This is a genomic window from Cohnella ginsengisoli (genome assembly GCF_029525555.1).
Classification (GTDB): domain Bacteria; phylum Bacillota; class Bacilli; order Paenibacillales; family Paenibacillaceae; genus Cohnella; species Cohnella ginsengisoli.
Genome location: NZ_JAPDHZ010000002.1, coordinates 727,174 through 1,188,546, shown reverse-complemented (window position 1 = coordinate 1,188,546; position 461,373 = coordinate 727,174). Strand labels below are relative to the sequence as shown.

Here is a 461,373-nt window from a genome sequence, read left to right as displayed (position 1 = left end):
TCAAGTGGCTGAGCGGCAATCGCGGCGCGATGCGGCGGACATGGATCGCGGCGGACGTTTGGCATTTTTCGCTGCGGGAGTCGAAGCTGCCGCCGGGAAGGCCGTCCTGCCCCTACTGCGGAGACGCCGTCGAATCCTTCGTCCGGGCGTCGGAGCAGCCCGCATCAGCGATGGAAGCGACCGTCCTGTGCGGCCGGGGGACGATCCAGGTCGCGACGGGGAGCGCGTTGATCCCGCGGGAATGCGCTGTCCGTCTCGCGCGTCGCGGATGCCGAATTCTCGTCGCCAACGATTACTTGGTCCGGGCGCGAACGCCATGCGGCGCGACGATCGCGGCGTTCGGGGACGGCCGGGTGCTCGTGCGCGGCGAGGGCGGGGCAGAGGAAGCGATCCGGGTCTGCCGGACCTACGTGATCGGGAAGCCGGGGGAAACGGGATCGGAGGAGGAGCTCGATTGAGAACGATCGAAGATTGCAAGCTTTACGTGATTACGGGCGAACAGTACCACCCGGGCAGGCCGCTCGCCGAGGTGATAGAAGCCGCGATCGCCGGCGGGGCGGACATCGTCCAGCTTCGCGACAAGAACGGTTCGCCCGCGGAGCGGCTGGCCAAAGCGAAGTCGCTGCGCGCGTTGACCCGTCGCCACGGCGTATTGTTCATCGTCAACGACGACGCGGAGCTCGCGCTTGCCGCCGACGCCGACGGCGTTCATCTCGGCCAGGACGACATGCCGTTGGCTGAAGCGAGGCGCCTGCTCGGCAGCGGGATGCTGATCGGCATTTCCACGCACGAGCTGTCTCAGGCGCTGGAGGCGGAACGAGCCGGGGCGGATTACGTCGGCGTCGGACCGGTTTATCCGACGCCGACGAAGCCGGGCAGGCAAGGCGTGACGACCGCCTACGTTTCCGAGGCTGCCGAGCGGCTGCGGATTCCCTTTTCGCGATCGGCGGCATCTCGCCGGAGACGGCCGACGCCGTGCTGGCGGCAGGCGCGAGACGGCTGTGCGCGGTGTCGGCCGTGGTCGGGCATCCCGATCCGGCTGCCGTCTGCGTCATGCTGAAGCGGAGCATCGAGCGGTGGGAGTCGCGGGAAGCCCGCCGATCGAACGAAGGCGGCGGCAAGGCAATCTCTTTGATGCTGAACGGCAAACAAGCCTGGTGCGAGGCTTCTACGCTCGGCGCGCTCGCGCGGTCTCTCGGGCTCGCCGAACGAAGAGTGATGGCCGAGCTGAACGGCGAGGCGGTGCCGAGGGCGGACTGGGACGCCGTTCCGATCCGCGCGGACGATCGCGTAGAGTTCGTACAATTCGTGGGAGGTGGATGATCGATGAACGCAGCATCGTCGCGGCTTGAGATCGGCGGCATCGCGCTCAGGTCCAGGCTCTTTCTGGGCACGGGGCGATATCCGAGTCCTGCCGTCATGCGCGAGGCGCTGGAAGCTTCGGGCGCGCAGGTCGTCACCTTCGCGGTGCGCAGAGTCGACCTCGACGTCGCGGAGGACGACCCGCTGCTGCGGCAGACGGGAGGGAAAGACCTGGTCTACCTGCCGAATACGTCCGGCGCCTCGACGGCGGACGAGGCCGTCCGGATCGCCCGTTTGGCGAGGGAGGCCGGTCTTGGCAATTGGGTCAAAGTGGAGATCAGCGGCCATCCGCGCCTGCTGCTTCCCGATCCGGCCGAGACGCTGAAGGCGACGGAGCGTCTCGCGCGCGAAGGCTTCACTGTCCTGCCCTATACGTCCGACGACCCGATGCAGGCGCTCCGGCTGGAGGAGGCGGGAGCTGCGGCCGTCATGCCGGGCGGATCGCCGATCGGCACGGGGCTCGGCATCCTCAATCCATACCATCTAGGCTGGATCGTCGAAAATGCCGGCGTGCCCGTCATCGTAGACGCGGGGCTCGGCTCGGCCGCCGACGCGGCAACCGCCATGGAGCTTGGCGCCGACGGCATCCTGGTCAATACGCCTGTGGCCAAGGCGCGAGATCCCGTCGCGATGGCCGCGGCTATGCGGCTGGGCGTCGAGGCCGGATGGCTGTCCCGGCAAGCCGGCCGTATACCGAGGCGCGCGTACGCTTCGGCGAGCAGCGACGAGGCCGGCGCCTGGTTCGCGGAACCGACGGCCGCAAGGGGGATGCGGCCTTGAAGAGAACCTTGCTCGTGCTGGGCGGCGGCATCGTCGGCTTGTCCTGCGCCTATGAAGCGCTGAAGCAAGGATGGCGAGCGATCGTCGTCGACCGCGGCGAGATCGGCGGCCAAGCTTCGGGTGCGGCGGCGGGAATGCTTGCGCCCTTCTACGAGAACGGAGACGGTCCCGACGCCTTTTTCCGCTTGTGCATGGACAGCTTCGCCAGATACCCGGCATGGACGGCGGAGATCGAGGACGTAGCCGGCGCGCGCGCGGGCTTCGTCCGGTCGGGCAGCCTGCACGTCGCGTACCGCGAAGCGGACCGGCTGCCGCTGTTCGGACGGCTCGCTTGGCAGGCGCGCCACAGCGCCGGTCTGGAATGGCTGGATGAAGCGGCGTTGTCCCGCATCGAGCCTTCCTTGCCGCCGGGGTTGGCCGGCGCGCTCTATTGTCCCGAGGAAGCGCACGTGCAGGCGCCGCTGTTGGTCAAGGTGCTCGCAGGCGCTTGCGAGCGCCTCGGCGCGCGGTTGCTGCCGCTGGCGGGAGAGCTGACCGACATCGGGCAAGGCGCGGCGGGCGGACTGTCCGCACGCTTCGAGGCGCACGGCACGATCGGCGCGGACGCGCTTTGCTGCTGCCTTGGCGCCTGGAGCGGCCTGCTGGCGGATTGGTTGCGCTTGCGCATTCCCGTTCATCCGATACGAGGGCAAATTTGCGCTTACGACCCGGCTCCCGTCTCTCTGCGCCATATCGTGTTCGGTCCGCAGGCGTACTGGGTGGGCAAGCCGGACGGCTCGCTCGTCTGCGGCGCGTCCGAGGACGAAGCCGGGTTCGACCGGACGGTGACGGCGGGCGGCATCGGACGGCTCGTTCGCGCGGGCGGGCGGATGTTCCCCGTATTGGCAGGCGCCGCGCCGGCCCGGAGCTGGGCGGGACTGCGTCCCGCCACGCTGGACGGATGGCCGCTCATCGGCCCCGCGCCGGGCAGATCCGGCGTATTTGTAGCCGCCGGTCATTATCGCAACGGCATCCTGCTGAGCCCGGCGACGTCGGCCGCGTTCGGGCGTTGGCTGGCTGCCGGGGGCGGAGCCGGCGGCGACGAGGCGAGCGAAGCGTTCCGGCCCGACCGCTTCGGCGTCCGCGGCACAGGCGAGCGATGGGCGGCGACGCCGGTATGATCGGTGAGGCGTCGACCGGCCGGGCAGGCGCCGAATGCATGGGGCGAGGCGGCGGACCGGCTCGCGCGCTAACGATCGCAGGCTCGGACTCCGGCGGCGGCGCGGGCATCCAGGGCGATCTGAAGACCTTTCAGGAGCTCGGCGCTTACGGCATGAGCGTCGTGACGGCGGTCACGGCGCAGAACAGCTTGGGCGTACAGCTAGCGGAACCCATGTCGGCGCGACTGATCGCTGCCCAGCTCGACAGCGTGCTCGGCGATTTGGGCGCGGATGCGGCCAAGACGGGGATGATGCCGACGCCCGAAGCCGCGGCAGCCGTCGCAGGCGCGCTAAGCCGGCACGGCGTTCGCAGGCTTGTCGTCGACCCGGTTCGGCTGGCCAAGGACGGCTTTGCGTTGGCGTCTCCGGGCGCATTCGAAGCCGTCGCGCGCCGGCTGTTCCCGATCGCCGAACTGGCGACGCCCAACCTGCCCGAAGCGGCCGCCCTGCTCGGAGTTCGCGAGGCGGATCTCGCACAGCTCGGCGCGCGCGTCGAAGCGGCCAGGTCGCTGCTCGAATTGGGATCGCGCTTCGTGCTGTTAAAAGGCGGCCACGCCGAGGATGAAGCCTGTACCGATATATTGGTCGGCGCGTCGGACGATGGCGCCGAACCGCTGCTGCTCCGCGGGCCGCGCCTGCCCGGCGCGGTCGCTCGAGGCACGGGCTGCGCGTTCGCGGCCGCCGCCTGCGCGGCCATGGCGCTCGGCCAGGACGTGCCCGCCGCTTGCCGCAACGCCAAGTCGTTCGTCGCCGGGGCGCTCGCGGGGAGATTCCGGCTAGGCGCCGGGACGGCAAGCTTGAATCATAAGTGGGGGAAGCCAAATCAAAGGTCCGAATAAGAAGGAAGTCGGCCGGCAACGCGAATCGGCTTTACGAAAGGCGCGTCTTGGTTTATTGCCGCGTTTACCACCATCGAATAAAGCGGCCATCAAGGCCAAGATGGCGAGGTTTACGGATTCAGCCTGTATCACAGCCTGCGGACGGACAAGTTCTATGCGCTGGTGCTCGGCAAGGAAGGCGAGTTCGAGCAGTACGAGCTGAAGGACAACGGAAAAGGGAAGCTCGCAGGCAAGCTGGTGCGCGAGTTCAAGCTCGCAATGCAGTCCGAAGGCTTGTCGGCTGATGACGAATACGGACTGGGAACAGACCGCGAGCGGAGCGAAGACACCGCTCCTGCTAGATAATCAGGCGGACCCGCACACGATCCGTAACCGCTGCGATAAGTAATCACAACCCTTTTTCAAGGGCCGCCGAGTGTCGGTGATGACCGTCCGCTTGCTTGACGCGGCGCGTTCCCCTATAATAGTCAGTAATTCAAAGCAAAAATGGATAAATGCGACGATGGAGACAAGTAAGCAGCGCCTGCCTGACCAGGGAGGGGACGCCGAGACTGAGAGCGTGCCCGAGGAGAAGAGCTGCCGAATTTCACTCCGGAGCAGTCGCTTGAACGCCGACGACGCTGAGCAGCGTTGGCCAGTAGAGCGGACCGGCAGCGGCCCGTTACGCCGTTCGAGCGGGAATTCCGGCTTGACGCCGCTGCCTAATCGGCAGGCTGTCGTCAGCAAGTTTCCAATTAGGGTGGTACCACGGTCCTTTCGTCCCTTTTACGGGGAGGAAGGGCCTTTTTTTGTCGGTTCGCAAGGACGAGCCGGCCGATAGACCAAGCGATAAAGGAGAGAGGCATCATGAAGGAACGGTTGGAGGCGCTGCGCGTCGAAGCGTTGGCGCAGCTGCAGGAGGTGGCCGATGCCGGCCGCTTGAACGACCTGCGCGTGCATTATTTGGGCAAAAAAGGGCCAGCTCACGGAGATTCTCCGCGGCATGGGCGGACTCAGCGCCGAGGAGCGTCCGGTGATCGGGCAGGTCGCCAACGACGTGCGCGCGGCTATCGAGGAAGTGCTCGCCGACAAGCAAGCCGCCTTCGACCGCGCCGAGACGGAGCGGAGGCTGGCCGCGGAGACGATCGACGTCACCCTGCCGGGCAGGACCGTCGCGACCGGCAGCGTCCACCCGCTGACCAAGGTTACGCAGGAGATCGAAGATATTTTCCTCGGCATGGGCTACACGATCGCGGAAGGCCCCGAAGTCGAGACCGACTACTTCAACTTCGAGGCGCTGAACCTGCCGAAGGACCATCCGGCGCGGGACATGCAGGATTCCTTCTACATTACGGACGAGATCCTGCTGCGCACGCACACCTCTCCGGTCCAGATCCGCGCGATGAAAAACGCGGACGGCGCGACGCCGCTCAAGGTCATCTGCCCGGGCCGCGTCTACCGCCGGGACGACGACGACGCGACGCACTCGTTCATGTTCCACCAGATCGAAGGTTTGGTCGTCGGCCCCGACATCCGCATGAGCGACCTGAAGGGCACGCTGCTCCAATTCGTTCAGGCGATGTACGGCCCGCAAGTTCAAATTCGCCTTCGTCCGAGCTTCTTCCCGTTCACCGAGCCGAGCGCCGAGGTCGACGTCACCTGCACGCAGTGCGGCGGTCAAGGCTGCCGGATGTGCAAGCAATCGGGCTGGATCGAGATCCTCGGCTGCGGCATGGTGCACCCGAAGGTGCTCGAGCACGGCGGCTTCGACCCCGAGCAGGTGTCCGGCTTCGCCTTCGGCATGGGCGTCGAGCGCATCGCCCTGCTGAAGTACGACATCGACGATATTCGTCACTTCTACAACAACGATCTGCGGTTCCTCGGGCAATTCGCCCGCATGTGACGGCTGCGGCCGGTATCTTAGCGAAGGTGGAAAAGAAAGGAGCGGTATAACGCGTGAACGTATCCTATCAATGGTTAAGCGAATATATCGATCTCGGCGGCACCAGTCCGCAAGAGCTCGCCGATCTGCTCACGAGGGGCGGCATCGAAATCGACGGGGTCGTTTCCCGCAACGCGGGGGTCACCAAGACGGTCGTCGGGTATGTATTGGAAAAGGAAAAGCACCCGGACGCGGATAAGCTGAACGTGTGCAAAATCGATGCCGGCACGGGCGAGACGCTGCAGATCGTCTGCGGCGCGCCCAACGTAGCCGCCGGGCAAAAAGTGCCCGTCGCGCTCGTGGGCGCGAAGCTGCCGGGCGACCTGCAGATCAAGCGCGCCAAGCTGCGCGGGGTTGAATCGCAGGGCATGATCTGCTCCGCGCGGGAGCTCGGCATCAACGACAAGCTGCTCCCCAAGGAGCTGCAGGAGGGCATCCTCGTGCTGCCCGCCGACACGGCGGTGGGCACGGATATCGCCGACCTGCTCGGCTTGAACGATTCGGTGCTGGAGCTCGATCTGACGCCGAACCGTTCGGACTGCCTGAGCTTGCTGGGCGTCGCCTATGAGACCGCCGCGCTGACCGGCCGGCCGCTCGCGCTGCCGGAGCCGGAGAAGGCGCTGTATCCGGCGGCCGACAAGACCGCGGACGCGATCGCGGTCGCCATCGAATCGGCAGAGGCTTGCAGCCACTACGCGATGCGCGTCGTGAAAGGCGTCAAGATCGGACCGTCCCCGCTTTGGCTGCAGAACCGTTTGATCGCCGCCGGCATCCGGCCGATCAGCAACGTCGTCGACGTCACCAACTTCGTCATGCTGGAGTACGGCCAGCCGCTGCACGCGTTCGATGCGGCCAAGGTCAAGGGCGCCGTCCGCGTTCGTTTCGCCCGCGAAGGCGAGACGCTGGTCACGCTCGACGGCCAGGCGCGCAAGCTTGAGCCCCACATGCCGGTCATCGCCGACGACGAGCGCGCCATTGCGCTGGCCGGCGTCATGGGCGGTCTCGATTCCGAAGTGACGGCGGACACGGTCGATATCCTGCTGGAATCCGCCCGGTTCGCTGGCGCGCCGGTTCGCAAAACCTCGCGTCAGCTGGGCCTGCGGTCCGAGGCTTCGGCGCGCTTCGAGAAAGGCGTCGATCCGGAACGTGTGCGCGGCGCGCTGGACCGCGCGGCTTCGCTGATCGCGCAGACGGCGGGCGGACTAGTCACCGACGGCGTCGCCGAGGTGCGCCTCGCAACGCCTGAGCCCGCGGTTATCGAGCTGTCTCTCGAGCGGATCAACAAGATGCTCGGCACTTCGCTTTCTACGCTCGAGGTCAAGACGATCTGGTCGCGCCTCCAGTTCGCGGCCGAGCCGGCGGGCGAAGGCGCCTGGCGTCTGACCGTGCCGTCGCGCCGCGGCGATATTACGCGCGCGGTGGACCTGATCGAGGAAGTCGCGCGGCTGAACGGTTACGACCGTATCCCGACGACCCGCATCGAAGGGCCGACGACGACGGGGGCGCTCACGAAATCCCAGTCAATCCGCAGGGAGTTGCGTAAGCTGCTGTCCGAAGCCGGGCTTAGCGAGGCCGTGACCTATTCGGTCACCTCCGCAAGCCGGGCCGCGCTGTTCCCGGATCTGTCCGGTGCCGCGGAAGGCATGCGCCCGATCGGCCTGGCGATGCCGATGAGCGAGGAGCGCAGCGCCCTGCGCGCGACGCTGCTGCCGAATCTGCTCGAGGCCGCTTCTTACAACAAGTCTCGCCGCAACGCGAGCGCCGCGTTGTTCGAGATCGCGAGCGTGTATCATTCCGCCGAAGAAAAGTTGACGACCCTGCCTGCGGAGCACCCGCGGCTGGCCTTCCTGCTGACAGGCAATCGCCTGGGCGCAGGCTGGAACCAAGCGGCGGCGGCGTACGACTTCTACGATGCGAAGGGCATCGTCGAAAAGCTGCTGACGCGACTCGGCCTGACCGGCGCCGTTCGCTTCGAGCAGGCGCAGCCCGCGGACTTCCATCCGGGCCGCACGGCGGCGTTGAAGCTCGCGACCGCAACCGGCGAAGTCGCGATCGGCTACGTCGGCCAGCTTCATCCGGAGCTTCAGCGCGAGTTCGACCTGGGCGACGCCTATGCCGCAGAGATCGAATTGAAGCCGCTCTACGAAGCGGCTGACGCCCGCATCGTCTACGGCACTTTGCCGCGCTTCCCGTCCGCTGAGCGGGACCTGGCCGTCGTCGTCGACGGATCGGTGCCGGGAGCGTCCCTGGTAGAGGCCGCGCAGCAAGCCGCGGGCGAGTGGCTCGAGTCCGTCCGCGTGTTCGACGTCTACGCGGGCGAGCGTCTCGGCGCAGGCAAAAAGAGCGTGGCGCTCTCGCTCGTTTATCGACATCCGGACCGTACGCTGAACGATGAAGAGATCGCCGAAGCGCAGCAGTCCGTCGTTTCGCGACTGGAACAATCTTTCAGCGCGGAGCTTCGCAAATAAGCAGGAAACGGCGCAAAGCGCAGCGAATACATCAGAACGCGAAAAGCGGGCTGAGCGACGTTCGCTGCGATTTTGCTTAAGTTGGAACGTGGGAGGAATAACCGTGAATGCTGACGACAAGACACGCGTAACGGTTGACATATACGGCACGCAGTACACATTGACCGGACACACCAGCAGCGACTACATGAAGCGGGTGGCGATGCTCGTCAGCGATCAGATGCACAAGATCGCGAGCGGCTCCCCGCGGCTCGACCTCGCGAGGCTCGGCGTGCTCGCTTCGGTCAACATGGCGGACGAGCTCATGCGCATCCGCCGGGAAAACGAGCGGCTCCTCCACGAGGAAGTAGAACGCAAACGGCTGTCGGCGGAGATTGAGACGCTGCTGGCCGATTGGGATAAACACAAGGCGGAGAGCGCGGCGGCATTGGAAGCGGCGGAGCGGGATTTCGCCGAGCGGCAAGCCGAATTCAAGCGGCAAGCCGAACAATCCGTCGCCGAAGCGTCGGCCAAGGCAGACGAGGAGCGCGAGCGGCTGCGCAGCGTTCATCAGGCCGAGCTCGACCGGATCATGGCCGACCACGCGGCCGAAGCCGAGCTGTATGCCGAAGATGCCGAAGCGCTTCGGGCGGCGCATGCGGCGGAGCTCGAGCGAAGGACGTCGGGCCATGAGGCAGAGCTTGCGGGCTTGAAGTCCGAGCAGCGCGCCGAGCTCGAACGTCTTCAGGCTGCGCAGGCGTCGGAGCTTGAACGTATTCGATCGGCGCATGCGGAAGAAATGAATCAAGCGACCGCCGCGCTGCGCGTGGAGCTGGACGACGCGGCCGAGAGACACGCGACCGAGCTTGAAAGCGTCGTCTCCGCGCACGGCGCGGAGCTTGAGCGGATCTTGGCCGATCACGCGGCCGAAGCCGAGCTCTACGCCGAGGAAAATGAAGCGCTCAAACGGGCGCATGCCTCGGCGACGGACGAGCTCAAAGCCGCGCACGCGGCGGAGCTGGCGCGGATCCGGTCCGCGCAGGAAGCGGACCGCGAGCGGGTTCAGGCGATGTACGAGGCCGAGCTGCGCGACGAGCGCGCCGCCCGCGCCGAAGCGCTCGAATCCGCAAGCGCGGCCCACGCCGCGGAGCTCGAGGCGCTGAAGGACGGACATGAGCAGACGCTGGCCGAGCGGGCCGGGCGGCACGACGAAGAGCTTCGTACGATGCGGCAAGGCTATGAGGACGAGCTGGCGCTGCTGCTGGAGGGCAAGCAGGAAGAATTGCAGCGGTTGACGCTGACGCTCGAGACGGCGCTGCGGGAGCGGGAGGAGATCCGCGCCCGCATGCAGGACGCCTTGGACGCGTCGCTCGCCGAGGGCGAGGACCGCGTGAGCGCGCTCCGGGAGATCCATGCGGCCGAGCTGGCCGGGCTCGAAGCGCGTCAGGCAGAGGAGCGGGAGCGGGCCGAGGCGGCTCGCGCATCCGAGCTCGCGGCGCTGAAGGCCGCTCACTTGGCGGACCTGGAGCGGCTCGGCGCGGGACACCGGTCGGAGCTCGAGGAGCTCCGCTTGGAGCTGGAGCTCGAGCGCGAAGCCCGCGAGACGGAGGGCGCCGCGGCCGGCGCGAAGCTGGCCGAAGCGCTGGATAGCGCGGCGGCGGAGCGGGAATCCGCAATCGCCAAGTTGCGCGCCGCGCACGCGGAAGAGCTCGAGCGCGCGCTGGGTCAGAGCCGCGGAGAAGCGGAGCGCCTGCGCGCCGCCCATCAGGCGGAGCTGGACGCGCTGCAGCGCGAGAGCCTTGACGCGCTTGAAGCGGTCAAGGGCGAGAGCCGGGACGCGCTGGAGGCGGCGAAGGCCGAGCTCGGCGGCGAGCTCGAAGCCGCCAGGGCGACGGTAGAGCGCCTGCATGCGCAGCTGGCCGAGCAGATGTCCGCGGCCAGGCAGGCCGTGGCGGCGGCGGAAGCGAACTTCGACGAAGAGCGCCGCGCGATGACGGAACGTCTTGATGCCGCCAGGCAGGATGCCGATGCGGCCATGCAGGAGGCGGATGCCGCGAAGCAAGAGGCGGACGCCGCCATGCTGCGGATCGATGCAGAAGCGCGGAACTTCGCGGAGGAGCGCAGGCAGCTCGCCGCGCAGGCGGAACGGCAGCTTGCGGATGCCGCGGCGCTGCTGGAAGAGCGTCTGCGCGAGGCCGCCGAAGAGGCAGAGCGGCGTATCGCACAAACGAAGGCGGAGGCCGCGTCCGAACTTGAGGCTGCGCGCAAGGAAACCGCGGCGCCGCTCGAAGCCGAGCTGATTAAAGCTAGGCAAGCCGCGGACGATGCGGGGCTGGAGCTGGAGCTGCTGCGCGAGGAGCGCGACGAAGAGCTGGCGCGTTTGCGCGCGGCGCAGTCCGAAGAGCTGGCGAAGCTTCGAGATGCGCATGCCGAGGAGCTGGCGCGTCTTGGGGCCGAACGCGCGGATGCGCTGAAGGAAGCCGCGGCGGCGCTCGAAGCCCAGCTCGCCGAGGCGCGGCAGGCAGCGGACGACGCCCGTCTGGAGCTGGAGCTGCAGCGCGAGGAGAACGACGAAGAACTGGCGCGTCTGCGCGCGGCGCAGGCCGACGAGCTGGCGAAGCTCCGCGATGCGCATGCCGGGGAGCTGTCGCGGCTTGCGGCCGAACGCGAGGCTGCGCTCAAGGAAGCCGCGGCGCCGCTCGAAGCCGAGCTGGCCGAAGCGAAGCGCGCTGCGGACGACGCGCGTCTGGAGCTGGAGCTTCAGCGCGAAGAGAGCGGCGAGTCGCTGACGCGCCTGCGCGATGCGCAAGCCGAAGAGCTGGCCGGACTCCGCAACGCCCAATCGGAAGAGCTGTCCGGTCTCCGGGACGCGCAGGCAGAAGAACTGTCGCGACTGCGCGCCGCGCAGGACGAAGCGCTGCGACGGGCGACGGCCGAGGCTGAGGCAAGCGCGGCCTCCGGGCGCGAAGCGCTCCAGGAAGAGCTTCGCGTGACGCAGGAGCTGTACGAGGCCGAGCTGAAGCAGGCGCTCGGCGGTCGGGACGCTGCGCTGGCGGCCGCCGAGACGGCGCGCGCCGAGAACGAACAAGCGCAAGCGCGCTGGTCGGAGCGGGAGCGCGAATGGCAATCGCAGCTTGCGAAGCTCGAAGCCGAGACGGAAGCGCTGCGCGCCGCCGCGGAGCAGCGCCTTCAGGCGGCGGCCGCTCAGGAAGCGGCGCTGATCGAGGCGGAAAAGGCGGCTTCCGAGCGATTGCGCGACGAAGCCGATGCCCGCGAAGCCGCCGAGCGCGAAGCGAACCGGCTCAAGGAGCTGGCGGACGAGCTTGCCGAGCGCGAGCAGAGCGCGGCCGAAGCGATCCGGCAGCTCCAGCGGCGGGCCGAAGAGGCGGCGCGGGAGCGAGATGCCGCTACCGAGCGCCTAGAGTCGCTCGAGGGCAAGCTCCGCCAAGCGGCGGGCGAGCAGCAGCGCGAACGCGAATCGCTGCTTCGCGTAGAGGAAGAGCTCAGATCCGCCCGCGAGGAGGCGGCGGCGGCCGTCGCGCTGCAAGCCGAACGCGACGCCCTCGCGCGGCAGCTGCAGGCAGCCGGCGAAGCCGCCCCCAACCCGGTCGACGCGGAAGAAGCGGAGCGGGTGGCGCAGGAGCTGGATCGCGTCCGCAGCGAGCACGAGGCGCTGAAGATCGAGTACAACAAGCTGCAGATCGAGTACAACGAGTGGATCGACATGCTCGAAGAGCACACCTGAAGGCCGCAATAGGCCCGACGGTATGTGCGTTCAACAAAAAAATCGCCCTTCCGAACGGATCAGATCCGGTCGGAAGGGCGATTCCTTTATCTCGTTTATTCAACGATCAGCTTGGCCTTCATCGACAAATGCCCTTGCCCGCACACGACGCTGCATTTGATCGTGTAGGTGCCGGCGGCCAGCGTCGCAACCTTGGATTTTTTGCCGTTGCTCAGCTTGACGCCCCCCTTTTCGATCTCGACGCCGTGCGCGCCCTGCTCGTTCTCGAGCGTATACCGGATCGGCGTATCCTTCGGCACCTTGTACTCGGCTTGGTCGAACTGCCAATTGGTGGCCCGAATGATCAGGTCCTGCGACGCGGCGGCCGTCTCTTGCTCCGCAGCGCCGTGGTTCTTGCCTCCGCAAGCGGCGAGCGCGCCCGTGAGCGCGAGCGCGACCAACGCGGCGGCTATTTTTTTTGCGCATATGTATTCCCCCCGTCCCATGATCGCCGGGTATGAGCGTGTCATGCCCAGACTTTACTATTTTAGCATATCCTGCAGTGAGGATAAAAAAAGGAAAGAAGCCAGCTTCGCGACAAGCGGGGCGATAAACGCAAAAACCTCGCGGCTCCGATACCGGAGGCTGCGAGGCTTTGGGGCAGACATCTTTGCGGACTGCTGTCAATCGTGGCGCTTGCCGGCTTTGTACGGGTTGCCGATCGGGATGAACAAGTCGATGATCCCGATGACTAACGCCGCGAGCAGCGCGCCCAGAATCGAGGCGGAGACGCCGCTGACGACGAACTGCGCGAGCCAGATGACGAGCGCGCTGCATAGGAAGCCGACGATGCCGCGTCCGAACGGAGTTACGTTTTTGCCGAAAATCGCCTCGATAATCCAACCGAGCACGGCGATCACCAGCGCGAGCATGAGGGCGCTCCAGAAGCCGCCGACCGTGAAATGCGGAACCAGGTATCCGACGATCATCAGCACGATCGCGGAGACGATAAAGCGTACGACATGGCCTAGAAAATGCATGGCTTGATTACCTCCCGTTGTGGGCTGTCGTCCGGCGGTACCGCCGGCATTAAAGGTATTGTATCCAGTTTGATCGCCGGTTATAACGAGCCGTAATGCAAGCGCAGCCGCCATCGGATATAATGGGAGGCGAGAGGAGTTGGCGCAACGCCGTGAACGACAAGGCGCTATATACATTGGAATACCATAAAATCAGCGAGCGGCTGCGCGAGCTAGGGGAGACTTCGCTCGGCAAGGAGCAAGCGGCGCTCAACCGTCCTTCTTCCGATCTGAGGGAAGTGAACAGGCGGCTCGATACGACGGCCGAAGCCGTGCGCGCGATGGACGTCAAGGGCGCGCCGCCGTTCGGCGGCATTACCGACGTTCGCCCCGCGCTCGGGCGCGCGAAGCTCGGGGCCATGCTGCTTCCGTCGGAGCTGATCGACATCGCGCAGTTCATCATGGGCTCGAGGCGCATCCGCAAATACGTGGGCGCCGTATCCGAAGAAGCGGACATCCCGCTGCTCGAGGATCTGTGCGAGCCGCTCATCGACGCCAAGCAGCAGGAGGACGAGATTCGCCGCTGCATCGACGAGCAGGGCGACGTGCTGGATGCCGCGAGCGCCGAATTGGCCGCGATCCGCAGGGAGATCCGCACGAACGAAGGCCGCGCCAGGGAAAAGCTCGAGGGCATGATCCGTTCGTCTTCGGTACAGAAGATGCTGCAGGACGCGCTCATCACGATGCGCGGAGACCGGTACGTCATTCCGGTCAAGGCCGAGTACCGGTCTCATTTCGGCGGCATCGTGCACGATCAGTCGGGCAGCGGCGCGACGTTGTTCATCGAACCGGAGGCGGTCCTTCAGATCAACAACAAGCTCCGCGAGCTCAAGCTGCGCGAGACGCGCGAGATCGAACGCATCCTGCGGCAGCTGTCCGAGAGCGTCGGCGTGAAGGCGGAGCTGCTGATCGGCGACGCCGAGGCGCTCGGCTACATCGATTCGATCTTCGCGCGGGCGAAGCTGGCCGACCGGATGCAGGCGACCAAGCCGCAAATGAACGGCGAAGGCCGCTTGCGGCTCAAGCGTGCCCGGCATCCGCTGATCGATCCCAAAAAGGTCGTGCCGACCGATATCGAGCTGGACGATACGCACTCGGCGATCATCGTCACCGGTCCGAATACGGGCGGCAAGACCGTGTCGCTCAAGACGGTCGGCCTGCTCAGCTTGATGGCCATGTCCGGCTTGTTCGTGCCCGCCGACGAGGGCACGATCCTGTGCGTCTTCGACGGCATTTATGCCGATATCGGCGACGAACAGAGCATCGAGCAAAGCCTGAGCACATTTTCCAGCCATATGACGAATCTGATCGGCATGCTGGGCCAGGTGACGAGCCGCAGCCTCGTTCTGCTCGACGAGCTCGGCGCAGGCACCGATCCCGCGGAGGGCTCGGCGCTCGCGATCGCCATCCTCGAGCATCTGCACCGCTTGCGCTGCCGGCTGCTCGCCACGACCCACTACAGCGAGCTGAAGGCTTACGCGTACAATCGCGAGGGCATCATGAACGCCAGCATGGAGTTCGACGTGGCGACGCTGAGTCCCACCTACCGGCTCCTCGTCGGCGTACCGGGCCGAAGCAACGCCTTCGCGATCGCGGAGCGGCTCGGCTTGCCCCGGTCGATCATCGACCGCGCGCGCGGCGAGGTGTCGGACGACGAGCTCAAGGTCGATACGATGATCGCTTCGCTCGAGCGGGACCGCCGGACGGCCGAGTCCGACCGCCAGCTGGCGGAGCGGATCAAGCGCGAGGCCGAAGAGCTGCGCCTGAAGCTCGAGGAAGACCGCGCGAAGCTTCAGGATCAGCGCGTCAAGCTGCTCGAAGACGCGCGCGAGGAAGCCCGGCTTCAAGTGGCGAAGGCCCGGCGCGAAGCCGAGGAGATCATCGCCGGCCTGCGCAAGCTCGCGCTCGAAGAAGCGGCGAGCGTCAAGGAGCACAAGCTCATCGAAGCCCGCCGCAGACTGGATGACGCCGTTCCTGCGCCGGTCGAGAAGCCGCGTCCGGCCGCATCCAAGAGCGCGAAGCTCGGGCCTGGCGATGAGGTTAAGGTTTACAGCCTGGGCGGACAAAAGGGGCATATCGTCGAGCTGGCGGGCAGCGATGCGTTCGTACAGCTCGGCATCATGAAGATGAAGGTGCCGCTGGCCGATCTCGAGCCGGTCAAAGCGCCGAAGGACGCGGCGGCCAAAAGGACGCAGCCGGTCGCTGCCGGCGCGACCGTGAAGCGGGCGGCCTCGGACCAGATCCGGACGGAGCTCGACCTTAGAGGCGCCACGCTCGACGAGGCGATCATCGAGACGGACCGCTTCCTCGACGAATCGTTCCTTTCGAATCTCCACCAGGTGTACATCATCCATGGCAAGGGGACGGGCGCGCTGCGAACGGGCATCCAGGAGTTCCTGCGCAGGCACAAGCATGTGAAAAGCTACAGGCTCGGCAATTATGGCGAGGGCGGCGCCGGCGTTACGGTGGCGGAGCTGAACTAGCGTTAGGAGCGTTCCGCATGAATGAGCCCAGTTCGATCGACCGGCTGCTGTCCCATCCGGCGGTCGCGATCCCGGCGTATTTTTCCGTCGGCATCCTGATGTTGATCATATGCCTGTATTGCTTCGAGCGGGTGACCAAGTACGAATGCTGGCAGGAAATCCGCAAAGGCAACGTCGCGGTCGCCATGGCGACCGGCGGCAAAATATTCGGCATCTGCAACATTTTCCGGTTTTCCATTCAGTCCAAAGACAGCATTTACGAGAGCATGCTGTGGGCGGGCGGCGGATTTTTGCTCCTGCTCGCGGCTTACCTGCTGTTCGAGTTCGTCACTCCGGTATTCCGGATCGACGAGGAGATCGGCAAGGACAATCGCGCGGTGGGTCTGATCTCCCTGCTGCTGTCCGTATCGCTGTCCTATATTATCGGCGCGGCGGTGACGCTGGATTGACGGCGGCCGCCGCAGGAGGTTTCGTATGAAGTATTTATGGGGAACGCTGTTCGCGCTTGCGGCCCTTTTCTTTATTCTTGGCGTCGTTTATATGATGAGGGAGGGTTAAGCCTTGGCTGCCAACGTGATCATTTGCCCTTGGTGTCAATCCGAGATTATTCAGGAGCCGGGGGGAAGAACCGGACAAGTACTGTCCCGTCTGCGACAACGAGCTTAGCGGCTACCGTACGCTCCGCTTCGGCCTGGGAGACGAGGAGCCGGCAGAGGACGAGGAAGAAGCGGAGGACGACGCGCTTTACGGGCGTCAAGGTCTTGGCGACCTGCCGGAGGATCTGGAAGGGCTCGGACTGGACGGCGACGACGATTTGCGCGGCAAGGACGAAGCGCTGCTCCGATACGAGGACACGGTCGAGGCGATTCTGGACGAGCAGGAGTTCGTGCCGGAATGTCCGCAGTGCCGGGAATACATGGTCGAGACGGGGCGGCAGGTCGTGCAGGCTGCTTCGTTCGCGCCAAAGCGGCCGGAGCGGCTGCGCGGCGGTGCGATTATCGAGGCTCCTTTTTCAATGACGCTGTATATGTGCCCTTCGTGCTTCACGATGGAGTACGCGCTGTCCGAGGAGGACCGCAGCCGCATCGGAGACCGTTTGAGCCGGGATCCCGAAGCCGACCGAAAGTGAGACGACGCGCATGAAAAAACTGGTGTATCAAAGCGTAACGGAACTGATCGGCGATACGCCGGCCGTTCGGCTGAACCGATTGACCGGACCCGGCGACGCGGAGGTGCTCGTCAAGCTCGAGCGCTTCAATCCGAGCGGCAGCGTCAAAGACCGTGCGGCGAGCTCCTTGATCGAAGATGCCGAAGCGAGGGGGCTGATCGGTCCCGGCTCGCTCATCGTCGAGCCGACGAGCGGCAACACGGGCATCGGCTTGGCCATGAACGCGGCGGCCAAAGGCTACAGGCTCATCCTCGTCATGCCGGACAATATGTCCAAGGAACGAATCGACTTGCTGAAGGCTTACGGCGCCGAGGTCGTGCTGACGCCTGCGTCCCAGCGTATGCCGGGGGCGATTCGGGAAGCGCAGTCGATCGCGGCGGGCACGCCTGGCAGCTTTATGCCGAACCAATTCGACAACGCCGCCAATCCCGACGTTCACCGCAGAACGACGGCGCTGGAGATTCTGGAGCAGACGGACGGGCGCCTGGACGCGTTCGTGGCCACGGCGGGCACGGGCGGCACGATTACCGGGACGGGGGAGGTACTGAAGGCCAAGCTGCCGAACCTGCACGTGACCGTCGTCGAGCCGGCGGGATCCCCCGTCTTGTCTGGCGGCGTACCCGGTCCGCACAAGCTCGTCGGCACGAGTCCCGGGTTCGTCCCGTCCATCCTGAACACGAACGTCTACGACGAGATCGTACAGGTGACGGACGAGGACGCGATCGGGACGATGAAGCGGCTGGCGCGCGAGGAAGGAATATTGGCAGGACCCTCGTCCGGGGCGTCGGTATGGGCCGCGCTCCAGCTGGCCCGCAAGCTTGGCAAAGGCAAGCGGGTGCTTTGCATCGCGCCGGATACGGGCGAGCGGTATCTATCGATGGATTTGTTTTAGAGGGCTGTTCGCCCAAAAGTTAACATTTTCTTTGCCAGAGGCTCTGTGGAGAGCCTCTTTTTCTTTTGTTGTGCCGCGAACCCGCGATGTAACGCCCGACAGCGCCACATAATGCCGATTGGTGCCTCAAATTGCTATGTAACGCCGTCATGCCGATCGGCACTGCCGTTTGCTTGATTTGACGCAAGTTTTCGTGCGAGGTCGCCCCAATAAGGGGATAATCGCCGCAGGTTGGACGCATACTATGCCCGATTGTCCAATTACAGGAGGGATCGTCATGCTTCAACCGATCACCGGCAAGGAACTCGAGTACATCGCGGATTCGATGTCCAACGAGGACCTGCTCATCAAGCAATGCACGGCCGCGTCCGCTTCATGCTCGAACCAGCAAATCAAGCAGGTGCTCGACCATCAGGCGCAGGTGCACACGCAGCACTACCAGACGCTGATGTCGCTGCTCCAGCAGCATCAGCCGCTCGCTCCGGCGCAGCCCCAAGCCTAATCTCGCATCCGAAAGGGAGGCCACACTTTTATGGCGCCAGCAAACCAATTTTTGCCTGACGAAGACTTGGCATATACCGTGCTCGCGGATCTAAAACGCGTGACGCGCGAATACGCGACGGCGGCTACCGAATCGGTCTGTCCGACGGTTCGCCAGCAATTCACGCAGCTGTTGAACGTGACGCTGCAGATGCAGGGCGAATTGTTCAACGCGATGCAATCGGCTAACATGTACAACGCCTCTTCGCCTACGCTGAAGCAGGAGATCGACAAAAACCTGAAGACGTATCAGGACACCCAAACGAAGACGCAGCAATTCGTGCAGCAAATCAAGCAGAGCGCGATGCCCGCTTGGCAGCAGCCGCAGCAAACCGCGCAACAGCAAATGCAGCAGCACTGAGCTTCAGCAGCGCTGAGCACGAAGCGAGCCCAGGCATCCTCCTCCCCCCGGACGGCAGTATCCGGCGGGAGTTTTTTTTGTAGGCGGACGAATTTGAATTTTCTTTTCACGGGACCTGTATTTGATGTAATATGAGAGGTATTCAGGAGGGATCCCCATGAACGAATTTAAGTTGAAGATTCTGGATCTGCTCAAGGAAGACGCGAGATTGTCCGCTTCGACCATCGCTACGATGCTTGGGGCGGACGAAGCCGACGTGTCTGCCGCCATCGCGGAGATGGAGCGGGACCATGTGATCGTGAAGTACGCGACGGTCGTCAATTGGAGCAAGGTGGACGACGAGAAAGTAACGGCGCTGATCCAAGTCGAGTGCACGCCGGAGCGCGGCCGCGGCTTCGAGAGCATCGCCGAGCGCATTTATCTGTATCCCGAGGTGAAGTCGGTATACTTGATGTCAGGCGCGTACGACTTGCAGGTGGAGATCGAAGGCAAGACGCTCAAAGAAGTCGCGTCGTTCGTCTCCAACAAGCTCTCGACCATCGAATCCGTTATCGCGACCAAGACCTTTTTCATTCTCAAAAAATATAAACAGGACGGTATCATCTTCGAGGAATTCGAGGACGATCAACGCCTGCTCGTCTCGCCTTGACGCGATAAGGGAGCGAGTATTTCGAAAAGGACGGTTGTCCAATGATTACGAACCAACAGACGCGCGGCAAGGCTTCAACCGGGGGAATGGATCGTTATTTGTCCGCCGGCGCGCGCGCCATTCCGCCGTCCGGCATCCGCAGGTTTTTCGATCTGGTGAGCGCCAGCAAGGACAGCAGCATCATCTCGCTAGGCGTGGGCGAGCCGGACTTCGTGACGCCGTGGCACATTCGCGACGCAGCGGTCTATTCGCTTGAAAAAGGCAAGACGCAGTATACGTCCAATGCGGGCATGCTCGAGCTGCGCGAAGAGATCGCCGGCTATTTGAGCAAGCAGTTCCATATGCAATACGAGCCTGAAAACGAAATCATCGTCACGATCGGCGGTAGCGAAGCGATCGACCTTGCGATCCGCGCGCTCGTCGAGCCCGGAGACGAAGTGCTGATCCCGGAGCCCAGCTACGTCCCGTACAATCCGATCACGTCGCTCGGCGGCGGCGTTCCCGTCGGCATCGAGACTTTCGCCAAGGACGGCTTCCGGCTGACGGAGGAGAGCCTGCGCGCCGCGATCACGCCGCGTTCCAAGCTGCTGATCCTCTCTTACCCGAGCAATCCGACCGGCGCGATCATGAGCTACGAGGATATGCTGCCGATCGCGAGGCTCGTCGAGGAGCACGATCTGATCGTCGTCTCCGACGAGATCTATGCCGAGCTGACCTATGGCTCGAAGCACGTTAGCTTCGCTTCGTTGCCCGGCATGAAGGACCGCACGATACTGGTGAGCGGCTTTTCCAAAGCGTTCGCCATGACCGGCTGGCGGATGGGCTACGCCTGCGGACATCCCGAATTGATCGGCGCGATGCTGAAGATCCACCAGTATACCGTCATGTGCGCACCGATCATGGGCCAGGTCGCCGCGCTCGAAGCGCTCAAGAACGGCATGGACGAGATGTACCGCATGGTCGAGTCTTACAACCAGAGAAGAAGGCTCGTCGTTCAGGGCTTCCGCGAGATCGGCCTGGACTGCCACGAGCCGCAAGGCGCGTTTTACGTGTTCCCGTCGATCGAATCGACCGGCTTGTCGTCCGAGGAGTTTTCCATGCGGCTGGTGAGGGACGCAAAGGTAGCCGCCGTGCCCGGACACGTATTCGGCACCGGGGGCGAGGGCTTCATTCGCTGTTCCTATGCCTCCTCCGTCGCGCAGTTGACCGAGGCGCTGGAGCGCATCGCGCAATTCGTTCAGCAGCTTAAATAGCGGAAATGGAAAAAGGATGTTATTTTTTTCTAAAGTTCTGCTATAATTACCCTTGTTTTGCAGACTTGCCCGTAGCTGCGGAGAGGGGGATAACGATGGCGACAGTAAGCAATCATTCTTTGGACCCGGCTCAGCCCGCTCCATGGGTATCGGCCAGGAATGCCTACAGTGAAGTCGGCGCGCCTCCCTCTTATAACGACCGAAGCCTCATCGAAGAAATCGATCTGCTAAGGCGCCGCATGGCGGAGACTTTCTTGCGGGAGGACTCTTTCACCGCGGAGCCCGTCATGGAGATCAGCCGGATGCTTGACGTGAAGATCAACGAATATATGAGACTCAGCTATCTTGCCCGTTAAGTCCGGAGCTTCGCTCCGGACTTTTTTATTTTGCCTTGCGATTGATCCGCTCCATGCTTTTTCAAGTCAACCAGGGAATGTGCTATATTTAATCTAGATATTTTGCGCCTGGGAGGTGACGGGAGATGCTCCTGTTGGTAACCGGCGGCACGGGATCGGGCAAATCGGCCTATGCCAGGCTGTTGGCGGAATCGCTGGGACGGGAGGCGATCGGCTTCACTTGTCCCGCGTGGCCGGTCCTTGGCGTCTGTGAGAGCGACGACACGGGCGCCGCTTCCGTTGAGCCTGCCGCGAGCGCGTTCGCGGGCGCGAAGCATGCGCCGGGTCGTCGCGGGTTCGCGTGGACCCAGCTGCCGGCGGACGGCGCCTGCGCGCAGGCGCTGACCCGCGTCAATCTGGACTCGAATCCGTATCGGGCCGAACGAAGGGCGCTGGTGCTCGACAGCCTGTCGGGCTGGCTCCGGCACCGGGTGCTAGAAGCCCGTGCGGGCGAAGGGGACGAACGACAGGCGGCAGCCGAAGCGGGCAAGCTGCTCGGCGCGCTGCTGGAGTTCGAGGGCGTCGTCATCGTCGTGACCGAGGAAGCGGCCGCCGGATTGGTCGCGGATCCGCGCGAGCGAACCTATATCAAGCTGCTGGCCGAATCCAACCGGAGACTGGCCGCGGCATCGCATACGATCTATCGTCTGTCGTTCGGGATCGCCGAAGCGATCCGCGGCGAACGGATCTGACTCGGGAGGCATGGCCATGAAGCTATATACGAGAACCGGCGACAAAGGCACGACTTCGGTCATCGGCGGCAAGGTGAACAAGGACGACGAGCGCGTGGAAGCGTTCGGTACGATCGACGAGCTGGGCGCGTTCGTCGGCCAAGCCGCGGCGACCGCGAGGACGGGCACGGTAGCGAATGCCGTTACCGAGGCGACGGAAGGACTCCGCGCGTTCGAAGCCCGGCTGCTCGAGGAGCTGACCGTCATCCAGCATGAGCTGTTCGACTGCGGTTCGGACCTTTCTTATGCTGCGCCTCAACCGGAGCAGCTGAAGGTCAAGTCGGAGCTGGCGGAGCGGCTCGAAGCTTGGATCGACAGCCACGAGGCGGGCAATCCGCCGATCGCGAGGTTCATATTGTCGGGCGGGACGGCGACCGCGGCGGCGCTGCACGTCTGCCGCACCGTCTGTCGCAGGGCGGAACGCGCAGTCGTAACCTTAGCGGCCACGGGCAGGCCATGTCCGCCCGAAGTCGCGAAGTATCTCAACCGGCTGTCGGATTACTTTTTTGCGGCGGCGCGCGCCGCCAATGCCAAGGCGGGCGTGCAGGACGTCGAATACGAGAGGGGCGCGGCGGTTTTCCGCCGCATCGGCAAGGAGCTATAGCATCGATGGAATGGGAACGAACGGAAGGCTATTACAAACCCCTCGTCCACGTCGCCGACGAGCGTGACGAAGGCCGCATGCTGCGCGACGTGCTGCGCAGCCGGGTCGGCATCTCGCGGCGGCTGTGGACGAAGCTGAAGGCATCGGAGGAAGGCGTGACCGTCAACGGGAACGCGGTATTTTCCAGCTTTATTTTATCGGCGGGCGATATCGTGGCGCTGCGCATGGCGGAGGAGTCCTCGGACGACATATTGCCGCAGCCGATGGCGCTCGACATCGTGCACGAGGATGACGACCTGCTCGTGCTGAACAAGCCTGCGGGCGTCATCGTTCACCCGACGACCGGCCACTACGCGAACACGCTGGCGAACGGCGTCGTGCATTACTGGCGGGAGCGCGGCGAGCGCTGCCGGTTCCGTCCGGTCAACCGTCTGGACGAGGACACGTCCGGCCTGGTGATCGTCGCCAAGCACCCGTACGCGCAGCAGCAGCTGTCCGCCCAGATGACGGCCGGCACGGTGCTCAAGCAATACCGCGCATACGCCTATGGCCGCCCGCCCGCCGACGAAGGCGAAGTGAACGCGCCGATCGGCCGCGTGCCCGAAGACCCGCACAGGCGGGCCGTCCGGGAGGACGGTCAGCCTTCGCTTACGTATTATTCATTGTCCGAGGCGTACCCGTGCGGCGCGAGCGCGCTGGACATCCGGCTCGGCACGGGGCGGACGCACCAGATCCGCGTGCATATGGGCGCGGTCGGATGCCCGCTTGTCGGAGACGCTTACTACGCCGATCCGGCATGGATGCGCACGCCGCTCGCAGCCGCGCTCTCCGGCGCGATCGGCAGACAGGCGCTGCATGCGGCGCAGCTCGCGTTCCGTCATCCGGTGACCGGCGCGGAGACGAAGCTCGAAGCGCCGCTCCCCGCGGACCTGCGCGAGCTGGAGCGCGTCCTGCGAGAGCTCCCGCCGCGCCTGGACGTCCAATGAGCACGCATCTATCGAATCTGGAGGATACGCAGCGATGCCTAAAAAGTTGACCGTGTACCAATATCCGTCCTGCGACACTTGCCGCAAAGCGATCAAGACGCTGCAGGCCGAGGGACATGAACTGGAATTGATTCATATCAAGGAATCTCCGCCGTCCGTGCAGGAGCTTCGCAAGCTTGTCGCGGACAGCGGCCTGGCGATCGGCAAGTGGTTCAATACCGCCGGCGACGCATACCGGTCGCAGGGCCTGAAGGATCGCATGGCGCAGCTGTCCGACGACGAGAAGCTCGAGCTGCTCGCCGGCAACGGCATGCTCATCAAGCGTCCGGTCGTCTCCGACGGACGGAAGGCCACCGTCGGTTATCGCGAGGAGGAACTGAAGCGTGTCTATGCCGAATGACGGCCGGGAGCCGGATGGGACGCATGACGAAGAGAAGAAGCCGGCGGGCGGCCGGACGGAAGCGCTGACGGATCCGGGCATTTCGCCGGGCGCGGACTTGCCGCCGCCCAGGCCGATCGATCCGAACGCGCCGCCGGTCCCGCCGTCGCATGGCGGCGAGGCGCAGAGTTCGGCGCCGGAAGATGAGGGAGGCAAGCGCAAAGGAAACGGCGGTTCCTGGGCGTTCGGCGCCGTGCTCGCTTTTTTGCTGGGCAAGGGCAAGGCCGCGCTGCTGCTGTTCCTGAAGTTCGGCAAGCCGCTGATCTCGATGGCGATCACGGTCGGCGCGTATGCCATCCTTTATCCATGGTCGTTCGCGATCGGGTTCGTGGCGCTCATCTTCGTTCACGAGATGGGGCATGTGTGGGTTGCGAAGCGAAAAGGATTGCCGGTTTCGGCGCCGATGTTCATTCCGTTTCTGGGCGCTGGAGTCATGATGAAGCGCAATCCGAAGGACGCCGCGACTGAGGCAGATATTGCGCTTGGCGGGCCTTATTTAGGGGCTGCAGCCGCATTCGTTTGTTACGCCATCGGCGTCTATACGGACAGCGGCGTGTGGCATATGCTGGCTTATGTCGGCTTCTTTATCAATCTGTTAAATCTCGTGCCGATGCGTCCGCTTGACGGCGGCAAGATCGCGTCGGCTATGAACCGCTGGATCTGGCTGGCGGGCGTCGTGATCGGTCCGTTCGTCATCTGGTATACGCACAGCGTTATTTTCGTCCTGATCTGGGTTTGGTTCCTGTTCTCGACGTATCGGCAGTTCAAGGCGAAGAAGGGCGAAGGGCCGATTCACATCGCCGAAGGCGTCTATCAAGCCAAGGCGGATCCCGCCCTGCCGGATTGGTATTACCGCGGTTCCAGCCATTTGCGCGAACTGCCGTATACGGCCTACTGCAAGCTGGACGGCCAGCACGTGGTCGAGTTCGAATGGGAGGCGCTATCGTTCAGAGGAGAGCTGCCGATCGACCAGGCGATCCTCGTCCGGCGCGTCTATGCGCATCAGCTGGAAGGACCGGACAGCGAGCAGAACTTGACCTTGAAGGTGCGGGTCGAAGGCAACGTGTACGAGCCGGACAATTATTACGAAGTGAAGAGCCGAGATAGATGGCGGATCGGCAGCTTGTATGTCGGCCTTATTATGATATTGGTCTACATGATGTGGGTCATCCAAGAAGCAGGCTGGACGAACCCGGCACAATAGCGCTGCCGGGTTCGAGCGCGCATGGGAAGGAAGCTGTAAACGATGAATCGGCAAGCTTGGAGATCGGATCGGCTGGACCGTCTGGGTTCGGCTATATTTTCGGAGGTGGCGGGTTGGAAGGCGGCGGCCCGATCGGCGGGCTTGGACGTCATTCAGCTGGATATCGGCAGTCCCGACAGGCCGCCCGCCATGAGTATTCGCGAGCGGCTGGCCGAGGCCAGCCTGAGGCCCGAGCTTTACCGCTATCCCGGCACGGACGGCAGTGCCGCTTTTCGCCTGAAGGTCGCGGAATGGTTCAAGCACCGGTTCGGCGTCGCGCTCGACCCCGAGCGTGAGGTCCTCTCGCTTATGGGAACGCAGGACGGTCTGGCCCACTTGGCGCTGGCCGTCACGAATCCCGGGGATGCGGCGCTGCTGCCCGATCCGGGGTACCCCGTCTACCAGGCAGGCCTGGCCGTTGCCGGCGTGGAAACCGTGCCGCTGCCGCTGACGGAAGAGCGCGGCTACCTGCCCGACTTCGACGCCGTCCCGGACGGCGTCTGGGACAAGATCAAGTTCATGCTGCTCAGCTATCCGAGCAATCCGACGGCCGCGGTCGCGGACCTGTCGTTCTTCGAGGAAGCGGTCGCCGTGGCGAAGCGCCGAGGCGTTCTGCTCGTGCACGACAACGCCTACAGCGAGATGGCCTACGACGGCTTCAAGCCGCCGAGCGTGCTGGAGGTGCCCGGGGCGAAGGAGATCGCGATCGAGTTTCACTCGCTGTCCAAGTCGTTCCATCTGGCCGGCGCGCGCATCGGCTTCGCGGTCGGCAATCCCGAGGTGCTGGACAGCCTCCGCGCGCTGAAGAACAATATCGACTTCGGCGTGTTCCTCGCCGTGCAGGAAGCGGCGATCGAAGCGCTCGAGCTGGACCTGACATGGCCGGATCCCGTCGCGCCCGAGTACGAGTGGCGCCGGGACGCCTTCATCGCCGCGATGAACGAGGCGGGCTGGGCGATTCCCGCGCCGCGCGGATCGATGTTCGCCTGGGCGCCCGTGCCCGTCGGCTGGAGCTCCCGCGCGCTGGCGAAGCAGATGCTGGAGCACGCCGGCGTAGCGGTCATTCCAGGCAACGCGTTCGGCGCGCTCGGCGAAGGCTACGTGCGCTTCGCGCTCGTCGAGCCGGAGGAGCGGCTGCGCGAGGCGGCGGCGCGCATCGGGCGGTTTTTGCGGGAGCATGCTCCGTCCGAAGCTCGCTGATCCGAAGGCGTCCGCTGGATAAAAAAGGTGCCGGGACCAATCCGCGCGTTATGCTATAATAGGACGATAGTCCATACGCGCGAGGGTGAGAGATTGATGAACGGCAACGGTCAACGAGTGCTTCTGGTCGACGGCATGGCGATCTTATTCAGAGCCTACTTCGCGACCTCCTATACCGGCTACATCCGCAAGACGAAGGCCGGACTGCCGACCAACGCGGTCCATGGCTTTATTCAATATTTTTTCGACGCGATCAAGACTTTCCGTCCGACGCACGTCGTGTGCTGCTGGGACATGGGGAGCTCGACGTTCAGGACCGAGCAGTTCGGCGCCTACAAGGGCAACAGGCCGGAGCCGCCGCTGGAGCTGATCCCGCAGTTCGATCTGGTTAAGGAAGTCGTCGCGGAGATGGGCGTGGTAAACGTCGGCATGCGCGGCTTCGAGGCGGACGACTGCATCGGCACGCTCGCTTCGGCGCTTAGCGCGGATGCCGAGGTATACGTGCTCACCGGCGATCATGATCTGCTGCAGCTCGTATCGGATCGCGTGAAGGTCGTCATCATGAAAAAAGGCAAGCTGAATTACGCGGTATACGACTTGGAGACGCTGATGAGCGAAAGGCAGCTGACGCCGGAGCAGATCGTCGATCTGAAGGCGTTCATGGGGGATACGAGCGACAACTATCCCGGCGTGCCGGGCATCGGCGAGAAGACGGCGCACAAGCTGCTGCTCGAGTACCGGTCCGTCGAAGGCGTGCTGGAGAACCTCGACAAGCTGGCCAAGGGCGTACGCGCCAAGATCGAGGCAAATCTGGAGCTGCTGCATCTGTCGCGCGAACTGGCGAAGATTCGCCTGGACGCGCCGATCGTCTGCACGCTTGACGAATGCGTGTTGGAAATCAGGCAGGAAGCGGCGGCGCGTAAGTTCGCGGAGCTGGAGTTCGGCGGCCTATACAAGCTGCTGGGCGCAGCCGAATTGCTGGGCCGGGCCGAGGCTGCTGCGGCAATTGAAGATCCGTTCGCCGAGCCGGAGGTCCTCCAGGCCGAGCTGACGTTCGCCGATGCGGACGGAAAACTTGCATAGCGTGCGACAAAACCGCCGGGACGCGTGTCCCGGCGATTTTTTTATCGGGAGAATGAAGGCAGGCCGGCGTTCTTGCGATCTGTTGCGATCGCCGCGCTTAAGCCGTCGCCATACTCGATTTTAGACTACAGGGGTTCTCAGTGGTCGTCGTCCGTATCCCCGAGCGGATCCTCGCCGGGATAACCTCGGGGAAGGTCTTCGTGCAGCGCGATGTTCTCGAAGCCCGAATGCGTATCCTGATCGATGCGCCAAGGCTTGGAACGGCCCAGCTTCAGATTCGTGACGAGAGCGGCGCCGTAAGGTCCTTCCGGGAATTCCTCCAGAAATAAATCGTTGCGGGCAGACTCCACGGTGCTCAGATCTGTTGTGGTCCGGCGGTCTTCAGAGAGGAAGCGGGACATGGAAAAAGCCCTCCTTTAATAAGGATGGGCTTATTGTGCGTTCAAGATGGGCAGTTCATACATGAGGAATGGTCGCAAGGTCAGTCCGTAAAATGAACCTCGCCCAGGACCAGCGCCAAAAACTGGGACAGCTCGGTTGCAGCTTCTTCCTCTAAGCGGAAGACGGACGCGATGACGCCTTCTTCCTCGAGATCGTCGTAAGCGAGCGCGCCGCTTCGGCCGGACTGCATGTCGATGACGAGCTTTTTGCCATAAAAGCGGTTTGTCGTCACGATCGCCAAGTCGAAGCGGTTCAATCCGGGAGATATAAAGGTCACGAATCGCGTGGAAGTTTGCTCGGTACTGTCCGAAAGAAAATCGAAGTCTGTCAATTCCATACGGGGGACTCCCTTCCTTTTTATGCGTAAGGCGGATTTTGATGAAGAAATTGCGGGCTGACGATGCGATCTTCATAGCTCTTGTGGAATACGGAAGTAGCGGATGGGGACATGGGCGGGATCAGCCAGGACCAGCGGCCGGTGACGTCTCTGCCGGCTTTTTCTTCATTGCGCTCGAAAACGCTGAACTGCTGCGCGGCCGTATGGTGATCGACGATCGTCACGCCGGCAAGCCGGTAGGAGTGAAGCACCGCGGCGTTAAGCTCGACCAGCGCCCGATCCTTCCAGAGCGACGCATTTGAAGACGTGTCCAGACCAAGATTAGCCGCTACCCGGGGCAGCAAATTGTACCTGGCCTCGTCGCCAAGATTGCGCGAGCCGATCTCCGTGCCCATATACCAGCCGTTAAAAGGTGCCGCAGGGTATCGGATCCCCCCGATCTCGAGCAGCATGTCGGAAATGACGGGAACGGCGTACCATTTGGCGGAAAAGCCGGCGAACACATCCCGCTCCGGGTGGCTGAGAGGAACCTCCAGCGCGTGCGTACGCGGAATTTCGAACAAGCGCGGCGGCTTGCCGCCATGCTGGACGACGAGCGGCAGCAGATCGAACGGCGTACCTTCGCCGCGCCAGCCGAGCCGTTCGCAGATCCGGGTAAACCCGACCGAAGCGGGGTCGCCCACAACGCCTGCCGTACTCTCGTAGCCTGCGTACCGCAGCAGTTGGTGATTCCAAATCCGAAAAGTATCGCGGCCATCTCCGGCCTGCGGCAGAATCGTAATCGCAGGCCGGATTTCCCCGCCGTTTGTAGCGAACGCGAGATGCCGCAGCAGTGCGTCGAACACCGCTTGCTCGCTGGCTGCCCCGCGTTCGTCGAACACATGCATCCGGTTCCAGAACAATCTCCCGATGCAGCGGTTGGCATTGCGCCACGCCATTTTTGCGCCGTGCGTCAACTCTTCGGGGGTATGGCTGTATGTGCCCGTCGCCGCAATCTCGGCAAGTACTTCACGACGTCTGGCGGCGGCAGCGGCTTCCTCCATTCCGGTTTCCTCCGCAACGCGCGCCAGGAAAAGCTTGGCCTCGGATTGAGTCGAATGTTCGCCAATTTCGGCTGAAGTCGTACTTTGCATCGACATCGGCTCTCCTTCGCGGCCATGTTGGCAAGATGTTGAGTTTACCTTAACATATCGGTTCTGACCCGGCAAAAGTCGATCCTGTGAATATCGTTCAATGAGGCTCTTGTCAAAATGGCCCATTTTTGATACGCTGTAGAAGAACAGGTCGAACGGACGAGGAAGCACCTCTATCGCCAAGCGCGGGACGAGGTGCTTTCTTTTTTTGTCGCCTTTTTTCTCCCTTGGACGACTTGTTATCCCAGCGCCGGCAGACGCCGGATTATACAAGGAGGACAAAGGCTATGAAGATCGTGTTTTTTGAATCGTCTTGAGCAGAGCAGCGGCTTCCCTGCGGGGCGCGAAGGACAGGTATTCATCGGAGAGGAGCAAGGCAATTGGACCGCAGGCTGGCAAGAGACGGCCGAGAGCGGAGATACGGAGCGAACGGTCTGGTACGAAGGCACGAGCTGGGAGGAGCTGCTGTCGTCGTTCCGCCATGGCGTTGCCGGCAGGATGAAGGAAGGGTACCGTCCGATGCTGGACGGCATGCTCGAGGATACGCCGTTCTGGGAGCGCAAGCCGCAGCTGCAGACGCTGCTCCAGTGCTATGCGGACGGACAGTCGGCTTCGGACGAGATCGTCGAATCGCTGCGCGTATGGCGACGGACGAAGGCGGCCGAAGAGAAGCGGCCGGCGTATATGATCGCGACCAACCGCGAGCTTCACGGATTGGCGGTCTTCCTGCCGCATAGCCAAGCGGAGCTGCAGCAGGTGCCCGGCTTCGGCAAGCTCAAGGCGGAGCGGTACGGCGCGGAGCTGGTCGCGATGCTCGCCAAGACGGAGCGTAGCCATGCGTTCCCGCTGGAATGGGTATCCGCGGCGGTCAACTCCGAGCAGTATGCCGCCTGGATGTTCGCCCAGCGGGAGGACCGCTACGGCAAGAGCTTGTCGCTTATACAGGAGAAGCGCAAGCTGCTGGCTGGCATTCGCGAGGGGAGCTCGCTTGGGGAGCTCGCCGAACGGATGCAGTGCGCGCGCAGGGAGCTGATCGCCAGGATTGAGCAGCTCGACGAGGAAGGCTACGACGTGCTGCCGCTGATCGATCAGGAGCTGGCCGCCGTGCCGGAGCAGGAGAAGGAAGTCGCCCTGGGCGCCATGGACGAGCTCGGCGATCGTTTCCTTAAGCCGCTGCAGCAGCGGGTGTACGGAGGCGCGGCGGGGACTGAATATGCCGAGACCGAGCGACAGTACGAGAAGCTGCGCATGCTTCGCATAAGCTTCCGTAGAAGCAGGAAGATCGCGATTTAAGGGCGAATTCGGCCATAAACCCGCGTTCATGGCAGCGGGGCGCCCTTTTGCAGCCGAACCGGACGTGATATGATGCCAAGGATATTGAATCGGCACGCATGCGCGGGTTCGGCGAGGGGCGCTTACTGACATGGAACTGGACAAAAAAGATGAAGCTCGGCCGTCTCACTTGGCCTATTATGATCGAGATGTTCCTGGCGTTCGCCATCGGGACGTCGGATACGCTGATGGTGAGCCGCATCTCGGACGCTGCGGTGGCCGTCGTCGGCTTTTCCAACCAGTTTTTTAATGCGGTTATCGTCGTTTTTATGCTGGTCGCGAGCGGCGCGGGTATTTTGATCGCCAACCGGCTCGGCGCGGGCGAAGCGTACGAGGCGCGAAAGCTGGCGATCGTCTCCGTCGTGCTGACCGGCGCGATCGGGCTCGCCGTCAGCCTGCTGATGATATTCGGGGCGAGCCAATTCGCCGGATGGCTCGGCATGCCGCACGATATCCGGCCCCTCGCCAAGGATTATATGGCGATCGTGGGCGGCGGCATGGTCTTTACGGCAATCGGCAATGCGCTATCTACCGCCATCCGCAACACGGGCAATACGCGTTCTCCGATGTACATCGCGATCATGATGAACGTCGTTCACATCTTTCTGAACGCGCTGTTTATTTTCGGTCTACTCGGCTTTCCGAAGTGGGGGCTGTTCGGCGTGGCGCTGTCGACGCTGTTCGTGCGGGCGTCGTCGGTCGTGCTGCTGCTTTACGTGTTCCGCTCGGCATTCGGCGGCCGGGTCGGGTTTCGCGAATTCATGCGTCCGGATTGGAGCAAGTCGAAGGATATTTTGCGGATCGGCTGGCCGCTCAGCATCAATGGCGGCTCTTGGCAGATCTCGCAGCTCGCGATCACGGGGATCATCGGCGTGATGGGCGCGCAGGAGCTGGCGGCGCGAACGTATATGAATACGATGGAATCGTTCGCGTTCACGATCGGGTGGTCGTACGCGATGGCGGTGCAGATCCTGATCGCCTACCTGTTCGGGCAGGGGGAGGCTGAGAGAGGCGTACCGGAGCGCGTACCGGGCGATGGGGTACGGCATGGCGTTCGTCATGTTCAATACGGCGCTGATGCTCCTGTTCCGCAAGCAGATCATCACCTTTTTCACGGACGATCCGTGGATCGTGGACATGGCGATCGTGCTCCTCTGGCTGAATTTGATCCTTCAGCCGGGCAAGATGCTCAACATGGCGCTCGGCCAGTCGATCGTAGCGGTCGGAGACAGCCGCTATATGATGAAGATCTCGATACCCAGCCAGTGGCTGGTGTCCGTCGGTCTTACTTACGTCCTCGGCATCCAGCTGGGATGGGGACTGTACGGCGTCTACGCGGGCATGATCCTCGACGAGTATATCCGGGGCGCCGCGCTGTACCTTCGCTGGCGGCATCACCGCAAGCGCGGCCTTTTCGCCGACAGCGGCGACCGCGGCGCGGGGGCGCTGGCCGCAAGGGCGGGCGGCGTACAAGTTTAATCTTCCTTGCAACGACAAAGGCGCTCCCGCTCGCTGCTGCTGCAGCGGATCAGGAGCGCCTTGTCTGCGAAGACGGGCCGGCGTCGTTCATAGCCAATCCTTCTTGCGGAAGATATAGAACATGCCGAAGCCAAGACCGATCATGATGCACAGCAGCACGACGGAGCCGTACTGGTCGTGCATGCCGGGAATGTAATCGAAGTTCATGCCGTATACCCCGGTCAGGAAAGTGAGGGGCATGAAGATCGTCGTCAGCGCCGTGAACACGCGCATGATCTCATTGGCCCGGTTGGCGACGCTGGACTGATAGGCTTCGCGCAAGTTGCCCATGAGGTCCCGGTACGTTTCGAACGTTTCGTATATTTTGACGGCATTTTCGTGAATGTCGATAAAGTACTTTTGCAGCTGATGATCGATAAGCCTGAGATCCCGTTTGTTCAGCGTGGCGATGACGTCGCGCTGCGGTCCCAGCACCTTCTTGAGCCACAGAATCTCGCTTCGCAGACCGATGATCTCGGTCAGATGCGACTTTTTGGTGTGCATCAGAATATCCTCTTCGAGCTGCTCGATGCGGGCTTCGATCCGGTCGCCGACGGAGAAATAATTGTCGACGACGATATCGACGAGGTGGTACATCAAGCGGTCGGCGGAGTTGACTTCCTGCTCCCAGAGAATCGGCTTGATGCTGCGCAGCTCGTTGATCTTCTGGCGGGTGACGGTGATGAGATAATGCCGTCCCAGGAAGACGTTCAGGGCGCGGAGGAAAATCTCCTCGTCGTCGAACCGGATGCTGTTGATGACCAGGAAATAATGGCTCTCGTAAACCTCGAGCTTGGGGCGCTGCTCTTCCTCGGTCATACAGTCTTCGACGGCCAGATCGTGGATGCCGAACAGCGGCTGCAGAACGACCAGATCGTCGATGTCCGCGTCAATCCAGTAAAAGCCTGCATCCGGCGGAATAAGCGTTTCGGTAATATCTTCAACAGGCGTGAATACGCCTTGACGGACCAGGCGGATTTTCATGGTTATCGCTCCTTGTCATAATCGGCTTAAGCGCCGTCCGGCACGCCTGTAGGGGGCGCATGGGTACGGCGCTGTCGTATTATGCAGGGCGAACATCCGCGCGCGAAGGGGGGGTTACTCGGCGGAGCCGGGCAAGCGCGGGGCTTCGGTGGCGGACTCTCGTCCTGCGGCAATGCGTCTTGCGTTGCGACTTGGCCCAGGATGATCTCCTTCCATGACCGGCTCCCCCCCTTCCGTTTTTCGGATCGCTGCTTAGCCTCGAATTCGCCCTGTCCGGGCGCAATCCGTGTTAAGTATAATCCTCCGCTTCATCCCTTTCAAGGACAATTTCGCGCGGCTGTCCAGGCGCTTGACGGAAGCGGGCCGATCGGTTACATTAATTGTAGTTTAACCCATACAACCGAATAGTTTTGCCCATCTTATCAAGAGCAGGCGGAGGGACTAGCCCGATGAAGCCCGGCAACCGGCGTAGCGTACGCACGGTGCTAATTCTTGCGAAGACGTCCGTCATCGGACGTTTCTGGGAGATGAGAGAGGCGATCGCGCGACCGTTTGTTCACGACGACCCCTTTCCGACGAAAGCGGGTCTTTTGTTTTGCCAACACACCTGAACAGGAGTGATATGATGCCCATCAAGGTACCCGACAATCTGCCCGCCAAAGAGACGCTGGCCGGAGAAAACATATTCGTCATGGACGAAAGCGTCGCCTACCATCAGGATATTCGGCCGCTTCGGATCGCGATACTGAATTTGATGCCGACGAAAGAAACGACCGAAACGCAGCTGCTGCGCCTGATCGGGAATACGCCGCTGCAGGTGGAGGTCGTGCTCCTCCATCCGAAAACCCACACGTCCAAAAACACGTCCTCCGAGCACCTCGAGAGCTTCTACAAAACGTTCGACGAGATCGCCCATCAGCGCTACGACGGTCTGATCATCACGGGTGCGCCCGTAGAGACGCTGCCGTTCGAAGAGGTCAACTATTGGGAAGAGCTGAAGGACATCATGGATTGGAGCGCCAAGTACGTCACCTCGACCTTCCATATCTGTTGGGCGGCCCAAGCCGGTCTGTACCACCACTTCGGCGTGCCGAAGCTTGCGCTCGAGGAAAAGCTGTTCGGCGTTTTCCCGCATACGATCTCGAAGCGCAACGTGCCGCTGCTGCGCGGGTTCGACGAGATGTTCTACGTGCCGCAGTCCAGGCATACCGAGGTAAGGCGCGAGGATATCGACAAAGTACAGCAGCTCGAGGTTTGGGCGGAATCCGAGGAAGCGGGCGTATACATCGTGGCGTCGCGCGGAGGCAAGCAGATTTTCGTCACCGGACATTCCGAATACGACCCGAATTCGCTGAAGTGGGAATATGATCGCGACAAGGCGAAGGGACTTCGGATCGACGTGCCGAAAAATTATTTTCCGAAAGACGATCCGTCCAAAATGCCGCTGTCGACGTGGCGCGCGCACGCGAACCTGCTGTATTCCAACTGGCTGAACTATTATGTATACCAGGAGACGCCTTACGATCTTGGCGGGGGCATCTGAGCGGAGGAGCCGCAGGAGCATCGCCGATAAGCGCCCATGCGCAAAGAAGGAAAGATCGCGAACGTTCGTTAGTCCGCCGGCGCCAGGCGCCCAACCTATGACGATGGAGGAATCTCATTCATGAAAATCGAAAGCCGCCTTGCCCAGATCGGTTCGCAGGAGGATCCCGCGACCGGCGCCGTGAGCTTTCCGGTCTACCAGGCGACCGCATTCCGCCATCCCAAGCTCGGCCAGAGCACGGGCTTCGACTATGCCCGCACGAAAAGCCCGACGAGAGCCGTCCTCGAGGAAGCGGCCGCGCAGCTCGAGAGCGGGGACCGCGGATTCGCCTGCAGCTCCGGCATGGCCGCGCTCCAGACGATCTTTGCCCTTTTCAAGCAAGGCGACCATCTGATCGTCTCGCTCGATTTGTACGGCGGGACTTACCGCCTGCTGGAGAAGATCATGTCCCGCTTCGGCGTGACCGCGTCGTACGTGGACACGAACGACCTCGATGCGCTCGAATCGCTTCGCACGCCGGCGACCCGCGCCGTGTTGATCGAGACGCCGACCAATCCGCTCATGATGATCACGGACATCGCAGCGGTCGCGTCCTGGGCCAAAGCGCACGGACTGCTGACGATCGTCGACAATACGCTGCTCACGCCGTATCTCCAGCGTCCGATCGAGCTCGGCGCCGACATCGTCGTTCATAGCGCCACGAAGTACTTGGGCGGCCACAACGACGTGCTCGCGGGATTGATCGTCACGAAGGGACGGGCATTGTCCGACGAGATGGCATTCCTCCACAACTCCATCGGCGCGGTGCTCGGTCCGCAGGATTCCTGGCTGCTGATGCGGGGCATGAAGACGCTGGCCTTGCGGATGGAGCGTCACGAGTTCAACTCCGTCAAGCTGGCGCAGTGGCTGTCCGAACACCCGGCCGTCGAGCAGGTATACCATCCCGCGCTGCCGGGGCATCCGGGACACGACGTTCAGAAGCGGCAGGCTTCGGGCAGCACGGGCATCTTCTCCTTCCGAATGAAGGACGCCCGTACGGTCGAGCCGATTTTGCGCCATTTGCGCCTGATCGCGTTCGCGGAGAGCCTGGGCGGCGTCGAGTCGCTGCTGACTTACCCGGCCGTGCAGACGCATGCCGACATTCCCGAGGAGATCCGCCGCAAGGTCGGCGTGGACGACCGCCTGCTGCGATTCTCCGTCGGCATCGAGCATATCGACGACCTGATCGAAGATTTGGGACAAGCGATCGAGGCCGCCGGCGCGGAGATCGGGGGCGAACGCGCGTGACGCATCCGAACGACCGGCACGCGGGCGACCGCGAATTCGCGACCAAGCTGATCCACTTCGGCGCGGAGATCGACGAAGCGACGGGCGCCTCGAGCGTGCCGATCTACCAGGCGTCGACGTTCCATCACTTCGATCTGGAACAGCCGCCGAAGCACGACTACAGCCGCTCGGGCAATCCGACCCGAGAAGCGCTGGAATCTTACATCGCGCTGCTCGAAGGCGGAACGCGCGGATTCGCGTTCTCCTCCGGCATGTCCGCGATCTCGACCGCCTTTCTGCTCCTCTCGGCGGGCGACCACGTCATCGTCACGGAGGATGTATATGGCGGCACTTACCGGCTGTTGACGACCGTGCTGAACCGGCTGGCGATCGAATCGACCTTCGTCGACATGACGGACTTCGAGCAAGTCGTCGCGGCGCGCAGGCCGAACACGAAGGCGTTGTTCATGGAGACGCCGTCCAACCCGACGCTCAAGATCACCGACATCAGGCGGATCGCCGCTTGGGCCAAGGAGCAGGAGCTGCTCACGATGCTCGACAATACGTTCATGACGCCTTACCACCAGCGTCCGATCGAGCTTGGCGTCGATCTGGTAATACATAGCGCGACCAAGTTTTTGGGCGGCCACAGCGACGTGCTCGCGGGCTTGATCGTCACGGCCGACGAAGCGCTCGGCCGGCGGGTCAAGGCGCTGCAGAACGGCTTGGGGACGGTGCTCGGCACGCAGGAGAGCTGGCTGCTCATGCGCGGCATGAAGACGCTGCAGGTACGCATGGAAGCGAGCGAGCGCAGCGCGCGCAAGCTGGCGCAATGGCTGAGCGAGCATCCGGGCGTGGCGCGCGTCTATTACCCGGGACTGGACGGCCATCCGGGCAAAGAAATTCACGAACGGCAATCGCAAGGGTACGGCGCCGTCGTCTCCTTCGATGCGGGGAGCGGGGAGAAGGCGCGGAGGCTGCTCGGCAAGGTACGCATTCCGATCGTGGCGGTCAGCCTCGGAGCGGTCGAGAGCATCCTGTCCTATCCGGCCATGATGTCCCATGCCGCGATGCCTGCGGAAGTAAGAGCGGCGCGAGGCATTACCGACGGACTCGTGCGGTATTCGGTCGGACTGGAGGATATCGACGATTTGATCCGCGATCTGACGCAGGCGCTGGAGGCCTGATTAAAGCGCATTGCGACGGCCTGGTCCGTTCGTATTAGGTTTCCATAATTCGCCTTTCCGAGCCTTCCGATTCGTGCTAAAATAACAATATTCGACATTCGACAAGACAAGGCAGGCGAGGACGTGACCGCGACGATGCTGCTTGAGAGATTTAAGACGATTGCCAAGGCATTTCTCCCGAATGGCCGGTTGAATGCCTTCCCGCCGGATTTTACGATCCGACGGCCGATCCTATCTCTTCTAAAGCGGCGTCTCGGTCGCGGAGAAGCCTGCTTTTTTAGCCTTGTACCGCTGGGAGAGCAAATCCGATCCCGAGCATCGGCAGCATAGCCGAGAGGAAGAAAAAAGACTGTCCGCCGTCAGCCGGAAGCAGCTCACGATGCTCGCCCGCGAACAGTTCGGTTCGCGCGAGCTGATCGGCATGGACCAGTACGGTCCGCAGGATTACGTCGTGCTCGTCAGCGCGCCGCAGGATCCGGACGAGTCGTTCGTGCCCGTCGCGCTGTTCCGCAAGCTGGAGCTGCTGCGACACGCCTTCGAAGGCGGCACGGCAGCCGTCATGCCCGAAGCCGCGGAGCAATGGCAGTTGACGGGCACGTACGTGCCCGTATCGTGCGCTTCGTGGGCGTCCGACCCGAACGCGGCGGCGGTGCTCAAGGAGACGTTCGACTTCGCGCTGGCGCTCGCCACGGGAGCGGTCACGCCGCAGGTGATCGAAGCGCGCAGACAGCTTGACGAGATTCTGGCCGAGGGCCGGATCTCTGTGCTGGCGCAGCCGATCATGGACCTCAGGAGCGGCGACGTGTACGGCTGGGAGATCCTGACGCGCGGTCCTGCCGCGAGCGTGTTCCATATGCCGGACGAGCTATTCCGCTTTGCGGGTCAGAGCAAGCTGCTCAGCAAGCTTGAATTTATCGTGATTAGGCATGCCCTGGACGAGATCGCGAGCCGGCGCATTTGCGAGCCCGTCTTTCTGAACGTCACGCCGGTGACCTTGGCGCATCCGTTGTTCATGGCGCATCTGGAGCAATGCCTGGAGCGTCATCCGTCGCTGTCTCCCGGACAGATCGTGCTCGAGATCACCGAGCGCCACGAGATCCACGATCTTGCGGAGATGGCCCGGATCTTGGACCGGTTCCGCGAGAAGGGTTACCGCTTCGCGATCGACGATGCAGGATCCGGCTACTCGAGCCTGCAGTGGATCGGCGAGCTGATGCCGGAGCTGATCAAGATCGATCGTTCGGTCATCCAGTTCGTGGACCGGTACAAGGTCAAGGAGAGTCTGCTGCGCGCGATCGTGACCGCCGCCGAAGAGATGAACAGCGACGTCGTGGCCGAAGGCGTCGAGCGCGAGGAAGAGGCCGACGTGCTTTTCCGGCTGAACGTGAGCATGGGGCAAGGCTATTATTTCGCGCGCCCGAATCCGCTTTTGCACGAGCATGAGCGCGGGATTTTCCAAGAAATGAAGGAACGGATACAGGTTCGGCGCGGCTTGGTTGCTTCCTGATGAGGGGAAGCACCTTTTTTATTCGGCATTAATCGTGATTTATTTCACAAAGAAATGCATGACAAGGACGGCGAACAGCGTTAGAATATAGGCATAATGAAGGAGGCTTGAACGATGAGTGCGGTGGATGGAATACTATCACGCGCGCTGCAAGGCCAGCGCTTGGAATTGGAAGATGTCGTCAAGCTGTTCGAATCGGACGAGATCGAGAAAATGGGGGCGGCGGCGAACGAGCTGATGCTGCGCCGCCACCCGGACCCGATCACGACGTTCGTAGTCGGCCGCAACGTGAATTATACGAATATTTGCGACGTATATTGCCGTTTTTGCGCTTTCTATCGCGCGCCGGGCTCCAACGAGGGCTACGTGCTGCCGGACGAATTGATTTTGCAAAAGATTCAAGAGACGGTCGACGTCGGCGGCACCGAGATTTTGATGCAGGGCGGCACGAACCCGAACCTGAAGTTCGGCTATTACCTGGACTTGCTGCGCAAGATCAAGGCGCGCTTCCCCCGATATCACCATGCACTCGTTCTCCCCCGCGGAGATTCACAAGATGAAGGACGTCTCGGACGGCTTGTCGCTCGAAGAGGTCATCCGGCAGATCCACGAAGCTGGACTCGACTCGCTGCCCGGCGGCGGCGCGGAGATCCTGGACGATCGCACGCGCAAGAAGATCAGCCGGCTGAAGGGCTCCTGGCGCGATTGGATGGACGTCATGACGACCGCGCACAAGATCGGCATGAATACGACCGCGACGATGGTTATCGGCTTCGGCGAATCGATGGAGGAGCGGGCGCTGCATCTGCTGCGGGTGCGCGAAGCGCAGGACGAATGCCTGAACAACGGCTATCCGTCCAAGGGCTTCCTGGCGTTTATCCCGTGGACGTTCCAGCCGGACAATACGAACATGAAGCGCGAGAAGGCGACGCCGGAAGAGTATCTGAAGACGCTGGCGATCAGCCGCATCGCGCTCGACAATATCGACAACTTCCAGTCGTCCTGGGTCACGATGGGGCCGGAGATCGGCAAGCTGTCGCTCACTTACGGCTGCAACGATTTCGGCAGCACGATGATGGAAGAAAACGTCGTCTCGGCCGCAGGCACCACGCATAAAGTCAACATCGAACTCATCCTGAAGCTGATCCGCGAGGCAGGAAAAATCCCAGCGCAGCGGAATACGCGGTACGAGATTTTGAAGGTGTACAACGAGGACGAGAGTGTGACGCGGGACTTTATTATGCAGAACTGATACGTATGGCTATATCAACGCTTGTCTAACGACGACCCTGAACGGGCTTCGGTTGGATAAGCGTTTTTGCTTTACCCTCCCCAAACTTCCCAAATTGACAGCGGTTTCTACGTGGCGTAATGTAGCGTAAAGGTATACTTACTGCGTGAGAGAGGAACATCCATGTCATCCCTCAAAAATGTTCGTTTCCGAACGAAGCTTTTCGTGCTGTTCACCTTATTCAGCAGCATACCGGTGCTTTTGCTGGGCATCGTCGCTTACCAAAAGTCATCCGTCATGTTCCATCGTCAGACCGAGCAGGATCTAAGCGTCATTCTTTCGCAGCTTAACACCTCCATCGACAGGCAAATTGGGGATTTTGACCGATTTTCGATGCTTCCCTATTATTTGCCGGACATCTTCTCCTTCCTCAACAAAACGGACAGCCATTCCGAGCAGGTCGGCACCGCCCGGATCGAGGCTCAAAAAAACGATGGCGAGAATGATGAGCGCGTATCCATCGATCAACTCTTCGATTCAGGGTCTCATGATTTACGGAATGAACGGATCGACGAACGGGTATCGGATCAACGGTTCGTTCAGACTGAACCCGGCGGTCGACATGAGACAAGATTCTTGGTACGGCGACGTGATGAAAAAGAAAGGCGGCTTCGTCATCACGGGTGTCGAGAAGATCAATCAGTTCGAAGGGAAGCCTTTTTCGGCAGTCATCGGGTCGCGGCTCATTATGGACGATAACTACGCGCCTTTGGCGATTATCGCCATTTTTATTTCGCCCGATTTCATTCCGAAGCTCGTCCGGTCGCTGGACCTTCCAACCGTGCAGGTGACCGTCGTCGATCGTAACGGACAGCTTGTGTATGCGTCCGATGAAGAGCTGGCCAGTCGACAATTGGCCGCCTCATCGGATCGCGACAAGGGAATCTGGGAAATGAATCGCTCGCCCGTCAGCGGGGACGCCGCATACAGCGGCGTATACGAGAAGAGCGCCTATTCGGGCTGGACCGTATACCTGGGCGTCAACCGTAATGAAATGCTGAAGGGGAGCCGGTCGATCCGCAATTTTACCCTGGGCATCGTCGTTGCCTTGGTATTCGGCGCCGCAGGGCTATCGTGGCTGCTGGCCAGATCGTTGTCCCAACCAGTCTACCGCATGATCCGGTCGATGCGCGCGGTTGAGAAAGGGGACTTTACGATTCCGGCCGTGATGGAGCGGAAGGACGAGATCGGCAGGCTGGAGTCGAGCTACGGCAGAATGATTTTCAGAATCGGCGAGCTTCTGCATTCCGTCGAGGAGAAGGAACGGCAGAAGCGACATGCCGAGCTGTACGCCTTAAAAGCCAGAATTCAGCCTCATTTCCTTTACAATACGCTCAACTCGATCCGCATGCTGGCTATTCTCCAGCAATCGACCCAGATCGCGAAGCTGATCCAGGCGTTGAATAAATTGCTTCAAGCGAATATGAAGCTCGATAGCGAGCTTGTGACGCTCGAGGAAGAGATCCGGCTTCTGCGGGAATACGCATTTTTGATGGATCTTCGGTATACGAACGTCTTCGAGCTTCAATGGCGAATCGATCAGAAAGGAATAGACGCAGCCGTTCCGCCGATGCTGCTGCAGCCGATTTTGGAAAATGCGATCTTTCATGGCGCGAAAGGGCTGGATCGCAAACTGAACGTTGTCGTATCCGCGACGCTCGAAGCCGGAGGCAGAACGCTTGTCATTGACATCGCGGATGACGGAGCGGGGCCCGCCGATATGTACCGTCTCCTGGCGGATCACGAGGAGGGAGGCGACCGTTCCGCACGAATCGGCCTGCGCAACGTTCGGGACCGTATTCAGCTTCGGTTCGGTCCGGCCTACGGCCTGACCGTTCTGCGGCAGGAAGGCTGGACGATCATGCGGATGACGATGCCCTACAAAAAAGTAAAGAAGGAGGAGGAAGAGGACGATGTGGAATCTTCTGGTGGTGGACGATGAGCCCATCGTGCGAATGGGGCTGCGCTACATGGTGGATTGGGACAGTCTGGGTATCGTCTGGAAGGCCGAAGCTTCAAGCGGAGAGGAGGCATGGAGCCTTCTGGACCAGGACGACATCCATATCGTCATGACGGATATCCGAATGCCAGGGCTGGACGGACTCGAATTATCCAAGCGAATCAAGGAGCGTCGGCCTGAGATTCCGGTTATCATTTTGAGCAGCTACGACACCTTCTCGTACGTCAAGGAAGCGTTGAGGATCGGCGCGGCTGACTATCTTCACAAGCCTACAATGGATGAAAACGAGATCGGAGCGACGCTGCGGAAAGTTGTCGGCAGGCTCGAGGAAACGTTGGAAAGGAGCGCCGTTTTCGCTGCGGAAGACAGAGACGCCTATCTGTTGCAACTGCTGGATCGATTTACATTTCCTGCGGACGCAAGGCTGCCCGAGCAATCGCTCTTGGCTTCGGGGTATTGGCTGACCGTGTTTCGCAGACGCGACGACGCCGTATCGGACACCGATTCCGATCATCTGAGGTTTCAGTCCATCCGGCATCTCATTGAAGACTACGTCGGGAAAGATTGGGGCGGCGTCGTATTCCATCGCAGCTACCGCGAAGTGATCTGGATCGCGCCGGATACCGCCAAGAGCGGCCATGCGGATAAGACGAAGTATTTGGATGCCGTCCGCCGCAAGGTGCTGGAATATCTGAACGCAGCGCTCATCTACGCCTCCAGCGACACGCATGCGAATACGGAAGAACTGCCGGATGCGTATATGGAGGCGCTTCTCCGCCTGCCGGTGAACGAGCAAAGCGACAACCAGATCGTTCGGCGCGCGAAGGCCTTTATCGACGAGCACTTGCTGGAGGATATCGGCTTATCCAAAGTGGCGGAAGCCATCGTAGTCAGTCCGGGTCATTTGAGCCGTATATTCCAGCAGCAGGTAGGAGAAACCTTTATCGATTACATCACGCGAAACAAGCTCGATTATGCGCAAAAACTGCTGAGAAGCACCAACCGCAAAGTTTACGATATCGCCGCCGAGGTCGGGTATGCCAATCCGCATTATTTTAGCAAGCTGTTCAAAGAACGGAAAGGGATCACGCCTCTGGAATACCGCAACCAGTAAAAGCGACGGCGAGCTGGGAAACGACCGAAGACCGGACAGAACGAATCTGGCCGGTCTTCTTGCATTCGGCGTCTTGCGGCGGAAGAGAGGGTCCGATAAAAAAAGATACGAAAGCGCATGAATCGTCTATTGCCGCGGCGACGCATCGGAGATAGAGGCCTCGAAAATGGAAAATAATCAAATGAAATCGCAGATTCCCCTCATACTCAAATGAACAAGCCGAACTTACAATTACATTATTCGATGACAAGTCGAATCGGACGCTTTTAAAAGCATCAACATTCAACGGGGGGTAGCTGGAATGAAAGCACGGTCTTGGTCGTGGATCGCCATGATGGTCATCGTATTGACGGTGGCCGGCTGCGGAAGCAGCAAAGATGGGAATAAGGCAGCCGGACAGGACGCATCGGCGGCCAGCAAGGTGACCATCTCGATCTGGTCGCTGAATAACGGCTGGGATTGGATGAAGCCGGCTATCGAAGACTTTAAAAAAAGAAAACCAGAACGTCGAGGTCGAACTGACGCAGTACGAGACCGATCCGATCAAGGAAGCGCTGAAGGTGGCCGCGAGCGCCCGGACGCTCCCCGATATGTGGTTTACTTGGGGCGGCACGCTCGGCTCCTTTTATGCGGACAACGGCATGACGAAGGATCTGACGCAAATCGCGGCGGATCAAAATTGGTCGGCCAAATACAACAAAGCGGCACTCGATATGGTGACGTATAACGGCAAAATTTCCGGCGTTCCGATTCACTTGAACGTGATGGGCATGTGGTATCCGAAGAGCGTCTACGATAAGGCGGGATTGAAAGCGCCGACGACGTTTGCAGAATTCGAATCCCAGCTTCAAAAGCTGAAGGACAGCGGTGTCACGCCGCTCGCTTTCGGAAGCAAAGGCGGCTGGCATACGATGCGTCTGACCGAGCAGCTCCTGGAGCATTTCGCAGGACCGCAGCTGCACGACAAGCTGAACGCGCTCGACGCGAGCTGGAACGATCCGGCCGTCGTCAAGACATTTGAGAAACTGAAGGAATATACCGACAAAGGCTATTTTCCGAAAGGCTACTCGATGGTCGATCCGACGGAGGCCGAAGCGTTGATCTACCAGGAGCAAGCGGGCATGATCAACGAGGGCACATGGTTCGACGGTACGATTACCGCCGAAGGGTTCGACAATTCGAAGTTCGACGTTTTCTCATTCCCGACCGAGCAAACGCCGCAGCGGGCTTCCGTATTCGCCGAGATGTTCCAGATCAACGGGGAGTCCGATCCGGCCAAGCAGGACGCGGCGGTACGCCTGGGCGAGTTCATAGCCGATTATATTACGAAAAACGGTCACGGCACCCCGGCAACGTTAAATGCGCCGGTATCGGACGCGACGCCTCACGTGAGCGCCTTGCTCGACTCCGCCAAGGCGGGCGGCTTCCTGATCACCGACCAAGCGCTTCCGCAAGAGGTCGTGCAAAAGCTGTTCGAAGCGCAGGACAAGGTTGCCCTTAAGGAATGGACGCCGGCGCAGGCGGCCGAGGAGATGGAGAAGGCCGCGCAGACGTATAAGAGCAGAAAGAAATAACGATTGCAAAAAAAAGCAAGCAAGCACCGGGCGGCCATTCCTGAAGGGCCGTCCGGCAACGCGGAAAGGAGCTGCGCTCGTGGCCCAGCGTGCATGGAAACCGTGGCTCTTTCTGGCCCCGGCACTCATCATCTATCTGATTGTCATCTTCGTTCCATCGATTTATACCTTTTATTTGAGCTTCTTCAACTGGAATGGCGTCTCGCCGCAGAAGACGTTTGTCGGCTTGTCCAATTATATTCAATTGCTCACGAAGGACAATGTGTTCCAGCTCGCGCTTAAAAACAACTTGCTGTGGACGATCGCTTCTCTTGTTTTTATTATGGGATTCGGATTTGCCCTTGCCTTGCTCCTGAATCGTAAATTAAAAGGCCGTGTCGCTTTCCGGGGCATCTTTTATTTTCCCTTTCTGCTCTCCGGCATCGTCGTCGCGACAGGATGGTCATGGATGTACAATCCGACAAACGGCTTCGTCAACAAGCTGCTGGCGTCGATTGGACTGGAAAGTTGGACACATGCTTGGTTAGCCGAGCCGAAAACGGCATTACCCGCTGTCTTTATAGCCGCTTTGTGGCAGGGCGTAGGCCAGCCGATGGTGCTGTTCCTGGCGGGGCTGCAAACGATACCTGCAGACCCCTACGAGGCGGCGATTATCGATGGCGCGAAAAGTCATCAGCGCTTCCGGTATATTACGCTGCCGCTGCTCCGCGAAACGTTCGTGATCGTCTTCGCTACGACAATGATCGGCTCGATGAAAGTATACGACATTATCTATGGCATGACGGGAGGCGGACCGGCCGAAAGCACGCAGGTGCTCTCTTCCTGGATGTATTATCAAACCTTTAAATTCGCCAACATCGGGACAGGCTCGGCCATTTCCTTTTTCCTCGTCATGGTTACGATGGTCGTGATCATCCCTTATGTGTTCTATACGACCAAAAAATCGCATGTGTAATAGAAGAAAGCAGGTGAGCGGTATTGGATGGGCAACGTCTTCACCCCGCGGCCAATGCGGTTCGCTATCTGTTCCTGATCGTCATTGCCGCAGCGTTTTTGATACCCGTCGTTTTTGTCGCTTTTACCGCGCTTAAATCCCGGCCTGAATTGGCGACCTCGCGCTTTTATGCATTTCCGAAGGACATCCAGTGGGGAAACTTTCAAAAAGCATGGGAGCTAGGCCATTTGGGCATGTATACCCAAAATACGCTGTTCATTTGCCTGGTCAAGGTTCCCCTCGGCATTTTTGTCGAAGCGTTTGCGGCTTTCGCCCTGACTCGGATGGTTTTTAAGCGGAGCAATGCGATGTTTGCCTTTTTTCTCGTCGGGATGATGATCCCGATGCAGGCGACATTAGTGCCGCTGAACATCTTTTTGAACAAAACGCATTTGGTCAGCACCTACCCCGGCATCTTCCTCGTTTATATCGGCTTTGGCATTCCTTTCGGCATTTTGATTCTTCGCGGATTTTTCCGTACGATTCCGAAGGAGATCGACGAAGCGGCCTTGATAGACGGATGCGGCGAGCTTGGCACGTTTTTCCGGATTATACTGCCTCTTTCCATGCCGGCGATCGCGACGCTCGTCATTTTTGATTTTATGGCGACGTGGAATGAGTTTTTGCTTGCGCAAATCTTTATTACAAAAGACGCGATGAAGACGATTACGACCGGGTTGATGTCCTTCCGCGGCGAGCATGCCACCGATTATACGCTCATGAATGCCGGCGTATTGATCTCCATCTTGCCCTCCCTCCTCGTCTATCTGTTGTTCCAGAAGTATTTTGTATCCGGACTTGCCGGTTCCGTCAAAGGCTAAGCGCGGCCGGCAGACTAGTTTAATGGAGGAATCCAACAAATGAACGTAAGCGCTCAAACCAAAGTCGGGGTGCTGTGGGGCAATCCCGCGGCTCGACCCGTTATCCTCAAATATATACCGGAAATCGAAGCGCAGCCGCATCTCTCATTTCTGTACAAAAATCTAAAATTGTCGGATTATCCTGGCTATACGCAAGCCGTTGAGGAGGAAGCCTGGTTAATGGGCATCCTCTCGGAGCTAGCCTCCGTACCGGACGGCGTACCTGTATGGTCCAACGATGGGCATGCCGCTCCCCCCTCCAAGCTACGAGCTTGGAAGCGTAATAGCAGCATCGGCAAGCGCCACCAGTTCCGGACAAATCGGTCTATGGGACGTATGGGAGGTCGAGCTCCGAGGTCCCGGCCACGGAAACCCCTACGTCGATGTCGAGCTTGGCGCCCAATTTTGCATCGGCAGCCGCAAGATTCATATGCCTGGATTTTACGACGGGGACGGCGTCTACCGTATTCGATTCATGCCGGACACCAAGGGAGAATGGCGCTTCAGCACCTGCAGCAATGCCCGTTCTCTCGACGGAATCGAGGGGCGGTTCGTTTGCGTCGGGGCGACGGAAGGAAATCACGGACCGGTTCGGGTAAAGAATCGCTTTCATTTTGGCTACGAGGACGGTACGCCTTACGTGCCGGTCGGTACGACGAGTTATGCCTGGACGCACCAGGGTCAAGAGCTGGAAGAGCAGACGCTGCAATCGCTGGCTCGATCCCCGTTCAATAAAATTCGAATGTGCGTGTTCCCTAAATCTTATTTGTACAATGTAAACGAGCCGGCGCTTGAGGCGTTCCAGCGAACATCCGACGGAGCGTGGGATTTTGAACGATTTAATCCCGATTTTTTCCGCCATCTGGAGACGAGAGTCGCCGATCTCGGCAAGCTCGGAATCGAAGCCGATCTCATTTTGTTCCATCCTTACGATCGATGGGGATATGCGGAGATGGACCGGGCGACAGACGACCGGTACTTGCGTTATATCGTCGCGCGGCTTGCGGCTTACCGGAACGTCTGGTGGTCCCTGGCTAACGAGTACGATCTGATGTGGGCGAAAACGGAAGACGATTGGGAACGCTTTGCGCGCATGGTCAAAGAAAACGATCCGTTCGGTCACCTGATTTCCAATCACAATTGCATGGCCTTTTACGATTTCTCCAAGCCCTGGGTCACGCATTGCAGCCTCCAGCGGGTGGACGTCTATAAAACGGCCGAATCGACCAACGAATGGCGCGAAAGATGGGGGGAAGCCGGTCGTTATCGACGAATGCGCGTATGAAGGGGACATCGATCAGGGCTGGGGCAACATTACGGGAGAGGAAATGGCAAGGCGATTTTGGGAGGGCGCGATTCGGGGCGGCTATGTCGGACATGGCGAAACGTATTTGAATCCAGAACAAACTTTATGGTGGTCCAAAGGCGGCGAATTGCGCGGAACCAGCCCGGAACGCATTGGCTTCCTGAGAAAAATAATGGAAGAAGGCCCTGCCGAAGGGTTAAACCCGCTTCCTTCCGATTGGGATGTGCCGCGTGCAGGCGTGGACGGCCTATATTATTTGTATTATTTCGGATTTAATCAGCCGAAGTTTCGGGAGTTCAGGCACCGCCCGGGTATCCAATATTGGGTGGACATCATCGATACGTGGAATATGACCGTATGCAGACTGGATCGCGCTTACGAAGGAACGTTCAGAATTGAACTGCCGGGCCGCCCGTACATGGCGGTAAGGATGACGCGAAAGGAGGAATGATCTTCGCTTGCCCCTGAGACTGCCCTAAATCCCTTGCTCCAAATTCCGCATTTTACCGCCCGTCAGTTCATAAAATATACCACAAGCGACGAGCGATCGTATATCCCGAATCCGGTCACCATATAGCTTAAGAACAGGAAGCCGGGGGTGAGCCGATGGATAGGGAGCAGTGGGCGGTCAGGGTGTACGGGAACCTTGAGATTCGGGGCAAGCTGCAGCGCATGTTGAACGATGCGTTCGAGGGGCTGGCCGACAGCGCGGGACAAGGCCCTTGGCGCCTTGCCGAACGCGGCGACGCGATCGTGTGCAAGCTGGATATCTCGGCGGGACAAAGGGAGTTTTGCGACAAAGTCGGCATGGTGCTGGCGGAATTCGTGCTGTCGGTCAAGGAGCCGCAGACGCTCGAGCGATTCATGCAGCGCAGGCTGAATACGCGCGACACGAAGGAAATCAAGACGGGAATGCGGGAAGCGATCGTTCTGTTGAACGGCGAACTGCCGGATGGCGATACCGGCGGTTCGGAGGCCGTCGCCGGCGATGGCAGGAAGCGACGACTGGTCAAGATCGCTGCGAAGCTCGGCGATTATCTGTGGCGGAACGGCTCGGTTCATTTGGACGGCTACATGCGGTTTCGCATGCGCGAGCACGCGGAAGAACTTCGGGAAGCGGCGGAAACGGCGGTCGAAGAAATGCTGATGGACCGCCAGTATCAAGAGTTCATGCGCCTGCTCCAGTCGATGGTGAAAGGGCAGGAGACCGGTCTGCCGGCCATTCACGTGCTGCACGGCGGTGGCCAAGGACCGACGCTGCTCGACGAGAAAATGCGCCCGCTGCAGGACGAACCCGCCACCGAGCCGATCCTGCAAGCGGCGTCCGATCAGCAGGATCGCGAGAGCTTGCTGGTCACCAGACTGCTCGCTGCGAGCCCCAGACGGCTATACATCCATACCGACGAACCGGATGCGCAGGTCGTGCGGACGCTGATGGGCATTTTCGGCGAGCGAGCTGCGATCTGCGACCATCCGATGCCGCGCTGAAGCGGTCGCTCTAGGCGAGATGCGGCTTGACGCACGCGGCTGTATACAGGTATAATGCAACGTATCGGCTGTGAGAAAGACAGCGGCGCTGCAACGGACGGTCCAGAGAGAGGAACCTTGGCTGCAAGTTCCTTCCGGCAACGGCAAGCGTCGACCCCTTTCGAGCCGCAGTGCCGAACGCGAAGGGCATTCCCGCATGCTTCGTAAGTGAACGAACGCAAGCGGCTAAGCCTGCATCGCCATTAAGTATTGCCGGGTCATGACCGTTACTCATGCCTAGAGAATCGCCCGTACTCCGCCTTGAGCGGCAGGCGCGGCGGTTGAACGAGGGTGGAACCACGGACGCCATACACAGGCGCTCGTCCCTTACCGGGGACGGGCGCTTTTTTTGCGTTGCTTTGTCCCCAAATACCAATTCCACGCTGCCGAGGAGGCCATCGCAATGACTGTACAAATCAAACTGCCCGACGGAGCGGTCCGCGAATACGAGGACGGCTCCAATATCGCCGACGTCGCGGGCTCGATCAGCCCGGGACTGAAGAAAAACGCCGTTGCCGGCAAGCTGAACGGCAAGGTCGTCGACCTGAACGCCGAGCTGGCGCCGGACGCCAAAGTCGAGATCGTGACGCTCGACTCCGCCGACGGCGTCGAAGTGATGCGCCACAGTACCGCTCACCTCATGGCTCAGGCGATCAAGCGCATCTACGGCGATACGGCGGTGAAGCTCGGCATCGGTCCGGTGATCGAGGACGGCTTCTACTACGATATCGACATGGAGCAGTCGATCACGCCGGAGGACCTGGCGAAGATCGAAGCCGAGATGGAGAAAATCGTCAAGGAAGACTTGCCGATCGTCCGGCGCGTCGTCAGCCGCGAAGAAGCGCTCCGGATCTACACCGAGCTGGGCGACCCGCTCAAGCTCGATCTGATCAGCGGCCTGCCGGAAGAGGCGGAGATCACGATCTACGACCAAGGGGGAATTTTTCGATCTATGCCGCGGACCGCATTTGCCGTCGACCGGCCGCATCAAGTCCTTCAAGCTGCTGAGCGTGGCGGGCGCATACTGGCGCGGCGACAGCAAGAACAAGATGCTGCAGCGCATCTACGGCACCGCCTTCGCCAAAAAGGCGCAGCTCGACGAGCATCTCCATTTCCTCGAAGAAGCGAAGAAGCGCGACCACCGCAAGCTCGGCAAAGAGCTGGGCATGTTCACCTTCTCCCGCGAAGTGGGCCAAGGCCTGCCGCTGTGGCTGCCAAACGGCGCCAAGGTTCGCCAGATGCTCGAGCGTTATATCGTCGACCTGGAGGAGAAGCTTGGCTATCAGCACGTATACACGCCGGTGCTCGCGAACGTCGAGCTTTATAAAATCTCGGGTCACTGGGAGCACTATCAGGAGGACATGTTCCCGCCGATGCAGATGGACAACGAGGAGCTTGTCCTGCGCCCGATGAACTGCCCGCATCACATGATGGTCTACAAGAGCGAGATGCGCAGCTACCGCGATCTGCCGATCCGGATCGCCGAGCTCGGCACGATGCACCGCTACGAGATGTCCGGCGCGTTGACCGGCTTGCACCGCGTGCGCGCGATGACGCTCAACGATTCGCACATTTTCTGCCGTCTCGACCAGATAAAGGAGGAGTTCAAGCGCGTCGTGCAGCTGATCCAGCGCGTCTACGAGGACTTCGGGCTGAAGGAATACCGCTTCCGGCTGTCCTACCGGGATCCGGCGGACAAGGAAAAGTATTGGCCGGACGACCACATGTGGGAAACGACGCAGCGCATGCTCCGCGAGGTGGTCGACGAGCTCGGCCTGCCTTACTTCGAGGCAGAAGGCGAAGCGGCATTCTATGGACCGAAGCTGGACGTGCAGGTGAAGACGGCGCTCGGCAAGGAAGAGACGCTCTCCACCGCGCAGATCGACGTGCTCTTGCCTGAGCGCTTCGAGCTCGAGTACGTCGGCGACGACGGCAAAAAGCATCGCCCGGTCGTCATCCACCGCGGCATCATCAGCACGATGGAGCGCATGACCGCTTTCCTGCTGGAGAACTTCGCCGGCGCGCTGCCGGTCTGGCTGTGCCCGGTGCAAGCCAAGATCCTGCCCGTCAGCCAAGCGTTCGAGGGATACGCGCGCGAGCTCGAAGACAAGATTCGCGAATCCGGCGTTCGTGTCGTAGCGGACCTGCGCAACGAGAAGCTCGGCTACAAAATCCGCGAGGCGCAGCTTGAGAAGGTACCTTACATGCTCGTCGTAGGCGAGAACGAATCCGCCGCCGGCACCGTTTCGGTCCGCCGCCGCGGCGAAGGCGATATCGGCGCGGAGCCGATCGACGCGTTCATCGCGCGCATCAGAGGCGACATCGACAGCAAACGCACCGACTAAAATAGGCGTTAGGTCACGACGCATAAAGCTTGCGGGCTTTGGACATTCTCCCTCTAGGAGGAATGTTACCGATGCCCGCAAGCTTTTTTTTCAGATCGGCCATGGCGCTTCTTGTCGTCTCCGCCGCATGGACCGCGCCCGACATCCCGCGGGCCGGCGCGGAAACGAACGCGGAAGAGCAACGCGAGGGAACTTATCCCGCAACCGTCTCCGTCCTGGCGACCGGCTATACGGCGGGCGTGGAATCGACGGGCAAACGTCCGGGGCACCCGCAATACGGCGTGACTTTTTCGGGCGTCAAAGTGAGGCGCAGCAAGGTATCGACCATTGCGGCCGATACGCGCGTATTTCCTTTGGGCACGCTTCTGTACATTCCGGGATACGGCTACGGCTGCGTCGCGGACACCGGCTCACGGATCAAGGGGAGACGCATCGACCTCTATTTCCCGTCGACCCGGCAAGTGTTCAAGGAATGGGGAAAAAAACAGGTCGAGGTCAAGGTCATTCGCCGAGGAAACGGCAGGGTGACGGAGACGATGCTGGACGAGATGAACGAGGTCGCCGTGGCGGGCCAGGACTTGTCCGACAAAAAATTCGATTCTTAGTATATTTATGATATTACGATCGGAATCCATATGTTAAAATAAAGGAGATGAGGATCAAAAGGCCTAAGGAGTGACATTGAGGCATGACGAACTCCCGCGGAGAAATCGGAAGTCGCGAACAATCCGCTATTGAGGATGAACTTCTGAACGAGCTGTATCGGGAGATGCTGCGGGTGGCCCGTCACAGGCTTCATCACAAGAGCGACGCGACCGACGTGGTCCAGGAAGCGTGGGTTAGAATCTTGGAAAAGCGGGACACGCTCCGTGAGAGCAACAAGATCATCCCGTGGGCGAAGACGATCGCCGCCAATTTGGCGCTGAACGCCAACCGCGCCAGGCGCGTCAAGCCCGTCAGCGAGCTGAGCGAAGCTTATGCGGCCGCCGAATCCGGATCCGCGAGGCAAAGCGAGCCGGAGACGATGGCGGAGTTGACCGACATCCTCGGACGGCTGGAGCCGGCGACGCGAACGCTGTTGCTTTACAAGTTTTATTACGGGTTCAAGGACGACGAGATCGCGGCTGCCCTGCAGGTGCCGGTCGGGACCGTCAAAGCCCGTATCCACCGGGGAAAGGCAAGATTGAAGGCCGAAGCCGGGGGCGCAGGAGCCATGGATTTATAGCGATTCGCATATAAGCGAGAGGAACCGAGAGGTTCCTCTTTTATTTTGCCTTCCGGACAGATATAATGTTAGCAATTATTACATTATGTCGATCGATGTAGAAAATGTCGATAGAAGTCGGGGGCGATTCGCAATGGCCGAATGGCGGAGATGGTTCAGGAGAACGGACGGAGCCGATTCGAAGAGGGCCGCGTCGGGGATGGCGTCAGGTACGGCTTCCGCCGCGACGGCGGGACCGATCGGTACGGCGCACGGCGCGGACCAAGATAAGCTGCGGACGATGGTGGGCGAAGCGGTCGTCATCTCCGATCGGCTTCAGGCCGCTGTCGGCGAGGTGGATTCGAGCGTCGGGCAGCTGGAGGCGATCGCGGACCGGTCTGCCGTTCAAGAAGACCGGCTGCGGCAGCAGAGCAAGGTGGCGGCAGGACGGCTGGACGAAGCGTTTTCCGCGCTGCAAGAGGTAGCGGCGGCTTCGGAGGAGATCCGCTCGAACGCCCAAAGCATGAGCCGCCAGAGCCAGGAGGCCAGGGACGTCGTCATCGACGTGTGCAGATCGATGCTGCATACCGACGAAGTCATGAACGATCTCGCGGCGCATCACGGCACGATGGAGGAGCGCGTGAGCGGACTCATCGCCGAAGCCTCCAAAATTACGCAGATGAACGAATTGATCCAGGAAATCGTGTCGCAGACGTCCTTGCTGGCGCTGAACGCGGCCATCGAGGCTGCGCATGCGGGCGAATACGGCAGCGGGTTTACCGTCGTCGCCCAGGAGATCCGCAAGCTCGCCGAGCAGAGCAGCGTCGCGGTCAAGCGCTCGACGGGCATCGTTCGAGACATCGAGGCGGGCATCCGGCAGGTCGTCGCATCGGTGGCCGAGGAAAAGCAGTCGGTCTCGCGAGGGCTGAGCGAGATGAAGGTCAATCGCGACCGGATGGATGCGATCTACAATCATATCCTTAAAGTGGACGGACAGGTCGACAAGACGCTGACCGCTGCGGCCGAGCAGGCGGACCGGACTTCCGCGGCCAATGCGATGCTGAAGGATGTCGTCGACAACGTCAATCAGATGATGGCGAGCATCGACGATACGCTTGCCCAGAATTTCAAGCAGCGGGCGGAAACGGCCAAGCTCGGCAGGGTATCGACGGAGCTCAAGACGGCGGCGGAAGAGCTGATCGGGGCTGTCCAGCAGGCCGGAGGCAAGGTGTGGGCGGATACCGGACTCGCGGAAAAAGAACGTTGGATGCAATTTTTGACGACCATGGCGGCCGACCCGGCGCTGGGCGGGCTGGACGAGGACATTCACCGCAAGGTGCTGTCGGGGTGGCTGGCGCAGACGGCAGGCGCGGAAGCGATCTGGTCCAACCGGGCGGACGGCTCCTTTATCTTTTCCGAGCCGGTCGCGGGTCTGCTCAACGCGCGCAGCAGGGAGTGGTGGAAAAAGGCAATGGGGGGCGAGATTTTCGTATCGGAAGTTTACCTGTCCGCGATCACGAAAAAGCCCTGCGTGACGGTGTCGACGCCGCTGCAGGGAGCGGATGGCCGTCCGATCGGCGTAATCGGCATCGATATTGTCATCTCTTCCTAAAAAATAGCTGACATAAGGGTTCTCATGATGGCGAATTTCCGATACAATTGGCTTACGTGTGATGAATCTTCACAAGAATAGACAGGTGATATTTCATGACAAAGCCGATTGTGCAAGCTGTATCGAGGTCCGCCGCACCGGCTCGGCACGCGGAGGTGCATTCGTTGCTGGACGCTCTCATTCAAAAGCGGCTCGAGGAAGTGGCGGAGATCGAGCAGATGGTTCAGCGCTACGAGCGCCGGGTCCAGAAGGAAGAGCAGGCCTATCGAACGATGTCGGCGCTGCGCAAATTTCTGAGCGGCAAAAAGCCGGATCATCACGCCGCGGTCGAATACATCCACTACGTCAAAAAGCCGCTTGAAAAGGCCAGGAAGCTGCGCGAGGAGATCGCACGCTACGAGACGATGAAGCAGAACGGCGAATATATAGAAGAATAAGCATTCGAGCGGCATGCGCGACATCAAAGAAGCTTTTCCGACGACCTGCGGGTCGCGATCGGAAAAGCTTCTTTGTTTTGCTGTCAGGGTCTTGCTGTCAGGCGTGATGTATCCTGGGCATCGGCAGCGGCTCCTTGCCAAGCTCGGCCCAAATATATTTCATCAGAAGCTCCGTCTTTAACCGCTCCGCTGCCGGCTCGTCCCACAGATTGCGCAGCTCGCCCGGATCCTCCTGCAAATCGAAAATCTCGCCATAGGTTTGATTGTAATAAACGGTAATTTTGTACCGCTCGTTCACGTATGTCTTCTGGTGGATCGTCGTCGGTTCGTGGCGAAATTCGCAGATCGCGTGATCCCGCGCACCGGAACGGTTGCCGAGCCATGTCTCTTTTTTGATCGACGCCCGTCATCGAGTGCGGTATCGGAATGCCGCAGAAGGACAAGAAGGTCGGCGCGAGATCGACCAAGGATTGAATGGCATCCGAGCTGCGCCCCGCGGGCACGCGGCCTGGATAACGGACGATAAAGGGGAGTTTGATCAGATCTTCGTAATGGAATCCGCCTTTCGCCTGCAGGCCGTGCTGACCGAAAAAGTGGCCGTGATCCGTCGTAAAGACGACCAGGGTGTCTTCGGCCAAGCCAAGCTCGTCCAGCCGATCGAGAATTCGGCCGATATATTTGTCCATGAGGCTGATCATGCCGTAGTAAACGGCGACCAGCTTTTTTTTGTCGTACGCCGTCAGTTTGAACTTCGAGCCGTATTCGTAATAAAGATGCGAACGATAGCCATGGATGCCGTATCCGGTCTCGACAAGGTGCGAGAAGTCGGGATCTTCCGCTTGCGTGAGTCCGAAGTGCGGCGGATTGCGGTCGTGCTCGCCCGGAACGAGCGCAGGTATCGTCAGCTTGTCCGGGTCGTACATCGTATCCCAAGGTTCAGGCGCCAAATATTCGGGATGCGGATCGAAGAAGCTGGCCCAAAGGAAAAAAGGTTCGTCGGATTCTTTATAATCCGCCATCATCGCATTGGCGCGCTCCGCGATCCACGTATTGTAATGATATTTTTCCGGGATCGGCCATTTGTACGTCGCCTCAGGATCCATCGTTCCGGTCGGCGCCAGAAAATAATCCCTCCAATTGTCGCAGCCCCGCTCCTCCAGCCACAGCGCATAATGCTGCCCGACGTGAGCTTCGTTCGTATGGTTGCGAGCCAGCTCGACATGGTCGAAGCCGTAAAACCGTTTGTCGAATTTCCGCCAGTAGTCCAGGTCCTGAAGGCGCGGATAAGATTCGAGCGATTCGTATTCGGCGGTCGACTTCAGCGGTTGAAAATGCGCTTTGCCGATCAATGCGGTTCGGTAGCCCGCTTCCGCGAAGTCCTCGGCTACGGTGTGCCTATCCTCCAATAGCTTCGTGCCGAGCGTCCATGCGCCGTGCTGGCTTGGGTACATGCCGGTGAGGATCGATGCCCGGCTTGGCGTGCAAGTCGGATTCGGGCAATAAGCCCTGTCGAAGGTCGTGCCCTCGCGAACGAGGCGGTCCAGGTTGGGCGTCGATATTTCGGGATTGCGAGCGCCGATCGTATGCCAGTGCTGCTGATCGCTTGTAATTAGCAAAATGTTAGGTCTTCTCGACAAGGATGATCCCCTCCTAGTATGATATTAGTTAATTGGTAGCGTTTTATAAATAGCTGTACGTTAGATTTTGTTGTCATTTTGTTATCTCTTGGTCAGAAAAGGAATCGATGGAAGGAGCAGGCGGGGACGATGCAGGAGTACGAATACGAGTATGCTCAATTCATCTACTATACGCCCGGCAGAGTGGATAAACAAAGCCAGCTATGGCCGGTCCGGGCGGGACGCAGCATCGCCAAGCCTTCATACGAGGTCGGGCCGAAGCGGATCGAGTGTCACAGCCTTCATTTTGTATCCGAGGGCAAAGTTAGAATCGAGTGGGCGGGGAAATGGGCGGAGCTGCAAAAAGGCGATTTGTTCTGCTTGTTCCCCGGACGAACGTACCATTACCGCCGGCTGCCCTCCGAAGCGCCGCTTCGAATGAGCTGGTTGGCGCTCGACGGCGCAAGAGTCGGGCCGCTGCTCGAGCTGGCTGCCGTGACGCCGGATCGGCCCTATCGGGAACAGGCGGTCACGCCAACCGTCGAGGCGTCGGCCGAGCGCGTCATCGATGCGCTTGCCGCCGCCGAACGCCGAAAGCCCGCCGAAGCCATGGCGCTGCAGGGCTTGGTCTGCGAGCTGTTCGCGGGTCTGATCTTGGATACGACGCCGATGGCGCCCGAAGCGCATGCTGGATGGATTCGCGAATGCCTCGATTTTATCGAGCTTCACGCGACGGAGGGCATCTCCGTGCAGCAGGTGGCGGCATTCGCGGGCGTGCACCGCTCTTACTTTTCCAACGTGTTCGCCGAACAAGTCGGCATGCCGCCGATGAAGTACATTCAGAGGATACGGATGGAAAAGGCCAGACTTCTGCTGACCGAAACGGACGCGACGATTACGGAAGTTGCATTGTCGCTGGGCTACCCGAATTTGTACACGTTTACGAGAGCGTTCAAAGGCTATTATAAAGTCCCTCCGCTGTCCGTTCGATCGACGAGACGCGAACCGTCCGCGGAAAGATGACCGCAAAGGAGAACGCGATCCATGAAGCTGGCGGCTATTCGAAGGCGGATCTCGCCCAGATTGAACATACAAGGAAAGATTTTTATCGCGTTTGCCCTGGTTACGCTGCTATCCATCGTTTCCGTGACAGGCATCGTCTACGTGAACATGCGCGAGACGATCAAGCATAATGCGGTTACGTCGGTGCTCGACAGCATCCGTCAATCGGACGAATCGCTCAATATTATGCTGCAGGAGATCGATCGGCTGAACACGGTCGTCGTGTCCAACAAATACGCCGTCATCGACACGATCATGAGCCCGAGCGACGAGATCAGCTATGAATGGTTTCAGGAGCAGAAGCTGATCACAGGATATCTCTCCGGACTTATCGACTATAAGCCTTACATTTCGCGAATCGCCGTCGTGGGGCTGAACGGGAAGGTATTTTTCTCGGGCAGTCCTTGGATCGACCGCACTTTCCTAGAGACGCCGACGATGGACTTTATTCTTCGCAACGGCTCCCGTCACGCTTATTTCAAGCCGAAGGGGACAGCCGATGCCATCACGGTCGGGCGCGAGATCAGGTACAATCGCGAAGCGATCGGCGTCGTGATGGTGGATCTGAATTACGACTTTATCAAAAAAAACATATGCGGTGAAGCCGACTGCGGACAGTCTGATATACGTCCTGGACGAGCGGGACGAATTCGTCTATGCGACCGAGTCTGCGGCTTCTTCCGCGCCATCGAACGAAACCTTGGTTAGCGTCAAGCGGCGATTCGCGGGGGCGGGAGATGCTGTTGAAATGAAAATCGACGGCAGATCTTACATCGTCGTTCGCCGTCCGTCCTCCTACACGGGATGGACGACGCTGGCGCTGATCCCCATGGATTCTCTGCTCAGCGAGTCAACGAGAATCCGCAATCTGATGATTGAAGTATCGGTCATCGTATTTGCCGTCGTTCTGATCGGCTCGCTTCAGATGTCCTCCCGGACGACCATCCATATCAGGCGTCTGAAGTCGATGATGACCCGGGTCAAGGACGGCAACCTATCCTTTCCCAAAACAGAGATCAAAACCAAAGACGAAATCGGCGAGCTCTACCATGTCTTTATCAACATGGTGGAGGAGCTGAAGCGGCTGATGGCAGATATCCGAACCAGCGAGAAAAAGAAGCGCGAAGCGGAGTTGACCGCGCTGCAAGCGCAAATCAGGCCCCATTTTCTCTATAATTCGCTCAACACGATCAAATATTTGGCAAAGATCAACGGGGTGCCCAATATCGAAGAGGCGTCGGGCGCATTGATCGAGTTGATGCGGGGCGTGCTGGGCAACTCCAATGAATTTCTCTCGGTAAGGGAGGAATTGGACTACGTGGCCAGCTACGTCGCGCTCGAGAAATACAAGTTCATGGAGCCGATCAAGCTTCAAACGCAAATCGAGGACGACGAATTGCTGGCGTGTCCGGTACTCAAGCTGATGATCCAGCCGCTGGTGGAAAACGCGATCGTTCATGGCGTCGGTCCGACCGGAGGCGTCGTGCTCATTCGCGTCTATGCCGAACAGGGAGACCTCAAGATTGAAGTGACCGACAACGGCAAGGGCATGACGAAGGAACGCATGGAAATGCTCTTGGGAGAGCCGGACGCCTCGGAGCAGCCTTCGCGCTTCTCCGGCATGGGCGTGCGCAACGTACATGAGCGGATCTACCGGATGTACGGCGAGCCTTACGGCGTGAAGCTGTACAGCGAACCGGGGCTGTACACGACGGCGGAAGTTCGTTTCCCCTTGCTTAGACAAGCGGATCTATCATTGAAAGAGGAGCGTTGAGCCGTGTTCCAAGTGCTGCTTGTAGACGACGAGCCATTAGTGCGCCATCACCTGACGACGCTGCTGGATTGGAATAAAGAAGGATTCGAATTGTGCGGGGAAGCCCATAACGGCGCCATGGCGCTAGCGTCGATCGGAAGATCGGCGCCTCATGTCGCGATTATCGACGTGAACATGCCGGAGATGAACGGCGTGGAGCTCAATCGGAAAATCAAAGAAACTCATCCGTCCGTGCGGACGATCATGCTGAGCAGCTACGACGATTACGACTACGTGCGCGAATGCCTGAAGGACGGCGCCGTCGATTATTTGCTCAAGCACCGGCTGGACGAGACGTCGCTGCTGGCGATATTGAACAAAGCGGTCGAGAATCGGCCGACGGACGATCGGCAGCGCGGGAATAGCGCCGCCGGGGAAAGGGCCGACGATCAAGAAAGCTATGCGTACGTTCGCGATTCTCTCGCGGACCTGGCGAGGGGGGAAGCCGGGGGCGGCATCGAATCTGGCGTCCGCGGCAGATCGGCATGGACTGTTCCCCGGGGCGATCACCTATGCGGCGGCGGCCGTGCAGATCGTGTCCTTCAGGCTGTTGACGGAGTCTTACAGCGACGTGCAGACGAACCGGCTTGCGCAGCAGGCAGTCGATATTATTCAGCAGAGTCTCGGCGACGCGCATGAGCGGATCGCGGCTTATGCGGAGGACGGACGCCTGATCGTCCTGTTCGCGTTCAAGGAACGAAGCGAGCATGCCGTCGCCGTCGAAGTCGGGAGATCGATCGCGAAGCTTCAGCATGCGCTGGAGTTATTGCTGAATCTCAAGTGCATGGCCGCTCCCGGTTATGCATGCGGCAGCCTGGCGCAGTTCGCCGCCAGCTATGGCGCCGCGGTAGGCGCGCTCGACGCCTCGCCGACCGCTGAACGGCCAAGCTTGTTCAACGGGCGCGTCTCGCTGACGATCGAAGAGCAGAAGGAGCTTCTGCTCTCGATCGAACGGTTGGACAAGGAAGGCATGCACCAGCTGCTCGCCTCCGTGTTTTCTTCCGTGCGCGGACAGCCCGTTCATTCCCAGACCGTTCAGATGATCGTCAGCGAGCTTCTTCATACCGGAGACAAAGCCATCAAGAAGTGGATGCCGACTTTGTCGTCCGAAGCGATCGAGAGTGCGCTGCCGTCTCGCGCCGATCTCGGCAAAATCGCCGAGCTTAACGCGCTGGAGCTGTGGCTCCAAGCCTACTATGCCGGATTGCTCAAGCTGCTGAAGAGCCAACGCGCGAACGGGCCTTACTCCCGTCATGTCTCGCAGGCGATCGAGCTCATTCTCGAAAAGTATCAAGGCTATATTACATTGGAGCTGGCAGCCGGCGCGATCGGCCTCAATCCGTCTTATTTAAGCCGGATATTCAAAGAGGAGACGCATGCGACGTTTTCCGAATATTTGAACCGGGTGCGGATCGACGTCAGCTGCAAGCTGCTGGAGAGCGGCCGGTATTCGATCAAACAGATCAGCACGCAGGCGGGCTTTGCCAACTACAATTACTTTTTCAAGGTGTTCAAGGAAATGAAGGGCATAACCCCGCAAGCCTATTTGAACGGCGACCGAACCGTCAAATAAGTGGAGTGAAAAGTCATATTATTGCAATTGGCAGCGTTTGCAAGGCAGTTAAAATGAAAACACGCCGGTAGAACGCTTACAACGTCGGTTCGGTGAAAACACAACTAGCGGAGGTCATAGAGGTATGCGTAAAAACTGGAAAAGCTACGCGATCGGCACGATGGTCGCGTCCAGTCTGGCGCTCGCCGGGTGCAGCTCGAATTCCGGCGCAAGCGGAGGGGCGGAGCCGGCTGCTTCGTCCAGCAGTGCCGTAAAAGCAAGCGGATTCCCGATCGTGGATCAGCCGATCAAGCTGAAGATGTTCACCCGGACCGCTCCGGTCAACGGTCCGTTCAAGGATATGCCCGTGTTCCAGGATTACGAGAAGATGAGCAACGTTCAGGTGGAATTCGCCGAAGCGCCGACGGACGGCTTTCAAGAGAAGAAAAATCTGCTCTTCGCGTCCAACGAGCTTCCCGACGCCCTATACCGCTCGGGGCTCTCGCAGCTCGAGGCGACGCGATACGGAGCCGCCGGCCAGTTGATTCCTTTGGAAAACCTGATCGATCAGTACGCGCCGAACCTGAAGCAGCTGATGGAGCAATATCCGGAGATTCGCGCGGGGATCACGACGCCGGAAGGCCATATCTATGCCATTCCGGGCATCGTCACCCTGGACGCCGCCCGCACGGACAAGAAGTGGATCAATCAGGCATGGCTGAAAAAGCTGAACTTGAAAATACCGGAGACGACGGACGACTTGTACAACGTGCTCGTCGCCTTCAGGGACCAAGACCCGAACGGAAACGGCAAAAAAAGACGAACTGCCGATGACCGCCCGCGCTCCGGTAGCCGGCCAAGGGCTGCCTATACTCGCGATGATGAGCGGGTCGTTCGGTCTGGATTTGCAGTTCGGCTACAACATTAATCTTGACAACGATAAAGTTAACATTTGGATGGGCAATGACCGGAACAAGGAAATGCTTATGTATTTGAACAAGCTGTATAAGGAAAAGCTGCTCGATCCCGAGATGTTTTCGCAGAAGGAAGCGGATTATCTGGCCAAGCAAGGGACGGGCAACACCGGATTTTTCTTCGATCAGACGAATAACAACTTCTTGAAGATCCAGGATCAGTATACCGGCATCGCTCCGCTGAAAGGTCCGCACGGCGATCAGTTGCAAAGCCAAGGCGCGCCGGTCGCGCGAGACTTCGGGGCATTTGCCATCACCTCGGTCAATAAATATCCGGAAGTCACGATGCGCTGGATCGATTACTTCTATAGCGACGAGGGATCCACGCTTCTGCGATTCGGCAGAGAGGGCGAGAACTATGAAGTGAAGGACGGCATCCCTTATTACACCAAGGCATTCATCGACTCGGGCAACCAGTCGAAGCTCACGCCTTACGCCGGCGGCGGCGCGCCTCACCTCATCAGCGAAAAGGTCGCCTCCTTCATCAACCCGCCGCAAGTGCAGGAAGCGCAAAAGAAGCTTGATCCGTACATGCCGAAGGTTCGCTACGCGGCGCCGATGTTCGACGAAGCGACCGCGCAAAAAGGTCAACATCCTGCGCAACGATCTCGACAAGTACTACGAGGAGCAGAGCACGAAGTTCATCGCGGGCGCGCTCAGCTTCGACAAGTGGGACGAATTCCAGGCGACGCTGAAAAAGCTGAAGATCGACGAGCTCCAACAGATCTACCAGGATGCCTACGACAAGATGAAAAAGTAATCCTGGCTTTGGCTTCCTCGGAAAAGCGAACAGAAGATGAAAGGAGTCCTCTCTTCGGACAAACTGGCCCGCAAGGGAAGTCCGGAGAGGGGCATCCTCCGCTCAGATAGGAGTAGATACGCATGGAGAGCGTGCAAGCCAAAGCGGCCGCCGCAGCGCCCGTCAGCCGCAAGAGGCAGGGCAGCGGACTGCTGAGACGGATGGCCAAACGGTATGATTTGTATCTGATGCTCCTTTTGCCGATCGCCTGGTATTTGATATTCAACTACGGACCGTTGTACGGGCTGCAGATCGCCTTCAAAAATTTCAACCCGGGCAAGGGCATCGCGGGCAGCGAATGGATAGGCTTCGAGCATTTTCAAAGGTTTTTCGAATCGTATTACTTTAAGAGATTGCTGTGGAATACGTTGTCCATCAACCTGTTCTCCCTTCTGATCGCCTTCCCGGTACCGATTCTGCTGGCGCTGATCGTGAACGAGCTTCGAAGCAAGTCCTTCGGCAAATGGCTGCAGAACATTACCTTTATCCCGCACTTCATGTCGGTCGTCGTCATCGTCGGCATTCTCTCGGTCTTTCTGTCTCCGAGCACCGGCCCCGTCAACAAGCTGATCGAGTGGCTCGGCGGAGAGCCGGTCCGCTTCATGGAGTCCGCGGGCTGGTTCAAGACGATCTTCATCAGCTCGAATATCTGGCAGAATATGGGCTGGCAGTCGATCATCTATATCGCGGCGCTCAGCGGCGTGAATCCGCAGCTGTACGAGGCGGCGAAGATGGACGGGGCGTCCAGGCTGCGGCGAATCTGGCATGTCTCCTTGCCGGGGATCGTGCCGGTCATCGTCATTCTGCTTATATTGGATATCGGCCACTTCATGGATGTCGGCTTCGAGAAAATCCTGCTCATGCAGAACAACCTGAATCTCGAAACGAGCGACGTCATCTCGACGTTCGTCTACACGACGGGCATCCTCAAGGGCGAATACAGCTATACCGCCGCGATCGGGCTGTTCAACTCGCTGATCAATCTGACGCTCCTGCTGCTCGTGAACCGGTTCGCGCGCAAGACTGCGGAGACGAGTCTATGGTAAAGGAGGCAAACCGCGATGGCCAAACCAACGACGATTAAAAGCGCATCGGACGGCCGTGCATTCGACATGGTCGTGAATAGTTTCGCCGTGCTGATCATCCTCGTCGTCTTGTATCCGCTGATCTTCGTCGTCAGCGCTTCGTTCAGCGATCCGGCCAAGGTGCTCGGCGGGCAGGTATGGCTGCTGCCCAAGGGGTTCACGCTGGCCGCTTACGAGAACATCCTGCATAACGGGGAAATATGGACGGGCTATCGCAATACGATCTTTTACGCCGCGGCCGGCACGCTCATCAATATGATCATGACCGTTCTGGCGGCCTATCCGCTGTCGAGACCGGATCTTCCGGGGCGCAAGCTGCTCATGGTGATCATTACGCTTACGATGTTTTTCAACGGCGGCCTCATTCCTACCTATATGCTGGTCAAAAACCTGCATATGGTCGATACGGTTTGGGCGCTGCTCGTACCCGGCGCGATCGCCACGTACAATCTGATCGTCATGCGCACGTACTTTCAGGCCAGCATTCCCTGGGAGCTGCAAGAGGCCGCCCACATGGACGGCTGCTCGAACTGGCGGCTGCTGTGGAATATCATCCTGCCTCTGTCCAAGCCGATTTTGGCGGTTATGGTGCTGTTTTACGCGGTCGGTCACTGGAACTCGTTTTTTAACGCGCTCATCTATATTCGCCGGGAATCGCTATACCCGCTGCAGCTCGTGCTGCGCGAGATTCTGATGATCAGCCAAAGCGACGCGGTGGACGCCAGCGTGGGGATCGAGGACAAGATCCTGCTCGCCGAGAGCATCAAGTACGCGGTCATCGTCGTATCCAGCCTGCCGGTGCTGGTCATGTATCCTTTTGTTCAGAGGCACTTCGTCAAGGGCGTCATGATCGGCTCGATCAAAGGCTGAAGACGCAATGAACCATTAATCACGTTCTATGGAGGCCGACCTTGAAAAAGAATGCAACGATATCGATCGACTGCAGCAGACCGAGCAAGCATACGGTTAACCCTTATTTATTCGGACATTTCGTCGAGGACATACGCGATCATATGGACGCGATGCTCGCCTTCCCGCTGAAGGATATGGACTTCGAGAGCGAAGCGGAGGAAAAGCATGCAGTCTCCGGCCGCTGGCGCGCCTATACGAACGGAAAAAACACGCAATACGCCCTGGAGGCGCCTGCCCGGCGGCATTCGGGACGCGCCCAGCGCATCCGCCTGCTGAGCGACGACGAGGCTTATGCCGGCATCGCGCAGAAGGCGGCGCTGAAGGGACCGATCGCGTACGCGTTCAAGCTGGTCGCGCGCGCATCCGTCGAGCTGCGCTATCTGCTCGTCGAGGCGGTCGACCGGCATACGGAGGCGTCGCTCGGCAGCGTCCGCATCGACTTGGTCAGCCACGACTGGCGCGAATACGAGGCGCTGCTGCCGATCTCGCGCGCTTGCGCCGACGCGGAGCTTCGCGTGTATGTACCGGCCTCTCATCCGAGGTGGATCGACCACGTGTCTACCGGTATGCTGTGGATCGATCACGTATCCCTGCTCCCCGAGGACAGCGTCGGCATCGTGAAGCGGGAAGTCGCGGAGATGACGCGCGACCTGAACGCGGGCATGATGAGGCTCGCCGGCAACTACATCAGCGCCTATCACTGGGAACAAGGCGTAGGTCCCGCGCTCGAGCGGCCCGTCATGTACAACGAGGCGTGGGGCGGTTGGACGAACAAGTATTTCGGCACGGACGAATTCATCGGCTTCTGCAAGGCGCTTGGGGTAGAGCCGCTCATCTGCGTGAACGACGGATCGGGCACGCCGGAAGAAGCCGCGCAGTGGGTCGAATACTGCAACGGCGGGAACGACACCCCGATGGGCGCCCTGCGGGCCGCCAACGGATATCCCGAGCCCTACGGCGTCCGCTATTGGGAGATCGGCAACGAAGTATGGGGGCAGTGGCAGGTCGGGACCTGCACCGCCGAACGATTCGGCGAGCGCTGCGTCGCCTTCGCGCAGGCAATGAAGGCGGCGGATCCGTCGCTCTCGCTGCTCGCCTGCGGCCATACCGACCAGGACTGGAACCGATCCGTGCTCGACATCGCGGGCGAGCATATCGACTATTTGACGCTGCATTTATATCACGGCTACGGACGCTTCGGCATGAACCGGGAGACGCCGGCCGAGGAGCGGTACAAGGCGATGGCGGCCTTCTCCGAATGGACGCGGGCGGATATCGGGCGGACGGCGGCGCAGATCGCCGCGAACCCGAAGCACGGCCATATCAAGCTGGCGATCACCGAGTACAACACGATGTATTATCCGAATACGATCCGCAAGGGATTGCCCGAGGAGCATACGCTCGGCGCGGCGGTCGCCAACGCAGCCAACCTGAACGAGATGCTGCGCGCGAGCGATCTGGTGCAGATCGGCAGCTTCTCCGACCTCGTGAACGGCTGGCTCGGCGGCTGCATTCGCGTCGGCGACTATTATGCGGATCAATACTGCGGCAAAGAAGCGGGCTGGAGCGGTTTGCCCCTGACCGTATATGGGACGCCGACGTACGAAGTGATGAAGCTGTATGCGGGCAGCGACATCAGCCGCATGTTGCCGGTCGATACCGTCTGCGGCAGCTTCTCCGTCCAATCTCCCAAGCCAGCGCCATTCGCGCTGGACGCCCTGCCGGACCTGGACGTCGCGGCTTGCGCGAACGAGAACGGCACCGTCATCACCGTATTTATCGTGAATCGCAGCCTGGAGGAGGTCAGGGTAGAGGTTCGATTGGACGATTTCGCGGCATCGGACACGACCGCGCTTCACGAGATCACCGGCGATTCGGCGGACGCGATCAACTCCGTATTCGAGCCGGCGAAGATCGCTTGCGCGTCCCGTGTCGTATCCGCCGCCGAATGGCGGAGCGGATATCCGCTCCGCCCGTCGTCGGTGTATGCCCTTGAGATCGCTGTGCGGACCGGCAAGGGGGGCGCCGAATGACGACCAAATTTTACATCAAGGACTATCCGCGGCCGCAGTTCGTTCGCGACAACTGGCTGAACCTGAACGGTCAATGGAGCTTCCGCTTCGACGACGAGAACGCGGGAGAAAAATCGGGATGGCAGGAGACGTTCGAAGGCACGCATACGATCAACGTGCCGTTCACGTACGAAACGCAGGCGAGCGGGATCGGCGAGGAGGCGTTCCATCCGAACGTCTGGTACAGCCGGTCCGTTCCGATCCCGAAGGAGGCTGAGGGCAAGCGGGTGCTGCTGCACTTCCAGGCCGTCGACTATATCGCCAAAGTATGGGTGAACGGGACGATGGCGGGCGCCCATCAGGGCGGTTATGCGGCGTTTAGCTTCGATATCACGCCGTATCTGGTCTTCGGAGCCGACAATACGATCACGCTCAAAGCCGAGGACAGCGACAGCTGCACGCAGCCGCGGGGCAAGCAGCGCTGGACGAAGGACAACTTCGAATGCTTCTATGTCCAGACGACCGGCATTTGGCGGACGGTGTGGCTGGAGTACGCGGCGGAGCAGCGGCTCGATCGCGTCAAGATCACGCCGGACATCGACCGCAACCGGGTCCGCTTCGACTACGAGCTGACCGGGACGGAGGCGGCGAACGGGCTTCGGCTGGAAGCGATCGTGACGTTGAAGGACAGGCCGGTGAAGCGCGTCGGCCTCGATATCGATCGCCCTTGTCTCTCGGTCGAGGTCGATCTCGTGCACGAAGCGAACGGTCCGTGGAAAAGAAGCTGGTGGTCGCCGGATCGCCCGTATCTGTACGACGTCGAATTCGTGCTGTACGCAGGCGACGCAGTGATGGACCGCGTCGGCTCTTACTTCGGCATGCGCAAGATCTCGATCGAGAAAAACAAAGTGCTCCTGAACAACGTGCCGCTCTATCAGCGCTTGATCCTCGATCAAGGCTACTGGACGGAAAGCCACCTGACGCCGCCGAGCGAGGAGGCGCTTATCGACGACATCGACAAGGTGATGGAGATGGGCTACAACGGCGTGCGCAAGCATATGAAAATCGAGGACGCCCGCTTCCTTTATTGGTGCGACGTGAAGGGACTGCTCGTATGGTCCGAGATGGCGGCGACGTTCGAATACCACGACCGGGCCGTCGAGGCGTTTTCGAAGGAATGGTTGGAAATCGTCCGTCAGCAGTACAATCATCCGAGCATCGTCGCATGGGTGCCGTTCAACGAATCGTGGGGCATCTCCTCCATTCTCCGCGACCGCAGCCAGCAGAAGTTCACGGAGGGCATCTACCATCTGACCAAGGCGATCGATCCGAACCGTCCGGTCATCGCGAACGACGGCTGGGAGCATACCGTATCGGACATCCTGACGCTGCACGATTATGTCGAGACCGGAGACGAATTTCTGAAACGGTATAAGGACCTCGAGGCGATTACGAGCAACGACACGACCTGCAACAAGTGGAAGTACGCATTCGCAGAAGGATACGGTTACAGGGGGCAGCCGATCATGATCACCGAGTTCGGCGGGATCGCTTATCGGTCGGAAAAAGGCTGGGGTTACGGCCGTCAAGTCGACTCGGACGAGGCGTTCATCGAGCGATTCGAGGGTCTGACCCGCGCGATCCGCAGCGTTGAAGGCATCTGCGGCTACTGTTATACGCAGGTGACCGACGTGCAGCAAGAGATTAACGGATTGCTGACCGAAGACCGCAAGCCCAAGATCCCGCTGGAGCGGATCCGGGAGATAAATAGGTCCTAAGCGGTTTCATCTTACGTGCCATTGGCCGGTTGCCAAATGAAAAGCCGATTCCGGAAGCGCCCGGGATCGGCTTTTTCCGATTGGGTGGAGTCGGCGGGCCGCTACTCTGTCTTCAGCCGCTCGATGTCAAGAAAGTCATGCTCCTGGCTGTACGCGGGTACGCCGTGAATGCCGACGTCGAGGCCGACAAGTTCTTCGTCGCGGGAGACGCGCACGGGTCGCCACGCATTGATGAGCTTAAGGGCGCCCCAGGTGAGCGCGAAGCCCCAGACGGCGACGACGGCAAGACCGAGGGCTTGAACGCCGAGCAGCTTCCAGCCGCCGCCGTAAAACAGTCCGGCGTTCGGGGAGAGGCTCGGCACGGCGAACAGCCCGACGGCTAGCGTGCCGATGCTGCCGCATATCCCGTGAACGGCGAATGCGCCGACAGGGTCGTCGACGCGACGACGCTCGAGCCATTCGGTCGCCAGCACCATCGCGATGCCGCTGAACGCGCCGATAAGGATGGCCGCGCCGTCCGACACGAAGGCGCAGCCCGCGGTGATGCCGACAAGACCGGCGAGCGCGCCGTTAATGACGGTAGGCGGGTCCGCTTTTTGATACCGCAAGATCGTAAACAGAATGCAGGCGGCGCTGCCTGCGGCCGAGGCCAGCATCGTCGTCACGGCGATATGGCCGATATTCGGATTCGTCGCGCTGAGCGTGCTCCCCGAATTGAAGCCGAACCAGCCGAACCAAAGGATGAAGGCTCCTACGGAAGCAAGCGGGAGGTTGGACGGCGGGACGATGTTGACGCGGCCGTCATCGGCGAACCTGCCGATGCGCGGTCCGAGGAACAGGGCGGCAGCCAATGCGGCGAATCCGCCGAGCGCGTGAATGGCTGCCGAACCGGCGAAGTCGATCATGCCGAGCTTCGCGAGCCAGCCGCCGGCGGACCAGATCCAGTGTCCCGAGATGGGATAGATAAGTCCGGTCATGATGATCGTGTAGACGATATAGGCGCGGAAATGGATGCGCTCGGCAACGGCGCCGGATACGATGGAGATGACCGCGATGACGAAGGCGCTTTGGAACAGCCAGAAGGTGTCCGTCGAGATGTTCAGCTTTAGATGCGACCAGTCGCCGTTCATGGCAAAGCCCGAAGTCCCGATCAAGCCGCCGGCGTCCTTGCCGTACATCAGCGCGAAGCCGACGACGTAGAACAGCAAGGCGCCGAACGAGATGTCCACGAATACCTTCATAATGATGCTGACTGCGTTCTTTTGCCGGACGAATCCTGCTTCCAGCAGCGCGAAGCCGCCTTCCATCAATAAAATCATCGCGGCGGTCAATACAACCCAGATTGTATCGACACCGCTGGAGAGCGTCTCCAACGTCATTCTTCTTCCTCCGGAATGAATCGATTTTTTGTCGCAAACCTACAGTACGATTAAAAATACGACCAAATTATATATTTATAAGTCACATATGTCAACAAAACATGTCATGAATTATGACATATTGTTTAGGCTGGGAAACGACTCAGTCCCGAGACCGAGGCAAGTTCCATCCCGCGCCGCTATGGAAGCGTCCGAACTTTCCTTTATAATGAAGCCATCAGAACGTATTCGCACAGAAAAACGGAGGAACCCCTATGCAGCAGTCCGTGCTTCACCGCATTTTTTGGGGCTTTATATTGATCGGCGGCGGCATCGTCTTTCTATTGAACCAGAGCGGGGTCATCGAGCTCGACATCGGCTACCTGTTCTCGACCTTCTGGCCCGCGTTCGTCATATTGTTCGGCATCCAGGGATTGCTGATTCAACAGCGGAACGGCTTCGGCTGGAATGCGATGGTGGTGCTGGTCGGCCTCTTTTTCCTGGGACGGAACCTGGGCTGGGTGCATTGGGAACTCGGCGACTTGATCAGGTTCGCGATTCCCGCGGCGCTCATCGTGGCGGGGCTTAACATGGTGTTCAGAGGAAGCGGCTGCGGACGGACGAAGAAGAAGTGGGAGGAAAGCGGATGGAACGAAGTGACGCCTCCGCCCGCACCGAAGCCGTTCGACGGTCCGCTGCCTCCGCCGCCTCCGCCGCAGCCGTACGACAGCCCGAATGCATTTGCCGAAGAGCCCCCTCCGGGAGAGCCGCAGCCGGACGAGGGGCGTCGGGCGGAACCGAACGAAGGCCGTCCGAGGGATCGCGGGTGGGATCCTGCGGATCGTCTGAGCCAGCGCATGGGGCGGCGTCAGGAGCGGCTTGAAAATTTCAACGAACGCATGCAGGAACGGGTCGAGCGGATCCACGCCAAGCAGCGCGAGCGTCATGAGCGTCATCGTGCCAAGGCGTGGGAGCGTCGCGCCAGGCATGGACATTTCGATGATGACGGCTACGATTCGGGCGGCGACACCGAGCGGATGTGGAAGGAATATCATCGTCCGCCCGGTCATTCGGCGCGGGGGTCCCGGATCGACCACAGCCGGTTCATCGGCGACGTTCATATCGGTCAAGAGATGTTCGAGCTGCAGCCGATGAGCATCTCGCACTTTATCGGGGACACGACGATCGACCTGACGCGCGCCCATATTCCGGTCGGCGAGACCCGAATCTACGTGTCGGCGTTCATCGGGGACGTCAAGGCGTACGTGCCCGGCGATCACAGCGTCGGTATCCGCGTCGTCTCGAGCTGCCTGATCGGGGACGTGAAGGTGCTGGAGCAGAAGCGCGGCGGCGTGTTCAATCAGATGTCCGCGGAGACGCCCGGGTTCCAGGATACGGACAAACAAGTGGTGCTGATCGTCAGCTGCTTCATCGGCGACGTGCGCGTGACGAAGGTGGGATAACGACGGATGCCGAAGCTGCTTCGCAATATCAAGTGGGAGTGGGCTTTTTTACGCGGCGATCTCGGGTGCCGTCGTGCTCGCCATCATCTACGGCTTATGGCGGCCTCATATCAAGGCGCTGCCGGCCGGCGCGGCCATCTACAGGCTGATCCCGCTGCTGATCGCCGTTCGGATCGTCAGCGCTTACTTCCGGGGCAGGCGATATCAGAGCCGGATCGACGCGCTCCAAGAGGCGCTCAAGCAGTCGGCCGCCGGCAACTGGGAAGCGAGGCTCCCGGAGGAGCGGGCCGATGCCTTCGCCGGCGCGTACCGCGAATTCAACCGGCTGCAGCAGGGGCTGTCCGAGCGGCTGCGGCTGCTGCAGCAGCTCGGCGAGAAGGAAGTGATGGGCAAGGCGGCCACCGTGGAGGAAGCGGTGCTCGAAGAGCGCAGGCGGCTGGCCCGGGATCTTCACGATACGGTGAGCCAGCAGCTGTTCGCGATCCACATGAGCGCGTCGGCGCTGCCGGCGCTCTTGGACAAGAACCCCGAGCATGCCGGGCGCGTCATGCAGCAGCTCATCGAGATGTCCAAGGCCGCGCAGCGTCAGATGCGCGGCTTGATCGCGCAATTGCGGCCGCTGGAGCTGCAAGGGAGGACGCTGCCGGAGGCGCTCGACCGTTGGTTCCCGGATTATTGCCGGCAGAACGGCATGCAGGGGACGCTCGACGTGCGCGTGTCCGTCGCGCTGCCGCCCGCGATGGAGCATCAGCTATTCCTGATCATTCAGGAGGCGATGGCGAATGTCATGAAGCATTCGGGCGCGGACGAAGTCAGGCTCGTGCTGGGAGAGACGGACAGGCAGGTGCTGCTGTCGATCGACGACGATGGCGAAGGCTTCAGCGCGGATCAGGTTAAGGCGGGCTCGTACGGGCTGACGACGATGCGAGAGCGCGCGATTCAGCTCGGCGGCGACGTCGAGATCGCGACCAAGCCGGGCGCCGGTACGCGGATCAAGGTCGGACTGCCCAAGTTCGCCCAAGCGATCGAAGCAAACGGAAGGGGATAATCGACAAATGAGCGGATTAAACGCGATGCAAAGCCCGAGCGGGGTATTGATCGTAGACGATCACGAGATGGTAAGGGCCGGTATTCGGACGTATCTGATGCTGGACGACCGGTTCGAGGTGATCGGGGAAGCTTCGGGCGGGCAGGAAGCGATCGACCGGCTCGATGCGGGCGCCTTCGGCGGCCGCGTCCCGCAGCTCGTGCTGATGGATCTCATGATGCCCGGCATGGACGGCGTCGCGTCGACCCGCGCGATGCTGGCCAAGTATCCGCACGTGCGGATCATTATACTGACCAGCTTCCTGGAGGACGACAAGATCGTGGCGGCGATCGAAGCGGGCGCCGTGAGCTACGTGCTCAAGACGGTGTCGGCGGACGAACTGGTGTACGCGATGCAGGGCGCGCTGCGCGGAATGCCGGTCATGAGCGGCGACGTCTCGCAGGCGCTGACCCGCGGCCTTCGCAGGCGAACAGCGCAGGACGAGGAAGAGGGCTTGACGGAGCGCGAGCGCGAAGTGCTGCTCCTTATCGCCGAAGGCAAGTCCAACAAGGAGATCGGGGACGAGCTGCATATCAGCATCAAGACGGTAAAGACGCATGTCAGCAACTTGCTCATGAAGTGCGAGCTAGAGGATCGGACGCAGCTGGCCATATACGCGCATCGCAAAGGATGGGTCAAGGCCTAGCTAGTCTGTCCCAAGGTTTATCGAACCGGACAAACGGGCATTCTATGGCTAAAAAGGCGGAATTCTCATGCAACAGCTGTCATCGCGACTCACCTCGACGCAGGTCGCCTACATTCAGGCGCAGGAAGGCCTCGACGATCTTGGTTTCAATCTGGGCGGCAATTGGGATTACAAAAACGGATCTCTCGACCGGGCGCTCGACAAAGAACATAAAGTGTGGCTGCGGCTTCCCTTCGAAGTCGAGCGCGGCGAGCTGGACGTCGAAGCGGAGAAGACGGATGCGATCATCCGGTTCGGTCAACCTTACGTTTTGAGGCATGAATACGAGGAAGGGCTGGATCAGGACGCGCAGCCGCGCACGCTCGGCGGCTTTTTCGACCAATTCGCCGCGCCTTCCAACCCTGACGCTGCCATTGACGAGTCTTGGATCAGCGAAGCCAAGCGCGTGCTGGAGCAAGCCGAGAAGCGGTTCGTAAACTGACGGCGACCCGGATACCCTGCGATCCGTCCGCTTAAGCGGCGAGAAATTCAAACGGCTGCCCTCCGGCGACACGGAGGGCGTTTCTATATATAGCACTTTTTTTAATATTGATTCAGTTCGCTTTAAGATTGTTTTAAGGTAAATAGGCGAAGATGTTAACAAGAAGAACAAACGACCGCAGGCGAGAGTGCCGCGGCGACATGGGAGGAATCGGACATGGACGATCAGAACAAAAAGCCGGAAGACAATCTCTTCGGGTTCCGATATGGCAACGAACGCGAAGAGAACGAAGGCGCGGGAACGACGAAAGGGCCGGAATACCGTTACGCGGATCAGGCGGACGCACGCGAGGAAGGGCATAGCGAAGCGGCGACCGGCTCGGATACGCCGGAAGCCGGATACGCGTCCCGGAGCGAAGAAACCCGGTTCACCTACGGACCATTCGGCGCCGGCCCGGATCGGGAGCGCGGGACGGCGTACGGCGCAGCCTACGCTAGCGGCGAGAGCGAGCGTCCGGCGACGCCGGCGGTTCAGCCGGCCGAGAGGGAGTATCGGCCGTTCACCGTATCGGGCAACGGCAGAAACTGGGAGGCCTCCAAGCCGCCGCGCAGGTCTTCGATCCGTTCGGTATTCGCTTCGTTCATGGCGGGCGTGGTCGTCGTCGGCGGGTTGATGTTCGCGGCCGACCGCGGCGACTGGTTCAGCACCAAGGCGGCGGCGCCGGCATCGGCTGCGGTAGCGTCCGCGAGCGACAACGGCGGCGCGAAGACGGTCGCCAACGTCACCGACACGGTCCGACCGAACAACATTTCGAAGATTTTCGAGCAGGCGAGCCCGGCGGTCGTCAAGATCGAGACTTATGTCAAGGCTTCGAGTCAAGGCGGCTCGGGCAACAGCTGGATGGACGAAAATCCGCTGTTCCGTCAGTTTTTCGGCGATGATTTCGGCGGCGGCTCCGGCGGGAACAACGGCAACGGCGGCGGGTCGGACGGCAGCGGTTCGCTGCAGGAGGAAGGCATGGGTTCGGGCTTCATTTTCGACTCCACGGGCTATATCCTGACCAACCAGCACGTCATCGCGGACGCGGACGAGATCAAAGTCACCGTTACCGGCCATCAAGAACCTTATACGGCGAAGCTGCTAGGCTCCAGCTACGATCTGGACCTCGCAGTGCTGAAGATCGAAGGCACCGACTTCCCGACGCTTAAGCTTGGCGATTCTGGCGCGGCGAACATGGGCGACTGGGTCGTGGCGATCGGCAACCCGTACGGCTTCGACCACACGGTCACCGTTGGCGTGCTGAGCTCCAACGAGCGCGAGATCAGCATCCAGGATTCGGACGGCACGCGCAATTACGAGCATCTGCTGCAAACCGACGCATCGATCAACCCCGGCAACTCCGGCGGCCCGCTGATCAACCTGAACGGCGAAGTCATCGGCATCAACACCGCGGTCAGCTCGCAGGCGCAAGGCATCGGCTTCGCGATCCCGACGAGCACGATCACCGAAGTGCTGGATAGCCTGAAGTCGAACACCAAGATTCCGGCGAAGCCGTCTCCGTTCATCGGCGCGACGCTGCAGGACATCAGCAGCTCCGCGGCACGCCAGCTGGGACTGTCGAACACGGACGGCTCGCTCGTGAATAGCATTCTGTACAACTCGCCGGCTTACAAAGCCGATCTGCGTCAATACGACGTCATCCTCGGCATGGACGGCAAGACCTATAAGACGAAGGAAGAACTGATTGCCGCCATTCAGAAGAAAGCCGTGGGCGACAAGGCCATACTGAACGTCTACCGCGACGGCAAGAAGATCGATCTGACGCTGACGATCGGCAACAAGAGCGATTTCGAGGAGCAATCGACCCAGCAGCAACAGCAACAACAATAAGCTTTTCTGCTACAATAGCGTTAGCGGGGCAGTCGCCGAGACTGCCCCATTCTTATAGACGGAGGAACTCATGAGACCTCATATTCTCGTAATCGACGACGACGACAAGATCACCTCGCTCCTCAGGCGCAGCCTGGCATTCGAAGGCTATGAAGTTTCCACCGCATCGAACGGCCCCGCGGGCCTCGGCATCGTGGCGGACAAATCCGCGGACCTGGTCATTCTCGACGTCATGATGCCCGGGATCGACGGCTGGGAAGTGTGCCGCAGGCTGCGGACCGCGGGCATGAACGTGCCCGTGTTAATGTTAACGGCCAAAGACGACGTGCAGGACCGGGTGAAGGGATTGGATCTCGGGGCCGACGATTACCTCGTGAAGCCGTTTGCGCTCGAGGAGTTGATGGCCCGCGTGCGCGCACTCATGCGTCGTCGCCCCGAGCCTGCCGGAGAGAACAATCGGCTGCGCTTCGACGATCTGGTGCTCGACGTCGACGGGCGGGAAGCGATCCGCGGCGACAACCGGATCGAGCTGACGGCCAAGGAGTTCGATCTGCTCCACCTGTTCATGCAAAATCCGAAGCGCGTCCTGTCGCGCGACCAGATCATGGACAAGATCTGGGGCTACGACTACAGCGGGGAGTCCAACGTGCTCGAGGTGTACGTGGCGATGCTGCGCCAGAAGCTGGAGGAATTCGGGGACAAGCGCCTCATTCAGACCGTGCGGGGAGCGGGCTATGTCCTGAAGGGAGACAGCTAGGACATGTCGATCAGGCTTCGACTGACTTTGTGGTATTCGGGACTGCTGGCAATTGTTCTAATCGGATTCAGCGTCATTATGTATGTGGTCGTATCCCAAAATACGATGGGCGTTATTAAAACGAGACTGGCTAACGAAGCGGACAAAATCAGGGTGACAGTGTCCCCGGAGGACCTTGATCTTACGCCAAGGGCCTCTTCTCCGTTCGATGTCATCATCGCTGTGCAGATCGTAAATTATACACAGTCGTTCGACGGGGTCGTAAACACTAAGTCCAGCAACCTCATTGCTTCTAATATTACTTTTCCTTTTCCCTCCGCTAAGCAAGCGCTAGACGGCAAATACCGGGCGGTCACGCTCTCGGGCACTCCCTTTTTAATTTATGAGAAGCGGCTGGAGCTTGGCGGACAATTGCTTGGGCTTCTTCAAGTGGGAGCTTACACGGGAAAGGAAATCGACTATTTATCACAGATGAAGGTTATCATCGGCGCAGCCGGCCTCGCCAGTCTCGTCCTCGCTTTCGTCATCGGCCTTTTCCTTGCGCGCAAGGCGCTGCGCCCGATCGAGAAGGTAACGGAGGCGGCGGAGCGCGTGCAGAGCGGTTCGGACCTGAAGCTGCGGATCCCCGGCGAGAGCCAGGACGAGATCGGCCGGCTCACGCGGACGCTCAATCATATGCTTGAGCGGGTAGAGAAAGCATACAATGTACTGGAGGAATCGAACGCCGCGCAGCGCAGATTCGTGTCGGACGCGTCGCACGAGCTGCGGACGCCGCTGACGACGATTCGGGGCAACGTGGATTTGCTGGAAAAGGTGTGGGCCGAGACGGCATCGGGCGACGCGGCGGCAGAACGCGGCAGCGAGCTCGCGAAGCCCCGCTTGTCCTTGGCGGAGCGGGAGGAGCTCTCCCGCGAGGCGCTGCACGACATCTCGGACGAAGCGAGGCGCATGAGCCGTCTCGTCAACGATCTGCTGTCGCTGGCGCGCGCGGACGCCGGCTATGTCGTGGACAAGGAGCCGATCGACTTGCTGCCGCTCGTCGAAGAAGCCGCCCGCAGAGCGGGGTTTCTGCCGCGCAAGGCGGAGTGGATCGTCGGTCCCTTGGACGCGCTCGCTGGCGTGCGAGTCGTAGGTAACCGGGATTACCTGATGCAGCTGCTTTTCATTTTTATCGAAAACGGATTTAAGTACACGCCAGCCGGCGAAGTCCGACTCGAGGTGTACCGCCAAGACGACCGCATAGGCTTGTCGATCGCCGACACGGGCATCGGCATCGCCAAGTCCGATATGCCTCGTATCTTCGACCGCTTCTATCGGGCAGACGAATCCCGCGGGCAGACGGCCGGCACGGGACTCGGCCTCTCGATCGCCAAGTGGATCGCGGACATGCACCGCGCGACCCTGGAGGTTCAATCCCATCCTGAAGGCGGCAGCCGCTTTACCGTTTGGCTTCCCGTCGACTTTTCCGAACGCCAGGATTACGCTATAATAGAGGCATCGGTGCGCCCGGCTGTTCCCGATGCGGAACAAAGCTGACAGGTACGGGCGAGAAAGCGGGTTACGAAAATGGAGATCGTCAAAATTTCCCCTCGCGGATATTGCTACGGCGTGGTGGATGCCATGGTGCTTGCCCTTCAGACGGCGCGCAACCTGGATCTGCCGCGCCCCATTTATATTTTAGGGATGATCGTGCACAACAGCCACGTGACCGAATCGTTCAAGGACGAGGGCATCATCACGCTGGACGGCGCGAACCGTCTCGAGATTCTCGAAGGCGTCGAGTCCGGCACGGTGATCTTTACGGCGCACGGCGTCTCGCCGGAAGTCCGCAAAAGGGCCAAGGAAAAAGGGTTGACCATCGTGGACGCCACCTGCCCGGACGTCACGAAGACGCACGATCTGATCCGCGAAAAGGTCGGAGAGGGCTATGACATCATTTACATCGGCAAAAAAAGGTCATCCCGAGCCGGAAGGCGCGATCGGGATCGCGCCCGACCGCGTCCATCTGATCGAGAACGAAGCGGATATCGCGGAACTTCGACTTGCCGGCGACCGTATTATAATTACGAATCAGACGACGATGTCGCAGTGGGATATCCGGCATCTCATCTCGAAGCTGCTCGAGACGTTCCCCCGGGCCGAGGTCCACAACGAGATTTGCCTGGCGACGCAGGTTCGTCAAGAGGCCGTGGCCGAGCAAGCGAAGAACGCGCAGCTCTGCATCGTCGTGGGCGACCCGCGGAGCAACAATTCCAATCGGCTTGCCCAAGTATCGGAGGAGATCTCCGGCGTGAAGGCGTACCGCGTCTCGGACGTCACGGAGATCAAGCAGGAGTGGCTAGAAGGCATCGAACGCGTCGCGGTCACTTCCGGCGCTTCTACGCCAACGCCGCTGACCAAGGAAGTCATCCAATACTTGGAGCGATACGATCAGAACGACCCTTCGACCTGGGAGATCCGCCGCACCGTCAACATGAGCAAGCTGCTGCCGACGGTTAGAGAAAAAACAACCATTTGAGCCTTTCTTGGCTGGAGTGGCGCCGCAGGCCGCAAGAAAGGAGCGCCATGCAACAACGTCTTCGCAAGTTCGTCCGCTATTTGAAGCTGCAGTACGTCAAGCTGCTTCGCGCCAAGGGCGGGGCTTATTCGATTGCGATGGGATTCGCGATCGGGCTGTTCGTCGAGATGTTCAATCTGCCGACCTACGGGACCTCGTTCGTGCTCATCTTTCCGCTGATTTATTTGCTTCGGGGCAATTTGCCCTCGGCGCTGGTCGGATTCGTTTTCGGCAAGCTGATCTACATCCCGATGTCCGTCCTGAACAAGATGGTGGCGGACGCCGTGATGCCCGAACACTTCACGGTGCATTTTTCTTTCCTGCCGGAGAAAATCAATCATTTTCTACTGTTCAACCTGAAGATGATCGTGGGCGGGATGATCGACGGCTTGGCGCTCGGCGTTCTGTTTTTCTTCCCGATCTGGTACAGCGTCCAGGCGTTCAAACGCAAACGGAGAGAGAAACGCCGCGCGAGGAAGATCGTGATCGAAGCGAACAAGCCGGCGATGGAGTGACACAAAAAAGACAAGGATAGACGATGCCCCGGGGATTGACACCCGGGGTTTTATCGTCTATATTTACTTTAGTGCTTAAAAGCGTATAAGCGTCGAAGCGAACAAGCGCGAAAGCGATGTTCGAAAATAATACTCATTTAGAATCCGGGAGCGTGTCCTTATGATCGTCATTACAACTCCGCATATCTCCGAAGAACGCATCATGGAGATTGCCGACTATATTCAAAAGAGCGGCGTACAGCCACATATCTCGCGAGGAACGGATCGTACCGTCATCGGCATCATCGGCAAGGCGGAGCCTTCACTCGCCGAACACATCCGTTCGATGCATGGCGTCGAGAACGTCATTAAAATTTCCAAGTCCTACAAGCTGGCGAGCCGGGACTTCCACCCGGACGACACGATCATCGAAGTAAAAGGCGTGAAGATCGGCGGCGACAACCTGGTCGTCATGGGCGGCCCGTGCGCGGTGGAGACGCCGGAGCAGATCGACGAGATCGCCCGTCTAGTCAAGGCGGCCGGCGGTCAGGTGCTGCGGGGCGGCGCATTTAAGCCGCGTACCGGTCCTTACAGCTTTCAGGGGATCGGCGTGGATGGGTTGAAATGGATGAAGGAGGCCGGCGAGAAATACGGCTTGCTCACCATAACGGAAGTCATGGCGCCGGAGTTCGTCGACATTTGCGCCGAATACGCGGACATCATGCAGGTCGGCACGCGCAACATGCAGAACTTCGACCTGCTTCGCAAGCTGGGCACGATTCAGAATCCGGTCCTGCTGAAGCGCGGATTCAGCGCGACTTACGATGAATGGCTGAACGCGGCGGAGTACATTCTGGCGGGCGGCAATCCGAACGTCATGCTGTGCGAGCGCGGTATCCGCACCTTCGAGACGTACACGCGGAACACCTTCGACCTGGCCGCGATTCCGGTCATCCAGCAGCTCTCGCATCTGCCGGTCATCGCCGATCCGAGCCATGCAACCGGACGCCGCGAGCTTGTCGAGACGATGACCAAGGCATCCGTTGCGGCCGGGGCGAACGGTCTTATCATCGAGATGCATACCGATCCGGACAACTCGGCGACGGGAGACGGCGTTCAGTCGCTGTTCCCGGACCAATTCGCCAACCTGCTCAAGGAGCTCGAGCAGCTCTCGCCGTTGCTCGGCAAGCGCTTCGATACCGCCAAGGAGCCGGCTGAAGCGTTCGCGACGTGGAAGAAATAACAGATAGGCTTATACGAGCAGAACCGCCGCAATTGCCGGCGGTTTTTTTTAGTGCGCCTCACAGCCACACACGCTTTTAGTTAATTGGCCAATCGCAGAATAAAGAACCTCGCCCTCCGCGATATCGCGGAGGGCGAGGTTCTTTTTTTCATACAAATCGCGGTTGCCGAGCTTATGGACGCTTCATTTCCGCATGCGGGACCAACTTCCCGAAAACCGCGTACCTGGCATTGCTAAACTCGTAAGAGCATGTAATGAGTGCTACGATTCGATCGTCGGCCCGTACCGTCACATTGCTTCGAAAGGTTGACGCGTTCTTCAACGTTTCAATATAGGCCAGATAATCTTCATCGTCGTCGAAGTCCCGCCGGAGAAACTCGATCGACCCGTTGGCGATTATGCCGGCGAACAATTCGATTGTATAGTCGCCGTCCGGCGTATACAGCTCCATGACAGGATGAGCGTCGTAATAGGACTGCTTCTTATGCTTCGCAAGCGAAGCGAACATAGAGCCGTTCTTCATGTAATGTCCGTATATAATGGTGACGGCTCCCGAGAAATCGCCCGGCGTCCGGTAATCGACGAACGGACTGCCCATGCTGTTCGCTTTGCCCGTGAACAAGTGATTGAGGTAATAACTGTTATCCTTCCCCCTGCACGACCGGATAATCGATGACGCTGTCCTGTGCCTTAATCCAGGCTACGATCTCCGGGTTCACGCGGGCTAGCGCGGCAAAATCCGCATCCTGCCCCGACCAAGGGTCGGGAGCAGGATTCTCAACCGAGACGGGTTCCGGCTTCAAAGAAAGCGTAGAGGATTGAGTCGTCTCCTTGAGTCTTCTAACCTGTTCGTAGGCGTTGTCGCCGCGCGCATACTCCCGATTGGCCGATATAAGCACGTATGCGGAACCGACCATCCCCCCGATGCACAGCCATATGGAAAGGCGCCAAGCCCATCGCGCTCTGCTCGTTCGCGCCATCTTCCTATTGGCGCTTCCCGGTCTTGCTTCTTCTCCGTGCAACGCTATTCGCGAAGATCAGAACGACCAAGGCCGCACCGAAGAAGATCAAACCGATTTGACCTGCTTGCTGGTGGCTATTATCGCCTGTCTTCGGCGTTCCGCTGCCGGCACCTTGTTGACTTCCGTTGTCTGCGGTGCCAGACTTGCCGTCAGTGCCGCCGTTTCCGCTGTCAGTATCGGTCGAACCGCCCGACGGACTGTCGGTAGATCCGCCCGAGGAGCCATTGCCCCCATTATGGCTATTGTCGCCGTCGTCTCCATTGTCGCCGCCGTCGCCTCCATTGCCAGGCTGTTCGGGCTCCTGAGACTCCTTGTTGTTCACGAAATCTGCGACCTGCGTCGCATTCACTTGGATGGTGCCGGTCGACCCCGTGCTGGTCGTTACGTAACCGTCCGCTGCGTAATCTTCCTCATTGACCGTATAACTCGTTCCTGCAGGCAGTCCGGTAATCGTAACGCTTTGTCCGTGAGCCAGCGTTACCGTTCCGCCGCTCTGAATCGTTCCGTTGCCTCCGCTGCCGGAATACTTATAAGTGGCGTTTGTGCCGTCAAGAATGACCTTGAAGCTGAACTTCTTCCCGCGGTCCCCGCCATTGCCCGTTACCGTCTTGTTGATCGTCAGACTGCCTTGACTCGGGGCATACCACACGTTCTTGGTATTGACGAATGCGCTGGATTGCTCCTGGCCTCCGACAATCGCGCCCGTATCACCCGTCTTTGTCGTTACGTAACCGTCTGCGGCGTAGCTGGCTTCGGTTACGGCATACGTCGTGTTTCTGGCAAGACCTTCAATCGTAATGCTCTGTCCGTCAGACAGCAAGATCGTATCTCCGCTCTTGATCGTACCGTCACCCGCGCCGCCCGAACCGGTGTAGTTGTATACGCCCGGTGCGTTCAAGGTAACCGCAAATTCGAATTTTTTAGCCTTATCGCCGGCATTGCCCGTCACCGTCTTGCTAATCTTCAGACTGCCGAACCAATCGTCTCTCGCGTTAACGAAATCGGCTGATTGGAAATCGTTCGTTACGATCGTGCCGGTATCGCCCGTCTTGGTCGTTACATAGCCGATCGCAGCGTAATCATTCTCGACTACAGAATATGTTGTGCCTGCGGGCAGTCCCGCAATCGTGATGCTCTGTCCGCCAGCAAGCGAGATCTTGCCTCCGCTCGTGATCGTGCCGTTAGCGGCACCTCCTGAGCCGGTGTAATTGTATACGCCCGGCGAGCTCAAGGTGACGGTGAAGTCGAATACCTGAGCCGCATCTCCGTCATTGCCCGTTACCGTCTTGCTGATGATCAGGTTGCCGGGCTTATCCTTCGTGTTCACGAATACCGCGGTCTGCGTCTGATCGGCTGCAATGACGCCTTCAGCACCGACGCTTGTCGTCTTGTATCCATCATTGGCATAGTTCGTTTCTGTTACCTTATAGGTTGCGTCTGCCGGCAAGCCCGTAATGATGATCCCTTGTCCGTGGGAGAGGGAGACCGTGCCGCCGCTAGCGATCGTACCGCTCGCTGCGCCGCCTGTACCGGTGTAGCTGTATACGCTCGGCGCCCCGGTAAAGTTAACGGTGAAATCGAAATGCTTGGTTAAGTCGCCGTCGTTTCCGGCAACGGTTTTGGAGATGACGAGCTTGCCTGTCGTATTATTCTTATAATTCGCTACGGTTAGCTTATTGGTATCTGCTCCGGTTTTGCCGTCGATGGTAGTCACCACTGTCGGGCCCGAGGTATTCACATGGACCGTATGGTCGATGCCTTCCAACGTATAGCCGCCGGAAGGTGCGGCCGTCTCGCGGAGCACATAATCTCCATTCGGTATAGCCTTCATCTTCAACTTGCCGTCAGCGGCGCCGATCGCCTTGCGGATGACCGTGCTGCCATCCATCGCGAACAACGTGAACTCGGCGCCGGGAAGCGGCGCCGACGTCAATCCGTCGGTCTTCGTCACTTCCAGCCAGCCGCCGCGCATCATCGTTGCGGAGCTGTCCGCGCTGCTGATCGCATAATTGATCTGTTGTTCGGATGCGCCGGCGTTGCCGGCCGTCAGCGACGCGTTGTTCACGACGCCTCCGATCTCGCCGGTAATATCCGTCAAGTAACTCAAACGGTAAGCTTTGCTATGGTCCGGGATCTTGAACAGCAGCTCCCTGGCGGCGTTATTGTAGAAGAGATTCGTACCCAGAGCAAGCGCAACATCGCTACCGTCGGCCAGCGTCCCGTTCGGCTGCAGCGTCAGCTCTTTGGCGGCAATGTAGCTGACGCCATGGCCGTCGTCCAGCAACAATTTGCCCATGGCATCCGTGCGCAAATCAAGTCCGAGCGGCAGCTTATCAACGATGGATTCACCGATCGTCCCCAATTCGTTAGGGTTGTACACGACAGACCAATTCAGCGTGCCGTCCGTCGGGCCGGTGTAAGATTTCTTCAGAATTTCGCTCTTGATCGACACCTGCTGCGATCGGGATGCTCCCGGTGTCCAATGAGCTGTTTGAAGATTCAAGTCGTTGGTGATCGGCGTCGTCTTGTTGCCGTCGAAGTACCCGTCAAGCGTAGCGCCCGTCGGCTTGGCCTTGACCAGAATGACGTAAGGCTTGTCCAATTGAGCGAAGGTAAAGGCAGCTTGCCCCGCATTGTTGAAGTCGGCCGTCAGTCCGGATACGTTAGCTTCCGGCGTCGTGCTGGCTGCAGCCACGGATGACGAACTAGAACCGGTATTCCCTTCGAATATCAGATATTGCTCGCCTGGGACGATGTCGGCGAACACCCAGCCAGCCGGTAACGTATCCGTAACCGTGGCGGTCCCGATCACGTCGTTCGCCTCATTGCTCGCCACCTTGGCGGTGTTGAAATCCAGGCCGTCCGCGTTGACGCTAAGTCGGAAGATAACCGACTTGTCCACGTAATCGAATCCTTCCGCTGCGTTCGTCGTGCGTTGCGTATTGACCCCCGCGGCCGGGGCGGCCAGCGCCTCGCGCTTCAGCAACTCCTTCGCCAGCGTGCGGCTGTCGTAATTCACGGAGCCTGTCGCATCTCGCAGCTTGGTCGTATTGGTGAACAAAGAAGCGGTATTGTCTACATTCTTGCTTGTATTCCCTGCGTATACATCAGGGTTCACGATGAGCGTCCTGAATTGAATCGTATTCGGCGCAGCTGTCGAAAGACCGGTTACTTCGATCAGATCGGCAACCCGCTTGCCATTATCCAAAATCGGTATAACGTTCAACGTTCCTGACGTAGTCGTGCCGCTGCTTGCAACATATTGCAAGCCCGTACGCTTGGTGACTTTCGCTGCGGTGATGCCCGCCGGCCAACCCGTCGTACCGGATAAATTCGTGGCCGGGTCGTATACGAGCAAGTCGTACACGCGCATGTCGGCAATGGCCTGATTTTTCGCATCGGCCTTGATCGTCCACGTAATCTCGCGAGTGGTTTTATTCAGCGAACCCGATTTGGTCAGCGCATCGTAACCGATGCCGACGCCGACATTGCCCGTATTCAGCGTTACGCCGCCCGGCTTGTTGTCCCAATCGAGGGTCGCAGCGTTGTTGAACGTTGTTTTGCCTACTGTCGTGCCGGTGTCGCTCACCTTGCTCGTAATGACGAGCTGAACCATCGTGCTAGTCGTTCCGGAGAGCGTGTACTTTCCGTCCGACGGTTCGGAGCCGACAACGCTGCCCGGCGTCCAGACTGTGCCGTCCGTAGACGTCTGCCATTGCGCCGAGACGAAGTCCAGCCCGCTCGGCAGCACGTCCGTGATCGTCAGATTGTCCAACGAAGCTTGTTCCTTGTTCGCCGTAATCGTCCAGGTAATGAACTGATCCGCAGGATCATAAGTGGCTTCGCTGCCTGGATTATGATTGGCCGCCCCCGTTTTCTCGATCCACTTCGGCGTCGTAAAGCTTGCCGCTCCGGCCCCGCTTTTTTACGACAACGTTGTCTTTGAGCAACTGGGCGGTATTGCTTATCGATTGATTGACGTTATTGACGTAGTACTTGTTATCCGGAATCGTCGTGCTGAACTTGACCTCCTGCGGGCCCGAGGATGGGTCGGGGAATTTATACGTAATCACGCTACCCGTCTCGACAGGCGTGGCGGCAACGCCGCCTACCGTGAACGAGCTCGGAACGTATGTCCCCACATTGCTCAGATCATCGCTGAATTCATAATCCTTCAGATCGACCGCGGTTGCTCCCTTGGTTGCGGAGAGCGTTACGGTCCAATCGATCTTATTATGGGCGAGATCGGCAACCCCGGACTTCGCCACATTGTAAACGACTGGAGTCGGAGGGACGACAACGGTATAGGTCTTGCCAAGAATCGTTATCGTATGGTTGCCTTCATCGCCTGCGCTTCCGGAGTTGTCATATCGAAGTTGTGCGGAAAACTCGCCGCTAACGTTATAATAACCGCCGTTTTCGTCGAAAATTACGCTATCTCCATCAAACAGGATATCGGCATTCACCGATCCGCCAGCCGAGTTAAGCGTCGCGGTTCCGACACGCTTGTCACCGTTAATCGGATCTTTGTGAATCATTGTCAGAGTCGTTCCCGACAGAAGAGTAAAACCTTGACTTAACTCAAAGCTAGCAGTGTCGCCCTGCTCAACAACCGTTGGCGGAGCAGGGTCATCCCCTGCAACCGGCACTCGAAAGGACACTTCGACACTAAGCGTATCCCCGTTGCTGATGTTGATCGTGTCACCTGGATTAATAACCGTGCTTCCCTGTTTAACTACTGCCGTCAATTCTGTAAGCGCGCTTGTTTTATCTCCACCGGCTGCCCATACACTCAACCTGCCGATCGGCAACCCGGCGCTGACCAGAATGGCAAATACGAGCAGCCAGATCCCCGCCTTGTACTTCATGAATTCTTTTCCTCCTAAATTAGACGCTGCAATCTGCTCGTCAATAATATGGTTTACACCTGCTATAACTCTGTTTAAAAGCAAATTTACTTCGTTCGGATTGGCCCCGCGCGTTCTTTCTCTACGTAATGCCGGAAGCTACCCAGCACGAAACATCCGCGGATACAGCACGAGCGCGATTCTCGCGGCTAACAAAAAGAAGAGCCGTCTGCGTCAGCGCGGGTCTGCCGCGCTTCGGTGTTCCTGTCCATTCAAACCGTTCCTCCCCCATTGCAGTCGAATTTCCACACTAACGGGCATTGTACAGTACAAAACTATACAAAAACTGAACAAATCCGATTTTAGAAAACAAAAACCGGCAGCGTCCCGCTTATTGGGGCGTTGCCGGCGTTTTATGATCGAAAGTCTCTGGCGACGAAGGAAACGGTCGTGCCTTCCGGGCCGCTCTCTAGCGCAAGTCCCGTGCCGAACAACTGCCTCAGCCTGCGATCCGTGCTGATGAGCCCGATGCCTGATTCTTTGTCGAGCCCATTGTCTTGCAGTCGCTCCAGCGTGGACGCATATGCGGTCCGGGAAGCGTTCCTGTTTGATGTATAGATAGGACCTGACCAGATTGAGCTCCCGTTCAAGCGGGACAAGGAGATCCGAATTGCGGAAGTCAAAATATCCTCCGGATGATTGCGCGCGTTGAGCAGAAGAATCGGCAACTCAGCCAGAGGGAATCTGCTTCGAACGATTCGGGTTAGCTCGTAACCCGACATATTCGGCATCCTCACGTCGCTGATGAGCAGGTCCCATTTTCCCTTTTCTAACCATAGAAACACTTCCTTTGCGCTCCTTGCCGCCGCGAGCTCGTAACCTCGCTGTCATGGATCAAGCGTCGCAGAAGGGTCCGTTCGCCGGGCGGCATACCAAGCCGCGATATCGGCGGAGGGCGGATGCCCGTATTGGTCCTCGCTCATCTTAACCAGCAGCGTATATTGTTGCTCGACCATGCTGTTCTCCCCGAGCGCAGCGTGGAGCTTCATTATAAGGAAGTAAACGTCTTCGGAATAAGGAAAACGCGACTGCACCCGGTACAGCCAATCCAGCCCGTAGGCCGGCATACCGTGCTCCTCAAGCAGGGCCGCCAGTCTTAGCGCGTACCGGTACCAGAGCACGCGCAGCCTTCGGCGCTCCGCGTCCGCCCATTCGTAATCTTGCTCCTCGAAGTAATCGCCGGTAAACGCTTCAAGCCACGTTTCGTATTCCTGAAGCTGATCCGGAAGATTCTCGTCGGCCGGCGGCATGCGCCGCTCCCAATCGTCGACGTCGATCACGATGTCGTCGGTCGTCAGCTCGTAGCCGGCCTTGGTATTAAGGATTCGAATCCCGATGCCTGCGGCCTCGATGGACTTGCGCAGCTGATACACCGTCGTATACAGGAGGGCATAGCTGCGCTCGGGCGCAAGCTCGGGCCATAGCAGCTCGATCAGCGTGTCCTTGCGCGTCTGCTGTCCGCGTCTGTGAAGCAAGAAGGCGAACAGCTCCTGCGCTTTGTTCGTTCTCCAAGCCAGCTGCGTGGCGTTAGGTCCGTATTCGACGGACAACGAGCTAAAGCACCGGATGAACGCCTGGGTGCCCGACGCTTCGGCGTTCGCCGCGGCAGAGGGGGCCGGCGCGGCGCTCTCCAGCCGCTGAAGCGTATGCGCGAGACGCGGCAGCAGAACGGGCTTAAGCAGGTAGTCCAGCGCGTTCACCTCGAACGCCTTAAGGGCGTACTCCTGATAGGCGGTCACGAATACGATCCGGGCGCTGGGGAGCGCCTCCTGGAAGTGAAGAGCCGCTTCGAGTCCGTTCATGACGGGCATGTCGATGTCGAGGAACACGACTTGCGGGTCTAAGGCGCCGATCGCGTCCAGCGCGGCTTTGGCGTTGCCGAACTTGCCGCAGATCTCGATGCCGCCGAGCTTTGTGAGCTGTCTTTCCATATCGTTTAGTGCCAGGGGTTCGTCATCGACGATGATGCATTTCAATTCGATCACGCCTCGTTCGTGGTTCCGGCGCAGCTAAAGATCGCCATTTTTCTACATTATATCGGAGTTCAGGACAAAAGGAAGGCTTGAAACCATAAATTCTGCGGGTAGCCGGACCGGCGTACAATAGTAGCGAGGTGATCGACGAATGTTAAAGCTGGGCGTACTGGAGCAATCCCCCCGTGCTCAGCGGCGGGAACGCCGCGCAAGCGCTCCGGGATACGATCGAGCTGGCGAAGCTTGCCGAGCGGCTCGGCTATTCGAGGTTCTGGGTATCGGAGCACCACAACGCGACGGGGCTGGCGGGCTCTTCGCCCGAGGTGCTCCTCGCCGCGCTGGGGGCGCATACTTCGCATATTCGCATCGGTTCGGGCGGCGTGCTGCTGCCGCATTACAGTCCGTATAAGGTCGCCGAAAACTTCAGGGTGCTCGAAGGTTTGTATCCGGGAAGGATCGATCTCGGCATTGGCCGGGCGCCGGGCGGCATGCCGCTCGTATCGCGGGCGATGGGCAGGGAGGCGGGCAAGGACAAAGAAGCGGGCTTCGTCCATTCGTTGGGAGAGCTTGCGGCGTACCTCGGCATCGGCCCTCCGCTGGCAACGGGCCATCCGCTCGCCGGCTTGACGGCTTCGCCGGTCGTAAGCACGCGTCCCGAGGCATGGCTTCTCGGTTCGAGCGCCCATAGCGCCCAGGTCGCGTCCGCGATGGGCGCCGGGTTCGCATTCGCGCATTTTATCAATGGGCAGGGCGGGCAGGACGCCGCGCGCGAATACAGGCGGCGCTTCAGGCCGGGCCCGCTTGGGTCGTCGCCTCGCGTCGCGGTATGCGTATTCGTCGTCTGCATGGAGGACGACAGCCAAGCGGAGCGGGAAGCGGCCTCGCTTGACTTGCGGCTGCTGTTGAACGATAAAGGCGAATACGGCCGGCCGGTGCCTGGCCGAGAGGAGGCGCGCGCATACGCGTACAGCGCGTCCGACCGGGCGAGGATCGCGGAAAACAGAAGCCGGATCATCGTCGGCGGCCCAGAACGCACGGAGCGGATGCTGTACGCGCTCGCTGCGAGCTATGGCGCCGACGAGATCATCGTCAATTGCGTCACCGCGGACGCGCGGTCCCGATCCGCCAGCCTGGAGCGGGTCGCGGGCATGTTGCGCAAGCGGATCGCCAGGTAAAACGCGTTAACCGGCTTTGGCGGAAAGCGATAAGAAACCGGCGGAAGCCGGACGTTCGGTTTTTCGCGCGGCCGTCGGCCGAGGCCGTCCGAAGGCTTGCGCATTGCCCGCGGGATGCGGGTTTTTCTTGCTGTCGGGACGCGGTTTTTCGGTATGTCAAAAGTGTTAACATACCTCACACTTCCACAAAAAATACCTTACATAAGTATTGACGCTGTTCTATCAAAAAAATTTATAATAGCGACAGAGTTCAGGTGAAAAGTTGAACGTTGTTTCGTTTCATAAGACCGAATGTTCGGAAATGGGGAGGAAATTCGAAATGTCTGCACAAAACGTTTTGGATCTCATCAAGGAAAAGAATATTGAGTTCGTCGATTTTCGTTTCGTCGATTTGAACGGCCGCGCTCACCACATCACGCTGCCGGCGACCGAAGTGGACGAAGATACTTTCGTTAACGGCGTCGCTTTCGACGGTTCTTCGATCACCGGCTTCCGCGGCATCGAACAATCCGACATGGTCATGATGCCCGACACCGAATCGGTCTACGTGGATCCGTTCACCGCTCACGCGACCCTGATCGTCATGTCCAACATCTACACGCCGGACGGCGAACGTTACGACCGCGACCCGCGTTCGATCGCGCACAAGGCCGAAGAATTCCTTCAACAATCCGGCGTAGGCACGACTGCTTTCTTCGCGCCTGAGTCCGAGTTCTTCATCTTCGACGACGTCCGTTACGAGAGCACGATGAATTCTTCTTCCTTCTTCGTCGATTCCGAAGAAGCTGCCTGGAACACCAACCGCAAGGAAGAGGGCGGCAACCTGGCGTTCAAAGTAGGCGTCAAGGGCGGTTACGTGCCTGTCGCTCCGGTCGACTCCCAGCAAGACATCCGCAGCGAGATGGTCCGCCTGATGCAGGATTCCGGCCTTCGCGTCGAGCGTCACCACCACGAAGTGGCGACGGCCGGCCAAGCGGAGATCAACTTCCGCTTCGACACGCTGACCAAGACTGCCGACAACCTGATGAAGTACAAATATATCGTTCACAACGTTGCGCGCCAATACGGCAAGGTCGCGACCTTCATGCCGAAGCCGCTCTTCGGCGACAACGGTTCGGGCATGCACGTACACACGTCGATCTTCAACGATGGCGAGCCGCTGTTCTACGAGAAGGGCGCTTACGCGAACCTGAGCGATCTCGCGCTGCACTACATCGGCGGCATCCTGCATCACGCGCCTGCGCTGATCGCGATCACGAACCCGTCCACGAACTCCTTCAAGCGTCTGGTTCCTGGCTACGAAGCGCCGGTTAACCTGGTATACTCCGCCGGCAACCGTTCCGCGGCCGTCCGTATTCCGGTCGCTGCCGTTACGCCGAAGGGCTGCCGCATCGAGTTCCGTACGCCGGACTCCACGGCGAACCCGTACCTGGCATTCGCAGCCATGCTGATGGCAGGCCTGGACGGCATCAAGCGCAAGATCGATCCGCGCGCGCTGGGCTACGGTCCGTTCGACAAGAACATCTACGAGCTGTCCGACGAAGAGAAGGCAGAGATCCGCAGCGTACCGGGCAACCTGGACGAAGCGCTTGACGCCCTCGAAGCGGACTTCGAATTCCTGACCGAAGGCGGCGTCTTCACGAAGGAATTCATCGATAACTACGTCGACGTGAAGCGTGCCGAAGCGAAGGCTGTCGCGATCCGCATTCACCCGCACGAATACGGCCTCTACTTCGATTGCTAATCGAATCGGCTTTACCGAAAAGCTCCCGCAAGGGAGCTTTTCTTGCGTATGTTCAGCTTTGTCAGGGAAACGGAATCGTATCGAGCCGTTCATAGGAAGGCGAACGACCGAGATGGGAGCGGAAAATCGTAATCGAGCTCGCCGGCCACACCGCATGCAGCCCTTCCTCGCGAGCAGCCAACGTATGCCACAACTCCTGCGTCGCAGACTTGTCGCAGCGTTCTCCTTCGCAGCTGCGAGCGAGCGTAATATGCGGATGATAAGGTCTGGCCTCGGGCTCATAGCCGATTCGTTCCTGAAGCCGTTCGCCGAGCACACGGTGCAGCGCATGAAGCGGGGAGACGGCAGGATCCGCTTCCTGACTGCCTGCGACCGTATTGTCGTCATTCGCTTCTTCGATGCCGCACCAGAGCACGCGCGGCGCGGATGGGGATCCGAAGGTGCCCGGCGCGGAGAGAGACAACCGGGAAGGCTGCGTATGCCCGGCAGCCTCTTGGGCCGCAAGCCGAATATCCGGCAGCTTGTCCTTCGGCGTATTGCCCAGGTAATGAAGCGTAATATGGTAGTCGGCGGGATGCGTCCATTTGCGGTACGATAAAGCCGGCTCCATTTCTTGCGCTACACGGCCTAATGCTTGTTCAATGGGTTGCGGAAGTGCAATTCCTAGGAAAAGACGAAGATTATCCATGAAGCCCTCCATGTTCGTTCGGGAATTTTGAGTTTTGTCATCCTTTTGTCCTTTAAAGCGGTTGAACACCTCAGGCAGCTTTGTTATGATGTTTGAAGATGAAACGACTATAAGGTGGGAATTGAAATGTCCAATCGTGCCTACAATTTTAACGCAGGTCCGGCCGCTTTGCCTTTAGAGGTTTTGCAGCAGGCACAGGAGCAATTCGTCGAATTTGAAAACAGCGGCATGTCGCTGATGGAGATGTCCCATCGCGGCGCCATTTACGAACGCGTACATAACGAAACGGAGCAGCTCGTACGGGAGCTGATGGGCGTACCGGACGGCTACAAAGTGCTGCTCGTCCAAGGCGGCGCGAGCACGCAGTTCGCGATGGTACCGATGAACCTGCTTAAACCGGATCAGGCGGCCGCTTACGTCGCGACGGGCAGCTGGGCGACCAAGGCGATCAAGGAAGCGAAGCTGTTCGGCGAGGTCGCGATCGCGGCTTCCTCCGAAGCGGATGCTTACAAGCGGATTCCGTCTTTGGACGAGCTTAACGTGCCGGGCAACGCCGCCTATGTGCATTTGACCTCGAACGAGACGATCGAAGGGACGCAGTGGGCGGAATATCCGGATACGGGAGACGTGCCGCTCGTCGCGGACATGTCCAGCGATATTTTGTGCCGTCCTGTCGACGTATCGCGTTTCGGTCTTATTTATGCGGGCGCTCAGAAAAACCTCGGCCCATCCGGCGTTACGATCGTCGTCGTCCGCGAAGATTTGGTCGGCGCGCCGTCGATGACCGTGCCGACGATGTTTCGCTACGATACGCACGCGAAGAGCGGCTCTCTGTATAATACCCCGCCTTCGTTCGCCATCTACATGGCGAACCGGGTTCTGAACTGGGTGAAGGCGCAGGGCGGCGCAGCCGGCGTGGAGCGGCTGAACCGGGAGAAAGCGAACCTGATCTATTCGACGATCGACGCGAGCGGCGGATTTTACAAAGGCTTCGCGAATGCGGACAGCCGTTCCATCATGAACGTCACCTTCCGCCTGGGCAGCGAAGAGCTGGAGAAGAAGTTCGTGAAGGACTCCGAAGCCGCGGGCTTCGTCGGACTTAAAGGCCACCGCGACGTCGGCGGTTTGCGCGCGTCAATCTACAACGCCGTGCCGCTCAGCAGCGTCAAGGCGCTCGTAGACTTCATGGGCGAATTTGCCCGCACGAACGGTTAGGATCGACCGGCTGCGGCCGATGCATGCCTGAGCAGGCCGGAATGGATGAACCGCGGCGCCCGCCGCGGTTTTTTCGCATCGTCGAATAACATTTACTAAAGGAGGAAGGCAATCGAATGCCTTTTCATATCGTGCTCGTCGAACCCGAGATTCCCGCCAACACCGGCAATATCGCCCGCACCTGCGCTGCGACCGGTACGCATCTTCATCTCGTGCGTCCGCTCGGCTTTTCGACCGACGACAAGGTGCTTAAGCGCGCGGGTCTCGATTATTGGTACGCCGTCAACATTACTTACTACGATTCGTTTAACGAGGTCAGAAGCGCTTTTCCCGAAGGACGGTTTTTCTATGCCAGCACCCGCAGCTCGCGTCGCTACAGCGAGATGCTTTATAAGGACGGGGACTTGTTCGTCTTCGGCAAGGAAACCAAAGGATTGCCGCAAAGCCTGCTCGACGAAAATCCCGGACAGAGCATCCGAATGCCGATGACGGACAAAGTCCGGTCGCTTAACCTGGCCAATTCGGCCGCGATCGTCGTGTACGAAGCGCTCAGGCAAACCGGGTTTCCTGGTTTGGAAGGCTAATATCCTAATAAATTCGACATAAATCGGCAATATTCTTGCATTATTTTAAGCAAAATCTATTTTTTGCAGGGATTGTCGAGGAAGTTAGCGAACCTAAGGTTAAGACTTGGGCAATAATCCGCACTTGTTATGAATAACGAAAGAATGGGAGAGGACTGCTTTGAAGCCTGCTGGTGTCGTAAGAAAAGTGGACCAACTCGGCCGGATCGTGCTGCCGAAATCGCTGCGGAAGCGTTATCAGATGAATGAAGGTGATCCTGTAGAAATTCTTGTGCAGGGAGATCATATTATTCTGGAGCGTTACCGTCCGCGGTGCGTATTCTGTTCGTCCATGGAGAACGTCACCGAATATAAGGAACGCCATGTGTGCGGCGCATGCATGAAGGAAATGAACGCGCTCTAATCCACAATTCCACGACTGTTAGCGAGAGCCTTCCCGACCGGCGACCAGCCGGCTCGGAGACGGCTCTTATTCATTTAAAAGACCCCCAAGAAAGCCCGCTCGCACGGGATTGCCTTGAGGGTCTTGCCGCTTCGCGAAGCTTGAGGCGGATGCCTGTCCGAATCGGAGATCAAAGACCTTTGGTCTTGTCTTCGTTGTATGCGGCAGTCAACATCGCCGTGATGAACATCGCGAATACAAGCATGACGATCCAGAACTTGTCGCTCATACCCAGAATCATGTTCGACACCTCCACTAAACTTCCTCTATTATAACCAAGCCCGCCCAAAAAAGAAAACGCAAAAAACGGCGTTTGCGCAGCATACACTGTATCGTGGGCAAAAAGCCCGGCGCGCGAGCGCCCGGAAGCGATTGGAGATGGGGGCCATGATCAATTGGATGGGCGGTTGGCCTGCGGAGGGTTTGCTGGCCGAAGCCGAGTGGCAGGAAAAGCGCCAGGCGCCTTCCGTTACGGCGGCGGAAGCGATCGCGGATAGACTCCGCCGGCTGGAGACGGAGAAACGGCTAGCCTCGCTCGTATTGTCGGGCCAGCTCGGTCCGTATTGGCGGCCTGCGGACGATTCGGGACAGTGGCTCCTCACGGACGACGCGGACGAAGCGCTCCGATTGGCGACGAAGGCGCTGCTGCAGCCGGGCGACGCGATCCTGGTCGAGCGCCCCACGAGCCGCACGGCGCTGCAGTTGTTCGCCCGGGCCGGGGCGGTGGCATTCGAGGTGTCGGGCAGCGCGGAGGGGATGGATCCGGAAGCGCTGGCGGACGCGATCGCGGCCTTCAAGCCGCGTGCCGTTTACGTATCCCTGACCTGCTCGGATCCGGCGGGCTGCAGGTGGAGCGACGAACGACGAACGGCTTTGCTGCGATTATGCGCGCAAGCCGGCGTAGCGCTTGTCCTCGACGAGCGTCAAAGTCTGACGTGCGGTTGGACGACGAACCTGGCCGAGGGAGAAGAAGCCGGGCCGGCGGCGGTCATCGGCGGCTTGCCTTCCGGACTCGTATCGGGCATGCGGCTCGGATGGCTTCAATGGACGGGATGGGGCGAAAAGGACGCTGCGTTCCTGCCCGTCCCTTCCGCTAGAAGGCCGGACCGCGAGCGGGAGGCGCTGGATGATCGCGAGGCGCTGCTCCGTTTTTGGAGCGAGTCGTCCCCGATCCCCGCGCTCGAGACGCTAAGATTCATATATCGGACGCGGCATGCGTCTCTAGCGGAGCAGATCGCGCGGACTGGAATTCCAGGGTTGGTCTGCAAGCAGCCCGAAGCGGGCAGCCATGCCTGGCTGAAGCTGCCCGACGGACTGGAAGGCGAGCCGCTGCTGAAGGCGGCATGGCTGGAAGGCGTGCTGTTCCAGCCTGGCGCGGGGTACTATGCCGCGGCGGCAGATCGTTCGCGGCTGAGGCTGACGCCGGTCCATTCGGACGAGCGGGAGATCTCGGAGGGCGTCAGGCGATTGCGACTGACGATCGAATCTTTTATGGGAAGATCGATATAAGCTTAATAATCGGAGCCGCTCGCGTAAAGCAGGCCATCGACGAGCTCGACGTCGCGGCGCATGAGGCGCTCGTCGTCGCGGTTCGTGCACGCGCCGGAGCGGCCGTCGAAGGTCCAGTAGTGAAGCGGGCAATAAAACTCGCCATCGGCGAGCAGTACTTCTCCGCCGGCATGCGGGCAAAAAGCAAGCAGGAGCGCGATGCGTCCTTCTTCGTCCTTCGTCAGCCAGTACGGTTTGCCTTCCACTTCCAACGACATGGGCACTTCGGCCAGCATCTCGGCAGAACCGAGCGGAATGCGTGTATCGCTCATCTTCGTTGCAACTCCTCTATATAATAGGTAGCCGCTGACGAAACGCCGTCAGTGTCGTCAGCACCGTCAGCACCTTCAGCGTCGGATTCGGCAACGACGGCAGCGTCGGCAGTGCTTCGCTCAGACACAGCTGCGGCTGCCCACGGGAACCGCGTCGTCCAATACGAGACCGCTTCGGCATATTCAAGCAGCGCGGCTCGGCCGGCCGGCGTCAACGCGTACAGTCCGCGGCCGGCCTTCGCGAACCAGCCGTAATAATTGCTGCGCAGCAGCTGGCCGGGATCGGCGACCCCGGTGAGCGCGCCGACCTCACGCGGCGCGAGCGCCGGCGCGTCCGTGCAGCGGAGGGCCAGCGCGCACTGAAGCGCGCGCTCCCGGTAGGCGGTGACGAGCTTGCGCTTCGTGCTGCCGCCGACATTGTAGTCGCCGCTGCGCCCGGCGAATTCCTTGAGCAGCTTGGCGGCGCCCTTGCGACGGCCGCTAGATCTGGCCGTCGGCACGGCGACCGGCAGGAGCGGGGCAGCGATTGCCGCCGCGGCGTATCGCTCGGCGATGTTTTCGGCGACGGCGGCCGGGATGGCGCCTGCCGGCGGGCTGCCGATCTCGCACCATACCTCGATGACGGGCGGCTTGGTTTTATAAAAGGTCACCGTCATAAAGCCGAGGGAGAGCCTGCGGCATAGATCCGAGATCTCCCCGAAGCGCTGGTTGTGCGCGCCTTTCTTGACCCGGTTGCGCTCGACGGCCAGCCATACGGCTGCGCCCGTTCGTTGGCGTTCCAGCCCTTGGAGCAGCAGCGCGAGCGTGAACGTTTTTTTCATCTCGACGATGACGGGCAGGGATTCATCGGGCCGGATCCCTACCAGGTCGCAGCCTTTGATCTCCGCTTTGACCTCGTAGCCTCTCGCCGTCCAGAACGCTTTCAGCGCAGGATACAGTTCCGTCTCGTATTTGACCGCCACGCCGCTTCCCCCCCGTTCGCCGCTTGATTCGTACATTATAGCACGGTCATTTATTTTCATCCCGTTTTCGGGGCAAATTCGTCCACCTCCCCCGCATAGGTATAGAGTACGTTGCGAAGACGATGGATGGTCACACCGATAGACAGACAGAGAGACAGGGAGGATAGCGGCATGGACATCTTCAAGCGGCTCGCCGAGTACCGGACTGCTAGCGAGAGGTTGACGTGGACGGGAACATTTCGCGATTATATCGATCTGCTGAAAAACGACCCCGTACCTGCGATGACCGCGCATTCCAGGGTATACGACATGATCGTCTCCCACGGTGTGGAAGAGCAGAACGGCGTAAAGAAGTACAAGTTTTTTGAAAACGACATTTACGGCCTCGACCGAACGCTCGAGCGGCTGGTCGAAGAGTATTTTCACTCCGCGGCCAGACGGCTCGACGTCCGCAAGCGGATTCTGCTGCTCATGGGGCCGGTGAGCGGAGGCAAGTCCACGATCGTCACGTTGCTGAAAAGAGGGCTGGAGCAGTATTCGAGAACGGAAAGGGGAGCGGTGTTCGCGCTGCAGGGCTGTCCGATGCACGAAGAACCGCTGCATCTCGTGCCCAGCGAGCTCCGGACGGAATTCGAAAAGGAGCTTAGCGTCCGCATCGAGGGCAATCTCTGCCCGTCGTGCGCCCTCCGGCTGCGCAGTGAATACGGCGGCGACATCGAGCGCTTCCCCGTCGAGCGCGTTTTTCTGTCCGAAGATACGCGAACCGGCATCGGCACGTTCAGCCCGTCCGACCCGAAGTCGCAGGACATCGCGGACCTGACGGGCAGCATCGACTTTTCGACCATCACCGAATACGGCTCGGAGTCCGATCCCCGCGCCTACCGCTTCGACGGCGAGCTGAATAAGGCGAACCGCGGCTTGATGGAGTTCCAGGAGATGCTCAAGTGCGACGAGAAGTTTCTGTGGAATCTGCTCTCGCTGACGCAGGAAGGCAACTTCAAAGCGGGCCGGTTCGCGCTCATCAGCGCCGACGAGCTCATCGTGGCGCATACGAACGAGTCCGAGTACAAGACGTTTATCGCCAACAAGAAAAACGAGGCGCTGCAGTCCCGGATGATCGTCATGCCCGTACCGTATAATCTGCGCGTGAGCGACGAGGAGAAAATTTACGCCAAGCTCATCGGGCAGTCGGACATGAGCCATATCCATATTGCGCCGCACGCACTAAGGGCCGCCGCCATCTTCAGCATTCTGACGCGGCTGAAGGACTCCAAGAAGCAAGGCATGGACCTGGTCAAAAAGATGCGGCTCTACGACGGCGAAGAGGTCGAAGGCTTCAAGGACGCGGACCTGAAGGAAATGCAAAACGAATTCAACGACGAGGGCATGTCGGGCATCGACCCGCGCTACGTCATCAACCGCATCTCCAGCGCGCTGATCAAGCAGGACCAGGAGTACATCAACGCCCTCGACGTGCTGCGCGCGCTCAAGGACGGGCTCGACCAGCATCCTTCCATCACGAAGGAGGAGCGCGAGCGGTACTTAGGCTTCATCTCCGTCGCGCGCAAGGAGTACGACGCGCTGGCGAAGAAAGAAGTGCAGAAGGCGTTCGTCTATTCGTTCGAGGAGTCGGCGCGCACGTTGTTCGAGAATTACCTCGACAACATCGAAGCCTACTGCAATTGGCAAAAAAATCAAGGATCCGCTGACCGGCGAATCGATGGATCCCGACGAGCGCCTTATGCGTTCCATCGAGGAGCAGATCGGCATCTCCGAAAACGCGAAAAAAGCGTTCCGCGAAGAGATCCTGATCCGAATCTCCGCGTATTCGCGCAAAGGACGCAAGTTCGACTACAGCACGCACGAGCGCCTGCGCGAGGCGATCGAGAAGAAGCTGTTTGCCGATCTGAAGGATATCGTCAAGATCACCACCTCCACCAAGACGCCGGACGAAAACCAGCTGAAGCGCATCAACGAGGTCATCAACCGCCTCGTCGAGGAGCACGGTTACACGACCGCCAGCGCCAACGAGCTGCTGCGCTACGTGGGGAGCTTGCTGAACCGCTGAACACAAAGGCGAGAGCGGCCCGAACCTGCGCGAGCGCGCCAAACCGCACAATTGCTGTGCGGTTTTTGGCGTTGCGCTATGAGCGTAGACGCCACTACTCGCGAGCTCAAGTTGATTCGCCGACCCGCCACTTACATGATGCTCCGAAATATCGCAAAATTGCGCTATTTGCCCCATGCACGATGACGTAAAGTAGTTTGTGTACCAGGTTTTGGAGCCTAGCCAGGCAACAAAAAAAGTAGGGTATCCTCGGTACTGCGACATCACCAAGGAGGAACCCTACTCGATGACTACTATACCCGAAAACCTGCTGTCTGATCTATTTGAAAATGTTGTCACTCAGTTTGTAAAAGCCAATCTGGAATCCATCATGAAGGCGGAGATTAAGCACTTCATGGAGGACGAGCAGGAAGGCCAGCGCAATAGCCGCAACGGCTACTACAAACGCAGCCTTCACACGAAGTACGGACACATTGAAGATCTTGAAGTGCCACGGGATCGCAATGGCCAGTTTCAGACGCATGTGTTCGAGCCATACCAGCGCCGCGACGGATGGCTGGAAGAAGCCGTGATCCAGATGTACAAAGGCGGTATGGGGACCCGAGACGTGGCGCGCTTTATCGAGGGCATGTTCGGCAGCCACTATTCGCCTACAACCGTCAGCAACATTACGGCAACCGTGCTTGAAGACATTCAGGCCTGGCAGCAGCGTCCGCTGCAAAAGCGTTACGCCGTCATCTACTTGGACGGCCTCTATGTGAAGCTCAAACGCAGCACCGTGAGCGGCGAAGTCATTTACTTTGCCATGGGCTTCGACGAGGACGGACGCCGTCAGATCCTCGGCTTTTACGTCGGTGGCCAGGAGAGCTCAAACGGCTGGCGCGAGGTACTTAAGGATCTGTACAACCGCGGCGCCACCGAGGTGCTGCTCGGCGTTTTTGACGGCTTGTCGGGGCTCGAGGAAGCCTTCCGCGAGACCTATCCGAAGGCCGACGTGCAGCACTGCGTCGTGCACAAGGTTCGAGCCACTTTCCCCAAGATCCGCGTCCAGCACCGAGCGGATGTGATTGCTGATCTCAAGACCATCTACACGGCTGCGGACTACGATGTGGCGCTCGCTGCCTTCGACACCGTAACCGCCAAATGGGGAAAGCTGTACCCCAAAGAAATGAAAGCGTGGAAGGAGCAGTTGCCGACGCTGCTTACGTTCTACAAATATCCGTCCTTAATCAAGGACGCCATCTACACCTCCAATCCAATCGAGCGGATGAACAAAGAAATCCGAAAACGTCTTAAACCGATGAACAGTTTGACCAACATGGACGCTGCCGAAAAGATTGTTTATCTCGAAGCCGCAGACTACAACGAACGCTTCGAGAACCGCGTCATCCGTGGCTTTGGCGATTCTGTTGTAAAGAAAAAACTCGCTGAGATGTTTGAGGAACGGTACCCTGCTGATGCAAAGGCAATGGCGGAATAGAACTCCCGCGCCTTCGCTTGGGCTACGCTCCCCATCTTCACGACATCTGGTTGCCCATAACGATGAGATACCTTACTTACACAAACTTCTTGACGCTACCTTCGCGTGGGCGACGCGCCGCCATCGCGGCACAGGCGCGCACGGAATAGCGCAAAAATGCGCTATTCTAATCTTCGCGTGGGCGGCGCGCCGCTATCGCGGCACAGGCGCGCTCGGAATAGCGCAAAAATGCGCTATTCTAATCTTCGCGTGGGCGACGCGCCGCTATCAAGGCACAGGCGCGCACGGAATAGCGCAAAAATGCGCTATTCTAATCTTCGCGTGGGCGGCGCGCCGCTATCGCGGTACAGGCGCGCACGGAATAGCGCAAAAATGCGCTATTCTAATCTGCGCATGGGCGCCGCGTCGCTATCGCGGCACAGGCGCGCATGGAATAGGGCAAAAACGCGCTATTCAAATCTACAAACCGGCGCGTGGATGAATCGCCGCCCTCGCGTCCATGATAATTAATGAAAAGCACCGCTTCAGGCGAACGATTCGCCCGAAGCGGTGCTTTTGCTTAGCCGTTAATGACGGTGCCGCCGTTGACGTGCAGCACTTGTCCCGTCACGTAAGAGGAATCCTCGCACGCGAGGTAGACGTAAGCCGGCGCGAGCTCGTCGGGCTGCCCCGGACGCTTCATCGGGCTGTCGGTGCCGAACTTCGCCACCTTTTGCTCGTCGAAGGTCGAAGGGATGAGCGGCGTCCAGATCGGCCCCGGCGCGACGGCATTGACGCGGATGCCCTTGTCCACGACATTGCCCGACAGCGAGCGGGTGAAGGCGACGATCGCGCCTTTGGTCGAGCTGTAATCGAGCAGCTCCGGGCTTCCGCGATAGGCGGTGATCGACGTCGTGTTGATGATCGCGGCGCCTTTTTTCAGATGCGGCATCGCCGCCTGCGTCAGGTAGAACATGCCGAAGACGTTGGTGCGGAACGTTTTCTCCAGCTGCTCCGGCGTGATGTCCTCGATCGTCTTCTGCGGATGCTGCTCCGCGGCGTTATTCACAAGCACGTCGAGCTTGCCGAGCTGGGACACCGTCTGATCGACGGCCTGCTTGCAAAAAGCCGGGTCGCCGACGTCGCCGTCCAAAATGATGCACTTGCGGCCTTCGGCCTCCACTTGGCGCTGCGTCTCGCGCGCGTCGGTGTACTCGCTGAGGTAGAGGAACGCGATGTCGGCGCCTTCCTTGGCGAACGTGATGGCGACGGACCGGCCGATCCCGCTGTCGCCGCCCGTAATGAGCGCGACCTTCCCGAGCAGCTTGCCCGCGGCTTTGTATGTCGGAGATTCGACCTCGGGGGCCGGATACATATCGCTCTGAATGCCGGGCTGTTGGTCCTGGTGCTGCGGCGGGACATGGGACGGACGCGTCGGCGTCTCGGTCGGACTGGTCGTCTGGTTGGTTGGCGTCATGTCGTATCACTCCTTCAAAGGTTTCTAGGAGTAAGTTAAACCAAACGCCGCCGTTCTACGCACGATTCTCCGAATTTGGGGCGAACTTACAGGTTTTTGCGCGTCGTCTTGCCGCCGTCGCAGGTGTACAGCATCGGCTTGCCGTCGACGACCGTCTCCAAGTGAACCGTCTTGCCCCAGAGCCTTGCCATATAGGGGAGCGTGCGTTCGGTATATTTGGCATCCAGCTCGACGCCTTCGTACCGGTGGCTGACGTAGAGCTCGCCGTTGCGATGGTAATCGCCGTCGGTCACGACCAGATACGGAAATCCCCCCGTTCACCCTCGAATACACGAGCTGATCCCGGACGTTTTCCCATTCCTTGTCGGTGATCGTCCAGTCCGCGCCTTTTTTCTCGAACACGTATAGATCCAGATCCTCCGTCAGTTCCTTCGTCAAGTAATTGCGGATGAACGAAGGATCCGAATCGAGCTCGCGCACCTCGAACATCGTCTCGCGTCCGAACCGCTTCTCGATATCCTCGAACATCTTGAGACCCAGGTAGTAGGGGTTCAGGGAGCTGCGCGACGGCTGGACGACGGAGGCGTTCAGCTTGGCGTATTCGATCGTCTCCTCGGCGTCGAGGTTCAGCTCGCGAATGATGCGCTGATGCCAGAAGGTCGCCCAGCCCTCGTTCATGATCTTGGTCTCGATCTGCGGCCAAAAGTACAGCATCTCGTCGCGGAGCATGGACAGAATGTCCCGCTGCCACTCCTCCAGGAAAGGCGCGTATTCCTGGATGAACCAGAGGATGTCCTTCTCGGGCTCCGGCGGAAACTTGCGAAGCTCCGGCTTGTGCTCCTGTATCCGCAGGCGCTCCGCGCGTTCTTCGTCGTCGAGCAGCCAGATATCGTCGTAGGGCGAGGCGGATGCGGGCTTGCGCCCGAGCTTTTGGTCGCGCTGCTGCGCTTCCATATAACGGCGTTTGTCGAGGCCTTGCGGGCGCACGACTCCGGGTTCTACGTGTTCTTGAATCGCGAGCACGGCATCGAGGAATTTCTCGACCTCTTCGCTGCCGTATTCAAGCTCGTACTGGCTAATCCGCTCGGCCGTGGCGGACATGCTCTCGACCATGTCGCGGTTGGAGGTGGAGAAGCGGGCGTTGTTCTTGAAAAAATCGCAGTGCGCGAGCACGTGCGCCACGATCAGCTTGTTCTGGATGAGCGAGTTGCCGTCGAGCAGGAAAGCGTAGCAGGGGTTCGAATTAATGACGAGCTCGTAAATTTTGCTGAGTCCGAGGTCGTACTGCAGCTTCATTTTATTGAAGGTTTTGCCGAAGCTCCAGTGGCTGAAGCGCGTCGGCATGCCGTACGCCCCGAACGTGTAGATGATGTCGGACGGGCAAATCTCGTAGCGCATCGGATAGAAGTCGAGGCCGAAGCCCTGGGCGATCTCCGTGATTTCTCCGATGGCCAACTCTAGCTGGCGCTGATATTCCGTATGGGACATGGGCGCGTTTCCCCCCTCGATTGGCATGTCATGAATACTCATGTATATGCGGGGAGGCGGCGCGGCTTGACGAGGTTGTGCGGGGGGCCTCGTGAAGTCGAGGGAACGGTTACTTAAAAGGGCACTGCGACAGTATGCAGCTCCCCCGTTTTTATCGAGCGTCTGCAGGATATAGTCTTCCGGGCTGCCGTCGACGATCGCGTACCAGAACCGGCCGTCCGCGTTTTGCGTAATATCGGCATTCGTCAGCGTTCCGTCCCCTTTTTTTAAGGCTTGCTGAAGAAATGTCGTCGCCGAATTGGCCCGCGATCACGGTAAATCCTTCGAGTTCAAAGGTGTGCGCGGACAATCCGGCTTTTGAAAGACGGGACTCCTCTGCGGTATCCGTGAAGTTGGCGGAAGCCCGGAGGTTCCATTCCTCGGAACCGGTTTCCTTGTCATAGTAGTCGGCGCCGAATTTGTAGGCGTCATCCGCGTAGCGAACCGACCAGAACTGGAGCTTGGCATGTTCGTCTGGCTGGACCCACGTCAGGTCGCGGCGGTGATCTTCATCGAATGCCTCCGCTTCGGTACGGCCGTCGGTTAAGATGCCGGAGCCGAACTTGACTTTGATCGGGCCGTCCGACGTGCCTATAGCCGAGCTGATCGCGTTCGTTCCGGGGGCGTCTCCGATTACATGGGACTGAGAGTCGGAGAGCCCCGCATAAAAGATCGCGCACGATGCGACAACCGCGGCAGCCAGACTCGCAGCCACGATGCGGCGGTATGTCGGTCTGCGGCTTTCTGGCAAGTTCGCCCCTTCCATAATGCGGGCAGCAAGCGCATCCGTAAAGTTGCTTTCCTTCAGCGGCTCGCCCTTAAGCTCATCGTACCATTGCGGATTAATAGGCTTGATCATATCCGTAATCCTCCTTTAATAGAAACGCCATGCGACGCCTTGCCGCGAACAATCGCGATTTGACGGTCCCTTCCGGAATCCGCTGCAGGTCGGCGATCTCCGAGACGGACAGCTCGTATTTCGCATGCAGCACCAGCGTCTCCCGAAGCTTCATGGGTAGGTCTAGCACGCACCGCCAGATCTCGCTCGCGGCCTCGCGCTCCAGATAATCCTGCTCCGCAGACCGCCCGGGATGCCGCGGCGAGACGATATCCATGAGCAATGCTTTGCGGAAAAACGCGGCGTTGCGGTAGTTGAAGCTGACGTTGCGCGCGATCCGCAGCAGCCAGGTTTTTACAGACGCTTCTTGCCGGAAGCCGGAGAAATGGCGATATGCCTGAATAAACGTATCCTGGGCGATATCGTCGGCCATCGCGCGATGCTTGACGATAAAGTAAGCGTAGTTCCATACATCCTGCCCGTACCGGTCCATCAGTTCCCCCCAACATGGCCGGGTCCGGGTTGACCCGGTATGCCAGGTCTTCTTTGTCCACGAATGATCACCTCGGCATATAGACAAGCGAATCGGGCAATCGGTTCACTCTTTTAAGGAAATAATCGGGAGTTTTACGTAATTGCGTTAAACCGTTCGACTTGCTAGACTAATAGATAGAATGTATGTTCGGGAGGAAAACGAAATTGCCCGCATTCTTATTCGAACCCGCCAGATACCCGGAGCAGCCGGGCGTATACATCATGAAGAATAACGAAGGCAGGATTCTGTACGTCGGCAAGTCCAAGTGCATCCGCGACAGGCTGCGCGCCTATTTCAACGGGGCCGACAAGCGCAGGCGGATTCCCGCCCTGACCGCGGAGATCGCCGAGATCGGCTTCATCGTCGTGAACAACGAGCACGAGAGCCTGGTCCTGGAGAACAATCTCATCAAGATCCACAAGCCTCCGTACAACCGCGCGCTGAAAAAGGACAACAGCGGATACGCGTACTTGCAGCTGACCCGGGAGCCTTTGCCGAGACTGATCGCGCATTATCGCGACAGGCGCGCGGTGCGCGAGGAGACCGGCGAGGCGGCCTTCGCGCGAAGGTCGGGGGGCCCGGCGGAGGTCGGCGGGCTTGGCCTCGTTCGGGCAGAGGCGGCGGCCGGCAAGGAGGCGCGGGACGCAGCGCCAAGCCTGTCCAAGCGACAACAGCCATCTCCCGCTCTCTCCGCGGAGGACCCGCCCGCCGAGCGGTTCGGGCCCTTCGTCAGCAGCCGGTTCCGCGAGGCGGTCATCGCCTTCGTTACGGAGCATTACAAGCTCCGTACTTGCGCTACGCTGCCCAAGCGGGCATGCCTCGAGTATCACTTGGGCAAGTGCAGCGGCGTCTGTGCCGGCCATATCTCGCACGAGGAGTATCGCGAGACGGCGCGGGCGGCGGCCAGGCTGCTGGCCGGCGGCGGCGAGCGGCTCGTCGGCGCGATGTACGGCCAGATGGAAGCGTACGCGGAGCGGCTCGCCTTCGAGAAGGCGGAGCATATGCTGCGCCATATCCGGATCCTCGAGCGCACGCCGGAGCGGCAGATCGTCGATACGGAGACTGACGGCACGCAGGAGGCCGTCTACTTCGGCGACACCGACGTCTGCATCGCGCAACTGCACGAAGGGATGCTGCACCGTCTCGAATGCATCCCCTGGTCGCGCGGGGAAGAGGGGGCGGCGGCATGCGACCGCTTCCTGATGGAACGGTACAAGACGCTGTCGCGTCCCGACGAGATCATCGCGAGCGAGATCGGAGACGCCCGCTTGCTGCGCGCCGCGCTCCGGCGACGGGGCCAGCCTGCGGTGCGGATCACCGTGCCGCAGCGCGGCATGAAGCGGGACCTGCTCGGGCTGTGCCGGCGCAATCTCGAGGAGACGAAGCGCTCTAAAGCTTGAATCGCACGACGGTCCGCCGTTCGTGCGATTTGCATTTTTTCCGCGAATAGGCTTACTTGCACGGGACTTTAGGTCATGTTACAACAAGTGGATAACGATACGAATGCGATGCGGAGGAGAAGACAGGTGTCTGAACAGGAACGGACGGATGCACGGACCGGCGAGACCGAGCGCCTCGCCGAGGTGATCAGGGTCATTGACCGCAAGCTGCTGAAGGAAATGTCCGTGCAGGGCGAGCGGCGGGGGGGACGTCGTCGGCATTCGCCAGGAATTCTGGGACGATCTGGCGATCAACTTCTCGGACGAGACGGAGCTCGGAGAGACGTGGAGCAGCATCGTACAGCAGGCCGAGCTGCTGGCGGAGCGCGAGCGGAGCCACAGGGTCGCTTCCGAAGCTGCCGAACGGCTGGCGCGTCAGCACGACAATCCCTATTTCGCGCGGATCGACTTCGCTGAAATGACCGATCCGGCAGCGGGAGCCGCCGGAGGCGCTGCGAGCGAGACTGCAGAGCCGGAGGTCATCTATATCGGCAGAGCGTCTCTCGTCGGCGAAGACGGAGAGACGTTCTATATTTATGACTGGCGCGCGCCGGTTTCGAGCCTGTTTTACGATCACGAGCCGGGTCCCGCGTCCTACGAGACGCCGGGCGGAGAGATCGCGGGCGAGCTGACGCTCAAGCGCCAGTTCGTCATTCGCGGCGGCCGGCTGAAGCATATGTTCGACACGGACGAGACGATCGGAGACGATATCCTTCAGGCGGTGCTGTCCGAAAAATCCGACACGGCGATGAAGAGCATCGTCGCCACGATCCAGAAGGAGCAGAACCGAATCATCCGCGACGAGCGCCACCGCCTGATCGTCGTTCAAGGCGCGGCGGGCAGCGGCAAGACTTCAGCCGCGCTGCAGCGCGTCGCCTATTTGCTTTACCGCTACCGGGACAGCCTGACGGCCGAGCAGATCGTGCTCTTTTCGCCTAATCCGGTGTTCAAGGGCTACATCTCCCGCGTCCTGCCGGATCTGGGCGAAGCCAACATGCGCCAGATGACGTTCCGCGAGCTGATCGAGGCGCGGCTCGGCAGACGCTTCGACGCGGAGGACCTGTTCGCGCAGACCGAGGATCTTGCGGCGACGGAGGGCACGCCGGAGGGCGAAGCCCGGGCGCGCGCGGTACGGTACAAGGGCTCGGAGCATTTTTTCGAGACGGTTGCGGCGTATTTGGACCGCCTCAAGCGGGAAGGCGTCGTCTTCAGGCAGCTCCGCTTCAAGGGCGATACGATCGTGTCCGCCGAAGAGATGAGCAGCCAGTTCTACGTCGAATACGGGGAGGACAGCTTCGGCGACCGGCTGGCCAAGCTGCGCCGATGGCTGAACGGGCGGCTGACCGCTTGGGTGGACGCGCAGCTCAAGGAGCCTTGGGTCGAACAGGCCGCCGAGCTGATGGAGGAAGAGGATATTCAGCGGGCTTACGTGAGCGTGAGGCGGCAGGGCGGCTTCCATGAGGGCGCGTTCGACGACGAGGACAAGATGACGGAGCTGTTGCTGCGGCAAGCGGCGGAAAATGCGATCGGGCCACTGCGCCGGGCGGTCAAGGGTTTCCGGTTCATGGACGCTGCGGCCACCTACAAGCAGTTGTTCGTCAGCCGATCGTTGTTCGCCGCCTGCGCGCCGGACGGGCGCTTGCCGGAAGGCTGGGATTGGATGGCCCAGCGCGTCGAGGACAAGCTCGGCCGCAAGGAGCTGGATCACGAGGACGCGACGCCGCTGCTCTATCTAATGGAGGCGCTCGAAGGCTTCCGCAAGGTCGAAGGCGAGGTGAAGCATCTGTTCGTCGACGAGGCGCAGGATTATTCGCCGTTTCAGGCGGCGTTCCTGCGACGCAGGTTTCCCCGCGCCCGGATGACGGTGCTGGGCGATTTTAACCAGGCGATCTACGCGCAGGCAGAGGACAGCGGCGGCTTCGGGGGCTGGACGCGACTCGCCGATCCGTCCGACACGGCCGTATGGCGGCTCACGACGAGCTATCGGTCCACGAAGCCGATCGTCGAGCTGTCGAAGCGGATTTTGCGGACCGAGGATGCCGAAGGGATCCGTCCGTTCAACCGCGAGGGCGAAGAGCCCTGCCTGATCCGCTGCAGGGACGGTGCGCACCTCGCGGAGCTGGCGGCGGCGGACGTTACGGCGCTGCTCGCGGCGGGTCACGCCACGATCGGCGTCATCGCCAAGACGGCGCAGGAAGCCGGCGACGCCGGCTCGCTGCTGAAGGAGCAGCTCGGCGAAGACGTGCCGGTGACGCTCGTCAGCGGCGGCTCGGCCAACCTGCCCAAGGGCGTTTCGGTACTGCCCTCGTATTTGTCAAAAGGCATCGAGTTCGACGCGGTCCTCGTCTGGGACGCTTCGGCGGAGCGGTACGGACAGGAACGACACCGCAAGCTGCTTTATACGGTGAGCACGCGGGCGCTCCATGTGCTCCATATTTACTATACGGGCGAGCTGTCGCCTTATCTAGTTTAGACGGTAGGCCGGTAAGCGAGCGTCGGTGCCGATTATCGCCGTATGTCCTATAGCGGCGCGTCGGACGAGGCGTTTTTGCGGAGATTGCATCGCGGCAGTCTTCCGCGCGGAATTACGAGGAGGAACCAACATGCCTGATACGATAGAGAAGGACATCGACCGGTCGATGGGGGAGGCGCGCAGCGTGCTGAAGCGCTTCTTCGGCTACGACGCGTTTCGGCGCGGACAGGAGGAGCTGATCGAAGCGATCTTGAGCGGCCGGGACGCGCTCGGCGTCATGCCGACCGGCGCGGGCAAGTCGATCTGCTATCAAGTGCCGGCGCTCCTGCTGCCCGGCGTGACGATCGTCGTATCGCCGTTGATCTCGCTCATGAAGGACCAGGTGGATGCTTTGAACGCGGCGGGCATCGAGGCGACGCTCATCAACAGCACGCTTTCGGCGAAGGAGACGAACGATCGGCTGCGGGATATTTACTATGGACACTACAAGCTCGTGTACGTCGCGCCCGAGCGGCTTGAGTCGGAGCGCTTCCGCGGGATGCTGCGCCACATCAAGGTGCCGCTCGTCGCCGTCGACGAGGCGCACTGCGTCTCGCAGTGGGGGCACGACTTCCGTCCGAGCTATATGGGGATCTCCCGCATGCTGCAGGATATCGAGCCGCGTCCGGTGATGGCCGCCTTCACGGCGACGGCGACCGACGTCGTCAAGGACGACATCGTCGAACGTCTCAAGCTGGCTTCGCCGGCCCGCGTCACCACGGGCTACGCACGGGAGAACCTGTCGCTCTCCGTCGTCAAAAACGCGGACAAGCGGGACTATCTCGTCCGCTACATCCGGGAGCGTGCCGGGCAGTCCGGCATCGTCTACGCGGCGACGCGGCGGGAGGTCGAGGGACTCGCCGGCTTCCTGACCTCGCTGGGACTTCCGGCCGGCATGTATCATGCGGGCCTGCCTGAGGAGGAACGCGCGCGGACCCAGGAGGCGTTCATCCGCGACGATCTGCAGCTGATCGTGGCGACCAACGCGTTCGGCATGGGCATCGACAAGTCCAACGTGCGCTACGTCGTGCATTTCAATATGCCGAAAAACCTGGAAGCCTACTACCAGGAAGCCGGACGCGCGGGACGCGACGGCGAACCCGGGGAGTGCGTCATGCTGTTTTCCGCGCAGGACGTCGTGACGCAGAAGTTTTTTATCGAGCGCAGCGAAGCGGACGAAGAGCGCAAGCGGAACGACTACCGGCTGCTGAACGATATGGTGGAATACGCGCATACGTCGGATTGCCTGCAGCGGTCGATCGTGCGGTACTTCGGCCAGGACGGCGGCGAGCCTTGCGGCAGATGCAGCAGCTGTACCGACGAGCGCGAGCTGCGCGACGTCACCGAGCAGGCGAAGCTGGTGTTCGCCTGCGTATCGGCGATGAAGCAGCGCTTCGGCATCACGCTGACGGCCAAGGTGCTGCGCGGCGCGAGCGACGCCAAGGTGCGGCAGTTCGGGTTCGACAGCTTGCCTTGGTACGGCAGGCTCGGGAGCCTGTCGGAAAAGGAAATCGTGCAGCTGATCCACGGGCTTGTCGCCGACGGCTATCTGAAGCTGACGGACAGCCAGTATCCGGTGGTCCAGCTGGCGGCCAAGGTCCGCGGCGTCATGAGCGAGGGCGAGCAGGTGTTCCAGCGGATCGAGCCGCAACAGAGCGGCGGGCGGACGGGCAGCCGCTCGCGCGCGGGCGGCGGCGCGTCGGCCTTGCCGCCGGCGGACGCCGAGCTGTTCGAGCGGCTCCGGGAGGTCCGCAAGGCGCTCGCGACGCGCGAAGGCGTGCCGCCGTTCATCATCTTCGGCGACGCCACGCTGCGGGAGATGTGCGCGCTGCGTCCCACGTCGGAGCACGAGATGCGCCGCGTCAAAGGCGTGGGCGACGCGAAGCTCGAGAAGTACGGCGAGGCTTTCGCGGAGGCGATTCGGGCTTACGCGGAAGGCTGAGAAGGCGATGGGCAGAGAAGGGCTTCGCATAAAGAGAACGCTGCACAAAGAAGAACCATGCACAAAGAAGAACTATGCACAAAGAAGAGCAATCTCGTAGACAAGCAAGGTCTTTCCCGGCTATAATCGGCTTCAAAATGAAAGACCAGAACCGCACTCGGATTCATTCGGGTGCGGTTTCTTTTAGCATTGTGAAATGACGCAGAACATGACATAGTTATGATTAGCCGTTAACACGCGACTGACAAAAAAATAAACGACAGGGAACTAAATTCATGACCACGATTAAAGATATTGCGAGTCACGCCAAAGTGTCGGTTGCTACCGTCTCCTATGTGTTGAACAATACGCGTTATGTTAGTCCCGAGAAAAAGGAACGGATTCTGCAAGCGATCCGCGAGCTGGACTATGTGCCTAATGCGGTAGCTAGAGGATTGCGCGTAAGGCGAAGCCAGACCTTAAGTCTTGTCGTAGCCGATATTACGAATCCCTTTTATCCGGACATCGCCAAGGCTTGCGAAGAGGCGGCGCAGGAAGCGGGTTACTTGGTCAACATTATTAACACCAATGAAGATGGACAACGTCTGGCGGATGCGCTCAGGCTGCTGCGCGAAGGCAAGACGGACGGCATGATTATTACGACCGCGCTGGAAAAGGACAGGACCGTACTCCAAGAATTAAAAGATTATGCTTTGCCCGTCGTTTTTGCGCATAGAGAGCTTCCTGGGCTTGATATGGACAGCGTGGTGTCCGACAACTTTAACGGTGCGGTGGCGGCTACGAACCACCTCTTGGGACTTGGCCACCGCAAAGTTGCGTTTATGGGCGGGGTGGAGGGCTCCGAGATCACCCGTTTAAGGCGAGAAGGCTATGTCTTCGCCATGCGCCAAGCGGGATTTGCGATCGAACCGGAATGGCTTATATCAGGAGAAGCGCGTTATGAGCCCAGCTATCTCGCAACGCGGACATTAATGGAGCTGGAGGCGTCCAAGCGGCCGACGGCCATTATAAATATCAACGATGTAGGCGCGATCGGCGTCATCGATGCTGCCTATGATTTAAGATTGCGCGTACCCGACGATCTGGCCGTCGTCGGCTTTGACGATCTTTTTATCGCGAATTCGAGGCAGATTCAGCTGACTACGGTCCGTATTCCTAGATATGAGTTAGGCAAAAGGGCGACGCTGATATTGCTGGAGAAGTTAAAAAAGCCAGACCGAGAGGTCGATGTTAAGCCGACAAATCGAATCGTCCTGCCGGTGGAGCTGATCGTACGGAGGACTTGCGGAGGAAGGGGGGCGTGAATTGGAAAAATAATGGTTTACAACGCCTTCAGCAACATTTATAGTAATGATATCTAATCGATTAGATGTATTTAAAACTAAATCTAATCGATTAGATAATCGCATGAAGGGAGACTATGTGTTGGGAATCCTGAACTTCAAGCAGGATCGTCCTCTGGATCTAATCGGATTAGGACGGCTTTGCATCGACCTCAATGCGAACGAAATTCATCGTCCGATGGAGGAGACATTGACCTTTACCAAGTATGTGGGCGGCTCTCCCGCGAATATTACCGTGGCAGCTGCCAGGCTCGGATTGAGCGCAGGGTTTATCGGCAAAGTGTCGGACGATGCCTTCGGACGATATATCGTCCAATACTTGCTGCAAGCTGGCATAGATACCGGGTGCGTTGCGGTTGATCGCGAAGGGGCCGTTACCGGACTGGCATTCACGGAGATCAAGTCTCCTACGGATTGCAGTATTCTCATGTACCGGGATAACGTCGCCGACTTGAAGCTGTCTCCGGCGGATCTTGACGAAGGCTATATGAGCAAGGCTAAAGCGCTGCTCATATCAGGCACGGCGCTGGCGAAAAGTCCTTCAAGGGAAGCGGTGTTCATGGCGTTGGAATACGCGTCCAAGCATGATGTCGTCACTTTCTTCGATATCGACTACCGTCCCTATACCTGGACCTCGGCGCTTGAAGCCGGCATTTATGCCAAGCTGGCAGCCGAGAAATGCGACTGCATCATCGGAGGACGAGAGGAATTCGACTTACTCGAATTGGCTATGGGACACCCCCTCAAGCAAGACGACGACTGGACGGCAGGTCACTGGCTGAAACATAAAGCACAACTGATTGTCGTTAAAAGAGGCGGCGACGGGTCCAAGGCTTATGACCGCAGCGGCAACATTTTCCGCGGCAGCACCTTTCCCGCCGAGGTCGTCAAAACCTTTGGCGCGGGGGACGCCTTCGCCGGCGCCTTTATATACGGCATTATGCAAGGTTGGGAAATTGAAAAAGCCCAGACGTTCGGCGCGGCTTCGGCGTCTATCGTCGTATCCAGCCACAGTTGCTCCGATGCCATGCCCACGGCGGACCAGATCCAGGAGAAAATCGATCGATGGACATCTAATCAGCTGATCGGGTAACGCATAGGAGGAATCGATATGACAGCTTTTATAACGACGGTACCTAATTATATCGGGGGTCAATGGACGGTCTCGACATCGGCGCAATCGGACCCCGTTCCGAATCCGGCGACCGGAGAAGAAGTGGCTCGGGTCCCCTTGTCCACCAAGGACGAACTGGATCAGGCTGTGCGAGCGGCAAGCAAGGCGTTCAAAGAATGGAGCAAGGTCGCCGTTCCCAAGAGAGCGCGGATTCTGTTCAAATATCAGCAGCTTCTCGTCGACCGTTGTGACGAACTGGCCAAGCTCATCACGCTGGAGAATGGCAAGAGCTATGCCGAAGCTTACGGCGAAGTGCAGCGCGGCATCGAGTGCGTGGAGTTCGCGGCCGGGGTGCCGACCTTGATGATGGGCAGTCATCTGCCGGATATCGCCACCAATATCGAATCCGCGATGTATCATTATCCGATCGGCGTGGTCGGCGGCATTACGCCGTTCAACTTTCCGATGATGGTGCCCTGCTGGATGTTCCCGCTGGCGATCGCTTGCGGCAATACGGTCGTGCTTAAGCCTTCGGAACGAACGCCGCTGCTGGCGAATCGCTTGGCGGAGCTGTTCGGAGAAGCGGGACTGCCGGACGGCGTACTCAATATCGTGCACGGCGCCCATGACGTGGTCAACGGCTTGCTGGCGCATCCGGACGTCGCCGCCATCTCGTTCGTCGGCTCCCAGCCGGTAGCGGAGTATGTATACAGGACGGCCGCCGCCCATGGGAAAAGGGTCCAGGCGCTCGGGGGGAGCCAAAAATCATTCCATCGTCATGCCCGATGCGGATATGGAGCTGGCGGTAAAAGAAATCATCGGCGCTGCCTTCGGCTCGGCGGGAGAACGCTGTATGGCCTGCTCGGTCGTCGTAGCGGTGGGGAGCATTGCCGACGAGCTTGTGGAGAAGCTGGCGGAGGCGGCACGCAACTTGACTGTCGGCGACGGCAGGAACAAGGGAACGTTTCTCGGGCCCGTCATCCGCGAAGCACACAAAAAGCGCACCGTTCAATATATCGAAGAAGGCGTGCGCGAAGGAGCGACGCTCGTCCTGGACGGCAGGGCGCATACAGCGAGCGGACAGTCGGGGTATTTTCTGGGGCCGACGATTTTCGACCATGCCCGCAAAGGGATGAAGATATGGAACGATGAAATATTCGCTCCTGTCCTTCAAATCGTTCGCGCGCCCACGCTTGAGGAAGCGATCGAGCTGGCCAACGCGTCTGATTTTGCCAACGGAGGATGCATTTATACGTACGATGCCAGATCGATCCGTCAGTTCCGCGAGACGATGGAAGCGGGAATGCTGGGGGTCAATGTGGGGGTACCGGCGCCCATGGCCTTCTTCCCATTTTCCGGCTACAAAAAGTCGTTCTACGGCGATTTGCATGCCAACGGCAAAGACGGCGTGGCGTTCTATACGCGCAAAAAGATGGTCGTCGCGCGGTATTAACGAGGCGGAGGATGCACACCATGTTTGACTTGAAAGGGAAAAAGGCGATCGTCACAGGCGCTAGCCGCGGTTTGGGTTATGGGATGGCCAAAAGGTCTGCACGATGCCGGGGCCGAAGTGGTGATATTGGACGTGAGCGACGAAGCGACGGAGGCCGCGCTCAAGTTGGGCGCAAGCGGGCCGACAGCTTTTGCCGTGAGGGGCGACTTGTCGGATAGCGAAGATTTGTTGCGCTCGTTCAGGGATGCCGTGGAGTTGCTCGGAGGCCGGCTTGACATCTTGATCAACAACGCAGGCATGCACGATCGCCGGTCGTGCCTGGACTTGCCGCTGGAGGCGTGGGATCGGGTATTAGAGCTTAACCTCTCTGCAGTTTTTCAGTTGTGCAAATATGCCGGCGAGGTTATGTTGAAGAGGGGCGGGGGCAAGATCATCAATATGGCGTCCATGCTCAGTTTCATCGGCGGCTTCAACGCGACTGCCTATGCGGCGAGCAAAGGCGGCGTCGCGCAGTTAACCAAGTCGCTGTCGAACGAATGGGCCGGCCAGGGCATTCAGGTGAACGCGATCGCTCCCGGATACATGGACACCAGCATGAATAAGGATCTGCATGAGGATTCGGTACGTTATCCTGCCATTACGGCGAGAATTCCGGCTGGCCGTTGGGGCACGCCGGAGGACCTGTCGGGCATCGCCGTGTTTTTGTCCTCGGAGGCTTCCAACTATATTACGGGGGCGGTTATACCCGTCGACGGGGGGATATTTGGCCCGATAAGAGAGGAGCGTTTCATATGGAAGGAAGACTGAAAGACAAGGTGATTGCCGTCACCGGCGGTACGAAGGGAATCGGCAAAGGGATCGTAGAGATGGCGGTTCGGGAAGGGGCAAAGGTGGCGTTCGGCGGAAGGAGCGCGTCCGAAGGCGAAGCGCTGGCTTCGCGCCTGTCGGCCGAATACGGCGATCGAATCTGCTTCGTGCAGGGGGATATCGCGGAAACGGAAGCATGCCGGATATTCATCGATCGCACGGTCAACCGATTCGGAAGGATAGACGGGCTTGTCAATAATGCCGGCTGGTTTCCCCGGGCGACGCTGCTGGAGACGGACGATGCTTTGTTTGACCAGGTGTTCGACGTGAACATGAAAAGCGCTTTTTTCTGCTCCAGGTTCGCGATCGAACACATGCTGAAGTCGGGCGGCGGGTCGATCGTCCATATGGGCTCTACCCACGGGTTCGGGGGCATGGACGACTTGGCTGCCTACGGATGCGCCAAAGGCGCCATGCATACGCTCAGCAAGCATATCGCCAGAAATTATGCGGCGCAAAGAATTCGCTCGAACTGGGTGACGGTGGGCTGGGTGGCTACCGAAGGCGAGGTCGCCAGAGTAGAAAAGGACGGAAGCAGCGCACAGGACCTTGAAGCCCTGAGGAAAGTCCGAAGTGCCGAGCGGCCGGCTTCAAACCGTGGAAGATATGGCCTACGGCGTCATCTATTTGCTGGCGGACGAGTCTTCGCAAGTCACGGGGACGGATCTTCATATTACCGGCGGATTTAATATTTAATACGCCGCGAGCAGGAAGCATCTTCGGCGACGTTACTTAATCGGCACGGGAGGACGGCATTGACCTCGCCGCCATGGGGATGGCCGAGTACGCGCAGGACTGGCTCATTAATCAAAGGAGACGGGATTGTCCCCGCAGCTTGCACAGGCTCACCCTCCGCTTTCTCCGACCGAAAGAGCGCCGCGACGATACATGGCAAGGCGGACGTCGTGGGACAGGGCGGCGGGGCATTGGACGATGACCGTGACTTCGGGGACGTTCGTTTTGGAGCCGAACCTTACGGGGCCTCGCAGCCATATCCGATGAAGGCTAAAGCCGGCGCCGAAGCCGGCGGCGGTGCCGATCAGCCCCCACACGATCGGTCCCCAGGCAAGGCCGAAGCCGGCGGCTACGCCGATGACGGCGCAAGCCGTCGCCCAGGCCGCGCCCATTTCGATGGCGTCGCTTTGCTTGGCTTCCGGATCCGGGTCCGAGCGCAGATTCATGACCACCGCCAAAATATGCTTGCGCTCGATTCCGCTCCGCTCGATATCGGCAAGCGCTTGCTCCAGCGCAAGCGAATGGGCAAAACATCCGATCAACAGCATCCTCTCACCCCCGACTCCCATCAAATAGAGATTTCAGCCTGAGCGTACGTTTTTTTCAAATACGCCCGCTGTTCCTCGCGGAACAGCTTATTTTGCTCGATCGTTCCCCTGTAGGCCTGGTATGAAGCGCCTCCGATCACGGAGGGCATGAACATGAACCAGTGCTGCGAGAGCATTTCGGTCGATCGGGCAGCCGAGCCGTAAAGCAGCTCGACGCTGGCCGCCAGCGCGTTAGACATTCCGATATAGACCCACCACCAGAACATTAAGTAGAAGCCCAAGCCAAATCGTTGATTGTACAGCTGACCGAGTCCCGGGAACAGCAGCGAATAAAAAAAGGCCGGCCAGCGGATTTTTCCGCTCGAGATACTGCACCTCCAACGGGTGGATCAGCATGCGGCGTATAGGCGCCCCGCCGTCCGACAACGAACGCAGGCAGCCCTGAGACCTGGCGCCCCGATAGCTGTCCCAAACGGCAAACAAATAAATCGTCGCGTAGCCGAACGCCCAATTCGGGTCGAGCACCTCGGCAGCGTCTTCGAAGCGCCCGCAGAACGTGTACACGATCGCCTCGTTCAGCCTGCACAGCTTGTTGACGAGCATTTCCGTCAGCGTGAACAGGACGCCGCGCGCATATTGATTGATCATGAAATGCCCGAAGCCTGGAAAAGACGCCGACCACCAGGCGACCATGAGGGGCCGGGGGACGGATGAGAACGTAATGCCAAGCATGCTCATGCGAACGAACGGATACCGGTGGCGAGCGCTGATCTTTTTTCATGGAACTATTTTGCAAAAGATTACAGTAATTATGCGTCCCTTCCAGAACGGAGTAAAAATTCATTCGGATGGATATACTTGGCACGTCGAAGGTCGCTTCGGCACGACATCCCATTCGCATAACAGACTTCGGGCGGTGAGCATCCATGAGCGAGTCGCAATCGGCGGTTCCACCGGCGACGCTGAGCGCGGACTTAGACGAAAACATAGCACGAATCCGTTCGAGGCTGGGCAACGCGTCGGATCTGCTCGTCAGCGAACATCGTTCCAAGCGCGGCGTCCGTTATGCCGTCTTCTGCATTGACGGCCTGTCCAGCCGTCTCATCATTCAGGAGCATCTGCTCGAGGCGCTGATTGGTTCTGACGCGGACAAGGCAAAGCTGCCTGTCCAGGAAGTCAGGACGACGGGCTTGCTGGATGAAGTCCTGATCGGGATCTTATCCGGGGATTCCGCCGTCATGTCGGAGGCAAGCGACTGCGCGCAAATCGTCGGCACGAAATTCTGGAATTCGAGACCGGTCGAGGAACCGCAGACCGAGGCGCTCATACGCGGCCCGCGAGACGGCTTTACGGAAGACTTCCGCACCAATACCGCGCTCGTCCGAAGGCGGCTCCGCGATCCGAATTTGCGCTTCGAGACGTTCCAGCTCGGCAGGCGCTCGCGAACGGACGTAGCCGTCGTTTATGTCGAAGGCATCGTCAACGACAAGCTGCTGCAGGAGGTCCGCAGAAGAATTCATACGATCGACGTGGACGAGGTGGCGGGCTCGGGCTTCGTCGAGCAGTGGCTGACGGACCATCAGCTGTCTCCCTTTCCCCAGATCATGAGCACCGAGCGTCCCGACAAACTGTCGGCGGCGCTGCTGCAGGGCAAAGTCGGCGTCATCGTGGACAATACGCCGTTCCAGCTTATTTTGCCGATGACCATCTTTTCCTTTTTTCATTCGCCGGAGGATTATTACCAGAATTGGATCGTGTCCACCGCCATACGCGTTATGCGGTTCGGCGCGGCTTTTCTCGCTACGTTTATGCCCGCCTTTTACATCGCGCTCACCGAATTTCATCACGGCATGCTGCCTTCGGAGCTCGCCTTTTCGATCGCGGGTTCGAGAGAAGGGGTGCCGTTCCCGTCGGTCGTCGAGGCGTTCGCCATGGAAGCGACGCTTGAGCTGCTGCGGGAAGCGGGCATCAGGCTGCCCAAGCCGATCGGCCAGACGATCGGCATCGTGGGCGGGCTCGTCATCGGGGAAGCGGCGGTCAGGGCGGGCATCGTGAGCCCGATCATGGTTATCGTCGTCGCCATCACGGCGATTTCCTCGTTTTCCCTGCCTTCCTATACCTTTGCCATTTCGCTTCGGCTGCTGCGTTTTTTAGTCATGCTGTCGGCGGCGCTGTTCGGTCTGTACGGCATCGTGCTCGCCTACATCATGTTGAATATTCATATCGCCAATCTCAAGAGCTTCGGCATTCCATATTCGACGCCTTTCGCGCCGACGTTCCTGAGCGATTGGAAGGATCTCATACTGCGAGCGCCGCTAAGCATGATGAACGGTCGTCCGAAGATGATGCGAACGAAGGACAAAAATCGTTTGAAATAACGCAAAAGGCGGCTCTCCATGAAAACATTCGAGTACGGAGACGATCAGATCGGCGCTCGCGAAGTATCGATGACGGTCTCGTCGATCATGATCGGGATCGGCATTTTGACGCTGCCGGGCATGCTCGCGAAGCATATTCAGGCATCCGACGGCTGGGTATCGATTGTGACGGCTGGTTTGATCGCCTCCGTCTGCGGGCTCGTTATCTGCAGTCTGCTGAAGCGATTTCAAGGCGATACGTTTCATCGCTTTACGGCTCGCATCACGGCCAAACCCGTCGCGGTGCTCATATCGGCGATTTACGGCGTCTATTTTCTGCTTTATGTCGCCTACGAGGTTCGATCGATCGCGAAGATATCCCGGATGTACTTGCTCGAAAACACCCCGATCGGGTTTATTTCCGTCGCCTTTTTGCTTGTCGTCGTCTACGCCGTCTCGGGTTCGACGGCGGCCGTGATCCGGCTGAACACGATGTTTCTGCCGATCGTGCTGTTCATCTCCGCCCTCGTCCTGCTCTTCGGCATCCAACTGATGAATCTGGACAATTTGAAGCCGTTCATGACGACCCCGCCGCTCGAGCTCGCTTCGGGCACGAAGGACACGACCTTTGCCTTGCTTGGGTTCGAGGTGCTGCTGTTTTACGGGCCGTTGTTGAAGCCGGGCGTCCGCACCCAAAGGGCGATGCTGGTCGGCATCGCCATTCCGGTCTTCCTGTGCTTGATCACTTATTTATATTCGATCGCGATTTTTACGAAGGAGGCGACCGCGCAAATTTTGTTTCCGACCGTCGAGATCGCGAAGGAGGTTCGCCTGCCCGGCCAATTTTTCGAACGGCTGGAGTCGATCTTTTTCACCGTCTGGATCATGACCATCTTCAATACAACCTGCATGGCGATGGAGACCAGTGTCTCCTGCCTGCAATCGATCGTGTCCAAGCTCGACAAGCGGTGGTGCATCCTTTTATTGTGTCCGCTCGCGTACTTCATCAACATGCTGCCCGAGAACATGCTTCAATACAAGCAGCTTGGCACGATCATCAGCTATATCGGTTACGGGACCGCCGTGGCGATTCCGATCGCCCTCCTGACGGTGGCGCGGTTCAAAAGGGGGCGGCGCCTATGACGCTGTCGAGACGGTGTGCGCTGATGCTAACAGGGGCAATCGCGCTTGCGACCGTGACGGGCTGCTGGGATCGCGTGGAGATCAACAACCGGGGCTTCGTGGCGGGCGTTTCGATCGATGCGCAGCCTGTAGAAGAGCAAGAGCAATCTGAAGCGGAAGCGGAAACGCAGCGTGCGCAAAACTATCGTATCTGCTACCAGATCGTCGTGCCCGGCGGAAAGAGCGGCGAAGGAGGGGGTTCGAACGGAAGCGCCGGCTACTCGAATCTGTGCGGCAAGGCGACGAGCTTGTCCGCATTCCACCAATATGCCACCGACAAGCTCAGCAGGCCGCCTTTTTTACGATCATCTCAAGGTGATTCTGGTCTCGGACTCGGTCGCCCGCAGGGGAACGGGGTTCGCGGACATGCTCGATTTTTTCATCCGGGGCGCCGGCGTCAGGCGATCCATCAAGATTCTGGTCGCCAAGGGCGAAGCCGCCGAAGCGCTCTATGCCAGCTCTCCGAACGAAAGGTTGCCGGCCAGCGATATCGAGAAAATAGCCGGCAACAGGAGCAGCCTGGAAAAGCTTCCCGCTACGCAAATCGGTTATATTCACGAAAGACTGATGAACGAAACGAGCTATGCGGTACAGTCGCTGGATACTTCGAACAAATCCGTACTCGTGTCCGGCAGCGCGATCTTCGACGGCAAGACGAACCGCCAGTGGGGGACGCTGAACGCGCGGCAAACCTCGGGGATGAATTTTCTGCGCGGGTACAAAATGAGGGGAATGCTTACGCTGCAGGCAGCCGGGGCGAAAATCTCGCTCAACGTCTACGAGATCAGAACCCGCCTAAGCGCGGACGTTCGCGACCCGTCGCATATTGTGTTCGACGCAGCCGTCAACGTCATCGTCGCCGTTCGCGAGACGACGGGCGCCATCGATCTGCTGACGAAGTCCGTCGTCGATCGGATTCAGCGGGATGCCGCCTCCGAGATCGAATCGATGATCGAGGAGGCGGTCCGCGTCGTGCAGCGCGATATCGGCAAGGATGCGCTCGGGCTTGGCGAGGCGCTGAAGCACAATCATCATCGAACTTGGGAAAAGGTGAAAAACGACTGGGATCAGGGGAAAACATCTGTTGTCCGCCTGCGAAGTCAGGCCGCACGCGACCGTGACCATCCGGATGAACGGCACCGTAGACGAGACGGAGCGGGAATAATTTTCGTTAGGAGTGGATGCGCAAGTGCTGTTCACCGGAGAGATGCTGATCGGGCTTTTCCTTAGCGCAGCCGTACCGTACGGAGCCGGCCGATTGAACCGTTTTCTGCGTGAGAAGTCGGACCCCCCCGTGGAAAAAGAAGCCTTAACGCGTATTGCCCGCAATGCCGGTCTGGCATACAATTGGGATAGCCAGAAGCGGGAAGCGGGGGAAACGACAGCATGAACAGGGGAGCAAGCGTCCTCCTCGCGGCGCTGCTGCTGCTGCCTGCCGGCGGATGCGCGACATCTTCATCGACCGCATCGTCGTCGCAGGTCGGCGAGGGCAATGTCCAATGGGCGTTCACGCAAGGCGACCAGCACCCGGAGAAGCTGTTGATCGACGTCATTCAAGGGGCCAAGAAGACGCTTGACGTCGCCGTCTACAGCCTTACTTACCCGGATATCGTCGCGGCTATCCGCGACGCCCATCGCCGCGGCGTCGCCGTACGCCTGCTCACGGACCGGATTCAGGCATCGGGCAAGACGCAGAAGGAAGCGCTGAAGCTGCTTGGCAGCGCTGGCATCCCGATCAAGATCAACAGCCACAGCGGACTGATGCATCTGAAAATGACGGTGGCGGACGGGCAAGTCGCGACGACGGGCTCGTTCAACTATTCCAAGGCGGCGAGCACGACGAACGACGAGATGCTGGTCGTGCTGCGCGACGAGACGGCCGCCGCCTCTTTCGAGGAAGCGTTCGAGCGCGCATGGAACGATCGCGAAGGCTACGAGACCTTGTCCGCGGCCATCGCCGAAGACGATGCGCCGGCACAAGACGGGCAGGAAGCGTCCGCGCAGCAGCCGGATGCGGAGAAGGACGGCGCGGAGACGTCCGTCAAGGCGTGCGAATCGCCTCGGATCAAGGGCAATATCAATGCCAAGGGGGGACAAGCTCTATCACGTGCCCGGCGGCAAAAGCTATGAGCGTACGAAGCCCGAGCAATGGTTCTGTACGGAAGCGGAAGCCGAAGCGGCTGGATTCCGCAAGGCAGCGGGCTAAACGTATAGACGAACACAAGATCCAGGGGGGGCTAGCCATGAAGTTTTCGTTATGTATCGGCGCATATCCGGGAGAAGACGAGATTTATCACCTCGAAAAAGTAAAGGCGCTCGGATTCCACGGTTTAGAGTATTACGCTTGGTGGCAGCTCGACGATCTGAAGCGCACGGCGCGAGCCCAGGAGCGGATCGGCGTCGGCATCATCGCGACGTGTACGCCGTTCATCAGTCTCGTCGACGAATCGCTGCGCGGCGATTATCTGGACGGAATCGCCAGGACGATCGAGGCCTGCAAGACGCTGGGCACCCGGTCGATCATCTCGCAGACCGGCAATGAGCTGGACGGCGTATCGCGCGAGATTCAGCAGCGCACGATGGTCGAGACGCTGAAGCGGGCGGCGCCGCTGCTCGAGGCGGCGGACATCGTGCTGGAGCTCGAGCCGCTGAACGGACTGGTCGATCACAAAGGCCACTATCTGCAGCGCTCCGACGAGGGCGCGGAGATCGTGGACAAGGTCGGCAGCAGCCACGTCAAGCTGGTGTTCGACGTCTATCATCAGCAAATCACCGAAGGCAACGTCATTCGCAATGCGACGGCGTACCGCCACCGGATCAACCACTATCATATCGCGGACAATCCCGGCCGCCATCAGCCGGGCACCGGCGAGCTGAACTACGTCAATATTTTAAGGGCGATCAAGGAGACGGGCTTCGAAGGCTATATCGGACTCGAATGCGGATTCACGGTCGATCCCGACGAAGCGGTCGAGCAATTCCACGAGGAAGTTATCGCCCGTATCGGGTAACATAAGTTTACAGCGGCGCATACCGCCCCCGAATTTGGCTATTCTAGCCAACGGGGGCGTTTTTATGCTGACCGATCGGTTATGGATGGCCGTCGTAGGGCGCTACAGGTCGTCTGACGTCTGAATGCCGCGTATGGCGCTGGGGCCGCCCGGGCAAAATGGAGGAGAATGCCAGCGGAGAACGGAGGCAGACGATGGCTGACGGTAAGGGCAACGACGAGGGAGCTCATGCGGCCGAAAAGACGAAACCTACGCTAACGCTCGTCGCCGAGTCGGTGAAGGGCTGCGCGGATTGCCTCCATGAAAAGCTGGAAGGCACCGGCGCCGATCTGATTTATTTTCCGACGCTCGTCGATCTGGACTGCCTTCAGCGGGACCTGATTCGTCCCTTGTCCCAAGCGTCGCCCGAACAAATGAACGCGCTGCTGTCCGGCGCGCCTTTCAGGGCCGCGACAGAGATCAAATCATGCCTGAAGTCCATCATGGACGGAGCCGCAGCCGTATTTGCGGGACAGAACGTGTATCTTTTCGACGCGCCCAAGGCAACCGGCAGGAAAGTCGAACAGTCGGAGACGGAGACGATCATCACCGGCCCGCATGACGGATTTGTCGAAAGTCTGGAGGAAAATCTCGGCGTCATCCGAAAACGGATCCGCAGCCCGAAGCTGAAGTCTGTGGAGCTCGAGGTCGGAGAGGTCGCCAATACCCGGGCTATCCTTTTGTACATAGAAGGCCTCGCCAACGAACAATTCGTGCAGATGTTATCCGAGCGGATTCGGGCGATCGAGATCGACGGCGTGGCGGATGCCAATATGCTCGTACAATTGATCGACGAAAATCCGAACTCCGTCTTCCCGCAGTACCTCACGACCGAGCGCCCCGACGCCGTCGTCTCGAAGCTGCTCGGCGGCCGTATCGCCGTCATTCTGGACGGGAGTCCGAGCGTATTCTCGGCGCCGACCGCTTTTCTCGAATTTTTCTCGTCGCCGGACGATTATTACCAGCGGTGGCCGATCGGCACCGCTTTGCGCATCCTGCGGCTGATCGGCTTCATGATCACGATCTGCTTTACCGCCTTCTATGTGTCGGTGACGACGTTCCACTACGAGATGATCCCGCATACGATGCTGCTCAATCTGGCCGAGTCGAGGAGCAGGGTGCCGTTTCCTCCGCTCATCGAAGCGCTCCTCATGGAGACGACGATCGAGCTGCTGCGGGAAGCGGGTGCGCGCCTGCCTACGAAGATCGGGCAGACGATCGGCATCGTCGGCGGTATCGTCATCGGTCAAGCCGCCGTCCAAGCCGGGTTTACGAGCAATATTCTCATCATCGCGGTCGCGATATCGGCGATCGCTTCCTTTGTCATTCCGAGCTATATCATGAGCGCATCCATCCGGCTCATCCGCTTCGGACTGATCGTTCTGGCCGGCATACTCGGCAACTTGGGCCTGATATTCGGCATCGGGTTCCTCGTCGTCCATATGGCGGGCGTGACCAACCTCGGGACGTCGTACTTGACGCCGATCGCTCCGGCGAAGTTTATCGATATCCTCGACACGCTCGTCAGAGGCCCGTTCTGGGCGCTCAGGAAGCGACCGAGCCTCAGTCGATCGCCGAACGAGACGCGTACGAAAATCAAAAAGTAGCGGAGGCATCCCGTGAAGGAAAAACTGAACGGATTTCATGTGGCGCTCCTGATCTATATGATCGAGCTTGACGTGACCGTACTCATGCTGCCCCGCATGGTCGCCGTCCATATCGGCACGAACGGTTGGCTCGGGTTCCTGGGCTTGTCGCTCGTCGCAGCGTTTAATATCTGGCTCTATCGGCTCGTCTACCGGGCGGGAAAGGGAAGGTCCGCGTTCGACATCTCCGAAGCCGTCCTTCCCAAGCTCGTCCTGTACCCGGTCTACGCGCTGCTGTCCGTCCTGTGGCTCGGGCTCGGCGCGTTCGCCGGTAAAAGCTTCGTGATGGTGTTCCAGACGCTGAGCTTTCAGACCAGCCCGCCGATGCTGATCTTCGTCGTATATTGCCTGCTCGTATACATGCTGCTTTGCAAGGATCTTTACAGCATCGTCAAGGCTTCTACCGTTTTTTTTCTGCTGTCCGTTTGGCTGGTCCTGCTGGCGCCCTATTTTTTTCAAGGACTGGAGTTTTCACCGGTTCACGTCGTTTTTCTTTCAGGGCACGGAAAACGGACACACCTTAACCGGCCTGCTGGATGTCTACGCCGTTTTTATCGGGTACGAGCTGTGCGTTTTTCTGTTTCCTTTCTCGGACGCCAAGACGAAGCTGTTCAAGGGCGTCTTTGCCGGCCATGCGATCATCACGTCAACGAATTTGTTAGCGATTTTGATATCGTTCGGTTTTTTCAGCTTCGAGGAAGTGAAGATCCTGCAGTTTCCGATCATCCATACGCTGGAGTATATCGAGATGCCCTTCATCAACCGCGTCGAAAATCTGGTTTTTCCTTTCTTCTTGTTCTCCAACTTGGTCACGACCGTCATGTTCGCGTTCGCCGCCCGCAGCGCGCTCAGCCGCATGGTGCCCCGCGTCCATGCCAAGCGGTTCGCGCTTCCGCTTGCGGCGGCGGTGTTCGCGCTCGGCTTCTTGCCGTCGGTCTTTCGCGAGGCCGCGGCGCTGATCCGCCTGACGTACTTTGCGGAGACCGGCGTCGCGTTCATCCTTCCGCTGCTGCTGATGATTCTCATCAAGGCGGGCGGCAAAGGCTCCAAGGAGGCATCAGGACGATGAGAGGGAACAAGGCGTTCGGTTGGCTGTTGCTCGTCGCGCTGCTCGGCGGCTGCGGGGATCAGAAAATACTCGAAAAAATCGGATTCGCCCGCACGATTATTCTCGAGCAGGCGGAGGGCCAGGACAGAGCGATGAAGGTCACCATCAGCATACCGAAAACGAACCAGACCGAAGCCATCGTCTATTCGGACGTCGCGAGGAGCTTCAAGCAGGCGAAAATCCATTTCGACATGCAAAACGATCGCCGAATCGTGCTCGGTCAACTAAGGCAAGTCATGTTCGGAGAATCCCTGGCGCGCCAAGGCGTCTGGTTTCCGATGGAATCGGTCTTTCGCGATCCCGCGATCGGCATTCGCACGCATGTGATCGTCGGCGAGGGAGACATCGGCCATTTCGTCAGTCGAAAATTCACGCAAGGCGGCACGATGGGCGAATATATCGACAACCTTTTGCGTTCCGATCCCGCCACCCGAGGGCAATTCGATACGAATTTGCATACGTTTCTCCGGGATTACTATGACGACGGCGCGGAACCCGTCGCGACGATCGTCGGCGAGACCGACCAAGGCCTGAAGGTCAAGGGCATCGCGCTGTTCGTCCGGGACCGGTACGTTGCCAGGATACAGACGGACGACGTGATGTATTTTTCATTGCTTCGCGGAAATGCCAAGAACGTCTCTTTGTTCATGGACGAAGTCGAGACGTCTCGCGGCACGGGCGGCCTCTCGCTGGCCAACGTGAACGGCAAACGCAAGATTAAGATTTTGTCGCTGCCGGATCCGATTAAGAACAAGCCGGCCCGAATCGTCGTCGAGCTCAAGCTGAAGGGCTCTCTGATGGAATACGACGAGCTGCTGGAGATGAACAACCTCGCCAGCCAGCCTGCGCTCGAGAGGGCCATGGAAAAGTACGTCGCCGAGCGGTGCGGGCGTCTGTTCCGCGAAATGCAAAAACCGGGGGCGGATGCGATCGGGCTAGGCAGCTTCGTCCGCGACAAGATGCGTTTTGCGGACTGGAAGGCGTTAAATTGGAATCAAGCGTTCGCGGAAGCGGACATTAAAGTCGTCGCGGATGTGAAGATCCGAGATTACGGAAGACTGATCGACGCCAGCGCCTAAGCGTGCCGGGTGTGACGAAAGTCATTGCCGGCGAGAGGAAATTGTGGCAAGCTTGTGGGGTAAAAGGACTGATAGCGGTCCTTTAGAGGAGGACTCTCATGAAATTCGACAATCTCCCCCCTGCCGATCAAATTCTCGAGATGATCGGCCGGATCTACCGGTTCGGCATGACGACGACGTCCGGCGGCAACCTGTCCGTCCTCGACGACGACGGCGATATATGGATCACGCCTGCCGGCGTCGACAAAGGGACGCTGCGCAGGGAGGACATCGTGCGCGTGCGCGCGGACGGGAGCCATGAAGGCTTGCATAAGCCCTCGAGCGAATTTCCCTTTCATCAGGCGATCTACCGCGCGAGGCCGGATCTGCGCGCCGTCGTGCATGCGCACCCGCCCGCGCTCGTCTCGTTCAGCATCGTGCGCAAGGTTCCCAACGTCGACATGCTGCCGGGCGAGCGCGAGATTTGCGGCGATGTCGGGATCGCGCCCTACGCGCTTCCCGGCAGCGCGCGGCTCGGCGCCAACATCGCCGCCGTCTTCGCCGAAGGCAAGCGCTGCGTGATGCTTGAAAACCACGGCATCGTCGTCGGCGGCGACTCCCTGGCGGACGCCTACAAGGCATTCGAGACGCTGGAGTTTTGCGCCCGCATGGAGATCCAGGCCGCCGGCTTCGGCCGTCCGCGATCGCTCTCCGCTGCGCAGCAGGCGCTCGCCGCGTCGTCCGCGGCTTCGCTTCCCGAGCTCCCGCAGCGCCGCGATCCGATGCCGACCGCGGAGCGCGAGGCGCGTGTACGGATGTGCGACTTCATCCGCCGCTCCTACGAGCAGCGTCTGTTCACGAGCACGCAAGGCACCTTCTCCGTGAAGCTGTCGGAAGACGTCTTTTTTAATTACGCCGCACGGACTGGACCGAAAATACCTGGAGCCCGAGGATCTCGTGCTGGTCCGGGAGGGCTCGGTCGAGCAAGGCAAGCAGCCGAGCCGATCCGTCCTGCTGCACCGGGCGATCTACGCGCAGCAGCCTCACGTAGGCTCGGTGCTGGTCGCCCACTCGCCCTACACGATGGCGTTCGCCCTGACGGACCGTCCGTTCGAGTCGAAGACGATTCCCGAAGCATATATTTTGTTGCGCGGAATGCCGAAGCTGCCGTTCGAATCCGTCTACGCGTCGGCGGAGGAGACGGCAGCGCGGTTCGCGCCGGACGTGCCGCTCGCGCTCGTCGAGAACAACTGCGTCATCGCGACGGGCAGCAGCCTGCTGAATGCCTTCGACCGGCTGGAGGTCGCGGAGTACAGCGCCAAGTCGATCATCGAGGCGGCGAATCTCGGCGCCATCGTTCATATGGACGACGACAGCATCCGGGACATCGAGCGGGCGTTCGGGCTGTAGCGTCGATCTGTCCAAGGCCTCGCCGAATTCATCGCGCTAACGGAGACATTCGCTCCGTTAGCGTTTTTTGCGTTTTCTTGCCCGTGCGCGCAGGCCGCACGCAGATCCGCGACGCGCGTGTGACCGGCTCGCCTTCCTGCGAATATGGAGTAGGAAAAGGCGGCCGCCTCAAGCGGCTTGCTTCATGGGCGAGGTGCTGGAGCATGGTCAAAACTTGGCGGGGCGCGCCTGCGGCGGACGGCTACCGCATGCCGGGCGAATTCGAAAAGCACGCAGGCACTTGGATGCTATGGCCGACGAGGACCGATACCTGGCGCTTGGGCGCGAAGCCCGCACAGGACGCCTATAGGCGCGTGGCGCTGGCGATCGCGTCCTTCGAGCCGGTCACGATCGGCGTGAACGGGAGCGGTTATGAGCATGTCCGCCGCATCCTGCCGGATAAGGTCCGCGTCGTCGAGCTGTCCTCGAACGACGCCTGGATGCGGGACATCGGCCCGACCTTCGTGAAAAACGACGCGACCGGCGAGGTTCGCGGCATCGATTGGGGCTTCAATGCGTGGGGCGGATTGAACGGCGGCCTGTACTTTCCTTGGGACCTGGACCAGCTTGCGAAGCAGAAGGTGCTCGAGATCGAAGGCAAAGACAGGTACGACGTCCGGGACTTCATCATGGAGGGCGGGGCCGTCTCCGCGGACGGCGAAGGCACGCTGCTCGCGACCGAGCAGTGCCTGCTCCATCCGAACCGCAATCCCCGGCTGTCCCGGACGGAGATCGAGTCGCGGCTCGGCCGATGCCTTGGCGTCCGGCGGATCGTCTGGCTGAAGCGCGGGCTCGCCGACGACGAGACGGACGGCCATGTCGACGAGCTGGCGGCCTTCGCCGCGCCCGGAATCGTCTTGCTGGCGTGGACGGACGATCCGGGCCATTCGCAGTACGAGATCGTTCGCGAGGCAGAGGCTGCGCTCGAGGCGCAGCCTGACGCGCGGGGACGACGCCTGCATATCGAGCGAATCCCGCTGCCCGACCCGATCGTGCTGTCCGCGTCGGAGTGCCGGACGATCGACCGCGCCGCGCAAAGCTTCGGCCGCACGCCGGGCACGCGTCTTTCCGCGTCGTACATCAACTTTTATTTTTGCAACGGGGGCTTGATTCTCCCGGCCTTCGGCGATCGCCGCGACAGAGAGGCGCACGCGCGATTCGCCGCCCTTTTTCCGGGCCGCAAAATCGTGCAGCTATATACGCGGGAGATCGCGCTCGGCGGGGGCAATATTCATTGCATTACGCAGCAGGTGCCGGCGGGAAATCGTGAATGATTTTGTGGTGTATATCTAACTTATAAAACGATTGACCGACACTTTTCCGCAGGATATAATGTCTGTATTGTAATCCAGATATAAGTTAATGGAAGAACATTCGGCGAAAAAAGGAGCCTGCGCCCCATGTCCTATATTTTATCCCAAGTAAACAAAACCGGCCTGCCGCCCTTGCTGGCCGGCATTGCCGACAAGACCCAATGGATGGAAAAGCGGAAGCGGATTCGCGAGACGTGGCTGTCCTATATCGGGACGCTGCCGGAGCGGCCGCCGGCAGCCCTGCGGTATTTGTCGGCGACGGAGGAGCACGGCTATTCCCGTCACCGCGTCGAGTACGACACGGCATACGGAGACACGGTCCCCGCTTACCTCCTTGTGCCCGCCGCGCCTGCGGGCGGCGCCCGTCCGTCGTCGGGCTACCCGGCCGTCCTGGCGCTTCATCCGACGCACGAGATCGGCAAGGACGACATCGCGATCGTCCCGGGCCGGCCGAATCGCGGCTATGCCGTCGAGCTTGTCCTTCGCGGGTACGTCGTGCTCGCGCCCGACGCGCTCACGGCGGGAGAGCGGATATATCCCGGCTATCCGGCATTCGACAGCACCGCGTTTTACGAGGCGTACCCGGAATGGTCGACCGTCGCCAAAAACGCGACCGATCACATGCAGGGCATCGACGTCCTGGAGTCGCTCGCGTTCGTCGACCGCCGCGCGATCGGCGCGATCGGCCATTCCTTCGGCGGCTACAACGCGTATTTTCTGGCCGGCCTGGACGATCGCGTCCGCGCCGTCGTATCGAGCTGCGGCTTCAGCCCTTTCGCGGGCGATCCGCACCCGGACCATTGGGGCTACCGGTCGTATCCGTATACGCATATCCCGAAGGTGAGCGCCGATCTGCGGGAGGACCGGATCCCTTTCGACTTCCACGAGATCGCCGCGCTCTGCGCGCCAGTGCCGTTCTTTAACTACGCGGGCCAGCAGGATGCCATCTTCCCGCATTGGCGCTCGGTCGCCGAAGGGATGGGGGAGCTCGCGAAGCTGTACGGCCTGCTCGGCCGGGAGGACCGGTTCCGGTTCTATCTCGGCGAGGGCAAGCACGATTTTCCCGAAGAGATTCGCTTGCTGGCTTACCGTTTCTTGGACCGCTGGCTGGACAAAGAAGGAGAATGATCCGATGAACCCGTTGAAAATCGTCATGCTGCAAAGCCGTCATTTTACGGACCGCATCTTTACCGAAGCGCACCTGGCGCGAATCCGGCGATTCGGCGAGCTCGTCGTCAACGACACGGTCGGCAACCCGACGCCGGCGCGCGCGGCCGAGCTGGCCGAAGGCGCGGACGTGATCATCACGTCCTGGGGCTGCCCGCCGCTTGACGCGTCCATCCTCGACCGCTGCCCGAATCTGGGCATCGCCCTGCACGCCGCAGGCACGGTCAAGCCGATCCTGAGCCCGGCGCTGCCCGCCCGCGGCGTCCGCCTCGGCACGGCGAATGAAGCGCTGGCCCGCGGAGTAGCGGAAACGGCCCTTGGTCTCGCCATCGTATCGCTCAAGAATATGTGGCAGTTGGCCCGCAATACGCGGGAAGGCGAATGGGACAAGCAGCGGGAGCGCGTGCGCGAGCTGTATGAAGTGACCGTCGGCGTTATCGGGGCCGGGCTGTCCGGCCGCCACTTGATCAAGCTGCTCCAGGCGTTCGAAGTTCGGGTGCTCGTCTACGATCCGTTCGTGAGCGAAGCGGATATCGCCGGCATGGGCGCGGAGAAGGCCGATCTGGACGCGCTGCTGACCGGCTCGGACGTCGTCTCGATCCATGCGCCGTCGATCCCGGAGACGGATCGCATGATGAACGCGCGCACGCTCGGCCTGATGAAGGAAGACGCGATCCTCATCAATACGGCGCGCGGCTCGCTCGTCGACGAAGAGGCGCTGGCGGCGGAGCTAAGCAAAGGACGGCTGTGGGCGTGCATCGACGTCACGGACCCCGAGCCGCCCGCTGCCGATCATCCGTTCCGCTCGCTTCCCAACGTTACGCTGCTCCCGCACATTGCGGGCGCCGAGAACAACGGCCTGCGGCGGATCGGCGCTTATATCGCGAGCGAGGTCGAGCGATACGCGGCAGGCACGCCGCTCCAGGGAGAGGTCGACGTGTCCCAGCTGTTCAGGCTGGCCTAACAGTCGTATTGACACTGCGCGAAGCGTGCAACTAAGATAAGAAGAACATCGGATTCCGACTCGCCCGCGGGTACGGCAATCGTTTTTATTTCTTTAGAAGCGGCAGGGAGATCGCGATGAAAACGAAGCAGAGCCGCAAAACGTTCCGAATCCGCCAGGAAGAGATGAAGAGCCGCCTGAGGCAGGACATCCTCGAAGGCGTCCGCAGGCCGGGAGAGTTCCTGCCTTCGGAGAAGGACCTGTCGGACCGGTTTGCGCTTAGCAATAAAATCGTGCGGGACGTGCTGGCCGAGCTGGCGGCGGAGGGATTGATCGAGAAGAAGCCGCGGATCGGCAGCGTCGTCGCGCAGCGCAGCGAGCCGGAACGCGTCATCGTCAAGCTCGGACATCACGGATCGACGCTGCAGGAGTCGGCACTAAGGGCGCTTCTGGCCGGCTTCGAAGCCATGTATCCGCATATCCGGGTGCAGGACGTCACGCTGCCGGGCCACGACCCGGAAGTGCTGAAGCCGTACCTGGCGCACGGGCTGATCGACGTGCTGACGCTGAACGATGCCGAATTGCGGGCATTCGGAGAAACGGGGGACGCGGACTTACTGCTGCCGCTCGAAGGGGATCCGGAGTGCTATCCGTTTTTGGCCGACGCCATGTCGTCCGGCGGCGCGCTGCTCGCGAAGCCCTTTACGTTCAGCCCGACGATTCTGTGCTACAACCGGGAGCACTTCCGCGAACGGGACATGTGGGAGCCGGACAGCGGTTGGGGCTGGGATGAGCTGCTCGGCGCCGCGGATCGGCTCACGGTGCCCCAGGAGCGGGCCGGCTTTCATTTTTCGGCCACGCAGCGCAACCGTCTCGCCGTATTTCTGCTGCAGAACGGCGCCAAGGCCGAACGGGACGCCGCCGGCCGGCTTCGCATGCATGATACGCTGATGCTTGCGGGCATTCGCCGCTACAAGGAGATCGTCATGGACCGGATGGCGCCGCTCATGTCCGAGCGGGATGCCGGCTTCCGCGTCGAGGCGCTGTTCGCGCAGGGCAAGCTGTCGATGATGCTGACGACGTATTACGGCCTGAACGCGCTTCGTCAGGCCGACATCGCTTACGACATCGCCCCGCTCCCCCCGGCTCGCGGATCCGGTCACGCTGGTCATCGCCATCGGCCTCGCCGTGAACAGGCATTCGCCCCGGGCGGCGGAGGCGCGGCTGCTCGCGGAGTACTTGACGGGTCCGGCCGCCCAGGCGATCATCGGACGCGATACGCTCAGTTTGCCCGCTTCGAGAGGGGCGATCGACGAACCCGCCGTCCAAGGTTCAGACGGAGGAGCGCCTCGGCCTTCCCGATTCGGCATGTACCGCGAGATCATTCCGACGTTCAGGTTCGCCGACGCCCTCGGCCTGAAGGAGCGGGAATGGAGCCGCTTTCTGCCCGAGGTCATGCTGTATCTTTCCGGCTTGCTGTCGGAGGAGGCGTTCTGCGACAAGATCGAGGCGGAAGGACGCTCTTCATGACCGGCCGGCTTTCCCTGTTTAACAAACGCGAGCCGCGATGGCTCGCACGACCGCCGAGAGGCGGTTTTTTTCTTGCGCCGAACGTATCGAATCACGGAGCATCACACGCTTCACCCTGCCGAACATACAACGACGTTAGGCGTGAAGGTAGGCAGGGTGGCGCAGATGCGAAAGATTGATAGCGCTGCATGCAAGCCAGACAGGGGGCAGCGGACACAGCAGTGCAGGGCCTTCCGCCGATCGTAAAGGTATACCTTCATTTCTTTATATCCGTCAAAGAAGTTTGCGCTACGGCTGAAAAGAAAGCGACGATGATATTTATATATATCTTACATTTTATTTTATATATAGTAGTTATAAACCGGCAGAAATCTATGATTCGAAGCTTTCAAAGGGAGAGAGCCCATTGAAGTGTAATCATTCGTTGCAAAGGAGCTGTTCCTTATGGAGCGGCTCCTCCGCATGGACACAGGAGGGATGCAGATGAACGCTTACGACAACTTTAATGTCGCCTTGTACTTCACGACCCGTTGCATCGAAAGCATGGGGACCGCGGAGCATTACGAGCGGAACTTTCGTTTTTTCGAAAAGCATCTGCATTGCGCAAAAGTTTACTTGGAAACGCATCGGGACGATATGGACGTATCCGCAGAGAGGCTGAATGCCTTGAAGCGGTTTTTTAACGACAAAGGCATCGCAACATCCGGCGCGATCACGACGACGCTCATGAAGACGACGAAAAACAAACCGTTGATCGATGAGACCGGCGTATACGGCAGCGGCGGCACGATCCTCGGCAGCGAGACGTCGCCCATCGAAGACGGCTACAAACGCGCTATCTCGATGCTATGCTACACGACAAAAGAAGACCTGGACCTGTTGGCGCAAACGGTCGCATTTTCCGCTTCCTTGTTCGACGAGATTATAATCGACGACTTCTTTTTCACCAATTGCACGTGCGCCGGCTGCATTGCGGCCAAAGGGGATCGAAGCTGGGCGGATTTTCGTTTGGAATTGATGACGGACGTGTCTGAGAAAATCGTGATACGGGCAGCCAAAGCCGTCAATCCGAACGTCAACATGATCATCAAATATCCGAACTGGCATGAATCGTATCAGGAAACGGGATATAATCCGGAGACGCAGGCACGTATTTTCGATCAGGTATACACCGGTACGGAAACCCGGGACGCGAACCATTCGGCACAGAGCTTGCCAAGGTACGGCAGCTATTCGCTGATGCGCTGGGTTGAAAAGCTGAAACCCGGTCATCATGCGGGCGGATGGATCGATTCGCTCGGCAGCATGCCGCATATTTCCTACTTTCTGGAGCAGGCCCATTTAACGCTGTTTGCAAAAGGGAAAGAATTGACGCTTTTCTGCTACAGCTGGCTCATCGATACCGTTCATATTCCGGCTCTGGGATACGAGCTTGAACGTCTGGACCAGGTCGTCGGCATGGCCGGGCAACCGGTCGGAATCGCGGTGTACGAGCCCTTCCATGCCCGCGGCGACAATCATCTGTACGATCATCTGGGAATGGCCGGGATCGCGTTTGAGCCGACCCACGCGTTCCCGGACACGTCCGGTCTTGTGTTTGTCACGGCTGCGAGCGCGACGGATGCGGCCGTCATCGATAAGCTGAAAGGTCATTTGCTGAAGGGCGGAGATATTTGCATGACATCGGGCTTCCTGCAGAGGATGCAGGGCCGGGGGGTCGAAGAGCTGACATCCGCGAGGTATACGGATCAAAAAAGTATGTTCGAATGAATTCGTATCCGACGGCGCGGCATTCAGCGGCTATTACTGGAGCGGCAGCAGCGTCCTTCTCCCGGCGATCGAATATATGAGCAATGCGGCTGATTGCCTGATCGCGCTTCGCAAGCTCGACAATTGCTTCCCCGTCTTGCTAAGAAGCAAGTATGGGAACGGAACGGTTTACGCGTTGACCGCGCCGGACGATTACGCCGAATGGAGTCGATTCCCTAAAGAAGTGTTGACGACCATCCGTCAGTACTTGATGAGCGATTTGAAAATTTACCTGGAATGCGGCGGCCGCGTTTCGATTTTCCTTTACGACAATGACACATTTATCTTGGATTCCTTCCACGACCGCCAGGAAAAGGTCAAGGTGCACGTGGACGGGAGCGGACGCAAGCTGATCGACCTTAGAACCGGCAAGTCGTGGACCGCGTCCATGTCGGGGCAGCGGGAATCCGTATTTGAAATCCCGCTGCAACCCTTGCTGTACGGCATGTTCAGAGTCATCTGAAGCAGAACGCCGATCGAGGAGAAGCTACGACAGTAACCCGCGAGCGAGCGTCAGCTTGGACATCGTGCTTATACCCTCCAGCCTTTTGCATTTTCGTTCAGTATACCATACGGCCATCCGGTCATCCGGATCGTTGCGAGGCATTTAAGCCGCTTTCATATTTTTATATCCAGTTGAATAATGCGGCATATCGCAGCTTGCCGACATCCGCTATGATGTACTGATAAAATACGCGAGCAGGGGGAGGCTTCAAAAAAATGACTTTGATGGGCGTCGTATATTATCCCGAGCATTGGGAGCGCGCCATGTGGGAGAAGGATGCGGAATTGATGGCGCGGACCGGCATCCGGGTCGTTCGCCTGGCGGAATTCGCCTGGTCGCTGCTCGAGCCGAAGGAAGGCGTCTATGATTTTGCCTGGCTGGACGAGGCCGTCGGTCTATTTCACGAGCAGGGCATTCAGGTCGTCCTCGGTACGCCCACCTGCACGCCGCCGAACTGGTTGACGGACCGGTATCCCGACGTATTGCCGGTCGACGTTCACCTCAAGACGCGCTTCGCAGGCGTTCGCGCGCATCGCTGCTACAACAGCCCTTCCATGCGCCGGTTCTCCGAGACCATCGTAAGGAAAATGGCGGAGCGATATGCCGGGCATCCGGCGGTCATCGGCTGGCAAATCGACAACGAATTCGGCTTGAACGAATGCTGCTGCCCGCATTGCGAGGCTCGCTTCCGCGAATGGGCGAAGGACAAGTACGGCTCGCTCGAGTCGCTGAATCGCGCCTGGGGCACGGTCGTCTGGAGCGGGACGTACAGCGAATGGGAGCAGCTCAAGCCGCCGCTCGGCGGCACGGCGTTCAAAAATCCGTCATACCTCCTCGACTGGAAAAGATTCGAGACGGATTCGGTCGTATCTTTCCAGCAGCTTCAGCTCGACGTGCTGCGGGAGTTTTGCCCCGGTCATTTCGTAACGCACAACATCTGGAGCTATCCGATGGCGCTGGATTATTACCGGTTATGCGCGCCCCTGGACTTCGCGTCCCTCGATTATTATCCGAATACGAGCAAAGAAAAATCGGTTAGCAGCGGCTACGGCGGCGCGCTCACGCTGGATCTGGCGCGCGGGATCAAGCGCCGCGGCTTCTGGATCATGGAGACGATCAGCGGGCCGCCGGGCTGCTGGTTTCCGATGTGGCGAACGCCCCAGCCCGGCTTCATACGCGCCTTTGCCTGGCAGTGCATCGCCAGAGGGGCGGAGGCGGTCGTTCATTTTCAATGGCGGAGCGCGCCGGTCGGCGCCGAACAATTTTGGCACGGCCTGATCGATCATAGCAACGTCCCTGGCCGGCGGTACGAGGAGTACGCCGGACTTTGCGAAGAGGTCAACCGGCTGTCCGGGACGCTCGACGGCTCCGAGGTAGCGGGCGAAGCGGCGATCCTGCATTCGCATGAGCTGTACAATGCCTTCCAGATTCAGCCGCAGGCCGAAGGCATGGACTACTTCGACAACCTGAAGCTGTATCACCGCGCTATGACGAAGCTCGGCATCTTGACGGATGCCGTGAATGCATCCGAAGACTTGAGCGGCTATCGCCTGATCGTCGCGCCGTCCCTTTACCTGCTGGACGAGGAGCGGGCGAAGCATCTGGAAGATTGCGCGCGGGACGGGGCGACGCTGATCCTGACGAACCGCACCGGCGTCAAAAACGACAACAACGTCTGCTGGATTCGGCCGCTCCCCGGACCGCTGGCCGAAGCGGCGGGCGTCACCGTATCGGAGTACGATCCGATCGGCGGCGAACTTCATTCAATGGTGGACAAGCACGGGAATTCCTACGCTTGCAGCCAATGGTGCGATCTGCTGACGCCGGCGGGAGCGGAGCCGATCGCCTGGTACGACGACGACTTTTTCGCGGGACAGCCGGCCGTGACGGTCCGCAAGCTGGGGAAGGGCCGGATCGTATACATCGGTACGATCGCCGAAGAGCGTTATTATATCGAGCTGTTCCGCGCGCTTGCCGACGAGATCGGACTGACGCGCCTGGACGGATTGCCCGAGGGCGTGCAAATCTCCGTTAGAAGCAAAGGACAGAAGCGCTATTTGTTCGTGCTCAATCTGAGCCGGCAGCGGCAAGAGGTCGCGCTCGGCGGGACGTTCGAGAGCCTGCTCAACGAATCGCGAGTTGGACCGGCGTTGACGCTGGAGCCGTACGGCGTCGAGATCGTGGCGTGGACTTAAGCAACACTAAGCGTAGTCGGGCGGCGATCGGCTGACCTATCGAACCGGCGTGCTCATCGACCGGCTGGCGGAGGTGCCGCCGACAGGTATTCCGCACCCGCCAAGCTTCGGATATGTGCACGGCGAAATGAAAAAAGCCCTCACGCGACGCACTGGAAGTGCGAGACGCGCGAGGGTCTTTCAACGTTCAACCAGGTGACGGCGATGACTGCGACTTAGGTACGACGCGCGCTCTCGCAGGCGGTTCGGCAGACAGCTGCCAAAGCGGCTCCAATCAGTTCTTCGTGCTCCGATACACCTCGAACGCGGAAAGGGTCGGGCACCAGCGGGACGCCTCGATCGTCAGGCGCAGCCGCTTGGCCGCCGTCTCCGGAAACCGGCAAATGCGTTTGTAGCCGACGACCGTATGGCGGTAAAGCGGCTGCCAGCGGCCTTCCCGCTCGGCTTCGATGCGGAATTGTTCGATGCGCTGACCCGACTGGATGTGCTCCTGAAGCACGATCGTGTCGAACGTCGCTTCCTGCGGAAGCTCGACGACGATCGACGCCTGCTCCGTTCCTTCCCGCGGACGCCAGTAAGTGTCGGCGCTGCCGTCAAGGATGCGCCCGGCAGCGTAGAGGTCGTCCGCCTCTTCGGTTGCGCTCGCATAGGCGCCGGACGCCAGATTGCGGCTGAAGGTGGCGGACAGCACCCGGCCCAGCTCGGCCATGTTCGCCGCATCGTTTTCATGGATGAGCCCCCCGTTTGTCCGGCGGCAGATTGAGCAGAAAGGTGGCGTTGCCGCCGACGGATTTATAGTAAATGTCCAGCAGCGTGTCGACGCTCCTGACCTGGTCGTCTTCCGGGGCGTGATAGAACCAGCCCGGACGGATGGACGTGTTGACTTCGGCCGGATACCAGACGAGCTGCCCGGCGTCCCGGATCGCGTCTCTGCCGCCCAGGTTGTCGTCCTGGGAGCGGACGAGACGGGAGAAGGCGCCGTCGTCTTCATGCTGCGATTTCTCCTGGATCTTCTCGATATCCTGAAGATGCGCCGGCACGACGCTCCATTCGGATTCCCGCGTATGGCCCGCTTCATTGCCGCACCAGCGGACGTCGGGTCCGCACACGGAGATCGCCGCCTCCGGCTGCAGCTCGCGAATGACCTCGTAATAGCCGTCCCAGTCGTAAACCTGCTTCAGACCGTTCGGCCCTTCGCCGCACGCGCCGTCGAACCAGACGCAAAAGACGTCTCCGTATTGCGTCAGCAGCTCGCGCAGCTGGTTTTTGAAATATTCGTTGTATTCGTCGGTCCCGTACCGCGGGTCGTGCCTGTCCCAAGGGGACAGGTAGACGCCGAACCGGACTCCGCCTTCCCGGCAAGCCTCCGCGACCTCGCGGACGAGGTCGCCCTTGCCTTCGCGCCAAGGGCTGTTCTTGACGGAATGCTCGGTATAGGCGCTTGGCCACAGGCAGAAGCCGTCATGGTGCTTGCAGGTCAGGATCAATCCCCGCATGCCTGCCGACTTGCAGACGTCGACCCACTGCTTGGCGCTGAACGCCGCCGGGTTGAACAAGGCGGGCTCCTCGTCGCCGAGTCCCCACTCTTTGTCCGTGAACGTGTTGATGCCGAAATGAATGAAAGAATAAAATTCCAGCCGCTGCCAGGCCAACTGCCGGGAAGAGGGCGCGACGAACGCCGCTTTTCGAATCGTATCGTTCATGAGGATCGAGCTCCTTTATATTTAGGATCAGGTTGTCAGCAAATCGATTTCATAAGCGCTTAGCGTGAGCTTGCCGTCGTACTGCGCGCCGGACAGCAGTCCCTTGCCCGGACGCGCAAGCGTCACCGTCCGGTCTTCGCCGGTCGTGTTCACGTACAGCGTCGAGCCGTCTTCCAACATGCGCGCCGCGACGCCGGGCGGCGTGGCCGGTCCGGGCTCGATGCCGAGCGAAGCGTACAACGACGCCAGAAGCGGCTGGAGGATCGCGGTGCTGGCGGGGACGGCGACATAGATCGCTTCGCCCTTGCCGTACCGGTTCCGCGTGATCGCGGGGGAACGCTCGAGCGTGTTGACGAAGCTGGCCGCCGCGCTGGCCGTCCTCGTCTCGACGATCTCGTAATAGTCGATCGGCGGCTCGTACTCCCGCTCCCCGAAGGCGACGATCGGTCGTTCTCGCTCCAGGCGCAGCTCGGTTTTCTCCAGCCCGCCGGCGTTCTCGCTCGGCGTATGGCTCCGCGTGCGCACGAACGCGCCGGCGCGGATGCCGAAGACGTCGCTTAGCGCGCCCGGCAGCGCCGTATCGAACACCTGATTGTGCGCATTGACTTTGGCCGAGTAGGCCGTCATGACAACCGTGCCGCCGCGTTCGACGAATGCGCGAATCGTCGCGGCCGAAGCGTCGTCCATCATGACATGTCCGGGAACGACGAGCAGCTTGTAATTCAGGCGCAGCTCGCGCAGATTCACGATATTGCAGTCTAGATTGGCAAGCTCGAGGGTCTCGTAAGCTTGTAGCACCTGGTCGGTATAATCCGTCTTGTAGTAGCTCGGGTTGCCGGCCGCGACCTTGAGACTCTCGAAGGAATAGGCGATCGCGACGTCGGGCGTAACGCTGCGGGGGAGACCGCGCTCCTTCAGCAGGCTGAACTCCTCCGCGATCTGCTTGAATTCGCCATACTTCCAGCCTGGTTCGCCGTCGTGGTCGACCAGGCCGAATACGTACTGCTCTTCGCCGCCCAGCATGGAGCGCCACGTCCAGGCGCAAACGGCTTGCGCCCGGTGAAGAAGCGACAGATACGCATACATGCGCATCGCTTTGCGCGGCGAGCCGTACCCGCCGAAGTCGCCGGTCTGGAATTCAAGACACCAGATCGGCCTGCCGAGCTCGCCGATTCGATGATCCATGAAGAAGCAGGCCGCAGTAAGCGCCCGCCTGTCTTCGGGATTGGTGCCCGGATAGAAGCCGATGCCGGGCAGATCAATGATGTCGCCGTATTGCTTCAAATAGTCGAAGCCGTAGCCGGGGTTTTCGGACCAATGATTCGTCGTCTCCCTGGCGGACGGCGCAAGCCGTTTGACGAGGCGGCTCAGGCCATGCATAAAGGCCAGCGTCTCGTCGGAATAAAACCGCCACATGTCCAGCAGCCGTTCCGGGGCTCCCTTGATCGAGCCCGAGACCGGAAGCGCGACATCGCGGAAGCTGTTCAGTTTGCGGGACCATCGCTGCGTCGCCCACGCGCGGTTGAGACGGTCGACAGTCCCATATTTGTCCGCCAGCCAGTTCTGGAAACGATCTCTTGCAGCGATCGAAAAGGAAGGGGAGCCCGAGCCGAATTCGTTGCACAAGCCGAACGCGTAAAGGGCCGGATGGTCGCGATAACGAACGATGAGCGTCTCGGCGAATTTGTAGGCGTATTCCTGGAAGACCGGATGGCCGACGTCTTCCATATAGCGGGTCAGCGCTTCCATCCGATTGCCGCCGGCGTCCGTCAGATCGATCTCCGGATATTTTTTATGCAGCCAGGTCGGCGCCGGCCTCGTCGCGATGTCGAGCACGACCCGGATGCCGGCCGCCGCGAACAGGTCCATGACCTCGTCGAACCATTCAAAGGTATATTTTCCCTCGGACGGTTCAAAGCTATCCCAGCACAGGTGGCCGAGCCGAACCATATTAAAAGAGGCCTGCTTCATCAGGTCGATATCGCGCTGCCACCGTTCCCGCGGCCAATCGTGCGGATGGTAGTTCGTGCCTGCATATAACAACTTTATATCACCGCCATATAAGAATTTTGAAATATGAAAGTAATCATAATCTTAAATTTTTCCGCAAGAAATATAATATAAATCGCAATGATATAAGAAAATGAAGGTTTTTGATATCGACCAATAAAGTGATATAAATCTCTCTTTTTTTGATATATATCCGCTTTGCGCGCCGGCGCTATACTACATCATGAATCATCAAAAGGGAGGCCGTTGCATGAAAAAGAGCTTCAAGAAAAAGTCGTGGGCCGCGCTTGCCGTCGCCGTCGCGATGCTGTCAGCCGCAGGCTGCAACGCAAAATCGAACACGGCGGCGAATCCGTCTTCGGGCGAGGCGTCGCAGACCGCGGGAGCCAGCAGCCAGAGCGCGCCGCAGGACGTCACGATCTCGCTCGGCCGCGTGGTCGGCTCCGACAACAAATTCAAAAACGGCGAGACGATCGAGGATAATGTTCACACCAGGTGGGCCAAAGAAAAGTTCGGCATCGACTTCAAGGTGGACTGGTCGGTCGGCACGGGCGAAGCCTATACGACGAAGCTGCGCCTGCTGCTGAATTCGAACGGCAAGCTGCCCGACGTATTTACGCTGAACGATCCGACGCTGGAAAACCAGGTGGTCGATTCAGGCAAGGTCATGGATATCACGGAAGCGTTCGATCAATACGCTTCGCCGAGACTCAAGGAGCTGTACGCCCAATATCCCGAGATCTGGAATACCGTCTCCTATGACGGCAAGCATTACGGACTGCCTACCTTTAATGCCAACAGCTCGTTCAGCGTGCTGTGGATCCGTCAGGACTGGCTGGACAAGCTGGGCTTGCAGGCGCCCAAGACGATCGAGGATATGGACAAGGTCATGGACGCGTTCGTCAACCAGGATCCCGACGGCAACGGCAAGAAGGATACGATCGGCTTGTCGCTGTCGCTGAAAAAGGGCGTCAGCGCGGTAAAGGATACGTTTATGGTATCCAGCGACTTCCTGTTCGGGCATACCGCCGTGCCGACATACTGGACGGAAGGCGCAGACGGCAAGCTGCAGTACGGCTCGATTCAGCCGAGCGTCAAGCAGGGACTGGTCAAGCTCAGCGATTGGATGAAAAAAGGTTACCTGGACAAGGACGCAGGCGCGATGGACGAGTCCAAGGCGGCGGAAAGCTTCGTCCAGGGCAAATCGGGCATGGTATTCGGACCGACCTGGATGGCGACCTGGCCGTTTAACGCGGATATGAAGTTCGATTATAAGGCGGTGCCGATCCCGGCGGGAATCGACGGGCAGATGGGCTTCGGCAGCGAGCCGCAATCGTCCGTGCGCTTCTACTTCAACAAGGACTTCAAGCATATGGACGTGTTGTTCCAATATCTCGACGCGATCATGGGTCCGGGCTTCTACGATCCGTCGTCGGAATTCGCCAACGGCTGGGCGGAAGGCTATGACTATACGATGATCGACGGCAAGCCGGTCTACGATTCGGATAAAATTCCGGGCGGATTCGTCGACGTCAAGAAATATACGATATACGGCAACGATATTCAGACGCCAAAAAAAGGAACTCGAAGTGATGGCCAAGCTCGGCCGAGGCGAAGCGCCGGAAACGCCTTACGAGAAGTACTTCGCAGCGAGGCCGAAGAAGTGGGCGGAAGCCGCGGCCGTGCTGGAAACTTATCTGGACAAGGCTGCCGTGTACGATCAGTTTACGGGACCGCCGACGCCGACGATGGCTGAAAAGGGCGAGCTCCTGCGCAAAATGGAAAACGAAACCTTTTTGAAAATCATCTACGGGCAGGAATCCCCCCGATTCGTTCGACAGCTTCGTAAGCAAGTGGAATTCGTCGGGCGGCGAGAAGATCACCGAAGAAGTGAACGCGTGGTTCGATTCGGTTAAAAAATAACAGGCTTTTCCGGTGGCAGGCCTTGCGGTGCAATCGACGCGTAAGGCCTGTCGCCGTTGGCCCAAAAAAAGAGGCGATACGGGATGCGTGAAGGGAGAAAAAGCAGCGTGAGGCTGGCTCGCCAGCTGCCGCTTCATCTGCTCATATTGCCGTCGGTCGTTTGTTTGCTCGTATTCAACTACGCGCCCATGACGGGGCTGCTGATGGCCTTCAAGGACTACAAGGCGCGGCTTGGCTTTTGGGATTCGCCATGGGTCGGCATGAAGCATCTTCATTATATGTTCACCTATCCAGACAGCACGCAGGTGATTTGGAACACGTTTTTGATCGCATCGCTCAAGATCGCGGCCAACGCCGTGGTTCCGATTTTGTTTGCGCTTCTGCTGAACGAAGTGCGCGCGCTTTTCTTTAAAAGGTCCGTGCAGACGCTCGTCTATCTCCCGCATTTTCTTTCATGGGTCATTTTGGGCGGCATATTGACGGACATTCTCGGCAACAAAGGGATCGTCAATCAGCTGTTGTCCGGCATCGGGCTCGATCCGGTCTTTTTCCTCGGAGACGGCGACTGGTTCCGGTTCACGGTCGTCGTCAGCGACGTATGGAAGGAATTCGGCTTCTCTACGATAATCTATCTGGCTGCTTTGACCGGCATCAACCTATCGCTCTACGAGGCCGCCGAGATCGACGGGGCCACGCGCCTCAAGCAGACGCTGCATGTCACGCTGCCCGCGCTCGTACCCGTTATTTTGGTTGTCGGGACGTTGTCGCTCGGCAATATTTTGAACGCGGGCTTCGATCAAATATTTAATCTGTACAATCCGCTCGTGTATCGCGAAGGGGACATTATCGACACGTTCGTCTACCGCGTCGGACTGATGAACGGCTCTTTCAGCTTTGCGACAGCCGTCGGCTTGTTTAAATCGGCAGTCAGTTTCGTGCTGATCGTGGCGGCATACAGACTGGCTTACCGGTTTGGCAATTATCGGATCTTTTAAGAAAGGCGGCTGATGATATGTATCGCAATACATTAGGTTATCGCTGGTTCTCCGGCTTCAATACGGCGCTTTTGGCCGCGATCGCGGTACTTTGCATCCTGCCGCTCATTCACGTGGCTGCGGTATCCTTCAGCTCCAGCTCGGCCGCGATGGCCAATCAGGTTTATTTCTGGCCGGTCGGCTTCTCGGCGGAGGCCTATGCGAGAACGCTCGCCAATCCGCTGTTTTTGCGGTCGCTCCTGCTGTCGGCGGAGCGGACGGTCGCCGGCACGGCGCTGTCCATGATCCTCGCGGTGTCGGCGGCATTCGTGCTGTCGCGTTCGTTTGCGGGCAGATCGTTCTATTCCTGGTTTTTCGTATTTACGATGCTGTTCAACGGCGGCTTGATCCCGACCTATCTGGTCGTGACGAAGCTTGAGTTGACGAACACGCTATGGGCGCTCATTCTTCCTTCGGCCGTCAACGTGTACAACACGATATTGATGATGCAATTTTTCAAAGCTATTCCCAAGGAGCTCGAGGAGGCGGCCTATATCGACGGCGCAGGCTATATGCGCTCGCTGACGCGGATCTATCTGCCGCTGTCGCTGCCGTCGCTGGCTACGCTGTCGCTGTTCGCGATGGTGTGGCACTGGAATTCCTGGTTCGACGGCTTGATCTACATGACCGATTACCGCCAATACCCGCTTGCGACGTTTCTCCAGACGATTATTCAGAGCGGAGACATGCGCAATACGAATATCGATCCGTCCCAACTGCAGATTCTATCCGAGAGAACCGTTCGGTCCTCGCAGATTCTCATCGGGGCGCTCCCGATCTTGCTTGTGTATCCCTTTTTTGCAGCGGTTTTTCGTGCACGGGTTGACGATGGGCGCCGTTAAAGAATAAAATGGGCGAAAAATGCGGGAGCCGAAGCGAATGAGCCACAAAGAACGCAGTCTCTTCTCCAAGCTGGTCGGCTCTCTGATTTTTTTGCTGCTGCCCGTCCTGATCCTCTCGGTTTATTCCCACAGCATTAACGAGAAGGTCATGACCCGGCAGATCAAGCAGTCGAGCATCGGACAGCTGTCGACGCTCGCCGCGCAGATGGACAACATCTTTATGCAGCTCGAGACGTTCTCCCGCGTCTTGCTCCGGGACCCGAACGTCATCGAATTTCAGGATATGTCGCTGCTGAACTACAGCGATTACGAGCAAATCAGCCGCAAAAAAATCATTCAGGACAAGCTGTACCTGCAGGTCGCTTCGACGGACTGGACGCAGGAGGTCACGGTATATTCGCCCCGGACGGGTCAGACGATCTCGACCGCCCGCGGCAAAACGTACGATCCCGTGCGCCTGCGGAAGCTCTCGGAGGGCGGCTGGAATTTTCCTTCGGCAGACGACGGCGCAGGGAACGCGCCGCAGCTATCGCTCGTCACGGTCGAGCCTTACGAAGCGGAAGCGGACATGTCCAAAGCCAATTCGATCGTCGAGATCAGCTTCGACCGGAACAATATCGTGCGCATGCTCAATATGTTCGAGGCGCAGGGAAGCGGCGACGTGCTGTTCTACAAACCGAATGCCGCCTCGCTGGCGTCGAGCGCTTGCCCGCCGGCGTTGCTCGCGGAAGCGATATCCGCGCTCGGGACGGCGCGTTTGTCGCCGCAGGGCGACATCACGCTCGCCGCGGGCGGGATTTCTTATTTGTTGACGTATTCCGAGGTGGCGTCCTTGCAGGGGTACGTGGTCAATCTCGTTCCGTTGTCCGACATTTTGACGCCGCTGCGGACGACGAATCGTTTTTCCTATCTCGTATACGCCCTGCTGCTCATCGTCGGCATCGCCGTGGCCTGGGTACTGTACCGCAACGTCCAGGTGCCGCTGCGCGAGCTGGTCAAAGGCGTGCAGAAGATCAAGATGGGACAGTACAAGTCCCGAATTCCGCTGAAGGTCAACAATGAATTCCGGCTTATCATCTCCCGGTTCAACGAGATGGCGGACGAGATTCAGCGGCTCATCGAAAACGTGCTGGAGCAAAAGCTTCATGCGCGCGAGGCCGAGCTCAAGCAACTGCAGTCGCAAATCAATCCCCACTTCTTGTACAACAGCTTGTCCTATATCATCAACATGACCAAGCTGGAGAGAAAAGACGCCGTGCTGGAAATGGCCTATCATCTGTCCGATTATTACCGGTATTCGACCCGGGTTCAAAACCAGCAGGTCAAGCTCGGCGAGGAGCTTAAAAATGCGGCCGACTACCTGAGCATTCACCGGATGCGGATGAATCGCATCCGCTACGAGATCCATGTCGAAAAGGACATGCTTGAGCTTAAAGTTCCGAGGCTTATCCTGCAGCCGATCGTGGAGAACGCCCTGATCCACGGCATCGAAGCGCTGGAAGACATCGGCACGATCGCGTTAACGGGCCGGCGGATCGACGGCGCCTGCTCACTGTCCGTGGAAGACAACGGCGGCAAGATGACGGCCGAATCGCTCAATCGCTTGAACCTGCTGCTCGCAAGTCCGCTCGACGAGCGGTCGGAGAGCTGCGGACTCGTCAACGTGCATCGGCGTCTTCGGCTTCGGTATGGCGCCGAATCCGGCTTGCGTCTGTCCATCAACGCCGAATCCGGCCTGAGGGCGGAGTTGTATTGGAGAGAGGAGGAGGAGCCGCATTGAAGCTGTTGATCGTGGACGACGAAGAGCATCTCGTCGAGAGCATGACCGAGAGCTTGCCCTGGTCCGAAGTCGGCGTCACGAATCTGAGCGCCGCGTATTCGGGCAAGCAGGCGCTTCGCGTCATGGAACAGGAGCCCGCGGATCTCGTCATTACCGACGTTCGCATGCCCGGCATGAGCGGCATCGAACTGATCGGCGCGATCAAGAGCCGATGGCCGCGCACGGTCTGCATGCTCCTGACCGGCCATGCGGAATTCGAGTATGCGCAGGAAGGGCTGAAGCACAAGGTATCCCATTACTTGCTCAAGCCCGTCAAGGACGAGGAACTGCTGGCCAACGTCAGGGAGGCGATCGAGGGACTGCTCGCCGAACAGGAGCAGATGCGCGCCCTCGTGCAGTCGCAGGCGATGGTTCATCGCAACCGCCCCGTCCTTCGCGCCAATTTGTTGAACAATCTGATCCAAGGCCGTCCGTGGCACGATCGCAAGCTGGCGGAGGAGCTGGCGCTTTATGACATACCGGTTCGCGTCGGCGACGAGACCGCTTTGATCCTCGTCCGGATTGAAGACAGGGAGCAGCGTTACGGCATATCGGATATGCCGGTGATGGGCTTTGCCGTCGCCAATATCGTGGAAGAATTGCTGGGAGACGGCTACGGCAGCTGGAGTTGCGAAGATCTGTACGGGCACCTGCTGTTCGTCGTCCGGCATAGCCCGGAGCAGGAGCATGCGGAGCCGCTTGAGCGGCTCGCGGACGAGGCGAGACGAATCGTCAGCCGGCTGCTGCGTTTGACCGTATCCATCGTACTGTCTCCCGCGGGCGTTTTTCCCGACAGCCTGGGGGGAACTGTACCAGCGCTGCGTCGCTACGATCCGCGCGCAGATCGGCTCCGATAGCGACGTGGTCGTCCGGCTGGGCGAGGACCAGGCTAAGGCGTCTCCCCACATCGTCGCTTCGTTATATACGCCGCCCCTATTCGCGCACCTGCTCGAGGCAGGCAGCTGGTCCGCCGCGAGGGAGAAGCTCGAAGCTATATTCGGGGAGTGGAGAGCCAAATACAGCGGCTCGGGCGAGCATCTGTCCGAGATCGAATATGCGCTCAAGGCGGCGTTCTCCTATTTCGTGCACAAAAACGGAAGGATGCTGGCGGACTATCGGCTTCATCAGGCGTCGGATTTCAAAGGAATCGGCGAGCTTTCCTATTGGGCTTTGGGCATGCTCGACAAGCTGCAGGAAGAGTTGAATGCGGAGATGTCCGAATCCCGTCATTCGCTGGTCCATCAGATTCAGCGTTTTCTTCAGACGCATTTGTCTGAGGACGTGTCGCTGCAGGCGATCGCCGATCAGGTGTACATGCACCCGACGCACGTGTCCAAAGTGTTCAAAAAAAGAGACCGGCGAAAATATATCCGACTACGTGCTCCGGCTGCGAATGGACAAAGCCGTCTTTTTGCTGAAGGACAGCAAATACAAAATTTACGAAGTGGCGGGACTGCTGGGCTACAAAAATCCGACGTATTTTATCAAAGTGTTCAAGGACCGCTTCGGGGTAACGCCGCAGGAGTTCAGGGAATAAATGCAGGCCGGGAAGACGGTACCGGACTCATACGCCGCGATTTCGTAAAAAGCGGGCTCCTGTCGAGCATTTTGGACTGGCGGACGTTAAGAAACTCTGCAGCCTCGCAAAAGCAACGTTACAGTGAAGCCGCGTTACTGTAAGCGAGAAATGCGCGGCTGCAGAGGTAGGATGAGCGGCAGAAGCGTCTGTAAGCGATAAAAGCACCGTTGCAGCGAAGCCGTGCTACTGTAAGCGAGAAATGCGCGGCTGCAGAGGTAGGATGAGCGGCAGAAGCGTTTGGTGGCGATAAAAGCAACGTTACAGCAAAGCCGTGCTACTGATGGCTAAAAAAGACACGCATTCCCGAAATAACGGCGCCTGGGTCCGCGAGCGGACCGCAACAGCCTTTGGAACAGAAATAAGGGGGTCCATAGACAACTACCGCACAAGTTCAAATGCAGCGATCAATCCTTGCGCGATCAGCTCGTTAGCGAAAGGACCGGGGTGGATGGCGTCGTCGAACAGCAGCTCGACATCGACGAGCCCGCCCCGGACGGCGTCTTCGAAAAAGCGATGAAATTCGATCAGCCCGAACGATCTCCGGGCGCAGAAGCGGCGAACGGCCTCGTAGTAGTCCTCGTAGGAGAGGGGGAGAGGAAGGCGCGCCTTCGAAGGCGATGCCGCGTTCGCCGAGCGTCGTAAACATCAGCACGTCGGTCCGCCGGCCGCCGTCGGGGTTAAATGGCCGTTCAGGCGCAGCGCGAGCGTCTCCAGCGCGGCTTCGAAGTCGCGGATCGGCGTCTGCCTTAAATATTCGTTGACGACAGGCGCCTGGATGACGGCCAGCGCCGGCTTAAAGGCGACGTAGCGGAGCAGCTCGTCCAAGTGGCCGTCTGGGCCGTCGTTAAAGCTGGCCGTGCCGTCGCCGAGCCATTGGCCGACCGTATGGCCGCCCATCGCAAAATTGCGAATGCGATTCAGATCGGGGATGACCCCGCGCAAGACCGCCTTGCCCCCTTGCGGTTTCCCGCACCTCGAATTCGGCGCCGATTCCCGCGTTCCGTTCTCCCGCGTTCCGTTCTCCCAACGTTCGGCCGCCAGACGAAAAACGACTTCGCCCGTTTGCTTCATGCCGAAATCGATCGCGTACACCCGCTCCTCGGCGACCGGCGCATACGTATCGATAAAGACCGTGGCGAAGCCGCCCCCCTTGCCCGCTCCGGGCGCGTCAAGCGCCTTCAGCATTCCAGCCTCGACCAGATACAATTTCGGATAACTGAACGGCGTCAAGCTGCGCGAACTGGAGACGAAGCAGATGAAGCAGCTTTACGTTCGCGAGGAACCTGCTCGATACGTCGACGCTGTTGTCAGCGATGAAGCCTGCGGTATTGCTCGGGCGTTTTTTGTTCGAGTCGGCGGAACGTCGATACGAAATGGCTGGCATCGAGAAAGCCGACCTGGACCGCGATGGATTTGATCGTCAGATCGCCCGGACCGACGAGCTCTTCCTTCGCTTTTTGAATGCGCAGATGGATTAAAAACTGGTAGGGACTCATGCCGGTCGCCGCGCGAAAAAGATGATTCAGATGCTGGGGACTAAGTCCGGCGAACCTGGCCATATCCTCCAGTCCGACTGCCGGATCGCGATACACCTCCTCCAGGTAGCGCATCAGCGGCAGCAGTCGCTCGTGGTAGTGCGACAGCGAACGCATATTGTCGGCGCGGCCGAATTTTTTAATATCCGTCAGGAAGCGGTACAGCATGACGGAGCTGTCCAGGCCGGCGAATCCGAAGGGAGCGCCGGCTATTTTGCTTGCCTTTTTGTGCACCCTCGCCAGCGGCGACGACGGTTCCCAGCTGATGACCGTCGACTCCGCCAAGTCCAGCGTGCCAAGAATCGCGCCGATGTGCGCGCCTCCGAACGTGACGTACCAGGTGGACCACGGATCGGTCAACGGCGTGTAAAAATGCGGAACGTTCGGCTTCAGCAATAGGCCTTCATTGGCCGACAACGTGATCTTTTGGCCCGAAAAACGGAATTCTCCCGCCCCGGCCGTCGTATGCAGCCAATGGTAGCAGTGATAGCCGTCGGGACGATCGAACTCGCTTTCGCCTTCATTCCATCCGAACGCCTCGATGTACATCGGCAGTTTTTTTGTCCAGTTGGGTCAGCATCATCTGTTTGCGGTAGTGTTCCATCGGTTGCCTGCTTTCATTATTTTATATGCTCCATTGATTATAACAGATGAGCCGCCGCTCGAATGCCCCTCGTCGCCAACGCCCGCTCCATTCCGGAGGCGGTCTTTTGTCTGACCGCCATACGCCGCATAACCGTATCCGCGATTTTACAAAGCTATTGTTCCGATTGCTGAAAGCGTTTATATTAGCGATACGGCGGATTGCCCCGCATGGCCGAGCGCGCGTTCGCCAGTCGGCAGCCCTTCGATCTTCGCGACGGGAATGATACGATGAGCTTCATGAAGCGTTTTACGCGATTTTTTCACAACTGGAGCGTCATCTACAAGTTTGTCGCCATTTACGTATCCATTTTGCTGGTGTCGCTGGCCGTCACGGGCTATATGCTGTACCGGCAGGCCGCGAATTCGGCCATCGAGCAGGCTCAGACCGTGTTGGAGCAAAATCTGCTGCAGACGAAGGAGAGCATCAAAGAGAAGGTGGCGATGACGGAGAACATCTCCCAGATCATCGCGTTCGACTCGCGCATGCAGACGTTTCTTGACAGCGATTTCATGATCGAAAGCATCCAGCTTCAAGACTACCGCGACAATATCGCGCCGATTCTGGACAATATCATGAGGCAGAATCCTTATATTCATTCGATTCATGTCTATATGGGCAATCCGACCATCCCGGAGCTGTACGGCGGGTACGACGGCTTTTACGGCATGAAGCGGATTCAGGACGACCCGCAGTATCGGCCTATCCTGGAAAACCATGCGCTCCGTTCGGCATGGCGGGACCTGCACAAGGAGAAGGTGCTGCTTGTAAGGCCCGATCTGACCGCGACCGCGGACGTGCTGTCTTTCAACCGGAAGGTGTACTCCATCCGCAACTATGAAGTCGCCGGGATGGTCGAAATCGAAATTACGGCTAAAGAGCTGTTCAAAACGCTGGTGGATTCGGTCTCGACCGATATCGGAGACGTATTCGTCGCGGACGGCGGCGACCGGATCGTATCCGAAAACGTGCCGAACGCCTATGGAAAGCGATTGGAGCAGCTGGACCTGACCGGCCTGCCCCTGGACGTCAGCGTCAACCGGATCGCATCGGTAGGAGGCGAACGTTCCATCGTCATCTCGATCCCGCTCCCGGGTCCGGGTCTGCGGGTCGTCGGCGTCTTTCCCCTCGCCCATGTGCTGGACAAAGTGTACGAGTCCATCCGTACGACCATCGTGGTCCTGGCCTTGGCGCTGCTGCTGCTCAGCCTATTAGTCTACTATGTCACGGCGAAGCTGCTCTCCCGCATGAAGGTGCTGCTGAAGGCCATGAAGCAAGTGCGGGAGGGGTCGCTGGACGTGTCCGTGCCCGTCGTCTGGAACGATGAATTTTCGCAGATGGCGCTGAGTTTCAACCATATGACCGAACGGATCCACGGGCTCGTGGAGACCGTCTACAAAGCCGAGCTTCTGGAGAAGGAGGCGGAAGTCAAGGCGCTGGAGTCTCAGATCAACCCCCCACTTCCTTTACAACACGCTGGCGACGATCTCTTGGGTGGCGCGTAAGGCGAAGGCGCCGGAGGTCGTCCGCATCTCCGATTCGCTCGCGAAGTTCTATCGATTGGTGCTGAACAAGGGCAGCTCGGAGACGTTGATCGGGAACGAGTTGGACATGGTCAAGGCGTATCTGGCGATCCAGAAATTCCGCTTCGAAGACCGATTCGATGTGATTTTCGAGGTGGACGAGCGGGTCAGAGAATTCATTACGGTCAAAAACATCCTGCAGCCGCTCGTCGAGAATGCGCTCGTACACGGCATCGAGCCCAAGCGGGCGCACGGCACCATCTTCATTAAGGCCAGGCTGGAGGCGGAGCAGGTCGTGCTGCAGATCGTCGACGACGGCGTCGGAATCGGCGGCGACCGCTTGCGCGAGTTGAAGGAGGGCCGGCCGGTCGACTCGCAAGGCGGCGGGTACGCGCTGGCCAATATTATGGGACGTCTGCGCATGATGCACGGGGATCGCCACAGCCTGGAGCTGTTCAGCCGTCCGGGTATCGGAACGGTCGTTACGATCTCTTTTGCGGCAAGGAGGAGGACGGACATTGCTTAAGATGCTGATCGTCGAGGACGAGCGTTGGGAGCGGGAAGGACTCGCGGAGCTTTTTGATTGGCCGACGCTTGGCATCGGCACCGTCGAGACGGCTTGCGACGGCATGGAGGGCCTGGAGAAGGCGACCGCCATGGAGCCGGATATCGTGATTACGGACATCTCGATGCCCGGCCTGAACGGTATCGAGATGGCGAAGATTATCCGCAGGGAGCTGCCGGACGCGCGCTTCGTCGTGCTGACCGGCTACGACGATTTCGAATATGCGCGCGACGCGATTCGGTTCGGGGTCGTCGACTACTTGCTCAAGCCGATCGACGAGGAGGAGCTGCGCGCGACGCTGGCCCGGATCGCGATCGACTGCGAGGAGGCCGCGCGGCGGCGCGGCAGCGAAGAACAAGGGCGCAAGGCTCGCGAAGAAGGACGGCGGGCATCGCTTAGAACGGCGTTGGCCGCCCTGCTCGCCGATCGGGATCCGGCCGGGGAAGACGCCGCGGTCCTCGAAGAAGCGCTGGCCGAAGCAGCCGGCGGGCCGGCTCCCGAAGCATTCGGCGTTTGGATCGTCCGGGCGCCCGAAGCATCGGGCCGACCGGACGCCGTCTTCTTCGAGGAGCGAGCGGAGCTGGCGCTTCGGCGCCCCGCGATCGCATATATGTCCGGGGAAGGCGCTGTCTTGGAAGCCGCGATTCTATTCGGCCTTCGAGCGGAAGAGACCGGGTCTCAGCGCGAGCTCGCGACGCGGCTGCTTCATGACCTGTCTGCCGGACAGGCGCCGTCGCCGGACGGCGGGTGGACGGTTGCGGTCGGCGGCACCGCGACGGCGCTGCCGGCCGTAGGCGAATCGTACCGGGAGGCGGCCAAGGCGCTTCGGTTCGCCGTATGGAGCGGACGCAAGGGCGTGGCGGAAGCTGCCGACGAAGAGACGGAGCGGGCGCGTTTTGCCGCGGAAGCGGAGACGTTAGACCGCCGTTTCAAGGAGCTGGCGAAGCAGGTTCGCAGCAGTCTCGGCAGCGGCGACGAGCGGGCGGCGGAGGAGACGCTGGACGAGCTGTTTGCCCTCGTCGCCGCGTATCCGGGGGCAGGCCGCGCTTACGCAACGAGCCTGCTTGGCGGGCTCGTCGAAGGTTTGTCGACGCTTGCGTCTCCCGCCGCGTCGACGGCGGGAGGCGAGGATGGATACGGGTTCGAGGCGCTGCTCTCGAGCGAGGGACAGCTTGAACTTCGCGTTCGCATGCAGACCGCCTTGCGCCGGATTGCCAAGATTCTGCGCGATAAGCGGGAGAACAAAGACGACTATATCGTAGACCGGGTCCTTCGGCTGATCGAGGAGCGGCACGGCAACCCGAGCCTGGGCCTCGCTTATCTCGCAGGGGAAACCTTCGTCTCGCCCAATCATCTCGGCGCCACGTTCAAGAAGAAAATGGGGAAAACGCCGACCGAATATATTCAGGATTACCGGCTCGCCCGTGCCGAGGAGCTGCTGCGATCGACGGGGCTGCGCGTTTCCGCCGTCGCCGAACGCGTCGGCATTCCGAACACGTCCTACTTCGGCACGCTGTTCAAAAACGCTTACGGCATGACGCCGGGCGAATACCAGGAGATGACCCGGCGGTGAAGAGGTCCAGGCGCCTTTTTTTAGGCACCTGGACTTTTTTGTTTCGACGATTCCGTTTTACGAAAGCATTTTACGACAACGTCGTTGGATTTTGATATTCGTGTGGATTTTTTGTATATCGATAGGTTGATAGCGCTTTCTATAATGGGAGTACACCATAACCCAAGTCAAAGCGGAAAGGAAGAAAGCCATGAGCAGTATACCCGCCAAGCGCAGCCTGACGAAGCGGATCTGGTTGCAGCGGTATCTGATGATCCTCACGCTCCCGGCGATCCTTTGGATGATCCTGTTCAACTACGTTCCGATGTACGGCATCATCATCGCCTTCCAGGAATACACGCCTTTCAAAGGATTCATCCATAGCGACTGGACCGGCCTCGCCAACTTCAAGGAGCTGTTCGACGACCCGACGTTCCGGGAATCGCTGTCGAACACGTTCAAGATCAGCGTCGCGAAGCTCGTCTTCGGTTTTCCGGCGCCCATCGTGCTTGCCCTGCTGTTAAATGAACTCGTTTTCAAACGCTTCAAGCGCGTCGTACAGTCGCTCACTTATTTGCCCTACTTCGTGTCCTGGGTGCTTGTCGTCGGCCTCATGTATACGCTGCTCGATCCGGATACGGGCGTGCTCGCCAAACTGCTCGTCAAACTCGGCCTTATCGGCGACGAGACGATGCTGATGGGCAGCGCGCATTCCTTCCTGGCGCTCGTCGTCATCACCGAGATCTGGAAAAATATCGGCTGGAACTCGATCATCTATCTGGCGGCGATCGCCGGCATCGATCCGCAGATGTACGAAGCCGCCGTGATGGACGGCGCCAACCGCTTCCAGCGGGTATGGCACATCACGCTTCCCGCGATTAAACCGACCATCATTATCTTGTTGATCCTGTCGATCGGAGGTCTCGTCAACTCGAACTTCGATCAGATGTATCTGATGCAAAACTCGATGACCCAGGATGCGGCCAACGTGCTGTCCGTCTATTCCTACAAGATGGGCCTCGTATCCGGCCGATTCTCGTACGGTACGGCCGTCGGATTGTTTCAGTCGCTCGTCGCGTTCGTGCTGATGTACCTCGCCAACTACTCGTCGCGGAAAATAACTAAAGAAAGCTTGTTTTAGGAGGAAAGCCGATGTTGACCTCGCGAAGCCTAAGCGGAAAAACCTTCGACGCATTCAACGCGTTGTTGATGATCGCCCTGTGCGTCTGCACGCTGTATCCGTTCTACAATATCCTCGTCACCTCGTTTAACGATCCGGCGGACGCCGCCCGCGGCGGCATTACGTTCTGGCCGCGCGAATTCTCCGTCGAGAATTACAAGGTCGTTTTCCGGGACGACAGCATGATCCGGGCCTTTATCGTCACGATCGCGCGAACGGTCATCGGCACGGCGGCCGCCGTGTTATTCACGGGCGCGTTCGCTTACGGCATTTCGAAATCCGAGCTGGTGGGACGCAAGCTGTTTCTCATGATGGCCATCGTTACGATGTATTTCAGCGGCGGCATTATTCCCTACTACCTGGTCGTCGCGAAGTACCTGCATATGAAAGGCCACTTTCTGGTTTATATCATCCCGAATTTGTTTAACGTTTTCAACGCGATCATCATGCTTACCTTTTTTCGTGCGCTGCCCAAGGAGATCGAAGAATCGGCGAAAATCGACGGCGCCAACGACCTGCGCATCTTCTTCCAATTGGTGCTGCCGGTCTCCAAGCCGGTGCTGGCGACGGTCGCGCTGTACAACGCCGTCTTCCACTGGAATGCCTGGTACGATGCGATGCTTTTCGGCGGCGAGAAGCTGCTGACGCTGCAGCAGATCCTGATGCAGATCATCAGCTCCAATAGCAACGTCAGCCTCATCGCGAGCCAGCTTGGCTTAGGTTCGGTCACGGCCGCCTCGCTGAAGCTGGCGACCATGGTCATCACGACGCTGCCAATCGTCTTTACGTATCCGTTCGTGCAGAAATACTTCGTCCAGGGCGTCATGATCGGCTCGGTCAAGGGATGAATTGGCTTTACCAAACTTTCGGCTTAACCGGCTTCGGCCGTTCAAAGCATAGAGCAAGCTCGATCTAGCTCATCATTTCAAGGGAGGTCGCATCATGATAAGAAAAGGAATCCAAACAGGCGCCGCGGCGGTGCTGTTCGCCGCGATGCTGGCAGGCTGCAGCTCGAACAACAACAATGCAACGCCGAGCGCCGGCGGATCGGCAAGCACGAGCGCGCCGAGCGCTGCCGCAAGCGCAAGCGCTTCCGCATCCGGCTCGTCCGACGCTTCGCAGCCGGCATGGAAGAAAGATACGTCGCCGTTTACGTTTACGCAATACTTCTACGGCAACTGGGCGTCCAACTATCTATGGAAAGATCAATTCGCCATGAATCTGGTGAAGCAGAAGACGGGCATTACGATCGACCGTAAGCTGGCGACCGGCAGCGACGACGATTACCTGAACACGATGATCGCGGCGGGCGACCTGCCCGATACGATTATGCTCGACTGGAACAACCCCGCCGTCACGAAGCTGATCCAGAACGGCATGGTCTACTCGATTGACGAGCTGGTCGACAAATACGCGCCGGAATTCAAATCGCAGCTCGATCCGGACATGGTCAAGTATCATTCCGTTGACGGCAAGCTCTGGTATTTGCCGAACCTGTACGAGACCGAAGATCGCCTGACCAGCGGCGTGCCGATCGTGCCGATCCGCCCGTGGTTCATCCGCTCCGACATTTATAAGGCGATCGGCAGTCCGAAGATCGAGACGACCGACGATTTGATGAACGCGCTTAAAGCGGCGAAGGAGAAGTTCCCCGACGTTAGTCCAGTCGGTCTCGAATTTTTCGACGTCGCCCAGAACGGCTTCCACGGCAGCAATTCGATGGATTACCTGATTTATTCCTTCTCTCCTCATCTGTTGGAGGAACAGGTCAAGGACGATCAGCAAATCGTGGAATACCCGATGCGCAACAAGGGCTTCATAGACGCATTCCGCTATCTCAATCAGCTGTTCCGCGGCGGCCTGCTGGACTCGCAATTGCTCATTTACAAGCAGGAGCAGTACGAGGAGAAGCTGTACGGCGGACAGTACGCGGTCGCCTCCCAATTCATGACCAACATGTACACGATGTTCAATCCGAAGATCCAAACCGCGCTGGGCAAAGACAAGACCTATACGGTGCTTGACGGCTTGAAGGCGAACGGCCAGGATCCGCGGTACCCGGCGAGCCGCCTGATGGGCTGGCAAGGCTTCTTCATTACGAAGAACGCCAAAAATCCCGAGCGGATCATCAAGTTTGCCGAGTACGCCTGGTCGGATGAAGGACAGCTCGACATGCGGTACGGCACGGAAGGCGAGACGTACGATATGGTGGACGGACTGCCGAAGCTTAAGACTGATATTTTGAACATGAAGCTGAACGACAACGCCACGTTCAATTCGAAATACGGCTTCGACGATTCGACGCTGCTCTGGAGAGCGGGCAAACAATGGGACGACGCTGCCGCGCGCGACCTGAAGGAAAGCCAGCCGGAGCAATACGACGCATCGGTGCTGTTGTCCAAGTACGATTATGACAGCTATTCGCTCGGCATGGAGAACCTGGAGCCGGACGGCTCGTCCCAAGAGGGCACAATTAATACGAAGGTGAAGGATTTGTGGAACAAGACGATTCCGAAGCTCGTGATGGCGAAGTCGGACGATGAGTTCAATGCCGCTTATGACGCCTTCGTCAAGCAGATGGACCAAGTCGGCGCGCAGAAGGTCGAGAAGGTCATGTACCAGCGCCATATGGCCGACCTTCAGAAGAAAGGCCTGAAGTAAGCAGTAGCCTGCTACTTCCCCCCAACGGATAAACTTGTTGATTAACATGTAAAAGGGGCTCGAATCCAGATCGGTCAAGCCGTTCAAGTCGCCCATCAGATCGGCGAACAGGAAGGGCAGCAGGCCGATCGCGAGCGCGGCGACGAGCATCCCGACCGTTAAGCTCCGTACCAAGCGGCTCCATGAGATCATGAGGTTCATCTCCTTCTCTTTATTCTGCATACGTCGAAGAAGCGATCGCCCCGGCTGGGGCGATCGCTTTTCTCTTTTATATGACAGCTTCCCGTTTCTTGAAAAACGTCTTCAGCGCGTTATATACCTCGGACTTTTCCCGGATGACGTAATAGAGGAATTGCTGATGGTCCAGATGCTTGTAAGCCGACATCAGCGTGCTCGAGCGATTGTATTGGTTGACTTCCCCATAGCCGAAAATGTTGGCGCGATTCAGCAGCTCCTTGATCAGCCGCACGCAGCGCTCGTTGTCGCTTGTCAGGTTGTCGCCGTCCGAGAAGTGAAAAGGGTAGATATTGTAGCTCGACGACGGATATCGGCTGTCGAGAATCTCGAGCGCCTTGATGTAGGCGGACGAGCAGATCGTGCCGCCGCTCTCCCCGCGCGTGAAGAACTCCTCTTCGGTCACTTCCTTGGCTTCGGTGTGATGCGCGATGAAGACAATTTCCACCTTCTCGTACTGCCGCCGCAGGAAGCGGGTCATCCAGAAGAAGAAGGAACGCGCGCAATACTTTTCGAAGGAGCCCATCGATCCGGACGTATCCATCATCGCGATGATGACGGCGTTGTTCTGCGGCTTCACGATCTCTTCCCACGTCTTGAAGCGCAGGTCGTCCGGCGAGATGCCGGCGATCCCGGCCCGTCCGTCGCGGGAATTGCGCCTCAGGTTCTCGAGGATCGTCCGCTTCTTGTCGATGTTGGACATGATGCCCTTGCGCCGCACGTCCGTGAACCGGATCTCGGTCGATTCGATGATCTCTTTGTCTTTGCGCTTCAGGTACGGCAGCTCCAGCTCTTCGAACAGCAAGTTCTCGAGCTCCGCGATCGAGATTTCGGCTTCGACGACGTCCTCTCCCGGCTCGCTGCCCGCGCCTTCGCCTTTGCCGCCTTTCGCCGCGGGATCGGTCCCGAGCACGTCGCCTACCTGGCTGTCGCCGTCCCCCTGCCCCACGTGTTTCTTCTTATTATGATTGTAAACGATATGGTATTCGTCCATGCTGCGAATCGGGATCTTGATGATCTGCTTGCCGTTCGACATGACGATGTTTTCTTCGGACAGCAGGTCGGGCAGGTTCTGCTTCAGCGCCTCGCGGACTTTTTTCTGGTGACGCGACTGGTCCTGGTAGCCCTTGCGGTGAAGCGACCAATCTTCTCTCGACAAAATAAAGGACGGCTTGTTCACGATTTTTCGCACCCCTTTTCGGCCTTAGCTCCGGTATGCATTTAATATATTCGGCTCCGGCCATACGATGTGTGCGAATTGGAGCGGCGTCCGCGCGAGCTGTTTGATTTTCCGATTCTGGCTCGCATACAATGGGGTAAAGGGATGAAAAAGAAGGTTTTGAATCATCATGAAAATGATGACAAACGAAAAGGAGCGATGAGACGGGTGAAGGACACGATCGATAAAATGATCTCGCTGGGATTGGGCGTCGTCGTCGCAAGCAAGGAGCAAATCGAGAAGACGGTCGACGAGCTGGTGCGAAAAGGAGAAGTCGGGCGCGAGGAGTCCAAGGGGCTGGTCGACGAACTGCTGCGCAAGGGCGCGGAGGCACGGAGCAAGATCGAGTCGATGGCCCAGGAAAAGGCGAGCGCCATCCGCGGGGACGGCCGGTTCGTCACGCGCGAGGAGCTGGCGGCGATCCAGCTGAGGCTCGAAGCGCTCGAAGAGAAGATGCGTCAGGCCGAGATGCGTCCGTCCGAGATGTGAGCGCGGTGCCCTTATGAGCGCGGGAAAAAGGCTACGGCAGCTTCGGCGTTACCGGACGATCGCGGCGGCGCTCGCGCGCAACGGATTCGGCTACGTGTCCGACGAGCTCGGACTCGTCGACAAGCTGGCGATCTTCCGCGTCGCGGAGCGCAAGGATATCAAGGCGAAAAGCATCGGCGCCCGGCTCCGGCTTGCGCTTGAGGAGCTCGGCCCGACCTTCGTGAAGCTCGGGCAGCTCGCCAGCACGCGGCCGGATCTGATCCCGGTTTCGATTTTGAAGGAGCTCGAGCAGCTGCAGGACCAAGTGCCGCCCTTCGCCTTTGCGGAGGCGGCCAGGATTATCGAGCGGGAGCTTGGCGCCCCCGTCGGTGCCTTGTTCGCCGAATTCGACGAGACGCCGATCGCGGCCGCGTCGATCGGACAAGTCTACCGCGCGGTGCTGGCGGATGGGACGCAGGTCGCGGTGAAGGTACAGCGGCCGGGCATCGCGGCGCAAATGGAGACGGACCTCGAGATCCTGGCGGATCTGACCCGGCTCGCCGAGCATCGTCTCGATTGGGCGAGACAGTATCGGCTAAGGGATATGGTCGAGGAGCTGGCGAGGGCGCTGCGGACCGAGCTGGACTACGGCGCGGAAGCCCGCAACGGCGAGCGGTTCGCCCGGATGAGCGAGCGGTGGGCGCATGTCGAAGTGCCGAATATTCATTGGGACTTCTGCTCGAAGCGCGTCCTGACCATGGATTACATAGAAGGGATCAAGCTGTCCGACCGGGCGCAGCTGGACGCTGCGGGAATGCCCCGGCGTCTGCTCGCCGAACGCTATGCGGAGACGATCTTCGAGCAAGCGCTCGTGGAAGGCTTTTTTCACGGCGATCCGCATCCGGGCAATGTGCTCGCGCTCCCGGGCGGGCGGCTCGCGCTGCTCGACTTCGGCATGGTCGGACGGCTGACCCCGACCGCCAAGCGCAACTTCGCCGCCTTCGTGATCGCGCTCAAAAACCAGAGCACGAAAGGCGTGGTCCGGGCGATCGGCAATATGGGCGTCATCCCCGAGTCCGCGGACGAGGAGCGTCTCTACGCCGACATCGACGAGATGAGGGAGAAATATTACAAAGTCCCGTTCAATCAAATCTCGATGGGCGAGGCCGTGCAGGACCTGTTCGCGGTCGCGTTCAGGCATCAGATACGCGTACCGACCGAGCTCACGCTGCTCGGCAAGTCGCTGCTCACGATGGAAGGCGTCGTGTCCGCGCTCGAACCCGGCTTCAGCATCTTCGACGTGGCCGAGCCGTTCGGCAAGAAGCTGCTGCGCGAGCAGCTGAATCCCGCGCGGATCGCCAAGGCGTGGATCGAAGAAGCGCCCGAGTTCGTGGAGCTTATCCGCGACGTGCCGGCGGGGCTACGGCAATGGTCGTCGCTCGTCCACAAGGGCCGCGTCCGCGCGGAGGTCGAGATCGGGAACCTTGACGCGATGACGCGCAAGCTCAACCGGATCAGCAACCGACTGTCGTTCAGCATCGTGCTGCTGGCCCTCAGCATCATCATGGCGGGGCTCATCATCGGCGCCGCGCTCGGACATGCGGAGACGACGATCTGGCGATTCCCCATCATCGAGACGGGATTCGTCATCGCCGCGCTCATGTTCGGCTGGCTCATCTACGCTATTATTCGTTCCGGGAGATTTTAGGTTCGTTTAATACGATCGCGACGGCTGCGATGCCGATCGCGATTTTGTTGTGCGCCCAGTATGGGCGTATTTATAGGGGAAAGTCCCGAATGGCGAAGGGAGCAGTAGTCATTAGCTTAAGACAAGGGTGTCGACCAAGAGTTCGAATCTGAAGGAAGTCGGCGGCAAACGTCTTCCTGATTATTTGGTCACTTGGACAGCTTTTCTGAGGTTATGGACCCAAATTCCGAAGCCGACCCATGTTTTGGAGCCGGTAAGGCCCCTGTACCGGCTTCGACCAAGGCCGTACTTGCGTTTAAGCAAACTGATTTTCGCTTCGCCCGCCGCGCGATAACGCTGCAGATTCTAAAACCAGTGCTGCTTCTCGTGTTCGGTTCTTTTCTTGCTTTTCTTACCGCGAGTGGGCATGCTGACGCGAGCGATGCCAAAGGTTTCGGCTGCTTTCTGATTAGCGGCGCTCGCGAAACCCCGGTCGGTTGCCACGGCATGCTGGGCCTTGCCGAACTTGGCGATGTGCTGCTCAAGAAGTAATGGTTGATGACCGAATGTTTATTACCAAAGCATATCAAAGGCATTAATCAATCCTTTGGCTATGAATTCGTTGACAAATGGACTGGGATGCATGGCATCGTCGTAAAGCAGATCATGATCGATACCGGCAGCGACGGCATCCGCAAAATAACGTTGAAAATCGATATAGCCATAGCCGAATTTCAAACAGTAGCGATGGATCGCTTCATAGTAGGATTCATAAGAAATAGGTTGGGATTGAGCCCCCCCTATACAATATGTTTTGATCGCCAGGCGTTGAAAAAATCAGGGCGTCCATTTTGCGGTCATTGTCCGGATTTAAATGACCGTTCAATTTTTCGATCAGGCGTGTAAGTTGATCTAGAAAGACAGTTAACTCCGTTTGACGCAAATATTCGTTTACGATAGGAGCCTGAATGATGGCGAGCGTTGGCGTAAATGGAACATAGTCCAGCAGTTCGTTCAGATGAGGATACGATTCGTTATGAAAGCTCAAACTTCCATCGCCGAGCCATTGACCTGTCGTATGCCCACCCATCGCAAAGTTGCGAATTCTGTTACCCTCAAACACCATCCCTCGCATCCACACAGAGGGACCTTCAAACATAAGATCTTCGAGCTCGGTTGCAACAGCCGCGGTATGTGCGCCAGCAAGCCGAAGCGAAATGATGCCCTTTTGCTTTGTGCCGTAGTCAATGCAGTAAACATATTCGCAGATTGTTTCCGCATAGGTGTCGATGACTACAGTACCGGGATGAACGATTTCCACGTCGGGTTGCATGGTATCAACAAAGTGCCCCGCGGAAACCCGGTAGACTTTCGGATAGGACGGGGGGCTTTACATAATAATCCGATGTATTTAGCTTGAATTCTAGCTTGGCCCCGTGCGGTCCGGCTGAGATCGAGATAAAAACCTTCCGGGCATGCGTGTCCATCGTGATGCTGCAGTTGGGCTCGGAGGCAACTCCGCCGGACAACCGGCCTAGAACTATAACCGAATGTCCGAACTTTCCTTCTTCGGCCAAATATCCGAGATGCTCCACCGCTTTGTCATGCTTTACCTCAGGCGAGTAGAAGCCCGGCGATTGAATTGGGGCTTTGATCTCGAATCGACTAACAAAATAACTCCCCTTTATAGAAGCTCCGGCAGAAAGAGGTAAAACGGAGGAGCAAGCCCACTCCAACTTTTGCTCGACGTGGCGGCACAGACGGGCATAGTAGCCTTTATTGTACGGAACAGCCATATGAGGCGAATAAACATGGAGTCCGTCAAAATCGGGACTGCCCTGTCCCCAGCTGTGGCTGTCGCCGAACAGCAGAATTTCGCGCTCTGACGTCCGGTTACCCCTGCGGTTTGCCGTAAGTACCGGAAAGGCGGATGTCGTCAGATTGCAAGCATAGCGCTGTAAAAAAAGGAAGGTTCCAGCAAGCGTCCATGATGCCACCGGATGCCATATGTTCATGTCTCCTTTGTTCTCATTCTAGGCATGCATTCTCTTTTGTTTGACGTTCAGCATTTTGTTCGCAATTCTACCTGTGACTAGCGTAGAAATCAAGCAACTTTGAGAAACTAGTAAACAAACGGAACAAAATCACTGAAAATGTAACTTGAAGCGAAAGAGTTCGACTCATATAATGATTAAATTAATTGGAAGCGGTTGCATAAAAGAGGGGCGTGACGAAGATAGCGATTCGACGGATCGGTATGTCGATTTTTACAAAGTTGGTTCTGGTGTTGTTGATCATATTCATGCCATTTTCGATTATGTCCCTTATCCTAGGCCAAAAAGGGAGTATTAGCATTAAAGAGGAAATTACAAAATCGGTCATAAGCAGAGACGAATTTTTTATGCAGTCGCTGGAAACTGAAGTAAAAAGGATAAATCAACTTACTCTCGAGTTTGTAATCGACAATGACTTGAAAGAGCTCGGTATTTCGGAGGAACGCACCGATTATATCAGCCGAACGGAAAAGGTGCTTGCCGTGCAGAAGCGACTGCATATGCTTAAGGCGTCAAGCCCGTATATCGCTGAAGCGAAAGTGTTTCTACCCCTACTGAATCGGACGCTTACTTCGGATGACATTCAATCCTTCATCCAGCCTGGAGAGTACGAAGCGCTCAAGAATAATTTGGATTCAAACCGGTTGATCGAATCCGGCGGCAGACTGTTCATGAGCTTGCGCTATCCGGCAAGCACCGATTTTCGTCGGATGCCCGTTTTTGTCATTGCGGTAGAGCTTTCAACGCAATCGCTGCGTGACGGTTTGTTAAACGTCGTAAGCCCGGAGCAGGGCAACTCCGTTCTGGTGAATCCGATTGAAGGCTGGATGATTTCGAATGAGCGAGAAAGCGGTATTTTGAAACAAATGAAAGAGTTAGCATTCCTTCAACAGAAAGAAGGGCAACTCTCAGGGATTACAAAGCAGAGACTGGACAAGAAAAATTACATCATTTCCTATAAAAAGTCGCCATCGCTTTCTATCATGCTCATTGTTTACGTTCCCCAAGAACGAATCCTTGGTTCACTGCACAGTTACGAGAAATGGACTTGGCTGCTGCTGGCTGTTTCCGTCGTCATGATCGTATTGTTCGCGTATTCGTTATATCGGATTATTCACACTCCGCTGCGCAAGCTTGTTGTGGCATTCCGCCGGGTCGAGAACGGCAATTTATCGCCTATTGAAGAGGTCGCAAAGAGAGATGAATTTGCCTATTTGTATCATCGTTTCAACAACATGGTATCCAGGCTAGACGTGCTCATACATGAAGTGTACGAGAAAGAAATCCGAAACCAGCGATCCGAGCTGCGGCGGCTGCAATCGCAAATCAGTCCCCATTTTTTGTACAATTGCTTTTTCAGTTTGAACCGTCTAATCCTGGCTGAAGCTAACGAACGGGCATATCAATTTGTATTGTTTCTGGGCGATTACTTCCGCTTTATTACACGAAATGCTGAGGACAGAATATCGCTCGCGGAAGAAATGGATCACGCAAAAACTTATGTGGAGATCCAGTCGCTATGTTACGGTGCCCGCATCGACGTAGAATTTGAGACGCTTGCAGAACAGTTCGGCCAACTGCAAGTACCTCGTTTGATTGTTCAGCCCATTATTGAAAATGCTTATAAATACGCGCTGGGACCCCGCGTTCGGCAAGGAGAGCTCTGGGTGCATACGACCGTAAACGACGGATTTTTATTCGTAACGGTAGAGGACAACGGGGACAACTTGACCGATAGGCAGCTTTCGGAATTAACTGCGATTCTGGAGGCATCCGACACTGGGGTGGAGGAAACGACGGGTCTAATTAACGTTCACCGGCGGATCGGGATTATGTTCGGTGCCGGCAGCGGCATTATACTCGGCAGATCTCAGCTTGGCGGAATGTGCGTTACGATGCGTCTGAAATTGGAAAACAAAATAATGGAGGGCTAGACATGTATCGGATGCTCATCGTCGATGATCTTACCGTCATTGTTGACGGTCTAATGAGCTTATTCGGCAAACAGCGCGACTTGGAGCTTGAACTGTATGAAGCGTATTCAGCTTGCGAAGCCATCGATATTTTGCGTGAGGTAAAAATCGACATCGTTTTATCGGATATCAAAATGCCGGGGATGGAGGGCATTGAACTGTTGCGTGAAATTCGGTTGTACTGGCCGGATTGCAAAGTCATTTTTCTATCCAGCTTCGACGATTTTAACTATGTCAAAGGTGCAATTTCTGGCGGGGGATTCGACTATATTTTGAAAACGGAACCGGACGTCAACATTGTAAATGCTGTTCGTAAAGCGGTCGCTGAGCTAAATGACGAATATGAAGCGCGCAAACGGCTGCACCAGGCGAATCTCCAGAAGAAACAAGCGGTGCCTGTGTTGCGGCAGCAATTTTTTCGCATGCATTTGCAAGATGAAGTCGTGCACAATGCCGCCAGACTCCGCGATTCATTTGAAGAAATGGAAATTGAACTCGCAGCGGATCTCCCCATGTTATTGTTGATCGGCCGGGTTGATTCCTGGGAGGGTAAATCGCAGGTCTCCGAGCGTCGTTTGTTGCTCTATGCCCTGCAAAACATTGCCGAGGAGCATCTTCGGGTTTCGGCGCAACTTGTTTCGTTCGCCGCGGACGAGTCAAATGTCGTATGGCTGATTCAGCCGAAAGAAGAGATGCCGAAGGAATCAGAGGTTTGGGAAAAATTATGGAGCTTCGTATATGGCACATTGGAATCCATCCGGAAAATCGTCGGCGATTTGCTCAAAATACCGGTTTCCTTTCTGTTAGGACATACGCCTGTCCGTTGGGATAAAATATCGACTGCTTATGACGCTTTACGCACATTGTTTTTGAGCGAATGGGGAACGGGAAGAGGGGTCATCCTGACAGATCGGTTTGTACCCGATCCTTCACGAATGTCCGTCGATTCGACGAAATCAAGGTTGCAAAGCCAGAAGATGAAAAAAATGTCTTTGCTCGGCCACTATCTGGAAACCGGGGCACGGCAAGACTTCGAAAGAGTGTTCCAGGAAATAGTGGAAGGCGTGAAAGAAGAACAGCGTTCCGGCTTTTTAAAACTTGAGATGTTTCATGGGCTTGCGGCGATCTTTTTAGCTTATTTAAACCATTACCCGCCAAACCGGGAAATCGTCGCGTCGATCGTTCTGGATAAATTGTCACATGCCGATCCCAATAGTTCCTGGGACGATATTGTCTCTTATTATTCAAAGCTTTCCGAGCTGATGTTCGAGCATCATACCGAATCCGACGTTCGAAATGAGCTTGATGTCGTGTCGGAAATAAACGATTTCATCGAGAAGCATCTTTCTGAAGATCTGTCTCTTACCAGAATCGGGAGACACGTGCATCTTAATCCGGCTTACATGTCGAGAATATACAAACAATCAACTGGCTATGGTCTGTCGGAATATATCAACATGATTCGGCTTGAGAAGGCTAAAGATCTTCTGAAGCATTCCGTGTTAAAAATTTATGAGATTTCAAGTATGGTCGGCTATGATTCGCGATTGTCGTTTATACGATTCTTTAAAACAAACATGGGTGTAACGCCCCAGGAGTTTCGGGACATGTAAAAACAATTCTTCGCACGGATTGCATATTGTAGACGGATGTAACGAAAAGTACGAAGTTGAATCTAGTTGGCCTACGACTCAAGTTTATACAATGAAGGAGACAGGAGGACGTTAAGAAGGAACGAAAAATGTTATGACAGTTAAGGTACGCTTGCAGTTGAACTCACAAACGGGGGGGATTGAATATGAAGCGGCAAGTAGCGCGAAGACTGTTGTCGGTTTGTCTGGCATTGATACTTGTATTAGTCGCAGCGTGCAGCAATCGGAATGAAGATACGGCCGAATCCGCCAAAGCATCAGAACAATCAACCAATGCAGGGGAAGGTTCGGCAGCCCCAACCGCTGAAAGCGGAACCAAATACGATCCTCCGATTCAACTATCCACGATTCGCACGATCCCTTCCGATCAATATTTCGATGAAGGCGAGAATATCGACCACAATGCCATTTACGATTATTACAAAGAAAAATTGGGCATCGAGATCAAAAACAAATGGACGGTCACAAACGATTATAGCAACAAGTTGAAGATCGCCATCGCTTCCAACGATTTGCCCGATTTTTTCCTGGCGGGGGCAAACGATTTACAGCAACTTATTGATAACGACATGATCATGGATTTGACGGAAGTGTGGGACAAGTACGCTTCTGCGGATACGAAAAGCGAGTTTACTAAAGACGGCGGGCGGCAAATGAAGACGGCAACGTTCGGCGGAAAACTGATGGCGATTCCGGAAACGAACAGTCCCTATAACCGGACGAGTTATGTTTGGGTTCGGAGAGACTGGCTGAAGGAAATGAACTTGCCGGAGCCCAAAACGATGAACGATGTTCTTAAAATATCCGAAGCGTTCGCCAAACGGGATACCGGAGGCAAAGGCAAAGCTTTCGGACTTTCCTTGTCCAAGACATTGAATCTTTCGGGATTTTTCAGCGGGTATCATTTATATCCGGATATGTGGGTCAAGGATGCAGCGGGCAATTTGCAATTTGGCAGCCTAGATCCGCGGATGAAGGTAGCGTTGCAACAATTGCAAGACTTGTTCAAAGCCGGGCAAATCGATCCGGAGTTCGGCGTGAAAGACGATTCGAAAGCATTGGAATTAATGGCGGGCGACCGTGTCGGGCTCATGTACGGTTGGTTCTGGAACAGCTTCCCTCTGGCTACAAGCGCGGTTAAAGACGGTAAGGTCGTACAGGATTGGGCTCCTTATCCGATTGTTTCGGTGGACGACCAGCCGGCTTTAAGCCCGACGACAGCGGCTGTTCCGCAGTATTACGTAATCAATAAAAATGCCAAAAATCCGGAAGCGGTCATCAAACTGTTGAACGAATGGATCGATTATGTCCTTCATCCGACAGAAGAAAACGGCTTGCTCGTATTCGGGAAAGCCAAGAAAGACACAGGACACTTCTTCTATGCAATCAACCCGATCGTCGTCTTCTCCCAGGATAGTAACGTGGTCTCGGGCGATCTTATTCCGCGGGCTTTGCAAACCGGGGATGTTTCGCTCCTCGGGAAAGACGTAGACCGCAACGCGAGATACGAAGCGGCAAAGAAATACAAGGAAGGTCAGATCGACGGGGCGAGTTGGAGTCAGTACCTCGTCGCCGGTGAAGGCGGAACGATGGCCCAGATGTATGAGGCTTACAAAAAAAGACAGATTTTACTTCGATGAATTTTACGGCGCGCCGACGCCTACGATGGGAGATAAGCTCAGCGTCCTGCAGGCTAAGCAAGCCGAAGTCTGGACCAAAATCATACTGGGTGCACCGGTTAGCGAATATGACAAATTCATCGCTGAATGGAAGAAGCTTGGCGGCGATCAAATTACAGCTGAAGTGAACGATTGGTACAAAAAAGATGCAATAAAATTAAGAATTGAGAGGTATGGAAAAGAAGAAGACGCAGCTTGGTCGCGGACACAGCCCGTCTTCTTCTCCTCCCTCAAAGAGGTGAACGGTTAGTTGCATAAGGAATGGAAACAAAACGGACTGCTGCATTTGATGATGTTGCCGGGTTTGCTGCTGATCTTCATTTACAGCTACGGTCCAATGGTTGGAGCGATTATCGCGTTCAAGAAGTTTTTGCCCGCCAAGGGGATCTTCGGTTCCCCATGGATCGGCTGGGACAACTTCGAATACGTCTTCCTGATGCCGGACACGCCTCGAATCATTACGAATACAGTCATTATCGCCGTTGCGAAAATCGCAGTCGGTATTGTCGTTCCAGTAGCGGCGGCGCTTTTATTAAACGAAGTCAAAAGAAACGTATTCAAAAGGACGGTTCAAACGCTCATTTATTTACCTCATTTCTTGTCTTGGATTATTTTGAGCGGTATATTAATCGACATTTTGTCGCCCACTTCGGGAATCGTTAATTCGTTGTTCGGCTGGTTCGGCGCAAATCCAGTTTACTTCCTCGGCGACAACGGGTGGTTTCGATTTACGGTTGTTCTGTCCGACATATGGAAGGAATTCGGATTTAGCACAGTCGTCTATTTGGCCGCATTAACGGCAATAAGTCCGACGTTGTACGAGGCGGCCGAAGCGGACGGGGCAAACCGCTGGCGGCAAACATGGCACATTACGCTCCCGGGCATGACGCCGGTAGTTGTACTGATGGCGACCTTAAGTCTTGGAAACGTATTAAACGCTGGTTTTGATCAAATTTTTAATCTCTACAGCCCGCAAGTTTACGAAACCGGCGATATCATTGACACTTTTGTGTACCGGATCGGATTGTTGCAATTCCAATACGGCGTATCGACGGCGGTAGGATTATTCAAATCGGTTATCTCTTTCATGCTGATCTCGATCTCATATATGCTAGCTTATCGTTATGCCAATTACAGGATTTTTTTAGACGGGACGTGGCGTTTATTGAAATATAACAGAAGTGCCGGGTACCGACTGTTTGCCTTGTTTAATTATGTTTTTTTATCGCTGGTCGCGCTCAGCTGCATCCTTCCCATTATTCATGTTTTAGCGATTTCCTTTAGCTCCGCCTCAGCAGTTACGGCCGGTGAAGTCAAGCTGTGGCCGGTCGATTTTACAAGCGCCTCTTATGAGAACGTATTCGGAAAACCGGCGTTTATTGCCGCTTCATGGGTTTCGCTGCAGCGAGTCGCCCTTGGCGTTCCACTCAGCATGCTGCTGATCACGCTGCTGGCTTATCCGCTATCCAAAGATAATAAACAGTTCCGTTTCCGTACATTGTACGTCTGGCTACTGGTCTTCACGATGCTTTTTAGCGGAGGACTGATTCCGTACTATATAGCCGTTAAGGAGACAGGACTAATCGATTCGTTGTGGGCGCTTGTCCTTCCGTCAGCCGTGCAGGTATTTAATGTGGTGCTGCTTCTCAATTTTTTTCGGAATTTGCCTAAGGAGCTGGAGGAGTCGGCCAAACTGGACGGCGCGAACCATTGGACGATTTTATGGCGCATCTATGTGCCCGTTTCGCTGCCGGCACTGGCAACCGTCATGCTTTTTACAATCGTCTATCATTGGAACAGCTGGTTCGACGGGCTTATATTCATGAATCGCCCCGAGAACTATCCGTTGCAAACGTTTTTGCAGGTCAACATCATCGTGAAGGATTTATCCCAAATGACGGCGCAAGAAGCCGAGCTTTATTTCAAAGTGAATGACCGCACGGGCAGGGCGGCGCAAATTTTCGCAGCCTCACTACCCATTTTACTTGCGTATCCGTTTCTGCAGCGTTTCTTCATGAAAGGGATTGTACTGGGGAGCGTTAAGGGCTGATTCCAATCCGGGGAGTGTTAAATTTATGCGATTTCATCGTATTTGCTGTATACTCCTAAGCTTGATTTTGTTTGTTCCCACCGTTGCCCTGCCGGAAGCCCGCGCAGCAGGGACCAGTTCGCTATCTTTCGATCTCAATAACTTGGGCAAGACGATTACCAATAAGTTCAGCGAAGCGGTTGATTACGACCTCAACTGGTGGAAGGACGATAGCGTAATCCCGAATAGCGTTATGCCGGCCGATTATTTTGCCACGCAGTTTCCATATGTAAAATATGTGCAGTTGATAGCGGCAACCGGAGGCAGCGTTGAGCGAGATCTCTTCGTCAATCCGAACGACCGCAGCAACTTGACGGACTACAAGTTCGACAACCTGATCAATGCGGCTGCCAACCTCGTTCGTCAAGGATTGAAGCCGTACATGAAGACAGGAAGCGTTCCGCTGAAACTTAGCGCCCATCCACACATCGGCGTAACAGGAACGAACGATCAGCCACCTTCCGATTATGACGCTTACTACAATTATATTAAAGCGATGGCGAATGCTCTGGTCGATCAATTCGGACTTTCCGAGGTAAGAACGTGGAAATGGGGAGTGATGCAGGAATTCAACAACGCTGAATGGTTCGACGCCGGGGATCCGACAAGCACAAAAACCGCCTATTTGAAATTGTACGACTACACGGTTGCCGGGCTGGAAGATGCGCTCGGACCGGAGAACGTTCAAGTCGGCGCACACAGTATTTCGGGGAACGGGGCCGGATACTGGGACGAAAAGGATTTGTTAGACCATCTGAAGAGTGGGACCAACTACAAACGGGGGACGATCGGAACGCAACTGGATTTTATATCGATTTCTTATTACGATGTGACTCCGGTCGGCTTTGACAGCGCCAGATTTCTGAACAGCCTTACGCCGCTTCGCAATTACGCGAATTCGATCGGATATACCAATTTGGAGTATGGCATGGACGAAGGGCATATTCTGACAGGTTGGGACAATCGGCCGCTGGCAAGCCGCTCCGTTCAGCATCCCATAGAAGGGTCTTCGGACGCCAAAATCTTTAAGTTTGCAGTAGATAATGATTTGGATTGGTTCGAGTTCTGGGACTATACGCAAGTGGCAGGCGTTGACGATGTCAAATCGGTATCGGGGAACGTCCGCGATCTTGTCTATCGGATGTCAGGCGACCGGTTGGCTTCGCTGGCAAAGTCAGGTTCATCCGCTAACCCGGCGGATGAAGTTGACGGAATGGCCGGCTTAAACAGTGCGGCGAACACTGCCCATGTATTGGTTTTCAACAACAATGCGGATGGAAATGCGACGACAACGGAAACCGTAACACATTCTCTTCGTAACATCGCGCCAGTCAGCGGAAGTACAGTAACGGTTAAGAAATGGATTTTGGACGAATCGCACGGCAACTGGTGGGGCAGATGGTGGCTGGATCAGAGCAATCGCGGGCTAACAGACAGTTCCTATTTTTGGTCCAAGTACAGCGCCAATTTGCCTTGGAATTTGTTGAACGCGTCCGATCGAAACTTCTGGTTGGAAAACAACGGCATATATAAAAACCAAGGTGAGCTATTTTCAACTACGCAGGAAGTAACCGTGAGCGGCAACCGACTGGACTTCGTGGATGATATTTCCCATCATGGCGTTGTTTTTTATGAAATTACTAACGTCCAGAGCGTGCCCGAGGCAGGACAAACTGCTCCCGGTGCTGCAACGAGTCCTACTCCTTCGAATGGCGCGATCGGCGTGAGCGCGACTCCTTCGATATCATGGACTGCCGGAAGCGGCGCCGCTTCGCACGATGTGTACTTTGGAACGAGCAATCCGCCGCCGTTCGTCAAGAACCAGTCGGGCACTACTTATACGCCAGACACACTTGCCGGCAACACGACCTATTATTGGCGGATCGATGAGCGTAGTTCCGGAGGCACTGCAATCGGCACGGTGCGGAGTTTTACGACAAGCCTGTATTCGGCGGAACTGCTTAGCAACCCGGGTTTCGAAAGTGGTACGACAGGCTGGAACGCCTTCGGCTCCGCGACGTTGACCGGCGTCACGACACCGATTCACGGGGGCAGCCAAGCGGTTAAAGTGACAAGCCGCACTGACGAATACGGAGGACCGCGAAGAGATATAAAAAGTATTTTGCTCGCCAATGGCAAAGGCAACTATGAAGTTTCTTCTTGGCTCAAATCCGTAAGCGGATCTATGAGCGGAATTATGCAAATCTGGGTGAAGTATGACGGTGGCCAGCAAGCATGGTTCAGTAATGCTTTTACGAGTTTTAACAACTGGACGAATCTTTCGGACACACTTGGCGTTACATGGACCGGGAATTTGGAAGATGCGCAGCTTCGGATTTATACGAATACCGGTCAAACAGGCGATTTCTATGCGGATGACATCAGTTTAACGAGGAAAGCGCCGCTGACTGCGCCGGGAACGGCAGGGGTCTATGCGCCCGCAAACGGCGCAACGGATGTAAGCCTTGCCCCGACGGTATCATGGACTGCCGGCTTAGGCACGGCTTCGCACGACGTGTACTTCGGAACAAGCAATCCGCCGCCGTTCGTGCGAAATCAGTCGGGAACGGCTTATAGGCCTGGTCCGCTTAGCGGTAACACAACTTATTATTGGCGGATTGACGAGAAGAACAACAGCGGTACGACAGCCGGGACCGTAAAGAGCTTCACGACGACTACCCCTCCTGCGGAACTTCTTGGCAATCCCGGCTTCGAAAGCGGAACTACCGGTTGGACATCCGACGGGGCAGCAACCTTAACCGCTGGCACAAGCCCTGTTCACGGAGGCAGCAAGGCCGTTCTGGTGTCGAGTCGCTCCGATGAATTCGGAGGACCGCGGCAAGATATTAAGAATCTGTTGCTCGCCAGCGGGCAGGGCGACTATGAAACGTCCCTTTGGCTCAAATCCGCAAGCGGCACGATGAGCGGGATTGCGCAGATTTGGCTTCAATACGACGGCGGCAAGCAATCCTGGTATAGCGCAGGATTCGCGAACTTCAGCGATTGGACCCAATTATCGTATACGCTCAATGTGACATGGACCGGAACGCTGGAAGCAGCACAGCTTCGGATCTTCACGAATGCCGGTCAAACCGGGAATTTCTATGCGGACGACATCAGTTTGAAGAAGGAAGGCAAACCGTTCCCGCTAGGTCCTGCCAAGAGTCCTTCACCGGCAAATGGGGCAACGGGCGTCAGCATTTCGACTGATCTTTCATGGTCGCCTTTCGGATGGGCATCGTCGCACGATGTATACTTCGGAACAACGAACCCGCCGCCGTTGATTCGCGACCAGAAAAGCACGTCTTTTAATCCGGGGACACTTTCGCCCAACACGACGTACTACTGGCGAATCGGCGAGAAAGGCGCGGCGGGCTCCGCGATAGGTCCGGTGTGGAGCATTACGACTGCCGCGTATACTTCAGAACTACTGACAAATTCCGACTACGAGAGCGGTACAGCGGGATGGACGACTGATGGAGCAGCCGTACTTAGTAGTATCACGAGTCCTATTCACGGAGGCAGTAAAGCGGTCTACGTGACGAGCAGATCTGACGAGTACGGGGGACCCCGGCAGGATGTCAAGAGCTTGTTACTCGCTAATGGACAAGGTCTTTACGAAGCATCTGCCTGGCTGAAAGCCGGCAGTGGCAGTCAGAGCGGAATCATTCAAATCTGGCTTCAGTATGACGGAGGGCAACAGAAATGGATCAGCCAATCGTTCCAAAGCTTCGCCGACTGGACGAAGATTTGGTATAACTTCAACGTCACGTGGACCGGAACATTGGAGACGGCGCAGCTGCGCATCTTCACGAATACCGGTCAAACGGGGAATTTCTATATGGACGACAGCAGCTTGAGAAAAATGTCTTGACTGGTGGACACCGCCTTTCGGGGTGGTGTCCTTTCTTTTGCAAAGAATAGTAGCCGGAAGCTGGGAGGGGCTCTGCCATGAAATTATCTTTACGAATTTGGCCAGCGAGATTTATGGAGAATCGCGAGTTCGAAGAACTGCGAAGGCTGCTAAATCCTTATAAAGGCGCAATCGACGAATTGGGTTTGATTTTAGAATATCGGATGAGCGGTTACACGCCTCTCGACGAATTTGCGGACGAGTGCGGGACGATGGCGACAAGAGTTCGGCAGCTGAAGGAAGACGGTTTCTCCGTAGGCGTGAATGCGATCACGATCGGTCACATGAACGACGCCTGGGATTGGACGCCGTTCCGGGGGCAACCGATGGTCGGTCATGACGGAACGCTAGGGATCGGCTCATTTTGTCCAAATGATCAATCGTTTCTGACTTATACGAGGGACAAATACCGCCTGCTGGCGGATACTGGGCTTGATTTCATCTGGGTAGACGACGATCTGCGCATTCACCATCACCTGCCGGTCGATTTTCCATGCTTTTGCGACACTTGCTTGGAAATATTTAATGGCAAGCACGATTGTTCATTTACCCGCGAAGAGTTGGTTGATTTGCTGAATGCGCCGGAAGGCGGCCAATTTCGCGAATGGTGGGTGGAGCATAATATCGCGACGCTGGAGCGGCTCGCGTCGGTGATCAAGCATGCGGTACATGAGATCGACGAGGGGATCGAATTAGGTCTGATGACCGCAGGATTGGAGTGGAGAACGTATTCCGGAGCCGCCTTCGAGCGGTGGATGACAGCGTTGAGTGCCGTTAAAGGCAGACCGGGGGGCGGTTATTTCGAGGATCGGACGCCGGTCGGGATGCTTCGCAAATGGATGGAATGCGCGCGCCAGGCGGCTCTTTATCCCCATTTTGTATACGACATTCAATACGAACTGGAGACGTTCCCGCAACAGCGGTTGAAGAAATCCATCCGTACGATGATGACCGAAAATACGATAATGATTGCCGGCGGGATGAACGGCATCGCCGCGCATATTCTCAAATTGGAGAAAGGTTCTACCGGCGAGCATGCAGCTTGGCTGAAAGAGATGGTCCATATGAAGCCGCTCTGGGAAAAAATGAATCGCATTGCCGGCTCATGGCCTAGCCTCGGTTTGTATCCCGCGATGTCCCCGAATTTTGAAGCCAAACGTAAAGTCGGCGAGCGGGGCTGGTTTGGCGTGCCGCAAGAAGCGGATAAACCCGGTGCCCTGCATGAGATCGGTTTTCCGTTAACTATGATGGAGGACGCGGCCTGCGGGATCATTTTGAGCGGTGAAATGGCGCAAGCGTATACTTACGAACAATTGAAAGCCATGCTGGCCAAGGGAGTCTTTCTGGATGGAACGGCGCTCGAAACGCTTGCGGAAATGGGGCTTGGCGAATATTGCGGCGTGTCGATTGCGAAAGTGTACGATAACGGCGTGCTGGAACGGTTTACTTTAGACCCCCTCAACGAGCCATACGCCGGGGAACACCGAGACGGGAGAATTACGGTTTACAATGAAGCGGGCTACGTGCTTCAGCCGTTGCACAATGCCGAGGTTCGCGTGTTAAGCGAACTGATCAGCTACTCAGGTCAACTACTGGGCGCTACTTTTACAATCCATGAGAATAGCTTGGGCGGCCGGGTTGCCGTACATGGCTATGCTCCCTGGATCAGCTTGTATTCCGAGGCGAAAAGAAGCCAGCTGCATCAGGCTTTCCAATGGATCAGCAGAGATCAGTTGCCGGTAACGGCATTTCACAGCGGATTAAAAGTCGTTCCATTCGTTAGGGCTTCTGCTGATAAGTCACAAGCGATGATCCTGCTCGTAAACGCCAATTTCGACGATACAGGCACGTTCGAAACGGAAATTGCATGGCCCGTACCTCAGTTGTATCGTCTCGGTCATGATGGAGCGGCTTCGGCCGTGCCCGAGAAGAACATTCGCTTGGACAAAAACAAAACCTATTTGAAAGTTGATAACATTCTCCCGTGGGATTTTATAGTTTATTCAACTGAATCTAGTAATTGAGCCGCATTAACCTACTTTAAAATGATTTCCGGAGGGAATTTCGAATGAAAAAATTTACGTTTATCGGTGCAGGCAGCTTCGGCTTTACACGAAATTTGGTGCGAGACATTTTGTCGTTCCCGGCGTTTGCGGACTGTACAATCGCGTTGATGGACGTCGATCAAGAGCGTCTCGAATTCATCAAGCAAGCCGTGGATAAAATTATCGCCGCAGGCAACTACCCTGCGAAGGTGGTGGCAACGACCAATCGTGCCGAGGCGCTGCAAGGAGCGGACGGCGTCGTATGTACGATTCTTGCGAACAGCGTCGATGTATGGCGGCATGATATTGAAATCCCTAAAAAAGTACGGTGTCGACATCAATGTTGGCGACACGCGCGGGCCGGCTGGCGTGTTCCGCGCGTTACGCACGATTCCGGTCATGTTGGACATCTGCCGGGATATTGAAAAATATTGTCCCGACGCGGTATTCCTGAACTATACGAATCCGATGACGATGCTGTGCAACGCCATGCAAAATTATACGAACGTAAACGTGATCGGATTGTGCCATAGCGTCCAGGGGACTGCGGAAATGCTGGCGGAATGGATCGGCGCCGACACGAAAGATGTCAGCTATCTGTGCGGCGGCATCAATCATCAGGCTTGGTTTCTCGCGTATAAGTGGAACGGCAAGGACGCTATTCCGCTTATTAGAGAAGCCATTTTGAGCCGGCCGGAAATTTACAATGCTGAATTAGTCCGCAACGAGATGTTCCTGCATCTGGATTATTACGTGACCGAATCTAGCGGGCATAATTCCGAGTACAATTCTTGGTTTCGCAAGCGGGCAGACTTAATAGAAAAGTATTGTACTCATGGCACTAACTGGAACCCTGGGGTACACGCATTTATATTAGACGATTACAAGAACCGGCAAACGACGTGGAAGGACGAGATTTTGACATGGCTGAACAAGGAGGAGATCGATTTGAAGCGCAGTCACGAGTACGCGTCGGACATCTTTAACGCCGTGCTCGGAGACGGTACATTGTTCAAGTTCTCCGGAAACATCCGCAACCGCGGCTACATTACGAATTTGCCGCTGGATGCTTGCGTGGAGGTTCCGGTCCTCGCTTCCAAATCCGGATTTGAACCGATATCGATCGGAGCGTTGCCTAGCCAACTGGCTGCCCTCAATACGGTGAACGCAATTAACGAGATGCTTGCCGTCGAAGGTTCGATGACCGGAGATCCGCGCAAAGTGTTTCATGCCATCGCGAACGATCCGCTCACTGCCGCTGTACTGAGTTTAAACGAGATCAAACAGATGGTTGACGAGATGTTTGCCGCGAACCGCGACTATTTGCCGCAATTTAAGCATTGGAACGGATAGACAGCAAGGATCTGTCGACGATTATCTATGAAAGCGAAACGAGTATATTAGCGACTAGAAAGGAAGCGTCCTTCGTGAGTTACGCACAATATCGTTTGCCTCAAGTGCTGCATTATGGACGCGGCTCATTAGCCGAGCTTGGAAATCAGGCTTCCGAGTTTGGCAAAAGAGCGCTTCTAATCAGCGACCGGAATCTTGAGAGATCAGGCAAGGTAAATCTCTGTATCGATGATCTGCGCAGCAGCGGCTTGACCGTGGCCACATATTTGGATGTCAATTCGGAACCTACCGACCTACATGTGGCTGAGGCTTTACAAGTTCTGAAAGAAAATCAATGCGATGTCATTATCGCGTTGGGCGGGGGAAGCTGTATCGATGCGGCGAAAGCCGTCTCTGTCATAGCTTCTGGCGAACAGATCAACGACCTTGGAGACCTTCAGCAAGCGATTGCGGATAAACCCATTCCGTTAATCGCCATACCGACCACGGCGGGCACTGGTTCCGAAGTAACGAACGTATCTGTCATCATTCATAGCAAAGACGATGTCAAGATCATGATCAAACACAATGCCCTTATGCCCGCAGCTGCGATAATCGATTCTACCTTGACTTTATCCGTTCCCCCCGCTGGTCACCGCGTCCACTGGCATAGACGCGCTTTGTCATGCGCTGGAAGCCTATATTTCGCGCAAGGCCCAGCCGTTAACCGATCATCTGGCTCTGGGGGCAATCGAGTTGATTGTCCGCAATATCCGTTCCGTCTATCAGGACGGACGCAACGAAGAAGCCAGAGACCACATGATGCTCGCATCCATGATGGCAGGCACGGCGTTCTCCAACGCTTCGGTTACCTTGGTTCACGGCATGTCGCGTCCGATCGGAGCGTTGTTCCATGTGCCCCATGGCATGTCCAATGCGATGCTTCTTCCGGTTGTCATGAAATTTACGCGTGACAGCGCTACCTCACGCTTGGCTCGAATCGGAACGCTTTTTCGTCCGGATGCCAATGGTCTTTCCGAAGAGGAATTGGCTGATTTAGCCGTTCTGGAGATCAAGCAATTGTGTCGGGACTTGCAAATTCCCAATCTTAAAACCTGGGGAGTTAACCAAGCGCACTTCGATCAAATGACAGCAAAAATGGCCACGGATGCACTAGCCAGCGGCAGTCCAGCGAACAATCCGCGGGTGCCGACGCATGAAGAGATCTCACATCTTTATCAAGAATGCTACAATTACGATTTTTCCGACATCTGAGGAGGTCCCCTTATGAGCACGACAGCTGCTCCGCAAACGCTCCGGAACTTCATCGGAGGACAATGGATTTCCTCCTCATCGGAGAGAACCGATATCGTTCCGAATCCGGCTACAGGCGAACCGCTGGCCTATGTACCTTTCTCCACCCGCGAAGATTTGAACAATGCTGTGATGGCCGCCCGGGAAGCATTCACGGATTGGAGCCGCACCCCCGTACCTAAACGGGCGCGGTTGCTTTTCCGCTATCACCAGTTGCTCGTAGATCATTGGGAGGAGCTCGCCCGACTGATTACGCAGGAGAACGGCAAAAATTATGAAGAAGCTTACGGAGAAGTGCTGCGCGGCATCGAATGCGTGGAGTTTGCCGCCAGCGCCCCGACATTGATGATGGGCACGCAACTGCCGGATATCGCGACCGGAATCGAATCCGGCATGTATAGCTATCCGATTGGCGTCGTAGGAGGCATTACGCCGTTTAACTTTCCAATGATGGTTCCTTGCTGGATGTTCCCTCTAGCCATCGCATGCGGGAATACATTCGTGCTGAAGCCATCCGAACGCACACCGCTGCTCGCCAATCGGTTGGCTGAATTGTTCGCTGATGCGGGTCTTCCGCCAGGCGTGCTTAATATTGTTCATGGCGCACACGATGTCGTGAACGGCATGTTGGAAAATAAAGATGTCAAAGCGGTGTCGTTCGTCGGATCCCAGCCTGTCGCAGAATATGTGTACCGGACCTGCGCAGTCAATGGCAAGCGGGTGCAGGCGCTCGCGGGAGCCAAAAACCATTCCATCGTTCTGCCTGATGCAGATCTAGACATTGCAGTAAAAAACATTATCGCGGCCGCTTTCGGCTCGGCAGGGGAAAGGTGCATGGCTTGCGCCGTAGTCGTTGCTGTCGGAGAAATCGCCGACAAACTGGTCGCCAGGTTGACGGAAGAAGCCAATAAGCTGACCATCGGCAACGGTATGGAACCAGGTAACTTCCTAGGTCCTGTCATCCGAGAGGCCCACAAAGCAAGGACCATTCAATATATCGAGACAGGAGAGAAGGAAGGGGCTTTGCTCGTCCGAGACGGCAGAAGCGATATTGCTGTCGACGGCGAAGGATATTTTGTTGGACCAACGCTCTTCGATCATGTGACGTCTGAGATGAAAATCTGGCAAAATGAAATCTTCGCCCCCGTTCTATCCATCGTACGCGCCGCCGATTTGACTGAAGCCATTCGGATGGCCAATCTTTCCGAGTTTGCCAACGGAGCTTGCCTGTATACTGACAGCGCCAAAGCAGTGCGGCAATTCCGCGACGAAATCGACGCGGGCATGCTCGGAATCAATATGGGAGTGCCTGCTCCGATGGCCTTCTTTCCGTTCTCCGGCTATAAGAAGTCGTTCTACGGCGACCTGCATGCCAACGGACGAGACGGGGTCCAGTTCTATACGCGCAAAAAAATGTTGACGGCTCGCTACTAGGCCAATAGTTTCCTTATCCTTCCAGCAGTGCGCGTATGTTGCCAAACCACCCCCCCCGGACCGACTTTAGCTTCCCGACACAGCGCACGAAAGCCGATTTTATCGACGATGCTGCAGATATAAGCAAGCTTTACGCACATTCGCCGAAGATTGGCATCGCGAAGTACCAACCTGAGAACTTCGATGGCGATGATGACCGTTTCCAGCACACGAACGACACACCTGTTTCGGCGGAATACTAAGTTTAAGTTCCGTCGGCAACTCGTCCTCTCTGTCCTATAGCTTGGATGGCGGAACATACTTGCAACCGTATTCTTCACCGGTAATCCTCAAACAGGACGGCGATATGATACGGTTCCAGTATCGGACGACCGCCGGGTGGTCGCCTGCGGAACCTGTCGGTTTAGATGATTGGTACATCCACCCGGCAACCATGACGCTGCACACGTCCGACTCGACATCTGGAGTGGCGGATACCGTATATAGCCTAGAGAGCGGTGCAACCTGGATGGCGTATTAAACGCCTATCTCGTTCGCTAAAGATGGAATCTACACGGTTTCCTATCGCTCGGTCGATCATGCCGGGAATCAAGAGACTATACAAACGTCCAGTATACGCATCGATTCGACGGCGCCCCATATCTCGATGACGTCGCCTGCTTCGAATGGAGCGGCTTACATGGATAGCGTCGATCTCGTTCCTGCGATTACGGTATCGGATAATGGATCGGGAGCGGAAGAAGCAAATGTTATCGTATCGCTTGACGGGCAGGATCTGCAGGCTGGCGAGCCGATTGTGCTATATACGCTTCCTCTCGGATCGCACACATTGTTTGTCAGTGCGGCCGATGCCGCCGGCAACATCGGGCGTCAGACGGTGACTTTCGAGATCGCTACCCATATCGACTCCTTGAAGGCGTTAATTGATCGGTTCAAGGTCATGGAATGGATCGATAGCTCAGGGATTGCGAACAGTTTGAAGAAGAAGCTGGACCATGGACATCTTGAGGCGTTTATTCATCAGGTGAAAGCTCCAAGCGGGAAACATGTCGACTTGGATGCGGCGGTGTTGCTGCTCCCAGATGCGAGGTGGCTGTTGCAGCAACGAGAACAAGTTGGGACATGATCGGCTTCTTTTTCTTAAATGCTGGACGATTGGGCCATTTCATTAACCGTCGCTAATAACGGCTCTTACGAGCACTGGCTCTTTTGTCGACATAGCTCTCATGCGGACTGCGTTAGATGCCGGGCGAGGACGTACGCCGTCGCGGCCGCGGCGCTGTGGCGCAAAATGCCGCCGTCGTGTTATCATTTGGATAAAAGCGCGAGCGCGGCGAAGCACGCCCCCGGACGACGGTCCTCTGTCGGCCGGGGGGTTCGCTATGCGCCTATACGATCGCCATGCGGGAGGGAGAGCGCCGTTGAAGACCCTGGTCATCGCGGAGAAGCCGGACATGGGCCGCAATATCGCCGCCGTCATCGAGCCGAAGGCCCAGAACAGACGCTCCTACCTTGAAGGAGAACATTATATTATCACGTGGGCCATCGGCCATCTGATCGGCCTTGCGGAACCGGACCTGTACGACGAGAAATATAAAAAGTGGCGGCTCGGCGATCTGCCGATTATTCCAGACCGGTTCAAGCTGCTGCCAAATCCGCGGACGAAGGATCAGCTCGAGACGATCCGCGAGGTGGCGAAGCGCTGCGACCGCCTGGTCAACGCTTGCGACGCCGGGCGAGAAGGCCAGCATATTTTTTCGCTGATCCAGCGGCATCTCGGGTTGTCGCAGCCGGTCAAGCGGCTGTGGATCTCGGATCTCACGGCCGAGACGATCCGCAAGGGCTTCGACGAGCTGAAGGACGGGGCCGAATACGAGAATCTGACGCGTGCGGCCAGAGCCCGCAGCGAAGCGGATTGGCTCATCGGCATGAACGGCTCGCGCGCGTTCACGACGCGGCACAACGAGCTGCTGTCCGTGGGTCGGGTTCAGACGCCGGTGCTGGCGCTTATCTACGATCGCCAGGTGCAGATCGAATCGTTCGACTCGCTCAAATTCTACGAGGTGTCGGCGCAGTTCGTTCAGGGCGAGACCGAATACCGCGGGCTGTGGCAGGGCGAGCGGATCTCGGACGGAGACAAGGCGAAGGCCATCGCGGACAAGGCGCGGGGCAAAGAGGGCCGGATCGCGAGCTACGAGGTCAAGGATACGAAGGAGTACCCTTGGCGGCTCTACGATCTGACCCTGCTGCAGCGCGAAGCGAACGGCAAGCTCGGCTTTTCGGCCAAGAAGACGCTGGACGTCGCGCAGGCGCTTTATGAAAAGCATAAAGTTATCACTTATCCGCGAACCAACTCCAATTACGTGAACAACGAGAACATCCCGGAGATGCACAAAGCGCTGGATGCGCTGCGCGGGACGGCGTTCGAGACGATCGCGGCCGGGGGCAACAAGCGGCTCGTGCACACCGGCAACAAAGGCGTCTGCAACCCGGCGAAGGTCGAAGACCACCATGCGATCATGCCGACGGCCAAGAAGGCGGGGGCGCTGTCGCCGGACGAAGGCAAGCTGTACGACATGATCGTGCGTCGGTTCGTCTCGCATTTCTACCCGCCGGCGGAGTTCAAGGTGCACACGGTGCTCACCGAGGTAGCCGGCGAGACGTTCAAGACGACGGTCAAGCAGATGATCGCCAAGGGATGGAAGGTCGTCTACGAAGACGCCGGGGGCGGCGCTGCGTCCGGCGGAGGCGAGAAGAAAGGGAAATCCGATGCGCCTTCGGCCGGCAAGGACGACGATGGGGAGTCCGAGCGCGGCGAAGAGGTGGAGACGAGCGGGGATTTCTCGCTGCAGGCGGAGGCGCCGGTGCGGTGCGTCGAAGCCGAGGCCAAGGAGAAGGAGACGCAGCCGCCGAAGCCGTACACCGAAGGAACGCTGCTGAAGGCGATGGAGAGCGCGGGCAAGCAGATCGAGGACGAAGAGCTGCGCGACGCGATGAAGGACTCGGGACTCGGCACGCCTGCGACGCGCGCGGCGACGATCGAGCGGCTGAAGCAGGTCGGCTATGTGGACATGCAGGGCAAGCGCATCGTCATCACGCCGAAGGGCAGATCGGCGATCCAACTGATCCGCGGCGCCGGCGTCGAGCTGCTCGCCTCTCCGGAGATGACAGGACAATGGGAGCGGCGGCTCGCCGAGATCTCGCGCGGACAAGCCTCGGCCGACGTGTTCATGGCCAACGTGCAGAAGTTCACGCGGCTCATCGTCGACAAGGTCCGCGTCCAGCGGCCGGCGACGAAGGAGGCGTTCGCGAAGCCCGAGCCGGCTGCGAGTCGCGGGCGCGGCAAGGGCAACGCCGGCGGCGACGGCGAAGCGGCGAAGGGGCCGCGCGGCCGGGCCAAGGGCGGCACCCGGGCCGAAGGCGGCGAAAGTGCCGACGGCGCTTCGACGCGCACCCGGACGAAGGGCGCGGGGGGCAAGCGCGCCGAAGGCGCAGTCGGCGAGGCGGCCGCCGGACGTTCGCCGCGCGCGAAGAGCGGGACGGACGCGACGGGTACCAAGTCGCGCGCGGCCGCTCCCGTTTCGGCATCGACGGCTTTGGCGACGCCGAGGGCGGACGCCGAACCGGCAGCTCCGCCTGCTCCCCGGCCCGCCGTCATCGCCAAATGTCCCCGGCCGGGCTGCGACGGTTCCATTTTCATGGGCCGCAAAGGCTACGGCTGCAGCGCGTACAAGTCCGGCTGCGGCTTCGTCGTCTGGCGGGACAGCTTCGGAATGGCGCTGGACGACCGGCTCGCAGCCGAGCTGATCCGTACTGGCCGTACGTCCAAGCTTAGCTTGCGGGACGAAGCCGGCTCGACGCGCGAAGCGCGAATCGTGCTGGCCGATCCGTCCACCGGCAGGCTGGCGATCGAGGACTGACGGCCATTATCGCCCGAGATACGCGGCAAAACCACGTAACTCCGGCATCGCGCCGCGATAAGCACGGAGATACACGGAAAAACCGTGTAACTCCGGCATCGCGCCGCGATAAGCACCGAGATACACGGAAAAACCGTGTAACTCCGGCATCGCGCCGCGATAAGCACCGAGATACACGGAAAAATCGTGTAACTCCGACATCGCGCCGCGATAAGCACCGAGATACACGGAAAAACCGTGTAACTCCGACATCGCGCCGCGATAAGCACCGAGATACACGGAAAAACCGTGTAACTCCGGCATCGCGCCGCGATAAGCACGGAGATACACGGAAAAACCGTGTAACTCCGGCATCGCGCCGCGATAAGCACCGAGATACACGGAAAAACCGTGTAACTCCGGCATCGCGCCACGATAAGCACCGAGTTAAGCGGAAAAACCGTGTAACTTCGACATCGCGCCACGATAAGCACCTAGATACACGGAAAAACAGTGTAACTCCGTCATCGCTGCCCATGTTTGAATAAAAACAAATGCATGCCAGCTCAATCCATTGGAGGTACGAAGATGTTACTCAAAAAGTATGTCGGCATCGGCGCCGTCGTCGCCGGCCTGGCCGTGGCATTCGGCGCGTTCGGCGCCCATTCGCTCAAAGAGACGCTGTCCGAGCATGACTTGGAGGTTTTCGAGACCGGCGTTCGCTATCAGATGTACCACGGTCTCGGCATTTTGCTGGTGGCGCTGCTGTCCGAACGGCTCCCATCGGCTTTGAAGCTGACGCGCTGGTCCGCACGTCTGCTGTTGATCGGCACCGTATTGTTTTCCGGCAGCCTGTACCTTTTGGCGCTTAGCGGCATCGACTGGCTGGGCGCGATTACGCCGCTCGGAGGCGTCGCTTTCCTGGCCGGCTGGGCATGTCTTACGGCCGCAGCTATCAAGGGCGGACGAGGCGAGGCCTGAATCGCCGACAAGTCGACCATTTTATAAGAAGACTCCGCTTTCTTCTATGGAATAATGCTGTACGATTGGAAAGTTTGCACTATAATGAAACCTATAGATAACCGCAAGCGGTCGATCTTCCATAGAGAAAGAGGAGGCGCATCATGGATCATTGGAGCGCGGCTGCGCTCGCGGCGGCCGTCATTGCGGCGCTGTCGCTCGGTACCGCCGCCGTCTTTCTCGTACTGCTTCGTCGCGAGCGTCAGCGCTCGCGAACGATCGCGGGCGCCGTCGATTCCGATTGGATCAATCTGCTGCGGGAGAGTCCGATCTCGCTCACGATTATTAACAGCAACGGCATCGTAGAGAATATTAGCAGGCAGCTCCTCCCCCTTGCTGGGCACCTCCTCGGATCGCGTGTTCGGCCTTCATTTCCGGGACATCATCCATTCGGATTCGGCCGGTCAGGCCGCTTCCATCTTCGCCCGCACGCTGCGCGGCGAGAAATGCGTCGAGGACGTCAAGCTGCGGCGCGCGGACGGCGTGGCCATCGAGGCGCATGTCGAGACGAGTCCTTATATGCGCGAAGGGGCGATCGCGGGCATTGTCGTTTTCACTCAGGACCAGAGCGATCAAAAACGCTCGATGGAGCGGATCCGCTATATGGCCTATTACGACGATATGACGGGTTTACCGAATCGCCGATTTTTCATGAACAGGCTGACGGAGCGGCTGCATGCCGCAGCGCAGTCGGGGAACCGCGTCGCCGTCTGGTATATGGACATCGATCGCTTCAAGCTGATTAACGCGTCCTATGGACGGGATTACGGCGACATGCTGCTGCTTCAGGTGGCGGAGCGGCTGACGCGTTGGTTTCCCGATTCGTCCAATATCGCCCGTGTCGAGGGCGACGAGTTCGTCGGCATGTTCGCGGACTTCGAGCTGGAAGACCAGGCGATCCGGCAGATCGATGGGTTGATGAAGCAGTTCGAGACGCCGTTCGAGCTGGGCGGCGTCACCGTTCACGTGACCGTCAGCGTCGGTCTGGCGACCTGCGGCTCCGATGACCCCGATGCGAACGCGCTGCTCAAGCGGGCCGATACGGCCTTGCACCGGCTGAAGGAAAACGGGCGCAACGGCTGCCTGCTCTACGACCCGGCTTTCGAGCATACGGCGATTAACAAGCTGACGCTCCAGCACGAGCTGATGGAGGCGATGAGCCGCCGTCAATTCCTGCTGTACTATCAGCCTCAATACGATCTTCGAAGCGGCAGGCTGGTCGGCTTCGAAGCGTTGATCCGGTGGCGGCATCCCGAGCGCGGGATGGTGCCTCCGTCCCATTTCATTCCGGCGGCCGAGGAGAGCGGGCTGATCATGGCGCTCGGCGATTGGGTGCTGCTCGAAGCATGCAGACAGAACCGCGCCTGGCAGCGCGCAGGACTCCCTTCCTATCCGATATCCGTCAATCTGTCGATCCGACAGTTCGCGCAGCCGAATCTGGTCGGGCGAATTGCCGAGATTCTGGACGAGACGGGGCTGGCGGCTCCCTATCTGAAGCTCGAGATTACGGAGAGCATCGCCATGGACGTCGAGCGGGCGACAGCGATTCTCGAGTCGCTCAGCGACCTTGGCGTCGGCATTAGCGTGGACGATTTCGGCACGGGTTATAGCTCGTTCAGCTATCTCAAGCGGCTGCCGATCGACTGCCTGAAGATCGATCGCTCGTTCGTGCGGGACATTCACCAGGATCCCAACGACAGGGCGATCGTCGCCGCGATCATCGCCATGGCGCACAATCTGCAGATCGGCGTCATCGCCGAAGGCGTGGAGACCGAGGCGCAAGTGCTGTTCCTGCAGGAGCATGCTTGCGACGAGATGCAAGGATATTACGGGAGTCCGCCGCTTCCCGCCGAAGAGGCCGGCGCCATGCTGAATCGCGATCACGGCTTATCCATATCGGACTTGCACAACAATGACGCCGCGGCCCTTTGAGGGCTGCGGCGTCATTGTTGTGCGCATATGTTCATTCGCCAAAGTCGTCGATTTCGTTCAAACGGAAGGAATAGACGCTTTTCTCGTCGACATGGTAGACCGTCAACAGTTCGTTGTCGGGATCGAAGTTCACGACCCTGCACGGGACGCTGAGCTTTTCGCCCTTGGCCCGATTCACCGTAATCCGGATCAAACGGGAGGTTTTAATGTAGTCGCGAATCCGCGAATCGAGCGAATCGGTAAGGACCTGATGCTTCGTCTTCGCGGCCTTTAATTCGTGTTGAATCGCCTCGCCGAGCACGATGCCGGATTGAATGCGGAAGTCGGCGAAGCCCCCCCGCGTTCAAAGACCTCAGCAGCTTCTCCAGCGCTTCCCCGTTCGTACCCGCCTTCACCAAGATATCTACCGAGAATAGATAGGAACGTTCTGAGTTGTCGTCTGAAGCTTTAGTCATGATTGGCCCCCATATCTAATGGCAGTTTATATCCCGAGGATCAGGTTTGCTAGGAATAATATATCATGAATGCAGGGCTCGACAAAGTATTATTTTGGGTACCGGCCTATGCCCTGATAGGTCGAAGGTAGCATATGCTGAAATCAGAAACCCGCGCTCCTCACGGAATTCGTTGGAGGTGAACGATTATGATCAAACTCGTGCCGATCGTCATCGAAGGTTATACCGCTCTCGGGGTCGAGGTGCTGCTCCCCAAAACGACGCTGCTGGCGGTCACGGCTGGAGACGGTTACATTATGTGCGGCGCCTTGGATGTCGCCTTGCTGAACGACAAGCTGAAGGATCGAGGCATCCTCGCAGGGCGGGCTGTCGGCGTGAAGACGCTCGATCAGCTGCTGGACGCGCCGCTGGAATCCGTCACCTTCGAAGCCGAACGTGCCGGCGTCGTGCCCGGCATGCAGGGCCGTGCGGCCATCGCGCTCATAGCCTCGCTGTCCGCAGGGCGGCACGGCTAGGCCGATCGAAGGCAAATGCGGTTACTCGGAGAGTAACCGCATTTGGTCGATCGTCATGCCGTTTATTCGTCGAACAGCTTGCGAAGACCGATGTCGTAGGGCGCGGTGACGATCCCTTTTTCGGTGACGATGGCGGTCACGAGCTCGCTCGGCGTGATGTCGAAGGCGGGATTGTACACCTTGACGCCTTCGGGCGCCGTCCGCTTGCCGAAGCCGACGGTCACCTCGTCCGCGTGCCGCTCCTCGATCGGGATGCTGGCGCCGGTCGGCGTCGACAGGTCGATCGTGGACATCGGACAAGCGACATAAAACGGAATGTTATGCGCCTTGGCGAGCACGGCCACGCCGTAAGTGCCGATCTTGTTGGCGACGTCGCCGTTCGCCGCGACCCGGTCGGTGCCGACGATGACCGCTTGCACCCACCCTTTGGACATGACATGAGCGGCCATGTTATCGGTGATCAAGGTCACGTCCACGCCCGCTTGCTGCAGCTCGAAGGCGGTGAGGCGCGCGCCTTGCAGCACCGGCCGAGTCTCGTCCGCGTATACTTTAAGCGCGATGCCTTGCTCCAGCGCCAGGTAGAAGGGGGCCAGCGCCGTGCCGTACTTGGACGTCGCCAGTCCGCCCGCGTTGCAGTGGGTGAGCACGCCCATGCCGTCTTCGAATAAGGTGAGCGCGTGCTCGCCGATCCGCCGGTTGGTCTCGATGTCCTCGGCTTGAATCTGTTGCGCTTCGGCGAGCAGTGCCTCGACGGCTTCGCGCGTCGAAACGACGGTCGAAGCCAGCGCCTTCGCGCGCTCCTTCATGCGGTCGAGCGCCCAGAACAGGTTGACCGCCGTCGGTCTGGACGTCGCGAGATGCGCGGCATGTCGAAGCGCTTCGTCGGCCAGCGCCGCAGGAGGTCCAGGGAAGTGCTGAACGCCAAGCACGACGCCGAATGCGGCGGCGATGCCGATCGCCGGCGCGCCCCGCACCGCTAGATTACGGATGGCGTCCCAAACTTCCTGAACTGAATTCAGGTTTAAATAGATCGTTTGCTCGGGAAGCTGCCGCTGATCGAGCAGCTCCAGCGTTCCGTCGTTCCACCGGATCGGCTCCAGCACGCCTTTAATCGGGGCTGCCCCAAGTTGGTTGTCGCTCATCGATCGATCTCCTTACGCTAAGTTAGTATAAACTGGCTAGCTTCGGCTTCCGGCTGCCGTCTCCGCGATCCGGACGACGTCCTCGATGGAGGTCGCGCTTCGATTGGATACGATCAGATTCCGAGCGATGTTCAGCGCCAGCCGCTGCGCGCGCTCGCGCGCCTCGCGGTCCGGAATCGTCGCGATGTCGGCGACCTGCGCCAGACCGTACACCCGTCTCAGCGCCTTGGCGCCGGCGAAGCCGATCGTATCCTGCAGCAGCCGTTTCATATAATCGTCTTGATAGCCAGCCACGCCGAGGCGCTTGTCGACGCCATGCTCGTCCCACAACGCGCGGAACTTGCGCTCAAACCGTGTCCACAGCTCCGTGACCGTCGCGAGCAAATATGCTCTGCGGTCGCGACGGCTAGCTTCGTCCGGGCTCCAGTGCTCTTGCCCGGCGAAGTTAAGCAGAAGGTTCGCGACGATCGCGCCGATATCGAAGCCCATCGGACCGTAGTAGGCGAATTCGGGGTCGATGACCTTCGTCGACGCCGGCGTGACGAAAATGCTGCCCGTGTGCAGGTCGCCGTGAAGCAGCGCCTGGGCTTGCGTCAGGAACTTCTCGCGCAGCTTGGCAGCTTCGAGCAGCAGCTCTTCGTCACGCCAGACGGATTCGGCGGCGTCGCGAAGATGCGGTTCGATGTTGTTGGATTCCGCGTCGTAATAAGGAAAGTTAAGGACGAAGTCTTCCGTGATCTTGCACAGGTCGGGATTGATGAAGCGGCCCAGCTGGACCTTCTTGTCCTGCTGGTTCATGCCGAGATCCGAAGTGAAGAACAGCGTGCGGGACAGGAATTCCGCGAGGTGCTCGGCAAAGTCGGGATAGACGCCGCCTTCGATCAATCCTTTGCGCATAATAACATGATCGCTCAGGTCCTCCATGATCGTGAGGGCCATGTCGGCGTCGGAGCGGTATACGACTGGCACGAGGCCGGGCGCGAGCTCTCCCTGCTTGATGAGCGCTTCGCCCTCGATCCGCGCGCGGTCGAGGCTGAGCGGCCAAGAGTCCCCGATGATCTTGACGTAGGGGAGCGCCTGCTTGACGATGAGGCTGCGGCCGGTCGCCGGCTGCGTAATATGGAACACGAGATTCAGGTTGCCGTCCCCGATCTCGCGGGAGACGAGCTCCTCGCCTGTCGGGAATACCTCGGCGAAAGAGCGGGCGATCTCGATGGCTTCCGCTTCGCTAAGCGGGTGATACTTGCTCATGGACAGGGCACCTCCGGAATTGTACGCGGCTTGTCCGCCGCCGGGCGGACGATCTACAAGACAGTATAGAACAATTCGCCCTGCAAGGCGAATGCTGACGGTCTCGATCCGGTTACTATTATAAGGGAAAAACGCGGCCGCGGAACAGCCGGAATCGCAGCCGGTTTGATGTGCGCCGACTTGGCATGTTAAGGTAATTCCGAAAGAAGATACCGGGAGGGATATGGATGAACGGTTCAAATCTCATCGTGCGTCTCGAAATGGATACGGACAGGGCCGTCTTCGGCGCGATCGCCACCGCGATCGGCGCGGCCGGAGGCGACATCGTCGCGATCGACGTCATTCGGCCGGGGCAGAAGAGCATTCGCGACCTGACGATCCGCAGCGATGCGGGCCAGGAGGCGATCGCCAAGGCGATCCGCGCCGTGGAGGGCGTCCGGATCGTCAACATTTCCGACCAGACGCTGCTGATCCATCTCGGGGGCAAGCTTGAGGTGACGCCGCGCATCAAGATCCGCACGCGCGACGATCTCTCTCGAGTATATACGCCAGGGGTAGCGAAGGTGTGCATGGCCATCCACGAAGATCCGGCATCCGCGTTTTCCCTGACGATCAAGCGCAACACGGTCGCCGTCGTCAGCGACGGCAGCGCCGTGCTCGGCTTGGGCAACATCGGTCCCGCCGCAGCGATGCCGGTCATGGAAGGCAAAGCGATGCTGTTCAAGGAGCTGGCCGGCGTCGACGCCTTCCCGATCTGTCTCGACACGCAGGATTCGGATGCCATCGTCGAGATCGTGCGCAGCCTCGCGCCCGGATTCGGGGGGGATTAACCTCGAGGACATCTCGTCGCCCCGATGCTTCGAGATCGAGCGCCGGCTTCAGGAGCTGCTTGACATCCCGGTATTTCACGACGACCAGCACGGCACGGCGGTCGTGTTGATCGCCTCGCTCATGAACGCGGCCAAGTGCGTCGACAAAAGGATGGACACGCTCCGCGTCGTCGTCTGCGGGATCGGAGCAGCAGGCATGTCGATCGTCCGCATGCTGCATTCGGCCGGCGTGCCGTCGGTCGTCGCGGTCGATCGCGAAGGCATCCTGTCCGCCGATCGCGAGTATGTCAATCCGGCCTGGCAGTGGTGCGCGCAGCATACGAACCCCGAAGGCCGAACCGGCGGACTGACCGAAGCGATCGCCGGAGCGGACGTCTTCATCGGCGTCTCCGGCCCGGGCGTGCTGAGCGTCGATCAGGTCAAGTCGATGGCTGCCGATCCGATCGTGTTCGCCATGGCGAATCCCGAGCCCGAGATCCGTCCCGACCTCATCCAGGGCATCGCCGCCGTCATCGGCACCGGGCGCAGCGACTACCCGAACCAGATCAACAATGTGTTATGCTTCCCAGGCATCTTCCGCGGCGCGCTCGACTGCCGCGCGTCGCGCATCACGGAGGGCATGAAGCTGGCCGCGGCCAAGGCGATCGCAGCCGTCGTCACGGACGAGCAGCTCAGCAGCGAATATATCGTCCCGAGCGTGTTCAACGCCGCCGTCGTCGAGAACGTGAGAAAGGCCGTCATCGAAGCCGCGTATGCGGATAAAGTCGCCCGCCGCCAGGACAAGCGCAGCCTGGGCGACGACGATAAAGCCTCGCACGCGGAGAGTGGCATGTGAAGCTGTTCATCCATCGCAAGGATTTACGGACCTCGGACCTGCCGGCGCTGGACTACACGGCAGCCGCCGGCGAGCCCGTTCTGCATGCGCTGTTTCTCGATCCTTTTCTCCTTCGGGGGGACAGGCACCGGGAACACAGCGGCGCAGGCTTTTTTGCGTGCCGCCGGGCGCCTTGAGCGCGCCTACCGGCAAGCGGGCAGCAAGCTTCATGTCTATTACGGCGAGCCGGCTTCCCTGCTGGCCCGCATGCTTGACGCTCACCCGGCCATCGGCGAAGTCGTCGTGCACGAGGACTACACCCCGTACGCGATCAAACGCGACCGCGAACTGAAGGAAGCGGCTCTGGCGCGCGGCGCCGCTTTCACCGCCCTTCCGGATTTGTCGCTTGCGCCGATGCGCGATTTTCACGAATGGACGGGCCGCGAGGCGCCTTACAAGGTGTTTACGCCTTTTTTACCGACAGTGGCGCGCCTTTCTCGCGCAGCGCCATACGGCCGTTTATGCGAGCGCCGTCAGCGATCTGATCACGGTCGACGCCGCGGACCTGCCAGGTTGCGCGTTGCCGGCGACGCTGAAAGCCGCCATGGACGACCCATCCGGCCAGGCATTCGAGCCGGAGCGGCGGCTGCGCGGCTTCCTGCAAAGCGCGCTGTCCCGCTATGCGGAAGCGAGAGACGCCTACGGACAGGACGGCACGAGCCGTTTGTCCGCTTCGCTGAACCGCGGCGAGATCTCGGCCCGGCGTTTGTTCGCCGCTGCCGCCGAATCCGGCTCTGCGCAGCGGGAGAGCTGGCTTCGCCAGCTGGCCTGGCGCGATTTTTACCTCTATCAATCCCGCATGGACCCGGACTACTACCATTACGAGAAAAAATTCGATTTGTCGGGACTGGACGACCGCCACTTCGCAGCCTGGCGAGACGGAAGGACGGGCATTCCCGTGATCGACGCGGCCATGACCCAACTGAACGAGACCGGCTGGATGCCGAACCGGCTGCGGATGATCGCGGCGATGTTTTTGACGAAAAACCTGCGCTGTCCGTTTATTTACGGCGAACGGTATTTTCGGCTGAAACTCTCGGATTACGATAACGCGCTTAATAGGGGCGGCTGGCTGTGGGCATCTTCGCTTGGCTTCGACGCCGCGCCGTATTTTCGCATCATGAATCCCGTGACCCAATCCAAGAGGTTCGACCCGGCCGGCGAATATCTTCGAACCTGGCTGCGAACCCAGCCAGAAGACGTCGTTTCCATCCACGATCCGGCGCCGGACGCGATCGTCGACCTTCGCCAATCCCGGCTTGACGCGATCGCGGCGTACAAGTCGATCTTAAATAGCGCGGATAGCGCGACGAGCGAATCTAACGGCGATGCATGACCTTTGACTAGATGGAGCGCGCGCTCGCCTTGGCTTCCCCGCCCCGCATGCTATAATTAGAGAAGCAGAATTCGACAGGAGGCGTGACGCCGATGGAACATCCGATAGCGCTGCGGGAGTGGGCGGTGGCGGTCAAGGCCCTGGAGGCGGGCAAGCAGATCATGGTGCTGCGCAAGGGCGGCATCGCCGAGGAGACGAAGGAGTTCCGGCTGGAGAGCCCGTCGTTTTTTCTTTTCCGTCCTACGAGCATCAGCGCGAGCATCTGGTAAAACCGGGGACGAGCCCGAGCGTGGCGGAGACGGTGGCGGCGTTCGAGCGGGATCCGGATTCGGTCGTCGTCTCCTCGTACGCCGAGGTCGTCGACGATATCGAAGTGACGGACGGCGAGACGCTGCGCAAGCTGGAGCCTTTCCATTTATGGACGGAGAACTACGCGGAGGAACGGTTGAAGTGGAAAAAAAACGAAGCCGCTGCACGTGCTGTTGCTTCGCGTTTACGTGCTGGACCGGCCGGTCGCGATACCGAACGAAGAGCGGTACGGCGGCTGCAAGTCCTGGCTTAACCTGGCGGAGCCTTTGTCCGCGGAGGGCGCCCGTCCAGCGCTCGGGGACGAGGCGTTCGACAAAGCGCTGCAAACGGTCCGTCAGGCATTGGCCGGCGGCCGCTAGAACGCGGGTCGGCCTCGCTTGAGGCTCGGCCCGGTTTGCAATTTTCATGACATTTTCATAAAATGGTGGTTGAGAATCACTGAGAATCACTTTAGAATAGTTATAAATAAGAAATGGATCTTAAGTGGCGACCGCAGGTTGCTTAAAAAAGGGGTCAACCCCACTTGGCGTCCGTATAACCTGGAGGGAAAACAATGTCCAATCTGTTCGAAATCAAGGGCTTGAAGTCGGAAATCGAAGGCAAAGAAATTTTAAAGGGCTTCGATCTGGCGATCAAGGCCGGCGAAGTGCACGCGATCATGGGCCCGAACGGCACCGGCAAGAGCACCCTCGCCTCCTCGATCATGGGCCATCCTAAATATGAAGTAACCGATGGACAAGTGCTGCTGAACGGCGAAGACGTGCTGGAAATGGGCGTCGACGAGCGCGCGCTGGCCGGCCTGTTCCTCGCGATGCAGTACCCGAGCGAGATCACGGGCGTGACCAACGCCGACTTCCTGCGCAGCGCGATCAACGCGCGCCGCGGCGAGGGCAACGAGATTTCCCTGATCAAGTTCGTCCGCCAGATGGAAGCGAAGATGAAGGAGCTCGAGATGAATCCCGAGTTCATGCACCGCTACCTGAACGAAGGCTTCTCGGGCGGCGAAAAGAAGCGCAACGAGATTCTGCAAATGATGCTGCTCGAGCCGAAGCTCGTCATCCTCGACGAGATCGACTCCGGCCTCGACATCGACGCGCTGAAGATCGTGGCCGCTGGCGTCAACGCGATGCGCTCCGAAGATCGCAGCTTCCTGATCATCACCCACTACCAGCGCCTGCTGAATTATATTAAGCCCGATCACGTTCACGTCATGATGCAGGGACGCATCGTCAAGTCCGGCGGTCCCGAGCTGGCCGAGCGCCTCGAAGCCGAAGGCTACGAATGGGTCAAAGAAGAACTGGGCATCGTCGACGAGACGGTCGGCCAAGCCTAAGAGGATAAGGGAGGTCATACAACCATGAGTACGCCTACCGCCTCTTTTGGCCGCGATGCCGCATCGAGCATCGCACGTAGCAAAAACGAACCCGCCTGGCTCGTCGCCTGGCGCGAGAATGCCGGCGAGCTGGCATCCCGGCTCGAACTGCCGAAGCCCGAGAAGACGCCGATCCAGCGCTGGCCGCTGGATCTGTACGGCACGGACCGCCCGGGCGCCAAGGTCGACTCCGCCTCGCAGCTGCCCGAAGCGCTCGCGAAGCTGCTGCCCGCCGAAGCCGGCGGCGCGCTGATCGTACAGCACAATTCTTCCGTCGTTTATACGCATCTGTCCGACGAACTGAAGGCGAAGGGCGTCGTGCTTGCGAGTCTCGAGGAGGCTGCGCGCAGCCACGAAGAGCTCGTGCGCCAGCATCTGATGACGGCCTATATGCCGGATGAGCACAAGCTCGCCGCGCTGCATGCGGCGCTGTGGAACGGCGGCGTCTTCCTGTACGTCCCTCGCGGCGTCGAGATCGAAGAGCCCGTGCAGGCGCTGCTGTTCGCGGACGACGCCGAAGCGACCTTCGTGCCGCACGTGCTGATCGTCGCCGAGGCGAACAGCCGCGTGACGGTCGTCGAGAACGCAAGCACGGCCATCGGCGAAGCTGCGCTCGTGCTGAACGGCGCCGTCGAAGTGTTCGCCAAGGCCGGCAGCCAGGTCCGCTATGCGGCCGTGCACAGCCTTGAGAAGGGCGCGGTCGACGTCTCTTACCGCCGTGCCGTGCTGGAGCAGGACGCGCGCATCGAATGGATCGTCGGCGAGCTGCAGGACGGCAACATCCTGTCCGACACGAAGACGATCCTGAAGGGCAACGGATCGACGTCCGACGCCAAGATCATCACCGTCGGCACCGGCAAGCAGCGCATGAGCCTCACGACGGGCGCCGTGCACTTCGGCCTCTCGACGGAGAGCGACATGATCACGCGCGCCGTCATGAAGGAAGAAGGCACCGCGGTCATCAACGGCGTGACCAAGATCGAGAAGGGCGCGACCCGCGCCAACGGCCAGCAGACCGAGAAGGTGCTCATGCTGAGCCCGAAGGCGCGCGGCGACGCGAACCCGATCCTGCTGATCGACGAAGACGACGTCAAAGCCGGCCACGCCGCGAGCGTAGGCCAGGTCAATGCGGAGCAGGTGCACTATCTGATGTCGCGGGGCATCTCGAAGACCGAAGCGGAGCGTCTGATCATTTACGGCTTCCTCGATCCGGTCGTGTCGGAGATTCCGCTCGAGAGCGTCCGCGAGCAGCTGCAGCGCATTTTAGAGAGGAAGTTGGGTTAAATGGACGCTCGCGCACTAAGAAGCGAATTCCCGATTCTGGATCAGGAGATTAACGGTCATCCGCTCGTCTATCTGGACAACGCCGCGACCTCGCAGAAGCCGCGCAGCGTCATCGACGCCGTGAAGCGTTACTACGAGTTCGACAATGCGAACGTCCACCGCGGCGTGCATACGCTCGGTTCGCGCGCGACGGACGCCTACGAAGGCGCCCGCGAGAAGGTGGCCCGCTTCCTGAACGCCGCTTCTGCGCGCGAGATCATTTTCAACCGCGGCACGACGACCGGCCTTAATATGGTAGCAGGCGGGTACGCCCGTCAGCAGCTGCGCGAGGGCGACGAGATCGTCATCACGCAGTCCGAGCATCATAGCAACCTGATCCCCTGGCAGCAGGCCGCCAAGGCCACGGGCGCGACGCTGAAGTTTATTCCGCTCCAGGAGGACGGCAGCCTGAAGCTGTCGGACGTCGAAGAGACGATCACGGAACGCACCAGGATCGTGTCGATCGCCTACGTGTCCAACGTCATGGGGACCGTCCATCCGGTCAAGGAGATCGCCGCCATCGCCCACAAGAACGGCGCGATCATGGTCGTGGACGGCGCGCAGAGCTCTCCCCATATGAAGGTCGACGTGCGGGACCTCGACGTTGATTTCTATGCGTTTTCCGGCCACAAAATGTGCGGACCGACAGGGATCGGCGCCTTGTACGGTAAGATGGCGCTGCTCGAGAAGATGGAGCCGATCGAGTTCGGCGGCGAGATGATCGACTTCGTCGAGCTTTACGATTCGAGCTGGAAGGAGCTGCCCTGGAAGTTCGAGGGCGGCACGCCGATCATCGCCGGTGCGGTTGGACTCGGCGCCGCGATCGACTTCCTGGAGTCGATCGGGCTGGACGAGATCGACCGTCACGGCAGAGATCTTTCCCGGTACGCCTACGGCCGCCTGTCGGAGATCGAAGGCATCGCCATCTATGGGCCAAGCGGCAACCGTTCGGGGCTCGTCACGTTTAATCTCGGCGACGTTCATCCGCACGACGTCGCGACCGTGCTCGACACCGAGGGCATCGCCATCCGCGCCGGCCACCACTGCTGCCAGCCGCTCATGCGCTGGCTGAAGGTGAGCGCGACGGCGAGAGCGAGCTTTTACCTTTACAACACCGAAGAAGACGTCGACCGGCTGGTGGACGCGCTGGTCAAGACAAAGGAGTTTTTCCAGTTATGAGCCAGTTGGACGATTTATACCGCCGCGTCATCATGGATCACTATAAAAACCCGCGCAACCGCGGGACGATGGACGACGAATCCGTCACCGTCAACCTGAACAACCCGACCTGCGGCGACCGCATCTCGCTGCAGCTGCAGATCGAAGACGGCGTCGTCAAGAACGCCCGCTTTACCGGAGAAGGCTGCTCGATCAGCATGTCCTCGGCGTCGATGATGACCGACGCGGTTAAGGGTAAGTCTACGGAGGATGCATTGGCGCTGGCCGGCAAGTTCTCTTCCCTGATGAAGGGCGAGCAGGTCGAGTTCGACGAGTACGAGGACATCGACGCGCTGTCGGGCGTAGGCAAGTTCCCGGCGCGCATCAAGTGCGCCACGCTCGCCTGGAACGCACTTCGCAAAGGCGTCGAGCACGACGGTCAGGGCAAGGTCGAAGAAAACGTCGAGCAGTAAGCTTGATTTAGCGCATAAAGCACGAACACTATGAAGGAGGGACAATCGTCATGGCGAAGCAAATGCCCGAAATGGAAGAGTACCAGTACGGTTTCCGCGACGAGCACAAGGCCGTATTCCAATCCGGCAAAGGCCTGACCCCGGAGATCGTACGCACGATCTCGGAGATGAAGGGCGAGCCCGAGTGGATGTTGAATTTCCGCCTCAAGTCGCTGGAGCAGTTCAACAAGATGGCGATGCCGCGTTGGGGCGGCGATATGGACGAACTGGACTTCAACGACATCCAATACTACGTCAAGCCGTCGGAGAAGCAAGGCAAGACGTGGGAAGAAGTGCCGGAAGAGATCAAGGCGACGTTCGACAAGCTGGGCATCCCGGAAGCCGAGCAGAAGTTCCTTGCCGGCGTCTCGGCCCAGTACCAGTCCGAGGTCGTTTATCACTCCATGCAAGCCGATCTCGAAGCCCAAGGCGTCATTTTCACCGACACCGACACGGCGCTGCGCGAGCATCCGGAGATTTTCAAGGAGTACTTCTCGACCGTCGTACCGGCAGCGGACAACAAGTTCGCCGCGCTGAACAGCGCCGTATGGTCCGGCGGCAGCTTCATCTACGTGCCGAAGGGCGTTAAGTGCGAGATCCCGCTGCAAGCCTACTTCCGCATCAACTCGGAAAACATGGGGCAGTTCGAGCGCACGCTCATCATCGCGGACGAAGGCAGCTTCGTTCACTACGTCGAAGGCTGCACGGCGCCCGTGTACAGCACGAATTCGCTGCATAGCGCCGTCGTCGAGATCATCGTCAAGAAGGACGCCCGCGTCCGCTACACGACGATCCAAAACTGGGCGCCGAACATCTACAACCTCGTCACCAAGCGCGCCGTCGCCGAAGAGAACGCGACGATGGAGTGGGTCGACGGCAACATCGGCTCCAAGCTGACGATGAAGTACCCGGCCGTCATCCTGAAGGGCCGCGGCGCCCGCGGCATGGTGCTCTCGATCGCCGTCGCCGGCAAGGGCCAACACCAGGACGCAGGCGCGAAGATGATTCACCTGGCGCCGGATACGACGTCCACGATCGTCTCCAAGTCGATCTCCAAGCACGGCGGCAAGGTGACGTATCGCGGACTCGCTTCCTTCGGCCGCAACGCCGAAGGCGCCAAGGCGAACATCAAGTGCGACACGCTCATCCTCGACAACCAGTCGACGAGTGATACGATCCCGTACAACGAGATCTTCAACGACAATGTCACGCTCGAGCACGAGGCCACCGTCTCCAAGGTATCCGAAGACCAACTCTTCTACCTGATGAGCCGCGGCCTGTCCGAAGCCGAAGCGACGCAGATGATCGTCATGGGCTTCATCGAGCCGTTCACCAAGGAGCTGCCGATGGAGTATGCGGTCGAGATGAACCGGCTTATCAAGTTCGAGATGGAAGGCAGCATCGGCTAACGCTGCCAACCGTCCCGGACTCGACCTCGATCCAATAACGTCAAACCTGGAACCCGTAGAGCTTCTCTACGGGTTCTTTTTTTATTTGTCATGCAAGCAACGAATGCTGGATTGGCGCCGCGATGAAGAAGGCACGCCTCGAATATCATACATAAACCGAGGGAGGTGTTGAATTGGACAGGCAAACGTTCTTTGGCCTGCTTGGTCCGCATGCGCAGCGGGCGCGACAAGAAGGTTCGCCGCTTTTCCCAAGCGTCAGACTTGCACAGAACTTGCTGGAGACCGGCGGCAAAATCGACGAACACTATAATCTAGGCGGCATGAAGGCTGGGGGCGGTATGCCTAACCAGTGGTGGCATGGCGAGACCTACACCTCGCCGACTTGGGAATTCATAAACGGAAAACGCGTCCAGGTCCAGCAGACATGGCGCGCTTACGACAGCGTGTACGATTTTTATAAAGACCAGGACCAATTGTTCGGAAATGCCAGGTATGCCCGTCTTCGCGCCGCCAAGACGGCCGCGGAGCAGGCGGAAGCGCTCCAGTTCAGCGGGTACGCGACCGATCCGGCCTATTGCAACAAGATTTTACAGCTGATTCAGCGATATGGACTGATGAAATATGACGACATTGAAGGGGAGGACGCACCGATGACGAAGGAGGAGCGGGAACAATTCGAGCAGCTTCAAAACCGGGTTAGCGAACAGACGGCGCAGATCAAAGCGCTCGCCGACCGGCTTGCCCAAGCGGAAAACCGACAGATCATCGCCGAGCCGCCGGCTTGGGCCGCCGCCGCCGTGCAGGCTGCCGTTGAAGCGAACCTGATCGATACGCCGCTGGGCGGCAGTTATGACTTTTATCGTGTGCTGACCCTATTGCATCGTAAAAAAGTTGATTTGAACGGAAAGGCCTGCGACCTCAGCGTCCTCATCGCAAACCGGAGCTGTCGAACGGCATAAATCCGGCCGCGAACAACCATCCTAACGAAGGAATTTCTAGATGGGACCTTCGGAGGGATGGTTAAGCATGCGTAATCGTATGTTCGCAAGGGCGACTTGCGCGGGTATAGCGGCGGCAGCGCTGCTGGCAGGCGCCGGATGTACGGACAATCCGGGCGATACGGCCAATCTAAGCCAAAGATACGCGCCGGTGCGGGTGAAGTCGGCGGAGCAAACCAAAGCCGAGGAGAAAGCCGAGAGCAGCGTCATTAAACTGCGCAGCATCCACCGTACCGGTTATGTATCGCTGGCTGACGTGGCTCAGGCGGCGGGATATACCGGAAAGTGGCTGCACGACGGCAGCTACGGTCTGGGCGATCATGACCCAAGGTGGAAATTCCGGACGGGAGACAGCCGGGTGCAAGCCGATGGAAAGCAAAGCCGGCTGCCGGCGCCGGCGGTAAAGGAAAACGGCAGCTTGTACATTCCGGCTGCAGGGCTGCCCGTTTTGTTCGGCAAAGAGCTCGCGATGCGGACGAACGGCGGCAGCATCTCCTTGCTTCCTAGAGCCTTCGGTCATGATGCAGGCCACGGCGGCACGCCTTTCGGCGATGCCGCGCTTAGCGGGGCAAACGGCGGAAAACTGCGGATCGCCTCCGCTTCAAGCGACGCGGCCGATATCATTGCGCGCGGACAAAAGTATCTGGGCGTCAAATACGACTTCGGAACCGGCGACTACCGGCAGACGGGAACGTTCGACTGTTCTTCGTTCGTCCAATACCTGTTCGCCGACAAAGGCATTCAACTGCCCCGTACAGCCAGAGAACAGGCTCAACACGGGACTTCGGTGTCCAGAAACGAACTGCAGCCCGGGGACCTGATGTTTTTCTACGTGCCGGGCCGGTTCAAGGCGGACAAGACGGTGGGTCATGTCGGCATCTACATGGGTGGCGGCAAAATGCTCCATTCGAGCCCGAAGCCGGAGGACGGGGTGCAGATCACGGATATCGATAAAGCGTATTGGCAGGATACGTTCCTGTATGCCAAGCGGCTCCTCTAGGCGGCCTGCGGCAAGCGCATAGAAAAGCCCCGGCCGATATGGGCCGGGGCTAGCCGCATTCACGTCGAGATTCGATCGATCTCCAGATCGCGTTCGACGGACAGGTCGATGAACGCGTCGTCGACGTGGATAAGCGGGCGGAACGGGTCCGTCGGGTGGGTCATGATGATCGTTCCCCACCGGCCGTCGGACAGCTGCGCGCGTTTGCCGATGAAGTTGGGAATCATCCGGTTGATGAACGTCTGCGTCATCTCCGCATCCAATTCGTTGAAGCTCAGCCGGTACAGCTCCTTCAATACGAAGAGCAAATCCCGCTTTTCCTGGTAGACGCGGTCCGAGCTCATGGCGCTGTAAATATCCGCGATGGCGATCACTCTGGACATCGGCATAATCGCTTCGTCCTGCAGCCGCTCGGGATATCCCGAGCCGTCGCGCCTTTCATGGTGCTGAAGCGCGGCGACGGCGATGCCGTCGTCCGCATACGAGTCGGTCAGGATCCGGTAGCTGTGCACCGGATGCTGCTTGACCTCCTCGAATTCCGCTTCGGTCAGAGTCCCGCTTTTTTTCAAGATCTCCTCGGAAATTCGGCTCTTGCCGATATCGTGCAGGAATCCCGCCATGCCCGCCCGGATCTGGTCCTCGTGGCTCCAATCCAGCCACTTGGCCATATAGAAGCTAAGCATGCCGACCTGCACCGAGTGCTGGTACGTATATTCGTCTTGCGTGTGCATGCTCAGCATGAGCGACACGACGTCCCGCTCCTCCTGAAAATGCCTGACGAGCGGCTGAAAGCTCTCCTTGGCGTCCTCCTCGGAGATCCTGCCTTCCGCGATCGCCTGCTTGAATAGCAGTTCGCACCCCGCGACGGCGTCTTCGAACTTGTAGTGAAGTTCGGGCGGGAACAGGTCGGCGGCGGTCTCCGCGGCTTCGAACGAAGGGGAGACGCGCTGCTCGATATCGACATAGTCGATCCGGTGCTGGTAAAGACGCGACAAATCATGCTCGTTCAATATCGCGCCGCTGGACAGGACGTGCAAGCCGTACGCATTAAAAATATCTTGCGAGATCTGATCGCCTGCTTGCAAATCGGTAATGTGAATTCGCATCGCGCACCTCGCCGTATGGTCTTCTGCGGCATCAACGTCGGATAACCGCTTTCAAACCATATGTTACCAAAGTATACCGGCCGCTTGCAATTGATTTTTGTCGAAAAGGAGTAGGACTACTCGCCGAGCAGTTCGGCGTACAGCCGCCTTGCGCGAACCGGATCGTCCGTGCCGGACACGAGGGCGCGCCCGTCGGGGAAGAGCGCGAAGGCGATGCCGTCGGCCCGCCGAAGCCGCAACAAATAGTCGCGCAGCTCCACGTGCCCGAGTGCGGCCCATCTGGCGGCGAGACGCGGCAGATCGAGCGACGCGTCGGAAGCCGCGGGCGATACCTGGACCGTCTGGCGGCCGCAGAGCGAGGCGGTCAACGGTTCGGCGACGTCTCCGTCGAGCCATTCGAACCTTCGATCGGCGCCGCATACGGGGCAGTCCGCCCTTCGGGCGCCCGCGATCCCGAGCTGCTGCCAGCCGGTGTGCCACAGGTCCGTCTGCAGCAGCGCGCCGTGCAGCGCGTCCTCGCGGCCGCCGAGCAGCTTGATCGCTTCCATCGATTGGACGGAGGCGACGAGATCGATGATCGGCCCGAGCACGCCGGCCGTCTCGCAGGTATCGAGCGCGCCGCCGCGCGGCGGCTGCGGGAAGAGGCAGCGCAAGCAGGGACCGCCCGAGCCGGGACGGATCGTCATCGTCATGCCGGAGGCGCCGACGGCCGCGCCGTAGATCCAAGGCTTGCCGTGCTTTGCGCTCCACTCGTTCAGCAGGTAGCGGACCCCGAAGCTGTCCGTGCCGTCGACGACCAGGTCGGCGTCCGACAACAGCGTTTCGATATTGCCCGCATTGAGATCGACCGCGTAGGGCTTGTAAGAGACGCTGCCGTTGATCGCGGACAGCCTTCGCGCGGCAGCGACCGCCTTCGGCGTCCCTTCGGCTGCATCCGATTCATCGTAGAGCAGCTGCCGCTGCAGGTTGGTCGGCTCGACGACGTCGCGGTCGATCAGGATGAGGCGGCCGATGCCGGCACGGGCCAGATGATTGGCCGAGACGCAACCGAGCGCGCCGACGCCGACGATCGCGGCGGTCTTGGCGGACAAGGACGCCTGGCCATCGGCGCCGAAAGGAGCGAAGCGAACTTGGCGCGCGTAGCGGTCCGTGCCTCCCGCGAACGCCCCGGTCATGGCTGTTCGCCGGCGAGCGGCGCCAGCGGATCCCAAGGACCGGTCTGATGTCCTTTCCATTCGGAGCCGTCCGCGTACACTTCGCGCTTCCAGATCGGCACCGTCTGCTTCAGCCGCTCGATCGCATACCGGCTCGCCTCGTACGCGGGCGCGCGGTGGGGCGAGGAAACCGCGATGAGCACGCTCGTCTCGCCGATGCCGACCGGCCCGATGCGGTGGTGGATCGCGCACAGCGTGCCTGGCCACCGCTCGCCGATCTCGTCGCCGATCTGCCGCAGCGCCGCGAGCGCCATCGGCTCGTATGCTTCGTATTCGAGCGTGAGCGTGCGTTGACCGCCCGTGAGCTCCCGCGTCGTCCCCGCGAACAGGAGCGCGGCGCCATGGTCGGGATGATGCACGAGCGCGAGCACGTCCTCCGCCGACAGCCCCGTCGCCGATATCGCAAATGGCGAGGCGGGCGACGCGGCGGACCCGTGGACCGCGTCAAGCCCGGAACCGCCCGATACGGGCGGCAGCAGCGCGATCTCGTCTGCGTGCCCGATCTCCGCCTCGTCGGGCGAGAACGACTGATTGCGCGCGACGAACGACACCTCGATCAGGTCGGCTTGAGCCGGATGGGCGGCCGCGAGCCGCCGCTTCAACTCGCCGGCCGCGAGCCGGGCCTCGGCGAATTCCGTCTCGAGCAGGCGGGTACCGAGACGCTCCGCCAGTCCGGCGAATAAATATATTTTCCACTTATAAGTCGTCATGAATTTGCCCTGCCTTCCATACGTTTCACAAGGGTTTGCCTTGTCCAAGCATACCATAATGCTTCTGAAAATGTTATGCTATAACCATGTCAGCTAGCATAACAGGAGGAGGATTCAAGCTTCCTGGAGGAGGGTCACGCGATGACGGAACTGAAGGACCGATACGACCGCAAACATACGTACCTGCGCATCTCCGTCACGGACCGCTGCAATCTGCGATGCCTGTATTGCATGCCCGAGGAAGGCATGGAGTTCATGGATAAGGAACGCCTTCTGACCTACGATCAGATCGCCGAGGTGGTGAAGACCGCCGCGGGATTCGGCATATCCAAGCTGCGCATTACCGGAGGGGGAGCCGCTCGTCCGGCCGGGCATCGCGGGATTGATCGCGAAGCTGAAGTCGATCGAGGGCATCGAGGAGATCTCGCTTACGACGAACGGACTGCTGCTCGGGCCGCAGGCTGCCGAGCTCAAGCTCGCCGGGCTCGATCGCGTTAATATTAGCCTGGATACGCTGGACAGCGCCCGTTTTCGTTTCATCGCGCGGAGGGGAAGGCTGGACAAGGTGCTGGAGGGTATCGAGGCCGCGGCACGTGCGGGCCTTGGACCGATCAAGCTCAACTGCGTGCTGCTCAAGGGCGTAAACGAGGACGAGATCGGAACGTTTCTCCGCTTGAGCGCCGACAAGCCGCTTCACGTCCGCTTCATCGAATATATGCCGATCGGGCACGACGACGCCTGCTGGCGCGACCACTATTTGCCGCTGACGCGCGTCGCCGAAGAGGCCGACCGGCTCGGACTGGCATACGAACCGCTGCCGGAGGGTCCAGCGGGCAACGGTCCGTCCGAGAACTTCCGGATCGCGGGCGGCGCGGGTTCCTTCGGGCTGATCCATCCGGTCAGCAATCACTTCTGCGCCAACTGCAACCGGCTCCGCTTGACGGCGGAGGGCGATCTTAAGCCTTGCCTGTACTGGGTGGACGAGCTGAGCGTCCGTCCGGCGCTCGGCTCTCCCGAGGCGATGCGCGAGCTGTTCATGAAGGCGATGCGCATTAAGCCCGAGAACCATGAGATGGCGGCTCTGCTGGCCGGAGATGCCCAGTCGCATGTGCCGACGGGGCGCAGAATGTCTCAAATCGGGGGGTAGGGGGCGAGAGTTGGTGCAAAGCGGCAAGCTGATCCTGCTTCATACGAACGATATCCACAGTCACTTCGAGGAGGCCGCCAGAGCGGCCGATTATATAAAGGAAGTCCGCCGGACCGTGTCCGCAGACAGGCTGCTGCTCGTAGACTGCGGCGACCATCTGGACCGCGTGCGGATCGAGACGGAGGGGACGGACGCCGCCGTGAACCGGGCGCTGCTGACGCGGCTCGGCTACGACGCGATAACGTTCGGCAACAACGAGGGGCTGACCTATACGCCCGACCAATTAAACCGGCTATACGAGGACGCGCCGTTTCCGGTCGTTTGCGCGAACCTGAAGCTCGCCGCGACCGGGGGGCCTCCGGCATGGATGCGCCGCACGCTGACCCTTCGGAAGGCCGGGCTGACCGTCGGCCTGTTCGGACTCACGGTCCAGTTTCACGAATTTTACGAGCTGCTCGGCTGGGAAGCGTCCGATCCGCTTGAAGAAGCGGCGGCTTGCGTCGCCGAACTCCGGGCTGCCTGCGACGTCGTCGTGGCGATCTCCCATCTGGGACTTCGTCAGGACGAGCGGATGGCGGCGGCCGTGCCGGGCATCGACGTGATCCTCGGCGCCCATACGCACCATCTGCTGGAGGTGCCCCTGCGGATCGAGGGCACGGTCGTATGCGCGGCCGGCAAGTTCGGCCGCTACGTCGGCGCCGTCGAGATCGGGCGCGGCCCAGACGGGCAGGGACTTGCCATCGAGGGACGGACCGTTCCGACCGAAGGCCGGCGGGCGGATCCCGAGACGGCGGATATCGTCGACGCCGCGCTGCAGAGGGCCAGGCTGGCGATGGCCCAGCCTGTCGCGGAGCTGGCCGTCCCGCTCGCCGGAGACGCGGACGCCGAGAGCCCGCTCGGCACGCTGCTGGCGGGAGCGCTGCGCCGGAAGACCGGTGCCGAGATCGGGCTGACCAACGCAGGGCAACTGCTGGACGGACTCTCGGCCGGGCCGGTAACACGCGAGCGGATCCATGCCGTTTGTCCCTCCCCCGATCAATCCGTGCCTCATCGAACTGACCGGCGCGCAGTTGAAGCAGGCATTCGAAGAGAGTCTGCTGCCTGAATTCATCGGACTGGCGTTTCACGGCTTCGGCTTCAGGGGCAAAGTGCTGGGGCGCTTGTGCACGGACGGCGCCGAGGTGGTCTTCGATCCCGCGGCGCCGCCCTACAGCCGCGTGATCGGCGTCCGGGTGAACGGAGAGCCGCTGGACGAGGCGCGTGCTTATACGGTCGGGACGCTAGACATGTTCACGTTCGGCATCGGTTATGTCGGATTGAAGCAGGGGCGCGTCGTGCGCTATTTCCTGCCGGAGTTCATCCGCGACCTCCTCGCAGAGGCGCTGGTCGACCACCGGGCCGTGGCGGATTGCCTCCGTCCGCGATGGACGGAGCGCGCGGCCTCCGCGGCCCTTTAAGCAGCGGCTTCTCGCATATGGCTTGCAAAGCAAAACGTCCGCCGATTCGTCATCAATGACGAACGGCGGACCTATTTGTGTGGGTTTTTAAGGACTTTTGACGAATGCTGTCGACTTTTAGGAAGGAATATCTTGTCAATAGGCGTCAAATCTCTTACATTATCATAAGAGGATTCCGATGATATAGCCAGAGCCTTTTTCTGCGGACGAGCATCGCCAAGGGGGGGAGTTAAAGGAATATGCGCTTGATGCCAGTTACAGCTTGCCTCCCCGGTATGAGGCTTGGTAAGAAGATTTTCTCCGAAGATGGCATCGTGTTGCTGGCCGAAGGAGTCGAATTGACCCAGGGACTGATGAATCGCCTGAGCAGTATGGGCATTCATTACATCTATATTTCCGACCCGAGGACCGAAGGCATCGAGATTCCCGAACTCATCAGCGAGGAGACGCAGCGGCGCGCGCTGATGACCGTCAAAAACGTTTTCCGCGAAATGGCCGACAGCTCCCGGCGGGGGACCTATCCCTACGTCGGCAAAGCCGTGCGCGAGACGATGTCGACGATCCTCGACGATCTGTACAGCAACCGCGACGCCATGATCATGCTGCTGAACCTGCAGAGCGTGGATCACTATTTGTACCTTCATTCGCTCAATGTCTGCGTGTACACGTCGCTGCTCGGCATCGCCCGCGGCTATAGCAGGGACGAGCTGATGACGCTCGGACTCGGTTCGCTGCTGCACGACGTGGGCAAGTCCCGGATTCCGCTGGACGTGCTGCTGAAGCCGGGGGCGCTGTCCAAGCAGGAGTTCGAGGAGATGAAGCGCCATACCGAGCGCGGCTTCCAACTTCTCAAGGACGAGCCGAACCTGCCGCTCATCGTCGCGCATTGCGCCTTCCAGCACCACGAACGTCTCGACGGTTCGGGATATCCGCGCGGCATCCAAGGCAACGAGATCCACGACTATGCCAAATGGATCGGCATCGTGGACTCGTACGATGCGATGACGAGCCACCGGATCTACCGCAACGCCATGCTGCCTCATCAGGCGGTCGAGCTCTTGTACGCGGGCAGCGATTCGCTGTACGACACGGAGATGCTGCGCCTGTTCCGAGACAAGGTCGCCATTTACCCTGTCGGCATGACCGTGGAGCTGTCCAGCGGACAGAGCGGGGTCATCGTGGACGTGAACACCCTGACGCTGCACCGCCCGATCGTGCGGATCCTGACCAACGAGGCCGGCGAGGAGCTGAAGTCCCCGTTCGACATGGACTTGTCCAAGCACCTGTCGGTCATGATCTCCCGCGTCGTGACGAACGGCCCGGCCTTAGCCGAAGCATAACGCGCATTCGAGCCCTTGGAGCGGCCATTCTCCAAGGGCTTTCGTTTGCGTTAGCCGGCGTTTACCCGGTACAATAGCATTACATTAGACAAGACAGGGAGTATGACCGATGATTGGCTCCGCCCAAGCCGGGACGGGCGCCCCCCTTCGCGCCGCCGGCCGATCTCGCGCCGCTGTCGCCTGCGTACGATCCGTGGGATCCGATCCGTTCGCTGCAGGCGTACGGCAAGCACGCGCTCACGAGCGTTGAATTTACCGTTACACATTTATGCAATATGCGATGCGAGCATTGCGCCGTCGGCGATAGCCTGACGATGACCGAAGCCGAAGCGCTGCCGATCGATCTCATGCTTCGCAGGCTCGACGAAGTCGAGCATCTGGAGACGATCAGCCTCACCGGCGGAGAGCCCACGTTCAGCATGAGCACCGTCAACCATGTGCTGATCCCGCTGCTCAAGTATGCCCGGTCGCGCGGCGTCCGCACGCAGCTCAATTCGAACGTGACGCTGGATTACGGCCGGTACGAGCTGATCGCGCCTCATTTGGACGTCATGCATATTTCTTTCAATTATACGGAGGCCGAGGACTTTCACCGCATCGGCTTCGCGCGCACCGGGCGAGAGGTCGGGCCGAGCGCCGCGGGACGCATGTACGAGCGCATGATGGACAACGCCAGGAGGCTGGCCGACGGCGGTCTGTTCGTCTCGGCGGAGTCGATGATCAACTATCGGACGCACGGCAAAATGAAAGAAATCCACCGGCTCGTCGGCGAGATGGGCTGCCGCAGGCACGAGGTGCATCCGATGTACCCGAGCTCCTTCGCTTCCGGGCTGCCCGTCATCTCCAAGCGGCAAATGCTTGAAGCCGTCGAGGAGCTGCTCGACGCCCGGCGCCGCGATATGTGGATGCTGTTCGGCACGCTGCCGTTTTACGCCTGCGGGGACGATCCGCTGGAGCGGCGCCTCCTGAGCAGGCTGGCCGCCGAACCGAACGTCACCGTCCGCAACGATCCGGACGGGCGCAACCGCGTCAACGTGAACTTATTCAGCGGCGACGTATACGTGACCGATTTTGCGGCCGTCCCGCCGTTCGGCAACGTCAAGACCGAACGCCTGGACGACGTGTTCGGCCGTTGGCAGGAGCATCCGATGCAGCGCGGCCTCAATTGCCATTGCCCGGCCGCGGGCTGCTGCGGTCCTGAATCTTCTCGTGACCGACATGTACTATAAGGATGTCGACTTTACCCGCCGCAGCGCGATCCTTTAGACGAATCGCGCGCAAGCGGGCGCCGAGCGCCGAACGATTCGCAGTTATCGCGCCGTACGAAAGGAAGCTGAAGCTGCTTGAACACGGAATTGTTATGGGGTTCGATCTTCTGGCACGCCGCTCTCGTTCTTTTTCTCGTGCTGTTGAACGGATTTTTCGTGGCGGCCGAATTCGCGCTCGTCAAGGTGCGCCAGTCGAGGCTCACGCAGTTGACGAACGAGGGCAATGTCAGGGCGAAGTACGCGCTTAAGGTCAACCGCAAGCTGGACGTCTATCTGTCGGCCACGCAGCTCGGCATCACGCTCGCGTCGCTCGGACTCGGCTGGACGGGCGAGCCGGCTATCGCCGACCTGATCGTCATCCCGCTGCTTCACCAATACGGCGTGACGAACGAGACGACGATCCATACGATCTCGTACATTATCGCTTTCAGCGCGATTACCTTCCTACATATTGTCCTGGGGGAGCTCGCGCCGAAGTCGCTCGCGATCCAGAAGTCGGAGGGCGTATCGCTATGGCTGTCGCTTCCGCTGCTGCTCTTCTATAGGCTGTTCCTGCCGGTCATCTGGCTGCTCAACAACGCGGCGAACCTGCTGCTGCGCATGATCGGCGTCAAGCCGGCCAGCGAGCACGATGCGGCGCATACCGAGGAAGAAATCCGCATTCTCATGAACGAGAGCGCCAAGAGCGGCATCATCGACAAGGAAGAGATGACGCTGTTCGACAACGTGTTCGAGTTTTCCGAGCGGGTGGCCCGCGAGGTCATGCTGCCTCGCACGGACATGGACTGCATGTTCACCAACCTGCCGTTCGACGAGAACATGAAGCTCGCCTATCGCGTCAAGCATACCCGATATCCCGTCGGCGTCGAGGACAAAGACCAGATCATCGGATTCGTCCACATCACCGACGTGCTCACGGCCGATCCGGACGAGGAGCAGGATCTGCGCGCCTATCTGCGTCCTATCTTAAGCGTGCCGGAATCGATGGAGATCAGCCGCGTGCTCAAGCTCATGCAGCGCCACAAGTCGCAGCTCGCGATCGTCATCGACGAATACGGCGGCACGGCCGGCATGCTGACGGCGGAGATGATCCTCGAGGAGATCGTCGGAGAGCTGCAGGACGAATTCGACGACGAGCCGCCGACCGTCGAGGTGCAGGGCGACGTGTATTCGGTCGACGGCCGCATGCTGATCGAGGAGGTCGACGACCTGCTCGGCGTCGAGATCGAGGAAGAAGAGGTCGATTCGATCGGCGGCTGGCTGTTCAAGGGCCTCGACGGCAACGTCGCGGAGGGCCGCAAGATCGTCGAGCAGGGCTACGTTTTCGAGATCGCCGAAGTGGAACGTCTAAGAGTTCAGCGCGTACATATCTATCGGTATAAACAATCGGATGCGGACGAACGGACGGACCCGCCATCCGGCCTGTAGCTGACGTATACCGGCTTCGCCGCCAGGGCGACCGATCCTCGAAAGGTGTGAATGCATGCCGCTGCGCACAGTATTGCTGATGGTTTTGGGGCTAGGCTTTCTTTATTTGCTGTTTACGGTAGGCGCGCCCTTCCTGCTGGCCTTGATCGTCGTCATCTTCCTCGAACCGCTGACCAAGATATTCATGACCAATTTTAAAATGAACCGGCTCGCGGCGTCTACGGTCACGAGCACGTTGTTCACGGTCGTGCTGCTCGGGCTCATGGGACTGATCGGCATCAAGATCTTCGCCGAGCTCACCTCGTTCTGGAGCAACTTGCCGTCGTATCTGAAGAGCGCCAACGACTATATCCAGGACGCGCTCGAAAAGGCGAGCAACTCGTACAACGGACAGGGCGGCGACAATGGGCTGCCGATCAAGCTGGAGAGCTTGACGAACAATTTGACCGACTGGCTGTCGGGTCTCGCCACGTCGATTTCGAAGCCGCTCGTCGGTTTCGCGGCCGGCATCCCTCAGCTTTTTCGTCGTCCTGATCGTCTTTTTCGTCGCCGTCTATCTTTTCAGCCTGAGCTTGCCGACGATGATGGCGTCGTTCCTTTCGATTTTCGCCGAGGAGTCCAGAAGTCAGGTCGCGCAAGTCATGGAAAACCTGCGCAAGTCGATCTTCGGCTTCTTGCGCGCCCAGTTCGTGCTGAGTCTCATGACGTACGTCATCTCGTTCGTCGGGCTGCTCATCATCGGCACGGGTTACCCGCTCGCGATCGCGCTGCTCATCGTCGTCGTCGACATCCTGCCGATTCTCGGCACGGGGTCCGTGCTCGTGCCTTGGGCGGCCTATATGATGCTGACGGGAGATACATATACCGGCATCGGGCTCATCCTTCTTTTCCTTGTCATCACCGTCGTCCGACGGATCGTAGAGCCGAAGGTGCTCGGGGATGCCGTCGGCATCGGCGCGCTTCCTGCGCTCATCAGCCTGTATGTCGGATTCGAATTGGTCGGTCTCGTCGGCGTCTTCCTCGGTCCTGTCGTCGTCATCGTGTACATGGCCGCCCGCAAGGTCGGTTTGATTAATCTCAAGATCAAGCTGTAGCCGAAACTGTCCTCTCGAAACGGTTCTCTCCTATCGAAGTCTTCCGCCTATTCCGCGGAGGGCTTCTTTTTGTAGACGAGCCTATCGAAAAATATCCGTTGCTGTCGTTCAAACTGGGCGCGCAGGCGCATAGGCTATAACAGTAAGCCGTACGGTTATGCCTAAGGAGGAATTCGCGTGTACGACAACCAGTGGCGGGAGTGGCGCCCCTATGCCAGCCCCGACGATCCATGTCCGCCCGTGCCGGTAAAGAGGTATATCGTGCCGCCCAACCAGTATATTTATTTTCAACCGTCCAACCTGCCCCAATTTTCACTGGACGAAGCCCTGTGCAAAGGTACGCTGTGGCCTGCGCTATATAGCCCTTATACGTCGCGCTGCAACCGCAAAGGAGGCTGATAGGCTTGGCCGACAGAGAGCAAGTCGCGAACCGGAGTAATGAGAACGTCTATGCGCAGCATGAGCCGCAGCGAGGGGGAGAAGCTTACAAGCGGGACCTGCTGGAGATTCAAAAGGTCGACTTCGCGCTCGTAGAGCTGAATCTGTTCCTCGACACGCATCCCGCCGACATGCAGGCGCTGCAGCAATTCAATCAGCTCGCGCAGCTTCGCAAGCAGCTGATGGCTTCGTTCGAGCAAAAGTACGGGCCGCAGATGGGATTCGGCAACAGCTTCAGCCGGTATCCCTGGCAGTGGGTCGACACGCCGTGGCCTTGGCAAGTGTAGAAGAGGGGGGCGCGATATGTGGGTTTATGAAAAGAAGCTGCAGTATCCCGTCAAAGTCGGCAAATGCGATATCCGTATGGCGCGCTACTTGTCCGAGCAATACGGCGGCGCCGACGGGGAGCTCTCGGCCGCGCTTCGTTACCTCAATCAGCGTTACTCGATTCCGGACAAAGTCATCGGATTGTTGACTGACATCGGTACGGAGGAGTTCGCCCACCTTGAGATGATCGCCACGATGATCTACAAGCTCACCAAGGACGCGTCGGTGGAGCAGCTCGAAGCCGCGGGGCTCGGGCCGAATTATGCGGTTCGCGACCATGCGATGTTTTACGAGAATGCGGGAGGCGTGCCATGGACCGCTACCTACATTCAGGCGAAGGGAGATCCGCTCGCCGACTTGTACGAGGATATCGCGGCGGAGGAGAAAGCGCGGGCGACCTATCAGTGGCTGATCGACATGACGGACGACGTCGACATCCAGGACAGCCTGAAGTTTCTGCGGGAGCGGGAGATCATTCATTCGCTGCGCTTCCGCGAGGCGGTCGAGATTATCAAGGCGGATCGGGAGCAGAAGAAGGTCTATTGAGCGGTGGGGGTTGTGTAGCGACTGCGGGCGAGGGCCCTGCCTGCTTCGATCATGAGCTTAAGAATTGATTATCAACATATGCTGAACCCAATCCGATTGCCCGAATTCCGGCAATCGGATTTTTCGTTTTCCTATTCGACATATGTTGAAAAGTAAAAGATGTGCAGCCATTTTCGTCAAAATAGTTGACTGTTACGACGCTCGGGACTCGCTATAATTCAAATTACGAAGCGATAACGATTCGACTTCCGGGGAGGCGCAAGAGTTGAAGATGAAAAAATGGGCGGCAGCGGGACTGCCGCTGACGATGGCGGCTATGCTGGCGACCGCTTGCGGTGGCAATACGAATGAAAACGGGGGCCAAGCGGCGACCGGCGCTGCGGGGACGACGGCGCAAGAAAGCGCAGGCGAGAGCCAATCGGCCGCAGCCGACAAAGATCCGGTTACGCTGCGCTATCTGACCTGGGATTACTCCGACCGGACCGTGTCCACGGACGCTTGGATCGCCTCGCTGAAAGACAACATGCAGATCAAGATCGATATGCAAAACGTCCCGACCGATCAATACAATGTGACGTTAAAAACGAAATATGCCGCCACCGACTTGCCGGATCTGGTAAAGACGCACGGCATCGACAGGCAGCTGAACTTGAGCGAAAAGCTGACCATCGATCCCGACCAGTTTGTCGATCTGTCCGATCTGCCGGCGATCGCCGACTTTGTCCCTTCGGTCATCCAGGATCGCAAGTCCAATCAGGCAGGCAAGCTCTACTACGTACCGGTCTCGACGAATGCGCTGGGCGTGCTTTACAACAAGAAGACGTTCGCGGACAACGGCATCGCGATTCCGACGACGCTGGATGAATTCATCGCCATTTCCGAGAAGCTGAACAGCGCGGGCGTGACGCCGATCGCCGCGGGCTTCAAAGACTCGTGGACGACCCAGATCATCCCCTTCATCGCGTTTGGGCAGTACGTAAACGCCAAGCATCCGGAGGCCAAACAGCAACTGGCGGACGGCACGCTGACCTACGCGGATCTGAAAGAGGACGTGCTCAAAGCGCTTAACGTTCAGTTGGACTGGATCGATAAAGGGTTCTTCCAGAAAGACATTCTGGGCACCGACATTAACGTCGCCAGCCAAATGGTCGGCACAGGCAAAGCGGCCATGTTGATTAACGGCACATGGCAGCTGGGCGCGGTGCAGGCTTCGAATCCCGATGCGGAGATCGGATTCTTCCCGCTCCCGCTTAACGCGGCAGGGGAAAAGACGATTCTGCCGACGTCCGCCGACGAAGGCATCTTGATCAACGCGAAATCCAAACATCTGGAGGCCGCGAAAGAAGCGCTTAACGCCTATTTGAGCCCCGAAATCCAAACGCTCGTCATCAACGATCTGAAAGGCATTCCGACGAATACGAAAGTTCAGGTGACCGATCCCTTCGTCAAGGAGGTTCAGACGGCGATGACAGCCACGGACGTCCAGTCGGACTGGTGGGGAGGCAACGGCTACTATCAGCCGAGCGGCACCGCGTTCAGTATGGATAAATCCCTGCAGAACTTGATCGCCAAGGGAATTACGCCTGAGCAATTCATCGCCGATTATGACGCGGCGAACGCCAAGGCGCTCAAGAAGTAAACGAGGCAAGAGCAGTCCATAACCGCGGTCGGCGGCTTGCGAAGCGCCGGCCGTTGTTATTAGAAAGAAGGGAATCGCAATGATGCTGAACCGGAACAAGCAATGGAAATTCGAGCTCCGATGGTTCGTTTTCGTTCTGCCGGCGTTGGCGTTCTATCTCGTTTTTTTTCTATTGCCGACACTCAGTTCCTCTTATTATTCGCTCACGGATTGGGACGGCGTCCGTAGCCGTTTTATCGGACTCGACAATTATAAGGAACTGTTGTCGGATAAAATGATTCAGGAGTCTTTCAAAAATACGGCACTCTACACCGTCATGATCACCATTCTTCAAAATGTGCTCGGACTAGGCGCAGCGCTTGTTCTATCCAAGGCTTTTCGGGGCGTAACGGTCATCCGGATGTTAATTTTCATGCCTTATATTTTCAGCACGCTGCTCATCGGCTACGTATGGGGATTCATTTTGGAACCGAACATCGGCGCATTGAACCACCTGCTCGACGCGGCTCATCTTGGGCAGCTGAAGCTAAGCTGGCTGAGCGATCCCCGGACGGCTAGATGGATGATCATATCCGTGACGATCTGGCAATGCCTCGGCTATTCGATGGTCATCTACATCGCGGGATTGCAGGGGGTGCCGAGCGATCTGTACGAATCCGGCAGCCTGGACGGCGCCGTCGGCTTTCGGAAGTTTTGGTATATTACGTTTCCGCTGATCGCGCCGGCTTTCACGATCAATATCGTGTTATGCCTCATCGGTAACCTCCAGCTTTTCAACCAGATCTACGCGCTCACAGGGGGGAGGTCCCGGCTACGCGACGGAATCCGTGGCCACCATGATCTATCAGCTCGGGTTCGGAAACGGCATTCGGTGGGGCTACGGCTCCGCATTGTCCGTGACGCTGTTCGTCTGCATCCTTTTTATAACGCTTGTGATGGTGTCTTATTTGCGCAAGAGAGAGGTGGAAATGTGATGCAGCTGACATTTCCCCGTATTGGAGGCATTGTCGGCAAGCTCGCGTTATGGGTGTTGTCGATCGTATTCGTTTATCCGATCGCACTTGTATTCCTATCTGCGGTCAAGTCCAAAACAGAGCTTGCCAACAATCCGTTCGGATGGCCGACAGACCTTACACTCGATTCCTTTCATAAGGCTTTTCAAACGATGCACTATTTTCGTTCGTTCGCCAATACGGCGCTGATCGGCGGCATCGCCATCGCCGGCGTCGTCCTCATGGCCGCGATGGCTTCCTACGCCATCGCCCGGCGCAACAACCGGTTCTACGGATCGATCTACTATCTCTTCTTGGCCGGTATCATCATTCCGTTTCAGATGGCGATGATTCCACTGTATAAACTGCTGTTAAGCTGGCACCTCATCAACTCGTACCAAGGCGTTGTATTCGTCTATTTCGGCATGCTGGCGCCTTTTTCCGTATTCCTGCTCAGCGGCTTTATCCGATCGGTGCCCCGCGAGCTGGACGAGGCGGCTTATGTGGACGGAAGCGGGATTTATATGACGTTCTTCCGAATTATCCTCCCGCTGCTCAAGCCGGCCGTCACGACGATTACGGTTCTGGATCTGTTTACGGTTTGGAACGACTTCCTGATGCCGATGCTCTTTCTTTCGAATAACGCCAAGATGACGATCACCGTGCAGCTGTCCGCCTTCCAGGGCATGTACTTCAATGATTGGTCGCTGATTTTCGCCGGCGTATGCTTGATCGTGCTGCCGATGCTTGCCGTTTATTTGTTTGCCCAACGATTCATCATTAGCGGCATCACGGCCGGAGCGATTAAAGGCTGAAGACTGACGACGAGGGGGATTAAAAATCGCTCGACGATCCCGACACCGGTTCTATCCCATTCGGCGCCCGAAAGAGGCGTCGAATTTCGGTTTTTTTTGGATAGACTTGCGAAGCGGAGGCTTGGTACACTTGCGAGAAGCCTTAATGCTGGAGGAATCGGCATGATAAGAATGTCCTTCGCGAACAATATGAGTTTGTTCTACAAACTGTTTTACGGCATTTTGACGATTCTCGTCTTCGTATTGACGTTGTCCAGCGTTTCTTCCTATTTTTACTCACGCTCGATTTTCAGGGAGCAGGCGATCGATTCGACGGCCAGGCTGGTCAGCAACATCAACACGGGCTTCGAGGATAACCTGGACCAGATCGACCGCATCATTATGTCGATCTATTCGGAAGTCGATCACAATTCGTCGCTCAGCCTGAAGCAGATATTGACGACGCCGGGCTATAACAGCCTGAAAGATCAATTGAACGCCTTGCAGGTGATGGAGAGTTTTTTTCAACGTCTCATGAACTTGCGGAAGGACTTCAACAGCATCTATATCTATGTGTCTCCCGAAAAGCAGTTCTCTTATGCCGCCTATGGGCGGAACATGCCGGATTATTCGCCGGTAGGCGAGGACTGGTATAGCGAGACGGTCAACGCGGGCGGCAGAACGGTCATCTTCGCGCCTCACGATCCGTTCCAGCTTCAATATAATCAGAAGGTTGTTTCCTTCTCCCGCGTGCTTCGAGGTTTATCGCAAGACATGGATACGGCGAACGGCATTATTCTGATCGATTTGTCCATGGAAGCCATCGACAGCATCGTCAAAAAGGGCGGGCTTGATTCAGCTACGGGTGTACTGCTGCTGGACCGCGACGGAAAAGTCGTTTACGAAGGCGGGGCGAACATCGGTCTGGACGAACAAGCCGTTCGTAAATTAACTTCCCTGAAACCTGGCGAGCGGACATTGACGACGGAAGGGAAAAGCTACTTCGTCTCCCTTAGCACGATTGAAGCGGTGGGGTGGAAAACCGTAACGCTGACGCCTTACGCGCAGATGAACCGATTCGGCAATCGACTCTTGCTGTTCGACATCCCGCTCGGTTTAACCGCTCTGGCGATGACGGCGCTGCTGGCCTACTTGCTTTCCAGGAAGCTGTATCAGCCTCTTCAGGAGCTCAAGGCCGGCATGGCGCAGATTAAGCAAGGCAACTTCGATCACCGCCTCGAAGTGTCCTCGAACGACGAGTTCGGCAATCTGGTTTTTAGCTTCAACAAAATGACCGGCACGATCAAGGAACTGATCTTGGAGAAGTACGAAGCGACGCTTGCCAAGCGGGAAGCGGAATTCAAATATTTGCAGTCGCAGATTAATCCGCACTTCATCTACAATACGCTTCAGATCATAAGCGGCATGGCGATGCTGTACAAAACGCCGGATATTCACACGGTATCCAAAAACTTGGCCAAGATGCTTCGCTACAGCATTCGCCTGGACCGCGCGATCGTACCGGTCCGCGAAGAAATCGAGAACATCGTCTGCTATATGGACATTCAAAAATCGCGGTTCCGCGGTTATTTCGATTATGAACTGATAATCGACGAGGATACTTACGTCTGCGAGACGTTAAAGCTCGTTCTGCAGCCGGTCGTCGAGAACGCGATCGTTCACGGGCTGGAGCCCAAGGAAGAGGGGGGACGTGTCGTCGTCTCCTGCAAAGCGGCGGATAACCGCCTTCGATTCGAGATTCTCGACAGCGGCGTCGGCATGGACAGGGAACGCCTGGCGCACGTCATCGCGCGGCTAGACCGATCGGACTCGCCGGAACGCCCGACTGCCGACACGAAGTCGAACTCCATCGGTCTGGCCAACATCCACAAGCGGATTCAGATGCTTTACGGCCCGGAATACGGAGTGGCGATCGACAGCGTGAAGAACGAGTGGACCAGAGTCCGGATCGACATGCCGCTAACGGCGAATAGGGGGGGAGTGCGTCTAATGCTCAAGGTCTTGATCGTGGATGACGAGGAATGGACCCGAATCAGCATACGGGAAAGCATCGATTGGGGCGCGCTCGGGATGACGATCTGCGGCGAGGCGCGCAACGGCCAAGCGGCGCTCGAAGTGATCCGGTCGTCGCATCCGGATATCGTCATCTCCGACATCCGGATGCCGGTCATGGATGGGATTCGGCTGCTGGAGCACATCGATGCGGAATTTCCGGACATCTTCGTCATTCTGCTGAGCGGCTACGCGGAATTTGAATATGCAAGGAAGGCGATCGGGCATCGGGCGTTCGATTACTTGCTCAAGCCCATCGACGAAGACCGGCTGCGGGATACGATGAGCAAAGCGGCGGTGAAGCTGCTTGAGGCCGGGACTCGCAGAGACGAAGTGAACCGGATGAACAGGCAGTTGAACGAGATCGGCACGATCCCGCTGGAAAAATTTCTGACCCGCCTTGTCACGGGCACGGCCGGCGGCATGCGGGAAATTCGTTATGCCATGGCTAAGCACGGCGTGAAGGCGGACTGGGAATGCCTGGCTGTGTCGGCGCTTAAGGCGGATAACTTCCAGGCGGTGTCCGAGAGGCGTTACGGCAACGATGCGGACCTGACCGGCTTCGTGCTGCTCAATATCGTCAGCGAACTGCTCCAAAAAGAAGCGGGGTGGCTCGTCTATCGTTTTTACGGCAAGAACGACTTGGTCGTTCTGATAAAGGGAGCGGAAAGCGAGAACGAGGAAAACTTGACGAAGGCGGTTCGCGACAAGCTTACGGAAGTCGCGGCGGCTTTAAACGATACGATCGGCATTCGGGCGAAGGCGGGCGTTGGCGTACCCGTCTCGCTGCTGAGCGACGTCCATCATTCTTACAAGCAAGCCATGGAGGCGCTAGGCAGCGTCGGTTTTTTCGGCGTCGGCCCGGTTTTGGTTGCGCGCGAGGTCAGCGGCCGCAACGATAGCTACGTCTTTCCGGAGGATAAGGAAAAGGCGGTGCTGTATTATCTTGAGAACAGCTATACGTCGCAGATCGAGGCGTGGATCGAAGACTTCTTCGCGGATTGGGCTTCGAACGGGACCGCCCGCCCGGACGGCATCCGGCAGACGTTGCTGGAGTTGATGGTAGGCGTACGGAAGCTGCTGGCCAAATACGGCATTCAGCTGGAGGAACTGCTGGGGCAACGCAACTTGCCCGACCTGCTATGGCAGCGGCTGGACTCCCTTCGGCAGATGGAAGAGTGGCTGCAAGACAGCTTGCAAAGAATCGCCGGCGCGATCGCCGACAAGCGCAAGACCGGCTCCCGCAAAGCGATCTCCGACGTGATCGGGTTCCTTCACGCTCATTTTGTCGAGGAGATTACGCTGTATTCCGTCGCGGAGTCCTTCTATATGAATCCGGCGTATTTGTCCCGATTGTTCAAGCAAGAAGCGGGCCGGACGTTCAACGAATACTTGAGCGAGATCCGGATGACCGCGGCCGCGAATCTGCTGTCAAGCGACGAAGAGCTGAAAATCGGGGATATTGCCGCATTGACGGGGTACGAAAACGTCACCTATTTCATGAGGAAGTTCAAGGAGCATTTTGGACTGACGCCTTCCGAATATCGCAAGCAAAACGTCGGAAGCAAACCGGGCATGTAAAAAAAAGTGCAGCGAATCACGTAGAACTTGTTGAATGTTCAAAGAAACAGCCGCGTTTATAATGAAAAACGAAGCGGGCGGTTTTTTTTGAACGCGCAATTTGAAAGCGTTTTTTCAGGCGTGTTCGCCGCTTTACAATCATCGGGAAATGGAGGCGTACGAAGAGACGGGCTCCGTCGGAACCTGCCTCGCGAATGACAAAAGAATTTATTTCGAAGGAGAGAATCATTTGTGATGAGCAATGTGAAGAAGACGATCCTAAGCGTCATGATGTTCGCCGTGCTGGTCGTCGGCGTGTGCTTGTTCTCGAACGTAACATGGGCCGCATATACGCCGAGCATTGAAACGAGCCCGACTTTGCCGCAGGACGACGTCGTCGTATACACCGAGAAAGTGACGGACTTCGGTGCCGTCCCGAACAATTCGTCGTTCGATAACACGACGGCGTTTCAACAGGCAATCGACGAAGCCTATGCGAATGGCGGCGGAATCGTATACGTACCCGCGGGCCATTGGCGGTTGAACGGCACGCTCGTCCTGAAGAGAAAGGTCACGCTGCGCGGCGAATGGAGAAATCCCGACATCGCGGGCAACGAGTCGGCACAAGGGACGATCCTTGAAACGACGGCGAACCAGAACAATCCGGGCGGCGCTCCTTTCATCAAAGTCGCTTCGAACGCGACGGTTAAAAACTTAAGCATTTGGTACCCGAACCAAAGCTTCTCCAGCCCTTCAAGCTATCCGGCTGCGATGGCGGACGGCGCATTCGACGCCGATGACGACTTCCATCATGGCTTCGCAGTCGTCAACGTAACGATCTATAACGCGTATAAAGGCATTGCGACGGGCAACACCTTATACTCGCAGGAGCCGTTGATTCGGAATGTCATGATGACGGTCCTGAATACAGGCGTGCACCAGAAGAACGACTGGAACTTTGGAAATACGGAAAGCGTGCACGTGTCGACCAAGTACTGGGTCAATTCGGGGCTGGCAGGCGCGCCAAGCTCGGGAGCGAACCAGACGATTCTGCAATCGTATACGCGCGCTAACCTGACGGGCGTCGTGCTTGACGGTCATATCGACGGCATCAATCTTTACGATATCCGTGTCGAAGATGCCAATGTAGGCATCGAATGCGCAAACCGCTGGACACAAATTACCAATATTTCGCTGAACAACGTCAACACGGGCGTATATTACCACTACGCCGGCGGCCTTAACGCGGGGAACTCGCTGGTAGGGGGGACGATCAACGTCCTGCCGGGATCGAATACCTACGGCATTAAGATGACGCAGGTCGGCCAAGTGCTCATTCAAGGGATTACGATCGGCGGAACGCCGACCAACAGCGTCTACTTCGATTCCGGCACGGAAACCTTGAATCTCATGAAAATGACGTTTAACGGCTGGACCGATTCGGCTGTGAAAGTCATACAGGGAACCGCGCTGATCGAGGCGTCGTCCTTCAACGCAGGAGGAACGCACATTTCTTTGGATAGCAGGGTGAAATCGGCTTCGATTCTCGGCAATGCTTTTACAGGATCGCCTTCGATCGTGTACGCACCGTCGCCGCAAATTTATATCGATCATACGCCGCTCGGCATTCCGGACCTGCCTTCGATCGCCACCGCCTATACGATGCTGAAGGAGCGGAAACCGGCCAATCCGAACAATTTCTATAACATCACGACGTACGGCGCGGTGAGCGGGATCTCGAGCTCCAGTACCGACAATACGACCGCCATCCAGAATGCGCTGAATGCGGCATCCTCCGCGGGCGGAGGCACCGTCTTCGTGCCCGCCGGCTACTGGATGGTAAAAGGCCAGCTGACGATCCCGACCGGCGTGGAGCTCAGAGGCGTGGCGGAAGCCGCTTCGATGGGCGACAACAGAGGCTCGACCCTGTTCTCCTACGCGAACAAAAACAATGCGGGCGGTACGCCGTTCATCACGCTGAACGCCGCGAGCGGCTTGCGCGGGATCATGGTGTATTATCCCGAGATGGGAACGAGCAAATCGACGACCTATCCGTACTCGATCAAGGGGAACGGCAACAACATCTGGATTCGCGACGTCAGGCTTATCAATTCGTGGAACGGCATCGACCTGGCGAGCGTACGATCCGACAACTTCGAGTTGTCCGGCGTGTCCGGCAATGTCAGAAACGTCGGAACTTTTGTCAGTAACGGTTCGACCGGCGGCAAGATGGAGAACCAGATGCAAGCCTGGACAGGCGAAGGGGCGGAGAGCGCGGCGCTCGCTTTCCCCAACAACACCTATCGGGGCAATCTGTCGCTCGCCAGCACCGCATCGCCCTGGCTGTTCGGAAACACCTCCAATATTACCGCGCTGCAGTTGAGCGTATATTTGCCGGATACTGGGGTCGACGCACAGGCAGCGGGACTGCGGTTCGTCAATAACGGAGGCACGACGAATAACTTCACATGCATTACGTGTCAAACGGATGCTTCGTCTACTGCGCGGGTCGATGCCGGCGGCACGATCAACCTGGTCGATTTCGGGGGGACGCAGACCGGGCTGATTACCGGTTCGGCGTTCGCAGGCACGCTGAATGTGTTCGGATACCGGTATGCCGATCACGGCACGATGGTCAATATGAACGGCGGCACGCTCAATGCGTATCAATTCACCGCTTCGCCGGAAGATATCAAATTCCAATTGAACGGCGGCACATCGAATTTTTACGGCACCAATTTGACGTACCCTTCGCCGTATACGTCGTTTAATGTAGGCGCTTCGATCACGGCGGCCAAAATCGTAGGCGGAGCGGGCGCGGGAGGCATCGGCATCGCGAACGGCGCGGGATCGAAGCTGACGGCGAGCTATAATGTCGATACGAAGTATGTCAACAAGACCGCGACCGCGACGAGCTCGGTGGAAGACGCGAACTGGGGCGTTCAGGACGCCGTGGACGGCAATCCCAACTCGGTCGCCGGATCCATGGGCTGGTCCAGCAATTCGTCGCTGTCGGTGAATCATACGGAAGCGCTCACCGTGGACATAGGCAGCGTCAAATCGCTCGGCAGAGTCGATCTGTATCCGAGAAACGACGGCGCGAACACGGGATACGGCTTCCCGGTCAACTTTACGATCCAGGTATCGACGAACGGATCTGCTTGGACGACAGTCGTTACGAGAACGGGTTATGCGTTGCCGGGCAATGCGGCGCAAAGCTTTACGTTTGCTCCGCAAGCGGTCCGATACGTCAAGATTGAAGGAACGAGCCTGCGGCAGAACCCGAACGACGGCAACTTGTATCGCATGCAATTCGCCGAAGCAAGCCTGCTCGCGGTTGCCGGCGTCAGTGCGACCAGCTCTGTCGAGGATGCGAGCTGGGGCATATCGAGATTGACGGACGGCAATCTGACGAGCGCGGCCGGTTCTTACGGATGGACCAGCAGCAATAACGTCGGCACCAACCATACGGAATCCGTTACCTTGGACTTGGGGATGGCGCAGCCGATCACGACGGTGAATTTGTACCCGCGCTCGGATGGGACGAACGCAGGCTACGGCTTCCCGGTCGACTTCACGATCCAATTGTCGGCGGACGGGACGAACTGGACGACGGTCGTGACCCGTACGGCGTATCCCAAACCGAGCAGCGGAGGCGCGCAGTCTTTTGTTTTCACCGCTCAGACGGCCCGATATGTGAAAATCGAAGGGACGAGTCTGCGGCAGAATCCGAACGACGGCAATCTGTATCGAATGCAGCTCGCGGAGGCGCTCGTTTATTAATAACCGGCTGCTGGAGTTGGCCTGATTTGAAAACGGTAGCCATTTGTATCGAGAGACCGCCGGGCACCAGGCCTCCGGCGGTCTCTCGCATCAGAATGCTTTTGACGAAACGCCTCTGATTGTTACACGATTCTCAATCTCCTGCAACAGGGTGGTTGTCTATTGCGAGACGCTCCGGTATGATGGATGAAAAAAACGAGGAGCCGACTATGAAACCGTACGAATTGCCGGAAGCCATGCTGTTCGATCTGGACGGAACGCTGTTCCGCACCGAGACTCTGCTGGAGGAAGTGCACCGCCGCGTTTTCGCCACCTTGCGCGAGGAAGGTTTATACATAGCGCCCGAGCCGCCGATCGAGCGCTTGTTAGGCTCGCTCGGCATGCTGCTCGAGCATATTTGGCAAAAGGTGATGCCCGACGGCTCGCAAGCCGCGCAGGATCGCGCGAATGTACTGCTGCTGCAGTACGAGCTGGAGGAGCTGGAGAACGGGCGGGGCGATCTGTACGAAGGCGTGCCGGAAGTGCTTGGCGAGCTCAAGTCGCGCGGCGTGCGGCTGTTCGTGGCCAGCAACGGCCTGGAAGCCTACGTCAAAGAAGTGCCCCGGCTAAGAGGCATCGGCGAACTGTTCGAAGGCTTCTACAGCGCCGGCGAATACGGCACGCGCTCCAAGGTTGAGCTCGTTCGCTTGCTGCTCGCGCAAAGCGGCGCGAAGTCGGCGTGGATGGTTGGCGACCGTCACTCGGATGTCGAAGCCGGCAAAGGCAACGGCCTGTTCACGGTCGGTTGCGACTATGCCGGTTTCCGTCGCGAAGGCGAATTGGACGACGCGGACGTGCGGATCGGGCGCTTTTCCGAGCTGCTGGAATTGGTGCGCTGAAGCCGGGACGACAAAATAAGGAGTAAGCTCCGGCGGAGCTTACTCCTTATTTTGTCGAAACGATGCAGGCATCGTCTTGTTTTATGAGGCGAAGCAAAAATGAGGAAGCCAGGTTCAGAAGAACGGACCTCCGCCGATGCCGCCGATGTCGGGGGTCTCCGCAGCGAAGCCGCCGTCAACCGGCAGCACGACGCGCGCCGCGGAACTGCCCCCCCGTCTTCGTCCTGCCGGATGCGGATCCGCCGCCGGCGCCCGCGCCTCCGCCGCCGGCCCCAAGGCTGGCGGCATCGGATCTGGCCGGCATGCGGCTTTTGCCGGTGCGCGCGAGCCGCCGCTGGCGGTGAAGCCACGCCGCGTACTCAAGCGGCCGCGACAGTGCCGTCAGGTACACGTCGCGCTCGCCTGCCTGGGCGAACACCTCGCGAGAGGGCTTCGGATTGACCTCGAGCAGCCAGACGCGCCCTTCGCGGTCGATGGCCAAGTCCAGCGCGAGCTCGCAGAGCGCGCCGTACGTGCGCTCGAGATGCCGCGCCACGCCGATGCCGAGCGTCTCGGCGGTCTTGCGGATCTGGCCGATGCGCTCCTCGCTGCCGATCCATTCGCGCAGCAGCTTCTTCATGGGCACGGCCTTGCCGCCTCCGTGCAGATTGCTCGTGATGCTGCGGGGCGGCCCGACGCGTCCGGCGCAGCCTGTCACCGTCCATTCGCCTTCGCCGTTTTTCTGCACGAGCATGCGGTAATCGTGCACCCGTCCGCTCGGCAGCCGGATATGCAGCCCTTGCTGTACGATATATCGGTCTCCGTGCTTATCCCACGACCGCAGCACGCCGGCTAGCTGCTCCTTGGACACCCGCCTCGGCGTTACGATACGCCGGCCGTGATCGCGGCCCTGAACCGCGTAGGTGCCGTCCTTCATCCGTTCGACCCGCAGGATGCCGCGCCCTCCCGTGCCGTTGATCGGCTTCACGTAGACGAGCGAATGCTTGCGCAGCATCGCCTGCACGTCTTCGGCAGCGTCGTAGAACCGGGTCGAAGGCAGATGGGGCTCGAACGCGGCCACCTTGCCGAGCGTCCGGTGAACGGTCCACTTGTTGCGCAGCGGGCGGTTCAGGAACGTCAGGTGGCCGTACTTCCGCCGGAAGGCGAGCAGCCGCTGGAATCGCTGGCTGCGCTGGATGCGGCAGCGGTCGTAGATCAATTGCGGGAACCGGACCCACCTGCGCTCCCATGTCCGTGAATCCGGACTGTAGAACATCGCGAAGATGCGTTCGCCGTCGTCGTCGACGTCGTCCGGCGTGAAGACGAATACGTTGAGGCCTTGCTTGCGTCCGATCGCGGTCATGCGCGCATAGACGGACTTTTCCTCCAACATCTTGCGGTCGTTCAAATACAGGGTCAATATGCCAAGCATCGGCTGGGCCGCCACGTTCGTCACCTCGGTTCGGATTGTGCCGCATGGGCAAACGCCCCGGCTTTGCCGTTCATTGCGGCTTTACCTTCGGTCCTGGTTGCGACGCCGGTGGATATAATGGCCGTATTGGAAAATGCGCTCGAGCGATTTTTTGCGAATATGCGGCTCGTCGAACTTCATCGGCTTCGAATTCGCCTCGAAAAACCACAGATGTCCGTCCTCGTCGACCCCGAGGTCCATCGACATCTCAAACAGCCGGCTGCGCGAGGAACGCTCGATCCGGGCCGCCAGCACGAGCAAGGTCTGACGGACCTTCGCGAATACCTGCTGCGCCTTTTCCGGCCCGAACACGGCGGCGAGCAGCCGCTCCGGATCCTCGATCGTGCCGCCGCGCGGCACATGCGTGGTGATGCTCGACGAGCCCGCCATCCGCGCGCCGATGCCGGTCAGCTCCCAGGCGCCGTCCGCGTTTTTCTGCACGAGCGCGCGCAGGTCGAACGGCCGTCCGTTCACCTTCGCCAAGGAGATGCCTTGCTGGGCGATATAAGGCTCGGATTGGGTTTTCGTATGAGCGCGCACCCGCAGCCAGAGCCGGTTCAGCGTCGAGCAGTGGTACGTGCTGCTGCCTTTTTCATCCTGCACCTGCAGGCGGTAAGGCAGGTTTTTTTTCGGGCGAGATCCTGACCGTCATGATGCCGACGCCGGCCTTGCCCATGACGGGCTTCAGATACAAGAGCGGATGGCGCCGCAGCATGCCGGACAGCACCGTCTGTTCGGTCAGCCGCCTCGTCTCGGGGACGTAGCCGCGCGTCGCTTTGTACTCGCTCAGCCATTTGAACAGCGACCATTTATTGAAAAACCGCCGATTGAAAAACGCCATGTCAGGCTGGCTGGCGATTCGAGCCAGTTTTTTGCGCACCCAAGGCAGCCTCTCGTCCTCGCGAAGCGGAATACGGTTGTATACGAGGGTCGGACGCGGGAACCAGGATTTGAGCCATAGATCCTTCGAAGCGTTATAAGTGAAGCCCAGCACGCGCGGCGAGGTGAGCTTCAGATTGCGGACGGTCACGACGTAAGCCAGGAAACCTTGTTCCTCGCCGGTTTTCAGCAGATCGGCGAAGTTCTGACGGTTGCCTCGGAACAACTGCAGGTCGTCGTCGATCGTCAGGATCGCGAGCACGGGCTTCTCCTGCGCCTGCACGTTCGCGGCTCCGGGCGCCAAGGCGAGCGCGCCCGGTTCTGCTGCGGCTGGTCGTACCATCAGGACTCATCCTTCCTGCGGAATTTGCTGAGATAGAGACAGTGGTCGAGGATATATTCGAGCGAAGCTCTGCCCTGCTCCTTGAGCGCGGGATGCTTGAAGATCGAGCGGCCCGGCTTCGCGTTCGCCTCGAACATCCAGATCTCCCCGTCTTTGTCGATGCCGATATCCAGGCCGAGCTCGCCGAGCGTATGCGAATAGTTGCGTTCGATCGCTTCGGACAGCTTGACGGCCGCGTCTTTGGCATTTTGCAGCACCTCGGACGAGCGATCGCCGAACGTCCGGCTCAGCGCCTGTTCGGGCGTCATGAGCTGTCCGCCGTTTTTAACGTGGGTCGTCACGCTGCCTCGGCCCGCTTTTTTCGCGCCGATCCCGGCTACGACCCAACGGTTTTCTCCGTTTTTGTGCATGTGGAAGCGAAAGTCGATCGGGCAGTGGTCGATCTCGATGAGACGGATTCCCTGCTGCACGACATAACCGGCCAGGCGCGCGCCGTGGCGGGCCCTCAGCATGCGCATCAGGCTCGCGAAGCTGGTGAATCGAAGCAGGACGTTGCTCGTGCCTCTCCGGTAGCGAACGAAGTAACCTCGCTTCGGATGGTACGTCAATCGGTAGATGCCCATGCCGAGGCTGCCGCCCGTCGGCTTGTAGTAGAGGAAGTGATGTTTTTCGAGCAGTTCTTTGATTTTCTCTGAAGTCGGATTGTTGATCGATTCCGGAAGATGGGCGAGCGCCTCCGGATCGTTGTCCAGCAGGCTGTACACGTCGGATTTATTAAAGAAAGTCCAGTTAAAAATCGGGATGCGTCTTCGGACGAACTTTTCCCGCAGGGAGGTGATATAGCTGCCGGTCTCCGCGCGCCTGCTCGGGAGCCGGTTGTACACGACGTCAGGCAGCGGCACGACGCGGCGCACCCAACCGCCGCCGCCGTCGAGGAACCAGCCGTGCACCGTTTCCTGCTGCCAGTTGATGTCCTTGGGCGTGAACGCGAAGAAATAAGCCTTTTTCTGGCCGACCGCGAGCAGCTGCTTGACGAAGCCGGTCCGGGCGCCGAAAGGGGCGGTCTGCGAGCGGTCCCCGTCCGTCAGCACGCCGATCAGCGGCCCGAGCTGGATCTCGTCGCCATTCGCGTCGGCCAGGTAGACGTTGCCCGATTTGGGGACGCGGACGGAGCGTCTGAGCCCCGCGGACAGGAAGACGTGATGCCCCTTGCGCTTTACGGTCTTCAGGGCGGCAGGCACGACATCCCGGCCGAGCTTCACGTTGATCGTTCTGCGGCCGTCAATTTTCAGCATTTTGGCGAGCGGGCTGGACAGCCATATGACCTTCTCCGCCTGCTGCGTGAAGTGAACGTTGCACAAGGTCAAACTCATGACATACCCTCCCAGATGATACAAGCAGGATGTAACGCGCATAGGCCAAAGGGTTGTGAATCGCATCCGACATCGCCGCGTCCCCGGCTTCCGCCATGGACGCGCGTCCGGGTTTCGTGTTCGCTTCAAGGAACCAGACCCGGCCCTCGCGGTCGATGCCGTAGTCGAGGCCGAGCTCCGCGAAGCGGCCGTACAAATGCTCAAGGCGGGCGACGATGCTGTCCGAAGCTTCGCGGATGCGCTCGAGCAGCCCCGCCGCCGTTTGCTCGCCGAACAATCCGGCGAGATAAGGGCCGGGCGGCCGGGCGACGCCCCCGCCGTGAAGATTGGCCGTCACGGATTCGGGCGTCCCCGTCCTGACCGCGATCCCGGTCATTCGCCAGACGCCGCCCCCGTCCTTCTGCATGAGCGCGCGCAGATCGAAGGGCTCGCCGTCCGGACCGCGAAGCGCGAGAAGCGGCTGCATCAGGTACGGCCGGCGGCCGATCCAGGCGCGGATCTCGCGCAGCGCTTCGCGGCGGGGGAAGCCGCGCGCGCGCACCAAGCCCCCGGCGGCGTTCCGGCCGCTCAGCGTCCAACGCCCGCCCGGCGGCGCCTCGATGGCGAGCGCGCCTTTTCCTTGCGAGCCGTCCGAAGGCTTGAGGAAGGCGGAGCCGCCCCTCGCCTCGATCCAAGAGACGAGCGAAGCTATTCCCCGGTAGGCGGCGGACGGCGGCAGCAGCGGGCGAATCTCGGGGCAGCGGGACAGCGTCCGCAGCACGGCGGTCTTGCCGGGCAGGCTGCCGTTCAGCAGCCTGAAGCCGCCCGACTGCCGCATCGTTCGCAGCGCCGCGAGGCTGCGGTCCCGGGACTCGCGGCCGTCCGGCCATAGCCGGTCGTAGAGCAGGAAGGGCGCTTCCACCGTCTCCCGCCGCCAGCCGCCGGCGTCGTAGCGCCAGCCGGCGACCGCGTTCGTGCGGCTGTCCCAGGTTGCGGGATCGAAGGCATACGCGACGAGCGCATGCCGGGATGCGGCGGCCATAAGACGCCGGATGAAGTCCGCTTCGGCGAACGGCGCCGCCGTTCCCCCCGTGGACGTATTCGCTTCGTTCGCTGACCAAAATGCCGATCGGGCGCAGCTCGCGCACGTTCGCCGGGCTTTCGCTTCGCGCACGGGTGCGCCGTACGCTGTACGCCGTACGACGTTCGCCGATCGCCGTACGCCGGGCGCCGCTTCCCGCGCCGTCAGAATCCTGCAAGGTAACGGGCATATTGAATCATCATCCGCACGGACGGGCGGATTTTCCCCTCGTTTAGTGGCGTATTGTCGTTTTTAGAAGGCTTCGAATTCACTTCCAGGAGCCATACCCGCCCCGACGTATCGAGCGCCAGATCGACGCCGAGCTCGCCGAAGTGGGCGGAGATGCGTTCGTCGACGCCTTTGGAAATATCGAGCGCCGCCCTGTGCAGGCGCGCCGAAACGTCCTTGCGGGCGCCGGGCGCCATGTTCGACCTGGCGACCGCTTCCTTCACCGTGGACAGCGTGCCGCCGCGCGCGAGGTTGGAAACGTAATGCTGACTGCCCGCGATTCTGCCGACGATCGAGGTGACGACCCATTTCCCCGAAGCGTTTTTCTGCGTCAAAGCGCGGAAGTCGACGGGCCGGCCGCCGATCTCGATGAGCGTCAATCCTTGCTGGATCAAATACCGCACCGTTTTCATCTTGTCGCCGATCGCCGAGAATACCTTCATCAGGTTCGGATACACCTGCTTGCGCGTGCCCATGGGGGTCGTGAACGATGCCGTCCAGCCCTCCGGGCCCGCGCGGCTTAACCGGATGATGCCTTTGCCCAGACTGCCGCGCACCGGCTTGAGGAAGACGGACGCGTATCTGGCGCACATGCGCTTAAGCGTCGTGTAGCTCTGCAGCGAATGGGATTCGGGCAGATAGCGCAGCACCGCGGGGTCGCCTTTGAGCGCGTCGAACACTTCGGATTTGTCCAGGAATTTCTCGTTGAACACTTGGGCGCCGTAGCGCTGCTTGATGTCGATCAGAAATTGTTGGACGCTTGATTTGTTCTCGAGCTTGCGAGAGGTCAGCCGGTTGTTCACAACGTCCGGCGCCGGGAGGACGGCCTGATGCCAGCCGCCTTGATATACCCAGCCCTCTACGCCGCCGCTCCGCGAACCGATGCCGCCGGGCGTGAAGAAGTAGACGAACGCGCCCTGGCTGCGGCAGGCGTCCACCAGCTCCCGGCAAAACATCGTGATGCTGCCGAAAGGCTTGTCGGGCTGGGTCGGGTAGTCCCGGCTGACCAGCACCCCGATGACGGGACCGAGCGACAGCGTGCGGGACCCCGGCCGGTACTGAAGGCGCAGCGGCGTGCCCGAAGCGAGACCCATCCGCCTGGCCAGGGCGTGCCCGACGCGAAGCCCGTCGTAGCGGGGCACGGGGATCACGGTGACCGAATGGCGAAAGGAACCGAACTGCAGGATGAGCTGCTGCTGGGCCGGGATTTTGGCTGCCTTCATCACCGAATCCCCCCAGCATCAGGACGTCATCGGCCATTATGCCGGAGCTTACGACCTGGACGTCGACCTTTGGGGTAGGCATGTGGACGGCTCCTTCCAACGTGCTCGCAGTCCGCCCTCGAACGGCCCGTGCGGGGCCGCCTTGCGGACGCAGGCGAGAATACACCATCATATGAGGACATCTATCCTTAGGTGATTGGCCGACTCCGCCTAAAAAACGCTATACTGGGTACAAACGAACGATCGGGGATGCTTGGAGATGAGGGATTACCCGCCTCTTTGGACGCGTCACGCGAACGGGATCGTGCAGCTTCGGTTGCCGCTTCCGTTCGCGCTGAAGCAAGTCAATGCGTATTTGCTGCAGGCGGACGACGGTTGGACCGTCGTCGATCCCGGGCTGCGCACGCAGGAAGCCGAAGTCGCATGGGAAACGTTCATGGCTCAGTCGGGCATCGAGTGGCGCGACATCGCGCGGATCGTCGTGACCCACTACCATCCGGATCATTACGGCCTTGCGGGCTGGATGCAGGCGCGCACGCGCGCGGAGGTCTGGCTGTCGGAGACGGCCGTCCGTTATGCGCGGCGCCTGTGGGGGGGAGGTCGAGACCTTCTCCGCTGAACTGGTAGAAGCCTTCCGCGCGCACGGCCTTCCGGAGCAGCTGTGCGCCGGCGTGCAGGCGCATTTGGAGAGCGTCAAGCGACAGGTGCAGCCGCATCCGGTCCGAACGCGCACGATTCAGGCGGGGGACATGCTGTTATTCGGAGGGGCGCGATGGGAAGCGATCGGCGGAGAGGGACATGCGCCGGGACATCTTGCCTTTTACGATCGCGAACGTCTGATTATGCTGTGCGGCGATCAGGTGCTGCCCGACATCACGCCGAACATCGGCTGGATGGCGGGCGGGGACCCGGACCCGCTCGGCTCGTATTTAGCGAGTCTTGACCGCATGGCGGCATGCGAGGTCGTCATGGCGTATCCGGGACATCGGGAGCCGTTCGACCTTTACGGCAGGCGTGTGGCCGAACTGCGCGACCATCATGCACGGCGCCTCGCGCGCATGGCGGCGCTGGCGGCGGAGCTGGCAGTCCAAGACGAGGGGCGCCTCACGGCGTTCGCCATGTGCGAGGCGCTGTTCGGCGGGCGCATCGGCGGCAATCCGCACAACCTGCGGTTCGCGATGGCGGAGACGATCGCGCATCTGGAGCGGATGACGTTCGCGGGGACGCTTGTCCAGGACCGCGTGGACGCTCGGGCTGCCGGAACCCCGCGCATCTATTATCGGCCGGCACGCTGAGCGCCGGCCGTTCCGACGCCGCGGCGCGGCCGCAACACGGCGTCACACGGGCGACGCAAGAAAAAACGCCTCCGCGAAGCGCGCTTAGACGCTATTCGCGGAGGCGTTTTTGCTGCAAAACAGGGAGTTGCTTATTCGCTTTGAGCCTGTTCGGCGAGCGCTTCCTCGACGGCTTCGCGCTCCGCCTGCTTGCGGTGGGCGATCCGGCTGGCCGCGGACGCGGCGATGGCGCCGACGATATCGTCCAGGAACGTATGGACGTCCTTGCCGTTTTTCTCGTTAAGCTTCTTCAGCACGCCGGGCTTGAACTTGTCGACGTAGCCGAAGTTCGTGAGGCCGATGCTGCCATACACGTTGACGATGCTGAGCGCGAGCACCTCGTCGCAGCCGTAGAGGCCTTCGTCATGCCAGATCATGTTCTGAAGCGGGGGCAGCAGCTGGCCCTGCTCCGCGAGCATGTCGAGCTGAATGCCGGTCAGCACGGCGTTCTGGACTTCGCGTTTGGACAGGACCGCCTCCACGTTCGTCACGCATTCGTCGAGGGTCAGGTCTTTGAAATAATCCTTTTGCAGCAGCATGACCAATTGGCCGATCTGTTCCTTCGTGACTCCGCGCTTGCCGAGCCAGTCCATGGTCGCTTGGGCGACTTCCTTGCTATTAAGCCGGTAGTTGGCCGGATTGGACATGACGCACACCTCTTTCTTGTCTTCGCTCTCCCATGCGAGCGATCACGATCATTATATTCCTCGCCCGCGGCGGACAAACCGTACATATTTCTCCGGGGGGGCTCGTATACATAGTACTACAATACGAGGGAAGCGATAAAGCGCGGCGCCCCTGCGGGAGGAATTGGCAAAAATGATACCGATCCATTATCGCAAACCGTTGTGGAAGCTCCTGGCTGCAGGAGGACTAGCCGTCGCGGTCACCGGCTGCACCATCTCCGGCGTAGAAAAGACCGCTTCCGATCCGATCGACGCGCCGCCGGCCGTCGTCGAAAATCAGATGCTTCAGGCCGCCGACGACGCCATGGCGCCGATGGGAAGCTCCGCGATCGCGGACGGTCTGACCGTGTACTTGAAGGACAGCAGAGGCTACGTCGCGCCGATGACGCTGGACCGGTCCAAGCGGGAGAGCGCCACGGGTCAGAACGCGCCGGAGATCGAAGCGCTGGCCTGGATGACTGCGGACGCCAAGCTCGCCGGGCAGCTTCCCCCCAGGCTTCACGCCCGTGCTGCCCAAAGGGACGGTCGTCTCGAAGGTCGTTAAAAATCCCGAAGCCGGATCGGTCACCGTAGACTTCGCGAAGCCGCTGTCCGGCATCCCGGCGTCGGACGAGCGCAAGGCGCTGGAGGCGATCGTCTGGACGATGACGGAGCTGCCGGGCATCGACAAGGTGCATCTCACCGTCGCCGGCAAGGACATGACCCAATTGCCGGCTTCCGGATTGCCGGTCCCCGGCGTGCTCACGCGCAATATCGGCATCAACCTGGAGCGTTCGCCGCAGGTCAAAGTGAGCGATTCGATGGCCGTGACGCTTTATTTCTCCGCGAAGAACGAACAGGGCGACGGCTATTTTGTTCCGGTGACGCGTCTCGTCGAACGCCAGAACGACCGCGCCCGCGCCGCGCTGGGCGAGCTGATCAAGGGACCGCAGGATACGAAAAGCCTCGAAGCGGTCATGCTCGCGAATACGAAGGTGGAGGAACTTGCCCTTAAATCGGATACCGTGCAGGTCAAGCTGAAGGAGCAGGACTGGGCCGCCGGCATGACGATGCCGACCGAAATGATGGAAGGCCTGGTACTGACCTTGACCGAGGCGACCGGCGCGCCGAAGGTCGCGGTCGCCGTCAACGGCAGCACAAAGCTCACCGGAGCCGACAGTGAGACCTACGAACAGCCGGTCGAACGCCCGGCGCAGATTAACGCCTATACCGGCTGAGCCTGCTGCGCCCGCCGTGCCGACAGCAGCGTACTAGCGAATCAATCCGGATCCCTGAATCGAAACGCTGGCGCGCACGTCGAAACGTATATTCGGGTAGAGTCGCTTCCATTTCTCCCATCTGCCCTTCTCGTTGTGGTGGTCGGCCAGGTAATGCAGCCCGTAGCCGTAAGGATCGACGCCGGCGTCGCGGATCTTGTAAAGGAGCTTTTCTGCCTCCTCGGAGAAGTGCTTTCCCATTTTGCGTTCGAGCCCTCCCCAATCTTTTTCCAAAAGATCGGGAGGGCTTTGCTCAAGAAACCCTTCGATGCGGATGTTGATGACCGCGACGGGATTCTCTCCGCCGAGCAGATTGATTTTTGAAGTCGTGTGCGTCGCGGCGAGCACGATATTAATGGGCTTTTCCGGCAGCACCAGGATCGTATTGTCCACGCCGAAGGCGGTCATGTTGAATATGAGCGTCTCGTCCGGATCGAGGAAGAGGCGCATTTTTTGTTTGTCCAGCATGGCCGCGCGGTCGATTCTATAGGCGTCCCTGAATCGGCTGGCCACGGGCAGGACGGGATCGAGCCCCGTCTCGTAAATCCGGCGGTACAAATCGAACGCATAAGCCGTGACCGTGTTGGCGGCTTCCGTTCCTTCATTGCCGAAGGACAAAAACAAGGAGTTACCGGGATAACGTTCCGACTTGGGCTTCAGATTGACTACGGAATAGGCGTCGGGGTCGCCGATCATGACGTTCGAGACGCTCTGGATATCGCGGCGGCGGGACAGCCATTGTATCGAGTTGACGATGCCGTCTTTTTCGATCAGCTTGCGCCCGATGATAAACTCGCGGCAGTGACCGAATTCCAGCTCCTTGTCCACGGTCGATTTCAAATGCCGGACAGCCTCCGCGATCGAGGACGCGTCCACGGTCTGCACGACGGACATGGCGCCGCCCTCTTCGACCTTGGAGGAGGGGGAGGGCCAGTCTGAGCGTCACCCGGTAAGGCATGACCGGATTGTCCGAATAGTCGAATCCCGCCGAGACGACGAAGTACCTCTTATCGATGTCCTTCAGCTGGCAGCCGTCAAGCACGAGGAGCAGCGTCAGACACAGGCAGCGCATCAGCTTCCGGTGGCGGATCATCGGCTCGCACCGCCGCTCTGGCGGCCCGGCCGCTCGTCGATTCGCTTTACAAATCCTTTTTTCTTCATGACGAGAAATACGATCAGGAGCACGACCAATATGGATTCGACGATAAAGCGCGTGACCAGCCACATCTCGGCGGCCAAGCGGTTATAAATATCGTTGGTAAAATACGCGTAGACGAACGTCAACCCGGCCAACCCCCCCGCAGATCCACCAGTTGATGGCAGGCACGTTGACTTCGTCTGTCTGCGGCTTGTACTTTTTGAAGCAGGCTTTGAAAAACTCCATGCCCGTATGCCAAGTGTTCATGACGAACACGAGCGACAGGAACGTATAGAGCAGCAGGAACAGGTAGAGCACGCGCTGGATGAAGCCGTACTTCATCATCAGGCTGTCGGTCGTAACGCTCCAGACGTACAAATAATTGCCGACCGCCTGGGTGCCATGGAAGCCGATCGGCACGAAAAAGGAGACGAGCAAAAAAGAAGGCGCCGACGATCGGGATGGTCCATCGGAGCCTGAATTTGAGATCGCTCGGATTCAGCCGATTGAACAGCGTGATATTCATATGGCCGGAGAAAACGAACGTAGAGGCGAAAATGCAAACCATCGACGGCGGCTTGCGTATGCCCGCGTCTGCGATAAGCCGGATGGCATCCCAGTCCAGCCAGTTGCTGAACAACGCCTTGAACAGGATCCACAGGATGATCGGCGTGCTGACGATGAGCAGCACCTCGTGCGTGAATTGGACCGATCGGGACGTGCGGGACGCGGCCCACAGCGAGGCTGCCGCCATGACCGCCAAGTTCAAATAGGCGCTGGCCTCGGGATCGAAGAAAATGCCGACCGTGTTCGAATAGGAGAACAAAACGATAATGCCCGCGGTGCACCAAATCACGACGCCGACCATGTTCAGGCAGTTGGCGAGCCAGACCGGGAGGAAGAGCTTGTAGATCTCGGGCAGGCCGAGTCCGGGAAAACGTTGGAAGGCGGCGGAGGTCACGTAGCTGTAAAGCGTGCCGAAAGCGATGGCGATCGGAAACGACGACACGGCCCCGTCGAACCGGTGGCTGATCAGCACGTAAGGGACCAGCACCATGATATTCATCAGCCCGACGTAGAAGATGTGATAGTAGTAATAGCGGATCATAGGCGCGATTCCCTCCCGAACGCTTATTGGACTTTGTCGCTGGCTTTGCCTGCCTTGCTCTGGAACAGGGCGAAATAAGGCTCGCCGAAGCTTCGCATGTTGCACAGGTACACGACGAGCATGAACAAACCGACCACGACGCCAACGAGTCCCGCGAATACGGATACGATGACGAACGCGTACTTCAATATGCGGATGAAATAGCTAAAGGTGGAATTGGGAATGACAAAGTTGGAAATGGCCACGACGGACGTGACGATGATCATGATGCTGCTGACCAGGCCCGCTTGCTGGGCGGCTTGCCCCAGAATCAGACCGCCGACCGTCGCGGCCGTCGAGCCGACCGAACGGGGCAGCCGGAGGCTGGCCTCGATGAGCGCTTCGATCATGAACAGCATGAGCAGTACCTCGATGAAGGACGGATAAGGCACGGCCGCGCGGCTCCCGTCGATCGTGAAGGCGAGCTGGACCCGGAATACTTCGGGATTGTACGACACGATCGAGATATAGAGCGCCGGCAGCAAGAGCGTCAGCATCATGGAGATATAGCGCAGGCCGATGAGGAATCGGCTCATCCAGGACGGCTCGTAATGGTCGTCCATCGCGTACATGAAGTCGAAGAAGTGAACGGGCAGCAAGATGGCGAACCGGCTGCCGTCGAGCAGGACGGCGAGTTTTCCTTTATTCAGATGAATGCTGAGGCGGTCGGGCCGCTCGGTGAGCTGCGTGATCGGGAACAAGCGATACTTCGCCTGCGAGAGCTGCTTCGCCAGCTGTCCGGCGGACAGGAGCAGGCCGCTGTCCAGATTTTTTAGCCGCTTGCGCACTTCCTCCAGCGTCGTTTCGTTGCGCCTGGTGCGATCGTACAGCAAGGCGATTTTGGACTTGGACTGATTTTGCGGCTCGAAGTTTTCCACCGTCAGCTCGGGAACGTTGTACAGGTTGCGTACCAGCGTCAAATTGAGATCGAGGTTTTCGGTAAAGGCAGACTGCGGACCCTGCAGAGAGGCTTCCACTTGCGTCTGGTCGGGCTTGGTCTGCATTCTGCGAATCGCGCGGAATACGAAAACATCCCCTTCGTATTCGAGTATGATGTAGCCTTTGAGCAAGAAATCGACCCAGTGCTCTTCGGGGACGTCCTTCATAAACCCGATGCTGGTGTGCAGCATCCTGCGGAATTCGTCAGGGTCGAACCGGTAGGAGAACGGGATGATGATGCCGTCTTTAAGCTGGTCCATGTCGCACATGCCCGGAAAAAAAGCAGATTTGCATTTTGGCGTAACCGTTGTCCATCGTCTCGGCCGTAAAATCGGCAGGCGTGCCGAGTACTTCCTTGATCTTATCGAGCATGGCGGGACCTCCTTTCATTTTCCATTCCCGGTTAGGTTGCCCTGAATCCGTCGGCTCATTCGTAAGCTCGCCTTGGCGTATTGGATAAGTCCGAAGATGCTTTTGCCATTGCACTCTGGTAAAATGGGATGGATTTGTCGGGGGGACGCTTGTCCCGCCGCTTAAGCTCAAGGAGGAATGGCATTCATGAGATCGGACGGAAGAGATCGCGGCGAGCTAAGACCGATGGCCGTCGTGCTGAATCCGAACAAATACGCCGAAGGCTCGGTACAGATCGAGATGGGCGATACGAAGGTGCTCGTCACGGCCACGGTCGAGGAGCGCGTGCCGCCGTTCCTGAAAGGTCAGGGCAAAGGGTGGGTGACGGCCGAGTACGCGATGCTGCCGAGAGCGACGCATTCGCGCAATCAGCGGGAATCGGTGAAGGGCAAGCAAGTCGGGCGCACGATGGAAATCCAGCGATTGATCGGGCGCGCGCTGCGCTCCGTCGTCAACCTGGAAGCGCTTGGCGAGCGGACGATCACGCTGGACTGCGACGTGCTGCAGGCGGACGGGGGCACGCGGACCACCTCGATTACGGGCGCGTTCATCGCGCTTGCGCTTGCCGTTCACAAGCTCGCGGGCACCCATGCATTCGCGAAGTACCCGCTGACCGACTATCTGGCTTCGGTCAGCGTAGGCGTCCTGGGCGACGCCGCGCTGCTCGACCTGAACTACGCGGAGGACTCCAAGGCCAAGGTGGACATGAACGTGGTCATGACGGGCGCCGGCGCGTTCGTCGAGGTGCAGGGGACGGGCGAAGAGCAGCCGTTCACGCGGGCTGAGCTGGACGCCATGCTGGCGCTGGCGGAGTCGGGCATCGCCAGACTGATCGAGCTGCAGAAGCAGGCGCTGGGCGAAGCGGGCGCGCGAATCGGCACGGTGCGGACATGAGGCTCGCGCCGGGCGATACGCTGCTCGTCGCGACGCGCAACAAAGGCAAGACGGCCGAGTTCCGGGCGGCCTTCGAGACGCTCGGCGTGAAGGTGGCCGATCTGACCGAATTCGAGGGCGGCCGGGATATTCCGGATATCGTCGAGGACGGCGATACGTTCGAGGCGAACGCCAAGATCAAGGCAAGGACGGTCGCGCTCGCGACCGGACTGCCCGCGCTCGCGGACGATTCGGGCCTGTGCGTCGACGCGCTCGGCGGCGATCCGGGCGTCTTTTCGGCGCGATACGCCGGCGAAGGCGCTACCGATGCGGACAACAACGAGAAGCTGATCCGTGAGCTGCGCGCAGCGGGGGCTTCCGTGCCGGAAGAGATCGCGGGGGGCGCGTCGCAGGCGCTGAGCACGGCCCGCTTCGTCAGCTGCCTCGTCCTTTTCAAGCCAGACGGCGATACGCTGAGCGCGGAGGGCGCCGTCGAAGGCATCGTGACCGGCGCGCCGCGCGGCGCGGGCGGGTTCGGCTACGATCCGCTGTTCTGGCTCCCTTCGCACGGGCGGGCGATGGCGGAGCTGAGCGTCAGCGAAAAAAACGCGATCAGCCACCGCGGGCAAGCGCTGGCGAAGCTGCTTCGTCTCCTCGGGGCGCCCGGGGCGGCTCGCTGAACGGCGGGCTGCTCAAAAATGGAGAAACGAGGCTGCTCGTAGCGGGTCCCTCAACATGTTTCCGACTCGGCTTCGCCGGTGAGACGCGCAAGCACCTGCAGTTCTTCGCGCTGCTCCTCGGCCCTTGGATGGCTTGCCAACCTGCGACGGTAAAGCAGTCTCGGGGAGGACTAATTCAGCCTGCAAGGCAGTCTGCGCGTGAAAGTAGTCTTGGATAGGACTACTTTGGCCATACTGGCAGCCTGTGCGCGTAAAGTAGTCTCCGTTAGGACTAACTCAGCCTGCAAGGCAGTCTGCGCGTGAAAGTAGTCTTGAATAGGACTACTTTTGCCATACTGGCAGCCTGTGCGCGAAAATAGTCTCCGTTAAGACTAACTCAGCCTGCAAGGCAGTCTGCGCGTGAAAGTAGTCTTGGATAGGACTACTTTTGCCATACTAGAGTTGAGTCCATATAATTGTGTAAAATGGATGGCCTCTTGAAAATAAGGAGAGCCATGAAATAGAACCTCGTCTAGAATGGAGTTGTCGAGACAACATTCAAGGGAGAGGGCTATTCATGGCTCAGTATCAGATTACACTAGACGAGGCACTATTGCATCAATTGTTTATTGGACAGGCACGTGACGAGGGAGTGGCCAAGCTGCTGGAGACGGTGCTCAACCAGGTGTTGAAGGCGCAAGCAACAGATCAACTGGAGGCCGAACCTTACGAGCGTACGCAAACCCGTCAAGGCCAGCGAAACGGCAGTTATGCGCGAGGATTAACGACACGGGTAGGCAAGCTGCAGCTGGAGGTTCCGAGGTTTCGAGACGGCCAGTTCTCCACAGAGCTATTCGCCCGGTATCAACGTAGTGAGCAGGCGCTGGTGACATCCCTTATGGAGATGGTCGTGAACGGCGTCTCGACGCGGAAGGTTCAGCGGATTACAGAGGAACTTTGCGGTACAACGTTTTCGAAATCCACAGTGAGCGAGCTGTGTAAGCAGTTGGATCCGCTGGTGGAGTCTTGGCGCACGCGTTCCTTGGAGGAAAAGAGCTACCCGTTTGTCATTGTGGACGCCATGTATGTCAAAGTTAGAGAGAACGGTCGGGTGCGCTCCCGTGGCGTGTTAACCGGCTACGGCATCAACGAGCACGGTAACCGTGAGGTGCTTGGAATTTCCATCGACGATACCGAGTCCGAAGCGAGCTGGAGTGCATTCTTTGAGGGCTTGAAGCAGCGTGGACTCCATGGCGTAGACCTGGTCATCAGCGACACGCATGGCGGCCTTGTCCAAGCGATTAAGCATCACTTTCAAGGGGCGACATGGCAAAGGTGTCAGACGCATTTTACGCGAAATATTCTAGATGTCACGCCGAAGGCACTACAATCCGAAATAAAGGCGGCTCTGCGCTCGATATTCGAAGCGCAGAACCTGGAGAGCGCGAGAAGGCTGCTGGAAGAAACGCAAGAGATGTACCAGGAGAAAGCGCCAAAGGCCATGGAGACGCTGGAGCGAGGATTTGACGACGCCACAGCGGTACTGGCATACCCGGAAGAGTACCGGGTAAGAATCCGGACCTCGAACGGCATGGAGCGAGTCAACCGGGAGATCCGTCGGCGAGAATCGGTTATACAGATTTTTCCGAACCGTGAATCGGTTATCCGATTAATCGGTGCCGTGCTCATGGAGCTCGAAGAATTATGGAGCAACAAGCGCTTCATGGACATGACAAGGTACCATGCGTGGCAGAAAGAGCGTGCGAAGAATCAAAAGTAAGCAACAAAATTCGTCGACGAGGATTTTACACATAAATATGGACTTGACCCATACTAGCAGCCTGTGCGCGAAAATAGTCTCCGTTAAGACTAATTCAGCCTGCAAGGCAGTCTGCGCGTGAAAGTAGTCTTGGATAGGACTACTTTTGCCATACTGGCAGCCTGTGCGCGAAAATAGTCTCTGTTAAGACTAATTCAGCCTGCAAGGCAGTCTGCGCGTGAAAGTAGTCTTGGATAGGACTACTTCTGCCATCCTGGCTGCCTGTGCGTATCAAGTAGTCTCCGTTAGGACTACGTCGGCCGTTAACCGCCTTCGCGCGATCGCGCTTGCTGGCCGGCTATATGGCAGCCATCGATCAAAACGCAAAAGGATGGAGCAGAATCGGATTCTGCTCCATCCTTTTAGTCGTTTTATTGAGAAATTTGCTAGACAAGCCTGACTTTGTACGATCGCAGCCAGTAATCGACCTGCAGCAGGTAAGCGAACAATTGCGGGCCGCTCATGAGCTGGCCGAACCAGGGCAGGTTCGTGCTGGCATCCGCCGTCTCGGCGATTTGGCGGACCTTTTTCCCGTCGATCAGCTGCAGCAGCGGAGACGACGCGTCGTCAAGACGTTCCAGCAGGCGCGTTTTCACCGCGGACAAGTAATTCGGATTATGCGTCTTCGGATAAGGACTCTTTTTTGCGGTATAACACGTCGTGCGGCAGTACGCCTTCGAGCGACTTGCGGAGAATGCCCTTCTCCCGGTCGCCGGCCTGCTTGATTTTCCACGGGACGTTGAACACGTAATCGACCAGGCGGTGATCGCAGTAAGGCACCCGCACTTCAAGCCCTGCGGCCATGCTCATCCGGTCCTTGCGGTCCAGCAGCGTGGGCATGAACCGGGTGATGTTCAGGTACGACATGCGGCGCATGAGCCGCTGCTCCTCGTTTTCGCCGGGCAGCGCCGGCACCTCGCTCACGGCCTGCGCGTAGCGGTCGGCCACGTATTCACGCGGCCGGACCGTCTCGAGAACGCCGGGCGACAGGATGCTCTCCCGGAGATCCACGGACAGCGACCAAGGGAACGTGTTCGCTTCCAGCGCTTCCTTGCGGTGGAACCAAGGATAGCCGCCGAACACTTCGTCCGCGGCTTCGCCGGAGACGGCAACGGTCGCGCCCTTTTTAATCTCCCTGCAGAACAAGTACAAAGACGCGTCGATATCCGCCATCCCCGGGTAATCCTTGGCCCGTACCGCCGCTTCCAACGCTTCGACGAGCTCGGGCGTATCGAACGCGATCGGATGGTGGACCGTGCGCAGATGCTCGACCATCCGCTCGATCCAGGGCGCGTCGGCGTTCGGCTGGAAGGCGTGCGCCTTGAAGTGCTTGTCGTTGTCGACGTAGTCTACCGAGTATGTGTCGACGTTGCCTTGTCCCGTGCGATTGTAATAGGCGACAGCGAGGGCGGTCAAGGCGCTGGAGTCCAGCCCGCCGGACAGCAGCGTGCACACCGGCACGTCGGAGGCGAGCTGACGCTCGAGCGTATCCGCGAGCAGCTCGCCGATGCGCGCGGCCGTCGCGGCTTCATCGTCCTCGTGCTCCCGGCTCTCGAGCTGCCAGTACGTCCGGATGCGCAGGCCGTTTCGGTCGAAAGCGAGCGTCTGGCCCGGCTTCAGCTCGGACAGTCCGCGCCAGATGCCGTGGCCCGGCGTCCTCGCGGGGCCGAGCACGAACAGCTCGGCGAGTCCCTCGCCGTCGATCTCCGGCTCTATGTCCGGGTGCGCCAGCACGGCCTTCGGCTCCGAGCCGAACAGCAGACGGCCATCGTCGTGACGGTAGAAGAACGGCTTGACGCCAAGCCGGTCGCGCGCGGCGAACAGCGTCTGTTCGAGCGAATGCCAGACGGCGAACGCGAAGATGCCGTTGAGCCGCTCCACGCAGGCCGGGCCCCACTCTACGTAAGCTTGCAGCAGCACTTCCGTATCGCAGCTCGTCTTGAACGCGTAGCCGAGAGAGAGCAGCTCTCTTTTGAGCTCGGGCGCGTTGTACAATTCTCCGTTATACACGATGACGCAGTCGCGGTCCTCCGCCTCTTTCGACGGACGTACCATCGGCTGCGCGCCGTTCGCCGGATCCATGACGGACAAGCGCCGATGCCCGAACGCGCAATGGCGGGAGAGCCAAGTGCCCGAGGCGTCGGGGCCGCGCAGCTCCAGCGTTTCCGTCATGCGCTCGAGCACGTCGGCCTGTTGCGTCAAGTCCCGGTTCCAATCGATCCAGCCTGTTATTCCGCACATGGCCTATCGCAACCTCCCCCGCTGGTATCTGCCTGGCTGCCTAATGAATGGGGCAGGACCAATCAAAAGATGTGTATTCGGAATTCAGAGTAAAATGTCTGTCCTTGCGGAAAATATAAGAACGGGCGCCCGAAAGGAGAGGATGCGGCCATGTTGACGGTGAGGCACGCCGCTTTTCGAAGAGTGCTGGCGAGGGGCAGGCAATTGTACGGCGAGGTAGAGGTGCATACCGACCTTGCGCGCGCGCCGCGTCTGTTGGCTTACTTCCGCAAGGAAGACGACGGCAGGCTGCAGCTCGTCCGCGTCATGAAGGAGGACTCCTATCTCGAGCCGGGCGTCATCGGCGTCGTCGATCTTCCCGTCTATGCCGCCACCGAGGACGTGACGGAGCAGTTGTTCAGCGGACCTGACCATGCGGCGGGAGAAGACAGGCACGTCTTCGGCCGGCAGATCGTCGCGATCGGCGAAGTACGGGAGGCGCTCGAGCAGGCGCTCGTCTGACAAGCCGGTCAGCTTAAGATGCGGGAGGAGGGACTTGCATGCCTGGCAAAAGGAAGAAGAACAAAGGCAACAGCTACGCCGAGCGGGGCGAGGAATTCGCCGAAGCGGTGATTAAGGCGACGGAAGGCAACCATCCGGCGCAAAACGCGCCAGCGTCGCCCCACAACCGATAATCGGAAAGTCGTCATCGGCGTCGTGCAACTCGGCGGACCGTCGTCTCGTCTTATTTTCCAAACGGAAAAATAAGGGAGCCTGGCGATATGCGCGAGACCTCATTTAGACATACGGCAGCGCGGCGGATCGTCATCGCCGCGCTGTTCGTCATGGCGCCGGCTTGGCTGGGCGCATGCGGCGCGAAGAACGGGGCGGAGGAGGCGCGGAATGTCGCCACTGACGCAGTCATCGTCCAGGGAACGCCTACGGCAGGAAATGCGTCGGCGGTCGACCCTGCTTCGGACGAATCGATGAAAGGCGGCCCGACTGCGATAGCCAGTGCGGCGGCGTCAGCGGCCCCGACAGCAGCGGAACGCGCGGCAGCTCCCAATGCGAGCGAATCACGTACGATAACTTTTGGCGGCGCGGACGGAAAAGCGGCCGTCACGCTGCCGCTGATCGGCGTGCCGACCGAGTACGGCGTCGACGTCGAGGGATCCTCGACGTCGATTCTGCCCGTGGCGGATCTGCCCGCGCAGGCGTTCGTAGTACCGAAGGAGCTGGCTTCGAAACTCGCCGTCTATTGGATGAATCTCGGCTACGACGAGCGCGGATTCATGATGCTGGCCCCCAAGGGCTGGATGGCCAGCGGCGTCGTGGGCGCGGACGGTTCTTTCGGCTTGCACGCCGCAGATCCGGCGGACCCGGGACGATTTTTGGATACGATCGACACGGCGGGCGGCTGTCAAGGCTGCGCGATCGCCGATATCGGCGCTTACTTTCCCAAGCTGGCGAAATGGGCGGAGGAGCAGGGGTTTCCTGCCGAATCGCCGAAGGCATACCTGACCTCGAAACGAGTCGGGGACCGCATGATCGAATTTACGGAATCTCCAGGGGGAGGGGCATGGCGGATACGGCGTGCTTGGAGCGGCGTACGAAGAGCACGAGGGCGGCAGCTTGTTCCGGAGCGCCAGAACGGGTTACGCCGAATCGGATCAAGCGGTAGCCGAGACGATGATCGCTTTTTTATACATGGATGTACGGCGAACGTTGAGCGGCTTGCTTACTTCAGCGCTGTCAGGATAACCCCGACCGTAATCAGCCCGATGCCGATCCCGTTCAGCGGCGTGATTTTTTCGCCGAGGAATAGAAAAGCGAGCATCGCCGCGATGACCACGCTGAGCTTGTCGACCGGCCCGACCTGCGCGACCTTGCCGTACTTGAGGGCAAGAAAATAAAACATCCAGGATACGGCGCCAGCCACGCCGCTGAGCGCGACGAAGCCTAATGCCCGCTTATGTCCCCAGATCGTGCCCATCTCGCTCCACTTGCCCTGGACGACCACGACGCCGAGCATGAAGACGGCCATAATGACCGAGCGCACGGCAGTCGCCGCGTTCGAATCGATATTTTGCAATCCGACTTTCCCGAAGATGGCGACGAGCGCGGCGGCCGCGGCGGAAAGCAATGCATAGATCAGCCAGATTCCCATTTTGCAGAAAAACCTCCATAGACGAGTGTGTCCTTCGCAAAGCCTGCGCCGTCACCGCGGCGCGCGATCGGTGTTATAATAGTAGGAAGCGATTGAACGCTAGAACATGGCAGCATGGAGGCAGACGGCTTGGCACATTTATACTTCAAGTATGGCACAATGAACAGCGGGAAATCGATCGAGATCATCAAAGTGGCGCACAATTACGAAGAACAAGGGAAGCGCGTGCTTCTTTTACCCCGGCCATCGACACCCGTATCGGGGCCAATCTCGTCGGATCGCGAACCGGACTGACTCGCCCGGCGATCCCGGTGGACGCGGATACCGACCTGTTCGAGTGGGTCCGGCGGGAGCAAAGCGGCGACGGGCAGCGCATCTCCTGCGTGCTCGTGGACGAAGCCCAGTTTCTCAATAAGCGGCAGGTGCTGGAGCTCACGTGGATCGTCGACGAGCTCGACATTCCCGTCATGGCGTTCGGCCTCAAAAACGACTTTCGCAACGAGCTGTTCGAAGGCAGCTACAACCTGCTCGTCAACGCGGACAAGATCGAAGAGATCAAAACGATCTGCTGGCACTGCGACCGCAAGGCGACGATGGTGGTCCGGTCCGTCAATGGCGTGCCGGTGAACGAAGGCGACCAGATTATGATCGGCGGCAACGACGATTATAAGCCGGTGTGCCGGAGCTGCTATCGCAAGACGTTCCAAGGCGGACTCTGAACGCATGGTTTGGACGGAGCAAATGGAAGTCCCCGAGTCTCGTGCGCGAGGCGCGGGGATTTTTATTGTTTTGCACGAGCGGATCGACCGGAACGGGGAACGGAAGCTTCGCCGTTAGTAACAAAAAACCCGCAAAGCCTTTGATATCAAGGCTTTGCGGGTTTTGAACGATATTATCAGCAAAGTCAGTCTTGCGTAAATGAAACACGTCCCAAGAGGGATTCGAACCCCCGACCGCACGCTTAGAAGGCGTGTGCTCTATCCAGCTGAGCTATTGGGACACAGCTTGATTATATTACCACAGGGACAAGGCTTCGCTCAAGTCCCAAATTTAGAATTCTGCCGCGTGCGCGCTAGACACGCGAAGCGCCTTGCGCATATGCCGGTACGGATGGCCGTTAATGCGGATACGCTTGTCTTCCTCGAACCCGAGCCGGGCGTACAGGGCGCGCGCGTACTCTTTTCCGATATCGACGTTCAACGCGATCGCGGCGTATCCCCGCGCGGCCGCTTCCAGCTCGGCATGGCGAATGAGCGCCTTGGCGAATCCGCGGCCTTGATACGCCGGGAAAACGGCGACGGCATCGATATAATATTCGTCTTCATCGGCTTCGCGGTCCTGCACGGCGTCCCCGAATCCTTCAGCGCGAAGCCGCTCGGCGATCGGCGCGTAGAGCGCGTCCGCTTGATCGCCGCCGTAGCACAGGAAGGTGCCGGCGGGTTCGCCGCCGTCGGCGATGAGCAGCGCATGACGATCGGCGCTGAACCGGTTGCCCGGCGTCCTGTAGTATTCGGCCAGCTTTGCGAGCACGGCCGCCTCAGTACGTTCGCCTGTGAGCCTAAAGGCGATGTCTTCGATGGCCAGCAGCACGAGCCTGGCTGCCGCTGCGCCGTCGGCAAGCCTTGCGGGTCTGATTTGCATGCGCGAAGGCCCTCCATTTTCGATTTTTTTCTACGCTGAGAAATAAAAAAGCCTCTGCGGCAACAGAGACTCGTCGGTTATGCGGTTGGAGCGGGTGATGGGAATCGAACCCACGCCTCAAGCTTGGGAAGCTGGCGTTCTGCCATTGAACTACACCCGCTTAGCAGTAGTATAATAGCATAGCTTGGCCGCTCAAGGCAACGCGCGGCTTTTTTTATTTGTTTCGTCTTCGTGATATAATTCGTGAATCGGACTGGTCAAGCAAGCACTCGGACAGCGATGGAGGAAGGGGTTCGCGGCGTGTCGGACTTCACCGGGGACAATCTGGTCTTGTTTCCCAAGACCTTGGACTACTATCAGATACAATTGACGCGCATGCTCGAGACGGAGCGATACGGGGAGGCCAAAGGCCTATTGGACTTCCTGCTGAAGTGCGGAGGAGAGGCGGAGCGGCATCATACCGAGTGGCAGGCGCTGCTCGGCTGGCTGGAGGCCGCATTCCCGGAGGCGACTGCAACGGGGCTTCCCGGAGAAGAGGCGGACGGTGCGGAGGAGGAAGAAGAGGACGCGGAGTCGGTCTTGCGGCAGCGGGTACTGGACCGGGCGGCAGAGGATCCGGCGTATTTGCAGCGGCTCATTTCCATTCTTTTCGACGACGAGGATCCGGAGCAGCAGTTGCTGGCGCTGGGCCAAATGACGCATCTCCCCGGACCCGAAGCCGAAGCGGCGCTGCGGCGATGGTTGTCCGAGCGCGAGCGCCATCCGCTCGTGCAGTTCCGTGCTTTGCAGCTGCTGCGCAGGTTCGGGGCCGAGGGCACGGCGGTCGTGCTGCGGGACGGCGAGGCGCTGGCGCTCGAGATCGAAGAGACGCCGCTTTCGTTCGAGGACTTTCCGCAGGCGGTGCTCGAGGTGCCGGAACGGCTAAGCCGGATGGCGGAGGTGTCCGATCCCGCCTTGTCTTACTTCGCGGACGAGATGTGGCGCGAATGCGTGCAGGCCGCTTACGGCTCCAACGTGTTCAAGTGGATGATGGAAGCGGACGACGGGGCATCGGATCTGTGGGCCGCGGCACTTCACCAGCATCTGCAGGAGAAGCTCCACGGACAGACCGGCGACGAATCGACGCGGGAACAGTACGGCATCACGGGCGAGCTGCGATTCCGTTACGAGCAGGCGCTGCGCTGGCTGAGGGCATACGGGGCGGACACGGTCTGATCCGCGCCCGTTTTTGCCTTGAATTCGCTGCCAGTCTTGTTCTATAATAAAATGGTTTATGTCAATCGGCCGCATCGGGCGGCAAGACGTCTTCGGAGGGATTGAATATTATGCAAGCAAAATGGGAAAAAATAGAGAAGAACGTCGGCGTTCTGGAGGTCGAGATCGACGAGGCGAAGGTCGCCGAGGCGCTTGACAAAGCCTTCAAGAAGGTCGTTCAAAAGGTAAACGTACCCGGCTTCCGCAAAGGCAAAGTACCGCGCGGCATCTTCGAATCCCGCTTCGGCATCGAGAGCCTGTATCAAGACGCGATCGACATTCTGCTGCCCGGCGCATACAGCGAAGCCGTCGAACAGACGGGCATCGTGCCGGTAGACCGTCCGGACGTGGACGTCGAGCAGTTCGGCAAGGGACAGTCCTTCATTTTCAAAGCTAAAGTTACCGTTAAGCCTGAAGTGAAGCTGGGCGAGTACAAAGGCCTTGAAGCGCCTGCTGCGGATACCGAAGTCAAGGATGAAGAAATCAACGCCGAACTCGAGCGTCTGCAAAACCGCCATGCCGAGCTCGTCGTCGTCGACGAAGGCCCCGCGCAAAACGGCGACACCACGATCATCGACTTCGAAGGCTTCCTGGACGGCGAACCGTTCGAAGGCGGCAAGGGCGAGCGCTACTCGCTCGAGCTGGGCTCCGGCTCCTTCATCCCGGGCTTCGAAGAGCAAGTCGTCGGCCTGAACATCGCCGAGGACAAGGACATCAACGTTACGTTCCCGGAGAACTACCAAGCCGAGAACCTGGCCGGCAAGGACGTCGTGTTCAAGGTGAAGCTCCACGAGATCAAGCGCAAGAACCTGCCCGCCCTGGACGACGAGTTCGCGAAGGACGTCAGCGAGTTCGACACGTTCGACGAATACAAAGCGGACCTGACGAGCAAGCTGAAGGAACGCAAGGAAAAAGAAGCCGAAGCCGCCAAGGAAAACGCCTTGATCGACAAGGCCGCCGAAGGCGCCGAGCTTGAGATCCCGGAAGCGATGATCGAGTCCGAGATCGACAGCATGCTGAAGGATTTCGAGAGCCGTCTGCGCATGCAGGGCATGACGCTGGATCTGTACTATCAGTTCAGCGGCCAGGACGAAGCGGCGCTGAAGGGCCAGATGCGCGTCGACGCCGAGAAGCGCGTCCGCAACAACCTGGTGCTCGAAGCGATCGCGAACGCCGAGAACCTGGAGATTTCCGAGGACGAGCTGTCCGCCGAGCTGGACAACCTCTCCAGGATGTACAACCGTTCTGCCGACGAGCTCCGCACGATCTTCGGCTCCAACGGCTACATCGACACGCTGAACGCCGACCTCAAGGTTCGCAAAGCCGTCAAGTTCCTGCTGGAGAACAGCAAGACCGCATAATAGCCGCAAGACCGGCGCGTCGCCGGCTTCCGGTTCATAATCATGAGGCACGTGATCATCGCGTGCCTCATTTTTAACCCTACATATGCTCCGAATATGCCCGAACCGCGCGCATTTTTCGCCGACATGACATTCGGGTATGAACATGTTAGAATATTACCGAATCGCGAAGTCCATTTCAGAAAAGAGGTTGGCGCGTATGGCATTGGTCCCTATGGTCGTTGAACAGACTAACCGCGGAGAGCGGTCTTATGACATCTACTCGCGATTGCTGAAGGACAGAATCATATTTTTAGGCAGTGCGATTGATGACGATGTCGCCAATCTCATCATGGCCCAGCTGTTGTTCCTCGCCGCAGAAGACCCGGAGAAGGACATCCATCTTTATATCAATTCCCCTGGCGGTTCGGTCACGGCCGGCATGGGTATTTACGATACGATGCAGTACATCAAGCCTCCGGTGAGCACGATCTGCGTCGGCATGGCCGCGAGCATGGGGTCACTGCTGCTGACGGCGGGAGCTCCAGGCAAGCGCTTCGCGCTCCCGAACAGCGAGATCATGATTCATCAGCCGCTTGGCGGCGTGCGGGGGCAGGCTTCCGATATCAAGATTCACGCCGACTGGATCGTCAAGACCAAGGAGAAGCTGAACAAGATCTACGTGGACCGGACCGGACAGCCTTACGAGAAGATCGAGCGCGACACCGACCGCGACAACTTCATGAGCGCGGACGAAGCGCAGGCTTACGGGCTGATCGACAAGGTCATCTCTTCTCCGACCAACGTATAAGGAGTGATTCCATGTTTAAATTCAACGACGAGAAGGGCCAGCTGAAATGTTCCTTCTGCGGCAAGTCGCAGGATCAGGTTCGCAAGCTGGTAGCCGGACCGGGCGTCTATATATGCGACGAGTGTATCGAGCTGTGCACGGAAATCGTCGAAGAGGAGCTCGGACACGAAGAAGAACTCGATCTCAAGGATATTCCGAAGCCGATCGAGATACGCAATATTCTCGACCAGTACGTCATTGGCCAGGAGCAGGCCAAGAAGTCGCTGTCCGTCGCCGTGTACAACCACTACAAGCGGATCAACTCGCAAAGCAAGATCGAGGACGTCGAACTGCAGAAGAGCAACATCATGCTCGTCGGCCCTACGGGCTCGGGCAAGACGTTGCTGGCGCAGACGATGGCCAAGATTTTGAACGTGCCGTTCGCGATCGCCGACGCCACTTCCCTGACGGAAGCCGGCTACGTGGGCGAAGACGTCGAAAACATTTTGCTCAAGCTTATCCAAGCTGCGGACTATGACGTGGAAAAGGCCGAACGCGGCATTATCTACATCGACGAGATCGACAAGGTCGCCCGCAAGTCAGAGAACCCGTCGATCACCCGCGACGTTTCCGGCGAAGGCGTGCAGCAGGCGCTGCTGAAAATTCTCGAGGGTACGGTCGCATCCGTGCCTCCGCAGGGCGGACGCAAGCACCCGCATCAGGAGTTCATCCAGATCGACACGACGAACATTCTGTTCCTTTGCGGCGGCGCATTCGACGGCCTCGAGCAGATCATCAAGCGCCGGATCGGCAAAAAGGTCATCGGCTTCAGCGCGGCCCTCGAAGGCCAGAAGGAGCTTAAGCCGGGCGAATATCTATCCCTCGTACAGCCGGAGGATCTGCTGAAGTTCGGCCTGATCCCCGAATTCGTCGGGCGTCTGCCGGTCATCTCTTCGCTCGAGCCGCTCGACGAAGCCGCGCTGGTGCGCATTCTGTCCGAGCCGAAGAACGCGCTGGTCAAGCAATACCAGAAGCTGCTCGAGATGGACAACGTCAAGCTCGACTTCGAGCAAGGCGCGCTTGAAGAGATCGCCCGCGAAGCGATCAAGCGCAATACGGGCGCCCGCGGCCTGCGCGCCATCATCGAGGGCATCATGCTTGAGGTGATGTACGAAGTGCCGTCCCGCGACGACGTCAATTCCTGCGTCATTACGGAGAAGGTCGTGCGCGACAAGATCGCGCCCGAACTGACGAACAAGAAAACGAAGAAAAAAGAAGAGAGCGCTTAAGGCGCCTCTATTCCGCTCAAGTTCCACCCCGCCCCCTCGCGAACGCCGTGCGGAGGCGGGGTGGACTTATGCCTTTACGGGGTGAACTGAACCATGTATTTGCGTACGGATACCGTGCCGGTCCGCGTCGGCAACCTGACGATCGGCGGCAACAATCAAGTCGTGCTGCAGAGCATGTGCACGACGAAGACGGCGGACGTCGCGGCCACGGTGGCCGAGATCAAGCGTCTCGAGGAAGCCGGCTGCCAGATCGTCCGCGTGACGGTGAACAACAAGGAAGCGGCCGCCGCCATCAAGGAGATCAAAAAGCAGATCAGCATTCCGCTCGTCGCCGACATTCACTTCGACTACAGGCTGGCGCTGCTCGCGATCGAGAACGGCATCGACAAAGTCCGGATCAACCCGGGCAACATCGGGCGCCGGGAAAAGGTCGAGGCGGTGGTTAAGGCGTGCAAGGAGCGGGGAATCCCGATCCGGATCGGCGTCAACGCGGGCTCGCTGGAGAACCATCTGCTCGAGAAGTATGGCTATCCGACCGCGGAAGCGATGGTCGAGAGCGCCTTGTTCCACATCGGCATTCTCGAAGAACTGGATTTTCACGATATTATCGTTTCTCTTAAGGCGTCCGACGTTCCGATGGCGATCGAGGCGTATACGAAGGCGGCCCAGGTGATCAAATATCCGCTTCACCTCGGCATTACCGAAGCGGGTACGTTGTTCTCCGGCACCGTCAAGAGCGCGGCGGGTCTCGGCGTTCTGCTGAACGCCGGCATCGGCAACACGATGCGCATCTCGCTCAGCGCGGATCCGGTCGAAGAGATCAAGGTCGCGCGCGAGCTGCTCAAGACGTTCGGTCTGATCACCGACGCGCCGACGCTCATTTCTTGTCCGACATGCGGACGTCTGGACATCGATCTGTTCTCCGTGGCCAACGAGGTCGAGGAGTACTTGTCCAAGCTCAAGGTGCCGATCAAGGTATCCGTGCTCGGCTGTGCGGTCAACGGTCCGGGGGGAAGCGCGCGAGGCCGATATCGGCATTGCGGGCGCCCGCGGCGAGGGCATGCTGTTCCGTTACGGCGAGATGATCCGCAAGGTCCCCGAGGCCGAGCTCGTAGACGAGCTTAAGAAGGAAATCGACCATATCGCGGCCGTATACGCCGAGACGGGCGAAATTCCGGGCCGCAAGCAGCATGCGCCGAAGCCCGGCGTCGCGGCCGGCACCGTCTAAGTATTCGTTTGAACGCGCCGCCGCTAGCGGCATGAAGAAGAAGTCCCGCAGCCTGCGGGGCTTCTTTGCGTGTTGCCGGCAAAAGCGGCCTGGTTGACTGGTTGAATGGAGGTTTCCTGGTCGAATGGAAGGTTGTTGGGTAATAAGAGGTGCGGAACATTAAATTCGTATCGATAAGGAGGAATGCATCAACATGGCCGAAGCGACAATCAAAAGCATGGAATCCTGTATCGAAGACTGCCTCGCTTGCGTAAAAGCTTGCAATGAATGCTACGACGCATGTCTTGGGGAAACGCATATCGATAAAATGCGCGACTGTATCCGGCTCGACCGGGAATGCGCGGACCTGTGCGCATTCACGGCGCATGCGATGACGATGCGAAGCAGCTATCGCGGAGAACTCGCACTGCTGTGCGCGGAAGCGTGCCAGCGCTGCGGAGAGGCATGCGCGAAGCACGAACACGAGCATTGCAGGCGCTGCGCTGAAGCTTGCTTCAGGTGCGCCGAGTCTTGCCTGAAGCTGGCGCGCGAGCTGAGCGCGCTTTAAACGGAAGCAGCGCATGCTTAAGCCTAGACAGTTCGCGATGCGCGCACCCCTGTTAGACTGCTGGCCGCGATTTGCGCGCTGACTGCCAACCTCATCCTCGCATGACTATATCCGCCTCCAACCGGGCAATACTAAAAATTATGCTGCCAGCTTGCCGGTTGGACGGACGTGGAATCCACGACGCTAGTAGAGAGGATGAGGTTATATGGCACTGGGCACCGTTTTGATGCTCGTACAGGTTTTTTTCGCCGTCGTAATCGGGATTTACTTTTGGAATCTGCTTCGCAATCAAAAAACGAACAAGACGGCCGTCGACCGGGAGTCGCGCAAGGAGATGGACAAGCTGCGCAAGCTGAGGTCCATCTCGCTGACGAAGCCGCTATCGGAAAAGACGCGTCCTGTGTCGATGAACGATATCGTCGGACAACGCGAAGGCCTCCGCGCGCTCAAGGCCGCGCTGTGCAGCGGCAATCCGCAGCACGTCATCGTCTACGGGCCTCCCGGCGTGGGCAAGACGGCCGCGGCGCGCGTCGTGCTGGAGGAGGCCAAAAAAAATCCTTCGTCGCCGTTCAGGCTCGAAGCGAAGTTCACGGAGATCGACGCGACGACCGCCCGCTTCGACGAGCGCGGCATCGCCGATCCGCTGATCGGCTCGGTTCACGATCCGATCTATCAGGGCGCCGGCGCGATGGGCGTGGCCGGCATTCCGCAGCCTAAGCCTGGCGCGGTCACGAAGGCGCACGGCGGCATCCTGTTCATCGACGAGATCGGCGAGCTGCACCCGATCCAGATCAACAAGCTGCTTAAGGTTCTTGAGGATCGCAAAGTATTTCTCGAAAGCGCCTATTATCACGCGGAGGATCCGAATATTCCGCTCTATATCCATGATATCTTCCAGAATGGGCTGCCTGCCGACTTCAGGCTCGTCGGCGCGACGACGCGATCGCCGAGCGAGCTGCCGCCGGCGTTGCGCAGCCGTTGCATGGAGATCTACTTCCGGCCGCTGCTGCCCTCCGAGATCGGCGAGATCGCCCAGAACGCGGTTGCCAAGATCGGCCTGCCGGCCGACCCGGAAGCCGTCGAAGTCGTGAAGCATTACGCGACCAACGGCCGCGAAGCCGTGAATATGATCCAACTGGCGGCGGGGCTGGCTTTGTCGGAAAATCGCCAGCGCATCTCGGCCTCGGATCTCGAGTGGGTCGTGAACAGCAGCCAGCTGCCGCCGCGACCGGACCGCAAGGTACCCGACAAGCCCGCGGTGGGTTTCGTGAACGGCCTGGCGGTGTTCGGGCCGAGCATGGGCGCGCTGCTCGAGATCGAGGTGACGGCGATCCCGGCGATGCCGGGCAAGGGCGTCTATACGATCACGGGCGTGGTTGAGGAGGAAGAGATCGGCGGCGGGCAGCGCACGCTGCGTCGCAAGAGCATGGCGAAGGGATCGGTCGAGAACGTGCTGACGGTGCTTCGCGCCTTCGGTCTCAGGCCGGAAAATTACGACCTTCATATCAACTTCCCCGGCGGGACGCCGATCGACGGGCCGTCGGCCGGAATCGCGATGGCTGTCGCGATCGCTTCCGCGATCACGGGCCAGCCTATCGACAACAAGCTCGCGCTGACGGGGGAGATCAGCATCCACGGCCGCGTGAAGCCGGTCGGGGGCGTGCTCGCGAAGGTCGAGGCGGCTTTCCAATCCGGCGCGGACACGGTGCTCATTCCGAAAGAAAACTGGCAGGCGATTTTCGAAGGGCTGCAAGGCGTCAAAGTCGTTCCGGTCGAAACGGTGGAGGAAGTGTTCGTTCGCGTGTTCGGTCCGGCGCCGCTCCGTCTGCCGGGCGAACTTGAGACCGCGGATCGGCCGATGCCGGCCGACGGGTACACGGCGGCGGCTCCCCTATCGATCCTTCACGCCGGATCGCCCGCTTCGCCGAATCCGTCCGAGAGCGTTCGCGCTCCGCTTCACGGAGACGGCCGCCCCGCGCCGGGCTCAAGCGTTTAAACTGTTTGTTCCGACTGCCGGTACGAGCGCCGTCCTTCGGACGGCGCCGCTGTGTTTTTTGCGGCGCGCAATTTCTTTTGATACAATGACTGAAGGGTTAGCCGCCGGCTAATGGCGACCCTAACCATACCGGGCCACGCCGCTTGCGGCTAGGCTTGAGGAGGTGCCGTCCTTATGGCTTCGAACAAGACGAAGAGCCGTTCATTGCCTTTGCTCCCTCTACGCGGGCTGCTCGTCTACCCCAGCATGGTGCTGCATCTGGACGTAGGCCGCGAGAAGTCGATCAAGGCGCTCGAGCAATGCATGATCGACGACCACATGATTCTGCTATGCTCCCAGTCGGAGATCAATATCGAAGAACCGACGCAGGAGGACATTTACCGCGTCGGCACGATCGCCAAGGTCCGGCAGATGCTGAAGCTGCCGAACGGCACGATTCGCGTGCTGGTCGAAGGCGTCGTCCGCGCGGAGATTGAACAGTATTTGCCCAATGACGGCTTCTATGAAGTCGTCGCCCGGGAGCTCCCGGAGCCGGATTCGAACGATTCCGAACTGGATGCGCTCATGCGCGCGGTATTAAGCCAGTTCGAGCATTATATCAATCTCTCCAAGAAGGTCACGCCGGAGACGCTCGCCGCCGTGTCCGACATCGACGAGCCTGGCCGCCTGGCCGACGTCATCACTAGCCATCTGTCGCTTAAGATCAAGGACAAGCAGGAGATTCTCGAGACGGTCGAAGTGCGCAGCCGGCTGGAGAAGCTCCTCGACTTCCTGAACAACGAGCGCGAGGTGCTGGAGCTCGAACGCAAGATCAGCCAGCGCGTGAAGAAGCAGATGGAGAAGACGCAAAAGGAATACTATTTGCGCGAGCAGATGAAGGCGATTCAAAAGGAACTCGGCGAGAAGGAAGGCCGGGCAGGCGAAGTCGAGGAGCTGCGGAGCCAACTTGAGGAGAAGAAGCTGCCGGAGAAGATCGCCGCCAAGGTGGAAAAGGAAATCGACCGTCTCGAAAAGATGCCGGCCTCGTCCGCGGAAGGCGCCGTCATCCGTAATTATATCGAATGGCTGCTTGCCCTTCCGTGGAACCATTTCACGGAGGACCACCTGGATCTTTCGAAGGCCGAGCAGATACTGGACGAAGCGCATTCCGGCCTCGAGAAGCCGAAGGAGCGCGTGCTGGAGTATCTGGCCGTTCAGCAGCTCGTCAAGAAGCTGAAGGGACCGATCCTCTGCCTCGTCGGGCCGCCCGGCGTCGGCAAGACGTCGCTCGGCCGCTCGATCGCCGCTTCGCTCGGCCGCGAGTTCGTGCGCATCTCGCTCGGCGGCGTGCGCGACGAAGCCGAGATCCGCGGACACCGGCGCACTTACGTCGGCGCGATGCCGGGCCGCATCATTCAGGGCATGCGTACCGCAGGCTCGATGAACCCGGTATTCCTGCTCGACGAGATCGACAAGATGGCGAGCGACTTCCGCGGCGATCCGTCGTCCGCGATGCTCGAGGTGCTCGATCCGGAGCAGAACGCGACGTTCAGCGACCACTACATCGAGACGCCGTTCGACCTGTCCAACGTCATGTTCGTGACGACGGCCAACGTCGCCCACCAGATTCCGCGTCCGCTGCTCGACCGGATGGAGGTTCTCTACATTCCGGGCTATACCGAGCTGGAGAAGCTCGAGATCGCGAAGCATCACCTGCTGCCGAAGCAGAAGCGCGATCATGGTCTCGAGGAGGATCAGCTTCGGATCGACGAGGAGGTGCTGATGCAGCTCGTACGGGGTTACACGCGCGAATCGGGCGTGCGCAACCTGGAGCAGCAGCTCGCCGCGATCTGCCGCAAGGCGGCCAAGATCATCGTAGGCGATTCAGAAGTCAAGTCCGTCGTGGTAGACGCAGCGAAGCTCAAGGAGTTTCTCGGCCCGGCCAAGTTCCGCTACGGAATGGCAGAACTAGAGGACCAGATCGGAGCCGTTACGGGCCTGGCCTGGACGGAAGTGGGCGGAGACACGCTCGTCATCGAGGTGACGGTAATGCCCGGCTCGGGCAAGCTGACGCTGACCGGCAAGCTCGGCGACGTGATGAAGGAGTCGGCGCAGGCCGCGTTCAGCTACACGCGCAGCCGGTCGATCGCCCTCGGCATCGATCCGCAGTTCCATGAGAAAAACGATATTCACATTCATATTCCCGAAGGCGCGATTCCGAAGGACGGTCCGTCGGCGGGCATTACGATCGCCACGGCGTTGATCTCCGCGCTCACGAACCGGCCGGTGAACCGCGAGGTCGCTATGACGGGCGAGATCACGCTCCGCGGCCGCGTGCTGCCGATCGGCGGACTGAAGGAAAAGTCGCTCGCCGCCCACAGGGCTGGCATCAAGACGGTGCTGCTGCCGAAGGACAACGAGCGCGACCTTCGCGACATTCCGGACAGCGTGCGCAGCGAGATGACCTTTATCCCGGTGGCGCATATGGACGAAGTGCTCGAGCACGCGATGGCGACCAAGCTGAGCGACTTGCCCAGCGGGGATGAGCCGATCACGGCTGAAGTCGCGATGCCGCGCGAGGGCGATAGGGAAGAGCTTCCCCCCGATGGGGACGCATTGACGGGAGTGTACCGCTTCATATGAAGATCAAGTCCAGCGAATTTATTATCAGCGCAGTAGGACCTAAGCAATATCCCGTTGACGGCTTGCCGGAGATCGCTCTGGCAGGCCGTTCCAACGTCGGCAAGTCTTCGCTGATCAACCGCATGCTGCTCCGGCGCAATCTGGCCCGCACGAGCTCGCAGCCCGGCAAGACCCAGCAATTGAACTACTACAAGATCAATGAACAAATGTATTTCGTGGACGTGCCGGGCTACGGCTACGCCAAAGTGTCCAAGTCCGAGCGAGAGGCATGGGGCCGGATGATCGAGAACTATTTGCGTCAGCGGGAGGAGCTCAGGCTCGTGATCCAGCTGATCGATCTGCGGCATCCGCCCACCGCGCTCGATATTTCCATGTACGAGTGGCTGTCCCATTACGACATTCCGCTGTGCGTCGTCGGCACCAAAGCCGACAAGCTCTCGCGTAACCAGGTCGCGAAGCATGGGCGCATCATGCGGGAGACGCTCGGCATGCCGAAGGGCGCGCCGCTCGTTTTGTTTTCATCGGAGACCGGAGAGGGTAGAGATGATTTATGGAACATTATCGCCCACGCCGCTGATATTCCCGTTGCTTCCCCTCCTGAATCGCAGCATGAACGGCAGGAAACCGAGGATAACGGTTAATTGTACGGTTCAATGCCGGGAGGAATCGATTTTTACGGCTTTTTTCGGCTAAATCGGGTTTTCTTCGGAAGATAAGATCGAGCCGGATGTCGTATAATTAAAAAGGCAAGGAATCATCACCTTCGTGAACAAAATGGAATTGAGGAGATTTTTATGGCTAAGCGGGTAGCCACAGAGTATGTAAACGCCAGTCTGACATTGACAGAAGCCGAGATGCGAAGCTTAACCTCCCTATGCGGAACGCAGCAGCTGCGCCAGCAGATTTTCGTGCTGGAGAACGGCAACCAAGAAATGGTTCTAGAAGACGAAGCTGGCGGCGAGTCGATCCGCTTGACGTTCGAGCGTCGCGGCGGCCGTTACCGTTGCTCCTTATCCTGCAGAGTCGTCCAGCCCGGTCTTACCGACGCGCTGCGCAAGATGGTATCCTCGTTCAAGGGGGGATGCCGTCGTCAACCGTATTTATCCCGGATTTACGATGGTTTATCATTACTTAGGCGGCAAGGTCGTACGCATCGTCGAATGCAAGGGCGACGCCGTCCGCACCGTTTTCGAGCACGAGAGCGCCTTGTCTGCGATGGAGTCCCGTTACAAGCTGTGCGCGGTCGAGGAAGAGATCGCGATCGTTCGCGGCGCCGTCAACGAATTGCTCGATCTTCGCAATACGATTACGGATGCAGTCCGCATCGCGGAGATCGACGAGCGACTGAGGCATCATAGCCGATTGCTTTTCGCGCTTGAAGCTTAATCTACCTATACGAATCCCGTGAAGAACCTGCCTTCTGCAAAGGCGGGTTTTTTTATTATGGCGTCCTATGGTCTCGTCGGCTCGGAAACGGGATATTTTGCTTAAAAAAAAGAGTTGCAATTCACCCCGATAGATGTTATTTTTAGTTTCGTTGACAAAACAATAGGAACCAGGATTCACTCAGGAATGGAATGCGATTGTTTTGCAGATTCCCTCGAGAAGTGAATGACGTAGGTCCTAGCGGATGAAATCAGCTTCACATTTTATTCCTAGGAAGGGGGGAACCGAACAGTGGAATACTCTACTTTCGGACGGCACGTTGCGGTTGATACCTGGGGGGTCGATTTCGATCTTCTGAACAGCGCTGAACTTCTCCAATCGCACATGGTGGAGGCAGCCGAAGCTTGCGGAGCAACCGTTCTCTCGGTTCAAGCCAAACAATTCGAGCCGCAGGGCGCGACGGTTCTCGTCATGCTGTCGGAGAGCCATCTCTCCATTCACACGTATCCTGAGCGGGGTTTTGCCGCGATCGACTGCTACACATGCGGCGAGACGGTCGATCCGCAGCTCGCGATCGACTACATGGTTAACGTACTCAAGCCGAAGAATACCTACGCGAAGAAGCTCATTCGCGGCGTCGGCGAGATGCAGGTCGAAGAGCCTGCTATCAAACAAGCCGAACTCGTGTAAGAGTAGAAGAGCCTACAGACGATGATGATGCATGTTAGCCATGGGGCCGCGTCCCCATGGCTTTTTAAATGCGATCCGCAGTTTATAGGGCGGCAAGAATAGAATGAGGCTCCGACGACGACAATAGGAAATATGGGATTCGACCGTATGTCGCAAAATATTCATCAAATCTTCAGGGCCGGCACGCCTGGCTATGCTATAATAAGTCCTAGTTGGCGGGCGAGCCGGACGCGCTTGCTCCGCATGATCGGCATCCAGACCTCAGGAAAAGGCAGGTGAAGTCCCGTGCATCTCATAGTCGTCGGTTTGAACTACAAAACCGCACCGGTAGAAGTCCGGGAACGCTTCGCGATTCCGGACGAGGAACTGCCGCAGGCGCTGGACGCGCTGAAAGCGACGACGGGCATTTTGGAATGCGTCATCGTCGCCACCTGCAATCGCACCGAGCTGTATGCGGTCGTCGACCGCCATACGCTGTGCGGGCATTATATCCGCTCTTTTATGGAGCAGTGGTTCAACCTGCCCCGCGAGATGTTCAACCGCCACCTCTATATGTACGAGGACGATCTGGCTAATCGCCATTTGTTCCGCGTCGCTTGCGGCCTCGATTCGATGGTGATCGGCGAGACGCAGATTCTCGGACAGGTCCGGGACGCCTTCTTCCTCGCGCGCGAACGCAAGGCGACGGGTACGCTGTTCAACCGTCTGTTCCAGCAGGCGATCACGGTCGCCAAGCGCGCGCATACCGAGACGTCGATCGGCGAGAGCGCCGTATCCGTCAGCTACGCTGCGGTGGAGCTCGGCAAGCGGATTTTCGGCCGCTTCGACGACAAGAAGATTATGATCCTCGGCGCGGGCAAGATGAGCGAGCTTACCGCGCAGCATCTGACCGCCGGCGGCGCCAAGGAAGTGTATGTCGTGAACCGCACGCTCTCGCGCGCGGAAGAGCTTGCGGACAAGATGGGCGGCAAGGCGATGGCGATGGACGAAGCCCTTAGCCGGCTCGACGAGGCCGACATCGTCATCAGCAGCACCGGGGCGCAGCGGTTCGTGCTGGAGCGGGACGTCGTCGCGCGCGCGATGAAGAGCCGCAAGAAGAGACCGCTGTTCCTGATCGATATCGCGGTCCCGAGAGACATCGATCCCGCCTGCGGCGAATTGCCGGGCGTGTATCTGTACGACATCGACGATCTTGAAGGCATCGTCGAGAGCAACCTGGAGAAGCGCAGGCAGGAGACGGCTGTCATCGACGTCATGATCGACGCCGAGATGGAGTCCTACCGGCAATGGTATGCCACCCTCGGGGTCAGCCCGCTGATCCGGGGACTGCAGGAGAAGGCTGCGGCGATCCACGAGGAGACGTTGGACAGCCTGCTTCGCAAGCTGCCCGAGCTGGACGAGCGGCAAGTCAAAGTGATCCGCAAGCTGACCAAGAGCATGCTGACGCAGATGATCCACGACCCGATCCTACGGGTCAAAGAGCTGGCAGCGGAGAAGCGCAGCGAGGCATCGCTGGACTTGTTCGTGCAGCTCTTCGCGCTCGAGGAGGAAGTCGCTCGCCTCAAGAACGAGGCGAAGGAGGCGGAGAAGGCTCGCGCAGCCGGCTTAGCCGCTGCTGCCGCGCCCGACAAGCAAGCCGCCTCCGCGGAGCCTCAATCATTCCTGGCTCAGCTGGCCGGCGCGCTTCGCTGACCGGATCGCCGGCCTGGCCGGATTCGAGAGAAGCCGGAGGCGGTGCTTCATGTTAACGAACAATTGGCTGACGGACGCCATTATGTATATTTACGCCCTGAGTCTACTGTTTTTCGTGTCGGATGCCGCCTACGGCAATCGCAACGGGAAACGGATCGGCACAGGGCTGCTTGTTTTTGTCTGGGTGCTGCAGACGGGCTTTCTCGGGGATTTGCTCGTGCGCCGCTTCGCGGTTCCGGAGGTGACGCTGCACGACTACGTCTTTTTCGTTTCGTGGCTGCTCGTCTCCGCGTCGTTCGCCGTGAACCGGATCGTCCGCGCGGAGCTGCTCGTGCTGCTCGTAAACGTCGTGGGCTTCGCGGTGCTCGGCCTTAATCTGATGGAACGCTCCGGCCGGGAGATCGCTTTGGCTCCGTCGGAGGTGTCGAGGCGGCTGCTCGTCCTCCACGTAAGCCTGATTACGGTCGCATTCGCCCTTCTTACCGTTTCCGCGGTGTGCGGCGCGATGTACCTTTTTTTGAATTACAGGTTAAAAAAGAAGAAATGGGGCAGCGTGATGAATCGCATGCCGAGCTTAGAAGCGATCGACAAGTATGCGTTCCGATCCGGTCTGTTTGGCGTGCCGCTGCTGCTTCTGGCGCTGTCCACTGGCACGGCCGCGTTGCTCGTCGACGGTCACTATGCCAAGCTGCTGGACGAAAAGGTGCTTCTGTCGTTCGTCGCGGGCGCCGTTTATATTTTCTATCTGCTGCGCAGGTGGATTGGAAGGGACGATGCGGGACGCTGCGCGATATGGAATTTGGTCGGCTATGTCCTGCTCGTATTGGATTTTTTCGCGAATTCGCTCTCATCCTTTCATCATTGGTTATAAAAAGGAGAATAAGGCATGCAGCGCTATTATCCGATCATGATATCCGTAGAGCACAGCAGATGCATAGTGGTAGGCGGCGGCGCCGTCGGCGAGCGCAGGACGGGCGGTTTGCTGGAGGCGGGCGCGGACGTGGTGCTCGTCTGTCCCGAGATCGTCTCGGCCAGGCTGCGAGAGTGGAAGGAAGCCGGGGCGATCCGTCACTTGCCGAAGCCGTTCTCGCCGGACGATCTTGAGGGCGCCGCGCTTGTTATAGCGGCAACCGGTGCCGACGAATTGAACGGCTGGATCTGCGACGAGGCGAAGCGGCGCGGCATCCCGGCCAACTCCGCCTCCGACGGCTCGCGGGGGGAGCTTTATCGTGCCTGCCGTAGTCCGCAGAGGCGGGTTGCTGTTGACCGTCGGCACCTCTGGCGCCGGACCGGCTTGGTCAGCCCGCATCGCGAGCGAATTGAGAGAGCGATACGGGCCCGAATATGCCGAGCTGACACGAAGGCTGGGCATCCTGCGGCGGCGCGTGCTGGCGGAGGTCGACGAGGCGCCTGAACGGCGCAGGCTCATGAATGCGGCTGTATCGGATCGTGCAGTCGAAGCCTGGTTGTCGATGGCAGAACTGCCCGAGGCGAAGGAGCTGGTCGCGATGTTGCGCGAATGGGCGGATGCCAAGGATGCCAAGGATGCCGAGGATGCCGACTAGCAATCTCAATCGACGCCAACCGGGCGCCGTTTGGGCTCGGCGGCGGAATATGAGACAATAGGAAGTAATTTGTAGTTCATTGCAGATCTGAATAGAAATACCGGGGAGTGTTGCGGCGAATGCGCAAGATCAAGGTTGGGACTAGACAAAGCGCGCTGGCGATGACGCAGAGCGGGCAGACGATCGATGCGTTAAAGACGTTGGCTGCGAAGGCAAGGCTGCCGCTCGACTTCGAAGTCGTGCCGATCGTCACGCGGGGAGATCGGATTTTGGACGTGACTCTGTCCAAGGTCGGAGGCAAAGGCCTGTTCGTCAAAGAAATCGAAGAGGCGCTGCTCGGCGGCGAGATCGATATCGCGATCCACAGCATGAAGGATATGCCGTTCGAGCTGCCCGAAGGCCTCGTCATCGGATGCGTGCCTCCGCGCGAGGACCCGCGCGACGCGCTCGTGAATTTGACCTCAAGCACGCTGTCGGATTTGCCGCCTGGCGCCAGAATCGGCACGAGCAGTCTTCGCCGCTCCGCGCAGCTGCAATCTCGCCGCCCCGATTTTCGCATCGAGTCGCTCCGCGGCAATATCGACACCCGGCTTCGCAAACTGGAGTCCGAGGGTCTCGACGCGATCGTGCTGGCCGCAGCCGGCTTGAAGCGGATGGGGTGGAGCGACCGCATCACGGCTTATATCGAGCCCGAGGATTGCCTGCCCGCCGTCGGGCAAGGCGCGCTTGCCATTGAATGCAGGGCGTCCGACGAAGAGGTTCTGGCTTTGCTGGGGATGCTGAACGATACTGCCGCCGAGCGAGCGGTTGCCGCGGAGCGCACTTTTTTTGGGATTGCTGAACGGCGGCTGCCAGGTGCCGATCGGCGCCTATGCGACAGCTTCGTCGACGGAATCCGACGCCGTCGTCTCCATGACGGGCATGGTCGCGGCTGCGGACGGCAGACTCGTGTTGAAAGCTTCCGCTTCCGGCAGCGATCCGGCCGACGTCGGACGCCGCGTGGCGGAGGAGCTGCTGGCCAAGGGCGCGGACGTCTTGCTCGCGGAAGCGAGGGAATAACGATGACGCAGGGGAAAGTATATCTGGTTGGCGCGGGGCCGGGGGACCCGAAGCTGATCACGGTACGCGGGCTGCGCGCGCTTCAGCGCTGCGACGTCGTCGTATACGACCGCTTGGCCGGTCCTCAGCTGCTGCAGGAGACCCGGCCCGGCACGGAGCGCATCTACGTGGGCAAGCGGCCGGACCGCCACACCATGAAGCAGGAGGAAATTAACCGGCTGCTGCTTGATCTGGCGCTCTCCGGCAAGGTCGTCTGCAGGCTCAAGGGCGGCGATCCGACCGTGTTCGGGCGCGTGGGCGAAGAGGCTGAGCTGCTGCAGAAGCATGGCGTGCCCTACGAGATCGTCCCGGGCATCACGTCCGCGATCGCGGTGCCGGCCTACGCCGGCATTCCGGTGACGCACCGGGATTTCGCTTCGTCCTTTTCGATCGTGACCGGACACGAGAGCCCGGACAAGCTCGACCGCATGATCCAATGGGACAAAGTGACGAACGCCACGGGGACGCTGCTCTTTTTAATGGGCGTCGCCAAGATCGGCTATATTAGCGAGCAGTTGATTAAATTCGGCCGGCCGGCAGAGACGCCCGTGGCGCTTGTCCGATGGGGCACGCGCGCGGAGCAGGAGACGCTGACGGGGACGTTGGGCGACATCGAGCAGAAAGTGCGCGAGGCCGATTTTCAACCGCCGGCGGTTATCGTCGTCGGCGACGTCGTGCGGCAGCGCGAGAAGTTGAAGTGGATCGAGGCGAAGCCGCTGTTTGGCTGGCGCGTTCTCGTCACGCGCGCCCGGTCGCAGGCAAGCGAACTGGCGGACCGCATCGACGACCTCGGCGGGGAGCCGTACGTATTTCCCGTGATCGACACGGTCAAGCAGACGGACCCTGCCGAAGCCCAGCGCATCGGGGCGGCACTGCGCGAAGCCGAGCGCTTCGATTGGGTCATATGGACGAGCGCTGCGGGCGTCGAGTACTTTTTTTCCTGGCTGGCTGAAGCGCGCGTCGATATTCGCCGGTTTGCCGGGGCGCGCTTTGCCGCGGTCGGACCGAAGACGGCCGAGGCGCTTGCGACGCGCGGCGTCGTCGCCGACGTGATTCCTTCCCAGTTCCAGGCCGAAGGCTTGCTGGACAGCTTGGCGGACATGCTGGCGCCTGGACAGCGGGCGCTGCTGCCCAGAGGCGATCTGGCCCGCGGACTGCTGCCGGCCGAGCTCGCCAAGGCGGGCGTCGAGGCCGTGGAGTTGGATGTGTACGAAAACAGGCTGGTCGTTGAAAAGGATGATAGGATCGTCGAGATGCTGCGTGCCGGCGAAATCCATGCGGTAACGTTTACGAGTTCGTCAACGGTCGTTAACCTGCTCGAAGCGTTGCGACGGCTGGGGGCCGAGCGTCCGGCCGACCTGCTGGCAGGCTGCGCGATCGCGTGCATCGGACCGATCACCGCGCGCACGGCCGAAGAGCACGGGCTTCGCGTGACGCTGACCGCCGAACAATCGACGATCGAAGGCTTGCTGGCGGCCATGCTGAAGCATCGCGGCGCCGGCAACGAAATTCGTTAAAGAAAGGTTCTGATTCGAATGAATACATCTATCGTGCGCCACCGCCGTCTTCGTCGGACGGCCGGCATCCGCAACCTGGTCCGGGAGACGCACCTGCACGTGCACGACCTGATCATGCCGATCTTCGTCGCCCACGGCGAAAACGTCAAGACCGAGATTTCCTCGATGCCAGGCGTTTTTAACCTGTCGCTCGACCGTTTGGACGCGGAGATCGAAGAGATCGTCTCCCTGGGCATCCAAGCCGTGCTGTTGTTCGGCATACCGGGTGCTAAGGACAGCGTCGGCACTGGCGCGTACGCCGAAGACGGCATCGTTCAGCAAGCCACCCGCAAGATCAAGAAGCTGGCGCCCGATCTGGTCGTTATCGCGGATACCTGCCTGTGCGAATTCACGGATCATGGGCATTGCGGCGTCGTGCACGAGGGGGACTGCGGCGCGGTCGTGGACAACGACGAGTCGCTGTCGCTGCTGGTGCGCACGGCCGTGTCCCAAGCGCGCGCGGGCGCGGACATCATCGCGCCGTCGAACATGATGGACGGATTCGTCGGCGCGATCCGGCAGGGCCTCGACGAGGCAGGATTCGAGGACATTCCGATCATGTCGTATGCGGTCAAATATTCTTCAGCCTACTACGGCCCATTCCGCGAGGCTGCCCAGTCGGCGCCGAAGTTCGGCGACCGCAAGACGTACCAGATGGACGCCGCGAACGCGCGCGAGGCACTGAGAGAGGCCGAGACGGACGTGCGCGAGGGAGCGGATATGCTGATGGTCAAGCCGGGCCTCGCGTATTTGGACATCGTGCGGCTGCTGAAGGAGCGGTACGACCTGCCGCTCGTCGTCTACAACGTGAGCGCCGAATACGCGATGGTGAAGGCGGCGGCGATGCAAGGCTGGATCGACGAGCGCGCGATCGTGTTGGAGACGCTGACCGGCATGAAGCGCGCTGGCGCGGACTTGATCATTACGTATCATGCGAAGGATGCCGTTCGGTGGATGAACGGCCTGTAAGGCTTAAGCAGAGGGGCAGGCATTGGCGAGAATAGCGGCAACAAGTGCCGCAATCGTGCCCGCGAGACGGTCCTGGGCGGATTAACGGTGTAAAATGCCGCTATCGTGCCGGGCGAGACGGTCTTAGGCGGAATAGCGGAAAAAAGTGCCGTTATTCTGCCAGTCTCGCCAGTCGTATGCGGATTAACGGCAAAAAATGCCGCTATCTTGTCCGACGAGCAATAGCCGCTTCAGCCCCGCAGCTTGGTCAAGTTAAGCGTGTACTGGTTCAAGCCGAATACGAGCACGCCTTTTGCTTCGAGCTCGCGGAGCACCTCGGACAAGATCTGCTTGGACACGCCGGCCATTTGCGAGAGCTCGTCGTAATTGAGCGCCAGATGGATGTGGATAAAGACGCCGTCGCGCTTGCCGTGCTGGTTGGCGAGGTTGATCAGGTTCTTCAGCACGCGCGTGCGGTCGTCGAGGAAGGTCAAGTCGCTCACATGCTCGTTCGTCTGTCTGAGCCGCCGGCTTAACTCGGCGAGGATGCCCTTCGTGATATCGAAGTGCGACTCGAGCAGCCGCATGAAGTCGTCGCTCGCGATCTCCAGCAAGAGCGATGTCTCGAGCGCCCGGGCGGACGCCGAGCGCGGCAGCCCGTCAAGGAGGGCCAGCTCGCCGAAGCTGTCGCCTTCCCCCGACGACGGACAGCACCTTCTCTTCGCCGCCGGCGCTGCGCGTAAAGAGCTTGATGGATCCGTTCAATACGACGTAGAACACGTTGCCCGGATCTTTTTCCTGGAATAGGATGCTGCCGGCGGACAAGCTGCGCCGTCTCGCTATCCGGGATATGTGTTCAAGCTGGTCATCGCTCAGTTTGTCGAACAAAGACACCTTTTTAAGCCATTGAATCATGACTGAGCCTCCATTGCCGCGCATTATGATGATTCAGTTTACCATAGACTTTTCCATTCCAGATAGCAGAGGTGGACTAAAATGAGCGAAACGCGTCAAATCCGCTCGGACGCTAAGTCCAAAGCCGCATTCGAACGGGCCAAAAGATCTATTCCCGGCGGCGTTAACAGCCCGGTTCGCGCGTTCAAGTCGGTAGGCTTGACGCCAGTCGTCATCGAACGCGGCCATGGGAGCCGGATTACCGACATCGACGGTCAAAGCTATATCGACTACGTACTGTCGTGGGGGCCCTTGATTGCCGGTCATGCCCATCCGGAAGTGGTGGAAGCGATCAAGCGGACCGCCGAAAAAGGGACGAGCTTTGGCGCGCCGACCGAATTGGAGACGGAAATGGCGGAGCTTGTATGCGCCCGCGTACCGTCGATCGAGGTCGTCCGCATGGTCAACTCCGGCACCGAGGCGACGATGAGCGCCATCCGGCTCGCGCGCGGCTATACCGGCCGCAGCCGGATCCTGAAGTTCGAGGGCTCCTATCACGGCCATGCCGACAGTCTCTTGATCAAGGCGGGCTCCGGCGTGGCGACGCTCGGATTGCCCGACAGTCCCGGCGTGCCGGAGAGCATCGCGTCCCACACGATCACGGTGCCTTACAACGATCTTGCGTCGGTCAAGCTCGCATTCGAGCGGTACGGCGAAGAGATCGCGGCGGTCATCGTAGAGCCGGTCGCCGGCAATATGGGCGTCGTTCCTCCGCTCCCCGGTTTTCTGCAGGGACTGCGGGACGTGACGAAGCAATACGACAGCTTGCTCATTTTCGATGAAGTGATGACGGGTTTCCGCGTGCACCTGAACTGCGCGCAAGGCCTCTACGGAATAACGCCCGATTTGACCTGCCTGGGCAAGGTCATCGGCGGCGGTCTGCCGGTCGGCGCCTATGGCGGCAGGCGGGAACTGATGGAGCGCATGGCGCCGGTCGGGCCGATCTATCAGGCTGGCACATTGTCGGGCAACCCGCTCGCGATGTCCGCGGGGCTGGCTACGCTCAAGCTGCTCGACGAGTCCGCCTACCAGCGCCTGGAGCGGCTCGCGATGCGTCTGCAGGCCGGCCTCGCGTCCAATGCGGCCGAATACGGCATCGCGATGACGATCAACCGCGTCGGCTCGATGGTCTGCCCGTTCTTGACGGACAAGCAGGTCATCAACTTCGAGACGGCCAAGCAGTCTAACACGGAGCGTTTCCGGACGCTGTTCGGCAGAATGCTCGATCAGGGCGTCAACCTGCCGCCTTCCCAGTTCGAGGGCTGGTTCCTGTCCACCGCCCACAGCGAGGACGACATCGACGAGACGATCGCGGCCCACCGTACGGCGCTCGGCAAGTTTTAAAGCCCGACGGCGCACAAGTCCGTAGGCATGCCCACCTTTTTTAAGGCATATAGATAGAGAAGGAGTGAAGCCTGCCTCCGGGCGTTATCCGGCAGCCGGGGTTGCAGGGACTCTATGCCGAGAGGGGGGAGACCTGTCGTGACGGAATCGTCGAACGGGTTGAGATTCGATATTTATGAACGGGTACAGCTGACGAGTGACGCCTTGCCCATCGACACGCTCGAGGAAATCGAGCTGTCGCCGCACATCGAGGCGCTGGAACAGGAAGACAGCGTGCTGCTGCGGGGATATTTGCTGCTGAGCGGCACTTACCGGCCGATCGGGCAAGAAGATACGGTCGGGACGTTGGAGCATCGCATTCCGGTCGAGATTTCCTTGCCGCAGAGCCGCGTGCGTCAATTGGAAGAACTGGACGTCGAGATCGATCATTTCGACGTCGACCTGCTCACCGAGCGCTCGCTGAACGTGACCGGCGTTCTGGGATTGCGAGGCGTGCAGACGGAAGCGCGCGAGGCGCCGGTATGGCTGGAAGACGGCTTTACGGTCGCGCATGACGCGCCGGAGCGGGTGTCCGCGACCGAAGCGGAGCAGCGCGACGAGCTCAGCCAAGCCTTCTCGCTGCCGCCGCTTGGCGAATTCGCCTTCGAATCCGCCGAAGAAGCCGGGGCGAACGCGGGCTTCGGCGGGACGCCGGAAGAAGAGCGGCCTATTGTCCCGTTTTCCGCCGGCAGCCAGCCGCATTCGCCCGTTTATTCGCAGCCCGGACCGGTTTATCTGCCGCCCGCATGGACGGACCCGAACGCCGCCCAGGAAGCGTCCGCGTCGCCTGTCTGGTACGAGCAGCAGCGGGCTCGCGCAGAAGCTGAAGCGCGTGCGCGGGAAGAGGCGCTGCTTCGTCAGCAGGAGCTCGCCCAAGTGGCCGCCGAGGCGCTGGAGCGGCAGCTTGCCGAAGCGGCGAGGGCGAATGCGGAGCTGGAGGCTCGCGCCGCCGAGGAAGCGCGCGCATATGAGCTTGCCGAGCGGGAAAAAGCCGAGCGGGAAGCGCTTGAGGCGATCGCGCTGGCGGAACGCGACAAGCGGCTGGAGGAAGAGCGGGACAGGCAGGAAGAGGCCGAAGCTTGGGAGCGGCTGCTCGCCTACCAGCGTCTCGAGGAGGAGCCGGCGGAGTTCATCGCGCCAGCCGAGACCGGTCCTGCGCAGTCTGAGCCGCCAAGCTACCCGCAAGTTTACGAGACGAATATCTCCGCGCCTCCCGCATGGCCGGGCTTTGAGAACGAGGTTCCGGCTCAGGAGCAGGCGGAAGCGGCCGATTCCGACGAGGCAGCAGCCCCGCATCGCCAGCCGGAACCGGCAGGACCGAAGCTGGGCTTGTCCAGCAAAGGGGCGGGCGGGACCGAATCCGCATTCGGCGTCGGCATCCTGTCGCAGCTCGGCGATAAAGGCGCGATTCGCGAGGCCGGCTTGAAGGCGGCCGAAGAAGCGCGGTTAGCCGCGCCGCCCGAGAATACGCAGAACAGCCGCGCCACGGGAGACGAGATCGAATGGACGCGTCTGTTCCTTGCCAAGGAAGCCGGTCAATCGTTTCGCAAGGTGAAAATGGTAATCGTGCAGCGGGAAGATACCCTTGACGGCATCGCGGGCAAGTACCAGCTGCAATCCCGCGAGCTTCAGCTGTACAACCGGCTTCCCGACCCGCATCTGGCGGAAGGGCAAGTGCTCTACATCCCTTAAGCTTCGAATCGGTTCGCCCCGCGGCAGCAACGGCCGCGGGGCTTCTTCGCGTCTTCGGACCGGCACGCCGGCCGCCGCAACGGCCCGCAGGTTGACTGCATGTAGCCGTACGGGTATGATAGGAAAATAAGACATGGATAGGGATGAGTAAGCAGTCCTACCCTTCAGAGAGCGGAACCGCTGCTATGCAGCGCTGCGAGGTTCCGCAGGAAGTAAGCTGCCGAAGTCGCCCTGGAGTTTCCCGTTCGAACCGAGCACGCCGTAGAACGGGACGGCCGCAGCCGTTATCCTGCGTTCGAGAGCCGCATTTCGTCCGATAGGGAGATGCGGAATGAAGGTGGTACCACGGAAGTTCAACCTTTCGTCCTTTGCGGCGGGAGGTTTTTGCTTTTTTTCGGGATCCCGCCCCGAACCCGCATGCGCTTCGGCTTTGCCGTTCCGGACCGGCCGGGCATGACGCGAGCCGGAGGCCGATCGCCAATCGTCTGATCCACGTCCCTGGAGGTTGTGAATTCAATGAGCGACATCAATCAAAGCAAACCCCTTGAACTGCCTACCACGTACGACCCGACCGGCGCCGAGCAAAGGTGGTACGATGCCTGGCTCGAGGGCGGTTATTTCAAAGCAGGACTTAGGCCTGACGCGCCTAAATACACGATCGTCATCCCGCCGCCCAACGTGACGGGCATGCTGCATATCGGCCATGCGCTCGATTTGACGCTGCAGGACATCCTGATCCGCTTCAAGCGGATGCAGGGCTTCGACGCGCTATGGGTGCCGGGTACGGACCATGCGGGCATCGCCACGCAGACGAAGGTCGAGAGCAAGCTTCGCGAAGAAGGCCTGTCCCGCTACGATCTCGGCCGCGAGAAGTTCCTCGAGCGCGTATGGGACTGGAAGGAGCAGTACGCCGGCTCGATCCGCAAGCAGTGGTCCAAGATGGGCCTCAGCCTGGATTATTCCCGCGAGCGCTTCACGCTCGACGAAGGCTTGTCCAAAGCCGTCCGCGAGGTGTTCAAGCGCCTGTACGACAAAGGCCTGATCTACCGCGGCAAGCGTATCATCAACTGGGATCCGGCCGCCAAGACCGCGCTCTCGGACATCGAAGTCGAATACAAAGAAGTGAACGGGCATCTCTATCATCTGAAGTACCCGCTATCCGACGGCAGCGGCCATCTGACGGTCGCGACGACGCGTCCCGAGACGATGCTGGGCGATACGGCGGTAGCCGTTCATCCCGAGGACGAGCGCTACAAGCACCTGATCGGCAAGCTGCTTCGGCTGCCGATCGTCGGCCGCGAGATCCCGGTCGTCGGCGACGAATACGTCGACAAGGACTTCGGCAGCGGCGCCGTCAAGATCACGCCGGCGCATGACCCTAACGATTTCGAGGTCGGCGCCCGCCACGATCTGCCGCAGATCATCGTCATGGACGAGAGCGGGCGGATGAACGACCAGGCCGGTCCTTACGAGGGGATGGACCGTGCCGACTGCCGCAAGGCGATCGTCAAGGACCTGCAGGAGCAGGGCGTCCTGATCCGCATCGAGGACCACGTCCACCAAGTCGGCCACAGCGAGCGCAGCGGCGCCGTCGTGGAGCCTTATCTTTCGACGCAGTGGTTCGTCTCTATGAAGCCGCTCGCCGAAGCGGCGATCAACGCGCAGCGCTCGGGCAAGGGCGTCAACTTCGTGCCGGACCGCTTCGAGAAGATCTATTTGCACTGGATCGAGAACGTACGCGACTGGTGCATCTCCCGCCAGCTCTGGTGGGGACACCGCATTCCGGCCTGGTACAAGGAAGGCACGGACGAGATCTACGTCGGCACGGAGGCGCCCGAAGGGGAAGGCTGGGTGCAGGACGAAGACGTGTTGGATACGTGGTTCAGCTCGGCGCTATGGCCGTTCTCGACGCTCGGCTGGCCGGACAGTACCGAGGATCTGAAGCGTTACTATCCGACGGACGTGCTCGTCACGGGCTACGACATCATTTATTTCTGGGTCGCCCGGATGATTTTCACCGCGCTGGAGTTCACGGGAGAGTCGCCGTTCAAGGACGTGCTCATCCACGGTCTCGTTCGCGATGCCGAAGGCCGCAAGATGTCCAAGTCGCTCGGCAACGGCGTCGATCCGTTCGAGGTCATCGAGAAATACGGCGCCGACGCGATGCGCTACATGCTGTCAACGGGCAATACGCCGGGGCAGGATCTTCGCTTCCGCTGGGAGAAGGTCGAGCAGGCGCGTAACTTCGCCAACAAGATCTGGAACGCTTCGCGCTTCGCCTTGATGAACCTCGAGGGCTTCAAGGCCGAAGACATCGACCTGAGCGGCAGCCTGTCCACGGCCGATCGCTGGATTTTGCACCGGTTCCACGAGACGGCGCGAGACGTGACGCGGCTGATGGAGACGTACGAATTCGGCGAGACGGGACGTCTGCTGTACAATTTCATCTGGGACGATCTTTGCGACTGGTACATCGAGTTCGCCAAGCTCACGTTGTACGGCGAAGACGCGGCGGCGAAGGCGAGCACGCAATCGGTCATCGCTTACGTGCTGGATCGGACGTTGCGACTGCTGCATCCGTTCATGCCTTATTTGTCGGAAGAGATCTGGCAGCATCTGCCGCACGAAGCCGGCGAGACGATCACGCTGGCGGCATGGCCGTCGTACGACGCCGCCTTCGAGGCGCCGGACGCGGTCTCGGAGATGGGGCTGCTCATGGACGCGATTCGCGCCGTGCGCAACGTGCGCGCCGAGGTCGGCGTAACCCCGGGCAAAAAGGTCGAGCTGCTCGCCAAGCCGACGACGGAAGCCTCCGCGGGCATCCTGAAGCGCAACGAAGAGTATCTGCGCCGCTTCTGCAACACGTCGAGCCTGACGCTGGACGCGGGGCTCGCGGCGCCGGAGAAGGCGATGACCGCCATCGTGACGGGCGTCGAGCTATACCTGCCGATCGCCGGCCTGATCGATATCGGGCAGGAGATCGCGCGGCTGACCAAGGAGCTCGCTTCGCTCAACGCCGAGGTCGATCGCGTGGAGAAAAAGCTGGCGAACGAAGGATATATCGCGAAGGCGCCTGCCCACGTCGTCGAGCAGGAGCGCGCGAAGGGCGCCGACTACCGCGACAAGCGCGACAAGGTGCTGGCCCGGATCGAAGAGCTAAAAAACTGATGGAGGCGAGCGCAGGCATGACAACTTCGCAAGACGCGTCATCTCAGAATCATCATGACCTGGCATCCGCCGAGGACGGCGGAGACGCATCCTTTCGGACCGCCGCGGAGGCGGTCGGCTGGATCTCCGGCCTCGCGCCGGTCGTCGGCATCAAGCCGGGCCTCGAGCGGATGGAGCTGCTGCTGGAAAAGCTGAATTATCCGCACCGCCGGCTCAGATTCATCCACGTGGCGGGTACGAACGGCAAAGGCTCCGTTTGCGCCATGCTGGCCTCGGTTTTGCGGAAGAGCGGCTATGACGTCGGCCTGTTCACGTCCCCTTATCTGACGTCGTTCGCGGACCGTATCGATTACAACGGCGAGGCGATGCCCGAGGAGGTCATCGTTCGCCTTGCGAACCGCCTGAAGCCGCTCTCCGACGAGCTGGCGGATTCCGAATGGGGGGCGCTGACGGCCTTCGAGCTGACGACGGCCATGGCGATTCTCTACTACGCGACGGTCGCTTTTCCGGATTATGTCGTATGGGAAACGGGCTTGGGCGGACGCCTCGACGTGACGAACGTCGTCACGCCGGTCGTCAGCGTCATTACGAACGTCGGGCACGATCATATGGATCTGTTGGGCGATACGATCGCGGACATTGCCCGGGAAAAAGCAGGCATCGTCAAAGCCGGCGTTCCTGTCATATCGACCGTCCTGCAGCCGGAGGCTGCCGCGATCGTCAAAGAGACCGCCGCCTCGCGCAAAGCGACGCTCTATCAACTGGGCGAACAGTTTTCCTATGAGAACCGCGGTATGGAGGAAGAAGCACAATCCTTCGATTTTCGGGATTTGTTCAGAGAACTGGAAGATATCCGAATCGGGCTGGCCGGTCCGCACCAACAGGCCAATGCCGCCGCCGCGATCATGGCGATCGACGTGCTGCGGACGTACTACGCGCTCATCGTCGACGAGGAGGACCTGCGGGAAGGCCTTCGCCGGGCGGCTTGGCCGGGCAGGCTAGAACTCGTCAGCCGCGAGCCTCGCATTCTGCTTGACGGCGCGCACAATCCCGAAGGCATGGCCGCGCTCGCGGAGGCGCTCCGGCAAGGGTATCCGCGCGACAAGCTCAACGTGCTGCTGGCCATGATGCCGAACAAGAATCATGAAGACGCCTTAAGGCATATACTACCAATGGTGAGTACGCTTGTCGTTACGGAACCGGATCATCATCGCAAGATGGGGGCTGAAGCGCTGGCGGATGCCGCCCGGCGTGCGGGGCGGGATACGGGCGGCGCGGCAGCCGTCATCGTCGAACCGGATTGGCGCAAAGCGCTCGAAAAAATACAAAGCCTCGCGGCCGCCGAACCCGAGGAAAATACGTTGACGCTCGTGACGGGCACGCTCTATTTGATCGCGGACGTCCGTTCATGGCTGCTTGAACGCAAAACTTCTGACAAAGGCTGGTGAAGCGTCGTTGGCAACGGCTGAACACGTACATTTTATCGGCATCGGCGGCTACGGGATGAGCGCCATTGCCAGAGTGATGCTGGAGATGGGCTATCATGTGACCGGGTCGGACGTCGCCCGGCAGGAATTGACGGACAAACTGGCCAGCAAAGGGGCCGAGATCTACATCGGGCACGAGCCTGGCAACGTCAGGGGTGCCAATCTCGTCGTTTACTCGACGGCGCTCGCAAGGGACAACGTCGAGCGCGTGGAGGCGGAGAGCCTCAACATTCCGACGCTTCACCGCGCGCAGATGCTGGCCCGGCTGCTCAACAGCCGAACCGGCATCGCGGTGGCCGGCGCGCACGGCAAGACGACGACTTCCTCGATGATCGCGCTCGTCATGGAGCTGTCCGGTCTCGATCCCACTTATATCATCGGGGGGGGGAGATCGTGAACGTCGGCACGAACGCCAAGGCCGGCAAAGGCGAGCACGTCGTGGCCGAGGCTGACGAGAGCGACGGGTCGTTCCTTCAGTACGAGCCCGCGGTCGCCGTCGTTACGAATATCGAGGCTGACCATCTTGAGAACTACGACGGCGACTTCGGCAAGCTTAAGGCGGCTTACGTGCAATTCCTTAAGCAGGTTCGTCCCGAAGGCTGCGCCGTCGTTTGCGCGGACGACGCCAATGTCAGGGAGCTGCTACCCCAGGCGGCGGGAACGAACGTGATCACGTTCGGCATCGAGCAAGAAGCGGACTATAAAGCGGTCCATATTGAATTGGGCGACCGTCAAGCCTCGTTCGACGTCGTCAAGGGCGAGGAGACGCTTGGTCTCGTTCGTCTCTCCGTGCCCGGTCTGCATAACGTTTACAACGCCCTCGCGACGATCGTCGTTTGCCTGCACGCAGGCGTGCCTTTCGAACGGATCGCTTCGTCGATCGTGGAGTTCAGGGGCGCGAAGCGCCGATTCCAGGTGCTCGGTGACGTGAACGACATGCTCGTCATCGACGATTACGCGCATCATCCGACGGAGATCCAGGCGACGATCCTGGCGGCCAAGGCAACCGGCAAACGCATTCTGGCGGTATTCCAGCCGCAGCGGTACACGCGTACCTACTTTCTGCTGGATGCGTTCAGCCGGGCATTCGCCGAGGCGGACGAGGTGTATATTACCGATATCTACTCGCCGGCCGGCGAGAAGCGCATCGAGGGCGTCACGTCGTCGCGCCTTGTCCAGTTGATCGCAGAGAACAGCAATGCCAACGTCTCGTACGTGCCGACGCGAGAGCAGGTCCGCGACCTGCTCGCCGAGCGGGTGAAGCCCGGCGATCTCGTGCTGACGATGGGGGCTGGCGACATCTGGAAGACCGCCGACGAACTGGCCCGCATTTTGCGGGAACGGGCGGGAAAGCAATAGCAGAACCGAAGCGCAGCGGGATTTCCCCGCTGCGTTTTTTGTTGCCCGGCGGGCTTTAATACGCTCTAACCGCTCGGCTGTAAGCGAGGAAAACACCGCCGGAGCGGTCGTTTCCGATCTGGCATGGGAAGCAAGCGAGTTTTGCGCGGTTGGTATCGCGCCGGCGAAAGCGGCTTTTCAGGCGATCATATTCTCTCTCATATGCTCATAGACTAGGATTAATAGACGAAGCAGCAGGGAGAGAAGCCAAGATGCAGCCACCTTCCAGAATGACCTTTAAGTTCGACGGCAACCTTCCGAGGGAAGTCCGAAACGATAGCGCCGTCCAGCGAGATTCCGCGCTGCAGGCGTCGGCGCAAGGAAACGCGAACGCCGCCCTCGCGGATCCGGCAGCCCGAGGCTTTAAACCGCGCGGGTTTTCGGCGCAGGCGAGCAGACCGGGGCAGAGCGACGGCAGCGGATATCGCCTGCCGGGCAAAGGCGCGCATATCGGGCAAGGGCGCCCGGCGCCGGACGCGGCGTCAGGGCTACGCATGCGAGATGCCGTGTCGGAAGGCGGCGCGCCGGCGCCGATCCGCGCGCAGCAAAGCGCGTCCGCTGGCATCGGGCCTGCCGCTGGCCGGCATTCTTCCGACGGGCATATATCCGACGCGCGTCCGCCGGGCGCAAGCTCGACGCGCGAACGCCCGATTCCTCCGCAGCCGGCTAAAAGATCGGTCGATCGCGAAGCGCGATCGGGTCCTTACCAGGACGACGTCGAGGCTTTGGAGCAGATGATCCGCGGCACCGACCGGGAGAACGGCCGGCCGAGGAGCGAGAGCCGTACGCAAGCTGCGGATCTTTTGAAAACCGCGCCGGTCGGACGCGTCGCCGGTTTTCGCAAGCCGTCTTCCGTCCAGGCGCCGTCGTTGCCCGATATCCCCTACGGAGAGCTTCGCCACACCGTTGCGCGTCAGGACGATCAAGAAGGCTATTCGTCCATCGAAGTTCAAGATTCTTATGCGCCGTATAATGTTAGCGCAGCGTCAGGCACCGGTTCGTTCCCGCTGGATTCGGAGCTGTATTGGGATGCGGACGAGCACGGGATCGACGGCGGGAATACGCGCAGGTACCGCGGCGGGCCGTCTTGGATGCGGATATTCGCTTCGGTCGCGGCCGCGATCGTGACGGGAGCGATCTTTGGTTATATCGTGCTGGCACTTTTCACGGGCGAACCTATTTTGCCTTCGGGAAGCGCCGCAGATCCGGCATCCGCCGGGTTGAAGCCTGCGGCATCGGGCGCTGCGGCATCGTCCGACGGCACCAAGGCCGACCCGGGAGCCTCGGGACGGTCGTCAGCCGGCAAGCCGGACGGCACGGATCCGGCAGGCGCAGCGCAGTCGGACAAAGCGGCAGGCGCCGCAGGCGACGCCCAGGTGCCCGCCTCGGTGAGCTACCTGCTGCAGTACGGCGTCTTCCAGAGCGAAGCCAGCATGAACGAGGCCGTCCAATCGCTCACGAGCCAAGGCATCGCGGCCGCGACCGATACGACGGACGGGTACCGCGTATACGCGGGAATCGCAGACGGCAAGGCCGAGGCGGAAAAGCTGGCTGCGGCGCTGACCGACGAGGAGCTGTACGCCAAGGCGCTAGACAACCGGGCGCTCTCGCTGCCGCAGACGCCGGCGGCGGTGTCGTGGGCTGCCTATCTGGAGGAAAGCGACGCGCTCGGCCGTTTGCTCGCGGGAACGTCGGCCGAGCTGTTGACCGATGGCGGTTCATCGCCGCCAAGCACGCAGGCTGCCGCCGATATCCAAGCCGCTTTGAAACGCTGGAACGCCGCAAAGACGGACATGGCTGCGTGGTCCGGCAGCCGAAGCGAGCCTGCGGGCGCCTTGGCGGCTCAGCTCGGCGCCGCGTCCGAGCAGTGGGCCGCCTACGTCAAGGAACCGTCCGCCGCTCGCTTGCGCGCCGTGCAGACGTCGGCGATGAAAGCGGCGTTGATCGCCCGCCAGCTGCGCGAGGAGCTCGGCGAAGACGGCGACTGAGCTGCGATTTTATCTGCAAATGCAGGGAAGCTGCCTGGACCCGAAGACCTATCGCAGCCGCCGCTTCCTGCGTCATACGTATAGGCAGCCCCGTCCTAGGGGCTGTCTTTGCGTTGTCCATTGTGCGTGCCGCCGGAGCCACGTATAATAATGAAGCAAGTGTCAAAAAATGGCGGGAGACGTAGATAGCGTGAAGAAAAACGGCTGGATTTTGATTTTATTCGTATTCCTCGGCATGCTGGCCGGCGCGCTTGTCGCGGACTGGCTGAAGCGCGTTCCCGGGCTCGACTTCCTCACGCGGACGGTGAAGGTGCACTGGTCCCCTTCCGCCGATTTGCTCGTTCTCGTTTACAACATCAACTTTTCGCTGAACGTGAGCCTGCTAAGTATGGTCGGCATTGCGGCGGCAATCTGGATTTACCGGAAAATGTAATGGAATGCCCGCAGGGCAAAAGCTAATGGATGCTGAAAGGAAGATTTCCGATATGACCCAACATGCTTTGCCGGAGACGCGCGCTACGCTCGTTCTCGCTTCCACTTCGCCTCGCAGACAGCAATTGATCGGCCTGCTCGGCTTGCCCGTCGAGATTATGCCGAGCCATGCGGACGAGGATACGCCCGAGGGTTGGAGTCCCGCGCGCATCGTCGAAGAGCTCGCCCAACGCAAGGCTTCCGCCGTGCTGGAGCGGGCTTCGCGAACGCCGGGAGCGATCGTCGTCGGCAGCGACACGATCGTCGTGCTGGACGGGGACGTGCTCGGCAAACCGAAGGATCGCAAGGAGGCCGTGTCGATGCTGACGCGACTCGCGGGACGCGCGCACGAAGTGTTTACGGGTCTCTGCAGCATCGAAGCGGAGTCGGGCCGTACCGTTGTGTCGCACAGCGTCACGCGCGTGTTCATGCGGGCGCTGACCGGGGACCAGATCGCCCGGTACGTCGATTCGGGCGAGCCGATGGACAAAGCGGGCGCGTATGGCATTCAGGAGATCGGCGCGATGCTCGTCGAACGGATCGAAGGCGACTTTTTTACCGTCGTCGGACTGCCGGTTTCCATGCTGGCTTCGCAGCTCGGCGAATTCGGTCTTCAGCTTCCCTGACCGGATCGGATGAGGGATTTCGCACGGACGACGCACGACGGCCGCGACCAGGCCGCGGGGTAGCGTCCCGCCGGAAGACCTTGAGCCGATATCCGCAGCCGATGCGGTCGATAGGGAAGAGGGAACGTTCGATATGGAACAACGCGTTTATATGCTTAAGGAAATGCCGGAAGACGAGAGGCCGCGCGAACGGATGCGAAGCCGGGGCGCCGCCGCGCTCAGCCATGCCGAGCTGCTCGCCATCCTGCTGCGCACGGGCACGAAAAACGAGTCCGCGATCCACCTCGCGCAGCGCGTTTTGAACGAATGCGGCGGGCTTCGCAGGCTGGCCGAGCGCGCTTGGGACGAGCTCATACATATCAAGGGCATCGGCCCCGCCAAGGCGCTCGAGCTGCAGGCGTCGATCGAGCTCGGCAGGCGCATGGCCCGCGCGCGGCTGCCCGAGATGCCTCGCATTCAGCGTCCGCAGGACGCCTCCGAGCTGCTGATGGAGGAAATGCGGCATTTGCGAGAGGAGCGCTTCGTCTGTTTGTTTCTCGATACGAAAAACCAGGTCATCGGCATGGACACGCTCTCCGTCGGCTCCCTGAGCGCGGCCATCGTGCATCCTCGCGAGGTTTACCGCGCGGCCATCCGCCGCAGCAGCGCCTCTATCATCTGCGCGCACAACCATCCTAGCGGAGATCCGACGCCGAGCGCGGAAGATATAGCGCTCACCCGGAGGCTTGCCGAAGCCGGCCAACTGGTCGGCATCGAATTGCTCGACCATTTGGTAATCGGTGACAATCGCTTTGTAAGTTTGAAGGAGCTGGGCTCCTTGTAATATAATATACAGGATTGTCCCAACAGGAGGTTACAAAGCATGTTCGGTGGATTTACACGAGACCTGGGTATCGACCTGGGCACAGCTAACACATTGGTATACGTCAAAGGCAAAGGCATCGTCGTCAGGGAGCCCTCCGTGGTCGCCCTTCGTACCGATACAAAGAAGATCGAGGCAGTGGGCGAAGCAGCCAAGAAAATGATCGGACGGACCCCGGGCAACATCCGCGCCATCCGCCCGATGAAGGACGGCGTCATCGCCGACTTTGACACGACCGCCACGATGATCAAGTACTTTTTGAATCGCGCCCAGAAGCAGCGCTCCTTCCCTTCGCGTCATCCTAACGTGATGATTTGCGTGCCTTCCGGCATTACCGCCGTCGAGAAGCGCGCGGTCGAAGACGCCGCCAAGCAAGCCGGCGCGCGCGACGCCGTCACGATCGAAGAGCCGTTCGCGGCCGCCATCGGCGCGGATCTGCCCGTCTGGGAGCCGACCGGCAGCATGGTCGTCGACATCGGCGGCGGCACGACCGAGGTCGCGGTCATCTCGCTAGGCGGCATCGTCACGAGCCGCTCGATCCGCGTAGCAGGCGACGAGATGGACGAGTCGATCATGCAGTACATCAAGCGCCTCTACAACTTGATGATCGGCGAGCGCACGAGCGAGCAGCTCAAGATGGAGATCGGTTCGGCTATGCCGCTCGACAAGATGGAGTCGATCGAGATTCGCGGACGCGACCTGGTCACCGGCTTGCCGAAGACGCTTGCCATCACGTCCGACGAGATCACCGAGGCGCTGGCGGACACCGTGAACGCGATCGTCGACGCCGTCAAGGTGACGCTGGAGAAGTGCCCGCCCGAGCTGTCGGCGGACATCATGGACCGCGGCATCGTGCTGACGGGCGGCGGCGGCCTGCTCCGCAATCTGGACAAGCTGCTCGCCAGGGAGACCGGCATGCCGGTCATCGTCGCCGAGAATCCGCTGGATTGCGTCGCGATCGGCACCGGCAGGGCGCTCGAGAATATCCATCTGTTCAAGTCCAAGGGCTCTTCGCGCGGCCGTTAATGTGCCGGATACCGCCGTTCGGCGGCATGTCAAAAGCAGGTGATCGTTATTTTTAAATTATTCGGGACCAAACGTTTATTCATTCTCATGATCGGCTTGATCCTTTTTTATCGCCGTCATGGGGTTCACCTTGCGCCGCAGCGGCTTGACGTGGCCCGAACGCTTCGTTAACGACGCGTTCGGGACGGCGCAAAGCGCGCTGTATCGGCCGGTCGGAGCGGTCGCGGGCTTTTTCCGCGACCTCGGCCGGCTTTCCGACGTCTACAAGGAGAACGAGGAACTGCGCCGTACGGTGGCCATGTACACGCAGGATCAGATTCGGTATAACGAGATCGCGAGCACGAACGAGCGTTACAAGCAGGAGCTGGAGTTCAAGAAGAGGCAGGAGCAATTATTAACTTATAAGTACGTCATTTCGCAGGTCATCGCGAGCGGATCCAACCCGTACGACAAGACGATCAAAATCGACCAAGGTTCGCATGACGGCGTCAAGCCGAATATGGCGGTCGTCACGGTAGACGGACTCGTCGGTTTGGTCAGCAAAGTATCCGAGTTCACGTCGACCGTCATGCCGATTACCGAGCTGGACTCCACGACGCCGGACACGATCCAGATCTCCGCGACCGTATCGGGCAAGGAGCAGCAGGTATTCGGCATCGTCGATTACGACAAGGAAAACGGCGTCATGCGGATGAGCAAAATCGACGAAAACGCGAACGTGGCCGAGGGCGATACCGTCGTCACGTCCGGCAAGGGCGGCGTATTGCCGAAAGGCCTGGTCATCGGCAAAGTGCTGACCAATCAAGTCGGCGACTTCGGCCTCACGCACACGGCGACGATTCAGCCGGCCGCCAAGTTCGACCATTTGTACGAAGTATTCGTCGTCATGACGCCGGATCCGGATCAGCCATGACGAAGATCCGTATGAACCGGGCCATCGTGGCTACGCTCGTTCTGCTGCTGATCCAGACCTCGATCCTGCCGTGGCTCGTTCCGTCCGCCTGGAGCGGCCGGCTGCTGCTTCATCTTCCGTTCGTCATGACGGTTTTCGTCGCGCTGCTGGGCGGCCGTCATCGCGCTTTTTTGTTCGGCCTCGGGTTCGGTTTGGTCGAGGATATGCTGTTTTACGGCCATATGATCGGCGCGTACGCCTTCGGCATGGCGCTGATCGGTTATCTGATCGGGCTCGCCTTCGAGCGCAAGCTGAGCACGCTGGCTTTCGTTCTGCTCTTGACGGGCGTGGGCAGCGGTTTGTTGGACATGCTCGTCTATTTGATATACAAGCTGTTCTCCCTGACGCACTTAAGCGCCAGCTTCGTCTTCTACTGGCAGGTGCTGCCGACGCTGCTGCTGCACATGCTGGTTGCCTTGGCGCTCTATCTGCCGGCGCGCCGCTTTTTGGTCCGGCAAGTCGTATCGCAGTCGGAGGGAACCGAAGGGAATTGATCTTCGCGCCCGCGGCGGAGCGTAGGCAGCCATGCAGGAATTCGGGCTTTCTTGCCCGAATTGGTTAGCAGTAGGAGGGACGAGGCGTGAATGTCAAATCGTTAGTCACGATCAAAGGGGTCAAGGACGGACTTGTATTTTTGCTCGACGACGCCTGCGAGCTCGACGCGCTGATCGAAGAGCTCGAAGCCAAGCTGGAAAAGCACGAGCAGCAGCTCGCCGGACCGATCGTGCACATCCAGATCAAGCTCGGGGCCCGTCAGCTCTCCGAAGAAGACAAGGAGCGCATCCGCTCCATTATTCGCAAGCAGGGCAATTTTGTCGTTCAGTCGATCGAGAGCGATCCGCTTCCCGTAGGACCGGCTGACTACAGTTCATATAAGGTAGAAACGGTAACGGGCATGGTTCGGTCCGGGCAGACGCTCGAGCACGAAGGACATCTTCTGCTGCTTGGAGACGTCAATCCCGGAGGAGCCGTCCGGAGTACGGGCGATATTTATATTATGGGCGCGCTGCGAGGCGTGGCGCACGCCGGCTGCGCTGGCCACTCGGAGGCGATCATCGCTGCGTCGCTTATGAAACCGACGCAGCTTCGCATCGCCGAGGTGATTAGCCGGCCGCCCGACGAATGGGCCAGCGGCGAATCGTGGATGGAATACGCATATCTGAAGGATGGCGCCATGCAAATCGACAAGGTGGCGCATCTGCACCATATCCGCAATCGAGTTTTGCAGGCCAAAGGAGTGTAGAACGATGGGTGAAGCGATAGTCGTGACATCGGGCAAGGGCGGCGTCGGCAAGACGACGACATCCGCGAATGTCGGCACGGCCCTGGCGCTCATGGGCAAAAAAGGTATGCATGATCGACACCGATATCGGCCTGCGCAATCTCGACGTCGTGATGGGTCTCGAAAACCGGATCATTTATGATCTGATCGACGTGGCCGAAGGACGCTGCCGTTTGAACCAGGCGCTCGTGAAGGACAAGCGCTTCGACGAGCTGTATATGCTGCCTGCCGCGCAGACGAAGGACAAAAACGACATTTCGCCCGATCAAGTACGTAAGATCGTGGAGGAGCTCAAGCCCGACTTCGATTATGTCATTATCGACTGTCCGGCGGGGATCGAGCAGGGCTTCCGCAATGCGATCGCCGGCGCCGATCATGCCATCGTCGTGACGACGCCGGAAAATGCGGCCGTCCGCGACGCCGACCGGGTCATCGGCCTGCTTGAAAAGACGAACATCTCTCAGCCCAAGCTCGTCATCAACCGGATTCGGCCGAACCTGCTGAAGAGCGGTGACATGCTGGAGGTCGACGATATTATCCAGGTGCTGGCGATCGACTTGATCGGCATCGTGCCGGACGACGAGGACGTCATCAAGGCGGCTAACCAGGGCGAGCCGACCGTCATGAATCCGAACTCCCGCGCCGCGATGGCCTATCGCAACGTCGCGCGCCGCATTCTCGGCGAGACGGTGCCGCTTATGCATCTGGACGAAAAGGCCGGCGTATTTAAGCGCATGCGCAAGTTTCTCGGAATGGGTTGATCTGAATTGCTTAACCGACTTAAAAAAATAGATCTGATCATGCTGCTGTGCCTGTTCGGCTTCATGGCGATCAGCGCGCTGCTCGTGCGCAGCGCGACGAGTACCGATGGTGGATATTCCGGCAAGGACATTCAACAGCTTGTTTTTTACGGCTTGGGGTTCGTGTTGATTGTACTCGTCACGCTGTTCGACTATAGACTGCTGCTTAAGACCTGGTACGTATGGTACGGAATCGGTCTCGTGCTGCTTATCGCCGTTTACCTTTTTTGCGCCGCCGATCAACAATGCGAGAAGTTGGTTCGAGATCCCCGGTACTGGCGGCATGCTGTTCCAGCCGGCGGAGATTGTGAAAATTTTTCTGATTTTGGCAGTAGCTTGGCTGATGGGCAGAAGGCAAGGGGATCCCTTATCCATGCGGAAGGACGTGTTGCTGATTGCGGCTGTGTCCTTTGTTCCGTTTGTCCTGGTTATGATCCAGCCCGATTTAGGGAATGCCATGATCTACGTTTTTATTGTGCTCGGCATGCTTTGGATCGGCAACGTGCGTTACACCTACGTTCTTATCGGACTCGGCGTTGTCGTAGGCGGTCTTGTATTGTTTTACACGCTGTTCAACTCGTACAATACGGAGATCAAGAACTATCTTCAGGACCACGGCAAAAATCACTGGTACCAGCGGATCAACACCTTTATCAATCCCGAGGAAGCGTCCGCGGACGCGAGGCGGCAGACCGAATACGCCATGATCGCTATCGGGTCCGGCGGACTGGCCGGGGACGGATACATGCAGGGCGAGTCCAAAAATCGCAAATTCATTCCCTACACGTACTCGGATTCGATCTTCGTCGTCGTCGGGGAGGAATTCGGCTTCCAGGGCGCTGCGGTGCTGCTCCTTTTGTATTTCGTTTTCATATACAGGATGATCATCATCGCTTACCAATGCTTCGATATTAGAGGCTCGTTCATCATTATCGGTATCGCTTCGATGCTGGTGTTCCAGATTTTCCAGAACGTCGGGATGATGATCGGCCTGGTGCCGCTCACCGGCATCACGCTGCCTTTCGTCAGTTACGGCGGCACCTCGCTTCTGCTCAACATGCTGTCCATCGGACTCGTGTTCAGCATCCGGGCGCATCAGGAAAAATATACGCTGAACGAATAGTTTCGCCTTCGCCTCGCAACCGTCCCAAGCCGTCTTTCGCTAGACGCAGGGGCGGTTGTTTGCGTTCGGCGAGGTCTATTCCTTGTCCTCCAGCCATAAGGTGTTAGAAGTAGAGGACAAGGAGGGCTCGGCATGGCGAAGAAACCGGACAAGCGGGAGGCGGGACGGGCGGGGAGAGCCGAGGGGAACGCGGGTCCCGGAGGCGGCGCGCCGTCGGCGCCGTACGCGTACAGGCCGTATTCGCCGGAGGAGCTGGAGGCCGATCCCGAGCTGTGGTGGAAGGAACGGCAGCGTCAACTTCGGATGAGCGCCGCTTGGAGCCCGATCGTGAAGACAAGACGGCGCGCCGAATACGACGGAATGGCGGCTGGCGCCGGCCTGAAGGGTAACCTGCGCATCGGCAGCGAGAGGACGCTGGGCGATCTGCCTGTTGCGGGCGCCGGCATTCGAAACGAGCGGGATGCAGGGATCGCTCCCCTTGCTGGCGGAACGGCCGGCGCTTCTGGCGTGTTCGGAGACGGACGAACAGTAGGGGGGAACGGGAGACGGGACAGCAGGGGGAACGATGGGCGGAAATGCGAGCGCGACTGTCGGCGGAACCGCCGGCGGCGCAGGTCTATATGGAAGCGGCGCCCCGATCGCGCCCTGGTACAACGATCCGGCCGGGCCGAACGAAGGGCGCTGGCCGCCCGGCGGGAGCGATGGCGGACGGGGTACAATTGCGCGGCTGCGAAGGGGATTCGTCATGCGCGCGGCAGTCGCCCTGCTGCTGTACGGCGCGGCCTGGGGCTGGGTGAAGTGGGATTTGCCGGGCCGTGGAGAAGCCGAGGCATGGATGACGGTAGCGGTAACCCAAGACATGGATTTCTCCGCCGCCGAAGCTTGGTACGGACGCGTGTTCGGCGATTCGCCATCTTTTTTTGCCTGTCTTCCGCCGAGGTGCCAGCGATGTTGAGGAAGTGTCCGCGGCGTGGGACGGCCAAGAGACGGTGCCGCCCGTTCAGGGTCGCGTAGCGGAGACCTTTAAGCAAAACGGCAGCGGCGTGAGGATCGAAGCGGCTCCAGGCAGCACGGTTAACGCCGTCCACAGCGGCCGCGTCATCCAGGTTACGCCGTCTTCCCAAGGAGACGCGACCGTCCTCGTGCAGCACGCAGGGCGGATCGTAACCGTCTACGGGGGCGTAAGCGCGGCGTCGGTACGGGCGGATGACTGGGTCGAGGCGGGCGGCAAGCTCGGCGTGCTCGGGCAAACGGCGGACGGCGCGGGCGTACGCATCCTTTATTTCGCGATTCGTCTCGGCGACCGGCCGCTCGATCCGCAGGAAGTGATTCCTTTTGATTAGACTCGGGGGGAATCGTCTTCAGGTTCCACCCGCTCTTCGTGCTTCTTATGCTGCTCTCCGTGCTCACCGGCCGCTTCCAGGAGATGATCGCGCTTTTTTTTTATCGTTTTGCTGCACGAGCTTGCCCACCTATGGACCGCGCTTCGCTTCGGGTGGAAAGTCCGCGAGGTCAAGCTGCTGCCGTTCGGGGGCGTCGTCGAGACCGAGGAAGCGGGCTCGGTGCCGGCGCGCGAGGAAGCGCTCGTCGCCGCGGCGGGCCCTGCGTACAACGTCCTGCTGTCCCTGGCGGCTTGGGGACTTGGCCATGCCGGACTGATCGATCAGGTCTGGGCCGAGGATTTTGCCAGGGCGAGCGGCTTGATTGCCGCGTTTAACCTGCTGCCGGTGCTGCCGCTGGACGGCGGCAAGCTGCTGCAATGCTGGTTTTGCCTGCATTTCCCCTATCATCGCACCTTGATATGGAGCGCCCGCATCAGCCTATTGTTCAGTGCGGCCGTCATCCTCGGCGCTTTGTCCCCGCCGCTCTACGGCGGACTGGTGCATCTCAATTTGCTCGCGATCGGCTTGTTTTTGTTTGCCTCCAACTGGACGTACATGCGCAATCTTCCGTTCGTTTTCCTGCGCTTTCTCGTCCGCCGGGCGGAGCGCGCCTCGATCCGGATCGACGCGGGAACGCTGGCGCAGCCGATCGTCGTGTCGCGCCATCGACAGCTTTCCCACGTCGTCCGTCTGCTCATGAAGGAGCGCTATCATCTCGTTTATATGATGGATCACGGGAAAATCTCGCGCGTCCTGCCCGAGGGTCAGGTCATCGACGGCTTTTTGGGCAGCTTGCCGGAAGGGAATGCGGATTTTCGTTTTTTCATGTAAAATGGGATAAAACGGCTGTATTCCGCAGTCCCGGCAACGATCGCCGCGGGATCTGCGGGACCGTTCGCCCAGGAGGTAGGCATGAAGCAGCTCTTCGTTCACTGCACGCGTACCGTGACACAGTCCTCGCTTCTCGAAGACGGCGTGCTGACCGAATTCAGCGTCGAGCGCTCGGAAGGCACCTCCCTGGTCGGGAACATTTATTTGGGACGCGTCGTCAACGTCCTGCCCGGCATGCAGGCGGCGTTCGTCGACATCGGTCTCCCCAAAAACGCCTTCCTGTACGTGGACGACGTGCTTCATCCGCACCTGGACCGGCAGCCGAAGACCAAGCCTTCCATCGCCGAGCTTCTGAAGCCGGGCGACAGGCGCGTCGTACAGATCATGAAGGAGCCGCTAGGGGGGAAGGGCGCGCGGATCACGACGCACTATTCGCTGCCGGGCCGCTGCCTTGTCTATATGCCGCACGCCGATTATGTCGGCGTGTCCAAGAAGATCGAACAGGAGCACGAGCGCGCCAGGCTCAAGGGACTCGCGGAGGAGCTGCGAGAGGCCGGAGAGGGGCTCATCTTGCGGACCAACGCCGAAGGCGAGTCGCGGGAATCGCTTGCGCGGGATCTCGAAGGGCTTCGCAACGTTTGGCGCCACATCTCGGAGCGCGGAGCGGCGGCCGAGGCGCCGGCGGAGCTGCATCGGGACTTCGGGCTCGTGCAGCGGACGGTGAGGGACGTCTTCAAGCCCGACATGGAGGCGCTGCTCGTCGACGACGAGCGCGCTTACCGCGATGCGCGGGCTTATCTGAGGCAAGCGGCGCCGCATCTGGAACATCGCGTCAAGCTTCATGCCGAAGCGGCGACGCTATACGAGCATTTCGGGATCAAGGCGCAGATCGACCAGGCATTCCAACGGCGCGTGGCGCTGCGCAGCGGCGGGTATTTGGTCATCGACCAGACGGAGGCGTTGACCGTCATCGACGTCAATACCGGCAAGTACACGGGCGCGATCGATCTCGAGGAGACCGTCTTTCAGACGAATCTCGAGGCCGCGGCCGAGATCGCGAGATTGCTTCGCCTCCGCGACATCGGCGGCATCGTCATCGTCGACTTCATCGACATGACGGATGAAGACCACCGCAGGCGGGTGGTCGAGCGGATCGAGGAGACGATGCGGCTGGACCGGACCAAATGCCAGGTCGTCGGCTGGACGAGGCTGGGGTTGCTGGAGATTACGAGAAAAAAAACCCGCGCGGACCTGATGAGCTACTTTTACGAGACGTGCATCGCCTGCAAAGGATCGGGCAGAACGTACGTACGCTGAAGCTGGCTACAAACAGGTTGCCACGAACAGCCGCGTGTGATAGAATACTCTAGTGCGTGCAATGGGCTCCTGTCAATTGCAAGCTACAACCGCACTCCAAAGGGTATCGAAGACCGGACGTTCGCGCGCCCGGCACCCCATGAGGCGAGTCTTAGACATGAGGGAGGTGCACATATGTACGCGATTATCGAGACTGGCGGCAAGCAATACAAGGTTCAAGCCGGCGACGTCATCTTCGTGGAGAAGCTCTCCGCAGGCGAAGGCGACAGCGTGACGTTTGACAAGGTTCTGGCCGTATCCAGCGACAAGGGCTTCGTTACCGGAGCTCCGCTTCTGTCCGGCGCTAGCGTGACGGGCAAGGTTGAGAAGCACGTCAAGGGCGAGAAGATCATCGTCTTCCACTATAAACCGAAGAAGAACGAGCGCAAGAAGCAAGGCCATCGCCAACCGTACACCAAGGTGACGATCGAGAGCATCCAGGCTTAAGAGGCGCAGGATGATCAAGATCGACATTCGCCGCGACGAGCGGCAGCGGATCAAGTCCTTCGAAGTGTCCGGCCATGCGGGATACGACGATCCGGGTAAGGATATCGTATGCGCGGGCGTGTCGGCCGTCACGGTCGGTGCCGTCAACGCCATCGAACGCCTGACCGGCATCGTGCCGAAGGCTAAGGTGAAGTCGGGCTTTCTCTCCGCGGACATGCCGCCCGAGGGCGTCGATTCCGACCGCGTCCAGCTTCTGCTGGAGGGGATGGTCGTCGCGCTCGAGGACATCGCGGAGGAATACGCGAAGCACGTTCGGATCAAGCAATAATTAAGCACAGAAGGAGGTTGACACCATGTTGAAGCTCAATCTTCAGCTCTTCGCATCGAAGAAGGGCGTAGGTTCCACGAAGAACGGACGCGATAGCCAATCCAAGCGTCTGGGCGCCAAGCGCGCCGACGGCCAAGCCGTTACCGGCGGTACGATCCTCGTTCGCCAACGCGGCACGAAGATCCACCCGGGCAACAACGTCGGCATCGGCAAGGACGATACGCTGTTCGCACTTGTCGAAGGCGTCGTGAAGTTCGAGCGCTGGGGACGCGATCGCAAGAAAGTTAGCGTCTATCCGGCTCCGGTGGCGCCCGTCGCCGCCGCCCTTGAATAATCGACATCCAGAACCCCGGCCGCGCGTAGTGGCCGGGGTTTTTGCGTAGACGGACACGAATACGGCTTCTGCCATTTACAAGGCAGCCTGCGTCGGCTGTATCCAAAGCGGGGAAAAGTAATGATGCCTAGACAAAAAACCTACGGCTTAGTGCTTGCGGCTGCGACGCTCTTGATCCCGGCTTGCGCGGTCATAGCGTGGCGGGACCAGTTGTGGCCGATCGTGCTGTTTCTCGTGTGGGCGGTCGCCGCGGCCTTGGTCGCGGGCATCACCTGTCGGCGTGCCTGCAAGCGAGAGACGGACCGGCTAGCGGAACGCGCCTCGCGAGACATCGTCAAGTCGCGCCAGGACCTCGTCGGCACGCTGAGCCACCATCGTCACGACTGGATGAACGAGCTGCAAATTTTATACGGCTACCTGCGCATGCAAAAAATCGATAAAGCGATCGCGGTCGTGGACAGAATAAAAGAAGAGATGGAGCGCGACAGCCGTATATCGCGTCTCGGCAGTCCGGAGCTGTCCGCGTATCTGCTTTCCTTTCGAACGTTCTGCGATACGGTGACGCTGGATGCGCGCGTAGACGAGAGCCTCCAGGCTTCCTGCGTCGCATCGGCGGGTCCGGAGCGCGTCACCCGGACCGCGATCGGGTTGATCAACGCCTACCGGGTGCGCGTCTCGGCCGCCACGGCGGAGGAGAACAAGCTGCGCATCGCCTTTTTAGAAGCGGACGGCGAGCTGCGAATCGAGACTTCATACGAAGGCGGCTGGTCCGCGTGGAGCAGTCTGCGCGAGGACGTATCGCGGTCCCTGCCTGAAGGGACGCGGTTGTCCGCCTCGGCAGACGGGGATGGCGAAGACAGCGCCCGCAAGCTGACGGTCGTCGTGCCGTTCGAATAAATGCATTTTCAGATTGCCTGCTCATCGAAGCGGAAACGAGAGTGATCACAACATGTTTGTAGACAAGGCGAAAATATATGTCAAAGGCGGCGACGGCGGCGACGGACTCGTCGCGTTCCGCAGGGAATTGTACGTCCCGGAAGGCGGACCTGCGGGCGGGGACGGCGGGGACGGCGGCGACGTCGTGTTCCAGGTCGACGAAGGGCTCCGCACGCTCATGGACTTCAGGTACCAAAAGCACTTCAAGGCCACGCGGGGCGAAAAGGGGCGCAACAAGTCCCAGCACGGCGCCAACGCAGACGACATGATCGTCCGCGTGCCTCCGGGCACGGTCGTTTTTGACGACGACACCGGCGAGATGGTCGCCGACCTGACGCAGCACGGCCAGGCTGTGATCATCGCGAAGGGCGGCCGCGGCGGCCGCGGCAATACGCGCTTCAAGAGCTCCGTCAATACCGCGCCGGCCATCGCGGAGAACGGAGAAGAGGGCCAGGAGCGCTGGGTGACGCTGGAACTGAAGGTCATGGCGGACGTCGGCCTCGTCGGATTTCCGAGCGTCGGCAAATCTACGCTGCTGTCTGTCGTATCGGGCGCGCGTCCGAAAATCGGCGCGTATCACTTCACGACGCTGACGCCGAACCTCGGCGTCGTCGAGCTCGGCGACGACCGCAGCTTCGTCATGGCGGATTTGCCCGGCCTGATCGAAGGCGCGCATGCGGGCGTCGGGCTCGGCCACGAGTTTCTCCGGCATGTAGAGCGGACCCGCGTCATCGTGCATGTCGTGGATATGTCCGGCCTCGAGGGACGCGATCCGTTCGACGACTGGATCAAGATCAACGAGGAGCTCAAGCTCTATAACCTGAAGCTGACCGAGCGTCCGCAAATCGTGGCGGCCAACAAGATGGACATGCCCGAATCCGAAGAGAACCTGGTCGCGTTCAAGGCCAAGCTCGCGGAAGTTCGTTCCGATATCGAAGTCTACCCGATCTCCTCGCTTACGCGAGCCGGCGTGCCGGAGCTTCTGTACAAGACGGCCGAAGTGCTGGCGACTGCGCCCGATCCGGCGGAGCTGGCCGCGCAGGAAGCAAGAGAGGCCGAAGAGGCCGAAGGCGTCGTTTACAGGCTGGAACATCGCGAGGAAGTGCACGACTACACGATCTCCAGGGACAACGAGACGTTCGTCGTCGAAGGCGAATCGATCGAACGTCTCTTGAGGCGTACGCAGTTCGGCTCCTACGAAGCGGTCATGCGCTTCGCGCGCATCATGCGCAAGATCGGGCTCGACGCGGATCTACGCAAGCGCGGAGCCAAAAACGGCAGCATCATTCGGATCGGCGAGTTCGAGTTCGAGTTTTTCGAAGGCGGCGAGCAAGAGTATTTGTACGAAGACGAATAATCGCTTGGCGGCCCCTCGAACAGCGCCTGGCACGGGGCCTTATCGCCAGCCGGCATTCGCGCGGCGGGAAGATAAGGCTTTTTTTTAATGCCATTCAACTATTGCCGCCTCGCGGTCGATCGGATATAATGTCCACTATACACAAACATGCGTCTTTCCTAGGAGGACGGGGAATGGCGGAGCAGTATTACGCGGTACGCGAGGACTTGCTGCCCGAAGGCATGCGCAAGGCCGAGCAGGCGAAGGCGATGCTCCGGCGGGGCGAAGCGGCTACGATCAACGAAGCGGCAGAGCGGGCGGGCATTAGCCGCAGCGCCTTTTACAAGTACAAGGACGGCGTCTATCCGCTCGACCAGGCGGCGCGGGAATCGATCGCGACGCTGTCGATCGACCTGGAGCATCGATCGGGCATTCTGTCCAAGATGCTGGCGCTGCTCGCGGACAGCGGAGGCAACGTGCTGACGATCACGCAGTCCATCCCGCTTCAGGGATTGGCGAACGTCGTCGTCACGATCGACGCGGCGCAAATGACGGGCGGCATCGGCGAACTGGTCGAACGGCTGAAGGCGCTGGACGGCGTTCGGCGCGCGTCCGTCGTCGGACGCAGCTGACGAAGGCGGTGCAGGCCATGCGAAATAAGAGCACGCAGAGCATGAAGCGGAGGAGAAGAGCTATGAAGCCGGTAAAAGTTGGATTGATGGGTTTGGGCACCGTAGGCACCGGCGTCGTCCGGATCGTGGAAGGTCACCAGGCGGATCTGCAGAGCCAGGTCGCCTCGCCGATCGAGATTGCGAAGATTTTGGTCAAGGATGCGTCGAAGTCGCGCAGCGTGGCCATTGATCCCTCGAAGCTGACCGAGGATCCGTGGGAGCTCGTACGGGACGGGGAGATCGACATCATCGTCGAGGTCATGGGCGGCGTCGGCGCCACCAAGGAGCTGCTCCTCGAGGCGCTCGAGCGGGGCAAACATATCGTCACCGCCAACAAGGATCTGATGGCGCTGCACGGCCAGGAGATTCTGGCCAAAGCCAAGGAGAAGGGCTGCGACGTATTTTACGAAGCCAGCGTGGCCGGCGGCATCCCGATCATCCGAACGCTCATCGAAGGCTTCTCTTCGGACCGGATCACCAAGATCATGGGCATCGTCAACGGGACGACCAACTATATCCTGACCAAGATGAGCCAGGAGGGCGCGGACTATCAGGACGTCCTGAAGGAAGCGCAGGCGCTCGGCTATGCCGAGGCCGATCCGACGTCCGATGTCGAAGGCCTCGACGCCGCGCGCAAGATGACGATCCTGTCGACGCTCGGCTTCCGCGCGAACGTGGCGCTCGATGACGTGGACGTGCGCGGCATCAGCGCCGTCACGCAAGAAGACATCCGCTACGCGCACCAGCTGGGCTGCGAGATCAAGCTGCTCGGCATCGCCGAGCGCCAGGACGACTTTATTAGCGTCAGCGTACAGCCGACGCTCGTGCGCCGCAGCCACCCGATCGCCTCCGTCAACGGCGTGTTCAACGCCGTCTACGTGCACGGCGAAGCGGTGGGCGAGACGATGTTCTACGGACCCGGCGCCGGCGAGATGCCGACGGCGACGTCCATCGTGGCCGACCTCGTGGCCGTCGTCAAGAACATGAAGCTCGGCGTCAACGGACGCCAGGCATCCTTGTCTTACAAGGAAAAGAAGCTGAAAACCGACGAGCAAATCGCTTCGAAGTACTTCATGCTGCTGCACGTCGAGGACCGGGCAGGCGTATTGATGCAGATCGCCCAGGTATTCTCGAAGTTCGACGTCAGCATCGAGTCCGTCATGCAGCCCGTTCAGCCGGACCAGCAGGGCGCGCAACTCATCATATCGACGCATGCGGCCGACAAGGCTTCGATGAAGGCCGTGCAAAAGGCGTTCGAGGAACTGCCGGCGGTCAAGACGATCAAGAGCGTCTACCGCGTCGAGGGCTGAGCAAGTGGCTGCGGCAGTGAATCCGAAAGAGGGGTAAGACATACAATGACGGATAAGGCAACACGTCCCGCTGCCGACCGCGTCGTCGTCCGCGTACCCGCCAGCACCGCGAATCTAGGCCCCGGCTTCGACAGCTTGGGCATGGCGCTGTCGATTTACGCGTGGGTCGATCTGGCGCCGGCGGAGCGGACGGTCGTGACGCTGCACGGCGATCATCTCGAAGGCGTCGCCCTGGACAAGAGCAATTTGATCTACGAAGTCGCGCAGTCGGTATTCGCAAGAGCGGGGGTCGAACTGCCCGAGCTCGCGATCGGCATCCGCAGCGACATTCCGCTGACGCGCGGACTCGGCAGCAGCGCGTCGGCGATCGTCGGCGCGCTCGTGGCGGCCAATGCGCTGATCGGCGAACCGCTCTCCCAGGACGAGCTGTTCCAGATGGCGACCGCCCTTGAACGACACCCGGACAACGTGGGCGCTTCGATTTACGGCGGCATGATCGCGGCGGCCTGGGACGGGCACCGGGCCGAGGCGGTTCGGTTCGATCCGCCCGAAGCCCTGCGCTTCCTCGCGGCGATCCCGGACTTCGAGCTGGCGACCAAATCCGCCCGCGGCGTTCTGCCCCGGCAGGTGGCGCGGGAAGACGCGGTGTTCAACGTGACGCACAGCTCGCTGCTGACCGCGGCGCTCGCGACGGGCAGGCTCGACGTGCTGCGTCATGCCCTGCGCGACAAGCTGCACCAGCCTTATCGGGCGCCGCTCATCCCAGGCATGGAGCGCGTGCTGCGCGAGGCGCCCGAACACGGAGCGCTCGGCGCAGTGCTGTCGGGTGCCGGTCCGACGCTGCTCGCGCTCGCCGAAGCGGGCGCCGACGCCGAGGGGCTCGAGTCTTTCGTCGGCGAGGCGCTGGCCGAGGCGGGCGTTCAGGCGGAGCTTCGCTGGCTTAAGCCCGATCTGAACGGTCCGTCGGTCCGGCTTCTTCATGCCGGAGACGCGGACTTCGGCGCGGCGCCGGACGCCGTGCTGCCGTCCCGGGCAGGAACGGAGGTGCGGCTTTGAATCGCGTTCCGAGCGTGGCGGTGCTCCCGAAGGGGACGTTTTCCGACGAGGCGGCCCGCTATTTTTTCGCGACCGGGAGGTCGAGCTTCGCTATCATAAAATGATCGCGGACGTCTTCAAGTCGACGGCCGGCGATACGACGGACTGGAGCGTCATACCGATCGAGAATACGATCGACGGCTCCGTCAGCCTCCATACGGATTGGCTCGTGCACGAAGTGGAGCTGCCGATCCGGGCGGAGTGGGTATTCCCCGCCGTACAGAATCTGGTCGGCCGGCTGAGCGAGCTGGCCGCGGACGGCGCGGCGGCCCAGGATATGGCCAACGCCTGGGACCCCGCCAAGATCGTCAAGATTTTCAGCCATCCGGTGGCAATGGCGCAGTGCTACGAGTTCATCCGCGCGCACGTCCCGCACGCAGAGCTCGAGACGCTCTCGAGCACGGCCGAAGCGATCCGCACCGTGCACGACCATCCGGGGCGCGGTTGGGCCGCGATCGGCACGCGTACGGCTGCGGCGGATTACGGGTTGGACCTGCTGCAGGAGGCCGTGACCGACCACGACAACAACTACACGCGGTTCTTGCTCGTCGGTCATCGCGTCTATGAATCGACGGCCGCGCCAAAGCACAAGACGAGCATTCTCATCACGCTGCCCGAGGATTATCCGGGCGCGCTGCATCAAGTGCTCGCGGCGTTTTCTTGGCGGAAGATCAACCTGTCGCGAATCGAGTCGCGTCCGACGAAGAAAAAGCTCGGCAGCTATTATTTCTGGATCGATATCGAAATGTCGCTCGACACGGTGCTGCTGCCGGCGGCCATCGCGGAGATCGAGGCGATCGGCTGCCAAGTGCGCATTCTCGGCTCTTATCCCAGTTTCCCATTCGAAGGTTGAACATTTCCGGAGGTGTCCTTAGGCATGTCTGAGCAATGGATTTATTTGAACGGGCAATATGTGAAAAAAGAAGACGCCAAGATCTCGGTCTACGACCACGGGTTCCTCTACGGAGACGGTATCTTCGAAGGCATCCGCATCTACGACGGGAACATCTTCAGGTGCCGGGAGCATCTCGAGCGACTGTACGATTCGGCCAAGTCGATCATGCTGAACATCCCGCTCAGCTTGACGCAAATGGAGGACGCGCTCTGCGAGACGATCCGGCGCAACGGACTTCGGGACGGCTATATTAGGCTCATCGTCTCTCGCGGGCCGGGCAATCTCGGACTCGATCCGCTCCGCTGCCCCGAGGCGTTCGTCGTCATTATCGTGGAGCAGCTCGCGATTTACCCGGAGGAAGCCTACCGGGACGGCTTGCGTTCGGTATCGGTCAGCCCCCGGCGGAATCTGCCGGATGCGCTTAATCCGAAGATCAAGTCGCTGAACTACTTAAACAACATCCTGGTGAAAATCCAGGCGAATCTGGCGGGCGTCGGCGAAGCGATCATGCTCAACTCGCAAGGCTACGTGGCCGAGGGTTCGAGCGACAATATCTTTATCGTGAAAAGGGGCGTCGTCTATACGCCTCCGTGCTATATCGGCGCGCTTGAGGGCATCACGCGCGGGGCGATCATCGAGCTGTGCGCAAAGCTAGGAATTCCCTTGCGGGAAGAGCCTTTCACGCTGCATGACGTCTATACGGCCGACGAAGTGTTTTTCACCGGGACGGCCGCCGAAGTCATCGCCGTGCGCGAAGTGGACGGACGCATCATCGGCGAAGGCCGCGCGGGTCCGGTGACCAGCCGGCTGCTGGACGAATTCCGCAGCATCGTCACGGTCGAAGGCGTCAAAGTATTTGAATAACGTCTGTGTTGAGTCCTGCATTTCGGATATCTTCCAAACTTAAAAGGACCGTCAGGGTAACTTTTTCCTGACGGTCCTTTTAAGTATACAAGCAAAGCTAGCCGGAGCCAGGCATGCGCACGAGCCACTTCTTCCGCCATGCGGACGGGCTGTCGCCTAACTTGGCTTTAAACAAGCGGCTGAAATAATGCAAGTTCGAGAAGCCGGTCATCTCCGCGATTTCCTGAATCGGCAGGTCGGTCGTTTCGAGATAGCAGATCGCGGCGTTAAGCCGGAGCTCCTGCAGGTATTGGATCGGCGTCGAGCCGAATGCTTCCTTGAAGAGCCGGATAATGTAGGACGGCGTGAAGCTGCAGATGCGGGAGAGCTCTTCCAACGTAATCGGTTCCGCATACGAGCGCTCCATATGCCGCATGATCGTATAGATATGGCGATCGACTGTCTGAAAGCTGTCCTCCTGCGCGAGCGTCGCGGGAGAGACTCGCTGGCGACGGCATGGCCGACCAGCAAGAGCAGCTTCCGGATATCGAGCTGCAGAAGCCCGTGAGAGGTCGCATGATCCAGCGCCGCTGCTTCATAAGCGGCGATCGTCGAGCCAATGGCGGCAAGCTGGGGACCGAGCGGAACCGGCCAATCCGCGTCCGCACGGCGCGATTGATTGCCGTTCCAATGGCCCACCGTTTCAAAGTCGAGGAACGTCTCTTGCTGCATGTCGGCCTCCATGTACCAGCCCTGTACGCCTTCCGGGCCGGGCACGAGCCAATGTGGCGTATTCGCCGGAATCAGGAGCAGCACGGGCGACGTCATCGGATACGTCCGGCCCATCCATTGCAGCTCGGAGGGGCCGGTTTGCAGATACAGGATCTCGTGAAAAGGATGAATGCCTCCCGCACCGGAAGGCTGCAGCTTAAGCGTGCCGAATTCCCGAATCCGCATGCGATGACCTCCCTTTGTCGAAGACGAATACAATTTTGTGCAACCCCGCAGAATCTTCCCCTCATTCTAGCAAGGTCTTCCCGATCGAACAAGAATGAATAGTCGTCACTTTCCCCTAAATACGTTCCGGTTTTAATCCCTTAGGATGAGAGTAAGCCAATCGCAGACGGCAAAACGATTGAAAGCGCTATCCGGAAGCGGTTTCACCGGTCCCTGCAGCAGGGCTTACTCAACGCCACATCTTGTAAACGTTCAAAGGTGCGAATCAGACAAAGGGAGGCATGAAGGATGGGAAAAAAAACGGTGGGTCTACTGCTTGCCGCGATGCTGGCGGTTACGGCTTGCTCCAACAATGGAGACGGCGGCTCAAGCAATGGATCTAAAGAACAGCCGGCAGCGAACACGGGGAGCGAGAAGTCAGGTACGGGCGATGCGGGGACGACTGCGAACGAGGCGGTCACGTACAACTTCGGCCGGAATATGGACCCGAATAACGACAACGTTGCCAAGCTGGAGAAGATTACCGGCGAGACGCTGGCGAACAACCGCTGGATTCAGTTGTTTAAGGAAAAGCTCAATATCGACGTGAAGTACAAGATGCTGTCCGACAGCACCTCTTATGACCAGAAGCTGAAGCTGGCCATGGCGTCCGACGACCTGCCCGACATGTTTCAGGTCACCTCGACGTCCGACCTCAAGCAGTTGATGGAAGCGGGCGCGCTGCAGGAAATGGGTCCGCTGTACGATCAATACGGCTCCGACCTGTTGAAGAGCATTATTGAGAAGGAGACGAAGCGCGTCTTCGAGCCGGCGACGCAAGACGGCAAGATCTACGCCATTCCAATGAAAATGCCTTCGACCAACGGTTACAACCACCTGTGGATCCGCGAGGATTGGCTGACGAAGCTGGGGCTGGAGCGACCGAAGACGATGGACGACGTGCATGCGATCGCCAAAGCATTTGCGGCGCAGGACCCGGACGGCAACGGCAAAGCGGATACGCTGGGCCTCGAGATCGATAGCGACTTCCGGTACAACCTGCAGGGACTGTTCTGGGGTTACGGCGCTTATCCAAACCCGAGCAACTGGATCGAGAAGGATGGCAAGGTCGTCCGCGGCGCAGTGCAGCCGGAAATGAAAGAACCGTTGCAGCTGCTGCAGACGATGTTCAAGGAAGGGCTGCTCGATAAGGAGTTCGGCTCCAAGGACAACAACAAGGCGATGGAATCGGTCGTCGCGGGCAAGACGGGGATGTTCTACGGTCCGCACTGGATGGCGTTTACGATCGACAAGCTGCGGCAGAACGATCCGAACGCGAAGTGGATCGTCGTTCCGCTGCCGACGAAGGACGGCGGACCGGCGACGATTCCGCTGACGATCAGCACGGACGGCTACATGGTCGTGAAGAAAGGGACGAAGCATCCGGAGAACCTCGTGAAGATGTTTAACGTCTACGTCGATGCACTGTACGGCGAGAGCGCCGAGTTCGAGAAATACGGCTTCGGCGATGGCGTGGACAACATCTGGCAGATGGCGCCGGTCTACACGCTGGATCCGATGATGGACCTCGAGGTTCATAAGCAGATGAAGCAAGCGATCGCCGACGGCACGACGGACCAACTGACGGGTACGGCGAAGAGCATCTACAAGAACATCAAGGACGGCATGTGGACGATGGACATGATGTTCGGACCGAAGGATACGCCGTTCGCATTCGTCGCCGCTTCTTATCCGGACCGAATTATGTGGAACGCCTATATGGGCGCGCCGACGGCCACGGAAGTGACGCGCGGCAGCTCGATGGATGAGCTGATCGTCACGACGCTCACCAGCATCATCCAAGGCAAGACGGAGGTCGGCGCGGGCTTCGATAAGATGGTCGACGAGTGGAATAAGCTCGGCGGCACGAAGGTAACCGAAGAGGTCAACGCGGCGCTCGGCAAGTAAGGAGCCAAAGCCGCGCATGACGCTCGCAAGCGCCGCCACCTCTGGCGGCGCTTTGCACGCCGTCAAGCCGTTCGCAACCGAAGGGAGGCGGATTCATGAAAGCGGAAACGAGATCCGTTACGAAGGAGGGAAGCGGTGCCATGAGATTCGGCTACAAGACAAAACGGGAGCTCCCGCTTCATTTCATGCTGCTGCCGGGACTGATCCTGATCCTGATCTTCGCCTATGTGCCGATGGTCGGCGTCACGATTGCCTTCCAGCATTTTCTCCCGCTTAGGGGGGCTGCTCGGAAATCAGGAATGGGTAGGTTTCGACAATTTCGATTATGTATTCTCCATTCCGAACATCTGGCAGGTCGTGTGGAATACGCTGCGGATTGCCGTCCTGAAGATCGTCATGGGCATTATCGTTCCCATTACGTTCGCGCTGCTCTTGAACGAGATTCGCCTGATGCTGTTCAAACGGGTGACGCAGACGATCATCTATTTCCCTTATTTTCTGTCGTGGGTCATTCTGAGCGGCATTTTGATCGATATTCTGTCCCCGTCGTCCGGGATCGCCAACCAGTTCCTCGGCGTGTTCGGCATCAAGCCGATCTATTTCCTCGGGGAGAACAGTTGGTTCCCCTACGTGATGGTGGCGTCGGACGTGTGGAAAACGTTCGGCTTCAACACGATCGTCTATCTGGCGGCCATCACGAGCATCGATCCGTCGCTGTATGAAGCCGCCGCGGCGGACGGGGCTGGCCGGATCCGGCAGACCTGGCACGTCACGCTGCCGGGGATGCACATGATCATCGTGCTGCTCATGGTGCTCAGCCTGGGCACCGTGCTCGACGCCGGCTTCGACCAGATCTTCAACATGTACAGCCCGCAAGTGCTCCAGTCAGGCGATATTATCGACACGATGGTATACCGGATGGGCCTGCTGCAAGCGCAGTACGGACCGTCGACCGCGGTCGGCCTGCTGAAGTCCCTCGTTTCTTTCATTTTGATTACGATCTCGTATTGGATCGCGTACCGGCTGTTCAAATACCGGCTCTTCTAGGGAGGAAGCGACATGCTGACAAGACAAACCCGGGCGCAGAAGGTATTTAACGCGTTCAATTATGCGTTCATGATCGTGGTCTGCCTGCTGTGTCTCGTTCCGTTCATTCATATCCTGGCCCTGTCGCTCAGCGACAACGCAGCCGTCTCGGGCGGGCTCGTAAAGCTGTGGCCGGTCCGCTTTACGCTGGAGCCGTACCGGTACGTGCTGGACCGCGACGCCTTCTGGCGGGCGTTCGGCATCACGCTGCAGCGGACGCTGCTCGGCACGCTCCTCAACGTGATGCTCGTCATTCTGCTGGCCTACCCGCTCTCGAAGACGAAGGAGAAGCTGCGGACGCGGTCGCTTTACGTGTGGATGTTCTTCTTCACGATGCTGTTCAATGGCGGCCTGATTCCGTCTTATATCCTCATCAAGGAGCTTGGCATCATGGATACGCTGTGGGCCCTCGTGCTGCCGGGAGCGGTGACCGTGTTCAACGTGATCCTGATGCTGAATTTCTTCCGCCAGGTGCCGGAGGAGATGGAGGACGCCGCGAACATCGACGGCGCGGGCCATTGGCGCACGCTGTGGCAGATCTATGTTCCGGTATCCATGCCGGCCATCGCCACAATCACGCTGTTCTGTCTGGTCGGGCACTGGAACGCGTGGTTCGACGGTTTGATTTTCATGCGCAATGCCGACAAGTACCCGCTGCAGAGCTATCTGCAGACCATTGTGGTGGAGTTCAACTTCCAGACGATGTCGGCGACGGAGGCGGAACGGCTGGCCAAGCTGAACGACCGGTCGGTCAAAAGCGCGCAGATGCTGGTGGCCGCCGTCCCCATCCTGCTGGTGTATCCGTTCCTGCAGCGATATTTCGTCAGCGGCATCCGGCTTGGCAGCGTGAAAGGATAAGTCGGCGTATACGGGTACGGAGGCGGGACTTCACAAATATGCAAGCGGCCGAACGCCGGGACGGCGGGACGGGCGGCAGGCGCGTACCGCGGGCTGCGAATCGTGCGATATTCGCTAAATACGAAACGCTTCCCGTTCTGTAGGATAGAAGATGACGAACTTATGCGCGAGGTGGAGACATGTTGCTTAGCATAGCCGAAACGAAAGACCGCTTCCTGGCGGATGGCAGGCCCTTTTTCTATCTGGCCGATACCGTGTGGAACGCATTCACGAACGCGACGCTGGAGGAATGGGAGGACTATCTCCGCTTCCGGGCGGCGCAGGGGTTCAACGCCGTACAGATCAGTATCCTGCCGATCGTTCACGACATGTCGGGCGGCACCGACGAGCTGCGGCCGTTCGCGGCGAAGGCGGAAGGCGACGGCTGGGACTTCCACAGCCCCGATCCCGCTTACTTCGCGAAGGCCGGCCGGATGCTGGAGATGGCTCGGGCGCACGGCTTCGTGCCGGCGCTCATCGTGCTGTGGGTCAATTATGTGCGGGATACGTGGGCTGCCGGCTTTCATCCGGAGCTCGTCATGCCGGATGAGGCGCTTCCCGGCTATATCGATACGGTGGTGCGGACGCTCGGACCGAGCGAGCCGGTTTATCTGATCAGCGGCGACACGGACCTGCCGACCGAAGCGGCGTTCGGCATGTACCGGACGGCGATGGAGCTGTTGAAGAAGCGGCAGCCGGAATCGCTGATCTCGTACCATCCGAAGCCGGGCCTGGAGCTGGACGGCCGGTTGATCGGGCATCCGGACTACGACTTCTACATGTACCAGCAAGGGCATTCGCCGGAGGCGCGCGCCGTGACGGGCGCTTCGTATCATTACGGACTGCCGGTGAAGCGCCCGATCGTGAACGGGGAGCCCTATTACGAGGCGATCGGGTATTTTAACCGTTATGGTCGATTTAACGCGCCGGATATTCGCCGCTCGTTCTGGGATAGCGTGCTGTCGGGCGCCAAGGCGGGCTTCACGTACGGCGCGCACGGCGTCTGGTCGTGGCACAAGGCGGGTCAGCCGTTCACCAGCGAAGAAGCCTGGGGAACGCCGGCGGACTGGCGGACTGCGCTGCTGCTGCCGGGCGCGGGAGACGTCGCCTACGGCAAATGGCTGCTCGAATCGTTCGGCCTGTTCGATGTGGAGCCGAGTCAGCATCGGGTGTTGAAATACGCGGAGCATGTCACGATGGCGGCATCGCCGGACGACAGCGTGATCGCGGTGTATATGCCTTACGATATGGGGACTTGTATCGAGGCGGACCTGGGCGGCTATGACGTCGACCTTCTGGAGCTGGGGACGCGAAGCGTGCTGAAACCGCGCTTGCGCATTGAAGGAGGCGTCACCGAGATCGCCATGCACGGACGCAATGCCGATGCGCTGCTGCTTGCGAGGAGGCGGAACCGATGAGCGGCGAACGGGACGTCGTCCGGTCGACGTATCTCATCGAGACGCCGCATGCGCTGGGTCGTGCGGCGGAGGTGATGGCCGGCGAGCAATCGACCGGCACGTTCGTGGCCGTGCCGGGCGAGACGGACGAGGTTAAGGCTCGAAGCGCTGCCCGTATCGTCGGCATCGAGGAGCTGGAGCCGGTCCGCGAGCCGTCGCTGCCGGGGGCGAAGCCGCCCAAGGAATGGGACGGCTTGTACCGGCGCGGCAGGGTGACGCTTGAATTCCCGATGCACAACTTCGGCCCGTCCATTCCGAACCTGATGGCGACGGTAGCCGGGAACCTGTACGAGCTGCAGGAATTCTCGGGCTTGCGGCTGCTCGATCTGGAGCTGCCCGAAGCGTTTTGCAGAAGGTACCGGGGCCCGAAGTTCGGCGTAGAAGGTACGCGCCGGCTGGCCGGCGTACTGGGCCGTCCCATCATCGGCACGATCGTGAAGCCGAGCATCGGCCTTACGGTCGAAGAGCTGCGGCTGCTGGTTCGGGAGCTGGCGGACGCCGGCCTCGACTTCATCAAGGACGACGAGCTCAACGCGAGCCCGACGTTCGCGCCGATCGAGGACAAGGTGAAGGCCGTCATGGAGGAGATCGAACGGGCGGCGGATCGGACGGGCAAGAAGGTCATGTACGCCTTCAACATTACGGGCGACATCGACGAGCTGAAACGCCGTCATGACTTGGTGTGCGCGCACGGCGGCACGTGCATTATGGTCAGCATCCAGAGCATCGGTCTGGCCGGGCTTGCGCATCTGAACGGCTACAGCGAGCTGCCGATCCACGGCCATCGCAACCAGTGGGGCATGATGACGCGCAGTCCGGCGCTCGGCATGGAATTCGCGGCTTACCAGAAGCTGTGCCGGTTGGCGGGCGCGGATCATCTGCATGTGAACGCGCTGGACAGCAAGTTCTACGAAAGCAACGAATCCGTCATCCGCTCGGTTCGCGCGCTCCGGGAACCCTTTGCGGGCGGCGCGCATGCCTGCATGCCGGTCCTGTCGTCCGGCCAGTCGGCCGCGACGGCGGAACGCACGTACCGGCAACTGGGCACGTACGACCTCATGAATATCGCGGGCGGCGGCATCATGGCGCATCCGGACGGCCCGGCCGCCGGCGTGCGCAGCATGCAGCAGGCATGGGAAGCGGCGATCGCCGGCATTCCGCGCGAGACGTATGCGGAACGCCATGCGGAGCTGCGGCGGGCGCTGGAGACATTTTCCCGCAGCGGATAAGGAAGGAACGATAGAGACGATGACAAGTGAACTGCTGCTCAGCTATTATGCGGACGATTTCACCGGCTCGACGGACGTGATGGAGGCGCTGGCGCTGGGAGGCGTGCGAACGGTGCTGTTCCTTGCCCCGCCGTCCGCGGAGCTGCTCGCTACCCGGTTCCGCGGCATTCGCGCGTTCGGCATCGCCGGCGTCAGCCGCTCGATGAGCCCGGCGGAGATGGAGGCGGAGCTGGGGCCGGTGTTCGCCTATTTGCGCGCCTCCGGCACGCCCGTCGTTCATTACAAAATGTGCTCGACGTTCGATTCGTCGCCCGATATCGGCAGCATCGGCAAGGCGGCCGAGCTGGGACGCGCCGCGTTCGGCGACGCGCATCCGATCCCGCTGCTCGTTGGCGCGCCGGCGCTTGGCCGGTACACGGTGTTCGGGAATCATTTCGCCAAGGGGGGCAATACGGTACACCGGCTCGACCGGCATCCGACGATGTCCCGCCACCCGGTTACGCCGATGGACGAAGCGGACCTGCGGCTGCATCTGGCGAAGCAGACGAAGCTGACCGTCGGGCTGATGGACATTCTGGCCCTGGACGGCGACGAAGCGTCGGCGGCGGAGCGGCTGAAGCGGCTGCTGGCGGAGGAACCGGAGCTGGTGCTGTTCGACGTGCTGGACGAGGAGCGGCTGGAGCGAGCAGGAGCGCTGATCTGGCAGGAGGCGGCGGAGCGGGGCAGCCGGTTCGTCATCGGTTCGTCGGGCGTCGAATATGCGCTCTGCGCCCATTGGCGACGGACGGGTCTGACGGAGCCGGACGTCGCTCTGTTCGAGGCGCGGGGGCCCGTGAAGCAGCTGTTTGCCGTATCGGGCAGCTGCTCGCCCGTGACCGAGGCGCAGATCGGTTATGCGCTCGCGAACGGGTTCCGGGGCATTCCGGTCGACGTGGAGCGGCTGGTCGTGCCTGACGAGGCGGAGGCATACCGCGGCAAGCTGCGGGAAGAGGCGCTGGCCGTGCTCGGCGATGGCAGCAGTCCGCTGCTCTACACCGCGCTGGGGCCGGAGAACCTGCAGACGGAGCGGCTCAGAAGCAGCATGGCGCGCGCCGGGCACGCGTCGCTCGACACCGGCCGGCTGCTCGGCGAGCAGCTGGGCAAGCTGACCCGGGAGGTCGTCGGTACGGCTGGTCTGCAGCGATTTCTGGTGGCAGGCGGGGACACGTCGGGCTATGTGACGCGGGAGCTCGGCATCTACGGGCTGGAATGCCTCATGCCGATCGCCCCCGGCGGACCGCTCTGTCTGAGCCACGCGGAAAATCCGGCGTTCGACGGCAAGGAGCTGGCGCTGAAGGGCGGCCAAGTGGGCGTAGACGATTATTTCGTGCGCGTGCGGGACGGAAGGTAAAGCGGGCGCAGCTGGAAAGCGCATGGTGAATGGCGCTGCAGTGCAGGTGGATCAGCGACAACTAGCAGTTAACGGCGTAAAGGCGTTTGTTGGGCTGAACAGCCTATGCGGCGGGCGAATGACGACGGGAGGCAGGTAGCCGGCATGACGGAGCTGGATAAACGAAGCGAATCGAGGGGACGGGGAGAGGCGCAACAATCCGTTGGAGCGCCGAAGCCGCAGCAACCGGCCGAAACCTTGCTGCAGGCGGGACCGGTGGAGGCTTTGTTCGCCGACGGAGGCCTGCGGTATATCAAGCTAGACGGGGACGAGATCGTAAGAGGCGTGTATGCGGCCGTTCGGGACAAAAACTGGGGCACGGTGCCGCCCGCGTTCACTGACCTTCAGGTGGAGCGGGACGGCGCGTCGTTCCGCGTCCGCTTTACGGCGGAGCATGTCAACGACGAGATCGATTTTGTCTGGGACGGCCGGATCGAAGGCACGCCGGACGGAACGGTGACGTTTGCCATGGACGGACGCGCGCGCCGCGCTTTCCTGCGCAACCGGATCGGCTTCTGCGTGTTGCATCCGGTCACGTTGGCGGGCGAGCCCGTCACGCTCGAATCGCCGGAGGGCATGCGGACAAGCCGGTTTCCGGAGCTGATCTCGCCGGACAGTCCGTTCATCGGCTTCACGGGCATGCGGCATGGCACGGCCTGTGGAGAGCTGGAGCTGCGGTTCGAAGGCGACCGGTTCGAGACCGAGGATCAGCGCAATTGGACGGACGCGTCGTTCAAAACATTCTGCACCCCGCTCGCCATCCCGTATCCCGTTCTGGTGGAAGACGGCGAGATCGTGCGGCAGCGGGTAACGCTGCGGTTGGCCGGAACGGCCGAACAGTCAAAGAAGCAAGCGGAGAACGGCAGCGCGAAGGCGACGGTCGTCACCGTCGGCCCCGACGGGGTCGGCAGACTGCCGAAGCCGGGCGTCGGCTATGCGCCGGTACGGCCAGATCGGACGGAACGGGAGCTGGAGCTGCTGGCGGCGCTTCGTCCGGCGCATCTTCATGTTCCGCTAAAGCTGGGGGGGAGCCCGGTTGGCGGGAGTTGCTGACCGGCGCCGCGGAGAGCGCGAACTTCTGCGGGGCGGAGCTGCTGATCGAGGCGATCGCGGACGCCCGCGAAGGCAGCGATCGGACGGGGCAGCTGGAGGCGCTTGCCGAAGCGTTGAAGCCTTACGCCGTCACTGTTTGCGGCGTTACCGTATACCCCGAGGGCGAGTTCGGCACGACCCTCGCTTTGAACCGGCAGCTGGCGTCCGCATTGGCAGCGGCAGGCGTGCGGCTGCCGATCGGCGGCGGAACGCGCGGAAATTTCGCCGAATTCAACCGGGCGGAGCTTCCGCTCGAGGACATGGATTACGCCGTCTACGCGATTAATCCGCAGATTCACGCGTTCGACGACGCGTCGATTATCGAGACGTTGGAGGCGCAGCCGGCGACCGTGCGGACAGCCAAAGCGCGGGCGGGCTCGCTTCCGCTGCACGTCGGGCCGGTCACGTTCAAGCCGCGGGTGAATCCGTACGCGGCGAATGAAGTCGAAGCCGCCAAGGCGGAGCGGCGCGAGGGCTGGGAGGACGCCCGGCTGCGGACGCCGTTCGGTGCGGTTTGGACGCTCGGCTGCCTCGCGCAGTTGGGCCGGGCAGGCGCGGACCGCGTCACGCTCCACGAGGATGCCGGCGCCCTCGGCCTCATGCCGGAAGGCGGCGCCTCGGTGCATCCCGTCTACGAGCTGCTGAAGCTCGCTGAAGAGTGGGCGGGGGCCGAGCTGCTCGATGTGCGCGTCGACCGTCCGCTCGCCGCCGGCGCGCTGGCGTTGCGGCTGAACGGCCGCAGAAGGCTGATCGCGGCCAATTATACGGGCGCGGAGCTGAAGGTCCATGTAGCGGGAGGGGGAGCGGATGCGCCGGTCCGGAAGCTGACATTGGCGCCTTACGGCTTCGCCTGTCTGGACGGCGTCGACGGCGGGACCAGTCCCCTTGCTGACTGGAATTAAGCTATTAAATGACTTCAAAAGATACGATAAGAGGGGGGAAGCGAGATGGAAACTCGGACGATAGCGCTGATCGGCGCGGGGGGCAAGATGGGCTGCCGCATCGCGGACAACTTAAGGAAAGGAAGCCATCGGATCCGCTGCGTGGAGATCGGCGAGCGGGGCGTCGCGCGTCTCGCGGAGCGCGGACTCGCCGCGACGGCGCAGGATGAAGCGGTGGCGGGTGCCGACATCGTCATTCTCGCCGTGCCGGACGTGGCGATCGGAAGGATATCCGCGGGCGTCGTGCCGCAGATGCGAAGCGGCGCCATGCTGATCGTACTCGACCCGGCCGCCGCCTATCTGGACCAGCTGCCCAAGCGGGACGACGTCACGTATTTCGTGACTCACCCCTGCCACCCGCCGGTCTTCAACGACGAGACGACGGGGGGAAGCCAAGCGCGATCTGTTCGGCGGCGTGGCGGCGAAACAAGCGATTGTCTGCGCGCTGATGCAGGGGCCGGAAGCGGATTATGAAGCAGGCGAGCGCATCGCGAGGGAGATGTACGCGCCGGTCATGCGCGCCCACCGGATTACGGTGGAGCAGATGGCGGTGCTGGAGCCTGCGATGGCGGAGACGGTCGGCGCGATGATGGCGACCGTGCTCGGCGAAGCCATGGAGGAGGCTGTCTCGCGCGGCGTGCCGTACGAGGCGGCGAAGGATTTCATGCTGGGGCACATCAACATCGAGCTCGCCATCGTGTTCGAAAAGGTCAACCCGTTCTCGGACGCATGCCTCGTGGCGATCGAGTACGGACGCAAGGCGATGATCAAGGAAGGCTGGCGAGAGCTGTTCCGGCCGGAAAGCATTCGCGAGCAGATCGATATCATGCTGCATCCCGAAAAGCTGCAAGCGCTGAAAGCGGAGGGATAAGGACGGATGAATGCGTGGAAGGTCGGACTGGTCGGCACCGGCTACTGGTCGGAGAAGCATCTGAGGGCGTGGAGCCGGATTCCCGGTGTCCAAGTGACCGCGTTGTGCAACCGGAGCCGGGAGAAAATGGAGCGGCGCGCCGCCGAATTCGGCGTGTCGGCGGACGCGTTGTACACGTCGCTTGACGAGATGCTGGCTTCGGCCGACATCGATATCGTCGACATCGTGACCGGGCCGGAAACCCATCTGGCGTACGCGTCCAAAGCCGCCGCCGCGGGCAAGCACATCATGTGCCAGAAGCCGTTCGCGCCGTCGCTTGAGGAGGCGGAAGCGATCGTGGCCGCCGCTGAGGAAGGGGGCGTTCGGCTGATGGTGACGGAAAACTGGCGGTGGCTGCAGCCGTTCCGGACGATCAAGCGCGTGCTGGACGAGGGGCGGATCGGAACGGTCCGCATGGCGCGCTACGTGCACACCGACTACTACACGCCGCGCATGGCGCCGGGCGTTGCGATTCCGCAGCCTTTTTTCCGGGAGATGCCAAAGCTGCTCTTTTATGAGATGGGCGTACATTGGTTTGATACTTGGCGGTTTCTGTTCGGTACGCCCGACCGGCTGTACGCGGAAGTGCAGCGCATCAGTCCGTACATTGAAGGCGAAGACAGCGGGATCGTCGTGCTGGGGGCAGAAGGCTTCTTCGGATTGCTCGACGCCAGCTGGGCAACCCGGCAGAAGCTCGAACGGCCGCTCGGCGAAACGGTAGGCCCCGTTCACCTTGAACAGCTTGCGATCGACGGCGAACGCGGCACGCTGAAGTACGACACGTCCGGCCGTATCGCGGTCGTCTCCGCCGACGGGTCCGGGGAGGAAACGATTTTGGAGACGTCGGAACTCGATCACGAGGAAAGCCATTTCCGCCTGCAGTCGCATTTCATCGATTGTTTGAACACCGGCGAACCGTTCGAGACGAGCGGGGCGGACAATCTGATCACGCTGCGGATGGCTTTCGGCGTCTATGAGAGTGCGGCCAGCCGGATGCCGGTTGCCATTCCGACATTTCATGGGAAATAAGGACGACTTGGACGACAGAGACAAACAAAACGACGATCGGGGAACCATGCCGACACACGAGAGAGAATAACAAGCGCTGAGCGTTCGAACCGTCTGCGCATGACCGGCCGGCCGCGGGCGAACGCGGCCGGCCTTTTGGCATGCCGTGAAGGAGGAGACGGATAGGCGGACGCGGCGATGCGGTTGTCGTAGAATCGGAAGCCCCCCTTACTCTTCGCGCCATGTTTTTGTCTAATGACAGAGAGAGGGAAGCAGCGATAGAAGCTTTTGGACGAGGGGGGCGCATGGTAGAGCCTTTATTTACAGATGATTACAAAAGTGATATCATAGTAATATATATATAATATTGTGAAGGGGGAGATTCCCGGTGGCTGAAAAAAGCGCTTGGCATATGAACGGATTTTTGGCGCTACTATTGAGCCTGGCCTCGCTGGCCGGGGGGGATTGCATTGCTGGCCGTAGGCGGCGACAAGCCCGAACCGGACGGCGGGCTCATCGTATTGGGGATCGTACTGTTCGTGCTGGCCATGATCATGATGAGCTCGCTGACGATCGTTCAGCCGAACCAAGCGAAGGTAATCACGTTTTTCGGCAGCTATATCGGGACGGTATCGCGCAGCGGGCTCTGGATCGTGCTGCCTTTTACCGTAAAAAAGAGAGTATCGCGAAAGGTTCGCAACTTCACGAGCAACACGCTGAAGGTGAACGATGCCGAGGGCAATCCGATCGAGATCGGGGCCGTCGTCGTATTCCGCGTATCGGATACGGCTAAAGCGGTGTTCGATGTGGACGATTACGAGCGGTTCGTCGAACTGACCAGCGAGACGTCGATCCGACATACGGCGGCGAAGTACGCATACGACACGTTTACCGACGAGCCCAGCCAGTCGCTGCGCGGCAACTCGGACGAGGTGGCGTCGGAGCTGTCGGCGGAGCTGCAGAACAGGCTTCATGTCGCGGGCATCGAAGTGCTCGAGACCCGGCTGACCCATTTGGCTTATGCGCCCGAGATCGCCAGCGCCATGCTGCAGCGCCAGCAAGCGATCGCGATTATCGCGGCCCGGGCGAAGATCGTAGAAGGCGCCGTATTCATGGTGGACGCCGCGCTGCGGCAGCTTGTGGAAAACGGCATCGAGCTCGATGCGGAGCGTCGCGCGGCAATGATCAACAATCTGATGGTCGCGGTCGTGTCCGACCGTGCGGCGACGCCGCTCATCAACACGGGCACGCTGTACGGCTAAGGATGTCCGGCGATGTCATCCAAACCGAAGAAGGCTTACCCCCTTCGACTCGATCCCGAGATTTATGCGGCGCTCGAACGATGGGCGGCGGATGAATTCAGAAGCGTCAACGCGCATATGGAATACCTGCTGCGGGAAGCGCTGCGCAAGGCGGGCCGGCTGAAGGGCCGGCCCGCACCGCCCGGGGAAGCGGACGAATAACGACGAACAAGGCTGCCGGCGATCGCCGGTACGATCGAGAGGCGAATCGGGACTTCACGTTCCGGTTCGCCTATGTTTTTTTGCCGAAGGGATGTCAAACGCCCAGCTCCTGCATAGGATGTAAGGATTGCGCGGGGGCGGCAGCCTGCACGCGAGAGTTCAGCCACCGGGAGGGAACCGAGTGAAGATCCATATCGCCAAAAGCGGTGACACGCTGTACAACTTGGCTAAGAAATACGGCTTGTCTCTTGACGAGCTGATCGCTGCCAATACGGACATCGCGAATCCGGACGAGATCGAGGTAGGCGCCAAGATACGCATTCCGAAGCCGGGTCAAAAGCAGTACGAGATCGCCCAGGATTATACGATCCAGCAGGGCGATACGATGTGGAAACTGTCTAAAACGTACCAAGTGCCGCTCGCGGACCTGATCGCGGCCAATCCGCAGATCGTCAATCCGAGCGCGCTCCTGACCGGTCAAGTCGTCCATATTCCGAAGCTGCCCGCAGAAGGCTCGGGTACGTCCGAAGAAATGCATCATCACCATCATCATCATGGCATGCCGGAAGCGGGAACCATGCAGGCCGCAGAAGAGAAGCCCAGCACGGCGGTCATGCCAGGCGCTGCCGAAAAGCCGAACACGGCGGTCATGCCGGCCGCGACCGAGAAACCGAGCACCGCGGTCATGCCGGCCGTAACGGAGAAGCCCAGCACGGCAGTCATGCCGGCCCCGATTGAGAAGCCGAGCACGGCGCCGATCCCGCAGCCGCCCCAAGTGATGGCGCCGATCGAGGTTCAGATGCCGGCGCCGATGCCGCCTGCTCCGCCGATGCCGCCCGTTCACGAGCATTATCCTGTCTATTTGACGACTTACCAGCAGTCGACGGACCTGTTCTTGCAAATGCCTCAGCCTGCCGTAGAGGCATCCGCGGCGCCGGCCGTCTCCCCTGCAGCGAGCCATGGTTACGGCTACGGTCACATGCAGAGCGGTTCCGTTAGTCCGGCGACGGCCATGCCGTATGGTTTCGGCGATGTGAGTCCGGCCGCTGCCAAGCCAAATCATTACGGCGCCGTCAGTCCGGCGACCGCCATGCCGGCTAATTACGGCGCCGTCAGTCCCGCGACCGTCATGCCGGCTAACTACGGCGCCGTCAGTCCGGCGACCGTCATGCCGACTAGTTACGGCGCGGTAAGTCCCGCAGCTGTCCAAAGTTATAATAGTTACGGCACTGCAGTATCCCCAGCTAGCATGCAGCCCTATGCCGGCGTGCCATGCGCGGAGGGCATCGGCCCGCTCGTCGGAGGCATCCCCGCTTACCCGGGACAGATTGGCGGTCTCGAAGGCGGCATCCCCGGTCATTTGGGCGGCCTCGAAGGCGGCATTCCCGGTCATCTGGGCGGCCTCGAAGGCGGTATCCCGGGGCATCTTGGCGGTCTCGAGGGAGGTATCCCGGGGCATCTTGGCGGTCTCGAGGGAGGTATCCCGGGGGGATCTTGGCGGTCTCGAGGGAGGTATCCCGGGGCATCTGGGCGGTCTCGAGGGCGGCATCCCGGGGCATCTGGGCGGACTTGAAGGCGGCATTCCCGGTCATCTGGGCGGCCTCGGCGGCCTGCAAACCGGATGGGGCCAGCCGTGCCATCCGTGTGCGGGAACGCCGGTTTCCCCGGCTGCCGCGGTAACGCCGGTACAAATGCCCGGCTACGGCTTTCCAAGCGGCGTGATGCCGGCACAGACGTCCGTCTCTCCCGTTTCGACGGGGTTTGCGCCGAATGCCGTCTCTCCTGCGTCGACGGGCTACGGCCCGAATTCCTTCTCGCCTAACGCCTTATCGCCGGCTGCCGTCGGTCCCGCCTCGGGCTCATACGGCTATGGCTACGATCCGCGCTTTCCGCTGACGGCGAGCTACGGCGCGCAGCCGTTCGCATCCGAGTATAACCTCCCGTACCGCGACGGCTTCGGCTTCGCGCAGTACCCGCTGGCCGGCAGTGGCGCGGACGCGGCCAACAAGGACTTGGCGTTCGCGAAGGCGGAAAACGCTTCGGAGCGTTTTTCGGATGACGATCGCTACGACGAAGAGGAGGAAGCGTCAGCGGAAGCCAAGCCGAAGATCGGCGTCGCCAAGACGGCCCGTTCTGCGGCGCAGCGTCAAGGAGCAGCGGGGTCCGGCGCGGGATCGGCGAAGCGCGTGGCGTCGTCCTCGGCGGGCAAAAGCCAGGCGCGCGTCGCCTCCGCACCGAAGAACAGGAAGAGTCTTCCCTGGATCAAATGGTAAGCTTTGATGCATAACCCGACGTGCCCGGGATCACAATAGGTTTAAAACGGAAAAGAAGGGATCCCGGTGCTCGGAAATCGGATTCGCCATTGGAAGAAGCGGTTAAAGCGCAACAAGCGTCTGGCATGGTCCCTCGGCCTATGGGCTGCCGCCGTATTGACCGCGGCAGCGGCCCTGGCCGCGGTCAAGCCGCGTTTCGAGCGCGCGGATAGCCCCTCCGGCGCCATGACGGGAGCCGAGGCCGTGTGGCTCGACAAGCGCTCATCGCTCCTGTCGTTCGAGGGCCCCGACTCCGAGCGGGGGCGGGCGATCGCCGCGCTCGCCGGCCTCGAAGGCAAAGTAGAGGTCGTGCTGCAGCGCATGTACGTGTGCGGAGAGGAGATCAGGCGGCTCGGATCGTTCTCCTCGGCGGAAGCGATGGACCTGCTCAAAGCCCATCGCGAGTGGACGGCGACGCTACAGGACGCGGACAGGCTCGTCATGCGCGAGGCGGTCGACGATCTGTCGGCGTCCTGCAAGGCATCGGCAAGATTCGGCCTGGACAGCGGCGGCAACCTCTCGCTCTTCGACGGACCCGTGAAAAAGGACAAGGTCATCCGGACTTTTTTTCACATGGACGTCAAGGCGCTGGAGAGCGGATTGTCGCCCGAGGAATTGCGACGGCTGCGGGAAGGCATGCCGGTGGGCGATGGCATCGACGATTATCATCGAGTCGTGAGCCGCCTCGCCGAGTACGCCGACAAATCCGGGGACCCCGCAAGCGCCGCCGAATAGTCGTCGTCCGACTGCCGGCGAGCGGCAGCCACGAAGCGCCGGAGCTTTCGCTCGGGCGTTTTTTCATGCGCGGTTATGCTGTTCGGCTTTCTGTTCTCATACCCGTCCGCAAATGGTATAATCAAGTCGTCTGTCAGTAGAAACAGGAAGCGGGGACCCTCATGAGAGTATTGGGTATCGACCCCGGCATCGCCATCATGGGATTCGGATTCATCGACAAGATCGGACATCGTCTCGTGCCGGTGCAGTACGGGAGCATTCAGACGACGCCGGACACGGCGCAGGAAGTCAGGCTTCAGCAAATCTACGAATCTTCCTGCAAGCTGCTGGACGAATACAAGCCGGAGACCGTTGCGGTCGAAAAGCTGTTTTTCAACAAAAACGTAACGAACGCGTTTAGCGTCGGCCAAGCGAGAGGCGTGCTGATGCTCGCCGCCGCGCAGCGCGGCATTCCGATCGGCGAGTATACCCCGATGCAGGTCAAGCAGTCGGTCGTCGGCTACGGCGGCGCGGAGAAGAAGCAGGTCCAGGAGATGGTGAAGCGCCTGCTCGGTCTCGCGAGCGCGCCGAAGCCGGACGACGTGGCGGACGCGCTGGCCGTGGCGATCTGCCATGCGCACGCGAGCGGCATGAGTCATTTGATGAACGGAGCGACGCGGCGGTGATCGATTACTTAAAAGGTTATGTTGCGCATATCGAACTCGAATACGTGGTCCTCGACGTGCGGGACGTGGGATACAGGGTGTTCACGCCCAATCCGTACGGCTTGGCGCGCAGCGAAGAGCCGGTGCAGCTGTTCATTCACCACCACGTCCGCGAGGACGCGATCCAGCTGTTCGGCTTCACGACCCGGGAGGAGCAGGGTCTCTTCCGCAAGCTGCTGGAGGTATCGGGCATCGGGCCCCGCGTGGCGCTCGGCGTACTGGCTGGCGGCAGGCCGGAGTCGGTCGTGGCGGCGATCCAGCAGGAGAATCTGACGTTTCTGACGAAGCTGCCGGGCATCGGGAAAAAGACGGCGCAGCGTATGGTGCTCGACTTAAAGGATAAGCTGGGCGCTTCATACGATACAGCGGGCCTAGGTCTGCCCGCTGCGGAGCGACTATCGCTGCCGGACGACGGTCACGCGTCGTGGGCGGCGGCGAGAGAGGCGCTCGCGGGTCTCGGCTACCGGGACGCGGAGCTGGACAAGGCCTGGACGGCGCTGAAAGACCGGATCAAGGCCGAGGATTCGCCCGACGTGCTTATGAAGCTCGCGCTTCAGCAGCTATTTACCGGCTAAAGAGCGGAAAGGGGGACGCATAGGTGGATGACCGCATCGTGACCGCTCATTTGATGATGGAGGACCGGCAGGCGGAGCTGAGCCTGCGTCCGCGGTATTTGAACGAATATATCGGCCAGTCGCAGGTCAAGGACAACATGAAAATCTACATCGAGGCCGCCAAGCTGAGGCAGGAGGCGCTCGACCACGTCCTGCTGTACGGTCCGCCGGGACTCGGCAAGACGACGCTATCGAACATTATCGCCAACGAGCTCGGCGTCAGTATCCGCACGACCAGCGGGCCGGCGATCGAACGCCCCGGCGATTTGGCCGCCATTTTAACGAATCTGCAGGAAAACGACGTCTTGTTCATCGACGAGATTCACAGGCTGCATCGCACGGTCGAAGAAGTGCTGTACCCCGCGATGGAGGACTTCGCGCTGGACTTCGTCATCGGCAAGGGGCCGAGCGCGAGGTCGGTCAGACTCGACTTGCCCAAGTTTACGCTGATCGGCGCGACGACGCGCGCGGGACTGCTGTCGGCGCCGCTCCGCGACCGGTTCGGGGTCGTCAGCCGTCTCGAGTTCTACACCGAGGACGAGCTAGCCTTTATCGTATCGCGGACGAGCGATCTGCTAGGCGTGGACATCATCGGCGAAGCGTCCCGGGAGATCGCGCGCAGGGCGCGGGGCACGCCCCGTATCGCGAACCGGCTGCTCAAGCGGGTGCGCGATTACGCGCAGGTGCGCGGGGACGGCATCATCACCGAGCAGCTCGCGCACGAGTCGCTGGAGCGGCTTCAGGTCGATCCGATGGGTCTCGACGCGATCGACCACAAGCTGCTTCACGCGATGATCTCCCGTTACAAAGGCGGTCCGGTCGGCGTGGACACGATCGCCGCGTCGATCGGGGAAGAGAGCCAGACGATCGAGGACGTGTACGAGCCGTACCTGCTTCAGATCGGCTTCCTGCAGCGCACCCCGCGCGGCCGCGTGGCGACGCCCGCCGCCTATCGGCATCTCGGGCTTCCGATGCCCGAGCAGCGGGCATGAGCGCGAAGGCGGGCGGAGACAGTCTACGCGTCCTGACCGTTTATTACGACGGCGAATGCAAGCTTTGCCTGACGGCCGTGGACCGTCTGCGCCGGTCGCGCACGAGATCCGAGCTTCGGTACGTGCCGCTTCAATCGGTGCCGGCCGGCAGCTTGGGAGACGTTCGCGGCGCGCTTGACGGAGAAGCGGGGCATCTGTCCCAGATCCTCGTGAAAGACGAATCCGCCGGCAAGGTGACCGGCGGCGCCGACGCGGTCATGCTTCTGCTAAGAGACATGCCGTACCTAGCTTGGCTTGGGAGGTTAGGCGCGCTGCCGGGACTGAGGCTGCTCAGCGCCGCCGTCTATCGGCTCGTTGCGAAGTACAGGTACCGGTTGTTCGGAAAAAGCGACGCCTGCGAGGACGGCTCCTGCAGGACGATCGCCAAAGACCAAGATAGACCACACGGAGGATCGACATGACAAAATTGAATCGCCGGGTCGCGCTGGGCGCATCCGCTGCGGTCCTGCTCGCTTGGGCGGGGGCGGGCGGATCGGCGGCGAATGCCGCACTCGTGCCGGATACGATACGCGTCGCCCTGTTTTTGGACCTGGGGTCCAAGTATCAATCTACGACGCCCGTCGCGACGCTCTTATCCGCTGGCGGACTCGGACTGACCTGGGTCGGCGGACAAGGGAAGGCGGACTATCCCGCGCCGGGCGGCGCCGTCCGGTTCGCGGTCGACGCTTATCGGGCGATGGTGCTAGAGACGGAGGATTTTTCCGCCGCGCAGACGGTCCTGAAGAAGATTCAGACTTCCTCCAAGGCAGGCTTCGTGACCAAGCTTACTGAAAAAGGAAAGACGGTCTATCAAGTGTCGGAGGGCGTCTATAGCACGGCGACCGCCGCGCAGTCCGCTTTATCGAAGTGGGCTGCCGCGGCCGGCGGGCAGACGTCGCTCGCCCAGCCGTACGTGGCGGGGCCGCTCGCCGTCGAGGCCGGCCCCTACGCGAGCGCGAGCGAAGCGTTGGCGGCAGTCGCGCAGCTGGGCAATGCAGGCTTCGACGCCTTCGTGGCCGTCAAGCCTTCGGCGGAAGGGGCGGCATACGCGGTGCGCATCGGACAAGCCGCCGGCCAGGCCGAGCTGACGAAGCTCCAGGCCGCCGTCGCCGCCGCCGGATTTTCCGCCCAGCTCCCCCGCAGCGGGCGGCGCCTATGCCGTCATCCGCGACGACGTGACGTACACGGGCTCCGCGACGAACTCCGCTCCGCTGTATGCCTTGCCGGCCGCTGGCGGCGCCGCTTTACAAGCGGACGTACAGACCGACGGCAACATCCAGGTCGTAGAGCGGAGCAAAAACAAATACCGCGGCAGCATGCAGATCAGCGTGTTGAACAACAATCTCGCCGTCGTCAACGTCGTCGGACTGGAGCCGTATTTGTACTCCGTCGTCGGCGCCGAAGTCGGCTCGAGCTGGCCGGCCGAGGCCCAGAAGGCGCAGGCCGTCGCCGCCAGGTCGTACGCGCTGGCGGGCGGCGTCACCTATCAGATCGCGGACGTCGTCGACAATACTTATAGCCAGGCCTACAACGGGCTCGGGTCGGAGAACGCGAACTCCACCGCGGGCGTGCAGGCGACGGCCGGCGAAGTGATGACGTACGGCGGCAAGATCATCACCGCCATGTTCGGCGCGAGCGCGGGCGGCATGACGGCCGATCCGCTCGAATATGCCGGCAACGCGATTCCTTATTATGCGGGGGCGGTTCAAAGTCCCGACGACGGCATTCAGAAGGGCAAGCTCGACTGGTACCGCGTCGCGCTCGATACGGGCACGGTCGGTTATATCCGCAGCGACCTGCTGGCCGACAAGGGACAAAAGAACGAAGCGGGCCTCCCTATGCTCACCGCGACCGGGGACAACGTGCAGGTCCGCCCTAGCCCGCGCGTCCAGACCGACGTCCAGCCGGTCGCCTCCGTCAATGCGGGCACGCTCGTGCTGTCGCTCGGCAAGACCCCGGAGTACACGAATAACAGCTGGGTCGAAGGACCGCTGGCCGCGGATAAGCTGCTCGCGACCATCAACGCGAAGCTGTCCGACAAAAACAAGATTCAAGGCCCGCTTCGCACGCTCGAGGTGTCCGAGACCGGCGCTTCCGGACGAGCGGTCCGACTCAAGGCGAACGGCACGACCGTTCAACTGTACGGCGACAGCTGGCGAAGCGCGCTCGGCGGCGTCAAGAGCACGCTGTTCAAGATCGACGAGACCGCGCGCGCGACGATCGCCGGCGCGAACGGCGCGAGCCGGGAGGTGCCGGACGGAGCCGGATCCCTGCAGGTGCTCGGCGGCGACGGCACCGTGCGCCCGCTCGATTCGGCGGGCGGCAACGCCATTGTCCTGAACGGATCGGGCCAGGTGCGCGCGATGACCGCAACGGCTCAATTCATCGTGAAGGGGACCGGCTACGGCCACGGGCTCGGTATGTCCCAGTGGGGCGCGCTCGGGCTGGCTAATCAAGGGTATGACTACAAGAAGATCCTGCAATACTACTATAAGGATATTAAGATCGAGAAGGATGGCGCTTCATGAACGTCGGCGATTACGATTTTGAACTTCCCGAGCGGCTGATCGCGCAGACGCCGCTGTCCGACCGGGCTTCGTCCCGCTTGCTGGTCCTGCACAAGGACAGCGGGCAGGTCGAACACCGTTCGTTCAAGGATCTCGCGGACTATCTCATGCCGGGAGACACGCTTGTCCTGAACGATACGAAGGTGATTCCGGCGAGATTGTTCGGGCGCAAGGCGGATACGGGCGCGAAGGCCGAAGTGCTGCTTCTCAAGGCGCTTGGCGACGATCGCTGGGAGGCGCTCGTGCGGCCGGGCAAGAAGCTCCACAAAGGCGCCGCGCTGCATTTCGGAGAGACGGAAGATTCGGTGAAACCGTTGCTGGCCGCCGTCGTAGAAGAAGAAGGCGAAATGGGCGCGAGAACGATCCGTTTTCGGTATGACGGCATTTTTAACGAAATTCTCGATCGGCTCGGCGAGATGCCACTTCCACCGTACATCAAAGAGCGTCTGGAAGACCGGGACCGCTATCAGACGGTCTATGCGCAGAACGAAGGCTCGGCCGCCGCGCCGACTGCGGGCCTCCATTTTACGGAGGACTTCCTGCGGGAGCTTCAGGGACGGGGCATCGCCGTATGCCGCGTGACGCTGCATGTGGGGCTCGGCACGTTCCGTCCGGTATCGGTGGACAACGTGCTCGAGCACAAGATGCACGAGGAATGGTACGGCGTGGACGCGGAAAACGCAGCGATGCTGAATCGGGCCAGGCAAGCGGGCACGCGGATCGTAGCGGTAGGTACGACTTCGGCGAGGACGCTCGAGACGCTCGGACAACGGTTCGGCGACCGGCCCATCGAGGCATGCAGCGGGTGGACGGGCATTTTCATTTATCCCGGCTACGAATTCCGACTCGTCTCCGCGTTGCTCACGAACTTCCATCTGCCCAAGTCGACGCTGGTGATGCTGGTCAGCGCGCTTGCGGGCCGCGAAGCCGTACTGGCGGCTTATCGCGAAGCGGTAGCCGCCGAGTACCGGTTTTTCAGCTTCGGCGATGCGATGTTCATTACGTAGACTTTCTTCGGCGCAATAGACAAGAAGGGACCGATCGAGTACAATGCCGGCAATTACTTACGAACTGATCAAGACCTGCGCCCAGACGGGCGCAAGGCTCGGACGCGTCCACACGCCGCACGGCGTCATCGATACGCCTACCTTCATGCCGGTCGGCACGCAAGCGACCGTCAAGGGCATCAGCCCCGAGGAGCTTAAAAGCTTGAACGCGCAGATCATCCTGAGCAATACGTACCATCTGTTCGTCAGGCCGGGCCACGAGCTCGTCCGCGCGGCGGGCGGACTGCACAAGATGATGAACTGGGACCGTCCGATCCTGACGGACAGCGGCGGCTTCCAGGTGTTCTCGCTGGCGCAGATGCGCAAGATTACCGAGGAGGGCGTCACGTTCCGCTCGCATCTGAACGGCGACAAGCTGTTCCTCTCGCCCGAAGTGGCGACCTCGGTACAGAACGCGCTGGGTCCGGATATCATGATGGCGTTCGACGAGTGTCCGCCGTATCCCGCCGAGTATGCCTACGTCAAGCAATCGACGGAGCGTACGAGCCGATGGGCCGAGCGATGCCTCAAGGCGCACGCCAGGCCGCACGACCAAGGGCTGTTCGCCATCGTGCAGGGCGGCATGCACAAGGACCTGCGCGCACAGAGCGCGGCGGATTTGACTTCCCTGGATTTTCCGGGATATGCTATTGGAGGCCTTAGCGTAGGGGAATCCAAGGAAATCATGTACGAGGTGCTCGATCATACGGTACCGCTGCTTCCTTCGAACAAGCCGCGCTACCTGATGGGCGTCGGCTCGCCGGACGCGCTCGTCGAGGGCAGCATCCGCGGCGTGGACATGTTCGACTGCGTGCTCCCGACCCGGATCGCCCGCAACGGCACGCTCATGACGAGCGAAGGCCGCGTCGTCGTCAAGAACGCGAAGTACGCGGAGGACTTCGGTCCGCTCGATCCGAAGTGCGACTGCTACGCATGCAGGAACTACTCCCGGGCGTACGTCAGGCATTTGATCCGCGCCGACGAGATGTTCGGGCTGCGGCTGACGACGATCCACAACCTGCATTTCTTGGTTAATCTCATGAGTCAGGTTCGCCAGGCGATTCGCGACGACCGTCTCGGCGATTTCCGTGACGAATTTTTCGAAGCCTACGGCATGGCGACCAACGAGAGCGGATTTTGATTATTTAAAGACGAGAGGGGGAGGTATTTCCATGTGGTTAGCTGAAAATGCAAACTCAAGCGGCAACCTGCTTTATTCGCTGGCGCCGTTTCTGCTCATGTTCGTCGTTTTCTACTTCCTGCTCATCCGTCCGCAGCAGAAGAAATCGAAGAACCGCAATTCGATGCTCCGGGCGCTCGCCAAGGGCGATAAGGTGACGACGATCGGCGGGCTGCACGGCACGATCGCCGAGATCACCGACGATACGATCGTACTGAAGGTCAACGACGCGACTAAGCTTACGTTCGATCGTTCCGCGATCAACAATGTCGCGGCGCGTGCGGGCGAATCGAAAAGCCAAAAGTAATCAATAGCAATAACGAAGAAATAAAACAAGCCGCCGGGTCTCGCGACCTGGCGGCTTGTTTTATGATTCAAGAATCCGTCATACGCGTAGGCGCCAGTTTCTTGAACTCGTCCTGAATCCGGGGCTGACGCTTGCGGCGAACCGCCGGGCGATCCGCCCAAGCGCCGACTTTAAGCCCGATGGCAACCGCGCTTGCCGCAAGGACGATGCCCGCGAACATGTCGGTAGCCCAGTGTATGCCGAGGTAGAAGATGGAAAAAACGATAATAACGGCATTCGCGACGCCGAATATCGCCCAGCGCCTGCTGCCGGAGCGAAGCGCCAGAAGCGCCATCGTCACGGAGATGGACGTATGCAGGCTCGGGAAGCAGTTGTCCAAGCCGGACAGGCGGCGATACTGCGTCTCGAAGCTCGGAAAAGCGTCAAGCATCAGAAAACGGATATTCGGCGAAGCGGCCCATGCTTCGTGAACGGGAACGAACAAATAGAACGGGACGGCGACCAAGTAATTCAGCAGCAAGGCGATGCATAGCGCGTAGTAAAGTTTGTCCTTGCCGGCGCTGGCATAGAGGATCAAAGAAGCGACCATAAATCCCTGGAAAACGACCAGGTAGAAAAACGCGCAAAAGATCGTGAGCCAAGGGGATTCGAGCGCTCGCTGCAAAGTGCCCTGCCAACTGCCTTCCCAGCCTACGAGCATGCGGGTGAGATCGCGGGGGACGGGCAAGGCGGCCTCCAGGTTCAGTTCGAACTTGTTGAGCGCCATGATCAGAAGCAACGAGAGAAACAAGATCAACTTTTTGGGAGAACGATACAGCTTGGTAACGAAAGCGGCCGCCGCGGCCAAAGGCTGTCTCGCGGTGCCGTATCCTACGAGAAGCGCCACCGTGACGGCCGTCAGCGCGGATATGGTTGTCATGCTGCCGAATACGATCAACGAATTCGCTCCTTGCCGCTAGAAATGATTGTATCAGTATATCACGATTTTACTAATTCTAACGGAGGGGAGGCGTTTTATTTTACCGGTTACATGCGCCTCGCGTTTGCTCCAGCGCCGGCGTTCACGCCCAGCATGCCTCCGAAGGCGCCTGCAAGCGCAGCGATCAATCCCAGCAGTCCCATGCGGGAATCGAAGCCGATGTCCTGCGAAAGAAATCCGATGAGTACGACCGCGACCGCATAAAGCAAGCCAGCGATGGCGCCGATATACCAGCCGCGCTTGCCGGATCTTTTGGCTGCGGTGAATCCGCCGGCGAGACTGGCCGCCCCGTGAACGCCGAATACCCAGGAAAGAAGCTTCGTTTCCGGCATGGACGAGCTGTAAAGCAGGATCGAAAGCGCAAGCGTGCCGAGACCCAGCCAAATAAACGCCCAGACGAAGCCCGCGACCAGGGGGGGATGCGATGCGAATGCCGGATACGCGTACGGGAATCATATCGATGCACTCCTTTGATTTCAAGCGATTTGTACCATTGTATGGGCTTGTACCCGCGGGTAGTACTGGGGAATGCCGATAATTTCCGCGAAGCCGGACCGTATCGCGTACGTGATGCGCGGTGAGACTACAATCTCAGGCTCGACTCCGATACCTGCAAAGGGAGGAACGGCACTTGGAATTGACGGCGATCACGATCCGGACGCTGCTTATGTACTTATTCGTATTCCTCATCCTGCGATTGATGGGCAAACGCGAGATTGGCAAGCTGTCGGTGTTCGATCTCGTCATCTCGATCATGATCGCCGAGATCGCCGTCATCGCGATCGAAGCCCCGAGCCGCCCGCTTCTGTACGCGGCCGCGCCGATGGCCGTGCTCGTTGTCGTGCAACTGATCGTATCCACCATTACGTTAAAAAAACCGCCGGCTTCGTCTATGGTTCGAAGGCAAGCCTAGCGTCATCATAAGGCAAGGCGACTTGAATTGGAGAGAAATGAAAAAGCAGCGTTACAGCCTCGACGATCTGATGATGCAGCTCCGGGAAAACAGGATCGACCACATCGCGGACGTCGAGCTCGCGGTGCTCGAATCGTCAGGCAAACTGTCGGTGATCATGGCCGATAAACAAAAGCCGGAGGCGCCGCCGCCCCAAGAGGAAACGAAGCCGAAAATCAAATACGGATTGCTGCCGCTCCCCCCTGATCATGGATGGCCTCGTACAAGACGACAGCCTCGAGCGCATCGGCAAAAACCGGTTTTGGCTCAGGCAGGAGTTGCGGCGGGAAGGCGTCAAAGCGTTTAAGCAGGTCGCGTTCTGCAGCTTGGATCACAAAGGACGGCTCTATATCAATCGAAGGAATTAGCGCTTCTTATTTGAAAAAGCGACCGAAGATCGGAATGCGCGCAGCGTCATGCCTGTCGATCAGCCTCATGGCCATAAGAAGGAGCAAATAAACGACGAGCGAGAGGATCCCTGCCGCCAGAAGGTCCAGCCAGACGCCCGGCAGCCTGCCGGCGTTCCATATCCAGAGCGCGACCGCGCCCATAATCGTCATGGCGGCGCCGATCTTGAGGAAGTCGCCGGGGAGCAATCGGACGCCCGTCAACCGGACGACGCTGATCCAATGCAGCAGCGTGACAAGCGCCATGTTGGCGCCGATGGCAATGACCGCGCCGCGGATGCCGAGCTCGGGCTTCGACGCCAGCTGAACGATCAGGACCAGCTTCACCAAGGCTCCCGCGAACGTATTGAAAAGCGCCGTGCCCGGACGGTCCAGCGCCTGAAGCGCAGCCTGAAGCGGCGCCTGCATGTACAGGAACACGGCGGCGGGAGCCAGCAGGCTCAACAAGGCGCCGGGCTCGGGATCTCCGTAAATGAGCCCGCAGATCGGCCGACCGAACAATGCCATCAGGATGATAAAAGGAGCGCCGGTCACGACGGCCAGTCGCATCGATTGATGAAGGCGCTTCTGGATGGCGGGCCGGTCGCCGTGGGCGGCGGCCTCCGACAGCGACGGCACGAGCGACGTCGCCAGCGAAAAGGTGAGCGAGCCTGGCAGCAGCAGCAGCGGGATGACCATGCCTTGGAGGATGCCATACTGGGCGGTGGCCGCGGCGGTGCCGAGGCCGGCCGCGATCAAGGCGCGCGCCGTGAGGATCGACTCGAACAGGTAGGATAATGAACCGATCATCCGGCTGCCCGTAACGGGAACCGCGATCTGAAGCAGGGCGCGCGTTCGGCTCTCTTTGGCATCCGACGGCGGCGGAGGTCCGTCCATAGCGGCGGGCGCGCCTGTGTCAGAAGGCGAGCCTTCGGTTTTTCCGCGTCCGCGGGCTTCGCCCCGCAGATGAAGCCAGAGCGCCGCGAGTCCGGCCAGCTCGCCTGCGCCAGTCCCGATCATCGCGCCCGCTGCGGCCGCCTCGAGTCCCCATGGCAGGAACAAAAAGGCGAGCGTCAACGAGAGCGCGATTCGGATCACCGTCTCGACCGTCTGCGAGACAGCCGTCGGCAGCATGTCCTGCTTCCCTTGGAAGTAACCCCGCCAGATGGCGGATACGGCCACGAGCGGAATGACAGGGATAATGGCCAGGAACGCGCTGTGAACCCGCGGATCGGTCATCAGGCTGGACGAGATCCAGTCCGACAGCGCGAGGCACAGCCCGCATACGATCAAGCTGGCCGTCAGCGCGATGGTCAGCGCCGTTCGGCGGATGCGGACGGCCTCTTCCGCGTCCCCGCGGGAATCGGCGGCGGCCACGAGCTTCGCCACCGCCAGCGGCAATCCGCCGGTGATAATTGTCAGCACGACGATAAAAAAAAGGAAAAACAAGCTGGACGAGCCCTACGCCCTCGGCGCCGATCAGCCGCGGCAGCGCGATTCGGGGCACGAAGCCGAGCAATCGGTTGAGAAGACCGGCGGCGAGCAGGATCATGGCTCCCTGGATAAAGGTTTGTTTGCGCGGCGACAAGGTTCATCCCATCCTTCGCTCTTCGGTTCGTCTACCTCTCATGCATATGCGGGGGGCTGTCCGCAATCATGCCAAGCCTTGCCGGACGAACCGCGAAGAATGCGTTTTGCAGGAATTCGGCAAGCGGCGACGAAAGGTATATACGGTTGGTTTGAGTGGAACGCGAGTAGACAAGCGGGGCGGCAAGACAGCAGGCGCGAAGCTGGAAGGGAGAACTGCCGATGACGGACGAGATGCGCGTGGACGGCATGGACGAGGCGGAATTGAACCGTACGATCAGGGAGCTTTGCGAGAGCAAGGCCGAGGAGTTCCGGATGATCGGCTACGACCAGGCGACGGGGCCCGAGATTTGGGAATGCGTGAGCGACAAGTATCACAAGAAGGGAACCCCTCCGCTGCATGCGATCGTCAACGATATCCTGTCGCTGAAGGTGACGAACTTCATGAACTATATTACGCTGAGCATCTATCGAGGAGAGAAGAGACGATAGATTACCGAGGCGAATCGGGCGCGTTCCAGCTAATGGATACGGGCCCGAAGGCTCCCTTTCCGGGAGCCTTTTTTCGCACTTCTCATGACGTTTCGACAAATTGACTTCGCTTTGAGCGCGTAGGTATAATAGGAACATTGAGAATCGAAAGGGGTCGGCAATACCATATGAACCGGATGCTCGCTTTCGTGCTCGTGGTTCTCGTTTCGTTCGGCGTTATCGCGGCTACCAGCCCGTATTTACTGGACAAGACGAAGCTAGGGCTCGATTTGCAAGGCGGCTTTGAAATTTTGTACGAAGCATCCCCGCTCTCGGGAACGGGCGAAGTCACGAAGGATTCGCTAAACAAGACGGCCGAGAGCATCAAAAAAGCGGATCGACGCGCGCGGTGTCGGGGAATCCGAAGTGACGCCGGAAGGCAAGAACCGGATCCGCGTCAAGATCGCGGGTGTCGCCGACGAGGCGGAAGTCCGCAAGATGCTGCAAAAACCGGCCGTCCTTACTTTCCGCAGTGCGGATGGTTGCGCGGCTGACGCTGGATATTGCAAGGTCGAATTACAAGGCAACGAGTTCAAGGAAGGCGCCGCGAAGGTCGAGTACAACCAACTCAGAGAACCGCTAGTCGCCATCCAGGTCAAGGACAAGAAGAAGTTCGAAGAAATCTCGACGCGCCTCCTGGGCAAGCAGCTCGCGATCTATCTCGACGAGGACCTGCTGTCCGATCCGACCGTCCAGGGCGTATTCACGGATGGCACGGCCACCATCTCCGGCCAGCCGACGCCCGCCGACGCCAAGGCGCTGGCCGACACGATCAACCTCGGCGCGCTGCCGCTGAAGCTGACCGAGAAGTATACGCAAAGCGTAGGCGCGACGCTCGGCAAAAAGTCGCTTGAAGAGACGCTGCTGGCCGGCATCATCGCATCGGTCGCTATCTTCGTTTTTATGGTCGTTTTTTACCGTCTTCCCGGCGTCATCGCAGGCTTCTGCTTGCTCGTCTTCGTCTGGCTGCTGATCGGCGTATTCTGGCTGATGGGCGCGACGCTGACGCTGCCCGGCATCGCCGCGTTCGTGCTCGGCATCGGCATCGCGGTCGACTCGAACATCATCACGGCCGAACGGATCAAGGACGAGATTCGTACGGGCAAGAGCATCGCGTCGTCGCTGCGGTCCGGCAACAAGAACAGCTTTCGCACGATCATCGACGCGCATATCACGAACATTATCGCCGGCGCCGTGCTTTACTTTATCGGCCAAGGCTCGGTCAAGGGCTTCGCGGTCGTGCTGCTCGCGTCGATCATCTGCAACATCGCGACCAACATCTTCCTGCCCCGCTACTTGATGCACCTGCTCGTGAAGAGCGGCAAGTTCAACAAGGTCGGCTACTATGGCGTAAAGGAGAGTGAAATCCGTGCGCTATAAGTTTCACGACATCGACTGGATCAAATGGAGCAAGCCTTTCTTCATCGCTTCGCTCGTCATCGTGCTGATCGGCATTTTGTCTCTCTCCATCCGCGGCCTGAACTACGGCATCGATTTCCAATCGGGCACGTCCGTGGACATCGCCATTACGAAGCAAGTGAATGGCGACAACCTCAAGGCGTTTCTCGAGAAGGAAGAGCTAGGCGAGTACCACCTGACGACCGCCGCCGAACGCCTGTCGATCCGGTTCAAGGCCGCGCTGACGGAAGACCAGCAAAGCAAGCTCGAATCGGACTTCAAGTCCCAGTTCGACGACAAGGCCTCGTTCGAAAAGAACATCGTAGACGTAGAGATCGCCAAGGAGCAGCAGACGAACGCCCTGCGCGGCGTCCTGATCGCTTCGCTCGGCATCATCATTTACATCGCGATCCGCTTCGAATGGCGATACGCGATCTCGTCGGTCATCGCGCTGCTGTATGACGCGTTTATCGTTATCACGCTGTTCTCGATCTTCCATCTGGAAGTCAATCTTCCGTTTATCGTCGCCGTGCTGACGATCATCGGCTACTCGATCAACGATACCGTCGTCATTTTCGACCGGATCCGGGAGAACATGCGCTTCGCCAAGGTCAAGTCCGAAGCCGATCTCGCCAAGGTCGTCAACGACAGCATTACCCAGACGCTGACCCGCTCGATCAATACGGTCGTCACCGTCGCTTTCGCCGCCGTCTGCCTCTTCGTTTTCGGCAGCGAATCGATCAAGATGTTCTCGCTCGCCATGATCTTCGGTTTGATCAGCGGCGCCTATTCCTCCATCTTCATCGCCAGCCCGCTCTGGTTCTGGATGAAACGCAAAGCGAAGCCTGCCAAGCCCGTCAAGGCGCAGCCGGCGCCTTGATGGAATAAGGAATAGAGGTGTATCGATAAGATGACTCAAAAAAAGGACCGGCAAAACGCTGCATGGCATCAAGGTTTCCCTGCTCGGGTTGCTCGTACTGTCGGTCTTCAAGGGTCTCGCGGGTTGGTTCACGGGCAGCAAAGCGCTGATGGCGGACGCCTGCCATTCGGCCGCCGACTTCGCCGCCGCCGTCAATTCTTATCTGCGGCATCGCCGGGCCATCGCGCCCCGCGGCGCCGCCGAGCGGCAGCGCGAAGCGGTGGCGGCCGTCGTCTTCGCGGCGCTGCTGCTGCTCGCCGGTCTCGAGATGGCGATCTCCTCGCTGCGCGCGATCGCATGGGGCGAGGACCGCGCGCCCGGCTGGGGCGCCGTCATCGTCATCGCGGCCGGCATGGTCGCCCGCGAAGCGCTGATCCTGTACCGCCGCAGCTACGAGCACCGAATGGGACTGCGACCCGAAGCGTCGCGAACCGATCGCTCGGACGTGTTCGCATCGTTGACCGCGCTGGTCGGTACGGCCGGCGCCATGACCGGTCAGCTGCTGAACCTGCCCGTCCTGTACGTGCTCGATCCGGCGGCGGGACTCGTGATCGGCGTATTCGTACTCCGGATGGGGTACCGGCAGGCGGCTTCCGCCATCGGCGCGGTCGAACGCAGGCCGATGGACGAGGTGGACGCGCAGACGCTGCTTGAAGTGGTACAGCGGGTCGACGGCGTCGTCGCCGTCGACGAGCTCAGAGCGAAGGAACACGGTCATTATGTGATCATAGACGTCCTTATTCGCGTGAATCCGCGCATCTCGGTATTGGACGGTCACGATGTCGCGCAGCGCGTGCGAAGACAGCTGACCAAGCGGTTTCTGCACGTCTCGGACGCCAGCGTGCGCGTCGAGCCGTACGATCCGGGTTATCCCTACAAATCGAATCACCAAGAAGAAGAAATGCCTACTTTAATTCAATAAATCGCTGTGGACTCCGCCGCCCAAGGCGGAGTCCACAGTGCTGTAAGGCAGAAAGGAGCGATTCGAAGGTGAAATCCACCTATCGCTGGGTATTGGCGGAAGAGGACGACGAAGTGGCGGCAGCGCTGGGCGCTCAGCTGGGACTGGCGCCGCTCGTCAGCCGCCTTCTCGTATCGCGGGGCTATCGCCAGCCGGAGGATGCGGAGCGATTTTTGCATCCCGGGCTCCGCGACCTGCACGATCCCTACTTGCTGCTCGGCATGGACCGGGCGGTGGCCCGGATTCGCCAAGCGATCGAAGGCGGGGAGCGCATCCGCATATACGGCGATTACGATGCGGACGGCGTGACCTCGACGGCGCTTATGCACAGGCTGCTTAGCCGGTTCGGCGCCGACTTCGATACATACATTCCGCATCGAAGCAAGGAAGGCTACGGGCTCAATCTGCCCGCGATCGACCGGGCGGCCGAGGCGGGCGTCAAGCTCATCGTAACGGTGGACAACGGGATCAGCGCCGTAGAGCAAATCGCCTATGCGGCAACGCTCGGCATCGACGTCGTCGTTACCGATCACCACGAGCCGCCCGCCGTTTTACCGGACGCGGCGGTCGCCATCGTCAATCCGAAGCAGCCAGGTTGTCCCTATCCGTTCAAGGAGCTGACGGGCTCCGCGGTCGCGTTCAAGGTGGCGCATGCGATGCTCGGCGAACCGGATCTTGCGTTCGCGGACGTCGCGGCGATCGGCGTCGTCGCGGATTTGATGCCGCTGACGGGCGAAAACCGCGCGATCGTGAAGCTCGGACTCGAAGAGATGAACGCGCGGCCGTCGCCCGGCATCAAGGCGTTGGCGCAAATCTCCGGCGCCGAGCCGGGGCGGCTCACGAGCGGCCGCATCGCGTTCGGGCTCGCGCCGCGGCTGAACGCGGGCGGCCGGTTGGCCGAAGCGGATACGGCGCTGCGGCTGCTCATCACCGCCGATCAGCGCGAAGCCGAGCTGCTGTCCGCGGAGCTGGACATGCTGAACCAGGAGCGGCAGCAGCTGGTGGAGGACACGCTCGTCCAAGCCGATGCCGCTTGGCAGGCCATCGCGGCCGCCCATGGCGGAAGCGGCCCCGCGGTCATCGTCGTCGCAGGCGAGGGCTGGAACGCGGGCATCGCGGGACTTGTCGCCTCGAAGCTCGTCGAACGCTACTACAAGCCGACCGTCGTCTTGGCGGCAGACGCCGCCACGGGCCTGTGCAAGGGCTCGGCTCGCTCGATCGAAGGCTTCGACCTGCATGCCGCGCTCACGGCCTGCGCGGAGGAGCTGGAGCATTTTGGCGGCCACAAGGCGGCGGCCGGCATGACGATGCGCGCCGAGCGGGTCGCCGCGCTGGGCGAGAAGCTGTCCGCGCTGGCGGAAAGCTGGCTGTCGGCGGACGACTGGATTCCGCGCAAAAAGGCGGATCTCGTCTGCAGGGCATCCGAGCTGACGCTCGAGGCGGCCGAGCAGCTTCGCGCGCTTGAACCGTGCGGCATCGGCAATCCTTCGCCCCGTTTCGTGCTGCGCGGCGCGGAAGTGATCGACGCCAAGGCGATGGGCAAGGAGAGCAGGCATCTGCGCGTGGTGCTGGGGCAAGGCGGCCGCAAGCTGGAGGCCGTTTGCTTCGGCAGAGGCGCCGACTGCGGCGCCATGCTGGGCTGCGGGACGGCGAACGTGCTGGGCGAGCTGTCCGTGAACGAGTGGAACGGCAGCAAGCGCGTACAGCTCATGCTGCAGGATTGGCAGTCGGCGGCGCTGCCCGTGCACGACCGGCGCCACGAAGCCGACTGGCGCAGCGCTTTGCGGACGCTGGCTGCGGCGAACGGCGCGGCGAGCCTGCTCGCCGTCGCGGCTGGCGAAGCCGCGATGGCCGAGCTTCGTGCGGCGCACGGCGAAGACGCCGGGCTGACCGTCGCGTCATACGCCGAAGCGGCCGCTGCAGCGGCCGGCGCAAAGACGCTGCGCCTCGTGCTCATCGATCTGCCGGAGGCGAGCGATGGACTGGAGGGGCTGCGGGCGCTGCTCGCCGGCTGCGTCGTCGAGGAGATCCATCTCCTCTCGGCCGGCCGTGCATCGTCAGGCTCGCGCAGCCGATCGCCGCAGGGCGGGCGCATGCCGAGCCGGGAACAGTTCGGCGAAGTGTACGGCCTGCTGAGACGCAAAGGGAGCTGGATCGAGACGCCTGACGGATTTCTCCGCCAGGTGGCGGAACGAACCGGCCGGACGCTCGCGGACGTCGTCATGATGCAGGACGTGTTCGAGGAGCTCGGCTTCTTGCGCCGGAGCCGAGCGTCGGTCGAGATCGTCGCTCAGCCGCCGAAGCGTCAACTGGAGGAGTCCGCGAGATACCGCAAGGCGCTGCTCCGGTCGGAGGCCGAGGCGCTGGCCGGGATGTCTCCGGCCGAGCTGAGGAATTGGCTGCGGGCGCTTGCCGAAGGTAACGATGGCAAGCGGCTGAGATCAAGTGTATAATGCAAGCTGGCGAACTTGTTCTGAAGGAGCGATTTGAGAATGGATTTTAAACCATATATTCGCGTTATTCCCGATTTCCCCGTACCCGGGATCCGATTCAAGGATATTACGACCCTGCTTAACAACGGCGAGGTATACCGCGCCGCCATCGACGAACTCAAAGAACGCGTAAAGGACTGGGAGATCGATATCGTCGCCGGTCCCGAAGCGCGCGGCTTCGTCATTGGCGCGCCGCTCGCGCTGGCGCTGGGCGTCGGTTTCGTGCCGATTCGCAAGTCGGGCAAGCTTCCCGGCGAGACGGTAGAGGCCGGCTACGACCTGGAGTATGGCAAAGACACCCTGGCCGTGCACAAGGACGCGATCAAGCCCGGCCAGCGCGTGCTCATCGCGGACGATCTGCTGGCTACGGGGGGCACGATCGCGACGACGATCAAGCTCATCGAGCAGCTTGGCGGCGAGATCGTCGGCGCCTCCTTCCTGATCGAGCTGAGCTATCTCGATGGACGGGACAAGCTTAAGGGCGCGCGCCTCGAGTCGCTCGTCCAATACTAACCGAATAACGCGGCGAATCGCGGCACAGCCGCCGAGGCCGGACGTTCCGCCTGCCGGAGCGTCCGGCCTTTTTTGCGGCCTCGTTCCCTTTCCCGAGCGTTCGATTCGCTTGATCTTCAGCCGATCTTCAGCATCGCCTCAGAGGCGCTTCAGCGCCTCGAAGCATAATGGGAATACACGAATAGCGGGCAACGCAGAGGAGCGATATCGCGATGAATCAAATAAAGGGCATACGCATTCTCGCCGTAGACGACGAGCCGAACATTTTGCAATTTTTGGAATTGGGATTGATCAACGAAGGATTCGAGGTACAGACCGCACCCGACGGGATGACGGCGATCAACCTGGCCAAGAGCTTCAAACCGCATGTCGCCATCCTGGACGTGATGATGCCGGGCATGGACGGCTTCGAGGCTTGCAAGCTGCTGAAGAAAACCGAGAACGTGGCGGTCATCATGCTGACGGCCAAGGACGAGGTGGACGATCGGGTCAAGGGGCTTCTGCTGGGCGCCGACGACTATATGTCCAAGCCGTTCAGCTTCGAAGAGTTGCTGGCGCGCATTCACGCGCGGGTTCGCAACCAATTTCCGCTCATGTCCGGCCAAGCCGTATTCGGTCCGATCAGCATCGACGACCGGCGCAAGGAGATCAGCCTTAGCGGCCGGGTGCTGGAGCTGTCCCCGACCGAATACGAGCTGCTCAAATACATGGTCATCAACCATGGCATCGTGCTGAGCAAGGCGCTCATTCTCGACAAGGTCTGGGGTTACGATTTCGGAGGCGACGAAAATATCGTCGAGGTTTACATCCGCTCGCTGCGAGAGAAGCTCGGCGATAAGGAGCATCAGCTGATCCGCACGCTGCGCGGCGCGGGCTACAGGATCGATCTGCCATGAGGCGGGCGTCCGTGAGCGCCCCCCGAACGCAACTGAAGGGCTCGCTGGGTTTCCAGCTGCTGTCGCGGTCGCTGCTCGTGGTGGCAGTGTTGCTGGTGTTCATCGGATTGTTCCAGTACGTTCTCATGCGCAAGTTCACATACGAAAACAAGGCTTCCGCGCTCCGAAGCCAGATCCTGTCGCTGCCGCCGGACATCTGGCGGGATCGCCAGGGACATGGCGCCGGCGGCGTCGACCGCGCAGCGAAGTCCGGGTTCGGACTGGGCGCCGGCATACCGAAGGACGCGGACGATACGGACGACTGGAGAAACGGGGAATCTGGACAAACGGACGCATCCAGCGAGATGCGAGGCCGCTATTACGTCCCGGATGCGACCGTCGCCCTGATCGGGACCGATCTGAGCTTCACGACGCTGTCCGAATGGACGGATCAGGCGGAGCCGCCGCGGCTCTCCGACGAGACTTACCAGGCGGCCATGAACGGCGGAGAGGGCGAGCCCCAGGGCGCGGACTACCGAATCGTCAAAGACGCGGAGGGCCGGGAGCAGCTCGTGGTGCTTCGTTCGCTCGGCAAGGACGGACAAGGCTCCGGCGTCATCCAGATCAGCACGGGTACGGAAGAACTGAAGAAAACGCTCAACGGCCAGCTGCTGATGTTCGGCGGTCTCTCGCTGCTGGCGCTGTTCGCGGGGCTGCTCACGCTGCTCCCCGTGCTGCGTCGCACGCTAACGCCGCTGTCCGAACTGGTCGACAAGGTCGAACGGATCGACGCCGGCAACCTGGACGAACAATTCCCGGCCATCGCGAAGCCGGTGGAGATCGGACGGTTGTCCGCCTCCTTCAACGGCATGTTGGCGCGGCTTAACGATGCGTTCGAGACCGAGAAGGAAGCGAAGGAGCATATGCGGCAATTCGTGGCGGACGCCTCGCATGAGCTGCGAACGCCGCTGACTTCGATTCACGGCTTTCTGGAGGTGCTGCTGCGGGGCGCATCGAACAATCCCGAGCAGCTTGAGCGCGCGCTTCGCAGCATGCACGGCGAGTCGGAGCGGCTCCGCAAGCTGGTCGGGGACCTGCTGACGCTGGCGAAGCTCGATCAACGGGGCGGCGTCCATGCCGTGCGCGGCAATCTGACCGACACGCTGCGCGAGATGGAGCCGCAGCTGCGGATGCTGGCAGGCGCCCGCGAGGTCGAGTTCGCGCTGCAGGAAGGCATGTACTGCCTGTACGATCCGGATAAGATCAAGCAGGTCGTGCTCAATTTATTTCACAATGCCGTCCAGCATACCGATGCGGACGAGGGCGAGATCACGCTCTCGATCCGTCGCTTGGACGGACGCGTGCATCTCGACGTTGGCGACAATGGCTCGGGCATCGACGCCGCGCACCTGCCTTACGTATTCGACCGCTTCTACCGCAGCGACTCTTCCCGTACGCGCAAGTACGGGGGCGCCGGACTCGGCCTGTCGATCTCCAAGTCGATCGTCGACGCGCTCGGCGGCGGGATTACGGTCACGAGCGAGCCGGGCCTGGGAACCACCTTTACGATTCGATTGCTCGAAGCCTGAATTCGTCAAGCTGCCTTTCCTTCGCGGGGAGGCAGCTTTTTTTGCCAATGCTTAACGCCGTCCCGTCGCATTGGGCGCGATCGCGTCGCGGCTCATTCTATCGTGCTTCAACCTGCTTATGCCGGGTATCGTCGGAGCGGGAGCGTGTGAGGAAAGCCGCTCGCGTTTTTCCTGGGAAGAGGCTTGAAAATGGCATTTTCATCTAGCTTTCAGTCCATGTTCATCTTTAATTCACGCAAGTCTGCTAGTCTCCTCTTATCGTACATAGGAGGTCGTCTAGGATGAGGAAGAGCAGAAAGTGGATCGCCTGGATCGTGATCGTCTGCCTGATCGCGGCCGGCGGCGGAGGCTATTGGTGGTATACGTCCAAGGACACGAAGGCGGCGACGAGCGGTCCGTCCTTCACCCAATCCCGCGTGACTAAAGGGACGATCACCAAAAGCGTCTCCGGCAGCGGCGCCGTTGAAGTCAGCGAATCGGAAACGATAAAGCCGTCCGAGGCCGCGACGGTGGAGACGGTCAAGGTCGCGGAAGGCCAGGCGGTTAAAAAGGGGGCGGTGCTCGCGACTTTCGAGGGCGAGGACGTCAGTTTGTCCCTTAGCAAGTCGGAACTTAGCCTCGAGCAGCTTCAGATGCAACTGGAGCAGGCTCAGGAAAAATGGAAGTCTCTGCAAATCTCCAGCGCCGAGCAGGCCGATATCGAATCGGCCGAGATGAGCATCAAGACGATCCAGCTGAACATCAAGCAGACGCAGCTGGACATGCAGGATACGAAGGAAAAAGCGAAGGCGCCCGACCCGATCGTCGCGTCGATCGACGGCACGGTTACGGACGTGAACATCAAGGACGGCGACGCGGTGAACGGCCAGACCGAAGCGTTCACGATCGTGAACTACGACAAGCTGGACATCCAGATCTCGGCGGACGAGCTCGATATCTCGCAGCTGAAGGTCGGGCAAAGCGCGAATATTACGATGGATGCGCTCAGCGGACAGACGTTCACGGGCAAGGTGACCGGGATCGCCAAAGAAGGCACCTCCACGAACGGCGTCGCGACGTTCCCCGTCACGGTGCGGTTGGATAAGACGGACGGCGTCATGCCGGGCATGAACGGAAGCGTCGACGTCGTCATCGAGTCGAAGCAGGACGCGCTGCTCGTGCCGGTCGAGGCGGTCATGCAGATGGGCACGAAGTATTTCGTGCGCGTCCCTGCGGACGGGACCACGACGGGGCAAACGGCAGGCGGCCAGTCAGCTGGGGGTCAGACTGCAGGCGGTCAAGTTGGAGGGAGGCAGGGGGCAGGTGGGCAAGCGCCAAGCGGCGACCAGGCTGCAGGCAGCCAGGGAACCGGCGGTCAGGCAGCTAACGGTCAGGCAGCCGGCGGACAAGCGGCTGGAGGCCAGACGTCAGGCGGGCAAGCGGCAGGCGATCAAGCAGCGGGCGGCGATGTGCCTGAACTGCCGGCGGGCGCAGCGCCAGGCGGCAACGCAGCCGGCGCACAAGGCGCCAATGGCGGCGCAGGCCGTCAAGGCGGCTATGGCACGGCTGGGGGCGGCTTTACAAGGAACGGCCAAGGCCAGACGGCGGCAGGAGCGGCGAGCGCGAATTTTTCCCTCAAAGAGATTACGGTTGGCATCACGACGGATTCGCAAGTCGAGGTATTGACCGGATTGACCGAAGGCCAGACGGTGCTGATCCCCGTGACGGTATCGGCCAGCTCTGGCAATCAGCAGCAGACGGGCTTCGGCTTTGGCGGCGGCTTCGGGGGCGGCGCGTTCCCGGCGGGCGGCGGCAACTTCGGGAGCGGCAACTTCGGCGGCGCAGGCGGCAACCGTACCGGCGGCACCGGCGCCCGGACAGGCACAGGCTCGGCGGGAGGTCGATGACAACATGAGCAAGTCCGCGCCCTCTCCTCTGATCACCATGGAGGACGTATTCAAGAAGTACACGCTGGCCGGAGAGACGCTGAACGCGCTCGACGGCATTACGCTTACGGTCAATAAAGGCGACTTCATGGCGATCATCGGGCCTTCGGGCTCGGGCAAGTCGACGCTCATGAACGTGCTCGGCTGCCTCGATACGCCGACCAGCGGCAAGTATACGCTGGACGGCGCCGAGGTCGGCAAGCTGAGCGACAATAAGCTGGCGAACATTCGCAACAACAAGATCGGCTTTATCTTTCAAAGCTTTCACTTACTGCCCCGTCTTCGGGCGATCGAAAACGTCGAGCTGCCGCTTATCTATCGCGGCATGTCCGGCCGCGAACGCCGGGCGCTCGCGAAGGAGGCGCTCGAGAAAGTGGGGCTCGGCGAGCGCATGTATCACGTCCCGAACCAGCTGTCGGGCGGCCAGCAGCAGCGCGTCGCCATCGCCAGGGCGCTCGCCGGACGACCGCCGCTGCTGCTGGCGGACGAACCGACGGGCGCGCTCGACAGCAAGACGAGCCGGGACGTCATCGGTTTGCTCAAAGAGCTGAACGCCGAAGGGAACACGATCGTGCTCATCACGCACGACCCGAAGGTCGCCGAGCAGGCGCATCGCGTCGTGCGCATCCAGGACGGCAAGCTGACCGAAGAGAGGAGCGTCGCTTCATGAAGCTGAGCCAAGGCATCCGCATGGCTTGGGGGAGCGTACGCGCCCAACCGCTTCGCACGCTGCTCACCGTGCTCGGCATTCTGATCGGGGTCGCGTCGGTGACGATCATGGTCGGGATCGGCAACGGCACCTCGGAGCAAGTCAAGAGCCAGCTTCAGGGCCTCGGCACGAACATGCTGACCGTGAACGTCGTCGGCCGTGGCGCGGTTACCAGCATCAAGCCTACCGACGTGCAGTCGCTGGCGGACGTGGACAACGTCGACAGCTATGCGCCGAACATCAGCGGCAACGTGACCGCGAAGTCGGGCACGCTGACCTACTCCGCGTCCGTCAACGCGACGACGTCGGCCTTCGCCGACATTCGCGACTACGAAGTCGCGCAAGGACGCTTCATCATGGACATCGACGATTCGTTCAAGCAGAAGGTGGCCGTCGTCGGTTCCGAGGTCGCGACCGAGCTGAAGATGAGCAACCCGGTCGGCAGCAAAATTTCGCTGAACGGCATTCCGTACAAGATCGTCGGCGTCCTCGCCTCGAAAGGCAGCACGACGAACGGATCGAGCGACAACGTCGTCATCGTGCCGCTGTCCACGGCGCGCGTCGTGCTTCAGACCGACGCGATCCGCACGATCTACGTGCAGGTCGACAGCGAGAAAAACGTTGACAAGGTACAGACGGCGCTCGAGAGCAATCTCAAGTCCTTTTTCCGCAACGACGAAGACAGCTATAATGTATTCAATCAACAGGATCTGCTCGAGACGATCACGTCGGTATCGACTTCGGTGTCGACGCTGCTTACTTACGTGGCGGCCATCTCGCTGCTCGTCGGCGGCATCGGCGTCATGAACATGATGCTCGTCTCGGTCACGGAGCGCACGCGGGAGATCGGCATCCGCAAGTCGCTCGGGGCCAAGCAGCGCGACATTTTGTTTCAGTTTCTCGTAGAAGCTTCGATGATCGGTCTGCTCGGCGGCATCGCCGGGGTGGCGGTCGGCGCGAGCGGGATCCAAGTTCGTCGGCAACATGATGGGTTCTCCCGCTTCGCCTTCCGTCGATATTATGGCGATCGCGGTCGTCTTTTCGATCGGCGTCGGCGTACTGTTCGGGTTTCTGCCGGCAAGACGGGCATCCCGTCTCAATCCGGTCGAAGCGCTGCGACAATAATCGAATCGTTAGCCAGAATAGAAGGAGGCAGGCCGGTTGTCCGCGCAAATACTCGTCATCGAAGACGATCCGTACATCAGCGAGTTGATCGGCCTCTACCTGAAGCGCGAAGGCTTCGGCTACGATGTCGCGGGAGACGGGGAGGACGGCTGGGACCTGTTTTCCGCCGGGCCTCCCGATCTCGTCATTCTCGACCTCATGCTGCCCGGGCTGGACGGATGGGCCGTCTGCCGCAAGATCCGCGCCGAGCGTTCGACGCCGATCATCATCCTGACGGGCAAGGGCGAGAGCTACGACAAGCTCAAGGGCTTCGAGCTCGGCGCGGACGATTACCTCGTGAAGCCGTTCGATCCGAAGGAGCTCATGGCGCGCGTGCGCGCCGTCCTCCGGCGGACGATGCCGGGGTTCGCGCGGGAGCCGATCCGGATACCCGACCTGACGATCGACCTGGACCGCTATATCGTCGAGTGCTGCGGGTCCGAGCTTACGCTGCCGCCCAAGGAGATGGAGCTGCTTCATCTGCTCGCTTCGATTCCCGGCAGGGTTTTCACCAGGGACCAGCTTCTGGATCGGGTATGGGGCTATGAGTTCGACGGCGATCCACGCACGGTAGACGTCCACATCAAGAGAATCCGGGAGAAAATCGGCATGACGGAGCATTATCGGATCGAAACCATAAGGGGAGTAGGCTACAAATTCGAGGTGAGCGGAGCATGAGGCGGTACGGCGGCATTACCGTCAAGCTGCTGCTCGCCTTTTTTGCCGTTTTGCTCATCTCCTTCGCCATCACGATGTTCGTCTCCGACCGCTTCGTCCGGACGCAGTTGCGGGACCGCAACGACCAGATGGAAGCGCGGCAGCTCGACGTGACGGCGGCGCTCGTGAGGAGCGCGTACAGGGAGCAATGGAGCCGCGCGCAGCTGACGTCGGCGCTCCAGATGAGCGGCGGGCCGAACCGGACGATCGTGATCCTCAATAGCGCCGGGGAAGTCGTGTTGCAATCGGGCAATCCGAACGCCGGCGGGACCGTGGAGCTCGATTCGCAGGCGCTGAAGGAAACGCTGGCGGCCCGGGACAAGCGTTGGCGGCCAGGCGACGCGTCGGGCGAAGGGAAGATTCGGATCGCGGCAGGTCCGGTCGGCGGGGAGCTCACTTGGAACGCGCAGACGATCCTGGTCGTCTCGCAGGCGTTCCAGCAGGATTTCAACGTATTCAGCGGTCTGTTCCGCAACATTATGATCACGATGCTCGTGGTGTCGACGATCATGGTGCTGATCGTCTCGCGCGGCATGACGGCGAGGCTCAGGCGCATGACGCAGGCGGCCAGGGATATCGCCAAGGGCAAGTTCGATATCCGCCTGCCGGACCGCCATCGCGACGAGATCGGCGAATTGGCCGCCTCGCTTAACCATATGTCCGCCGAGCTGGGCAGTCTCGACCGGATGCGCAGAGAGTTCTCAGCCAACGTGTCGCACGACCTCCGTTCGCCGCTCACCTCGATCGGCGGCTTCGTCGAAGCGATGCTGGACGGCGCCGTGCCGCCGGACAAAGAGATGCATTACCTGGGTCTCGTCCGCGAGCAGACGCAGCGGATGAACCGGCTCGTGAACGACCTGCTCGACGTAGCTCGCATGGAGGCCGGACAGCTCGAGATATCGCCCGTGCCGTACAATCTTAGCAGCTGGATCCGCGGACTGCTCGCCCGCATGTCACCTGACGCGGGGCGCAGGGGCATCAAGCTCGAGCTGATCGGGGACGCGGAGGATCTCTGGGTCGAGGCGGATCCGGACCGGATCGACCAGGTGCTGGCGAATCTCGCGCTGAACGCGATCCAGTTTTCGCCGAACGGCCGTACGGTACAGGTCGAGGCGGTTCGCGACGGAGATCGCGCGCGTATCAGCGTGCGGGACCGCGGCGTCGGCATTCCCGGCGGGGAGCTCGATAAAATCTGGCAGCGTTTCTATAAATCCGACAAAGCCCGCTCCGCGCGAACGGGCAGCGGCCTGGGCCTCGCCATCGTTCAATTCGTACTCGAGAAGCACGGCACCGCGGCTTCCGTCGACAGCGCCGAGGGGGTGGGCACGGTGTTCACCTTCTCGCTGCCGCTGGCGGAGCAGCCGTCCAATCCGCCTTATTCCGCCCGCGAGGGCGTCTGACGGCGCTCGCGGGCTGTTGACGGTTCCCTCCGCCAAGAGGCATAATGGAGGGAATACTTCACGATTCGCGGCGGCCCGCGTTTTTTTGCGCAGGCCCGGAGCGGAAAGGAACATGGCATGGGCATGGAGCAGCTGCTTGAAAAAGCGTCGACATACATGAAGGAACAGGACTTAGAGCGCATCCGGGAGGCCTACGCGTACGCCGACGAGGCGCACCGGGGGCAGCTGCGCAAATCTGGCGAGCCGTATATTCTCCACCCGTTAGCGGTAGCGGAGATCATGGTTCAGATGCAGATGGACGTCGTCACCGTCGAAGCTGCGCTCCTGCACGACGTCGTCGAAGACACGACCGTGACGGTCGAGGACGTGCGCGGCGAATTCGGCGAGACGATCGCAGGACTCGTGGACGGGCTCACGAAGCTGGAGAAGATTCAGTTCCGGTCCAAAGAAGAACAGCAGAACGAGAATTACCGCAAGATGTTCGTCGCGATGGCGAACGACATCCGCGTCATCCTCATTAAGCTGGCGGATCGCCTGCATAATATGCGGACGCTGAAGTTCCAGTCCGAGGAGAGCCAGCGGCGCATCGCGCACGAGACGATGGAGATTTATTGTCCCATCGCGCACCGGCTCGGGATGAGCGCCATCAAGTGGGAGATGGAGGACATCGCGCTGCGATACCTCAATCCGCAGCAATATTACCGGATCGCCAACCTGATGAAGAAAAAGCGCACGGAGCGAGAGCAGTACATCTCCGAGCTCGTCGACAAGATCCGCGAGAAACTCGAGGAGATGGGGATCCAGGGAGATATCTCGGGCCGTCCCAAGCATATCTACAGCATTTACAAGAAAATGACGGAGCGCGGCAAGCAGTTCAACGAAATCTACGACCTGCTGGCGATCCGTATCCTTGTGGACAACGTCAAAGATTGCTACGCGACGCTGGGCATCATCCACACCCTATGGAAGCCGATGCCGGGCCGCTTCAAGGACTATATCGCGATGCCTAAGGCGAATATGTACCAGTCGCTCCATACGACCGTCGTGGGACCGACCGGCGAGCCGACCGAGGTCCAGATCCGGACCTGGGACATGCACCGCACGAGCGAATACGGGATCGCCGCCCACTGGGCTTACAAGGAAGGCAAGGATTCCGGCAACGTCGCGGGCAGCTTCGGCGACAAGATGAACTGGTTCCGCGAGATCATCGAGCTGCAGCAGGAGACGCGGGACGCCGCCGAATTCATGGAGTCGCTGAAGATGGATTTCTTCACCGATCTCGTATTCGTGTTCACGCCAAAAGGCGAAGTGTTCGAACTTCCGGCTGGCGCCGTGCCGCTCGACTTCGCCTACCGGATTCACACCGAGGTCGGCAACCGGACGATCGGCGCCAAGGTCAACGGCCGGATCGTCCCGCTCGACCACAAGCTCAAGACCGGCGACATCGTCGAGATCCTGACGTCCAAGCACTCGTACGGACCGAGCCAGGATTGGCTGAAGATCGCGCAGTCCTCGCACGCGCGCGCCAAGATACGGGCTTGGTTCAAGAAGGAAAAGCGCGAGGAGAACGTCGCGAAGGGCCGGGACGCGATCGAGCGAGAGCTGAAGCGCCTCGGACTGGAGCCCTCCGAGTGGATGACGGACGACAAGCTGCTTGAAGCGGCGCGCAAGTTCACGTTTAACGATACCGAGGATATGATGTCCGCGATCGGATTCAGCGGCATCACGGCCGCGCAGGTCGTCACCCGGCTGACGGAGAAGCTGCGCAGGGAAGCCGAAGAAGCGCAGCAGATCCAGCTGACCAACGAGGTCAAGGAAGTACGCGCCCCTTCGGCGGCCGCTGCCGCGAACCGGTCGCGCACGACGAGCGGCGTCCGGGTCAAAGGCGTCGACAATTTGCTCGTCCGCTTCGCGCGATGCTGCAATCCGGTGCCCGGCGACCCGATCATCGGTTATATTACGCGCGGACGGGGCGTTTCCGTCCATCGCTCCGATTGTCAGAACTTGCCGACGGCCGCCGAGGGCGAAGAAGCCGAACGCGTCATCGAGGTCGAATGGTGCGAGGAGGTCGAAGCGAGCTACAGCGTCGAGATCGAGATTCTCGGCCACGACCGCCGGGGGCTGCTCAACGAGGTGCTGCAGACGGTATCGGAGAGCAAGACCAATATCGCGGCCGTCTCGGGACGGTCGGACCGCAACAAGGTCGCGATCATGCACCTGACGATCTTGATTCGCAACAAGGAGCATCTGCAGAACGTGGTTGACAAGATCAAGCGAATCAAGGATATTTTCTCCGTGCAACGGCTCATGCAATAGGGAAGATAGACATGCAGTTAGCCATGTAAACGACCATCGCGGCGGCCGAATCGGCCGCCGTTATGCGTACGGGAGGGAGTTAGAGGATGAAAGTGGTTTTGCAGCGGGTGTCCGGGGCCCGTGTCGACATCGAAGGAAAAACGGTCGGAGAAATCGGAGCGGGACTGCTGCTCCTCGTCGGCGTCGGCCATGAAGATACCGAGCGTGACGCCGCCTGGATGGCGGAAAAGATCGCCGGCCTTCGCATTTTCGAGGACGACGGCGGGAAGATGAATTTATCGGTGAAGGAGACGGGCGGAGCGATCTTGTCCGTCTCGCAGTTCACGCTGTTCGGGGACACCCGCAAGGGGCGGCGGCCGAACTTCATGGGCGCGGCCAGGCCGGAGGCGGCCTCCGCGCTTTATGATCAATTTAACGAGATGCTGCGCGAAGCCGGATTGACCGTCGAGACCGGCTCGTTCGGGGCGATGATGGACGTGACGCTCACGAACGACGGTCCGGTGACTTTGATTCTGGATACGAAGGAATAACGTTTAAAGAGGAAGAGGCTTCGTTTGATCGGTCGCTTTTTCGATGCAAGCTGAATGGAAAAAGGAGCCGAGGGCAACACTACGTATCGTTATTCTTTTCAACCTGGAAAGGAGCCGATCGTATGCGCCAGTCTCCGAAGGAAGCGCGGATGGATCGCGCGGGCAGGACGCTGCCGGGCGCGGATCGCCGCGAAGCGCAATCGTTGATGGGCGAGGAGTTCGCGGCGGAGCTCGCGCCTCGGGATGCGTCTACGGACGGGGGCATGCGCCCTCGCCGTCCGAACCGCGGATGAGGGGCGGTCGCATCATCGTCTGCACAAGGCGAGATGAACGTGTGCGGACGCGGATCGGAATTGCATGCCCCGTTACCGTTTTCCCGCGATTGTAACAAAACTCGTAATGTGAGCTTCATCCGTCCTTAATGAATTCCGACTAATATAGTTGGTGACCCCCCTTTTTCTATACAGCAACAAACTTAAGCCCGCTCGATATCGAGCGGGCTCTTTCTTTGCTTGTTTTCTCGCTGTCCGACTACTTGGCGAACATTTGCTTCTTCAGTTCCGCGTTGCGCTTCGCGAACACGTCGTTGTGCGATGACACCATGCCGTAGGCATGCGCGTCCGGCGTAATGTACTGCTTCGCCTTGTTGACGGCGTTCGCGGCGTCCTGGAAGGCGCCCGCGATCAGGTGAAGCTTGCCGTCATGCGCCAGTATATCTCCGGCCGCGTAAAGGCCTGGCACGGACGTCTCGCTCATCGGCGTGCCGTCGATGCCCCAATCCGGCCTCATCCGGACGTCGATGTCGCTCTTGTCGAGCATATCGCTGTCTCGTTCGTAGCCGTGATTGATGATGACCTCGTCGACCTCAAGCTCGACCGTGGATTCGTCTTCTACGTTTTTCAGCATGACGCTGCAGATCGCGTCATGATTTTCCGAAGCGACGAATTTTTCGATCGCCGTGTTCAGCAGGCAGACGACGGTACCGCTGTTCAATTTCGTGATCTCGGCTTCGTGGCCTTTCAAGGTTTCCTTGCGGTAGGTTAGGTATACTTTCGACGCGATCGGTTCCAGCTCGTTGGCCCAGTCGATCGCCGAGTTGCCGCCGCCCGAGATCAGGACGATCTTGTCTTTGAAGCGGGAGAGGGACTTGACGGTATAGTGGAGGTTGGACACCTCGAACCGGTCCGCGCCGTCGATGTTGAGCTTGGTCGGCTTCAGGATGCCGCCGCCGACGGCAAGGATGACCGTTTTCGAATAGTGCTTGTCGCCAGAATCCGTGCACAGGACGAACAGACCGTCCTCGCCTTTGGAGATGGACGTCACTTTTTCCCCGAGAACGACTTCGGGGCTGAAGGTGAGGCCCTGCTGGATCAACTGCTTGATCAACTGCTCGCCGGTCACCGGCGTAAGTCCGCCGACGTCCCAGATCATTTTCTCGGGATAGACGTTGACCTTGCCTCCGAGTATCGGTTGATACTCGATAAGTTTGGTCTTCATTTCGCGCAAACCGCTATAAAATGCGGAGTACAGCCCGGCCGGGCCTCCGCCGATGATGGTGACGTCGAATACGTTCGGTTGCATAAGCGATCGATCGCTCCTTTATGGTCGCGTATTGAGCCGGGCTGCAGGCAGTCCGCAGGACTCTTTTCCTTTATCGTACCATATTCTCATGAGAATGAGAATCGTTATTGATTCATGGCGCTCATAATCTTTCCGAATTGAGGCCATTTCTTGACATGCCGGCCGGACGGAGGGTAAAATGAAACTCAATTGTATCAAGCCATGGATTCAATGACGGGAACAAGTACTCCGGACCCACTTCTCCAGAGAGGATCGCCTTCAGGCTGCGAGCGATCCGCCGATGACCGGACGAACGACATCTCCGAGAACCTCCCGCGAACGGGCGGAAGTGAGGCGACGCGCGCCGAAGCGCGAACGCCGGTATTCCGCGATCAGTAGCGAGCAGGCGTACGCCGGGCGTTAACCGGTTTGAGAGCGATCGCGATCGCTTCCGCGTCCCTTGCGGAAGAGCGCGTTCGAACGACGGGTGGTACCGCGGGAGCATATAGGAGCTCTCGTCCCGGATGGCGCAGCGATGCGCCGTCCGGGACGAGAGCTTTTTTTGACGAATTCGAGAGGGTGGTGCAGCAATGGCATTCCAAAAGCCGCCGGGCACGCAGGACTTCCTGCCGGGCGCGTCCGAGCTGTGGCAATACGTCGAGCGGACCGCGAGGGAAGTCGCCAGAAAGTACAGGTTCAGGGAGATCCGCACGCCCGTATTCGAGGCGACCGAGCTGTTCCAGCGCGGCGTGGGCGAGACGACGGACATCGTCGAGAAGGAAATGTATACGTTCGTCGACAAGGGCGACCGCAGCATGACGCTGCGTCCGGAAGGCACCGCGGGCGTCGTCCGCGCCTATGTCGAAAACAAGCTGTACGGAGAGCCCGAGCTGTCCAAGCTGTACTACATCGGACCGATGTTCCGGTACGAGCGTGCGCAAGCAGGCCGCTACCGTCAGTTCCACCAGTTCGGGGTGGAGGCGATCGGATCCGAGGATCCGGCGCTCGACGCCGAGGTCGTGGCGCTCGGCTATTCCTTTTATAAGGAAGTGGGCCTGACCGGCGTGACGGTCGACATCAATTCCGTCGGCACGCCCGAGGTGCGCGCGGCGTACCGGGAGACGCTGCTCGGCTTCCTCCGTCCGATCAAGGACACGCTGTGCAAGGACTGCCAGTCGCGCATGGAGCGCAACCCCCCTGCGCGTGCTCGACTGCAAGGTGGACCAGGACAAGTTCGAAGGCGCGCCATCGATCCTTGACAGCCTTGACGAGGCTTGCAGCGCGCACTTCGCGCTCGTGCGGCGGTACCTGGACGATATGGGCGTCCCGTATCGCGTCAATCCGCGGCTCGTGCGCGGGCTGGACTACTACACGCACACGGCGTTCGAGTACAAGGCGCAGGGCATCGGCGCGATCGACACGATCGGGGGCGGCGGGCGCTACAACGGCCTCGTCTCGCAGATCGGCGGCGAAGACCGTCCGGGCGTCGGCCTTGGCCTCGGACTCGAGCGCACCGTCATGCTGCTCGAGAGCCAGAACGCGAAGCCGGACTTCGGGCCGGCCGTCGACGTGTTCGTGATCGCGCTCGGCGAGCGCGCGGAGCGGGAGACGCCTGGCCTGCTCTACCGGCTGCGCGAAGCCGGCCTGTCGGTCGACAAGGACTACCAGGGTCGCAAGACGAAGACGCTGTTCAAGGCGGCCGACCGCATCGGCGCGCGATATGCGGCCGTCATCGGCGACGACGAGCTCGAGCGCGGCGAGGTCGGGCTGAAAAACCTAAGAACGCAGGAGCAGCGGCAAGTGCCGCTCGCCAATCTGGCCGAAGCGGTACGCGAATGGAACCAACAAGACGAAGAGGGGTTAGCGCAATGACGATGCTTAAAACATTTGACGCAGGCAAGCTGACGAAAGAACACGTGGGACAGTCCGTCGTACTGAACGGGTGGGTACAAGGCTGGCGCGACTTCGGGGGCATTCTGTTCATCGACCTCCGCGACCGCAGCGGGATCGTGCAGATCGTATTCAATCCCGAATTTTCCGGCGACGCGCTCGAGCTCGGCGGACGCGCGCGCAACGAATACGTGCTCGCGGTGAAAGGCAAAGTCGTCGAACGCGATCCCGAGACGGTGAACGCGAACCTCGCGACCGGCGAGATCGAAGTGCAAGTGACCGAAGTCGAGATCATGAACAGCGCCAAGACGCCGCCGTTCCCGATCGAGGACGGCGTCGAGGTTGACGAGTCGCTGCGACTGAAGTATCGCTACCTCGACCTGCGCCGTCCGGAGATGCAGCGTACGCTGTACCTGCGCTCCAAGGCGACCAAGGTATTCCGCGACTTCCTCGACGAGAACGGCTTCCTCGATGTCGAGACGCCGATCCTGACGCTGAGCACGCCGGAAGGCGCGCGCGACTATCTCGTGCCGAGCCGCGTGCATCCGGGCGAATTTTTCGCCCTGCCGCAGTCGCCGCAGCTGTTCAAGCAGCTGCTCATGATCGGCGGCATCGAACGCTACTACCAGGTCGCCCGCTGCTTCCGCGACGAAGATCTTCGCGCAGACCGCCAGCCGGAGTTCACGCAGGTCGACATCGAGACGTCGTTCCTGTCCCAGGACCAACTGCTCGGCATGATGGAAGAGCTGATGGCGCGCCTGTTCCGCGAGACGATCGGCGCCGAGATCGAGACGCCTTTCCAGCGTCTCACCTATCAGGACGCCATCCACAAGTACGGCTCGGACAAGCCGGACCTGCGCTTCGGGCTCGAGATCGAGGACGTCACCGATATCGTCAAGACGAGCGAAGTCAAAGTATTCGCTTCGGTCGCTGCCGGCGGCGGCGTGGTCAAGGCGCTTAACGCCAAGGGCTGCGCGAGCTGGAGCCGCAAGGAGCTCGACGACCTGCAGCCGTTCGCCGCCCGCTACGGCGGCAAGGGCATCGCCTGGATCACGGTCAAGGACGGCGAATGGAAGGGGCCGATCGTCAAGTTCTTCAAGCCTGAAGAAATAGCCGCGCTGACCGAGCGTCTGGGCGTCGAAGACGGCGACCTGCTCTGCTTCTCCGCCGACAAGCTGAAGACGGCCGCCGACGTCATGGGCAACCTGCGCCTGAAGGTCGGCCGCGATCTCGGCCTGATCGACAACAAGAAGTTCAAGTTCCTGTGGGTCGTCGACTTTCCGCTTCTCGGCTGGGACGAAGAGGGCAAGCGCTTCGTCGCCGAGCATCATCCGTTCACCCGTCCGCGCGACGAGGACGTCGCGTTGTTCGATACCGATCCGGGCGCGATCCGCGCGCAGGCGTACGATATCGTTCTTAACGGCTATGAAGTCGGCGGCGGCTCGATGCGGATTTACCGCCGCGAAGTGCAAGAGAAGATGTTCTCGGCGCTTGGCTTCACGCTCGAAGAAGCGAAGGAACGCTTCGGCTTCTTCCTCGACGCGTTCGACTACGGCACGCCGCCGCACGGCGGCATCGCGTTCGGCCTCGACCGCCTGATCATGCTGCTGACCGGCCGCACGAACCTGCGCGAGACGATCGCCTTCCCGAAGACGGCGAGCGCGACGGATCTGCTGACGGACGCGCCTTCGGGCGTCGAGCACAAGCAGCTCGAGGACCTGCACATTCGCCTTTCGGCCAAAGCCCTCGCCGCCCAAGCGAAGGCAGCCGCGCCGGCCGAGCAGTCCGAGTCCGAAGCCGGCGGCGAAGAGCCGGCTGCCGCCAAGGAATAACCGGATCTTAAGGTTAAGGGAGGAGCGATCCTATGCTGCACCAGTTCTCGCGCACGGAGCTAGCCATCGGACCCGAGGGACTCGAGACGCTTAAGGGGAGCACGGTAGCCGTGCTCGGGATCGGAGGCGTCGGCGGCATCGCCGCCGAGGCGCTCGCCCGGTCGGGCATCGGGCGCATCATCCTGATCGACAAGGACGTCGTGGACATCACCAACGTCAACCGGCAGATCCACGCGCTCACGACGACCGTCGGCCAGCCGAAGGCCGAACTGATGCGCGACCGCATCAAGCTGATCAACCCGGAATGCGATGCGATCGCGCTGAAGATGTTTTACACGGAGGAGACGTACGAGGAGCTGTTCAAGTTTCCGCTCGACTACGTGGTCGACGCTTCCGATACGATCTCTTACAAGATTCATCTGATCAAGCAATGCCTCGAGCGCCGCATTCCGGTCATCTCGAGCATGGGCGCGGCGAACAAGACGGATCCGAGCCGGTTTCAGGTCGCGGACATCTCCAAGACTTCGGTCGATCCGATTGCCCGCGTCATACGGACCAAGCTGCGCAAAGAGGGCATTAAGAAAGGCGTCAAGGTCGTCTTCTCCACGGAGGATCCGATCAAGCCGCGCGAAGACGTGACCCAGCGCATCGTGCCGGACACGGCGCCGAAGGAGATCCGCAAAGCGCAGCAGCCGCCTTCCAGCAACGCCTTCGTGCCGCCGGTCGCGGGGCTCATCATGGTGAGCGTCGTCTTCCGCGAGCTGGTAGAGGCCGGTCGAAAAAAAGAGTAAACGCACGTATGCCAGTAACCCCTGCGCGTATAAGCCAAAAGTCTTCTCCGGATGCCGCTGATTGGCGCTTCCGCAGAAGGCTTTTGCGCTTTTCGGCGGGAATTTGCGACACGGCAGACCCAATTTTCCGGCTCGCGCCCAAATTGTGCCATTGTCCCTGTCACTCCGCAGTTGTCCTTCATACACTGGATCATCCTTGTCGTATGGAGGTGTAGAGTCATGAGCAAGCAATCGTCCGCAAGCGGCAAAAGCGTACTGCTCGCATCCGGCAGCAGCAAGCCGCATCCCAAAAAGCATCGCAAGCACCCTAAAAAGTGCGGCTGCAAGCCGCACCGCAAGCATCGCGATGACCACCACAGCCACCACAGCCACGGAAGCCACCGAAGCCACCGGAGCCATCATCATTCCGGCTCTGGCGCGGCACCTGTCCGTCCCGAGCCGATCGATCCGATCGGGGGCGGCCTTGGCGGCATTGGGAGCCTTGGCGGTCTAGGCGGTCTAGGCGGCCTTGAAGGCGACCTCGGCTGGGGGAGCGGAATCCGGGCTTGGTTCGCTCGGGGGCCTCGGCGGACCCGGATCCGGCCCTGACGGAGCGCATCGCTCGTATTCGGGCTCGCATTCGCACCGCTCCGCAAGAACGGCTTCCGCGAAACGCGGCCATAAAAACCGTTAACGCATTTTAGCGTGATCGTCTCGGAGCTGCCGCAAGCCGCCATCTTTCGATGGCGGTTTTCCTTTTCGTCAGAAAATGCGCAACCCAATGGCGAACCGTCACGTTCGCCCGCCGCCCGAATAGGCTATCCATAATTCAACAGGGCGAGCGGCCCGGAGCGGAGGCGAGGCTCGTGCCCTTACCCGTCAGAATGCTGCGCGTCTCGGACCGTCATTTGGCCGAGATGGAGAACAACCTGTGGAACGGACGCTTCGTTCCCGCCGCGATGGAAGGCTGGCGCGCAGGCGCCGCGACCGTCAGCGTCCGATACAGGGGAGGACATACGCGCGCGTATCCGAAGCGTTCGTTCGAGGTCGTCTCGTCCGAAGGGACGCGCCACTACAATGCCGAGTTAGACGATCCGTCGATGATCCGCAACGCGTTGTCCTTTTGGTTTTTGGATCGCATCGGATTGCCCAGCCCTTCGGCCCGCCACGTGCTCCTAGCGCTCAACGGCGCGCCGCTCGGGGTGTATTTGGAGATCGAGTCGGTGGACGCCGATTTTTTCCGGAAAAGGGGACTGCGCGCTTCGAGCCTGTTCTATGCGGTCAACGACCGTGCGGACTTCAGGGCGTCTCCGCGAGCGTCTCTGCTGGACGGCTACGAGTACCGCTTCGGCGGACGCGGCGAGCGGGAACGGCTGCGCGGATTTATCGCCGGCCTTCACCGGCGGAGACCGCTTGCGGAGACGGCGGCCTATCTGGCGGCCCGACTCGATATCGACAATTATTTGCGCTGGCTGAGCGGCGCCGTCCTCACGGGCAATTACGACGGCTTCGACCAGAATTACGCGATCTACAGGAACCGGGCGACAGGCCGTTGGTCGATGGCGCCGTGGGATTACGAAGGGACCTGGGGACGCAATTGCTTCGGCAAATCCGTAGGCGCCGACCTGGTGGAGATCGGCGGCTACAATTCGCTGACGCGAAAACTGCTGGTCCATAAGCCTTTTAAGAAGCGTTATAAAAATTTGCTTCGGACCTTGCTCGGGACCGTCTTCACGGAGCGTTCGATCATGCCTCGCGCCGAAAAGCTGCATCGGGAGATCGCTCCGTACATTCGCGCGGAGCGGGTTGCGCGCGGCGCTTATGCGGGATTTTTCGACGAGTTGAAGACGATCCGGCAGTACATTCGCGACAGGCGCGCCGTGCTGCTCCGAGATATGAAGCTTCTGTAGCTCGTTCGTTCATTGCGGATGCAAGAACGCCAGTTCCCCTGGCGCTTCCGGTAACGCCTCCCGTCTGGTAAAATAAAGGGACGGTGAAAGGCGGGAATACGATGGATTTGTTCAGCTACGGAGAGGAAAAGCGACCGACCGCAAGGCTGTTGGCCGACCGGATGCGGCCGGAGTCGCTCGACGAATATATCGGACAGGAACATATCGTGGGACCGGGCAAGCTGCTGCGCAGAGCGATCGAAGGAGACGCGGTCGCGTCGATTTTGCTGTTCGGTCCGCCGGGGTCGGGGAAGACGACGCTCGCGCATATCATCTCGAAGCGCACGGAAGGCGACTTCGTCCGGCTCAACGCGGTGGATGCTTCCGTCAAGGACGTGCGAGAGGTCATCGAACAGGCGGAGCGCAACAAGAGCATGTACGGCCGAAAGACAATCCTGTTCTTGGACGAGGTGCATCGATTCAACAGCGCGCGGCAGGATGCCCTGCTGCCCGCCGTCGAGAAAGGCATCATCGTGTTCATCGGGGCGACCACGGAAAATCCGTATCATTCGGTCAACGGCGCCTTGTTATCCCGTTCGACATTGTTCCGGCTGGAGGCGCTGACGAAGGCGCACTCGCTGGAGGCCATGCGGCGGGCGATCGCCGATCCGGTCAAAGGACTCGGATTTATGAAGCTTCACGTCGACGAGGAGGCGTTGGATCATATCGCGTCGATGGCGAACGGCGATATCCGGCGCGCGCTGACGGCGCTCGAGCTGGCGGCTGTTACGACGCCCTCCGAGCCTGACGGCTCCGTCCGCGTGACGCTCGAGGTGGCGGAGGAGTCGATTCGCCAGCCGACGATCCAGGCGGACGAATCGACGCAGTACGACGTGCTCTCGGCTTTTCACAAGAGCGTGCGCGGGTCCAGCGACGCTGCGCTTTATTGGTTTTTGTACGCGGTCGAGCGGCTCGGCATGGATCCGATGACGTTTCTGCGTCGACTGACTGTCGCGTGCAGCGAGGATATTGGGCTGGCCAACCCGCAGGCGATGGTGCAGGCGGTCAGCGCGATGGAGGCGTATCACCGGATCGGCTGGCCCGAATCGAAGTACATCGTCGCCCAAGCGATCCTGTTCGCGGTCGAGAGCCCGAAGTCCAATGCGATCGCGGTGACGATCGGCAAGATCGAAGCCTCGTTCGAGCAGACCAAGTCGGCCGAGGTGCCGATGCATCTGCGCGACGGCCATTACGGCGGGGCCAAGAAGCTCGGGCACGTCGGCTACAAGTATCCGCACGATTTTCCGGGCCACTACGTGGAGCAGCAATATTTGCCCGATAAGCTGAAAAACAAAACGTTTTACGAAGCGACCGAGCAGGGGATGGAGGAGCGGATCCGTACGAACCAAATGCGCAGAAAGAAGGCGGAGCGTACCTAAAATCGATTGCCGTCGCGCCAATTCGGACAAGCCGACAAGCCTGAACCGCTTCCAAACGGCCGGGATTCGGGATATGAGGCCTTTAAGGGGCATTCATGCCGCATAGGAGCGGATTCAAGGCCGGACGGACCGCTTCTTCTCCCGTTTTCGGCCCGAAGCTGCGTTTGACGCGGCGACCGAACATCGACTAAGCTTAGAATATTAATCCGAACGTTAAGCCGTTGTTTTTCGTTTTTTGAATTTAAAGGAGGTGCACCTGTTCTCCGTCAGGGGGGCAGGGACAATTTGGAAGGTGACCCTTTTCCGGTTGCGGTGAATTTAATCTTAATCCTCGTTTTGGTGTTTCTGAACGGCTTTTTCGTCGCGGCCGAGTTCGCGATGGTCAAGGTCCGCGGCTCCCGCATCGATACGCTCGTGCAGGAGGGGAACGCCCGCGCGCGCTTCGCTTCGCATCTGACCTCACATCTGGACGCATATCTGTCCGCGTGCCAGCTCGGCATCACCTTGGCCTCCCTCGGTCTCGGCTGGATCGGCGAACCGGCGATCGCCGACGTGATCGAGCCGATATTCGGTGCGGCAGGACTGCCCGAATCCTGGATCCATCCGATCTCCTTCGTCATCGCGTTTACGCTGATTACCGTGCTTCATATCGTGCTCGGCGAGCTTGCGCCCAAGACGCTGGCGATCCGCCAGGCGGAGAAAATTACGCTTTGGGCCGCAGGACCGCTCATTTTTTTCGCGCGTGTCATGAATCCGTTCATTTGGCTGCTTAACGGCATGGCGGGCGGTCTGCTCCGCTTGTTCGGCATCGCGCCTGCATCGGAATCTTCTTCCGCGCATACGGAAGAAGAGATTCGCATTCTCATGAAGGAAAGTCACGAGAGCGGCCTCATCGACAAGACCGAGCTCGCGCTGATGGACAATATTTTCGACTTTGCGGATACGAACGCACGGGAGATCATGATTCCCCGTACGGAGATGGTGTGCTTGTACGCGAACCATCCGTTCGAGGCGAACAAGTCTGTCGCGCTCAAGGAGATGCATACCCGCTATCCGCTTTGCGACGACGACAAGGACGATATTATCGGTTTTATTCATATCAAGGACCTGCTTAAGCTGCCGGACAACGCCGTGCACGATATCCGCGAGCTGGTCCGTCCGATGACGACGGTGCCGGAGAGCATGCCGATCAGCACGCTCCTCAAGATGATGCAGAAGCGCAAAACCCAGATCGCGATTCTTATCGACGAATATGGCGGTACGTCAGGTCTCGTCACGCTTGAGGACATTATGGAAGAGCTGGTGGGCGAGATTCAGGATGAATTCGACGAAGAGCGTCCCGAGATGGAGCGGGTGGACGAATACACCTATTCGGTTAGCGGCCTCGTCCTGATCGACGAGATCAACGCGGAGTTCGGCCTTGATATTCCGTCGGACGACTACGATACGATCGGCGGATGGATGTACTCCCAGATCGAGATTCCGCCGCGCAAGTACCAGACGATAGAGCTCGACTCCGGTTATCGCTTTGTCGTGACCGAGATCGACAACCTTCGGGTATCGCGCATCTCGATCATTCGTCCCGAGGCGTATGAAGGCCATTCGCCGCTGCAGGCGTCGGGTTAAATGGGTTTATTAAAGGTAATCGAACCTCAAACTTATAATCGATAAGTTGGTCGCAAAGCATGCGCCGTTCGCACCCCATGAGGGTACGGGCGGCTTTTTTTTGCGTAAAGTCTCAGTTTAGAAAGGGGAAGGGGATCAGGATGGCTGAACAATCGCGAGTTGCTTCGTTGACGCCGCATGACGAAGCGTTTAAAAAATTGCTGCAGACGTTTTTCGAAGAGTTCATAGCCTTGTTTTTTCCAGCGGTTCATCAGACAATCGATTATTCGAAAGCAAAACTTTTGATGCAAGAGCAGCTGGTAGATATCGTTGGTCAGGACGCTCGTACGCTCGACTTACTTCTTGAAGCGCAGCTTGTTGAAGAGGCATTTTGCGTTCTGATTCATTTTGAGCCTCAATCTTATCGGGACGATCGTTTCGCGGAGAGAATGTTTATTTACTTTAGCCGCCTTTACGAACGTTATCGCAAAACGCACAAACGAATTATACCCATCGCAGTCTTTACTGCGGACTCGACTCGTAATGAATCCGATCTTTGAGCGGGGCAAAGAAAGATGGAAGCAGGAGGAACGCCGGGAAGTCGTCCGCAAGCTGCTGAGCAAAGGAATGACGCCGGAATCCGTAGCGAACATGCTGGATTTGCCCCTTGCAGAGGTTGATCAGCTTAACGGTGCCGATTAAAGCGTAGATATTTGATCATTTGGGCAATTGAAGCGGGCCGAAGGGACGTTATTTGAGTAAAGGAAGACCAAACGGCCATCATTCCAGGAAAATAAAGCCCCCCTAGGCCGCCATTTGCTATCTGTATTTCGCGACGTGAACATAGCTCGAACGCCACATCTTTCAATTTCACTTCATTAAGAAGATAGGTTATTGATACAAAATACCAACGAATAAGCCGCTCCCTCAGTGAGGGGCGGCTTGTTCCGTACATCTATTTATTTGTCTAATGCGGTCCTATTCTCCCGGTTTCCGCAAATGCACGATCATGAATCCCGCAGCCGCGATCAAGGCGGAGACGGCACCCGTCCGGAACACGGTGGCCAGGCCATAAGCGTCGAACAACGCGCCTCCGACCGTGCCGGCGATAAGTCCCGCGATCCCGGTCCACACGACGCTGAACAGCGCCTGGCCGGACGACCGGTAGGCATCGCTGACGATGGACTGCATATAACGGAGAGCCGTGATGTAGTAGATGCCGAAGGTCACGCTGTGCATCGCCTGCACGGCGATGAAGCCCGCCGGCTCGTGAATGACGCTAATGAGCGCAAGCCTTACCGCATACAGCAGACTTGCGATTGCGAGCAGGGGGATCTCCTTGAAGCGGTTGCCGTAGCGTGCCAGCAAAAAGAATACGGGGATCTCGCTTGCGGCCGACGCGAGCCAGGCGTACCCGATCAAGTCGTCGCTCGCTCCTAGATCGCGCATCGCCACGCCGAGGAAGCCTTCGTTCATCCGGTGAGCGATCGACACGAACGCGACGAGCAAGAAGAACATCAAGGTGTCCCCGCGCTTGATAATATCGACCAAACCGCCGAATCGGAATTTGCCGACTTTGGATTGAAAATCCGCGAGGCCTAGCGAGATGAGAAGTGACCCGCACACGGTGCCAAGGGCTAGCCATAGCGTCCAGTCGGAGCCGGTCTGCTTAAGAACGAAGCCGAATACGAGCGAGCAAACGGCAAAGCCGAGCGATCCGAACATGCGGATCGAAGCGAAGCTGCGGTTCATCGTGCTCGCCGCGAGCAATGACATGCTGTCCATCATGGCGTTAACCGGCGTCTGGAACAGGTACATGAGCGCCATGATCAGCGAGATATGCACGAATTCCTTCTGCGGCAGCAAGAGAGCGAGCGCGACGATCTGACCGAGGAAGATCAGGTTCAGCACGCGGCGCAGGCCCTGGGTCTTGTCGCTGACGATGCCGGCCAGCAGGTTGGCGAAAATCGACATCATGGGACCGACCGAGTAGACGGCGCCGATCTGCAGCTTCGTGAACCCGAGATCGTAGAAATACAAAGGGAAAAACGTCGCGATAAGCGTCTGCGTCGCGTAGTTGAAAAAGTGAAGGCTGCGCAGGACGGTGAGTTGGGAAGAAAAGAAGTTCGGTCGTTTCATCTGGTTGTATCCTCTCCCGGCAAAGCCGCTAGCGTATCTAAACTTTCGGTTTTCATGGCGCGTCTGAACAACCAATAAAGCAGTCCGAGCTCGGCGATCATGCCGCCCGATTGGGCGAGTGCGCCGAGTATGCCTGTCCAGCCGGGCAGCGATACCGTCAGCACGATGATAAGCGCCGTCGTCACGACGGCGTTGCCCGTCTGGGAACCGAACATCAGCTTCGTCTGGCCTTTGGACAGGATGATGCCGTTCAACGTGTCGAGCCACGGGAAAATCAGCACGAAGGGAATGAATCCGCGCAGCGCGATCATGCTCTCGGCGAGCAGTCTGCCGTCCACGCCGAGCAGATGCGTCAGCATCCATTCGCCCGCAGGGGTGAATGCGAACGCGGATAGCAGAACGGCCGGCGTAAAGCCGATGAGCATTACGAACCGCTTGACCTGTCCCGGATCGGTTCGATAGAACTGGAGCGCGATCTGGTGGAAGTAAGTAAAGAAGCCCAGACACAGATTGGTCAGGCTGCCGGCGACGGCGAACGATGAGATCGACAGCGTGCCGCGGTCAGTATTGCCCAGCAAGGCGTTCAAGATGGGCGGTACCCAGACGACGATGAAGGAGGAGAAGAGAAGCGGATTGTAAAATCGCAAAATCTGCCGGGGACTCCGAACTTCGCATTCGGGCGATTCGGGCGGCAACCGGCGTGCCAGATTCCTGCCCTCGAGCCAGCTGACGAACGCTTCGATCATCATGCCGAACACGAAGATGACGGCGCCCTGCGTGGAGCTGCTGACCCCGATATGCAAAATGTACTGCGCCATCAGGAACATGCCGCCGAGACGGAACACCATGCCGATGGTCAGCCAGCGCGTTCTCATTTTATAGATGATAACCCCTTGGTACAGGCAGCGAATGCCGGAGAAGATGCTGAGGAACATCAGGACGTGGTAAACCCCAACCGCCGCGTCGGCGACTTCGGGCTCGGCGCCGTAGGCGCCTGCGAACACGAGCGTACCGACCGGCGTATAGCCGATCATCGCGCCGAAAACGAGCGAAGCGCCGAAGACGATAAAGGCGACCTTCAGAATCGCCCGATATGATACGCGGTCGCGCACGAGGGCGGAGCAGGTCTCGCGGAATAGCACGGCGGGGCGTTCGCTGACCGTCAGCAAGCTCATGGCCGTCGCGTAACCGGCGATGACCAGCTCGGGGTCGGCGGCTCTGGCGAGCGTGCCGTTGATGATGACGTGCGATAAATTGATCAACACGGCGGAAACGCCGAGCGGAATGAAAAATAAAAAGAGCGTCCGGAGCGATACGCGGTCAGGATGTTCAGGCAACAAGGTCATCTCCCATTCAAGCTACTCGGATATTATAGCAGTGTTAGCGGGCAAGCGGGCCGTTTTCAATACTTTTTCACTGGATTTACCCCATGCGAAATGATAAATTATTAAATGATGCAAGGCAGGCTGAATGTGGTGATTCAAGTGTCGGCATACGATGCATGGTTGGAAGGCCAGTTCGCGCTGGACGGCCGGCTCGGTATCCCGCTGCCCCGCTTCGGCGTGCCGTGGGAAGAGATGAACGCTCTTAAGCGGGCTGGCGTCGTCGAGCGTTGGGAGTTGATCCGGGGGCGCATACCGGATGCGATCTTGGCGCGCGAAGCCGAGATTCGGCGTCTGCTCGCCGAATTGTTCGAAGAAGTGGACTTCGTCCGCTGCTGCGCGCTCAATGAAGAGATCGCCGAGGCGGCGAGCGTTATTCACGACTTGCAGATCTGGTATCGCACGCAGCAGGATCTTGAAGAAGAAAACATCAAGCGGCACGGTTAACGGACCGCGAGGATGCATGGAGGTACCGCGTGAGGGATGAACGATGGCTGGCGCGGACTTCTCCGCGCGGCCCGATCTCGCTGATGGTCCGCGTTTATAGGTACATTTTGCCCGAAGTGAAAGTCGCGTTGGACGGATGGAAGGACCGGGCGAACGCCATACCCGACCCCGAGCTACGCAAGCAGGCGCTCGCCAGCATCGCGTCCAAGAAGTTTCACTGTCAGGGAGGTGCCGTATACGCGGCGGCGAATCTCGGCAAGAGGGACGTGCTCATACCTCTCATCGTAGCGCTGCAGACGATTAGCGATTACTTGGACAATTTATGCGACAGGAGCACTTCGCTCGACCCGGCGGACTTCAGGCTGCTTCACGAGAGCATGCTGGACGCCGTGACGCCCGGGGCGTCGATCCGCAATTATTACGCGCTGCGGCAGGAACAGGACGACGGCGGCTATCTGGCCGCGCTGGTCGCGCGCTGCCAGGAATGCACGGCGTCGCTGCCGGCTTACGGCTCGGTACAGGCGCATGTGAGTGAGCTCGTCTCCTTGTACGGGGACTTGCAGGTGTACAAGCATATCGCGCACGACCGTAGGGAGCAGGCGCTGCTGTCGTGGTGGGAGCTTCATTCGAACCGCCATCCCGGTCTTCTCTGGAACGAATTCGCCGCCGCCACCGGCTCCACGCTCGGGATGTTCATGCTTTTCCTCGCCGCGAGCGAAGACGAACCGTCGCCGGGCATGGGCCGCGAGATCGCGGAGAGCTACTTTCCCTCGATCAACGGCCTCCATATCCTGCTCGATTATCTCATCGACCAAGCCGAGGACGAGCAGGGCGGCGATCTCAATTTTTGCAGCTATTACGACGATCAGCAGCAATTGAACGAGCGGCTGCTGCGCATGGTCAGGAGCGCGCGCGCCTCGGCCGACCGCTTGCCGGCGTCCGGTTTTCACCGGATGATCGTGGAAGGGCTGGTCGCGCTGTATTTGTCCGATCCGAAGGTCAAGGGACAGCGCCGCGTGCGGCAGACGGCGAAGCAGTTGATGAAGGGCAGTCCTTGGACGCGGTTGTTTTTCTGGCTCAACAGCCATCTCATACGCAAAGCGATGTAACAGCAAAGGGGAAGAAGACGATGGGAGCAGTTCAAAAAATCGCAGTATTAACGAGCGGTGGAGATTCTCAGGGGATGAACGCGGCCGTTCGGGCCGTCGTCCGCAGCGCGCTGTTCCGGGGACTTGAAGTGTACGGCGTTCAGCGCGGATACCAAGGTCTCTTGAACGAAGACCTGCGCCAGATGGACCTGCGCAGCGTCGGCGACATTATCCAGCGCGGCGGCACGATCTTGCAGACCGCGCGCTGCAAGGAATTCCTGACGCCCGAAGGCCAGCAGCGAGGTGCCGACGTGCTGCGCAAGCACGGGATCGACGGCCTGGTCGTCATCGGCGGCGACGGCTCCTACCAAGGCGCCAACAAGCTGAGCAAGCTGGGCATCAAGACGATGGGCCTGCCCGGCACGATCGACAACGACATTCCGTTCACCGACTTCACGATCGGCTTCGACACGGCGACCAGCATCGTCGTCGACGCGATCAACAAGCTGCGCGATACGATGACCTCGCACGAGCGCTCGTCGGTCGTCGAGGTCATGGGCCGTCACTGCGGCGACATCGCCCTCTATGCCGGACTTGCCAGCGGCGCCGAATCGATCCTCGTGCCGGAGGTGCCGTTCGATATTCGCGAGATTTCGCAGCGCATGCGCGAGAACTTCCAGAACGGCAAGCGCCACAGTATCGTCATCGTGGCCGAGGGCGTGTGCGGCGGCGACGAGATCGCGCGCCAGATTACCGAGCACAGCGGCATCGAGCCTCGCGTGACGGTGCTCGGCCATATTCAGCGCGGCGGCTCTCCGACGCATAACGACCGGATCCTCGCCAGCCGGCTCGGAGACTTTGCCGTCGAGCGGCTCGAAGCGGGCGATTCGGCCAAGGCATGCGGCATCGTCAAGGGCCAGCTCGTGACGACCGATATCGATACCGTCGTTTCCACCAAAAAGTCGTTCGATATGGATCTGTACAATTTGGCGATCCGTCTCGCTCAATAAACCGAATCTCAAGAAAAGACCCTCTCGGCCGGGCGCGGCCAAGAGGGTCTTTGAGATTAAAATGGCTGTAAACTTGCGGTGCGATAGGGCTAATATTGAACCCCTGACGTATAGCGGTTGGTCGCATTCCACAGGAGGTACTCGTCTACGCCGCTGTCATGCAGCGCTTTGATCTGAGCCTGCACTTCCGTCGCGCCGTATTTGATGTAATGCCCGCTGCCAAGCCAGCTGGCCGTGAAGTCCTGGATCCAGGGGCGAATGACGGGCTTGGCGTCCGCGAGGGGCGCAAGCTTTTTTGTTCGTATCGACCATCGCGCCTTTGATCGTGGCGTACGGCGCTTTGTCCGGATCCTTCTGCTTGAACCAGCCGGTGCTGTAGTGGCTCGGGTAGATCATCGGGCTGATGACGTCGACGTTCGACGAGATCTTGCCGAAGTCCTGGCCGATGCCCTCTGCGGCGGGCACGGAGGCGGCATACCCGAAGATATCGACCGATACGCGAACGCCAAGCGGTTCGAGTTGTTCCTTGGCGTATTTCACGAAGCCGGATACCACATCCGTGCGGGATTCGTCCGTTTTCGTGAACTTGAGGCTGTCCGCCTTTTTCTCGAAGCCTTCGGGGAACCGCACGTAGTCGAACTGGATCTCCTTGAAGCCGAGCTTGGCCGCTTCCTTTGCGACGGCGATATTGTAGTCCCACACTTCTTTTCGGTACGGATTGACGAAGCTGTCCTTTTTTCCGTTTTGCCACACGGTCCCGTTCGCCGTGACGAACGACAGCTCGGGATGCTTTTTCGCCAGCACCGAATCTTTGAAAACGACGATCCGGGCGATCGGATACACCTCGTGTTTCTTGAGCGTATCCATCAGGGCGCCGATATCCTTGATGAACCGCATCGGCGTACCGAGCTTCTGCAGTTCCGGATTGTCGGTCTTGTACGTGATGTAGCCGAGGTCGTCCTTGATATCGATCACCATGGCGTTCAACGCCGTTTTGTCGAGCAGGTCGAGCAAGGTCGACATTCGTTCGCCTCCTGCGCTATAGGCAGTGACGTACACGCCTTTTACCTTGGGTGCGTCGGGCTGCGGATCCGTATGCGGTACGTCCGCTTTTCCTCCGCTTGAGCCGCCGTTCGCGGGCGTCGGCGAAGGTTTAGGCGTCGGCGATGCGACGGAGCCCCCGCTTGCCTGCGATTTTTCCAAATTGCTCCATGCCACTTGCCACAAATGGCCCAAGATGTTTCCGCTTTCCGGCTTTTGCTGCGGTTGTCCCCATGCCGATTGGAGAAGCAGCATCAGCGTCAACAATACATTCATTTCACTCTCTCCCCGCTTGCTCTTCCCAACTGTAACCCGATTATAAACGAGTTCAAACAGTGGATACAGAGGTATTTTGTAGAATATTATCCTTTCGCGAAGAGGACTGCGGAACTAGATACGAGGCGGGCCTAAGATTGGGGCTGGATGATTGTGTCAACGGTTCGCCATCGCCTGCATATAGTGGTATGATCTAATGGTATGCTTCCGTCGCGCATCGTATAGCTGCGGGGCCGGCGGCTAATTTTGCCACGTCGCCTGCCTGTTTGGGATCGGGAATTCGCGTTAAAATAAAGATCTCGTTCCTCCTTCCGCGGATCGCTTAGGTCGGAGGTCGGAGCAATTGTAGCGCTTGCAAAAGGACGGCCTGCCGGAGCGCTTGACCCTCAGGGCCGATAGCTGGAGTTTGAAGGCCGTTTTGTGTTATAATGATCTGTATATTTTTTTGGCAGAGCCGTTAGTTGATGGACCGGCACCGTTAGTTGATGGCCCCATAACAGAAGGAGTATGAAACTAATTTGAGTAAATTTACGGATTTTGGTTTGGAAAGTGATGTCCTGCAAGCAATTTCCCAGCTCGGATACGAAGACGCTACGCCGATTCAGAGCCAGGCGATCCCTGTAGCCCTCAGCGGCCGCGACATGATCGGCCAGGCGCAGACGGGGACGGGCAAGACGGCCGCCTTCGGCATTCCGCTGGTCAGCAAGATCCAAGCTACCGAAGACCGCATCGTGACGTTGGTCATGACGCCGACGCGCGAACTCGCTATTCAGGTGGCCGAAGAGATCGAAAAACTCGGCCGATTCAAGGGACTTCGTTCCCTCGCGATCTACGGCGGCCAAGATATCGGACGCCAGATTCGCGGCCTGAGACGCAAACCACAGATTATTATCGGCACGCCGGGCCGTTTGCTTGACCATATCAACCGCAAGACGATCAAGCTGGAGGACGTTCAGACAGTCGTTCTTGACGAAGCCGACGAAATGCTCGACATGGGCTTTATGGAAGACATCCAATCGATTCTGAGCCTTGTACCGGCCGAGCGCCAGACGCTGCTCTTCTCCGCCACGATGCCTGCCAACATTCAGAGACTGGCCCAGCAGTTCCTTCGCACGCCCGAACATATCTCGGTTATTCCGAAGACGTCTACGACGGCCAGCTCCATCCAGCAATTTTATGTCGAAGTACAAGAGCGCATGAAGTTCGACGCGCTGTGCCGCTTGCTCGACATGGAACCGCCGGAGCTCGCGATCGTATTCGGACGCACGAAGCGCCGCGTAGCCGAGCTGTCCGAAGCGCTCATGAAGCGCGGATACGCCGCAGACGGCCTGCATGGCGACCTGTCGCAGAACCAGCGCGACGCGGTTATGCGCAAGTTCCGCGACGGCAGCATCGCCGTTCTGGTCGCGACGGACGTCGCGGCGCGCGGTCTCGACGTTTCCGGCGTCACGCACGTCATTAACTTCGACTTGCCGCAGGATCCGGAGAGCTATACGCACCGTATCGGCCGTACCGGCCGCGCGGGCAAGGAAGGCACGTCTTGGTCGTTCGTAACGTATCGCGAAATGGAGCACCTGCATTTCATCGAGCGCGTTACGCGCTTCCGCATCGCGAAGAAGGCGCTGCCGACCGTCGCCGAGGCGGTAGAAGGCAAGCAGCGCGTCATCGCCGACCGGCTCATCGAAGCCGTGAGCGCGGAGGACGCGGACCTCGATTCCTTCAAGGGCATCGCGACCGAATTGCTCGAGCGTCACGATTCCGTCGAATTGCTGTCCGCGGCCATCAAGCTCCTCGCCGGAGACAAGAACGACGTGGCCGTTGAGCTCACGCCTGAAGATCCGATTCGCTCGAAGAAGCGCAAATTCGGCGATCGCGGCGGAAGCGGCGGCGGTTACGGCGGTCAACGTCGCAGCGGTTATGGCAGCGGCGGACAAAGCGGCGGCGGCTACAGAGGCGGCAGCAGCAGCGGCGGTGGCTATAGAGGCGGCAGCGGCGGCGGTTATAGCGGCGGCCAAGGCGGCCGCAGCGGCGGCGGCAGCAGCAGCTACGGCAACCGCAAGCCTTACAGCGGCGATTCCCGGCGCGAGGACAGCTTCCGCGACGGCGGCCGTCAAGGCGGCGGACGCCGCGAAGATTCGCGCGGCAGCCGGAGCGAGGATTTCGTTAATATCTAACACCCGATTTATTTGAAGGGCAAGGTGCGCGGGCGGTGCGATCCGCATGCGCACCTTGCCGTATATCAGGAGGCGTGTCTCATGGAAATGCGCGGCATGATGGGCGGGTTTTACAAGATTTCCGAATGGATCATGCGCCTGTCCGTTACCAATGTGCTATGGGTGCTGACCTCGCTGCCGGTATGGTTCTTCCTCGTTTTCGGCGTCTTGAGAGCGTCTACAACGGACGAGCTGGTCGCCATGCTCATTCCGATGGCCGTGCTGATGCCTTTCACCTGGTTTCCGTCGACATCGGCCATGTTTTCCGTCGCCCGCAAATGGGTGATGGGAGACACGGACGTTCCGCTGCTTAAGACCTTTTTCCGCAGCTACAAGCAGAATTATCTGCAGGCGATGCTGGGCGGGGTGCTGTATTCGCTGCTGTTCGTGATCCTGATCGTCGACTATCAGGTGTATTTGAAAAAATTCGAAAATCTTGGCGTGTTGTCGATCCTGTTCCTCGCGCTGATGGTGCTTCTTCTCGTTTCGTTGTTCCAATTTTTCTCGCTGCTGTCGCATTTCCACATGAAGACGGTTCAACTGCTCAAGAATGCCGTCGTCCTGACGATCGGCAAGCCGCTGAGATCGCTTTCCACGGCGGTCGGCAGCGCTGTCATCGTTTTTATCAGCTTCAAGTACACGTTTTTAATTCCGTTTTTCATGGGTAGCCTCATCGCCGTTTTCGCCTTTTACAACTTTTATCTGACCATTCAGAAGATGCAGGCGATGGCGAACAAAGAAGAGGATCCGCTTCCGATCGAGGAATCGCCTACCCGTGACGAGGACATGCCCAAGGTTTAGCTCCGGAAGAGCGGTCCCAATTGGTTAATGAACCCAACAGGCGTGTTGACGTTTACTTTTCTCGGCGGCCTGTATATAATGGGTATCAATCCTGCCTTGCACGTTACGGCGACACATGTTTTGAACCAATGCTGTTTCCTAGGGAGCTCAACATCGCCCTGCGGATGACACGCCCCCGAAAGGGGTAGTCAGCATGCAGCGCTGCGGGCACCCACCTGCGAGAGCGGGTTCAGAAACAAGCGCGTCGGACGGCAAAGGCGGGTTTTCCGTTATTTGGCTTTAAACCCCGGGACGGGCATGGTATGATTAGCTTTAGCGCAGGTCACCCGGAGGGAGAGAGTGGAATTTGCTGAAGAGAGTACTCGTCGGATTAATACGCAGCCAAGAACACACTGGCGACAAGGCGAAGGATCCGAAGCTGAAATCCCATTACTACCGATTGTCGAAGGACAGGGCGTTCGAGGAAGTCGCTTCCGTCCTGAAGAAAATGCAGGGCTATAAGGTGCTGCACGAGGTGCCGAATATCGGAGAGCTTGTGCTTGAAAAGCGAACGATGGCCGGACGCACGATGGACATTACCATTCAGATCGTAGGCACGGGCCCAGGCAACTCCGCCGTGGACATTTATTCCGCTTCCCGAGGATCGCTTGGCGATCTCGGCGCCAACTACCGCGTGATCCAGGAGATTTACGGCGTCCTGGACAAGAAGCTATCCAATTACAAAAATTGAGGTTTTTCAAATATAGATCGAGACGCAACTCGAAGAAGCGAGGTATAGGCTGGGGCCTTGCCTCGCTTCTGTATGTCGTATGCGAATTGGCGCTTGCAGACTAGAGCAGCGCGCGAACGGCGGCTACGGCGGCGTCGTAGTCCGGATGCTCGGTCATTTCCTTGAGCACTTCGACATATACGATCTTGTCGCTGGCGTCCAGCACGAAGATCGAACGCATGTCGAGGGCGAATTCCTTGATAAGGACGCCGTAGGCCTTGCCGAAGCTGTTGTCCTTGTAGTCCGACAGCAGGACGACGCGGTCGATGCCTGCAGCGCCGCACCAGCGGGCCTGAGCGAACGGAAGATCGGCGCTGACGGTCAGCACCTGGACTTGTTCGCCAAGTTTGGCTGCTTCTTCGTTGAATCTTCTCGTTTGGGCGTCGCATACGCCTGTGTCGATGGAGGGGACGACGCTGATCAGCTTGATTTTACCCGCATAATCTTTGAGGGATACGGCCTCGACGAGGCTCTTGCTCAATTGAAAGTCAGGCGCCTGATCGCCGGCTTGAAGCTCGGGACCGATCAGCGTGATGGGATTGCCTTTGAAAGTTGCTGCTTGATTCCGTTCTTGACTCATGAAAAGTAGGCCTCCTTCGGCGAATGGACTTGACGTAACCCATTATAAATGTCGGAATTGCCGTTGTCCAATGATGAATGGCGGCCAGACGAAGGAGTGATGACCTTTGATTTTTATCCGTTACGAAAGCTTGAGGCAATATCTGCGATTGTATCCCGTCAATTCGGCGATCATTGCCGCAAATCTGGTCATGTTCATCATCATGCTGTTCAACGGCGATCCTACGCGCAGCGATACGCTGGTTAAATACGGCGCGCTAACGAACGTTCCGGGGTATGACCAGAATTGGCGATTCGTTACATCTCTTTTTTTGCATGCCGGTCTTGCTCATCTTGCGATGAACATGTTTGCGATTTTCGTTTTCGCGGCTCCTTTGGAGCGGTTGTTCGGACATGCGAAATACGCGTTTTTTTATTTGATCGCCGGCGTACTCGGTAATGTGTTCGCTGCGGCACTTTCAAAGCCGGAGTGGATCGCGGTAGGGGCTTCGACGTCCATTTACGCCTTGTATGGGGCGTACTTATTCATCGTCATTTTCCAAAGGTACGCGCTTGACCAAGGTTCCAGGTCTACGATTCTCGGCATTCTCGTCGTCGGACTCGTGATGTCCTTTATCATCCCGGGCATCGGCTATTGGGCGCACGTGGGCGGACTTCTGGCCGGGTTCATTTTGTACGGTTTGATGGGCAGCCGGTTTTTGAATCGATAAGGCATAGGGAAGGAGCTCTAATCGTGGAGCTTAGGCAATTGCAATACTTTATCCAGGTCGCGCGCCTGCAGCATGTGACCAAGGCGTCGGAGGAACTCCACGTGGCGCAGTCGGCCGTGAGCCGCCAAATTCACCGGTTGGAAGAGGAGCTCGGCGTGCGGCTGTTCATGCAGCGGGGGCGCAACGTTCAGCTGACGCCGGTCGGGCAGCTGTTCCTGAAGCGCGTGCAAGGGGTGCTGCAGGACCTGGATCGCGCAGTAAACGAGATCCACGAGTTTATGGATCCGGAGCTGGGGGGAGATCAGGCTGGGGTTCCCGCACAGTCTCGGTACGCAGCTCATTCCGCAGGTGATCGCCTGCTTCCGCAAGCTGCACCCCGGCGTCAAGTTCAGATTCCGGCAAGGCATGTATCCTTCCCTCATCCGCGACGTCGTGGAAGGAGAGATCGATCTGGCCTTCATCTCGCCGTTCCCCCGAGCGGCACGAGCAGGTGACCGGAGAAGTCGTTCTGACGGAGGATTTGTATGCGATTTTGCCCCAGAGCCATCCGCTGGCCGGGGAGGAGTCGATCCATCTGGCCGAGCTGAAGGACGATACGTTCGTTTTGTTCAGCAACGGATACTCTCTGCGGCCGCTCGTATGGGATGCTTGCCGGCTCGCGGGTTTCGTGCCGACGATCGGCTTCGAGGGAGAGGAGACCGATACGATACGCGGATTGGTCGCCGCGGGCATGGGCGTGAGCTTGCTCCCGGAGATGGCGCTCTATCAGACGGGGACGATGATGCCGGCGGTCGTGAAGGTCCGAGAGCCTCAAGTCACGCGAACGATCGGTTTGATCAGACGTTCGGGCGAGAAGCCGCAGGCGGTGGTCAAGCTGTTTCACGCCTTCTTGGTCGATTATTTCAGCGCGCATTACAAGCCGATTTGAATCTGGAGACAAAAGGAAAAGGACCGGGCGCAATCCCGGTCCTTTTCCTTTTTGCGATTCAAGTACTCATTTTGGCTCAAGCGGATCAGTCGCGGCTGCTCGTGTAGATCAGTACGAGACGAATCAGCTCGAGGAGCGACATGAGCGCTGCCGCCACGTAGGTCAGCGCAGCTGCGTTCAATACTTTGCCGACGCCGCGTTCTTCGTCTCTTGCGATAAATCCTTCGGCGACCATCACCTGGCGCGCCCGGTTGCTCGCATTGAACTCGACCGGCAGCGTCACCAGCTGGAAGGCGACCGCGGCGGAGAAGAAGATGACGCCGAGTCCGATCAGGTTCGTAGCGGCAAAGATGATGCCGGCGATGAACAGGAAAGGCGCGAGGCCCGACGCGAAGCGAACGATCGGAAACATCCGGTGGCGCAGCACGAGCGCCGGATAATGCTGCTGATGCTGGATGGCATGGCCGACCTCGTGGCAGGCGACGGATACGGCGGCGATGGAGCTCTCGTAGTATACCGGCTCCGACAGCCGAACGACCCGATGGACGGGGTCGTAGTGATCCGAGAGCGTGCCTTGCACCGGCTCGATCGGCACGTCGTGAAGTCCGTTGCGGTCGAGCATCCGGCGGGCCGCTTCGTAGCCGGTCAGGCCGGTGGACGTGCGGACTTCGGACCATTTGTTGAACGTGCCTTTGACGCGGAACTGCGCCCACAGAGACAGAAGAAATGCGGGAATGATCAAGACGTACATCCAATTGGCGTTCATATGCATCGACCTCCGTGGCGTAAATTCTGAATTGAAGCGTACGACCCGAGGCTACATAAAATTTCCCTTGTTCAGAAGAAGAAGAAGCGCTTCGATGACCGCGGCGGTCTGCGGCGTGATCGTCTTGAAGAGGCGCTTGGCTTGACCCGGCTTCAACTGCTCGAGCACCGGTTCGAGCTCCTTCACTTCCCGCTCCAGTTGAGAGAGGTGGCTCGACAGGTCGGCAATTTTGCGGTTCACCTGTTCGCTGGGCGATACGCGGCTTAAGGCCGTGAACATCTCCTTGATCTCTTCGAGGGAATACTTTTGAGCCTTCAATTGTTCAATACGTTTGATTCGGTCGAGCGTTTCATCATTATATAAGCGGTAATTGCCGTCCGAGCGCTTGGTGGCGGAGAGCAGGCCGAGGCCGGTATAGTAGTCGATGGTTCGCGGGCTGACGCCGGACAATCGGGACAGTTCTCCGATCCGGTACAAATGGCGAGGCGGTTCCGCGGCTCCGTGTCGCATGAGCTTATCCCCTTCCTGAAGATCGTTATGGGTTTATCATAACCAATCCCAAACCGTACAGTCAAACGTTATGCTTGTGACGAATTTATGCAACTCTGCTTGGAATGAATCCCTTTGATAGGAATCGTGACATCGAACTTGGTTTCCTCGCCTATTTTATGAACAGTCAACAAAACACCTCATGTAAGGTTATAGCAGCGTTCATTCACGGATTAGACGTTATAATCCCGCTTATTTCTGAACATTCGGCTTCTATTAGAGAGTATATGTCAGATATATTGAGGAAAGTCCGAACTTTTATTCGATTTTCTTATTGTCAAATCGGGATCTTCTAACTATAATGACATTAAGGCTTTCTTAAAATGTTATGAAACATTACATGTCGGGGAGTGGTCGTATTGTTGAAGAAGAGTTTGCTCGGTCTGGGCGCATTGCTGCTGTTGTTCCCAACGATGGCATTCGCGGCGGACGGTGATCCGTCTGCGGCGACGCTGAATATGGGGCTTAACGCACTGTGGATTCTAGTCGCCGCGATTTTAGTTCTGCTCATGCAAGGCGGCTTTATCCTGCTCGAGACCGGCTCCACGCGCATGAAAAATGCCGGTCACGTGGCGGGCAAAACGATCTTTACGGTAGGCCTCGCTTCTCTGGTATACTGGGCGGTAGGTTACGGCATCACGTTCGGCGGCGACGCGAGCGAGAGCCTCAACAAGTTCATGGGCATCGGCAACTTTTTCTTCGATCCGTCGATTGTGGCGGGTGAAGGCGACGCTTATCCTTCGACGATCTACTTCGTGTTCCAACTGGCATTCGCTGCGGTCTCGCTCTCGATCGCATGGGGCGGCTTCGCGGAGCGCGCCAAGCTGTCCGTGTACCTCATCTTTACGATCGTATTCGCTGCAGTCATCTATCCGATCATCGCCCACTGGATCTGGGGCGGCGGCTGGCTGGCCGCAGACGGCGCGCAGGACTACGCCGGATCCACCGTCGTTCACTTGACCGGCGCGATGGCCGCGTTTGCCGCGACCATCCTGCTCAAGCCTCGGATCGGCAAGTTCAACAAAGACGGCTCCGCTAATGAAATTCTCGGTCACAACCAAGTATTTACGTCCCTCTCCGTATTGCTGCTGTGGGTCGGCTGGTTCGGCTTTAACGCAGGCAGCGCGGTATCCGTGGGCGAAGGTTTCTTCGGTTACGTCGCCTTCACGACCCAATTGGGCGCGGCCGGCGGCGCCGTATCGGCACTGTTGATCTCCTGGCTGGTCAAGGGCAAAGCCGACATCCCGACGATGTTGAACGGCGCGCTGGCAGGCCTGGTCGCCATCACCGCTTCTTGCGCGTTCGTTGAACCGTGGGCGGCAGTCGTCATCGGTCTTATCGCAGGCGTCCTTGTCTTCGTCAGCGCTCAGTTCTTCGAAAAAGATTCGCGTCGACGATCCGATCTCCGCGATGTCCGTGCATGGCGCGGCAGGCGTATGGGGTACGCTGGCCAACGGCCTGTTCGCGACCCAGAAGCTCGTCGACCAAGTCGGCGTCGGCAAGGCCGGACTGTTCTACGGCGGCGGCGGCGAACAGCTGTGGGTGCAGTTCCTTTCCGTCGTCGTATGCGGCGCCTTCGCATTCGCTGTATCGTTTGTCGTCCTCTGGGTCATCAAGCAAGTGAGCGGACTTCGCGTCACTGAAGAGCAAGAGATCATCGGTCTCGACCTGAGCGAGCACGGCACTTACGGTTATCCGGAAGCGCTGAAGCGCGCCGGCACGAACACGACGTCCCTCTGATCGACGTTACATTAATCTTAGCATCGGCGTCCCGACAGGAGGTAGGACCGCATTGTCCCAGATGGACTTGGCACAGCGGTTGCTTGAAATAAACGGCGCGGGCACGCTGCAACAATTGCGGACGATCCGGGAGGAAGTGCAGGAGCGCGTCAGCGCGCTCCTGCGCGAAGAGTACCGGGTCGTCCCGATCGTCGAAGCGCTGAACGAGCTGCACGACGCTTTGATCCGCCGGGTATTGACGCTGGCGGAGCAGGATACGGCACGGATGGGGCTTGTCGCCCCGCCCGTGCCGTATGCCTATTTTTTATTCGGCAGCGGCGGGCGGGGAGAGCAAACGCTAGCGAGCGATCAAGACAGCGGACTCGTCTATGGCGACTGCGCCAATCCCGACGAGGCCGAGCTTGCAGCTGCTTACTTCGGCGCGCTCGGCTCCCGGATCGTCGCATCGTTGTTCGAGATCGGTTATCCGCCTTGCGAAGGCAACGTCATCGTATCGAATCCCGAATGGTGCCTCCCGATCTCGGCTTGGGAGGAAAAGGTAGACCGCTGGTTCGCGGAGCCTAGCTGGGAAAACGTTCGATACCTGCTTATTCTGGCGGATGCGCGGTTGTTGGCCGGCGACGCCGAGCTTGGCCGCAGATGGAAAGGCCGCTATATCGGCGATATGATGTCGCATGCCGACATTGCGAGGCGCATGCTCGAAAATACGCTTCGGCATAAAGTGCTGATTGGCGTGTTCGGTCAGCTTTTCGTGGAGCACTACGGGGAAAATGCGGGAAGCCTTGACGTTAAGTACGGCGCCTACATCCCGATGGTCAATATTTTTCGCCTGCTCGCCATGCGAGCCGATATTCCCGCGACGAGTACGCTCGGACGCATTCAAGCGCTCAGGGAGATTGGCGCGCTTAGCGGCGACAAGGCCGACGAGGCAGCCTGGGCATTTGAGGTCGTCCTACGTCTGCGGCTGCTCGCCTCGGATCGGGACGACAGCGGGCAGTGGGCGGGCAGCGGGAAGCTGAGATCCGCCGTGTTAGATAGGGAAGAGAAAGCTCCGCTCAAGAAGGCGCTGCGCATTTGCAGGCGGCTGCAGCGTCAGTTGGAGAAGGAGATGCAACGCCGCTTCGGCGGGAGGTGAACGGCATGAAGGAGCCCAAGAGTCCGATGGGCCGCATGTGGCATTTATACAAGACGGGCGGCATCACGCCGGCGATCGCTTCGATGCTGGGTTCTTCCAATGCGCAGCAGATGGCGTTCATCCGGCAGGTGTCGCGCGACCAACGCAAAGAATCCGCGCTCGATACGCCGTTGTCCGAGATGGAAGCTGTCGTATTCGATCTGGAGACGACCGGCTTCAATCCTTACAACGGCGACGAGATCCTGTCCGTGGGCGGGGTCTTGATCAAGGGGGGCGAGCTGGAGGCGGCCGAGCCGTTCTATCGACTCGTGAACCCGCGCCGGAAAGTTCCGCCGCATATTACCGAATTGACCGGGATCACGGACGCGATGGCGCAAGAGGCTCCCGATCTGATGCAGGGGCTACACGATTTTCTCGATTTCATCGGGAAACGGGTGTTAATCGCTCACGGCAGCGGTCACGACAAGCAGTTCTTAAATGCCGCCTTGTGGAAGACGTCCAAGGTGAATCTGTCCCATCGCGTGGTCGACACGATGATGGTCGCCAAATGGCTGGAGCCCCGGCGCAAAAGCTACGGACTCGACGAGCTTCTCGAATCTTACGGCATCGAGATCACCTATCGCCATCATGCGCTCCACGACTCGTTGATGACGGCCAAGCTTTGGTTTGCGTTCCTCGAGCTGATCCAGGCCAAGCAGGTGTCGACGCTCGGAGATCTTTACGCTTACCTGAGCAGGCATTAACGCAACGACAGCCGAAGCTCTACCCATGTACCGTCGTCGTTGGTCTTGTATGCGCGGACGGCCTCGGAAGGATGGAAACCGATGATAAGATGGCATCCGAAGCCGTCCCATCCGCGGAGATCCCTGTCGCTCGGAGCCGGCGGGCTGGCCGGATGAGAGTGGAAAAAGCCGACGACTTCCCGTCGGCTTTTTTTGCGCTGCGAAAGCGGCGGCGATCCAAGCGCACGGTTCGAAGGCGAAGGAGGCTAGGGGGTCTGCGGCAGCGTTCGGGATAAATAAAGCATCGGATACCGCCAAGACGGCAGCGTCCGATGCCCCGAGCAGAACGCCGCAGGCTTCGAGCGGAAGAGCCTCGCGACAGCCTTCGATGAGGGTGTGCAGCAGCTGTTCGGTCATTTGAACTTCGGGCGAATGGCGCATCCGGCTTCAACCTTTCTCTAGGGACACAATTATAATCAGTATGGGCCAGTCACTGGGCGGTTGCAATGCCGGAAGCCGAGGGATAGCGAGAAAGCGCCGAATCCGGTAAGATGGAAGAAGCGACCTAGGCAAAGCGAGGAGAAGGAATTGAAGCGTAACGTTATCATTGTCGTCATTTTTATCGTGGCGATCGCCGGCGTATTGGTCTATAATCTGGCAGGAAACGGAAAGGGCGCGCGCGAGGCGAATAGCGGCTCGGCGGTGTCTGAAAACGGCGGTTCGCCAACGAAGGAGGCGCCCACGGTCGGATCGTTAGCGCCTGCGCTAGAGCTGTCGTCCTTGGACGATAGCACGACCTATGCGCTAGATCCGAAGGCGCCGCAAGACAAAGTGCTGGTCATCAACTTTTGGGCTTCTTGGTGCGGGCCTTGCGATGTCGAGGCGCCTGATCTGGTGAAGCTCTACGAGGAATACAAGGGAAAAATCGAATTGTACGGCGTCAACGCGACCAAATACGATACGGTCAGAGGCGCCAAGGATTTTGTCAAAGAAAAGGCGATTCCTTTCCCTGTGCTCATGGACAAAGACGGCAAGGTAGGGGATGCATATAAAGTGTTCTCGTACCCGATTAGTTTTATCGTGGATCGCCATGGCATCGTCAGGCAACGTATCGAAGGCGCGAAAAGCCTGAAGGAATGGAAGACGCTGATCGACGAGGCAATGAAGGACGCGGCATAAGTCGTAACCATCGTACGCGACGCGAGAGAGCGCCCCTCAGGCCAATGGCCTGAGGGGCGCTCTCTTGCATACAATGGGGGAATATCAGTGGTTGATTAGGCCGAGCGCCTCTCGCGGCGCTTCGGGTGCGAAGTCGCTCTGCGCCATGCCAAGCAGCGCGTATCGGATGCTGTCGATGAGCGCTTCCCAGCTCGCTTCGATGACGTTGGAGGAGACGCCGACCGTGCTCCAGCTGTCCTTGAAGTCGGTCGATTCGATAAGCACGCGGACCTTCGCGGCCGTCGTTTCCTTTTCGTCGAGCACCCGGACCTTGTAATCGGACAGGTGGATCTCCCGAATGCCGGGGAAGTACTGGGAGAGCGCTTTGCGAAGCGCGTTGTCCAGCGCGTTGACCGGGCCGTTGCCTTCGGCGGCCGTGTACACCTGCTGGCCGCCTACATTCAGCTTGACGATCGCTTCGGTCTGCGTGCCGCCCGCCTTGGATTTTTCGACGAGAATCTTGAACGACTCGACGGAGAACACATCGACGATATCGGTGTAGGCCTCGCGAAGCAGCAGCTCCAGGGAGGCGTCGGCGCCTTCGAATTGATAGCCCTCGTGTTCAAGCTGCTTGATCCGTTCGATCACGCCTTTAGCCTTGGCGCTGTCCGTCGTCACGTCGAGCCCCATGTCCTGGGCTTTGGACAGGATGTTGCTCTGCCCGGCGAGCTCGGAGACGAGCACGCGCTGTTTGTTGCCGACGAGCTCTGGCGCGATATGCTCGTAGGTCTTCGAATCCTTCAGGATCGCAGATACGTGGATGCCGCCCTTATGGGCGAACGCTGCCGTGCCGACATAAGGCTGATTGACGGGGAGCATCACATTGGCGATCTCGCCCACGTAGCGCGCTACGGACGTCAAGGAGCGAAGCTGCTCGTCGGAGACGACCGGGTATCCGAGCTTGAGCTGCAGCGTCGGGATAATCGAACAGAGGTTGGCGTTGCCGCAGCGCTCGCCGTAGCCGTTGATCGTCCCTTGGATCTGGCGCGCGCCGGCGGCGACGGCGGCCAGCGTGTTGGCGACGGCAAGCTCGCAGTCGTTGTGCGTGTGGATGCCGATCGGCGCTTTGACCTGGGTCGTGACGCTGGACACGATCTCGGAGATCTCGCTCGGCAGCGTACCCCCATTCGTGTCGCACAGCACGATCCAGTCGGCGCCGGCTTCGCGGGCGCGCGTCAGCGCGGCCAATGCGTATTCGGGATTCGCCTTGTATCCGTCGAAGAAATGCTCCGAATCGAAAATCGCTTCGAGTCCGTGACGCTTCAGAAAAGCGATCGACTCGCCGATCATCGCCAGGTTCTCCTCAAGCGTCGTCTGCAGTGCCGTATGGACGTGGAAGTCCCAGGTCTTGCCGACCAGCGTCGCCGCCTTCGCGCCGGATTCGATCAGATTGCGCAGATTCCCGTCCTGCTCGCAGGAGCTGTTCTTGCGGCGCGTGCTGCCGAACGCCGTGATCTTGGCGTTAAGGTTAAGCTCGCGGGCGCGCTTGAAAAATTCGATGTCTTTGCTGTTGCTGCCGGGATTGCCGCCTTCAATATAGTGAATGCCCAGCGCGTCAAGCTTCAGGGCGATCTTGAGCTTATCCTCGGCGGTCAGGCTGATGCCTTCTCCCTGGGTGCCGTCGCGAAGCGTCGTATCGAAAATGCTGATGGATTGGGTCATGGATGAAGGTACCTCCCAAGAACGTGAATAGCCAGTCGGCGAATATTCTAATTATTATAACATGCGCCGGATCAATTGTAGAGGGAGGAATGCCGGCCGGACCGGGCTGCCGGGTGACCGCGGAGGCTTCGCGTATTATAATGTAAGAAGCCAAAAACGCGCGAGGAGAATGAGCGAGATGGATGGCGGGGTCCGCGAAAAGCGCGGTAGAATCATTTTGCATATGGACATGAACGCCTTTTACTGCTCGGTCCATGCGGCGGAACGACCCGATCTTTATAAAGGAAAGCCGACGGCCGTAGCGGGCAGCGTGGAGTTGCGCAAGGGGATCGTCGTCACGAGCTCCTACGAAGCGAGGGCCAAAGGCGTCAAAACGGGAATGACGGTCAGGCAGGCGGAACGGGTATGCCCCGAACTGATCCTGATCTCGCCGGACTTCGATCTTTACAGGCAATATTCCCGCGGCTTCAGACGCATCGCGGGCGCCTACACGCCGCAAATCGAATCCGTGTCGATCGACGAGTGCTTCCTCGATATTACCGGCAGCTCCCAATTCGGCACCGCGATCGAGATCGCGGAAGAGATCCGCCGAAGGGTGAAGGAGGAGCTCGGATTGCCGTGCTCCATCGGCATCGGACCGAACAAGCTGCTCGCCAAGATGGGCTCCGACATGCGCAAGCCAGACGCGGTCACCGTCGTGCGGCGGCGGGACGTGCCCATGCTGCTGTGGGGGGAAGCCCTGCCAAACGTTGTATGGAATCGGCGGCAAAACCGCGGAGAAGCTATTGAGGATGAACATTACCACGATCGGCGAGCTGGCCGCCGCCGACGAGAAGCTGCTGAAGGACAAATTCGGCGTCTACGGCGCTTGGATGAAGCGGGCCGCGCACGGGCTGGACGATGCTCCCGTCGAACCGGTCCGGGAGGCGGCCAAGTCGGTCGGTCATACGACGACGCTCCCGGCCGATCTGACCAAGCGCGAGGAGTTCCGCCGCGTCCTGCTGAATCTGGCGGATCAGACCGCGCGGCGGCTCAGGCGGGAAGGCATGATGTGCAAGGCCGTCCAGATCACGATCCGCGATCCGGACATGAAGACGATCACGCGCTCCCATACGGTCGACGTGCCGACCGAGAGCGCCGAGGACGTGTACAAGGTGGCCTGCAAGCTCATGGACGCGAACTGGCGCGAAGGAGAGCCTGTCCGTCTGCTCGGCATCACGCTGCAGAGCCTGTCCCCGAAGACCGAGACGCCTGTCCAGCTGGACCTTTTCGAATACGAGGAAACGCCGCGAAAAGAGCAGCTCGTCTCCGTGCTCGACCGGCTTCGGGATAAATTCGGCGAGAGCGCGGTGCTCACGGCCGGCATGCTGACCAATGATCCGTCAGCCTTGATTCGCAACAAGAAGATCAGGGGAACTTCCCTTCAGACCGATTTTTTGCGCGAGAAGGGAGACGGCGAATAATCCCGCTATAAGCCGGGGCTATAGCCCGGTATTCCTTATTTTTATTTGAAAGTCGCGGTCTTTTGTATTATATTTGGATTTAACCGGCGAACGTTTCCGCGTATTGCAGGCGGGATTGACTTTTTTAGGAGGCTTATCATATTATGGCTAAATTTACGTATGTCGATAAAGACACTTGTATCGCGTGCGGCGCATGCGGCGCCACTGCACCCGATATTTACGATTATGACGACGAAGGCCTGGCGGAGGTCATCTATAAGGGCGACGCCAACCGCGGCACGACCGAGATTCCAGAAGAATTGTACGACGATCTCCAAGACGCCTCCGACGGCTGCCCGACGGATTCGATTCAAATCGCCGACGAACCGTTTAATATGTAGTTCGCGATGGCTTTCGCGAATCGACGACATCGGCCTTCCCGACTGCCGCCAGGCTAGGGAAGGTTTTTTTGCGACCTTTTTTTGACAAAATTTGAACAATCTCGCGCCGGATTCAAGTATACTAGCTATGAAACGCCGATCGAACCGCAAAGGGCAGGGGAACCCGTGAGAGAGAAAATCAAAAAGATTGGCCATCGTGATGAACGTACTGCTGCTGATCGCTCTATTTTTCGCGCATAGCGAGCGATGGCTCGGCCGTCTCGACAACATGCTTTACGACTACAATATGAAGCAAGCCGCGGGCCAGCCGCCCAAGGATATCGTCGTCGTCGCGATCGACAACGATTCGCTGGCGGAGCTTGGCCGTTTTCCGTGGGATCGTGCCGTCTATGCGCCGTTCCTCGACATGCTGAACCAGCCGGGCAGCGAACCGAAGGCGATCGGCTTCGATATTACGTTCAACGAAGAGACGAACGCGGATAGCGATCAGGCGTTCGCGGACGCGCTCGCCGCTTACGACAATGTCATTCTGCCCGTCATCGGGGATACGGAGGGCGACGTGTTCGGCGAGACCGTGGCAAGGCCCGATTCCCTGCTCAAGGCCTATCGAATAGACGGTCCGCTGCCTCAGTTCGCCGAGCACGTCAAGCTGGCGAACATCAACCGGGTCGCGAGCCCCGACGGCGTCATCCGCCAGACGTGGCTCAAGATTCAGGACGAGGACGGTACTGTTTATCCGTCGCTCGCCTACATGGCGGCCGACATGGCCGGCGCGGACTTGTCCGATTACGACGGGATGACGGATCCCGGCAAAATTTTCGAAAAAAACAACGCGGTCGCCAAAAACACGATCACGATCGATTACCAGCTGAACACGGAGGACGTCACGACCGTATCGTTCAGCCGGGTGCTGAACGGCGAGATCGATCCGAGCGTCTTCAAGGATTCGGTCGTGCTGGTCGGCTTCACCGCAGTCGGCTTGTCCGACGACTCGGGACAGGACAGCGGGACGACGCCGATCGAAAAGAAGATGCAGCTCGTCTACGTACACGCCAATATCGTCAACCAGCTGCTTAGCGGCACGTCGGTAGGCTACGCGCCGGCTTGGACGATCTGGCTGGGCGGACTCGTCCTATTCCTCCTGTTTATCCTGCTGCCATGGCGCCTCAAAAACATCTACTCGATCCTGCTGTATCTTGCGGCGGCGTCCGGGCTAGTCTATGGCCAGATGCTCATGTACAACGCCTATAAGATTCAGATCGGCGTCGCGGATACGATCCTCGCGGTTACGCTCGCCTACCTGACCAACGTGTCGCTCAAGTCGTATCTAGAGAGCGCGCAGAAGCACTTCGTCACGCGCCAATTCGGCCGCTACATATCGCCCGACCTCGTCAAGCAGATCGTCTCCCAGGATATCGACATCAAGCTCGGGGGGGACTCGAAGACGATCACCGTCCTGTTCCTGGACATCCGGGGGGTTCACGCCGCTGTCCGAGAAACTGTCGCCCCCCGAGCTGGTCGATACGCTGAACACGATGTTCAATATGATCACGGAGACGACCCTCGCCAACAGGGGCACGATCGACAAGTTCATCGGGGACGCGGCCATGATCCTTTTCAACGCGCCGCTTGACGTCGAAGACCACGAACGGCTCGCCGTGAAGACGGCCTTCGAGATTCAACAGGGAATGAACGAGATCAGGCGGACGATCCGGGAAAAGTACGGCTGCGAAGTCAACGTGGGCATCGGCGTTCATACGGGCACCGTCGTCGTGGGCAATATCGGCTCTTACTTGCGCGTCGACTATACGGCGATCGGAGACAACGTGAACATCGCGGCGCGGATTGAATCGCAGACGAAGCCCGGGCAAATCATGGTGTCCGACGCCGTATACGCCAAGACAGCCGCTTATTTCCGGTTCGACGAAGGCGAGGATCGTATGTTCAAAGGCAAGTCGCTGCCGATCCGCGTCTACGAGCTGCTTGGCGTCGCCGGCGAGCCTGCTGCGGCGATTGCTGCGCCGAAGGCCGATCAGACCGCGATTTAGAGACTTTTGTCGGATTTTCCCGGGATTAAGCTTCTATAAAATAGTAGTTAACGAGTCACTAGACCGAGTAGCCTATGAAGGAGAATGAAAATGAAAGCATGGAATCGCAAAACGGTCGGCGCCGCGATGGCGCTTGCACTCAGCCTGACCGTACCCGGTGCCGCGTTCGCGGCGGATACGGGCTGGCTGCAATCGGGAGGGCTGTACGAGATTCGCACTTGGGCAGGCCAATCCGAATGGGGAAGCCAGGACGGCCCGCTCGCGGGAGCGACGCTGTTCAAGCCGCACGGGATCGCCGTTCGCGCGGACGGCAGCCTGGCCGTCTCGGATAGCGGGAACCATCTGATCCGCTTGCTCGCTTCGAACGCGCTGACTACATACGCCGGGCATTTCTCCGGCTCGGACGAAGGCGGCTTGCCGACGGGTTCCTATCACGACGACTTGGCGGATCGCGCATTGTTCGACGAACCGCTGGGCATCGCCTTCGATGCCGCGGGCAACGCCTACGTCGCGGACGCGGGCAACCATGCGATCCGCAAGATTTCTACGGACGGGAAAGTAACGACGCTGGCCGGCAGCGGCTTGGCCGGCGCGGCCGACGGGAAAGGCAGCGGGGCGACGTTCTACTCACCGTCCGATGTCGCCGTCGACGCAGCGGGCAACGTATATGTGGCGGATACGCTGAACCATACGATCCGCAAGATCGCGGCGGACGGTACCGTCACGACGCTGAACGCGCCTTCGACGCGCGTCGGCCAGTATATGCCCGGGGCGGCAGAGAGTTTCGGCGACTACGCGGACGGCCCGCTGGCGAGCGCCAAGTTCAACGAGCCTAGCGGACTGGCGCTCGACGCCAAAGGCAATCTTTACGTCAGCGATCGGGGCAATCAGCGCATTCGCTATATCGACTTTGCCGCGGGCACGGTCAGCACGGTTGCCGGAACGGCGCCGGCGCTGGGCGACGATAATCCGTATGCCGAAGGCGATTACCTGGACGGAGCGGCCGCTTCCGCGCGATTCGACGCGCCGGAAGGTCTCGCGATCGCGCCCGACGGGACGCTCATTATCGCGGACAGCCTGAACCATGTCGTGCGGCTGCTCAAGAACGGGCAGGTGACGACGCTGGCCGGCGAGGCGACGGAGCCGGGAGCCGTCGACGGCGTCCTGTACGCGGCGCAGTTCGACCATCCGACCGACGTCGCCGTGTTGGCGGACGGCAGCCTCGCGATCGCGGACGAATCGGGCAACAAAATCCGGCGGATAACGAAGTATGCGGGTGCCGCGGGACTGAAAAAAGACGGCGCGATCAAAACGCTGCTGAACGGATCGCCGCTGAAGTCGGACAAGCCGGCGTTCGTATCCGGCGGATCGACGTATTTGCCGCTGCGGGCCGTCGGCCAGGCGACGGGATTCACCGTGACTTACGACGCCAAGACGAAGTCGGGCAAGCTGACCAAAGGCGATACCGTGTATTCGGTGACGAACGGGCAGAAAAAAGTCGCTAAGAACAGCGGCGGATTAAAATCCGATCTCAAGCTCAACGCCGCTCCGGTGCTGAAGGACGGCAGCTTCTACGTGCCGGTCCGCTTTTTCGCCACGGAGGGCGATCTCGATATTCAATGGGATGGCTCCGTACAAGCCGTCATTATCCGCAGCAAAACGTTTTAAACGCAGCCTAACAGAGGACCGTCCGCAGCGCATGCCGCTGACGTACGGTCCTTTTTTAGCAGGTACGAAGGTCGGCGGCGCCCCCCCAAGGCTAATACGATCGCCCCTTCGCACCGACATTAACGATAGCGTCCGCAGCAGGGAGGGAAAATAATGTCTAACGACGACCGTCTCGAAGAGCAAATCAAACAGTTCTACGAGCTCGGGCCGGATGTGCACGATGCGCTCCCGATCAAGGATTATCTGCTTAAGCACGGGAATAACCAAATGGCCTGGTATCTGCTCGGAAAGGAGTACCTGTCCCGCGGCCAGGAAGCGAAGGCGAATTACTGCTTTGCGCAAGCCGGCCCCGTTTACGAGGCGTTCGAATCCAAGAAAAGCCCGCAGTTGAACACGGGAGAGGGCGCCGTCGGGCCGGGTAAAGATGCCAAGCCGGGCTCCGTCCGCAGGCGTCGGGCCGGATGGCTCGCGGCGGCAGCCGGGGCGGCCCTGCTCGCGCTAGGGGTATTTGTCTACGCCGAGCGGGCGGCGGCGCCGGAAAAGTCGGCGTATGCCGGCGGCGAACAGGCTGTGCCATCGGCGCAAACTGGAGGCCAGGCATCGCAAGGACAGGCTTCGCCTTCGCCGAATCAAGCAGGCGGCGGGCAAGGCGGCACGGCCGCACAGGTCGGCGGAGGCGGAGGATCGGCGAAGCCGGCCGGCCTGATGGCTGCGGCAGCCGAGCGGGACGGCGCAGGGCAGGCCATACTAGGGAATCTGCTCACCGCGCAAGATCAAGCGGGCCCTTCGTTGTTGTTCAAGTCGCCGAAGCTGGGCAACTGGATCGATTGGGTAAAGGCCGGCACGCCGATCGCGCAGGTCAATGCGCCTTCCAATAAGGCCGCGGCGAGCGTCGATTGGTACGATTCGGGCTGGTGTCCGTGCGGCACGGCACAGGACGGCAAACCGACGGCTGCGCGGATCGCGTCCTGGAAGCCGCTGCAGGAAGGCAAGCTCGTGCTGCGTTCGGCGATGATCGCCTACAAGCAACGCACGGGCAAGTGGCCGGCTTCGCCGAAAGCGTTGGCGGCGGCCTATCCGAACAATATCATGTCGGGCTGGAATGCCGAGCAAACGGCATGGTTTGGCGAGCTGTCGGCCGAGCTATCGTCCAAGGCAGCGCCGGCAGGCGCGGCGGCGGGCTGGCCGAATGAGACGGGACCGGCTGCGGGCAACGGCGCTCCTGCCGGCACGATCGCAGCGATCGCCGAGCAACCGATCGAGATCTTCATCGACAAGACGAGACATCGCTTGGCCGTCGTCAGCGGCGGCGTGCTGCTGCGCAATTACGAGGTCGGTCTCGGCGCGAAGGATACGCAGACGCCCGAAGGCAGCTTCGTTATTACGGAAAAAGTAAGAAATCCGAACGGCAGCGCTACGGGGGCGTTCGGCAGCAGAGGAATGACGCTATCGGATACGCTATATGCGATCCACGGCACGGACGAGCCGTCGAGCGTCGGCAAGGACGAGTCGCACGGCTGCGCGAGGATGAGCAAGGAAGACGTCGAGGAGCTGTTCGATCTGGTACAGATCGGCACGAAGGTAACGATAAGCAAAGGGGGGCTGCCCGTCGAACTGCGCGCGCCGGAAAAGCGCTTCAAGCTGAAGCCTGCGCAGAACGAGACCAACCCCGCCAAAAAATACGAATGGCTGAACTAGATGGGATGCCGCCGCCTAGGGATTGACGATCAGGAGAACGGCCACCACGATGACGATCACGCCGAATACGGTACCCGCGATGATGATGCCGCGCTTGTTGACCTGCTCCTTGGTCTCGGATTTGCGGTGAATCGGTGCTTGTTTTTTTTGGCGCGCTCATGGGAACCAACCTTTCCTTTATACATAATCGGCATATGCTACTATTGTAAACGCTTGATCTTTAAAACGCCAGATGAAACGGGTGCCCGCGGGGGGCGATATTCCCTTTTCTTTTGGCGCAGAAAAGGCTAAACTGATACGCGAGGGTTTTATGCGGCCGAACCGATGACGCCGCGATTTGAAAGGATGCTGAAACGTTTGTATAAGTGGGTTAAACCCCTGTTTTTCAAAATGGATCCGGAAGACGCGCACCACCTCGTGGTGGACGGCATGGGCGCCGCCTCGCGGATTCCGGGCGTGCCCGCCCTGCTGTCCGGCATATGGGGGGGTCTCCGAATCGCCGGAGCTCGCCGTCGATCTGCTTGGCTTCCGGTTCCGCCACCCGGTCGGACTCGCGGCGGGACTCGATAAAAACGCGAAGGCCGTCAAAGGCTTCGGCAGCGTCGGCTTGTCGTTTCTCGAAGTCGGGACGGTGACGCCGAAAGGCCAGCCGGGCAACGATCGCCCCCGCTTGTTCCGGCTGCCGCCGGACGAGGCGTTGATCAACCGGATGGGCTTCAACAACGAGGGCGCCGACGCCATGGCGGCTCGGCTGGCGCGGCTCGGCAAGCGCAAGATCCCCCCTGGCCGTGAACATCGGCAAGAACAAAGCGACGCCGAACGAAGACGCGGCTTCCGATTACCGGGCTTGTCTGGCCAAGCTGTATCCGTACGGCGACCTGTTCGTCGTCAATATCAGCTCGCCCAATACCCCGGACCTTCGGGCGCTGCAGCATGGCGACGAGCTTCGCGACCTGCTGGCCGCGGTTAAGGAAGAGATGGAGATCCAGGCCGCCGCGCACGGCGAGCTGCCGAAGCCGATACTCGTCAAGCTCGCGCCGGACAACGACGAGGAACAGCTTTCCTATATGGCGCAGGCCATCTTGGAGAGCGGCATCTCCGGCATCATCGCGACCAATACGACGATCGGCCGGGACGGACTCTCGCATGCGAACAAGTCCGAGACGGGCGGCTTAAGCGGACGCCCGCTCACCCAGCGTTCCACCGAAGTGATCCGTTCCCTTTACCGCATGACCGACGGCCGGCTGCCGATCGTCGGCTCGGGCGGCATTTTTACGGCACGCGACGCTTATGACAAGATCCGCGCCGGCGCATCTTTGGTGGAGGTTTACACTTCGCTCATTTACAAAGGTCCCGGGGTCGTCAAGGAGATCGCGGCAGGCTTGAAGCGCCTCCTCAAGCAGGATGGATTCAACCGGATAACCCAGGCGGTGGGCGCCGATCATAGGCGCTGAGACGGCCTGGAAGGCATCCGTTCGCAACGACACGATAGCGCGGCAATGCGGCAGGAAAGGATGCGTAGACGTATGGACGGAAGAGACTGGAGCAAGTTCCTGTTGCCCTACCAGCAGGCCGTAGAAGAGCTGAAGATCAAGCTGAAGTCGCTGCGTACCGAGTTGAAAGCCCGCGACGAATACGCGCCGATCGAGTTCGTGACCGGCAGGGTCAAGCGGATCTCGAGCATCCTGGAAAAGGCGAAGCGGCTCAGCGTCCCGATAGACCAAATCGAGACGGGCATCGAGGACATCGCGGGCATCCGCATCATGTGCCAGTTCGTGGAGGATATTCACCGGGTCGCGGACATGATCCGCATCCGCAAGGATCTGCGGCTCGTATACGAGAAGGACTATATTACGAATTATAAAGACAGCGGCTACCGGAGCTACCACATCATCGTCGAATATCCGGTGCAGACGTCGCTGGGCTCGATGCCGGTGCTGGCGGAGATTCAGATCCGCACGCTCGCCATGAATTTCTGGGCGACGATCGAGCATTCGCTGAATTACAAATACCGCGAGCAGCTGCCGGAGCATGTAAGGGAGCGCCTGCGCAAGGCGGCCGAAGCCGCGTTCGCCCTCGACCGCGAGATGTCGAGCATCCGCCAGGAGATCGTAGACGCCCAGCAGGACTTCGAAGAGAAGTCGGGCATCGTGCGCAAGGTGTTGAACGATATCCAAGGTTTGTATTTCTTCCGCCGCGTCCGCGAGGCCGCGCAGTTTCAGCTGCGGTTCAACGAGCTGTGGGAGCAGGAAGACATGTGGTCGCTGGCGGAGCTGTCGCAGGAGATCCAAGCCGCGCTCGCCCGGGCGGGCAAGAACAACAACAGTCAGTAGCATGCGGCGCGAGCCTGAATTCTCGGGACGAGGCGACTTCGTGCGACTGGCTGCGGCGGGCAGGGCAGCCGGCGGGCCGGTTGCGGCCGAGCGGGGCGTTAAGGGCGTTCGGGCCGGCTGTTGCGCGGTCCGAACGCCTCTTTTTTATTGGCGGGAAAGACGGAAATGCACTCCGGCAGGCGGAGAGAAGGAGGCGGCGATGGCGCTGCCGAAGGAATACGTGATTATGATGCGCGAGCTGCTGGGCGAGGAGGCTGAGGCCTTTCTCGCGAGCTACGGCGAACCCAAGCGGACCGCGATCAGGCTGAACGGACTGAAAAACCAGGCGGACGATCCAAGCGAAGGGTCCGATCTTGTTGAAAAGGACAAGCCGTCAGCAGGCCGGACGTTCGTCCAGGGCAGAGATCCGGTGCCATGGGCGGAAGGCGCATATTATACGGAGGAGACCGAGCGGCCTGGCAAGCATCCTTATTACTATGCCGGTCTCTATTATATTCAGGAGCCGAGCGCGATGCTGCCCGCCGAGCTGCTCGATCCGCAGCCGGGGCAGCGCGTCCTCGACTTATGCGCGGCGCCGGGCGGCAAGTCGACGCAGCTAGCCGCCAAGCTTCGCGGCACGGGGCTCCTCGTGACGAACGATCTGGCCACGGAGCGCACGAAAGCGCTGGCTGAAAACATCGAGCGGGCGGGCGTCGGCGGCGCCGTCGTCGCGAACGAGTCTCCCGCGAAGCTGGCGGCGGCGTTCGGCGCGGCGTTCGACCGGGTGCTCGTCGATGCGCCTTGCTCCGGCGAAGGCATGTTCCGCAAGGACGAGGACATGGTCCGGCAGTGGGACGCGAAGGCGCCGGCCCGATATGCGGCCATGCAGGACGAGATCATGCGAGAGGCGGCCAAGCTGGTCGCGCCGGGCGGACGTCTTGTGTACTCCACTTGCACGTTTTCTCCCGTGGAAAACGAGGGGACGATCGCGCGCTTTTTGGCCGCGCATCCGGACTTCGACGTCGTGACGACCGAATGGCCGGCCGAATGGGGCTTTGCGCCGGGAAGGCCCGAATGGCTGACGCCGGAGGAAGCGGCGGCGCTCGGCCCGGACCGCGCGGCGCGCTTGGCCGGGACGATCAGGCTCTGGCCGCATCGCGTTCGCGGCGAAGGCCATTTTGCCGCGCTCCTCGAACGGGCGGGCCCGCTAGACAGGACGGCGTCCGATACGGGGGAAGAGAGCGCCCCGGCACCGGCCGAAGTCGCGGAACGACCGAAGGCGATCGAAAAAGCGAGCGGCGGCGCATCGTTCAAGGATGCGAAGCGCGGAAAGCGAACGGCAACGGATCGCCGCGGCGGTGAAGCTGCCGGGCGCGGACGTTCGCCGGGCTCCCGCGATGGGTCGGGCGGGGATGTTGATACGATGGCGCGTTATGAGGCATTCGTGCAGGAAAGCCTGCCCGGCTGGAAACCGCCCGGCTGGATCCGGATCAAGGGCGATCACGCGTACGCGGTATCCGAGCTAGCGGGGGGACTTGAAGGGACTGCGCCTCGTGCGCGAAGGCTTGCTGCTCGGCAGGGCGACCAAGCATCGATTCGAGCCTTCCCAAGCGCTCGCCATGGGTCTCAAGCCTAACCAGGCTGCGCTATGCCTGCATCTCGCTCTAGACGACGAGGCTGCGATTCGGTATTTGAAAGGCGAAACGCTGCAGCCTGCGCCCGAAAAAGTGACAGGGTTAGGCGGAGCGCCGTCGAACTGGCGGGGATGGACGCTCGTCTGTCTGGACGGTTGCCCGCTGGGTTGGGGCCGTTGGGACGGTTCGACGCTGAAAAACGAGCTGCTGCCCGGTTGGCGGCAAGTGTAGCCGATTCCTATCCGTAAGGGATACGAAGGAGAAGACATGAAAACAAAAATGAGACTCGACAAAATGCTCGGAAATCTCGGGTACGGCACGCGAAGCGGCTTGAAAGCGCTCGTGAGGCAAGGCGCCGTGACCGTTAACGGCAACCGCGTGAAGGACCCGGGCATGCAGATCGACCCTCATGCGGACGAGGTCATGCTGGAGGGGGGAGCGGATCGTATACCGCGATACGGTGTATGTCATGCTCCACAAGCCGGCAGGCTTCGTGTCCGCTACCGAGGACAATCGCGAACGAACGGTGCTGGAGCTGCTCCCGGAAGATCTTCGCGTGTTCTCGCCTTTTCCCGTCGGTCGGCTGGACAAGGACACGGAAGGGCTCCTGCTGCTGACGAACGACGGCAAGCTGTCGCACGACCTGCTGTCTCCGCGCAAGCACGTGCCGAAGACTTACCAGGCGCTCGTAGCCGGCCTAGTCGGCTCCGAAGATATCGCGACGTTCGCCACGGGCGTGACGCTCGACGACGGCTATGTGACGCTGCCCGCCACGCTGCGCGTTCTCGCGAGTCCGGCGCACGAAGCGCATCTGGAGACCGGCAGCGCTGCAGGCATCGCTCGGGATGCGTCCTCCTTTACGATGGAGCGGGCGCTCGAGCGGCTCGATACGTTCCCCGCGCTGCGGGCGAACCGGACGAGCTGGCAGGAGGCGGTCGATGCAGGCGAGCCCCTGAGCTGGATCGAACTTACGATCGCCGAGGGCAAGTATCACCAGGTCAAGCGCATGTTCGAAGCGGTGGGCAAAAAAGGTGCTGTATTTGCGCAGGAACGAAATGGGGCCGCTTCCGCTGGACGAAACGCTGGCGCCGGGCGAGTGGCGGGAGCTGACGGAAGACGAGCTCGAGCGCTTGTGCAGCTACAAGAAGACGGAGGAACGAACGCAATGAAATACAAGCTGATCGCGCTGGACGTCGACGGCACGCTGCTGAACGACGATCATGAGTTGACGCCCAGGGTGAAACAGTCGGTAACCGCGGCGGCGGCTGCGGGCGCGGAGATCGTGCTTTGCACGGGCAGAGGCTCCGCGAGCGCGCTATCGGTATTGGCGCAGCTCGGACTGTCGGGGACGGTCATCACGCATAACGGCGCATCGATCGTGGACGGCGAGTCGCGGGACATTTTGCAGGAATTCCCGATCGGTTCGGAAGAAGCAGAACGTTACTTGGCGCTGTGCAGAGAACGCGGCATTCACTTCGACCTGAATACGGCGTTCGACATTTACGTGGAGCAACTTAACGAACAGACCGCTTCCATGTACGCGCGCATGCTGTCGGAGCCGATCTTGCGATCGCGGGAGGACCTGTTCCCCGTTCGAACCGTCAAAATTTCGATCTTCGCCCCTAAGGAAGACCTGGACGAGCTGGAGTCGCATTGGCAGGATTGGCGGCACGAGCTGCAGACGATCCGGAGCGGGGACTACTTTATCGATCTTCAGCACAGGGAGGCCTCGAAAGGAACGGCGCTTAAGCAGTGGGCGGAAAAACGGGGGATTCCGCGCGAGCGGGTGCTGGCCATCGGCAACTACTTTAACGACCTAGACATGCTGCAGTACGCGGGACATGGCGTGGCGATGGACAATTCACCTCCCGAAGTCAAAGCCGCCGCGGACGCGGTGACGGCGTCGAACAACGAGGATGGGGTCGCGCTCGTGCTTGAAGCCTGCCTGGCAGCCGCCTCGACGCCATCGCGGTAATCATCGCATTCGATCGTGCGCAAAGTGAAAAAGCCGGCCCGAGGGGGGCCGGCCTTTTGGCATTACGGAATGGCTTGGGGATTAGAAGAAGCCTGCTTTAAGGATAATGACGAGCAGGATGTAAAGCACCAGAACGAACGCAGCGGACGAACCATATGCACCTGCAACACCGGACATGCGAATTCCTCCTTTGTCATTCAATCGGGTCTCCGAGCCGGCGGCGGCAACTCGTTGCCGTTTGCCGCGTCGTCGCTCGGACTAATGTATCATATGACAAAGTCCCGGAGCGGATTGGACAGATGCCCGGGTCGCCTTCATTTTGGGCGCGGACCGGTTGGCCGGGAGCCGGCGCTCAGTTCGTTCGCAGGCCCTTGGGATAATGGTTCTTGAGCTGGCCGCCGCTCGCCTTGAACCAGCCGAGCGGATAGCCGTCCGCGCAGAGAAGACCCCATCCTTGGGCAGGCGCGCCTCCGCGCTCGCCGTGGTCGTCCAACAGCGCTTCCCCGCGCAAATAAGCCATGACCCCTTCGCTGAAGGCCGGATAATCGCGCGTCAGCGCGGCTTGGTCCGCGCGAACGGCGTGCGCCAGCGCGTGGGCAGGCTCGAATCTGCCCTTCTTGACGTCGCCCAGGTGGAGGCCGGGACGGTGCGTCCGGAGACCGCCGAGCGACTCGGCCGGAAGCGGAGAGTCTTCGGGCTGCGGATACCAATACAGCGACTCGCCGAACAGCAGCGGGACGCCTGCCACAGGCAGCGCGTATCCCGGCAGCGACTGCGCGGCGAACGACGCGTACAGCTTGAGCGCGGAGAGCGCGCCGGCGTCGGCTCGCGGCGCTCTGCCGCCTTTGGCGCGCCGCTTTTCCGGTTTGCCGGGCTCGTTCGCCGCCCCGGCCTCTTTTTCAAGCACGGCGGCGAAGTGCCCTTCGCCTTCCCCCCGGTGCGGCCACATTCGTCTCGCCGAGACGAGCTTGAACGCCGGATGACCGGCCAAAAACCAGGCGATCGTCTCCTCGTTCTCCTCGCGGTTGAACGTGCAAGTGGCGTAGACGAGCCGGCCGCCGGGCTTCAGCATGGCGGCGGCATCGGGCAAAATGTCCCGCTGCCGCGCCGCGCACATCGCCACCGCGTCCGTCGACCACTCGTCGCAGGCTTCGGGCTCCTTGCGGAACATGCCTTCGCCCGAGCAGGGCGCGTCGAGCATGATTTTGTCGAACGCCTCGTGCAGACGCCCCGCGAGCTCGCCGGGCGTCGCCTGCACGACGACGGCGTTCGCGATGCCGAGCCGCTCGACGTTCTCCGAGAGAATGCGCGCGCGTCCCGGATGGATCTCGTTGGCGACGAGCAAGCCTTCGCCCTGCAGTTTGGCGGCGATCTGCGTCGTCTTGCCGCCCGGCGCAGCCGCCAGGTCCAGCACGACGTCGCCGGGCTTCGGGTCGAGCAGCTCCGCGGCGATCATGGCGCTCGGCTCCTGAATGTAATAGAGGCCGGCATGGTGGTACGGATGCTTCCCTGGCCGGGCTTGTCCGTCGTAAGTGTAGCCCGTCCCGCACCAAGGCACGGGGGCGAGGCCGAACGCGGCCGTTAGCGACCGCAGCGCCGGATGGTCGTCCGCCGGGGAGAGCTTGGGCGCATGGAGGCGAAGCCCGTACGAACGGGGCGCCTCCATGCTGCGCAGGAACGCGCCGGTCTCCTCGCCCAGTTGGGCGGCGATTCGTTCGACATAGGATTGAGGCAGAGCTGGCATGGGAGGACTCCTTACAATTGATCGTATAACGTGACGCGATTTTTGCCCGAACGCTTGGAGCGGTACATCGCTTCGTCCGCGTTTTTCATGAGCTGCTCGGCCTTGACGCCCGGCATGGACAGCGCACAGCCGACGCTTACGGTCACGATCGTCTCCTTGGCGATGCGGGCACGGATGCGCTCGGCGACGGCCGGAGCGTCGGGAGAGGCCGTTTGGATGAAGGCGACCAGCTCTTCGCCGCCATAGCGGCCGGCGAGGCCGATGCCTTCCGTCTCCTCCCGCAGGATGGCGGCCGTCTGTTTCAGCACGATATCCGCGGCCTGGTGACCTTTGGTATCGTTAAGCTTCTTGAAGTCGTCGATATCGCAAAAAATTGCGCCGACGGCCCCTTGGCCCGCTTGCTCCAACGCTTTTTCCAGACGGGCGGTAAAAAAGCGGCGATTGTACAAGTCGGTCAATCCGTCGGTAATCGAGGAACGGTATGCGGTCTGCATCAGCTCCACGACTCGCTCGAAGAGAATCATGAACAGGACGATATAATAAAATACGGGCAAAATGGCGGCCATCAAATCGAAAACGGGCGACGCGACGCCGAAATCCCGGGTCAGAAACGCGGCGAGCTGTCCGAAAAAGGCAAAGCAGAGACTGACGGCATAACGCGCGCGCTGCCTTAGATGCGGCGCGAACATCACCGCGAAAAGGCCCGACAGCACGAGCACGTACCCGTCCTCGAGCGCCAAAAGCAGGTTCGCCCGTTCCCCGTTTCCGACGGCGCCGATCTCGGCGGCCGGGACGCCCGTCACGGACAGCAGATTGCACACCGCGATCGTGACGCCGACGGCGAGCAAGCCGTAAAACCAGGCGCGCGTGCGCGCCCGCTTCCTGTAGTATAATTCGAAGAAAGCGAAGTTAAGCGCGATGAAGGCCGCGATATAAAGCACGCCGCTCAGCTGGGGAGCCATGCGCCCTTCCAGCGCGCCCAAGGCGTCGGCGAGCGACAGTCCGTGATAAACGGCGAGCAGGGACAGCGCGAGCAGAAGCAGACGAAACGCGCTGCTGCGATTGCCGGCGATCAGCCGATAGGCCATGAACATCATCAGGCCGATGATGACGGCTGAAGCGGCGGATGAGGAAGCAAGCAGCAGCTCGCGATTGTTCCAGAAGTCTTGAACGTCCATGCGTATCCCCTTGCATCCGGTCCTTGTGTGCGCTGCGCGAGCCGTGCCGGCGACACTGGGACGCCTGCGTCTGCCCTCGCTTGCAGAAACATATGTTCCACTATATCATAATTTAGACAATACGAGATAGTAGGGCTATAAGGAGGAATCGCCGATGAATATTTTACAGGCGTTGTTTTTCCCCCCGGAGCAACCGGGCGGCGTATCTTCCATGGTGCCCTATATCGGCGAGCGTTTCCGCAAGATCGGCTGGGATATGGAGCTGTTCTCGATTCCGAAGCGAATCCGGAACAAGGGACAGGAACCGTTTGAATTCGATACGTTCGACTGGCGCCAATACGCGGGCAACCCGGTCGTCGACAAATACATGCAGACGTTGAAAGACTACGTGTGGTGGACGAAGCTCCGTCTGAAGAGCGGCTACGATCTGATCCACGCCCATCATCCCGTGGCGGCGCTGGCGCTGCGTAAGATATACCCGGACACGCCGCTGGTCATGACCGTCCACTCCAGCTTCGAACGGGAGCTGATCCTGAACGGGCGCATCGCGGCGGGCAGTGCCGAGCACCTTTTTCTCACGTCGCTCTACGGCGAGCTCGAGGCCAAGACGGACAAAATGCTGACCGTATCGCATTCGTTCGCCGCCTATATGGGCGGATATATGAAGCGGCCGGAGTTGATCGGCGTCATTCCGAACGGGTACGACGAACGCCGGTTTAAGCCGATCTCCCACGACAACGAGGTCGCCCAGATCGTCACGGTCTGCCGCCTCGTCCCGGCGAAGGGCATCGACCTGCTCATCAAAGCCTGCGCCGAGCTGCGCAAGAAGGACCGGAAGTTCGTGCTGCACATTATCGGCGACGGTCCGATCCGCCCCGAGCTGGAGTGCCTGGCGCAGGAGCAGGGCATTTACGACGAGACGATTTTTTACGGCTATATGCTTCACCCCGAGGAAATGCTGCCGTTTTTCGATATTTTCGTGCTCCCGTCGCGCGCCGAGGCGTTCGGCTCCGTATTCGCCGAAGCCGCGCTGTGCCTGCTCTCCCTGATCGGCACCGACGTCGGCGGCATCGCCGAGCAGATCGAAGACGGCGTCAACGGTTTGCTCGTCCCATGCGAAGACCCGAAGGCGCTGGCGGATGCCATCGACAAGTTCATTCTCGATCCGCACTACCGTTACGAGCTGGCTCGCGCGGCCTGGAACAAAGCCAAAAAGACGTATTCGCTGAGCCGCGTCATCCAGGAGCTGAAAAAAATTTATACCGATCTCGGTCCGCCGGCGGAAGAGACGACTTGAGGCGTCGGGCACCGGGAACGATCTTGAATTCGGAGTTGAGAGGATGCAGCCGCCATTTCGGTTCATGCATGCCGCCGACCTTCACTTGGACAGTCCGTTTCGCGGACTGTCCAAAGTTCCTTCTGCGGTCCGCGAGCGGCTTAAAAATTCGACGTTGAACGCGCTCGACAAGCTCGTCGATACGGTGCTGCGGGAAGAATTGGACTTCCTGGTACTGTCGGGCGATCTGTACGACGCGGCCGACCGGTCGCTCCGCGCCCAGCTTCGCATGCAGAAGGCGATGGGCAGGCTGGCGGAGGCGGGCGTTCAGGCATTCGTCGTGCACGGCAACCACGATCCGTCCGGCGGCAGGTCCGCCCGGCTCGATTGGCCCGCGTCGGTTCACGTGTTCGGGACGGAGGAGGTCGGCTGCCTGCCGGCTTTTACGCGCGAGGGGAAGCTGGCGGCGCACGTGTACGGCATATCCTATCGGGAGTCCGCGGTCAAGGACAATCTCGCGATGCGCTACCGGGTGCAAGAAGGCGCTCCCTTTCACCTCGCCGTGCTGCACGGCAACATCGACGGGCTGGAAGGGCATGACAACTATGCGCCCTGCAAGCTCGCGGAGCTGGCGGCGTCCGGCTTCGACTACTGGGCGTTCGGGCATATCCACGACCGGCGCGTGCTGCATGAGTATCCGCATGTCGTTTATCCAGGCAATATTCAGGGGCGAAGCATGCGTGAAACGGGGCCGAAAGGCGCGTACCGCGTGGATGTATCGGAGCAGGGGCGCGTCCGGCTTTCGTTTCGCGAGCTGTCCGAAGTCAGATGGCTCGTCCGCGAGGTGCGGATCGGCGAAGAGGACGGCGAGCAGGCGCTTCAAGACAAGCTGCTAGAGGCTGCCGAAGACGGACGCCGCGAAGCCGAAGGCAGGCCCTCGGTGCTCCGCCTGCGGCTCACGGGCAGCGGCGCGCTGCTGGAGCGATTGCTGCGGGACGGCGAGGCGGAGGAGTGGGCCGGCGAGCTGAGGAGCTGGCTCGGATCCCCCCGATGAGCGGGACGATTGGGTCTGGATCGAGCGGATCGCGGTCGAAGCCCGCGGTGTTTCGCATGCGGAGGCGAGTTCGCGCGAGGACGGATTTTTGGCCGAGCTGCTGCGGCTCTCGGCCGCGTCCGCGTCCGATCCGGTCGCCTCGCGGGCGCTGCTGCGGGAAGCGGCCGAGCCGCTGCGGCACCATCCGAAGCTGCGGCAGTGGCTGGACGGACGCGACGACGCGCAGCGGGCGGAGCTGATCGCGCGCGCGGGCGAGCTCGCGGCGGCGCTGCTGCGCGAAGGCGGCGAATGACGGGCGCGGGGCGGCTTCGGCCGGCGCCGCGCAGGATACAAGGCGGAATCCGGCAAGGAGGCGTATAGCATGTATATAGAGGAACTGCATATCGACGGCTTCGGTCCGCTGGCCGGCGTGCGGCTTCGGTTCGACGCGCGGACGACCGTCGTATGGGGGCCGAACGAAGCGGGCAAGAGCACGCTGCTTCGATTCATGCGAAGCATGCTGTACGGATTCGCGACGCGCGCGCAGCTGCCCGAGCGCGGCGAGCCCGTGGGCGGCGGCCGGCATGGCGGCCGGCTCGTCCTGCGGGACGAACAGGGCCGGCTGCGGATCCTCGAGCGGTATGCGGACGCGCCGCAGCGCAAGGGCGCGCCTGTCGCGACGCTGCGGGAGGCGGACGGCGGCGAACGGCGGCTCACGCAAGCCGAGATCGAGCGGCTGCTGCTCGGCGGCGTGTCGGAGCAGCTGTTCAGGCAGCTGTTCGCCGTCAGCCTGGACGAGCTGCACGAACTCCGCTCGCTAAAAGGCGACGAGATCGGCAATTATTTGTACCACGCGGGCATGGCGGGCGGCGCGGCATTGACATCCGCAGGCAAACGGCTGAGGGCCGAGATGGACCGGCTGTACCGCCCGAAGGGGTCCGTACAGGAGATGGGCGAACTTCTCTCGCGGATCCGGGAGCTGGAGAGCCGGCTGCGCCAAGGGCGTCAAGGGCTCGGCGCGTATCAGGAGGCGCTCGAGCGGCTTGCGGCGCTGAACGGGCGCGCGGCAGATCTGGAGCGCGCGCTGCCGCAGCTTCGCGCCAAGGCTGCGGCGGCGCGGGGGGCGCTCGACGGCCGCGAGTGGTGGCTGCGCGCATCCGCGCTCCGCGCCGAGGAAGAAGCGATCTCGGCTGCGCTGCCGGAAGAGGTCCGTTCGGCCGATCCGCTGCCGGCCGAAGCGGCCGCGGAATGGCGGCAGCTCGTCGAGCGCAGGGCGTTGGCCGGCACCGCCGCCAAGCAAGCGGCGGCTGAGCGCGGACGGCTCGAAGCGGAATATGCCGTCCTCGTATGGGACGAGCGACTTGTCGGCCGTGCGGGCGAGCTGGCGGCGATGGATCTGCGCGGCGACGCGCTTGAGGCGAGAAAGGGCGAGCTGGCCGGCCTCGAGTCGGACATGCGTCTCGCGGAGGAGGCTGCGGCCGCAGCGCTGCTACGGCTCGGGCCGGGCTGGCGGGAGACGGACGCTGCGGCCGTCGCCGCGCTCGGGGAGCGGGAGGAAGCGCGCGTCATCGGCGAGCGCCTGGCCGAAGCGGAGCGAAGGCGCGAGCTGCTCGCCGCGGAGGCGCAGCGTCTTCGCCGCCAGCTCGCGGCGTTCGACCAGGAGGCGGGGCGCCGCGTCGACCCTGCGACGGCGAACCGGCGCGGCGTTTTCCGCTTCAAGCCGAATACGCGGGACGCGCTGCTGCATGCCTGGCACCGGCTGGACGACGCGCTTCAGGCGGCGGAAGCGGCGCGGCGCGAATATGCTTGGGCAGCTTCTGCCGCGGAGGCGGCGGGGCTCTCCCCCGAACGCCTCGGCGTTGAACGCGGCCGTCCGCGAACGAGAAGGCGCGGAGAACGTGCGCGAAAGCCTTGGAGGCGGCAGACGGGCCGGGGGGCGCGGCAGAGGCGCGGGGAGGGCGAATCGCCGCGGTCTCGCGTCTCGTGCATGGGTCTCCTATGCGGTCGTGCTGCTACTCTGGGCAGGGGCCGCTGGCGCGTCGATTGCCGCCTTCGTTTCGATGGAAGGGCGAATTGCGTTCGCGGCACTCGCCGTCGCGCTCGCGCTTGGCGCGGGCGCAGCCGCCTGGTTGGGGCAAAGACGGCCAGGCGCGTCCGGCGGCGTTAATCGGGACCCTGCCGCTGCGGATGCGCTGCAGCGACGGTTGGCCGCGGCCCGGGAAGCGGAGCGGCGGGCGCGGCGGCAAGCAGGCGAGTCGCTGCGGCAGCTGCTCGGGCAGAGCGAGGCCGAAGCCGAAGCGGCGGCGGCGCTGGATCGGAAGACCGCCGGCGCGCTCGCAGACGGCGGCGGGGCGTCCGAGGCAGGCGCAGCGGGGGAGCTTCGGCTCCGGCTGCGAGACGAGGTGTACGGGGAGCTGGACCGGCTCGGAGAAGCGGAGGCCGAGCAAGGCCGGCACGCCGAACGGCAGGCGCGCAGAGAGGCGCTCGCGCGCGAGCTGGCCGGCGCGGAAGGCGAGCTGGCGGAGACGGAGGCGGCGATCCGCGCCGTCCGCGCGGACTGGTCCGCGTGGCTGGCGGCGCGCAAGCTGCCGCCCCAGCTGCAGCCGTCCGCGCTCCCCGGGCTCGGCCAGCTCGCGGAGCAGGCGCTGCAGCAGCTGCGGCAGCGGGCCAGGCTCGCGGCGCGGGCCGATGCGCTGCGGGCGGAGCGCGACGCGTTCGAGGCGGAGGCCGCCGCGCTGCTCGCCGCATGTCCGCCCGTAGCGCATAGCGGCGGCGACGCGGCGCTCGCGGTGAAGCTGCTCCACCGCGAAGCGCGGGAGCAGCAGGACAAAGCGGCCGCGGCCCGCGGTTTGGACGAGCGGCTCCGGCAGGCGGCATCGGCCGAAGCCGCCGCGCTGTCCGCGCTCGAGGCCGCGGAATCAGTGGTTGCCGTCGCCGTGCAGGCCGCGGGCGCGGGCAGCGAAGACGCGTACGCGCTGCGCCTTGAAGCGGACGAACGCCGCAGGTCGCTGCGCCGAGAGCGATCTGAAGCCGAATTGCGGCTGTCCGCCGGCCGCGGGGAGGACGAGCTGAAAGTCCTGCTTGATTTGCTGGCTGCGCATGACGAAGGCAAGCTGGCGATGCTGGCAGAAGAGGCGCGCGAAGCGGTGGTCGCCTGCGAGGCGGAGCGTGCGGAGGCGCTGGACGCGCGAGGGCGCTTGTCCGAGCAGCTCGAGCGCCTCGGGCGCGAAGCCGAGACGGAGGAGACGTCGTACGAGCTGGAGGAGCTTCAAGCCGAGCTCGAAAGGTTGGCGGAGCGTTATACGCTGCTTGCGGCGACGGCCGAACTCATCCGGCGGACGCGCGTCGCGTTCGAGGAGGAGCGCCAGCCCGCCGTGCTGCGGCAGGCTTCGGCCTACTTTGCGGAACTGACGGAAGGGAGATACACGCGCATCGCGGTGCCCGGAGACATGCCGGACCTGCTCGCGGAGACCGCGGATCGCCGGATCGTCGCCAGCGCTTTCCTGAGCCGGGGGACGCAGGAGCAGCTTTATCTGTCGCTGCGGCTCGCGCTGGCTGGCGCAGCTTCCCGCGAGCAGGCGCTGCCTTTGCTGCTGGACGACCTGTTCGTTCATTACGACGAGAACCGGCTTAAGCGGTGCGTGAACGTCTTGAACGAGCTGTCCCGAACCCGGCAGATTTTGCTGTTCACCTGCCACAGGCACGTCGCCGATGCGCTCGCGGAAGGCATGCCGGGATCGGGACTGCTGAAACTGCCGGAACTGACCGCGCGGCCGGACGGCCGGAACGGCAATTAGCCGCGGGATGCCGCGGCTAAAGAAAGAGGCCGAAAATACGATTGAATAAGCGCAGCTCGACAAACTTGGCTTAAGTAAATCCTTCGGGCGGGGCAGGCGGCGGAGCGGGCCGCACGCGGTCCCTGCCCATAAGCATGACCCAGCCGAGGCTTAGCATGCCGAAGATCGGGTACAACGTCGTCAGCAGCGGACCGAAGCCGAATTGGCCGGCCATGAAGCACAGCAGCAGCACCATAACGACGAGCGCGCTTAACGGGATTCTAACGCGTTCCTGCAGCTGCAGCGATAGGCCGTAAATATCGGCCACGAGCGTCGTGAAAATTTCCATGAAGATCAGGAACACGAAAATCCAATGAATCCACGGTCCGATCTCTCTGGCGATGCCGCCCATCGGGATGTCGAACTGTTCGATGCCAGGCATGCGGGAAGACAGCGCGAGATGGCCTGCCAACAGCATCCCGCCGATGCCGAATCCGCCGATCCAGGCGCCTCTTCGCAGAACGACGGGATCGCCGATTCGCGCGCCGAGCGGCACGAGCACGGCCTGCGACATGGAGAGGTTGAAGGCACCGTACAAAAAGGGAGACAGGATGGCGGCCCAAGGAGACAGCTCCATGGGCAGGGTCATCCAGCGATCGGCGCCGGGCCCGCGCAGCGTCTCGACGACGAGCACGGCGGTGAATACGATCATGACCGGCACGACCAGCGTATTGATCGCGAGGATCGCGCTCATGCCTTTTCGAAGCAAGAAGAAGCAGGCCGTCATCGTAATGAGGAGACCGGTCTGATAGTTCAGGTTTAGATGCTCCGAAAAAAGCGATCCGGCGCCGGCCAGCATGACCGCGTTCACGCCCAGGAGCACGAGCAGCATCAAATGGCTGATCCAGGCGCCCGCCTTCGGCCCGAAAAGATGCTTGTTCAGGTCCTCATAGGATCTGGCGCGCATCGCAGCCGCCATCAGCATCATCTTGGCGCCCAGCCAGACGAACAGCGCGGTGGATACGAGGATCATCGGAGCGGCCCAATTGCCGAACCGCGTAAAAAACTGCAGCACTTCGCGTCCGGTCGCGAACCCGGCGCCGACGACCGTGCCGATGAACGTGAACGCAACCTGCAGGCTTAAGCCCCATCGCCTCATCTCCGGCGGACCTCCCCCGACTCGTCCATGATTGTCCTTCTCTCAGTCTATGAGAGAGATGGACGCGCCATGACAAGCCTGAGGGGAAAGGGTTCAGACGAGCGACGATCCGATCAGCTTGATCGTGACCACCTCGTCCGTCACCGGATCGAGGTCCAAGCGCAATATGCCGCCCTCGACGTCGGAGGTCATCGACGAGGAGGATGGCACCGCCTTCAGCGACAGGCTGCGTGCGGCGTCGGCGGTCGGGCTGCCGACTTCGACGTTCGGCAGCCCGGAGGAGACGGAGGCCGACGAGATCTCAACATAGACGACATGCTCGGATGAATCGACCCCGATCGTCAATCCGCCGTATTCGCGGAGCTCGACCGTATGTCCCGCTTCCGTCAGCGTATAGCTGTCGCCTGCCGGGCCGCCGATCTCGGCTTCCGCGTCCGCCAGCGTCATGCCGAGCGAGATGCCGCCGAGCCTGGGGTTCTGCGAAAAGGGCTTGTCCGGCGTTCCCGCGGGAGCTCCGCCATGCGCATGAATCGTTACTTCGGGCGTCGGATTCGGGGATGCATTCGAAGCTTCGGCGGAGGGGACTAAGGTCGCCGCCGATTGAACGTCGTGCGCGCTGCCGCATGCGGCGGACAGCAGGATGACGCCGGTCGCCAGGACGCCGAGGAGCAGGTTCCGCTCTTTGCGTTGGCCATTGTACATGAGGACACCGCCTTACATTCTTTTCTATATTTAGTTGGACCCGCCGGGTGGCGATAAAGTTGCTCGACGAATCGGATTTGAGCAGTTGCGCATGGGCCTTCCGTCGCAGGCGACGGCCAATGGGGGTACAAGGGCCCACAAATATTCCGCGCGCTGCCGGTGTTGCGTGAACGCGCAGGGATATGGTATTTTATTCGGAAAAGAGTGGACGGGGAGATTGTCATGGAAATATTAAAACAACGGATTCTAGAGGAAGCGACCGTCGTGAGCGCCGGCGTCCTGAAGCTCGACTCGCTGCTCAACCACGGCGTAGATCCGGAACTGACGATGGAGCTCGGCAGGGAATTCGCCCGCCGCTTCGAGGGACGGAACATTACGAAAGTCGTGACGATCGAAGCATCGGGCATTCCGGTCGCGTTCGCGACGGCGCTCGTGATGAACGTGCCGCTCGTGTTCGCCCGGCGCAAGAAGACGCTGCTTAACGAACCGGACGCTTATTGCGAGCGCGTTCCTTCTTTTACCAAAGGCATCGTCACCGACCTGCTCGTATCGCGGCATTTGCTGAAGGCCGAGGACCGGGTGTTGTTCATCGACGATATCATCGCCAACGGGGACGCGGCGAGAGGGCTTCTGAAGATTCTCGAGCAGGCCGGCAGTTCGGTAGCGGGCATCGGGATCGTGCTCGAAAAGTCGTTTCAGGCGGGCGGCAGGACGCTGCGGGAGATGGGTTACGAGGTCGAATCGCTCGTCAAAATCTCTTCTTTGGAAGGTAACGCCATAACGTTCGAAGACTAGTCCGATTATTTTGTTAGATAATCCCAAGCCCAACCTTGAAGAGAAGTCTTCCCGTCGGGCTGCCATTTGTTCTATAATAAGGCTAAGTGCAGAGGGAGGCGAGCAGCAAATGGGAGATATGAATGTGCCGCAGCAGTTTTTCGTCGACAAGCTGGAGCAAGCCAAGATCCATTTCGAGCGCGCGCTCGACTGCAAGCATACGGAGTTCGACGACCTGTATCCTTATATGATCGAGCATCCGCAGTTTTTCTGGTACAAGCGATACGTCGCTTGGTCCGAGCTTCTCACGATCGTGAAGCTGTGCGACGAGCTGGAGATCTCCTGGACGGAGCAGTTCACGGAGCGTCAGGCCGAGTACGTACGCGGCCGCGTCATGTCGAGCAAAGTACTCGACTATTGGTACGAGACAAACGAATCGCGCGAGCATGTCGGTTGAACAACTGCAGCGTTGAATAGCGGGAGGACCCGGACGAGACGACCGTCTTGCGCGGGTCCTGTTTTTTTGTAAGCTTCGTGCATACGGACAAGGAGGCCGCCATGGCAATCAGTGACGAACAGCTTGATCGATACCGTGTAGAGGGAATCAAAGTCCGCGTCGTGCGGGACATTCTGCAGATCAACGACGTACGGGGCATCGTCGTGGCTTGGGACGAAGATTACGTGCTCATCCGCAGACCGAATCGCCGTGTCGTGAAGCTGCGGCGCAGCTATGCGATCGGGCCCGCGTCGGAGCCCAGACAGGCGCCGGTGCTGGACGGAGCGCCGTTCGAGCTCGAGGATGTCGGCGAACCGGATGATGCAAATGACTGAAAATTAGAACTTTACGGACATGCTTGACTTCGTTTCCCGGCCCGTGCTATTATGAATTTCGTGATTGCGGAACATGAGGCGCGGCGCCGTTAACGGACAAGCGTACATCGTTCCCGGCAAGATCATTTGCGGTCGTGGCGGAATTGGCAGACGCGCTGGATTCAGGTTCCAGTGGGCTAACCCCCCCGTGGAGGTTCGAGTCCTCTCGACCGCACCACCTTAACAAAGAACAGGCTCTTGAATTTGTCCTTGTGACGATTCAAGAGCTTTTTTGCATAATTGGGATTTGCCAAGGGTTGCTCATGACCTGTGCCGAATGGAAATGGTTTGAAGTTGAAAGTTGATTTGTTGAGGAAGTAATAATAAAAGGGTTGAGCAGAGAGGGGAGCTGCTCAACCCTTTTCGTTGCGAAGACGGGTATTCTCCCGTAAGAAGCTTGCGGCTTCTCTGCCAGGCGGGATAGCGGCGAAAAGTATAAAAAAGGTGTACAAAAAAAGAGTCGAAATAGAAAATGGGCAGTAGCGGGTCGAAGGGGCGATTATGTATAATCTTCTAAACAACTCGGATGGATAGCGGGGTGTGCGTGATTGATAGCATTCAAGCATCCGAACATTTTTGTCAGAATCGTCGTTCTGTTTCTCCTGCTCATCCTCCCCCCTCTATTTGCTCATGTTCATCATCAACCATACGAGCGGCAGCATTCTGCGCAAGGAAATCGCCGGCTCGATGGCTTCGCGAATCGGCTCCTATTCCGCCTTGATCGACTCCGAAATCAACCATATCGAACAGATGAAAATGGATTTGCTCAACGACGAAGACCTTCAAAAGCTAAGCACCGTTTCGATCACGCTGAACAACTACGAGAAGTTGACAGCGATCAACCGCCTGAAGATGAAACTGACGTCGTTCAAGGAATCGGCGCGTCTAATCGAAGACATTCAAGTGTACATTCCCAATATCGGGAAAACGGTGCGCGTATCCACCTATTCGGGTCCGATGAGCGAATCCGAGATGAAAATGATCCGGGATTCGAATACGCTGCGCAGTCCGAGAATCATACCGTGGGGCGAAAAGCTCATTTTGGCGCTGTTCGATCCTCCCTTTTCCGGCGCAGGAAGCAACTTCTATATGAAAATCGTGCTGTCCCGGGAGGCGATGCTGACGACGCTGCAGCAGGTCACCGCCAAAGAAGACGGAAAATTTTATATGACGGATATCGGCCGATCTTGGATGCTGTCCAATTCTGATTCCGCTGCAACTAGCGTCCCGGTGAGCTTGGAAAACTTGCTGAAGGAAACGACAGGGGTATCCGACAGCGGATTCAGAAGCTTAAAGTTGGATGGACAAGCATTTTTCGGGGTTTATCAGAGCTCGAAGTATTTGAATACGATGCTTCTTGTTGCCGCGCCGGAAAATCGGATTTTTGGCATGCTGGGACGCTACAATTTACTGCTCTGGCTGCTATCGGCCGCAACCGTCATCATCGCTATCGTGTTTTCATATCGGATGTACAAGATCATTCACAGGCCGTTGCAAGTGATGGTGCGCGCGCTGAGAAAAGTCGAGGACGGCGATCTGAACATCGTCCTAAGCCATGGCAAGCATGACGAATTCAGGTATTTGTTCGGGCAATTCAATGTGATGGTCAGCCGCCTGCGCGCGTTGATTCGCGAGGTGTACGAAGAACGGATTCACTCCCAGCAAGCACAGCTCAAACAGCTCCAGTCGCAGATTAATCCTCATTTTCTGTACAATACGATTTTCGTGCTGCACCGGATGGCGTCCTCGTACGGGCTGCCCGACTTAACGAGATTTACGGATTTTCTGGGCAAATATTTTCTGTTCCTAACCCGCACCGGCACGGATGCCGTCACGCTCGCCGAGGAGTGGAACCATGCGGTTATTTATACGGAAATCCAGAAGATTCGGTTTGCCGACCGAATCTACGTGGAGTGGCCCGAATTTCCGATGCGCCATAAGGAGCTTCGCGTTCCCCGTATGATCGTTCAACCGATTCTGGAGAACGCCTATAAGTATGGGGTGGAGAAAAAGGCCCGAGGCGGGCATCTGCGCATCTCGGCAGAGGAAGTCGAGGGAGCGGAGGGCGATGTGCGGATCGTGATCGAGGACAACGGCGAACATATGGACGACGATACGCTTAGCACGCTTAATCGCTCGCTGCTTCACAACGAGATGGGTCAGGAGATTACGGGTTTGCTAAACGTGCATCGGCGATTGCAGCTGTATTACGGCGACGGAGCCGGATTGCGGTTCGACCGAAGCGGGCTTGGCGGGTTAAAGGTGATCATCGGGATTTCGGATCGTAGACATGTGGAAATAAGATAGAGAAAGTAGAAAATGAAAAGTGGTTGCGCGCAAACCTGCAAATTATAATGACAACTGTAATAGCGGCACTTCAAATCCATAGATACGAGGAGGAAAGTTATGAAAAAGATTCGCGTGGCTTTTCTAACTTGTTTTACCGCCATTATGCTCGTTATCGCCTTGCCCTTTTCTACGTATGCGAGCCCGACCGGGTCAACCTGGACCGTTAACGTTGCGGCGCCGTACAACATTTCCACGAACTCGAAATATTCCGACAGTGCCGTGTGGGATTTCAGTTCGTTCTGGGCCACGGCAGCCGCGGACGCGATGCCGGCCAACTATTACGCCAAGAACTATCCCGAGATCAAAACCGTGCAAGTGTTTGGGGCCACCGGAGGCTGTTATACGGGATTTGCGCAGATTTGCGGACCGGCGCGCGACCCTTTTATCAATCCGGCGAATACGGCCACAATGACCGATTACGATTTCAGCGTGATTATTCATGGGCTGCGTAATATCGTGCGCCAAGGACTCAAACCTTATCTCAAAACAGGCAACGTTCCAGTTAAATACTCCACAGGGGCCACGATAGGCGCGTTCGGATTAAACGTTCGTCCGCCGGATGATTATAACGTGTACTACAATTATATCAAGGCTATGGCAACCGCCTTTGTCAATGAGTTCGGCCTCTCGGAGGTGCGCAGCTGGCGCTGGTCGGTATTGAGCGAATACGAGAACTCCGACTGGTTTCTCGCTGCGGACGGCACGGCTGCAAGCACGAAGGTCGCCTATTTCAAACTGTATGATTATACGGCCAAGGCGCTCGAGGATGTGCTTGGCGCGGGTCAAGTGAATATTGGCGCCCATGCGCAAGGGAATCTCGGGGCCTTATGGGACTATAGGGAACTGTTCGATCATGTGACAAGCGGTACAAATTATGCTACCGGCGGTACGGGCGCCCCGATCAAGTTCGCGAGCCTCTCGTTCTATGATTTAAAACCGGGCACCTTGGGCAACTTCACCTCGGCCCTAAGTACTTTGCGTTCCAAACTGGACGCAGTCGGCTTAAACGGATTGCCTGTCGGCATCGACGAAGGATGGATGCTCCAGGGGGGCGGACGGCAAAGAACTCCACCCGGGAAGCGTCTCCTGGAACTATCAGTCTGCCTTAGACGCTTTGCGATATCAGCAGATGATAGATTACAACGTGAGCTGGGCGGCCCGCTGGTATTTGAATACGGATGGTCTGTATGCAAGCGCCAATCCGATAAACTCGACACAGACCAATCTGGCTAAATTGGTCGCGAAAATGGACGGGGGTAAACTTCTTCCGGCAGCGCAGGGCGGCTTGCCTGTCGACGGAGGCGACCACGTCGGTTCTTACAGCGCTTACAATCAGACAACTTCTAAGCTCTTTATTATGATTTTTAACCGAAGCAACAATACGGCGGCAACGACGAGCGAGCCTGTCACGATTACCGTCAACAACGTGGATACGGTTAATTCGTGCATCTGCTCCCGCAAGTGGCAAATAGACGATCAGCACGCGAACTTCTGGCCGACATGGAAGGCGGATAGGGTCAGCCAAGGCATTACGTCGAGCGCCTATCTTCCTCAGATGACGACGGACACCTGGCTGATCCCGACGGACATGACGAACGCAACGTCCATTGCCTATTGGAACAGCCGTAAGTCGGTCTATAGCGCGCTCTCCAAGCTGACGCCGGCTTCAGCATCGGCCGACGTCACCGTCGGAGCGGGCAGCCTTACCGTGACGACGACAGTTCCCGCACAAGGCGTCGTGCTTTACGAGATTTGCGGCGTGGAAGTCGCTCAGTAGTGAATTCGGCATTGAAAGACATAAGGGGTTAACGAACTATGCATGGGATTCCCATGCATAGTTCATCTATATGGCTATCTTTCAAAAAGCGAGGAGAACGGCATGTACCGATTGTTGATCGTGGATGACGAACCGATTATCGTGAACGGACTCATCGATTATTTCTCCCAGTCCGATCAATGGCCGCTAGAGGTTTACGGCGTTTCTTCCGCGGAGGAAGCGCTGCAATTGCTTTTGCAGAATCGGATGGATATCGTCATTACGGATATCGGCATGCCGGAGATGAATGGCCTGGAATTGCAGAAAAGAATCGTCGCCCAATGGCCTCGCTGCAAAATTATCTTTTTTGACCGGGTACAATCAGTTCGAATTCATTCAAGAGGCGATGCGTTACAAAGGTGTCGATTACGTATTAAAAGCGGAAGGCGATGATGCTATCGTCAAAGCCGTCGAGCGGGCAATCGAGAGCATTGGCGAGGAAATGAAGCGAGACGAGCTGCTTCGGCAGGCGAACAAGCAATTGCGGCTGGCGCTTCCTTCGCTTCAGAAAGAGCTCCTGCGCAACCTTCTCCTTGCCGATAAGCTCGTCTCCCATCGGCTCTCCGAACAATTTCAGGAGCTGATGATTCCGCTGGACGCCGATCGACGAGTATTGCTGGTCATGGCAAGGGTTGATGATTACAAGCCGTCTTATAGCCTCTATGACCGCGGACTTCTGGCGTATGCGATTCAGAATGTCGTTCAAGAATATTTGCAGGGCTCCGTCGTTATGGCTTCCGTGGAAATGGAACCTTCCAGAATGCTGTGGTTCATTCAACCGGAGCAACTGGGGACAACGGCATGGGACAATTGCGTAAGCTTCGTCCGGGGTAGCCTGGAATCCGTTCAACAAACTTGCAAGGAGCTGTTGGAGACTTCGATCTCCTTCGTCGTCAGAGACGGCCCGGTTCCCTGGACAAGGATAGGTACAGTATACGAAGAATACAAGCGGATGCTTTCACAGGGACTTGGCATGGGAGCCGAGTTATTGTTGACGAATCGCGGAGTCGAGCAAGATCAGGCCCCGGCAGAATACAATGCAAGCCAATTGAATAGCAAGCTGGAGCTGATTAAGCTTCAGCTTGAAAGAGGCCATAAAGAAGCATTCGAGGCCATCTTCAGCGTCATGATGAACGAAGGAAAACAGCACGCGGACAGTCCGGGCATCCAGCAGGAAATTTACTATTCGCTCGCTACGATATTCCTGTCCTATCTAAACCAGCACTTCCAGGGAGAACCGTTGCAGCAGGTGGACCTGTTCAAGCTGACCAGAATGGAGGAGCATGCTTCGTGGGGAGCGGCCGCTGAATATTTCGAAGGACTGGCTGCGACGATTTTCTCGCACACGCATGTCGGTATGGAACGGGAAGAGCATGCGGTCGTCAACAAAATTCATCAGTACGTTCATGAACACCTGGATAAGGACGTTTCGTTAGTATGTATAGGCGACGCGATCGGCCACAACTCCAAATATTTATCCCGTTTGTATAAAAAAATAACAGGCGAGGACCTTTCCCAATATATTGCCCGAATCAAGCTTGCAAGGGCGCAAGCGCTGCTCAAAGAAACGCATATGAAAATATATGAAGTGTCCGCGGCGATCGGCTTTTTTGTCCGAGCCCTATTTCTACCGTTTTTTCCGCAAGGCAACGGGCTTTACTCCGCAAGAATACCGGGATCTGCATGGCAAAGCATAAAGAACAAGAACCGGGGCTGGTCAAGCCCACGGTTCTTGTTTTTCCCTTACTGATCCTTATCGATAGTGCTTGATGAATTCGACCGCGCTTCGGATGTCGGCTTCAGGATTGTCTCCGACTTCGCGCTCAATGGTCAAGTAGCCCTGATAGTTAATCTCTTGCAGCGCTTGAAAATACGAATCGAAATTCACGTTGCCTTTGCCCGGCGCGACTTCCGCGAATGCTTTGCCCGAAGTGATCGCTTCGACCATTTTTCCTTGATCCTGCGGCTCGTAACCAAGCAACCCGTATGCGACCCGAGGGTCGACATCTTGATAGCGGATACCGTCCTTCACATGGGTGTGAACGATATAGTCTCGCAGCAATCGCACGCCTACTGTTGGATCGTCGCCGGTAACCATCACCATGTTCGCCGGATCGAAGTTGACCGCTATTCCTTTCGTCCGAAGCGAATCCAAAAACGATTTGAGATGTTGCGCCGTTTCCGGCCCCGTCTCAATGGCAAAATAAGCGCCAAGCGCTGCCGCGCCGCTGCCCAGCTTTTCGCATGCCTGATGCATGGTCTCGTAGATCCGATTCGTCTCGTCCGGTATAACGCCGATATGCGTAGTCACGACATGGCAGCCTAGATCAACCGCCAAATCTATAATTCGTTTTGATTGTTCGATTTTCGCTTCGTTGGCAGTATGATCTTGAAAGCCGTGTCCGCCCAAATCTCCGCACAAAGCGGATACCTCCAGATTTAGGGACTGAATGAAAGCTTTCAGCTCCTTGCGCTTAGGACGGCTAATTTGGGATGGCTCCAATTCCCCGGAGACGGCATAGATTTGCACGCCTTCGACGCCGGCTTGCGAGGCTTTCAACAAGCCGTCTCGAAGCGGCAAGCGGAAGCAATCGACGACAACGCCGATTTTATTCGTCAATTTCAAGCTAGTCTCATCTCTCTTTCGCGGCTATTCATTAAAATAGACTTCTTTGCCTTGTTCCGCCGATTCATAAATACCGCATAATATTTTCATCATTTCAAGACCGTCCTCTACCGGACTCAGATTTGCCAGGCGTCCGAAGCAAGACTCTACGAAATGGTCAATCTCGCTATTGAATGCCTGGGCAACATTAAAGGCGGGAAACTGAACCTGCGGCGCTACGTTCAAGATGGTGTCATGCTTCTCCATCACGAGAATCACTTCCGGTTCGATTTCGGCCCCGCCTTTGTCGCCGTATATCCGGACTGCGATTTCCTCCTCTTTTTTTGGCATGTAGGGTGAAGCTTACATCTACAAGAAGAGAAGCCCCGTTTTCGAAGCGAATGACGGCATTCGCCAAATCTTCTACCGTCTGAGAGGCTTGATCATAATCCGAAGATTGATAGGATGACAAATATTTGACGTTGGAACGATTGCCAAGCTTTTGATAGGTGTTGCCGCTTACGGATTTCACCTTCGGACGCCCCATCAAGTACCAGCACAAATCGATGATATGCACACCCAAATCGATCAGCGGCCCTCCTCCCGAACGTTCCTTGTCGGCGAACCATCCGCCGGGATTTCCGGCCCTGCGCAAGCAGGAAGCTTTCGCGAAGTAGATTTCGCCGAGTTCCTTTTGATCGACGAATTGCTTTATCATTTGCGTATTCGTGCTGTATCGCCTTACATATCCGATCTGAAGGACCTTTCCGGTTCTGTGAACGGCGTCTACCACGCTTTCGGCTTCGGCGACCGTTTTGCACAGTGGTTTTTCTACAAGGACGTGCTTGCCGGCTTCAAGGGCAGCAATGCAAATTTCAGCGTGCATGTTGTTCCACGTGCAGATGCTGACCGCATCGATCTCGGGATCCTCAAGCAGTTTCCTGTATTCTGTGAACACTTTTTCGCGCCGTATTTATCGGCCTTCTGCCGCGCCCTTTGCTCGTCGCGGTCGCAAACCGCAATCAAAGCGACATGGTCATTTTGCGCGTAGCCATTAAAGTGGACTTCGGAAATGGAGCCTACGCCGATGATCCCCACGTTCATGATATTCCCATTCCTCATGCGGACTCTCCTCGTCATTTCATAATGTTTTTTACATCAACCGTCCTTACTGAACGTATCCTAGCACACGATATTCGGGTAATTCCATATTCTCAAACAATTGGTAGACATAAGATAGCGTGAGTGGAAAGAGGAGAGGGAGGACACGAATACAGCCCGATGGGTGATAGACAGAAGATAGTCAAAGTGGAAAACGGAAAGTAGTTGCGCAAATCCCCACTTTATATAATTGAAACTGCAAGCGGAGTAGCCGATTCGACAACCAACTCGCCAAAGGGGACATGGAAATGGCAAGAAAAATGCTAGTTACGGCAGCGTGTATGGCACTCATCGTATCGCTTTTGCTTTCGGCATGCTCTAAAAATGAAACGGCCGACAAACCTAGCGATACGCAATCGGCAACGAAAGGAGCGACGCCTACAAGCTCGAGTACGGGTTCCGGCGAAGAAGCAGCGGCGGGGGATCCGCTCGGCAAGTACGATCCGCCGATTACAATGTCCACAGTGAAGTTGATCGATGCCGGCTTGAAATTTCCAAAGGACCAAACTTATGAAGATAACGTATGGACGCGGGCGATTGCCAGCGACTTGGGCATTCACATCAAAACCGAATGGGTCGCAGACGGCTCGCAATACGACAATAAATTAAATATGTCGATTGCATCGGGATCGTTGCCGGACTTCATGAGAGTAACGAAAGAACAGTTGAAACAGCTGATCGATTCCAACAGCCTGGAAGATTTGCGGGGAGCGTACGACAAGTATGCTTCGGAGGATACGAAAAAACAGTATGACGTCGGGGACGGAATTGCCTTGAAGTCGGCCATGGTCGGCGACAAGCTGTACGCGATTCCCAATACGGCATCAAGCCTTGCCGGAGCGGGAATGCCGCTCGTCTGGATTCGTACCGATTGGTTGAAAAACCTGAATTTGCCCGCACCGAAGTCGATGCAAGATTTGTTTGAAGTTGCCAGAGCGTTTGCAAAAAACGATCCGGACCAAAATGGCAAACAGGATACGCAAGGTCTCGTTTTCATTAACTCCTCCGTGTCGGGACATGGCATCTTTAACGGATTTCATGCATACCCGTCCACCTGGATTCAAGATGGCTCCGGCAAGGTCGTGTACGGAGGCGTTCAACCGGAAGTAAAGGAAGCCCTTCGCCAACTCCAACAGCTCTACAAGGATGGAGCCATCGATCAGGAGTTCGCCGTGAAGGACTGGGGAAAAGTGAACGATATGACGACTGCCGGAGAAGCGGGGATCATATTCGGCGCGCACTGGTTTGGACAGCTGGTACACAATCTTAAAGTCAAAGATCCGAAGTCCGAATGGGAGCCGTTCCTTATCCCTTCTGACGACGATCAGCCGACCAAGATTGCGCTTGATTCGCCGGTGATCGAATATTACGTCGTCAAAAAAGGGGAACAAAAATCCGGAAGCGCTCGTAAAAATGTTCAATTTTTACTACGACCTGACCGTAGGCAAACAAGCGACACCGGACAACTATCATCGCTTCATGTATGACAAAGACGACGGCTCCATTCAGTACGCTGCTCTGGCACCGATCCACACGAACGATGCGACCGACATCGCGTTCAAAGAGATGGTAGAAGCCTTCGATACGAAGGATCCGTCTAAAGCCAAGGCGATGGATGCACAGACGATTTATAACAATGCCACTGAGGCGTTAAACGGTAAAAACAGCTTATACGGTTGGTCGCTTTATTATCCGGCATGGAAGCTGCTTTGGAAAGTGAACGATGAAAAGTTGTATGTCAACAACGCCTTCTATGGCGCGCCGACGCCAACGATGTCCGACAAGTTCGCTACATTAAACAAGCTTCAGCTTGAAACCTACACAAAAATTATTATGGGTGCCGCATCGATAGACGAGTTCGATAAGTTCGTAGAGAACTGGAACAAGCTTGGCGGAGAACAAATTACGAATGAAGTGAACGCCTGGAAACAATCCATCGAATAAAGCTTCCCGCGACCACCTTGTCCGTGGACCGGTTATCGATCCGGTCCGCGGATACGAAAGGATTCGATAGCGATTAATAAATGGAAAACGGAGTCGTCTCTTCATCTGATGATGGTGCCTGCTCTCCTTCTGTTGCTCACCTTCTGTTATGTGCCGATGTTCGGGATTATCATCGCCTTTCAGAAATTTTATCCCGGACTCGGGATCGTTCATTCGAAGTTCGTCGGTTGGGACAATTTCAAATATATGAGCGAAATCCCGTTCATCGCGCAGGTCGTGTGGAATACGATCATCATCGCCTTCATGAAGATGGCCGTCGGCATCGCGCTTCCTATTGCCGTCTCTATTCTATTGAATGAAATCCGGATGAAGCTCGTACGCACGGGCATTCAGACGCTGATTTATTTGCCGCACTTTCTGTCCTGGGTCATCTTGTCCGGCATCCTGATCGATCTTCTGTCGACGAAAGGGATGATCAATCAGTTTATCCACGCTGTTTTCGGGAGTAAGCCGATTTTTTTTCTGGGCGATAACCATTGGTTCCGTTTCGTGCTTGTTTTGTCCGATGCCTGGAAAGAAGTGGGATTCAGCACGATCGTCTATATGGCCGCCATTACAGGCATAAATCCGTCGCTATACGAATCGGCCATGCTGGACGGGGCGAATCGTTGGAAGCAGGCGATTCATATTACGATTCCAGGCATGCTGCCTATCATCGTTCTGTTGGCGACATTAAACTTGGGCAATGTTTTGAATGCGGGCTTCGATCAAGTTTTCAACTTGTATAATCCAGCCGTGTACGAGACCGGCGACATCGTCGACACGGCGATATACCGAATGGGATTGGTAGAAATGCAATACGGGCTTTCAACGGCTGTCGGGTTGTTCAAATCGGTCATTTCCTTGCTCCTGATTTCGACTTCTTATTTATTGGCGTACCGATTGGCCAATTATCGTATTTTCTGATTATGGAGATAGGAGTTTGCTTATGCATTATCGATTGAACGTACTTGAACGGAGCGCTTCACTGCTCATCTATTGTGTCTTGATTGCGCTTGCCCTGCTCTGTATTGCGCCGATTATTCACATTTTGGCCGTGTCCTTCAGTTCGGCAGGAGCAGCGGAAGCGGGGGGAGGTAACGTTCTGGCCGGTCGATTTTACTTTGCAATCGTATGACTATGTGTTCAATAAACCCCAGTTCCTGACTTCGGTTACGATCACCGTCCAGAGAGTGTTGTTGGGCGTGACGTTAAATATGTTGCTTACGATATTGGCGGCCTATCCGTTATCCAAGGAAAGAAGCTCGTTCCGTTTTCGTACTTTGTATGCCTGGATTTTCGTGTTTACCATTCTGTTCTATGGCGGGCTCATCCCTTGGTATATGACAATCCGGGCTACTGGGTTGCTTGACTCCGTATGGGCGCTCGTTCTGCCGGGCGCTGTCCCGGTTTTCAACATTGTGATTCTGCTGAATTTTTTTCGCGGCCTTCCCCGGGAGCTGGAAGAATCGGCGTTCGTGGACGGAGCACGTCACTGGACCGTATTGCTGAAAATATTCGTTCCGTTATCCATGCCGGCGCTGGCCACCCTTACGTTATTTTGTGTCGTCACGCATTGGAATTCCTGGTTCGACGGCCTCATTCTGATGAATCATCCGGAGCGCTATCCGTTATCGAGCTATTTGCAAACCGTAGTCATCGGCAAAGATCTGAATCAATTATCTCCTCAGGATGTACTGCGGCTTTCCGAAATTTCTGACAGAACATCGAAGTCCGCGCAAATTTTCGTCGGTATTTTGCCCGTACTGCTGTTGTACCCCTTCTTGCAAAAATATTTTGTCAAAGGCATCGTGCTGGGCAGCGTGAAAGGCTAGATAAATATCGCATTCTCGGCGATGCGAAGAGAAAGGACCGGATAGGAGCATGGAAAAACAGGTGAAATTGTTCAACAGAAATGAAGAGCGCATGGAAAGCTGGCTGTGGATCGAGTTGATCGGGTTCGATCAGACGGCTGCGGATTTTAATGTGGATGCGTTGCTGCATGAGATGAGTTATAAACCGGACGGCATGGGCCTCTTTCTGTATACGACCGATTTTATCAACCAGCACAACGGTTTGGAACGGGAAGAGCTGCTGCAGCCCGAGTCATGCTCGTACGCCGCTCACCCCTACAATGTGGACAGGAAAAGACAAGCGTGGTCCAACTGGCAATTGAGACAGCTGGTGGCGGAGCTGCATAAAAGACAGATCAAAGTGTATGTAAGCGTTATGGGTTACTCCCGGCTATTCTCGGATACTTCCCCGTTTCAGGAGGGCGAGCTGCTCAAAGAAAGCCCGGAAATTCGCTTCGTTTCCCGAGATGGCCAAAATCTGCACATTACGAATGTGCTTAAGCGGTTTAAAGACGGCACTTATTATGAGGATTTCTTTACCCGCAAGCTGATCGGCGTGTTGCAGGATTACGATTTTGACGGTATTCAAGTCGCGGACGGCTTGAGCAGCCCGGTGCGGCATTTGGAAAATGGCGATTATTCCGACGACATGGTCGAGCAGTTCGTGGCCGAGACGAAGGTGGAACTGCCGAGCGAATGGCTTCGCGGCTGCGACGATCATCCGGAAGCTTTCGAGCAACGGGGACGATGGATTTGGAGAAACAAGCGTAAAGAATGGGTGATGTTTCATGTGCAGCGCTGGAATGGTTTCTACAAGAAGCTGACTTCGGCCGTACATGGCATCGGCAGAGAAATATTATTCAATAACGCCTTAACGATGGAACCGGTAGAAGCATTGTATCGATATGGTTTGGATTATCGTGCGGCGGTCGAAGCGGGAGCCGATGGTTATATCGTAGAAGAGGTGTCGGCCGCCCTGTCCATTACAAGCGATAACGGTACAATCTTCAACCCGGCAACGGAATTGGAAGAGAGAATGAAGGTCAGATATCATTGCTCGGCCGTTGCGATGAATTTGAAGGCATACAATCCCGACCTCAAATATCTCTATATGACGAATGTATGGGACACCACGGAGCAATTCGATATTGTTCACCATGCGCCTACGATGTTCCAGAGGTACATTTACACGAACCTGAACCTGTACTACCAAGGGATGAACGGGCTGGAGAGATGCTGCAACGGTCCCTGGTTTTGTTTGTCGGACGGGCTGAAGAGACAGGATTGGGATTTTATCCATCAGGCATGGGATACGGGATTTGCCGCCAACATTCGAACGATACTGGGCGCAACGGTCATCTGGTCGGATCAGAAGCTTTATCCAGAGCTGGACTATTACATGGGGACGAGAAGATGGACGAGCAATCGAATCATGGGCGAGCTGACGTATGCCGGGGCACAGCTTAACCATATTGCACGAATTGAAAGCTTGGATGTGATAAGCGGAGCAATTTTTGTACCCAATTTTCATTTATTGCCGCGCCAAGAGTTAGAGCAGATATTGGCTTACCGCGGGGGGAAGCGTGATCCTGTTCGGCCAGAGGATCGAAGATTTGCCTCAAGCCGATATGGAGGTCGTCGAAGAAAGCGACGACGGCAGCGTCGCATTGTTGGCGGTCTACGGAAGCGGCAAGCAAAAGGAGAGGCGTGCTTTCTACAAAGCGTCCGAGCTCCAAGGCGACAAGCTGGATCTGATGGAGCTGGAAAAGAGCGAGTGGCCGCATCGATTGGCAAGCGAAAATTATAGCGCGGAATTCGTGAAGTCGTGCGCCGATACCATTGTGGAAATCGCGAATTGTCCTCGAATCGATGGAGGAGCGCAGCATTGCACGATCATGTCCATGGAACGGGACGACGGCAAGTTGCTGGTGTGGATAGGGAACGACAGCTTCTGGTACGCCTCGCCGGTCATCGATACGGGAAGAAAAATAAAAAGCGTCCGTATGCTGACGAAGTACTACGGTTACGAAGTCACTTGCGACGATACGCGGTTCTACGGATACGTTCCCCCCCAGAGGAATGGATTTAGCGGAAGTGGAATTCGAGTGATGCATGTACAGGAGGGCTTAAGTTGTCCGTCTTTACAGTAACAGGCAGGATGGAGACAAACCAGTTGGGCTGGGTGCTGCCGCACGAGCACGCGTTTATCGATCTGCGGAGATTCGTCTCCCCGCCGCAGTCTATTAGCGAGAAGAAACTGGCATCCGAGAAGGTGAATTTGACTAATTTCGGGGTGCTCCAGCGCAATCCGTACGCGATTTTGGACAATGCGGTCATCGACGAGGAAGACGTCGTAAAGGCTGAACTGACCGCGTTCAAGCGGGCGGGAGGAGGCGCGTTCGTCGATCTGACGCTGCGAGATATCGGCCGCGACCCGGCGCTGCTGGCGGGCGTGTCGCGCGAAGTTGGCATTCCGATCATCGCAGGGTGCGGGTATTACATTCACGCCTCCCATCCAAAGGATATGGACGACAAGACTGTGGATGATATCGCCGGGGAAATTCACCGCGACGTGTCGTACGGCATGGACGGGACGAACATTCGAGCCGGCGTAATCGGGGAGATCGGGACGAGCGCGGTTATCCATCCGAACGAGAAAAAAACGCTGATCGCGGCGGCGATGGTGCAGCAGCAGACCGGGCTCGGGCTGCATGTTCATACGGATCTGTGGGCGCGGCAGGGATTGGCGGTCATCGATCTCTTGACGGAGCACGGTGCCGCACCGGACAAAGTCTGCATTAACCATGTAGACGTCGACATCGTGCCGGATTACCTGAAGGCGTTGCTGGACCGGGGGGGCTTATATCGAGTTCGACAACTTCGGCAAGGAGTTCTATTCCGACCGGCGGCACAAAAGCGTGCTTAGAGGGCTGTTCGCGCGGGACATTGAGCGGGTGCGAACGATTCGGGAGCTAATCGGCTGCGGTTATCTTCGCCAGATCCTCGTATCCAACGATGTCTGCCTGAAAATGGGCCTGCATCGCTACGGAGGTTGGGGCTATGATCATATGCTGACGAACATCGTGCCGATGATGGAGGACGAAGGGATAACGTCGGAACAAATTCGGGAGCTGATGTGCGGCAATCCGGCGCGGTTCCTGGACAATGATCTGGCATAGGGTGCGACCGGAAAGACCGGCGATACGAAAGACGGTTCGGGAGAGATGAACATGAAAATCATAGATTGCAGCTGCGCGATCGGCTACAAAGCGTTGAATTACGAAATTGTGAATCATGAGCATTTGCTTGTTCAAGAGAAGGTGAAGCAAGCTCGCGACGCGGAGGAACTGCTGGCCGAGATGGATTTCTGCGGCATTCATAGCGCGGTGGTCAGCCATAACGCGATGGCAGACGTCGATCCGGACTACGGGAATCGGCTTGTAATAGAAGAAACGGCGAAGGCGCCGGATCGGCTTTTGCCGACCTGGACGGTATTACCGCCAATTACAGAGCACCAGTATGCGCCGGAGCGTCTGTTTCCGGCGATGAAGGAGAACGGCGTGAAGCTGCTGAGAGCGTACCCGGAACGCAACCGCTACATGCTGAACCGGGTGGCGATGGGTGAACTGCTGTCGGCCGTCTCCGAAGCGCGCATTCCGCTGTTCCTCTCCCCGAGCGAAGGTTGGGAACCCGTCTACGGCGTGCTGCAGGAGTTCCCGGATCTTACGGTCATTTTGTGCAATTACGGACTGTGGAGTCATGCCCGGCTTACTTTCCCGCTGCTGCGCAGCTACAAGAACTTCTATATCGAGACCGGAGATATGCAGACAGCGGGCGAGATTAAAGAGATTTGCGGCAAATTCGGCTCGGAGCGGCTGCTGTTCGGTTCCGAATTTCCGAGCAACGCGATCGGCGGGCCGCTCGCTTGCTTGCTCGGTTCGGGCATCAAGCAAGACGAACTGGAGAATATCGCATACAAAAATGCGGAAAGACTGCTGGGCGAGGTGAGCTTATGAGCAGAGTGCCGATGACCAATCCGTCGCTGCTGGCGCGCGAGTTCGCGGAAACCGGCAGGCTGTCGAGCCTGTCCTACATCGACATGCATACGCATATGGGACCGTTCTACGGAACGTACTTGCCGCAAGCCGATCTGGAGGCGATGATCGCGGCAATGGACCGGGAGAACATCGAATGGGTTATTTCCGCGCCGCACAGCGCTTTGTTCGATCCGATCGGACGCAATTCGGAAATTCGCGCGGCGATGGCGAAGTACCCCGACCGGATCAAAGGCTATTTTGTCGTGAATCCGCACTATATCGAAAGTCTGGAAGAGGAACTGGCAGAATACGACACGGTCGAGGGTTATGTCGGCTTCAAGGTGCTCCCGGACTATCATAAGTATCCGCTGACCGGAGAGAAATTCCGCAAAATGTACCAGTTCGCGAACGAGCGGGGGCTGCTGCTGCTATCCCACACCTGGGGCCATAGCTCGTACAATCCGCCGCAAATGATCGGAGAGCTGGCGCGTCAATATCCGAACATCAAATTTCTGATGGGACACTCCGCGCCAGGGGAGACGGACGTCGCGATCGAATTGGCGAAGGCGCTGCCCAATGTATATCTAGAGCTGTGCGACACGGGGCGGCTGAACGGCATGATCGGCAAAATGGTGCGCGAGGCCGGCTCGGAGAAGGTGCTGTTCGGGACCGATTTCCCCCTGGTACGACCCGAATTATATGCTGGGAAGCGTGCTGTTCTCCGGCATCGGCGACGACGACATCGTCAACATCATCCGGAACAACGCCGTGCGGCTCGTGTCCGGCATCAGGGGCGGGAGCAGAAGCATCATCGCATAGGAAAAGGAGCATAAATCATCATGCGTGAAATCATCGAATCGTTTGAAACCGCGAAAGGCAATGTGTTCGGCGACCTGCTGACGAAACGGGCGGATAATCGGCCGCTGAAGATCGGGCTGCTGACGCTCGGGTTTTTCGAATATTGGCGGATGTTCCCGGGCAGTCTGCACGCGAATGTCACATCGGATATGACAGAAGTATACGAAGCTCTTCAGGCGGCGCTGCCGGACGACATTGTCGTTTGGCCGGGGCTGGTCGATACGCTGGATGCAGCGGATGCTGCGGGCCGAAAGCTGGCGGAGAAAGCGGTCGACCTGATCGTCTATGTCGCCGGGACCTACTGCCCCGATTACATGGCGATTCAGGCGCTGGAGAACTTGCGCCATCTGCCGCTACTGATGTTTAACTCGCAGGGCAAGGGCGAGATCAACCTGAAGACCGATTATGAAAATATTTTGCGCAACAGCGCGTTGATCGCCAACCTGCAGCTCGCCGCGACTTTCCGCAAAATGGGCTGGTTCGGCGGATTGAAGGTGGTCGTGGGGGCGATCGGCGACGAGGATGCTTATGCGGAGATGGGGCGTTACGTGCGGGCTTACCGGGCGTATGTTCGTATGCGCAGCGTCAATATCGGCGTGATCGGTCATGTGTTCAGAGGCATGTACGATTTTGAGTACGACAAAACGATGATCAAGGGAACGCTCGGGCCGAACCTGATCTCCATTCAACTGCATCATCTGCTGGAGCGGTTTGAAGCCGCGTCCGAGCAGGAGGTAGCGGACGGCGTGACGCTGGCTCGCGAGAGCTTCAATATCGTCGGTTTGGAAGAGGACGATATTCGCAAAGCCTCGCGCTTATATGTCGCGCTGCGCGGCACGCTGGAACGGTTCCGGCTGGACGCGCTCACGCTGCTCGGGCAGCATTACGTGGAGCAGAAGACGGGAACGACGCCGTATTTGGCCAACACGCTGCTAAGCGAGGAAGGTCGTTATGTCGTCAACACCGAAGGCGACGTGCACGGCTTGATCATGATGACGCTGATGCGGGAGCTGGGCGGGCAGGTGCCGGCATTCGCCGAATGGGGCGAGTACGACGAGCGGCTGAACGCGCTGCTCATGGTACACCACGGCTATGCGAATCCGGCCTATGCTCGGGACCGGAGTACGGTGAAGGTGAATCGCTCCCCCGGAGCAATGGGGATTGCAGGGGGCCGGCTTTGGCTTCGAATATACGCTGAAACCGGGTATTGTGACGATCGGACATCTGATCATCGACGCCGAAGGGTACAAAATGCTGATCGTCCGGGGCGAAGCTTTGGACTTCGGGCACAACATCCCGTGCGAGGAGATTACCGCCGTCGTGAAATTTCCGGTGCCGATCAAAGCTTTTCTCGCGGCATTGATCAAAGAAGGCTTCGCACACCACTGTATTATCGCCTACGGAGATTTGACGGAGGAGCTGTCGCAAGTCGCCGACTTCATGGGGATTCGCAAAGTGACATATTTGTAGAGGACGAATGGAACCGAAGGGAGCGGGATGGAAAATGAAGCGGATACCGGCCGAGGAATTTCGGGCCAGAGCCGACAGGCTGAGAGCGTTGATGAGGGAGAAGGGGCTGCAGGCCTGCCTGATCTATGGGGATGAGTATCGAAAAGAAAACCTGCGTTACATGAGCAATTACTGGCCGCTGTTCGAGCGGGGCGCGGTGCTGGTGCCGTTGGTCGGCGAGCCGATCGTCATCGCCGCTCCGGAAGGGGAGCTGATGTGCCGCGAGATGACCGCTTGGCCCGACGTGCGACTGCTGCCCCAGTTCACCTGCGTGACGGTGCCGGATGAGATCGAGTACCCGCAGGCGAATTATACGAGCATGAAGGCGATTCTCACCGAGATTCACGCGGCCAATCCGCTGCATGCGATCGGCATTGCCGGCATTGACGCCATGTCCGCGCCGCTGCTGGCTTCGATCGAGGGCAGCGCGGACGGCGTGGAATGGATCGATGCAGGGGATTTGCTGTACCGGCTGCGGATGACGAAGACGGAGCATGAGATCGCCTGTCTGAAGGAGGCGGCGCGCATTGCGGACGAGGGGTACAAGGCGATGATCTTGAACGTCCGGCCGGGGATGACGGAGCTGGAGCTATCCGCGTACGCCTACATGGCCTGCACGAAGGCGGGGGCGGAGTTTGTCCCGTTCGTCGTCATGACGAGCGGCGAGCGGGTGAACACGATTATCGGCAGGCCGACCCGCAAAGTGATCCAGGACGGCGATATGATCATGACGGCGATCGCGGTGCAGTATGAAGGGTACGTCGCCACCGTCGGGTTCCCGTTCGTCGCGGGCCGGATGAGCGAGGAGCAGAAGGCGTTCATCTCGCTGCTCGTCGAGGCGGAGGATGTCGCGTTGTCGCGGCTTGCTCCCGGCAACGACATGGCCGTGCTTGTATCCGCCGTTAAATCCTATTTCGCCGACAAGGGCGTCACCGCCTACGATCTGTACCCGCCTCTTCATGGCTGCGGGCTCGCGGAAGCGGAGTCCCCGTATCCCGACGAGAACAGCCAGTCCCGGTTCGAAGTCGGCATGACGGTCAACACCGACATCAGCCTGTTCGGCCATCCGCACGGCTCTAACCGGGTGGAAGAGAGCCTCGTCGTGACCGAGAACGGCTACGAGTCGATGTCGCCGCTTGTCCGGCAGCTCAGCCGGACGTGGAAGGAACGCGGCGTCGTGGCGTTGGCTCCCGAGGACGGAGGTATGGCATGAGCGGACAAGGCGCGAAAAACTGGTATATCGTCGATGGATATTTGCCGTACAAGGGCAAGGCGGAAGAGGCGCTTTTCGAAGGGCACGAGGCAGTCATGATACTCAACTGCCAAAGCGAAGACGCCGTGGTGCGGATGGATATTTTCTACGAGGACCGCGAGCCGGATCGGGACATTCTCATCCCCGTCAAGGCGGAGCGAGTTCGCTGTATCCGTATGGACCGGGCGGATGATATCGGCGGCATCGTACTGGACAGGCAACTGCAATACTCTCTGCGGTTTCGCAGCGATAAGAACGTCATCATCCAGTATGGCAGAATGGATATCGCGCAGCCGAACTTGGCTTACATCGGCATGATGGGCTATTCGGAGTAATTGGTTTACAAATGTATCCGTTTCAAGTGATATAGCAACATCATCTTTGGATGTCGCGAAGCACTTTCGGGTACTTATTGATGAATTCCCGAGACGCCTTGTGGCACTAAGAAAATGGGGCTTGAACAGCCGAACCCTTGGTTTTATAGGCTTTGAGCGGGTTTTTGGTTCCTTGTAAGATGGTGTGGACGTATATCGTGGAACTCCACGGGCTTCATGCTCCCAACGCAATCCCAAACGTCACCAAGTGAGATTGCACATGGGTAATCGCAACTCAAATCAACTCGTGGTACAACAGGCCATAGCCGCGCTCGAAAGAATGAAGTACGAGGCTGCGCAAGAACTCGGCAACCAATTCTCCAAAGACGGCTACCATGGTGACATGTTGTCGAAGGATGCCGGCCGCATCGGAGGCAACATTACCCGCCTTCTGGTCCAAATCGCCGAGCAGCAGCTGTCCGGACAGTTCTATCAATTCGGATGCAAAAGGGATGGCAGGAAGAGCAAGGGAGATTCCCCTGCTCTTCCATTTTTGCAACTGTCCCCATTCAGTCGATGCCAGCCTCTTTCACTTTTTGATTGACTTCCTCGATCAACCGATCGAGTCCCTTCGCCCGATAGCCTTTCACAATTTCCTCCCATGCGTCTTCCACGGGTTGTTTGCTCAGCATCACCCGGATCATGTCATCGTTATCATAGATCGAAAACCCGTCTTTCGTTGGGGTGGACAAGTAGGTCAGCCGACTGTAGAAAGTTTGTTTGCGGGTCATTTTAATTGAATAGTCGAGCAGTTCTTGTTGAACCCGATGCCCTTCGGGGGAAAGGCCCGAATACGCCGGATCGAGCTTGAACATCCCGTCCCAGTCGAGCAGGATGCCCAGAGAAGACATTCCTTTGTATTTCTTGACCAAATCCTCCTCCGGATGAATTCGGGTGAGGAGCTCTCCGTTTTTTTCATAATCGACGCCCTGCAAGCCGAAGCGCCTCATTTCCAAAAATTCCGGCGTGTTCATATAGTCGAGCAACTGCATGATGCGATCCATCTTCTTGTCGTCCACTTTGGCGGAAATATAGCTTTCCGACCAGAAGGATTTGAACACGGCATGATATCGGTTGCCGTCCATCGATTTTAACGGTTTCAGCACTTTCACTTTGTCATAAAATCGGGTTTCGTCCGGGTGAAGCTTGAGCCATCGATCCTTATAAATGTTCGTATCAACAGCTTGAAGCATACCGGAGGTAATCAAGGCGGCGACTTTGCCCTGGGCGAATTTGTCGAACCCCATCTCGCCTTTCATAATCGGCAGGTCCGGGTCGATTAAGCCCGAGGTGTAGAAGTCACGCAGCATGGACAAGGAGGCCGCTGAATCTTTGGCAAAGACAGCAGGAATATATCTCCCGTCTTCCTTGATCCATTTGTAGTCGCTTCCGCTGCCATCGCTAGTCGCCGCAGGAGAACTGTACAGCCAGAACAACCCTCCGAGCAGCAAGTTGCTCACACTGGTCAGACCGGCGATGTTCTTCTTCTCGGGATCTTGAGCGACGATTGCCTTAAGCATGGCCTTGAATTCGTCCCACGTCTCGGGCTCTTTGTCGATGCCCGCTTTTCGGGCAAGATCCCACCGGTAGACGACGATTCTGTCGAGGATATTATAGTCGGTGCTGTCATAAGTCATGCGCGGAATCATATACAGCTTGCCGTCTGCTTTGAGCGATTCGATGTCCGGCAGCGATAGATACTTTTTCAGATGGGGATAGGCCGATAAATTCTCGGGCAGCGCTTTGACGACGCCTTGGGCGATCCAATTTTTATAATATCGCGAGTTCATGGCGTCGACCGCAAAAATATCCGGCAGTTGCCCCGAGGAGGCCCACATCTGAAACTGCTGCGCATAATCGACCCCCGTCATTGCAACGGGTTTGATTTTGATATTCAATTTGTCTTCCAATCGTTGAACTAAAGGGTCCGGCTCCGACAAGTTCTCGGCAAGTCCCCATAGCGCAACCGAGATCTCGATTCGATCCTGCCGAGGGGGGAGGAGCGTCAGCTTTCCCGCAGCTGGCGAGGATGAGCGTAATCAACAAATGAGCTGCCAAGGTGATTGAAAAGTGCTTTGTATTTTTCATTTTGCACCTCCGTGTTCGCTTGAGCACCATCAACCGAGCCCGGACCGGGCTTGATATTTATACTGCCTGGGAGTTTGGCTCGCATGCTTCTTGAATACCCGGATAAAGTAGAAATAATCCCGAAACCCGACGCTTTCCGCCACTTCCCGGACCGACAACTCTGTCGTAAGGAGCAGATGCTTTGCCTGTTTCAAGCGAACATTGGTCAAATATTCGGTAAAGGTCAGGTTCAATTCTCTTTTGAACAGTTGGCTTAAATAGTTTGCATTCAAGTAAAAGGCTTTGGAAATCACTTGGATGGAGATGTTGTCCCGATAATGGTCATGGATGTAGGACGTAATGGCCCTCAGGCTGGCATTTCGGATCCCATGCCCGCTGTGCGAATCGTTCGGATCATCAGGCATATCCGATAACGCTTTCAAGCTTTCGATCATTTCATCGAAGTTGGGAAACAGATGGAGTAGCTGTTCGTTACTGAACACATAATCTTCTTCTGCGCCAATACCAGGATGGGAAAAGGCATGGAAGTAGACGCTGTTATAGATTTTCAGCGCATCCCTGATCGTTAAACATTCCTTGCTTTCCTTCAGTCGCAAGACATCGAGGAGCTCCAGCACCAGCGCGGAATTTTTTTTGGCCGACGGCATCGGTCAACTGCTTAACCAATCGAGCCGCCATCGCTTCTCTTCCGGGATCGTTTCCTCGAAAATACCCTGCCCGCCCGTGAAGAAAGAAATCCCATGCTCTCACGGAAGCAAGCTCCAGGTTTTTCGTCATGCTCTTCATGTCTCGGGCTGTTGTGACAACGCCGACCCCCATCCAACAATCGGGGAAGCGGCTTGTCAGCAAACGCTCAAAGGCTTGAGGATGCGCAAACTGGACGAAAAATCCGTATTTATCGTTTCCAAGCTTGAACCCGACCCATCTATCGTTTTCCTCCAACTCCAGCGTTCCTTTCCCGAGCGCTACCAGCACATGAAATTCCCCGGCCGTCAAACCGGCTTCCGTCAGAATTTGATCAACGCGATGCTGGCTGTACTCCGTAACCCCCTCGTCCAGCAATTCCAGCAGGCTATTCTGACGCTTGAGCTTGTTTTCCTCCAGAATCGCGGCGGCGCTATGAAGCAAGACGTCGATCTCTTCGTCGTCAAACGGCTTCAAGCAGTAACCGAGTACGCCGTAATGCAAAGATTTTTTGACATACTCGAACTCCGCGTAGCCGCTGATGACGACAAACAAAATCTGTTCATCGGTTTCCTTCATTTTTTTCATCAACTCCAGGCCGGACATTCCGGGCATCCGAATGTCGGTAAAGACGATGTGGGGTTTAATCTCCGCCGCCAATTGCAGCGCTTGGTCGGCGTTATGGGCCTTTCCCGCTACTTGAAAGCCCGACTTTCTCCAATTCACCCCCGCTTCCAAGCTTTTCAGCACCAGAATTTCATCATCCACTAAAAGAACTCTGTACATCGGTGTCGCCTCCCGGGTGATTGTAATGTCCTGGCATCTTTATCGTGATGCAGGTTCCGATACCGGACTTGCTTTCGAAGGTTAAGCCGTATGCGGGGCCATAAGCCAGCTTCAGCCGATTATGCGTATTCGAAATTCCGATGCCTTCGTAACCGTCGGCCTCATCGCCGCTTCCTTGGCCGTGCAAGTCTACCGCACCCGACAATCTTTGCTGAATATAGGATAGCCGCGCTTCGTCAACGCCGATTCCGTCGTCCGCAATCCGTATAATCAGCACGCGATGCTCGTCCACTTCCCCCGGACAAGACCAGATTTCCTTTAGACGTCTTGGGCTCCAGTCCGTGAAAGATGGAGTTCTCGACGAGCGGTTGAAGGATCATTTTCATAACGGTTGTCTTTAAAGCCTCTTCGGTAAATTCGTAGGCGACTTCGAATCGCCCATCGAATCGGATCAACTGCAGAAACAAATAGGATTTTACAGCTTTCAACTCCTGCTCCAGCGTGACTACGCCTGGTCCTTTAATGCTGTAATGAAACAGCTTGCCAAGCGCCTTGGCAATATCGGCAACTTGTGGAACGCCTTTGTCCAAGGCGATTCCCTTGATGGATTCCAGCGTGTTATACAAGAAATGAGGGTTGATCTGGCTTCTCAAATAGGCGGACGCCGCTTTCTCCTTTTCGATTTCCGCTTCCAGCAGATGGGTTGTCGTTTCCACCAGCTTGGAGGTCAGACTGTCGATTTCGCTCAGCATCGAGTTGAATCTGTCGGCGACAACCGTCATTTCAACGTTTCCCTCTAATCGAAGCTTTGTTTTTAAATCCTTCAAATTGCCCGCTTTGATCGTATTGATAAATTTCACCAGTAGTTGGATCGGGTGAAGAATATTGTTGACGATCACCGAGAAGGGCAATGCCAGGAAGAGCAGCGCCATGATCAAGATCAGGATCGTTCTGGTGCGAACGGAAGAAAGCGCTGACAAAAGCGGGCCGTCGGGGACAAAACTGACCATTCGGGCTTGAATTTGATCCGAAGGGTGAACCTGAACCGTTCCTTTCGTTTTTCCGATCGTTTCTTTGAACGGCATTTGGCCCTCGGTACGGTTATCCGACTTTTGCAGAAGCGTCCTCACATCCGAGGAACGGTTGTCCGGAAAGACGGCTCCGAACCGATCGACCAGATAGAATACGACTCCGGCCGGGGTCTTGGACGCTTCCTTGTCGAAGAACATGGCATTTACGTTCACGATTACGGCGATTTCGCCGATCTGGGTGCCGTTCGTTCCGTCCGTCAGATTGTTCGAATAGATTTTTTGCGCGAAAACAAGGCAGTCAATTTTTATCTGATTATAGTAATATTTTTTCAACCCGCTGACATACATCCCATTGCTTTGAATAATGTCTTCTCTCAAGTTTTGAACGTAGTCAATGCCCCCGTTTAGACTGTATTTGGAGCCGCTTGAGCCGAGAATGACGATGTCTTCGATTCCTGTCCTGCCGGCTTTAAGGGAAATCATTTTCCGATCCACCTCTTTGGACATCTCGTAGGCGACCGTCGGATCGTTCAACACCATATACTTCTGGATCGCGGGATCGAACCCCAAGTTCAACATGATTTGACCGATCTCATCATAGCCTCGGGAGATTCCGTTCTGAAACTTGCGGACCGTTTCTTCCGCATACAGTTTGCTATCGTCGACAACGATCCGGGAAGTTTGGATATACATGGACGTGATAATCGACAACATGATCAGGAAGAAGCAACACACGGCGATCAAAATTTGCGTCTTGATCCGCATTTTTTTTGAGAAATTTCATTGCAACCCCCCGAGACGACGAGATAACGGTTTGACAAGTTCTATTATACATAAAAACTTTTTCTGCACTGGGGGTGAAGCTCCAAAAGCTAATTCCGTTCCATTTTTGCCTAACTCGGGCACATACTTTTCCGCGGACATTTTCCCTAAAATGAACTCAATGTCAACAGAAGCCGGGGAAGAGGAACGTCCCCGAAGCTTAAAAAAAGGGGCTGTTGGCAACCAATCGAGGGGGGATTAGATTCAAGATGCGGAAAACAAAAGCAATTACGGTTCTGCTGATTCTGTGTTTGGCGGCATTTGTCGTTCTTTCCGGATGCGGCGGCAACAAAAACGAGGCGAGCTCTCCGGAGCAGGCATCCGGAAACGCGTCCGAGAACGCCTCCGAAACACCGTCGGCCCAAGCTTCTCCGGAGGCTTCCAAGCTGGGGGGGAAAGTCGTTTTCTGGTCCATGTGGAGCAATACGGAACCCCAATCCAAAGTGATTACGGAAGCGATCTCCGAATTTAAAGCCGCGAATCCCGGCGTCGACGTGGAAGTCAAGTTCAACGGCCGGGAACTGTTCAAGCTGATCAAGCCGGCTCTGGAGAGCGGAGAGACGGTGGATGTTTTCGAGTACGATCCCGCAGGCGCGCTCGCCAATCTGAAGGACCACGTGCTCAAGCTGGACGACTTGCTTGAACAGCCGGCCATCGGTTCGGACGGAAAGTCCGTTAAAGATTCCCTGCTGCCGGCCTTGATGAATAATGTGAAATCGCTTTCCAAGACGGCAGGCCTGGAGGAGGGCTATTATGCCTTGCCGCAACAGCCTTACGCCGTACTGTTTTTCTACAACAAAGCGCTGTTTCAGAAAGCCGGCATTACGTCCGTACCGAAAAGCTGGGAGGAATTTCTGGCAGCATGCGAAGCGCTCAAGAAAGCCGGCGTTGAGCCGATTACATTCGACGATGCTTATCGGGATCAATTCATCGGCGGCTATTTGAGCAGCGCCATGGGGAGCGACTGGGTGAAAGCGCTCGTCACGGATAAAACCGGCGCGATGTGGAAGGATCCCATGGTTCTTCAATTTGCCAAAGACATGCAAGCGCTTCATGAAAAGGGGTACTTCTCCAAAACCATCGGTGGCAATAAATATCCTGCCGGTCAGCAGGACGTAGCGCTGGGGAAATCCGCGATGTACTTTAACGGTACCTGGCTGCCCAATGAAGTATCCGCAACGGCCGGGCCGGATTTTCAATGGGGCTCCTTCCAGTTCCCGATTATTCCGAACGGCAATGACAAGGGCGGACAGCAAGGGCTCAGCTTCGGCGCGCAGGGGATTCTGTTGAACAAAAACAGCAAAAACATTCCCGCGGCTTTCGAATTGATGAAATATTTGGTCGGCAAGAAAGCCCAGGAGGGTATGGCGGTTCAGGCCTTGGCGATTCCGGCTACCGTCGACACGCCATGGCCGAGTTCCTTGGCCGAAGCGGCTGTCGCATTCGATAAGGCCACAGTGAACATGCCGTGGGGCTTCTCGATCAACAGCGGCGCCGATTTCTCCTCCGGAAGCGTCATCCCGGTATTCATGGAGTTGGTCACAGGAAAGATCAATGCGGAACAATACGTTGCCAAGATGGAGTCGGAGGCCAAAAAGTTCTACGGAGGCAAGTAATCCGTAGCGATGGATGGAGAGGCGCTGAGTGCGGCAGTTCTTCCGAACGCTGCACCCGGCTTCTTCTTCCAATAGGATCGCAGGGGGATATTCTGGAGGTTTTCATGAAAATTCAAAAAAGGGTTATCGCGCTTTTTCTGCTGCCTGCCGTTATCATCTATCTGGGTATCTTTCTTTATCCGACCTTGCGGACTATACTGATGAGCTTCTATACGATACCGGCGCTATCGAGTCGGATCACGGAATGGAAGTTTGCCGGATTGGCCAATTATGCCGATCTTGTCCGAAGCCCCTACTTCCTGTCGTCGGTGCGGAATGTGCTTGGGATTTGGCTCATCGGCGGAGCTTTGATTTTCGGATTTGCTTTTCTGTACGCCGTCATTCTCCAATCGGGCGTTCGTTGGAAGAGCTTCTGGAGGTCGCTGATTTTTTTGCCCAATACGATTTCGGTCGTCGTGCTTTCTGTCGTTTGGCTGCACTATATTTACAACCCGAGTTACGGCCTGCTCACCACTCTATTTCATCGTCTCGGCATGACGACGCTGGCCGACATACAGTGGACGGACAACGAGCATTTATTCTACTCGATGATCGTCGCTTACTGCTTCGGATCCATCGGCTATTTTATGCTCATTCTCAGCGCGGGAATGGACCGAATACCGGTCGATTATTACGAGGCGGCTTTGCTGGAAGGAGCGAACGGCTTTCAGCGATTCTATAAAATCACTTTGCCGTTGATTCGCGAGGTTTTCCGAACCACAGTCGTTTTGTGGACGATTACGGCCAGCAATTTCTTCGCCTGGTCTGCCACTTTCGGCCAAGATGATCCGCACACTGTAACGCCGGCTTATTATATGTATCAAAAAGTATTCGGCGTCGGAAACAACGTTTATGCGCAAGACGAGTTTAATGTCGGGTCCGGTGCCAGCGTAGGCATTATGATCACATTAACCATTCTGATCGTTTCGGCTCTCCTGAATCGGATGTTCAAAGGCGAGCGGCTGGAATATTAAAGAGGTGATCCGCGAAGTGGGAATCAACAATTGGAAGAAGGAACGGCGGCTGCTGCCGGGTTATCTGATGCTTTTTGCCTGGCTGCTCTTTACCGTTGTCCTGTTTGGGTGGGCGGTCCTGGCCTCTCTAAGCACAACGAGGGAAATTTTCACGAATTCGTTGCTTCGGAGCGGCTTTCATTTCTCTAATTATATTCATTTGTTTAAAGACCAGGGGATAGGACGTTATTTTCTCAACAGCGCCATCTACACCGTTGCGGCTTGTATCGGGATTATCGTGGTTGCGGCTCCCGCCGCTTATATCATGGGAAGAGTGAGGTTTCGGGGGCGCAAGCTTGTTCAGGCGATGTTTTTATCGGCGCTGGCCATACCCGGCATCCTGATTGCCATTCCTTTGTTTTCGCTGTTCGTTGAGCTGAAGCTAACGGGGTCTCTATTCACTTTGCTTTTAATTTATATTTTCACAAGCGCACCATTCGGCGTGTTTTTGCTGTCCGGCTTTTTCTCCTCGATTCCGAAGGAATTCGAGGAATCCGCCGCGATAGACGGCTGCGGTCCGATCAAAGCGTTCATCCGGATTGTTCTGCCTGTGGCGAAGCCGGGTCTCCTTACCATGTCCATTTTCAATTTTCTCGGAGTATGGAACGAATACTTCTATGCTTTGATTTTCGCGAACAATCCAAGCACCCGCACCGTCGCCCTTGCCCTGCAATCCATCGTTTACGGTCTTGCGAATACGGGCGACTACGCAGGTATTTTTGCGGCATGCATGGTTGTCTTTTTTCCTACTTTTCTGCTGTTCCTGTTCTTATCCAACAAAATGGTTGCGGGCATCACGGTGGGATCGGTGAAAGGATAAACTATTTTAGATTGGTGTGATTGTAATGAAGGTGTACAGTTCAACGTTAACATTGGAGGGCGCTCTAATCGAGGGGGAAAATCCGCTTCCCCATTTTCGGAACAGGGAACATCATCGGATTGTCCGGGAAAACGGCAGCTTCTCGCAGGAGCAGAAGAATAAGCTCGGTTACGAGACGGGAGAGCGGTATTTGCCGTACCGAATTCAGGATAGATATCGCAGAGAGCGAAGGACAATTACCGTAAAAACGGCCGTGTTGGAAAACGACCGGTTGAAGGCGGTTTTTCTGCCGGATTACGGAGGCAGGCTATATTCGCTTCTGGACAAACAAACGGGCAGCGAGATGTTGTATCGAAATCCGGTGCTGCAGCCCGCCAATCTGGGTATTCTGAATGCTTGGTTTTCCGGAGGGATCGAATGGAATGTCGGGCAAATCGGACATGCATTCTCGACCTGCTCTCCGGTTCATACCGCTAGGCTGGTTGACGATGAGGGACATGCGTTTCTGAGAATCTATGAGTATGAACGGTGCAAAAACATTTTCTGGCACCTTGATTTTCACTTGCCGGAAGGCTCGGACAAGCTGCTTGTTTATGTGCGGATGGTAAATGACAGTTCGGCTCCCGTTCCGATGTATTACTGGAGCAATATCGCCGTGAAGGAAACGCCGCGATGCAGAGTGTTTTCCTCCACTTCGGAAGTGATTTTTTTCGATCACGGGTATAAAGGATTCGGAGCGGGCCGCTTGCCCCGTCTGCCTTCCGTTCCGAATGCCGATGCCTCGTATCCGATGAACTTCCCCTTTTCGAACGAATATTTCTTCCAAACGCCCGAATCCTGCCAGTCGCCGTGGGAAGCGGTTCTCTATGAGGACGGCACCTTGTTCTACGAACGTTCCAGCTTTCTGTTGAGGTATCGGAAAATGTTCTGCTGGGGCAGTCATTCCGGAGGCAGACGCTGGTGCGATTTCCTGGCCAGGCCGGGAGAGGGCCGGTATCTTGAGATACAAGGGGGGGCTTGCGCCGACGCAGGTCCATGGTTTGGATATGCCTCCCCATACGGAATGGGACTTCGTTCAGATTCTGGGGGTAACCGATGCCGATCCCGAACGGGCCTATGCGGAAAGCTGGGACAATGCCAGGGACTATGTGCAGGAACGCTTGGACACCAACTTGAGAGAGGAAGAAGTCGATCGGGTCTACCGCAAGCTGCAAACGCATGCTTCCAAGGATCCTGAGGTCTCGCTGCACGACGGTTCGGGTTGGGGAGCATTGGAACGATTGCGCAGAGAACAAGAAAAGGACCGACCGGTTCCCGCGGGATTTGCCTTTGCCGATCGGACCCTTGGAGTTCCGCAATATCCATGGCTCGCGCTTCTGCAGCAAGGGGCCCTTCCGGACGGTGACGTCCGCGATATTCCGGCCTCATGGATGGTTCAAGACGAATGGCTGGACAAGGTACGGGAAAGTTTGAAGCAAGAGGAAAATCAGACTTGGACCGTCTGGATGCATTACGGCGTGATGTTATATGAGAGAGGGTTGGAAGCGGAGGCTATGGAAGCGTGGGAAAGCTCGTTACAAGCGAAGCCGTCCGCTTGGGTTTACCGAAATTTGGCCCAGCTCATGATACAAAGGGACCAACCGGAGAGGGCGATGTCCTATTATGAAAGCGCTTATTCGATTGATAACGGGTTTCCGGACAAAGCGTTCGCCGAAGAATACCTTCAATTGTTAACTCAATGCAAGAAATACGAGAAAGCTTGGGTCGTCTATGAGGCCTTGCCTGCAGACTTTGCCGCTAGCGATAGAATCCGAATTATCGTTGGAGCCGCAGCTCTGGCCTTGGACAAGGAAGCGTTCCTGGATCACCTGTTTGCCGCGGAATTTGCCGTCATCCGCGAAGGGGAGACGCTCATCGTAGATCTCTGGTACCAGTACAACGCCCGAAAAATGGCTCAGGCAAGGAACATCGAGTTGACGCCAGAACTCATGGAAGAAGTCACCCGGAATTGCCCTCCGCCGAGAAATATTGATTTTCGGCTGATAGAGGCTATAACGCATTCTTGATATGATCCATAAGGAGGTTGATGGTTCATGAATCGCTTATTCCACAAACGGTTTTCCTTATTTATTGTGCAATTCCTAGTTATGGCCCTGTTCATCGGGGCTGCCGCTCCGCCTGCGTCGGCGCAATCTTACAGTCCCGTGCTCGTCGATAACGACATGGGAGGCTGGATCAATGGGTCAAACAGCGGGACCGTGACGGTTTCCGGCGGGAATTTGAATGTTACTGCGGCGAATCAAGACTTGCACGTCTATGATAATAATTCGTTAAACTTAGCCGATGGCATCTTTTCCTTCCGAATGAAGCCGGGAGAAGGCAGGGCCGGCGCCATGTTCAGATACACTTCTGAAAACAACTTCATTTGGGTCGGGTATGAATACTCCCTTGCCGGCGTCGGACATTGGAGAATTCGCGAGGCCTCCTATACCCAACCGGATGTGTTCTTTACGACAAGCGCATTGGATGCCAATACGACCTACCAAGTCAAAGTGCAGTATATCGGCAAGGAGCTTACAGTATGGCTGGACGGCAAAGAAGTGTATTCCGATACGTTGCAAGGCTTGACTACACTGGGTGCCGGAAAAATCGGATTTGTCGTCTGGGGAAGCGGAAGCGCCGCCTTCAGTCAAATGGTTCAGGAAGATATTCCTCCCCCGGCAGATCGATGGGTGAGCGCATCGGGTACCGGCACCTTGACGGAAAAGAACGGCCGGTTGAATGTAAAGGCGAACGATCAGGAGGTACACGTTACCGATAATCAACTGCCAAGCGGCAAAGACGGCGTTTACTCGTTCCGCATGCAGCCCGGAACCGGGACGGCTGGCGGGTTGATCCGATATACTTCGGAGAGCAGCTACATTTGGATCGGGTATGAATATTCCCTTAACGGGATCGGACATTGGAGAATCAGGGAGGCGGCATACGCACAACCGGACGTGTTTTTTACAACGCTCGCGCTCGATCCGGATACGTGGTATAACGTGAAAATCCGATATACAGGCAATAGAATCACGGTATGGATAAATGATAGTCAAGTCTATTCGGGAACGTTGGAAAGCTTGATCACGACGGGGCCCGGCAAAGAGGGGGTTGTCGTCTGGTCTGATGGCAATGCCAACTTCGAGCAAGCCACATTCGAGGAAATTCTGGGGTCGGATCCTTCTAGTTCCTATGAAATCAGCAACGGGTCCCTGTCGGTCCTCCTGGACAAAAAAGTTTCCGCAACCGCTGCAGTACAAGCTGAACGAATCCGACGCCGTTCTGTATGGTGCGGGTATGGAAGACAGTCCTGCCATCAACATTAACGGCATGGACTACATGGCTAGCGTTACGGACGTGACCTATGGCAGCGATTTTATGAATTATACCGTCAGTGTTCCCGACTTCAACGTGCAGATCGGCTATCGCTTTGCGTTGGAGGGTCAAGCACTCGTTCGAACGATAACGGACATTTCAGGCCCGGGAGAACCGAATGTGCAGACTGTTAGAATTACGTCTCCGATTTTGAAGGTAAAAGAGAGGCAGGCCGGAAACGGCGCCGCATGGTATGCCGATGCGCTTACGGACAGAATTGGCGGGTTGTCCACGCTGGGAACAAGCAATCAACTGACACCGTGGGCTTTCGTATATACGTCTGGGGCCGTGGGAGCCGTGTATAACAATTTGCCGGTTACTCCTTTCAAAATGGTCGTGGCCAAGGAAGCGGGACAAAAGTACGCGGCGATTTATGACAATGCCTATCCTTACCGGTTCAAGACGTTAAAGCCGGGCGTTTGGTTCGAGAGCAAAACCTACATTGGCGGAGACACGAATGCGAACGGTACCATCGATTGGCAGGATGGCGCGATTTGGGTTAGAGACCAGCTGCCGCCCATGCCAGCCGAATTGAAGGATTTTTTCCGCAATGGCGGGAACTGGAGCCAGACGCATATGGCTTTCCCCCCAATCGAACACCCCGATTCCCGAATCGACGATGCTGATGACGCAGTATTCCGTTCTTGCCGCGCAACAGAGGAAATTGTTTTATCAAACGGATGGATTGTCGCGGCAGAGCTATGAAGCGGTTGGCTGGCAATACAGGGGGCACGACTGGAATTATCCGGATTGGGCGGATCAGCAATTGAATCCCGGGCTGGGAGAACGTTCGGATTTGGACTTGGCACGCAACGAAATCATGAAATATAACGGTGACCTCTCCTTCCATGTTAATGCTGACGATATGTCGGAGCTAAGCAAATCTTATGGGACCATTCCCGATATTTTGGCCAAGGATGTCGCCGGAACACCCAAAGTGTCGCACAATGCTTTCGGATATAACGTGTGGTACATCAGTCATTTCAAAGATTTGCTGAAGGGGACGGCATTGCCCCGGATCGACGATTTTGTGGAAAAATACTGGGCCCCTCGAATTGTGTACCAGGACGTTATGCTTCCGCATACAAGCGAGGATGTCGGTTACGGAATCGACGAAGAGTGGTATGCCATGAAGCAGGAGGTGGACCAATGGCGCTCTCACGGCACTTTTACGGCAACCGAGTTTTACTCGCCGGAGAAACGGCGGAATGGCGGATTTCTGTTTAAAAGGTACGCGACATCCAGCGTGATCGATCGTTTTATTAACGCCGGCGCCACCTTCATGCAATATAACTATTTCCCTTGGGAAAGTCCTGCGGGCTATGCAGGGGAAGAATATGACAAGCTGTTCGGGAATGTCATTTCTGGTCGGGACCGCATGGGGAATTTGAACGGCGTGGACAATATGCTGGCGGATGCGCTGGTCAAGGATCATTATTTGATCAATCTTGTGAACGCTACTATGGGTAAATATACCGTTCAGGAGTACGTGAACGATGCCGACAAGTATCAGGTTCGTTGGGGGGAACGACCTGATCGCCCGTTTCGACAAGACGACCAGACAGTTTACGTTGACGCAAGGCAACGTGGTTATGGCCAAAGGCTACGACCGATTTCTCCCTTCGCCGGATGGGGACAAGAAAATCTATGCGTACAGCAGGGACGGCCGTGCAGCCACTTGGACGCTGCCCGTCAATTGGAGCGATGTTGCCGATGTCGATCTGTACGAGTTGACGGACTCCGGGAGAGCCTTCGTCGATCGGATTGCCGTCGTGAACGGGACGGTGACGTATACGTTCGGCAAAGCGACACCATACGTCATGTTGCCGGGTGGCAGCAGTGATTACATGGCGGGGGCTGTCAATCGAGCGTTGGGTCAAGTCGTGAGCGCATCCTCATCCTCCGGTACGGACATCGCCGCGAATGCCGTGGACGGCAACTTAAATACGAAATGGACGCCGACAGGGCAGGAGTCTTGGTTCGAAATCGATTTTGGAAGAGAAACAACCGCGAATCGGGCCGTTCTTTCCGAAGTTGGCAACCATATCGGATCGTACGCTATCGAATACTGGAACGGAACTGAATGGCAGGCGGCATACTCCGGGTCGGCCGTCGGGAATCAAGCGACCAACGCGTTTCCCGAATTTCGGAGCAGTAAGGTGAGGCTTCATATTCTGTCGTCTTCACAGGCGCCTTCGATTGCGGAATTCCAGCTGTATGCGGACCGCAACCTGGCGCTGGCCGCGAAGGCCTCGGCCTCTTCCAACGATAACAACGATTTCAGTTATTCCTCTTATTTGGTCGGAGAAGCCGCCGGCAACTTTACTTATCGGTACGACGTACAGGCATCGCGGGCCATGGATGGAGCGATGGGGTCCTACTGGTCGGCAAGCCGCGAATCGAACGGCGCCTGGCTTCAAGCGGAATTCAAAGACATCGTCAAGATCGACCGGGTGGTGCTGTCCGAGGAAGGGAACAACGTCTCAAGCTTCCAGCTTCAAAAATGGGACGGCAAAAGCTGGAGCACCGTTCATGAAGGGACAACGATCGGAAGCCTCCGCGAAATCGATATGAAGAAGTTTTCGGCGACCAAAATCAGGCTGTTGATCGCGGCTTCCGATGCGGATCCGAAGATCCGGGAATTCAAAATCTACGAAAAGGGAAATGCGCTCGCGGGATCTCTGATGTGGTCTCCGGATAGCCGGATATCGGCCACGAATGTGGGGGGAGACGAGCCTTCGCTTGGATTGGACCCCTGCGAACCAAGAATACACGACCGGTTATCGGGTTTATAAAGGGAACGAGCTGCTGGCCAGCTTAAGCGGGGACTTGACGACTTACGCGGTGAGCGGCCTGAATCCCGGAACCGGCTATGCCTTTAAAGTGGAGGCACTGGATAGGGCCGGTCAGTGGAGCCAGGACGGTCCGGGCATTACGGTAACCACGAAATCGGCTGTATTCCCGTCGTCACCTGGTGGGAACGTTCCTGTTCAATCAGATTCCGGCGATCTGTATCCGGTATCGGAAAGTGAATTGTCGAATGCGGCAGACGGGAAAGTTTCGCTCCCATTGCCGAAAGGGAAAAGAGGCCTTCTGCTTCCGATCCGTACCGCGGCGCTTTTGGGCGGCAGCGAGCTGATCGTTCGCGCGGAAGGAGTAACGGTCGCCATTCATCCGGATACGCTGTCTGCCCTTGCAGATCTTGCAGGAAACGGTGCGACGCCAAACGGCCATCTCGCGTTCTCCATCGAGAAGGAGACGGATCCGTTATCGGAGAGCACGGGGCAGCTTGTAACGGGGCCGAACGCCGTACTGAATGCCGGAGGCGGCATCTATCGTCTGAAGCTTGCTGTTGTGGAAGGGAGTGGAAAAGAACGGGAATTATCAAGTTTCCCGCAGCCGGTTGAGGTGGAATTCCCGTTCGATGGTTCGGCAGTAGACAAGGAGCTGGCAGGCGTCTATCGATTCGACGAAATAAACAAGCGATGGGAGTACGTCGGCGGCCGACTCCTTTCTAATCGAGATGCGATAACGGTGCAACTGAATCATTTCAGCGCGTATGCGGTTCTGGAGTACAAGAAAGCGTTTGACGATGTACCTTCCGGGCATTGGGCGCATCGTGCGCTTGCAGTTCTGGCTGCCCGGCAGATCGTCAAGGGTGTAACGGATCAGGCCTTCCAACCGCAAGGCAAAACGACTCGTGCGGAAGCCGCGGCTTTGCTCGCCAGGTTGCTCGGCTTAAAGGCAAGTCAAAAGCCGGCTTTCCGGGATATTGACGCATCCGCCTGGTACGCCGATGCGGTGGCGGCGGCCTTCGAGGCTCATCTGGTGAAGGGAGTGACGGAGACCGACTTTCAACCGGATGCCTATGTGACGCGGGAGCAATTGGCGTCCATGCTCGTCCATGCGTATCAGTATAAGAAAGGCAGCACGGAAGGGGTGGAGACGGCGGATATTTCTTTTGCGGATGAAGAGAAAATAGCGAGCTGGGCGGTCGAAGACGTTCGTTCCGCTGCCCAACTCGGGCTCATGATCGGGACCGGCGGCAACCGGTTTAACGCGGCATCGACCGCTACTCGGGCGGAAGTCGCTCAAGCCGTCTATCAGCTTTTACAGAAGCTTTAACATGACCGCAAAACGGAGAGGAGCGATTCTCTCCGTTTCGTGCGCATGCCGGCCCGAATTTATCAGCCTTGCTCCAAGTACTACCTCCGCCAGGATCGATCGAATTCCGGGATGATCGGCGACTGAGCGGAGGCGTACTTTATATTGTTCGCGATTTCGGTTATATTGGTCGATGAACTGTGACCCGTAAGAAGGACACTTTGAAAAATGTGACCCTCTTACGGGTCATTTATGTTTTAATCAAGTCAAAGACGGCCAACCGGCGCGCTTTCGGCAGCACAGTCTTAAACGGATGACTTGCTACTTGTGCCAACAAGCGGCGGTCAGTACCAGCGGCTATTACAGATGGCTGAAAGCGGAGGAGCATACGCCAAGCCAATCTGTCCTGTGTGAAGGATGGTGCAACCCGTCAGATCTTAGCAGCGTAAGTGAGCACGACGCTCGAGCTCTCCCTCGTGGAACGAACGTTAGATCGCTTCAAAAAGCCGGGTTTAAACAGTCGATATCGAGAAAAGGGAACTGTTGGGACAATGCTTCTATGGAATCGTTCTTCGGCCACCTTAAAGACGACGTTTATTTTCTGGACTGCCAAACCAATGATGAGGTGAGGGCTCGGGTTGCCGACTACATGGCTTACTACAATTCAGAACGTTATCAATGGACATTAAAGCAAATGACCCCTGACGAATACAGGAGTCATTTGCTTACAGCTTAGCCAGGCTGCTTTTTAATATCTGTCCACAAACTGGGTCACAGTTCAGAGAAATGGCCCAGCAGCTTTTTGTGCGATCGAAAACATTTGTATTTCATCTATCGAATTACTACTTCCGCAATTTGAGGGTTGTTCGTTTGTGCACCTGTGATAAAGAATCTTACTTTCTGAGTCTGAATTGGAGTGACATTGATTGCGGTGCCTGGAATGGATGTTCCCGTGAACATATCCGTCCAAGTCCCATTATTGTCGTACTGTAATTTGAATGACGTAACTTTATTGCCTACCGCTCCCACTTCATTAATCGTTATATTGCTTACCGTCTTCACTTTTCCAAAATCGTAAGCTATCCATGCTTGAGAATCTGCCATGTCAATAGAGCCTCTTGCACTATCATAATTAGGTGACCAGAACGTGTTTGCCACGCCATCGGCAGTATAGCCTGCGGTAATTGGCATCTCATACCTGATTGTGCCTGACTGTCAATCATAACACCGGAAGTCAGATTCTTAAGCACGGTAGTCCAATCGTTATTCGGAGCCGAAACATTTGTAATATATCTGTACTCCATTCCGTTAAACATGTGTGTAGTCGAGTTATAATTTGCATCCGAATTGGAGGAAGCCGTAATCGTTGCAGTCAAAGCCATATTGTTATTGCTTACGGTGGTCAATGTATCCGTAGTTATAACATAGGCACGTAAAGCATCGGTAGTAAGAGTCACGTTTCCGTTAGAAACGTTTACTGTATTCACGAATTTTCTTCCATCCGCAGTCAGTTCATAAAGATTTAACGTACTTTGATTTCTCCAACTCAAAGGAAGCCGCCATGTGTTGGTCGTTCCATTCACACTGTAAACGAATATTCTGTTCGGAACTAAAGCTTTACATTCGTTCGGAAATCCTATACAATCTATTTTATCGTCTTAAGAAAGAAATCTTGATTGAGACGCTTCATATGCGGTCGTGGCGGAATTGGCAGACGCGCTGGATTCAGGTTCCAGTGGGCTAACCCCCCCCGTGGAGGTTCGAGTCCTCTCGACCGCACCATACCTTCAATCAAACTCTTCTTCGGAGGGGTTTTTATTTTTGTTTACTTCAACGTGAAGGGGTATGGAGGGTTACCGTTTTGCCCGCCTCATTTGAATAACTGCTATCCCATCATGGAATAATTGGAGTCCTATTAGGAAGACGACAAGCTCCTGAACCGTTCATGTGACGATTCGGGAGCATTTTTGCATATCCAATCGTTGCACTCCGAAGCGCTCGGTATTAATTGGCAGCCGATGGGGAAACGCTATATCGAAGAAAGACGGGAGGCGCGCCAATGGCCGATTATTCTTCCTCGTCGATTCCCGCCCCATTCGAGATGGATCGCCCGATCTTGTCCAATCTGGAAGCGAACAGAGCGGCGCTCGGCGAAGTGCTGCACGATTGCGCCGATGCCGTCTTTCATCCTTTTAAGATGGGCGACGGCAGAGCGGCGCTCCTGATTTATCTATGCGGGCTGAGCGACAAGGCGCAGTTGGAAAAGATGGCGATGGAGCCGCTCATTCGCATGTCTTCCAATGCCGACGGCAGCCTGTCCGCTATGGCCCGCACGCTGCCGATCGCGGACCTGCATGAGGCGGCGACGATACGAGAGCTGATCGAAGGGCTTTTTTGTCGGCATGCCTTGTCTGCTGTTGGACGGACAGCCGGGCGGACTTATCCTGAACATGGCCGATTGGGAGAAACGCGGCATCGATGAACCGATGGCCGAGTCGGTCGTAAGGGGGCCGAGAGAGGGCTTCGGAGAGTCGCTCGACGTCAACATGTCGCTTATGCGAAGAAGGCTGAGGACGCCCAGCTTCAAGATGAAGACGATGACGATAGGCACGTTGACCCGTACGCGAGTCGTCGTCTGCTATATCGAATTGGTGGCCAAGGATTCGCTCGTCCAAGAGGTGCTAAGCAGGCTGTCCCGCGTCGATACCGACGGCGTCCTCGAGAGCGCGAATATCGAGGAGATGATTCAGGACTCGACGTTTTCCCCTTTCCCCAGTTGCTCTCGACCGAGCGTCCGGACGTTTGCGCAGCCTCTCTGATGGAGGGCAAAGTGATGCTGATGACGGAGGGCACGCCGTTCGCGCTGATCGCGCCGACGTCGCTGTTCGCGCTGCTGCAATCGCCGGAGGACTATTACCAGCGCTTCATGATGGGAACGGTGATCCGATGGCTGCGTTACTCGTTTTTTTTGCTGGCGCTGCTGTTTCCTTCGCTGTATGTCGCGATTCTGACGTACCACCAGGAGATGGTACCGACGACGCTGCTGCTCAGCATCGCGAAATCGCGCGAAGACATTCCTTTTCCCGCCTTGGTCGAAGCGCTGCTCATGGAGATCTCCTTCGAAGCGCTGCGCGAGGCGGGCGTACGACTGCCCAAGCAGGTCGGCTCGGCCGTCAGCATCGTCGGCGCGCTGGTCATCGGCCAAGCCGCGACGGCCGCCGGACTCGTGTCGCCGCCTATGGTCATGGTGGTGGCGCTGACCGGGATCGCTTCATTCATGATTCCGCATTATTCGGTCGGCATCTCGGTTCGGCTCCTCCGCTTTCCCGTGATGCTGCTTGCCGGATTTCTGGGACTGCTCGGCCTGATGCTGGGCGTCATTGCGCTCGTCATTCATTTAGCGTCGCTGCGTTCGTTCGGAGAGCCGTATCTCGTCTTTTTCCGAAGAGGGGCCAGGCATTCCTGGAAAGATACGCTCATTCGCGCGCCTGCATGGGCGCTAGGCGAACGGCCGGCAAGCGCGCAAAAGGCGAATGCCGACCGACAAGCCAAGCGCAACAGGCCGGCGCCTCAAAGAGAAGGCGGTTGAGTCCATGAAGTGGGCCAAGGCGTGCCGCATAATCGCGGCGAGCATGCTCCTGCCGCTGAGCGCGGGCTGTTGGGATCGGCTGGAGATCAACGATCTGGCGCTTGTCATGGCGACAGGGATCGACGAGGTCGAGGAGGGGCAAGTCAAACTGTCCGTGCAGATTTTCGTGCCGAAAAAAAGCAGGCGGCACCCCGAGCGTCGGTGGCGATCAAGCCGCCGGCGGCGGCGGCTCGCAAACGATCGTGAAGGAAGCGATGGGCATCTCGGTCGCGGACGCGGTATCGCGCTTGCAGACGACGATGTCGAGAAGGCTCACTTGGGAGCATGATGAAGTGTTCATCTTCGGGGAAAAACGGGCGGCGCACGGCATCGAGGAGGATATGGATTATTTGCTTCGATCCAGGCAGACTCGGGAGCGCGCCAATCTGTTCGTGAGCGAAGGTATGGCGATCGACGCCTTGCGGCTGAATCCGCGTCTTGAGAGAGACGTGGCGGAGACGCTGCGGGAGATGACGATCTTGCAGATCGGACCGGACGTCTCTATGTTCGAACTGCTGCGGATGATGCGAAGCGCGGGCAAATCGGCGGTATTGCCCTATATTCAAAAGCTCCCGAGTCAGCCGGGCGAGAATCCGGACAACACCGTCTCGTACATTACCGGCAGTACCGTTCTTAAAAACGGCAAAGCCGTCGGACGTCTGAATATGCGGCTCACGCGTGGGCTGCTCTGGCTGCACAATGAAACGAAGGAGGCTACGCTCACCTTCAAGCCCGAAGGGATGCCGGGCAGCGTCGCTTTGCGTATGCTCCGATCAAGAGCCGTGCTTGTCCCGTCCATTAAAGGGGATCGGTGGAGCGTGCGCGTAAAGGTCGACAACGAGGCCGTGCTGCTGCAAAATACGACCGGAGGCATCGTCACCGACGAAGCCTGGGTGCAAAAAATCGAACGGGCCGCTTCGCAAAGCATAAGGTCTCGCATCGAAGAAACGGTGGAGGCCGGCCAACGGCAGTTCAATGCGGACATCTTCGGTCTCGCCGACCTTTTCCGCAAGCATTATCCGAAGCACTGGAAAGCGGCGCGGACAAACTGGGACAGCGTCTTCAAGGAGATCCGGATCGAGATAAACGTTCATATGCACGTCAAACGTCCGGGCATGTCGAACGCGTCTGTGCCCTATTGAAAGAAGGGGGGGGGGGCATACCATGCCGATGAAGCTGGTTTATGTCGCGGGTGTTCTGCTGTTGGCCGCAGCGATGACCTGGGCGGATCGAACGCATCTAAAAAGGAAGTAAGCATCGCCGTTGGGCATACGGCGGCGTGATGGCCGCAGGGGTGATCTTGTGCGGCCTCCATCTGCTCGCGCCGCGCGTGCCCGGACCTACCGACTGGGTTCGTCCTTTGTTCGAGCCGCTGGGGAAGTGGCTGTCCCCTTAAGATCGGTTGCATATATCGCAGTAGAAGGAGTCGACGACGTATGGCGGGGAAAGTCCAAATATCCGCCGCGCAAATGGGCGCTCTGCTTTACTTGTCCACGATAGGCACCGCGTTTCTTGTCATGCCTTCGGCCGCTACGCTGATGGCCGGCAGCGATATGTGGCTGACGCCGATATTCGCCTCGCTCGGCGGGTTCATCCCGGTTTGGGCGGCGGGGCGGTTCCATCGACTATATCCGGGCAAGCATTTTTTTTGCCGTGATCGAGGCCGTTCTAGGCCGCGTTGCGGGCAGAGCGGTCGGCATTTTATTTTTGCTGTTCCATCTGCACATCGGCGGCGCCACCATACGCGATTATTCCGAGTTTATCTCGGGCAATTTTTTTCAGCGGACGCCGATTGTCGTCATTACCGCTTCCATGCTGCTGGTTTGCGCCATGGTCGTTAAGGCAGGTGCGGAGACGATCGCCCGCTGCGCGCAAATTTTTTTTGCCGGCCGTGCTGGCGCTGCTGCTGATCAATGTCGTTTTGTTAATTCCTGAAATGGATATGACGGAAATGCTGCCCATCCTCGGGAACGGTCCGTTGCCCGTCGTGAAGGGGGTTTTTGTCGTTCAAGGCTGGTTCTGCCAGTTTGTCTTGATCGCCTTTCTGCTGCCCTTTGTAGACAGTGTCAAGGGTAACCGAGCCGGTTATTGGAGCGTGGCAGCGGCGGCGGCGACGATGGTGCTGATCAACCTGACCGTGCTTTTTCTCTTCGGCATCGATGCTTCGCAGTTTTATTACCCTTTCCTGATGGCGTCCCGCTACATTCGCGTAGCGGATTTTATCGAACACGTCGAAGCGATGGTCATGGCGAGCTGGGTGCTGGGCACGTTCGTGCGAATTTCTCTTTTTTTATTATACGGCGACCGTGGGGGTGGCATATTGCACCGGGGTCAAAGCAGAAAAGCTGTTCGTTTTTCCTGTCGGTTTGCTGCTGATCGTGTCGGCATTTTGGGTCGCCCCCAGCATGCAGGCGCTGCTGACCTTTATCTCGACCTGGGGCAATATGTATATCATGACGGGATATATTGCGTTTCCTGCGTGTCTCGCCTTAATCGGGATCGTTCGAAGCGCGACGTCAAAGGGAAAGTCGAGCGCCTGACCGCAAAGGAACGAGAAAGACACGAAAAAAATAATAGCTTTACATTTTGCGCATAACCTATATAATAAAATTTTCGTCTTGAGAAGCATAGCATGATTGGGACGCTTCATATGCGGTCGTGGCGGAATTGGCAGACGCGCTGGATTCAGGTTCCAGTGGGCTAACCCCCCCGTGGAGGTTCGAGTCCTCTCGACCGCACCACTTCGATTTGAATAGCTCGTATGTCGCCCTTCGGCGCATGCGAGCTTTTTGCATTTTCACATACAAAGCGGTTTCGGTCAGTTTTTTTGAGCAGGATGTTGGATGGCATGCATTCGCCCAATGGACTACCATGAAGAGGCGGAAGTATGCGCACTGTTTGGGGAAGGGGCGTTGGGCCGGCATGAGCGTTAAGGCGACGGAAGCCTGCAAAGGCTGCACTTCAAGCGTAAAGGTCACGGAGGCGCAAATCGAGCGGCTGCTGTCCAAAATCAAATCGGGCGACCGGATCGACGACGATCGCTATAAAGCCAGGCTGGAAGCGTGCGAGAGCTGCGACGGTCTGGCTTACGGTACGACGTGCATGCACTGCGGTTGTCTCGTACGGCTGCGGGCGAGCCTGAAGGAGGGACGCTGTCCGCACCCGGAATCCCAAGTCAATCCGAAATGGCCGGCGTAGGGCGCGTATCCGGACTGAACGACGCAAGGAAAAATGAAAAGCTCCATGCGCTTTGATGCGCATGGAGCTTATTTGCCGTTAGTCACGCGGCTTGAAGCTGATCGTAGCGACCGAAGCGGCCGCCATAGGGATTACATAAGCTTGACCGTCGCGCTTGATTCCTTCCAACGGCTTCGCTTCGACCCGGTCGGGCGCCTCGAATGTATTATGCGCGCTCATGCCGTCGCCGCTTAAGACGAGACCTTCCATTTCGTATTCGCCTTCGGTTCCGCGCAGCTCGAGCCGGAGCTCGGCAGCGTCGGCGGGATGCATGTTGAAGAGGCTGACATGAACGACGCCGTCCTTCTTGGAAGCCGTCGCGCCGATATGGGGCAGCGGCTGTCCGTCCCCCCGAGCCGAAGCTGCCGAATTCCCCATGCAAGGCGAGCGCCTCGGCATCCTGATGAACGGCATACATTTTCAGCACGTGGTAGGTAGGCGTACGCAGCATACGGTCGCCTTCGGTCAGCACGACGGCCTGAAGGACGTTGACCAGCTGCGCGATGTTCGCCATCTGGACGCGATGCGCGTGCTTGTGGAAAATATGCAAATGCGCGGCGGCGACGAGCGCGTCCCGCATCGTGTTTTGCTGGTACAAAAATCCCGGATTCGTCCCCGGTTCGACATCGAACCAGGTGCCCCATTCGTCGACGATCAGGCCGACGCGCCGTTCGGGATCGTATTTATCCATGACCGTGCCGTGTCTCGTGAGCAGCTCGTCCATATGAAGCGCCTTGCGCATCGTGAGTTCCCAGTCGGACGCTTCGAATTCCGTTGCCGAGCCTTTTTCCTGCCATGTACCAGGAACCGTATAGTAGTGCAAGCTTCAGTCCGTCCATTTGCCCGGCGGCCTTCTGCATCAGCACTTCGGTCCAGCGGTAATCGTCCGAATTGGCGCCGCCGGCGATCTTATAGAGCTTATTGTCGCCGTACTGCCTGCAGTACGTTTGATACTGCCGGTACAGGTCGGCGTAGTATTCGGGCAGCATATGCCCCCCGCAGCCCCAGTTCTCGTTGCCCACGCCGAAGTACTTGAGCTTCCAAGGCTTGTCGCGTCCGTTCTGTCTGCGAAGATTGGCCAGCGGCGACTCGCCGTCGAAAGTCATGTATTCGAGCCATTCGGACATTTCTTGGACGGCGCCGCTGCCTACGTTGCCGCAAATATAAGGCTCCGCGCCGATCAGCTCGCACAGCCGGAAAAATTCGTGCGTGCCGAAATGGTTGTTTTCAACGACGCCGCCCCAATGGGTATTGATCATGCGTTTACGGGTCTCGCGCGGACCGATGCCGTCTCTCCAGTGATATTCGTCGGCGAAGCAGCCGCCCGGCCAGCGCAGTACCGGAACCTTGAGTTCGCGAAGCGCTTCGAGTACGTCGTTGCGGATGCCGTCCGTATTCGGGATCGGCGAATCCTCTCCGACCCATAATCCTTCGTAGATGCATCGTCCGAGGTGCTCGGAAAAGTGACCGTAAATATTTTTGTTGATCGTTCCTGTCGTCCAGTCCGTATGCACGATAGCTTTAAGCATGCGAATACTCCCTCCAAAGTTGCATCGATCTATACTTTGAACGCGTTTTCAGCCTTATTATAGAGGGTTGAGAAGGAGCGAACCATCCATTATAATATCCAAAAAAACTAACCGATCGTGCTATGAGGGAGGAAACGCCTTGCTGGATTTGCTGAGTTGCGGCTATCATCATGTTCATCCGGACGGGATCACGATCGATAGGCCGAGGGGCGCGGGCAATTATGCCTTCGTTTTTTTAAAAGCCGCGCCGAGGTCATCGTCCGCGGCAGATCGATGAGCGTCGAACCGGGCACCCACATCGTGTTCGGACCGGACACGCCTCATTTGTACCGGGAGCTGGAGCGTCCGTTCGCGAACGACTGGTTCCACTGCGTCGGCGACGAGATGGGAGCGCTGATGGCCGAGCTCGGTTATCCGTTGGACGAGCCGGTCAAGGCCATAGATGCCCTGCAGATCTCTAGGGGCGTCATCGAGCTGCGGCGCATTCAGAGCAACGGAGGCCGCCTGGCGGGCAGGATCCTGGACCTGGAGCTTCGCGGCTTCATGATGAAGCTGGCCAACGCGACGCAGGCGGCGCCGCTTCCGGACAAGGTCAGCGGCTATTACGGCGCCTTCGTCGACCTCAGGAGCGCGTTCTACAATGCGCCGCACGAGCGGACGTCCGTCGAAGAGCTGGCCGCGCGGGTCAACTTGAGCAAATCTTACTTTCAGCATTCGTACAAGCAGTTTTTCGGCGTGCCGGTCATGACGGACATGATCGCGGCCCGGCTTGAATACGCCAAGTATTTATTGAAAAACAGCAGGCTGTCCGTCGCCGAAATTTCCGTCTTATGCGGCTACGACAACGACACGCACTTTATGCGCCAGTTTAAAAAATACGTCCGCGTCACGCCAAAGCGATATCACGATGCTGGCGCCACGGCCGAGTAGCGGTCGTTGGGGGTAGCCCATACGCGATCCCGACCGCGGTCCAGTGCAGATCACGACTTCAGCAGGGCAGCCGTTCACGACGCAAGACGATGGGAGGCGCTCCTTGCCGCGGATACAATGAAAGAGACAGAGCCAAGGTAAAGGGAGGAATCGGGATGAACGGCAGTACGCAAGCTGAAGCGACAGCGCCAGTTCGAGGGGCTGAAGCGGGCGCGCGTTTTACGGTTCGGCAAAAGGCATGGCTTCTCTGGGAGAAAGTCGTCTGGCTCGGGATGGAATGGCGCAGCGAAGGCAAGCTCGATTACGGCATATGCAAATTGCTCATTAAACGGCATTCCGGGGAACCGATCGTTTGCGCGGACGGCACGCGGATCGAATCCGGCGACCGGATCGGCGAGCTGCATCTGGACAACCGCCTGATGCTGGAGCTGTCCGGCACGGTCGGCTCCGACCGGGCCGCGCTGAAGACCGCCCGGCTGGCTCGCGCATCGCTGAGACGAATCGCCGAGGCGATGGAGGGCGATCCGAGGCTGTCCAAGGTGAAGGGGCTGCTCGGTACGACGCTGCTTCACCGCGGTCTCGTGCACGGACTGGGCTTCGAGTGCCGGCCGATGCCTTCTCGGACGATGGAAAGATGGACGGCCGCCTATTTGCAGACGCTGCTCAGGTTCCTTCATCCCGCTGGCAGTCACCGGACGCGAGGGAGCAAAGACAAACTCGTGCCGATGCAGCTCATTCACTCGCGCCAATCGCTCAAGCTTTCGATGGGGGCTTAAAGTCCGCGGCCTCGTGAAAAGCGCGGTGAACCAAGGTCAAATTCAGCATAAACCGTAGCTTTCGGCAGCCTGACGGCGCGTACAAGCGCCGTCAGGTTTTTTGACATAAATTATTTAAATTCGACGGAAGGGAGCGCAGGAATAGTGTCGAATGTGTCGAATTATGTAGTGTTCATCTTCAGCAACTAGACCCGGTAAGCGTGGTGTAAAATGACAATAAAGAATAACCGTTTTTTCTCCAGTGCTTCCTTCGCGGCCATCGAAAAGCGGCGCCAGTTCCGGTACGCGCGCGGGTTCGTCTGGACTTACTGGTCGGTCATCGGCGCGCATTTCCTGGCCCAGCTTTTCGCGTTCCGTTTCCTCCCTTACGAGGCCGCCGCGCATGATTTTTATTTGCGCATCTTGCTCTATCCCACTTTGCTCATGTGCGGCATCACCGCCGCTGCCCATGCGATACTCGTCAAAGCCGAACGCTTCTCGTTTTTTTCCATTTTCTCGGCCGGCACGATGATCTCGATGATCATCGTTCATTTAAACATGGACGTCCGGATTATCGCGGCGGTCATGCTGCTGCCGATTTTTGCCTCAACGCTCTTCTTTCGGCTAAGCTTGACATGGATTACCACGGCGCTGCAAATCGTCGGCTTTTGCGTTCTGTATCGTTGGGATTTCTGGTTTCGCTCGTACATGAGCGATTTCGATCTGCTTGCGATCGTGCTGTTTTTCGCGCTCAGCACCGTCGCCGCAAGTTTTATCATCGTCAGCGGGCGCGACCTCGCGTTCGATCTTGAAGCGGCGATGTTCGCCCAGCAGCAGCTGCTGGTCGAAAATACGGTCATGTCTCAGCGATCCAAAACGGACGCGTTGACGAACCTGTACAATCATATGTCTTTCCACGAATTTTACGACAAGGCGATGGAATTCGCGGACAGAGGCGCGCCTTTTCACCTCGCCTTGATCGATATCGACAACTTCAAATCGATCAACGATACGTTCGGCCACCGCATGGGGGACACGATTCTGGCGACCGTCGCGCGGGTCATCAAGGATCGGATATCCCCGGCGGACATCGCGTCCCGCTACGGCGGAGAGGAGTTCGCCTTGCTGCTGTTCGAGCAGTCGTTCGAAGAGGCTTACGCGCTGGTCGACGGAATCCGGGCGGAGCTGGCCAAGTCGTACCATCCCGAATTGGACGGCAGAGCCGTGACCGTGAGCGTCGGTTTAAAGAGCTATTCGAACACGTTGACCAAGGAAAACCTGTTCGAGAAAGTGGATGCGCTGCTGTACGAAGCGAAGCGGACAGGAAAAAACAAGGTCGCGTCAGGGGCGTTGACCGTCTGATGGGGGACGGTTCAACGCCTTGGCTTTTTATTTTCAACCGTTTTTCGTTCCTCTCTGCCTGAACAGTGCGCTGCCAACGTATATCCACACAGCGAAAGTGGCTGCCGCTACGACCAAGAATGCAATGGCGAATCTCTTATAGGCAGGCGAACGATCGAAATGCGCATGCCCAAGGCGCTGCTCCGCCTGTTTCATCAGCGCGAGCTGAAGCTCGGGGTCGTTGCTCATGCCGCCCGCATTCAAGCGGAAGCCGTTCGTCTGTCCCGGCTTGTTCAGGCCGCTCTTGACGGTCAGCGTCACGTCGATGCCGCGCTTGCGGCAGATCTGCAGGAGCGGCTCGGAGAAAGCGCCGTAAGGAAAGGCGAGCACATGATTGTCTTCGCCCAGCTCTTGCTTAAGCACCGCGTTAGCCTGCTGTAAATCCGCGTCCACCCGCGCTTCATACTCGTTCTCCGTTTCTCTTCGACCTTTGTCCTTCAAATAAAGCCGGCTCGAGAGGGCCGGTTCCGGGTGCTTGCCTCGCGCGTCCGTCGGCGCGTAGTAATGAAGATTGAACGTATGGCTGAAAAAGTCGATGCCGCCGCGGTGCATTTCTTTGACCTGATCCCAATTGAGCTTCTCTACGCCATGCATTTTCGGATTGCCGACCGTATCTACGATGAGGAAGCTTGTAGCCGGCGCCCGATATTTTTCAAGCAGCGGATAAGCATATTTATAGAAAGACTCGTAGCCGTCGTCGAACGTCAACAGGACCGCATTTTCGGGCACGGGCCGGTCGTGAAGGATAAATTCACGGTATTGGCTCATCGTGATCCAATGAAAATTGTTGTCTTTCATCAGTTGAAGCTGACGCTCGAAGTTGCGAACGGACAGCGAGTGCACGTCCGTCGGGGAAGGCGAGACGTCATGATACATGAGCACGAGCACGCGGTTGCGATAATAATGCCCGTCGGGTTGCGTATCGCTTGCCTTCAAGCCGGGGTAGGGCGAGTAATCGGCATTCGCGTGTTCTCCCGAGACCGCTGCAGTGCCTGCATGGCCGTAAAATATGCGTTGAAGAAACGGAAATCGGCTGTGGTAGGCTTGAACGAAGAACAGACTAAACATTGCGACCGACAAAACCAAGACGACCGACAATGCGATAAACCGCGCTTTTAGACTCATCGTGCATCTCCTCGCGTAACCGGCAGCCTGCAATTGACTTCGGTTGATGGGTACCCGTATAAGACGATAAACCCCGCCGATAAGTTACCGGAAAAAAAGACTTTACATTTTGCTGATCGGCCTATATAATATGACTTATCGTCTTGCGAAAGAAATTGAACAAGATAGATACGCGGTCGTGGCGGAATTGGCAGACGCGCTGGATTCAGGTTCCAGTGGGCTAACCCCCCCGTGGAGGTTCGAGTCCTCTCGACCGCACCACCTTAAATTTCTAAGATCTTGAATTCGTCTCTTTAGACGGTGTTCAGGGTCTTTTTTTGCTGTTTTTTCCTCAATGACCGTAGCTTCCTTACCAGCGGATTCTGAAGGAGTTTCAAAACTCTTCAGTGCGTCCTGCAGCATTGCTCCTTCTTTTCACATTTAGATTGATACGCTGAACCGTATCATAAGCTTTTTTGGATGCCCCTGTGGTATCATGAACATGTCTATCATCCCGTTGCATCTGAGGGGAATATGCTTGTGAACATGGCCAATGACCATAAATATGAGGATGTATCTGTATTAGATGAGGCCAAGTCAGCGCTAGATGGTGAAGCAGACCGGTTGGCAAGTTTGATTTACACGCATACTTCGCGGGATGGGACCTATGCTTCACCGATCCATGGCCTGTATGTGAACCGATATTCGCAAGTAGAAGCGGCGGATGATGTTCACACCATGCTCTCGCCGGTAATCTGCATTGCAGCACAAGGGAAAAAGCGAATTACCGTAGGCAAGGATGCTTATGAGTATAGTGCTTCGCGAATGTATATTGCCCCCGTTGCCTTGCCTGTTGTGATGAAAATCATGCAGGCCAGCCCCCATGTACCGTTCTTGGGGATAGGTTTATACCTTGATCCGCAAAGGATTGCTGCGTTGCTGCCGATGGTATTTCCTAATGGTTTGCCGGAGGTTCGCAATCGCAGTGCGTGCTACGTCATCGAAGCTGATTTGGCCATGATGAACGCCGCTGCAAGATTGATGGCTTGTCTGTCTTCTCCCGATGATGCTCAAATGCTGGCTCCGTTGGTGAAAGACGAGATTTATATCCGCCTCCTCCGTAGCCCAATCGGTGTTTATGTTGCCGAGACCGTTCTGGCGGAATCGGGTATGCAGCAGGTTGCAAAAGCGATTGATTGGCTCCAGAATAACTTTTCCCAGCCGTGGAAAGTAGCGGATTTGGCGGAGTTGGTCCATATGAGCGAATCGTCGTTTCGCGAGTATTTCAGATCGGTTACTGCGATGAGCCCTCTGCAATATCAAAAAGGTGCTGCGCCTGCAAGAGGCGAGGCGTCGAATGTTATCCAGCTCCATTGACGCAACTACGGCGAGCCGGCTTGTGGGCTATTTAAGCGTTTCCCAATTTAATCGCGATTACAGCCGATTTTTTGGGTGCCCTCCAACTAGAGATATCACAAGGTGGCGTCAGGACCAGCAACAGTTGAAGTGAAACGCACACGTAAACGGCTTTTCAAATTTCCGCGGGCATAGAGCCTAGCGGATTTTTCCTTTTTAAGCGGCGGAATCTGTTGAATCAGGCAAAAACGCCGACGGAAAAGGCAAAGACCGCAGTGGTCAATCCCCTATACTTAGAGTAAACATCATACCGATAGTAAAGGGGCTTTCTGAAAATGCGTGTATTGGTTACAGGGGCGACAGGCTTCATCGGAGGGGCGGTCGTTCGCGAACTGCTGGATGCCGGTCATCAAGTGGTTGGTCTTGCCCGTTCTGAAAAAGCCGGCAAACGGCTTGCGGCATTGGGTGCCCCGGTTCAAATCGGTTCGATCGAGGATTTAGCAGGCTTGCGCAAAATGGCTGCCGCAGTAGACGGGGTCATTCATTTGGCCTACTTCCACAAGTTCTCGCATTCGGGTCTTCCAACTCGGCTTAGGGTCTTATTCGGCGGGAATCCTCGTCATATGGTGATGCGATTTATGAAGGCTGCAATTGAGACCGACAGGCGAGCCATCGAGATACTTGGCACCGCCTTACCCACCGGTGACCGGGCGCTTGTCGTCGCGATGCCTACGATGACGCTTACTCCCGGCCGTCTCGGTACGGAGGACAGCGCTGGGGATCCTCAATCCCCAGGAGGATTGCGCGTCATTTCTGAACATACCACCTTAGACTTGGCGAATCGGGGGGGTACGTTCCTCGATTGTACGCCTCCCGCCGATCGTGCACGGTGAAGGCGATAAGACGGGCTTATTCCCCAATCTGGTCAATATCGCTCGCAAGAAGGGTTTCTCCGCCTATACGGGCTCCGGAACCAACCGTTGGCCATCCGTGCATCTACTGGATGCGGCGCGCCTTTTTTAGGCTCGCCTTAGAACAAGCTCCGGCAGGGTCCCGGTTTCATGCGGTGAGCGAAGCGGGCATTCCGTTTCAAGAGATCGCCACGGCTTTGGGCCTCCATCTGAACTTGCCTGTCCAAGGCATTGGGGTTGAAGAAGCAGGTAAACATTTCGGATGGCTTGCGCCCTTCACGAAAACGGATAATCCGGCGTCCAGTGCGTTGACGCAGGAGCGTTTGGGGTGGAATCCAGTACATCCTACCCTTTTAGATGATATTCGGAAGGGGTATTATTTCTAACTTTAAACCGAAAATGGATGTTTCGTGGGAGGGGCGATTTCGTTGTTGATTTCAGTGACACGGATGCGAGTAAAGGGCATGTGGATGCTCCCGTTTTTTATTTACCATATTGTCCGGTCGACGAAGCAACTGAAAATGGCTGCCGGCTTGCTCCATTCCGACCTCACACGCGACAATTGGAGAGTAGGCTGGACGATGTCGGTTTGGGAGAACAAGGATCGCATGCTGGAATACCGCAATCATGGCAATCACGCCGAGGCCATGCGGATCGCACGCCGAATTGGCGATGAATTGGAGGCCGTCCACTGGGATGCCGAAACGATTCCGAGCTGGGAGGAAGCGAAGATCCGTTTACATCAAAAGTACGGCAGGGAACTTGACCAGAACAAGCGTTGAATTTATGCGTCCTTTTACACCCCTAGCTTCACGGTGCATCAACGGAGGAGGGTGATTCATATGGGAAATAAGATGATTCGGGCACTCGTTCTCATTCTCGCATTTTCGATTGCCGGATACGCAATTGTTCAGTATGGCGTGCTTAAAGCTAGTGATGCAGGACTTGTCTCTTTCAAATTGCAAAAGCCGAATTTTGAACTCAAACCTTGGATATATGTACTGTACATCCATATTTTTACTGCGATATTTGCCTTGATCATAGGACCCTTTCAACTATTTATGAAGCCAACGAATGCTAGGAGACGTTGGCATCGCCTTTTGGGGTATGGATATGTTTTTTCGATTACGGCTAGTGGGATCGTGAGTGTGTATTTATCCCTTTTTTGCCACAGGAGGTTGGATTGCCGGGCTTGGGTTCATGTCGCTCGATGTATTGTGGGTTGCGACGACGCTTACTGCAACGAGAAAAATTATGGCCAAAGACATCCAAGCTCATAAAGCATGGATGCTTCGCAGTTATGCGCTTACTTTTGCAGCGGTGACGCTTCGAATCTGGTTAGCGCCGCTGGCTCTTCTGTTTGGCGATTTCGAGGCGGGGTTTCGGGTTGTCGCTTGGGTTTGTTGGATTCCTAATCTGCTCGTCATAGAAGCCGTGATTTCCAGAATGAGGTTGCGGCAGCGGCAATGATTCACAACTGCCACGCCAAAACGTTTCGTAAAACCGCGCATCCATGGCGAGGTTTTATTTTGCGTACGGTGGAATGTGGTTCGTGTATGGGTCTTTAACTTGCCGTTACAGACAGCGCGGCGAACCGTATCATAAGCGACGGCGAAATTTATAAGCAGCTGGCCCTTCAACGGTTCCCGTTCCTGCAGATCGGCTCGGTCTCATCTCATCGGATTTCGACCCGGATTCGTCTTCACAGGCGAGTAGAAGTAAAAAATCTCAGCATTTATGTAAAGATCCACTATATTTTGCTACATGAGAACGCTTTAAAATGAAGCTGCGTTTTGGATTTTATATATTGACGGAGGATGAATCCATGAAGAACAAGGTATTCAACAGGTTAGTTGCAACTGTACTGTCATTGATCCTGGTGATCTCATCAATGAGTATAGGCCGAACTAGGGTGGCGCATGGGGCCGATATGCCGGCTACTCTTGAAGTCGCGCAAACCCAATTGTCAGGAGGAGAGTCGATCAACCTTTCGCAGACGGGCAATGTGGATTGGCTGCATATGAAAGGGAATGGTGTCAATAACGTCACCCAGATTAAAAAAAGCGGGTTCGAGCTCCGTTACGTTTAATGTTTATGGTTCTACAGGGTTCGAAGGCAAGACGGATAGAGGGGGGGGATGCGAATTATTTGGCATACTCTTGGAACGACGGTATGGCAGGTTATGAAACGGGCGCGAATGATACGGGTTTCATGGTTTTGTTTCCGCAGAATCGCGGTCCGGGAGATGTTACGGATACAGGCTATGATATTACGGTAGTTCCGCAACCTCAGGCTTCGACGGTCGTATTTGGAATCGGCTTATGGCAGGCGGAAGCGGACGTGAACATCTATGCCGACGGCGCGCTTTACGAGACGAAGGAGGTAAGCGCGGATGGAACTTCGCAGGCTTACAAGTACCAAATCAAAGTGCCTGCAGGGGTAACATTGAAATTGGAAGTCCGACAAACCAAAACGCTCTCCCAATGGGGAAACATGAGCTTCTCCGGACTCGCTGTCGGCATTGTGGAGGATGAAGTTACTCTCGATGTGAAACAAAACCTATTGTCCGGCGACTATGCGATGAATCTATCCCAGATCGGCGATATCGATTGGTTACATATGAAGGGCAACGGTCTCAATAACTTTACCCAAATTAAAAAAGCGGGTTCGAGCTCTATTGCCTTTAACGCGTATGGAACTGTGGATATTGAAGGGAAGATGAATAGAGGGGGGAGATGCAAATTATTTGGCATATTCCTGGAACGACGGCATGGCTGGCTATGAAACGGGCAACAATGATTCCGGTTTCATCGTCCTGTTTCCGCAGAACCGGAATGCGGGAGCGGTAACAGGTTCGGGTTACGATATTACGGTAGCTCAGCAGCCACGGGAATCAACGGTCGTATTCGGCATCGGTATGTGGCAATCGGAAGTGGACGTTAACATCTATGCGAACGGCTTACTTTATGGAACCAAGAAAGTAAGCGCGTCATCGACTGCACAGGTGTACAAGTACCAAATCAAAGCGCCTGCAGGCGTAACGTTGAAATTAGAGGTCCGACAAACCAAGACGCTTGCTCGGGATGGCAACATGAGCTTCTCCGGACTGGCTGTCAGTAGCAAGGAAGTTGCAGAGAAAATAAATTTGAAGAATGCATATACAGCAGTGAAAGATATTGTTCAAGGATTGTATACGGATGACTCGTGGCAATCGTTCGTAACCGCAAGGGACGGGGCGAAAACCATCCTGGATAAAGCGAACGCGACGCAATCGGAAGTAGACGGAGCCATATCCGCACTTTCGGCCGCCCAAACTGCCCTCGTCAGAAAAGTAACAAATATCATGATCGATTATACGGGGGCTGTAAAGGGAGAATATGAGTTCGGAAGCCCTGGCGATCAACAAGACCGTTATCAAACCTTCACGGCGAAAGAAAACTTCGATATGGAGCTAGTCCAATTTAAACTTAAGATGATAGGGACGACTCCGAGCGATCTTGTTGTACGGCTCTACAACACGACAGGGGCAGGACTCCCTACGGGTTCGCCGCTCGCGGAAGCTACGGTCAGCGAGAAATGGGTGGCCGACGGCGATTTTACGACAGCCAAGCTCCAGTATAGTCTTGTCAAAGATAAGCGTTATGCTGTCGTGCTGTCGCAAACCGCGCTAAGTCGGGATCAATACCGCTGGCTCGTCATGGCCAAAAACAACGAAACGAACGGCGAGTATTTCGGCAAATCGGTGTCGGGTGCTTTTCAACATGAAGCTTCGTTGGGTACGGGCATATTGCGAATCGTCAAAAATACGTTCGTCAATCGCAATGACTTGCAAACGCGAATCGATGAGCTTCGTCAATATAGCAGCAGGCTGTATACGATGCAGTCTTGGGCAGTATTGCAGAGAGAATTGCAGCAGGCTATCGTCGTTGCGAACAATGTCGATGCCTCGCAAGAGGTGATGGATGCAGCTCTGGAGCTGTTGAATTCCGCCGCAGGTCAATTGCAACTGTATACAAGTTTGGAGAATATAGCAGCCCAAGTGGATGATATTGGCCGTGCGATTGTAAAGGGGTATACGGAAAACTCGATTCATGCTTTGAACGATACGCTGAATGCCGTGAAAGCATTGGATGTCAATGCTTCGGATAACGATAAGATCAAAGCCTATTCGAACGTGATGAACACGCTTGCCAACCTTGAATCGGCAGGGAAATATAAATACGAAACGAACGGCGGAATGACGGCAGCCTTCGGTTTCGAAGGGGATAAAAACGCTTCGCTCGCGTTCGCGGACGGTTCGTATCAGATCGGCGGAGGCCGTCCTATGCAGCATGGCCCGGTCGCTCCCAAACAAATGGTAACGTTCGGCGTGACGGATACGAGCGATATCAAATGGTATAACGGCGAGGGGTACTTACCGGTATTCATCAGCGAATATACGAAAGACGACGTTCGCTATAAAATCGAGAACTTCGCCAATAAACATTCTGTGGATAACAAAGATTATGTCGTCGATTATTCGCGGATAACAGCGGTTAACGATTCGAATGAAACGAGGCTGCTGCCGCTCGTCTCCAACAATTTGATAGCCTTGAATGAAGCGGCACTGAATTCGTACGTGATCGAAGCCGGTCAGACGGTCGTTAGAGAGTACGCGATCGAAGCGGATAAGTACGAATACTTCGATAATAACGCAACCAGCTATACTTCATTGACAAGGGAACAAGTCGCGGCGCAAGGCTCCTTCGCCGATAACTACGATGAAATGAAAGCGTATTGGAATTCGCGACTCTCCGAGCTGGTCGATATCGAATTGCCTAATTCGGAACTCGTCAATGCTTTTAAAGCCGGTTATA

At 59.0% G+C, this 461,373-nt stretch carries 392 protein-coding genes, 6 tRNA genes, 1 other RNA gene, 56 pseudogenes, 1 riboswitch and 2 other annotated features (2 of these 458 cut by a window edge); of the genes and pseudogenes, 362 read left to right on the top strand and 93 right to left on the bottom strand.

The features are described from left to right. The 10 genes and pseudogenes from OMP38_RS05840 to zapA all read left to right on the top strand — a co-directional run. On the top strand, window positions 1-458 hold the 3' portion of the coding sequence (locus OMP38_RS05840; protein WP_277564254.1) for a ThiF family adenylyltransferase. Its footprint begins 694 nt before the window's first position; 458 of the gene's 1,152 nt are visible here — the last part of the coding sequence; the start codon falls outside the window, past its left edge; the stop codon is at window positions 456-458. Then, window positions 455-1,060 (top strand): thiamine phosphate synthase, encoded by a 606-nt coding sequence (thiE, locus tag OMP38_RS05835; RefSeq protein WP_338130419.1) that lies wholly within the window; start codon window positions 455-457, stop codon window positions 1,058-1,060. Before OMP38_RS05840 ends, thiE begins: the two co-directional genes overlap by 4 nt. Then, entirely contained in the window at window positions 1,009-1,323 is a 315-nt protein-coding gene (gene thiS, locus OMP38_RS34460) for a sulfur carrier protein ThiS (protein WP_338130418.1), read from the top strand. The genes thiE and thiS overlap by 52 nt, the downstream gene beginning before the upstream one ends. A gap of 3 nt (window positions 1,324-1,326) precedes the next feature. After that, window positions 1,327-2,142: a thiazole synthase gene (locus OMP38_RS05825; RefSeq protein WP_277564253.1), complete on the top strand. Its 816-nt coding sequence runs from the start codon at window positions 1,327-1,329 to the stop codon at window positions 2,140-2,142. Next, a complete protein-coding gene (thiO, locus tag OMP38_RS05820; protein WP_277564252.1) occupies window positions 2,139-3,302 on the top strand; it encodes a glycine oxidase ThiO in 1,164 nt (387 codons plus the stop codon). The genes OMP38_RS05825 and thiO overlap by 4 nt, the downstream gene beginning before the upstream one ends. After that, a complete protein-coding gene (thiD, locus tag OMP38_RS05815; protein ID WP_277564251.1) occupies window positions 3,299-4,180 on the top strand; it encodes a bifunctional hydroxymethylpyrimidine kinase/phosphomethylpyrimidine kinase in 882 nt (293 codons plus the stop codon). Before thiO ends, thiD begins: the two co-directional genes overlap by 4 nt. Window positions 4,181-4,285: 105 nt before the next feature. Further along, window positions 4,286-4,477: pseudogene (locus OMP38_RS05810) on the top strand (phytase); the annotation flags it as partial. Between the two features lie 549 nt (window positions 4,478-5,026). After that, window positions 5,027-6,062: pseudogene (pheS, locus tag OMP38_RS05805) on the top strand (phenylalanine--tRNA ligase subunit alpha). 53 nt (window positions 6,063-6,115) lie between these two features. Then, on the top strand, window positions 6,116-8,569 hold the full coding sequence (gene pheT, locus OMP38_RS05800) for a phenylalanine--tRNA ligase subunit beta (RefSeq protein WP_277564250.1): 2,454 nt from the start codon (window positions 6,116-6,118) through the stop codon (window positions 8,567-8,569). Window positions 8,570-8,672: 103 nt separating this feature from the next. Then, entirely contained in the window at window positions 8,673-12,293 is a 3,621-nt protein-coding gene (zapA, locus tag OMP38_RS05795; RefSeq protein ID WP_277564249.1) for a cell division protein ZapA, read from the top strand. Window positions 12,294-12,388: 95 nt separating this feature from the next. On the opposite strand, the gene OMP38_RS05790 is transcribed toward zapA, so the two are convergent. Together OMP38_RS05790 and OMP38_RS05785 are read right to left on the bottom strand one after the other, a co-directional pair. Then, window positions 12,389-12,802 (bottom strand): cupredoxin domain-containing protein, encoded by a 414-nt coding sequence (locus OMP38_RS05790; RefSeq protein WP_277564248.1) that lies wholly within the window; start codon window positions 12,800-12,802, stop codon window positions 12,389-12,391. Window positions 12,803-12,955: 153 nt separating this feature from the next. Next, window positions 12,956-13,312, bottom strand: a complete 357-nt coding sequence (locus OMP38_RS05785; RefSeq protein WP_090109809.1) for a phage holin family protein — start codon at window positions 13,310-13,312, stop codon at window positions 12,956-12,958. Between the two features lie 152 nt (window positions 13,313-13,464). Between OMP38_RS05785 and OMP38_RS05780 the strand changes: the two genes are divergently transcribed. Together OMP38_RS05780 and OMP38_RS05775 are read left to right on the top strand one after the other, a co-directional pair. Beyond that, on the top strand, window positions 13,465-15,834 hold the full coding sequence (locus OMP38_RS05780) for an endonuclease MutS2 (protein ID WP_277564247.1): 2,370 nt from the start codon (window positions 13,465-13,467) through the stop codon (window positions 15,832-15,834). 17 nt (window positions 15,835-15,851) lie between these two features. After that, a complete protein-coding gene (locus OMP38_RS05775; protein ID WP_277564246.1) occupies window positions 15,852-16,283 on the top strand; it encodes a DUF350 domain-containing protein in 432 nt (143 codons plus the stop codon). A gap of 155 nt (window positions 16,284-16,438) precedes the next feature. Here the strand turns inward: OMP38_RS05775 and OMP38_RS05770 are convergent, their stop codons facing one another. Next, window positions 16,439-16,591 carry a hypothetical protein gene (locus OMP38_RS05770; RefSeq protein WP_277564245.1) on the bottom strand — a complete coding sequence of 51 codons (153 nt, stop codon included), beginning with the start codon at window positions 16,589-16,591 and terminating at the stop codon, window positions 16,439-16,441. 57 nt (window positions 16,592-16,648) lie between these two features. On the opposite strand from OMP38_RS05770, the gene OMP38_RS05765 reads away from it, so the two are divergent. The 14 genes from OMP38_RS05765 to OMP38_RS05700 all read left to right on the top strand — a co-directional run bounded on the left by OMP38_RS05765 (window position 16,649) and on the right by OMP38_RS05700 (window position 27,378). Continuing rightward, a complete protein-coding gene (locus OMP38_RS05765; protein WP_277564244.1) occupies window positions 16,649-16,963 on the top strand; it encodes a hypothetical protein in 315 nt (104 codons plus the stop codon). Window positions 16,964-16,973: 10 nt separating this feature from the next. Further along, window positions 16,974-17,894 carry a cysteine synthase A gene (cysK, locus tag OMP38_RS05760; RefSeq protein WP_277564243.1) on the top strand — a complete coding sequence of 307 codons (921 nt, stop codon included), beginning with the start codon at window positions 16,974-16,976 and terminating at the stop codon, window positions 17,892-17,894. Window positions 17,895-18,171: 277 nt separating this feature from the next. Next, on the top strand, window positions 18,172-18,396 hold the full coding sequence (locus tag OMP38_RS05755; protein WP_277564242.1) for a hypothetical protein: 225 nt from the start codon (window positions 18,172-18,174) through the stop codon (window positions 18,394-18,396). Window positions 18,397-18,426: 30 nt separating this feature from the next. Continuing rightward, a complete protein-coding gene (locus tag OMP38_RS05750) occupies window positions 18,427-18,795 on the top strand; it encodes a spore coat protein (protein WP_277564241.1) in 369 nt (122 codons plus the stop codon). Between the two features lie 157 nt (window positions 18,796-18,952). Continuing rightward, window positions 18,953-19,444, top strand: coding sequence for an Lrp/AsnC family transcriptional regulator (locus OMP38_RS05745; RefSeq protein ID WP_090109795.1), 492 nt, complete (start codon window positions 18,953-18,955; stop codon window positions 19,442-19,444). 41 nt (window positions 19,445-19,485) lie between these two features. Continuing rightward, window positions 19,486-20,697, top strand: coding sequence for an aminotransferase class I/II-fold pyridoxal phosphate-dependent enzyme (locus OMP38_RS05740; RefSeq protein WP_277564240.1), 1,212 nt, complete (start codon window positions 19,486-19,488; stop codon window positions 20,695-20,697). A 95-nt stretch (window positions 20,698-20,792) separates the two neighbouring features. Beyond that, window positions 20,793-21,053: an aspartyl-phosphate phosphatase Spo0E family protein gene (locus OMP38_RS05735; protein ID WP_277564239.1), complete on the top strand. Its 261-nt coding sequence runs from the start codon at window positions 20,793-20,795 to the stop codon at window positions 21,051-21,053. A gap of 125 nt (window positions 21,054-21,178) precedes the next feature. Beyond that, window positions 21,179-21,784, top strand: coding sequence for a bifunctional adenosylcobinamide kinase/adenosylcobinamide-phosphate guanylyltransferase (locus tag OMP38_RS05730; RefSeq protein ID WP_277564238.1), 606 nt, complete (start codon window positions 21,179-21,181; stop codon window positions 21,782-21,784). A gap of 16 nt (window positions 21,785-21,800) precedes the next feature. Continuing rightward, window positions 21,801-22,427 carry a cob(I)yrinic acid a,c-diamide adenosyltransferase gene (locus tag OMP38_RS05725; protein WP_277564237.1) on the top strand — a complete coding sequence of 209 codons (627 nt, stop codon included), beginning with the start codon at window positions 21,801-21,803 and terminating at the stop codon, window positions 22,425-22,427. 5 nt (window positions 22,428-22,432) lie between these two features. Further along, window positions 22,433-23,413, top strand: coding sequence for an RluA family pseudouridine synthase (locus OMP38_RS05720; RefSeq protein ID WP_277564236.1), 981 nt, complete (start codon window positions 22,433-22,435; stop codon window positions 23,411-23,413). 34 nt (window positions 23,414-23,447) lie between these two features. After that, the gene (locus OMP38_RS05715) at window positions 23,448-23,813 is read left to right on the top strand and encodes a Spx/MgsR family RNA polymerase-binding regulatory protein (RefSeq protein ID WP_277564235.1); all 366 of its coding nucleotides are present in this window, start codon (window positions 23,448-23,450) and stop codon (window positions 23,811-23,813) included. After that, window positions 23,803-25,056, top strand: coding sequence for a site-2 protease family protein (locus OMP38_RS05710; protein WP_277565183.1), 1,254 nt, complete (start codon window positions 23,803-23,805; stop codon window positions 25,054-25,056). The genes OMP38_RS05715 and OMP38_RS05710 overlap by 11 nt, the downstream gene beginning before the upstream one ends. Before the next feature lie 42 nt (window positions 25,057-25,098). Further along, window positions 25,099-26,295, top strand: a complete 1,197-nt coding sequence (locus tag OMP38_RS05705) for an aminotransferase class I/II-fold pyridoxal phosphate-dependent enzyme (RefSeq protein ID WP_277564234.1) — start codon at window positions 25,099-25,101, stop codon at window positions 26,293-26,295. Window positions 26,296-26,391: 96 nt separating this feature from the next. Next, entirely contained in the window at window positions 26,392-27,378 is a 987-nt protein-coding gene (locus OMP38_RS05700) for a 5'-3' exonuclease (protein ID WP_277565182.1), read from the top strand. A gap of 137 nt (window positions 27,379-27,515) precedes the next feature. Here OMP38_RS05700 and OMP38_RS05695 read toward each other — a convergent pair whose 3' ends face one another. The 3 genes from OMP38_RS05695 to OMP38_RS05685 form a co-directional block, all read right to left on the bottom strand. Then, window positions 27,516-27,779: a hypothetical protein gene (locus tag OMP38_RS05695; protein WP_277564233.1), complete on the bottom strand. Its 264-nt coding sequence runs from the start codon at window positions 27,777-27,779 to the stop codon at window positions 27,516-27,518. Between the two features lie 80 nt (window positions 27,780-27,859). Next, window positions 27,860-28,156 (bottom strand): DUF3055 domain-containing protein, encoded by a 297-nt coding sequence (locus OMP38_RS05690; RefSeq protein ID WP_277564232.1) that lies wholly within the window; start codon window positions 28,154-28,156, stop codon window positions 27,860-27,862. A 20-nt stretch (window positions 28,157-28,176) separates the two neighbouring features. Next, window positions 28,177-29,289 (bottom strand): nitric oxide synthase oxygenase, encoded by a 1,113-nt coding sequence (locus tag OMP38_RS05685; RefSeq protein ID WP_277564231.1) that lies wholly within the window; start codon window positions 29,287-29,289, stop codon window positions 28,177-28,179. A gap of 303 nt (window positions 29,290-29,592) precedes the next feature. Between OMP38_RS05685 and OMP38_RS05680 the strand changes: the two genes are divergently transcribed. The 3 genes and pseudogenes from OMP38_RS05680 to OMP38_RS05670 all read left to right on the top strand — a co-directional run bounded on the left by OMP38_RS05680 (window position 29,593) and on the right by OMP38_RS05670 (window position 32,100). Next, window positions 29,593-30,582, top strand: a complete 990-nt coding sequence (locus tag OMP38_RS05680) for an HRDC domain-containing protein (RefSeq protein WP_277564230.1) — start codon at window positions 29,593-29,595, stop codon at window positions 30,580-30,582. 98 nt (window positions 30,583-30,680) lie between these two features. Then, window positions 30,681-31,571 (top strand): annotated as a pseudogene (locus OMP38_RS05675) (MATE family efflux transporter); the annotation flags it as partial. 85 nt (window positions 31,572-31,656) lie between these two features. Beyond that, window positions 31,657-32,100: an MATE family efflux transporter gene (locus OMP38_RS05670; protein ID WP_338130475.1), complete on the top strand. Its 444-nt coding sequence runs from the start codon at window positions 31,657-31,659 to the stop codon at window positions 32,098-32,100. Window positions 32,101-32,187: 87 nt separating this feature from the next. On the opposite strand, the gene corA is transcribed toward OMP38_RS05670, so the two are convergent. Beyond that, window positions 32,188-33,123: a magnesium/cobalt transporter CorA gene (corA, locus tag OMP38_RS05665; protein ID WP_277564229.1), complete on the bottom strand. Its 936-nt coding sequence runs from the start codon at window positions 33,121-33,123 to the stop codon at window positions 32,188-32,190. Window positions 33,124-33,539: 416 nt separating this feature from the next. After that, a riboswitch (SAM riboswitch) is annotated at window positions 33,540-33,657 on the top strand. 91 nt (window positions 33,658-33,748) lie between these two features. Between corA and metA the strand changes: the two genes are divergently transcribed. From metA to OMP38_RS05575, 19 genes and pseudogenes are all read left to right on the top strand, one after another. Next, window positions 33,749-34,666 (top strand): homoserine O-acetyltransferase MetA, encoded by a 918-nt coding sequence (gene metA / locus OMP38_RS05660; RefSeq protein WP_277564228.1) that lies wholly within the window; start codon window positions 33,749-33,751, stop codon window positions 34,664-34,666. Window positions 34,667-34,786: 120 nt separating this feature from the next. Beyond that, a complete protein-coding gene (locus OMP38_RS05655) occupies window positions 34,787-35,953 on the top strand; it encodes a PLP-dependent transferase (protein ID WP_277564227.1) in 1,167 nt (388 codons plus the stop codon). Next, window positions 35,950-37,119 carry a PLP-dependent transferase gene (locus tag OMP38_RS05650; protein WP_277564226.1) on the top strand — a complete coding sequence of 390 codons (1,170 nt, stop codon included), beginning with the start codon at window positions 35,950-35,952 and terminating at the stop codon, window positions 37,117-37,119. The genes OMP38_RS05655 and OMP38_RS05650 overlap by 4 nt, the downstream gene beginning before the upstream one ends. 283 nt (window positions 37,120-37,402) lie before the next feature. Next, window positions 37,403-38,626 (top strand): EAL domain-containing protein, encoded by a 1,224-nt coding sequence (locus OMP38_RS05645; protein WP_277564225.1) that lies wholly within the window; start codon window positions 37,403-37,405, stop codon window positions 38,624-38,626. A 114-nt stretch (window positions 38,627-38,740) separates the two neighbouring features. Next, a pseudogene (gene mqnC, locus OMP38_RS05640) lies at window positions 38,741-39,878 on the top strand (cyclic dehypoxanthinyl futalosine synthase). A 162-nt stretch (window positions 39,879-40,040) separates the two neighbouring features. Next, window positions 40,041-40,616, top strand: coding sequence for a hypothetical protein (locus tag OMP38_RS05635; protein WP_277564224.1), 576 nt, complete (start codon window positions 40,041-40,043; stop codon window positions 40,614-40,616). Next, the gene (locus OMP38_RS34455; RefSeq protein WP_338130474.1) at window positions 40,510-41,859 is read left to right on the top strand and encodes a sensor histidine kinase; all 1,350 of its coding nucleotides are present in this window, start codon (window positions 40,510-40,512) and stop codon (window positions 41,857-41,859) included. The genes OMP38_RS05635 and OMP38_RS34455 overlap by 107 nt, the downstream gene beginning before the upstream one ends. Further along, window positions 41,831-42,991: a response regulator gene (locus tag OMP38_RS05625; protein WP_277564223.1), complete on the top strand. Its 1,161-nt coding sequence runs from the start codon at window positions 41,831-41,833 to the stop codon at window positions 42,989-42,991. The genes OMP38_RS34455 and OMP38_RS05625 overlap by 29 nt, the downstream gene beginning before the upstream one ends. Window positions 42,992-43,509: 518 nt before the next feature. After that, window positions 43,510-44,565 (top strand): ABC transporter substrate-binding protein, encoded by a 1,056-nt coding sequence (locus OMP38_RS05620; protein WP_277565179.1) that lies wholly within the window; start codon window positions 43,510-43,512, stop codon window positions 44,563-44,565. 79 nt (window positions 44,566-44,644) lie between these two features. Further along, entirely contained in the window at window positions 44,645-45,520 is an 876-nt protein-coding gene (locus tag OMP38_RS05615) for a carbohydrate ABC transporter permease (RefSeq protein ID WP_277564222.1), read from the top strand. A gap of 23 nt (window positions 45,521-45,543) precedes the next feature. Further along, window positions 45,544-46,380: a carbohydrate ABC transporter permease gene (locus OMP38_RS05610; protein ID WP_277564221.1), complete on the top strand. Its 837-nt coding sequence runs from the start codon at window positions 45,544-45,546 to the stop codon at window positions 46,378-46,380. A 277-nt stretch (window positions 46,381-46,657) separates the two neighbouring features. Then, window positions 46,658-47,704: a DUF5060 domain-containing protein gene (locus OMP38_RS34450; RefSeq protein ID WP_338130417.1), complete on the top strand. Its 1,047-nt coding sequence runs from the start codon at window positions 46,658-46,660 to the stop codon at window positions 47,702-47,704. 43 nt (window positions 47,705-47,747) lie between these two features. Then, window positions 47,748-48,176 carry a DUF5605 domain-containing protein gene (locus OMP38_RS34445; RefSeq protein WP_338130416.1) on the top strand — a complete coding sequence of 143 codons (429 nt, stop codon included), beginning with the start codon at window positions 47,748-47,750 and terminating at the stop codon, window positions 48,174-48,176. A 155-nt stretch (window positions 48,177-48,331) separates the two neighbouring features. Continuing rightward, the gene (locus tag OMP38_RS05600) at window positions 48,332-49,213 is read left to right on the top strand and encodes a putative sporulation protein YtxC (protein WP_277564220.1); all 882 of its coding nucleotides are present in this window, start codon (window positions 48,332-48,334) and stop codon (window positions 49,211-49,213) included. Between the two features lie 442 nt (window positions 49,214-49,655). Next, a pseudogene (gene thrS, locus OMP38_RS05595) lies at window positions 49,656-51,597 on the top strand (threonine--tRNA ligase). 71 nt (window positions 51,598-51,668) lie between these two features. Beyond that, window positions 51,669-52,202 carry a 3D domain-containing protein gene (locus tag OMP38_RS05590; protein WP_277564219.1) on the top strand — a complete coding sequence of 178 codons (534 nt, stop codon included), beginning with the start codon at window positions 51,669-51,671 and terminating at the stop codon, window positions 52,200-52,202. 83 nt (window positions 52,203-52,285) lie between these two features. Then, window positions 52,286-52,822 carry an RNA polymerase sigma factor gene (locus tag OMP38_RS05585; protein ID WP_277564218.1) on the top strand — a complete coding sequence of 179 codons (537 nt, stop codon included), beginning with the start codon at window positions 52,286-52,288 and terminating at the stop codon, window positions 52,820-52,822. A gap of 133 nt (window positions 52,823-52,955) precedes the next feature. Further along, window positions 52,956-54,413, top strand: coding sequence for a methyl-accepting chemotaxis protein (locus OMP38_RS05580; RefSeq protein ID WP_277564217.1), 1,458 nt, complete (start codon window positions 52,956-52,958; stop codon window positions 54,411-54,413). A 164-nt stretch (window positions 54,414-54,577) separates the two neighbouring features. After that, window positions 54,578-54,850 (top strand): hypothetical protein, encoded by a 273-nt coding sequence (locus OMP38_RS05575; protein WP_277564216.1) that lies wholly within the window; start codon window positions 54,578-54,580, stop codon window positions 54,848-54,850. A gap of 97 nt (window positions 54,851-54,947) precedes the next feature. Here OMP38_RS05575 and OMP38_RS05570 read toward each other — a convergent pair. Continuing rightward, window positions 54,948-56,487: pseudogene (locus OMP38_RS05570) on the bottom strand (sulfatase family protein). 129 nt (window positions 56,488-56,616) lie between these two features. Here OMP38_RS05570 and OMP38_RS05565 point away from each other — a divergent pair. The 12 genes and pseudogenes from OMP38_RS05565 to OMP38_RS05515 all read left to right on the top strand — a co-directional run bounded on the left by OMP38_RS05565 (window position 56,617) and on the right by OMP38_RS05515 (window position 68,453). Continuing rightward, window positions 56,617-57,489: a helix-turn-helix transcriptional regulator gene (locus tag OMP38_RS05565; protein WP_277564215.1), complete on the top strand. Its 873-nt coding sequence runs from the start codon at window positions 56,617-56,619 to the stop codon at window positions 57,487-57,489. A gap of 21 nt (window positions 57,490-57,510) precedes the next feature. Then, window positions 57,511-58,236 carry a hypothetical protein gene (locus tag OMP38_RS05560; protein WP_277564214.1) on the top strand — a complete coding sequence of 242 codons (726 nt, stop codon included), beginning with the start codon at window positions 57,511-57,513 and terminating at the stop codon, window positions 58,234-58,236. A gap of 40 nt (window positions 58,237-58,276) precedes the next feature. After that, a complete protein-coding gene (locus tag OMP38_RS05555; RefSeq protein ID WP_277564213.1) occupies window positions 58,277-59,302 on the top strand; it encodes a sensor histidine kinase in 1,026 nt (341 codons plus the stop codon). Between the two features lie 3 nt (window positions 59,303-59,305). Next, window positions 59,306-59,980 carry a response regulator gene (locus OMP38_RS05550; RefSeq protein WP_338130415.1) on the top strand — a complete coding sequence of 225 codons (675 nt, stop codon included), beginning with the start codon at window positions 59,306-59,308 and terminating at the stop codon, window positions 59,978-59,980. After that, a pseudogene (locus OMP38_RS05545) lies at window positions 59,862-60,146 on the top strand (DNA-binding response regulator); the annotation flags it as partial. The gene OMP38_RS05550 and the pseudogene OMP38_RS05545, both read left to right, overlap by 119 nt. Continuing rightward, the gene (locus tag OMP38_RS34440) at window positions 60,126-60,914 is read left to right on the top strand and encodes a helix-turn-helix transcriptional regulator (RefSeq protein WP_338130473.1); all 789 of its coding nucleotides are present in this window, start codon (window positions 60,126-60,128) and stop codon (window positions 60,912-60,914) included. The pseudogene OMP38_RS05545 and the gene OMP38_RS34440, both read left to right, overlap by 21 nt. Window positions 60,915-61,038: 124 nt before the next feature. Further along, window positions 61,039-61,821 carry a type 2 periplasmic-binding domain-containing protein gene (locus OMP38_RS34435; protein WP_338130414.1) on the top strand — a complete coding sequence of 261 codons (783 nt, stop codon included), beginning with the start codon at window positions 61,039-61,041 and terminating at the stop codon, window positions 61,819-61,821. Then, window positions 61,724-62,737 (top strand): type 2 periplasmic-binding domain-containing protein, encoded by a 1,014-nt coding sequence (locus OMP38_RS34430; RefSeq protein ID WP_338130413.1) that lies wholly within the window; start codon window positions 61,724-61,726, stop codon window positions 62,735-62,737. Before OMP38_RS34435 ends, OMP38_RS34430 begins: the two co-directional genes overlap by 98 nt. 12 nt (window positions 62,738-62,749) lie before the next feature. Continuing rightward, window positions 62,750-63,712 carry an ABC transporter permease gene (locus OMP38_RS05530; protein ID WP_277564212.1) on the top strand — a complete coding sequence of 321 codons (963 nt, stop codon included), beginning with the start codon at window positions 62,750-62,752 and terminating at the stop codon, window positions 63,710-63,712. 15 nt (window positions 63,713-63,727) lie between these two features. Next, window positions 63,728-64,621, top strand: coding sequence for a carbohydrate ABC transporter permease (locus OMP38_RS05525; RefSeq protein ID WP_277564211.1), 894 nt, complete (start codon window positions 63,728-63,730; stop codon window positions 64,619-64,621). Between the two features lie 41 nt (window positions 64,622-64,662). Then, window positions 64,663-66,696, top strand: a complete 2,034-nt coding sequence (locus tag OMP38_RS05520) for an alpha-L-arabinofuranosidase C-terminal domain-containing protein (RefSeq protein WP_277564210.1) — start codon at window positions 64,663-64,665, stop codon at window positions 66,694-66,696. Next, complete coding sequence (locus OMP38_RS05515) at window positions 66,693-68,453, top strand: glycoside hydrolase family 2 protein (protein WP_277564209.1); 1,761 nt, start codon at window positions 66,693-66,695, stop codon at window positions 68,451-68,453. The genes OMP38_RS05520 and OMP38_RS05515 overlap by 4 nt, the downstream gene beginning before the upstream one ends. A gap of 101 nt (window positions 68,454-68,554) precedes the next feature. Here the strand turns inward: OMP38_RS05515 and OMP38_RS05510 are convergent, their stop codons facing one another. Beyond that, window positions 68,555-69,832, bottom strand: coding sequence for an ammonium transporter (locus OMP38_RS05510; protein WP_277564208.1), 1,278 nt, complete (start codon window positions 69,830-69,832; stop codon window positions 68,555-68,557). Window positions 69,833-70,086: 254 nt separating this feature from the next. Between OMP38_RS05510 and liaF the strand changes: the two genes are divergently transcribed. The 10 genes and pseudogenes from liaF (at window position 70,087) to aroF (ending at window position 80,429) form a co-directional block, all read left to right on the top strand. Continuing rightward, window positions 70,087-71,274: a cell wall-active antibiotics response protein LiaF gene (gene liaF / locus OMP38_RS05505; RefSeq protein WP_277564207.1), complete on the top strand. Its 1,188-nt coding sequence runs from the start codon at window positions 70,087-70,089 to the stop codon at window positions 71,272-71,274. A 73-nt stretch (window positions 71,275-71,347) separates the two neighbouring features. Next, complete coding sequence (locus tag OMP38_RS05500; protein ID WP_338130412.1) at window positions 71,348-72,322, top strand: sensor histidine kinase; 975 nt, start codon at window positions 71,348-71,350, stop codon at window positions 72,320-72,322. 7 nt (window positions 72,323-72,329) lie between these two features. Further along, window positions 72,330-73,007 (top strand): response regulator, encoded by a 678-nt coding sequence (locus tag OMP38_RS05495; RefSeq protein WP_277564206.1) that lies wholly within the window; start codon window positions 72,330-72,332, stop codon window positions 73,005-73,007. Window positions 73,008-73,074: 67 nt separating this feature from the next. After that, the gene (locus tag OMP38_RS05490) at window positions 73,075-73,488 is read left to right on the top strand and encodes a YugN family protein (RefSeq protein ID WP_277564205.1); all 414 of its coding nucleotides are present in this window, start codon (window positions 73,075-73,077) and stop codon (window positions 73,486-73,488) included. A gap of 216 nt (window positions 73,489-73,704) precedes the next feature. Further along, the gene (locus OMP38_RS05485) at window positions 73,705-75,378 is read left to right on the top strand and encodes a S1C family serine protease (protein WP_277564204.1); all 1,674 of its coding nucleotides are present in this window, start codon (window positions 73,705-73,707) and stop codon (window positions 75,376-75,378) included. Window positions 75,379-75,448: 70 nt separating this feature from the next. After that, a complete protein-coding gene (locus OMP38_RS05480) occupies window positions 75,449-76,135 on the top strand; it encodes a response regulator transcription factor (protein ID WP_277564203.1) in 687 nt (228 codons plus the stop codon). 3 nt (window positions 76,136-76,138) lie between these two features. Further along, window positions 76,139-77,671: a sensor histidine kinase gene (locus OMP38_RS05475; RefSeq protein ID WP_277564202.1), complete on the top strand. Its 1,533-nt coding sequence runs from the start codon at window positions 76,139-76,141 to the stop codon at window positions 77,669-77,671. A gap of 30 nt (window positions 77,672-77,701) precedes the next feature. Beyond that, window positions 77,702-78,653, top strand: a pseudogene (locus tag OMP38_RS05470) (4-hydroxy-3-methylbut-2-enyl diphosphate reductase). A gap of 47 nt (window positions 78,654-78,700) precedes the next feature. Further along, entirely contained in the window at window positions 78,701-79,207 is a 507-nt protein-coding gene (locus OMP38_RS05465) for a DUF2062 domain-containing protein (protein WP_090109709.1), read from the top strand. A 160-nt stretch (window positions 79,208-79,367) separates the two neighbouring features. After that, window positions 79,368-80,429: a 3-deoxy-7-phosphoheptulonate synthase gene (aroF, locus tag OMP38_RS05460; RefSeq protein ID WP_277564201.1), complete on the top strand. Its 1,062-nt coding sequence runs from the start codon at window positions 79,368-79,370 to the stop codon at window positions 80,427-80,429. A 172-nt stretch (window positions 80,430-80,601) separates the two neighbouring features. On the opposite strand, the gene OMP38_RS05455 is transcribed toward aroF, so the two are convergent. The 6 genes and pseudogenes from OMP38_RS05455 to OMP38_RS05430 form a co-directional block, all read right to left on the bottom strand. Then, entirely contained in the window at window positions 80,602-81,027 is a 426-nt protein-coding gene (locus tag OMP38_RS05455) for a class B sortase (RefSeq protein ID WP_277564200.1), read from the bottom strand. A 43-nt stretch (window positions 81,028-81,070) separates the two neighbouring features. After that, window positions 81,071-81,346, bottom strand: a complete 276-nt coding sequence (locus OMP38_RS05450; protein WP_277564199.1) for a sortase family protein — start codon at window positions 81,344-81,346, stop codon at window positions 81,071-81,073. Between the two features lie 67 nt (window positions 81,347-81,413). Next, on the bottom strand, window positions 81,414-85,226 hold the full coding sequence (locus OMP38_RS05445) for a DUF7601 domain-containing protein (RefSeq protein ID WP_277564198.1): 3,813 nt from the start codon (window positions 85,224-85,226) through the stop codon (window positions 81,414-81,416). 79 nt (window positions 85,227-85,305) lie between these two features. Further along, complete coding sequence (locus OMP38_RS05440) at window positions 85,306-86,319, bottom strand: hypothetical protein (RefSeq protein ID WP_277564197.1); 1,014 nt, start codon at window positions 86,317-86,319, stop codon at window positions 85,306-85,308. A gap of 392 nt (window positions 86,320-86,711) precedes the next feature. Continuing rightward, window positions 86,712-87,170, bottom strand: a pseudogene (locus tag OMP38_RS05435) (response regulator); the annotation flags it as partial. Between the two features lie 15 nt (window positions 87,171-87,185). Further along, window positions 87,186-88,334 (bottom strand): response regulator, encoded by a 1,149-nt coding sequence (locus tag OMP38_RS05430; protein WP_277564196.1) that lies wholly within the window; start codon window positions 88,332-88,334, stop codon window positions 87,186-87,188. 182 nt (window positions 88,335-88,516) lie between these two features. On the opposite strand from OMP38_RS05430, the gene OMP38_RS05425 reads away from it, so the two are divergent. Then, a complete protein-coding gene (locus OMP38_RS05425; RefSeq protein WP_277564195.1) occupies window positions 88,517-89,506 on the top strand; it encodes an LLM class flavin-dependent oxidoreductase in 990 nt (329 codons plus the stop codon). Window positions 89,507-89,825: 319 nt separating this feature from the next. Beyond that, window positions 89,826-91,250: a type I glutamate--ammonia ligase gene (glnA, locus tag OMP38_RS05420; protein ID WP_277564194.1), complete on the top strand. Its 1,425-nt coding sequence runs from the start codon at window positions 89,826-89,828 to the stop codon at window positions 91,248-91,250. A gap of 61 nt (window positions 91,251-91,311) precedes the next feature. Here the strand turns inward: glnA and thpR are convergent, their stop codons facing one another. Further along, window positions 91,312-91,938: an RNA 2',3'-cyclic phosphodiesterase gene (gene thpR / locus OMP38_RS05415; RefSeq protein ID WP_277564193.1), complete on the bottom strand. Its 627-nt coding sequence runs from the start codon at window positions 91,936-91,938 to the stop codon at window positions 91,312-91,314. Window positions 91,939-92,064: 126 nt separating this feature from the next. Here thpR and serC point away from each other — a divergent pair, with 126 nt between their 5' ends. From serC to OMP38_RS05395, 4 genes are all read left to right on the top strand, one after another. Further along, window positions 92,065-93,153, top strand: a complete 1,089-nt coding sequence (serC, locus tag OMP38_RS05410) for a 3-phosphoserine/phosphohydroxythreonine transaminase (protein WP_277564192.1) — start codon at window positions 92,065-92,067, stop codon at window positions 93,151-93,153. 116 nt (window positions 93,154-93,269) lie between these two features. Continuing rightward, on the top strand, window positions 93,270-93,737 hold the full coding sequence (trmL, locus tag OMP38_RS05405; protein WP_277564191.1) for a tRNA (uridine(34)/cytosine(34)/5-carboxymethylaminomethyluridine(34)-2'-O)-methyltransferase TrmL: 468 nt from the start codon (window positions 93,270-93,272) through the stop codon (window positions 93,735-93,737). A 160-nt stretch (window positions 93,738-93,897) separates the two neighbouring features. After that, window positions 93,898-94,140, top strand: coding sequence for an AbrB/MazE/SpoVT family DNA-binding domain-containing protein (locus tag OMP38_RS05400; protein WP_090109687.1), 243 nt, complete (start codon window positions 93,898-93,900; stop codon window positions 94,138-94,140). 426 nt (window positions 94,141-94,566) lie between these two features. After that, window positions 94,567-95,688, top strand: coding sequence for an aminotransferase class I/II-fold pyridoxal phosphate-dependent enzyme (locus tag OMP38_RS05395; RefSeq protein WP_277564190.1), 1,122 nt, complete (start codon window positions 94,567-94,569; stop codon window positions 95,686-95,688). Window positions 95,689-95,690: 2 nt separating this feature from the next. Here OMP38_RS05395 and OMP38_RS05390 read toward each other — a convergent pair whose 3' ends face one another. Then, window positions 95,691-95,999, bottom strand: a complete 309-nt coding sequence (locus OMP38_RS05390) for a Rieske (2Fe-2S) protein (protein ID WP_277564189.1) — start codon at window positions 95,997-95,999, stop codon at window positions 95,691-95,693. Further along, the gene (locus OMP38_RS05385) at window positions 95,996-96,961 is read right to left on the bottom strand and encodes a DUF2161 family putative PD-(D/E)XK-type phosphodiesterase (RefSeq protein WP_277564188.1); all 966 of its coding nucleotides are present in this window, start codon (window positions 96,959-96,961) and stop codon (window positions 95,996-95,998) included. The genes OMP38_RS05390 and OMP38_RS05385 overlap by 4 nt, the downstream gene beginning before the upstream one ends. Before the next feature lie 171 nt (window positions 96,962-97,132). On the opposite strand from OMP38_RS05385, the pseudogene OMP38_RS05380 reads away from it, so the two are divergent. Beyond that, a pseudogene (locus OMP38_RS05380) lies at window positions 97,133-99,029 on the top strand (PrkA family serine protein kinase). 286 nt (window positions 99,030-99,315) lie between these two features. Next, window positions 99,316-100,509, top strand: coding sequence for an IS256 family transposase (locus tag OMP38_RS05375; RefSeq protein WP_277564187.1), 1,194 nt, complete (start codon window positions 99,316-99,318; stop codon window positions 100,507-100,509). 559 nt (window positions 100,510-101,068) lie between these two features. On the opposite strand, the gene OMP38_RS05370 is transcribed toward OMP38_RS05375, so the two are convergent. The 4 genes and pseudogenes from OMP38_RS05370 to OMP38_RS05355 all read right to left on the bottom strand — a co-directional run bounded on the left by OMP38_RS05370 (window position 101,069) and on the right by OMP38_RS05355 (window position 104,823). Continuing rightward, window positions 101,069-101,965: an SDR family oxidoreductase gene (locus OMP38_RS05370; RefSeq protein WP_277564186.1), complete on the bottom strand. Its 897-nt coding sequence runs from the start codon at window positions 101,963-101,965 to the stop codon at window positions 101,069-101,071. Between the two features lie 86 nt (window positions 101,966-102,051). After that, window positions 102,052-103,453 (bottom strand): annotated as a pseudogene (locus OMP38_RS05365) (SpoVR family protein). Between the two features lie 151 nt (window positions 103,454-103,604). Further along, window positions 103,605-104,351 (bottom strand): hypothetical protein, encoded by a 747-nt coding sequence (locus tag OMP38_RS05360; RefSeq protein WP_277564185.1) that lies wholly within the window; start codon window positions 104,349-104,351, stop codon window positions 103,605-103,607. Next, window positions 104,335-104,823, bottom strand: a complete 489-nt coding sequence (locus OMP38_RS05355) for a sigma-70 family RNA polymerase sigma factor (protein ID WP_277564184.1) — start codon at window positions 104,821-104,823, stop codon at window positions 104,335-104,337. Before OMP38_RS05355 ends, OMP38_RS05360 begins: the two co-directional genes overlap by 17 nt. 206 nt (window positions 104,824-105,029) lie before the next feature. On the opposite strand from OMP38_RS05355, the gene OMP38_RS05350 reads away from it, so the two are divergent. Beyond that, window positions 105,030-106,265, top strand: coding sequence for a GIY-YIG nuclease family protein (locus OMP38_RS05350; protein ID WP_277564183.1), 1,236 nt, complete (start codon window positions 105,030-105,032; stop codon window positions 106,263-106,265). A gap of 78 nt (window positions 106,266-106,343) precedes the next feature. Here OMP38_RS05350 and OMP38_RS05345 read toward each other — a convergent pair whose 3' ends face one another. Next, window positions 106,344-106,526, bottom strand: a complete 183-nt coding sequence (locus tag OMP38_RS05345; protein WP_277564182.1) for a hypothetical protein — start codon at window positions 106,524-106,526, stop codon at window positions 106,344-106,346. Between OMP38_RS05345 and helD the strand changes: the two genes are divergently transcribed. The 8 genes and pseudogenes from helD (at window position 106,525) to OMP38_RS35590 (ending at window position 116,231) form a co-directional block, all read left to right on the top strand. Beyond that, on the top strand, window positions 106,525-108,777 hold the full coding sequence (gene helD / locus OMP38_RS05340; protein WP_338130472.1) for an RNA polymerase recycling motor HelD: 2,253 nt from the start codon (window positions 106,525-106,527) through the stop codon (window positions 108,775-108,777). The two genes, OMP38_RS05345 and helD, sit on opposite strands and share 2 nt — an antisense overlap. Before the next feature lie 130 nt (window positions 108,778-108,907). Continuing rightward, window positions 108,908-110,758: a DNA helicase RecQ gene (gene recQ / locus OMP38_RS05335; RefSeq protein WP_277564181.1), complete on the top strand. Its 1,851-nt coding sequence runs from the start codon at window positions 108,908-108,910 to the stop codon at window positions 110,756-110,758. A 275-nt stretch (window positions 110,759-111,033) separates the two neighbouring features. After that, entirely contained in the window at window positions 111,034-112,062 is a 1,029-nt protein-coding gene (locus OMP38_RS05330) for a LacI family DNA-binding transcriptional regulator (protein ID WP_277564180.1), read from the top strand. A gap of 121 nt (window positions 112,063-112,183) precedes the next feature. Continuing rightward, window positions 112,184-113,194 (top strand): 5-dehydro-2-deoxygluconokinase, encoded by a 1,011-nt coding sequence (gene iolC / locus OMP38_RS05325; protein WP_277564179.1) that lies wholly within the window; start codon window positions 112,184-112,186, stop codon window positions 113,192-113,194. Between the two features lie 18 nt (window positions 113,195-113,212). Next, a pseudogene (locus OMP38_RS05320) lies at window positions 113,213-114,668 on the top strand (CoA-acylating methylmalonate-semialdehyde dehydrogenase). 78 nt (window positions 114,669-114,746) lie between these two features. Continuing rightward, window positions 114,747-115,475 carry an SDR family NAD(P)-dependent oxidoreductase gene (locus OMP38_RS05315; RefSeq protein ID WP_338130410.1) on the top strand — a complete coding sequence of 243 codons (729 nt, stop codon included), beginning with the start codon at window positions 114,747-114,749 and terminating at the stop codon, window positions 115,473-115,475. Further along, window positions 115,460-116,068 (top strand): annotated as a pseudogene (locus tag OMP38_RS05310) (SDR family NAD(P)-dependent oxidoreductase); the annotation flags it as partial. The gene OMP38_RS05315 and the pseudogene OMP38_RS05310, both read left to right, overlap by 16 nt. Window positions 116,069-116,141: 73 nt before the next feature. Next, window positions 116,142-116,231: a hypothetical protein gene (locus tag OMP38_RS35590; RefSeq protein WP_420869590.1), complete on the top strand. Its 90-nt coding sequence runs from the start codon at window positions 116,142-116,144 to the stop codon at window positions 116,229-116,231. A gap of 149 nt (window positions 116,232-116,380) precedes the next feature. Here OMP38_RS35590 and OMP38_RS05305 read toward each other — a convergent pair whose 3' ends face one another. The 3 genes from OMP38_RS05305 to OMP38_RS05295 are packed head-to-tail and all read right to left on the bottom strand — an operon-like array spanning window position 116,381 to window position 117,466. Next, window positions 116,381-116,818 carry a hypothetical protein gene (locus OMP38_RS05305; protein ID WP_277564177.1) on the bottom strand — a complete coding sequence of 146 codons (438 nt, stop codon included), beginning with the start codon at window positions 116,816-116,818 and terminating at the stop codon, window positions 116,381-116,383. Window positions 116,819-116,838: 20 nt separating this feature from the next. Beyond that, the gene (locus OMP38_RS05300) at window positions 116,839-117,057 is read right to left on the bottom strand and encodes a hypothetical protein (RefSeq protein ID WP_277564176.1); all 219 of its coding nucleotides are present in this window, start codon (window positions 117,055-117,057) and stop codon (window positions 116,839-116,841) included. Then, complete coding sequence (locus tag OMP38_RS05295; RefSeq protein ID WP_277564175.1) at window positions 117,050-117,466, bottom strand: hypothetical protein; 417 nt, start codon at window positions 117,464-117,466, stop codon at window positions 117,050-117,052. Before OMP38_RS05295 ends, OMP38_RS05300 begins: the two co-directional genes overlap by 8 nt. 278 nt (window positions 117,467-117,744) lie before the next feature. Here OMP38_RS05295 and OMP38_RS05290 point away from each other — a divergent pair, with 278 nt between their 5' ends. The 18 genes and pseudogenes from OMP38_RS05290 (at window position 117,745) to OMP38_RS05210 (ending at window position 138,130) form a co-directional block, all read left to right on the top strand. After that, a complete protein-coding gene (locus tag OMP38_RS05290) occupies window positions 117,745-119,196 on the top strand; it encodes a spore germination protein (protein WP_277564174.1) in 1,452 nt (483 codons plus the stop codon). Between the two features lie 18 nt (window positions 119,197-119,214). After that, window positions 119,215-120,318, top strand: a complete 1,104-nt coding sequence (locus OMP38_RS05285) for a GerAB/ArcD/ProY family transporter (RefSeq protein WP_277564173.1) — start codon at window positions 119,215-119,217, stop codon at window positions 120,316-120,318. Between the two features lie 306 nt (window positions 120,319-120,624). After that, window positions 120,625-121,587 carry a Ger(x)C family spore germination protein gene (locus OMP38_RS05280; RefSeq protein WP_477100067.1) on the top strand — a complete coding sequence of 321 codons (963 nt, stop codon included), beginning with the start codon at window positions 120,625-120,627 and terminating at the stop codon, window positions 121,585-121,587. A gap of 156 nt (window positions 121,588-121,743) precedes the next feature. Continuing rightward, a pseudogene (locus tag OMP38_RS05275) lies at window positions 121,744-122,563 on the top strand (phospholipase D family nuclease). Window positions 122,564-122,600: 37 nt separating this feature from the next. Beyond that, window positions 122,601-123,368 carry a TIM barrel protein gene (locus OMP38_RS05270; RefSeq protein ID WP_277564171.1) on the top strand — a complete coding sequence of 256 codons (768 nt, stop codon included), beginning with the start codon at window positions 122,601-122,603 and terminating at the stop codon, window positions 123,366-123,368. Window positions 123,369-123,562: 194 nt separating this feature from the next. Beyond that, entirely contained in the window at window positions 123,563-125,014 is a 1,452-nt protein-coding gene (locus tag OMP38_RS05265) for a spore germination protein (protein WP_277564170.1), read from the top strand. Between the two features lie 12 nt (window positions 125,015-125,026). Further along, window positions 125,027-125,527: pseudogene (locus OMP38_RS35585) on the top strand (GerAB/ArcD/ProY family transporter); the annotation flags it as partial. Next, window positions 125,430-126,122, top strand: a complete 693-nt coding sequence (locus tag OMP38_RS05260) for a GerAB/ArcD/ProY family transporter (RefSeq protein ID WP_420869623.1) — start codon at window positions 125,430-125,432, stop codon at window positions 126,120-126,122. The pseudogene OMP38_RS35585 and the gene OMP38_RS05260, both read left to right, overlap by 98 nt. After that, complete coding sequence (locus OMP38_RS05255; protein ID WP_277564169.1) at window positions 126,119-127,240, top strand: Ger(x)C family spore germination protein; 1,122 nt, start codon at window positions 126,119-126,121, stop codon at window positions 127,238-127,240. The genes OMP38_RS05260 and OMP38_RS05255 overlap by 4 nt, the downstream gene beginning before the upstream one ends. Window positions 127,241-127,338: 98 nt before the next feature. Next, window positions 127,339-127,833 (top strand): annotated as a pseudogene (locus OMP38_RS05250) (class II aldolase/adducin family protein); the annotation flags it as partial. A gap of 295 nt (window positions 127,834-128,128) precedes the next feature. Then, window positions 128,129-128,629 carry a class II aldolase/adducin family protein gene (locus tag OMP38_RS05245; RefSeq protein WP_338130470.1) on the top strand — a complete coding sequence of 167 codons (501 nt, stop codon included), beginning with the start codon at window positions 128,129-128,131 and terminating at the stop codon, window positions 128,627-128,629. A gap of 203 nt (window positions 128,630-128,832) precedes the next feature. Further along, window positions 128,833-129,942, top strand: coding sequence for an agmatine deiminase (gene aguA, locus OMP38_RS05240; RefSeq protein WP_277565173.1), 1,110 nt, complete (start codon window positions 128,833-128,835; stop codon window positions 129,940-129,942). Between the two features lie 126 nt (window positions 129,943-130,068). Further along, the gene (locus OMP38_RS05235) at window positions 130,069-131,109 is read left to right on the top strand and encodes an alpha/beta hydrolase family protein (protein WP_277564168.1); all 1,041 of its coding nucleotides are present in this window, start codon (window positions 130,069-130,071) and stop codon (window positions 131,107-131,109) included. A 4-nt stretch (window positions 131,110-131,113) separates the two neighbouring features. Beyond that, entirely contained in the window at window positions 131,114-132,112 is a 999-nt protein-coding gene (locus tag OMP38_RS05230) for a hydroxyacid dehydrogenase (RefSeq protein WP_277564167.1), read from the top strand. Window positions 132,113-132,228: 116 nt separating this feature from the next. Beyond that, on the top strand, window positions 132,229-133,800 hold the full coding sequence (locus OMP38_RS05225) for an extracellular solute-binding protein (RefSeq protein ID WP_277564166.1): 1,572 nt from the start codon (window positions 132,229-132,231) through the stop codon (window positions 133,798-133,800). A gap of 304 nt (window positions 133,801-134,104) precedes the next feature. Further along, window positions 134,105-135,391 carry a hypothetical protein gene (locus tag OMP38_RS05220; RefSeq protein WP_277564165.1) on the top strand — a complete coding sequence of 429 codons (1,287 nt, stop codon included), beginning with the start codon at window positions 134,105-134,107 and terminating at the stop codon, window positions 135,389-135,391. A gap of 76 nt (window positions 135,392-135,467) precedes the next feature. Next, window positions 135,468-135,893: a hypothetical protein gene (locus OMP38_RS05215; RefSeq protein WP_277564164.1), complete on the top strand. Its 426-nt coding sequence runs from the start codon at window positions 135,468-135,470 to the stop codon at window positions 135,891-135,893. Window positions 135,894-136,150: 257 nt separating this feature from the next. Beyond that, window positions 136,151-138,130 carry a beta-galactosidase gene (locus tag OMP38_RS05210; RefSeq protein ID WP_277564163.1) on the top strand — a complete coding sequence of 660 codons (1,980 nt, stop codon included), beginning with the start codon at window positions 136,151-136,153 and terminating at the stop codon, window positions 138,128-138,130. Between the two features lie 274 nt (window positions 138,131-138,404). Here the strand turns inward: OMP38_RS05210 and OMP38_RS34425 are convergent, their stop codons facing one another. Genes OMP38_RS34425 through OMP38_RS05200 form a run of 3 tightly spaced genes read right to left on the bottom strand, consistent with a single transcriptional unit; the run spans window position 138,405 to window position 141,876 of the window. Further along, window positions 138,405-138,839, bottom strand: coding sequence for a discoidin domain-containing protein (locus OMP38_RS34425; protein WP_338130409.1), 435 nt, complete (start codon window positions 138,837-138,839; stop codon window positions 138,405-138,407). 16 nt (window positions 138,840-138,855) lie between these two features. Beyond that, window positions 138,856-139,833, bottom strand: coding sequence for an alpha-L-fucosidase (locus tag OMP38_RS05205; protein WP_338130408.1), 978 nt, complete (start codon window positions 139,831-139,833; stop codon window positions 138,856-138,858). Window positions 139,834-139,860: 27 nt separating this feature from the next. Further along, entirely contained in the window at window positions 139,861-141,876 is a 2,016-nt protein-coding gene (locus OMP38_RS05200; protein ID WP_277564162.1) for a beta-galactosidase, read from the bottom strand. A gap of 217 nt (window positions 141,877-142,093) precedes the next feature. Between OMP38_RS05200 and OMP38_RS05195 the strand changes: the two genes are divergently transcribed. From OMP38_RS05195 to OMP38_RS05165, 7 genes are all read left to right on the top strand, one after another. Next, a complete protein-coding gene (locus tag OMP38_RS05195; protein WP_277564161.1) occupies window positions 142,094-143,599 on the top strand; it encodes an extracellular solute-binding protein in 1,506 nt (501 codons plus the stop codon). Window positions 143,600-143,849: 250 nt separating this feature from the next. Further along, window positions 143,850-144,761: an ABC transporter permease gene (locus OMP38_RS05190; RefSeq protein WP_277564160.1), complete on the top strand. Its 912-nt coding sequence runs from the start codon at window positions 143,850-143,852 to the stop codon at window positions 144,759-144,761. A 17-nt stretch (window positions 144,762-144,778) separates the two neighbouring features. Continuing rightward, window positions 144,779-145,642, top strand: coding sequence for a carbohydrate ABC transporter permease (locus OMP38_RS05185; RefSeq protein WP_338130407.1), 864 nt, complete (start codon window positions 144,779-144,781; stop codon window positions 145,640-145,642). A gap of 37 nt (window positions 145,643-145,679) precedes the next feature. Beyond that, on the top strand, window positions 145,680-147,422 hold the full coding sequence (locus OMP38_RS05180) for a sensor histidine kinase (RefSeq protein WP_277564159.1): 1,743 nt from the start codon (window positions 145,680-145,682) through the stop codon (window positions 147,420-147,422). Next, window positions 147,419-148,318, top strand: coding sequence for a response regulator (locus OMP38_RS05175; protein ID WP_277564158.1), 900 nt, complete (start codon window positions 147,419-147,421; stop codon window positions 148,316-148,318). Before OMP38_RS05180 ends, OMP38_RS05175 begins: the two co-directional genes overlap by 4 nt. A gap of 4 nt (window positions 148,319-148,322) precedes the next feature. Beyond that, the gene (locus tag OMP38_RS36600; protein ID WP_277564157.1) at window positions 148,323-149,141 is read left to right on the top strand and encodes a helix-turn-helix transcriptional regulator; all 819 of its coding nucleotides are present in this window, start codon (window positions 148,323-148,325) and stop codon (window positions 149,139-149,141) included. A gap of 310 nt (window positions 149,142-149,451) precedes the next feature. Beyond that, window positions 149,452-149,682, top strand: coding sequence for a hypothetical protein (locus tag OMP38_RS05165; protein ID WP_277564156.1), 231 nt, complete (start codon window positions 149,452-149,454; stop codon window positions 149,680-149,682). A gap of 3 nt (window positions 149,683-149,685) precedes the next feature. On the opposite strand, the gene OMP38_RS05160 is transcribed toward OMP38_RS05165, so the two are convergent. Next, on the bottom strand, window positions 149,686-150,225 hold the full coding sequence (locus tag OMP38_RS05160; protein ID WP_277564155.1) for a hypothetical protein: 540 nt from the start codon (window positions 150,223-150,225) through the stop codon (window positions 149,686-149,688). 122 nt (window positions 150,226-150,347) lie between these two features. Further along, on the bottom strand, window positions 150,348-151,124 hold the full coding sequence (locus OMP38_RS05155; protein WP_277564154.1) for a helix-turn-helix domain-containing protein: 777 nt from the start codon (window positions 151,122-151,124) through the stop codon (window positions 150,348-150,350). A 264-nt stretch (window positions 151,125-151,388) separates the two neighbouring features. Here OMP38_RS05155 and OMP38_RS05150 point away from each other — a divergent pair, with 264 nt between their 5' ends. The 6 genes from OMP38_RS05150 to OMP38_RS05125 all read left to right on the top strand — a co-directional run bounded on the left by OMP38_RS05150 (window position 151,389) and on the right by OMP38_RS05125 (window position 158,699). Further along, a complete protein-coding gene (locus OMP38_RS05150) occupies window positions 151,389-152,723 on the top strand; it encodes a cache domain-containing sensor histidine kinase (RefSeq protein ID WP_277564153.1) in 1,335 nt (444 codons plus the stop codon). Next, window positions 152,713-153,267, top strand: a complete 555-nt coding sequence (locus tag OMP38_RS05145; protein WP_277564152.1) for a sensor histidine kinase — start codon at window positions 152,713-152,715, stop codon at window positions 153,265-153,267. Before OMP38_RS05150 ends, OMP38_RS05145 begins: the two co-directional genes overlap by 11 nt. Before the next feature lies 1 nt (window position 153,268). After that, complete coding sequence (locus OMP38_RS05140; protein WP_277565172.1) at window positions 153,269-154,879, top strand: response regulator; 1,611 nt, start codon at window positions 153,269-153,271, stop codon at window positions 154,877-154,879. Between the two features lie 190 nt (window positions 154,880-155,069). Next, window positions 155,070-155,999, top strand: a complete 930-nt coding sequence (locus OMP38_RS05135; RefSeq protein WP_277564151.1) for an ABC transporter permease — start codon at window positions 155,070-155,072, stop codon at window positions 155,997-155,999. 11 nt (window positions 156,000-156,010) lie between these two features. Continuing rightward, window positions 156,011-156,886, top strand: a complete 876-nt coding sequence (locus tag OMP38_RS05130) for a carbohydrate ABC transporter permease (RefSeq protein ID WP_277564150.1) — start codon at window positions 156,011-156,013, stop codon at window positions 156,884-156,886. A gap of 94 nt (window positions 156,887-156,980) precedes the next feature. Further along, the gene (locus OMP38_RS05125; protein ID WP_277564149.1) at window positions 156,981-158,699 is read left to right on the top strand and encodes a type 2 periplasmic-binding domain-containing protein; all 1,719 of its coding nucleotides are present in this window, start codon (window positions 156,981-156,983) and stop codon (window positions 158,697-158,699) included. Window positions 158,700-158,967: 268 nt separating this feature from the next. Here OMP38_RS05125 and yhbH read toward each other — a convergent pair whose 3' ends face one another. Further along, window positions 158,968-160,113, bottom strand: a complete 1,146-nt coding sequence (gene yhbH, locus OMP38_RS05120) for a sporulation protein YhbH (protein WP_277564148.1) — start codon at window positions 160,111-160,113, stop codon at window positions 158,968-158,970. Window positions 160,114-160,320: 207 nt separating this feature from the next. Here yhbH and OMP38_RS05115 point away from each other — a divergent pair, with 207 nt between their 5' ends. Together OMP38_RS05115 and OMP38_RS05110 are read left to right on the top strand one after the other, a co-directional pair. Continuing rightward, window positions 160,321-160,641: a phasin family protein gene (locus tag OMP38_RS05115; RefSeq protein WP_277564147.1), complete on the top strand. Its 321-nt coding sequence runs from the start codon at window positions 160,321-160,323 to the stop codon at window positions 160,639-160,641. A gap of 13 nt (window positions 160,642-160,654) precedes the next feature. After that, the gene (locus OMP38_RS05110; RefSeq protein WP_277564146.1) at window positions 160,655-162,328 is read left to right on the top strand and encodes an ABC1 kinase family protein; all 1,674 of its coding nucleotides are present in this window, start codon (window positions 160,655-160,657) and stop codon (window positions 162,326-162,328) included. 180 nt (window positions 162,329-162,508) lie between these two features. Here OMP38_RS05110 and OMP38_RS05105 read toward each other — a convergent pair. From OMP38_RS05105 to OMP38_RS05090, 4 genes and pseudogenes are all read right to left on the bottom strand, one after another. Next, window positions 162,509-162,853 (bottom strand): annotated as a pseudogene (locus tag OMP38_RS05105) (transposase); the annotation flags it as partial. Between the two features lie 27 nt (window positions 162,854-162,880). Further along, on the bottom strand, window positions 162,881-163,045 hold the full coding sequence (locus OMP38_RS05100; RefSeq protein ID WP_277564145.1) for a hypothetical protein: 165 nt from the start codon (window positions 163,043-163,045) through the stop codon (window positions 162,881-162,883). Between the two features lie 31 nt (window positions 163,046-163,076). Further along, window positions 163,077-163,640, bottom strand: coding sequence for a hypothetical protein (locus OMP38_RS05095; RefSeq protein ID WP_277564144.1), 564 nt, complete (start codon window positions 163,638-163,640; stop codon window positions 163,077-163,079). Between the two features lie 4 nt (window positions 163,641-163,644). Further along, a complete protein-coding gene (locus tag OMP38_RS05090) occupies window positions 163,645-164,322 on the bottom strand; it encodes a hypothetical protein (RefSeq protein WP_277564143.1) in 678 nt (225 codons plus the stop codon). Between the two features lie 212 nt (window positions 164,323-164,534). Between OMP38_RS05090 and OMP38_RS05085 the strand changes: the two genes are divergently transcribed. From OMP38_RS05085 to OMP38_RS05020, 15 genes and pseudogenes are all read left to right on the top strand, one after another. Beyond that, window positions 164,535-166,295, top strand: coding sequence for a sensor histidine kinase (locus OMP38_RS05085; RefSeq protein WP_277564142.1), 1,761 nt, complete (start codon window positions 164,535-164,537; stop codon window positions 166,293-166,295). A gap of 2 nt (window positions 166,296-166,297) precedes the next feature. After that, a complete protein-coding gene (locus tag OMP38_RS05080; RefSeq protein WP_277564141.1) occupies window positions 166,298-167,947 on the top strand; it encodes a response regulator in 1,650 nt (549 codons plus the stop codon). A gap of 185 nt (window positions 167,948-168,132) precedes the next feature. After that, entirely contained in the window at window positions 168,133-169,626 is a 1,494-nt protein-coding gene (locus tag OMP38_RS05075) for an extracellular solute-binding protein (RefSeq protein ID WP_277564140.1), read from the top strand. Then, window positions 169,589-169,915 (top strand): hypothetical protein, encoded by a 327-nt coding sequence (locus OMP38_RS05070; protein ID WP_277564139.1) that lies wholly within the window; start codon window positions 169,589-169,591, stop codon window positions 169,913-169,915. The genes OMP38_RS05075 and OMP38_RS05070 overlap by 38 nt, the downstream gene beginning before the upstream one ends. Before the next feature lie 39 nt (window positions 169,916-169,954). Then, window positions 169,955-170,809, top strand: a pseudogene (locus tag OMP38_RS05065) (ABC transporter permease); the annotation flags it as partial. A gap of 21 nt (window positions 170,810-170,830) precedes the next feature. Then, the gene (locus OMP38_RS05060; protein WP_277565171.1) at window positions 170,831-171,715 is read left to right on the top strand and encodes a carbohydrate ABC transporter permease; all 885 of its coding nucleotides are present in this window, start codon (window positions 170,831-170,833) and stop codon (window positions 171,713-171,715) included. A 25-nt stretch (window positions 171,716-171,740) separates the two neighbouring features. Then, window positions 171,741-175,628: a carbohydrate binding domain-containing protein gene (locus tag OMP38_RS05055; protein ID WP_277564138.1), complete on the top strand. Its 3,888-nt coding sequence runs from the start codon at window positions 171,741-171,743 to the stop codon at window positions 175,626-175,628. A 3-nt stretch (window positions 175,629-175,631) separates the two neighbouring features. Beyond that, a complete protein-coding gene (locus OMP38_RS35575; protein WP_420869622.1) occupies window positions 175,632-175,709 on the top strand; it encodes a hypothetical protein in 78 nt (25 codons plus the stop codon). Next, window positions 175,706-177,691 carry a hypothetical protein gene (locus tag OMP38_RS05050; RefSeq protein WP_277564137.1) on the top strand — a complete coding sequence of 662 codons (1,986 nt, stop codon included), beginning with the start codon at window positions 175,706-175,708 and terminating at the stop codon, window positions 177,689-177,691. Before OMP38_RS35575 ends, OMP38_RS05050 begins: the two co-directional genes overlap by 4 nt. A 44-nt stretch (window positions 177,692-177,735) precedes the next feature. Then, on the top strand, window positions 177,736-178,137 hold the full coding sequence (locus OMP38_RS05045; RefSeq protein ID WP_277564136.1) for a family 4 glycosyl hydrolase: 402 nt from the start codon (window positions 177,736-177,738) through the stop codon (window positions 178,135-178,137). Next, entirely contained in the window at window positions 178,082-179,065 is a 984-nt protein-coding gene (locus OMP38_RS05040; protein ID WP_277564135.1) for a family 4 glycosyl hydrolase, read from the top strand. The genes OMP38_RS05045 and OMP38_RS05040 overlap by 56 nt, the downstream gene beginning before the upstream one ends. Window positions 179,066-179,139: 74 nt before the next feature. Then, window positions 179,140-180,319, top strand: a pseudogene (locus OMP38_RS05035) (iron-containing alcohol dehydrogenase). Between the two features lie 12 nt (window positions 180,320-180,331). Continuing rightward, window positions 180,332-181,792 carry a CoA-acylating methylmalonate-semialdehyde dehydrogenase gene (locus OMP38_RS05030; protein ID WP_277564134.1) on the top strand — a complete coding sequence of 487 codons (1,461 nt, stop codon included), beginning with the start codon at window positions 180,332-180,334 and terminating at the stop codon, window positions 181,790-181,792. 679 nt (window positions 181,793-182,471) lie between these two features. Next, on the top strand, window positions 182,472-182,918 hold the full coding sequence (locus OMP38_RS05025) for a hypothetical protein (protein WP_277564133.1): 447 nt from the start codon (window positions 182,472-182,474) through the stop codon (window positions 182,916-182,918). Between the two features lie 295 nt (window positions 182,919-183,213). Then, on the top strand, window positions 183,214-185,712 hold the full coding sequence (locus tag OMP38_RS05020) for a DNA topoisomerase 3 (protein ID WP_277564132.1): 2,499 nt from the start codon (window positions 183,214-183,216) through the stop codon (window positions 185,710-185,712). A gap of 6 nt (window positions 185,713-185,718) precedes the next feature. Here OMP38_RS05020 and OMP38_RS05015 read toward each other — a convergent pair whose 3' ends face one another. After that, window positions 185,719-186,117: a hypothetical protein gene (locus tag OMP38_RS05015; RefSeq protein ID WP_277564131.1), complete on the bottom strand. Its 399-nt coding sequence runs from the start codon at window positions 186,115-186,117 to the stop codon at window positions 185,719-185,721. A gap of 162 nt (window positions 186,118-186,279) precedes the next feature. Between OMP38_RS05015 and OMP38_RS05010 the strand changes: the two genes are divergently transcribed. Then, window positions 186,280-186,672: a DUF423 domain-containing protein gene (locus OMP38_RS05010; protein ID WP_277564130.1), complete on the top strand. Its 393-nt coding sequence runs from the start codon at window positions 186,280-186,282 to the stop codon at window positions 186,670-186,672. 44 nt (window positions 186,673-186,716) lie between these two features. Here the strand turns inward: OMP38_RS05010 and OMP38_RS05005 are convergent, their stop codons facing one another. Further along, the gene (locus OMP38_RS05005) at window positions 186,717-187,055 is read right to left on the bottom strand and encodes a hypothetical protein (RefSeq protein WP_277564129.1); all 339 of its coding nucleotides are present in this window, start codon (window positions 187,053-187,055) and stop codon (window positions 186,717-186,719) included. On the opposite strand from OMP38_RS05005, the gene OMP38_RS05000 reads away from it, so the two are divergent. Beyond that, a complete protein-coding gene (locus OMP38_RS05000) occupies window positions 187,045-188,643 on the top strand; it encodes a putative bifunctional diguanylate cyclase/phosphodiesterase (protein ID WP_277564128.1) in 1,599 nt (532 codons plus the stop codon). The genes OMP38_RS05005 and OMP38_RS05000 overlap by 11 nt on opposite strands. Before the next feature lie 31 nt (window positions 188,644-188,674). On the opposite strand, the gene OMP38_RS04995 is transcribed toward OMP38_RS05000, so the two are convergent. Then, window positions 188,675-188,944, bottom strand: a complete 270-nt coding sequence (locus tag OMP38_RS04995) for a hypothetical protein (RefSeq protein WP_277564127.1) — start codon at window positions 188,942-188,944, stop codon at window positions 188,675-188,677. A 342-nt stretch (window positions 188,945-189,286) separates the two neighbouring features. Here OMP38_RS04995 and OMP38_RS04990 point away from each other — a divergent pair, with 342 nt between their 5' ends. Next, window positions 189,287-189,613, top strand: a complete 327-nt coding sequence (locus tag OMP38_RS04990) for a YunC family protein (RefSeq protein WP_277564126.1) — start codon at window positions 189,287-189,289, stop codon at window positions 189,611-189,613. A 62-nt stretch (window positions 189,614-189,675) separates the two neighbouring features. Here OMP38_RS04990 and mtnA read toward each other — a convergent pair whose 3' ends face one another. Both mtnA and mtnK read right to left on the bottom strand, forming a co-directional pair. Beyond that, window positions 189,676-190,755: an S-methyl-5-thioribose-1-phosphate isomerase gene (gene mtnA, locus OMP38_RS04985; RefSeq protein ID WP_277564125.1), complete on the bottom strand. Its 1,080-nt coding sequence runs from the start codon at window positions 190,753-190,755 to the stop codon at window positions 189,676-189,678. 36 nt (window positions 190,756-190,791) lie between these two features. Then, window positions 190,792-192,006 carry an S-methyl-5-thioribose kinase gene (gene mtnK, locus OMP38_RS04980; RefSeq protein ID WP_277564124.1) on the bottom strand — a complete coding sequence of 405 codons (1,215 nt, stop codon included), beginning with the start codon at window positions 192,004-192,006 and terminating at the stop codon, window positions 190,792-190,794. A 227-nt stretch (window positions 192,007-192,233) separates the two neighbouring features. On the opposite strand from mtnK, the pseudogene OMP38_RS04975 reads away from it, so the two are divergent. The 13 genes and pseudogenes from OMP38_RS04975 to OMP38_RS04910 all read left to right on the top strand — a co-directional run bounded on the left by OMP38_RS04975 (window position 192,234) and on the right by OMP38_RS04910 (window position 203,127). Next, window positions 192,234-193,671 (top strand): annotated as a pseudogene (locus OMP38_RS04975) (NAD-dependent malic enzyme). Beyond that, window positions 193,668-193,847: a hypothetical protein gene (locus tag OMP38_RS04970; protein ID WP_277564123.1), complete on the top strand. Its 180-nt coding sequence runs from the start codon at window positions 193,668-193,670 to the stop codon at window positions 193,845-193,847. Before OMP38_RS04975 ends, OMP38_RS04970 begins: the two are co-directional and overlap by 4 nt. After that, window positions 193,825-194,079: pseudogene (locus tag OMP38_RS04965) on the top strand (deoxyribodipyrimidine photo-lyase); the annotation flags it as partial. The gene OMP38_RS04970 and the pseudogene OMP38_RS04965, both read left to right, overlap by 23 nt. Before the next feature lie 151 nt (window positions 194,080-194,230). After that, complete coding sequence (locus OMP38_RS04960) at window positions 194,231-195,046, top strand: FAD-binding domain-containing protein (RefSeq protein ID WP_277564122.1); 816 nt, start codon at window positions 194,231-194,233, stop codon at window positions 195,044-195,046. 92 nt (window positions 195,047-195,138) lie between these two features. Continuing rightward, window positions 195,139-195,608, top strand: a pseudogene (locus OMP38_RS35570) (DUF1802 family protein). Beyond that, entirely contained in the window at window positions 195,523-195,714 is a 192-nt protein-coding gene (locus tag OMP38_RS04945) for a DUF1802 family protein (RefSeq protein WP_277564119.1), read from the top strand. Before OMP38_RS35570 ends, OMP38_RS04945 begins: the two are co-directional and overlap by 86 nt. A 194-nt stretch (window positions 195,715-195,908) precedes the next feature. Further along, window positions 195,909-196,688: a Fe-S cluster assembly ATPase SufC gene (gene sufC, locus OMP38_RS04940; protein WP_277564118.1), complete on the top strand. Its 780-nt coding sequence runs from the start codon at window positions 195,909-195,911 to the stop codon at window positions 196,686-196,688. 24 nt (window positions 196,689-196,712) lie between these two features. Beyond that, a complete protein-coding gene (gene sufD / locus OMP38_RS04935) occupies window positions 196,713-198,011 on the top strand; it encodes a Fe-S cluster assembly protein SufD (protein WP_277564117.1) in 1,299 nt (432 codons plus the stop codon). Further along, on the top strand, window positions 198,012-199,229 hold the full coding sequence (locus OMP38_RS04930; RefSeq protein ID WP_277564116.1) for a cysteine desulfurase: 1,218 nt from the start codon (window positions 198,012-198,014) through the stop codon (window positions 199,227-199,229). After that, the gene (gene sufU / locus OMP38_RS04925) at window positions 199,226-199,681 is read left to right on the top strand and encodes a Fe-S cluster assembly sulfur transfer protein SufU (RefSeq protein ID WP_277564115.1); all 456 of its coding nucleotides are present in this window, start codon (window positions 199,226-199,228) and stop codon (window positions 199,679-199,681) included. The genes OMP38_RS04930 and sufU overlap by 4 nt, the downstream gene beginning before the upstream one ends. 50 nt (window positions 199,682-199,731) lie before the next feature. Beyond that, window positions 199,732-201,129, top strand: coding sequence for a Fe-S cluster assembly protein SufB (sufB, locus tag OMP38_RS04920; protein WP_277564114.1), 1,398 nt, complete (start codon window positions 199,732-199,734; stop codon window positions 201,127-201,129). A 173-nt stretch (window positions 201,130-201,302) separates the two neighbouring features. Beyond that, complete coding sequence (locus tag OMP38_RS04915; RefSeq protein WP_277564113.1) at window positions 201,303-202,088, top strand: glycoside hydrolase family 73 protein; 786 nt, start codon at window positions 201,303-201,305, stop codon at window positions 202,086-202,088. Between the two features lie 67 nt (window positions 202,089-202,155). Next, window positions 202,156-203,127, top strand: a complete 972-nt coding sequence (locus tag OMP38_RS04910; RefSeq protein ID WP_277564112.1) for a C40 family peptidase — start codon at window positions 202,156-202,158, stop codon at window positions 203,125-203,127. A 59-nt stretch (window positions 203,128-203,186) separates the two neighbouring features. On the opposite strand, the gene OMP38_RS04905 is transcribed toward OMP38_RS04910, so the two are convergent. From OMP38_RS04905 to OMP38_RS04895, 3 genes are all read right to left on the bottom strand, one after another. Beyond that, on the bottom strand, window positions 203,187-204,233 hold the full coding sequence (locus tag OMP38_RS04905; RefSeq protein ID WP_277564111.1) for an HD-GYP domain-containing protein: 1,047 nt from the start codon (window positions 204,231-204,233) through the stop codon (window positions 203,187-203,189). 116 nt (window positions 204,234-204,349) lie between these two features. After that, window positions 204,350-205,408 (bottom strand): ThiF family adenylyltransferase, encoded by a 1,059-nt coding sequence (locus OMP38_RS04900; RefSeq protein ID WP_277564110.1) that lies wholly within the window; start codon window positions 205,406-205,408, stop codon window positions 204,350-204,352. After that, entirely contained in the window at window positions 205,405-206,157 is a 753-nt protein-coding gene (locus OMP38_RS04895; protein WP_277564109.1) for a molybdenum cofactor biosynthesis protein, read from the bottom strand. Before OMP38_RS04895 ends, OMP38_RS04900 begins: the two co-directional genes overlap by 4 nt. 141 nt (window positions 206,158-206,298) lie before the next feature. Between OMP38_RS04895 and moaA the strand changes: the two are divergent. From moaA to OMP38_RS04860, 7 genes and pseudogenes are all read left to right on the top strand, one after another. Then, window positions 206,299-207,304: pseudogene (gene moaA / locus OMP38_RS04890) on the top strand (GTP 3',8-cyclase MoaA). 13 nt (window positions 207,305-207,317) lie between these two features. Further along, window positions 207,318-208,409, top strand: a complete 1,092-nt coding sequence (locus OMP38_RS04885) for a bifunctional metallophosphatase/5'-nucleotidase (protein WP_277564108.1) — start codon at window positions 207,318-207,320, stop codon at window positions 208,407-208,409. Then, window positions 208,375-208,761 (top strand): 5'-nucleotidase C-terminal domain-containing protein, encoded by a 387-nt coding sequence (locus tag OMP38_RS04880; protein WP_277564107.1) that lies wholly within the window; start codon window positions 208,375-208,377, stop codon window positions 208,759-208,761. The genes OMP38_RS04885 and OMP38_RS04880 overlap by 35 nt, the downstream gene beginning before the upstream one ends. A 314-nt stretch (window positions 208,762-209,075) precedes the next feature. Further along, window positions 209,076-210,101: an HD-GYP domain-containing protein gene (locus OMP38_RS04875; RefSeq protein WP_338130405.1), complete on the top strand. Its 1,026-nt coding sequence runs from the start codon at window positions 209,076-209,078 to the stop codon at window positions 210,099-210,101. Between the two features lie 113 nt (window positions 210,102-210,214). Then, window positions 210,215-211,367 (top strand): annotated as a pseudogene (gene yfkAB / locus OMP38_RS04870) (radical SAM/CxCxxxxC motif protein YfkAB). A 77-nt stretch (window positions 211,368-211,444) separates the two neighbouring features. Continuing rightward, entirely contained in the window at window positions 211,445-212,797 is a 1,353-nt protein-coding gene (locus OMP38_RS04865; protein WP_277564105.1) for a hemolysin family protein, read from the top strand. A gap of 55 nt (window positions 212,798-212,852) precedes the next feature. Then, a pseudogene (locus tag OMP38_RS04860) lies at window positions 212,853-213,221 on the top strand (AI-2E family transporter); the annotation flags it as partial. On the opposite strand, the gene OMP38_RS04855 reads toward OMP38_RS04860, so the two are convergent. Next, window positions 213,143-213,307 carry a hypothetical protein gene (locus OMP38_RS04855; RefSeq protein WP_277565242.1) on the bottom strand — a complete coding sequence of 55 codons (165 nt, stop codon included), beginning with the start codon at window positions 213,305-213,307 and terminating at the stop codon, window positions 213,143-213,145. The pseudogene OMP38_RS04860 and the gene OMP38_RS04855 sit on opposite strands and share 79 nt — an antisense overlap. 62 nt (window positions 213,308-213,369) lie before the next feature. On the opposite strand from OMP38_RS04855, the gene OMP38_RS04850 reads away from it, so the two are divergent. The 9 genes from OMP38_RS04850 (at window position 213,370) to OMP38_RS04810 (ending at window position 226,921) form a co-directional block, all read left to right on the top strand. Then, window positions 213,370-213,891 carry an AI-2E family transporter gene (locus OMP38_RS04850; RefSeq protein ID WP_338130404.1) on the top strand — a complete coding sequence of 174 codons (522 nt, stop codon included), beginning with the start codon at window positions 213,370-213,372 and terminating at the stop codon, window positions 213,889-213,891. A gap of 177 nt (window positions 213,892-214,068) precedes the next feature. Continuing rightward, window positions 214,069-214,290, top strand: a complete 222-nt coding sequence (locus OMP38_RS04845) for a spore coat associated protein CotJA (protein ID WP_277564104.1) — start codon at window positions 214,069-214,071, stop codon at window positions 214,288-214,290. A 98-nt stretch (window positions 214,291-214,388) separates the two neighbouring features. Then, complete coding sequence (locus OMP38_RS04840) at window positions 214,389-214,616, top strand: spore coat protein CotJB (protein WP_255374468.1); 228 nt, start codon at window positions 214,389-214,391, stop codon at window positions 214,614-214,616. A 16-nt stretch (window positions 214,617-214,632) separates the two neighbouring features. Then, complete coding sequence (locus OMP38_RS04835) at window positions 214,633-215,202, top strand: manganese catalase family protein (RefSeq protein ID WP_277564103.1); 570 nt, start codon at window positions 214,633-214,635, stop codon at window positions 215,200-215,202. A gap of 271 nt (window positions 215,203-215,473) precedes the next feature. Further along, window positions 215,474-216,841, top strand: coding sequence for an ABC transporter substrate-binding protein (locus OMP38_RS04830; protein ID WP_277565169.1), 1,368 nt, complete (start codon window positions 215,474-215,476; stop codon window positions 216,839-216,841). Window positions 216,842-216,920: 79 nt separating this feature from the next. Further along, window positions 216,921-218,648 (top strand): ABC transporter permease, encoded by a 1,728-nt coding sequence (locus OMP38_RS04825; protein WP_277564102.1) that lies wholly within the window; start codon window positions 216,921-216,923, stop codon window positions 218,646-218,648. A 162-nt stretch (window positions 218,649-218,810) separates the two neighbouring features. After that, window positions 218,811-222,281, top strand: a complete 3,471-nt coding sequence (locus OMP38_RS04820) for a response regulator (protein WP_277564101.1) — start codon at window positions 218,811-218,813, stop codon at window positions 222,279-222,281. Between the two features lie 234 nt (window positions 222,282-222,515). Beyond that, window positions 222,516-226,043, top strand: a complete 3,528-nt coding sequence (locus tag OMP38_RS04815) for a discoidin domain-containing protein (RefSeq protein WP_277565168.1) — start codon at window positions 222,516-222,518, stop codon at window positions 226,041-226,043. A 209-nt stretch (window positions 226,044-226,252) separates the two neighbouring features. Then, entirely contained in the window at window positions 226,253-226,921 is a 669-nt protein-coding gene (locus OMP38_RS04810) for an HAD family hydrolase (RefSeq protein WP_277564100.1), read from the top strand. Between the two features lie 175 nt (window positions 226,922-227,096). Here the strand turns inward: OMP38_RS04810 and OMP38_RS04805 are convergent, their stop codons facing one another. The 6 genes from OMP38_RS04805 to OMP38_RS04785 form a co-directional block, all read right to left on the bottom strand. Then, the gene (locus tag OMP38_RS04805; protein WP_277564099.1) at window positions 227,097-228,347 is read right to left on the bottom strand and encodes a YheC/YheD family endospore coat-associated protein; all 1,251 of its coding nucleotides are present in this window, start codon (window positions 228,345-228,347) and stop codon (window positions 227,097-227,099) included. Window positions 228,348-228,413: 66 nt separating this feature from the next. Continuing rightward, window positions 228,414-228,974, bottom strand: a complete 561-nt coding sequence (locus tag OMP38_RS34420) for a YheC/YheD family protein (protein WP_338130403.1) — start codon at window positions 228,972-228,974, stop codon at window positions 228,414-228,416. Then, window positions 228,964-229,593 (bottom strand): YheC/YheD family protein, encoded by a 630-nt coding sequence (locus OMP38_RS34415; protein ID WP_338130402.1) that lies wholly within the window; start codon window positions 229,591-229,593, stop codon window positions 228,964-228,966. Before OMP38_RS34415 ends, OMP38_RS34420 begins: the two co-directional genes overlap by 11 nt. Further along, complete coding sequence (locus OMP38_RS04795) at window positions 229,593-230,966, bottom strand: YheC/YheD family endospore coat-associated protein (protein ID WP_277564098.1); 1,374 nt, start codon at window positions 230,964-230,966, stop codon at window positions 229,593-229,595. Before OMP38_RS04795 ends, OMP38_RS34415 begins: the two co-directional genes overlap by 1 nt. Next, entirely contained in the window at window positions 230,875-232,119 is a 1,245-nt protein-coding gene (locus OMP38_RS04790; RefSeq protein ID WP_277564097.1) for a YheC/YheD family endospore coat-associated protein, read from the bottom strand. Before OMP38_RS04790 ends, OMP38_RS04795 begins: the two co-directional genes overlap by 92 nt. 71 nt (window positions 232,120-232,190) lie before the next feature. Continuing rightward, window positions 232,191-233,477, bottom strand: coding sequence for a YheC/YheD family endospore coat-associated protein (locus OMP38_RS04785; RefSeq protein WP_338130401.1), 1,287 nt, complete (start codon window positions 233,475-233,477; stop codon window positions 232,191-232,193). A 259-nt stretch (window positions 233,478-233,736) separates the two neighbouring features. On the opposite strand from OMP38_RS04785, the gene OMP38_RS04780 reads away from it, so the two are divergent. Then, window positions 233,737-234,096 carry an MBL fold metallo-hydrolase gene (locus OMP38_RS04780; protein ID WP_277564096.1) on the top strand — a complete coding sequence of 120 codons (360 nt, stop codon included), beginning with the start codon at window positions 233,737-233,739 and terminating at the stop codon, window positions 234,094-234,096. Then, the gene (locus tag OMP38_RS04775) at window positions 234,053-234,772 is read left to right on the top strand and encodes an MBL fold metallo-hydrolase (protein WP_277564095.1); all 720 of its coding nucleotides are present in this window, start codon (window positions 234,053-234,055) and stop codon (window positions 234,770-234,772) included. Before OMP38_RS04780 ends, OMP38_RS04775 begins: the two co-directional genes overlap by 44 nt. A gap of 131 nt (window positions 234,773-234,903) precedes the next feature. On the opposite strand, the gene OMP38_RS04770 is transcribed toward OMP38_RS04775, so the two are convergent. Continuing rightward, window positions 234,904-235,458, bottom strand: a complete 555-nt coding sequence (locus OMP38_RS04770; protein ID WP_277564094.1) for a phosphatidylglycerophosphatase A family protein — start codon at window positions 235,456-235,458, stop codon at window positions 234,904-234,906. A gap of 172 nt (window positions 235,459-235,630) precedes the next feature. Here OMP38_RS04770 and OMP38_RS04765 point away from each other — a divergent pair, with 172 nt between their 5' ends. After that, window positions 235,631-236,041: a hypothetical protein gene (locus tag OMP38_RS04765; RefSeq protein WP_277564093.1), complete on the top strand. Its 411-nt coding sequence runs from the start codon at window positions 235,631-235,633 to the stop codon at window positions 236,039-236,041. After that, window positions 236,004-236,714: a GerMN domain-containing protein gene (locus tag OMP38_RS04760; protein WP_277564092.1), complete on the top strand. Its 711-nt coding sequence runs from the start codon at window positions 236,004-236,006 to the stop codon at window positions 236,712-236,714. Before OMP38_RS04765 ends, OMP38_RS04760 begins: the two co-directional genes overlap by 38 nt. Window positions 236,715-236,747: 33 nt before the next feature. Here OMP38_RS04760 and OMP38_RS04755 read toward each other — a convergent pair. The 5 genes and pseudogenes from OMP38_RS04755 to OMP38_RS04735 form a co-directional block, all read right to left on the bottom strand. Next, window positions 236,748-237,656 (bottom strand): annotated as a pseudogene (locus tag OMP38_RS04755) (Ger(x)C family spore germination C-terminal domain-containing protein); the annotation flags it as partial. Window positions 237,657-237,842: 186 nt separating this feature from the next. Continuing rightward, window positions 237,843-238,037 carry a hypothetical protein gene (locus OMP38_RS04750; RefSeq protein WP_277564090.1) on the bottom strand — a complete coding sequence of 65 codons (195 nt, stop codon included), beginning with the start codon at window positions 238,035-238,037 and terminating at the stop codon, window positions 237,843-237,845. Beyond that, a complete protein-coding gene (locus OMP38_RS04745) occupies window positions 238,034-238,999 on the bottom strand; it encodes a hypothetical protein (protein WP_277564089.1) in 966 nt (321 codons plus the stop codon). Before OMP38_RS04745 ends, OMP38_RS04750 begins: the two co-directional genes overlap by 4 nt. Before the next feature lie 23 nt (window positions 239,000-239,022). Beyond that, complete coding sequence (locus tag OMP38_RS04740; RefSeq protein WP_277564088.1) at window positions 239,023-240,237, bottom strand: spore germination protein; 1,215 nt, start codon at window positions 240,235-240,237, stop codon at window positions 239,023-239,025. Then, window positions 240,224-240,349 (bottom strand): hypothetical protein, encoded by a 126-nt coding sequence (locus OMP38_RS04735; protein WP_277564087.1) that lies wholly within the window; start codon window positions 240,347-240,349, stop codon window positions 240,224-240,226. The genes OMP38_RS04740 and OMP38_RS04735 overlap by 14 nt, the downstream gene beginning before the upstream one ends. Before the next feature lie 186 nt (window positions 240,350-240,535). Between OMP38_RS04735 and rph the strand changes: the two genes are divergently transcribed. From rph to OMP38_RS04720, 3 genes are all read left to right on the top strand, one after another. Next, complete coding sequence (gene rph, locus OMP38_RS04730) at window positions 240,536-241,282, top strand: ribonuclease PH (protein ID WP_277564086.1); 747 nt, start codon at window positions 240,536-240,538, stop codon at window positions 241,280-241,282. Next, complete coding sequence (gene rdgB / locus OMP38_RS04725) at window positions 241,279-241,941, top strand: RdgB/HAM1 family non-canonical purine NTP pyrophosphatase (RefSeq protein WP_277564085.1); 663 nt, start codon at window positions 241,279-241,281, stop codon at window positions 241,939-241,941. Before rph ends, rdgB begins: the two co-directional genes overlap by 4 nt. 556 nt (window positions 241,942-242,497) lie before the next feature. Then, complete coding sequence (locus OMP38_RS04720; protein WP_277564084.1) at window positions 242,498-243,700, top strand: IS256 family transposase; 1,203 nt, start codon at window positions 242,498-242,500, stop codon at window positions 243,698-243,700. 425 nt (window positions 243,701-244,125) lie between these two features. Here the strand turns inward: OMP38_RS04720 and asnB are convergent. Beyond that, window positions 244,126-245,980, bottom strand: a pseudogene (gene asnB / locus OMP38_RS04715) (asparagine synthase (glutamine-hydrolyzing)). 150 nt (window positions 245,981-246,130) lie between these two features. Here asnB and OMP38_RS04710 point away from each other — a divergent pair. The 3 genes and pseudogenes from OMP38_RS04710 to OMP38_RS04700 all read left to right on the top strand — a co-directional run. Beyond that, the gene (locus tag OMP38_RS04710; protein ID WP_277564083.1) at window positions 246,131-246,481 is read left to right on the top strand and encodes a hypothetical protein; all 351 of its coding nucleotides are present in this window, start codon (window positions 246,131-246,133) and stop codon (window positions 246,479-246,481) included. Between the two features lie 38 nt (window positions 246,482-246,519). Next, window positions 246,520-246,654 carry a hypothetical protein gene (locus OMP38_RS04705; RefSeq protein ID WP_255374446.1) on the top strand — a complete coding sequence of 45 codons (135 nt, stop codon included), beginning with the start codon at window positions 246,520-246,522 and terminating at the stop codon, window positions 246,652-246,654. An 87-nt stretch (window positions 246,655-246,741) separates the two neighbouring features. After that, window positions 246,742-247,446, top strand: a pseudogene (locus OMP38_RS04700) (DUF4850 domain-containing protein); the annotation flags it as partial. 251 nt (window positions 247,447-247,697) lie between these two features. Here the strand turns inward: OMP38_RS04700 and OMP38_RS04695 are convergent. Beyond that, window positions 247,698-248,126 (bottom strand): EamA family transporter, encoded by a 429-nt coding sequence (locus tag OMP38_RS04695; protein WP_277564082.1) that lies wholly within the window; start codon window positions 248,124-248,126, stop codon window positions 247,698-247,700. 129 nt (window positions 248,127-248,255) lie between these two features. On the opposite strand from OMP38_RS04695, the pseudogene OMP38_RS04690 reads away from it, so the two are divergent. Next, window positions 248,256-248,845 (top strand): annotated as a pseudogene (locus OMP38_RS04690) (thymidine kinase). 207 nt (window positions 248,846-249,052) lie between these two features. Here OMP38_RS04690 and OMP38_RS04685 read toward each other — a convergent pair. From OMP38_RS04685 to OMP38_RS04675, 3 genes are all read right to left on the bottom strand, one after another. Next, a tRNA-Arg gene (locus OMP38_RS04685) sits at window positions 249,053-249,126 on the bottom strand. A gap of 50 nt (window positions 249,127-249,176) precedes the next feature. Then, window positions 249,177-249,767: a GNAT family N-acetyltransferase gene (locus OMP38_RS04680; RefSeq protein ID WP_277564081.1), complete on the bottom strand. Its 591-nt coding sequence runs from the start codon at window positions 249,765-249,767 to the stop codon at window positions 249,177-249,179. A gap of 86 nt (window positions 249,768-249,853) precedes the next feature. After that, window positions 249,854-249,927: transfer RNA gene (locus OMP38_RS04675), tRNA-Gly, on the bottom strand. Between the two features lie 140 nt (window positions 249,928-250,067). Between OMP38_RS04675 and OMP38_RS04670 the strand changes: the two genes are divergently transcribed. From OMP38_RS04670 to hemB, 18 genes and pseudogenes are all read left to right on the top strand, one after another. After that, window positions 250,068-250,982 carry a HEAT repeat domain-containing protein gene (locus OMP38_RS04670; protein WP_277564080.1) on the top strand — a complete coding sequence of 305 codons (915 nt, stop codon included), beginning with the start codon at window positions 250,068-250,070 and terminating at the stop codon, window positions 250,980-250,982. A gap of 110 nt (window positions 250,983-251,092) precedes the next feature. Continuing rightward, a complete protein-coding gene (gene tig / locus OMP38_RS04665) occupies window positions 251,093-252,382 on the top strand; it encodes a trigger factor (RefSeq protein WP_277564079.1) in 1,290 nt (429 codons plus the stop codon). A 199-nt stretch (window positions 252,383-252,581) separates the two neighbouring features. After that, window positions 252,582-253,172 (top strand): ATP-dependent Clp endopeptidase proteolytic subunit ClpP, encoded by a 591-nt coding sequence (gene clpP / locus OMP38_RS04660; protein WP_090115565.1) that lies wholly within the window; start codon window positions 252,582-252,584, stop codon window positions 253,170-253,172. Window positions 253,173-253,183: 11 nt separating this feature from the next. Continuing rightward, window positions 253,184-254,440, top strand: a complete 1,257-nt coding sequence (gene clpX / locus OMP38_RS04655) for an ATP-dependent protease ATP-binding subunit ClpX (protein WP_217597306.1) — start codon at window positions 253,184-253,186, stop codon at window positions 254,438-254,440. 93 nt (window positions 254,441-254,533) lie between these two features. Further along, window positions 254,534-255,668 (top strand): annotated as a pseudogene (gene ispG, locus OMP38_RS04650) (flavodoxin-dependent (E)-4-hydroxy-3-methylbut-2-enyl-diphosphate synthase). A gap of 193 nt (window positions 255,669-255,861) precedes the next feature. Continuing rightward, a complete protein-coding gene (locus tag OMP38_RS04645) occupies window positions 255,862-256,215 on the top strand; it encodes a four-helix bundle copper-binding protein (protein ID WP_277564078.1) in 354 nt (117 codons plus the stop codon). Window positions 256,216-256,420: 205 nt separating this feature from the next. Continuing rightward, window positions 256,421-258,211 carry an ATP-dependent protease LonB gene (gene lonB / locus OMP38_RS04640; RefSeq protein ID WP_277564077.1) on the top strand — a complete coding sequence of 597 codons (1,791 nt, stop codon included), beginning with the start codon at window positions 256,421-256,423 and terminating at the stop codon, window positions 258,209-258,211. Between the two features lie 174 nt (window positions 258,212-258,385). Next, entirely contained in the window at window positions 258,386-260,833 is a 2,448-nt protein-coding gene (gene lon, locus OMP38_RS04635) for an endopeptidase La (RefSeq protein WP_277564076.1), read from the top strand. Then, the gene (yihA, locus tag OMP38_RS04630) at window positions 260,830-261,474 is read left to right on the top strand and encodes a ribosome biogenesis GTP-binding protein YihA/YsxC (RefSeq protein WP_277564075.1); all 645 of its coding nucleotides are present in this window, start codon (window positions 260,830-260,832) and stop codon (window positions 261,472-261,474) included. Before lon ends, yihA begins: the two co-directional genes overlap by 4 nt. Window positions 261,475-261,949: 475 nt before the next feature. Then, complete coding sequence (locus OMP38_RS04625; RefSeq protein ID WP_277564074.1) at window positions 261,950-262,219, top strand: hypothetical protein; 270 nt, start codon at window positions 261,950-261,952, stop codon at window positions 262,217-262,219. 291 nt (window positions 262,220-262,510) lie between these two features. After that, a complete protein-coding gene (gene speD, locus OMP38_RS04620) occupies window positions 262,511-262,909 on the top strand; it encodes an adenosylmethionine decarboxylase (RefSeq protein WP_090115573.1) in 399 nt (132 codons plus the stop codon). 285 nt (window positions 262,910-263,194) lie between these two features. Beyond that, window positions 263,195-264,601: a glutamyl-tRNA reductase gene (gene hemA, locus OMP38_RS04615; RefSeq protein WP_277564073.1), complete on the top strand. Its 1,407-nt coding sequence runs from the start codon at window positions 263,195-263,197 to the stop codon at window positions 264,599-264,601. A 49-nt stretch (window positions 264,602-264,650) separates the two neighbouring features. Next, the gene (gene ccsA, locus OMP38_RS04610; protein WP_277564072.1) at window positions 264,651-265,472 is read left to right on the top strand and encodes a cytochrome c biogenesis protein CcsA; all 822 of its coding nucleotides are present in this window, start codon (window positions 264,651-264,653) and stop codon (window positions 265,470-265,472) included. A 15-nt stretch (window positions 265,473-265,487) separates the two neighbouring features. Beyond that, window positions 265,488-266,015, top strand: a complete 528-nt coding sequence (locus tag OMP38_RS04605) for a precorrin-2 dehydrogenase/sirohydrochlorin ferrochelatase family protein (RefSeq protein ID WP_277564071.1) — start codon at window positions 265,488-265,490, stop codon at window positions 266,013-266,015. Between the two features lie 13 nt (window positions 266,016-266,028). Then, window positions 266,029-266,166 carry a hypothetical protein gene (locus OMP38_RS04600; protein ID WP_277564070.1) on the top strand — a complete coding sequence of 46 codons (138 nt, stop codon included), beginning with the start codon at window positions 266,029-266,031 and terminating at the stop codon, window positions 266,164-266,166. A 119-nt stretch (window positions 266,167-266,285) separates the two neighbouring features. Continuing rightward, window positions 266,286-267,225 (top strand): annotated as a pseudogene (hemC, locus tag OMP38_RS04595) (hydroxymethylbilane synthase). Between the two features lie 2 nt (window positions 267,226-267,227). After that, entirely contained in the window at window positions 267,228-268,781 is a 1,554-nt protein-coding gene (gene cobA / locus OMP38_RS04590; RefSeq protein ID WP_277564069.1) for a uroporphyrinogen-III C-methyltransferase, read from the top strand. Window positions 268,782-268,799: 18 nt separating this feature from the next. Then, a complete protein-coding gene (hemB, locus tag OMP38_RS04585; RefSeq protein ID WP_277564068.1) occupies window positions 268,800-269,789 on the top strand; it encodes a porphobilinogen synthase in 990 nt (329 codons plus the stop codon). A gap of 230 nt (window positions 269,790-270,019) precedes the next feature. On the opposite strand, the gene OMP38_RS04580 is transcribed toward hemB, so the two are convergent. Further along, complete coding sequence (locus OMP38_RS04580; protein WP_277564067.1) at window positions 270,020-270,382, bottom strand: Crp/Fnr family transcriptional regulator; 363 nt, start codon at window positions 270,380-270,382, stop codon at window positions 270,020-270,022. 46 nt (window positions 270,383-270,428) lie between these two features. Then, a complete protein-coding gene (locus tag OMP38_RS04575) occupies window positions 270,429-270,683 on the bottom strand; it encodes a cyclic nucleotide-binding domain-containing protein (RefSeq protein WP_277564066.1) in 255 nt (84 codons plus the stop codon). Window positions 270,684-270,764: 81 nt separating this feature from the next. On the opposite strand from OMP38_RS04575, the gene hemL reads away from it, so the two are divergent. From hemL to ilvE, 29 genes and pseudogenes are all read left to right on the top strand, one after another. Beyond that, the gene (hemL, locus tag OMP38_RS04570) at window positions 270,765-272,066 is read left to right on the top strand and encodes a glutamate-1-semialdehyde 2,1-aminomutase (RefSeq protein ID WP_277564065.1); all 1,302 of its coding nucleotides are present in this window, start codon (window positions 270,765-270,767) and stop codon (window positions 272,064-272,066) included. 138 nt (window positions 272,067-272,204) lie between these two features. Continuing rightward, the gene (locus OMP38_RS04565; RefSeq protein ID WP_277564064.1) at window positions 272,205-273,797 is read left to right on the top strand and encodes a LysM peptidoglycan-binding domain-containing protein; all 1,593 of its coding nucleotides are present in this window, start codon (window positions 272,205-272,207) and stop codon (window positions 273,795-273,797) included. Between the two features lie 125 nt (window positions 273,798-273,922). Further along, window positions 273,923-274,169, top strand: a binding site (T-box leader). A 144-nt stretch (window positions 274,170-274,313) separates the two neighbouring features. Further along, window positions 274,314-276,965, top strand: a complete 2,652-nt coding sequence (locus tag OMP38_RS04560; protein ID WP_277564063.1) for a valine--tRNA ligase — start codon at window positions 274,314-274,316, stop codon at window positions 276,963-276,965. A gap of 17 nt (window positions 276,966-276,982) precedes the next feature. After that, the gene (locus OMP38_RS04555; protein ID WP_277564062.1) at window positions 276,983-278,413 is read left to right on the top strand and encodes a bifunctional folylpolyglutamate synthase/dihydrofolate synthase; all 1,431 of its coding nucleotides are present in this window, start codon (window positions 276,983-276,985) and stop codon (window positions 278,411-278,413) included. Between the two features lie 7 nt (window positions 278,414-278,420). Next, window positions 278,421-279,811, top strand: a pseudogene (gene murC, locus OMP38_RS04550) (UDP-N-acetylmuramate--L-alanine ligase). A gap of 251 nt (window positions 279,812-280,062) precedes the next feature. Then, window positions 280,063-281,838 (top strand): SPOR domain-containing protein, encoded by a 1,776-nt coding sequence (locus tag OMP38_RS04545; RefSeq protein WP_277564061.1) that lies wholly within the window; start codon window positions 280,063-280,065, stop codon window positions 281,836-281,838. 190 nt (window positions 281,839-282,028) lie between these two features. After that, window positions 282,029-282,271 carry a DUF4321 domain-containing protein gene (locus OMP38_RS04540; protein WP_277564060.1) on the top strand — a complete coding sequence of 81 codons (243 nt, stop codon included), beginning with the start codon at window positions 282,029-282,031 and terminating at the stop codon, window positions 282,269-282,271. A 52-nt stretch (window positions 282,272-282,323) separates the two neighbouring features. Then, on the top strand, window positions 282,324-282,935 hold the full coding sequence (locus tag OMP38_RS04535) for a Maf family protein (RefSeq protein ID WP_277564059.1): 612 nt from the start codon (window positions 282,324-282,326) through the stop codon (window positions 282,933-282,935). A 133-nt stretch (window positions 282,936-283,068) separates the two neighbouring features. Then, window positions 283,069-283,758 (top strand): RadC family protein, encoded by a 690-nt coding sequence (radC, locus tag OMP38_RS04530; RefSeq protein ID WP_277564058.1) that lies wholly within the window; start codon window positions 283,069-283,071, stop codon window positions 283,756-283,758. Between the two features lie 39 nt (window positions 283,759-283,797). Beyond that, complete coding sequence (locus OMP38_RS04525) at window positions 283,798-284,823, top strand: rod shape-determining protein (protein WP_217596191.1); 1,026 nt, start codon at window positions 283,798-283,800, stop codon at window positions 284,821-284,823. A 130-nt stretch (window positions 284,824-284,953) separates the two neighbouring features. Beyond that, window positions 284,954-285,736 (top strand): rod shape-determining protein MreC, encoded by a 783-nt coding sequence (gene mreC / locus OMP38_RS04520; RefSeq protein ID WP_277564057.1) that lies wholly within the window; start codon window positions 284,954-284,956, stop codon window positions 285,734-285,736. After that, window positions 285,733-286,269: a rod shape-determining protein MreD gene (mreD, locus tag OMP38_RS04515; protein ID WP_277564056.1), complete on the top strand. Its 537-nt coding sequence runs from the start codon at window positions 285,733-285,735 to the stop codon at window positions 286,267-286,269. Before mreC ends, mreD begins: the two co-directional genes overlap by 4 nt. Window positions 286,270-286,355: 86 nt before the next feature. After that, window positions 286,356-287,018, top strand: coding sequence for a septum site-determining protein MinC (locus tag OMP38_RS04510; protein ID WP_277564055.1), 663 nt, complete (start codon window positions 286,356-286,358; stop codon window positions 287,016-287,018). Window positions 287,019-287,022: 4 nt separating this feature from the next. After that, window positions 287,023-287,818: pseudogene (minD, locus tag OMP38_RS04505) on the top strand (septum site-determining protein MinD). 169 nt (window positions 287,819-287,987) lie between these two features. After that, the gene (locus tag OMP38_RS04500) at window positions 287,988-288,980 is read left to right on the top strand and encodes an FtsW/RodA/SpoVE family cell cycle protein (protein WP_338130398.1); all 993 of its coding nucleotides are present in this window, start codon (window positions 287,988-287,990) and stop codon (window positions 288,978-288,980) included. 565 nt (window positions 288,981-289,545) lie between these two features. Continuing rightward, window positions 289,546-289,935 (top strand): hypothetical protein, encoded by a 390-nt coding sequence (locus OMP38_RS04495; RefSeq protein ID WP_277564054.1) that lies wholly within the window; start codon window positions 289,546-289,548, stop codon window positions 289,933-289,935. Window positions 289,936-289,939: 4 nt separating this feature from the next. Next, window positions 289,940-290,323, top strand: a complete 384-nt coding sequence (locus OMP38_RS04490) for a M23 family metallopeptidase (protein ID WP_277564053.1) — start codon at window positions 289,940-289,942, stop codon at window positions 290,321-290,323. Between the two features lie 108 nt (window positions 290,324-290,431). Beyond that, complete coding sequence (locus tag OMP38_RS04485; RefSeq protein ID WP_277564052.1) at window positions 290,432-291,193, top strand: site-2 protease family protein; 762 nt, start codon at window positions 290,432-290,434, stop codon at window positions 291,191-291,193. An 81-nt stretch (window positions 291,194-291,274) separates the two neighbouring features. Further along, window positions 291,275-292,510 carry an Rne/Rng family ribonuclease gene (locus tag OMP38_RS04480; protein ID WP_277564051.1) on the top strand — a complete coding sequence of 412 codons (1,236 nt, stop codon included), beginning with the start codon at window positions 291,275-291,277 and terminating at the stop codon, window positions 292,508-292,510. Between the two features lie 77 nt (window positions 292,511-292,587). Beyond that, window positions 292,588-292,672: a sequence feature (ribosomal protein L21 leader region), on the top strand. 12 nt (window positions 292,673-292,684) lie between these two features. Further along, window positions 292,685-292,996, top strand: a complete 312-nt coding sequence (gene rplU / locus OMP38_RS04475) for a 50S ribosomal protein L21 (RefSeq protein ID WP_090115596.1) — start codon at window positions 292,685-292,687, stop codon at window positions 292,994-292,996. Window positions 292,997-293,006: 10 nt separating this feature from the next. Further along, entirely contained in the window at window positions 293,007-293,324 is a 318-nt protein-coding gene (locus OMP38_RS04470) for a ribosomal-processing cysteine protease Prp (protein WP_277564050.1), read from the top strand. Between the two features lie 25 nt (window positions 293,325-293,349). Further along, complete coding sequence (gene rpmA, locus OMP38_RS04465) at window positions 293,350-293,658, top strand: 50S ribosomal protein L27 (RefSeq protein ID WP_090115598.1); 309 nt, start codon at window positions 293,350-293,352, stop codon at window positions 293,656-293,658. A gap of 120 nt (window positions 293,659-293,778) precedes the next feature. Further along, entirely contained in the window at window positions 293,779-294,555 is a 777-nt protein-coding gene (locus OMP38_RS04460) for a Spo0B domain-containing protein (RefSeq protein ID WP_277564049.1), read from the top strand. Window positions 294,556-294,607: 52 nt separating this feature from the next. Further along, window positions 294,608-295,951 carry a GTPase ObgE gene (gene obgE, locus OMP38_RS04455; protein WP_277564048.1) on the top strand — a complete coding sequence of 448 codons (1,344 nt, stop codon included), beginning with the start codon at window positions 294,608-294,610 and terminating at the stop codon, window positions 295,949-295,951. A gap of 173 nt (window positions 295,952-296,124) precedes the next feature. Next, complete coding sequence (locus OMP38_RS04450; RefSeq protein WP_277564047.1) at window positions 296,125-296,562, top strand: ACT domain-containing protein; 438 nt, start codon at window positions 296,125-296,127, stop codon at window positions 296,560-296,562. A 62-nt stretch (window positions 296,563-296,624) separates the two neighbouring features. Further along, window positions 296,625-297,911 carry a homoserine dehydrogenase gene (locus tag OMP38_RS04445; protein WP_277564046.1) on the top strand — a complete coding sequence of 429 codons (1,287 nt, stop codon included), beginning with the start codon at window positions 296,625-296,627 and terminating at the stop codon, window positions 297,909-297,911. 45 nt (window positions 297,912-297,956) lie between these two features. Next, a complete protein-coding gene (thrB, locus tag OMP38_RS04440; RefSeq protein WP_277564045.1) occupies window positions 297,957-298,967 on the top strand; it encodes a homoserine kinase in 1,011 nt (336 codons plus the stop codon). Between the two features lie 100 nt (window positions 298,968-299,067). Continuing rightward, a complete protein-coding gene (gene pheA / locus OMP38_RS04435; protein ID WP_338130397.1) occupies window positions 299,068-299,859 on the top strand; it encodes a prephenate dehydratase in 792 nt (263 codons plus the stop codon). A 24-nt stretch (window positions 299,860-299,883) separates the two neighbouring features. Continuing rightward, window positions 299,884-300,765, top strand: coding sequence for a branched-chain-amino-acid transaminase (gene ilvE, locus OMP38_RS04430; protein WP_277564044.1), 882 nt, complete (start codon window positions 299,884-299,886; stop codon window positions 300,763-300,765). Between the two features lie 97 nt (window positions 300,766-300,862). Here ilvE and OMP38_RS04425 read toward each other — a convergent pair whose 3' ends face one another. Continuing rightward, window positions 300,863-301,171, bottom strand: a complete 309-nt coding sequence (locus OMP38_RS04425) for a helix-turn-helix domain-containing protein (RefSeq protein ID WP_277564043.1) — start codon at window positions 301,169-301,171, stop codon at window positions 300,863-300,865. A gap of 89 nt (window positions 301,172-301,260) precedes the next feature. Here OMP38_RS04425 and OMP38_RS04420 point away from each other — a divergent pair, with 89 nt between their 5' ends. The 26 genes and pseudogenes from OMP38_RS04420 to yajC all read left to right on the top strand — a co-directional run bounded on the left by OMP38_RS04420 (window position 301,261) and on the right by yajC (window position 325,656). Further along, entirely contained in the window at window positions 301,261-301,803 is a 543-nt protein-coding gene (locus OMP38_RS04420; RefSeq protein ID WP_277564042.1) for a hypothetical protein, read from the top strand. 186 nt (window positions 301,804-301,989) lie between these two features. Further along, window positions 301,990-303,648, top strand: coding sequence for an extracellular solute-binding protein (locus OMP38_RS04415; RefSeq protein ID WP_277564041.1), 1,659 nt, complete (start codon window positions 301,990-301,992; stop codon window positions 303,646-303,648). 140 nt (window positions 303,649-303,788) lie between these two features. Further along, window positions 303,789-304,695: pseudogene (locus tag OMP38_RS04410) on the top strand (ABC transporter permease). A gap of 12 nt (window positions 304,696-304,707) precedes the next feature. Further along, window positions 304,708-305,592, top strand: a complete 885-nt coding sequence (locus OMP38_RS04405) for a carbohydrate ABC transporter permease (protein ID WP_277564040.1) — start codon at window positions 304,708-304,710, stop codon at window positions 305,590-305,592. A 179-nt stretch (window positions 305,593-305,771) separates the two neighbouring features. Next, on the top strand, window positions 305,772-307,049 hold the full coding sequence (locus tag OMP38_RS04400) for a glycoside hydrolase family 140 protein (RefSeq protein WP_277564039.1): 1,278 nt from the start codon (window positions 305,772-305,774) through the stop codon (window positions 307,047-307,049). Then, entirely contained in the window at window positions 307,046-308,317 is a 1,272-nt protein-coding gene (locus OMP38_RS04395; RefSeq protein WP_277564038.1) for a ribulose-bisphosphate carboxylase large subunit family protein, read from the top strand. The genes OMP38_RS04400 and OMP38_RS04395 overlap by 4 nt, the downstream gene beginning before the upstream one ends. A gap of 19 nt (window positions 308,318-308,336) precedes the next feature. Beyond that, window positions 308,337-309,707, top strand: a complete 1,371-nt coding sequence (locus OMP38_RS04390) for a four-carbon acid sugar kinase family protein (RefSeq protein ID WP_277564037.1) — start codon at window positions 308,337-308,339, stop codon at window positions 309,705-309,707. Between the two features lie 144 nt (window positions 309,708-309,851). Further along, window positions 309,852-310,799, top strand: a complete 948-nt coding sequence (locus tag OMP38_RS04385) for a D-apionate lactonase family protein (protein WP_277564036.1) — start codon at window positions 309,852-309,854, stop codon at window positions 310,797-310,799. Next, a complete protein-coding gene (locus OMP38_RS04380; protein ID WP_277564035.1) occupies window positions 310,793-311,740 on the top strand; it encodes a D-apionate lactonase family protein in 948 nt (315 codons plus the stop codon). Before OMP38_RS04385 ends, OMP38_RS04380 begins: the two co-directional genes overlap by 7 nt. Before the next feature lie 45 nt (window positions 311,741-311,785). Next, window positions 311,786-312,253 carry an NAD(P)-binding domain-containing protein gene (locus OMP38_RS04375; protein ID WP_277564034.1) on the top strand — a complete coding sequence of 156 codons (468 nt, stop codon included), beginning with the start codon at window positions 311,786-311,788 and terminating at the stop codon, window positions 312,251-312,253. Next, entirely contained in the window at window positions 312,195-312,650 is a 456-nt protein-coding gene (locus tag OMP38_RS04370; RefSeq protein ID WP_277564033.1) for a phosphogluconate dehydrogenase C-terminal domain-containing protein, read from the top strand. Before OMP38_RS04375 ends, OMP38_RS04370 begins: the two co-directional genes overlap by 59 nt. Before the next feature lie 6 nt (window positions 312,651-312,656). After that, on the top strand, window positions 312,657-313,718 hold the full coding sequence (locus OMP38_RS04365; RefSeq protein WP_277564032.1) for a Gfo/Idh/MocA family protein: 1,062 nt from the start codon (window positions 312,657-312,659) through the stop codon (window positions 313,716-313,718). Between the two features lie 367 nt (window positions 313,719-314,085). Continuing rightward, window positions 314,086-314,959 (top strand): annotated as a pseudogene (locus tag OMP38_RS04360) (SPFH domain-containing protein). Between the two features lie 12 nt (window positions 314,960-314,971). Then, entirely contained in the window at window positions 314,972-315,160 is a 189-nt protein-coding gene (locus OMP38_RS04355; protein WP_090115607.1) for a type II toxin-antitoxin system antitoxin, read from the top strand. A gap of 181 nt (window positions 315,161-315,341) precedes the next feature. Further along, window positions 315,342-316,733 (top strand): LysM peptidoglycan-binding domain-containing protein, encoded by a 1,392-nt coding sequence (locus tag OMP38_RS04350; protein ID WP_277564030.1) that lies wholly within the window; start codon window positions 315,342-315,344, stop codon window positions 316,731-316,733. Beyond that, window positions 316,621-317,433, top strand: a complete 813-nt coding sequence (locus OMP38_RS04345; RefSeq protein ID WP_277564029.1) for a hypothetical protein — start codon at window positions 316,621-316,623, stop codon at window positions 317,431-317,433. The genes OMP38_RS04350 and OMP38_RS04345 overlap by 113 nt, the downstream gene beginning before the upstream one ends. 66 nt (window positions 317,434-317,499) lie before the next feature. Beyond that, window positions 317,500-318,207 (top strand): BofC C-terminal domain-containing protein, encoded by a 708-nt coding sequence (locus tag OMP38_RS04340; protein ID WP_277564028.1) that lies wholly within the window; start codon window positions 317,500-317,502, stop codon window positions 318,205-318,207. A gap of 161 nt (window positions 318,208-318,368) precedes the next feature. Then, entirely contained in the window at window positions 318,369-318,872 is a 504-nt protein-coding gene (gene ruvC / locus OMP38_RS04335) for a crossover junction endodeoxyribonuclease RuvC (RefSeq protein ID WP_277564027.1), read from the top strand. After that, window positions 318,869-319,486: a Holliday junction branch migration protein RuvA gene (gene ruvA / locus OMP38_RS04330; RefSeq protein ID WP_277564026.1), complete on the top strand. Its 618-nt coding sequence runs from the start codon at window positions 318,869-318,871 to the stop codon at window positions 319,484-319,486. Before ruvC ends, ruvA begins: the two co-directional genes overlap by 4 nt. A gap of 23 nt (window positions 319,487-319,509) precedes the next feature. Beyond that, complete coding sequence (gene ruvB / locus OMP38_RS04325; protein WP_277564025.1) at window positions 319,510-320,517, top strand: Holliday junction branch migration DNA helicase RuvB; 1,008 nt, start codon at window positions 319,510-319,512, stop codon at window positions 320,515-320,517. After that, the gene (locus tag OMP38_RS04320) at window positions 320,514-320,978 is read left to right on the top strand and encodes a thiol-disulfide oxidoreductase DCC family protein (protein WP_277564024.1); all 465 of its coding nucleotides are present in this window, start codon (window positions 320,514-320,516) and stop codon (window positions 320,976-320,978) included. Before ruvB ends, OMP38_RS04320 begins: the two co-directional genes overlap by 4 nt. Further along, window positions 320,975-321,676, top strand: a pseudogene (locus OMP38_RS34410) (SPOR domain-containing protein); the annotation flags it as partial. The gene OMP38_RS04320 and the pseudogene OMP38_RS34410, both read left to right, overlap by 4 nt. Window positions 321,677-321,884: 208 nt before the next feature. Continuing rightward, window positions 321,885-323,084 (top strand): SpoIID/LytB domain-containing protein, encoded by a 1,200-nt coding sequence (locus tag OMP38_RS04310; RefSeq protein ID WP_277564023.1) that lies wholly within the window; start codon window positions 321,885-321,887, stop codon window positions 323,082-323,084. Next, window positions 323,081-324,130, top strand: a complete 1,050-nt coding sequence (queA, locus tag OMP38_RS04305) for a tRNA preQ1(34) S-adenosylmethionine ribosyltransferase-isomerase QueA (protein WP_277564022.1) — start codon at window positions 323,081-323,083, stop codon at window positions 324,128-324,130. Before OMP38_RS04310 ends, queA begins: the two co-directional genes overlap by 4 nt. Window positions 324,131-324,173: 43 nt before the next feature. Beyond that, entirely contained in the window at window positions 324,174-325,310 is a 1,137-nt protein-coding gene (gene tgt, locus OMP38_RS04300; RefSeq protein ID WP_277564021.1) for a tRNA guanosine(34) transglycosylase Tgt, read from the top strand. Window positions 325,311-325,341: 31 nt separating this feature from the next. After that, window positions 325,342-325,656 (top strand): preprotein translocase subunit YajC, encoded by a 315-nt coding sequence (gene yajC, locus OMP38_RS04295; RefSeq protein WP_277564020.1) that lies wholly within the window; start codon window positions 325,342-325,344, stop codon window positions 325,654-325,656. Window positions 325,657-325,723: 67 nt separating this feature from the next. Here the strand turns inward: yajC and OMP38_RS04290 are convergent, their stop codons facing one another. Both OMP38_RS04290 and OMP38_RS04285 read right to left on the bottom strand, forming a co-directional pair. Further along, window positions 325,724-326,593, bottom strand: a complete 870-nt coding sequence (locus OMP38_RS04290; protein WP_277564019.1) for a phosphatase PAP2 family protein — start codon at window positions 326,591-326,593, stop codon at window positions 325,724-325,726. A gap of 89 nt (window positions 326,594-326,682) precedes the next feature. Beyond that, window positions 326,683-327,048 carry a TIGR04086 family membrane protein gene (locus OMP38_RS04285; protein WP_277565167.1) on the bottom strand — a complete coding sequence of 122 codons (366 nt, stop codon included), beginning with the start codon at window positions 327,046-327,048 and terminating at the stop codon, window positions 326,683-326,685. Window positions 327,049-327,302: 254 nt separating this feature from the next. Between OMP38_RS04285 and OMP38_RS04280 the strand changes: the two are divergent. Continuing rightward, window positions 327,303-327,955, top strand: a pseudogene (locus tag OMP38_RS04280) (DUF421 domain-containing protein). A 6-nt stretch (window positions 327,956-327,961) separates the two neighbouring features. On the opposite strand, the gene OMP38_RS04275 reads toward OMP38_RS04280, so the two are convergent. After that, window positions 327,962-329,422 carry a putative polysaccharide biosynthesis protein gene (locus OMP38_RS04275; protein ID WP_338130396.1) on the bottom strand — a complete coding sequence of 487 codons (1,461 nt, stop codon included), beginning with the start codon at window positions 329,420-329,422 and terminating at the stop codon, window positions 327,962-327,964. 360 nt (window positions 329,423-329,782) lie between these two features. On the opposite strand from OMP38_RS04275, the gene OMP38_RS04270 reads away from it, so the two are divergent. From OMP38_RS04270 to OMP38_RS04195, 16 genes and pseudogenes are all read left to right on the top strand, one after another. Further along, on the top strand, window positions 329,783-330,052 hold the full coding sequence (locus tag OMP38_RS04270; protein WP_277564018.1) for a post-transcriptional regulator: 270 nt from the start codon (window positions 329,783-329,785) through the stop codon (window positions 330,050-330,052). A 167-nt stretch (window positions 330,053-330,219) separates the two neighbouring features. Next, window positions 330,220-331,471 (top strand): annotated as a pseudogene (gene secD, locus OMP38_RS04265) (protein translocase subunit SecD). Continuing rightward, on the top strand, window positions 331,461-332,369 hold the full coding sequence (secF, locus tag OMP38_RS04260; RefSeq protein WP_277564017.1) for a protein translocase subunit SecF: 909 nt from the start codon (window positions 331,461-331,463) through the stop codon (window positions 332,367-332,369). The pseudogene secD and the gene secF overlap by 11 nt, the downstream one beginning before the upstream one ends. Before the next feature lie 58 nt (window positions 332,370-332,427). Further along, entirely contained in the window at window positions 332,428-333,330 is a 903-nt protein-coding gene (locus tag OMP38_RS04255) for a cation diffusion facilitator family transporter (protein ID WP_338130469.1), read from the top strand. Between the two features lie 68 nt (window positions 333,331-333,398). Continuing rightward, window positions 333,399-335,822 (top strand): single-stranded-DNA-specific exonuclease RecJ, encoded by a 2,424-nt coding sequence (gene recJ, locus OMP38_RS04250; protein ID WP_277564016.1) that lies wholly within the window; start codon window positions 333,399-333,401, stop codon window positions 335,820-335,822. A 39-nt stretch (window positions 335,823-335,861) separates the two neighbouring features. Continuing rightward, window positions 335,862-336,374: an adenine phosphoribosyltransferase gene (locus OMP38_RS04245; protein WP_277564015.1), complete on the top strand. Its 513-nt coding sequence runs from the start codon at window positions 335,862-335,864 to the stop codon at window positions 336,372-336,374. A 212-nt stretch (window positions 336,375-336,586) separates the two neighbouring features. Beyond that, window positions 336,587-337,270, top strand: coding sequence for a response regulator transcription factor (locus OMP38_RS04240; protein WP_277564014.1), 684 nt, complete (start codon window positions 336,587-336,589; stop codon window positions 337,268-337,270). Between the two features lie 11 nt (window positions 337,271-337,281). Further along, on the top strand, window positions 337,282-338,838 hold the full coding sequence (locus tag OMP38_RS04235) for a sensor histidine kinase (RefSeq protein ID WP_277564013.1): 1,557 nt from the start codon (window positions 337,282-337,284) through the stop codon (window positions 338,836-338,838). Between the two features lie 281 nt (window positions 338,839-339,119). Then, entirely contained in the window at window positions 339,120-340,724 is a 1,605-nt protein-coding gene (locus OMP38_RS04230; protein ID WP_277564012.1) for an efflux RND transporter periplasmic adaptor subunit, read from the top strand. 4 nt (window positions 340,725-340,728) lie between these two features. After that, the gene (locus tag OMP38_RS04225) at window positions 340,729-341,433 is read left to right on the top strand and encodes an ABC transporter ATP-binding protein (RefSeq protein WP_277564011.1); all 705 of its coding nucleotides are present in this window, start codon (window positions 340,729-340,731) and stop codon (window positions 341,431-341,433) included. Beyond that, window positions 341,430-342,380, top strand: a pseudogene (locus OMP38_RS04220) (ABC transporter permease); the annotation flags it as partial. The gene OMP38_RS04225 and the pseudogene OMP38_RS04220, both read left to right, overlap by 4 nt. Before the next feature lie 253 nt (window positions 342,381-342,633). Next, window positions 342,634-343,314 carry a response regulator transcription factor gene (locus OMP38_RS04215; protein WP_277565165.1) on the top strand — a complete coding sequence of 227 codons (681 nt, stop codon included), beginning with the start codon at window positions 342,634-342,636 and terminating at the stop codon, window positions 343,312-343,314. Further along, a complete protein-coding gene (locus OMP38_RS04210) occupies window positions 343,311-344,753 on the top strand; it encodes a sensor histidine kinase (RefSeq protein ID WP_277564010.1) in 1,443 nt (480 codons plus the stop codon). The genes OMP38_RS04215 and OMP38_RS04210 overlap by 4 nt, the downstream gene beginning before the upstream one ends. 117 nt (window positions 344,754-344,870) lie before the next feature. Beyond that, window positions 344,871-347,069 carry a RelA/SpoT family protein gene (locus OMP38_RS04205; protein ID WP_277564009.1) on the top strand — a complete coding sequence of 733 codons (2,199 nt, stop codon included), beginning with the start codon at window positions 344,871-344,873 and terminating at the stop codon, window positions 347,067-347,069. Between the two features lie 86 nt (window positions 347,070-347,155). Continuing rightward, window positions 347,156-347,599 (top strand): D-aminoacyl-tRNA deacylase, encoded by a 444-nt coding sequence (gene dtd / locus OMP38_RS04200; protein ID WP_277564008.1) that lies wholly within the window; start codon window positions 347,156-347,158, stop codon window positions 347,597-347,599. Between the two features lie 122 nt (window positions 347,600-347,721). Continuing rightward, complete coding sequence (locus OMP38_RS04195) at window positions 347,722-347,892, top strand: hypothetical protein (protein ID WP_277564007.1); 171 nt, start codon at window positions 347,722-347,724, stop codon at window positions 347,890-347,892. A gap of 238 nt (window positions 347,893-348,130) precedes the next feature. Here the strand turns inward: OMP38_RS04195 and OMP38_RS04190 are convergent, their stop codons facing one another. Next, window positions 348,131-349,180, bottom strand: coding sequence for an NAD(P)/FAD-dependent oxidoreductase (locus tag OMP38_RS04190; protein WP_277564006.1), 1,050 nt, complete (start codon window positions 349,178-349,180; stop codon window positions 348,131-348,133). A gap of 569 nt (window positions 349,181-349,749) precedes the next feature. Here OMP38_RS04190 and hisS point away from each other — a divergent pair. From hisS to OMP38_RS04145, 9 genes and pseudogenes are all read left to right on the top strand, one after another. Then, window positions 349,750-351,031 (top strand): annotated as a pseudogene (gene hisS, locus OMP38_RS04185) (histidine--tRNA ligase). A gap of 2 nt (window positions 351,032-351,033) precedes the next feature. Beyond that, entirely contained in the window at window positions 351,034-352,881 is a 1,848-nt protein-coding gene (gene aspS / locus OMP38_RS04180; protein ID WP_277565164.1) for an aspartate--tRNA ligase, read from the top strand. Window positions 352,882-352,913: 32 nt separating this feature from the next. After that, a complete protein-coding gene (locus OMP38_RS04175; protein ID WP_277564005.1) occupies window positions 352,914-353,672 on the top strand; it encodes a tRNA threonylcarbamoyladenosine dehydratase in 759 nt (252 codons plus the stop codon). 219 nt (window positions 353,673-353,891) lie between these two features. Continuing rightward, window positions 353,892-354,260 (top strand): hypothetical protein, encoded by a 369-nt coding sequence (locus tag OMP38_RS04170; protein ID WP_277564004.1) that lies wholly within the window; start codon window positions 353,892-353,894, stop codon window positions 354,258-354,260. 257 nt (window positions 354,261-354,517) lie between these two features. Beyond that, entirely contained in the window at window positions 354,518-355,561 is a 1,044-nt protein-coding gene (locus OMP38_RS04165) for a CotH kinase family protein (protein ID WP_277564003.1), read from the top strand. A gap of 101 nt (window positions 355,562-355,662) precedes the next feature. After that, window positions 355,663-356,979 (top strand): replication-associated recombination protein A, encoded by a 1,317-nt coding sequence (locus OMP38_RS04160; RefSeq protein ID WP_277564002.1) that lies wholly within the window; start codon window positions 355,663-355,665, stop codon window positions 356,977-356,979. Between the two features lie 312 nt (window positions 356,980-357,291). Then, window positions 357,292-358,605, top strand: coding sequence for a hemolysin family protein (locus OMP38_RS04155; protein WP_420869586.1), 1,314 nt, complete (start codon window positions 357,292-357,294; stop codon window positions 358,603-358,605). A 140-nt stretch (window positions 358,606-358,745) separates the two neighbouring features. Beyond that, a complete protein-coding gene (locus OMP38_RS04150) occupies window positions 358,746-359,144 on the top strand; it encodes an Rpn family recombination-promoting nuclease/putative transposase (protein WP_277564000.1) in 399 nt (132 codons plus the stop codon). Next, on the top strand, window positions 359,128-359,286 hold the full coding sequence (locus OMP38_RS04145; protein ID WP_277563999.1) for a hypothetical protein: 159 nt from the start codon (window positions 359,128-359,130) through the stop codon (window positions 359,284-359,286). The genes OMP38_RS04150 and OMP38_RS04145 overlap by 17 nt, the downstream gene beginning before the upstream one ends. A 276-nt stretch (window positions 359,287-359,562) precedes the next feature. Here the strand turns inward: OMP38_RS04145 and OMP38_RS04140 are convergent, their stop codons facing one another. Beyond that, the gene (locus tag OMP38_RS04140) at window positions 359,563-360,723 is read right to left on the bottom strand and encodes an MFS transporter (RefSeq protein ID WP_277563998.1); all 1,161 of its coding nucleotides are present in this window, start codon (window positions 360,721-360,723) and stop codon (window positions 359,563-359,565) included. Next, window positions 360,720-362,060 carry a multi antimicrobial extrusion protein MatE gene (locus OMP38_RS04135; RefSeq protein WP_277563997.1) on the bottom strand — a complete coding sequence of 447 codons (1,341 nt, stop codon included), beginning with the start codon at window positions 362,058-362,060 and terminating at the stop codon, window positions 360,720-360,722. The genes OMP38_RS04140 and OMP38_RS04135 overlap by 4 nt, the downstream gene beginning before the upstream one ends. A 135-nt stretch (window positions 362,061-362,195) precedes the next feature. On the opposite strand from OMP38_RS04135, the gene OMP38_RS04130 reads away from it, so the two are divergent. From OMP38_RS04130 to pfkA, 3 genes are all read left to right on the top strand, one after another. Then, window positions 362,196-362,552 (top strand): hypothetical protein, encoded by a 357-nt coding sequence (locus tag OMP38_RS04130; protein ID WP_277563996.1) that lies wholly within the window; start codon window positions 362,196-362,198, stop codon window positions 362,550-362,552. 83 nt (window positions 362,553-362,635) lie between these two features. Continuing rightward, on the top strand, window positions 362,636-363,661 hold the full coding sequence (locus tag OMP38_RS04125) for a tetraprenyl-beta-curcumene synthase family protein (protein WP_277565163.1): 1,026 nt from the start codon (window positions 362,636-362,638) through the stop codon (window positions 363,659-363,661). Window positions 363,662-363,681: 20 nt separating this feature from the next. Continuing rightward, window positions 363,682-364,650 carry a 6-phosphofructokinase gene (gene pfkA / locus OMP38_RS04120; protein ID WP_277563995.1) on the top strand — a complete coding sequence of 323 codons (969 nt, stop codon included), beginning with the start codon at window positions 363,682-363,684 and terminating at the stop codon, window positions 364,648-364,650. Between the two features lie 89 nt (window positions 364,651-364,739). Here pfkA and OMP38_RS04115 read toward each other — a convergent pair. After that, window positions 364,740-365,967 (bottom strand): annotated as a pseudogene (locus tag OMP38_RS04115) (putative glycoside hydrolase). A gap of 518 nt (window positions 365,968-366,485) precedes the next feature. Between OMP38_RS04115 and cshA the strand changes: the two are divergent. The 4 genes from cshA to OMP38_RS04095 all read left to right on the top strand — a co-directional run bounded on the left by cshA (window position 366,486) and on the right by OMP38_RS04095 (window position 369,711). Further along, entirely contained in the window at window positions 366,486-368,141 is a 1,656-nt protein-coding gene (gene cshA, locus OMP38_RS04110) for a degradosome RNA helicase CshA (protein ID WP_277563994.1), read from the top strand. Window positions 368,142-368,222: 81 nt separating this feature from the next. After that, on the top strand, window positions 368,223-368,981 hold the full coding sequence (locus tag OMP38_RS04105) for a YesL family protein (protein WP_090115645.1): 759 nt from the start codon (window positions 368,223-368,225) through the stop codon (window positions 368,979-368,981). A gap of 85 nt (window positions 368,982-369,066) precedes the next feature. Next, window positions 369,067-369,249: non-coding RNA, 6S RNA (gene ssrS, locus OMP38_RS04100), on the top strand. A gap of 78 nt (window positions 369,250-369,327) precedes the next feature. Next, complete coding sequence (locus tag OMP38_RS04095; protein ID WP_277563993.1) at window positions 369,328-369,711, top strand: DUF1499 domain-containing protein; 384 nt, start codon at window positions 369,328-369,330, stop codon at window positions 369,709-369,711. A gap of 100 nt (window positions 369,712-369,811) precedes the next feature. Here the strand turns inward: OMP38_RS04095 and tpx are convergent, their stop codons facing one another. Then, on the bottom strand, window positions 369,812-370,330 hold the full coding sequence (gene tpx, locus OMP38_RS04090) for a thiol peroxidase (RefSeq protein ID WP_277563992.1): 519 nt from the start codon (window positions 370,328-370,330) through the stop codon (window positions 369,812-369,814). Window positions 370,331-370,436: 106 nt separating this feature from the next. On the opposite strand from tpx, the gene OMP38_RS04085 reads away from it, so the two are divergent. Beyond that, window positions 370,437-371,039, top strand: coding sequence for a rhomboid family intramembrane serine protease (locus OMP38_RS04085; protein ID WP_277563991.1), 603 nt, complete (start codon window positions 370,437-370,439; stop codon window positions 371,037-371,039). 23 nt (window positions 371,040-371,062) lie between these two features. After that, window positions 371,063-371,967: pseudogene (gltC, locus tag OMP38_RS04080) on the top strand (glutamate biosynthesis transcriptional regulator GltC). An 85-nt stretch (window positions 371,968-372,052) separates the two neighbouring features. Here the strand turns inward: gltC and OMP38_RS04075 are convergent. Together OMP38_RS04075 and OMP38_RS04070 are read right to left on the bottom strand one after the other, a co-directional pair. Then, window positions 372,053-372,733, bottom strand: coding sequence for a zinc metallopeptidase (locus tag OMP38_RS04075; RefSeq protein ID WP_090115650.1), 681 nt, complete (start codon window positions 372,731-372,733; stop codon window positions 372,053-372,055). 51 nt (window positions 372,734-372,784) lie between these two features. Continuing rightward, the gene (locus OMP38_RS04070) at window positions 372,785-373,243 is read right to left on the bottom strand and encodes a MerR family transcriptional regulator (protein WP_090115651.1); all 459 of its coding nucleotides are present in this window, start codon (window positions 373,241-373,243) and stop codon (window positions 372,785-372,787) included. A 452-nt stretch (window positions 373,244-373,695) separates the two neighbouring features. On the opposite strand from OMP38_RS04070, the pseudogene OMP38_RS04065 reads away from it, so the two are divergent. The 3 genes and pseudogenes from OMP38_RS04065 to OMP38_RS04055 all read left to right on the top strand — a co-directional run bounded on the left by OMP38_RS04065 (window position 373,696) and on the right by OMP38_RS04055 (window position 376,900). Then, a pseudogene (locus OMP38_RS04065) lies at window positions 373,696-375,022 on the top strand (ammonium transporter). A gap of 61 nt (window positions 375,023-375,083) precedes the next feature. Continuing rightward, window positions 375,084-376,157: a DUF294 nucleotidyltransferase-like domain-containing protein gene (locus OMP38_RS04060; protein WP_277565162.1), complete on the top strand. Its 1,074-nt coding sequence runs from the start codon at window positions 375,084-375,086 to the stop codon at window positions 376,155-376,157. A gap of 5 nt (window positions 376,158-376,162) precedes the next feature. After that, window positions 376,163-376,900 carry an exonuclease domain-containing protein gene (locus OMP38_RS04055; protein ID WP_277563990.1) on the top strand — a complete coding sequence of 246 codons (738 nt, stop codon included), beginning with the start codon at window positions 376,163-376,165 and terminating at the stop codon, window positions 376,898-376,900. On the opposite strand, the pseudogene OMP38_RS35565 reads toward OMP38_RS04055, so the two are convergent. Continuing rightward, window positions 376,897-377,088: pseudogene (locus OMP38_RS35565) on the bottom strand (Mov34/MPN/PAD-1 family protein); the annotation flags it as partial. The gene OMP38_RS04055 and the pseudogene OMP38_RS35565 sit on opposite strands and share 4 nt — an antisense overlap. Before the next feature lie 379 nt (window positions 377,089-377,467). On the opposite strand from OMP38_RS35565, the gene OMP38_RS04050 reads away from it, so the two are divergent. Then, window positions 377,468-378,058: a TlpA family protein disulfide reductase gene (locus OMP38_RS04050; protein ID WP_277563989.1), complete on the top strand. Its 591-nt coding sequence runs from the start codon at window positions 377,468-377,470 to the stop codon at window positions 378,056-378,058. A gap of 84 nt (window positions 378,059-378,142) precedes the next feature. Here the strand turns inward: OMP38_RS04050 and cimA are convergent, their stop codons facing one another. Further along, a complete protein-coding gene (gene cimA / locus OMP38_RS04045) occupies window positions 378,143-379,759 on the bottom strand; it encodes a citramalate synthase (protein ID WP_277563988.1) in 1,617 nt (538 codons plus the stop codon). Window positions 379,760-379,937: 178 nt separating this feature from the next. On the opposite strand from cimA, the pseudogene OMP38_RS04040 reads away from it, so the two are divergent. The 12 genes and pseudogenes from OMP38_RS04040 (at window position 379,938) to OMP38_RS03985 (ending at window position 392,937) form a co-directional block, all read left to right on the top strand. Beyond that, window positions 379,938-381,222 (top strand): annotated as a pseudogene (locus tag OMP38_RS04040) (DNA polymerase IV). Window positions 381,223-381,365: 143 nt separating this feature from the next. After that, entirely contained in the window at window positions 381,366-381,602 is a 237-nt protein-coding gene (locus tag OMP38_RS04035; RefSeq protein WP_090115658.1) for a ferredoxin, read from the top strand. 199 nt (window positions 381,603-381,801) lie between these two features. Further along, entirely contained in the window at window positions 381,802-383,235 is a 1,434-nt protein-coding gene (locus OMP38_RS04030) for a CHASE2 domain-containing protein (protein ID WP_277565161.1), read from the top strand. Continuing rightward, a complete protein-coding gene (locus OMP38_RS04025) occupies window positions 383,138-383,650 on the top strand; it encodes an adenylate/guanylate cyclase domain-containing protein (RefSeq protein WP_277563987.1) in 513 nt (170 codons plus the stop codon). The genes OMP38_RS04030 and OMP38_RS04025 overlap by 98 nt, the downstream gene beginning before the upstream one ends. A gap of 90 nt (window positions 383,651-383,740) precedes the next feature. Beyond that, window positions 383,741-385,318 carry an NHL domain-containing protein gene (locus OMP38_RS04020; protein WP_277563986.1) on the top strand — a complete coding sequence of 526 codons (1,578 nt, stop codon included), beginning with the start codon at window positions 383,741-383,743 and terminating at the stop codon, window positions 385,316-385,318. A 153-nt stretch (window positions 385,319-385,471) separates the two neighbouring features. After that, a complete protein-coding gene (locus tag OMP38_RS04015; RefSeq protein WP_277563985.1) occupies window positions 385,472-387,016 on the top strand; it encodes a L,D-transpeptidase in 1,545 nt (514 codons plus the stop codon). Between the two features lie 345 nt (window positions 387,017-387,361). Next, window positions 387,362-388,470, top strand: a pseudogene (locus tag OMP38_RS04010) (quinone-dependent dihydroorotate dehydrogenase). Window positions 388,471-388,542: 72 nt separating this feature from the next. Then, window positions 388,543-389,349, top strand: coding sequence for a GTP diphosphokinase (gene yjbM / locus OMP38_RS04005; RefSeq protein WP_277563984.1), 807 nt, complete (start codon window positions 388,543-388,545; stop codon window positions 389,347-389,349). A gap of 199 nt (window positions 389,350-389,548) precedes the next feature. Further along, the gene (locus OMP38_RS04000) at window positions 389,549-390,964 is read left to right on the top strand and encodes an rRNA cytosine-C5-methyltransferase (RefSeq protein ID WP_277563983.1); all 1,416 of its coding nucleotides are present in this window, start codon (window positions 389,549-389,551) and stop codon (window positions 390,962-390,964) included. Next, window positions 390,882-391,193 carry an RsmF rRNA methyltransferase first C-terminal domain-containing protein gene (locus tag OMP38_RS03995; RefSeq protein ID WP_277563982.1) on the top strand — a complete coding sequence of 104 codons (312 nt, stop codon included), beginning with the start codon at window positions 390,882-390,884 and terminating at the stop codon, window positions 391,191-391,193. Before OMP38_RS04000 ends, OMP38_RS03995 begins: the two co-directional genes overlap by 83 nt. 36 nt (window positions 391,194-391,229) lie before the next feature. Continuing rightward, window positions 391,230-392,131: pseudogene (locus tag OMP38_RS03990) on the top strand (pseudouridine synthase). Continuing rightward, entirely contained in the window at window positions 392,128-392,937 is an 810-nt protein-coding gene (locus tag OMP38_RS03985) for a Cof-type HAD-IIB family hydrolase (protein ID WP_277563981.1), read from the top strand. Before OMP38_RS03990 ends, OMP38_RS03985 begins: the two are co-directional and overlap by 4 nt. Window positions 392,938-393,018: 81 nt before the next feature. Here the strand turns inward: OMP38_RS03985 and OMP38_RS03980 are convergent, their stop codons facing one another. The 3 genes from OMP38_RS03980 to OMP38_RS03970 form a co-directional block, all read right to left on the bottom strand. Continuing rightward, a complete protein-coding gene (locus OMP38_RS03980; protein ID WP_277563980.1) occupies window positions 393,019-393,114 on the bottom strand; it encodes a sporulation protein YjcZ in 96 nt (31 codons plus the stop codon). 175 nt (window positions 393,115-393,289) lie between these two features. Next, the gene (locus OMP38_RS03975) at window positions 393,290-394,681 is read right to left on the bottom strand and encodes an RsmB/NOP family class I SAM-dependent RNA methyltransferase (RefSeq protein ID WP_277563979.1); all 1,392 of its coding nucleotides are present in this window, start codon (window positions 394,679-394,681) and stop codon (window positions 393,290-393,292) included. Between the two features lie 11 nt (window positions 394,682-394,692). Continuing rightward, on the bottom strand, window positions 394,693-395,859 hold the full coding sequence (locus tag OMP38_RS03970; RefSeq protein ID WP_277563978.1) for a GGDEF domain-containing protein: 1,167 nt from the start codon (window positions 395,857-395,859) through the stop codon (window positions 394,693-394,695). Between the two features lie 154 nt (window positions 395,860-396,013). Between OMP38_RS03970 and OMP38_RS03965 the strand changes: the two genes are divergently transcribed. The 4 genes from OMP38_RS03965 to OMP38_RS03950 all read left to right on the top strand — a co-directional run bounded on the left by OMP38_RS03965 (window position 396,014) and on the right by OMP38_RS03950 (window position 400,335). Next, window positions 396,014-397,156 (top strand): glycosyltransferase family 4 protein, encoded by a 1,143-nt coding sequence (locus OMP38_RS03965; RefSeq protein WP_277563977.1) that lies wholly within the window; start codon window positions 396,014-396,016, stop codon window positions 397,154-397,156. Between the two features lie 43 nt (window positions 397,157-397,199). Next, a complete protein-coding gene (locus tag OMP38_RS03960) occupies window positions 397,200-398,189 on the top strand; it encodes a metallophosphoesterase family protein (RefSeq protein WP_277563976.1) in 990 nt (329 codons plus the stop codon). Window positions 398,190-398,277: 88 nt separating this feature from the next. Beyond that, window positions 398,278-398,481, top strand: coding sequence for a hypothetical protein (locus tag OMP38_RS03955; protein ID WP_277563975.1), 204 nt, complete (start codon window positions 398,278-398,280; stop codon window positions 398,479-398,481). Window positions 398,482-398,550: 69 nt separating this feature from the next. Then, on the top strand, window positions 398,551-400,335 hold the full coding sequence (locus OMP38_RS03950; protein WP_277563974.1) for an AAA family ATPase: 1,785 nt from the start codon (window positions 398,551-398,553) through the stop codon (window positions 400,333-400,335). A 1,700-nt stretch (window positions 400,336-402,035) separates the two neighbouring features. Here the strand turns inward: OMP38_RS03950 and OMP38_RS03945 are convergent. Further along, a complete protein-coding gene (locus tag OMP38_RS03945) occupies window positions 402,036-403,103 on the bottom strand; it encodes a YkvI family membrane protein (RefSeq protein WP_277563973.1) in 1,068 nt (355 codons plus the stop codon). A 93-nt stretch (window positions 403,104-403,196) separates the two neighbouring features. Then, window positions 403,197-403,805 (bottom strand): hypothetical protein, encoded by a 609-nt coding sequence (locus OMP38_RS03940; RefSeq protein WP_277563972.1) that lies wholly within the window; start codon window positions 403,803-403,805, stop codon window positions 403,197-403,199. A 222-nt stretch (window positions 403,806-404,027) separates the two neighbouring features. Between OMP38_RS03940 and OMP38_RS03935 the strand changes: the two genes are divergently transcribed. The 8 genes from OMP38_RS03935 to OMP38_RS03900 all read left to right on the top strand — a co-directional run bounded on the left by OMP38_RS03935 (window position 404,028) and on the right by OMP38_RS03900 (window position 410,007). Next, complete coding sequence (locus OMP38_RS03935) at window positions 404,028-404,600, top strand: xanthine phosphoribosyltransferase (RefSeq protein ID WP_277563971.1); 573 nt, start codon at window positions 404,028-404,030, stop codon at window positions 404,598-404,600. 109 nt (window positions 404,601-404,709) lie between these two features. Next, window positions 404,710-405,036: a hypothetical protein gene (locus OMP38_RS03930; protein WP_277563970.1), complete on the top strand. Its 327-nt coding sequence runs from the start codon at window positions 404,710-404,712 to the stop codon at window positions 405,034-405,036. 101 nt (window positions 405,037-405,137) lie between these two features. Then, window positions 405,138-405,410, top strand: a complete 273-nt coding sequence (locus OMP38_RS03925; protein WP_277563969.1) for a hypothetical protein — start codon at window positions 405,138-405,140, stop codon at window positions 405,408-405,410. Between the two features lie 128 nt (window positions 405,411-405,538). Further along, a tRNA-Leu gene (locus tag OMP38_RS03920) sits at window positions 405,539-405,627 on the top strand. A gap of 398 nt (window positions 405,628-406,025) precedes the next feature. Continuing rightward, window positions 406,026-407,756: a sensor histidine kinase gene (locus OMP38_RS03915; protein WP_277563968.1), complete on the top strand. Its 1,731-nt coding sequence runs from the start codon at window positions 406,026-406,028 to the stop codon at window positions 407,754-407,756. A 99-nt stretch (window positions 407,757-407,855) separates the two neighbouring features. After that, window positions 407,856-409,031, top strand: a complete 1,176-nt coding sequence (locus tag OMP38_RS03910; RefSeq protein ID WP_277563967.1) for a GH39 family glycosyl hydrolase — start codon at window positions 407,856-407,858, stop codon at window positions 409,029-409,031. A 52-nt stretch (window positions 409,032-409,083) separates the two neighbouring features. Continuing rightward, window positions 409,084-409,575 (top strand): hypothetical protein, encoded by a 492-nt coding sequence (locus OMP38_RS03905; protein WP_277563966.1) that lies wholly within the window; start codon window positions 409,084-409,086, stop codon window positions 409,573-409,575. 102 nt (window positions 409,576-409,677) lie between these two features. Continuing rightward, window positions 409,678-410,007 carry a response regulator gene (locus OMP38_RS03900; RefSeq protein ID WP_277563965.1) on the top strand — a complete coding sequence of 110 codons (330 nt, stop codon included), beginning with the start codon at window positions 409,678-409,680 and terminating at the stop codon, window positions 410,005-410,007. On the opposite strand, the gene OMP38_RS03895 is transcribed toward OMP38_RS03900, so the two are convergent. Next, the gene (locus OMP38_RS03895) at window positions 409,988-410,170 is read right to left on the bottom strand and encodes a hypothetical protein (protein ID WP_277563964.1); all 183 of its coding nucleotides are present in this window, start codon (window positions 410,168-410,170) and stop codon (window positions 409,988-409,990) included. The genes OMP38_RS03900 and OMP38_RS03895 overlap by 20 nt on opposite strands. Before the next feature lie 27 nt (window positions 410,171-410,197). Here OMP38_RS03895 and OMP38_RS03890 point away from each other — a divergent pair, with 27 nt between their 5' ends. Next, window positions 410,198-411,364 carry a helix-turn-helix transcriptional regulator gene (locus tag OMP38_RS03890; protein WP_277563963.1) on the top strand — a complete coding sequence of 389 codons (1,167 nt, stop codon included), beginning with the start codon at window positions 410,198-410,200 and terminating at the stop codon, window positions 411,362-411,364. A 3-nt stretch (window positions 411,365-411,367) separates the two neighbouring features. Here the strand turns inward: OMP38_RS03890 and OMP38_RS03885 are convergent, their stop codons facing one another. Further along, entirely contained in the window at window positions 411,368-412,240 is an 873-nt protein-coding gene (locus tag OMP38_RS03885) for a sugar phosphate isomerase/epimerase family protein (RefSeq protein WP_277563962.1), read from the bottom strand. A 24-nt stretch (window positions 412,241-412,264) separates the two neighbouring features. After that, window positions 412,265-413,323 (bottom strand): annotated as a pseudogene (locus OMP38_RS03880) (Gfo/Idh/MocA family protein). Between the two features lie 305 nt (window positions 413,324-413,628). Between OMP38_RS03880 and OMP38_RS03875 the strand changes: the two are divergent. The 13 genes and pseudogenes from OMP38_RS03875 to OMP38_RS03815 form a co-directional block, all read left to right on the top strand. Further along, complete coding sequence (locus OMP38_RS03875) at window positions 413,629-414,867, top strand: extracellular solute-binding protein (protein ID WP_277563961.1); 1,239 nt, start codon at window positions 413,629-413,631, stop codon at window positions 414,865-414,867. Then, window positions 414,794-415,324 carry a type 2 periplasmic-binding domain-containing protein gene (locus OMP38_RS03870; protein ID WP_277563960.1) on the top strand — a complete coding sequence of 177 codons (531 nt, stop codon included), beginning with the start codon at window positions 414,794-414,796 and terminating at the stop codon, window positions 415,322-415,324. Before OMP38_RS03875 ends, OMP38_RS03870 begins: the two co-directional genes overlap by 74 nt. Before the next feature lie 108 nt (window positions 415,325-415,432). Further along, complete coding sequence (locus OMP38_RS03865; RefSeq protein ID WP_277563959.1) at window positions 415,433-416,290, top strand: ABC transporter permease; 858 nt, start codon at window positions 415,433-415,435, stop codon at window positions 416,288-416,290. Window positions 416,291-416,312: 22 nt separating this feature from the next. Then, window positions 416,313-417,198: pseudogene (locus tag OMP38_RS03860) on the top strand (carbohydrate ABC transporter permease). Window positions 417,199-417,247: 49 nt separating this feature from the next. Continuing rightward, window positions 417,248-419,023: a hypothetical protein gene (locus OMP38_RS03855; protein WP_277563958.1), complete on the top strand. Its 1,776-nt coding sequence runs from the start codon at window positions 417,248-417,250 to the stop codon at window positions 419,021-419,023. A gap of 324 nt (window positions 419,024-419,347) precedes the next feature. After that, window positions 419,348-420,142, top strand: coding sequence for a phosphotriesterase family protein (locus OMP38_RS03850; protein ID WP_277563957.1), 795 nt, complete (start codon window positions 419,348-419,350; stop codon window positions 420,140-420,142). Continuing rightward, window positions 420,135-420,395: a phosphotriesterase family protein gene (locus OMP38_RS03845; protein ID WP_420869585.1), complete on the top strand. Its 261-nt coding sequence runs from the start codon at window positions 420,135-420,137 to the stop codon at window positions 420,393-420,395. The genes OMP38_RS03850 and OMP38_RS03845 overlap by 8 nt, the downstream gene beginning before the upstream one ends. A 51-nt stretch (window positions 420,396-420,446) precedes the next feature. Then, window positions 420,447-421,232, top strand: a complete 786-nt coding sequence (locus tag OMP38_RS03840) for an amidohydrolase family protein (RefSeq protein ID WP_277563956.1) — start codon at window positions 420,447-420,449, stop codon at window positions 421,230-421,232. Next, window positions 421,229-422,086 carry an amidohydrolase family protein gene (locus OMP38_RS03835; protein ID WP_277563955.1) on the top strand — a complete coding sequence of 286 codons (858 nt, stop codon included), beginning with the start codon at window positions 421,229-421,231 and terminating at the stop codon, window positions 422,084-422,086. The genes OMP38_RS03840 and OMP38_RS03835 overlap by 4 nt, the downstream gene beginning before the upstream one ends. Before the next feature lie 6 nt (window positions 422,087-422,092). Further along, window positions 422,093-423,619: a hypothetical protein gene (locus OMP38_RS36595; protein WP_277563954.1), complete on the top strand. Its 1,527-nt coding sequence runs from the start codon at window positions 422,093-422,095 to the stop codon at window positions 423,617-423,619. Beyond that, on the top strand, window positions 423,616-424,833 hold the full coding sequence (locus tag OMP38_RS03825) for a M24 family metallopeptidase (protein ID WP_277563953.1): 1,218 nt from the start codon (window positions 423,616-423,618) through the stop codon (window positions 424,831-424,833). Before OMP38_RS36595 ends, OMP38_RS03825 begins: the two co-directional genes overlap by 4 nt. After that, window positions 424,830-425,207 (top strand): sensory rhodopsin transducer, encoded by a 378-nt coding sequence (locus OMP38_RS03820; RefSeq protein ID WP_277563952.1) that lies wholly within the window; start codon window positions 424,830-424,832, stop codon window positions 425,205-425,207. The genes OMP38_RS03825 and OMP38_RS03820 overlap by 4 nt, the downstream gene beginning before the upstream one ends. Window positions 425,208-425,466: 259 nt before the next feature. Next, window positions 425,467-425,676 (top strand): annotated as a pseudogene (locus OMP38_RS03815) (small, acid-soluble spore protein, alpha/beta type); the annotation flags it as partial. Between the two features lie 79 nt (window positions 425,677-425,755). Here the strand turns inward: OMP38_RS03815 and OMP38_RS03810 are convergent. The 4 genes from OMP38_RS03810 to OMP38_RS03795 form a co-directional block, all read right to left on the bottom strand. Further along, on the bottom strand, window positions 425,756-427,186 hold the full coding sequence (locus tag OMP38_RS03810; RefSeq protein ID WP_277563951.1) for an extracellular solute-binding protein: 1,431 nt from the start codon (window positions 427,184-427,186) through the stop codon (window positions 425,756-425,758). Window positions 427,187-427,363: 177 nt separating this feature from the next. Then, window positions 427,364-427,930 carry a helix-turn-helix transcriptional regulator gene (locus tag OMP38_RS03805; RefSeq protein ID WP_277563950.1) on the bottom strand — a complete coding sequence of 189 codons (567 nt, stop codon included), beginning with the start codon at window positions 427,928-427,930 and terminating at the stop codon, window positions 427,364-427,366. Then, window positions 427,872-428,804, bottom strand: a complete 933-nt coding sequence (locus OMP38_RS03800) for a response regulator (protein ID WP_277563949.1) — start codon at window positions 428,802-428,804, stop codon at window positions 427,872-427,874. The genes OMP38_RS03805 and OMP38_RS03800 overlap by 59 nt, the downstream gene beginning before the upstream one ends. 236 nt (window positions 428,805-429,040) lie before the next feature. Continuing rightward, entirely contained in the window at window positions 429,041-430,369 is a 1,329-nt protein-coding gene (locus OMP38_RS03795) for a sensor histidine kinase (protein WP_277563948.1), read from the bottom strand. Between the two features lie 497 nt (window positions 430,370-430,866). On the opposite strand from OMP38_RS03795, the gene OMP38_RS03790 reads away from it, so the two are divergent. From OMP38_RS03790 to OMP38_RS34405, 12 genes and pseudogenes are all read left to right on the top strand, one after another. Then, window positions 430,867-432,273, top strand: a complete 1,407-nt coding sequence (locus OMP38_RS03790) for an ABC transporter substrate-binding protein (protein ID WP_277563947.1) — start codon at window positions 430,867-430,869, stop codon at window positions 432,271-432,273. 104 nt (window positions 432,274-432,377) lie between these two features. Beyond that, window positions 432,378-433,286 (top strand): carbohydrate ABC transporter permease, encoded by a 909-nt coding sequence (locus OMP38_RS03785; protein ID WP_277563946.1) that lies wholly within the window; start codon window positions 432,378-432,380, stop codon window positions 433,284-433,286. A 16-nt stretch (window positions 433,287-433,302) separates the two neighbouring features. After that, window positions 433,303-434,145, top strand: a complete 843-nt coding sequence (locus OMP38_RS03780) for a carbohydrate ABC transporter permease (protein ID WP_277563945.1) — start codon at window positions 433,303-433,305, stop codon at window positions 434,143-434,145. A gap of 25 nt (window positions 434,146-434,170) precedes the next feature. Next, window positions 434,171-434,803, top strand: a pseudogene (locus OMP38_RS35550) (DUF5107 domain-containing protein); the annotation flags it as partial. A 340-nt stretch (window positions 434,804-435,143) separates the two neighbouring features. After that, window positions 435,144-436,211: a tetratricopeptide repeat protein gene (locus OMP38_RS03775; protein ID WP_277563944.1), complete on the top strand. Its 1,068-nt coding sequence runs from the start codon at window positions 435,144-435,146 to the stop codon at window positions 436,209-436,211. Between the two features lie 27 nt (window positions 436,212-436,238). Next, the gene (locus OMP38_RS03770; RefSeq protein WP_277563943.1) at window positions 436,239-437,513 is read left to right on the top strand and encodes a LamG domain-containing protein; all 1,275 of its coding nucleotides are present in this window, start codon (window positions 436,239-436,241) and stop codon (window positions 437,511-437,513) included. Then, window positions 437,437-438,267 (top strand): hypothetical protein, encoded by an 831-nt coding sequence (locus OMP38_RS03765; protein WP_277565159.1) that lies wholly within the window; start codon window positions 437,437-437,439, stop codon window positions 438,265-438,267. Before OMP38_RS03770 ends, OMP38_RS03765 begins: the two co-directional genes overlap by 77 nt. Continuing rightward, window positions 438,182-438,700: pseudogene (locus OMP38_RS35545) on the top strand (endo-alpha-N-acetylgalactosaminidase family protein); the annotation flags it as partial. The gene OMP38_RS03765 and the pseudogene OMP38_RS35545, both read left to right, overlap by 86 nt. A gap of 358 nt (window positions 438,701-439,058) precedes the next feature. After that, window positions 439,059-439,250: pseudogene (locus tag OMP38_RS35540) on the top strand (hypothetical protein); the annotation flags it as partial. An 84-nt stretch (window positions 439,251-439,334) separates the two neighbouring features. Further along, window positions 439,335-440,357 (top strand): discoidin domain-containing protein, encoded by a 1,023-nt coding sequence (locus OMP38_RS03755; RefSeq protein WP_277563941.1) that lies wholly within the window; start codon window positions 439,335-439,337, stop codon window positions 440,355-440,357. Then, window positions 440,281-441,687, top strand: a complete 1,407-nt coding sequence (locus OMP38_RS03750) for an S-layer homology domain-containing protein (protein WP_277563940.1) — start codon at window positions 440,281-440,283, stop codon at window positions 441,685-441,687. The genes OMP38_RS03755 and OMP38_RS03750 overlap by 77 nt, the downstream gene beginning before the upstream one ends. Before the next feature lie 292 nt (window positions 441,688-441,979). Further along, window positions 441,980-442,402, top strand: coding sequence for an IS3 family transposase (locus OMP38_RS34405; RefSeq protein WP_338130395.1), 423 nt, complete (start codon window positions 441,980-441,982; stop codon window positions 442,400-442,402). A gap of 95 nt (window positions 442,403-442,497) precedes the next feature. Here the strand turns inward: OMP38_RS34405 and OMP38_RS03740 are convergent, their stop codons facing one another. Next, complete coding sequence (locus OMP38_RS03740; RefSeq protein ID WP_277563939.1) at window positions 442,498-442,857, bottom strand: discoidin domain-containing protein; 360 nt, start codon at window positions 442,855-442,857, stop codon at window positions 442,498-442,500. After that, a complete protein-coding gene (locus OMP38_RS35535; RefSeq protein WP_420869620.1) occupies window positions 442,746-443,264 on the bottom strand; it encodes a glycoside hydrolase family 101 beta sandwich domain-containing protein in 519 nt (172 codons plus the stop codon). The genes OMP38_RS03740 and OMP38_RS35535 overlap by 112 nt, the downstream gene beginning before the upstream one ends. A 94-nt stretch (window positions 443,265-443,358) precedes the next feature. On the opposite strand from OMP38_RS35535, the gene OMP38_RS03735 reads away from it, so the two are divergent. From OMP38_RS03735 to OMP38_RS03690, 8 genes and pseudogenes are all read left to right on the top strand, one after another. After that, a tRNA-Leu gene (locus OMP38_RS03735) sits at window positions 443,359-443,448 on the top strand. A gap of 277 nt (window positions 443,449-443,725) precedes the next feature. Continuing rightward, complete coding sequence (locus OMP38_RS03730; RefSeq protein ID WP_277563938.1) at window positions 443,726-444,148, top strand: spore germination protein; 423 nt, start codon at window positions 443,726-443,728, stop codon at window positions 444,146-444,148. Next, window positions 444,069-445,255, top strand: a pseudogene (locus OMP38_RS35530) (spore germination protein). Before OMP38_RS03730 ends, OMP38_RS35530 begins: the two are co-directional and overlap by 80 nt. A gap of 4 nt (window positions 445,256-445,259) precedes the next feature. Further along, window positions 445,260-445,583, top strand: coding sequence for a Ger(x)C family spore germination protein (locus OMP38_RS03715; protein WP_277563935.1), 324 nt, complete (start codon window positions 445,260-445,262; stop codon window positions 445,581-445,583). Then, entirely contained in the window at window positions 445,498-446,436 is a 939-nt protein-coding gene (locus tag OMP38_RS03710) for a Ger(x)C family spore germination protein (protein WP_277563934.1), read from the top strand. Before OMP38_RS03715 ends, OMP38_RS03710 begins: the two co-directional genes overlap by 86 nt. A 511-nt stretch (window positions 446,437-446,947) precedes the next feature. Continuing rightward, a pseudogene (locus OMP38_RS03700) lies at window positions 446,948-447,890 on the top strand (GerAB/ArcD/ProY family transporter). A 56-nt stretch (window positions 447,891-447,946) separates the two neighbouring features. Then, window positions 447,947-448,035: transfer RNA gene (locus tag OMP38_RS03695), tRNA-Leu, on the top strand. Window positions 448,036-448,216: 181 nt separating this feature from the next. After that, window positions 448,217-448,492, top strand: a complete 276-nt coding sequence (locus OMP38_RS03690; protein WP_277563932.1) for a DUF6171 family protein — start codon at window positions 448,217-448,219, stop codon at window positions 448,490-448,492. Between the two features lie 78 nt (window positions 448,493-448,570). Here the strand turns inward: OMP38_RS03690 and OMP38_RS03685 are convergent. After that, window positions 448,571-450,060: pseudogene (locus tag OMP38_RS03685) on the bottom strand (alpha-N-arabinofuranosidase). A gap of 273 nt (window positions 450,061-450,333) precedes the next feature. On the opposite strand from OMP38_RS03685, the gene OMP38_RS03680 reads away from it, so the two are divergent. The 3 genes from OMP38_RS03680 to OMP38_RS03670 all read left to right on the top strand — a co-directional run bounded on the left by OMP38_RS03680 (window position 450,334) and on the right by OMP38_RS03670 (window position 453,107). Then, on the top strand, window positions 450,334-450,990 hold the full coding sequence (locus tag OMP38_RS03680; RefSeq protein ID WP_277563931.1) for a helix-turn-helix transcriptional regulator: 657 nt from the start codon (window positions 450,334-450,336) through the stop codon (window positions 450,988-450,990). 155 nt (window positions 450,991-451,145) lie between these two features. After that, window positions 451,146-451,766, top strand: a complete 621-nt coding sequence (locus OMP38_RS03675) for a YkoP family protein (RefSeq protein WP_277563930.1) — start codon at window positions 451,146-451,148, stop codon at window positions 451,764-451,766. A gap of 210 nt (window positions 451,767-451,976) precedes the next feature. Then, window positions 451,977-453,107, top strand: a complete 1,131-nt coding sequence (locus tag OMP38_RS03670; protein WP_277563929.1) for a GGDEF domain-containing protein — start codon at window positions 451,977-451,979, stop codon at window positions 453,105-453,107. A gap of 33 nt (window positions 453,108-453,140) precedes the next feature. On the opposite strand, the gene OMP38_RS03665 is transcribed toward OMP38_RS03670, so the two are convergent. Continuing rightward, on the bottom strand, window positions 453,141-454,271 hold the full coding sequence (locus OMP38_RS03665; protein ID WP_277563928.1) for a polysaccharide deacetylase family protein: 1,131 nt from the start codon (window positions 454,269-454,271) through the stop codon (window positions 453,141-453,143). Window positions 454,272-454,443: 172 nt separating this feature from the next. Here OMP38_RS03665 and OMP38_RS03660 point away from each other — a divergent pair. The 11 genes from OMP38_RS03660 to OMP38_RS03610 all read left to right on the top strand — a co-directional run. Beyond that, a tRNA-Leu gene (locus OMP38_RS03660) sits at window positions 454,444-454,532 on the top strand. A gap of 264 nt (window positions 454,533-454,796) precedes the next feature. Then, window positions 454,797-455,627 (top strand): AraC family transcriptional regulator, encoded by an 831-nt coding sequence (locus OMP38_RS03655; RefSeq protein ID WP_277565156.1) that lies wholly within the window; start codon window positions 454,797-454,799, stop codon window positions 455,625-455,627. Then, window positions 455,608-455,760, top strand: a complete 153-nt coding sequence (locus OMP38_RS03650; RefSeq protein WP_277563927.1) for a hypothetical protein — start codon at window positions 455,608-455,610, stop codon at window positions 455,758-455,760. The genes OMP38_RS03655 and OMP38_RS03650 overlap by 20 nt, the downstream gene beginning before the upstream one ends. A gap of 181 nt (window positions 455,761-455,941) precedes the next feature. After that, window positions 455,942-456,499, top strand: coding sequence for an NAD-dependent epimerase/dehydratase family protein (locus OMP38_RS03645; RefSeq protein ID WP_277563926.1), 558 nt, complete (start codon window positions 455,942-455,944; stop codon window positions 456,497-456,499). A gap of 173 nt (window positions 456,500-456,672) precedes the next feature. Further along, the gene (locus OMP38_RS03640) at window positions 456,673-456,903 is read left to right on the top strand and encodes a Rossmann-fold NAD(P)-binding domain-containing protein (protein ID WP_277563925.1); all 231 of its coding nucleotides are present in this window, start codon (window positions 456,673-456,675) and stop codon (window positions 456,901-456,903) included. Window positions 456,904-457,038: 135 nt separating this feature from the next. Then, a complete protein-coding gene (locus OMP38_RS03635) occupies window positions 457,039-457,299 on the top strand; it encodes a DUF3291 domain-containing protein (protein WP_277563924.1) in 261 nt (86 codons plus the stop codon). Window positions 457,300-457,359: 60 nt separating this feature from the next. Further along, window positions 457,360-457,797, top strand: a complete 438-nt coding sequence (locus tag OMP38_RS34400; protein WP_338130394.1) for a DUF2306 domain-containing protein — start codon at window positions 457,360-457,362, stop codon at window positions 457,795-457,797. Continuing rightward, a complete protein-coding gene (locus OMP38_RS03625) occupies window positions 457,718-457,987 on the top strand; it encodes a DUF2306 domain-containing protein (protein ID WP_277563923.1) in 270 nt (89 codons plus the stop codon). The genes OMP38_RS34400 and OMP38_RS03625 overlap by 80 nt, the downstream gene beginning before the upstream one ends. Window positions 457,988-458,342: 355 nt before the next feature. Next, entirely contained in the window at window positions 458,343-458,606 is a 264-nt protein-coding gene (locus tag OMP38_RS03620; protein WP_277563922.1) for a hypothetical protein, read from the top strand. A 59-nt stretch (window positions 458,607-458,665) separates the two neighbouring features. After that, window positions 458,666-459,301, top strand: a complete 636-nt coding sequence (locus OMP38_RS03615; RefSeq protein ID WP_277563921.1) for a hypothetical protein — start codon at window positions 458,666-458,668, stop codon at window positions 459,299-459,301. Further along, window positions 459,264-461,373 carry the 5' portion of an FIVAR domain-containing protein gene (locus tag OMP38_RS03610; RefSeq protein ID WP_277563920.1) on the top strand. 1,802 nt of this gene lie beyond the right edge of the window, so only the first 2,110 of its 3,912 coding nucleotides appear in the window; its start codon is at window positions 459,264-459,266; its stop codon lies off the right edge, out of view. The genes OMP38_RS03615 and OMP38_RS03610 overlap by 38 nt, the downstream gene beginning before the upstream one ends.

What these genes read in the sequence shown, in the direction of transcription:
- OMP38_RS05735 (WP_277564239.1), top strand. Translation starts at nt 20,793, where the DNA reads ATGGCGACAGTAAGCAATCATTCTTTGGACCCGGCTCAGCCCGCTCCA.
- OMP38_RS04470 (WP_277564050.1), top strand. Translation starts at nt 293,007, where the DNA reads ATGATCAAGATCGACATTCGCCGCGACGAGCGGCAGCGGATCAAGTCC.
- OMP38_RS05625 (WP_277564223.1), top strand. Translation starts at nt 41,831, where the DNA reads ATGTGGAATCTTCTGGTGGTGGACGATGAGCCCATCGTGCGAATGGGG.
- OMP38_RS03825 (WP_277563953.1), top strand. Translation starts at nt 423,616, where the DNA reads ATGAAGCGGATACCGGCCGAGGAATTTCGGGCCAGAGCCGACAGGCTG.
- OMP38_RS05150 (WP_277564153.1), top strand. Translation starts at nt 151,389, where the DNA reads ATGGCCGAGCGCGCGTTCGCCAGTCGGCAGCCCTTCGATCTTCGCGAC.
- OMP38_RS04775 (WP_277564095.1), top strand. Translation starts at nt 234,053, where the DNA reads ATGCGCGGCGCCTGTGGGGGGGAGGTCGAGACCTTCTCCGCTGAACTG.
- OMP38_RS03835 (WP_277563955.1), top strand. Translation starts at nt 421,229, where the DNA reads ATGAGCAGAGTGCCGATGACCAATCCGTCGCTGCTGGCGCGCGAGTTC.
- OMP38_RS36595 (WP_277563954.1), top strand. Translation starts at nt 422,093, where the DNA reads ATGCGTGAAATCATCGAATCGTTTGAAACCGCGAAAGGCAATGTGTTC.
- OMP38_RS05725 (WP_277564237.1), top strand. Translation starts at nt 21,801, where the DNA reads ATGAAGCTATATACGAGAACCGGCGACAAAGGCACGACTTCGGTCATC.
- OMP38_RS04535 (WP_277564059.1), top strand. Translation starts at nt 282,324, where the DNA reads ATGACCCAACATGCTTTGCCGGAGACGCGCGCTACGCTCGTTCTCGCT.
- OMP38_RS03930 (WP_277563970.1), top strand. Translation starts at nt 404,710, where the DNA reads ATGGGAGATATGAATGTGCCGCAGCAGTTTTTCGTCGACAAGCTGGAG.
- OMP38_RS05235 (WP_277564168.1), top strand. Translation starts at nt 130,069, where the DNA reads ATGTCCTATATTTTATCCCAAGTAAACAAAACCGGCCTGCCGCCCTTG.
- metA (WP_277564228.1), top strand. Translation starts at nt 33,749, where the DNA reads ATGCCCATCAAGGTACCCGACAATCTGCCCGCCAAAGAGACGCTGGCC.
- OMP38_RS05530 (WP_277564212.1), top strand. Translation starts at nt 62,750, where the DNA reads ATGGAGAGCGTGCAAGCCAAAGCGGCCGCCGCAGCGCCCGTCAGCCGC.
- OMP38_RS04705 (WP_255374446.1), top strand. Translation starts at nt 246,520, where the DNA reads ATGCCTGGCAAAAGGAAGAAGAACAAAGGCAACAGCTACGCCGAGCGG.
- OMP38_RS05015 (WP_277564131.1), bottom strand. Translation starts at nt 186,117, where the DNA reads ATGCCGGAGTTACACGGTTTTTCCGTGTATCTCGGTGCTTATCGCGGC.
- OMP38_RS04075 (WP_090115650.1), bottom strand. Translation starts at nt 372,733, where the DNA reads ATGAACGCCAATTGGATGTACGTCTTGATCATTCCCGCATTTCTTCTG.
- OMP38_RS04070 (WP_090115651.1), bottom strand. Translation starts at nt 373,243, where the DNA reads ATGCGACACGGAGCCGCGGAACCGCCTCGCCATTTGTACCGGATCGGA.
- OMP38_RS05580 (WP_277564217.1), top strand. Translation starts at nt 52,956, where the DNA reads ATGGCCGAATGGCGGAGATGGTTCAGGAGAACGGACGGAGCCGATTCG.
- OMP38_RS03670 (WP_277563929.1), top strand. Translation starts at nt 451,977, where the DNA reads ATGACAATAAAGAATAACCGTTTTTTCTCCAGTGCTTCCTTCGCGGCC.
- OMP38_RS03665 (WP_277563928.1), bottom strand. Translation starts at nt 454,271, where the DNA reads ATGAGTCTAAAAGCGCGGTTTATCGCATTGTCGGTCGTCTTGGTTTTG.
- OMP38_RS05495 (WP_277564206.1), top strand. Translation starts at nt 72,330, where the DNA reads ATGAGCGGATTAAACGCGATGCAAAGCCCGAGCGGGGTATTGATCGTA.
- OMP38_RS03715 (WP_277563935.1), top strand. Translation starts at nt 445,260, where the DNA reads ATGAAGTGGGCCAAGGCGTGCCGCATAATCGCGGCGAGCATGCTCCTG.
- OMP38_RS05050 (WP_277564137.1), top strand. Translation starts at nt 175,706, where the DNA reads ATGAAATTATCTTTACGAATTTGGCCAGCGAGATTTATGGAGAATCGC.
- OMP38_RS34440 (WP_338130473.1), top strand. Translation starts at nt 60,126, where the DNA reads ATGGCCGCTCCCGGTTATGCATGCGGCAGCCTGGCGCAGTTCGCCGCC.
- rdgB (WP_277564085.1), top strand. Translation starts at nt 241,279, where the DNA reads ATGAGGCTCGCGCCGGGCGATACGCTGCTCGTCGCGACGCGCAACAAA.
- OMP38_RS05155 (WP_277564154.1), bottom strand. Translation starts at nt 151,124, where the DNA reads ATGTACATCGAGGCGTTCGGATGGAATGAAGGCGAAAGCGAGTTCGAT.
- radC (WP_277564058.1), top strand. Translation starts at nt 283,069, where the DNA reads ATGGAACAACGCGTTTATATGCTTAAGGAAATGCCGGAAGACGAGAGG.
- OMP38_RS05490 (WP_277564205.1), top strand. Translation starts at nt 73,075, where the DNA reads ATGCAACAGCTGTCATCGCGACTCACCTCGACGCAGGTCGCCTACATT.
- OMP38_RS05045 (WP_277564136.1), top strand. Translation starts at nt 177,736, where the DNA reads ATGAAAAAATTTACGTTTATCGGTGCAGGCAGCTTCGGCTTTACACGA.
- OMP38_RS05755 (WP_277564242.1), top strand. Translation starts at nt 18,172, where the DNA reads ATGCTTCAACCGATCACCGGCAAGGAACTCGAGTACATCGCGGATTCG.
- OMP38_RS05825 (WP_277564253.1), top strand. Translation starts at nt 1,327, where the DNA reads ATGAACGCAGCATCGTCGCGGCTTGAGATCGGCGGCATCGCGCTCAGG.
- OMP38_RS03655 (WP_277565156.1), top strand. Translation starts at nt 454,797, where the DNA reads ATGGCCAATGACCATAAATATGAGGATGTATCTGTATTAGATGAGGCC.
- OMP38_RS05080 (WP_277564141.1), top strand. Translation starts at nt 166,298, where the DNA reads ATGTATCGGATGCTCATCGTCGATGATCTTACCGTCATTGTTGACGGT.
- clpX (WP_217597306.1), top strand. Translation starts at nt 253,184, where the DNA reads ATGTTTAAATTCAACGACGAGAAGGGCCAGCTGAAATGTTCCTTCTGC.
- OMP38_RS05075 (WP_277564140.1), top strand. Translation starts at nt 168,133, where the DNA reads ATGAAGCGGCAAGTAGCGCGAAGACTGTTGTCGGTTTGTCTGGCATTG.
- tgt (WP_277564021.1), top strand. Translation starts at nt 324,174, where the DNA reads ATGCCGGCAATTACTTACGAACTGATCAAGACCTGCGCCCAGACGGGC.
- OMP38_RS34455 (WP_338130474.1), top strand. Translation starts at nt 40,510, where the DNA reads ATGAAAAAGAAAGGCGGCTTCGTCATCACGGGTGTCGAGAAGATCAAT.
- OMP38_RS05125 (WP_277564149.1), top strand. Translation starts at nt 156,981, where the DNA reads ATGATAAGAAAAGGAATCCAAACAGGCGCCGCGGCGGTGCTGTTCGCC.
- OMP38_RS04225 (WP_277564011.1), top strand. Translation starts at nt 340,729, where the DNA reads ATGAGCAAGTCCGCGCCCTCTCCTCTGATCACCATGGAGGACGTATTC.
- OMP38_RS03965 (WP_277563977.1), top strand. Translation starts at nt 396,014, where the DNA reads ATGAATATTTTACAGGCGTTGTTTTTCCCCCCGGAGCAACCGGGCGGC.
- OMP38_RS05255 (WP_277564169.1), top strand. Translation starts at nt 126,119, where the DNA reads ATGAGAGGGAACAAGGCGTTCGGTTGGCTGTTGCTCGTCGCGCTGCTC.
- OMP38_RS05265 (WP_277564170.1), top strand. Translation starts at nt 123,563, where the DNA reads ATGGCTGACGGTAAGGGCAACGACGAGGGAGCTCATGCGGCCGAAAAG.
- OMP38_RS03840 (WP_277563956.1), top strand. Translation starts at nt 420,447, where the DNA reads ATGAAAATCATAGATTGCAGCTGCGCGATCGGCTACAAAGCGTTGAAT.
- OMP38_RS05655 (WP_277564227.1), top strand. Translation starts at nt 34,787, where the DNA reads ATGAAAATCGAAAGCCGCCTTGCCCAGATCGGTTCGCAGGAGGATCCC.
- OMP38_RS04835 (WP_277564103.1), top strand. Translation starts at nt 214,633, where the DNA reads ATGTGGGTTTATGAAAAGAAGCTGCAGTATCCCGTCAAAGTCGGCAAA.
- rpmA (WP_090115598.1), top strand. Translation starts at nt 293,350, where the DNA reads ATGTTGAAGCTCAATCTTCAGCTCTTCGCATCGAAGAAGGGCGTAGGT.
- OMP38_RS04420 (WP_277564042.1), top strand. Translation starts at nt 301,261, where the DNA reads ATGGCCGACCAGCAAGAGCAGCTTCCGGATATCGAGCTGCAGAAGCCC.
- OMP38_RS04740 (WP_277564088.1), bottom strand. Translation starts at nt 240,237, where the DNA reads ATGGACCAGCTTAAAGACGGCATCATCATCCCGTTCTCCTACCGGTTC.
- OMP38_RS03790 (WP_277563947.1), top strand. Translation starts at nt 430,867, where the DNA reads ATGCGGAAAACAAAAGCAATTACGGTTCTGCTGATTCTGTGTTTGGCG.
- OMP38_RS04195 (WP_277564007.1), top strand. Translation starts at nt 347,722, where the DNA reads ATGCGCCAGTCTCCGAAGGAAGCGCGGATGGATCGCGCGGGCAGGACG.
- OMP38_RS05290 (WP_277564174.1), top strand. Translation starts at nt 117,745, where the DNA reads ATGAGCGAGTCGCAATCGGCGGTTCCACCGGCGACGCTGAGCGCGGAC.
- OMP38_RS05685 (WP_277564231.1), bottom strand. Translation starts at nt 29,289, where the DNA reads ATGCAAAGTACGACTTCAGCCGAAATTGGCGAACATTCGACTCAATCC.
- OMP38_RS05010 (WP_277564130.1), top strand. Translation starts at nt 186,280, where the DNA reads ATGTTACTCAAAAAGTATGTCGGCATCGGCGCCGTCGTCGCCGGCCTG.
- hemL (WP_277564065.1), top strand. Translation starts at nt 270,765, where the DNA reads ATGAGCGAAACGCGTCAAATCCGCTCGGACGCTAAGTCCAAAGCCGCA.
- aguA (WP_277565173.1), top strand. Translation starts at nt 128,833, where the DNA reads ATGGTCAAAACTTGGCGGGGCGCGCCTGCGGCGGACGGCTACCGCATG.
- OMP38_RS04375 (WP_277564034.1), top strand. Translation starts at nt 311,786, where the DNA reads ATGGAAACTCGGACGATAGCGCTGATCGGCGCGGGGGGCAAGATGGGC.
- OMP38_RS05295 (WP_277564175.1), bottom strand. Translation starts at nt 117,466, where the DNA reads ATGATCAATCAATATGCGCGCGGCGTCCTGTTCACGCTGACGGAAATG.
- OMP38_RS04795 (WP_277564098.1), bottom strand. Translation starts at nt 230,966, where the DNA reads ATGAGTTTGACCTTGTGCAACGTTCACTTCACGCAGCAGGCGGAGAAG.
- thrB (WP_277564045.1), top strand. Translation starts at nt 297,957, where the DNA reads ATGACGGATAAGGCAACACGTCCCGCTGCCGACCGCGTCGTCGTCCGC.
- OMP38_RS03960 (WP_277563976.1), top strand. Translation starts at nt 397,200, where the DNA reads ATGCAGCCGCCATTTCGGTTCATGCATGCCGCCGACCTTCACTTGGAC.
- OMP38_RS04525 (WP_217596191.1), top strand. Translation starts at nt 283,798, where the DNA reads ATGTTCGGTGGATTTACACGAGACCTGGGTATCGACCTGGGCACAGCT.
- OMP38_RS04480 (WP_277564051.1), top strand. Translation starts at nt 291,275, where the DNA reads ATGAAGCAGCTCTTCGTTCACTGCACGCGTACCGTGACACAGTCCTCG.
- OMP38_RS05135 (WP_277564151.1), top strand. Translation starts at nt 155,070, where the DNA reads ATGAGCAGTATACCCGCCAAGCGCAGCCTGACGAAGCGGATCTGGTTG.
- OMP38_RS04625 (WP_277564074.1), top strand. Translation starts at nt 261,950, where the DNA reads ATGGTTTATCATTACTTAGGCGGCAAGGTCGTACGCATCGTCGAATGC.
- recQ (WP_277564181.1), top strand. Translation starts at nt 108,908, where the DNA reads ATGCCTGATACGATAGAGAAGGACATCGACCGGTCGATGGGGGAGGCG.
- OMP38_RS03985 (WP_277563981.1), top strand. Translation starts at nt 392,128, where the DNA reads ATGAAATACAAGCTGATCGCGCTGGACGTCGACGGCACGCTGCTGAAC.
- tig (WP_277564079.1), top strand. Translation starts at nt 251,093, where the DNA reads ATGCAAGCAAAATGGGAAAAAATAGAGAAGAACGTCGGCGTTCTGGAG.
- OMP38_RS34435 (WP_338130414.1), top strand. Translation starts at nt 61,039, where the DNA reads ATGCGTAAAAACTGGAAAAGCTACGCGATCGGCACGATGGTCGCGTCC.
- OMP38_RS05745 (WP_090109795.1), top strand. Translation starts at nt 18,953, where the DNA reads ATGAACGAATTTAAGTTGAAGATTCTGGATCTGCTCAAGGAAGACGCG.
- OMP38_RS04105 (WP_090115645.1), top strand. Translation starts at nt 368,223, where the DNA reads ATGGAAATGCGCGGCATGATGGGCGGGTTTTACAAGATTTCCGAATGG.
- OMP38_RS04415 (WP_277564041.1), top strand. Translation starts at nt 301,990, where the DNA reads ATGGGAAAAAAAACGGTGGGTCTACTGCTTGCCGCGATGCTGGCGGTT.
- OMP38_RS04055 (WP_277563990.1), top strand. Translation starts at nt 376,163, where the DNA reads ATGAAGGAGCCCAAGAGTCCGATGGGCCGCATGTGGCATTTATACAAG.
- OMP38_RS05375 (WP_277564187.1), top strand. Translation starts at nt 99,316, where the DNA reads ATGACTACTATACCCGAAAACCTGCTGTCTGATCTATTTGAAAATGTT.
- OMP38_RS04605 (WP_277564071.1), top strand. Translation starts at nt 265,488, where the DNA reads ATGCAGCGCTATTATCCGATCATGATATCCGTAGAGCACAGCAGATGC.
- yjbM (WP_277563984.1), top strand. Translation starts at nt 388,543, where the DNA reads ATGGACGGAAGAGACTGGAGCAAGTTCCTGTTGCCCTACCAGCAGGCC.
- yajC (WP_277564020.1), top strand. Translation starts at nt 325,342, where the DNA reads ATGTGGTTAGCTGAAAATGCAAACTCAAGCGGCAACCTGCTTTATTCG.
- OMP38_RS04205 (WP_277564009.1), top strand. Translation starts at nt 344,871, where the DNA reads ATGGGCATGGAGCAGCTGCTTGAAAAAGCGTCGACATACATGAAGGAA.
- OMP38_RS05485 (WP_277564204.1), top strand. Translation starts at nt 73,705, where the DNA reads ATGGACGATCAGAACAAAAAGCCGGAAGACAATCTCTTCGGGTTCCGA.
- mtnA (WP_277564125.1), bottom strand. Translation starts at nt 190,755, where the DNA reads ATGAGCGACAACCAACTTGGGGCAGCCCCGATTAAAGGCGTGCTGGAG.
- OMP38_RS05345 (WP_277564182.1), bottom strand. Translation starts at nt 106,526, where the DNA reads ATGCCGACGACGTCCCCCCCGCCGCTCGCCCTGCACGGACATTTCCTT.
- OMP38_RS04035 (WP_090115658.1), top strand. Translation starts at nt 381,366, where the DNA reads ATGGCTAAATTTACGTATGTCGATAAAGACACTTGTATCGCGTGCGGC.
- OMP38_RS04000 (WP_277563983.1), top strand. Translation starts at nt 389,549, where the DNA reads ATGGCGCTGCCGAAGGAATACGTGATTATGATGCGCGAGCTGCTGGGC.
- clpP (WP_090115565.1), top strand. Translation starts at nt 252,582, where the DNA reads ATGGCATTGGTCCCTATGGTCGTTGAACAGACTAACCGCGGAGAGCGG.
- OMP38_RS04425 (WP_277564043.1), bottom strand. Translation starts at nt 301,171, where the DNA reads ATGGAGCGCTCGTATGCGGAACCGATTACGTTGGAAGAGCTCTCCCGC.
- OMP38_RS04910 (WP_277564112.1), top strand. Translation starts at nt 202,156, where the DNA reads ATGCGTAATCGTATGTTCGCAAGGGCGACTTGCGCGGGTATAGCGGCG.
- OMP38_RS03635 (WP_277563924.1), top strand. Translation starts at nt 457,039, where the DNA reads ATGGCTGCCGGCTTGCTCCATTCCGACCTCACACGCGACAATTGGAGA.
- OMP38_RS03975 (WP_277563979.1), bottom strand. Translation starts at nt 394,681, where the DNA reads ATGCCAGCTCTGCCTCAATCCTATGTCGAACGAATCGCCGCCCAACTG.
- OMP38_RS04150 (WP_277564000.1), top strand. Translation starts at nt 358,746, where the DNA reads ATGGCTGAACAATCGCGAGTTGCTTCGTTGACGCCGCATGACGAAGCG.
- OMP38_RS03945 (WP_277563973.1), bottom strand. Translation starts at nt 403,103, where the DNA reads ATGAGGCGATGGGGCTTAAGCCTGCAGGTTGCGTTCACGTTCATCGGC.
- ruvC (WP_277564027.1), top strand. Translation starts at nt 318,369, where the DNA reads ATGAGAGTATTGGGTATCGACCCCGGCATCGCCATCATGGGATTCGGA.
- liaF (WP_277564207.1), top strand. Translation starts at nt 70,087, where the DNA reads ATGCAGCAGTCCGTGCTTCACCGCATTTTTTGGGGCTTTATATTGATC.
- OMP38_RS04495 (WP_277564054.1), top strand. Translation starts at nt 289,546, where the DNA reads ATGGGCGGAAATGCGAGCGCGACTGTCGGCGGAACCGCCGGCGGCGCA.
- OMP38_RS05790 (WP_277564248.1), bottom strand. Translation starts at nt 12,802, where the DNA reads ATGACACGCTCATACCCGGCGATCATGGGACGGGGGGAATACATATGC.
- OMP38_RS05710 (WP_277565183.1), top strand. Translation starts at nt 23,803, where the DNA reads ATGCCGAATGACGGCCGGGAGCCGGATGGGACGCATGACGAAGAGAAG.
- OMP38_RS04770 (WP_277564094.1), bottom strand. Translation starts at nt 235,458, where the DNA reads ATGTCCAATCCGGCCAACTACCGGCTTAATAGCAAGGAAGTCGCCCAA.
- OMP38_RS03925 (WP_277563969.1), top strand. Translation starts at nt 405,138, where the DNA reads ATGGCAATCAGTGACGAACAGCTTGATCGATACCGTGTAGAGGGAATC.
- cysK (WP_277564243.1), top strand. Translation starts at nt 16,974, where the DNA reads ATGAAAAAACTGGTGTATCAAAGCGTAACGGAACTGATCGGCGATACG.
- OMP38_RS04355 (WP_090115607.1), top strand. Translation starts at nt 314,972, where the DNA reads ATGTCATCCAAACCGAAGAAGGCTTACCCCCTTCGACTCGATCCCGAG.
- OMP38_RS03620 (WP_277563922.1), top strand. Translation starts at nt 458,343, where the DNA reads ATGAAGAACAAGGTATTCAACAGGTTAGTTGCAACTGTACTGTCATTG.
- OMP38_RS04460 (WP_277564049.1), top strand. Translation starts at nt 293,779, where the DNA reads ATGATGCCTAGACAAAAAACCTACGGCTTAGTGCTTGCGGCTGCGACG.
- OMP38_RS05705 (WP_277564234.1), top strand. Translation starts at nt 25,099, where the DNA reads ATGAATCGGCAAGCTTGGAGATCGGATCGGCTGGACCGTCTGGGTTCG.
- OMP38_RS03750 (WP_277563940.1), top strand. Translation starts at nt 440,281, where the DNA reads ATGTGGGGGGAGACGAGCCTTCGCTTGGATTGGACCCCTGCGAACCAA.
- tpx (WP_277563992.1), bottom strand. Translation starts at nt 370,330, where the DNA reads ATGAGTCAAGAACGGAATCAAGCAGCAACTTTCAAAGGCAATCCCATC.
- OMP38_RS05055 (WP_277564138.1), top strand. Translation starts at nt 171,741, where the DNA reads ATGCGATTTCATCGTATTTGCTGTATACTCCTAAGCTTGATTTTGTTT.
- OMP38_RS04780 (WP_277564096.1), top strand. Translation starts at nt 233,737, where the DNA reads ATGAGGGATTACCCGCCTCTTTGGACGCGTCACGCGAACGGGATCGTG.
- OMP38_RS05740 (WP_277564240.1), top strand. Translation starts at nt 19,486, where the DNA reads ATGATTACGAACCAACAGACGCGCGGCAAGGCTTCAACCGGGGGAATG.
- pfkA (WP_277563995.1), top strand. Translation starts at nt 363,682, where the DNA reads ATGGGAGCAGTTCAAAAAATCGCAGTATTAACGAGCGGTGGAGATTCT.
- OMP38_RS34430 (WP_338130413.1), top strand. Translation starts at nt 61,724, where the DNA reads ATGACCGCCCGCGCTCCGGTAGCCGGCCAAGGGCTGCCTATACTCGCG.
- OMP38_RS03970 (WP_277563978.1), bottom strand. Translation starts at nt 395,859, where the DNA reads ATGGACGTTCAAGACTTCTGGAACAATCGCGAGCTGCTGCTTGCTTCC.
- OMP38_RS05095 (WP_277564144.1), bottom strand. Translation starts at nt 163,640, where the DNA reads ATGCAACCCGACGTGGAAATCGTTCATCCCGGTACTGTAGTCATCGAC.
- OMP38_RS34400 (WP_338130394.1), top strand. Translation starts at nt 457,360, where the DNA reads ATGGGAAATAAGATGATTCGGGCACTCGTTCTCATTCTCGCATTTTCG.
- OMP38_RS03690 (WP_277563932.1), top strand. Translation starts at nt 448,217, where the DNA reads ATGAGCGTTAAGGCGACGGAAGCCTGCAAAGGCTGCACTTCAAGCGTA.
- sufB (WP_277564114.1), top strand. Translation starts at nt 199,732, where the DNA reads ATGGCGAAGCAAATGCCCGAAATGGAAGAGTACCAGTACGGTTTCCGC.
- OMP38_RS05730 (WP_277564238.1), top strand. Translation starts at nt 21,179, where the DNA reads ATGCTCCTGTTGGTAACCGGCGGCACGGGATCGGGCAAATCGGCCTAT.
- aspS (WP_277565164.1), top strand. Translation starts at nt 351,034, where the DNA reads ATGCTTAAAACATTTGACGCAGGCAAGCTGACGAAAGAACACGTGGGA.
- OMP38_RS04390 (WP_277564037.1), top strand. Translation starts at nt 308,337, where the DNA reads ATGACAAGTGAACTGCTGCTCAGCTATTATGCGGACGATTTCACCGGC.
- OMP38_RS03785 (WP_277563946.1), top strand. Translation starts at nt 432,378, where the DNA reads ATGAAAATTCAAAAAAGGGTTATCGCGCTTTTTCTGCTGCCTGCCGTT.
- OMP38_RS04445 (WP_277564046.1), top strand. Translation starts at nt 296,625, where the DNA reads ATGAAGCCGGTAAAAGTTGGATTGATGGGTTTGGGCACCGTAGGCACC.
- OMP38_RS04680 (WP_277564081.1), bottom strand. Translation starts at nt 249,767, where the DNA reads ATGCAAATCAGACCCGCAAGGCTTGCCGACGGCGCAGCGGCAGCCAGG.
- cimA (WP_277563988.1), bottom strand. Translation starts at nt 379,759, where the DNA reads ATGACCCAATCCATCAGCATTTTCGATACGACGCTTCGCGACGGCACC.
- OMP38_RS05510 (WP_277564208.1), bottom strand. Translation starts at nt 69,832, where the DNA reads ATGACGTTGGAGACGCTCTCCAGCGGTGTCGATACAATCTGGGTTGTA.
- OMP38_RS04125 (WP_277565163.1), top strand. Translation starts at nt 362,636, where the DNA reads ATGGTCCGCGTTTATAGGTACATTTTGCCCGAAGTGAAAGTCGCGTTG.
- OMP38_RS05480 (WP_277564203.1), top strand. Translation starts at nt 75,449, where the DNA reads ATGAGACCTCATATTCTCGTAATCGACGACGACGACAAGATCACCTCG.
- OMP38_RS04030 (WP_277565161.1), top strand. Translation starts at nt 381,802, where the DNA reads ATGAACGTACTGCTGCTGATCGCTCTATTTTTCGCGCATAGCGAGCGA.
- OMP38_RS04710 (WP_277564083.1), top strand. Translation starts at nt 246,131, where the DNA reads ATGTTGACGGTGAGGCACGCCGCTTTTCGAAGAGTGCTGGCGAGGGGC.
- OMP38_RS03645 (WP_277563926.1), top strand. Translation starts at nt 455,942, where the DNA reads ATGCGTGTATTGGTTACAGGGGCGACAGGCTTCATCGGAGGGGCGGTC.
- OMP38_RS05130 (WP_277564150.1), top strand. Translation starts at nt 156,011, where the DNA reads ATGTTGACCTCGCGAAGCCTAAGCGGAAAAACCTTCGACGCATTCAAC.
- OMP38_RS04815 (WP_277565168.1), top strand. Translation starts at nt 222,516, where the DNA reads ATGAGCAATGTGAAGAAGACGATCCTAAGCGTCATGATGTTCGCCGTG.
- OMP38_RS04900 (WP_277564110.1), bottom strand. Translation starts at nt 205,408, where the DNA reads ATGACCGGGGCGTTCGCGGGAGGCACGGACCGCTACGCGCGCCAAGTT.
- OMP38_RS03800 (WP_277563949.1), bottom strand. Translation starts at nt 428,804, where the DNA reads ATGTACAGAGTTCTTTTAGTGGATGATGAAATTCTGGTGCTGAAAAGC.
- yihA (WP_277564075.1), top strand. Translation starts at nt 260,830, where the DNA reads ATGAAGATCAAGTCCAGCGAATTTATTATCAGCGCAGTAGGACCTAAG.
- OMP38_RS05315 (WP_338130410.1), top strand. Translation starts at nt 114,747, where the DNA reads ATGGGATGGCCAAAAGGTCTGCACGATGCCGGGGCCGAAGTGGTGATA.
- OMP38_RS04855 (WP_277565242.1), bottom strand. Translation starts at nt 213,307, where the DNA reads ATGCCGGCCGCGAAACCGACGAGCGGCTTCGAAATCGACGTGGCGAGA.
- OMP38_RS04785 (WP_338130401.1), bottom strand. Translation starts at nt 233,477, where the DNA reads ATGAAGGCAGCCAAAATCCCGGCCCAGCAGCAGCTCATCCTGCAGTTC.
- hemB (WP_277564068.1), top strand. Translation starts at nt 268,800, where the DNA reads ATGAATACATCTATCGTGCGCCACCGCCGTCTTCGTCGGACGGCCGGC.
- sufU (WP_277564115.1), top strand. Translation starts at nt 199,226, where the DNA reads ATGAGCCAGTTGGACGATTTATACCGCCGCGTCATCATGGATCACTAT.
- OMP38_RS04555 (WP_277564062.1), top strand. Translation starts at nt 276,983, where the DNA reads ATGACAACTTCGCAAGACGCGTCATCTCAGAATCATCATGACCTGGCA.
- OMP38_RS05390 (WP_277564189.1), bottom strand. Translation starts at nt 95,999, where the DNA reads ATGAGCGATACACGCATTCCGCTCGGTTCTGCCGAGATGCTGGCCGAA.
- mtnK (WP_277564124.1), bottom strand. Translation starts at nt 192,006, where the DNA reads ATGAGCAAGTATCACCCGCTTAGCGAAGCGGAAGCCATCGAGATCGCC.
- OMP38_RS05465 (WP_090109709.1), top strand. Translation starts at nt 78,701, where the DNA reads ATGCAACAACGTCTTCGCAAGTTCGTCCGCTATTTGAAGCTGCAGTAC.
- OMP38_RS05270 (WP_277564171.1), top strand. Translation starts at nt 122,601, where the DNA reads ATGAAGTTTTCGTTATGTATCGGCGCATATCCGGGAGAAGACGAGATT.
- OMP38_RS04810 (WP_277564100.1), top strand. Translation starts at nt 226,253, where the DNA reads ATGAAACCGTACGAATTGCCGGAAGCCATGCTGTTCGATCTGGACGGA.
- OMP38_RS05090 (WP_277564143.1), bottom strand. Translation starts at nt 164,322, where the DNA reads ATGAACATATGGCATCCGGTGGCATCATGGACGCTTGCTGGAACCTTC.
- OMP38_RS04145 (WP_277563999.1), top strand. Translation starts at nt 359,128, where the DNA reads ATGAATCCGATCTTTGAGCGGGGCAAAGAAAGATGGAAGCAGGAGGAA.
- OMP38_RS05370 (WP_277564186.1), bottom strand. Translation starts at nt 101,965, where the DNA reads ATGACGCCAACCAACCAGACGACCAGTCCGACCGAGACGCCGACGCGT.
- OMP38_RS04140 (WP_277563998.1), bottom strand. Translation starts at nt 360,723, where the DNA reads ATGAAACGACCGAACTTCTTTTCTTCCCAACTCACCGTCCTGCGCAGC.
- OMP38_RS04400 (WP_277564039.1), top strand. Translation starts at nt 305,772, where the DNA reads ATGTTGCTTAGCATAGCCGAAACGAAAGACCGCTTCCTGGCGGATGGC.
- OMP38_RS04545 (WP_277564061.1), top strand. Translation starts at nt 280,063, where the DNA reads ATGCAGCCACCTTCCAGAATGACCTTTAAGTTCGACGGCAACCTTCCG.
- OMP38_RS04930 (WP_277564116.1), top strand. Translation starts at nt 198,012, where the DNA reads ATGGACGCTCGCGCACTAAGAAGCGAATTCCCGATTCTGGATCAGGAG.
- OMP38_RS05590 (WP_277564219.1), top strand. Translation starts at nt 51,669, where the DNA reads ATGCCCGCAAGCTTTTTTTTCAGATCGGCCATGGCGCTTCTTGTCGTC.
- OMP38_RS03890 (WP_277563963.1), top strand. Translation starts at nt 410,198, where the DNA reads ATGATTCCGCTGGACGCCGATCGACGAGTATTGCTGGTCATGGCAAGG.
- OMP38_RS05360 (WP_277564185.1), bottom strand. Translation starts at nt 104,351, where the DNA reads ATGATCAAGCCTATTAATCCGCAATGGTACGATGAGCTTAAGGGCGAG.
- OMP38_RS05195 (WP_277564161.1), top strand. Translation starts at nt 142,094, where the DNA reads ATGAAAAAGAGCTTCAAGAAAAAGTCGTGGGCCGCGCTTGCCGTCGCC.
- OMP38_RS04560 (WP_277564063.1), top strand. Translation starts at nt 274,314, where the DNA reads ATGAGCGACATCAATCAAAGCAAACCCCTTGAACTGCCTACCACGTAC.
- OMP38_RS05395 (WP_277564190.1), top strand. Translation starts at nt 94,567, where the DNA reads ATGATCAATTGGATGGGCGGTTGGCCTGCGGAGGGTTTGCTGGCCGAA.
- OMP38_RS34405 (WP_338130395.1), top strand. Translation starts at nt 441,980, where the DNA reads ATGACTTGCTACTTGTGCCAACAAGCGGCGGTCAGTACCAGCGGCTAT.
- OMP38_RS05600 (WP_277564220.1), top strand. Translation starts at nt 48,332, where the DNA reads ATGGATAGGGAGCAGTGGGCGGTCAGGGTGTACGGGAACCTTGAGATT.
- dtd (WP_277564008.1), top strand. Translation starts at nt 347,156, where the DNA reads ATGAAAGTGGTTTTGCAGCGGGTGTCCGGGGCCCGTGTCGACATCGAA.
- OMP38_RS04645 (WP_277564078.1), top strand. Translation starts at nt 255,862, where the DNA reads ATGGCCGAAGCGACAATCAAAAGCATGGAATCCTGTATCGAAGACTGC.
- OMP38_RS05300 (WP_277564176.1), bottom strand. Translation starts at nt 117,057, where the DNA reads ATGTCTAACGCGCTGGCGGCCAGCGTCGAGCTGCTTTACGGCTCGGCT.
- OMP38_RS03910 (WP_277563967.1), top strand. Translation starts at nt 407,856, where the DNA reads ATGAAAAAGATTCGCGTGGCTTTTCTAACTTGTTTTACCGCCATTATG.
- thpR (WP_277564193.1), bottom strand. Translation starts at nt 91,938, where the DNA reads ATGGATAATCTTCGTCTTTTCCTAGGAATTGCACTTCCGCAACCCATT.
- OMP38_RS04170 (WP_277564004.1), top strand. Translation starts at nt 353,892, where the DNA reads ATGAGCAAGCAATCGTCCGCAAGCGGCAAAAGCGTACTGCTCGCATCC.
- glnA (WP_277564194.1), top strand. Translation starts at nt 89,826, where the DNA reads ATGTCTGCACAAAACGTTTTGGATCTCATCAAGGAAAAGAATATTGAG.
- OMP38_RS04245 (WP_277564015.1), top strand. Translation starts at nt 335,862, where the DNA reads ATGGATTTTAAACCATATATTCGCGTTATTCCCGATTTCCCCGTACCC.
- OMP38_RS05305 (WP_277564177.1), bottom strand. Translation starts at nt 116,818, where the DNA reads ATGCTGTTGATCGGATGTTTTGCCCATTCGCTTGCGCTGGAGCAAGCG.
- OMP38_RS03865 (WP_277563959.1), top strand. Translation starts at nt 415,433, where the DNA reads ATGATGGTGCCTGCTCTCCTTCTGTTGCTCACCTTCTGTTATGTGCCG.
- OMP38_RS05110 (WP_277564146.1), top strand. Translation starts at nt 160,655, where the DNA reads ATGAGCGCGGGAAAAAGGCTACGGCAGCTTCGGCGTTACCGGACGATC.
- mreD (WP_277564056.1), top strand. Translation starts at nt 285,733, where the DNA reads ATGACGAAGATCCGTATGAACCGGGCCATCGTGGCTACGCTCGTTCTG.
- rplU (WP_090115596.1), top strand. Translation starts at nt 292,685, where the DNA reads ATGTACGCGATTATCGAGACTGGCGGCAAGCAATACAAGGTTCAAGCC.
- OMP38_RS04450 (WP_277564047.1), top strand. Translation starts at nt 296,125, where the DNA reads ATGGCGGAGCAGTATTACGCGGTACGCGAGGACTTGCTGCCCGAAGGC.
- OMP38_RS05440 (WP_277564197.1), bottom strand. Translation starts at nt 86,319, where the DNA reads ATGAAGTACAAGGCGGGGATCTGGCTGCTCGTATTTGCCATTCTGGTC.
- OMP38_RS04825 (WP_277564102.1), top strand. Translation starts at nt 216,921, where the DNA reads ATGATGCTGAACCGGAACAAGCAATGGAAATTCGAGCTCCGATGGTTC.
- OMP38_RS03730 (WP_277563938.1), top strand. Translation starts at nt 443,726, where the DNA reads ATGGCCGATTATTCTTCCTCGTCGATTCCCGCCCCATTCGAGATGGAT.
- queA (WP_277564022.1), top strand. Translation starts at nt 323,081, where the DNA reads ATGAACGTCGGCGATTACGATTTTGAACTTCCCGAGCGGCTGATCGCG.
- OMP38_RS03940 (WP_277563972.1), bottom strand. Translation starts at nt 403,805, where the DNA reads ATGTACAATGGCCAACGCAAAGAGCGGAACCTGCTCCTCGGCGTCCTG.
- OMP38_RS04735 (WP_277564087.1), bottom strand. Translation starts at nt 240,349, where the DNA reads ATGCTCGATAAGATCAAGGAAGTACTCGGCACGCCTGCCGATTTTACG.
- OMP38_RS05560 (WP_277564214.1), top strand. Translation starts at nt 57,511, where the DNA reads ATGAAGCTGGCGGCTATTCGAAGGCGGATCTCGCCCAGATTGAACATA.
- OMP38_RS05635 (WP_277564224.1), top strand. Translation starts at nt 40,041, where the DNA reads ATGTCATCCCTCAAAAATGTTCGTTTCCGAACGAAGCTTTTCGTGCTG.
- OMP38_RS05220 (WP_277564165.1), top strand. Translation starts at nt 134,105, where the DNA reads ATGAACGCTTACGACAACTTTAATGTCGCCTTGTACTTCACGACCCGT.
- OMP38_RS05185 (WP_338130407.1), top strand. Translation starts at nt 144,779, where the DNA reads ATGTATCGCAATACATTAGGTTATCGCTGGTTCTCCGGCTTCAATACG.
- OMP38_RS03650 (WP_277563927.1), top strand. Translation starts at nt 455,608, where the DNA reads ATGTTATCCAGCTCCATTGACGCAACTACGGCGAGCCGGCTTGTGGGC.
- OMP38_RS34425 (WP_338130409.1), bottom strand. Translation starts at nt 138,839, where the DNA reads ATGGCCGAGCTGGGCCGGGTGCTGTCCGCCACCTTCAGCCGCAATCTG.
- lonB (WP_277564077.1), top strand. Translation starts at nt 256,421, where the DNA reads ATGGCACTGGGCACCGTTTTGATGCTCGTACAGGTTTTTTTCGCCGTC.
- OMP38_RS04395 (WP_277564038.1), top strand. Translation starts at nt 307,046, where the DNA reads ATGAGCGGCGAACGGGACGTCGTCCGGTCGACGTATCTCATCGAGACG.
- OMP38_RS04405 (WP_277564040.1), top strand. Translation starts at nt 304,708, where the DNA reads ATGCTGACAAGACAAACCCGGGCGCAGAAGGTATTTAACGCGTTCAAT.
- OMP38_RS05775 (WP_277564246.1), top strand. Translation starts at nt 15,852, where the DNA reads ATGAATGAGCCCAGTTCGATCGACCGGCTGCTGTCCCATCCGGCGGTC.
- OMP38_RS05475 (WP_277564202.1), top strand. Translation starts at nt 76,139, where the DNA reads ATGTCGATCAGGCTTCGACTGACTTTGTGGTATTCGGGACTGCTGGCA.
- OMP38_RS04160 (WP_277564002.1), top strand. Translation starts at nt 355,663, where the DNA reads ATGGATTTGTTCAGCTACGGAGAGGAAAAGCGACCGACCGCAAGGCTG.
- OMP38_RS03980 (WP_277563980.1), bottom strand. Translation starts at nt 393,114, where the DNA reads ATGTCCGGTGTTGCAGGTGCATATGGTTCGTCCGCTGCGTTCGTTCTG.
- sufC (WP_277564118.1), top strand. Translation starts at nt 195,909, where the DNA reads ATGTCCAATCTGTTCGAAATCAAGGGCTTGAAGTCGGAAATCGAAGGC.
- ccsA (WP_277564072.1), top strand. Translation starts at nt 264,651, where the DNA reads ATGTTAACGAACAATTGGCTGACGGACGCCATTATGTATATTTACGCC.
- trmL (WP_277564191.1), top strand. Translation starts at nt 93,270, where the DNA reads ATGCCTTTTCATATCGTGCTCGTCGAACCCGAGATTCCCGCCAACACC.
- OMP38_RS04820 (WP_277564101.1), top strand. Translation starts at nt 218,811, where the DNA reads ATGATAAGAATGTCCTTCGCGAACAATATGAGTTTGTTCTACAAACTG.
- OMP38_RS03855 (WP_277563958.1), top strand. Translation starts at nt 417,248, where the DNA reads ATGGAAAAACAGGTGAAATTGTTCAACAGAAATGAAGAGCGCATGGAA.
- OMP38_RS34445 (WP_338130416.1), top strand. Translation starts at nt 47,748, where the DNA reads ATGGCAAGGCGATTTTGGGAGGGCGCGATTCGGGGCGGCTATGTCGGA.
- OMP38_RS03895 (WP_277563964.1), bottom strand. Translation starts at nt 410,170, where the DNA reads ATGGGAGACGAGCTTATCGGCAAGGAGAAGGTTGCGCAGGAGCTCTTT.
- OMP38_RS03870 (WP_277563960.1), top strand. Translation starts at nt 414,794, where the DNA reads ATGTTCAATTTTTACTACGACCTGACCGTAGGCAAACAAGCGACACCG.
- sufD (WP_277564117.1), top strand. Translation starts at nt 196,713, where the DNA reads ATGAGTACGCCTACCGCCTCTTTTGGCCGCGATGCCGCATCGAGCATC.
- OMP38_RS04060 (WP_277565162.1), top strand. Translation starts at nt 375,084, where the DNA reads ATGGACTTGGCACAGCGGTTGCTTGAAATAAACGGCGCGGGCACGCTG.
- corA (WP_277564229.1), bottom strand. Translation starts at nt 33,123, where the DNA reads ATGAAAATCCGCCTGGTCCGTCAAGGCGTATTCACGCCTGTTGAAGAT.
- OMP38_RS04745 (WP_277564089.1), bottom strand. Translation starts at nt 238,999, where the DNA reads ATGATCCGCTATTACTACTATCACATCTTCTACGTCGGGCTGATGAAT.
- obgE (WP_277564048.1), top strand. Translation starts at nt 294,608, where the DNA reads ATGTTTGTAGACAAGGCGAAAATATATGTCAAAGGCGGCGACGGCGGC.
- OMP38_RS05450 (WP_277564199.1), bottom strand. Translation starts at nt 81,346, where the DNA reads ATGGTCGGTTCCGCATACGTGCTTATATCGGCCAATCGGGAGTATGCG.
- OMP38_RS04600 (WP_277564070.1), top strand. Translation starts at nt 266,029, where the DNA reads ATGAATGCGGCTGTATCGGATCGTGCAGTCGAAGCCTGGTTGTCGATG.
- OMP38_RS04990 (WP_277564126.1), top strand. Translation starts at nt 189,287, where the DNA reads ATGATCAAACTCGTGCCGATCGTCATCGAAGGTTATACCGCTCTCGGG.
- OMP38_RS04230 (WP_277564012.1), top strand. Translation starts at nt 339,120, where the DNA reads ATGAGGAAGAGCAGAAAGTGGATCGCCTGGATCGTGATCGTCTGCCTG.
- OMP38_RS04695 (WP_277564082.1), bottom strand. Translation starts at nt 248,126, where the DNA reads ATGGGAATCTGGCTGATCTATGCATTGCTTTCCGCCGCGGCCGCCGCG.
- OMP38_RS05355 (WP_277564184.1), bottom strand. Translation starts at nt 104,823, where the DNA reads ATGGACCGGTACGGGCAGGATGTATGGAACTACGCTTACTTTATCGTC.
- OMP38_RS04025 (WP_277563987.1), top strand. Translation starts at nt 383,138, where the DNA reads ATGTTCAATATGATCACGGAGACGACCCTCGCCAACAGGGGCACGATC.
- OMP38_RS03950 (WP_277563974.1), top strand. Translation starts at nt 398,551, where the DNA reads ATGTATATAGAGGAACTGCATATCGACGGCTTCGGTCCGCTGGCCGGC.
- OMP38_RS04190 (WP_277564006.1), bottom strand. Translation starts at nt 349,180, where the DNA reads ATGCAACCGAACGTATTCGACGTCACCATCATCGGCGGAGGCCCGGCC.
- OMP38_RS05715 (WP_277564235.1), top strand. Translation starts at nt 23,448, where the DNA reads ATGCCTAAAAAGTTGACCGTGTACCAATATCCGTCCTGCGACACTTGC.
- OMP38_RS35590 (WP_420869590.1), top strand. Translation starts at nt 116,142, where the DNA reads ATGGCCTACGGCGTCATCTATTTGCTGGCGGACGAGTCTTCGCAAGTC.
- OMP38_RS04015 (WP_277563985.1), top strand. Translation starts at nt 385,472, where the DNA reads ATGTCTAACGACGACCGTCTCGAAGAGCAAATCAAACAGTTCTACGAG.
- OMP38_RS05215 (WP_277564164.1), top strand. Translation starts at nt 135,468, where the DNA reads ATGAGCAATGCGGCTGATTGCCTGATCGCGCTTCGCAAGCTCGACAAT.
- OMP38_RS04320 (WP_277564024.1), top strand. Translation starts at nt 320,514, where the DNA reads ATGAGCGCGAAGGCGGGCGGAGACAGTCTACGCGTCCTGACCGTTTAT.
- OMP38_RS05160 (WP_277564155.1), bottom strand. Translation starts at nt 150,225, where the DNA reads ATGCTGAAGGCGCTTGACGCGCCCGGAGCGGGCAAGGGGGGCGGCTTC.
- OMP38_RS03740 (WP_277563939.1), bottom strand. Translation starts at nt 442,857, where the DNA reads ATGCCAATTACCGCAGGCTATACTGCCGATGGCGTGGCAAACACGTTC.
- OMP38_RS05190 (WP_277564160.1), top strand. Translation starts at nt 143,850, where the DNA reads ATGCGTGAAGGGAGAAAAAGCAGCGTGAGGCTGGCTCGCCAGCTGCCG.
- thiD (WP_277564251.1), top strand. Translation starts at nt 3,299, where the DNA reads ATGATCGGTGAGGCGTCGACCGGCCGGGCAGGCGCCGAATGCATGGGG.
- OMP38_RS05180 (WP_277564159.1), top strand. Translation starts at nt 145,680, where the DNA reads ATGAGCCACAAAGAACGCAGTCTCTTCTCCAAGCTGGTCGGCTCTCTG.
- OMP38_RS05025 (WP_277564133.1), top strand. Translation starts at nt 182,472, where the DNA reads ATGGATAGCGTCGATCTCGTTCCTGCGATTACGGTATCGGATAATGGA.
- OMP38_RS05700 (WP_277565182.1), top strand. Translation starts at nt 26,392, where the DNA reads ATGAACGGCAACGGTCAACGAGTGCTTCTGGTCGACGGCATGGCGATC.
- OMP38_RS04765 (WP_277564093.1), top strand. Translation starts at nt 235,631, where the DNA reads ATGATACCGATCCATTATCGCAAACCGTTGTGGAAGCTCCTGGCTGCA.
- OMP38_RS04830 (WP_277565169.1), top strand. Translation starts at nt 215,474, where the DNA reads ATGAAAAAATGGGCGGCAGCGGGACTGCCGCTGACGATGGCGGCTATG.
- OMP38_RS04575 (WP_277564066.1), bottom strand. Translation starts at nt 270,683, where the DNA reads ATGATTCAATGGCTTAAAAAGGTGTCTTTGTTCGACAAACTGAGCGAT.
- OMP38_RS03820 (WP_277563952.1), top strand. Translation starts at nt 424,830, where the DNA reads ATGAGCGGACAAGGCGCGAAAAACTGGTATATCGTCGATGGATATTTG.
- OMP38_RS34450 (WP_338130417.1), top strand. Translation starts at nt 46,658, where the DNA reads ATGGGCATGCCGCTCCCCCCTCCAAGCTACGAGCTTGGAAGCGTAATA.
- OMP38_RS04905 (WP_277564111.1), bottom strand. Translation starts at nt 204,233, where the DNA reads ATGCGAATTCACATTACCGATTTGCAAGCAGGCGATCAGATCTCGCAA.
- OMP38_RS04240 (WP_277564014.1), top strand. Translation starts at nt 336,587, where the DNA reads ATGAATCAAATAAAGGGCATACGCATTCTCGCCGTAGACGACGAGCCG.
- OMP38_RS05750 (WP_277564241.1), top strand. Translation starts at nt 18,427, where the DNA reads ATGGCGCCAGCAAACCAATTTTTGCCTGACGAAGACTTGGCATATACC.
- serC (WP_277564192.1), top strand. Translation starts at nt 92,065, where the DNA reads ATGTCCAATCGTGCCTACAATTTTAACGCAGGTCCGGCCGCTTTGCCT.
- OMP38_RS05455 (WP_277564200.1), bottom strand. Translation starts at nt 81,027, where the DNA reads ATGGGCAGTCCGTTCGTCGATTACCGGACGCCGGGCGATTTCTCGGGA.
- OMP38_RS05670 (WP_338130475.1), top strand. Translation starts at nt 31,657, where the DNA reads ATGGGGTACGGCATGGCGTTCGTCATGTTCAATACGGCGCTGATGCTC.
- OMP38_RS04720 (WP_277564084.1), top strand. Translation starts at nt 242,498, where the DNA reads ATGGCTCAGTATCAGATTACACTAGACGAGGCACTATTGCATCAATTG.
- ilvE (WP_277564044.1), top strand. Translation starts at nt 299,884, where the DNA reads ATGTCTGAGCAATGGATTTATTTGAACGGGCAATATGTGAAAAAAGAA.
- OMP38_RS05330 (WP_277564180.1), top strand. Translation starts at nt 111,034, where the DNA reads ATGACCACGATTAAAGATATTGCGAGTCACGCCAAAGTGTCGGTTGCT.
- OMP38_RS04895 (WP_277564109.1), bottom strand. Translation starts at nt 206,157, where the DNA reads ATGACGACTTATAAGTGGAAAATATATTTATTCGCCGGACTGGCGGAG.
- OMP38_RS05280 (WP_477100067.1), top strand. Translation starts at nt 120,625, where the DNA reads ATGCCACCGACAAGCTCAGCAGGCCGCCTTTTTTACGATCATCTCAAG.
- OMP38_RS05690 (WP_277564232.1), bottom strand. Translation starts at nt 28,156, where the DNA reads ATGGAATTGACAGACTTCGATTTTCTTTCGGACAGTACCGAGCAAACT.
- OMP38_RS34415 (WP_338130402.1), bottom strand. Translation starts at nt 229,593, where the DNA reads ATGGTACGACCAGCCGCAGCAGAACCGGGCGCGCTCGCCTTGGCGCCC.
- cobA (WP_277564069.1), top strand. Translation starts at nt 267,228, where the DNA reads ATGACGCAGGGGAAAGTATATCTGGTTGGCGCGGGGCCGGGGGACCCG.
- OMP38_RS03770 (WP_277563943.1), top strand. Translation starts at nt 436,239, where the DNA reads ATGAATCGCTTATTCCACAAACGGTTTTCCTTATTTATTGTGCAATTC.
- OMP38_RS03935 (WP_277563971.1), top strand. Translation starts at nt 404,028, where the DNA reads ATGGAAATATTAAAACAACGGATTCTAGAGGAAGCGACCGTCGTGAGC.
- OMP38_RS03875 (WP_277563961.1), top strand. Translation starts at nt 413,629, where the DNA reads ATGGCAAGAAAAATGCTAGTTACGGCAGCGTGTATGGCACTCATCGTA.
- OMP38_RS05205 (WP_338130408.1), bottom strand. Translation starts at nt 139,833, where the DNA reads ATGAACGATACGATTCGAAAAGCGGCGTTCGTCGCGCCCTCTTCCCGG.
- pheA (WP_338130397.1), top strand. Translation starts at nt 299,068, where the DNA reads ATGATCGCGGACGTCTTCAAGTCGACGGCCGGCGATACGACGGACTGG.
- OMP38_RS04020 (WP_277563986.1), top strand. Translation starts at nt 383,741, where the DNA reads ATGAAAGCATGGAATCGCAAAACGGTCGGCGCCGCGATGGCGCTTGCA.
- OMP38_RS03675 (WP_277563930.1), top strand. Translation starts at nt 451,146, where the DNA reads ATGAACGGCAGTACGCAAGCTGAAGCGACAGCGCCAGTTCGAGGGGCT.
- OMP38_RS05285 (WP_277564173.1), top strand. Translation starts at nt 119,215, where the DNA reads ATGAAAACATTCGAGTACGGAGACGATCAGATCGGCGCTCGCGAAGTA.
- aroF (WP_277564201.1), top strand. Translation starts at nt 79,368, where the DNA reads ATGATCGTCATTACAACTCCGCATATCTCCGAAGAACGCATCATGGAG.
- OMP38_RS05585 (WP_277564218.1), top strand. Translation starts at nt 52,286, where the DNA reads ATGACGAACTCCCGCGGAGAAATCGGAAGTCGCGAACAATCCGCTATT.
- OMP38_RS04365 (WP_277564032.1), top strand. Translation starts at nt 312,657, where the DNA reads ATGAATGCGTGGAAGGTCGGACTGGTCGGCACCGGCTACTGGTCGGAG.
- OMP38_RS03625 (WP_277563923.1), top strand. Translation starts at nt 457,718, where the DNA reads ATGTCGCTCGATGTATTGTGGGTTGCGACGACGCTTACTGCAACGAGA.
- OMP38_RS05225 (WP_277564166.1), top strand. Translation starts at nt 132,229, where the DNA reads ATGAAAACGAAGCAGAGCCGCAAAACGTTCCGAATCCGCCAGGAAGAG.
- OMP38_RS04385 (WP_277564036.1), top strand. Translation starts at nt 309,852, where the DNA reads ATGACGGAGCTGGATAAACGAAGCGAATCGAGGGGACGGGGAGAGGCG.
- OMP38_RS05525 (WP_277564211.1), top strand. Translation starts at nt 63,728, where the DNA reads ATGGCCAAACCAACGACGATTAAAAGCGCATCGGACGGCCGTGCATTC.
- lon (WP_277564076.1), top strand. Translation starts at nt 258,386, where the DNA reads ATGGCTTCGAACAAGACGAAGAGCCGTTCATTGCCTTTGCTCCCTCTA.
- OMP38_RS03900 (WP_277563965.1), top strand. Translation starts at nt 409,678, where the DNA reads ATGTACCGATTGTTGATCGTGGATGACGAACCGATTATCGTGAACGGA.
- OMP38_RS05555 (WP_277564213.1), top strand. Translation starts at nt 58,277, where the DNA reads ATGAAAATCGACGGCAGATCTTACATCGTCGTTCGCCGTCCGTCCTCC.
- OMP38_RS03680 (WP_277563931.1), top strand. Translation starts at nt 450,334, where the DNA reads ATGAGCGTCGAACCGGGCACCCACATCGTGTTCGGACCGGACACGCCT.
- OMP38_RS05720 (WP_277564236.1), top strand. Translation starts at nt 22,433, where the DNA reads ATGGAATGGGAACGAACGGAAGGCTATTACAAACCCCTCGTCCACGTC.
- OMP38_RS04175 (WP_277564005.1), top strand. Translation starts at nt 352,914, where the DNA reads ATGCTGCACCAGTTCTCGCGCACGGAGCTAGCCATCGGACCCGAGGGA.
- OMP38_RS05230 (WP_277564167.1), top strand. Translation starts at nt 131,114, where the DNA reads ATGAACCCGTTGAAAATCGTCATGCTGCAAAGCCGTCATTTTACGGAC.
- OMP38_RS05210 (WP_277564163.1), top strand. Translation starts at nt 136,151, where the DNA reads ATGACTTTGATGGGCGTCGTATATTATCCCGAGCATTGGGAGCGCGCC.
- OMP38_RS05140 (WP_277565172.1), top strand. Translation starts at nt 153,269, where the DNA reads ATGCTGATCGTCGAGGACGAGCGTTGGGAGCGGGAAGGACTCGCGGAG.
- OMP38_RS04210 (WP_277564010.1), top strand. Translation starts at nt 343,311, where the DNA reads ATGAGGCGGTACGGCGGCATTACCGTCAAGCTGCTGCTCGCCTTTTTT.
- OMP38_RS05070 (WP_277564139.1), top strand. Translation starts at nt 169,589, where the DNA reads ATGAGGCTTACAAAAAAAGACAGATTTTACTTCGATGAATTTTACGGC.
- OMP38_RS05695 (WP_277564233.1), bottom strand. Translation starts at nt 27,779, where the DNA reads ATGTCCCGCTTCCTCTCTGAAGACCGCCGGACCACAACAGATCTGAGC.
- OMP38_RS05515 (WP_277564209.1), top strand. Translation starts at nt 66,693, where the DNA reads ATGACGACCAAATTTTACATCAAGGACTATCCGCGGCCGCAGTTCGTT.
- OMP38_RS05785 (WP_090109809.1), bottom strand. Translation starts at nt 13,312, where the DNA reads ATGCATTTTCTAGGCCATGTCGTACGCTTTATCGTCTCCGCGATCGTG.
- rph (WP_277564086.1), top strand. Translation starts at nt 240,536, where the DNA reads ATGAGATCGGACGGAAGAGATCGCGGCGAGCTAAGACCGATGGCCGTC.
- OMP38_RS05565 (WP_277564215.1), top strand. Translation starts at nt 56,617, where the DNA reads ATGCAGGAGTACGAATACGAGTATGCTCAATTCATCTACTATACGCCC.
- OMP38_RS04270 (WP_277564018.1), top strand. Translation starts at nt 329,783, where the DNA reads ATGACGGACGAGATGCGCGTGGACGGCATGGACGAGGCGGAATTGAAC.
- OMP38_RS05030 (WP_277564134.1), top strand. Translation starts at nt 180,332, where the DNA reads ATGAGCACGACAGCTGCTCCGCAAACGCTCCGGAACTTCATCGGAGGA.